Here is a 390,785-nt window from a genome sequence, read left to right as displayed (position 1 = left end):
TTAAAATTTTCTTAAAAATATCGGTATTTTTAATTATTATTCACATAAGTTTATAATGAATTTATACAAGTGGATAATTAAGTGTAAAATTCGTTTATAGCTTAGAAAAGACTATTTTTTCAAAGGAAAATGAGATTTATTCACAATTTTATCCACAAACTATTTATTTAAAAGAAAATACACTAGATTTACTTGATTTAATAAGGATTTGAGGAAATTTTTAATAGAGTTTAATAGGAAAAATAATAAGTTATTAAAAAATTTATCCACAATTACATGTGTAAAGTATGACAAAGCTAATTATTCACTTGGTTTCAGACTCTTCCGTGCAAACTGCAAAATATGCAGCAAATTCTGCTCTTGCACAATTTACTTCCGTAAAACCAAAATTATATCATTGGCCAATGATTAGAAATTTGGAATTGCTAAATGAAGTATTAAGTAAAATAGAATCTAAACACGGGATAGTATTATACACGATTGCTGATCAAGAACTCCGAAAAGCTTTAACGAAATTTTGCTATGAATTAAAAATTCCATGTATTTCTGTAATAGGTAAGATTATTAAAGAAATGTCTGTTTTTTCAGGTATTGAAATAGAAAAAGAACAAAATTACAATTATAAATTCGATAAAACTTATTTTGATACGCTCAATACTATAGATTACGCCATAAGACATGATGACGGACAAATGCTTAATGAGTTGTCGGAGGCCGATATAATATTAATAGGTCCTTCTAGAACTTCTAAGACACCGACTTCCGTATTTTTAGCGTATAACGGTCTAAAAGCTGCCAATATTCCTTATGTTTATAATTGTCCCTTTCCTGATTTTATAGAAAAAGACATAGATCAATTAGTAGTAGGACTCGTTATTAATCCAAATAGATTAATAGAGATAAGAGAAGCTAGGTTAAATTTATTGCAAATTAACGAAAATAAAAGCTATACAGATTTTAATATAGTACAAAAAGAATGCTTAGAGGTTAGAAAAATTTGTGATCAAAGAAATTGGCCGGTAATTGACGTGTCGACTAGATCAATAGAGGAAACAGCAGCTTTAATAATGCGGATATATTATAATAGAAAAAATAAATATAATAAATAAAAAGATTTTCATTATTTACAAGTAGAGGTGAGTAATTTATAATTTTATTTATGCTTCTTCGTCATTGCGAGGAAAAATTGAAAATTTTGACGAAGCAAAATGTACTCTAGGTCATACCGTGGCTTGACCACGGTATCCAAAAAATAATTTATAGTATTAATTATTTTAAGATTTTTATGGGATCCCGCGATCAAGTCGCGGGATGACAACAGAAAAGCAGCATCACGCAACACATAGAGGATAAATATGGCAGATAAAGTAACGGATAGCTCTTTTAAAAAGGAAGTATTAGAATCGGATTTACCGGTACTGGTTGATTTTTGGGCAGAATGGTGTGGACCATGCAAAATGTTAACACCGATAATAGATGAAATCAATAAAGAATTAAAAGGCAAAGTAAAAGTACTTAAAATGAATATTGATGAAAATCCTAACATTCCTTCAGAATACGGTATTCGTAGTATTCCAACGATAATGTTATTTAAAAACGGTGAACAAAAAGATACTAAAATAGGTTTACAGCAAAAAAACTCTCTTTTAGATTGGATCAATAAATCTATTTAATAGTTATGTCACTTAGCCATTCAAAAGTATTTATAGAAATAACAAATGGTTATGTAGAAGGTATAGATACTCATAAAAGAGCTCAAGGTTTAAAGCATTTTTTCTTGAAAAAAGGGGTTTCTCTTTCTCCAAATATACCTATATTAAACGATATTAACTTTTCTTGCCAAGAAGGAGAAAAAATAGCTTTTATAGGAAGTAACGGTTCCGGAAAAAGCTCTCTTTTGAAGCTAATCGCCGGAATATATCCGTTAAAATCCGGTACGGTTAAAGTTCATGGTGATATTGCTGCAATTATAGATATGGGAGTCGGTTTTGAGCCGGAACAAACTGGTCGTGAAAATATAAAAATGTTGATGCTATATAGTAATATGTTAGATAAATATAGCAGGAAAATTGAAAAGGAGATTATAGATTTTTCGGAACTAGGTAATAAAATCGACTTACCGATAAAAAATTATAGTTCAGGAATGTTATCACGACTTGCTTTTTCTGTATCAATATTTCAAAATCCCCAAATTCTATTACTTGATGAAGTTTTTGCAGCAGGAGATAGCCGTTTTATAGAAAAATCTCTTAATTTAATGAAAAGTAAATTTAAAAATACCCCTATTTCGATAATAGTAAGTCATCAAGAAGAAATTATAAAAGATAATTGCGACAGATGTATTTTATTAAAAGACGGCAATATTATAGGTGATGGAACACCATCAGAAATGTTTAAAATTTATAATAGACTTTTTGGATAACCTACTTCTAAAGGTAATTTGTACGTCAATCCGGTACTCGAATCCTCACGTACGCTTTTGTACGCTACGGTTCTGTGTTCCGTGTTTCCTTCAAATTCCTCTTTATAAGATAGGTTATCCAAAAAGTCTAATGGAGAAACTCATAAATGATAAAGTATTTTTTTTCTAAAAAATACTGGCGGGCAATAGTATTACTAGTTAAAGCTTCTATAATTAGGCAAAATAAGGATTCTTTTTTAGGTTCTTTATGGGGCTTAATTCAGCCTTTTATTCACATAATGGTAATTTCATATTTTTTCGGTTTTTTATTAAGACAACCGAGAGAATTTATGGTAATGAACTTAGTCGGCGGTATTCCTTTATGGAGTTTTATAGTAAGCAGCCTAACGATTTGTTCAAGTTCTTTAGTTACACGTGATCAAATAATAAAAAAAGTTAGAATTTCTAAGACTTTTTTTCCTGTTGCGGATAGTTTAGGGCAATTATATACTTTAATTTGCTCGTTTTCGGCAATGTATTTTGCTTTTATTTTATTATTTCCAGAAAAATTTTTTTGGCAAATAATATTTATGCCGATATTAATTTTGCCCTTAATAATATGTGTGATTAGCGGTTCTATCGCAGTAGCATTTTTAACGCCGTATATTCGAGATATACCACAAATGTTGAGTGTTATTCTTGGAGTTATTTATTGGAGTATACCGATAGTTTATCCTTATTCACTAATTCCGGAATCTAAAAAAATATATTTTGAATTTAATCCGTTCTTTTTAGTTATAAGACCCGTACAAGCATTGGTGATTGACGGAACACTACCGGATATGATGCTGATAGTTAAGTCTATTATAGTTGCATTTATTACTGTTTGTATCAGTTATTTAATTTATAGACAATTTTCTAAAAGAGTTATTTATTACTTATGAAACTTGGTTTTAATCTAGATTTTAATGAATTAGATTTAACCGGACTTAAAAAATTAGATCAAATATTTTTAGATTATCTCTTTAAAGCCGATAAATCTCTGCATAAAGATTTAATGTTATTTAGATCGACTCCTCTCTCCATTATTCCACAAGATTATTCCGAATTTTTATTCAAAATCTCTCCTCATTTAGACGATTTTTTAGCAGAGTTATTTTGTATTTCAAAAGAAGTAACGATATCAAGGTTAAAACATAAAGATTTTGATATTATTTATGAATGTAAAAGAAAGTTTGTTCAGCGTGTTGCCGTAAAAAAATACCCACCGGAAAAAATAAAAGATATTGATTTTGAAGATTTGTATTTAAAGCTAACTGATTTAATAGGTACGAATTTTACCTCTAAAGAATTTGCCAAACAAATAATTATATGGCAACAGGACGAAGAGAATTTTGCCACAGAATTAGATGTAGCCGCTAAGTATGCAGCATGCAGGGTTTATTCGTGTGAGGGTGTCATTCCGCGGCTTGACCGCGGAATCCAGAAAGAATTTAAAAAAGACTGGATCCCGTGGTCAAGCCACGGGATGACAGTGGCAGATAACATCCTATTCAACCTCCCTCAAAAACTAGATAAAGAAAATCTAATAGATAATAAAAAAATATCTAAATATCAAAAGAATCAGCGATTAGATTTTGACTATACAGATTCTTTTTTAAATTTAGATGAAGCTTTAAACGATTCTCATTATTGTATTTATTGCCATAAGCAGGATAAGGATAGTTGTTCCAAAGGGATAAGTGTCATCCCGCGACTTGATCGCGGGATCCAAGAAAAAATTAAAAAAGACTGGATCCCGTGGTCAAGCCACGGGATGACAACCGGCTGCCCTTTAAAGCAAAAAATTTCTGAGATGAACTATGTTAAGGCACAAGGCTTTAACTTAAGTGCTCTTGCTATTATTGTTATTGATAATCCGATGGTTGCAGCAACAGGTCATAGGATTTGTAATGATTGCTCTAAAGCTTGTATTTACCAAAAGCAAGATCCGGTAAATATCCCGTTAATAGAATCAAATATTTTAGAAGAAACGCTTAAATTACCTTACGGTTTAGAGATATATCTACTTCTTACCCGCTGGAATCCGCTTAATATTTATGCTCCGCTTCCGAAAGAAGCTACTAATTATAATATTTTAGTTACCGGTCTTGGTCCTGCAGGTTTTAGTCTTAGCTATTATTTATTACGGTCAGGTCACAATGTCACGGCTATTGACGGCTTAAAAATTACCCCTTTACCTTTTAACGTTCATAAACCTATAAAATTTTGGCATGAATATAAAAATTTGTTATCGGAAAGAATACCGAGAGGATTTGGAGGGGTAGCGGAATATGGGATTACCGTTCGGTGGGATAAAAACAATCTTGATATATTGCGGCTGATACTCGAGAGAAATAACAATTTCAAATATTATGACGGAGTAGCTTTAGATTTTAATATAACGCAAGAACAAGCTTTCGATTTGGGTTTTGACCATATAGCTTTTTGCATTGGAGCAGGTCAGCCGAAAATTTTAGATATAGAAAATTTTGAAGCTAAGGGCGTAAAAACAGCTTCCGATTTCTTAATGACTTTGCAAAGCGGAGGAGCATTTTTGAAAAATTCTAATACTAATATGGTAATTAGAATGCCGATTGCGGTAATAGGCGGCGGCCTTACTTCCTTAGATGCAGCAACGGAAAGTGTATATTACTATAAAAAGCAAGTAGAGGAATTTGCCGAAAATTATATAGAAAAAGATTTAACGGATGAAGATAAAGAAATAGCTGAAGAATTTATTGCTCATGCAAGATTATTTAAAGAAGCTAAGAGTAATGAAGAATTAAGAAAGGTTTTTAATAAGCTTGGAGGAGCTACTGTTTATTATCGTGGAAGATTGCAAGATTCGCCGGCATATAAATTAAATCACGAAGAGCTAATATATACATTAGCACTTGGTGTTGATTTTAAAGAAAATATGCAACCTTTAAGGATTAATACAGATAAATACGGTCATGTGGAATCTGTGGAATTCAGTGTCATCCCGTGGCTTGACCACGGGATCCAGAAAAAATATCAGAATAATGTTATAGATCCCGTGGTCAAGCCACGGGATGACACTATGGTAATCAAAGCCAAAACCGTGATTATGGCAATCGGTATAGAAAATAACACTCAATTTGATGAGAATAAATATAGTTATTTCGGTGATTGTAATCCTAAATATTCGGGAAGTGTAGTGAAAGCTCTTGCTAGTAGCAAAGAAGGGTACGAGGCTATTAATAAAAGACTTACAAATAATGCCCCTAGCTTTAAAAATAGTTATAAAGATTTTTGTACACAGCTTGATTATTTGCTAACTTCTAGGGTTAATAAAATAAATATTTTAGATGATAAAACTTTTGAGTTGATAATTCATTCGCCGCTTGCTGCTAAAAATTTTAAGTTCGGACAGTTCTTTCGCTTACAAAATTATTCTGAAGATGCTTCTAAGTTAATAGAGCCGGTAGCCTTAAGCCCTACAGATATTGATGTAGAAAAAGATTTAATTAGCTTCATAGTTTTTGAAGTCGGTAAATCAACTAGCGTATGTAAAACATTATCTGAAAATGAGAAAGTAGTTTTAATGGGACCGACAGGCTCGCCGCTAGAAATACCTCAAAATAAAAAAATAGTTGTTGTTGATTCCGAAGTAGGTAATATAGGCTTATTAAAAGTTCTAAAAGAAAATAATAATGAAGTTATATTTTTTACTTATCCTAATATAAAAAACCATAAATTAACTTCTGTAGATATAGTAATAATTAATGCTTCTCCTGACATAATAGAAGAATTACAAAGCCTAAAAAATGAAATATTCGGTGAAAATACGGAGCTAATAGTTAGCGTTAATTTATCGATGCAATGTATGATGAAAGGGATTTGCGGACAATGTATTCAAAAAGTTAAAGGAGAGCAGAAATATATTTTTGCATGTATTTGTCAAAATCAAAAAGCAGAAATAGTTGATTTTAAGAGCTTAAAAACTCGTTTACGTCAAAATTCTTTGCAAGAAAAAATGCTCCGTCATTGTGAGCGACTATAGGCGTTGTTGTATGGCTCTTATGTCGTTCCTAGCTAAAAGCAGGAATCCAGCATAAATCGAGCTTTTAATTTCAAAAATTTACTGTATTTATAGTTTTTTTCTGGATTCCTGCTTTCGCAGGAACGACATTGGTACGTTCGTACACTACTTATAAATTCACTTCTCAAAACGACAAAATGCTCTACTACTATCTTGATTAAGAAAATCGATAATTTGCATTACTATAGAATTATTTTTATATTTCTCGGCAACTTGTTTAATACGTTCAGTAAAATTACCTTCACCTGAGAAGATTTCTTCGATAGCCTTTAAGGCACTTAAAGAGTCTGCTTTATCAAACCCTTTTCTATTCATTCCGATTAGGTTTAAGCCTTCAAGCACCGCACGTTTACTACTTACAAGCCCGAACGGTATTACGTTTGCCCCGACCGGTGATAGCCCGCCAATCATCGAATATTCACCGATTCTAACATATTGATGTACGGCAGATAGCCCGCCGATTATTGTGTAATCACCTACCTCAATATGACCTGCTAGGCTTACGTAATTAGCAAATACTACATTATTGCCGATTTTACAATCATGACCGATATGAACGCCGACCATAAATAAATTATTATTTCCTACTCTTGTCACCATTCCGCCGCCTTGGCTTCCTGCTTGTACCGTAACATATTCTCTAATAGTATTATTAGAGCCGATTATCGTGTTTGATCGCTCATTAGCATATTTTAAGATTTGCGGAGGTTGACCGATTGATGCAAAAGGGTAGATTACAGTGTTTTCACCGATTTCAGTAATCCTTTCAATTACTACATGAGATTTTAGCTCGACATTGTCATGAAGCACAACTTCAGGACCTATAATACAATACGGTCCAATTTTTACGTTTTTACCGAGCTTTGCCCCTTCTGCGATTAAACTAGTCGGATGTATATTAGAATTTGACACTATATCCCTTACGATTTATCTTTAATCATTGCGGTAAATTTACTTTCTGCAGCCATTTCACCTTCAACTGTAACCGTACTTGAAAATTTCCATACGTTAGCTCTTTGCTGCTCAATAACAGCGTGAATATGCATAGTATCACCGGGCTGAACGATTCTCCGAAATTTTGCATTTTCGATAGCCATTAAAAACACTTCTTTATTCTTAGTAGAGCCTAACGATTTAGCAACTAATATAGCAGCAAGTTGTGCCATAGCCTCAACCATTAGAACGCCCGGCATAACAGGTCTTGCCGGAAAATGTCCTGTAAATTGCGGTTCGTTAACGGTAACGTTTTTAATACCTTTTATTGATTTGTTAATATCAATTTCAAGTACCCTATCTACTAATAAAAATGGATAGCGATGAGGTATTAAATCCATGATTTCGGTAATATCTATGATCATTTATTTAGTATTTTATTTATTACATAGAGTCTGATGTCATTCCCGCGAAAGCAGGAATCCAGTACTTTAAAGCTTGTAAAAAGCTCTATTTGTCTAGCTTTGTGATGGATTCCTGCTTTCGCAGGAATGACATTGTGGTTCATACAATAAAACCATTTTCAATAGCAAACTACTTTTTTAATTTGCTATTAGAGGTCTTGACTAATTGTTTCATAATAATAGATTGTCTATGCCAATCCATGATAGGAACTGCAGGGCTACCGCCGACAATTTTACCTGCCTCTATATTTTGTGCTACACCACCTTGTGCCGCTACCTGTGTCCCGTCGCCTATATTTAGGTGTCCGGCAATTCCTACTTGTCCTCCAAGAGCACAATATTTCCCTATTGTGCTACTTCCTGCTATACCTGCTTGTGCTACGATAATAGAGCCTTTGCCTATTTTTACACCATGCCCTATTTGTACTAAATTATCTATGCGGCATAAATCTTCTATAATAGTATCTTGAAGCGAACCTCTATCAATAGTAGTGTTGCTACCGATTTCAACATTATTGCCGATTTTAACTATACCTATATGGAATATTTTATGATGTACGCCTTTTTCGGTAGAAAACCCAAACCCGTCCTGTCCGATTTTTGCACCTGCAAGTATTACTACCTCATCACCTATAATTGTATAATTTATTGAAACATGTTGTTCTATTCTAGCGTTTCTGCCGATATTTACGCCTCTACCTATAAAACTTCCGGCTTCTATAATACTATTATCACCTATAATAACATCGTCTTCAATAACTACATTGTGACCGATATAACAATTTTTTCCGATAGTCGCCGAATCTGCAATAATAGCGGATTTCATTATTTTAGCAGGGTATGATTTAATAGGAGTATAGAAAAAATCTATTAATTTGCCGTAAGCAAAATATGAATTCTCGGCATGTATTAAAACAGTATTTGAATTTGCTTCTCCTGTAAAATTTTTCGGTACTATACAAGCGGCGGCTTTGGTAGTTTTTAAAAATTCGGAGTATTTAGGATTGCTTAAAAAGCTAATATCATTTGGTGATGCTTCCTGCAGAATTTTAATATCATGAATAGCTATATCTTCATGAATCTTAGGAGGTTCTATAATATCGTGTACAAAATCTATAATTGCCGTTAGTTTTCGTGGTCCTAAATTTTTATAAAAATTACTACTTACCATATGAAACTTTAAGCAAATTAATCATTAGCGACAGTATATAAGTGATAGTTTTATTATGCAACAAAATTTATAAGACTAATTATCCCCGTAATGACCCCACATACGCAAAATTTTTATTTCTTTGGTTTCTTCATATACTTGATAAAATAATCTATGTTGTATGTTAATTCTTCTTGAATAAGCCCCATTATAAGCACCTACTAATTTTTTATAAGGAGGCGGATTTTGAAAGGGGTTATTTTGAATAATATGTAATAGATTTTGAATTTTATCGTTATAAATGGATTTACTTACTAATTTATAATCTTTGCGTGCAGCTTCAGTAAGGTATAAACTGTACATATTTACTTTAATTTTAAGATACTACATTTTTTAATAGGAGTATTTAGTCCCTTAATAATTGAGTCGCTTAATTCTTTATTAGAAGCAATAAATATTGTGTCTTGTATATCTTCCCAATCATCAGCCGAAATTAAAACTGCAGCATTTCGCTTACCCTTTATTAACGTAGGTTCATGACTTATAGCTAATTCATCAATTAACTTATATAAACTTTTTCTAGCTTCACTGGCAATTAAATATGTCATAAATTTATTTAATTAAGTATTAATAAGAATAGTACCACATGAAGTACCAATAGTCAACACTCGATGTCATTCTTGCGGAAGTGAGAAAGCGTTGTTGTGTGTATTGATAAAACCCACTGTGTCACCCCGTGGCTTGACCACGGGGTCCAGAAAAAAAATTAAAATACTAAAATTTTAGTATTTGTAAGCTGGATCCCGCGATCAAGTCGCGGGATGACACTGGAAAAACTGATCCACGCAGCCAATACCCCGCACGAATGACGTAAAATGAGTCATGCGGCAATACCAATTTTTAAAATTAATAATCATATTGACTTGTTTAGAGTTTTGCTTAGAATCATCTTGGAACAGCTAAGGTTGTTCTGGAGTGTAGAAACCTCCATCAACAGGCGGTAAAACCACCGTTAAATTGGTTTATTCCTCGATATTTTACGGTCGGGGAGGTAGTAGTCATGTTCAGGGCTTAGAGTATAACTTTAAGCCTAAAAACTACTCAGCTGTTCTTGTTGACGGTGTTTCTAACTCCCTGATCACCAATCGGGCTTTGAATTGGCTTCTTGGTGATCAAACTTGAATCATTTAAGTTTAATCAGGAGGACAAGCCGTTATGAACACTAAAACAGCAGAAGAAAAAATAGATATTATTGAACCGTATCTAGATTTTATCATTAAAGATAAAGATTTATTACATGCAATTTATCCGAATGGAATGGGTATGGTAAATATAGAACTTATTTTAGCTAAGAAACCCTATAACACATATGCTTACTATAAGTTAATCCGTACTTTATTCAAATTGCCATGCCGAAAAATTGTACTTATAATTGATAAACAACTTCTAAAAGCATCGCTTAGTTTATTTCGTTCAATTATTCTCGGTACTTTATCATATCTCAACTTAGTTAAAATTTTTATCTATGATGAGAGTGATTTTGTATTGAATATACGAGCTTTAAAAAGTAACGAAAATTACTTTTTGTTATATAAAATTAATTACTTTAAAAAACTTATTAATTGGGAGTAATTGAAAACACGTTCGATGTCATTCCCGCAAAAGCGGGAATCCAAAAAATAACTTCCATAATTTATATAGAAGCTACATATTTATTCCAAAGGCACACCCTCTACACCTCCTAATATTTTAGAAGTGTCATCTTGGGTCTTTTGATTATCAACTAAGCAATTAACATAGTTATTTAAATCAATTAGTTTTTTACTAATGATATTATTATTTGCAATATTTCCTATTTGTTTATCGAGTTTTAGTAAAGCAGCTTTATCATCTCCTAGCTTTTGTATCTTCTCAAATAAAACATCCAATGTTTTTTTGTTGGTATTAAAAACACTTTCTAGGTCTTTTAGAGAGTTTTCAATATCTTGTTTTGCTATATACCTCTAGTAAATGAAAAATTGTCAAAGAAGTCAGCAAGTGTTATTAAGTAAGAATGGATTTATAGAAAATTAACATCAGTAGAAAAAGAAGAATTAAAGCTTTACCATAGAAGCGAAAGGGATAAGAGGATTTGTGATAGAATCAAAGCTGTTCTCACGTATGATGATAGCTATAGTATTGATGAGATATCGAAAGTGTTATTACTGAGTGATGAAGGGATAAGAAAACATTTAATAGATTATCATAATGCTCAGAAGCTTAAGCCTGGAAATGGCGGTAGTGATAGTAACCTTACTAGACAGGAGGAAGCAGAGTTAATAGTTCATCTAGAAAATAATAATTATGTGTATGCTAGAGATATAGGTTTGTTCATAGAACGTCAATATGGAGTAATCTATACATTAGCTGGGGTAATCAAGCTGTTACACAGACTTGGTTTTAGTTATAAGAAACTTAAGTTAATTCCTGGAAAAATAGATTTAGCTAAGCAAGAGGAATTTAAGCTGCAATATAGTTTGCTAAAAAATAATTTAGCTAAAGATGAGTCTATTTATTTTATGGATAGTGTTCATCCTCAATACCAAACTCGAGCAAGATTTGGTTGGATTAGAAAGAATGTAGTTAAAACATTACCAAGTTTCAGTGGTTGGAAGCGTAAACATATTATTGGTGCTATTAATCTTAAGGATTTAGAGGTAGTAACAACTGACAATCCTAAGGTTAATGGTGATTATATTATTGAATTTTTAAAGGAATTAGAAGCAAATAATCAAGATAAAAGTAAGATTTATTTGATATGCGATAATGCTGGATATCATAGGTCAAAAAAGGCAAAAGAATATCTACAATACAGTAAAATAGAGTTACTATTTTTGCCAGCATATAGTCCTAATTTGAATCCAATTGAACGACTGTGGAAATTTATGCATTCTGTTGTAAGTAACAATAAATTTTATGCGAATTTTGAGACATTTACTGATTCTATACGAATATTTTTTGAAAATATTGAAAAATATAAAAATAAAATTTCTTCATTGGTAAATGACAATTTTCAAACCATTATTCCTAATCATTTTAACAACTCTTCATGTTGAAGAAGTATATTTTCGGAATACTTATCAATAACATAAATATTATCGTTAGACGTTCCAGGAATAAGCATTTGAGCAACCTCATCCATATCGTTTCTTATAGCCTTTTTTAGTGCAGAATCCTTGTGTTTATTATCAATAATATTAATTGCGTCATTAGACATTCTTGGAATAAGCTTTTTACAAACTTCTGTTAATTTTTTATCAGCTGCTAAAGTTAAAGCTGTATTATTTGTTTTAGTTATAGTATTAATTGTTTCGTTATACATTCTTGGAATAAGCATTTCGCAAGCTTTTCCAAAACCTTTAGAGGCAAGTAAGGTTAAATCTGTTTCACCTTTTTGCTCACCGGATAAAATATATTCTTCAATAATATTGATAGCTTCATTAGATATTTTTGAAATGAGTACCCCACTAACTTCTTCTAAACCTTGTTCAATAGCAGAATGTAGAAGAGTATTATGAGAAGCATTAGCCTTGTTGAATAACTCAGTATTTTGTATCTTTTCAATTAATTTTTTGGCTTCTATTGTATTTTTTTCTTTTATTGCTTTTGTTAATTTATCATATAATACTTCATCAGATTCTATTTCAAAAAATTCTTTTATATACTTCTTTAACTTGAAAAGTTGGAAAATGAATATTTAGATGAGCGAATAATCAATGTTCTTATGGATAATTAATATCTAATACTACCAATTCTTCAGGTAAAAGAAGTATACCTGCAAACATAATTTATCCTTATTAAACTTTATTATCTTATTAACTTAAAGTTAATTAACATTATAAAAATAAGTTTAGAAATGCAATAGATCTTTAATCGAAGATATAAAAAAGTGGGATTTAAATAAGAAGTGGTGGCCACGGCTGGAATTGAACCAACGACACAAGGATTTTCAGTCCTTTGCTCTACCGACTGAGCTACGTGGCCTTAATAATTAAATGTCATTCCCGCTTACGCGGGAATGACATTTTACTCAAGTAAAGAAATATAACTTAAGCTTATAATAGATTAATCGGCTTTTGTCTATTCTTAATTAGTAATATTAGACAAAAATATGGAATTATGATATTATAAGCGTTTATTTTTATAACGGTTTTTTTATGATCAAAATCGGCGATATAGAACTTTCTTCAAATGTAATTCTTGCTCCAATGTCTGATATTACGGACTTAGAATTTAGAAAATTGGTAAAAAGATTCGGTGCAGGGCTTGTAGTTTCTGAGATGATAGCAAGTCGGGCAATGGTTGTGAAATCTAGGCAGTCAATGCAAAAATGTGCTATCATGCATGACGATCCGACAAGTGCATGCGTGCAGCTGGCCGGCTGTGAGCCGAATGTAATAGCTGAAGCTGCTAAAATGAACGAGGATATGGGGGCAAAGATTATCGATCTTAATTTTGGTTGTCCGGCGAAAAAAGTAGTAGGCGGTTATGCAGGTTCGGCTCTAATGAGGGATGAACAGCTGGCAGCTAAGATTTTTGAAGTGACGGTTAAAGCGGTGAAGATTCCGATAACGGTTAAAATGCGTATGGGCTGGGATGATAATATGAAAAACGCTCCGACTTTAGCTAAAATTGCCGAAAATTCAGGGATTCAAATGGTCACCGTTCACGGTAGAACGAGATGTCAGTTTTATTCCGGTAATGCCGATTGGAATTTTATACGATCAGTTAAAGAAGCCGTAAAAATTCCGGTTATTGCTAACGGTGACATCACTAATTTTGCTAAAGCAAAAGAAGCCCTGCAAAAATCCGGTGCAGACGGTATTATGGTCGGTAGAGGAGCATACGGCAAACCTTGGCTTATTTCACAAATTGCACATTACCTTAAAACAGGTGAAGAAAAACCTGCTCCCTCTATAGCAGAGCAGCTAGATATCGTAACCGAGCATTATAACGCAATACTTGATTATTACGGCGAATCCGTGGGCGTACCTATTGCTCGTAAGCATATTGGTTGGTATAGTAGCGGCTTACCAAGTTCAGCAGAGTTTAGAGGTGCTGTTAATTTGATGAACGACCCCGCAGAGGTAAAAGAGAAAATTGCAGAATTTTATATGAGTGTTATGGATCATAGTACCGGATAATTTTCGCTTTATGTCATTCCCGCGGAAGCGGGAATCCAGCATAAAGCGAGATAAATCGAGCTTTTAATTTCAAAAATTTGCTGTATTTATACTTTTTTTCTGGATTCCCGCCTCCGCGGGAATGACATCGAGTAGGTTTTACAGGTCCACGCAATAATCCCTCACAGGGATGACAGCGAGGACTTTTTAAAAAATGTCCAGTACTATAGTTATGGAGACGAATAAATGAAAAGAATTTTAAGTTTTATTTTTATAATATTGTTTTTTAATTTAAGTTATGCAGACGAAAAAGCAGCAATTATAACTGATTATAAACCGGTATTTTTGCCTGTAATTGCTGAGAATAAAAAAATAAAAATCGCTATTCGTTCTTATTTAAATAATGAAAAATCATATTTCGTTTTAGTAGAACCGAATTCTTTTAAAACTGAGTTAGTCCTACAAGAATCGGTAATTTTACCTACGAATAAAACAGAAAAAGAAAATCTTCTAAAAAAATTAAATAAAACTCCGTATATTAAAGCTTTAAATAAATATAACTCTATATACTCCTACGAAATGAAGAGTGGTTATACGAAGATCAACTTGGAAAAGAGCAAGGAGTCTGTAAGCCGAGGAGCGGAGCGTATAATAATACGTGAGCATCCGAGGACTTACAAAGGCGACGTAGCCAATTTTTCAAGTTCATCGAGTATACAGCAAAATTACGGTGCTACGAGTAGCATGTATAAAGTAAAAGGGCAGTTCTTGACAATTGATATGTGTCCTTCTTCCAAAAGCTTTGAAGAAGATTTTTTTAAAAAGCTCGTAGAATTATCGAGCAAACTAAATAAACCTATTCCGATTGCTATATGTGTTTCAGGCTTATGGATTAATAAGCATACAAAAGAGTTCTTATGGTTATTAAAGCAACAAGAAAACGGTTATTTACAAATAACATGGGTTAATCATTCATTTAGCCATCCTTACTTTAAAGATAAACCTCTTGAAGATAATTTCCTTCTTTCCAATAAACAGGACTTTGAAAATGAAGTATTAGAAGCAGGAAAAATATTAGTAAGTTATAATATTGCTCCGTCACCTTTCTTTCGTTTTCCTGGATTAGTTTCTGATCAAACATTAATAGAAAAGCTAAAAGATTTAGGATTTATTCCGCTTGGTAGTAATGCTTGGCTTGCTAAAGGCGAAAAAGTTCAAGACGGCTCTTTTATATTAGTACACGGTAATAGTAACGAAAAAGCCGGAATAGATTTAATTATGCCGATGTTACCGGAATTAAAGTTACTTCCTATTGAAAAAGCGTTTTTATTATATGACAATTGATTGGTTAAATATTAATAATTGGAGAGTTAATGAATCAAGTAGTAAAATCGCCGGTAATTATAAATAAATACGGTAAACCAACAGTGGTGCTTATATCACATGAAGAATATGAGAAATTTAATCAGCTTGAAGATATATACTTCTTTTACCTGAAGAGTTGTTAAAATGATTAGGCACAATGGTTTGAAAATTGTCATTTACCAATGAAGAAATTTTATTTTTATATTTTTCAATATTTTCAAAAAATATTCGTATAGAATCAGTAAATGTCTCAAAATTCGCATAAAATTTATTGTTACTTACAACAGAATGCATAAATTCCCACAGTCGTTCAATTGGATTCAAATTAGGACTATATGCTGGCAAAAATAGTAACTCTATTTTACTGTATTGTAGATATTCTTTTACCTTTTTTGACCTATGATATCCAGCATTATCGCATATCAAATAAATCTTACTTTTATCTTGATTATTTGCTTCTAATTCCTTTAAAAATTCAATAATATACCTCTAGTAAATGAAAAATTGTCAAAGAAGTCAGCAAGTGTTATTAAGTAAGAATGGATTTATAGAAAATTAACGTCAGTAGAAAAAGAAGAATTAAAGCTTTACCATAGAAGCGAAAGGGATAAGAGGATTTGTGATAGAATCAAAGCTGTTTTCATGTATGATGATAGCTATAGTATTGATGAGATATCGAAAGTGTTATTACTGAGTGATGGGGAGGGATAAGAAAACATTTAATAGATTATCATAATGCTCAGAAGCTTAAGCCTGGAAATGGCGGTAGTGATAGTAAACTTACTAGACAGGAGGAAGCAGAGTTAATAGTTCATCTAGAAAATAATAATTATGTGTATGCTAGAGATATAGGTTTGTTCATAGAACGTCAATATGGAGTAATCTATACATTAGCTGGGGTAATCAAGCTGTTACACAGACTTGGTTTTAGTTATCAGAAACCTAAGTTAATTCCTGGAAAAATAGATTTAGCTAAGCAAGAGGAATTTAAGCTGCAATATAGTTTGCTAAAAAATAATTTAGCTAAAGATGAGTCTATTTATTTTATGGATAGTGTTCATCCTCAATACCAAACTCGAGCAAGATTTGGTTGGATTAGAAACGCGAATTTAGGATAAGGAAGAAGAGAAGCATGGAATAAGAATAAAGTATTTACAAGTTAAGAGTGTTGGGTTACTGAAGTTTTTCAACAAAAAAACAAGAACCCGACAATGAAAAAATGTATCACAACTTTATTTTATATACTAGACAATTTTTGTGAAATATATGAAGAATGGGAGAAGCAAAAATTAATACCAACAGATAGAAAACGCCGGAGAGAAGGGAATTTAAGCCTTTCAGAGCTTTTAACTATCGTATTATATTTTTATATATCGCCGTGCAAAGATTTTAAGAATTATTATTTATATCACTTATCATATAAATATAGAGGTTATTTTAAATTACCAAGTTATAGTCGAATAATACAATTATGGTCAAGATTAATTCTACCGCTTGGTTATAATGTTGCAACTATTTAGAGGAGAGGAAACAGGAATTTATTGCATAGATTCAACTAAATTATCGATATGTCATACAAAACGTACAAATAGCAATAAAGTATTTAGTGGTATACTTCTTTTACCTGAAGAATTGGTAGTATTAGATATTAATTATCCATAAGAACATTGATTATTCGCTCATCTAAATATTCATTTTCCAACTTTTCAAGTTAAAGAAGTATATAGCTAAAATAGGGATGAGTAGTTATGGATGGTTTATGGGGTTTAAGTTGCATATAGTAATTAACAATAAGGGAGCGATTATGGCGATCAAAATTACCAAAGCAAATAATAGTGATTTATCGGTAGCAGACGATATAACTGATGGATTACAAGGTAAACTCTTTGGTGATAAGGGATATATTTCTAAGGAATTATTTACTAAATTATTAGGTCGTGGATTACGCTTATTTACAGGAATTAGAAAAGATATGAAGAATCATTTATTGGAAATGGAAGATAAAATACAGCTTAGAAAAAGGTCGTTGGTTGAGTCAGTATTTAATGTCCTAAAAAATAATATGAATCTTGAACACTCAAGGCATCGATCACCTACTAATTTTTTAGTTCATATTCTAGCTTGTGTTAATGCTTTTAATATTACTAAAACTAATATTTTAAACTCTTTTTTCGATAATCTTAAACTCTTCTTATCCTAAACTGGCGTTAGAAAGAATGTAGTTAAAACATTACCAAGTTTCAGTGGTTGGAAGCGTAAACATATTATTGGTGCTATTAATCTTAAGGATTTAGAGGTAGTAACAACTGACAATCCTAAGGTTAATGGTGATTATATTATTGAATTTTTAAAGAAATTAGAAGCAAATAATCAAGATAAAAGTAAGATTTATTTGATATGCGATAATGCTGGATATCATAGGTCAAAAAAGGTAAAAGAATATCTACAATACAGTAAAATAGAGTTACTATTTTTGCCAGCATATAGTCCTAATTTGAATCCAATTGAACGACTGTGGAAATTTATGCATTCTGTTGTAAGTAACAATAAATTTTATGCGAATTTTGAGACATTTACTGATTCTATACGAATATTTTTTGAAAATATTGAAAAATATAAAAATAAAATTTCTTCATTGGTAAATGACAATTTTCAAACCATTGTGCCTAATCATTTTAACAACTCTTCATGTTGAAGAAGTATATATGATGTTACGACATCATCAAGAAGTAGCGGTTATAATTATGGCATGAGAGGTGCAGGTTCGTTATCATTTACAGAATTTTTTTACTTATTTTCTAGATTGCCACACAGCCTGCGGCTACTCGCAAGGCATTGTTGCGTGGATCGGTAAAACCCACTGTGTCACCGTTCGCTTGCTAACTAGGTCCATAAAAATAATAAACAAATACTAATAATTTTAGTATTTTAACTGGATCCTGTGGTCAAGCCACGGGATGACAGAGGTGAAATTGATCCATGCAACAATGCCTGCTCGCAATGACAGGGTGGTATCCACGCAATAATGCTAGAAGCCAAGGATTGCATCAGTTTTGTGAAAAATACTCTCACTTTTAACAAAGGTTTCGTAACGTTTTACTATTTCGGTTATGGTTCTATATATAACTTCCAAAAAGTCAATTAAACTTTACTTCAGGTGGTAGCGACATTAATATTGCTTCAACATTTCCATCGGTCATTAAGCCGAATTTAGTACCGCGGTCATATAGCAAATTAAATTCTACATATCTACCCCGCCTTATAAGTTGGTATTCTTTCTGCTCAGTTGTCCAAGGTAAAAATAACTTACTTCTAACGATTTCAGGATATACCGACAATAAAGCCCTACCTACATCCTGCGTGAAGGCAAAATCCTGTTCAAAATTACCGCTATTTAAGTAATCATAGAATATTCCGCCTACTCCTCTCGGCTCTTTTCGATGCTTTAGATAAAAATATTCGTCACATTGCTTTTTAAATTTAGGATAATAGCTAGAATCATACTTATCGCACGCTTCTTTAAAAGCTACATGAAACTTTGCAGTTTCGTTTTCTTCCGGATAAAAAGGTGTTAAATCGCCACCGCCGCCAAACCAACTTTTAGAAGTTTCTATATAACGAGTATTAAAATGCATAGTGGGAATTAGTGGAGATTTAAGATGTGCGACTAATGAAATGCCTGTTGCAAAGAATTTCCCGTCTAGCTCTGCTCCTGGGATTTCACTACGAAATTCGGGAGAAAATTCACCGAATACGGTAGATATATTAACCCCGACTTTTTCAAATACTTCTCCTTTCATGAGAGACATAATACCACCACCACCGCCATTACGTTGCCAGCTTGTACGTACAAACTTAGCCGGTTTTAAACCTTTTGTCTGTGCATATTCTTCTTCGATTTTTTCAAATTCTTTGCACAATAAATCACGTAAATTAGTAAACCAATTACTTGTTATTTCTTTATTTTCTATTTTCATAATTATTAAGCAACGATTTAATTACTTTCCTCATCATATACATAATCACTAAAAATACAGCAGCAATGATCATGATATAAAAAGCCGGAGCATAAAATAAGCCTGTATGCTCTACAAGCCAACGAGAAATAATAGGTGAAGTTCCGCCGAATATCGCTATCGCAAAATTGTAGCTGAAAGCAACACCGGTAAATCTTTGTTCTGCCGTAAACAAGGATATAACGAATATATAAGCCGTACCTGCTATACTTCCTGCGAGCATACCAAGCATTGTAAGAGCTATAATTTGTTGCCACATCTCTTCTGCTGACATAAGTAACATGGTCGGTAAAATCAATATCAAAATAGCAGTACCAACAAGCATTGCCATTTTAAATTTTCCGATAATATCGGCAGTACCGCCGGCAAGCGGCATCGCTATCATTGCAATAAATGAACTATACGCTAAATATGATAAAGCAATAGTATTACTAAGGTGCATTACATTATAATAGAAAACATTTATATAAGTTTTTACTAAATACATAACACTGCTAGCAATAGCACCTATACACATAGTTAAAAACATCGATCTCCAAGCAGTTCTAATTACATTGGAAAAAGGTGCGTTAAGAACTTGTTTCTTTTTCTCAAGCATTTTAAAAATCGGTGTTTCCGATACACGTAATCGCAAGTAAAATCCGGCAAGACCCATAAATCCACCAAGCAGAAAAGCAAAACGCCAAGCAAAATCTATATGAGAAAAATAACGTTCAATTATAATACCGATAAATGTTGCAATTAACGTACCGGCAATATTTGAACCATGTACTAACCCTGCCGTAAAACCGGCTCTTAAGTTTTGACGATGTTCAAGGATAAAAATAGCCGCTCCCGTTCCTTCACCACTAATACATAAACCTTGAATAAGCCGCATTATAACTAAAGTTATAGGGGCATAAATCCCAATACTTGCATATGAGGGTATGAGACCCATAACAAAGGTCGGAATAGTCATACCTAGCATCGAGATTATTAAAGCGATACGTCTACCGTATCTATCACCGATATAACCGAATAATATACCTCCTATCGGTCTTGTCAGAAAGCCGACCGCAAATACTCCAAGGCTTAGAAGAGTTTTAATGAATTCTGATTCACCTGGAAAAAAAACTTGTCCAATAATCAACGAAAAAACTGAATATACCGTAAAATCATAATATTCGAGTACATTACCTGAAATAGCAGATAAAAAAATGAACTTAGACCTATTCATCGGGCTTTAAATAACTTAATTACTAATTAGTTATTATAGACGAATTCCATCATTTATAAAGTGTAAAGTGTTAAATATGATTTATTTAAACTAATTGAGATAAGAAAGTTTTTGCCGGCACAATTACAGGATGATTATAATTGAAGCAATCAATTTCCTTATATTCCATATTAAATACTACTTGAAAGGCAAAAGGGCAATTTAAAAGTTCTTGAAAGGAAGTGTTGAGAGATAAGAAATTAAGTAGAGAATTATAGGAAGGATATTTTTTTGGAAGAAATAGTGTTTAAAATTAAGATAATTTTTGTTCAGTATACTTCTTTAACGCGAATTTAGGATAAGGAAGAAGAGAAGCATGGAATAAGAATAAAGTATTTACAAGTTAAGAGTGTTGGGTTACTGAAGTTTTTCAACAAAAAAACAAGAACCCAACAATGAAAAAATGTATCACAACTTTATTTTATATACTAGACAATTTTTGTGAAATATATGAAGAATGGGAGAAGCAAAAATTAATACCAACAGATAGAAAACGCCGGAGAGAAGGGAATTTAAGCCTTTCAGAGCTTTTAACTATCGTATTATATTTTTATATATCGCCGTGCAAAGATTTTAAGAATTATTATTTATATCACTTATCATATAAATATAGAGGTTATTTTAAATTACCAAGTTATAGTCGAATAATACAATTATGGTCAAGATTAATTCTACCGCTTGGTTATAATGTTGCAACTATTTAGAGGAGAGGAAACAGGAATTTATTGCATAGATTCAACTAAATTATCGATATGTTATACAAAACGTACAAATAGCAATAAAGTATTTAGTGGTATACTTCTTTTACCTGAAGAATTGGTAGTATTAGATATTAATTATCCATAAGAACATTGATTATTCGCTCATCTAAATATTCATTTTCCAACTTTTCAAGTTAAAGAAGTATATAGCTAAAATAGGGATGAGTAGTTATGGATGGTTTATGGGGTTTAAGTTGCATATAGTAATTAACAATAAGGGAGCGATTATGGCGATCAAAATTACCAAAGCAAATAATAGTGATTTATCGGTAGCAGACGATATAACTGATGGATTACAAGGTAAACTCTTTGGTGATAAGGGATATATTTCTAAGGAATTATTTACTAAATTATTAGGTCGTGGATTACGCTTATTTACAGGAATTAGAAAAGATATGAAGAATCATTTATTGGAAATGGAAGATAAAATACAGCTTAGAAAAAGGTCGTTGGTTGAGTCAGTATTTAATGTCCTAAAAAATAATATGAATCTTGAACACTCAAGGCATCGATCACCTACTAATTTTTTAGTTCATATTCTAGCTTGTGTTAATGCTTTTAATATTACTAAAACTAATATTTTAAACTCTTTTTTCGATAATCTTAAACTCTTCTTATCCTAAACTGGCGTTATCAAGGTCAAAATTTTTATCTTTCATGTTATTTTTCTTTACAGCACAAAGATGCACTTCTTGCCTAGTTGCTGTATCTTTGGTAGACTTTGTACAATATGCTTTATCTACATATGCAGCACCGGAGCGTGGCATAACGTGTTTAAAACCTTTGCTATCAGTAACATTTGCAGAGGTAACTGCAACCTTATTAATAATCCCTGATTGGATATCAACGCTAACATGTTTTTTATAACCATACCAAAACTTATTACCTCCTTTACAACCAATTTTAGCTTGTTTATCATTCGCAACTTTGGGCAAAGTCTCATTATTTAGCTTGTCATATTTTTGCTTCCTCAACTCATCACGTTCTGTCCAAAGACTAGCTTTTGAGATCAAATGAGAGGCATCTACAAAGGTAAATACCTCGCTCATATAACTTTGCTTTCGTAGTTGTTCTCTAAAGTTTGCAAATATTTTTGATAGTAAGTTAGTACCTATTTTCTTACGTATTTTACTAAACACACTATAATCTGGAGTCGTCTCTGTAAGAGCAAAATCACAAAACCATTTGCCGGCATTACTATCAGCCAAATAACGTTCTGATTCTCGATCAGATAAGTCTTCCATAAATTGCAGAAGTAAACATTTAAATAACCTCAATGCTCCATAGCCTTTATAATTAGCTTCAGTTTCTATCGCTAATAACTCTCTTGCAACTGCTTTGAAATTAAATTAACTTTTAAATTTACGATATTGATGTTCCGGGCTAACTAATTCATCTAAACTGACCATTGTTATTTGATGCTCTGACATTTTTTACTATAATGGACTGAAAAATCAAGACAAGATTTTGAGCAATTTACTTGGTAATTTTGTTCAAAATTAAGCTGCCATTTGTGTATGATATTGTATACTATCGAGATAGACATTCATGGGTTTTTTATACCCAATACTTGAATGAAATCTCTGATAATTATATTTACTGATATAATCATTGATACCCTCTTTAAGCTCTCCTATATTTTGATAATCATTAATAAATATACAATTATATTTCAGCGTCCTAAAGAAACGCTCAATAACAATATTGTCAATACTTCTGCCTTTACCATTCATTGATATCTGAATATTATAATCTTTAAGAATCTGTATATGATCATTACTGGTATATTGACTACCTTGATCACTATTAAATATCTGTGGAGCTTGATACTTATTTAATGCTTCCTTCAATATATCAGTTACTAATGTCCCGTCCATGCTATTCGACAGTTTATAGCTTAATATGGCTTTGCTATGCCAATCTATAATGGCTGCTAGATACATAAAGCCTCCGTTAGTGCGAATATATGTAATATCTCCGCTCCAGACCTGATTAGCAGTAGAAACAACTACTTTCTTAGTTTTATCAGTTGTGATCCAGTATTTATCAAGTAGGTAGCTGTATATTTTATGCTCACTATCTTTTATAGTAGCCAGTTTCTTTTTATGAGGGTATATCGCTTCAATACCAATTAATCTCATATATTTTAGCACTCGGTCTTGACCTATCTTAAAACCATCTTCTAATAATTGCTGATACATATAACGATAACCAAATTCTGGATTATCTGTATATATCTCATCTATTCTATTTAACATATTTAAATTATAGCTACTAAGTGATCGTTCTTTATAATATGTTGAAGAACGGTTAACCCCTAATAATTCACATTGTCTTGTCTTTGGTAACTATTCTAGCTTGGATATGACAAGACTCTTTCTATTTGATAAATCCAAGCTTCTGAGCTTTCCCACAGCCCAATCTCTTTCAATTGTAGTTTTTCCTAAAGCCTTTGCCAACGCATCATTTTGCTCCTTAAGTTCTTTAATTTGTTCTTGATATTCACTCACTACCTTAGCTGGTTCAAATGCTATTGATGCATTTGATAAAAATTGTTTCTTCCAATGTGATATACTATTGCTACTCACCTCATATTTAGACGATAACTGTGATATTGTTACTTCTTCTTTTAATAATTCTAACACTATCTTTGTCTTCTCTTCAGCACTGAAATTCCGTATCTGTTTCTTAGTCATTTTATCTCCTATAAGTTATTTCTTTATTCTAACTTATTACCAAGATAATCTAACTCTTTTTTTGTCTAATTTTTTCAGTCCATTATACTTCGAGTAATGAAGAGTAGCTATACGAAGTTAGTTCAACTTAGAAAAGAGTAATAGGTCCGTAAACCAAGCGTTGTTGTATGGCTTGTTTATGTCATTCCTGCGAAAGCAGGAATCCAAAAAAAAAGCATAAATATAGCAAATTTTTTAAATTAAAAGCTCGATTTATCTCGCTTTATGATGGATTCCTGCTTTCGCAGGAATGACACCGAGCGTGTTTTTCGAGCCATGCAACAAGACCGCAGCCATGGCTGCGTGGTAATCTCATGAAATAATAACAAACTCCTGAGATTGCTTCGTCAATTTACTATTGTAAATTTCCTCGCAATGACAAAAAATATACTCCTGTGAAATAAAGAGTTGTTATACGAAGTTCAACTTGAAAAAGAGCAAGGAGTCTATAAGCCGAGGAGCGGAACGTATACTTAATACGTGAGCATCCGAGAACTTACAAAGACGACGTAGCCAATTTTTCAAGTGGGGCGAGTATCTACGCTACTAATTTTTCACGTAATACTTCAACTAACTTATTAATTGCTTCGGTTGGGTGGATGTTTTCAAGGATAGCAAGCTCGCCTGCGAGTCTATTTAAAGCTGATTCGTAGAGTGTTCTTTCACTGTAAGAACGATCATTATCAACATTTTTATGTAAGTCCCGTAATACTTCGGCTATGGCTACAATATTACCTGAGTTAATTTTGCTTTCATATTCTTGGGCTCTTCTACTCCACATTCTATTTCCTTGTTTTGGTTTACCTTGAAGAGTTGAATATATGACATCTAAATCTTTTCTGCTTGCAACCGCTCTAAGACCAACAACCGCAGCTCTACTAACAGGCACTTTTAATGTCATTTTATCTTGCGAAAAGGAAATTACATATACTTTAATTTCAGTACCTGCAATAGTATGATATTCAATATTTGTTATTTCACCAACTCCATGTGCAGGATAGACAATTCTCTGCCCTATTTTAAACTCGGATTTTTGTTCGGTTTTATTTTCGGATTGTGTTGTATTTGCCATTATTAATTCCTCCGTAGTGGTTTTAGTGCCTAAGAACTTAATGTTAGACTATTATTTTCTATAGCATAGCACATTTTGCTTCTATTATAAAGTAGATATTTTTATTGAAATAAAATTGATATGCTTTTATTGTAGAGAAAGTTAATAGTTAAGGGAAAGTTATGCGAAGTATTTTTATCGTGCCGATATTTTTATTATTTTTGAGTAGTTGTTCAGAAGAAAAAACACAAAATAAGAACCAAGAAGAGAAACAAATAATAGGGCAGGAAACTCTGCAAAACAACAACACTTCTCAAGAAATAAATCAAGAAGCAGTAAATTCTGAAAATGCAGCTGAATCGATAGCACCTGCTAACGATAATAATCAGACTGATAAAGTATCAACGCCGGCTTCACAAGAACAAAAAAATCCTGAAATAAAACCTGTTAAAGTTACTTTTAAAGTTGATGATAATGATATGGTTCTCGGTAACAAAAAATCAAATGTTATAGTAGTCGAGTATTTTTCTCCTACCTGTCCGCATTGTGCTTATTATCATCAAACAATTTTTCCGGAACTTAAGAAAAAATATATAGATACTAATAAAATTGCATATGTGGTTCGTGAATTTATTGCTACAAAACAAGATTTAGACGCTGCAATTTTAGCCCGCTGCAAGGGTGATATAAATAGTTTTGTACAGTTTCATAATATCATATTACAACAACAAGATAAATGGGCATATAGCAATAAATACAGAGAATTATTAACTGATATAGGTCAGCTTGGCGGTGTTCCTCCGGAAGAATATAAGCAATGTTTAAATAGTGATAAAATTACTGAAACGCTAATTGCTAATACTAATTTTGTAGCAAAAGCACCAAAATTTATAGGTACTCCTTCTTTCTTCGTTAACGGAGTACAAACCGGAAATTATAGTATAGATAGTATTTCTACGGCAGTCGATAAAGCTTTAGAGGAACAGAAAGAAAAAGCAAAAAATGAGATGAGTTTGTAATTTTGACAGTAGATCGTCATTGCGAGCAGTCGTTAGGCTGCGTGGTAATCTCGTCAAATATCCTGCGATTGCTTCGTCGACGCGACGCCTATGGCGTCTTCTCGCAATGACGGAGATAAACTAATGAATACGGAAAAACTAAAAGATATCAAAGCAAGAATTAAAGACTTAAAAACTCCTAAGTTTTCTAATCCTAAAATTCGGCAAGAAATTAGCCCGTTCACTATCACTGTAGATTTAGTTTCAGGTACAATGGTAGGTGTCGTAATTGGAAGATTTACGGATAAGTTTTTTAATTCTAAACCTTTATTTCTTATTATATTTACAATAATAGGAATGATTGCTGGCTTTAACATTATAAGGCAAAAAGTGAATAATAAAAAGTAAGGAAATGACTCATAGCCCTTTAGCACAATTTGATATCAAAAAATTGATAGACATCAAAATGTTCGGTTTTGACGTCAGCTTTACTAATTCGAGTATCTATATGTTACTTGCTAGCATCTTAGCCTTAACTTATTTTTACTTAGCTTTTTATAACTGGAAATTAGTACCTTCTAGATTACAAGTAAGTGCTGAAATAGTTTATAATCTTGTAGCTGATATGTTAAATCAGAATATAGGAGTAAAAGGACGCAAATTTATTCCGTTAGTTTTTAGTTTGTTTATTTTTATTTTATTCTGTAATTTACTTGGTATGACACCTTATAGCTTTACTGCTACTAGTCATATTATCGTTACTTTTACCTTAGCAATTCTAGTATTTTTAACGGTCACTATAGTCGGGTTCGTAAAACACGGCTTACGTTTGTTAACTCTTTTTTTACCACACGGTACTCCTTTATGGTTAGCACCGTTGATGATAGTAATTGAACTGTTTACATATTTAGCAAGACCGGTTAGTTTATCATTGCGACTCGCCGCTAATATGATGGCGGGACATGTTTTATTAAAAGTAATAGCCGGTTTTACCGTTTCATTAATGATTTACTTGAAATTTCTGCCAATCCCTCTTATGGTGATACTAATTGGGTTTGAAATTTTTGTTGCAATACTTCAAGCTTATATTTTTACTATTTTATCTTGTATGTATCTTAATGATGCTATTAATTTACACTGATGCGAATAGCGAATTATTACATAATTCGCTATTCGGTTAGCAATAATTTATATACCTTGAGTAAATGAAGAGTTGGTATACGAAGCTCAATTTGAAAAAGAGCGAGGCGTTTTGAAGCTTTTAACCGCAGCGTACATACTAGTAGTGAGGATTAAAAGCAAAAAATAACGAAACCAATTTTTTAAATTCAGCGAGTATATATTTATTTTTTGATTAATTAAAAGTTAGGTTTTTTATGGATATGGTTTCTTTAAAATTTATTGGTATAGGGCTTATGGCCATCGGCATGTACGGTGCGGCTCTAGGCGTTAGTAATATATTTAGCTCTCTACTTAGTTCAATAGCACGAAACCCTTCAGCTGCAGAAAACTTACAAAGAATGGCTCTGATCGGTGCAGGTCTTGCTGAAGCAATGGGACTTTTTTCCTTTGTAATTGCTATGTTACTTATTTTTTCTTAAAATTCATTTTTAAATAAGATGCCTCAATTTGATATTGCTACCTATTATTCACAAATTTTTTGGCTTATCGTTACTTTCGGCTTATTGTATATCTTTGTTTATAAATTTATCACTCCAAAAGCCGAAGAAATTTTTAATAATAGACAGACAAATATTCAAGATAATATTACGCAAGCCGATACGCTAACCCAAGAAGTAGAAAAGCTAAATAAATATTATAACGAGGAAATAGACAAAACAAATACTGAAATAAATAGGCTAAAAAAAGAAAAAATAGACTCTTTAGAATCGGAATTTTTAATTAAAAAAAAGAATCTAGAGCAGGATTTAAAAAACTCTATAAATCAAAATATTGAAGATATAAATTTAGCTGCTAAGCAATTTAGAACTAATAAAAGCGAAGCAATCATAAAGCTCGCAGTTAATATTATTGAAAAAATAGCCGGAACTAAAGCAGATATGAATTTACTACAAAATATAAAAGTAACATAATGAATTTCCTAGATGAAAGCTTTTGGCTTGCCGTTAGTTTTGTAATTTTTGTATATTTAATTTATAGACCGGCGAAAAAAGCCATTTTAAATTCTTTAGATGCTAAGATTTTAGAAATCCAAGAAAAAGTTCTAAAAGCTGAAAAGTTAAAAGAAGATGCTGCTTTGCTCTTTGAACAAACCAACGCACAAATACAAAAATTAGAAACTTTACGCTCTCAAATGATAGAAGAACGCAATGAAGTTACTAAGAAAATCATTCAAAAAAAAACTAAAGAAATTGAAGAATTTTTAGAGCATAAAAAATCTGATGCTATACAGTTAATTCAAAACCAAAAATCAACCGCAACTAAAGAGCTACAAGATGAATTTTGTGATGAAGTGATAAAACTTGTTTCCGAATATTTTCAATCAGCTAAATTTTCAGAAAGCAATATCGCTAAAAATTTAATGGATAAATCTGATTTTCCTCAGGAGGAGGATAAATCTACATAGCCACACTAACCGCTACCTAGCAATTTCCTTAAGATTTCCTCGTCATTAATACATGACCGTAATATTGAGCCGTCAATAAAATATTCTAGATGTTCGTTTGTTATCTTGTTTGTTAATTCAGGATAGGCTCTAGTGAATTCTTTTACACAAGCGAAGTTTTTGCTAAGGCTGTTAATCACTCCTAAACAAATTGCTTCAAAGCATAACGTTTTAGCTATTTCTATATTTTTAACATTTGCTAAAGCTCTTAGTTGTTTTGCTAAATATCTATCGCCTAAATAGCCTTTTACCCCCCCCCCCAAAATTTCCTAAGATTGAGAACTTGCTACTCCATTTATATTTAGCAGCATTAATATACTTCTTTTACCTGAATAATTGGTAGTATTAGATATTAATTATCCATAAGAACATTGATTATTCGCTCATCTAAATATTCATTTTCCAACTTTTCAAGTTAAAGAAGTATATAATATATATCAAGGTCAAAATTTTTATCTTTCATGTTATTTTTCTTTACAGCGCAAAGATGCACTTCTTGTCTAGTTGCTGTATCTTTGGTAGACTTTGTACAATATGCTTTATCTACATATGCAGCACCGGAGCGTGGCATAACGTGTTTAAAACCTTTGCTATCAGTAACATTTGCAGAGGTAACTGCAACCTTATTAATAATCCCTGATTGGATATCAACGCTAACATGTTTTTTATAACCATACCAAAACTTATTACCTCCTTTACAACCAATTTTAGCTTGTTTATCATTCGCAACTTTGGGCAAAGTCTCATTATTTAGCTTGTCATATTTTTGCTTCCTCAACTCATCACGTTCTGTCCAAAGACTAGCTTTTGAGATCAAATGAGAGGCATCTACAAAGGTAAATACCTCGCTCATATAACCTTGCTTTCGTAGTTGTTCTCTAAAGTTTGCAAATATTTTTGATAGTAAGTTAGTACCTATTTTCTTACGTATTTTACTAAACACACTATAATCTGGAGTCGTCTCTGTAAGAGCAAAATCACAAAACCATTTGCCGGCATTACTATCAGCGAAATAACGTTCTAATTCTCGATCAGATAAGTCTTCCATAAATTGTAGAAGTAAACATTTAAATAACCTCAATGCTCCATAGCCTTTATAATTAGCTTCAGTTTCTATCGCTAATAACTCTCTTTCAACTACTTTGAAATTAAATTAACTTTTAAATTTACGATATTGATGTTCCGGGCTAACTAATTCATCTAAACTGACCATTGTTATTTGATGCTCTGACATTTTTTACTTTCTTATTTTTTTATCACATTATAACCTTTTACTCTTCATATCTCAACACTCCCTTAATCAATTCTTCATATTTTCCACTTATTCAGTGCCGGCTAACCTCATTGTTGTTCCGATAACATCATTTTTTCTTATGCCGCTTGCTTTGCTATCTCTGCCTTTTACTATGATTGGGTTTGATAGCTATATATTAATAATGATCATGGGATTTTTTATTGAAATAATAATAAAATCAGCCGCCTATTTTAATAGCTTAACGGGAGCTGTATGGTATTTCGGTTATATTACCAATTTCAGCATATTACTTTTTTTATTCGGTTTTTTTTGGATTTGTATATGGAAAACTTCGTGGCGTTTGCTTGGTCTTGTAATTATGATAATATCTTTTATATTTATGTTCTACTCTCCAAAGCCGGAATTAATATTTGACACAAATCATATGGCAGTAGGCATTAAAGACAAAGACGACAAGCTTATAATTTATGCCGATAAAATGCCTACATTTAATAGAACTTATTGGGCTAATTGGTTCGGACAAAAAGATAGTATGGTGTTACCTTTAAAAGATAATATTTTCATAACTAATCACGGACAGAAAATTGTCATTAATAACAATAATCATTGTGAAAAAGCCGAAATTCATATCAATCTCAATTACAAAGCTCAATGCCACGGGAGCTTAATAACGATTAATCACGATTTTTTAAAAAAAAGCCCTGTTATACTTATCTTTTGCAATAAAAAGGAATGTACGGTAAAATCTACTCGATGTCATCCCCGCGTAGCATTGTTGCGTGGATCGATTTCACTTATGTCATCCCGCGACTTGATCGCGGGATCCAGTTAAAAATACTAAAATTATTAGTATTTTTTATTGTTTTTAAGGACCCCGTGGTCAAGCCACGGGGTGACACAGTGGGTTTTACCGATCCACGCAACAAGGTCCAGCTTTTAACTGGTATGACATCAAGGTCTTTTTAAAAACTGCTAGATACTATAGGTATAATCAAATAATGCAAGTTATACATAAAACTTTAAAAATTCCTTCAAAAGGATATAAAAAAATCTTGAGCCTTTTAAATGAAAAAGGTCAATCAAGACTTATCGGCGGCTGCGTACGAGATGCGTTACTAGAGAAAGATAGCTACGATATCGATATAGCTACTAATTTAACACCGGATGAAGTAATAAATATTTTATCGAAAGCTATAGTCAAATCAGTTGGATTTAATTACAAGGAGCGAGGAGCGAAGCCTATAGATAATAGGGGAGCGACGAGCGACTCGTTCAGTGAATTCAAATCATTTGACTATAATATAAAAACCATCCCGACCGGCTTAAAATTTGGTACGATTACGGCTATTTTAAACGAGGAAAAATTTGAGATTACAACTCTCAGAAAAGATATCGAATGTAACGGCAGACATGCCAAAGTAATATTCACAAACAATTTTGCCGAAGATGCCGCAAGACGAGATTTTACTATTAATGCTTTAAGCTATTGTCCCTTTAAGAACGAGATATATGATTATTTTGAAGGATTTAAGGATTTGCAGCAGGAAAAGGTTGTATTTATAGGGGAAGCTCTAGATAGAATTAAAGAAGATTACTTACGAATCCTACGCTTTTTTCGGTTTTCTAGCTATTATGCGAATCAACTTGATGATGGCAGCTTCAAAGCATGTAAAGCTTTAAAAGACGGCTTAAAAACTTTATCACGAGAGCGAATTAAAAGTGAAATGGATAAAATTATCGTTTCAAAAAGAGCGGCACAAATTTTAGAAGCTATGTTTGAAATAGGAATATTAGAACTAATATTCTCTATACAAAATTATAAAATAAAATTTTTTGAGCAATCTAAAGAATTAGAATTAGCAACTAATTATGCTTTATTACTATATAATTTAAAAAATATAAATTCAAAGCTTCTTCTCGATTGGAAATTCTCAAGACAGGAAGCAATGCAAATATTATCTATAACGAACTTTCTGAATGATTCTGAAGCTAACATAAAAAAAATTTGGTTTGAAAAAAAGAACTACAAGGAATATTTATTAGCAGCCCGTATAATCGGTAAACTAGAGCATTCACAAGTAAAAGAATTTATTTATAAATATGATACATTATTACGCCCGAAATTCCAAGTAAACGGTAATGACTTATTAAATATGAATATAGAAAAAAAAGAGATAGGGGAAAAATTAGAATATCTAAAAAATTTTTGGATAGAGCAGGATTTCAAGCCTAGTAAATTGGAGTTGTTGGAAAAGTTATGAAGCTTAAGATTTATAATATACTTCTAATGTCATCCCGCGACTTGATCGCGGGATCCAAAAAAATGGATACCGTGGTCAAGCCACGGTATGACACCGGAAAGATTCTAACTTTACTATTCCTTACATTCTTCAGCCTTACTAGCTACGCTAAGCCTAAGATAGTTGTAAGTATTACGCCAATTGCTAGTATTGTTTCGATACTTGTTAAGGATAAAGCGGATATCGAGAGCCTAGCTATTAATATCGACTGTCCTCATCATTATAATATAAAACCAAGCGATCTTGCTAAAGTCAAAAATGCCGATATAGCTATTTATATTAATGAACAATTCGACGGCTTTGCCGAGAAATTAATTGATAATCATAGCAAAAACATTATTAAAATCAGTGATATAAAATCTTTAACCACTATAAAAGATAATTGGCATATTTGGCTTGATCTTGATAATGTAAGAATTTTACTACAAGAATTTGCACGAATATTTAGCGAAAAATTTCCTGAGCTACAAGAAGATATTAATAATAACCTTTCAGCAGCACTTAAAGAATTAAACAAGCTACAAGAAATTAAAAATAATGAATTTGTAACGATAAAAGACGTAATTTTATTAAGTGATAGTAGCGAGTATTTTTTTGTTAATACTAATATTAAAACTGCAAAATTATATAGCGAAAGTCAAAAAAGTCTACGATATATACGCAAGCTAGAATATTTAATTAAAGAGTCTAATAATAAATGTCTTGTGTTAAGTAACGAACAAAATTCACGATTATACGATATAAACGCTAAAATAATAATATTAAATAGCGAAAACTGGAATGTGAAAAACGTCGATTCAAACACTTTTCAGAACCAATATTTACAAATGATTAATCAAGTTAAAAAATGCATACGCTAAATAACGAAGAAGAGACAACAAAACTTGCAAAGCTTTTAGCACAAAGCTTAAAACCAAATGATATAGTTTTACTTAACGGTGACCTAGGATCCGGTAAAACATTTTTTTGTCGTGAAATTATTAAACATTTTTGTGGTGAAAATACAAGTATTATAAGCCCGACTTTTAACTTACTGCAAACATATAAAGCATCTAACTTCACTATCTATCACTATGACTTATATCGTCTTAAATCACCTGAAGAAATTTATGAACTTGGATTTGAAGAAGCATTAAACGGTAATTTGGTTTTAATAGAATGGTCTGAAATTATTAAGCATTTACTTACCCCGCCTTTAATCGAGATAAATCTAGAAGTATTAGACGAAAATAAACGTTTGTGTAGTATTATAGCAAATTCGTCAGAATCTTCCCTTATTGATTTTCTACAAGATTCTCCACTATTCGGTACAAAACTTGATATTCAAAGAGATAAAAGCCCTACTAGAAAAGTTAAGTTATATACCTCTAGTAAATGAAAAATTGTCAAAGAAGTCAGCAAGTGTTATTAAGTAAGAATGGATTTATAGAAAATTAACATCAGTAGAAAAAGAAGAATTAAAGCTTTACCATAGAAGCGAAAGGGATAAGAGGATTTGTGATAGAATCAAAGCTGTTTTCATGTATGATGATAGCTATAGTATTGATGAGATATCGAAAGTGTTATTACTGAGTGATGGGGAGGGATAAGAAAACATTTAATAGGTTATCATAATGCTCAGAAGCTTAAGCCTGGAAATGGCGGTAGTGATAGTAAACTTACTAGACAGGAGGAAGCAGAGTTAATAGTTCATCTAGAAAATAATAATTATGTGTATGCTAGAGATATAGGTTTGTTCATAGAACGTCAATATGGAGTAATCTATACATTAGCTGGGGTAATCAAGCTGTTACACAGACTTGGTTTTAGTTATAAGAAACTTAAGTTAATTCCTGGAAAAATAGATTTAGCTAAGCAAGAGGAATTTAAGCTGCAATATAGTTTGCTAAAAAATAATTTAGCTAAAGATGAGTCTATTTATTTTATGGATAGTGTTCATCCTCAATACCAAACTCGAGCAAGATTTGGTTGGATTAGAAAGAATGTAGTTAAAACATTACCAGGTTTCAGTGGTTGGAAGCGTAAACATATTATTGGTGCTATTAATCTTAAGGATTTAGAGGTAGTAACAACTGACAATCCTAAGGTTAATGGTGATTATATTATTGAATTTTTAAAGGAATTAGAAGCAAATAATCAAGATAAAAGTAAGATTTATTTGATATGCGATAATGCTGGATATCATAGGTCAAAAAAGGTAAAAGAATATCTACAATACAGTAAAATAGAGTTACTATTTTTGCCAGCATATAGTCCTAATTTGAATCCAATTGAACGACTGTGGAAATTTATGCATTCTGTTGTAAGTAACAATAAATTTTATGTGTATTAGTTGACATTTAATCTTACATTTAATAAAAGTAATGTATTAAAAAATACAGATAAAAAAATGGAAGGTCACAATGAACTTAAATCAAAAAATAATAAAGCCAAAATTAGGGTTACTAGAACTCGCTAAGAGTCTTGGAAGTATATCATCAGCATGTAAAGCGATGGGCTATAGTAGAGATAGTTATTACAGATTTAAAGAACTGTATGAAACTGGTGGTGAAGAAGCATTATATGAGATTAGCCGTAAGAAGCCAATTATAGCAAATAGAGTTGATCCTGCTGTAGAGAAAGCAGTATTAGATATGGCAATAGAATATCCAGCATATGGTCAGCTAAGAGTATCAAATGAGCTTAAGAAGAGTGGGATACTTGTATCACCTGGGGGAGTAAGATCAATTTGGTTACGTAATGATTTAAACAACATCAGTAAAAGACTTAAAGCATTAGAAGCAAAAATGGCTCAAGATGGTATTGTGCTTACCGAGGCACAATTACAAGTGCTAGAGAAGCGTCGTAATGAAAAAGAAGCACATGGAGAAATTGAGACACAGCATCCAGGGTATCTAGGATGCCAAGATACATATTATGTAGGCAACTTTAAGGGTATAGGTAAGGTTTACTCTCAGGTATTTATTGATAGCTACAGCAGAGTAGCTGATGTTAAACTATATACTGATAAAACAGCTTTAACTGCTGCTGATATGCTTAATGACCGAGTGTTACCATGGTATGAGACTCAAGGGATACCAATACTGCGTATTCTTACAGATCGTGGGTCAGAATATAAGGGCAATATAGAGCATCATGCTTTTGAATTATTTCTAAGTATCGAAGGTATAGAGCATACTACAACTAAAGCATATTCTCCTCAAACAAACGGTATGTGTGAGCGTTTTAATAAAACCATGAAACAAGAATTCTTTGATACAGCAATGCGGCAAAAGATTTATACAGATCTTGATGATCTACAATTAGATCTTGATATCTGGCTAGAGTATTTCAATAATGAGCGACCTCATTCTGGTAAATATTGTTATGGAAAAACTCCTATGCAAACTTTTAAGGATAGTAAGAAATTAGCTGTTGAAAAGAATAATGAAATCTTGTATCTTGAATATTTATCTGACAGTCAAAATTTAACTGACAATCAGGTGCAAAATTTATAGTGTCTGTAAGATCAAATCTTGACTTCTACATTTTATGCGAATTTTGAGACATTTACTGATTCTATACGAATATTTTTTGAAAATATTGAAAAATATAAAAATAAAATTTCTTCATTGGTAAATGACAATTTTCAAACCATTGTTCCTAATCATTTTAACAACTCTTCAGGTAAAAGAAGTATACACTATCAAGTGCTCTATTCTGCCAGGCAGTAACTTCCTCTAAAATACCATCAGTTACCTTTGATATTAACTCAGATGATACCTTGGTAGCATATAGTTCTTCTAAGTGTCCTTGTATTTCCCTAATGGTCATTCCCCTAGCATATAAGGATATTACTTTATCATCAAATCCTTCAAATTTTCGTACTCCTTTTGGAATGAGTTGAGGTTCAAATTCTCCATCCCGATCCCTTGGCACTTCTACTGTCAATTTACGACCTTCAGGATCTATTAAAGTCTTTTCATAATTGCCATTACGTCTATTCTCTGACTCCTTGGCATTCTTAGAATGCTTCTCATAACCTATATGAGATTCCATTTCTTTCTCTAAAATCTTATTTACTATCTGCTTTTTAAATTCCTGAAATATCCCTTCTTTGCCAAATATCTCAGATGGATCACTTTGTGATAGTATTTCTGATACTACTTTTTCTATAGTCGGATTTGATACTTTGCTCTTATTCTTCATATTAGCCTCATGTAAGTTGTTTTAATTAATTTTATTCTTAACTATTTTTACAACTTACACAAACTTTCTGACACCCTCAGTTATTTTTGATATATGGCAACGAAATTGGTCTGGCATAGCTCCATTTTTTAGCTTTCCAGAAGACATTAGAAAGGCGATTTACACTACTAATGCTATTGAATCCACTAACCGTCAAATTCGTAAAATTATTAAAAATAAGGGAGTATTTCCAGATGATAAATCAATGCAGAAAATAATCTTTTTGGCATTGACAAATGCCTCTAAAAAATGGACAATGCCTATTAAGAATTGGGCAATGGCTTTAAATCAATTTGCAATCCTTTGTGATACTAATTTACAAAATTGGACAAATGGCGAAATCGTACTTACACAAAGAATCTGACAGAACCCAATTCTCGGAATTTATGAATGCTATATGTTTTAATTTGAAACACTTAACCGTTTTAACGGCTAGCTAATATTATAATGGATAACGCATAGATAATAACAAAATCTCCACTGATTTTTACTAATTTTGTATATATACTTCTTTTACCTGAAGAATTGGTAGTATTAGATATTAATTATCCATAAGAACATTGATTATTCGCTCATCTAAATATTCATTTTCCAACTTTTCAAGTTAAAGAAGTATACTGAACAAAAATTATCTTAATTTTAAACACTATTTCTTCCAAAAAAATATCCTTCCTATAATTCGCTACTTAATTTCTTATCTCTCAACACTTCCATAAAATTTATTGTTACTTACAACAGAATGCATCAATTTCCACAGTCGTTCAATTGGATTCAAATTAGGACTATATGCTGGCAAAAATAGTAACTCTATTTTACTGTATTGTAGATATTCTTTTACCTTTTTTGACCTATGATATCCAGCATTATCGCATATCAAATAAATCTTACTTTTATCTTGATTATTTGCTTCTAATTTCTTTAAAAATTCAATAATATAATCACCATTAACCTTAGGATTGTCAGTTGTTACTACCTCTAAATCCTTAAGATTAATAGCACCAATAATATGTTTACGCTTCCAACCACTGAAACTTGGTAATGTTTTAACTACATTCTTTCTAATCCAACCAAATCTTGCTCGAGTTTGGTATTGAGGATGAACACTATCCATAAAATAAATAGACTCATCTTTAGCTAAATTATTTTTTAGCAAACTATATTGCAGCTCAAATTCCTCTTGCTTAGCTAAATCTATTTTTCCAGGAATTAACTTAGGTTTCTGATAACTAAAACCAAGTCTGTGTAACAGCTTGATTACCCCAGCTAATGTATAGATTACTCCATATTGACGTTCTATGAACAAACCTATATCTCTAGCATACACATAATTATTATTTTCTAGATGAACTATTAACTCTGCTTCCTCCTGTCTAGTAAGTTTACTATCACTACCGCCATTTCCAGGCTTAAGCTTCTGAGCATTATGATAATCTATTAAATGTTTTCTTATCCCTCCCCATCACTCAGTAATAACACTTTCGATATCTCATCAATACTATAGCTATCATCATACATGAAAACAGCTTTGATTCTATCACAAATCCTCTTATCCCTTTCGCTTCTATGGTAAAGCTTTAATTCTTCTTTTTCTACTGATGTTAATTTTCTATAAATCCATTCTTACTTAATAACACTTGCTGACTTCTTTGACAATTTTTCATTTACTAGAGGTATATACTTAGCTCTAATTGAACTGAACTTTGCGTTTTCAACCAAACTTTTTGAAAAATTATAAATTAAAAGTTATTACTTTCAATTATTATTTTTATTCTGAATTTAAAATTAGATTATTTGAGATAATGAATTTATAGGAAAATATAGAATGGTGACCCCTACGGGACTCGAACCCGTGTTCCCACCGTGAAAGGGTGGTGTCCTAACCGCTAGACGAAGGGGCCTTCACTTTAAAGTAGGCAAATAGATATATTAGTCATACCGTGGCTATGACCACGGCATGACAGTAAGCTAGAAGTTTTATACAACAACTTTGCCAATATTGCAAGTATAAAAATTATAGGTTTACCTTAAGCTTAACACTACCTTGATGGCTTCTATAATGTTTATTAAGATAATAATTATAATCCAAAGAAATAGTAGTATTCTTGATACTAACTATAATACCCGTTCCTAAATTATAGGATGTTTTCGGTTGCTTCGGTATTAGATAATCCTGTTTGAATGTATTATCAAATATTTTAACAACTCTATTTATTTTTTGGGTTTTCTCTTTAAAATTATGTTCTACCGCTCCTTGGAATGTTAGGCCTAAATTATTAAATTTTAGAGCATCTTTTAAAGGTACTTTGACTTTAGTACCGACAATTCCGGACAATATATTATTCTCTTTCATTGTAAGAGTTATTTCTTGTACGTTAATACCGGTTTCATTATACACCCCGTCTCGTGACTTCCCGTATCTTAAGCCGATATTTGGAGTAATAACAAGCTTGTTTTGCAAAAGATAATTATAATTCAGTAATGCTTCCGCATTATAACTATGATTGCGATGTTTTACATTACTTCTAATTTTAGTATCACCATGTGAATAAGTTGTCTTATCTTTAATAAAGTTTTTAGAAGCAGATACTAAAGCTTGTAGTGCAAAATTCTTCGGTAATTCTTTTTGTCCGTAAATAGAAACCACATGACTATCAATAAGTTCTTTGTTATTATTTTTACTGTTTTTAAATTTAAATACTGAATAAACATTACTGTAAGCTATACCTAGAATATTATTGTCGATTTCAACGTCAAACCCAATAGTAGCACCTTTGTTAGTACCTCTATAACCGGTCATATTTTCTACGCGTCCATGATTATTAGTGCCGTACATACCACGCATCCACAAACCTCTTTTTATATGAGATTCTTCTTCATCACCAGCTCCTACCGCTACCATATTATTAGACATATTCATAGATGCATCTAATCTGTTACGAATCATATTATTTACAATAGTATTAGCAACTTTCGCTTGATTTAAAGTAGGAGCATTTTCTGAAATTTGCGTTTGCATTTCTTTTTTTGCTTTCTGTTCAAGAGGAATAGCTGTATCAACTTCCGTTATTTTAAGGTTATCCCCATCGGAATCGGATAATTGCTCTATTATTTCTTCTTCCTCTTCAAATCCTGAATCATAACTTTCTTCATCTTCGCTACCATCGCCTAATGCTAATGCACACTCATTACTTGATACAGGTAGTGCAAGTAACCCTTTATCTCCTGCTTTTTGAATACCGGATTCTGTTACTTCTGTGTCTTCTTGTTCTTCATTGCCTGCAGGTAAGGTAGATTCTGATTTACCATCCGACGCTGACATTTTATCCATTTCACGATTGAATTTTTCAACCTTCTCATCTAAACTACTGACTAAAATCGCAATATCTTCGTCTGAATTATATTGTGGATCCAAGGATACAGGGATTTCTGCACCGTATTTCTTAAGCTCCTTATTTATTTCTTCAAAAGAAAAAGCTTGATCAAATGCTAACGAGTCTTTTTCAGCTCTACTCAAAGCCTTACTTACAAGTTCTTCTTCTTCTCTCAGCACTTCAATCTGCTGAACGATTTGAGCAGCTTCTGAGCTTGTACTTAGCAATTGTTCCAGTTCTTGCCTTTTAACTATTACTGCCATTTGATATGTCCGGAGAAGAGCTAATTTAGTTTCACTTGAATTTTTATCACTACTATTGGCTATCTTTGAGCTTGACTGGTCCGGAGTTGGACAGCTATCCTCAGCTCCATATCTATGACCTACTCCTATATCTCTATTATCCCATGATAAATCTTCATTACTACCAAATATGTTTAAGCTACTAGCTGAAGATGAACGTGAAAATACCGGCTTACTCTCAGTTACCTTAGGCTTAGATTCCGTATTTAGATGCTTTATCTCCCCTTCTAACCAAATCTTTTCTTTCGACATCTCAAATACTTCGAGCATTAACTTCTTAAATTTTGGATCATCGTGATTTAAAGTATCTAACTCCAATTCCTTAGCCTTATAATCATTGGCTATTTTTTCATGTTCAGATTTTAATTTCCCTAATTTCATAACATTAGAACCGCTTAAATCCTCTAAGCCGTTAATTGAAGGTGAACGGGATAGATTTAATTCTGTATCGCTAAGTAAATCGCTTATGTCGCCAACTGAATAACGTGATGATGATACATCTGTGCTTGAATACCCTTCATTTAGAGGAAATGCTGCTTCTATGGCTTTCCTTTTTTCTTTTAATTGTGATTCTTTTGAAGATAAGTCTAGAAACCGCTTAAATTCTAGGTTTTCTAGATCTTGATCTTGATATTGATTCAATATGGCAATAACTTGCTTTTCCTTAACTCTTCTATCTCCCTCTACTTTTAGTAGTTTATCTTCTAAATCTAAAGAATCTAATTTCTTATCAAACTCAGCACTGGATAATGGTGTTCTAACTAATTTTCGTTTACCAGTATTCCTACAACTTATAGATGGTTTAGGTTGCTCTCTATTATATATTGTTTCTGATGCTAAATTCTCATAACTAACCGGCTCATATATAGTAAATAAATTAGATTTAGATAATGGCTGTGTATCTTTAATAGTACTATCAACTAAATTTAGCCTACCTTGTGATTTATTAAGTAAAACTTCAGCTTTTCTTAGTACTTCAGGGGAAGCAGTCTTATATAGTGAATTATATACACCTGTAAGTTTTCTTACTTCTAATTCTCCTAGTTGTTTAAGTTTGCTTAATAAATAACCCCGTGTATTTATATCATGAACTCTATCAACTCTTAATACTACTTCTTGATGTTGATCATTATCTAAATAAGGTAAAGATTTGATTATTGTCGGATCTATTGATTCCTTAGGTACTCCTGAAGAGCTTAGGGAGTTTATAGCATTTATTATAATAGTTTTATGATCTTCTCGAAACTGTTGAGCTTGCGGAGAGTTATATAGTGACTCTACATTTATAGGTGGGGTTACAGCTAAATTTTTCGGTAAGCTATTCATATTAGCAGTCGGCATAGAATGACCATTCCCCCAATTTGGATTAAATCCAATATCTGCATCTGTTTCTATATTATTAAAGTGTTTATCCGCTCTGCTTTTAATAGCGTCCATTTTTTTTTCTGCTTTTGCATTATGTGCTTTTATATCTTCCGGTTTGCGTATTAATGCCTGTTGTAATCCTTGATAGACTTCAATTGCTTCTGGGTAATCATTTTCTATTCCCTGTAAAGCTAAATTAAGTGATTTTTGTTGTGAAGGACTGGTTGTTTGCAGTATTTCACTTCTTTTTACATCTAAGTCACTTATAAGTTGAGCTGCCTTTTCTATTAATTTACTATCTACACTTAAAATAGCCTCCTTATGATGCCCATTTCCCGAACCTTGACCAAATCCTCCCTCTTTATCTACTGTTCTTTGCTTTGAGGTTTCTCCATCTCTTTTCCTTTTACTGCTTTCTGCATCATTTGTTTGTAAAATTGACCCTACTTTTGATACAGCTCTCTTTATTATATTACCTTGTTTTTTCTTACTAGAAACTGAATAAGTACTTTCTTCAGTTAAAGTTTCTTGAGGTACATTTTCAGCCTTTGTATTCATTCTTTGGTTATACGCTGCATCCCAACTCGCTGATAGTTGCTCGAAATCATAGGCTGATGACAAATTTTGACCTTCCAAACTCTTAAAGCCTGAATCCATACTTTTAGGGTCTGCCACTTCTTGATTCGACAACATTACTGTATAAGGTTGCTGCTGAACCTTTATTGGCTCTAAGTACCCATCTTCATCCTCCGGCAAAGTTCTCTGAAGCTCATGACTTAATTGCATGGTTGACTTTGCTGTTAGCGACTGCTTAGAAATAGTAGCAGCAGCAGAAGTGGTTGACGGAGTAAGAGCTAGTCCCTCTAGTTTTTTTATATTTTCTTCAATCTTATCAATCTTATCATTCTTATCATTTGTTACCATTGCAACATGATTGTCCATTTGCTCTTGCAGTTTTTTTAGCTTTGTTCTACTTACTTCCTTTTTTGCATCATTCAATATTTTTTGAGCTTCATCTGCCGCCGCTTTTATAGCTTTTTCTTGCTTCTTTATTTTCGATAATTGTTTTTGTGTTTCTTGTCTTTGCTTTTTATCCTCTATAGCTCCTACTTTTAATTTTAATTCTTGCAACCTGTTCGATGTTGTATTAGCATTTGATATTTGCTGCATTTTTTTTGCAATATCTTCCCTGATTCCTACTATATCTCTTTCTTTTTGATGATTTTCTTCTTTTCTTTTCTTTTCTATCTCAGTTCTTTGCTTATCCTCCGCTTGTTGCTGTTTTTTTGCTTTTTCTACAGTAATATGTCGTTGATTTTGTTCTAATTGAACTTCCTCTCTTTCACTTATTAGATCTTTGTATTCTGCACTATTTCTTTTTACTTCATTTGCTTCCGCTTGCCTTTTATCGACTACAGCTTGTCTAGCAGCATTGACTTTCTGCCGTTGAGCAAGCACCTCTAGTTGTTGCGGCTGATTTAAGAATAACCCAACCAGCGGCATCTCCGTAACCGGAGCTTTTCTTTGGGGTTTTGTTAAAACTATCCCACCTACTAAAACATCTATTTCTCTAGATAAACTATTTGCTTCCTCATTTTTATTTGTTAACTTTTGTTGAAGTTTATCTATTTTTTTATTATTTTCTTTTAATTTTGCACTATCTTGATCTAATTCACTCTTATTTTTTACTCCTCCTGTCTTTTTGTTACAACTGGCCAGACTCCTATTTGTTTCAGCTAATTCTTTTATTTTTATTCCTATCTTTGCAGCTTCTAACTTTAGTACTTTTGTTTTTTCCTGTGATGAAACTATCTGTTTTTGTAGCTGTTGTAATGGTTTTTTATTTTTTTTGCCTTGGGTATTTTCAATTGTCGATTCTACTTCAGCTAACTTGATTCCTAACGTCTCATTAACTCGTAATATATTACTTACCATCTTCACTGCAACTTCAGCACTGCTCAACAATAGAGGTTTTGGAGAAACCGGAGGTTTAGCCTGTGTGCTAGGTTGTACTGTCTGTTGTGGCTCGCTACTAAACGATAATCTTCGTACTGCCGGTGGTGTCTTAGCTCCCAAATTATCATTTGGTTTAGAATCTGGAGTAGGCTGATACGAAGTCGCCAGTGTTGATGGAGTACCAGGTGCCGTAGTATAATGTTCCGGTGATGTCAGAGTAGTATTTGGTGTATTAGGTGCAGTGACAAAGCCATTTGAAGCTGGGCTAACAGTAGGCGAAGACGCTGTTATTATAATTTCTGGTTTTTGAGACGTTTGCTCTGTCGGTTCAGGAATATAATTATTTTGATTTTGCTCTACTTTTTCAGCACCTACAAATGTTTTGTTTCTAGTAGGTGGTCGTACTTTTCTCGTTTTTCCGACATCAGACTTACTACGTGCTACCTTTTTATAATGATCCTCTATAGGAATATCTTTTAATGGATTAGATGGCTTAGATATTTCCATTTCTCTTATTTCAGATGAAGTATATGTGTTTCTTTCTGGTTCCGGTACCATCACTGTTCCTATCTGCTGCGGTGTATTTGTCGTATCTCTATTTCCATTTGATTGTGACAATCTGAGTGATAATTTCTTTTCGAGTGCGTTACAAAATAATGCTTTTTGATCGCTGCTCGCCATACCCTCAAAAGGTATTGCGATTATTGCTCCTACTGAAATAGAGGCAAGCAGAGAATATTTTAAAAATCTTGATTTTTTTAGTAAATTTTGTTCTGTTAACTTATTCATTGCAAATATCTCAATTTAAATTAATATTTTATATATACTTCTTTAACTTGAAAAGTTGGAAAATGAATATTTAGATGAGCGAATAATCAATGTTCTTATGGATAATTAATATCTAATACTACCAATTCTTCAGGTAAAAGAAGTATACATAAACGTTGGGCACTATAATAAATAAGTTAATAAAAAGCAATATATAAGTTAATTTATCTTAACTTATAATTACGAGAGAATTTTATTCTAATTATTGAAAATATAATAGATATAGCGTATAATACATTTTATACTTTCAATTGAAAATACTACAATATTTTAAAATAACTTTGGAAGCAGAGTATAATAATTTAAATATTTGGTATTTTGTTAGTTTTATTTACGGTATTATTGTTTATTTTTCGCTTGATTTTGAGCTTTCATTTACAACAATTTTTTTCATTTTTTGTGCTTGCCTAATATTAACCTTTACTAGAAATTCTAATATATTTTTACAGTTTACTTACTGGATGATTATTGCTTTTATTTTTGGCGTATTTATCTCTAAATATCGTGTGACAAATTTACACGGCGAAACACTTCATAAACCAATAATAACAGAAATTAGCGGCAATATAGAATCGATAAAACCGACTATTATAGGAGGACAAATAGTATTAAACAACATTAAGATTGAAAAAATTAATCGTAATTTACAAAAAGTTAAAATTAGTATACCGAAGAAATATATATACCTCTAGTAAATGAAAAATTGTCAAAGAAGTCAGCAAGTGTTATTAAGTAAGAATGGATTTATAGAAAATTAACATCAGTAGAAAAAGAAGAATTAAAGCTTTACCATAGAAGCGAAAGGGGTAAGAGGATTTGTGATAGAATCAAAGCTGTTCTCACGTATGATGATAGCTATAGTATTGATGAGATATCGAAAGTGTTATTACTGAGTGATGAAGGGATAAGAAAACATTTAATAGATTATCATAATGCTCAGAAGCTTAAGCCTGGAAATGGCGGTAGTGATAGTAACCTTACTAGACAGGAGGAAGCAGAGTTAATAGTTCATCTAGAAAATAATAATTATGTGTATGCTAGAGATATAGGTTTGTTCATAGAACGTCAATATGGAGTAATCTATACATTAGCTGGGGTAATCAAGCTGTTACACAGACTTGGTTTTAGTTATAAGAAACTTAAGTTAATTCCTGGAAAAATAGATTTAGCTAAGCAAGAGGAATTTAAGCTGCAATATAGTTTGCTAAAAAATAATTTAGCTAAAGATGAGTCTATTTATTTTATGGATAGTGTTCATCCTCAATACCAAACTCGAGCAAGGTTTGGTTGGATTAGAAAGAATGTAGTTAAAACATTACCAAGTTTCAGTGGTTGGAAGCGTAAACATATTATTGGTGCTATTAATCTTAAGGATTTAGAGGTAGTAACAACTGACAATCCTAAGGTTAATGGTGATTATATTATTGAATTTTTAAAGGAATTAGAAGCAAATAATCAAGATAAAAGTAAGATTTATTTGATATGCGATAATGCTGGATATCATAGGTCAAAAAAGGTAAAAGAATATCTACAATACAGTAAAATAGAGTTACTATTTTTGCCAGCATATGGTCCTAATTTGAATCCAATTGAACGACTGTGGGAATTTATGCATTCTGTTGTAAGTAACAATAAATTTTATGCGAATTTTGAGACATTTACTGATTCTATACGAATATTTTTTGAAAATATTGAAAAATATAAAAATAAAATTTCTTCATTGGTAAATGACAATTTTCAAACCATTGTGCCTAATCATTTTAACAACTCTTCATGTTGAAGAAGTATACAAGAAATTAGGGTAAATGACAGAATTACTTTGCTTGCTAAACTCTATAAGCCGCAAAATGCTATACTCCCCTGGGGAGATGATTTTGGTTTTTACGCTTATCTATCGGATATAGGGGCAAACGGCTATGCCATGTCGCAGCCACAAATTATAGAACGTAACGAGACAAATTTTGATAGCTTTATTTATAGAGTATACTTCTTCAACATGAAGAGTTGTTAAAATGATTAGGCACAATGGTTTGAAAATTGTCATTTACCAATGAAGAAATTTTATTTTTATATTTTTCAATATTTTCAAAAAATATTCGTATAGAATCAGTAAATGTCTCAAAATTCGCATAAAATTTATTGTTACTTACAACAGAATGCATAAATTTCCACAGTCGTTCAATTGGATTCAAATTAGGACTATATGCTGGCAAAAATAGTAACTCTATTTTACTGTATTGTAGATATTCTTTTACCTTTTTTGACCTATGATATCCAGCATTATCGCATATCAAATAAATCTTACTTTTATCTTGATTATTTGCTTCTAATTCCTTTAAAAATTCGATAATATAATCACCATTAACCTTAGGATTGTCAGTTGTTACTACCTCTAAATCCTTAAGATTAATAGCACCAATAATATGTTTACGCTTCCAACCACTGAAACTTGGTAATGTTTTAACTACATTCTTTCTAATCCAACCAAACCTTGCTCGAGTTTGGTATTGAGGATGAACACTATCCATAAAATAAATAGACTCATCTTTAGCTAAATTATTTTTTAGCAAACTATATTGCAGCTTAAATTCCTCTTGCTTAGCTAAATCTATTTTTCCAGGAATTAACTTAGGTTTCTGATAACTAAAACCAAGTCTGTGTAACAGCTTGATTACCCCAGCTAATGTATAGATTACTCCATATTGACGTTCTATGAACAAACCTATATCTCTAGCATACACATAATTATTATTTTCTAGATGAACTATTAACTCTGCTTCCTCCTGTCTAGTAAGGTTACTATCACTACCGCCATTTCCAGGCTTAAGCTTCTGAGCATTATGATAATCTATTAAATGTTTTCTTATCCCTTCATCACTCAGTAATAACACTTTCGATATCTCATCAATACTATAGCTATCATCATACGTGAGAACAGCTTTGATTCTATCACAAATCCTCTTATCCCTTTCGCTTCTATGGTAAAGCTTTAATTCTTCTTTTTCTACTGATGTTAATTTTCTATAAATCCATTCTTACTTCATAACACTTGCTGACTTCTTTGACAATTTTTCATTTACTAGAGGTATACGTTCTTATATACTTCTTTAACTTGAAAAGTTGGAAAATGAATATTTAGATGAGCGAATAATCAATGTTCTTATGGATAATTAATATCTAATACTACCAATTTTTCAGGTAAAAGAAGTATATATACAAAATTAGTAAAAATCAGTGGAGATTTTGTTATTATCTATGCGTTATCCATTATAATATTAGCTAGCCGTTAAAACGGTTAAGCGTTTCAAATTAAAACATATAGCATTCATAAATTCCGAGAATTGATTTTTGGCAATACCAATATATCTGACACGTTTATTATCTTGTGAGAATACTCTTTCAAAAGGTGCTCTAATTTTTGTATAATATCTATCAAGGTCAAAATTTTTATCTTTCATGTTATTTTTCTTTACAGCACAAAGATGCACTTCTTGCCTAGTTGCTGTATCTTTGGTAGACTTTGTACAATATGCTTTATCTACATATGCAGCACCGGAGCGTGGCATAACGTGTTTAAAACCTTTGCTATCAGTAACATTTGCAGAGGTAGCTGCAACCTTATTAATAATCCCTGATTGGATATCAACGCTAACATGTTTTTTATAACCATACCAAAACTTATTACCTCCTTTACAACCAATTTTAGCTTGTTTATCATTCGCAACTTTGGGCAAAGTCTCATTATTTAGCTTGTCATATTTTTGCTTCCTCAACTCATCACGTTCTGTCCAAAGACTAGCTTTTGAGATCAAATGAGAGGCATCTACAAAGGTAAATACCTCGCTCATATAACCTTGCTTTCGTAGTTGTTCTCTAAAGTTTGCAAATATTTTTGATAGTAAGTTAGTACCTATTTTCTTACGTATTTTACTAAACACACTATAATCTGGAGTCGTCTCTGTAAGAGCAAAATCACAAAACCATTTGCCGGCATTACTATCAGCCAAATAACGTTCTAATTCTCGATCAGATAAGTCTTCCATAAATTGTAGAAGTAAACATTTAAATAACCTCAATGCTCCATAGCCTTTATAATTAGCTTCAGTTTCTATCGCTAATAACTCTCTTTCAACTACTTTGAAATTAAATTAACTTTTAAATTTACGATATTGATGTTCCGGGCTAACTAATTCATCTAAACTGACCATTGTTATTTGATGCTCTGACATTTTTTACTTTCTTATTTTTTTATCACATTATAACCTTTTACTCTTCATATCTCAACACTCCCATAAAAAACTTGTTTTTTATCTGTTTATTTTATCAAAATATGTATAACTTCTATATCAATATTGAAGTTATTTTTCTAGATTTCTGCTTTTGCAGAAATGACATTAAAAAAAATTGTTCGATACCATAGTTTTATACACCAACCAATTGTTGTAGAATACGTAAAATACGATTTACTTCATAAGAAGTAGCCTGTGCTAATCTTGGATAGATAATTCTTGTTATGCTTATTGACCTGCAATGTTCTATTAGTGCATAACTTTTTACCTCTAAATTATCTCGTACATCTAGTTCAAAATGAAGATTACTAAATTCCAGTTGTGATTGGCTGCTAAGAGGACAAATAAAAATTATAGGAGGAATAGAATCTAATATTGTTTGTGAATTTAATATTATTACGGGACGTATTTTTCCAACTTCATTTATTTTAGCAGGATCAAGCCTAGCCAAATAAATACCGCCCCGTGTTAATATTTCTTTTTGCTCCACCATTTTTCCTTTTCTTCTAGTAATTCTGAATTTAAGTTTTCAGTGATTTCTGTCATTTCTTCTAGATATTTTTTAGATTTTTTCATTGCATTAAAGCTTTTTATAATATCGTCTTGTTCAAATTGAGACTGAAGATTATTGAGTTCATGTATAATGGCTTGACGAATAAATGCTGTTCTAGATAATCCTAGCTTTTTAGCAATTTCATTACTAGCTTTAGCTATATTATCGGGTAGAGTAATAGATAAGCTTGTCATATCATTTTTTATATATAATTTTATATTAAATATAATACTAAATTCTTAAAAAAGCAATATATACTAGGTCAACTTCAAAAATTGGCTATGTCATTCTACAAGAGCTGCGGTACTCACGTATTAAGTATACGCTCCGCTCCTCGCCTTGTGAATTCCTTGCTCTTTTTGCAATTGACCTTCGTATACTACTTTTCATTTCACATCAGTATACTTACAATTCTCTAACTGGTTTTAATACTAGCTTCTTATTCCTGAAGATATTGATTCTAGAAAAGAAGCCGTTTTTTGGTTTTTTAAAATCACGTTTATAATTTTCACCGGTGACAGCATTATAGCTAGTAATTAAAGAAGGTATAACCTCGTTATAATATATTTTATAAAGGTCATGCATAGTTTCTTTGGTAGTTAAATATCCCCATTTTACGGCTTGTTGCGGTACTCTAGCGAGTGCCTCAATGCAGGCTACAGCTTCTTCAATTTCAGGGTTTTTATTTTTATACACTTCAGCGTTTGGCGATAAATTAGCTTGCATATCTTTAAACATAGCCTCAATCATTAATGCCATATATTTATCGGTTTTAAATTTTTTTACAAGTATTAGGTTATTCCTACTGCTATAATTTAAAAGCCGAAATTTATATATAAAAATCATAAATTTTATAGCATAAACTTTTAAGCCGCTAACTTTATTTGCATTATAAAATTTAAGCTTTGTTTCATAATCTAATTGCTTTTTCATGCCTGCTTTAAGGAGCTTACCCAGCAAATTATGACAATGTATTATATCATTTTTTCTAGCAATTCGTACTTTATCGGTAGCTTTAGTACCGGAAAAATTAGCCGAATGGCGAGTTATTTGCCTGCCGTTATCATCTCTTTTTATATCGGCAAAATGCCCAAGCTCTTGGGCTGCGATAATCTGAAGCCTAGCAACGGCAGGCCAGCCATTACCGTACATAGGATAGTCTTTATTGTTTTCAGCAAAAGGATTACCGCCGCATGAAACAAAAATAGCTACGTCCTTGCCGTTAGTGCTTTGCATACCGCTATTACCGCCTACTCGTTGCCAGCTAACCATATCCATCATATCGCCGATATTATGCGAATAGGTAAGGAATACTTCCGTCTTATTAAGAAGAAGCCACCTTATTACGATCGGATGAGCCGACTGAACAAAAAGACGTGCCAACATTTCGGTTACTTCTTTCTTAACCGGTTGTAGCTTTTGTATTTGTTTTTTTAAGTTATCAAAGATTGATTTTATTTTCTGATCTGAAGCAGAGTTTCTATATAAATTTTGAAAAAGCTTGGTAGTTTCAGGAATTAAATGCGGGCTTGTTAGTTCTTCTTTACTAACCATTAAGCTTATATTAAGAGCAGGCTCGGTAAATCTTGCAAAATTGCAGCAATCATCGGTATCTATCCGTAATTTACCAGACTTAATTAATTGCATCGCCAAATGCTCATACTCTATTTCCATGTCCTGCTTATAAATAGCAGGAACATTGTCAAGAATGTGGTATATGCTAGTCATTTTAAAAATTTAGTGGTTATTTTCTACATTACCTGTTGGTAGTATACTTCTTTAACTTGAAAAGTTGGAAAATGAATATTTAGATGAGCGAATAATCAATGTTCTTATGGATAATTAATATCTAATACTACCAATTTTTCAGGTAAAAGAAGTATATATACAAAATTAGTAAAAATCAGTGGAGATTTTGTTATTATCTATGCGTTATCCATTATAATATTAGCTAGCCGTTAAAACGGTTAAGCGTTTCAAATTAAAACATATAGCATTCATAAATTCCGAGAATTGATTTTTGGCAATACCAATATATCTGACACGTTTATTATCTTGTGAGAATACTCTTTCAAAAGGTGCTCTAATTTTTGTATAATATCTATCAAGGTCAAAATTTTTATCTTTCATGTTATTTTTCTTTACAGCACAAAGATGCACTTCTTGCCTAGTTGCTGTATCTTTGGTAGACTTTGTACAATATGCTTTATCTAAATATGCAGCACCGGAGCGTGGCATAACGTGTTTAAAACCTTTGCTACCAGTAACATTTGCAGAGGTAACTGCAACCTTATTAATAATCCCTGATTGGATATCAACGCTAACATGTTTTTTATAACCATACCAAAACTTATTACCTCTTTTACAACCAATTTTAGCTTGTTTATCATTCGCAACTTTGGGCAAAGTCTCATTATTTAGCTTGTCATATTTTTGCTTCCTCAACTCATCACGTTCTGTCCAAAGACTAGCTTTTGAGATCAAATGAGAGGCATCTACAAAGGTAAATACCTCGCTCATATAACCTTGCTTTCGTAGTTGTTCTCTAAAGTTTGCAAATATTTTTGATAGTAAGTTAGTACCTATTTTCTTACGTATTTTACTAAACACACTATAATCTGGAGTCGTCTCTGTAAGAGCAAAATCACAAAACCATTTGCCGGCATTACTATCAGCCAAATAACGTTCTAATTCTCGATCAGATAAGTCTTCCATAAATTGTAGAAGTAAACATTTAAATAACCTCAATGCTCCATAGCCTTTATAATTAGCTTCAGTTTCTATCGCTAATAACTCTCTTGCAACTGCTTTGAAATTAAATTAACTTTTAAATTTACGATATTGATGTTCCGGGCTAACTAATTCATCTAAACTGACCATTGTTATTTGATGCTCTGACATTTTTTACTTTCTTATTTTTTTATCACATTATAACCTTTTACTCTTCATAGCTCAACACTCCCTTTAATGATGAAAGCATTATAAAATTCTATATGTAGTTGTGCATCTCTTGTTATTTTAATTAAAAATTATTATATAAAAATAGTCTAGTTAAAAATATTTAACTTTATTAATTAAAATATGTTATCTATATGAATATTGATAAATTTACTGCACATGCTAAATCAGTGATAGCTAGTAGCCAATCGATTGCTGCTAAAAACGATCATCAGCAAATATTACCTTTGCATTTATTATCTAGTCTTTTAAGTGAAGAAACAGGTATAATTCAAACCCTTATTAATAATACCGGAGGTAATATAAACTTATTAAAAGATCAAGTTCAGCTAGAACTAAATAAAATCCCAAAAGTTCAGGTTGAGGGAGGGGGACAAGTTTATTCTTCTGCTGAAGCTCTTAAAGTTTTAGAAAAAGCTAGTAGCATTGCTAAAGACAGTGGGGATAGCTTTGTAACCATAGAGCGTATATTTGAAGCATTAACTTATGATAATACTATAGCCGGTAAAATTTTAACGAATAATGGAATTAATAGTAAAAAATTAGCAGCAGCTATTTTACAGCTTCGTAAAGGCAAAAAAGCAGATACCGAATCGGCAGAAAATAGTTACGATGCTCTAAAGAAATACGGCAGAGACGTAACAGAGCTTGCCGAAAGCGGTAAGCTTGACCCGATAATCGGGCGTGATGAAGAAATAAGAAGAACCGTGCAGGTACTATCACGACGCATGAAAAACAATCCTGTGTTGATCGGTGAACCAGGAGTCGGTAAAACTGCTATAATAGAGGGGCTTGCACAACGTATATTTAGTAAGGACGTACCTGAGTCACTTATGAACTGCCGTATTATTGAGCTTGATATGGGAGCATTAATAGCAGGTGCTAAATATCGAGGTGAATTTGAGGAGCGTCTTAAAGCAGTGCTTAGCGAAATTAAAAAATCAAGCGGTGAAATTATTTTATTCATCGATGAACTGCATCTATTAGTCGGTACGGGAAAAACCGACGGTGCTATGGATGCCTCGAATTTACTAAAGCCGATGCTTGCTCGTGGTGAGCTGCACTGCATCGGTGCTACTACTTTAGACGAATATCGTAAATATATCGAGAAAGATGCAGCACTTGCTCGCCGTTTCCAGCCTGTTTACGTGAGTGAGCCGACGGTTGAGGATACTATATCAATACTTAGAGGAATTAAAGAAAAATACGAGCTGCATCATGCAGTGCGAATTTCCGATAGTGCAATAGTTGCAGCAGCGACGTTATCAAACCGTTATATTACCGATCGTTATTTACCTGATAAAGCTATTGATTTGATTGATGAAGCTTGTAGCCGTATGAAAATAGAATTGTCAAGTAAGCCTGAAGAGCTTGACGAGCTAGATCGCCGTATTATTCAGATAAAAATTGAGCTTGCAGCACTTAAAAAAGAAAATGACGAGCATTCTAAAAAGAAAATTACCCATTTAACCGAGGAACTCGAAAAGTTAGAATCTAAATCATATGATATGAACGCTAAATGGCAGGCAGAAAAGTCTAAACTACAGCAAGCCCAAAAACTTAAAGAAGAGCTAGAACGAGCAAGAATCGATCTAGAGCGTGCCGAGCGTGACGCTAATCTCGCTAAAGCTAGTGAGCTAAAATATGGAATTATACCTGAGATTATGAAAAAGATTCAGGAAGCCGAAAGTATGGATAATAAAGGGCTATTAAAAGAAGTTGTATCGGAAAGTGATATAGCAAGTATTATCTCTCGTATTACTGGTATTCCAATTGATACGATGTTATCAAGTGAGCGTGAGCGTCTACTTGTAATGGAGCAGAAATTACGAGAATCGGTAATAGGGCAGGATGAGGCAATTAAAGGTGTTAGTGATGCGGTAAGAAGATCACGTGCAGGTATTCAGGATATTAACCGTCCGCTTGGTTCGTTCTTATTCGTAGGACCGACAGGAGTTGGTAAAACTGAGCTTACCAAAGCCTTAGCTGGTTTTCTTTTTGATGACCGTAATGCGATACTTCGTATAGATATGTCGGAATATATGGAGAAGCATGCTATTTCTCGTCTGATAGGAGCACCTCCCGGCTATATTGGATATGATCAAGGCGGGGTGTTAACGGAAGCAGTAAGACGCCGTCCTTATCAGGTAATATTATTTGATGAAGTTGAAAAAGCCCATCCCGACATATTTAATATTATGCTGCAAATACTTGATGAGGGAAGATTAACCGATAGTCAGGGTATCACAGTTGATTTTAAAAATACTATTATAGTTTTAACTTCTAATTTAGGTGCTGAGATACTCGTTAATCAGAAAGAGGACGAAGATACATATAAAGTAAAAGATGAGGTTATGGAATATGTAAAAGCAGTATTTAAGCCTGAGTTTTTAAATAGGTTAGACGAAATTATATTATTTCATCGCCTAAATCGTAATAATATTCATGATATAGTTAAGATACAGCTTGAAGCCTTGCAGAAAATTTTGCTACAACAAAATATTACTCTTGAATTTGATGAATCTGCTTTAAATTATTTAGCCGAAAAAGGCTATGACCCAAGCTTTGGAGCAAGACCCTTAAAACGCCTTATCCAGAGGGAAATACAAAATAACTTAGCCAAAATGATTTTAGCAGGCGAAATAAGTAGCGGCAATACCATGAAAATAGCTAGAGAAAAGAAAGAGCTAAGGATAAAGATAATTGATTGATTTAAGTGTACGGCTCATATATCATTCCCGCCTATGCGGGAAGGCATTGTTGCGTGGATATAAAAAAGCACTCGATGTCATACCGTGGCTTGACCACGGTATCTATAAAAGTAACTTAAAATACTAACATTTTAACTGGATCCCGTGATCAAGTCGCGGGATGACACTGGAAAAACTGCTCCACGCAACAAAGCCACGTGGGAATGATATAAAACTGAGCCATACAACAAGGCCTTTTTAGTCGCTCATAATGACGAATTAAGCAAAATTATAGCTTATTAATATGCTTCAATTTCAGTTAATGTTATACTTTCAGTACCTGATAATTTATAACAATCATTACTAGTAGAGTTAGGAATTTGTACGTCAAATAATAGGGTTTTTTCTTCTTTATACAGATCAACTAAGTAAGAATTTGTAATATCTGTAACTATTGGCGATAAGTAAGTTGTTGTTTCAATAAGCTTATCAATAGCATTTTGTCCGTCTTTTAATATTTTATCGACTAGTTTTTTATCTTTATAAAAAGTATTTACGGTGCCTATTAAGGTTGTTGATATCTCATATATAATAACACCGTTTTTAATTATATTGGTTATATTAGAGTCTAATTTTGCTGTTTTAGAAAAAATTAAAGAAATAACAGTAGGATATTTATTAAATACATTAGGTAGTTCTAAAAAATTATTTACGGCTGAATAGGCAGAATTGGTTGCTTCTGAAAAACAATTAAATGCTTTGTATATGTTTTCATAATTGTTATTACTCATAAACTTACCTCTTTTTTATATAGATAATTACCATGAAACATGATAATTACATATTATACTACTAAATTAAGAAGTGTCAATATTAAAATTTATTTACTGATATCCTCTAAACTCCATCTAGCTTTTGGACAGAAATTCAAAGGAGTAAATAGCTTATTATTGTAACGCTCAAGTCCTGCATATGCAATCATTGCAGCATTATCGGTACATAAACGGATAGGTGGATAAATAAGCTGATAACCATATGTTTTAGCACAATTACTTAATATTTCTTGTAAATATTTATTAGCAGCAACACCGCCGGCAATAACTATAGCATCATTTAAAAAGCTTGATCCAAGCGAATTTTGCGGGTAGAGCCTGTGCTCACGTACTTTTGTACGCTCCGCAGGCTCTTCCTTAAATTCATCTTGTCTAAAGCTTTTTAAATTTAGCTGTGTAGTATAATCTATATTCTCGTAATAATCATTTACAACTCGTTCATATGCTCTAATAGCATCCTGTACCTTACTACTTAGAATTTCTCCTATGGTGAACTGAAAACTTGCCGCTATATCATTAATTACATCATCATTTAGAAAGCTTGATACAAGCGAATTTTTCGACTTTCGCCTGTACTCATGTACTTTTGTACGCTGTGCAGATTCTTCCTTAAATTCATCTTGTCTAAAGCTTTCTAAATGATGACGGTCTTTATAATTAATTTCTTGTAAATTCATTATTAAAGTACGCACGGCAGTTTTAAGCCCTGAAAAGGACATATTGCAATTACCGCTGTTAATTATAGGTTTTGGAAATTTATATTTATAAGGATTGCCAAATTTTGCTCTTTTCTCAATTTCAGGTCCTCCAGGAAAGGCTAAGTTTAGCATTTTTGCTACTTTGTCAAAGGCTTCGCCTACGGCATCATCTATAGTAGACCCTAGGATTTTATATTTTCCAAGCCCTAGAACCGCTACAAATTGGCAATGTCCCCCCGAAGCTAACAAGAGTAAATAAGGATAAGGGATATTATCGGTTAATCTTGCGGTTAAAGCATGACCTTCTAAATGATTAATTGCAATAAATGGTTTTTTAAAAGCACTGCTTAGCGACCTTGCAAACATTGAGCCGACTATAACACCGCCGATTAAACCCGGACCGGAAGTTGCAGCAATTGCACTAATTTCCGTTAATTTAGTGTTGCTCTCTTTTAAAACATTTTTTAATGCTTTATCTAGATTCGATAAGTGAGAACGTGCGGCAATTTCAGGTACGACCCCTCCAAAAACTGCATGTTCTGTATTTTGTGAAATAATTATATTAGATAAGATTTCTCGATTTTCGGTGATTATAGAAACAGCTGTATCGTCACAGCTTGATTCTATACCTAAAATTTTTATCATTTAATATTGAAACCGGTATTGGCTAAAAAAGTAGTGTTGTTACGTGGATCGATAAAATCCAATGTGTCACCCCGTGGCTTGACAGAGGTGAAATTGATCCACGCAATAAGACTCGCTCGCAATGACGATATTTATCTTTATTTAATAATGCCTAATTAGATACCTTTAAGGTATTTAATTGATTATACAGCTTATAAATAGATTGTTCGGCATCAATAATTTTTTTATTAACTATTTTTAGTAATTTTTCCGAAGGTTTTTCTGTTATTTGCGTTGCAGAACTTACTTGCTCTGCTAAATTTTTAAGTGATTCTTGTATTTCTACAAAAGATTTTTTAAATTGTTCTTTAATAGTAATAGATGATTCTTCAAGCTCTTTAATTTTTAAGCATAGATTTTCTAATAAATGATCTATTTTAGTTTGCATTAAAGTCAATTTTTGCTTTTGTTTTTTACTAAGATAGCTTAAAGTTTCTTGCATTTTTGCCTGTATACGTACTTTTGTAGTACGTTCAAGTTCTGAAGCTAAACCTATTTTACTCATTAAAAATATTATCCATTTGTGAACGTCAAAATGATACCACTTTGCACCGTTACGATAATCTGAAGGAAAAGCATGATGGTAATTGTGCCAATTTTCACCTAGTAAAAATAGAGCCATCCACCAAATATCTCCAGCGTTACCTTTGTAATATTGTTTACTACCGGCAAAGTGGCATAAAGAATTAACACAGAAAGTTGCTTGCTGCTGCAGGAATCTACCGAGTCCCATAAATAAAAATCCTGCATATGCCGATTGTATAGTACCGCCGACTAAGTAACCGATAAATAAAGGCACGACAATATTCATAAAAGCTGCTATTTGCCAATAATATTTTAGCTGCCATTTTAATAAATTGTTTTTCCCGTGCTTAGCCCAAGTAATGCGATCAATAGACTTATAGCTACCGCTTCCGACTAGCATCCATCCTATATGAGACCACATAAAGCCTAAAAATTTATTGTCAAATTTTAAAGGAGTATGCGGATCTTGGTCTTGATCCGTATATCTATGATGTTTATAATGATTCGATGCCCAAGATAAAGCCGGTCCTTGTAATGTTCCTGCAGACAGCATAATTAAAACAAACTCGGCATATTTATTTATTTTGTAGGCATTATGAGACCACAATCTATGCAAACCAATCCCAACGGTAATATTATTAATATAATAACTAGCAATTATAAAAATAACTTCAGTTAGTCCTATCCCATAATCAAACGAATATTTAACTACAAGAGATATAATAAAAATAGGATAAAATATTAAAGCAAATAAAGCAGGCTTATTTAGTTTACTTAACATAAAATTTACAGTTTTTAGTTATAAAATATATAAATTGGCAACGAATAAAATCTTATTATATTTATAGTATACATAAATATAATTAATAGATATTAACATACTTAATGCATAAATACAAAGAAAATTTTGACAACAAAATTCTAGTCGTTATCTTTATTTAAACAATAACCGATAAAACCGAACGGTTTTAATAATTAAATTGTCTTTCCCTAAGACCTCTCTAATTCTATTTATATGAACATCTATAAGACGTTCATTAAAAGTCTCTTCACTTTCCCATAAATATTTTATTATTTCTTGACGCGAAAATACTTCATTTGGAAACTGAAAAAAAAGTCGCAAAATTTTAAACTCAGTAGGACCTAGGCGAATATTCAGTCCGTCTTTGTATACTTTTTCAGTATTTAAATCAATATTTTTATGCTTAAATTTAATAATATTATCCTGTAAAACTGACTTAGAACGTCTCAATAAGCTCTTTAAAGTACCTACTATTTGCTCAGATAAAAAGGGCTTATAAAAAAATAGTACGTTATCGTCTATTTCTGTTAAATTTAATTGCTTGTTTGGTAATAAAAATATTATAGGCGTTTTAGAAAATTTATTAATTTTTCTAACGTTATTTATTGTTATTAAAGGATTTTCTTGTAATTCTGCACTAATAATCATGATAGCAAGCGGCTGACTAAAGAAATAAGTTAATGCTTTTTCTAGAGTTGAAGCCCTAATTATATTAAATCCTGCTCTCTCTATATCATTACTTAAAGAAATATTAACACTTTTTTTATTTTTTTCTTCTATAATTAAAACTTCAGGTAATAGCTTATCAAACACTGAATTAATCTCCATTAATATTTAGTAAATAATTAAAAACTTTTGTAATAATTTTCTGATTTATTAGGGTTTATAGCAAACTTTTTATAAAAAGAAACAAAGAAATAATAATTTTTTAAAGATAATACTTGAATTTAATAGTTTTAGTTGCTATAAATGGCCTTATTTTAAAGTTTGTTTGTTGGAGATTTTTATATATCATGAGCTTTTATGAATCAGTTTTTATTATACGCCAAGACGTATCATTAAACGATATAGATAAAATCGTTGATGATTTTGCTAAAATTATTAAAGATAATAATGGTACTATCGTAAAAAAAGAATATTGGGGGTTAAGAACTTTAGCTTACAAAATCAGTAATAACAAAAAAGGACATTATTATTTTTTAGGTCTAGATATTACTGGTAATGTAAAAGAAGAGCTAGAAAGAAAAATGAAGCTTAACGAAAATATCATTAGATTTCTTACAATTAAAGCAGATTCAATTAGTAGTGAACCTTCACCGATATTAAAAAATCAGAGTACAGAGAATACTCCGGTAATTGATGTAACGATTAATAATTAAATTTGTAAGAATTAAGGTTAAAGAATGTTAAAAAGTAATAATGCTAGTGAAACAGCTACTCGCAAGGTAGGAGATAAAACTGCTAAAAAAGTGTTTTTTAGAAGACGTAAAGGATGCCCTCTTTCTGTGCCTAATGCACCTGTTATTGATTATAAAAATCCTGAGCTTTTAATAAAATTTGTTTCTGAAGGCGGTAGAATGCTACCAAGCAGGATCACGAACGTTTGTGCAAAGAAACAAAGAAAGCTAAATAATGCTATTAAAATTGCAAGAATTTTAGCGTTATTACCTTTTGTATTTCAAGCTAAATAAAGGCATAATACATGGAAATTATATTAATAAAACCCGTAAGAAAATTAGGTAAAATTGGCGACATGCTCAAAGTAGCAGACGGATTTGGTCGTAATTATCTTTTACCGCAAAAATTAGCTATTAGAGCTACTGAGCCTAATAAAGAGCTAATAGTGAAACAAAAACACGAATTTGAAGCAAAAGATAAGCAAATAAGAGAAGAAGTAGAAAAAATTAATGCTCTTATTAAAGAACAAAAATTAGTTTTTATCCGTCAAACATCAGATGACGGTAAACTTTTCGGTTCGGTGACTAACAAAGAAATAGCCGATAAATTATCTGAAAATGTATCTTATAATATCGCTCATTCAAATATTATTCTTGATAAACAAATTAAATCTATCGGAATTTATACAGTTGAAATAAGACTCCATGCAGAGCTTAATGCTATAGTTACGGTTATTGTTGCAAGATCAGAATCAGAAGCACAAGATTATTTACGCGAACAAAAGACTGAAACTTCAGAAGATTTAGCTGAGTCAGCATAAATTTTTTCTATCGTCATTGCGAACGAACATCGTTCCTGCGGCAATCTAGTTAAAAATTCTGATTTACAGAATTTTTTTAACTATTTTTCTGGATTGCAACAATGCTTCGCTCCTTGCAATGACGGTTCGGTGTCCATACAACAACGTTCCACCTATGCGGGAATAACATAATTCGTACACTATCGAATTAACTACGATATCCTTAGAAATAACTTTCAACAATACTAATATTTTTCAACCATGCTATATGAAAAATTTGAGTATAATATCAATAATCTAATAGGTAATTTTGGTTTATCTAAAATAGCGGTTGCAGTCTCCGGTGGGAGCGATTCGGTAGCACTTCTTTATCTTGCTAACATTTGGGCAGAAAAAAATAATATAGAATTATCTGTTATATCGGTTGATCATAACTTACGGGAACAGTCGAAGCAAGAGACCCATTATATCCAAAATATCAGTAATAATCTAAATCGCAAGCATTATAGTTTATATTTTGATCATCAAAATAATTTTTCTAATTTACAAGAAAGAGCAAGAGAAGGACGCTATGATTTGATGACAAATCTATGTCTAAAACTCGATATATTAGTACTTTTAACTGCTCACCACGCAGATGATTATATAGAAAATTTTTGTTTAAGATTAGAACGTAATAGCGGTATATTTGGACTTAGTAGCAGTAATATTCATTGGTATAATAATATACAAATAATTAGACCGCTATATAATATTCCAAAAAGTGAATTAGTAGAGTATTTAGTCAGTCATAATATAAAGTGGTTTGAAGATGAGTCAAATTCATCTGATAAATATAGACGAAATGTTATTAGGCAAAAATTAGCTAAAGGCGAAGATTATATTAAAGCCGATATAATCTTACAACAGCTTGAAATTAATGATTTACTGGATAATAAATTTAAACCAGAGTTAATATCAGCAATAGCCGAAGCAGTCAAAATTTTTGAATATGGCTTTGCTTTTCTTGATTTAGTTAAATTTGATAAGTTTTTAAATGAGGTGAAAGTACAAATAATTAATTTTTTACTGATAATAATTAGTGGACAATCTAGAGCAGCTCGTTTTTATTCGGTAGAACCTATTTTGAAATTAATTACTCAAGACGTAAACTTTAAGAATACCCTTCATGGCTGTGTAATTAATCGTATACAAAACGAGTTACTTATATACAGGGAATTCGGCAAAAAATTACCTGAAAGTAAAATATTATTGGATAAATCCGTTATTTGGGATAATAGATTTTGCATCACAAGAAATCAAGAAACTCAAAATTGTTTTGTAACTCATCTATCGTTAGAAGATTATAAAATGATAAAGAAACAATTAGATCTAGAACCTTTGAAAAATCTATCCTGCAAAAACCACAATGCAATTTTATTTACCTTACCTATCATTAAAATACTTGAAAAAGTTATAGCAATACCACATATATCATATTATGATAACGACATGTGGAACTTTGAAGTATCTTTTGCTCCAAATTTTGTATCTCGTTTCACCCATTTTTGCTAACACCGGTATTTAGCTTTGTTGCATGGATACCAAATCGTCATTGCGAGCGGCCGTAGGCTGTGCGGCAATCCATAAAAAATTAAAAAAATGCTATAAATTAGCGTTTTTTACTGGATTGCTTCATCAAAACTTGCAGTTTTTCTTCGTAATGATGAAAAAAAACGATCCATGCAACAACGCCTCTAATACCGATAAAAATTTTTATTAGGTTTTATATCGATGAATAATCAAGGTAGAAGTATTTTAGCTTGGGCAGCACTTTTTGTTTTTGTAATATTACTTTTTAATGTTTTCCAATCTGACGGTTTACTTGGCGGAAGAAATAATATAACTTTCTCGGATTTTTTAACGCGAGTTGATGAAAAGACCGTTAATTCGGTAAAAATTCAAGGTAGAGTAATTGAAGGCACTTCAAATGACGGCTCTACTTTTAACACTTATGCTCCTGATTATCCTGATTTAGTAAATCGTCTTACTAGTAATGACGTTAATATTAAAGTGGTGCCTCTTGAAACAAGAATGAATACCTTTTTAGGCTTTTTAATTTCTTGGTTTCCTATGCTTTTATTGATAGGTGTTTGGTTTTTTTTCATGCGTCAAATGCATGGAGGCGGGAAAGCCATGGGGTTTGGAAAATCGAAAGCTAGGTTGCTATCAGATAAAGGACCAAAAATTACCTTTAAAGATGTAGCAGGTATCGATGAAGCAAAAGAAGAATTAACTGAAATAGTAGATTTCTTAAGAGATCCAAGCAAGTTCCAAAAGCTTGGGGGTAAAATACCGAAAGGCTGCTTACTTATAGGACCTCCTGGAACAGGAAAGACCCTTCTTGCTAAAGCAATTGCAGGTGAGGCTAATGTTCCGTTTTTTAGCATATCAGGCTCTGATTTTGTTGAAATGTTTGTGGGTGTCGGTGCAAGCCGTGTGCGTGACATGTTTGAACAGGGTAAACGTAATGCTCCTTGTATTATCTTTATCGATGAAATTGATGCGGTAGGTCGCCATAGAGGTATCGGTATGGGCGGCGGCAATGATGAACGTGAGCAAACCTTAAACCAAATGTTAGTCGAAATGGACGGATTTGAAGCAAATGAGGGAGTTGTGATCATTGCAGCTACAAACCGTCCTGATGTTCTTGATCGTGCATTGCTACGTCCCGGTAGGTTTGATCGTCAAATTGCCGTTGCAAACCCTGATATAAACGGTCGTGAGCAAATTCTAAAAGTACATTTAAAGAAAATTAAATATAATAGTACGGTACTAGCACGAATTATTGCTCGTGGTACCCCGGGCTTTTCCGGTGCTGAACTTGCTAACTTAGTTAATGAAGCTGCTCTTATTGCTGCAAGGCTTGGTAAGAAAGAAGTAGATATGCACGATATGGAAGAGGCAAAAGATAAGGTGCTGATGGGAGTTGCACGTCGTTCTATTGCAATGTCGGAAAAAGAAAAAAAATTGACTGCATATCATGAAGGTGGACATGCATTAGTAGGGCTTTATTGTCCTGCAGCATCGCCTATTCATAAGGCTACGATTATACCGCGCGGTAATGCTCTTGGGATGGTGCAAAGACTTCCTGAAACTGATGAATATTCTCAGAATCGTGAACAGATGGAATCATCTATAGCGGTTTATATGGCAGGAAGAGTAGCAGAGGAAATTATTTTCGGTAGAAATAAAGTTACCTCAGGAGCTTCATCGGATATAAAAGGTGCAACTAATATTGCAAGAGCGATGGTTACAAAAGCAGGTTTAAGTGATTTAATAGGACCGATATTCCATGGTTCAAGCGGTGGTGATATGTATGGTAGACAACCAAGTAATGAAACCTCGGAAGCTACTGCAGAGTTAATCGATGCCGAAGTTAAAAGAATTATTACGCAAGGATATGAATTTGCAAAAGATATTTTAACAAAACATGTAGATCAGCTTCATACTTTAGCTAATGCTTTAATTGAGTATGAGACATTATCCGGTCAGCAAATTAAAAATTTACTTAGCGGTAGAGCTTTAGATTCAGAAGAAGAAAATAAATTTCCTTTTAATGATTCATCTACTATAAAAATAGATAAAGAAAAATCACCTGAGAAAACAAAAACAGCTAAGGCTAAAAAAGAAAATTCCGCTTCCTAAGTTTAATAGTATAATTTATGTATAAATTTATAGATTTATTTTGCGGCATCGGTGGTTTTAGAAAAGCCTTGGAAACAAAGGGTCTTGAATATGTTTTTTCTTCTGATATAGACAAAGACGTACAAGAAGCATATAAAAGAAATTTTGGTGATAAGCCGTATGGTGATATTACTGAAATACCGGAAAACAAAATCCCTAAACATGATATTTTATGTGCCGGTTTTCCTTGCCAATCTTTTAGTATTTCAGGTAAGAGGCTTGGTATAGATGATATTAACGGTAGACTCTTTTATGAAATAATCAGAATAGCACAATATCACAAACCCTATATATTATTACTTGAGAATGTCAAAAATATTCTGAATATTGATAATGGCAGTGTAATTGAAACTATAGACCAAAAATTAGATGAGATTGGCTATATAAGTATATAGAAATGTGTTAAATGCTTCATTATTTGGAGTACCGCAAGCAAGAGAAAGAGTTTATTTTGTTTGTTTACGAAAAGATTTTAGCAGTGAATATACACTCAAATACGTAAAGCCGAAAAAATCTTATGAAAGGATTTTTCTTGGTGATATTTTAGAAAAGGATGTTGATAAAAGTTTATCTATTAATAGAGATGATATTGTTTTAGATAAAACACCGTTTGAAAAGCAATTAAAGCCAATTAGGATCGGTCAAGTTAATAAAGGCGGTCAAGGTGAAAGGATTTACAGCCCTTTCGGTCATTCAATAACTTTATCGGCTTTTGGTGGCGGTGTTGGTGCTAGAACCGATCTTTATTATATAAATGATAAGATAAGAAGACTATCAATCAATGAATGTAAATATTTAATGGGTTTCCCTCAAGATCATTATGTTGCAGATGGATTAAAGGGTTATAGGCAATTAGGCAACTCAGTAATTCCACAAATAATAGCAAATATATATGACTCAATAATAGCAGTTTAATGGATAATGGAAACGCATATATAGGTAAAAATGTAGAAAATCTTTTTAAAAATAGTATCAGTGAACATATTGATATAATAGATAAGATTAGAGATGTTTTTAAAATAGAAGGCAATTTTTCACATGCTATTAGCACAGGAATATATGCAGAAAAATCTGATGTTAAAATGAATTTTAGCTGCGGTTATAACATAGATGTTAGTATTTTAAGGCATATAAGCAGGCAATAGCCTATAATCAATTTACAAGAGCGTCTATAAGTAATTTTTGCAAAACATTTAACTTAAATTGTTTAGATTATCTACAAAATTTGATAATTAACAAATCGAGAAATATTAAGTCAAATTTAATTCCATTTGAAGAACAAGAAAGGGTGTTATTGATTTTTCAGCCTATTGCAAAAGAAATGGTTAAATGGTCATTCTCAAATGAAACTGTAAGAGAGTTATTAGTTTTATATCAGAGAGAAGAAAAACTAATGCGTATATATGTAATGAAAGATGTTCTAAAAGCTCTAAATTATGATATTATTTTTACAAATAAGGGTAATATTATAATAGGTAATTATATTGTAATTCAACGAAAAGGGGGGAATGGCTCTTTAAGTAAAACAATCCCTAAAGATTCAATTAAACATCCCGGTAATAACATTCAACTAAAATTAAAAATCAAAGATTTTGTTAATGGTATGAAAGATTGTGAATTAGCTAATTATTTTGTATAGTCCTAAAAATAAATTTTAAGAGAGTACTTAAATGGCAGAGTTAAGATTACCGCCAAATTCAGTAGTAAAAAAAGGAAAAGAGCATAAAGAACACGAGGAAATGCTTAAACCTAGAAAGGTAAAAATTTATAGGTATGACCCTGATCTTGATGAGAATCCTACTATCGATAGTTTTGAGATAGATTTAAGCAAAACCGGACCGATGGTTTTAGATGCTTTAATTAAAATCAAAAACGAAATCGATTCGACTCTAACGTTCAGGCGTTCTTGTCGAGAGGGAATTTGCGGTAGTTGTTCCATGAATATTGACGGTACAAATACTTTAGCATGTATAAAACCGATAGAAGAGATATCAGGCGATATCAAAATCTATCCGCTTCCTCATATGAAAGTAGTGAAAGACTTAGTACCTGATATGTCGCATTTTTATGCACAATACGAATCTATAGAACCTTGGCTCAAAACCGATAGCCCTACCCCTTCAAACTCTGAAAGGTTACAGTCGATTAAAGACCGAGAAAAGCTTGACGGTTTATATGAGTGTATATTATGTGCTTGCTGTTCTACTTCCTGTCCTAGCTATTGGTGGAACGGTGATAAATATTTGGGTCCTGCGATTTTATTGCAGGCTTATCGATGGATTGCCGATTCAAGGGATGATCATACCGGCGAACGTCTTGAAGATTTAGAAGATCCGTTCAAGCTTTATCGTTGCCATACGATTATGAACTGTACTAAGACCTGCCCGAAAGGCTTAAACCCTGCTAAGGCTATAGGTAAAATAAAAAGTTTAATTGCAGAACGTCATGGCGTATGATTCTTAATTAATTATTTTTTGTTGGTTATTTCTTAGTTCGATATCTTGTGCTTTTGCTGTTGATTGTAATAATGCCATGACACAAGGTGACATGAATTATTGTGCTGGCGAAGAATATAAGAAAGTTGATAAGAAACTAAATCAAATATATAAAGAAATATTAAAGCATATTTCAGACGAACAAGAAAAAGTTACTTTACTTAAAAAATCCCAAAATTTATGGATTAAGTACCGAGATGCTGATTGTGAATTTCGGAGTTCTGGGGTTTATGGCGGTTCCGTATATCCAATGATACTGCTTATGTGTCTTACAGAAAAAACCGAAGAGCGTATAAAAGAATTTGAAGCCATGCTGAAATGTGAAGAAGGCGACTTAAGTTGTCCCTTTATAATCAAAACTCAGAACTTAGGTTCTGTGAAAGAGCCAAAATAGATTAATTCATAATTTGTAATACTTTAAATAATGTTCCCATTTGTTTTGGGGATATTAGCCTCTCTACTTGTTTTTCTATTATCCCTGCTTGCTCCCTGCTAAGCTTATCTTGCAATGTTTGTTTGCGTAATAAGATTCCGTTTTCTATTAAAAAATCTCGTTGCGATATTGTATCTATTACATTTATTTTACTATTTTTAGCTACTGTTTTTAATGTATAAAAATCCACATGTGCCGATAAATCAGCTTCTCCAAGATTTTCAAGGATTGGGCAATATTTATGGTTTTTAACCGCTTGTAATGTTGGATTATACTGATATCTAGTTCTGTTACCCGGAGCTAGATCATAGCCGTAATCTATTATTAAGCAGCTGCCGCTTAGTTTTTTTAGATGTTGTGCTATAAATTTTATAATTTCTATTGAGTTATAAGATTCTTCAAGCACTGCTCCGTCTTTTGCTTCAATATGAGTACGCAGCAAATATTCTTGTAATTGCTTATTAACGCTTATTTTATCGTATTTAATTCTGCCGTCTACCGGTTGCACTACAAATATTCTTTCATACCATAATTCCTTGACTTTAATATATTGCTTTATCGGCATAGCATCAAAGAATTCATTAGCTATTATTATAGTAGGTTTTTTTTGTATATCTTCTACAAATGATCGATGGCTAATCGGTAAATTAATATCTTGTAAATTAGCCTTTTGATGAGCAATAAAATTTTGATTAATTTCTATTAGTTCAATTGATAAAGCTTTGTAAAATTCCGGTACTAATTTTGCAGTGCGTAGTAAATCACGCATTAATAGACCTCGACCGGGACCAAGCTCAACCAAACTAAGACTTTTTGGGCAACCGATTCTTTGCCACTCCTTGATACACCATAAGCCGATAATTTCACCGAATAGCTGCGAAATTTCAGGAGCTGTAACAAAGTCCCCTGCGCTAGCCAATGATTTTACTTGCTTATAATAGGAAGTAGGATTTGATTGTAATACTTCCTGCATGAGAACATCGCAAGTAATATAGCCGTTTTGTTCAATTGATTGTCTTATTTTGGATTCGATTGACATATTAAATAACTTCCTAAAAGTAACATAGGTACAGATAAGATTTGTCCCATAGTTAAGCTATCTAAAATAAACCCGATTTGTATGTCTGGTTCTCTAAATATTTCAATAGCGATTCGGAAAAGAGCGTAAAATATTAAAAATATTCCTGAGTTTAAACCGTACTTTTTAAGAGTTTTGTGCTTAAATGTTGCATACGCTAAGATACAAAATAATACTAAACCTTCAAAAAAAGCTTCATATAATTGACTAGGATGTCTTGGCATCAAATCACTATTAGGAAAAATCATACCAAAAGAAGAATTTGTAATACGTCCGTATAGTTCGCCGTTAATAAAATTAGCGATTCTACCTAAAAATAATCCGATAGGTACTACAGGGGCTATTATATCTGTGAGACTTAAAAAATTAATTTTATATTTTCGACAAAACAAATAAGCAGCAGTAATCACCCCTAAAGCTCCGCCATGGAAAGACATACCGCCTTCATAAGTTTTTAAGATATCTATTGGATTTGAAAAATATCTAGAAGGGTTATATAATAAAACAAATCCTAGTCTGCCTCCGACTATTATGCCTATAACGGCATAAGTAATGAAATCTTCTAGATTTTTTTTAGTAATTTGAGGTTTAAATTTTTCTATAATTTTGTTTGCATAGAACCAACCTAGCAAAATTCCTACTACATATGAAAGAGAATACCAAGAGACAGCAAGTGGACCTATAGAGAAAATAATTGTATTGATATTAGGAAATGTCATAATAATTCATTTAACGTCTGAGTTACGGAAAATTACGTAAGTAATTGACGAAGCAATCCGGTTTTTTATTATTTTTATGGATTGCCACAGCCACTTCGTGGCTTCGCAATGACAGTATCTATATTTGGTTAGCAATACCAAGTTCTTTTGAGTTAAAATTATTGATAAAAATAAAATTCTTAGTAATAATAAAAAAGATTTATATTTATAATAATAATGATAGGTAAAATATGCAATATTTAATGGATCTATATCATACCTCAAGTACTGAGTTAGTATTATTGTTTGTTATGTTAGTATCTCTTATACCGGTGATAGTTCTAATTAAAAGATTAATTTTTATTCCTGTAAAAAATTATTTAACTAGACATCATTATGATGATTATGAAAGGATACTAAAAAAATATCCTATATTTCGTTATTTATTACACACTTTATTAACACTTTACTTTATAGGTTGGGGAAATGTTTTTCATCCTACTTCTTTTAAAGCACATGTATTACTGGGAATCAAAGATACTATAGTAATCTTATATACTAGTATATCCGTGACGATGTTATTATTAACGCTTATAGATGCTTTTGCAGATTTATATAACAATAGGATCAAGGCCGTTACAAAAAATGCACCGCTTAGCTTATATTTTCAAATATTAAAAATTATTGTCATAGTTATTGCAGCAATGGTAACTATTTCATATATATTAAATATTTCGCTTAGTACATTCTTAACAAGTTTAGGTGCAGCCGCAGCTCTTTTAACATTTGTTTTCAAAGATACCGTTTTAGGATTACTTGCAAGCTTGCAACTAACTACTCAAGAAATTATTAATATTGGAGACTGGGTACGTATAGGCGAAATTGAAGGAACAGTTGAAAAAATTACTATTTCCGTAGTAACAATTAGGAATTTTGACCAATCTATTTCTACAGTTCCTACTTACAGTATTTTAAATTCTAACGTAACTAATTATAGAGGAATTAGTGAATCAGGAGCAAGAAGGGTAAAGAGAGTATTTAATATTAATATGGCAACTATTAACTTCTGTGATGCTACTATTTTAAAAGAACTAAAAAAATCTCCTTATATATCAAAGGATGTAATAGATAAAATAACTCTTGATAAAGAAGAGAAAGATTTAACCAACATTAAACTATTCAAATTATATATTCAGGAATATCTAAAAAATAATCCAGCAGTTTATACCGAAGGATTTACTTTTCTAGTAAGACAGCTTGAACCTACGATTAATGGGTTGCCTATAGAAATATATATCTTTGTTAAAGAAGTGAATTTAGTAGGTTATGAAAATATACAAGACAATATTTCTGAACATTTAATTTCTATACTTCCTGAATTTAAATTAAAAATATTTCAGAATGTAGGAGTGGTATAATATATCTGAAGTTAAATTTGTATCCAAGATGGAAGCCGTCCTTCATCTTGGATACTCACTACTCTTGAAAGAAAAGAAGTATATATACTACTTGATTATTTTCTCTAAATGCTTTAAAATTTAAAGCTTTAAAAATATGAAAATTTAAGACCTAGGAATGAATAATAATATAATTAATTTAATAGCCGCTATTATACTGTCTTTAAGTATAATTTTCGGTTGGCAATATTTTGTTGTAAAACCTGAACAAAAAAAACAGCAACAGCAAATAGCAGTGCAGAAAGCAGAAAATTTAAAGAAACAACAGTTAAAAGCTTTAGTAGAACCTGCAACTGATATTGTTGTTCAAGAAGAAAGTCAAGTACAGCGTATTAAAATAGAATCTGAATCACTCACCGGTTCTATTTCATTAAAAGGACTTAGATTTGACGATTTAATATTAAAGAAATATAAGCAAGATTTATCTAACAATAGTCCTGAAGTGAGATTATTTTCACCGGCTAATACAGAAAATGCATATTTTGCTGAAATTGGTTTAGTTAGTAATTTATCTAGTGTAAAACTCCCTAACAACGATACTATATGGAATAGTGATAGTGAAATATTAAGCCCTGAAAAACCTGTTAATTTATTTTGGGTTAATGAAGACGGAGTTAAATTTTTAGTTACTATTACTGTCGATGAAAACTATTTATTTACTATAGAACAAACCATAGTTAATAATAGTGATAAAGAACTTCCTGTGCAATCTTACGGTTTAATAAACCGTAAATATATTGCCGTAGAGAAAGCAGTGAATATATTACATCAAGGACCTATCGGGTGTATAGACGAGAATCTTAAAGAATATTCGTATGATGATATTAAAGATAAGAAAAGTGAAAAATTTGCAGCAAGTAAGGTTGACTGGATAGGAATTACCGATAAATATTGGTTATCTTCCTTGATTCCGGATAAATCAAGTAATTACAGCTCGAATTTTAATTATGCTCTTAAGCAAGGGACTGAAAGATATCAGGTAGATTTTATTTCACCGGTACAAATAATAAAGCCCGGTGAAAATTTCTCCATTAAAAGCAGAATTTTTGCAGGAGCAAAAAAAGTAGATTTGCTTGATAAATATGAAAAGCAATATGATATTAAATTATTTGATAGAGCTATTGATTTCGGCTGGTTTTATATAATTACCAAACCGGTTTTCTACGCCATGAATTTTTTCTATGGCTATGTCGGTAATTTCGGTGTTAGTATATTAATTGTTACGGTTATAATTAAGCTATTAATGTTTACTTTAGCCAATAAGTCTTATCGTTCGATGAAAAAAATGAAAAATTTACAGCCGGAAATCGATAGGATAAAAGATTTATACAGTGATGATAAAGCACGTTTAAATCAAGAAATAATGGCTTTATATAAAAAAGAAAAAGTAAATCCGGTAGCGGGTTGTTTACCTATACTTGTTCAAATTCCGGTATTTTTCTCTATCTATAAAGTATTGTATGTAACTATTGAAATGCGGCAAGCACCGTTTTACGGCTGGATTAAAGACTTATCTTCCCCTGACCCTACTACTATTTTTAATTTATTCGGCTTATTACCGTTCTCGCCGCCATCATTTTTAATGATTGGAGCATGGCCTATTTTAATGGCTATTACTATGTTCTTACAGCAAAAAATGAGTCCTGAACCTGCAGATCCGATGCAAGCTCAAGTAATGAAATTTATGCCGCTAATTTTTTTATTTATGTTTAGTAGTTTTCCTGTTGGGCTTTTAATATATTGGTCTTGGAATAATATTCTATCCATAATTCAACAATATTATATTAATAAATTTAATTAATTAATGAGAATAGATAAAAATTTACCTAATTATCTAACTATTGCTCGAATAATGGTAATTCCGGTTATTATACTGGCATTTTATATAAATAATTCACTTGCACGTAAACTTGGAGCATTATTATTTGTTTTAGCTAGTATTACGGATTTTTTTGACGGTTATATTGCAAGAAAATATAATTTAGTTACGAGCTTTGGCAAGATGTTTGATCCTATAGCAGATAAGCTACTAGTAGGTTGCGTTATTATAATGCTACTAAAAAAAGATAATGTAGATGAGATACCTTGTCTATTAATTTTAGCACGAGAATTTTTAGTTAGCGGTCTTCGGGAATTTTTAGTTTTAGTAAAGGTTAGTGTGCCTGTATCGAGACTCGCTAAAGTAAAAACGTTTTTACAAATGTTTGCTTTATCGATATTGATACTAGGCTCCAAAGGTTCAGGAATTATTTATTTAGATATATTAGGGGAAATAATTTTATGGATTGCCGCTTTTTTAACAATCATTACAGGTTATTCTTATTTTAAAGCATGTAAGAAATATTTTTAAATAGGAGAATTTTATGATATATGTAAAATATATAATTTTAGGGTTTATTATGGTGTTTAGGAACATTTAAAAACATTAAATGAAGCTTCTACTCTTTTAATTAGTTGTGTAGATTTTAGATTAATAGATGAAACAGATAAATTAATGAAGCAATTAGGGTTAGAAGATAATTTTGATAAAGTATCACTGCCCGGTGCATCGCTTGCCCTCGTTAACGACAAATATACTTATTGGGGAAAAACAATAGAAGATACTATCGAGATTTTACAAGAATTACATAACATCAAACAAATTGTTTTTCTTGATCATAGAGAATGTGGAGCTTATAAAATACTTATAGGTCAGGAACAGCTAAATACCAAGGAAAAAGAAACGGCAGCACATGCAGAAATTTTAAACAAGGCCCGTGATATAATAAAAGAAAAATTCCCCCAATTAAAAGTTTATACTTTTTTAATGGGTCTTGATGGTGTAGTAGAGCAGATTTATGAAATACCTAGCTAAAAGCGGAGTTGTTGTATGACTCGCTCTTAGGTCATTCCTACGAAAGCAGGAATCTAGGCTTCACCACTGTCACCCTGTGGCTTGACTATAGTACCGGACAGTTTTTAAAAAACTCTCGATGTCATCCCCGCTTTCGCGGGGATCTAGGCTAAAAAATCTTAATTTTAAAGATTTTTTATTATATCATTTTTTCAAGGTAAAACTTTAAAAAAGCTTTAAAGTACTGGATTCCCGCTTTTGCGGGAATGACATAGGAACAGGTTTTATCTACCCATACCATACAACTACAAGTTCACAAAAATAACAGATTTTATTTTGTATCTGTATCCTTATTATCTTTAGAATTAGCAGTATTATTTGGAGAGTCGTCTTCTGTAGGTAGTTTAGAGATGGATAGTTTTTGTTTATATTTTTGCTGCTCTGCTAAAAAATTTTGAGCCTCTTTGGAAAGGCTATTATATAGTGCACGTTTCTTCTTATTAATCTCGACTATTTCTACTCTATATTCTTGTATTTCCTTGCGTACTTCCGGTTTTATAGTACCGGCATAAGCAGAAAAATCATCTATAATTTTTTGTGTTGTAGCGTCGTTGGTTTTTGCTGCATCTTTTTTTGAGTCGTCAGAAGTTGTACTATTGGCAAAGCAGCTTGTACTAAGTAAAATAGCTATTCCAAATATTATTTTTTTTATCATATAAACCTTAAGCCTTATTCTTAATAAGTGATATTGTTGTGTGGATACCTATGTCATTCCCGCAAGGCATTGTTGCGTAGACTGGTAAAACCTACTGTGTCACCCCGTGGCTTGCTAACTAGGTCCGTAAAAACAATAAAAAATACTAATAATTTTAGTATTTTAACTGGATCCCGTGGTCAAGCCACGGGATGACAGAGGTAAAACTGATCCACGCAACAACACTTTCCCGCGAAAGCGGGAATGACATAAGAACCACGCCTATGCTTGTACGCAATGATGACTACGGTATCTACGCAAAAACTTCTTAATAAGTAGACCATTTTTAAGTCTAATAGTCAATGAAAAGATATAATAGAAATTATTTGTATTTTATTGTTTGCTGAGTATAAATATACTAATAGTTGGGAATAAATATAAAATTATGAAAAATATACAATATTATAATAATAATGCTCAAGAGTTTTATAACAGAACAATCAATGCAGATTTATCTGATAATTATAAAGAATTTATTAGCTATTTGCCGAATAAAGCTCATATTCTAGATGCTGGTTGCGGAGTTGGTCGTGATACAAAATATTTTTTAAGTCAAGGCTACTAAGTTACTGCTTTTGACGGTTCACCGAAATGGTGAAATTAGCCACAAAAGAAACCGGAATAAACATACTGCGCTCAACTTTTCAAGATATCGATTTTAAGGAGTCGTTTGATGGTGTTTGGGCTCAAGCAACTCTCCTTCATGTGCCTTATAATGAAACAACCAATGTTTATAAAAAAATTCACGCTGCATTAAAGCCAGAAGGAATTTTTTATGCTTCTTACGGATATGGTTCAGATATTATATACCTCTAGTAAATGAAAAATTGTCAAAGAAGTCAGCAAGTGTTATTAAGTAAGAATGGATTTATAGAAAATTAACATCAGTAGAAAAAGAAGAATTAAAACTTTACCATAGAAGCGAAAGGGATAAGAGGATTTGTGATAGAATCAAAGCTGTTCTCATGTATGATGATAGCTATAGTAACGCGAATTTAGGATAAGGAAGAAGAGAAGCATGGAATAAGAATAAAGTATTTACAAGTTAAGAGTGTTGGGTTACTGAAGTTTTTCAACAAAAAAACAAGAACCCAACAATGAAAAAATGTATCACAACTTTATTTTATATACTAGACAATTTTTGTGAAATATATGAAGAATGGGAGAAGCAAAAATTAATACCAACAGATAGAAAACGCCGGAGAGAAGGGAATTTAAGCCTTTCAGAGCTTTTAACTATCGTATTATATTTTTATATATCGCCGTGCAAAGATTTTAAGAATTATTATTTATATCACTTATCATATAAATATAGAGGTTATTTTAAATTACCAAGTTATAGTCGAATAATACAATTATGGTCAAGATTAATTCTACCGCTTGGTTATAATGTTGCAACTATTTAGAGGAGAGGAAACAGGAATTTATTGCATAGATTCAACTAAATTATCGATATGTTATACAAAACGTACAAATAGCAATAAAGTATTTAGTGGTATACTTCTTTTACCTGAAGAATTGGTAGTATTAGATATTAATTATCCATAAGAACATTGATTATTCGCTCATCTAAATATTCATTTTCCAACTTTTCAAGTTAAAGAAGTATATAGCTAAAATAGGGATGAGTAGTTATGGATGGTTTATGGGGTTTAAGTTGCATATAGTAATTAACAATAAGGGAGCGATTATGGCGATCAAAATTACCAAAGCAAATAATAGTGATTTATCGGTAGCAGACGATATAACTGATGGATTACAAGGTAAACTCTTTGGTGATAAGGGATATATTTCTAAGGAATTATTTACTAAATTATTAGGTCGTGGATTACGCTTATTTACAGGAATTAGAAAAGATATGAAGAATCATTTATTGGAAATGGAAGATAAAATACAGCTTAGAAAAAGGTCGTTGGTTGAGTCAGTATTTAATGTCCTAAAAAATAATATGAATCTTGAACACTCAAGGCATCGATCACCTACTAATTTTTTAGTTCATATTCTAGCTTGTGTTAATGCTTTTAATATTACTAAAACTAATATTTTAAACTCTTTTTTCGATAATCTTAAACTCTTCTTATCCTAAACTGGCGTTAGTATTGATGAGATATCGAAAGTGTTATTACTGAGTGATGAAGGGATAAGAAAACATTTAATAGATTATCATAATGCTCAGAAGCTTAAGCCTGGAAATGGCGGTAGTGATAGTCACCTTACTAGACAGGAGGAAGCAGAGTTAATAGTTCATCTAGAAAATAATAATTATGTGTATGCTAGAGATATAGGTTTGTTCATAGAACGTCAATATGGAGTAATCTATACATTAGCTGGGGTAATCAAGCTGTTACACAGACTTGGTTTTAGTTATAAGAAACTTAAGTTAATTCCTGGAAAAATAGATTTAGCTAAGCAAGAGGAATTTAAGCTGCAATATAGTTTGCTAAAAAATAATTTAGCTAAAGATGAGTCTATTTATTTTATGGATAGTGTTCATCCTCAATACCAAACTCGAGCAAGATTTGGTTGGATTAGAAAGAATGTAGTTAAAACATTACCAAGTTTCAGTGGTTGGAAGCGTAAACATATTATTGGTGCTATTAATCTTAAGGATTTAGAGGTAGTAACAACTGACAATCCTAAGGTTAATGGTGATTATATACTTCTTTAACTTGAAAAGTTGGAAAATGAATATTTAGATGAGCGAATAATCAATGTTCTTATGGATAATTAATATCTAATACTACCAATTCTTCAGGTAAAAGAAGTATATTATTGAATTTTTAAAGGAATTAGAAGCAAATAATCAAGATAAAAGTAAGATTTATTTGATATGCGATAATGCTGGATATCATAGGTCAAAAAAGGTAAAAGAATATCTACAATACAGTAAAATAGAGTTACTATTTTTGCCAGCATATAGTCCTAATTTGAATCCAATTGAACGACTGTGGAAATTTATGCATTCTGTTGTAAGTAACAATAAATTTTATGCGAATTTTGAGACATTTACTGATTCTATACGAGTATTTTTTGAAAATATTGAAAAATATAAAAATAAAATTTCTTCATTGGTAAATGACAATTTTCAAACCATTGTGCCTAATCATTTTAACAACTCTTCATGTTGAAGAAGTATATCTAAAATGTCTAAGGAGGCTATTAATCAGGTTACTAATAATGGTGAAACAACTTTAAGTATAGCTAAGAATAAAGGTTTAAAAAATGTATGTGACTTATTGCATAAAATAGATGGTTTTCAAAAGTTGGCTGATGGAATAAACGGTAAAGTAGACACTAATATTGCAATAAATGCTAAAGATAAAGCTATAATAAAAGACACTATAGATGAGATAATACACAAAGCTAAAGAACTTAATAATACAACCGATATAGAGACAATAACTGCTAGTATGCAAGAGCTTATAGTTGATAAATCTACAAAATTAAAACTCATGATTATAGAGAACCAGCTTAACGAAATAATTGATAGCCAAAATATAAATGATGATGATGTTAGCATGTTAGGCGGTGATTTTGTACCTGCTGCCGGTTAATAATAAAATGCAAAAATATTTATCAATTAAGCAGACATCACTGGAGAAGGGGCAAAAGATTTCGTTGGATAATTTCCACTTTCTTTCTCCAATTTTTCAAAATGAAATATACCAAATCCAAATCCAATACTTGTTGGAATCATAATAATTAATACTCCCCAGTTTCCCAAGGTTTTTATTAAATGAGGAAAACCAAAAGAGCTAATAACATACATACAAGCAGCTGATAAAGCATATGTAAATGTTACGGAAGTAAAGCGTTTAAAGATTGGAAAATGTCTAAAACAATTTGGTACAGCCGGCATAACATTAAGGGTAAAAGCCATGATAAGTGATTGAATAATGAATATTTGATTTGGATTAGAAGCCTTATTTAATAAATATGGACATAGTAATATTGTAATAGTAAAAATACCTAATAATGCTTTTAGAATTTTTAAAGGATATATCTTATAACTTAATGCTGCTACTATTATTATACTTATAAGTTCTATTATAGATAATTTGAAATTTTGTTTTATAACTTGTTCAGGAGTACAGTTAAATTTGGTTACAAGAATATTGCCGCAATAAATATATGCAAAATAAAAACATACAGGCCATGCACAATCCATTATAAATAGAGCTATTGCTGTCTTTTTATTAATTTTTTCTTTCCAAATAGGATTATTTTCTAATACTTTTATATCCCTATTAGCTTTTTCAAAAGTTTTAAGTAATTTAAGCTTTGCATTAGCAAATTCAGGGGTTTCTCGTAATGCGGTTCTTGCTAATGTTCCTACAACGGCAATAATTGCACCGATACCAAATACATAACGCCAATTAAAGCCATAAGAAGTCACAATAGTAGCAACCCCTAAAGCTGCGAAAGTTCCTACAGTAGCGAAAACCGTAGCTAAGGCTACAATAGGATATTGTATTGGAGGCTTAGTAAATTCGGTTAAATAAACTTCTGTTCCTATTACCTCTCCCATTGAGGACATACCTTGAACAATTCTACATAATATTATTATAATAGAAGCTGTTATACCAATTTCATTGTGAGTAGGAAGTAATGCCATTACTATGCACGAAGTAGCCATCATCATAGTTGTTATAACTACTGTAGTTTTTCGCCCATATGTATCGCCTAAATATCCAAAAACGAGAGCTCCGAGCGGTCTTAAAGATAAAAGTAGCACATAAAGCTGCTATAGAGTAAAGCGAAGTAGCATAAGCATCAGCTTTTGGGAAAAAAAGCTCATTAAGAAGTACGGACATATGGACATAAAGCATAAGATCAAAATATTCCAATAAGGTTCCTACAGATAACAACCCTACAACTTGTTTTTGTTCTTTTGTCAAACTTCTTTGTTCTTTTTCGTAGCCTAGCATAATTCCTGTATAAAAAATTAAATTGTAAAAAGAATTAATACTGTTTTGTATAAAAGTCAATAAAGGATTTTGTTTATATGTTTAAATAGATTAATAATATTTCCTAATGCTTAATTACAAATCAGAGGAATATCTAATATATTAGACCAAATTTTATCCCAACCTTTTGCATGAGAAATATTAGGAAAAGTTTGCTTTTTTACACATGGTGAGTTACTTGTTTTTACGTAAAGTTCTGCTATGAAAGGCGGGACCCTTTTGTCATCCATGCCGGAGAGATGTAATTGAGGGATATTATTAACCTGCTTTGCATAATTTATTGGGTTTAACGATTTAACTAAGTAACCACGATAATTATGATATTTATCGAACTTTTTAGTATCTAAATTACCGGCAATCGTTATAATATCTTTAACATTACTATTTTGAGCGGCAATTAATATTGTAAGCCCGCCGCCACCGGAGAAGCCGACTAAGCTAAATTTTTGTCCGTTATTGATAATATTTATGACATTGTTAATTGAATCTACGACTTCCTGCCCCATTCTTTTATCTAACCAATAATCGCTAACGCATTTTGGATTCATTTCTAAAGGAGTATATTGACAAGGTCGTGTTATATAAACAACATTCGGTCTTTTATCGATTGTAGCAAGCTTCAAGAGCATCGGATTAACAGGGGTAGGGTTGTCAGAGTTAACGCCGCCATCCGCAAGATGCCCATCTCCCTCAATATAGAATACGAAAGGTAGGTTATGGTCGGTAATACGCTGATAAGTCGTAAGAGTAAAATCACCACCGTTTACTAGCCTCATCTGAAAGTTATTTTGAGTTGCTATATCTTGTGAATGCTTTACCCTACTAGCTACATCATGAGTGGTAGAACACCCTGAAAGAAATATTGATGTAAGGAATATTATACAAAGAAGTTTTTTCATAATATTTATAGGCAATATTTGGTAGAAGTTACTTGCATGTCTTTAATGATATTCCTGCGTGGACACCAAATCGTCATTGCGAGCGACCGTAGGGAGCGTGGTAATCCAAGAAAAATAATAAAAAATTCTGATTTACAGAATTTTTTACTGGATTGCTTCGCCCTGATTACTACGTAATTTTTCTCGCAATGACAGAAAATAATTAAAATGGTATTTCGTCGTCTAAGTCGCTATGGTCAAAGGAATGATTTTTAGCTTCAGGATGTTTATATTCGCTATGCCCTGAATCTTGAGTATGATTATTAGAGTTTTTACTATCTAATAATATTAATTGTGAATTAAAATTTTGTAACACAACTTCCGTGGTATATTTTTCTTGACCTGAATTATCATTCCACTTACGGGTTTGCAATGAACCTTCAATATATAATTTACTACCTTTTGTGACATAGCGTTCTACAACAGATACTAATCCTTCGCTAAATATGACTACTCTATGCCATTCAGTTCGTTCTTTTCGTTCGCTGGTAATGCGATCTTTCCAAGTTTCGGTTGTTGCTAAGGAAAGATTAATGATTTTTTTCCCTTCGCCCGTAGTTCTAATTTCCGGATCACGCCCTACATTACCTATTAATATTACTTTATTTAAACTACCTGCCATAGATTACTACCTATTTTAAAATATTATTATTGCAATAATAAAATAAAAGAGCCTATAATACTACAGGTTTTTTAAAAAATATCTCAAAAATTTTGTAGTGAAGTGATTATGAACCAAGAATATATTAAGGTACGCGGTGCTAAAGAGCATAATCTAAAAAATATAAATGTTGATATTCCAAGGAATAAATTTGTTGTTATCACCGGTCTTAGTGGTTCAGGCAAGTCTTCTTTAGCTTTTGATACTATTTATGCAGAAGGTCAAAGGCGATATGTTGAAAGCTTGTCTTCATATGCAAGGCAATTCTTGCATTTACAAAATAAACCGAATGTGGAATCTATTTCCGGATTATCGCCTGCTATTGCAATTGACCAAAAAACTACTTCTAAAAATCCTCGTTCTACGGTTGGAACTATAACGGAAATTTACGATTACCTTAGGTTATTATATGCAAGGGTGGGTATTCCTTACTCTCCGGCAACCGGTCTTCCGATATATAGCCAAACGATTTCTGAGATGGTAGATATAATTAATGAACTACCTAGAGGCACGAAAGTATATTTACTTGCTCCTATTGTTAGAGGACATAAGGGGGAGTTCAAACGTGAAATTATGAACCTGAAAAAGCAAGGCTTTCAGAAATTAATAGTTAACGGTGAAGTTTGTGAAATTGATGATTTACCGAAACTTGATAAAAATAAGAAGCATAATATAGAAGTCATCGTTGATAGAATAGTTCTAGACGAAAGTTTAGGTAATAGGCTTGCAGATAGCTTAGAGAGTTCGTTAAATCTTGCCGAAGGTATTACTTATTTAGAAATTGTAGAATTGCCGCCGGCAGTTAAGACCGAATTTGAAAAAAATCAACGTATTACTTTTTCCGAAAAATATTCTTGTCCGGTATCCGGTTTTCAGCTTACTGAAATAGAGCCTCGAATTTTTTCTTTTAACAGTCCTTTTGGAGCATGTCCTAAATGTGAAGGGATAGGTAAAGAGTTTTTCTTTGATAGAGAATTAATTGTTCCAGATCAAAGAATTTCTATTAAAGACGGTGCAATAGTGCCTTGGGGTAGCACATCTTCTAAATTTATCCTAGAGACATTAAAGGCTCTTGCCGATCATTATAAATTTTCTATTGAAGTACCTTTTGTAAGTTTATCACAAAATGTTAAGGATATTTTATTTGAAGGTTCAGGAGAAGAGGCAATAAAGTTTGAATTTCACGACGGTTCTAAAACGCAAATAATAAAACAACCTTTTGCCGGTATAATACCAAGTTTGCAGGAAAAGGACCGTACTATAGAGTCGGTTTTAATTAAAGAAGAACTAGCTAAATTTAAGTCAGAACATAAATGTACTGCCTGCTCAGGGTTTAGATTAAAAGACGAAGCATTATGCGTTAAAATAGCGAATTTTCATATAGGCGAAGTAGCGGGTATGAGTATTGCAGCCTTGCAAAAATGGTTTAGTCACTTAGAAGAAAAATTAAATAAAAGGCAATTATTTATTGCTGAGCGTATACTCAAAGAAATTACTGAGAGATTAAAATTTCTTATGAATGTCGGGCTTGATTATCTAACGTTATCACGAGAAGCAGGTACTTTATCGGGAGGAGAATGTCAGCGTATTCGTCTTGCATCTCAAATAGGATCAGGGCTTAGTGGTGTTTTATACGTACTTGATGAGCCGTCTATAGGGCTTCATCAACGAGATAATACAAGATTAATCGAAACCCTAAAAAGACTTAGAGATCTGGGTAATACCGTTTTGGTAGTCGAGCATGACGAAGAAACAATGTATGAAGCAGACCATATTATCGATATAGGACCGGGAGCCGGTATTCACGGCGGTCGTGTTATTGCAGAAGGCAATGCAGAAGAAATAAAGAATTTTGAAGAAAGTATTACAGGTAGGTATCTAAGTGGTCGTCAAACAATCAAAGTGCCGTCTGAAACAAGAGTAGGGCATGATAATAGGTCAATTGAATTACTTGGGGCAGTTTCTAACAATTTAGATAATGTTGATATCAAAATTCCACTTGGTACTTTTACTGCTATAACGGGAGTATCGGGAAGTGGTAAATCAAGCTTGATGATTCATACTCTATATAAAGCGGCTCTAAAGCATTTAGAGCCGACTAGTAAAGTATTTCCCGGCAAATATAGAGAATTAAAAGGACTTGAATATATTGATAAAATTATCGATATTAATCAATCCCCGATAGGTAGAACTCCTCGTTCAAACCCTGTGACTTATACAGGTGCCTTTACCCATATTAGGGATTGGTTTGTGGAATTACCTGAATCAAAAGCTAGAGGGTATAAAGTAGGCAGATTTTCGTTTAACGTTAAAGGCGGTAGATGTGAAGCATGCCAAGGTGACGGGCTAATTAAAATAGAGATGCATTTTCTCCCTGACGTATATGTAAAATGTGATATTTGTAATGGTCACAGATATAATAGAGAAACACTTGAAATAAAATATAAAGGCAAATCTATTGCCGATATTTTGATGATGACGGTAGAAGATGCAATGCAATTTTTTGAGAAAATTCCGTTAATCTATGAAAAACTAATTACCTTAAATGAAGTAGGTCTAGGCTATATTAAAATCGGTCAGTCTGCTACTACTCTTTCAGGCGGTGAAGCACAACGTGTTAAGCTTGCTAAAGAATTATCAAGACGTTCAACTGGTAAAACGCTTTATATACTTGATGAACCGACTACGGGACTACATATTGACGATATTAATAAATTGCTGAAAGTTTTACATAAACTTGTTGATATGGGAAATACCGTTTTAGTTATCGAGCATAATTTAGATGTTATAAAAACGGCAGATTATATTATTGACGTCGGTCCTGAGGGGGGTGACAAAGGCGGTAAGATAGTTGTATGCGGCACTCCTGCAGACATTGCTGCTTGTGCGGAAAGCCATACCGGCAGATATTTAAAGCAATATTTGGAGTAAGTCTAATGCCTATGGTCGTGGTGGTGGGTATAGAAGCCTAGAGAAGAAAGTGCATTTGAGAATTCAGAGTTAGGAGTTATTTCGTTTGGTATTCCGCTACAACATATATGACCGTTTAAGCATATCACTTGATCGGAGTTTTTTATTACGGTAAATAAATCGTGAGAGATCATAAAGACCGTAATATTTAGCTTTTTACGAATCAGATTAATAAGCTGATAAAATTCCTGCTGGCTTGTTACGTCTAAAGATTGCAGCGGTTCATCTAAAATAATTAAATCAGGATTATTAACTATTGAACATGCAAGAACTACCTTTTGAAACTGCCCTCCTGAGAGCTTAGAAATTTCTTGATCTTTTATATGTTCCAAATCAATAAATGAGTTAATCTCTTTAATATTGTTATTAAAATTACTCGGTGCTAACAAATCTAAAAATTTTTTCACCGTAATAGGTAAATCAGGGCTTAGGCCGAACTTCTGTGGTACATATCCGATTTTTAATTTGGAATCAATTATAATCTCACCGCTTGTCGGTTTTTCAAGCCCAAGCATTAACCGTAATATGGTAGTTTTACCTGCACCGTTAGGGCCGATTAAAGTAGTGATATTGTTTTTTTTGACGGTAAAGCTAACGTTATTTATCGGCAATTTATTACCGAATTTTTTAGATACGTTACGAAACTCGATTATAGGTTTTTCCAAGATAATATTTTGTGTTTAAAGTTTTACGTCATTCCTGCATGGTATTGTTGCGTGGACCAAAAAATCCGTTCGGTGTCATACCGTGGCTTGACCACGGTATCCAAAAAACAATAAAAATACTAATAATTTTAGTATTTTTAACGGGATCCCGCGATCAAGTCGCGGGATGACAGAGGTGAAATTGATCCACGCAACAACACCTGCTCGCAATGACGGTTTAATGCGGGTAAGCCATGACATCACGTAGAATAAATGCCGATTAATTCAGTTTCAGTTAGTAAATGTTTTTGCAAAGCTAATACTAAATCTTGCTTGCTAGCGTTTTCATCAAGCTCAAGATAATCATTTAGAGCGTATAGTTTGAAAAAATAACGATGAGGTTTACCGGCAGGGTGGACAAGGACCTCCGTATTTCTTTTCTTTCCAGCTATTATCTTAAATTTTAATATTGCTATCTATTTGTCCTTCTGAAAGCTCAGTAATAGAAGCAGGAATATTATATATTATCCAATGATCCCATATACCGTGCGGTGGTGCTATTTCTATTGGTGCATCAGGATCATCCATGATAAGCACAAAAGATTTAGTATCTATAGGAGCATCACTCCACTCTAAATGCGGAGAAACATTCTGTCCTTTACAAGTAAATTTATCAGGAATACGCTCATTATGCTTAAACGCCGTACTTGTTATTATGAAAGTCATAAATGCTCTCCCCTATGAGTGTTGTTTATGTCATTCCTGCGAAAGCAGGAATCTAGACACTAAAAAGTATAACACACTAAATTTTTTAAATTAAAAGCTCAAGATAATTTCGCTTTTTTCTGGATTCCCGCTTTCGCGGGAATGACATAGAGTACTTTTCGGTATAACATTTTAGTTGACAACTTGCCATTGTCCGTCAGGTTGGCGGCATGCATTACCGTATGCTTTTTGTTGTTTTCCGCCTATTACAACTGTTTGAGTGTACTCACGGCAATATTGACCAGTGCTATTTCTGTAAGTTTTATTAGGTGTTACGTAACCATGATTACCGTTATCCGGATTACGCCATTCTACGCTAGTGCCGCTAGGTGTTGCTTCTAAAGCTCTTTGTGAAGTGAGTTCAGCAAGTCTTCTATCCTGCTCATCCATACCTGCACCTATTTGTCCACCAAGAACTGCCCCAAGTAATGCACCTACACCTACTCCGACAAGCTGTCCTTTGCCCTTACCGAATTGAGAACCAAGTAATGCACCGCCGGCACCCCCAAGAAGTGTTCCTGTACCTTGTTTATTCATACCGCCCGGACCGTTACAGGCTTGTAACATAGAAGCTGCAAGAGCTATAATCATAATTTTAGATGATAGTTTCATATAAATTCTCTCTTATTAAATATATAATTTAATAAGTATATGGTTTTTAGAATTTTGTAAAGTTAAAACTAGATTCTGTAAACAAAATTTAAATTATTTTTATTTTAAAATATTATTTTTAATTTTGTTCACAGAACCTAATTATAATTGAATTTTATATTTTCTTTGTTAAACTACAAAAAATAAATTGGAAAGATTCGTTATGGATACTAATAGCCGTAATCGGTTAATAAAATCGGCATCTTATTTATCGGTTACTACGGCATTAATTATTTTAAGTATAAAATTATACGCTTGGGTTGTTACCGATTCGCAATCAATTCTTGCTTCTTTAATTGATTCAATGCTTGATATAACTTCTTCCTTTATTAATTTAATAGCTTTAAGATTTGCCCTGCAACCGCCCGATCATCATCATCGATTTGGGCATGAAAAAATGCAGGATTTAACAATTTTTTCTCAATCGATATTTTTCTTTGCTTCAGCTTTTTTTGTAGGCTTTTCTTCGGTTAAATCTTTATTTGAAAAAACAAAACCGGAGAATATCAGTGACGGTACTACAGTAATGTATGTATGTATATTCTTAACAATTATTTTAGTACTTTATCAAACTTATGTAATTAAAAAAACAGGATCGGAGATAGTAAAAGCCGATAAGCTTCATTATTTCACAGACTTACTAACTAATGTTATAGTAATTATCTCTATAAATTTAAGTGATTATTTTTGGTTTGTTGACCCATTATTTGGTGTAGTTATTTCGTTATATATATTTCACTCTTCTTATTCTTTATTTAAAAAGGCATTTAAAAATTTAGTTGATCATGAATTACCTGAACAAGATAGACAAAAAATTATCTCGATAGTTAATAACCATTTAGGCGTAAAAGGTATGCACGAAATGAAAACTAGATATGCTGCTCAAAAAGCTTTTATTCAGTGTCATTTGGAAATGGACGGCAATATGTCGCTTTATAATGCTCATAAAATTAGCGATGAGATTGCTTTTGAAATATTGCAGGAATTTCCGGAGGCTGAAATAATTATCCACCAAGATCCTTTTGGAATCGAAGAACACATAAATTACCGTGAATATATTGTTAGATAAAAAAACGGATTTTAATAATTTTTTCATGGAGCAAGCTTTAAAACAAGCACGGATTGCTTTTGATAAAAATGAAGTTCCGGTTGGAGCAGTGATTGTAGATAGGTTAAATCAAAAAATAATTGTTAGTAGTCATAATAATACCGAAGAAAAAAATAACGCTCTTTATCATGCTGAAATTATTGCTATTAATGAAGCATGTAATCTTATATCTTCTAAAAATTTAAATGATTATGATATTTACGTTACTTTAGAACCTTGTGCTATGTGTGCGGCAGCTATATCTCATAGCAGGTTAAAACGTTTATTTTACGGGGCTTCTGATTCCAAGCACGGAGCAGTAGAAAGTAATTTACGATATTTTAATAGTAGTGCTTGTTTTCATAGACCGGAAATATATAGCGGAATTCTTGCGGAAGATTCGAGGCTATTAATGAAAGAGTTTTTTAAGAGGATGCGATAATCATGGTAGAACTGTTGATACCGGAGTCCTCATTGCGAGCAGCTGTAGGCTGCGTGGCAATCTCATGAAATAATAACAAACTCCTGAGATTGCTTCGTCGAATTACTATATAATTCTTCTCGCAAGGCATTGTTGCGTGGACCGGTAAATGCTCTTTATATCATTCCCACGAAAGCGGGAATCCAGAAAAAAAAGTATAAATACAGAAAATTTTTGAAATTAAAAGCTCGATTTATCTCGCTTTATGCTAGATTCCTGCTTTCGCAGGAATAACATCGGTATCCACGCACGCAAGCCTCTCGCAAGAATGATATAAAGAAGTAAGAAAATATGTTAAAACTATTAACCCCCTATTATTTTAATAAATTATTAAAGGTTATAATACCTATATTAGCTATATCTACTTTTGTCATGATGATTATAGGTCTTTATTTAGCTCTAATAGTTTCGCCGGTAGATTATCAACAAGGTGAGTTTGTACGCATTATGTATGTTCATGTTCCTGCTTCTTGGATGGCCCTTGGTATTTATGTTTTCATGGCAGCATGCAGCTTTAGCTATTTAGTATGGAAAACTACTATTAGCTATTTGCTAGCCGTAGCTTCTAGTTACGTTGGGGCTACTTTTACTTTGATTAGCTTAGTAACAGGTTCTTTATGGGGAAAACCTATATGGGGAACATGGTGGGTTTGGGATGCAAGACTTACCTCTATGCTCATATTATTTTTATTATATCTAAGCTATATTATCATAGTAAATAGTGCGGATAATATAAGAAAGGCACAAAATCCTGCTTCTATTATTGCTCTTATCGGACTGATTAACATACCGATAGTAAAATTCTCGGTAAATATTTGGTATAGTTTGCATCAGCCTGCTAGTGTTTTAAGGCTAGGGAGTCCAACTATTCACTCTTCAATGCTAAAGCCTTTAATTATCATGTTTATCAGTTTTATATTATATTTTCTATTAGTATTACTTTTAAGAACTTCTATATTAATCGACAAAATCAAAAACAGATAACAAAATGACCTATGTTATAACTGATGAATGCGTAAAATGTAAATATACCGATTGCGTTGACGTATGCCCTGTAGATTGTTTCTACGAGGGTGAATTTATGCTAGTTATCAATCCTGATGAATGTATAGATTGCGGCGTATGTGTTCCTGATTGTCCTATAGGTGCTATCAAACCCGAATCACCGGAGTTAATAGAATGGGTAGAACGTGCAAAAGATTTTATAGAAAATAAAGGATGGAAAAACATTACCAAAAAAAAACCTGCTTTGCCTGATGCCGATAAATTTAAAGATGAGAAAAATAAGTTTAATAAATATATAAACGCCAGTTTAGGATAAGAAGAGTTTAAGATTATCGAAAAAAGAGTTTAAAATATTAGTTTTAGTAATATTAAAAGCATTAACACAAGCTAGAATATGAACTAAAAAATTAGTAGGTGATCGATGCCTTGAGTGTTCAAGATTCATATTATTTTTTAGGACATTAAATACTGACTCAACCAACGACCTTTTTCTAAGCTGTATTTTATCTTCCATTTCCAATAAATGATTCTTCATATCTTTTCTAATTCCTGTAAATAAGCGTAATCCACGACCTAATAATTTAGTAAATAATTCCTTAGAAATATATCCCTTATCACCAAAGAGTTTACCTTGTAATCCATCAGTTATATCGTCTGCTACCGATAAATCACTATTATTTGCTTTGGTAATTTTGATCGCCATAATCGCTCCCTTATTGTTAATTACTATATGCAACTTAAACCCCATAAACCATCCATAACTACTCATCCCTATTTTAGCTATATACTTCTTTAACTTGAAAAGTTGGAAAATGAATATTTAGATGAGCGAATAATCAATGTTCTTATGGATAATTAATATCTAATACTACCAATTCTTCAGGTAAAAGAAGTATACCACTAAATACTTTATTGCTATTTGTACGTTTTGTATGACATATCGATAATTTAGTTGAATCTATGCAATAAATTCCTGTTTCCTCTCCTCTAAATAGTTGCAACATTATAACCAAGCGGTAGAATTAATCTTGACCATAATTGTATTATTCGACTATAACTTGGTAATTTAAAATAACCTCTATATTTATATGATAAGTGATATAAATAATAATTCTTAAAATCTTTGCACGGCGATATATAAAAATATAATACGATAGTTAAAAGCTCTGAAAGGCTTAAATTCCCTTCTCTCCGGCGTTTTCTATCTGTCGGTATTAATTTTTGCTTCTCCCATTCTTCATATATTTCACAAAAATTGTCTAGTATATAAAATAAAGTTGTGATACATTTTTTCATTGTCGGGTTCTTGTTTTTTTGTTGAAAAACTTCAGTAACCCAACACTCTTAACTTGTAAATACTTTATTCTTATTCCATGCTTCTCTTCTTCCTTATCCTAAATTCGCGTTATAAATAATATGAATTAAATACATGTGTTTATTTTGTCACAAAACTTTATAAAAGCTTTATTATATGAATCTAATTACCGATTAAATATAGAACTAAAAAATATAATATGTTATATATGCCATTAAAGATAATGTTTAATTATTTAATTTGAGGTGCTAACCATGAAAAAGTTACTTTTAATAGCTGCTACAAGTGCAACAATTTTATCTTCTAGCGTATCATTTGCTGAGGGCATGGATAATGAATGGTATTTAAGAATAGATGCCGGTGCAGCAATGTTTAATAAAGAAAAAGATAAGGCAACCGGTGTTAAATTAAAATCTAATACGACTGTTCCGGTTGATTTAGGTATCGGTTATTATATTTCCGAAAATTTTAGAGCCGATTTAACATTAGGCACTATAATAGGTGGAAAGTTAAAGAAATCTGGAGCTGCAACTAATGCACCTTTTACCGGTACTAACGTTTCAGCAAGCCATAAACCTACTATTACACGTTTACTTATTAACGGTTATGTAGATTTAACTAATTTTGATATGTTTGATGTTTTTGCCGGTGCTGGTGTTGGTCCTGCATTAGTTAAAGAGAAAATGACATATAATGGTATAACAGGTCTTTCATCTAACACTAAAAACAGAACTAATATCTCTTACAAGCTAACTTTAGGTACTTCTGCACAAATCGCCGACGGTGTTAAAGCAGAACTAGCTTATAGCTGGATAGATGATGGTAGAACAAAAAGTAAGAATGTAATTTACCAAGGAACAAGTGTACCAACCGGTGGCATGCGTTATCAAAGCCATAACTTAACAGCCGGTATAAGATTTGATATATAATTAACAAGAATATATTAATAGTTTTAAGTGATAGCCCAATGTCATACTGTGGCTTGACCACGGTATCTAGAAATATAAAAAAAGACTGGACTCCGTGGTCAAGCCACGGAGTGACATTAAGCGACAACTCAGAAATGTCACCTAAAACTGTTTTTTATCGAATTTAGGTAAAAATTATTATCTAATATCGTTTTTACTAACAACTAATAAAATTTAAAGGAAAAATTTAACAATATGAAAAAATTACTTTTAATAGCAGCTGCAAGCACAGCACTTTTAACTTCCGGTCTTTCATTCGCTGATTGCGATATGAATTCTTCCGTAGGTTCATCTACTAATTCATCGATGTCATCATCTATGGAAAATCAATATTATTTAAAACTTAATGCCGGTGGCGTGATTTTTGATAAAGCAAAGCCTTCAAATAGCAGTGTTAAGTTAAAATCCAATACAGGTTTTACCGGTAATATTGGAGCAGGTTATTATATCATGGATAATTTAAGAACTGATTTTACCATTGGAATGGTAACAAATAACCACATGAAAAAGTCTACAAATGTTTCAACCTCTAGCTCTACTGTTACTACTGTACCATCAGTTATTTCAGCAGGTGGACAACTTATTATTAATGGTGTTGTGATTCCAGAAGGTGTACTTACAAGTGGTCCTGGTGGCACTACCACCACTGCTACTACAGTATCAGTAAAACATAAACCTACTATTGTAAGTGCATTACTTAACGGTTATGTAGATTTTATTGATGTAAGTATGTTTAAAGTGTTTGCAGGAGCAGGTGTCGGTGCTGCGTTAGTAAAAGAAAAAGTAAATATTTCAACTAAGACTGTTGCTAATAATAATGTTATTAGTAGTACTAATTTTTCAGGAACCACTAAAAACAAAACCAACTTTGCTTATCAATTATCTTTAGGGACTTCATTTGAAGTAGCACAAGGTGTGAAGGCAGAACTCGTTTATAGCTGGACAGATTACGGTAAATCAAAAACTAATACTAAAAATGTTGCCGGCAATAAGGTTAAATTTGGTGGAACCCGTTATAAAGGTAATAACTTAATGGCAGGATTAAGATTTGATATGTAATTAGATCTCAAATCTTTTTACAAACTATTAACACGAAAAAGGAGTCTTTAATAAGACTCCTTTTTTTATTTGTGTGCTTTTTGCTTGTATGGATACCAAATCGTCATTGCGAGGAGGCGTTGTTGCGTGGATACCGATGTCATTCCTGCGAAAGCAGGAATCCAGCATAAAGCGAGATAAATCGAGCTTTTAATTTCAAAAATTTTCTGTATGTATACTTTTTTCTGGATTCCCGCTTTCGCGGGAATGACATAAAGAGCATTTACCGGTCCACGCAACAATGCTTTGCGAGGAGCGAAGCGACGTGGCAATCCAGAAAAAATAATAAAAAAAATTCTGTAAATCAGAATTTTTTACTAGATTGCTTCGTCGAATTACTACGTAATTCTTCTCGCAATGACGGAAAACCGATCCACGCAACAATATCTGCTTGCAAGGTGTTGTTGCATGGATCAGTTTCCCTTTGTCATCCCGTGGCTTGACCACGGGATCTAGTAATTAAAAAATACAAATTATCTCGCTTTATGCTGGATTCCTGCTTTCGCGGTAATGATATTGTATGCTTTTTTTGAGCCATGCAACAACGTCTACGCCCGTTCGCAATGACGATTAGGTATACACTACTGAGTTAGGAATGACATAATAGAGTTATCATATCTTAGATTTTCCTTTATAAAACGTTACGTTCATTTGATGTATTGCTTCAAAGCCTAAATAAATTTTAATACGTTCTAGAATAATATCTTGATAATAAGGTAATTCTGCTGCCGTAGCATTATCTTCTGCTTGTATAAATAGCGTATTAATCTTTTGTTTTTTGTAAGTATATGTGGTGATTTTTAAAGGTAATGCTTTAGTGCTGAAGTTAAATCCGACTATTTTATTCCAGTTAATCATGATTTCAGGCAGCAATGGATGTTGTTTGGCAAATATACGTCTAACTATTTTATCGATATCCTCTTTAATTAGCTTCATTTTAATAAACTCTGCACTGTTAAAGTTATGACGGCCATTGCAAGCATTATAGATATTACGGGAAAATATAAAGATGTAACCGATATAATCATTAAAAATATATTACAAACTGCTATAATCGATACTACTTGTTTATGAGACTTACCTTTTTGTACTGCTTTTTGAAAAAAATGTTTTAGATGAGGTTGCCAAATTTTTTCTTTATTGAGTAGCCGAATTAATATGGTTAGCACTGCATCAGTGATGTAATATAAGCTAGCAATAGCACAAGCTACAAATAAATTAGTGCTTGTAAGAGCAAGCAAGAGTAAGCAAAGGCCCGTTAAGAATCCAAGGCTAATACTTCCCACATCTCCTAAAAATATTTTTGCCGGATGCCAATTAAATATTAAAAAACCACAAGAACAACCAAGAATAATCACATTTACGCTAGCTATAAAATACGGATTATCAATAGCAGGAAATTGTAAGAAACATAATATAAGCATGGTGCTAGATAGATGGAGAGATTCCACACAACTCATACCGTCTATACCGTCCATGAAATTATATATATTAATAAAACCGCTTAAAGCTATAACTAAAATATAATATATTAGTATATGAATGGAATTTACCTGCGAAAAAAGAAAAATAGCAAAGGCTGCACAAATTAAGTGGAATATTAAACGAATTAGAATAGGTACGGCTTTTAAGTCATCTAAAAAGGAAATCGAGGCAATTACCAATAATAACGGTAATATTTTTATTGAATTAGCAAGGTTATTGCTCGTTATATATTCAAACCCGCTCAAAGCAATCATTACGACAATTACAATAGCAAGACCACCGCCGCGCGGTGTTATCTTATCGTGAGAGCGACGACTACTAGGTACATCAACTAAACCGATTGCAGGAAGATATTTAGTTAATATATATGTTAATATAGCGGTTGCTATAAAAGAAAACATAAACAATAGACTTCCTACATAACTTGCTTCTAAGGGTAATTTGTACGTCGATCCAGTACTCGCATCCTCACGTACTAGTATGTATGCTGCGGTGCTGCGTTCCGTGTCTCCTTCAAATTCCTCCTTATCAGCTACGTTATGTAAAAAGTCTAAAGTGCTATAGCTATTTATATTCATAGTAACATATTAGATTTAAAACTATAATATTTGTTATTACTTATAATGACATGATCATGTACCATAATATTTACGGTTTGGCATGTCTCTACTATCTTATTTGTCATATGAATGTCGGCTTTTGAAGGTTCAGGGCTGCCGCTTGGATGATTATGCACAAGTATAAGGCTGCTTGCTTCATTAAATAAAGCTCGTTTAATTATCTCACGTGGATATACTGCAGCTTGGTCTATAGTTCCTTGACTTAAAACCTCATCGGCAATTAAAATATTTTTCTTATTCAAAAATAAATATACGAAATTGCTCTAGTCGCATATTACCCATATTAACTTTTAAATAATCAATCAAAGAACTCCAAGAAGCAATAATATTTTTATTTATTATTTTTTGTTTCAATACTCTATCTATCAACTCACGTATTAAAGCAAAATTGATATATAAATTTTCATTGGTGCCTTTAATACTAAGTAGCCTTTCCTTATCAAGGTTAATTAAATCCGTAATATCAAAATGATCAAGTAATTTTTTAGCAAGAGGTTTTACGTCTTTACGAGGGATAGCCGAAAATAACATTACTTCAAGTAATTCGTAATCGGAAAAATGTTCTGCTCCAGCAGCGACGAAGCGTTCTTTTACTCTTTTACGGTGACCTATATAATGAGGCGTATCATCATTACTAAATTCTATCAAATTATTTTCTAACATTCTTTATGTTTACTCAAATTTGTTGCTGATGTTATTCCTGCGAAAGCAGGAATCCAAAAAAATAACCTATAATTATAGTACAAAATACATATAAAAAACAAGTTTTTTAATATGTTCTGTTGGATTCCTGCTTCGCAGGAATGACATCAAATCACTGTATCAAACCATACAATCAATTTTTATCCTATAGTTTAGTATGGAGGATAATCAAGTTTTTTAGGTGATAACGTAAATATTTCAAAACCATCTTTAGTCACGCCTAAAGTATGCTCAAATTGAGCCGATAATGATTTATCACGTGTAGTAACCGTCCATCCATCTAATTTACTTAATATAGTATCATAATTACCGGCATTTATCATAGGTTCAACGGTGAAAAACATCCCTTCTTCTAACGTTAGACCCGTGCCGCTGCGACCGTAATTTAATATTGATGGTTCGTCATGAAAAACTCTTCCAATACCGTGACCGGTATAATCTCTAACCACAGAATAATTATGTTTCTCGGCATAGCTTTGAATAGCATAGCCAATATCACCGAGTTTAGCACCGGGTCTAACTACTTCAATCCCTTTCATCATTGCATCATAAGTTACTTGAATAAGACGCTTTGGCTTAATTGCTACGTCACCGACATAATACATACGGCTAGTATCGCCGTACCAACCGTCTAAAATTACTGTAACATCAATATTTACTATATCACCGTTTTTTAACGGTTTATCGTTTGGAATGCCGTGACAAACCACATGATTTATAGAAGTACAAATCGATTTTGGAAAGCCTTTATAATTTAACGATGCAGGAATGGCATTATGAGAAGTAATAAAATTATGACAAAGGTCATTTAAACTATTAGTAGTGACATTCGGTTTTACGTAATCAGTAATAAAATCGAGCGTCTCTGCAGCTAATTTTCCAGCTAGCCGCATCTTTATGAAATCTTTTTCCGTGTGGATTTTTATGGTCATGAATTTTGGTTACCTTTCCCTCAAGTAAAAAAAATATATTTTTCATAATACAAAATGGTTCTTTTAATGTAAATAACTTATCCTATTATTGAGAAGTGTTGCTATGTTACTTGATTTAGGTTTTGGATATTATATAATTGTTAATATAATTATTATTTAACATAATGGGTGTAGTTAGGTTATTATTTGCTCTTTCTGTTGTAGCTTCACATTCAAATTCTCATCCATTTCTTAAATTTGTAGGTTTAGAAATCGCAGTACAATCTTTTTTCATGATTTCCGGCTTTTATATGGCTATGATTTAGAGCAATTATACAAGCAAAATAAAATTTTGGAAAAGTAGATATTTAAGGCTTTATCCTACTTATATCTTTTGTATTTTAGTTACTTTCTTCTTGCAGCAAAAATTTTCTTTTTTAAGTCAATTGTATAATCTTCCATTTCCGGCTGTTTTTTTTAATTTTTACAAACCTAACAATGTTTATTGGAATTAATAATAATACAGTACATTTTACAAAATACTTTATTGATTCCACCCCTCCTCTTTATCAATTTTTATTGATACCTCCTGGTTGATCAATTGGGTTAGAAATTTCTTTTTATTTAATAGCATCTTGGATTCTAAAAAAGAAAAATATCTATAATTTATATATCTTTAATTACTAGAATTATCCTTCAACTTAACGGATTTATAGGAGATCCTTGGTCTTATAGATTCTTTCCTTCTGAACTGGCAATTTTCTTAATTGGTAGTCAAGCATTTTATATTTATTCTGGTAAAGAAATAAACGAAAAAAAGTCTTGGCTTAGTCAATTACTCTATTTATATATTATATTAATAATTATTACTTTTCCTTTTATCCCAATAGAGCCTCAATTAAAAAAATTACTTTGTTATTGTTTATTTGCTCTATCTTTAGGAAAAATATTTGACTTAACCAAAGATAATAAGTTAGACAAATTAATTGCTTTACTCTCTTACCTAATATATTGTTGTCATTTAATTGTCTTGTATACCTCTAGTAAATGAAAAATTGTCAAAGAAGTCAGCAAGTGTTATTAAGTAAGAATGGATTTATAGAAAATTAACATCAGTAGAAAAAGAAGAATTAAAGCTTTACCATAGAAGCGAAAGGGATAAGAGGATTTGTGATAGAATCAAAGCTGTTTTCATGTATGATGATAGCTATAGTATTGATGAGATATCGAAAGTGTTATTACTGAGTGATGAAGGGATAAGAAAACATTTAATAGATTATCATAATGCTCAGAAGCTTAGGCCTGGAAATGGCGGTAGTGATAGTAACCTTACTAGACAGGAGGAAGCAGAGTTAATAGTTCATCTAGAAAATAATAATTATGTGTATGCTAGAGATATAGGTTTGTTCATAGAACGTCAATATGGAGTAATCTATACATTAGCTGGGGTAATCAAGCTATTACACAGACTTGGTTTTAGTTATCAGAAACCTAAGTTAATTCCTGGAAAAATAGATTTAGCTAAGCAAGAGGAATTTAAGCTGCAATATAGTTTGCTAAAAAATAATTTAGCTAAAGATGAGTCTATTTATTTTATGGATAGTGTTCATCCTCAATACCAAACTCGAGCAAGGTTTGGTTGGATTAGAAAGAATGTAGTTAAAACATTACCAAGTTTCAGTGGTTGGAAGCGTAAACATATTATTGGTGCTATTAATCTTAAGGATTTAGAGGTAGTAACAACTGACAATCCTAAGGTTAATGGTGATTATATTATTGAATTTTTAAAGGAATTAGAAGCAAATAATCAAGATAAAAGTAAGATTTATTTGATATGCGATAATGCTGGATATCATAGGTCAAAAAAGGTAAAAGAATATCTACAATACAGTAAAATAGAGTTACTATTTTTGCCAGCATATAGTCCTAATTTGAATCCAATTGAACGACTGTGGAAATTTATGCATTCTGTTGTAAGTAACAATAAATTTTATGCGAATTTTGAGACATTTACTGATTCTATACGAATATTTTTTGAAAATATTGAAAAATATAAAAATAAAATTTCTTCATTGGTAAATGACAATTTTCAAACCATTGTGCCTAATCATTTTAACAACTCTTCATGTTGAAGAAGTATATAATATATTACCTGCTATTTCATATTGGGCTGATAATGGGACATTTCTTAATACGTTGGTTACTTTTATAACAGTAATAATTATTTCTTTTTTAATTTATTTCTTTATTGAAAAGCCTATAGAATATTATAGAAAAAGATATAAAACTCATAATTTAGCTTAATATTTAAAACTATGCTATATTACATAAATAAAATTCTTTCAAACAATAAAGTACAAGCTGTTATCTTAGGGATAATTGGGTTTGCTATTGTTACTGTTCTCACGTCATATAATATAGACGATCCGTCTTTTAACTCGGTTACAACAGAGTATCCTAGTAATTTAGTCGGAATTCCTGGCTCTTATTTATCAGACTTTTTATATCAATTTTTTGGGTTGGCTGCTTTTATTATACCGCTTGCTTGCTTTGTTTGGGGTAGAAATTGTTGGTATGGAAGATATCGCGGCTCATTTATCCGTATATTTGTAATGTTGCTTGCTCTCATTAGCAGTAGCACATTATTATCTAAGATTAAGCTAGAATTCATACCTGCAAATGCAGGCGGAGCTGTTGGAATAATAGCTTCTAATTTTTTTGAGCGATTTACAAATCAACTATACGTATTATTAATATTTTTTACCTTTATTATATTAGTTGTTTTACTTGAAATTAAATTTACTTCTTTAAGTAATTTTATTATTAAGCTAGGTAAATTTTTAATCTATCGGGTACAATATTTTTTACATAATATATTTTCACAATTATCTTCAGTAAGATTATTCCCTACTAGCAATAATGATAAGATAAATATCACTTCTTCTTACCAAAAGCCTGTAAGTGAAAAAGTAAAATTCACTGAAGAAGCAAAACCCGTACCTGCAAATCCTATAAAATTCTTTAGCAAACCCCCAGCAGTTCCTAAAATATCTCAAAGCGAAATAGCAGAATTGCCGCCTATTTCGTTATTACGTGATCCTGAAAACCATCATGTAAAAGGGGCTTCTTCCTTAGAGCTAAAACAAAAAGCCGAGGAGCTATTAACCGTGCTGAATGATTTTGGAGTTAAAGGGCATATAATTAATATCAATCAAGGACCTGTTGTAACTCAATATGAATTTGAGCCGGCAGCAGGTACGAAAACATCAAGGGTAGTAGGATTATCCGACGATATAGCACGCTCGCTTTCGGCTCTATCGACAAGGATAGCAGTCATACCCGGTAAAAATGTGCTTGGCATTGAGCTTCCTAATAAGCAGCGTGAATTCTTTTGTTTAAAAGAACTGATAGAAACTCCCGAATACCAAGACAAATCAACTTTATTACCATTAGTTTTGGGTAAAGATTTAGCAGGTAAGCCGCTGATTGCCGATCTTGCTAAAATGCCTCATTTATTAGTAGCAGGAACCACTGGCTCAGGTAAATCGGTCGGTATTAACGCTATGATAGTCTCGCTCTTGTACCGCTATACTCCTGAAGAATGCCGCTTTATCATGATTGACCCGAAAATGCTTGAATTATCGGCTTATGATGGAATACCGCATTTGCTAACTCCTGTGGTAACCGAGCCTTCTAAAGCGGTAGTTGCTCTTAAATGGGCGGTTAAGGAAATGGAAAATCGCTATAGAATGATGAGCAATATCGGTGTTAAGAATATTGCAGGTTATAATACAAAAATCTTAGAAGCGGTTAAAGAGAATAGAGTAATTGAGCGTTCAATTCAAACGGGTTTTGACCCTGAAACAGGTAAACCTATTTACGAAACCGTTACGATGAATATGGAAAAGCTACCTTACATAGTGGTTATTGTCGATGAGATGGCTGATTTAATGCTAGTTGCCGGTAAGGATATCGAGATGTTGATTCAAAGGCTTGCTCAGATGGCAAGAGCGGCAGGCATCCATATTATTATGGCAACTCAAAGACCTTCTGTAGACGTTATTACCGGTGTCATTAAAGCCAACTTTCCAAGCCGTATTAGCTTTAAAGTTACCTCTAAAATCGATAGCCGAACGATTTTAGGCGAGCAAGGCTCCGAGCAGTTACTCGGTATGGGTGATATGTTATTTATGGGTAATACTTCAAAGATAAGTAGGGTACACGGACCGTTTGTTAATGAAGCCGAAATCGAGAAAATTACGGAATATTTGAAAGAGACCGGTACGCCTGAATATATCTCTGCCGTTACCGAGCAACCTGAAGAAGACGATAGTAGCATTGATATCGGTGACGGCACATCTGATGAAGTGCTTTACAAAAAAGCCGTGCAGATAGTGCGTGACGAACGTAAATCCTCCATTAGCTATATCCAAAGATCGCTTAGAATCGGCTATAACAAAGCTGCCAACTTAGTTGAGAAGATGGAGAAAGAGGGAATAGTTTCGCCTCCTAATCATACAGGTAAAAGAGAGATATTACTGCCTGAGAGGTAAATGTCATTCTCGTATTCTTAATGTCATCCCCGCGAAAGCGGGAATCCAGTACTTTTAGCTGTCATCCCGTGGCTTGACCACGGGATGACGCGGTAGATTCTCGCTTCCGCGGGAATGACATCGGTATCCACGCAACAATGCCGCCCTAGGCTGCGTGGCAATCTCGTCAAATATCCTGAGATTGCTTCGTCAATTGCTATGCAATTTCCTCGCAATGACGGCTCGGCTTACATTTTTCATTGACATTATTATTAATATATTTTAATAATTGCCGCTGCAATATATTAAATAATGGAAATAATTCAATGACTATCTCTAATACTGGAACCAGATACCCAAGTTACTACATCCCATATACCAAAACTACTTCTAATATAATATCACGTCTTAAAGCTTTAAAAGCTAAGATAGCGAAAGTAAACCCGATGGCTATAAGAGGTAATAAATGGTCGGATTTACATATAGCGGTAGGAGCTAAAGAAATAAAGTTAGTAAAAGCCTTATGTAATGAAAAAAATATTAATGCTACAGATGCTAAATGTAGAACTCCTTTGGAGTTAGCAATACTTGGTAATGATTTAGAAACAGTAAAATTTTTAGTTCAGATGGGAGGAAAAATTGCTCCTAACATGTATGGTTGGTCTGCTATTCATTTAGCAATAAAAATCGGTAATGTAGAAATGGTAGAATATTTATATGAAAATACGGAATTTCAAAAGTACGATAAATATGGATATACTTTACATGATTGGGCAGAAGCAATGGGGTGTGGAGAAATAGTACGGTTTTTTCATGATAAAAATCATAATAATAAAACCCCTTTAGAGTTAGCCGTAGAATCGAAGAACATTTCATCAGTAAAAGCATTAATTAGCAAAGGTGCTAAATTTGATATTAAAAGCGAACTCGGTTATAAGATTTTTGAACTTGCTATTGATTCTGAAGATATGAAATTAATAGAGTATCTAGTAAATCATACGCTAGTCGGTAAAAACACGGGGCAGCAAACTCTTCTAGAAAAAGTAGCTCAAATTTATGACAAGAATATAAATCTCTCGAAACTAGTAAAAGTTTTGATTAAAGATAATGCAGGATTTGATAAAGCTTTAGGACAAAAGCTTTTACAAAAAGCAATATATGCTGATGATTTGGAGTTAGTAGAAACTTTATATAGTAAGGGTGTTGATGCCCAGTATAAAGACCCATTAGGACGTAGCGGCTTACATCATGCTATAAAAGCTAATTGCGGTGAAGAATTAATCCAGTTTTTGATTGAACACACTACGGATATTAATTATCGTGATAAATCGGGCTTAAATCCTCTAGGCTTAGCAAAGAGTAATAATTGTACCGTAGCTACAAAATTATTACTCGAAGCCGGTGCTTATGACGATTATATGTATGATGATGTTATTAAGGTGTTAGGAGAATACGGATACTAAATAGTCATTGTGAGCGGGCGTTGCCTGCGTGGAGCGATTCCCTCCCTGTCCATCCTGGGGCTTGACCACGGGATCCAGTTAAAAATACTAAAATTATTAGTATTTTTATTGTTTTTTTTTGATACCGTGGTCAAGCCACGGTATGATACCGAACGGATTGTTGGGTCCACGCAATAAGGTCTTCCCGCGTGGACCGGTAAATGCTCTTATGTCATTCCCGCGGAGGCGGAAATCCAGAAAAAATAATTAAAAAAATGCTATAAATTAGCATTTTTACTGGATTGCTTCGTCGAATTACTATGTAATTCTTCTCGCAATGACGGAAAACCGGTCCACGCCGCAAAGCTACCGCCCCTGCAGAATGCAAATGCCACATATTCATACTAAATTTGTAAAATATTATATATAATTATTAATCATAATAGAAATATTAAAAAAATTGTATTAGAATTGTAACACTTCCTAAGTTATTTAATTTTTATAAAGGTTTACATATTATGGCGAATATTTCTACAAAATTATTTCAAAAAGCAATTCAAAAAGGTCTTAAGACCGCTTTATTCACCACCTCAACCGCAGCGATAATGCTGAGTAGTAGAGCGGGGCACTCGGTGCTGCAACGATAGATGCAAATACAAACTTTACCGTAGGAGCGGGCCTTAATCCTGCAGGACCGTTTGGTGGTGGTGTTTTACAGTATGGAAATGATACTGTTACGGTTGACGCTGATGCAGCAGTAAACATTACGGCAATAGATGTACACGGTTTCGCTCCAGATTTATTTACGGTAAATGAGGATATTTCTTTAGGTTTTGTTTTGCTCGGTGGCGGTACGGCATTTCCTGTTAGCATTAGTAATAACTTTACGCTAACTTTAACCGGTGAAAATGGATTAGGAACTGGTGACGCCGATACTTATGACGGTTTGGGGAATATTACCTTAAACGGTGCCGACGCAGGTTTAACTATAAATTCCGGAACCCCAAACTTGATAATGCTTTGACGGGACTATAGACGGTGGAGCTGCCGGGCAGGGTGTATTAAGAGTTAGCACAAATACCACTTTTGCTGCTGCGGTAGGTGCAACTAAGAGCTTAGCTTCAATAACTGTTGATGCTGGCGTAACCATAGATAATGCTACTATGCTTGCAGCAACGAATATTGTTGTGAATGGTGGTAAAGTTGATGCAACAAATGTGACCATTAATAATGGAGCAGCGGATGTAAAGGCAGCAAACGCAATCACGGCAGCAGTAAATTTTGCAGTAGACGGTGCGTTAACAGCAAATAACGGTATAACCGGAGCAGTAACTGCAGCAGGGGGTAACGGTACATTAACAACAGCCGGAGTAGGGGTTACCGGAGCGGTAGGTACAAATGGAGCATCTCTAAAAGCTCTGAATGCTAAAGTTGATAATGGTGCTGCGGATCTTGTTTTTACAAGTGATATTTATGCACAAACCGTAAATTTTGCTAGTGTTGCAAATAATGGAAATAATGCAGTCGGTACGATACAAGTCGGCGGTAATTTAGTAGCTACAAACGTAAACTTCAGTGCTAATGCAGCCGGTGGTACTTTAGAGTTTAACGGTCCCGGCGGTAACACTTATAACTTAAGCGGAATTATAGCAAACGGTGCTACCGGTATACTTAATATTAATGCCGGTGGTACAGTGGTTGCAAATGATGCTAGTATAGGCACAGTTGCACAAATTGACATTCAAGATAATAAGTCTTTTGCAATAAATGCTAAGAACGCTGATGTTGATATATTAAACGCTCAAGCGATTAATTTTAAAGGAGTAAACTCAAAGCTTTTCTTACTTAACGATAGTACTACAGATAATAGAGTTATAACTCTTAAAAATGATTTACCGGCGTTTGCAACCGGTGGCGGTACGTTACTTCTTGCTGGTACAACAAAACTTGTAACCTTACAAGGTGACGGTGGAGCTAAAACAATAGGTACGGCAGGAAGTGAATTAGCATCATTAAATGTTTTAGGTAGTGTAGCCTTTAATAATATAGATACTACGAATGTTCTCGCATTTAATATCTTAGGTACTACAAATTTTGTTGATGTAGGCGGTATTACTAACCAAATTAATGTAATAAATATCGGTGCTGCAGGTGTATCGCCTGCAGGTGCAGCGATTGCTGCCGCTGGTGGTTCTTATACGATTGATGCAAATGGCGGTAATGTAGGAATTTTAGCAAACGGTCAGACTATTAATTTTGCTCATGAAGACGCAACTTTAGTATTAAAAAATAGTGCAGCCGGTAACGGTACGATAACATTAAATGCTGTACTTGATCCATTAGCTCCAAATAAAGGTAAACTTGCTGTAGATTCAGGAGCTGCGGGCGGGAAAGTAATTCTTGCAAGTGTCGGAAATGCTACTTACGGTACTGTAGTAAATAAATTAAAAGAATTAGAATTTAGAGGAAACGGAACATTCCAAATAGATACTGAGATATTTGTTAACGATTTAGAATTATTAGTGCCGGCAGTTACCTATAATAAGGATATCAACTCTAATTTATCATTCGGTGCTGCTACTGCTTTAACTCAAAACGGTAATATTAACGGTAATATAGATTTCAATAATCAAGCAGCAGTTATAACACTTGGTGCAAATAAAAATATCACCGGTAGTGTTACAAGTACCGGCGGTGTTAACGGTACAATCATTGCAACCGGTGCAAGTACTATTAATGGACCTATTACTAATATTGCTATGTTGAAAGTAGGTACCGGGGCTGTAAGCATAACCCAAGGCGGTAATACTAGTATTACTGAAATCCAAGGTAACGGTACTGCACTCTTAACATTACCTGCAAACTTTAACTTAACAGGCAGCATAAATAAAACTGGCGGTCAGGCTCTGAAGTTAAACTTCACGAATGGCGGTAGTGTTAGAGGTGTTGTAGGGACTGCGGCTAATTCGGTTGGTGATATCACAACGGCAGGCACAACAAACTTTGCAAGCAGTGTTAATGCAAAAGGTGCGGAGACGCTCGGCGGTACTACAAGTTTTGCCGATACATTTACTAACACCGGTGCAGTTACTTTAGCTAAAGCTTCTATCACTAATTTTGCTAAAAATGTAACGGCTACCAGTTTTGCAGCTAATAATGCTACTATTAATTTCGGTAATAGCCTAGCCTTTAATAGTAATATAACAGGTAGCGGTACTACACTTACTTTAGGTACAAATCAAGTAACATATACCGGTACCGGTAGCTTTACCGATACGCTAACCTTAAATACTACTTTTGACGGAGCAGCTAAGTCAGGAGGTAATATCCTAATTAAATCAGGTAGTACTCTTGATTTATCAGGGGTTTCAACTTTAGCACTTGTTGTTACTACTACTAATTTCGACATTAATAATATAAGTCCGGATACAAAATATACGGTAATATCTGCAGAAGCGGCAGGTGGATTAAAGCCTACTCCCGCAGGTAATGTTAAAGTAACCGTTAATAATGACAACTGCTTTGTCAACTTTACTTTTGATGAATCGACTTTAACGTTATTTGCGAAAGATGTATCTCAAGAAGTTATAGATAACGACTTCAAACCGGGCGGACCGCTTGCAAATATCCCAAATGCTGCAAATATAAAGAAATCGCTTGAGTTAATGGAGCAAGCACCAATCGGTTCAGATGCACGTTTAGCTTTCGGTAACTGGGGTAAACTGAATCCAATCCAAGAAGCAGATGCTGTAACTCACCTCATGCAAGACGTTGTAAAGCCTAGCGATACTATAGCTGCTATTAATAATCAAGTTATACTAAGTAATATCTCAAGTAGCTTAATTAATCTAAATGCTAGAATGGATGCAATACAGCCGGCTGCCGTAGCTGCCGGTGATGAGGACAGAGATGCTAAGTTTGGTGCATGGATAAGTCCGTTTGTCGGTAATGCAACGCAGAAGATGCGTAACAATATAAGCGGTTATAAGTCGGATACAACCGGTGGCACTATAGGTTTTGACGGCTTAGTTAGCGATGATCTAGCACTAGGGGCTGCATATACAAGAGCCGATACCGATATTAAGCTGAAAAATAATAAGACGGGCGATAAGAATAAGGTAGAGAGTAACATCTATTCCGTATACGGTTTATATAATGTACCTTATGAAAATCTCTTCGTTGAAGCTATAGCATCTTACTCAGATAATAAGATAAGAAGTAAATCAAGACGCGTTATTGCAACGGCACTAGAGACTGTCGGCTATCAAACCGCAAGCGGTAAGTATAAATCTGAAAGCTATACAGGTCAGTTAATGGCTGGTTATACCTATATGATGCCTGAAAATATTAACCTAACACCGCTTGCAGGGCTTAGATATTCAGCTATCAAAGATAAGAGCTATAAGGAAACCGGTACTACTAACCAAAACCTTATAGTTAAAGGCAAGAACTATAATAGCTTCGATGGTTTACTCGGTGCTAAAGTATCAAGTAATATCAATGTCAATGAAGAAGTAGTGCTAACACCTGAGCTTTACGCAATGGTTGATTATGCATTCAAGAATAAAGTTCCGGCGATTGATGCAAGATTGCAAGGTATTATGACTGCTCCTTTCCCAACCAACAGCTTTAAGCAAAGCAAAACAAGCTTTGATGTCGGCGTCGGTGTTACTGCTAAGCACAAAATGATGGAATACGGTATTAACTACGATACCAATATCGGAAGTAAGTATTTCGCTCAGCAAGGTAGTGTAAAAGTACGTGTAAACTTCTAATGTCATCCTGTGGGACTCCTTTTATGTCATTCCTGTGAAAGCAGGAATCCAGGGTAAAGAGAGATAAATCGAGCTTTTTAAAAGTTTTTAATTACTAGATTCCCGCTTCCGCGGGAATGACATAGAGTATGTTTTCCGAACCACGCAGGAATAACATTGAACGTCTACAAAAAACAATAAAAAAGCCTATATAGTTTGACTATATAGGCTTTTTTGCTTTATAATGTACTATTGTGTATATTTGTACTGTGTCATACCGTGACTTGTCCACGGTATCCAGTCTTTTTTTTATGGACCCCGCAGGTACAAGCCACGGGGTGACACTGAGGAAAATTATGTTAGATAATATTAGAAAAACTGCCGATAGTTTTATAATGCGAGTTTTATTCGCAATGATAGCTTTTGCTTTTGTCGGCTTTGGTATTAAAGATGTATTAAACGGAAGAAGAAACGGTGATATTGTTACTTTTTCTCATGTGAAAAATATCTCCCAAGAAGATTTTTTGAGAGCGAAATCTTTAGAAATTAATGCTATAAGTAAGCAAACAGGAACAAGTTTAACGGATGAAGAAATAGCACAGTTAAATATTGATAACCGAATCCTAAAAAGGCTTGTTTACGATAATGTTTTAGATTATTTAGTTGGCTATTACGACTTAGATCTAAGTGATGACACAGTTAAAATTTTAGTCAAAGAATCACCGGTTTTTAAAAATGAGCAAGGTGTTTTCGATATAAAAATTTTTAAAACTTATTTTAGAAATTCTTATATGGATGAAGAAAAATATTTATTAAACTTCAAAGAAAAAGCTCTAAAAAATATTTTTGTCGGTACTTTTGTAGAAAGTTTCTATGTTCCTAAAGCTATGACTGACAATATAGTAGATTATATGGCTGAAAAAAGAGAAGTAGAATTAGTGCAGATAGATTTACAAAATAAACCGAAAGATTTACAAATCTCTACTCCTACCGATCAGCAATTAAAGGATTTTTACCAAGATAATAAAACCTCGTTTGAAGTACCTGAGAAACGCAGCTTTTCTTATATTAAAGCTAATATTAAGGATTTAAAAGTCTCAGTTACTCAAGATGAGTTGTTAGAGTTTTATAATGAAAATAAAGATGAATTCGGTGATCAAAGTTTTGAAGCAGTACAGAAACAATTACAGGATTTATTAAAGGCTCAAAAAATCGATATACTTAATATGGAGTTTGCTAAAAAGCTGGAAGATGAGACGGCAGCCGGTTCTAGCTTAGTTGAAATTGCCGAAAAATATAAGCTACCGATACAAAACGTTAACTATATAAGTTATGCAGAGCTTATTGAAGATAAAATAATTTCCGAAAATGTTGATAGTATTTTTGAGCTTTCGGAAGGAGAATTATCTTATCCTATAGAAGCAGAAGATAAAAGCTATCTTATATTGGTAGAATTAAAGTCGATTCAGCCGGCAAAAATACCTGAATTTGACGCTATTAAAGAGCAAGTAAATAAAGCTTGGATAAAGCGGAATATTGCAGATGTAAACTTAAAAATTATCAAGGATTTAGCAAAGGAGTATAATTCAGATCAAGAGAACATAAAAGAGCTTAAAGCTACCGGAATAAAAATAAGCAAAAAAAGCTATATTAGATCCGAAATGGAAAATGATCTAACCCTAACTCCTGAAATATTATTATCAATTTTTAATACTAAAATAGGAAGTAATACACCTATATTCCAAGTAGGTGATGAAGTATATTTTGCACATATTAAATCTAGAACTATCGATGAATTAACGGCTAAAAATATTCATATAAATTCAGAAAAAAATATAATATATAATATTAAAAATTCTGTAATTGACGAGCTAATTAACTACACAATTATTCAGAATGATATGCAAGTAAAAGCTAATTTTAGTAAGTAGGGAAAGTATCTCTAATGTCATTCCCGCGAAAGCGGGAATGACATAAAAAGAGACCAATATAAAACAAACATTATAAACAAAAAAATAGAACTATGAGCTTTAAAGATTTACCGGAGTTTTTAAAATTTTTAGAAAAAAACGGTGAGTTAAAGCGTATTTCTATTGAAGTTAAAACTGACCTAGAAATTACTGAAATCAGTAGAAGAGTATTAGCACAAGGCGAACCTGCATTACTTTTTGAAAATGTTATAAAAGCCGACGGCACTAAATCCGATATACCTGTTCTAACTAATCTTTATGCTAGTATAAATCGTATTTGTATGGGACTTAAACTTAAGTCACCCAAAGAATTAAGAGAGCTTGGCGTTTTACTAGCATTCCTTAAACAGCCGCAACCTCCCGCATCTTTTAAAGAAACATTATCAATGTTACCTCTTGCTAAGCGTGTCTTTGCTATGTCTCCTAAAACAATATCAAAAGCAGCCTGTCATGAAATCGTCATTGACAAACCGAATATCAATATATTGCCGATCCAAAGATGTTGGCCTGATGATATTGCGCCTTTAATTACCTGGGGGATAGTAGTTACTAAAGGACCTAGTAATGATAAAATAGATAATTACAACCTTGGTATATATAGGATGCAAACAATAGCTCCTAATAAGCTATTGATGCGTTGGTTAAAGTTACGGGGCGGAGCAGAGCATCATAAACGTTGGAAAGAAGCAAAAAAAGAGCCGTTTCCTGCCGCTATCGTTATTGGGGCAAATCCAGCGGTAACTTTGGCAGCGGTTACACCGATACCTGAGAATATCTCAGAATATAATTTTGCAGGTTTACTCGGTAATGAAAAAATAGCACTGGTGCAATGCAAAACTATTGACTTAAAAGTACCTGCACATAGTGAAATAGTGCTAGAAGGTTATGTAAGTTTAGAGGAATATTTGCCTGAAGGCCCTTTTGGGGATCATACCGGATATTATAATGATGTTGAGGAGTTTCCGGTCTTTACCGTCACTGCAATAACGATGAAGAAAAATCCAGTATATTTAAGTACCTATACCGGAAAACCGCCTGATGAGCCGTCAATCTTAGGTGAAGCATTAAATGAAATCTTTATTCCTATCTTGCAGCAGCAATTTCCGGAAATAGTCGATTTTTGGCTTCCACCTGAAGGTTGTTCATATAGAGTCGCGGTAGTATCGATTAAAAAATCTTATTCCGGTCATGCTAAAAGAATAATGCTTGGGATTTGGTCGTACTTACGGCAATTTATGTATAGTAAGTTTATTATAGTTGTAGATGATGATATTGATGTTCGTAATTGGCAAGAAGTAATTTGGGCAATAGCAACAAGAAGCGATCCAAGGCGCGATACGAGCTTTATAGATAATTCTCCAATAGATTATTTAGATTTTGCATCACCTGATTCAGGGCTTGGTAGTAAAATGGGAATAGATGCAACCGATAAAATATACCCTGAGACAAATAGAAAATGGGGTAAAAAAATAGAAATGAGTAAGGAAGTTATCGACAAGGTTGATAGTATGTGGGATGGTTTAAAGATATAGGGTTGCTTTATGTCATTCCCGCGAAAGCGGGAATCCAGAAAAATAACTTCAAATATCGGTATAAAAGTTATTGACTTAAAAAATAGGCTAAAATAATAAAAAAATCTTTAATATCAAGATTTTTTAGTCTGGATTCCCACTTTCGCGGGAATGACATAGAGAGCCATACAATCATATAACATTATCAGAACTAAACATGTATAACATCCCGCACGAGACGATCATTAATAATTTCAAAGAAATAGCCGATAAATATCAAGAGCTTATTTTGCATTTCATGCAAGGTAGGGGGAGTATGATATCTAGGAGCCTAATTGATAGTGATAAAAACAGGATTATAGCTTCTTTAATGGTAGAACAGTTTTGGGCAAATCCTGAAAAATTTTGGCAGCTTAATATTGAATATATTGATAAGTTAAGAGAGCTTACAACGAATAGCTTTGCAAAATTTGTCGGTAGTCCGGCAAAAGCTGTATTTTCTCCGGATAATCGAGATAAAAGATTTAAAGATTCTTCATGGGAGGATAATGCTTATTTTGACTTTGTTAAACAATATTATTTACTATCTAGTGAGTGGCTTAAGAAGAGTATAGAACAGTATGAGTTATCAAATGATCTCAAGCAACATTTAGAGTTTGTAACTAAACATTTTATCGATGCTTTTTCACCTTCAAATTTTGCTTTTTGTAACCCAAAAGTTTTACGTGAAACATTACAAAGCGGCGGTCAAAATCTAGTACAGGGATTAGAAAATTTTTTAAGAGATATAAAAAGTTCAGGTGATATATTAAATATTAAAACTACCGATAAATCCGCCTTTAAACTCGGTCAAAATATTGCGGCAACAAAAGGAAAAGTTATATTCCAAAATGATTTAATGCAATTAATATGCTATGAACCGAAAGAGAAAGTTCATAAGATTCCGATATTTATTATTCCGCCATGTATAAATATATTATATACTCGATTTATCTCCGCACAATTCTCTAGTATCTTTTTTGGTAGAAAATAATTTTCAAGTTTTTCTTATTTCATGGGTTAACCCTGATATTTCTCTATCGGAAAAAGGCTTCGAGGATTACTTAAAAGACGGTATTTTAGCACCTTTTGAGTATGTGAGAAACCTTGGTTTTAAAAAAATTGATTTTGTCGGATATTGCATGGGTGGTACGTTCCTTGCTATAATTATCGCCTACTTTAAAGTAAAAAAAATGGATTCTATTCACAGTAGCACTTTCTTTACTACTTTGCTTGATTATACTCACCCGGGCGAGCTTGGAATATTTTTTAATGAAGCTACGATTAATTACATTAAAGAAGATATAAAGCTAAAGGGCTATTTTGATGGACAATATTTATCAAATAGTTTTAGTTTGCTAAGTGCAAATGATCTAATTTGGACGTTTTTTGTCAATAATTATTTGCTTGGTAAAAAAACTATGCCTTTTGATTTGCTATATTGGAATGCGGATTCTACTAACTTGCCGGCAAAAATGTATGAGGAATATTTACAAAATACATAGTGTAATAACTTGCTAAAAGAGTCTAATAATTTAGAGCTACTCGGAACAAAAATAGATCTTGGAAAAGTTGATTGCAACACTTTTTTCGTAGCCGCAAAAGAAGATCATATAGCTCCATGGCGTTCAATATATGATGGAGTAAAATTATTAAACGGACATAAGATTTTTTGTCTCACGGATTCAGGGCATGTAGCAGGTGTAGTTAATCCTCCTGCGATTGCTAAATATAATTATCGGCTTAACGATGACTTAAGTTTAAGTAGTCATGAGTGGCTTATGAAAGCTACGGAATATGAAGGCTCATGGTGGCACTATTGGCTTGATTGGCTTATAAAAAATAATGATAATAAGGCTAGTAGATTCTTTAGATTATCAGAATCTAGAGGCTATTGAAGAGGCTCCAGGCAGTTATGTAAGAAGATAGGTGTTGTTACTTCTATGTCATTCCCGCATGGATAGAAAAAAGCACTCGATGTCATACCGTGGCTTGACCACAGTATCCATAAAAACAATGAAAAATACTAATAATTTTAGTATTTTTAACTGGATCCCGCGATCAAGTCGCGGGGGGATGACAGAGGTAAAATTGATCCACGCGGGAATGACATACAACCACACACAACGCCTAAAATATAAATAAGTCATGAAGAGAAAAAATAATAAATTTATAGAAATATCTATTGTCTTTATCTTGGGAGTTGCTTTAGGTATTTATGGACAAAATCCGGATTATTTTACTAATCTAATAAATCAAAAATCATTAGCTTCATCTGCACCGAAAATAAAGCATTACAATATTTCAGAGCTTTCAAGAAGTAAAGTTAGTACATGTTTTACTCCTCCTGCCGGTTGTACTAAGTTTATAGCAAATCAGATAGATAGAGCTGAAGAATCTATTTATATGCAAGCATATGGTATGAGTGATGCGTTAATTACTACTGCACTTATTAATGCACAGATGCAAGGAGTAAAAGTTAGAATATTGCTTGATCGTAGTAATCTTAAGCAAAAATTTTCTAAATTGCATGAATTACAACGAGCAAAAATTGATGTGGATATAGATAAAGTACCGGGAATCGCTCATAATAAAGTTATAATTATTGATAAAAAGAAAGTAATAACCGGTTCGTTTAATTTCACGGCTGCTGCTGATAAACGTAATGCTGAAAATGTAATTATTATAGAAGATCAGGAATTAGCAGAGTCTTATTTACAAAATTGGTTAAACAGGAAAGCGAATAATTGAGGGGAACGCCGTTATTGCGTGCGATACCCGAGCCGTCATTGCGAGCAGCCATATGTCCCCTTTATGTCATTCCCGCGAAAGCGGGAATCCAGAAAAAAGTATAAATACAGTAAATTTTTGAAATTAAAAGCTCGATTTATCTCGCTTTATTATGGATTCCTGCTTTCGCAGGAATGAAATAAAAAAATAGTTAAAAATTACGCAGATTTCTTATTAAAGTTTTTTTGTACTTGTTCTGCCATATTTTGCATATTATTAGAAGCATGATGAACATTTTCGGCAATATGCTTATTTGTGGCTTCTAATATTTTGTTTGAAGACTCATAAGCAATACTTGCTAATTCCTTAGCATTATCCATAGATGTTTCATAAATAGATTGTAAACATTTTTGATGACATTCACTGGCTTGTTTGAAATCTTTAGAATTTGCTGCTTCTTTAGTAGTATTCAAAATAGTATTAACATTATTTTGTATAATCTCGGAATTTTTCTTAAGCAAAGATTGCATGCTTTCTGTAGCAATTTGATTAGTTGTTAAAAGAATATTCATAGCTCTTTGCATTGTATTTGTGATAGATGAAAGATTACACTAGGGATATTTTTCATAGAACTCATATAAAATTCCGGATTCATATAGGATTTCATTAAATCTAAAAATTGTGTATTATTTAACATTATTCATTCTCCTAAAATAAATTAAATTTTTTACTTAAAAAATTTTTTGTGTTTTATTTTGTGTTTTATAGGTTACGTATATGTAAACATAAACCCTCAATTCGTGCTAACATTTATAAAATTATGAGTCAATAATTGTTAGCATTAAGAATAATATTAAAAATAGTTAAGTTTTTATAAATGTTAGATACATCAATTCAAGAATTAATAGATAAGTGGCAAAAATACCTCGTTTTGCAAAGAAATTACTCTAGTCATACAGTAATTTCTTATAATAATGACCTTAAGCATTTCCTTGAGTTTATGAATTATTATAATTCAGAGCTTGTAACGATAAATCATATTAAAACCGCAGATATAAGATTAATCCGAAGTTGGCTTGCAAAACGTAACTGTGATAATTTTACCACTTCTTCAATTTCACGTGGTTTATCTGCAGTAAAAAATTTTTATAGGTTTTTAGAGAAAACAACACAATTAAATAGTCAGATAATTTTTTCTATAAAATCTCCTAAAAAAACTAAATTATTACCAAAAGCTTTATCGGAGGATGATGTAGTAATATCACTTGAACATATTGAAGAATACGGGAATGTTAAGTGGGTAGAGCTTAGAAATAAAGCCCTACTTGTTCTTATATATGCTTCAGGTCTACGTATATCGGAGGCATTATCAATTACGAAACTTCATCTACAAAATCTAGAATTTATAAGAATAATAGGTAAAGGTAGTAAAGAAAGAATAATTCCGTGGTTACCGATTGCTAAAAATTTAATTACCCAATATTTAGAAATATTGCCGTATAAGCTAGGTGATAATGAACCAATATTTAGAGGAAAGCAGGGTAAGAAATTGCAGCCACCGGTATTTAATCGTGAATTAATTAAATTAAAGCATTTTTATGGTTTACCGCAGCATTTAACTGCCCATTCATTTAGACATAGTTTTGCTTCACATTTGCTTGAGCATGGTGCAGATTTACGCTCTATTCAAGAGCTATTAGGTCATAAAAGTCTATCTACTACACAAAACTATACTAAAACAAGTATAAAGCATTTAGAGGCTGTATATACTACTGCATATCCAATTAAAAAATAAAATATATTAATATTCATAATCTTCTTGCGTTAATTTTAAGTTATATATTATATTATTTTAAAAACCTTATAAACATAATATACTAAAGCTAATATTGAGATATTAATATGCTAGAAACACCTAAATTACCTAGGGGATATAAACCTTCTAAAGATGAAGAATATATGTGTCCTAATCACCTAGAATATTTTAGACAAAAACTTTTAAGATGGAAAGAGGATTTATTAAAGGAATCTCAAGAGACTTTAAATCATTTAAAGGAAGAAAATTTAAAAGAATCCGATCTTAACGATTGTGCTACTCATGAAACAGAAAGAGCTTTTGAGCTTCGTAGTAGAAGTAGATATTGTAAATTAATGAGTAAAATAGAAGAAGCATTATCACGTATTGAAAATGGGGAATACGGTTACTGTGAAGAAACAGGCGACCCAATAGGTATAAAAAGATTAGAAGCACGACCTATTGCTGCATTATGTATTGAAGCTCAAGAGCGTCATGAAAATTATGAGAGAAATCATTTGGATGAACCTGGGAATTAAAATTGTAATTGATGTGTATGGCTCGAAAAACCTACTCAATGTCATCCTAGCAACGGCGGGGATCCAGAAAAATAACTTCAATATTGATATAGAAGTTACATATTTGACAAAATAAACACATAAAAAAACTTATTTTTTATGTGTTTTACTGGATTCCCGCCTATGCGGGAATGACATAAACGATCCATGTAACGAGATCAATCTTTACAGAGGCAACACTACAATATTAATATACCTTAAAACCTAAAGAAGTTAGAGCATTTACCGTTTCAAATAAAGGTAATCCCATAACATTTGAATATGAGCCGGAAATAAATGAGATAAAAGCTTCTGCATAACCGGAAATTTTACATCCGCCGGCTTTATCTGTTCCCTCATCCAAAGAACAATAAAAATTAATCTCTTCATCACTTAATTTTTTGAACTTAACAATAGTCTGAACTATTTTTTGTCTAACTGTAAGCTGATCATTCTCTTTTTTGATAATACATAAACCGGTATAGACGCGATGACGACGTCCGGATAACATCTTAATACAATTCTTGACTTCTTCATAAGTAGTAGCTTTCGGCAATATTCTTCTACCTACTGCCGCTACGGTATCGGCAGCTATAATTATAGCGGATTCCTCTATTTGAGATGCAACTTTTATAGCTTTTTCGTAAGCAAGCCTTATGGCTAAGGGAGCGGGTAATTCACGCAAATTAAGTGTTTCATCTATATCTGCCGGAATAATTTGTGAAGGGATAATTTTGATTCTGTTTAGTAACTCAATTCTTGCAGGAGAGCTTGATGCTAATATAATCGGTAGGTTTTTTTTGTTCTGCTTCATACTTATAAAGACTAGTGACGATGAATCACACGCCCCTTAGTTAAATCATAAGGGGTCATTTCTACCGTAACTTTATCTCCTAGTAATATTCTGATACGATTTTTACGCATCCTACCGGAAGTATGAGCAATAATTACATGATCATTCTCAAGCTTTACTCTAAAAGTAGCATTAGGTAAAAGTTCAAGTACTGTACCTGTAAACTGAATGAGGTCGTCTTTTGACATTATAATTTATATTTTTATGGTCGGGGCGGAGAGATTCGAACTCCCGACCCTCTGGTCCCAAACCAGATGCGCTACCAGGCTGCGCTACGCCCCGAGAATTAATTATGTCTATACTATATACTCTATTATTCGTAGCAAATCAATTTGTTTATGCAAAAATTTATAGATTTTGCCTAGAAAAAGCGGTTTTGTTTATATCTTTAAGTATCATTGTGTCATTCCTGCGGTTTGTTATATGGTCTTGATGTCATTCTTAGCTAAAAGCGGGAATCCAGAAAAAAAGTATACATACAGAAAATTTTTGAAATTAAAAGCTCGATTTATCTCGCTTTATGCTGGATTCCTGCTTTCGCAGGAATGACATCGGTATCCACGCAACAATGCCTTGCGAGTAGACATTGCCCGCCTGGATACTGAAGATCGTCATTGCGAGGAGAATTACATAGTAATCAGGGCGAAGCAATCTCAGGAATATTTGACGAGATTGCAACAATGCTTCGCTCCTCGCAAGGCATTGTTGCGTGGATCAATTTCACCTCTGTCATCCCGTGGCTTGACCACGGGATCCAGTTAAAAATACTAATATATTAGTATTTTTTATTGTTTTTATGGACCCCGTGGTCAAGCGAACTAGGTGACACAGTAGGTTTTACCGATCCACGCAACAAGACCTCCTCGCAATGATAGTGACGGTTTGGGTATTCCTTTCTATACAAAAATTAATAAAATTTTGCTGTTTTTATTAAAGGACTAAAATAAATAGGTTTTATCCTTGTATTTCTTAAGTTTTATATACGATTTATCAAATTTCTATAAAAAATACATAAAGTTTAATTTATTTTAAATAAGAAAAAGTAACTTCTAGTTACTTTTTATATGTAGGAAATACTTTATTTATAAGTATTCTTATAGGCATTTTAGTATTTAATTAATGTTTTTCAATTAAAAGTAATGTGTTATTTATATAACAAAATTATAAGTTAGAAAAATTTTTGTTCTTTTAATAATTATTAATCATTTCATCTTATCCTCTTTTATTATTTTTTTTAATTAAAGCCCTGAATAAAAAATTAATTTTATTATTAACTTTTTTTAAAAGTGCAACGAAGGTTCTGTGAACATTTCTAATTGATTTACTATTTTGAGGTATTTTTTAGCGAAAATTAATAAGATTTTTGGCAGAATAGTTATTCATTTTTCAAAAAAATCTTATAATTTGCAGCAAAAAAATACCTCAAAATAGTAAATCAATTAGAAATGTTCACAGAACCTAGCGAAAATATTAAGAATTTTTATCTTAATCTCATTTACCAAAGATTTTTAAAAATCTTCCAAAATACAGAAAATTTATATTTGTTTAATGAATACTAGTCTCGAATTGATAATTTAGAAAATTAAGCCCAAATTTAAGAGATGTTATGTCAAGTCAACGAAAAAATACTCTAAAAAATTTAATAAAAAAAGGCATGTTCGCATCAACTGCGGCAGTGATGCTTGCAAGTACGAGTAGCCTTGCTGCTGCTATTCCTAACCCATCCGTAACGGCAGGCGGCGCAGTTTTATCCACAGGGGTAGGTCTTAGTGGGCCATTTGTATCCGGTAACCTTCTAACCCTTGGCGGGGTAAATAATTTTACTGCAGATGTGGCAGCAATTCTTGCTATATAATTCTTGCTATATATTTAAATATCTTTAACGGCACTGTAATGATCGTGCCGAATAACCTAAATCTTGGACCTGTTATACCTCAAGATCTTAATGCGGCAAATGTCGGGCTAGATGTAGATGTTACTAACCCTGTAAATATTACTTTAACAGGTGCTCCGATTACATCGGCAACTGCAAGTGCGGCAGTTTCGCCTTTTGCACCGAATCCCGGACCGGGAGAAGCTAAAGGGAGTACGTACTATTTTAATAGCTTTAATTTTAACAACCTTGCTAGTACTTTGACTATTAACTCCACAGATCCTGCTGCAGAACCTATTATTTACTTTGATGAACACACTCTTACAACTACCATTCAGGGGCAAAACAATCTTACAATAGCTGTTGCTACTGAATTTATCGTTAAAGATCCGGCTTGGACTAAAGTGCAGGCTATTAATATCGGTAACCTTACTAACTCAAGATATAATTTTGCAACCGATATTTCAGATTTGACGCTTTATCCCGGCGGTTCTCCTGAAGTTATGGACGCACAACCTATAGCAAATATCAATTTTTCCGGTGCAAATTCTAGTTATGTAGTAAGTAATGAATCAACAAATGACGCAACATTTATAGCTACCGTACCCATAGTTCCGGCGCAAGATTTGTGGGGTCAATTAGGAGTATACTTCTTCAACATGAAGAGTTGTTAAAATGATTAGGCACAATGGTTTGAAAATTGTCATTTACCAATGAAGAAATTTTATTTTTATATTTTTCAATATTTTCAAAAAATATTCGTATAGAATCAGTAAATGTCTCAAAATTCGCATAAAATTTATTGTTACTTACAACAGAATGCATAAATTTCCACAGTCGTTCAATTGGATTCAAATTAGGACTATATGCTGGCAAAAATAGTAACTCTATTTTACTGTATTGTAGATATTCTTTTACCTTTTTTGACCTATGATATCCAGCATTATCGCATATCAAATAAATCTTACTTTTATCTTGATTATTTGCTTCTAATTTCTTTAAAAATTCAATAATATAATCACCATTAACCTTAGGATTGTCAGTTGTTACTACCTCTAAATCCTTAAGATTAATAGCACCAATAATATGTTTACGCTTCCAACCACTGAAACTTGGTAATGTTTTAACTACATTCTTTCTAATCCAACCAAATTTTGCTCGAGTTTGGTATTGAGGATGAACACTATCCATAAAATAAATAGACTCATCTTTAGCTAAATTATTTTTTAGCAAACTATATTGCAGCTTAAATTCCTCTTGCTTAGCTAAATCTATTTTTCCAGGCATTAACTTAGGTTTCTGATAACTAAAACCAAGTCTGTGTAACAGCTTGATTACCCCAGCTAATGTATAGATTACTCCATATTGACGTTCTATGAACAAACCTATATCTCTAGCATACACATAATTATTATTTTCTAGATGAACTATTAACTCTGCTTCCTCCTGTCTAGTAAGTTTACTATCACTACCGCCATTTCCAGGCTTAAGCTTCTGAGCATTATGATAATCTATTAAATGTTTTCTTATCCCTTCATCACTCAGTAATAACACTTTCGATATCTCATCAATACTATAGCTATCATCATACATGAGAACAGCTTTGATTCTATCACAAATCCTCTTATCCCTTTCGCTTCTATAGTAAAGCTTTAATTCTTCTTTTTCTACTGATGTTAATTTTCTATAAATCATTCTTACTTAATAACACTTGCTGACTTCTTTGACAATTTTTCATTTACTAGAGGTATACACAAGCGTGCGTGAGGATTCGAGTACCGGATCGACGTACAAATTACCTTTAGAAGTGACTTATGCAGGAAGTCTAATATATTTTTTGATACTTTTAGTGTATTTTAAATAGATTTTCAATACTAAAAGTAGTATTTTTGGCTTTTTTATAATAGAATTACTAATCGTATGAATATACATTTCGATACAAAATAAATAAAATTTGCTTTTTTTTTCTCAAGCTTATATTTTAATTGATAAGTTTATAATATGGAAATTTATGTCAAATACAGATAAAGAAAGAGCCATTACCGCAGCACTCGCACAAATCGAAAAAAGCTACGGTAAAGGTTCGGTAATGAAACTAGGGCAGCGTCCGAATGTTGATATAGAAGCCGTATCTACCGGATCACTTGGGCTAGATATAGCTCTTGGAATCGGCGGTGTTCCTAAAGGTAGAATCATTGAAATTTTCGGTCCTGAAAGCTCAGGTAAAACCACTTTAACGCTACATTTAATTGCCGAAGCACAGAAAAAGGGCGGCACATGTGCCTTTATTGATGCCGAGCATGCCCTTGACCCTGCTTATGCTAAAAAATTAGGCGTAAATATTGATGAGCTTATTATTTCACAACCAGATACAGGTGAACAAGCTCTAGAAATTGCCGATACGTTAATTCGTTCCGGCGGTATTGATATGATAATAATAGATAGTGTTGCGGCTTTAGTACCAAAATCAGAGATTGAGGGCGAGATGGGTGATGCCCAAATGGCTTCTCAAGCAAGATTAATGAGCCAGGCTTTACGTAAACTTACCGCATCAATTAATCGTACCAATTGTATTATTGTTTTCATCAACCAAATCAGAATGAAAATAGGCGTGATGTTCGGCAGTCCTGAAACTACGACAGGCGGTAATGCTTTGAAATTCTATGCTTCTGTTAGGATCGATATAAGAAGAATAGGCTCCATTAAAGATAAAGAAGAAGTAATAGGCAGCCAAACTAAAGTAAAAGTAGTCAAGAACAAAGTATCTCCTCCATTTAAAACTGCAGATTTTGATATAATGTACGGTTCAGGTATTTCAAAAGAAGGCGAGATAATCGACCTTGGAGTTAAGCTTGATATTGTTGAGAAATCCGGCTCTTGGTTTTCCTATAATAACGTACGCATTGGACAAGGACGTGAAAACGTCAAACAATATTTAAAAGAACATCCACAAATTTCCAACGAAATTGAGAAAATCATACGCAAAAAATCGTCAAAAATTACTAATATAAATCTTGATCAAACGGAGGAAGAAAATGATTGATTTAACAGGTAAAACTTCCTTAATTACGGGAGCTTCAGGAGGCATAGGCGGAGCTATAGCGAGATTACTGCACAAACTCGGAAGCTATGTAATTATTAGCGGTAGTAATGAGGAAAAATTAAAATCCCTTGGAAATGTTTTAAAAGATAATTATACGATAGAAATATGCAACCTTGCAAATAAGGAAGAATGTAGCAATTTAATATCTAAAGCACCAAAGCTAGATATTTTAGTATGTAATGCCGGTATTACTAGTGATACGCTAGCAATTAGAATGAAAGATGAAGATTTTGACAAAGTTATTGATATTAATTTGAAAGCAAATTTTATTTTAAATCGTGAAGCAATAAAAAAAATGATGCAAAACAGGTATGGACGCATTATTAATATATCTTCAATAGTAGGAATTTCAGGCAACCCTGGGCAGGCTAATTATTGTGCTTCTAAAGCAGGTTTAATAGGCATGACCAAATCGCTCTCTTACGAAGTTGCAACCAGAGGAATTACGGTTAATGCAGTAGCTCCAGGATTTATTAAGTCTGATATGACCGATAAACTAAACGAAAAACAAAGAGAATCCATAGTACAAAAAATTCCGCTAGGTACTTACGGTATGCCGGAAGACGTGGCAAACGCAGTCGCATTTTTAGCAAGCGATCAGGCATCATATATTACCGGCCAAACCATCCACGTAAACGGGGGAATGTTAATGGTGTAAAATTTTGTGCTAGCATAAAATAATTTTTTGTGCTAGAAGTTCTTTTAAAGATAAAATGCTATGAATATTTTAAATAAATATTCATACACAGTTAAAATAAAGTCTAATAGCTGAATAACCGCTATTATGCGGCATATAAAATTAAATGATTTATGGAGTTCAAAATTATGAGTACAACGGACAAGATCGAACAGAAAGTTATTGAAATGGTTGCTGAAAAGCTAAATAAAGATAAATCGATAATAACTACGGATTCAAGATTTATAGAAGATTTGAAAGCCGATAGTCTTGATACCGTAGAGTTAATGATGGCAATAGAAGTTGAATACGGTATTGATATACCTGATGATGAAGCCACTAAAATTAAAACCGTATCCGATGTTATAAAATATATCAAAGAACGCCAATCTTAATCTGCATAAATTAAATCCCTAATAGATAATTAAAAATGTCGAACCAAAGAGTAAATAAAAGAGTAGTTATTACTGGACTTGGACTTGTTACTCCTGTTGGGCTTAATGTTAGCTCATCTTGGAAAAATATTGTAAATGGGATAAGCGGTATAAAAACTATTACGGAATTTGACACTTCTAAACTTGCGTGTAAAATTGCCGGACTTATAGATAACTCTGAGAAAGATGGATTTAAACTTGAAAACTTCACACAAGCAAATGACGTTAATAGACTAAGTAAAATGGATAAATTTATCCATTACGGAGTAGCAGCCGCAACCGAAGCAGTTGAAGATAGCGGCTGGTTACCCGAAGATGAAAAATCTCGTGATAGAACCGGTTTGATATTAGGCTCAGGAATTGGTGGACTTAAAATGATCGAAGACACCTCTATAAAACTTTTTCAAGAAAATAACGGTAAAGTTAGTCCTTTCTTTATTCCTGCTTCATTAATTAATCTTTTATCCGGTCTTGTTTCTATAAAATACGGTTTTAGCGGTCCAAATCAAGCAGCAGTAACGGCTTGCTCTACAGGAGCACATGCTATAGGCGATGCTATGCGTATGATAAAGCATGGCTATGCCGACATTATGATCGCAGGCGGTGCAGAAGCTCCGGTTACACCTGTTGGAGTTACAGGTTTCGTTGCTGCTAGAGCATTATGTACTAAATATAACGATAATCCTGAAAAAGCCTCAAGACCTTGGGATAAAGACCGCAGCGGTTTTGTTATGGGTGAAGGAGCAGGCGTTGTAGTCTTGGAAGAATATGAGCATGCCTTAAATCGAGGGGCTAAAATTTACGGTGAAGTTATAGGATACGGCTCTACAGGTGATGCGTACCATATGACAGCACCGCATCCTGAAGGTAGAGGAGCTTATAGAGCGATGAGAGATGCAATGCTAAATGCAGCTATCACTCCCGATATGATTGATTACATTAATGCACATGGCACTTCTACTAATCTCGGTGATGGAATAGAATTAGCAGCCGTACAAAAATTATTTTTAGAAGCGAATCCCCAAATTTTAATGTCTTCTACTAAATCATCAATAGGACATTTGCTTGGTGCGGCAGGAAGCGTTGAGTTTATCTTTTCAGCTCTTGCAATTCGAGATCAGATTGCACCACCAACTTTAAATTTAGATAACCCTATGGATGAGGTTAAGATAGATTTAGTAAAATTAAAAGCTAGAGAAACTAAAATAGACTACGTGCTTTCCAATTCGTTTGGGTTTGGCGGTACTAATGCTAGCTTAGTCATTAGGAAGATTTGAGCCTACACTGTCATTGCAAGCGACTAAAGGCCTTGTCCGCTTAGATCAGTTTATGTCATTCCCGCGTATGCGGGAAGGTGTTGTTGCGTGGTTCAATTTCACCTCTGTCATCCCGCGACTTGATCGCGGGATCCAGTTAAAAATACTAATAATTTTAGTATTTTTATTGTTTTTTGGATACCGTGGTCAAGCCACGGTATGACACCGAACGGATTTTTTGGTCCACGCAACAAAGTATTCAGTCGCTCGCAATGACGAAGTTTGCATACGCATACGCAACAACATCAACAATATATTCCCTTTCATGCCCCCAATTTATTACATAAAAGACGGTAATCTAAGCTTTGCGGATAAAGTAATCTTATCTGATTTAGAACTTTATTTATATACCTCTAGTAAATGAAAAATTGTCAAAGAAGTCAGCAAGTGTTATTAAGTAAGAATGGATTTATAGAAAATTAACATCAGTAGAAAAAGAAGAATTAAAGCTTTACCATAGAAGCGAAAGGGATAAGAGGATTTGTGATAGAATCAAAGCTGTTTTCATGTATGATGATAGCTATAGTATTGATGAGATATCGAAAGTGTTATTACTGAGTGATGAAGGGATAAGAAAACATTTAATAGATTATCATAATGCTCAGAAGCTTAAGCCTGGAAATGGCGGTAGTGATAGTAAACTTACTAGACAGGAGGAAGCAGAGTTAATAGTTCATCTAGAAAATAATAATTATGTGTATGCTAGAGATATAGGTTTGTTCATAGAACGTCAATATGGAGTAATCTATACATTAGCTGGGGTAATCAAGCTGTTACACAGACTTGGTTTTAGTTATCAGAAACCTAAGTTAATGCCTGGAAAAATAGATTTAGCTAAGCAAGAGGAATTTAAGCTGCAATATAGTTTGCTAAAAAATAATTTAGCTAAAGATGAGTCTATTTATTTTATGGATAGTGTTCATCCTCAATACCAAACTCGAGCAAAATTTGGTTGGATTAGAAAGAATGTAGTTAAAACATTACCAAGTTTCAGTGGTTGGAAGCGTAAACATATTATTGGTGCTATTAATCTTAAGGATTTAGAGGTAGTAACAACTGACAATCCTAAGGTTAATGGTGATTATATACTTCTTTAACTTGAAAAGTTGGAAAATGAATATTTAGATGAGCGAATAATCAATGTTCTTATGGATAATTAATATCTAATACTACCAATTCTTCAGGTAAAAGAAGTATATTATTGAATTTTTAAAGGAATTAGAAGCAAATAATCAAGATAAAAGTAAGATTTATTTGATATGCGATAATGCTGGATATCATAGGTCAAAAAAGGTAAAAGAATATCTACAATACAGTAAAATAGAGTTACTATTTTTGCCAGCATATAGTCCTAATTTGAATCCAATTGAACGACTGTGGGAATTTATGCATTCTGTTGTAAGTAACAATAAATTTTATGCGAATTTTGAGACATTTACTGATTCTATACGAATATTTTTTGAAAATATTGAAAAATATAAAAATAAAATTTCTTCATTGGTAAATGACAATTTTCAAACCATTGTGCCTAATCATTTTAACAACTCTTCATGTTGAAGAAGTATATATAATATATTATGCACATTAACTACTTAAAAGATTTGATTGGTTTTAAGTCTGTAACTCCTGAGAGTGACGGGGCTATGGAGTATATTGATGATTTGCTTAAACAGCACGGCTTTAAGACCGAAATAAAAATATTCGGCGATTCTAAAAGCGAGCAAGTTACTAACCTTTATGCTGTTTTCGGTAGCAATGAGCCTAATATTTGCTTTGTTGGGCATGTAGATGTAGTGCCGGCAGGTAATCATGAGCTTTGGCATAATGCGAGTCCATTTAAGGCTAGCCAGCAAGACGGTAAGATATATGGCAGAGGTGCGGTGGATATGAAAGGGGCTATAGCGTGCTTTCTAGCAGCTAGCTTAGATTTTATAAAAAATAATACCGATTTTAAAGGTTCTATTAGTTTCTTACTTACCAGTGATGAAGAGGGAAAAGCAAAGCATGGTACTAAAGAAATGCTGCAATATATTTATGACCAAGGGCATAAGATGGATTTTGCTATTGTCGGTGAACCCACTTGTGAAAAAGAAATAGGCGACACAATTAAGATCGGTAGAAGAGGAAGTGTTAACTTTAAATTAAATATAGAAGGCTTAAGCGGGCATGTAGCTTATCCTCATAAAGCAAATAATACGTTGCCTTGCTTAATAAAAATATTGAATGAGTTAACAAATATAAGACTTGATGAAGGGACGGAATTTTTTCAAAGTTCAAATCTTGAAGTGACGAATATCGATGTCGGTAATAATACTTCAAACGTAATTCCGGCAAGTACGGAAGCATCTTTCAATATACGTTTTAATAATTTACATAGTGCAGAAACTTTAGCAAAACAGGTAGAAGAAATTATTAAACGATATTGCAAAGAATATAAAGTAGATTATAAGTTAGAATATAGTAGTTCTGCTGATAGTTTTATTCAAAATCCAAACGATAAAATAAAAGAATTTGCTAAAATAGTAGAGCATATACTTAAAATAAAGCCTGAATTCTCTACAAGCGGCGGTACGTCGGATGCGAGATTCGTTAAAAATTATTGTCCGTTAATAGAGTTTGGTTTATTATCCGAAACGGCACATAAAATAAATGAATACACAAAAATTAGCGATTTACAAAAATTATATGATGTGTATTATAATTTTTTAACGAAATCTTTGTGTACTTCAAATAAATATAAATAGGTAGACGAAGTTCATCGAGTATACGCGGATGTGATGAAACTGGTAGACATGCAAGATTTAGGTTCTTGTGCTGCAAGGCGTGGGGGTTCAAGTCCCTTCATCCGTACCACTTAAATTTTCTCATAAAAAATAACATAAAATTTTTATGCAGCAATTTAGTATTTATCAAACAAGCGATGAATTGCTTCTAAAATCGATATTGCTTCTGATAGAAAAATGCTATCGCTCTGATCTTAAAAGCGTGATATTAACTGCAGATGCAGATCAACAAGAAATGCTCAATAAAAATCTTTGGACTTATTCACGTAAGCAATTTATACCTCACGGAAGTAAAACGGATCCGCAGCCTGAAAAACAGCCGATTTATATTACCGATGAGTTACAAAATCCTAATAATGCTAGTGTGCTTGTTATTATTTCGCCTACGGATATAGGAAAAATTTTACAAGCAAAAGAATATATAAGAGTTTTTAAAAGGATAATTATAATAACCGATTTACCGGAAGATTTAAAAGAATTAACATTTAAAATAAATAAATTTACCGAGCAGGAAAATAAAATCGATTGTTTTACTCAAAATCTTCGTGGAATGTGGAATAAGGTGGAATAGATTTATATTCTTTTACGTACAAATAAATATAATCCGATCGTTAAAGCAATAACCAAATTGGAATAACAAGCAAAAATAAAATCTAGATTTTTTGAAGCAAAATTTTGCAATATAAAATGAATTGAAGTAACTAGCAATACTGTTAAGGCAGAAAATAATACCGGCATAAAAGTTGTTTTTTTGCTATAAGGATATCTCAAAAAAACTGCAAGTGCTAAAAAAGGTAATACAAAATTATATAAAGGCCAAATTATTCTTTGATGTGCTTCAGCAATTAATTTAATTTTTTTAGTAATAGCTAAATCATGAGGAGGGGCAAGTAATTCGCTTATATAATATTCGTTTGCTTCTTTATTATGTTTAGTTCTTTGCGATACTAAAGGATTATCATTTTGTAGTTTTATCATTAAAGAATCAAAAGTTAACTGAGTTAAATTACCGTTTACGTCATATTCTTGTCTTATGCCTTTATTAAGTTCAAAAATCGGGCTATTATCATATATATTAAGAGTACCTGAACCCGCAAATACTACTGATGGGTTATCAGCGTTGCGATTATCAAATATTATTACGCCGTTCATAATATTTCCTGCTGATTTTTTATCTATAAAAACAGTGATATCTTTCGTTACTTTATTAAAAGTTTTCTCTTCAATCATACTTGAGATATAATTATTCTGTATAAAGTTTAAACGTGATTTTAAGTTTATATGAGATAACGGCAGGATGGTAGAAGATATATAATAAGCAAGTAGCATAACTATTAATGCGACATATAAAGCAGGCAATGCTAGCTGTACATTATTAACTCCCGAAGCTTGTAATATAATTAATTGTCGCTCGACTTTTAAATTATTATAGATATAGATCACGGCAATAACCGTTACTACCGGTAACAGAATAAATAATAAAGTAGGAAGTACTAGAACTATTAAACTGAAGAAGTCCATAACTTTTATACCTTTATCAAATAAATATAAAAGTTTTAATATTTGCGTTATCCATACTATACTAGTCACTGAAAAAGTAACGACTATAAGCAGCGGTAAGATATTTTTTATAAAGTATTTTCGGTATAGTAGCATAAGTTTGTTCCAAATCTGTCATCCCGCGGCTTGACCACGGTATCCGGTAAAAAATACTAGTGTTTTTTATTATTTTTATGGATCCCGCGGTCAAGCCGTGGGATGACAATAGTAAGAATTAAATCTCCAACCTTTCTTATTGTATTATTTGCAAAGATTCGATAAATTAATTTACCTATCAGTATTGTTATAAATGCAATAGCAATGCCGTAAATTATATCACTTGGGTAATGCATGGCAAGGCTTATACGAGATAAAGACACGAGTATGATAACACAAATCATTAAGATTTTTAACGATAATTTAATATAATCCCAAATAAAATATGTTACCAAAACGCTAAGAGCCGCGTGGCTGCTTGGAAAGCTTGAAAAGCATCTTTCATTTGCAGTATTTATTATGGTCATGAAACTATCAGCAGGAAGACTGCAATAAGGGCGAGGGAAATTAACTGAAAATTTAAGAGCGGTAAAAATTAAACCAAATACCCCGTATATTATACCTATTTCAACTAATTTATTATAATTGTGCCAAAATTTATTTTGCCGTTCATTATCATTTTTAATTTTCTTTAATTGAATATAAAAATATATACAGTATAAAATATATATTAAGGCGAAATTAGCGATATTAAAACAAAACGAAATTATTTTTAAAAAATAAGGTATTAGACCAATGTTAGTAATGTTATTCAAAAATAAGAATATTTCTTGATTTAAGCCGCAAAAATTATAAAAAACTTCAAACATCATTTTAAATATTTATGTTACAAGTAACAATACTTGGATGCGGAGCATCTCTCGGCGTACCGGTGATCGGGTGCGATTGCAGTATATGCTTATCGAATTCAAAGTACAATAAAAGAACTAGATCGGCAATATATATTAACGATGAAAATAGTCAAATATTAGTTGATTTCGGTTTTGATATTAGAAATCAACTATTACAAGAAAAGATAAATAAGCTCGATTGTGCTATATTAACACATGATCATTCTGATCATGTTAACGGTATAGATGACTTACGGGTATTTACTTTTATGCAAGGTAAACCGCTCGTAATCTATACAGATCACGATAGTGTGGCAAAGCTTCATACAAAATTTGATTATCTATTTAACAATAAATTATTTAAGCTTGGGCAAATGCTCACAACTCAATCTGTTAGTTTTTTTGATAAAATTAAAATTAATACTATTGAAGTACAGTTTTTTAGACAACATCATGGACCTATAGATAGTTTGGGCTTACGTATAGGTGATTTCGTTTATTCGCCTGACGTAATCGATTTTCCGCCTGAATCGAAAAAATTTTTAAAAGATATAAAAATATGGATTTTAGATTGTATGGATTATAAATCAAATCCGAATCATGCAGGGCTTGATAAAGTTCTAGAATGGCGTGAAAAATATAAACCTGAGCAGATATTATTAACCAATATGAGACATACGATAGATTATCATGAGATTACGAAAATGCTTCCAAATAATGTTAAGCCGCTTTATGACGGTTATAAATTTACGGTTTAGTTTATGATTATTTTAGAAAAAGTTTGTAAGCGTTACGGCAAAAATTACGTAATTAAGAATATTGATTTAGATTTTACTACTAAAGAAACTACTGTAATAATTGGACCTTCGGGAAGTGGAAAAACTACTCTGCTTAGAATTTTAAATAATTTAGAAGAACCGAGTAGCGGTACTTTTTTGGTAGACGGGAAGAAGCTATTATCTAAAGATAGAAGAAAGCTTCGTTTAAAAGTTGGTATGGTTTTTCAAAATTTTAATCTCTTTCCGCATTTAACGGTAGGAGAAAACCTAATTTATACACCGGTAAATGTATTAAATTTGCCAAAAGAACAAGCAATTTCTATGGCAAAGGCATTACTTGCAAAATTTAAGCTAACGCAAAAATTTGACTCATATCCGGCAAGTCTATCAGGAGGACAGAAACAACGTATAGCAATAGCAAGAGCCTTGATGATGAAACCGGAAATTTTGTTATTCGATGAACCGACTTCGGCACTCGATCCCGAAAATATTAAAGATGTTATAGAGAATATAAATTTATTAAAAGGTCAAATGAGTATGGTAGTAGTCACGCATCATTTGAAGTTTGCAAAATTAATAGCGGATCGTGTTATTTTTATGGATCAAGGGCAGATTTTGGCAAATCAGTCTGCTAAGGAGTTTTTTAATAAACCGGCATCGCATCGAGCTAGGTTGTTTTTAGAGAATATCGGTGATTTAATGTAATATTCTTGATAAATATAAAATTGCAAATTATAATTAGTATTTAATTTAGTATTAATTATAGGTCTAATAATGGAACATATTTATGCAAATCTAACAGTTAGTATCTCTGAATTTAAAAAAAGTCCTACCGCATTATTAGATAAGGCAAGCGGTGAGCCTGTTGCCTTATTAAATCATAATAAACCGACTGCTTATTTAATTTCAGCTGAATTATATGCAAGAATCATTGAAGCTTTAGATGATAATTATTTATTAGAGCTTTCTAAAACTAGATTAAAAGATAAAGAAAAAGCAATAGCGGTTAAAAGTAGCTTTTGTCATTCCCGCTAAAGCGGGAATCCAGTAAAAAATGGTAAAAATAAAAAAATCATATAAAAATTTAGTATATAATTTATTTAGAAAGCCGGATTCCTGCTTTCGTAGGAATGACATAGAATCAATAAATAATATCACCGTATGAATAAAAAGCTTATCTTATTTTTTAGTATAATATTACTATTATCACATCGTACAGTCTTTGCACAGACACGAGTAGAATTACCTCAAAAACTAAAAAGTTTTATTAAAAAGCTCGAATTGCAAAAAGACGAATTACAAGGAGGAGCAATTGCAATTTTATACAAAGGTGAAGTTATTTATAAAACAACGTTTGGAAATCAGAAAGGTAATAAAAGAGCTATTACCGACAAAACTTTATTTCCGCTAGCATCGGTTTCAAAAGCCGTTTCAGCAACGGCAATTGCATTAATGGTAGATCAAGGAAGTTTAGATTTTGATGAAAAATTCAAATTACCATACTTCAAAAATACTATTAGTCTTAATAATATTTTAAGCCATATAACAGGTTATCAATTTTCAGGAAATATTGAAATTGAGCAAGGAATGAGTCGCTCAAAGCTTTTAATGCTGCTGCAAAAACAACAAGCTAGTTGTAAACCAGGGCAATGTTATAAATATAGTAATATCGTTTTTAGTTTACTTGAAGAAGCTTTAAATTGTAAAAAATCAAGTTTAAATGCTGCAATAGATAATTTGCGTACAACGCTTAAAACGCAAGATATATACCTCTAGTAAATGAAAAATTGTCAAAGAAGTCAGCAAGTGTTATTAAGTAAGAATGGATTTATAGAAAATTAACATCAGTAGAAAAAGAAGAATTAAAGCTTTACCATAGAAGCGAAAGGGATAAGAGGATTTGTGATAGAATCAAAGCTGTTTTCATGTATGATGATAGCTATAGTATTGATGAGATATCGAAAGTGTTATTACTGAGTGATGAAGGGATAAGAAAACATTTAATAGATTATCATAATGCTCAGAAGCTTAAGCCTGGAAATGGCGGTAGTGATAGTAACCTTACTAGACAGGAGGAAGCAGAGTTAATAGTTCATCTAGAAAATAATAATTATGTGTATGCTAGAGATATAGGTTTGTTCATAGAACGTCAATATGGAGTAATCTATACATTAGCTGGGGTAATCAAGCTGTTACACAGACTTGGTTTTAGTTATCAGAAACCTAAGTTAATGCCTGGAAAAATAGATTTAGCTAAGCAAGAGGAATTTAAGCTGCAATATAGTTTGCTAAAAAATAATTTAGCTAAAGATGAGTCTATTTATTTTATGGATAGTGTTCATCCTCAATACCAAACTCGAGCAAGATTTGGTTGGATTAGAAAGAATGTAGTTAAAACATTACCAAGTTTCAGTGGTTGGAAGCGTAAACATATTATTGGTGCTATTAATCTTAAGGATTTAGAGGTAGTAACAACTGACAATCCTAAGGTTAATGGTGATTATATTATTGAATTTTTAAAGGAATTAGAAGCAAATAATCAAGATAAAAGTAAGATTTATTTGATATGCGATAATGCTGGATATCATAGGTCAAAAAAGGTAAAAGAATATCTACAATACAGTAAAATAGAGTTACTATTTTTGCCAGCATATAGTCCTAATTTGAATCCAATTGAACGACTGTGGAAATTTATGCATTCTGTTGTAAGTAACAATAAATTTTATGCGAATTTTGAGACATTTACTGATTCTATACGAATATTTTTTGAAAATATTGAAAAATATAAAAATAAAATTTCTTCATTGGTAAATGACAATTTTCAAACCATTGTGCCTAATCATTTTAACAACTCTTCATGTTGAAGAAGTATACAAATATTACCGCTAGAGCCGAATATATACTTCTTTTACCTGAAGAATTGGTAGTATTAGATATTAATTATCCATAAGAACATTGATTATTCGCTCATCTAAATATTCATTTTCCAACTTTTCAAGTTAAAGAAGTATACAACTTGCTTATCCGCATTCTAAAGCAATAATAGACGGACAAGAGGTAATAACATTGCTTCCGTTTCCGCCTTACTACCCAAAGACGGTACCTGCATCTGCCGGTATTTTTGCATCGATAGATGGAATGATTGAAATATTCAAACTTAGTTTTGGTTATAAACCGAATCTTATTTCTAAAAGTACTTTAGATCGTAATTATTATGTATAAAATAGTAAAATCAAACAAAGATGTTTTTGAATTTAAATGGCAACTGATTTGGCCTATTGATCAAAAAATGATTGAGTCATATTACGCTCTTGGATGGCGTATTCTTAAAGTAAAAGGACGCTCAAATAAGGATTTAATTTTTCACTCAGGCTATATTAACGGTATTAATTCTTTTATTGGTTTTATACCCTCAGAAGAACTTGGAATTATTATTCTAGTGAACCAAGAAGGTAGTTTTCCACTTAAAAATGGGCTGGGACTTTGGTTTGATTATATATAGATTAAAAAAGTTATATTATATGAATAAAAAACTTATTTTTATAATTTTCAGCACCGTAGTTGTAACCGGTTTATTATATAGATATATTAATGAGCATTATCCAAAATTTTTTAAAGAACCACAAAATATAGGGAGTTTTTGTGCGTCGTTATTAATATTATTTAGTATAATTTACAGTACTATTAGCCAAAATGAAGTGCGTAAATGTTGTTTGCAATTAGCAATGTGGGCAGCAATCTTCTTAGTTATAATAACTGGTTATGCTTTTAGGTTTGAGCTGAACTACGCTTATCATAGAGTAATGTCTGCTTTAATTCCATCATATAAATGGTCTACTGAAGTCGGAGAAATTATTATAGCCCGTAGCGGAGACGGACATTTTTATATCAATGCTTTTGTAAATGATGTTAAAATAAAATTTATGGTAGATACCGGTGCAAGTGATATAGCTTTGACTAAAGAAGATGCTCAAAAATTAGGTTTTGATTTAACTAAATTAAAATATACTAGAACTTATCTAACGGCTAACGGCGAAAATAAAGCCGCCCCTATAACTTTAAATAATGTAGTAATAGGTACGGAATTTAAGAACGTCAAAGGTCATGTAGGTCTTGGTGAACTTGATATCTCATTGCTCGGTATGTCGCTACTTGAGCGTTTTAAAGGTTTTAGAATTGATAAGGATTTATTGATCTTGAATTATTAGGCTTCATCGTCATTGCGAGGAGCGAAGCGACGTGGCAATCCGGTCAAGCATCCTGAGATTGCTTCGTCAAAATTTTCAATTTTTCCTTGCAAGGACGACTTTTAAGTCGTACACAAGCCGGCTTAGAACGGCATTTTAAAGCCTGGCGGTAAGCTTATACCATTTAAAGCTCCTGATAAAGAATTTTGAGAATCTTCATCGCATTTTTCTTTAGCATCGTTAAAGGCAACTTTAATTAAATCCTCAAGCATTTCTTTTTCTTCCGGTTTTAATAAAGATTCATCAATCGTAATCTTTTCAACTGCGCCTTTACCGGTGATAGTAATTTCAACAAGCCCACCGCCGGCTTTACCGGTATATCTTGCATTTGCCATTTGCTCTTGAGCTTCTTGCATTTTCTTTTGCATTGATTGGGCTTGCTTTAAAAACTGATTAAAATTTACCATAATTCTATCCTTTAATTTTTAGCTTTTAAGTAAAATATCCGAAATTACTATATTTGGGAAATGTTTTTTAATTAAACCAAAATCGTTACTTGCTTCAATCTTACCGATTAACTGATTCTTTAAGGTTTGCTTGTGCTGTTCTTTTATTACTATAAATTCAAATTTTTCTTTAGTAAAAGCAGCTAACAAATCTTCTATTTGTTTTTTTATTTTGCTTGTAACTTCAAGGCTTACAAGTTCTAATCTATTATCACTGAGATTTTTAAGTTCCGTGTTATTAAGCAGGAAGTAATATATATCTATCTCATTATTTTTATATAGATATTCAAGAAAATCTACAATTTCAAATTTTTTTTTTATTTCCGGAGTAATTAATTGATTTAAATTTTGATTATTACTATCCGAACCGTCAAGTAGCTGTAGCGACGTCGAATATATAGATTTTATAACCAACATTTCCGTTTCTGTTAGCCCGTTATAGGAAATCTTTATTTCTGCGACTCCTTTATTATATATTTGCCATAAGATTGATAAATGCGGCAAACTGATTTTATCTAATATGTTTTTAGTTCTATCATTAAATGATTCATATATCGGCAAACTATAATTAGGTAACATTTTTACTTTGTTAAGATAGGCAATAAAATCTGCTACCGATTCTATAAAAATCTCAAGATTAACCGAAAAGCTGTAAAGTTTATTGATTAAATTTATGGCTTTTTCTGTCTCTCTATGAATTATATATTCTACAAATTCCATTATAACGGAAGCGTCAACAAGCCCAAGCATTTGATTAATTACTTGAGGAGTAATTATATTATCGGATTTCGCAGACATACTAGCTGCTTGATCTAAAATAGAGACTGCGTCACGTGCTGACCCTTCAGACTTATGAGCTATAATTCTTAAAGCCTCTATATCGGTTTTTAAATTTTCTTGCTTAGCTATATCTTCAAGTAGCTTAAAAATCTCTTCAAAACTCAACCGCCTTAAATCATAACGTTGACATCTTGAGATAATAGTTGCAGGTATCTTTTGTACTTCCGTAGTTGCAAAAATAAATATTATGTGAGGCGGCGGTTCTTCCAAAGTCTTAAGAAGTGCATTAAATGCTCCTTTAGAAAGCATATGCACCTCATCAATAATAAAGATTTTATGCTTCCCTTGTAGAGGTTTATATTCAGCGGATTCTATGATTCTACGTATATCATCTACGCTAGTTTTACTTGCCGCATCAATTTCGATGATATCAGGATGATTATGGTTATTAAAACTAGTGCAATTTGTGCATTCTTCGCATGTTTTAATAGTCGTATTTTCGGTAATTAAAGCAGAGCAGTTTACGGCTTTAGCAATAATACGAGCCGAGGTAGTTTTGCCCACTCCTCTAATACCCGTTAAAAGATAACCTCCAGTGAGCCTATCATTTAAAATAGTATAGCTTAAAACTTTGACTAATACCTCTTGCCCCTGAAGCTCGGTAAAATTACTAGGACGATATTTCCTTGCAAAAGGAATATACTGATTAGATGAATTTATATCTAGCACGATTTAAATTTTGAAGAGTGATTTGATTTTTTCAGTGTCATTCCCGCGTGGCATTGTTACGTAGACCGGTAAAACCTACTGTGTCACCCCGTGGCTTGACCACGGGGTCCATAAAAACAATAAAAAATACTAATAATTTTAGTATTTTTAACTAGATCCCGTGTCAAGCCACGGTATGACAGAGGTAAAATTGATCCACGCAACAATGCCTTCCCGCCTACGCGGGAATGACATAAACGAGCCATGCGGGCAATGTCGGTTAAGCCACGGCATGCTAGTAATGACCCATCAAATCCCACTCCGGCTGCTTCCTTTCAGACCTGACCGACTAAATGGGCACAATGCCCACTACTAGCATAATTAACATAACCTGTTTATTTTCAAGAAACAACATATTTTTTTTCTATTTCCGATTTTGTTAACCTCTCAGGTGGGCCGAATATTTCGGGATTTTTTATTTTAAACAGATCATCGGAAAATTTTTGTACTTTAGCTATTTTATCAAAAGTAATAGTGACTATATCATGATCTTCAAATATTTTGAGTAGCTCAATTTGTTTATTAGCTTTATTAAAAGTAATTTCGCTACGCTTTTCCGTTAAAGTATGATAGATAGTGATTTTAAAAATATTTCCTTCATTAACTACCGATTCAAAAACAAAATCCTTGTCAAAATGCTCTTTATCTTCTAATAAAAAATTAAATATATTTTCAGCTCGACTAATTCGGCTTACCTGCTCCATATCATAATCGTACATCGATACGAAATTTTTAGTACCGACTATGACTATGGGAAAAGGAGGGTAATAATTACATCTGAAATTATTAGGCTTGTTAATCAATAATTTTCCTTTAACCGTAGTATCGTGAGAATCTTCTTGAGTAAAATCTATCGCAACCGATTTTATCGTACGTAGATAAGTTTTTAGCTCCGAAATAGTTGCTTTATCATCTGCTCCAAACGCTACAACTGAATTTATAAAAACACAAATAATAATTAAGAATATTTTTTTCATTTTTATTGTTTTATATTTTAAATTATGTTTAAACTACCTTAGTTATTTTGTTAAAACAAATGATATTTATGAAAATCGTTGCTTTAAAAGAAAAAGCCAAGCATGAGTCGCGTACCGCTATAACGCCTGAAGTAGCAGGATTGCTAGTCAAAAAAGGCTATGCGGTTACGGTAGAAAAAGATATAGGGCTTTCTGCCGGTTTTCTTGATGAAGAATATATCGCTCTAGGTGCTAAGATATCTTCAGTGCCGCTCGAAATTATTTCCGATGCCGATATTATATTAAAGGTACAACCTTCATCCGTTACGGATAAATATAGTGAGCTTGAATTTGCAAAAAAAGGAGCAATTGTTATAGGCTTACTATCGCCTTATTTAAATCATGAATATATAAAAGCGGCAGCTAAAAAAAATCTTACGACATTTGCTATGGAGTTTGTGCCAAGAGTTACTAAAGCTCAAAATATGGATGCTTTATCTTCTCAAAGTAACTTAGTTGGTTATAGAGCCGTAATTGAAGCAAGTTATCATTATACAAGAGCTTTTCCAATGATGATGACGGCAGCAGGCACGATCTCGCCATGCAAAACTTTAGTGCTTGGTATCGGCGTTGCGGGACTACAAGCTATTGCAACGGCAAAAAGGCTTGGTAGTATTGTTGCAGGATATGACGTAAGAGCTGCTACCAAAGAGCAGGTAGAAAGCTTAGGAGCTAAGTTTGTTTCGCCGGAACTACAGGAAGATTTACAAGATAAATCAGGTTATGCTAATGAGCGTTCAGAAGATTATAAGGCTAAACAAGAAGAGTTTTTAGCAAAAATCATTAAAGGATATGATATAGTTATTACTACTGCCCAAATTCCAGGAAAAAAAGCACCTCTGCTTGTTACGGAAAAAATGCTGGAATCTATTAGACACGGCTCAGTGATTGTTGATATAGCGACCTCTACAGGAGGAAATGTGGAAGGTTCAGAACCTGATAAGATCGTTACTAAACACGGTGTTATCATAATAGGTTTATCAAATCTTGCTACTAAAATTGCTACCGATAGCTCAAAACTCTACTCTAAGAATTTATATAATTTTCTTAGTTATGCCCTGCAAGACGGTAAATTTAATATGGATGATGAGTTAGTACGTGATATGTTGATTACTAAAGACGGAAAAATTGTGAGTGAGAAATTAAATATATGAATCAATTACCTATAATAGCGAAACAGGCTGCTGAAATTGCCCATAATACCCAAGAATTATCAGATAAATTAAAAGATTTGGTAATAGATACTAGTTGGCAAACAAACCCAAGTACTATAGACCCGCTAGTATTTGCTATAACCATTTTTGTATTAGCTTCTTTTGTCGGATATTATGTAGTGTGGAAAGTAACGCCTGCACTCCATACTCCGCTTATGTCTATTACTAACGCTATTTCAGGGATTATAGTTCTTAGTTCTATGATTGCCGCAAGTAGCTCTGCTTTTGGGTTTTCCGGTTTACTTGGGTATTTTGCAACGCTGCTTGCTTCTATAAATATTTTCGGTGGGTTTATAGTGACAAAAAGAATGCTTGAGATGTTTAAGAAAAAATAAATGAATCTGTTGGCTTGACTGTGTATAAATAATATAATAAGCTACTACTCTTCATCTATCCTACTATATAACTTATGCATACAACATATAGATCAAAAAATTCTCTTATAAACGGCTTTTTGAATTTAATTGCACATTATGGTCTAATATTGTGTTTTCTAATGATTACTTCTTGTACTACAAGATATGAAATTATTCCCCCAAGTACTGCAGAAGGTAGAAAATGTGCTAATGAATGTTTATTAGAAAAAGAAAGATGTATGCAAAGTTGTGATATGTATAATACGCAATGTAATTTACTTAATCAACTAAATGCTCAAAATAACTATTTAATCTCACAACAAGCTGCCAAAAGCAATAAAGATAACAAATATATGCAGCACTTTAGTAGCCATCAAAATAATCTTTGCAATAATTCTAGTTGTAGTTGGCGTTGCATTGAAAACTATCATATCTGTCACAAGAACTGCGGCGGAGAGGTTATAGTGATAAAATAAGGTATTTTAGCCAATTGCAAAGAGTAGAAGTATCTTCTTCAAACTTCTCTTTATAAGAGTTTACAAAAAGGTCTAATGCAGTATTAGCTTAGCTTTCTTTATGATAATAAGAAAAAGTTAAGCTAAAGTTCTAGTTCTTTATATTCAACGGTAACTACTTCGTATGATTTAGATCCTTTCGGTGTTGTAACTTCTACAAAATCACCTACCGATTTTCCAATCAAAGCTTTTGCTATAGGAGAAGCGATTGAAACTCTTTTTCTAGTTATATCGGCTTCATATTCTCCTACAATAATATACGTTACTTCTTCTTCAGTATCGTCGTCAATCAAAGTAACCGTAGCTCCGAATTTTATGTTATCTCCTGATAATTTACCAATATTAATAATCTCCGCTCTTGCCGTCATATCTTCAAGCTCTTTAATACGTCCTTCTATAAATGCTTGTTTCTCACGTGCCGCTTCATATTCCGCATTCTCGGATAAATCGCCGTGTTCTCGTGCTTCGGCTATATCTTCACTAATTTTTTTACGCTCTACATGTTTTAAATGTTTAAGCTCGTGTTCTAATTTTTCAAAACCTTTAGCGGTGATAGGAAATTTTGTATTCATAATTATATTGTATAGATTTAGTAATTTTAGTATACTATTTTCAATAATATAGGTTTCAGCAAGTATATTTGTAATAGTTAAATTTGTCAAATAAGCCTTTTTAATTATTTGGCATTGCCTAAAAACAGTTAATTTTAAATTTAGATGTCATTCCCGCGAAGGCGGGAATCCAGTAAAGCATATAAAAAAACTTGTTTTTTATATGCTTATTTTATCAAATATGTAACTTGCTATATAGTATTAAAGTTATTTATTCTGGATCCCCGCCTACGCGGGGAGACATTATTGCGTGGATCGGTAAAACCTACTGTGTCACCCCGTGGCTTGACAGAGGTGAAATTGATCCACGCAACGATGCCACGTGGGGATGACATCGAACGCGTTTTTCGAGTTATGCAACAACATCAATGCTTTCTTGTAATGATGTAGGTATTATTTTTCATAAACAATAGCAACAAATTAGTAATCCTATGGAAATTAAAGATTTTGACTTTGAGAAAAAGCGTAAAATTTTCCACCTATCGGCTATAATATTTCCGTTGCTTTATTTATTTATTCCAAGAACCGCTATTACGTTATTATTATTTATAATAACGGCTATTACATTATATTTAGATGTATCACGTCATAATAATGCAAAAATTAGCGAATTTGTAACTAGATTTTTTTCAAAAGTTATAAGGCTCGAAGAAAATAACGGTTCTTTTGCTCTAAGCGGCATTAGTTTTATGATGCTCGGTTTTTTCTTAACTGCTCTTCTTTTCCCTAAAAATCTAGTGATTTGTTCGTGGTTGATTTTAATTATTTCAGATTGTTTAGCGGCTCTTGTCGGCGTTAAAATAGGAAATAGCTTAGGTAACGGTAAATCTATAGCAGGTTCTGTTACTTTCTTAGCTTCTGCAATTTTTATAAGTATATTAGTGTATTTCTATTTAGTGTACAATACGAGTTTTATTATTATCATTATAAGCTGCATAGGGGCTACAGCAGCTGAATTTTATTCAAAAGATTTAAGAATTAACGATAATTTATCTATACCGCTTTCTTATTGTTTATCTACAGCTATTCTTTCCTACATATTGTAATATAATGAGAGTTACACCGGAATTTTATGAGTTCTTAAGAAACCGCATTAACATATCTGATGTAGTGCGGCAAAAAGTAGCTTTAACTAGAAAATCCGGTAACTATGTAGGTTTATGTCCTTTCCATCAAGAAAAGACCCCATCTTTTACAGTTAGTGATAGTAAGAGATTTTTCTATTGTTTTGGTTGTAAAGCAGCCGGTGACGTGATAAAATTTACTTCTAATATTAGCGGTTTATCCTATAATGAGTCTGCTATAAAGCTTGCAACCGATTATGGTATAGAGATACCGAAATTAACTGCGAAACAGAAAGAATTTTATGAAGAATCCGATGAAATTCTAAATATTTTAGAACTCGCCAATAAATTTTTCAGGACACAATTAACGCCTGAAATATTAAATTATCTACACGAAAGGGGTATTACCGAAGAAACAGTAAAAGAGTTTTCAATAGGCTTCGCTCCGAAGAATAATAAATTTGAAAAGTTTGTTCACGATAAAAATATAGATATTATAAAGCTTGGTAAAGCAGGGCTAATCGGCAAGCGAGAAAACGGTGAAATATATAATTTATTTTCTAACCGTATTATTATTCCAATTAGAAATATTTACAATAAAATTGTAGGCTTTGGCGGTAGGGTACTAGGGGAGGGGCTGCCTAAATACTTGAATTCACCTGAAACTACAGTATTTCAAAAAAGTGAAACTCTATACGGTGAGCATAAAGCGATAAGCAGTAGCTATAAAAAAAATCACTCGATTCTAGTAGAAGGTTATTTTGACGTTATAGCACTACATCAAGCAGGCTTTAGCGAAGCGGTGGCAAGCCTTGGTACTAGCGTTACTGAAAATCATTTACATAAATTATGGCGTGCCGGTGATGAAATTATATTATGTCTTGACGGAGATAATGCAGGTATAAAAGCTAGCATAAGAACTATTAACTTAGCATTACCGCTTATTAATAGTGAAAAGAAAATTTCTTTTATTAGGTTACCAAGCGGACTTGATCCCGACGATGCAGTAAATAAAAACGGTGCTGATTTTTTTGCAAAGCTTATAGATAAAAGAATAAGCCTATCAGAAATGATTTGGCATATTGAGTATAGTGGCAAGAGTTTTAAAACTGCAGAAGAAAAAGCTAATTTAGAGAAAAATTTAAAAGATTACTGCAGTAAAATATCGGATAGTAATTTAAAAGCAAGTTATTACAGGTTTTTTAAAGATCAAATATGGCAAAATTTAGTCACAAATCAGAAGAAAGCTACAACTAAAAACTCAAATTCGGCTCCTATAATTTCAAGTCACGGCTATTCAGAGCTTGAAATGCTAGAACACGCTTTTTGTGCTTTATTGGTTAAATTTCCTATAATACTTGAAGAAAAAGATATTAGAGATTTCATCTTAAATTTAAATTTTAATAATAAGTCGCTTGAAGAATTCCGTAATTGGTATTTAAACGAGATTATAGATAATAACGTAGAAGCAAGTGAAATTACTGCAATTGTGGAAAAAACTAGCTTTTTTGATATTTTTTTATTATTATCAAAAACGGATAATTTGTTTTTAGATATCTCATTTAATAAAAATAATATCAGACTGGATTTATTATGGCAGTGGCTACATAAGAAATATTATCTAATAAATTTACAACAGGAATACGCTATTACCATAAACAGTACAGACAATCACGACTTTGAAAAGGTTTTATTATATAAAAAAGAAATTCTGAAGATTGCAAATGAACTTCAAGTTTTAAACGAATCTTTTATTAATCACACGATAACTTAATTATTTCAAACTTCTTTTAAAAGAAAAAAGCATATAGGTATTTAATGAGCAATAGCAATATAGACAATGATCTAGATAAAATAGATAGTTTACTTAAAAAAGCTAAATCTAAAAAGATACCGGTCACTTATGATGATATAAACAAAGCTCTTCCTCTTAATAAAAATCCTTCAATAAGACAATTAGAGGAAGCTATATTAAAATTTTCCGATGCAGGAGTAGATATTTTAGAATCTAACGAAGATGATGAAATTAAGCTTGATATCGGAATGGATGAAGAATTTAAGCTATCTACCAATGTTGATAATGACCCTGAGGATGAGGTAGAAGAAGAAAATATAGGTACTACCGATGATCCCGTAAGATTATATCTTAAGGATATGGGGGGAGTCGATCTTTTAACTCGTGAAAACGAAGTAGAAATAGCAAAAAGGATTGAGGAAGGACGTAAAACAATGACTGCTTCCTTATGCAAAAGCCCTATTGCTATGCGTTGTTTTATAGTATGGTATGAAGATTTAGTTAATGAAAAAATGTTACTACGTGATCTGATAGATTTAGAAGCTAACATGTTACATGACGAAACACCCGAAAATGATGAAGAACATAGTAGTGAGACCGAAGGAGAAGAGCATGAGGATAATCACTTATCTATGTCTAGAGTAGAAACGCAGATATTACCTAATATCATAGAGCGTATGAAAAAGATTTCTTTTATCTGCGAAGAGCTACTCATTGAAGCTAAAAAATGTTATGAGAAATCTTTTGAGCCGAAGGTTTTACAAAATAGCAAAAAATATAATAATAATTTGGAATTATTGATAAATGAAGTTTCGGAAATACATTTTAATTCTAAAAGAACAGAAGAAATTTTAGGTAAGATGTATGGAATAAATCGTGATTTAATTAATAAAGAAACAGCCTTTTTAAAACTTGCTGAAAAATACGGAGTAACTCGTCAAAATTTCCTAGATGAATATATAGGATCGGTTATCAATGCAGCATGGAAAGAAAAAATGCTGAAAAATAAAAAAGTTGCTTGGAAAGAGTTAATTACTAAAGAATCGGATTATATAGATCAAATGATTGCCGAATTATCGCTTATAGAATCTAATACCGGGCTTTTAGTTAATGATTTTAAAAAACTAGTGAATACTATACAAAAAAGTGAGAGACAAACGCTACAAGCAAAAAAAGATATGATAGAAGCGAATTTACGTTTAGTTATATCTATCGCTAAAAAATACGCTAATAGGGGATTGCAGTTTTTGGATTTAATTCAAGAAGGTAATATAGGACTTATGAAAGCGGTGGATAAATTTGAATATCGCCGTGGCTATAAATTCTCTACCTATGCTACTTGGTGGATTAGACAAGCTATAACAAGGGCTATTGCAGATCAAGCAAGGACTATACGTATTCCTGTGCATATGATTGAAACAATTAATAAGATACTGCGTACTTCAAGGCAAATGCTTAATGAACTCGGCTATGAACCGACGGCAACGGAAATCGCTAACCGTCTTTCAATGCCGCTTGATAAAGTGCGTAAAGTCATGAAAATAGCTAAAGAACCTATAAGCCTTGAAAATCCCGTAGGTGATGATAGTGACGGCGGCCAATTAGGCGATTTTATCGAAGATAAGAATGCAGTAGCACCGATTGATGCGGCAATTCAGTCAAATTTACGAGAAGTTACCACTAGAGTACTTGCAACTCTTACGCCTCGTGAAGAAAGAGTGCTTAGAATGCGTTTCGGTATAGGTATGAATACTGACCATACATTAGAAGAAGTAGGGCAGCAATTTAAAGTAACTAGGGAACGTATAAGACAAATCGAATCCAAAGCTTTAAGAAAGTTACAACATCCTATTAGATCCAAAAAGCTTAATAGCTTTAGAAGCGGTGGAAAGCGTGGTGACGGTAATCCATCAGATTTACTAGAAGCATGATAATATTTGTGCTGTCATCCCGCGACTTGTTGCATGGATACCAAATCGTCATTGCGAGGAGGCATTGTTGCGTGGATACCGATGTCATTCCCGCGGAAGCGGGAATCCACAGCATAAAGCGAGATAAATCGAGCTTTTAATTTCAAAAATTTGCTGTATACTTCTTTTACCTGAAGAATTGGTAGTATTAGATATTAATTATCCATAAGAACATTGATTATTCGCTCATCTAAATATTCATTTTCCAACTTTTCAAGTTAAAGAAGTATAGATTATCATAATGCTCAGAAGCTTAAGCCTGGAAATGGCGGTAGTGATAGTAAACTTACTAGACAGGAGGAAGCAGAGTTAATAGTTCATCTAGAAAATAATAATTATGTGCATGCTAGAGATATAGGTTTGTTCATAGAACGTCAATATGGAGTAATCTATACATTAGCTGGGGTAATCAAGCTGTTACACAGACTTGGTTTTAGTTATCAGAAACCTAAGTTAATTCCTGGAAAAATAGATTTAGCTAAGCAAGAGGAATTTAAGCTGCAATATAGTTTGCTAAAAAATAATTTAGCTAAAGATGAGTCTATTTATTTTATGGATAGTGTTCATCCTCAATACCAAACTCGAGCAAGATTTGGTTGGATTAGAAAGAATGTAGTTAAAACATTACCAAGTTTCAGTGGTTGGAAGCGTAAACATATTATTGGTGCTATTAATCTTAAGGATTTAGAGGTAGTAACAACTGACAATCCTAAGGTTAATGGTGATTATATTATTGAATTTTTAAAGGAATTAGAAGCAAATAATCAAGATAAAAGTAAGATTTATTTGATATGCGATAATGCTGGATATCATAGGTCAAAAAAGGTAAAAGAATATCTACAATACAGTAAAATAGAGTTACTATTTTTGCCAGCATATAGTCCTAATTTGAATCCAATTGAACGACTGTGGGAATTTATGCATTCTGTTGTAAGTAACAATAAATTTTATGCGAATTTTGAGACATTTACTGATTCTATACGAATATTTTTTGAAAATATTGAAAAATATAAAAATAAAATTTCTTCATTGGTAAATGACAATTTTCAAACCATTGTGCCTAATCATTTTAACAACTCTTCATGTTGAAGAAGTATATACTTCTTTAACTTGAAAAGTTGGAAAATGAATATTTAGATGAGCGAATAATCAATGTTCTTATGGATAATTAATATCTAATACTGCCAATTCTTCAGGTAAAAGAAGTATATTTATACTTTTTTTCTGGATTCCCGCCTACGCGGGAATGACACCGAACGGATTTTTCGGTCCACGCGGGCAATGCCTCATCGCAATGACGGCTTAGGTATCCTTTCCGCAGGAATGACAATAACAATCCCCTTATGTATCGATATAAGATTACCATTGAATATTTAGGCACGGATCTTGCAGGTTGGCAAAGGCAAGCAGGAGTAATGTCGGTACAACAAATACTAGAAGAAGCGATTTATAAATTTTCCGGTGAACAAATAGTATTGTTTGGATCAGGAAGAACAGATGCCGGTGTTCATGCTATAGGTCAAGTAGCACATTTTGATCTTTCAAAACATTTAGAACCTCATAAAATTATTACAGCTATCAACTATTTTGTAAGACCTTATGCAGTAGCGGTATGGCATTGCGAAATAGTCCCAAATAATTTTCATGCAAGATTTTCAGCCACCTCTCGTCATTATATATATAGAATTATTAATAGACCTTATCCATCGGTAATTGATTTAAATAGAGCATGGTGGATTAGTTCACCTTTAGATATTCTAGCTATGCAAAAAGCTGCCGCTTATCTATTAGGCAAACATGATTTTACTTCCTTTAGGGCTAGCTCATGTCAATCAAAATCACCGATTAAAACTTTAACTGAACTTAATATTGTTAGAGAAGACGAAGAAATAAAATTATATCTTTCAGCCCTATCATTTTTGCATCATATGGTGCGTAATATTGTCGGTAGTTTAGTGCTTGTCGGTAAGAATATTTGGCAAACAGAACAAATTAAAGATATTCTAGAAGCCAAAGATAGAAAAGCCGCCGGTCCTACTGCTCCCGCATCCGGACTTTATTTTGTAAAAGCAGAGTATTAATAACTGTGAAAAATATCGCAGAATTATATTGATAAACAATACCGTGTCTAATAATAGCAGATCATACTATGTATCTTTTTATTAAAACTTCATTTAAAAATTAATTATTCTTTACAGAAAATAGAATTTATTTTATAATGCACGCCAAATTTATAGGTTATTTATTATGAAAAATTCTAAACCTTCCATTATAGAACATTCTTCTCATATTAACTCTAGCAATAATATAGTAATTACTAAAGTTTAGAACAATTAATCCTACTCTTAAAGCAAATACGATAGTTAAAAATCTTCCATATTTACAAAATGTAAATGCTGCAATAGAAACAATACTTATACCTTTTTAAATATTTAGATGAAGAAGCTGAGAGAATTATAGAAAAGAAAATCGGCGTAATTGAAATGTTTTTTAATAATTATAAATATGACGAATTTAAAGGGCATGAATTATTAAAAAAGTATAACATACAGCAAAAAGGGAATGTACTATTTTATAACCTCAGTTCAAATGTTAAGAACAGTTATACCTTACAAAATAAATTTACTGTAAAATCTCTTGATCCTATAGAAAATATTTTCCTTAAAGTTCAAGCAATGAGTGAGGCGTTTTATTGTAGTATACTTCTTCAACATGAAGAGTTGTTAAAATGATTAGGCACAATGGTTTGAAAATTGTCATTTACCAATGAAGAAATTTTATTTTTATATTTTTCAATATTTTCAAAAAATATTCGTATAGAATGAGGGTGTCAGAAAGTTTGTGTAAGTTGTAAAAATAGTTAAGAATAAAATTAATTAAAACAACTTACATGAGGCTAATATGAAGAATAAGAGCAAAGTATCAAATCCGACTATAGAAAAAGTAGTATCAGAAATACTATCACAAAGTGATCCATCTGAGATATTTGGCAAAGAAGGGATATTTCAGGAATTTAAAAAGCAGATAGTAAATAAGATTTTAGAGAAAGAAATGGAATCTCATATAGGTTATGAGAAGCATTCTAAGAATGCCAAGGAGTCAGAGAATAGACGTAATGGCAATTATGAAAAGACTTTAATAGATCCTGAAGGTCGTAAATTGACAGTAGAAGTGCCAAGGGATCGGGATGGAGAATTTGAACCTCAACTCATTCCAAAAGGAGTACGAAAATTTGAAGGATTTGATGATAAAGTAATATCCTTATATGCTAGGGGAATGACCATTAGGGAAATACAAGGACACTTAGAAGAACTATATGCTACCAAGGTATCATCTGAGTTAATATCAAAGGTAACTGATGGTATTTTAGAGGAAGTTACTGCCTGGCAGAATAGAGCACTTGATAGTGTATACTTCTTTTACCTGAAGAATTGGTAGTATTAGATATTAATTATCCATAAGAACATTGATTATTCGCTCATCTAAATATTCATTTTCCAACTTTTCAAGTTAAAGAAGTATATATCCTATAATGTACTTAGATTGTATTCATGTTAAAGCAAGAGATACGCATGTAATAATAAATAAAGCAATATATATGGCTATAGGAGTTAATATGGGAGGCAAGAAGGAGCTATTAGGTATTTGGATAGGTAAGAATGAGGGTTCTAAATTTTGGATGCAGGTAGTAACAGAACTGAAGAATCGAGGAGTTGAACAAATATATGTTGCATGTGTTGATGGTCTTAAAGGTTTTCCAGAGGCGATAAATAGCATTTTTCCAAGAACCATAGTACAGTTGTGTATTGTGCATATGGTAAGAAATTCTGTAAAATACGTATCATACAAAGATTTAAAATCGGTAACAGCTGATTTAAAGGCAGTTTATTCTGCAATAAATGAAGCAGAGGGATTGAGAGAATTACAAAACTTTGCCAAAAAATGGGATGAAAAATATCCAGTTATTTTTGATATATGGCAACGAAATTGGTCTGGCATAGCTCCATTTTTTAGCTTTCCAGAAGACATTAGAAAGGCGATTTACACTACTAATGCTATTGAATCCACTAACCGTCAAATTCGTAAAATTATTAAAAATAAGGGAGTATTTCCAGATGATAAATCAATGCAGAAAATAATCTTTTTGGCATTGACAAATGCCTCTAAAAAATGGACAATGCCTATTAAGAATTGGGCAATGGCTTTAAATCAATTTGCAATCCTTTGTGATACTAATTTACAAAATTGGACAAATGGCGAAATCGTACTTACACAAAGAATCTGACAGAACCGTATAGAATCAGTAAATGTCTCAAAATTCGCATAAAATTTATTGTTACTTACAACAGAATGCATAAATTTCCACAGTCGTTCAATTGGATTCAAATTAGGACTATATGCTGGCAAAAATAGTAACTCTATTTTACTGTATTGTAGATATTCTTTTACCTTTTTTGACCTATGATATCCAGCATTATCGCATATCAAATAAATCTTACTTTTATCTTGATTATTTGCTTCTAATTTCTTTAAAAATTCAATAATATAATCACCATTAACCTTAGGATTGTCAGTTGTTACTACCTCTAAATCCTTAAGATTAATAGCACCAATAATATGTTTACGCTTCCAACCACTGAAACTTGGTAATGTTTTAACTACATTCTTTCTAATCCAACCAAATTTTGCTCGAGTTTGGTATTGAGGATGAACACTATCCATAAAATAAATAGACTCATCTTTAGCTAAATTATTTTTTAGCAAACTATATTGCAGCTTAAATTCCTCTTGCTTAGCTAAATCTATTTTTCCAGGCATTAACTTAGGTTTCTGATAACTAAAACCAAGTCTGTGTAACAGCTTGATTACCCCAGCTAATGTATAGATTACTCCATATTGACGTTCTATGAACAAACCTATATCTCTAGCATACACATAATTATTATTTTCTAGATGAACTATTAACTCTGCTTCCTCCTGTCTAGTAAGTTTACTATCACTACCGCCATTTCCAGGCTTAAGCTTCTGAGCATTATGATAATCTATTAAATGTTTTCTTATCCCTTCATCACTCAGTAATAACACTTTCGATATCTCATCAATACTATAGCTATCATCATACATGAGAACAGCTTTGATTCTATCACAAATCCTCTTATCCCTTTCGCTTCTGTGGTAAAGCTTTAATTCTTCTTTTTCTACTGATGTTAATTTTCTATAAATCATTCTTACTTAATAACACTTGCTGACTTCTTTGACAATTTTTCATTTACTAGAGGTATATTCCTACAAAAATCTTATTAATTTTCGTTTAAAAACCTATTTAATTATTAATTAAAATAAGATTGTGAACAGGCTCTTACCAATTAAAGTATAAGCTTGAGAAAGAAAAATCAAATTTTATTTATGTTATTGTGCTTGGTGGAGTAGACGTAATAGTCACCTATTACGCCCCTCGTTAGAACCGCATCGTGCCCTATTAAGGCAACGGGCTCAAGATATCATCATTTACACGGTATGCCCACTTAACATGACATGATATACTTTTACCTTTGGCAAAGGATGGCGTGTAATAAAAAGTCTAAATTGTTCCCAGTTAAATGATTTCTTCTGACTGCGTCTATTTAGCCATTTGAACATTATTTTAACCGCCTTCCATATAAAACCATTTACGGCATTGCAATTGTGCGACACTCCATCATATTGGATATGTCCTCTAAGCTTACTGCAAAAGGTTGTCCATATGATAGGTAGTTTGTATTTGTTTCTAATGCCTTTACACCAATCATTAACTTTCTTTAACTTGGTACTTATTCTTTTTCCACTGCTCTTTAACTTAGGTATTATTCTACCATTCCTAGACTTTTCCAGATAAAAGGTAAATCCTAGAAAATCAAAGGACTCTTGTTTTATGCCTCGAGACAACTGGTGCTTTGAAAATCTGACCAATTTGGTCTTTTCTTCATTAAGTTTAAGTTTGTACTTTTCAAGTCGTTTCCCAAGAACTGCTTTAATCTTCTTTGCATCCTCTTCATATCTACAGCATATTACTGCATCATCACAGTAGCGAAATAATTCTACCGTACCCCTGCAATGTTGGGTCACTACTTTTTTAATCCATTCATCTAGTACATAATGAGCAAATATATTAGCAAGTATGGGGCTTACAATACTTCCCGCAATTACCCCTTCTTCCAGGATAGTTAAAACTCTCCATCAGATAAAACTCCCGCCTTAAACATACGGATTAAATACCTAATTAGCCTCTCATCCTGAACCTTCTCCCGTAATATTTCGATCAATATCTTCCTATCCAATGTATCAAAAAAGTTCGCTAAGTCTACGTCTATTATGCTCTCAACCTCATTTTCAAAAAGATGTTTAGAAAGCTCCCTTACTGCATCATGACATCCAATCCCTGCCCTGAAACCGTAGGAACACTTAAGAAATAATGGCTCATAGATATTTTCAAGTACCTTCTTCATCATCTTTTGGCAAAGCTTATCTTCAAAATTGCTAATTCCTAAAGTCCTATACTTACCTGGGCTTCCTTCCTTTGGTATCTTTACCTCTAGTATATTCCCTGGTTTATATACCATGTTCTTTAGTTTCTTAACCAATTCTCTGATATTTTCTGTAAGGTTTAAGCTATAGTTCGATTTGTCCATACCATCTGTTCCTACCGCTTTATTTACATCAAGCTCTTGGTAACATTTGGTAAGTGCTTCTTCATTAAATAAATGCATGAGATTGTTAAATCTCTTGCCTTTATCCTGTGAGGATAGCCATGCTATTCTTTTTAGTTTCGTTTCTGTATTCATTTGATATTCTGTTGTTATCATAACATTTCCCTAAAAAGATCAATTTTACCTAGAGGATCCTTCGCTCCACAAACTCTCCTCTGCTTCAACACTACTAACGCCAGTTTAGGATAAGAAGAGTTTAAGATTATCGAAAAAAGAGTTTAAAATATTAGTTTTAGTAATATTAAAAGCATTAACACAAGCTAGAATATGAACTAAAAAATTAGTAGGTGATCGATGCCTTGAGTGTTCAAGATTCATATTATTTTTTAGGACATTAAATACTGACTCAACCAACGACCTTTTTCTAAGCTGTATTTTATCTTCCATTTCCAATAAATGATTCTTCATATCTTTTCTAATTCCTGTAAATAAGCGTAATCCACGACCTAATAATTTAGTAAATATTTCCTTAGAAATATATCCCTTATCACCAAAGAGTTTACCTTGTAATCCATCAGTTATATCGTCTGCTACCGATAAATCACTATTATTTGCTTTGGTAATTTTGATCGCCATAATCGCTCCCTTATTGTTAATTACTATATGCAACTTAAACCCCATAAACCATCCATAACTACTCATCCCTATTTTAGCTATATACTTCTTTAACTTGAAAAGTTGGAAAATGAATATTTAGATGAGCGAATAATCAATGTTCTTATGGATAATTAATATCTAATACTACCAATTCTTCAGGTAAAAGAAGTATACCACTAAATACTTTATTGCTATTTGTACGTTTTGTATGACATATCGATAATTTAGTTGAATCTATGCAATAAATTCCTGTTTCCTCTCCTCTAAATAGTTGCAACATTATAACAAGCGGTAGAATTAATCTTGACCATAATTGTATTATTCGACTATAACTTGGTAATTTAAAATAACCTCTATATTTATATGATAAGTGATATAAATAATAATTCTTAAAATCTTTGCACGGCGATATATAAAAATATAATACGATAGTTAAAAGCTCTGAAAGGCTTAAATTCCCTTCTCTCCGGCGTTTTCTATCTGTTGGTATTAATTTTTGCTTCTCCCATTCTTCATATATTTCACAAAAATTGTCTAGTATCTAAAATAAAGTTGTGATACATTTTTTCATTGTTGGGTTCTTGTTTTTTTGTTGAAAAACTTCAGTAACCCAACACTCTTAACTTGTAAATACTTTATTCTTATTCCATGCTTCCCTTCTTCCTTATCCTAAATTCGCGTTACTATGATCCATCCGACTTCCTATATCCACTCTCAGCTCCCTTGGGTTTTACTCTTGTCGGCTGATACTTCAAAAAAATGGAAGAGAATATAGGATATCCCACGTTTATAGATAAACTTTTATTACATGCCATGCTCTCCGACCCCGGAAACCTAAACCTATATCTGCCTAATTTACGATATAGATAATGTTGCATTCCTTTATCTTAACAAAGTCTGCGATCTCATATAACATTTTTAACGTGGCTCAATCACTACGGCCTGCAATATCTCTGCCTACGCTTAGCATAATTGTTGCCAATTTCTGCCCAAGGCTCAATACTTAGCGTGCTAGGTCAACACTTCTAAGACTGTTCTTTCAACAGCCCGTCTCAACTACTGCACAGTATACTTGCGTCAAATTTACAAATTCACTCTTACTTTAATGCTACCTGAGTGTCCTTGATATTTCTTAGCTAAATTAGCATCATAATTTATACCATATTCCATCATATTCTGCTTTATAGTAACACCTAGACCTATATTATAATCTATTCTATTACTTCTAAAGCTAATAGTTGGCAAACGATCATTTATTCCAGATAATCTTGCATCAATTGCAGGTGTTTTATTCTTGATATTATAATTAGCAAATCCATAAATCTCAGGTATTAATATTACGTTATCTATATCATCCAAATAGATATGCTGTGATATTCTAACACCTACATTTCCACTTAACTTATTATAACTTTTCTTACCTACAATTAAATTCTGAAAACTAGTACCACTTTCTGCATAGCCCTTATCTCTGATTACAGAGCCTAATGCTCCTAGACTTGGTATAATATTAATGTTGTTTCCTATATTGTGAATATAACCAAGTGATAGGCTACCACTATAAAGATACGACTTATATTTACTTGATGCTATCTCTGTTCCTAATACATTCTTTGATACAGCTATATTACGTAACTCTTTGTTTTTAATAAAACTTTCTGCATAGGATAATGTACTATCTAAATACCAGCTATAGTTCGGGATATTATACGCACTATAAAGTGAAAACATATTAGTTCTAACTTTATCCGTATTACCTATATTCTGATTCTGCGGTCTTATATTTGTATATGCTCTTGTATATGCACCTCCAACAACAAGTCCATCACATACTAATCCATCAAAACCAATAGTATGATTATGACCTCTTGTCTTATAGCTACTAAAATATTCTGATCTCTTACTACTGACTTTATCGCGACTCTTATTTATTGATGTTCTTAACCATACTCCATATTGACTTACATCCTCTTCACCTGCTGAAACTGTAACTGCACTTTGACCTAATCTATTATGTATTGCATGAATCGCTGTCTTATGTGCATTTGACAGTGACTGCTGAACTGCTACCCTTACTATATCACTGCTCCGTTCTTTGGGATGATCAAGTATTCTTGAGAACATTTCTTCTACTTGCTCTTTACTAAGAAGACCTATATTATTCTTGAACTCAGAACCATTACTGCCTGGCGGTGACTCCTTTAGTTCCTTCATGAAATCATTTTCTTGCTTAGAGTCAAATCTATAATCGTTATCTATTATGTTATTTGAATCATCAGATGCATATAATGTTAGAGAATTTGCATCTAATGTCCATTTCACAAACTTATTTTGTTCCCCACTACTATCTAATTTAATATTTTTTTCTGGATTACTTAATAACACTATCTTACTACCATCCTCAGCAAGAATTATATTATATTTAATATCATCATTTACTTTACTTATATCACTATTAATAAATGCAAGTTTTATTGTTAATTCACTTACATTCGATAAATCTAATGTACTACCAGATTGAAGAACTATATTACCTCCAGATAAACTAGATTCATCATAGGTACTACTTATTGTAATATGATCAGAAAAACTATTTGTTCCAGATAATGTAAGCTTATTATTATCAAGTATAATAGTGCTATTATTAGTACTTATATTACCTTGTACCTCTATATCATCTGATATCGCAACACTCGCATTATCTATGCTAATACTACTTGCCTTTATGTTACCGTTAAATATAACGTTTGTATTACTTGATATAGCTATATTATTACTATTTGATAATGTTTTATTAAACTTAGTATCACCATTTATGACAATATTGCCTTGACTCTCTACACTACTTGCAAAATATGTACTACCATTTAACTCTATATTACCATTAGTACTTACCTGACCTTGAAACTTTGTAACAACACTCGATTCATCAAAGTCAAGCATATTGCCACTACTGGCATTAAATGCTGATGTTAATGTAGTTAATGATAATGACAACATACTGCTACTTGTCCTATTAGCTATAATATTGTTACATGAAACGTCTCCTGAAAATAATGTTTTACCTGATGTCTTGATATCACCACTGCTATTAATATCTCCATTAAACTGCGTATTATTGCCACTTGATATGTTACCTACCGTACTAGAGCTAGATCCTATATCACCGGTAATGTGAGTACTGTCAGCAAAACTGAGGTTCAATGGATTGCCTCCCGTTCTGTTTATACCGCCTGTAAAGTTCATTCCTGATGGGAATGTAATGGCACCGCTACCATTGCCCTGTAACTCTCCTATAGAATAATCACCTGAAGCTTGCAATGTAATATCACCTGCTCCAGCACGCATTGTAGATATGTTAGATATTACGCCACCTATAGTACTACTACCTAAAAATGTTATTTCCTCTCCTGATGAACCAGTGCTACTAATTGTGCTGCTTATATTAACATTATCTCCAACATTTATAACGCCTTTATTACCTTGGAAATCTATACTGCCATTTATATCTCCGTTAGCATTGTATTTTGTACTTTTATAAAAAACAATATTTGCATCTACTTGACCTAAATCAATCTTATTAAGATCTAATCCAATACTTTCCACATTGATCTCAGGCTTGATATCAATTTCTGCATCGTCATCACTTGATATCTTAATCCCCTTTAGCCTATAGTCCTTTGTTCCAAATGTAATAGAGTTGTCATTATTATTATCTATTGTAAATTTCTTATCTCCTTTAGAGTATAAAGTTAGTATCCCATACTTATCCTGACTTGGTACTATAGATGCATCAAGCGTTATTGTGCGTTCCTCACCTTCTGATGTGTTTGTAAGTGCAAGAATTGAATCCTCATTCTTATAGACAATATTTCCTGTACTTATCTTTAAATCCTCATCCCTTGAATCTAAAATATATTCTCCAGATCCAGAACTATTACCTATATTGATATTATCAATTGATGTGGTACTACTGTAATTAGTAAGAAAGCCTCCTGAACCTATACTAAGGTTTGATGCGTTAGTAGACACATTCTTATCAAATATCACATTACCACTAATATTTATAGTACCTAACTTCTTATCATCTGTACCAAGTGATACATTATCACTTGCAGTAATTGTAAGGTTACTACCATTACCGTCAAATAAAATGATGCCACCTCCATTATCAGCGCCCTTTATATTATTATTAAATTTAATAGTTTGATTTTTTGCAGCAGATAATACAAGTTGTGCATCCTTATCAATCAAGTTAATACTCCCTCCTGCACTGCTGATAAGTGATAAATTATCCTCATTACTCTTTATAGAAAGAATTCCATTTTGCCCTATATTAATAGTTTTAATTGTACCTACGCCTTTATCTACTACCTTTAATTTAGTAGCTACCTCTAAGATAGCACTACTAGCATTACTTATAACGCCATCTAATTTATACCAATCATCACTAATATTTCCGTCAAATACTAATTTAGCAGCTTTACCTGCAAAATCTACATTACCTGTTATTCCTTTATCTGATATTAATCTGCCATTACTGCTAAATAGTATATTAGCTGTTAATGCCTTAGATGCTGTAATAACTGTATCCTTATTTGCTACCTCTATTGTTTCTGCATTTCCCTGAGGAATTGTAATATCACCAGCTCCACTAAACTTTAATTTAGAAAGTGCATTAGTACCTCCTATTGTCCCTGTTACAGTTCCCTTGCCTAAAAACTCTAATGTTCCTGCTGAAGAAGTACTACTGTCAACATTACCTGTAATCGTTTGACTATCTGCAAGTTGTAATAACCCATCTTTACCTGCAAAATCTACATTACCTGTTATTCCTTTATCTGATATTAATCTGCCATTACTGCTAAATAGTATATTAGCTGTTAATGCCTTAGATGCTGTAATAACTGTATCCTTATTTGCTACCTCTATTGTTTCTGCATTTCCCTGAGGAATTGTAATATCACCAGCTCCACTAAACTTTAATTTAGAAAGTGCATTAGTACCTCCTATTGTCCCTGTTACAGTTCCCTTGCCTAAAAACTCTAATGTTCCTGCTGAAGAAGTACTACTGTCAACATTACCTGTAATCGTTTGACTATCTGCAAGTTGTAATAACCCATCTTTACCTGCAAAATCTACATTACCTGTTATTCCTTTATCTGATATTAATCTGCCATTACTACTAAATAGTATATTAGCTGTTAATGCCTTAGATGCTGTAATAACTGTATCCTTATTTGCTACCTCTATTGTTTCTGCATTTCCCTGAGGAATTGTAATATCACCAGCTCCACTAAACTTTAATTTAGAAAGTGCATTAGTACCTCCTATTGTCCCTGTTACAGTTCCCTTGCCTAAAAACTCTAATGTTCCTGCTGAAGAAGTACTACTGTCAACATTACCTGTAATCGTTTGACTATCTGCAAGTTGTAATAACCCATCTTTACCTGCAAAATCTACATTACCTGTTATTCCTTTATCTGATATTAATCTGCCATTACTACTAAATAGTATATTAGCTGTTAATGCCTTAGATGCTGTAATAACTGTATCCTTATTTGCTACCTCTATTGTTTCTGCATTTCCCTGAGGAATTGTAATATCACCAGCTCCACTAAACTTTAATTTAGAAAGTGCATTAGTACCTCCTATTGTCCCTGTTACAGTTCCCTTGCCTAAAAACTCTAATGTTCCTGCTGAAGAGGTACTACTGTCAACATTACCTGTAATCGTTTGACTATCTGCAAGTTGTAATAACCCATCTTTACCTGCAAAATCTATGTTATTAGTAATATTAGCATTAATGTTTAATGTACCTTCCGCACTATATGTTATATTACCAGATATGGATTCTGTGTTCAGTATTAATGTTGCATCATCAAGCACTATACTTGTAGCATTTATACTACTACCAGCATTTGCTGTTAATACTGCCTTATCGGTAATAGTTAGTTTCCCATCTGATTTCCCGCCATTATAAGTAGTATCATTAATCTTATTAATCTGTAGATTATAATCCTGATCCAATTTAAGATCTTGATTCAGATTTAATGTGCCAAGAATTAATGTTCCCGCTGACTTCCACAACACTGGATCAAACCATATCGTAGCTCTATTATTATTATAATCAGTTACGTATACCATAGACTGATATACGCCAATATCATTAGGATGTCTTAGCTTTCCATAACCTGAGCCTTCACTTCCAAATGAACCAACCCATGAATTATCTTGGGTATTCCAGATCGAAATTCTATTATTTTCGGAATCTGCAACATAAATGTTGCCTTGACCATCAAGAGCAATTCCAGTAGGATGTTTCATCTTTCCATCACCTGAGCCTTCACTTCCAAATGAGCCAACCCATGAATTATCTTGGGTATTCCAGATCAAAATTCTATCATTATTGGAATCTGCAACATAAATGTTGCCTTGACGATCAAGAGCAATTCCAGTAGCCCGATTAAGCTTTCCATAACCTGAGCCTTCACTTCCAAATGAACCAACCCATAAATTATCTTGGGTATTCCAGATCGAAATTCTATTATTTTCGGAATCTACAACATAAATTTTGCCTTGACCATCAAGAGCAATTCCAGTAGGATGTTTCATCTTTCCATCACCTGAGCCTTCACTTCCAAATGAGCCAACCCATGAATTATCTTGAGCATTCCATACGGTAACCCTATGATTGTTATCATCAACAACATAAATCTTATCTCGATTATTTAACGCAATTCCAGAAGGCAACGAGAAATTCCCAACACCTGAGCCTTTACTTCCAAATGAGCCAACCCATGAATTATCTTGAGCATTCCAAATCGCAACTCTGTTATTAGAATCAGAAACATAAATCTTACCTTGACTGTCAGCAGCAATTCTATCAGGTTTATTTAACTTTCCCTTGCCTGAACCAGTGATGCCTAATGCAGTGGTATATATAGGTATCGCCAGTGCTGATGGCAGCATAGTTGTACTAAGCGCTATGTATAACAATATTTTATTCAATTTGTGCTTTTGCATATTATTCTTATTAATTAGTGGATTGTTCATAATTCCTCACATTACATTAATATAGTTCATTATATAGTTTTGTTAGTGCTATCTTATAGCTTAAGCATAACTTTAATTTTAGTCAATATTATTTGAAAGTGTGCATATCATAAAATCTTGCTATATATATACTTCTTTAACTTGAAAAGTTGGAAAATGAATATTTAGATGAGCGAATAATCAATGTTCTTATGGATAATTAATATCTAATACTACCAATTCTTCAGGTAAAAGAAGTATACTCCTACGAAATGAAGAGTGGTTATACGAAGATCAACTTGGAAAAGAGCAAGGAGTCTGTAAGCCGAGGAGCGGAGCGTATAATAATACGTGAGCATCCGAGGACTTACAAAGGCGACGTAGCCAATTTTTGAAGTTCTATCTTAGTATACCTCTAGTAAATGAAAAATTGTCAAAGAAGTCAGCAAGTGTTATTAAGTAAGAATGGATTTATAGAAAATTAACATCAGTAGAAAAAGAAGAATTAAAGCTTTACCATAGAAGCGAAAGGGATAAGAGGATTTGTGATAGAATCAAAGCTGTTTTCATGTATGATGATAGCTATAGTATTGATGAGATATCGAAAGTGTTATTACTGAGTGATGGGGAGGGATAAGAAAACATTTAATAGATTATCATAATGCTCAGAAGCTTAAGCCTGGAAATGGCGGTAGTGATAGTAAACTTACTAGACAGGAGGAAGCAGAGTTAATAGTTCATCTAGAAAATAATAATTATGTGTATGCTAGAGATATAGGTTTGTTCATAGAACGTCAATATGGAGTAATCTATACATTAGCTGGGGTAATCAAGCTGTTACACAGACTTGGTTTTAGTTATCAGAAACTTAAGTTAATTCCTGGAAAAATAGATTTAGCTAAGCAAGAGGAATTTAAGCTGCAATATAGTTTGCTAAAAAATAATTTAGCTAAAGATGAGTCTATTTATTTTATGGATAGTGTTCATCCTCAATACCAAACTCGAGCAAGATTTGGTTGGATTAGAAAGAATGTAGTTAAAACATTACCAAGTTTCAGTGGTTGGAAGCGTAAACATATTATGGGAGTGTTGAGCTATGAAGAGTAAAAGGTTATAATGTGATAAAAAAATAAGAAAGTAAAAAATGTCAGAGCATCAAATAACAATGGTCAGTTTAGATGAATTAGTTAGCCCGGAACATCAATATCGTAAATTTAAAAGTTAATTTAATTTCAAAGCAGTTGCAAGAGAGTTATTAGCGATAGAAACTGAAGCTAATTATAAAGGCTATGGAGCATTGAGGTTATTTAAATGTTTACTTCTACAATTTATGGAAGACTTATCTGATCGAGAATTAGAACGTTATTTGGCTGATAGTAATGCCGGCAAATGGTTTTGTGATTTTGCTCTTACAGAGACGACTCCAGATTATAGTGTGTTTAGTAAAATACGTAAGAAAATAGGTACTAACTTACTATCAAAAATATTTGCAAACTTTAGAGAACAACTACGAAAGCAAGGTTATATGAGCGAGGTATTTACCTTTGTAGATGCCTCTCATTTGATCTCAAAAGCTAGTCTTTGGACAGAACGTGATGAGTTGAGGAAGCAAAAATATGACAAGCTAAATAATGAGACTTTGCCCAAAGTTGCGAATGATAAACAAGCTAAAATTGGTTGTAAAGGAGGTAATAAGTTTTGGTATGGTTATAAAAAACATGTTAGCGTTGATATCCAATCAGGGATTATTAATAAGGTTGCAGTTACCTCTGCAAATGTTACTGATAGCAAAGGTTTTAAACACGTTATGCCACGCTCCGGTGCTGCATATGTAGATAAAGCATATTGTACAAAGTCTACCAAAGATACAGCAACTAGGCAAGAAGTGCATCTTTGTGCTGTAAAGAAAAATAACATGAAAGATAAAAATTTTGACCTTGATAGATATTATACAAAAATTAGAGCACCTTTTGAAAGAGTATTCTCACAAGATAATAAACGTGTCAGATATATTGGTATTGCCAAAAATCAATTCTCGGAATTTATGAATGCTATATGTTTTAATTTGAAACGCTTAACCGTTTTAACGGCTAGCTAATATTATAATGGATAACGCATAGATAATAACAAAATCTCCACTGATTTTTACTAATTTTGTATATATACTTCTTTTACCTGAAAAATTGGTAGTATTAGATATTAATTATCCATAAGAACATTGATTATTCGCTCATCTAAATATTCATTTTCCAACTTTTCAAGTTAAAGAAGTATACTGAACAAAAATTATCTTAATTTTAAACACTAATTGGTAAATGACAATTTTCAAACCATTGTTCCTAATCATTTTAACAACTCTTCATGTTGAAGAAGTATATAGATTACTCCATATTGACGTTCTATGAACAAACCTATATCTCTAGCATACACATAATTATTATTTTCTAGATGAACTATTAACTCTGCTTCCTCCTGTCTAGTAAGTTTACTATCACTACCGCCATTTCCAGGCTTAAGCTTCTGAGCATTATGATAATCTATTAAATGTTTTCTTATCCCTTCATCACTCAGTAATAACACTTTCGATATCTCATCAATACTATAGCTATCATCATACATGAGAACAGCTTTGATTCTATCACAAATCCTCTTATCCCTTTGCTTCTATGGTAAAGCTTTAATTCTTCTTTTTCTACTGATGTTAATTTTCTATAAAGCCATTCTTACTTAATAACACTTGCTGACTTCTTTGACAATTTTTCATTTACTAGAGGTATACGTTCTTATATACTTCTTTAACTTGAAAAGTTGGAAAATGAATATTTAGATGAGCGAATAATCAATGTTCTTATGGATAATTAATATCTAATACTACCAATTCTTCAGGTAAAAGAAGTATATATTAGTATTTTTAACTGGATCCCGTGGTCAAGCCACGGGATGACAGAGGTGCAATTGATCCACGCAACAATGCCACGCGGGAATAACATAAAACGAACCATGCAACAAAGTTGCAAATTTCTCACAATGACGTGAAGTTAAGCAATAAGATTCAAGCGTACTTCTTCGTTTAGTTCTTTTGTAGAAGATAATTCTATATCAAGTTCGGCAAATATATGCACTAAGGCTATAGATAAATCATTTATCATTTTATCGGTATGGGCTGGAGTTGGGATGATTCGGAGGCGTTCCGTACCTCTCGGTACGGTTGGAAAATTGATATGTTGAACGTAAATACCGTATTCATTAAGGAGCATATTTGAGGCACTAGCTGCTTTAATCGGATCACCAATAATTATCGGCACTATATGACTTTCATTTTTCAAATAAGGTATATTAAAATTTTCAAAAGAATTTTTAAGTTTTGTAACTACTTCTTGATGTTTTATTCGTTCTTCATTCGATTCTTTAAGGTGTCTAATACTATGCGTTGCAGCGGTAGAAATTACCGGCGGTAATGAAGTAGTGAAAATAAATCCCGGAGCGGTTAGCCTTATAGCATCGACTAAATTATGGTTGCTAGTGATATAACCACCGATAGTGCCATATGCTTTGGCAAGTGTACCTTGAATAATATCGATTTGATCGCTACAATTAAGAAGCTCGGCAATACCGCCTCCATGTTTACCATATAAACCGACCGTATGAACTTCATCGATAAAGGTTAAAGCATTATATTTTTTGGCTAAGTTGATTATATCTTTGATAGGTGAGAAAAAACCGTCCATAGAGTAAGCCGATTCAAAAACAATAATTTTCGGTCTATTAATATCGACTGATTGTAAAAGCTCTTCTAGATGCTTAACGTCTAAATGTCTATATATATATTTCTCGGCTCTTGAACTTGTAATTCCTGCAATTATTGAAGCATGATTTAGCTCATCGGAGAAAAATACTATATCTGGCATGATTTTAGCAAGACTTGCAAGCGTTGTATCATTTGCAACAAAACCGGATGTAAAAACTAAAGCTGCTTGCTTTTTGTGTAAATCTGCAAGTTCTTTTTCAAGCTCAAGAATGGCAATATTATTACCGCCGATATTGCGAGTTCCGCCTGATCCAACACCGTATTTTAGCAAGGCATCTATAGAAGCTTGCATTACTTTTGCATGTTTACTCATACCCAAATAGTCATTAATGCACCACATAACTATTTGTTTATTAGCGTGTTCTGCAAAAGGAAAATTATCGGCTTGTCTTTTTAAGGCTTTAAATTCTCGATATCTTCCTTCGCTCTTAATTTTGTCTATATGTTTGCTAAATATAGTATCGTAATAAGACATTTTCTTTATGTCATTCCCGCCTACGCGGGAATCCAGTATTTTAAAGTTTTTTAAAAGCTTAGGTTATCTCGCTTTACGCTGGATTCCCGCCTACGCGGGAATGACATAAACCGAGCCATGCAACAACACCCCGCCTACTCAGGAATGACATCGAACAGAACAATACTTCCAAACTCACGTTTGCAACCATTCTATAGTCAATTCAGTTGAATTTTGTGATAGGCGTGAGGAGCGACGCCTATACTAATAGGCGAGTCGACGAACAACGAAGCACAAAGTTCAAATCAGTTGACTATACATTAAAACTAATTAATTTTAAAGTTATAATATAGCTTTTTGTACAATATCGTTTAATCTCTTTGAAAATGCACCGGTATCAGCAACCGGTTCGCCCTCTAAAATACAGGCTTGATCAAATATTAGATTAACCAATTCTTCATTATTTTTATTATTTGCTTTTAAGTCGTTAAAGATTTTCTCTATGATTTTATTTTTAGGATTTAGCTCTAAATTTTTGGCAGATGCAGCAGCTATTTGTTTCTGCTCAATCAAAAATCTCTCCATACGAATATCCATAGCAGCGTCGCTAACGGCAAGACAAGCAGGGCTTGAGGTTAATTTTTTAGAGATCTTAACTTCTTTTACTAACTCCCCAAGCGTCTCTTTAAAATAATCGGTTAGCAATTTATATTCGTCATCGGATTTTTTACTATCTGCATTTTTATCCTCAGATTGTGAAGTAGTTTGCTCTACATCGATATTGCTTCTTGTTGCTGATTTAATAGCATGTCCTTTATATTCGCTATTAACATTTACCCAAAAATCATCCACTGTATCGGTAAAAAGTAATACATCGATATTTTTACTAAGTAGTCCTTCAATTTGTGGGCTTGAAAGTAATTTATCGGGATTATCCCCGCTTAAATAATATATAGTATTCTGCCCTTCTTTAAAATTTGCGATATATTCGTCAAGGCTGATCATTTTATTATGCAAGGCACTTCTGAATATGCATACTTCTAATAATTTTTCATAGTCGGTAGTAGCCTCACACAAACCTTCTTTTAAAGCACCACCGAAATTAGCCCAAAACTTATTATATTCTTCAGGTGATTCCTCTTTCTTTTTTCTAAGCTCGCCAAGCACTCTTTTTGTAATAGCATTCTTGATTTTCTCAAGTACACTATTATGCTGCAATGACTCACGGCTAATATTTAACGGTAAATCTTCTGAATCAACCACGCCTCGTAAAAATCTTAAATATGACGGAATTAAATCAATATTCTCATCAGAAATAAACACTCTTTTGATATATAATTTAACTCGTCTCTTGCGATCAGGATGGAATAAATCGAATGTTTTGCTCGATGGAATGAAAAGCAAGTTAATAAATTCTATAGCTCCTTCGTTTTTATTATGCATAGTTATCCAAGGGTCATCAACGGCATAAGATAGGCTCTTGTAGAATTCTTTATATTGTTCTTCCGTAATTTCTGATTTCGGTCTTGTCCATAATGCAGAAGCTGAATTAAGCTGGATTTCATTATTACCGGCTTCATCAAAGAAATATATCGGTACTGCTATATGATCGGAATAGCTTTTAACGATATGTTTTAACCTGAAATGATCAAGGAATGTATCTTCTTCCTTTTTGATATGTAAAACGATTTCCGTGCCTCTTGTGAATTCTTTGTCCGAATCTGAAATAATGTACTCGCCAAGTCCGTCCGATTCCCAAGTATGGACTTTATCTTCGCCTGCTTTTCTTGAGGTGACAAGCACTTTATCGGCTACCATAAAGCTTGAATAAAATCCAACACCAAACTGACCGATTAACATATTGTCTTTTTTAGAATCACCGGAAAGGCTTTTAAGAAAATTTGCCGTACCTGATCTTGCAATAGTACCGAGATTTTCAATTAAATCGTCTTTATTCATGCCGATACCGTTATCACGGATGATGATTTGTCCTTTATCTTTATCGACTTTAACCGTAATTTTAAAATTGCTATCGCCAGCTACTAATTCACTATTACTTTGAGATAAATAACGTAATTTATCGCAAGCATCCGAAGCATTAGAAATTAACTCCCTCATAAAAATCTCTTTATTACTATAAAGAGAGTGAATCATTAAATTTAAAATCTTGCCAACCTCGGCGTCAAATTTCTTTTTTTCTTGTGTCATAATTATTCCAGTTAATGAATTATTTTTTAGTCATATAACTGCTGATATCATTCCCGTGAGGATCAGTTTTTCCAGTGTCATCCCGCGACTTGATCGCGGGATCCAGCTTAAAATACTAAAATTTTAGTATTTTAAATTTTTTTTCTGGATACCGTGGTCAAGCCACGGTATGACACCGAACGCGTTTTTAGATCCACGCAACAATGCCACGCGGGAATGACATCGACAGCTTAGCAACCATTGCGCCCTATTTAATATAGGAATTAATAATCAAATTTAAATAGTATTCGTCAATATTTTTTATCAATATCGTTTTTAAGCTATTAGTATGACCTTTAATAATTTCTATATCCTTGCGTGATAATTTCCATTCTTTTGCTAGATAATTTATGATTTCTTCATTAGCTTTACCTTGTTCCGGTGTTGCTTTTATAGATAATTTTAGATATGGGATATTATTGATGATTACAAAATCGCTAATTAGATTCTGTTTAGAATTAGACTTTACTTTAAGATTAAGTAAAACCTGATGTGAAGAAGAATTGTAGTTATAGAATTTATTCATTATGTTATTTATCACATTTATTTATGATAATAAAAGAATACTTGAAAAAAACTATTAAAACTGATATAAGGTTTACCGTAAATGCTTAGCACCCTTAGCTCAGCTGGATAGAGCAACAGATTTCTAATCTGTGGGTCAGAGGTTCGAATCCTTTAGGGTGCACCATTCTTCATTTTTTGGTATTTCTGCAAAAATATCAAACCGCAGATGCAGCATAAAATCAAGCTTTTTGCCGTTTAATGAAAGGTTCGATAAAACTAATTTTTATTAATTGTCTTTCACCAAATCTCTAAACTAAGTAGCTTTTCTCTTTCTTCTAAATAGTAAATTTATTACCTTATAAAAAGAAATATTAATAATTTAATTAAGCAACAAGTCACCTTAATCTCATTTATCTTTAATTTTGGTAGCGGGAAGTTTCAAGCATCAACATTACGGCAGAAGTTAAACCGAGTTGAATATTTAGCGGCTGTCGATAAACTGCCAAGATGGATACACGCTAAAGACGGGGTTAAGCTGCAAGGCTTAGTGAAACGTCGGTAACATTATAGATTATAATTATTACTAATTATTAAAACTCTCTACTATTTCCTTTAATCCTCTATATATCAATAAATTCCCTAAATCAATTTAAATTCATTTATTTATATTTTTAGTTAAATTTCTATTGCTTTCTTAAAGCCCTTTATTATGATTCCGTCTATAAGCTCATTTTTAACAAAATGTTAAGATTTATAGAATTTAATAAGGATATATCTATGTTTATAAGATTATTTGGAACTCCGTATGAAAAGCTAATAGAAGCAATAAAAGCAGAAAACACGGCAGAAGCACAAAAATTAATTACCCAAATGAATACAGCCGAATTAAGCAAAGTTGATAATGGTGATACAGCTTTAATGTTGGCTGCTAGTTATGGTTTAGACAAAGTTTGTGAGATGCTTATGCCAAAATGTCCAAGCGGGCTATTAATCATGTTAATAAGGGCTATACAGCTTTAATTGGGGCTACAGGTAATGGATTAGACAAAGTATGTGAGATGCTAATACCTAAAATGTCTGAGCGGGCTATTAATCACGTTAATGAATAACCCGAACAGTCATTGCGAGGAGGCATTGTTGCGTAGACCGGTAAAACCTACTGTGTCACCTTGTGGCTTGCTAACTAGGTCCATAAAAACAATAAAAAATACTAATAATTTTAGTATTTTTAACTGGATCCCGTGGTCAAGCCACGGGATGACAGAGGTAAAACTGATCCACGCAACAACACCTTGCGAGGAGCAAAGCGACGTGGCAATCCAGAAAAATAATTAAAAAAATTCTGATTTACAGAATTTTTTTTCTTCCTTGCTTCGTTGAAATTTACAATTTCTTCTCGCAATAACGAAAAAATCGGGTCATGCAACAAAGCCGTATGACAATAATTCACAAAATAATTTTAGAAATGTCTATAGAATTTAATATAAAAGAAAAAATTTATATCATTTTATGTACGTTTTTTACAGTCCTTATTATAGTAGGAAACTTAATATATCAAAAATTTGTTTACCTTAATATTCTTAATTTTTATATTCTTGAATTATCTATAGGAGCAATTTTTTACCCGTTAACTTTTTTATTAACGGATTTAATAGCTGAGTTTTACGGTAAAGAAAGAGCCAATTGTTGTGTAAAACTTGCTATTATTTTTAATATAATAGTAGTTTTAATAATAAGTCTCATGGATAAATTGGAAGCTACTAATTGGTCTAATGTTGACAACATAACTTTTCATAAAGTCTTTGGTTCATACCATATACCTCTAGTAAATGAAAAATTGTCAAAGAAGTCAGCAAGTGTTATTAAGTAAGAATGGATTTATAGAAAATTAACATCAGTAGAAAAAGAAGAATTAAAGCTTTACCATAGAAGCGAAAGGGATAAGAGGATTTGTGATAGAATCAAAGCTGTTTTCATGTATGATGATAGCTATAGTATTGATGAGATATCGAAAGTGTTATTACTGAGTGATGAAGGGATAAGAAAACATTTAATAGATTATCATAATGCTCAGAAGCTTAAGCCTGGAAATGGCGGTAGTGATAGTAAACTTACTAGACAGGAGGAAGCAGAGTTAATAGTTCATCTAGAAAATAATAATTATGTGTATGCTAGAGATATAGGTTTGTTCATAGAACGTCAATATGGAGTAATCTATACATTAGCCGGGGTAATCAAGCTGTTACACAGACTTGGTTTTAGTTATCAGAAACCTAAGTTAATTCCTGGAAAAATAGATTTAGCTAAGCAAGAGGAATTTAAGCTGCAATATAGTTTGCTAAAAAATAATTTAGCTAAAGATGAGTCTATTTATTTTATGGATAGTGTTCATCCTCAATACCAAACTCGAGCAAAATTTGGTTGGATTAGAAAGAATGTAGTTAAAACATTACCAAGTTTCAGTGGTTGGAAGCGTAAACATATTATTGGTGCTATTAATCTTAAGGATTTAGAGGTAGTAACAACTGACAATCCTAAGGTTAATGGTGATTATATTATTGAATTTTTAAAGGAATTAGAAGCAAATAATCAAGATAAAAGTAAGATTTATTTGATATGCGATAATGCTGGATATCATAGGTCAAAAAAGGTAAAAGAATATCTACAATACAGTAAAATAGGGTTACTATTTTTGCCAGCATATAGTCCTAATTTGAATCCAATTGAACGACTGTGGGAATTTATGCATTCTGTTGTAAGTAACAATAAATTTTATGCGAATTTTGAGACATTTACTGATTCTATACGAATATTTTTTGAAAATATTGAAAAATATAAAAATAAAATTTCTTCATTGGTAAATGACAATTTTCAAACCATTGTGCCTAATCATTTTAACAACTCTTCATGTTGAAGAAGTATAGATACTTCTTTAACTTGAAAAGTTGGAAAATGAATATTTAGATGAGCGAATAATCAATGTTCTTATGGATAATTAATATCTAATACTACCAATTCTTCAGGTAAAAGAAGTATATATCTTTTTTAGCATCAACTTTTGCCTGTTATATAGCTCAACTTGTTGATATTAATATCTATTTATGGATAAGAAATAATTTTAGTACGGCAATTTCTTTATTTATGGATACTTTTATTGTAATTGGGATTATGAGCTTATTTAATATTTTTCCTTTTGACCAATTGGGTCAGCTTGTACTTAATAGCTATTCATTTAAACTATTTTTTACCGTATTTAGTACGCCGATATTCTATTTGGCAGTTTGGTTAATAAGCTTGTTTATTAAGAAAGGATAAGCTCTTAGGAGAAACTTATCCTTATTTATTTTACAAATTGACTTTTAGTTTAATAAGCCCTTGATGGCTTTGATATTTTCTATGAGTGTAATAATTATACTCAAGCCGAACATTTATATTTTTTCTGCTCATAAGTATATTACTACCGATATTATATCCAAGCTTAGGTTGTTTTGGTATAATAATTGTTTCTTGTAATGTTTGCCCTTTAAAAGTTGCTTTTGCATTAACTTTTGTATTTTTTTTATTGAAATGACACTCAATATTACCGTACAAACTTGGTGTTAATACTATATTATTTATGGTCGCTATAGGCTTAAACACTATTTTACCGCCAACACTACTTTCGAAGGATTGATTTGATTTCTTTGGAATCATTAAGTTTTCTATATCTACATTGTATTCTTTATAGTTGCCAGCTCTTGAATAATCATATTTAAAACCGATATTAGGAATAAAATGTAAATCGTATTTTGTACGATATTTATAATTTAATAAGGTTTGAAAACTTAAATTATTGTTTTGATATTTGCCAATTATATTATTAATACTTTTAGATTTATTCTTAATATAATTATGACCGTAAGATGTTATAGTCTGCAACGAGAAGCCTTTAATTAGTTCTTTTAGACCGTAAATACTTAAAAGATGACCGTTAACAGCTGTTTTTCCTAGTTTTTTATTATATTTAATTTGGGATTCTAAACGGCTATAAGCTATTCCTATAACATCATGACTATTAATGAATTCAGCATCAGCCCCGATAGTTACACCGGTGGTACGACCTTGATATTTTGGAATATTTTTCCAAGCTCCTTGTTTATTGATGTCGTATAAGCCGCTAATCCATACCCCTCTGTTTATACTAGCTTCTTCATCACCGGCACCTATTGCAGCAACCTTTAATCTATCACTGAAAATATTATAGTGAACAGGTTTGTGAAGAGTTGAAGCCGCCTTAACTAATATTGCTACTTTCCTATTGGTGTCATCAGATGCTTGCTGTCTCTGTGTCGCTTCATCTTGTTCTGCAATTGCTTCAGTTTTGAATGACAAATCGATAGCTTCGTCTTCGCTTTCTAAAGCTATATCTTTTTTTGATTCTTCTTCAGTTGTATTATTACTTTCTTCTAATTCTTCATCAGTTTCATATCCTTTATCTTCTTCTTCACTAGATCTTAAGGCTAGAAGTGATTTTTTGTCATCTGATGATTTATCATTTTTGCTATCGCTAGAACTCAATAACCTCGGTGATAAAGAAGTTGTTGAATCAGATTTCTCTGATTTGCTATCGCTAGAACTCAATAACCTCAGTGATAAAGAAGTTGTTGAATCAGATTGCTCTGATTTGCTATCGCTAGAACTCAATAACCTCGGTGATAAAGAAGTTGTTGAATCAGATTTCTCTGACTTTTTATTGCTATCTTCAAGTTGTGTATCATCCTTTGTTGAGGAGTCGTCATTTGTCGCCTCGTTTTCTTGCTGGAATAATGATTGGAATTGTTTCATATCTAAACGTCTTACTTTCTTTTTCTGGTTATTATCTTCTGATTGAACATCAATACCGTGTGTTTGTTCTAGTTCAGGACGTTTAGACTCTATTTGTTCAATAAAGCTTATTAATGATTCTCTTTCATCTTTGTGTGTATTATTATTGTTTTTTACATACTCAATAAATACCGGATCTCTTGCAAGTTTTAGAAGCTCTTGTTCATAAAGTTCGTATATCTCTTGTCCCACTTTGGTTCTTGGTCCTATGAAGTTTGGATCAAAATTTATTTCAGATGGTTTAGGAATTACTTTTGTATTTTTATCTTCAGCATAGTTAAATTTTTCTTTAAATGCTTCGTCTAAAAGAGAAACAGGCGAACTATCTATATCTATCATCTCTCTATTTGGTTCTGCCATGTATTTTGCTAATACTTCTGTTTTAATAGCAAACTCTAACTTTTGTGAATTAGTTAGTAATATATTTGTTCCTCTTAATTCTGAAGTAGATTTATAATAATTTTTTCCTACATTAGATTTAAAATCCGTATCTTTATAATTATGATTGTTCTTTTGACCAAAATTATGGTTAGGTTTTACCTTATCCATTCTATCTATAAATTCCTGTGTATAACCCATGCTAATTAGATAATCATTAGTTCCAAAGTTATTGCCATTAGGAATCGGGGGAGGCATTGGAATACCGTTATTATAAATCAGCGGCTTTTCAGTATTATTAGATACGGTTTTATTTTTTTGCTCCCATTTAGCCTTAAATGCTGTTTTTACTCCTTCTATAGTTATTCTATTAATTAAGCGTGTTAATTGCTCTGAAGTTAAATAATTAAGAGAAGGTATAATTTCCTTTAAATCAACTTCATTAGCTGAATTATTAAGTTTATTCTCTTCTAAAATAACCTTAGCTTCAAGAAGTGATTTTAATAACTCAGGATTTTTATTATTTAGTATATCCAATAAATCTTGTCGGCTTATATCATTATTTGCGATTAATTGTTGAATTTCAATTTTTTCTAAAATATTTTGTTTTAATTTATTTAGATTAGCTTTAGCGGTAGGAATTTCCCTAGTTAATTTTTGATACCCTTGAAGTGCAAAATTAATTTTTTGTGAGAACGTTAACTTATTAGGGTGTTCTATTAAGTCATTAAGTTTATCATTAAAGGTACTTTGTCCAAGAATATTTATATATTGATTAGAAAACTGTAATTGCTCTAGAGGATCTGTAATTCTTAAGAATTTTGCTATATATTCTTGTTTATTTCCATATTGTTCAATTCTTTTATATTGTTTTGCATTTATTATATTAGATGAACGAAGACGTTGTTTTGTTTGTTCTAACGATTCATTAAAAATCTTACTTACAAAAGCAGATATTATTTTTATATCATTATCTTGAAGTATTTTTTGTATATCCTCTCTTTTAGCAATTTGTTCAATTTGCTTGATAACCTCTTCGTTCTCAGTGTTAAATAAATTTACAAAAGTTTTAGGAGAAAAGTTATACAATTTTGTTACTTCATTACGTATTAAGCCTATTACCTCATTCTGCTTAGCAACTTTCTGTTCAAATAATTCAAGTACTTCCTTCATTTTAGCCTTAGTATTATTATGAGACGTTGTGGTTGCCTGACTTTGACGTGCTGAAGTTGTATTTTGAATAAATTCATTATACGATTTATATAATCTAGGATATGTAGCTTCAAAATTTTTAAAATCAAATTTATGATTACGATTTGAACTATTAAAAGCTGTAGAAGTCGGTGTTCCATTTAACGGAGGCGGGGGTGGAGGAGGTGGCATACTCCCATTTAGAGGAGGGGGTGGAGGAGGTGGCATACTCCCATTTAGAGGAGGGGGTGGCGGAGGAACAGGAACGCCATTTTGACCTTTATTTGAATTATTATTAACATTGTTTTCTACAGGTAACTCAAAAATTTTATCTATTCCTGCTTTTAATGTGGTTTCATCAGATAAAAGTATAGAGATTAAAGACTCTACTTCCGGCTTGCGTTTATATCTGTTATTACTCAGCCAGTTATCTAATGATGCTTCTAGTACTTTTTTATCTTCTGTTGCAGCCAGTGTTGCAAGCGTTAATTTTTTTTTGTCACTAACGTCTCTATCAGATATAGATGTTGGTAAAGTTTGTATGGCATGGTGTTGAGCGTGCTTAATAAGTTCATCTTTATGTTCCGGAGTAGTAGTTAATATGGTATTTAATATTGTTCTATTGCCTTCATCATCAACAATAAATAATATCCTGTCTATATCTTTACTTAAGTCAATATTAGATATAGCTTCCTGTTTAAAAGAATTACCTAAATTATTCTGTTCTGCAAATTGTAATGCGTCTATAGGATTTTTTGTTAAAATTTCCTTAAACTCTTCTTGATTTACTTGTAAGTTTATTTGCTGTTTTAAGTATTGTTCAGTCTTGCTTAATTGATCCTCCGGTTTACTATTTAGAAGACTATGTATTGATCTTTTAAAGTCGAATGATTGTATTTCTGGTTTTGTTCTACCTGTGTCAAAAGGAACCCTCGAAGATGTTGTTCTAGAATGCTTAGTAAAGGGTTTAGTAGTAGTTTGATTATTGTCTACTAGAAGCTTTACTCCTATTCCAGCTTTTATTTGTGCTAAATAAAGATTTGCACGTTCTTTATCTACCTTAAATTCATTCATTATTTCTGAAATTTTAGGAAGAACATCTGTATTTACATATTCTTGTTTTTTAGTATACATAACCTCAGTGGTTATATCGTCAATATATTTTGTGTCATCTGTATTAGTGTCTTTACCAAAACGTTTATGTAGTTCCTTTTTTGTAAGAACCGTACCACTACGTACAAGCTTTGGTCTTTCATTTGCCATAACTTGATCTCTTATTATGGTTCTACGGTGTGTTGCTTCTTCTTTACTTATATTAAGAGCTTTCTTTAGTTCATCTAATTCAGGGACTTGACCGGTAGTTATGTATTCTTTTTCTTTAATTGCAGTTGTTATTGAGTGAATATACAGGTCTATTAATGCTTTTTTAGTCTTTTCTGCACGGCGTACATTTTGATTTTTTTCTAGTTTATTATCTGTTTTTTTAGCACAATAAGCTATTTCAAGGTTTTGTGCTGCTTCTTCAGGCGTAGGAATTTTTTTTTGTGATATATACCAGTTAACTTTTTCCTTAAAGCCTGGTTTCGTTCCGGCAATATATAAGTCAAGCTCTGCTTTTTTTTCTCTTGCTTTGTGCCTAGTTTTTTTATTGCTACTCGATAAATCACTTTCAGTAAAACCGGTTTGCACATCAATCGCTGCTTGAACAACACTAGGTATCAAATTTGCTCTTCTCCATGCTTCTTGTTTTTCTTGTAAAGTATAACTATTCCATTTCTGTTTTCTTTGTGCTTCGGAAAGACCTCTCAAGGTTGGTATTTGGTTAGCTAATTGGGTAAAGCTTGCCGCTCTAGCACTTGTACTTAAAAAGCTACTAGTCAACAAACATGTTGACATGAAAAAAGTTAAAACATATTTTTTTGAGTGGGAATTTTGTAAGCTCATTCAAACCTCGATCTAGTTATTATTTTTTTAAATATACAACGAGGCGAATTATATAATATTTATTAACTTATGTAAACTATCAATTACTAATTTTTGTTAACTAATAGATTTTTTTAACCAAAATGTGTTTAATACATCACATACTAATGGCATCTCAATTTTTGGTAAATAAAATATGCAAATTCAATTTCACTTATATAACACTCTTAGCCGTACTAAAGAGGTTTTTAACCCTCAAGATAAGACTAACGTAAAAATGTATGTATGCGGACCGACTGTTTACGATAATCCTCATATAGGTAATAGCAGGTCGGTAGTGGTATATGATTTACTTTATCGTATAGTTATAAAAATATTTGGTGAGCAATCTGTAAAATACGTACGTAATATTACGGATGTTGACGATAAAATTATCGATAGGGCTGAGCTACTTAGCATTACTATTAATGAGTTGACTGATAAAGTTACACAAGAGTTTCATACAAATATGGCATATTTAGGTTGCCTACTACCGAGTATTGAGCCGAAAGCTACAGAGCATATTGATGTAATGATCGAAATAATAGAACGCTTAATAGCAAAAGATCATGCATATATTGCGGATAATCATGTTTATTTTGATGTTTTATCAGCTCCAAATTATACGGAATTATCTAACCGAAATTTAGAAGAAATGTTTGAGGGAGTGCGTATAGAAAACAACAAAACCAAAAAGCATCCACAGGATTTTGTATTATGGAAACCGGCAAAGCCAAATGAATCCGCAAATATGAATTTTGAAAGTCCTTGGGGGCTTGGTCGCCCTGGATGGCATATTGAATGTTCAGCCATGAGCTACAAATATTTAGGTGAGAATTTTGATATTCACGGTGGCGGAGCAGATTTAATCTTCCCGCATCATACTAATGAAATTGCACAAAGTAGATGTGCTTTTCCGGATTCTACCTATGCTAAATATTGGGTACATAATGGCTTTCTAACGGTGAACGGTGAGAAAATGAGTAAATCTCTCGGTAATTTTATTACCGTAAGGGATTTAATGGATAAAGAAATTTCAGGAGAGGTAGTAAGGTTATTTTTATTAAGTACTCACTATAGACGTCCACTTGATTATAATGATAAAGCTATAGAAGATGCTAAAAAGACTTTAGATTATTGGTATAGAGCCATAGAAAATATTAATGTACAAAAAATAGATTTACCTCACAATTTCATGCAAAGCTTACTTGATGACATGAATACACCGCTTGCCGTTAAAATAATTAATGACTATGCTAAAGGTGTTTTTATTTCTAAAATTGAAGAAGCAAGACAGCTTAATGCCTCTGCTATTATTACTTGTGCTAATTTTATTGGTTTAATGAATAAGACTCCCCATGAGTGGTTTAATAGCGGTGTGGATGAACTCTATATAAATGAGCTTGTAAATAAGCGTTTGGAAGCAAAAAAACAAAAAAATTGGTTATTAGCCGATCAAATTCGTAACCAGTTATTGGAGAAAAAAATAATTCTAGAAGATAAACCTGATGGTACTACTATTTGGCGAAAAGAATAAAAGCTTGTAAATTATGCAATATACGTATATAGTTTGTAGGCTTATTGTAGAACGTCATTGCGAGGAAATTATGTAATATAATTGTACGTACGCAATCTCAGGATATTGGACGAGACTTCCACGCAGCCTACGGCTGCTCGCAATGACGATTATTCAAAACTTAAGCAAAAAATTCACACGTAAGATATATGTTAGTTCATGTATAGAGCTGTCATGCCAGTTCCTTGATCACGGCATCCAGTAAATATATGATAATAAGTTGTTTTTGGATCCCGTGATCAAGCCACGGGATGACAAATATGCACAATATCTTACGGAGGTATAAACTAACAATTAGGAGAATTTAAAAATGTCAAAAATACCATCTGTTAACATTAAAGAATTATTAGATGCAGGCGTGCATTTCGGTCATAAGACTTCACGTTGGAATCCTAAAATGGCATCTTATATATATGGTGAACGTGATGATGTTCATATAATCGATTTAAGACAAAGTGCCGCTTTAATGAGTGTTGCTTTGAATACAATATATGAAACCGTAAAAAAAGACGGTAAAATATTATTTGTAAGTACTAAAATACAGGCTAGTGATATTATAGCGGAATATGCCGAAAAATGCGGACAATATTATGTAAATCATAGATGGCTTGGCGGTATGCTAACTAACTGGAAAACTATTGCGGGTTCAATAGAAAAACTAAATAAGTTAGAAAAAACCTTAGAAAGCGAAGAAGCCCTTATGGGTTATACTAAGAAAGAGATACTCGATATGAGCCGTAAGAAAGAGAAGTTACTTCTATCTCTTGCCGGTATTAGAAATCTTAATTCTAAACCTGATCTTCTAGTAGTTATTGACACTAATAAAGAGCATATCGCAATTAATGAAGCGGTAAAGCTTAATGTTCCTATAGTTGCAGTAGTCGATACTAATTCTAATCCTGATGATGTAGATTATCCGATTCCGGGTAATGACGATTCTATAAGGTCAATAAGACTTTATTGTAGTTTATTTGCAGATGCGGCATTACAAGGACTTGAAGAATCAATGAAAGCTTCAGGGGTTGATATGGGTGCTATGCAGGAGCATACAGATAAGGCGTTAACTTCTAAAAATGTTTCTAAATTAAAACAAGCTAAAAAATTCTCTAAAACGAAAAATATTGATGAGGAGACAAATACAGAATTTGAGCAAGCATTAAATGATGCCGATGAAAATAAAAATTCTGATAATGTATAAATGTTGTTGTGTGGATTGAAGAACCTACTCGATGTCATCCCCGCGTGGCCTTGTTGCGGGACCTAAAAATATGTTCGGTGTCACACCCCCGTGGCTTGACCACGGTATCCAGTTAAAAATACTAAAATTATTAGTATTTTTTGTTGTTTTTATGGACCCCGTGGTCAAGCCACGGGGTGACACCGAGGTCCTTCTTCAAGCGACACCCCAAGCCAAATATAATAATTAAGGAGAAAGTAAGGTATGAGTGAAATAAATATAAGTGCTGCAGCGGTTAAAGAATTAAGAGAAAAAACCGGTGCAGGTATGATGGACTGTAAAAAAGCATTAATAGAAACCAGCGGTAATTTTGAAGAAGCTATAGATTTTCTGCGTAAGAAAGGCTTAGCTGCGGCAGCAAAAAAAGCCGGACGTATTGCTTCTGAAGGTTTAACGGCTGTAAAAGTTGATGGGCTTACTGGAGTGGTGGTTGAAGTAAATTCCGAAACGGATTTTGTTGCTAGAAATGAGCAATTTCAGGATCTAGTTAAGGATATTGCAAATCTTGCAGTAATTGCAAAAACTATAGATACGCTAAAAACATCTAAAATGCAAAGCGGTAAATCAGTTGAAGAAGAGATTATAGAAAATATCGCTACAATCGGTGAAAATTTAACATTACGTCGTATGGATATATTAGAGATATCCGAAGGAGCAATCGGTTCCTACGTACATAATGAAGTTGTACCGAATCTAGGAAAAATTTCCGTATTAGTAGGTCTTGCGTCTAATGCAAAAGATAAAGCAAAACTAGAAGCTTTAGCTAAACAAATTGCTGTTCATGTAGCAGGAAATAACCCGCAAAGTATAGATGATTCAAGCTTGGATCAAGCACTCGTAGAGCGTGAGAGAAAAGTATTTTTTGAGAAATCTAAAGAAGAAGGAAAGCCTGATAATATTATAGAAAAAATGGTAGAAGGTAGAATACGTAAATTCTTCTCTGAAGTTGTATTGCTTCAGCAAAATTTCTTATTTGAGCCTAAACTTACTGTTGCGGAAGTAATTAAAAATGCTGAAAAAGAACTCGGTGCAGAAATTAAAATCGCCAAATTTATTAGATACGAACTTGGTGAAGGTATAGAACACGAAGAAAAAAATACGATAAATCTCCTGAACAAATAGTAACAGAAATAGAAAAACATAGGTAACTTCAAGAAAAAGAAGGCTACGAAATATGTTAATCTTATCTTATTAATAATACCGTACTTCTTTTGTTAACAATAAAATTTAAAGAGTTTTGATATGTATATACTTCTTTTACCTGAAGAATTGGTAGTATTAGATATTAATTATCCATAAGAACATTGATTATTCGCTCATCTAAATATTCATTTTCCAACTTTTCAAGTTAAAGAAGTATACCTCTAGTAAATGAAAAATTGTCAAAGAAGTCAGCAAGTGTTATTAAGTAAGAATGGATTTATAGAAAATTAACATCAGTAGAAAAAGAAGAATTAAAGCTTTACCATAGAAGCGAAAGGGATAAGAGGATTTGTGATAGAATCAAAGCTGTTTTCATGTATGATGATAGCTATAGTATTGATGAGATATCGAAAGTGTTATTACTGAGTGATGGGGAGGGATAAGAAAACATTTAATAGATTATCATAATGCTCAGAAGCTTAAGCCTGGAAATGGCGGTAGTGATAGTAAACTTACTAGACAGGAGGAAGCAGAGTTAATAGTTCATCTAGAAAATAATAATTATGTGTATGCTAGAGATATAGGTTTGTTCATAGAACGTCAATATGGAGTAATCTATACATTAGCTGGGGTAATCAAGCTGTTACACAGACTTGGTTTTAGTTATAAGAAACCTAAGTTAATTCCTGGAAAAATAGATTTAGCTAAGCAAGAGGAATTTAAGCTGCAATATAGTTTGCTAAAAAATAATTTAGCTAAAGATGAGTCTATTTATTTTATGGATAGTGTTCATCCTCAATACCAAACTCGAGCAAGATTTGGTTGGATTAGAAAGAATGTAGTTAAAACATTACCAAGTTTCAGTGGTTGGAAGCGTAAACATATTATTGGTGCTATTAATCTTAAGGATTTAGAGGTAGTAACAACTGACAATCCTAAGGTTAATGGTGATTATATTATTGAATTTTTAAAGAAATTAGAAGCAAATAATCAAGATAAAAGTAAGATTTATTTGATATGCGATAATGCTGGATATCATAGGTCAAAAAAGGTAAAAGAATATCTACAATACAGTAAAATAGAGTTACTATTTTTGCCAGCATATAGTCCTAATTTGAATCCAATTGAACGACTGTGGAAATTTATGCATTCTGTTGTAAGTAACAATAAATTTTATGCGAATTTTGAGACATTTACTGATTCTATAGAGGGTGTCAGAAAGTTTGTGTAAGTTGTAAAAATAGTTAAGAATAAAATTAATTAAAACAACTTACATGAGGCTAATATGAAGAATAAGAGCAAAGTATCAAATCCGACTATAGAAAAAGTAGTATCAGAAATACTATCACAAAGTGATCCATCTGAGATATTTGGCAAAGAAGGGATATTTCAGGAATTTAAAAAGCAGATAGTAAATAAGATTTTAGAGAAAGAAATGGAATCTCATATAGGTTATGAGAAGCATTCTAAGAATGCCAAGGAGTCAGAGAATAGACGTAATGGCAATTATGAAAAGACTTTAATAGATCCTGAAGGTCGTAAATTGACAGTAGAAGTGCCAAGGGATCGGGATGGAGAATTTGAACCTCAACTCATTCCAAAAGGAGTACGAAAATTTGAAGGATTTGATGATAAAGTAATATCCTTATATGCTAGGGGAATGACCATTAGGGAAATACAAGGACACTTAGAAGAACTATATGCTACCAAGGTATCATCTGAGTTAATATCAAAGGTAACTGATGGTATTTTAGAGGAAGTTACTGCCTGGCAGAATAGAGCACTTGATAGTGTATACTTCTTTTACCTGAAGAATTGGTAGTATTAGATATTAATTATCCATAAGAACATTGATTATTCGCTCATCTAAATATTCATTTTCCAACTTTTCAAGTTAAAGAAGTATATATCCTATAATGTACTTAGATTGTATTCATGTTAAAGCAAGAGATACGCATGTAATAATAAATAAAGCAATATATATGGCTATAGGAGTTAATATGGGAGGCAAGAAGGAGCTATTAGGTATTTGGATAGGTAAGAATGAGGGTTCTAAATTTTGGATGCAGGTAGTAACAGAACTGAAGAATCGAGGAGTTGAACAAATATATGTTGCATGTGTTGATGGTCTTAAAGGTTTTCCAGAGGCGATAAATAGCATTTTTCCAAGAACCATAGTACAGTTGTGTATTGTGCATATGGTAAGAAATTCTGTAAAATACGTATCATACAAAGATTTAAAATCGGTAACAGCTGATTTAAAGGCAGTTTATTCTGCAATAAATGAAGCAGAGGGATTGAGAGAATTACAAAACTTTGCCAAAAAATGGGATGAAAAATATCCAGTTATTTTTGATATATGGCAACGAAATTGGTCTGGCATAGCTCCATTTTTTAGCTTTCCAGAAGACATTAGAAAGGCGATTTACACTACTAATGCTATTGAATCCACTAACCGTCAAATTCGTAAAATTATTAAAAATAAGGGAGTATTTCCAGATGATAAATCAATGCAGAAAATAATCTTTTTGGCATTGACAAATGCCTCTAAAAAATGGACAATGCCTATTAAGAATTGGGCAATGGCTTTAAATCAATTTGCAATCCTTTGTGATACTAATTTACAAAATTGGACAAATGGCGAAATCGTACTTACACAAAGAATCTGACAGAACCCAAGATAATAAACGTGTCAGATATATTGGTATTGCCAAAAATCAATTCTCGGAATTTATGAATGCTATATGTTTTAATTTGAAACGCTTAACCGTTTTAACGGCTAGCTAATATTATAATGGATAACGCATAGATAATAACAAAATCTCCACTGATTTTTACTAATTTTGTATATATACTTCTTTTACCTGAAGAATTGGTAGTATTAGATATTAATTATCCATAAGAACATTGATTATTCGCTCATCTAAATATTCATTTTCCAACTTTTCAAGTTAAAGAAGTATATATACTTCTTCAACATGAAGAGTTGTTAAAATGATTAGGCACAATGGTTTGAAAATTGTCATTTACCAATGAAGAAATTTTATTTTTATATATTTTTCAATATTTTCAAAAAATATTCGTATAGAATCAGTAAATGTCTCAAAATTCGCATAAAATTTATTGTTACTTACAACAGAATGCATAAATTTCCACAGTCGTTCAATTGGATTCAAATTAGGACTATATGCTGGCAAAAATAGTAACTCTATTTTACTGTATTGTAGATATTCTTTTACCTTTTTTGACCTATGATATCCAGCATTATCGCATATCAAATAAATCTTACTTTTATCTTGATTATTTGCTTCTAGTTTCTTTAAAAATTCAATAATATAATCACCATTAACCTTAGGATTGTCAGTTGTTACTACCTCTAAATCCTTAAGATTAATAGCACCAATAATATGTTGACGCTTCCAACCACTGAAACTTGGTAATGTTTTAACTACATTCTTTCTAATCCAACCAAATCTTGCTCGAGTTTGGTATTGAGGATGAACACTATCCATAAAATAAATAGACTCATCTTTAGCTAAATTATTTTTTAGCAAACTATATTGCAGCTTAAATTCCTCTTGCTTAGCTAAATCTATTTTTCCAGGAATTAACTTAGGTTTCTTATAACTAAAACCAAGTCTGTGTAATAGCTTGATTACCCCAGCTAATGTATAGATTACTCCATATTGACGTTCTATGAACAAACCTATATCTCTAGCATACACATAATTATTATTTTCTAGATGAACTATTAACTCTGCTTCCTCCTGTCTAGTAAGGTTACTATCACTACCGCCATTTCCAGGCTTAAGCTTCTGAGCATTATGATAATCTATTAAATGTTTTCTTATCCCTTCATCACTCAGTAATAACACTTTCGATATCTCATCAATACTATAGCTATCATCATACGTGAGAACAGCTTTGATTCTATCACAAATCCTCTTATCCCTTTCGCTTCTATGGTAAAGCTTTAATTCTTCTTTTTCTACTGATGTTAATTTTCTATAAATCCATTCTTACTTAATAACACTTGCTGACTTCTTTGACAATTTTTCATTTACTAGAGGTATATCGGGTGATTGTTTAATGATAGATGAAATTACGGCACAACAGCTACCGTCAAATCCATAATTTGGATTATTATAGCCGATTTCTTGTATCTTGCTACGTACTATTTGCTCAATATCTACATAGGTACTAGTAGTAATTTCGCCGCCTACTAAAACTAGACCAGTTGTTACAAATGTTTCACAGGCAACACGACCCACTAGGGTCATGCTTTAGAATTTCATCAAGTACCGTATCTGAAATTTGATCGGCAATTTTGTCCGGATGCCCTTCAGAAACCGACTCAGATGTGAATATAAAATTTTTCATACATTACGCTCCTTTTAAAATGCTTCAAATGTTATATTAATATATGATTTTTTATGTCATTCCTGCGAAAGCAGGAATTCACTATAAAGCGAGATAAATCGAGCTTTTAAAAAGTTTTAAAGTAATGGATTCCCGCTTTCGTGAGAATGACATCGAGCAGGAATGACATAGAGCCATGCAACAAGCCTTGACACAGCTTTATATAACTCAATGAATCTCCATCCAGTTATTACCTATTCTAATTTTGGTTATAATCGGTACATCCATATTAGTAGAGTTTTCCATGATTTTTTTGATAATAGGCGTTACGAGTTCTACTTCATCCTCCGGCACTTCAAATAGTAATTCATCATGAATTTGCAGTACTAATCTGGTTTTAAGCTTATTTTTGTCTATTTCTTGATCTAGATTGATCATAGCAATTTTAATTATATCGGCATTAGTTCCTTGAATAGGAGCATTAATAGCTGCACGTTCTGCAAATTGTTTAAGCTTTTTATCATGAATTAGAGGTACAAAACATTTTCTGCCAAAGAAATTTATGACATAGCCGTTGCTACTTGCAAAAGCTTTTGTTTGCTCCATATATTCTTGTACTCCTTTATATTCGGCAAAATATTTCTTGATATATTCGGATGCTTCGCTGTTACTAACGTTTAATTGCTTGGCAAGCCCAAAAGCACTTATACCGTAAATGATACCGAAATTTATGGCTTTTGCTTTACGTCTATGTTCGCTAGTTAGTTCATGTTTTTGCAAGTTAAAGATTTGACAAGCCGTTTGAGTATGGATATCGTCTTTATCGATAAATGCTTGTTTTAGTGCATCTATATTTGCGATATGGCTTAATATTCTAAGCTCAATTTGGGAATAATCTGCAGATATTAATTTATAGCCTTCTTCAGCGATAAAAGCTTGTCTGATTTTATTCCCCTCACTAGAGCGAATAGGTACATTTTGCAAATTAGGTTCTTGTGAGCTAAGTCTTCCTGTAGTAGTAGAAGTTTGTAAAAATGTCGTATGTACTCTATGTGTTATATTATCTATCTGTTTCGGTAAACTATCAGTGTAGGTATTCTTTAATTTTGTAAGTTGCCGCCATCTTAATAACAAGTCGGAAATATTATATCCATGCTCGCTAAGCTTTTCTAATATTTCTGCCCCTGTTGAGTAAGAGCTTGCTTTAGCCGAAGCTTTACCGAAAGGTAACTGCATTTTTTCAAATAAAATCTCACCTAGTTGTTTTGGTGAACCGATATTAAATTTAGTTCCGCTAAGAGCAAAAATTTCTTCTTCAAGTCTAGCTATTTCTGCACCAAATTCAGCAGATAACTGATTTAGATAATTTGCGTCTACTTTAATCCCAATTTTTTCCATTTTATCTAAAATAAAACAAATAGGTAAATCAATATCGCTGTAAAGTCTAAAGGCTTTATTATCTTTAAGCTCCAGTATATTTTTTTTATAAAGTGAAGTAAAATCGGCTACTATTTTTGCCGATTCATTAATTATATTTTCCTCTTTTAAAGCCTCTTCAAATAAATTTTTCTGTGATAAACCGGCAGATAACGCATATTGCATTAGTTCTAAATCCTCTATAGCCGTAATTTCATGAGATTGTTCTGCATAGAATTTAAGTAGAGGCTTTAGAGAGTAGGTAATTTTTTTTATAGATTTATCGGTTAGTAAATTGAAGATTATCTCCGAAAACCAGTCGTTATTATTTTTAGTATTATAAGAAAATAGATCATGGGAAGTGTTAGAAATTTTAATAATATAGCTTTGGTTTTGCAATGATAAAATAAAGGCAAGATTATCCCCTTTATGCTGTAGTAAATATATCCCGAATATTCCTATTTTCTCAGCTTTTTTAGCAAAATCCGCTAACTCGCTAGCGTTACTGATTTCTTTTGCTTCGGTTACTTTATTGTCTACTATCTCTTTATGGTCATTAATTTTAATATCAAATAAATTTTCTGCTCTTTTATATAAAGATTTAAAACCGTATTCCTGTAAAAATCCTGTTAATTTATCGCTATTTGGAGGTGACCATTCTAAATTATTCAGCTGAAAATCTAAATCAACATTAGAATCAAGCCCGATTAATTGCCATGAAATTAACGCCGCTTCTTTAGAATTTTGTAAAGTTTCACGTTGTTTTAGGCTTGAAACTTGGTCTAAAGAATTAAATATATTTTCTACAGAACCAAATTGCGTTATAAGACTACTTGCCGTTTTTGGTCCAATAGACGGCACACCCGGAATATTATCCGATCTATCGCCGATTAAAGCCATCACTTCACGTAATTTATCAGAAGTAGTACCGAACTTTTTAACAACATCATCCTCTGTAATATATTTTCCTTTTAACGGATCATATATTTTGATGTTTTTCCCCATTAACTGCAATAAATCTTTATCGGAAGAGATAACGACTACATCTTCGCCGAGTGCAGCTGTTTTAGCGGCAAAGGTTGCAATAATGTCATCGGCTTCATAACCGTTTTTCTCTAGAATAGGAAAATTTAAGTTACTAGCAACATCCCGAACTAAAGGTAATTGTACGACTAAATCCTCAGGTGGAGGTAGGCGGTTAGCTTTATATTCAGGATAAATATGATGGCGGAAATTTTTCCCGCCGCTGTCAAATACTACAGCGACATGTTTAGGCTTAAAGTCGCTCAGCAATTTTAGGAGCATTGAAGCGAAGCCGTAAAGAGCACCTACAGGCTCACCTTTCGGGGAAGTTAAAGGCTGTTGTGCATAATAGGCTCTAAAAACAAATCCATATCCGTCTATGAGCAATAAAGTATTTTTTTGAGTCATCTCGTGATTTTATTTTTAATTCTATCGTCATTGCGAGTGAACGTTAGTGTTATTGTATGACTCATTTTATGTCATTCCCGCGTAGGCGGGAATCCAGCATAAAGCGAGATAAATCGAGCTTTTAATTTCAAAAATTTGCTGTATTTATACTTTTTTTCTGGATTCCCGCTTTTGCGGGAATGACATCGAGTAGGTTTTTCGATCTATGCGGGCAATGATGTAGCAAAACCTCACAACCCGACCAAACTTTTAGCAAAATCATGTCGGTTGAATATTTTTAAATCTTCTATCTTCTCTCCTATACCGATAAAGTATACGGGTAGATTAAATTTCTGTACCACTCCGACAAGCACCCCGGCTTTAGCACTACCGTCTAATTTAGTCACGATAAGTCCCGTCAAATTAGTAGCATCATTAAAATGTTCTACCTGGTTATAAGTATTTTGTCCTGTAATAGCATCAATTACTAAAACGCTATGAGTAGGAGCATTCTCGTCTAGTTTTTTTATAACCTTTACAATCTTAGACAGTTCATCCATCAAATTTTTCTTATTATGAAGCCTGCCTGCCGTATCGATAAAAAGTATAGCGATATGTTGTTTTATCGACTCTTCCATAGCACGGTAAGCAACACTCGCAGGGTCAGCCGATTCTTCACCAGTAATAAGTAGTGCATTTGCTCTATCTACCCAAGTGCTTAGCTGATTCACGGCAGCCGCTCTAAAAGTATCACAGGCCGCAACTGCTACTTTTTTCCCTTGTGCTGAGTACATTGCAGCAAGCTTACCTATAGTGGTGGTTTTACCTGCTCCGTTAACACCACAAACTAAAATTACGTTTAATTTATTTTCGTTTAGTGTAAAAGGAATTTCTGACTTTGATAACTGCTGCTCTATTAATTCAGCTAGGGCTTCTTTTACTGTATCACTATCTATTTCTTTGTCAAATTTTACCTTTTTAAACTCTTCAATAATATTAGTTACTACCGAAACGCTCATATCACTTGCAATAAGCAGCTCTTCAAGCTCTTCTAGAGTTTCTGTATCTAATTTTTTCTTGTAAAATATTTTGTCGATACCTTCCGATATTTTATTAGAAGTTTTAGATAAACTTTGTTTTAATTTACTAAATATCGAAATCATATTAAGATAGTTTTTGTTTTATGGGTGTTGGTGTTGTTCTTGCTTCGTTGTCATACCGTGGCTTGACCACGGTATCCATAAAAATAACCAAAAATATTAATATTATTAGTATTTCCAATTGGATCCCGCGGTCAAGCCGCGGGATGACAATAAAAAAACAATTAAGGACACTTATCTCTTCTTCTTATTCTTGCTTTTGTTTTTATTTCCGTCGGTAGTTTTATTGAATCTACCTAAATTTTTAACAAATTTTTGTAGTCCGTTAAGTTCCGTTCCATATGTCCTAGTATATTCACGGACTGTTTCTAGATCTTGTCTATGAGAATCATCTATTACTACTACTTCCTGCATAAAATTATTAGCATCAAACGTAATTTTTACTATCTTCTGCTTTTCAATTTTTGGATTGAGCCAAGCTCTTTGAGACATAACTCTTTCAACATAATACCAAGTATTTTGGGAATATTCCGGTACCATAGTAGGCGTACCTATTAACTCTACGACTTCTGTTTTATTTAGTTTTTTAGACTCTAATTTTACAAGTGCCGAATCATCAATGGATTGTCCTCTATTTTCGATAGTTTTGCAGCCGCTTAAGGAAAAAAAGGCTAATATACTAAAAATGTATGTTATAAAAATTTTCATAAGTTTAATTTTATCTAGATTTTATTACAAGATTATAATATACTGCTTCACTAATTTGACAAATACTTTTTAATTTATATTTAGAGAGGCTAATAATGGCAGTTCCAAAGAAGAAAACATCAAAATCAAGACGTAACATGAGACGTTCGCACTTAGCACTTGGCAAAGTTAACGTAATAGTTGACTCGCAAACCGGTGAATATAAGCTTCCGCATCACGTTTCTTTAGTCGACGGCACTTATAATAATCGTCAAGTAGTAACAAAGAAAATTGAAACTGAAGAAGAAGTAGCCTAAAGATTTTATGACCTGTAAAATTATTGGTTGCGGCGGGTATCTTCCTTCAAAAATAGTTAGTAATGACGAGCTTGCAAAATTTGTAGATACTAACGATGAATGGATTAGAACAAGAACAGGTATTACGCAGCGTCATATAGCAGGTGATACAGAATATACTTCCCATCTTGCTTTAAAATCAGCTGAAAAAGCTATAGCAGATGCGAGGGTGTCGGCAAATGATATTGATTTAATTATTACATGTACTACTACTCCGGATAATAGCTTCCCTTCAGTCGCCTCTAAGCTTCAAGGTTATCTTGGTTTAACTAATATACCGTCTTTTGATTTACAAGCAGTGTGTGCCGGCTTTGTTTATGGTTTACAAGTAGCGAATTCTCTTATCTCATCAGGGAAATATAAAACTATTTTGCTTATAGGAGCCGAGAAAATGACGTCATTATTAGACTGGAATGATAGGACTACTTGCGTTTTATTCGGTGATGGGGCCGGTAGCGTAATATTGCAGCGTAGTAGTGATGATTCCGGTTTAATAGATAGTAATATCTTCTCAAGCGGGGCTGATTATGAAATATTATACACAAACGGTGGTGTAAGTATGAATGGTATTAGTGGCAAGATAGTTATGCAGGGGCAAAAATTATTTCGTCATGCAATAGAAAAAATGCAACAATCTATAGAAGATTTACTGCATGCTAATCAATTCAGTATAAGCGATATTGATTATTTTATACCTCATCAAGCAAATATCCGTATTATAAACAAACTTGATGAACTATTAAATATAGAAGAGCATAAAGTAGTGAAAACCGTAGAAAAACATGCTAACTGCTCTGCGGCTTCTATTCCTCTTGCTTTGAATACTCTTAAAGCATCAGGCAAAATAAAAAAAGGTGATATTCTACTATTCTCAGCTATAGGTGCAGGTCTTACTTGGGGCAGTGCATTAATTAGATGGTGAATATACTCAGGTAGAATTTCAAAAATTGTCGTCGTTGTTTAATATTTCTTGATCCTCACATATTATATATACGCTGCCGGTTATAAGCTTCAAAATCGATTCCTCTTTTCTACATTAAACTTCATTTATCTATTTATCCAAAATATCTACTCATATTATAAAAATGATATTTTTACCACATTTATTCATGAGTAATTGCATTTTATAATATTTTAGCCTTTAAACTAATAAAATAATGATATATACTAACTCACATAGCTTTTGGTTAGTTTAGTTTTATAACTAGCTAAAATGAATTCAATATTAATAAATTATAATCTCAAGGAGTTTAATTATGAAAACAAAAATTACATTAGCTTTTCTTGCATTATTTGTGCTTGCAGGGTGTAATACAACAAAAAGAACACCGCAATTTGACGGTAATATGAACCAAGGTGAAGAAACCTCATTAATGAAAGATTTCGAGAAGCATGCAGGAAATGCAGTATGGTTTGCTTTTGATAGCTCTGCTTTATCACCAAAGGCTAAAGAAGAACTAGAGAGACAAGCTTGCTGGTTATCAAAGCATCCTGAAGTAAAAGCTACTGTTGAAGGACATTGCGATGAAAGAGGTACCAGAGAATATAACTTAGGTTTAGGTGAAAGAAGAGCAGCAGCAGCGAAAAAATTCTTAGCTCATAAAGGAATCGACCATAGCAGATTAAATACAATCTCTTATGGTAAAGATAGACCTGCTATGATGGGTAATACTGAAGAAGCTTTTGCTTATAATCGTAGAGCTGTAACAGTTGTACATCACTAAAATTATTTACTAATTGATAGTATCCTAAAAGGTCGAGTAATAAGCTCGACCTTTTTTATTTATAACCTGTTATGTTATTCCTGCTTCCGCAGGAATAACATAAAATAGGTTTTTCAATCCGTGCAACAATGCCTTTAGTCGCTTGCAATGACGAAAAAACTGATCCACATTGCCCTGTTTTTTAGACAATACCTCAAAAATATAAAAATTTTACTAGACTTAACGGCATAATGATTATATAAATTTCAAATGAAAAGGGGCTGTAGCTCAGTTGGTTAGAGCACGCCGCTCATAACGGTGTGGTCGTAGGTTCAAGTCCTACCAGCCCCACCACACAAATTCTTATTTAAATTCGTATTAGCACTGAATTTATAATGATTAATCTAAAAACACTTTCTTGGTATCTTACTAAATTATATTCTAAGTGTTTCTTTATTATATTATTTCTTTTAATCGGGCTATTAATCATCTCAAATATTTTTGATCTTTTACAAAAATTCAAAAATATTTATGTTCCTTTTAGTTTTTTTTGGAGACTTATTTTATATAAGATTCCTTATTTACTAGGTCAAGTATCTGCGTTAATTAGTTTTACCTCTATGTTATTTTTTCTTAGAAATCTAACAAAAAATAATGAATTAACGGCTATGTTATCTAGCGGTATTCATATTTGGCAAGTGCTTGTTATTCCATGTATTGTAACTTTAATTTTAGGTATAGTTTTTACGACTATATTGAATCCTATCGGTACTATAGGCTTACAAAAATATGAGTTATTAGAAGCAAAACTAACTAAAAAAGCCTTGAGTGAGGGTATAATATCTAAATCAGGTTTATTATTTTTTGAATCTTTAAATGATGAAAATCAAATTATCCAAACACAGTTTATTAATATTGCCGAGAAAAAATTAAATAATATTACAATTTTATTTGTTGATAGTAATAATTCTTTTTTAAAGAGAATTGATGCATTATACGGTATTATTGAAAATAAAATGTTACATTTAAATAGAGTTAAGGTTTTTACAAAAGAGGAAACTAAGGCTTACAATAATTTAACTATACAGACAAATTTATCAATTAATAGTTTAGTAAATAAATTTATTCGTCCTGAAATGGTTTCTATTTGGGCTTTACCTAAATTAATTAATGAATTATTAAATTCAGGTTTACCGGCTATTAATTATCAAATTTATTATTACAAGCAATTATTTAAGCCTATAATGATGATGGCAACCGTAATTTTAGCAAGTTGTTTTATTAGTCTTAAACAGCGTGATAATTCCCAAGAAAAAATACTGATATTAGGTTTATTTTCAGGTTTTATAGCATATTCGTTATCAGAAATATTATTAAAAATACTTACTTATAATAATTTGTCTTTAATTGCTGCTATTTTATTGCCTAGTATGCTAATATTTTTTATTAGTAACTTTATTATTTTACATTATAAGGAAATTTAATATATACTCGTTTAATTTGAAAAATTGGCTGCGTCGCTTCTCATTTTTGATCCTCACGTAGTATCCTACGCTGCGGTCAAAAATTCCGAGGCTTCTTGCTCTTTTCCAAATTAAACTTCGTCTATAATTAAATTTTTATTTACTATGAGACTGTTTATTTTATTAACAGTCCCATAGAAGCGTTTTTAGAATTTAGAGAGAAAAAATAAAATGATAATGAAATTTTTGGAAGGGTTTTCTTCCGGTATGGCCATAGATCTTGGTACGGCAAATACTATTGTCTATCAAAAAAGTCGTGGAATTGTTCTAAGGGAACCTTCTGTTATTGCGTTAATAAAAAAAGACGGTGCTTTTGTGCCTTATGCTTATGGTCATGAAGCAAAAATGATGCTTGGGCGTACTCCTACGGATATTGAAGCAAAAAGACCTTTAAAAGACGGTGTTATTGCCGATTTTAAGGGTGCAGAGGAAATGATAAAGTATTTTATTAGAATGGTGCATAATCATCGCTCTTTTTTTGGTCCGACAATTATTATTTGTGTACCTTCCGGTTCTACGCCGGTTGAGCGTCGTGCTATTCAAGAAGCAGCAGAAAGTGCAGGGGGTAGGGATGTCTATTTAATTGAAGAACCTATGGCGGCAGCGATCGGAGCAGGGCTACCCGTAACGGAAGCGACCGGTTCGATGATTGTTGATATTGGAGGAGGCACTACGGAAGTTGCAGTTTTATCACTAGGAGGCATAGTATATGCAAGGTCGGTAAGAGTCGGCGGTGATAAGATGGATGAAGCTATTATCTCATATATAAGGAGGCACTATAACCTATTGATAGGTGAGGCTACTGCTGAAAAGATAAAGCAAGAAATAGGTACGGCTTATGTAGATGAAAACGCTGAACCGAGAAAAATGGAAATTAAAGGACGTGATTTAATTTACGGTATTCCTAAAGAAATGATATTGAACGAAAGACAAATTGCTGATAGTCTAATTGAACCGGTAAGTCAAATTGTTGAAGCGGTAAAAGTAGCACTAGAAGCAACGCCTCCTGAGTTATCTTCGGATATAGTTGATAAGGGAATTGTTTTAACAGGCGGCAGCTCATTATTACGAAATCTTGACTTTGTCCTTAGTGAAGCCACTAAATTGCCGGTAATAGTTGCAGATGATGCCCTCTCTTGCGTGGCACTTGGAACAGGAAAAGTACTTGAAGATTTTACAAAGCTAAAACATGTACTATTTAAACAGGATTAAAAATGGCAATACTTGCAAATAGAGTAAAAAATTCTTCAAATTCATTAGAATTAATAAGAATAATATCGAATACTCTTAAGCGTTTTTTTGTTATATTTGGGCTTGGATTGTCTGTATATTTATTTTTTACTACGCCTAAAAAAATATCTAGTATATCACTTGAGATAACCGGTAGTATAGTATCAACCGGTTTAGCAGTTTATGAAGATATATTTGAATATATAAATTCAATAACACAAAAATTTGTTTATTTTCAAGATTTAGAACGAAAAAATATAGAACTTAAACTTGAAATAGCAAGATTACAACATTTGCAAAGTGAAGTAGAATCGGTAAGAGCTGAAAATATTGCATTAAAAGAGTTGTTAACGATTGCTGAGGAAGAAGAATTTGAATACATTACTACTAAATTACTTAGTGTTTACTTTAATCCCTTTTCTAGAACTGCTTTGATTTCTGCAGGTAAAAAGCAAGGCATTGAACCTGATCAAATCGTTGTTAATTCAGGAAAATTAATAGGAAAAGTAATAGAAGTGAGTAATAATTATGCTAAAGTAATGTTAATTAGCGATGTTAATTCTAGAATACCTATTAAAGCTAATTCTTCAAGAGAACAAGGTATTTTAGCAGGTAATAATAATAATAGTAAAATTTTATACTTGCCTAATAATCATTTAGTACAAAAAGATGAGGAGATAGTAACCTCCGGACACGGTAATATTTATCCTGCAGGTATTTTAGTGGGTTATGTGTCTAAAGTTACGGAACATGATGTTATGGTAAATGTAGCAGCTGATCTATCTAAAACGGAATTTGTGCAAGTATTGTTACCTAAGGAATAATGAAAAAGGATTATTTTGGTATTATTGCCGCATATATTTGTATAATAATCTATAAATTAAAATTTTATCAAATACTGCATCATAGAAAACGTTATTATGTCGGTGAAATAGATATTATTGCGTTACGTAATAAAGAGATTGTTTTTATTGAAGTCAAAGCAAGAAGCTCTAAAATTGATGATAGATTTGTATCTTTCAATCAGCAAAGAAGAATTACTAGGGCTGCGGAAATGTTTTTAAGTAGCAATTCTAAATATAGAAATTATAATATCAGGTTTGATTTGGTAATTATAAGATCTTATAAATTACCTATAATTATAAAAAATGTTTGGTAATACTCGTTGTTGTATGGCTCGAAAAACCCGTGCGATGTCATTCCCTCGTGGATCGGAAAATCTACTCAATTTTCATTCCCGCCTCCGCGGGAATGACATAAAACGAGCCATGCAACAAAGCTCCGCCTATGCGGGGATGACATTGAGTAGAGGCTTTTCGATCCATGTAACAATGCTGGTAATACTCGCCAAACTTTGTATATATCTATCCTTTATTTATTCAGAGGTTATTAATATGGCACTTGCTACTAAAGTGAAAGAATTTTTAGAAGAAAAATTAAAACAAGAAAAGATAGATCGTAAATATCTTGCCGAAGTCACTAATATTCCTTATACTACTGTTAGTAGAATTATGAGAGCGGAAGCTAATCGTGAATTCAATCCTGAAATAGATACAATCTTAAAAATAGCAAAATACTTTAATTGTACTATGGATGAGGTAATAAAAAGAAAAGTACGACATAATTCATAAAGCTTGATGCAAGCGAATTTTGTATGATTTGGCTGTACTCACGTAGTTTATCTACTGCTTTCGCAGGCTTGCATTTAAATTCATCTTGTCTGAATATTTCTGAAATATGCTGTACCTACGAAATAAAACATAAAATATGACAATAAAAAATAAAGGACTGATTATAATTTTATCTTCCCCTTCAGGTACGGGTAAGTCAAGTTTAGCTAAAGCATTATTGAAAATAGATAATAATTTGCGTTTATCTATTTCGGCAACTACAAGAAAACCTCGTCCAGGAGAAGTAGAGGGCATAAACTATTACTTTAAGACCAAGCTAGAATTTGAAGAATTAGTTAAGCAGAATAAATTTCTTGAATATGTTAAAATATACGATAATTATTACGGTACGCCTAAAGAATATGTCGAAATGTTATTAAATCAAGGCTTGGACGTTTTGTTTGATATTGATTGGCAAGGAGCAAAGAGCATTAAGAAAAATGCTACTAATGTTGTTGCTATATTTATATTGCCTCCTAGTATTGAAATACTGGAGCAACGCTTAAGAAATAGAGCGACCGATAATGAAGAAGCAATAAAATTACGTATGCAGTCGGCACAAAACGAAATGTCACATGCTAATGAGTACGATTATGTAATTACTAACGATGATTTCGACCAGACGCTTAAAAAAATACATGCTATTATAGTTGCAGAACGAGAAAAAGCTTTTTAACTTTATCACTTTTTCTTTTTATACTGAAAATTAGAAGCTTAATTTCTAATTTTTATGGTATACTCGGTGAATTTCAAAAATTGGCGTTGTCGTTCTACAAGAGCTACGGTTCTCACGTATTAAGCATACGCTCCGCTCCTCTCGCCTTGTGAACCGATTACTCTTTTTGAAATTGACCCTCGTCTACTGATTCTTCATTTTACTTCGGATTATACTAGTTTAAATGCTTAGAAAACAATTCCTTTCATCAATAATAAAACATTTTAAAACTCATAAAGTTTGTGCTTTGTTAGGACCAAGACAGTGTGGAAAAACTACCCTTCCTAAACAATTCGCAGAAGCTTATAATATTTCTAAAATCAATGCAAATATCCTTAGAAGATTTAAAACTTGATCAAATTAATGTAATATTCCCAGGTGATATTAGCTTTAAATTGTCAGAAAAAATACAGGCAATAGGCCTCTCCTGCTTAATTTAAAATGATACAAGAGCTGCAACTATATAGTTTTACAGCCTTAGAATGTTATATTATTTCACATCCGCCTTTTTTAGCACCTTTGCCGACAAGTTTTGTTTGCTGAGCTTCATAATCATTATTAAAAGTCTGATCGTCTGTTAAATTTGGTGTTTCGGTAGTTACCATACTTGTCACAGGTTTAGATTTTATTTCCTTTGATAAAGTTGTTGTTTTAGCTTTAATTCTTCGTAATGCTGCTAATGTCTCCATATCATTACTTTGTTTATTCATATTTTCTCCTATATTTTATCTTATCCACACGTTATTTTGTTTTTTTTGTTGAACTTGATTACTTTGCTCAACTTGGTGATTCTTTGTGGTAGCTATTGGGTGATTTAAAGAATCTTTTATTCTATTTGCTTCACATTGAGTATTAATTTTACTACATATATTTTTACGTATATCTTGATCTTCACTGCTTAAATTTTTATTATTGACTATTGCTTCCTGTTGGTTATTGAGTAAAGAATGCTTCTGTTTAAATTCTTGATGTTTGTTAGGATCTAGAGTATTTTTTGATTTCTCTATAGTATCTCCAAGCTTATTTATTTTTTCTTGGTTTTCTTGATGAAATACCTTAACACTTTCTATTTCTTCTTGAACGTGCTTTTGAACTTTTCGAGCTTCTTTTACTACAGTGTTTTTAACTGCTAGATTTTCTTTCTTTACTTTTAAATTCTCTTCTAATTCTTTAATTTGTTCAGGTAATAAATTTTTATCTTTTAATTTCTCAGTTAAATCATTAATCTCTTTTTCTATAATCTCTTTTTCTTCATTAGTTTTTTTAAGTATTATATTTACTTCTTCTTGTTCCTCTTTAAGTTCTGCAAGTTTTTGTCTACGCTCTTCTATTTCTTCTTTAGTTAAAATATTTTTATTAATCGCCTGTTCATCGATTATCTCTTCTCCCTTTTCATTTGTTTTAACCATTGTTTCTATAGGAGGAGATAATTTTTTATATTCTGCTAATTTGGTCGTAAATCTATCATGAATAGCATTAAGTTCCTGAATTTGTCTTGCAGCTCCCATTTTATATTGTATTATTGCTTCTTCCCGTTCCCTTTGTTTTTCTAACCGTTCTAGCTCTTTTTGAGTAATGTCAGAATTAAGCTGGCTTTCTGCTAGTTCTTGCTTTTTTAATGCCATAGCCTCTACTTTTTCTGCTATATCATTAATAAAAGAACTATCAGATTTAATATTTCGAGCTGCACTTACTAATCTACTTAACTCTGCAGGATTATTAGTAGCGGTAATTTGAGCAAGAATAACTTTGATATCATTAAGTGCTTGAGGATCAGTTGTTTTTTCTTTTTGTGGATATTCTTTATTCGTAATTTTACTCACAATAACCTTCTTATGTGTGTTTCCATCATCCACAAAACGTTAACAAAAATTAATAATTAAGTCAAGAAAATTTGAACAAAAATTAATTTTGTATTTCTAGCCATTGATTTAATAACTCGTCTAGTTTCTTTTTATCATTAATTAATTGACTAGTAATATGGTTATATTTTTGAGGATTATCTAGATATAGATTAACGTCTTCAAGTTCTTTTTCTAAGTGTTTGATGGATATTTCTAGCTTTTCAATATCGTTGGGCAATGTTTCAAGCAAACGCTGGTATACTTCTTCAACATGAAGAGTTGTTAAAATGATTAGGCACAATGGTTTGAAAATTGTCATTTACCAATGAAGAAATTTTATTTTTATATTTTTCAATATTTTCAAAAAATATTCGTATAGAATCAGTAAATGTCTCAAAATTCGCATAAAATTTATTGTTACTTACAACAGAATGCATAAATTTCCACAGTCGTTCAATTGGATTCAAATTAGGACTATATGCTGGCAAAAATAGTAACTCTATTTTACTGTATTGTAGATATTCTTTTACCTTTTTTGACCTATGATATCCAGCATTATCGCATATCAAATAAATCTTACTTTTATCTTGATTATTTGCTTCTAATTTCTTTAAAAATTCAATAATATAATCACCATTAACCTTAGGATTGTCAGTTGTTACTACCTCTAAATCCTTAAGATTAATAGCACCAATAATATGTTTACGCTTCCAACCACTGAAACTTGGTAATGTTTTAACTACATTCTTTCTAATCCAACCAAATCTTGCTCGAGTTTGGTATTGAGGATGAACACTATCCATAAAATAAATAGACTCATCTTTAGCTAAATTATTTTTTAGCAAACTATATTGCAGCTTAAATTCCTCTTGCTTAGCTAAATCTATTTTTCCAGGCATTAACTTAGGTTTCTGATAACTAAAACCAAGTCTGTGTAACAGCTTGATTACCCCAGCTAATGTATAGATTACTCCATATTGACGTTCTATGAACAAACCTATATCTCTAGCATACACATAATTATTATTTTCTAGATGAACTATTAACTCTGCTTCCTCCTGTCTAGTAAGTTTACTATCACTACCGCCATTTCCAGGCTTAAGCTTCTGAGCATTATGATAATCTATTAAATGTTTTCTTATCCCTTCATCACTCAGTAATAACACTTTCGATATCTCATCAATACTATAGCTATCATCATACATGAGAACAGCTTTGATTCTATCACAAATCCTCTTATCCCTTTGCTTCTATGGTAAAGCTTTAATTCTTCTTTTTCTACTGATGTTAATTTTCTATAAATCCATTCTTACTTAATAACACTTGCTGACTTCTTTGACAATTTTTCATTTACTAGAGGTATATATTAGCCCGCCTTGAAAATGTGCGACCCCAAATATTAAAGATGCTATAATAACAGCTAAAATTTGCCGGTTCTGTAAAAGATTTTGTAATGTTCTTTGTAAAAATCCTCGAAAGAATGTTTCCTCAGCTATACATATGAAAAAGAAATTATTAATTGCCCATATCGGTAATATGCTTGGGATTTTAGGTTCAAATAAGACGTAACCGCTTATTAAAGATAGAACCATAATTATTGCTATACATAGTAATAGAGAAAGAGAAGTATATCTTATAGCATTCGTATGTTCTTGTTTTTCTAAAATATATAAATCACTGACAGAAAAAATTATTAAAGCCGGCATTATCTTATCAAAATTTAGATACATAGAAAACGGTATGGATAATTCCGATAATGGTACTTTATTAATAGCAAGTATATTAAAAAATCCCGGAACTTTATGAAAAGCAAAATAAAGTAAAACAAAGGGAGATTAATATAAATAATGAGGTTTTTAGTACTTTATTTAGCTGTAAATTAAAATAGGCATAGGTAATAGCAGTAAAAATAGATAAAGCCCCAACTCCTATAATATTTATTACGCCTTGATATAAAGCGGCTAAAATTGTAATGCCTATGCCTAAATATGCAGGTCTTTTATCACGACAAAATAAAGATATTAAGATTGTTGTAATGAGAAAAATATAGGTGATAGTTAAGGATGACATATAAATCTTTATAAAAAACTATTTTTAATATATAGTTATTTTTTAGCATTAAAAATAGAAAAATTATTAAATATTGGATTTTAAAAAGAAAATATAAAAAATAATCATAAGAAAAACCAATAAAATAATATATATGTAATTGGGAGATTTTATGAAAGATATAGAATATTGGGAAAAAAATTTGGAAAGCTGTAAATATTCACATAAATTAATCGAAAGGCTTTTATTTTTAAATACCCAAGTAAAACAACCTGTTGATATTAGAGAAGTTAAAAAAGGTATTTATTATGCTCGTAAATATCATGGTAAGCAAATGCGTCAATCAGGTGATCCTTATTATTCTCATCCAATCGCAGTAACAATTATGGTAGCGGAATTTGTAGCAAAAGAAGTGCCTAAACTCTTTACTTTTAGAATGCTACAAGCTGCATTACTTCATGACACTATTGAAGATACTAAACTTACTGAAGGAATGATTAGTAACATTTTTGATGAAGAAGTAGCAAGGCATGTAGAAGGCCTAACTAGAATTAAACCTTGTGGAAAAATAAGTAGCGAGAAAAGTCTGAGTGTATTAATTAAACAAAAAAGATACGATACTGCTCTTATAAAACTTTTTGATAGGATACATAATTTACAAACTTTAGAAGCAAAATCGCCTGAAAAAGCTCATAAAATAATTAAAGAGACATTAAAAAGCTTTTTAGTGTTAAGTGAAATACTTGAAATACCTTCAGTTTCAGAGCTTATATATGCTGAATGTTATAAAAATAATTTAAAGTTTAATATAAATGTTACTTTTAATAAAATTATAAATTTCGATTCTTTTCCATCCTCTCAAAATAAGTTACTCCCATAAAGAAAGTTATACCTACCGGAATGAAAATTAAAAATAATCCCCAATATCCTAGATAATTGGTAATATAAACTAAACCAAATGACGTTATAATATAAGTAAATAATTTTGCTATTGCACTTAGCATACTAGTATATGTAAATCTCTTAAAAACCGGAAAATATTTATAAAATATAGGAGCTGCCGGTACGTGATCAAATACGAATAATGCAGCTAAACATTGAAAAATAAAAATATATAAAGGAGTAGGGTTATAATTTAACATTATAGGAAAAAAAATGAGAGAGGTAAAAAATAGATATAATTTTACCTTTAAGATTTTTAAAGGATGGATCTTATAGCTAATAAATGCAAGAGCGATAATACCGAGTAAATCTATTATAGATACCCAAAAATTTTGATTTATAATTTGATTCGGAGTAAAACCACATTCTCTTTTTAATATATCAGCACAATATATATACACGAAATAAAAACACGGAGGTCTAGCACATTGGATAAAGAAATACCAAATAGAAGTGGCGTTTGGAACTTGTTGATCTAGAATGTCTTTGTCAATTTCTTCAAGCTTAATATTATTTTCTTGAAGTCTTAGTTTTAATTTATTTTTTTTATTTGAAAATTCCGCTGCTTCTTTTAAACTAGTCCTCGCAATAGTACCTACAAAAGCAATAGTTGCACCAACAAAAAAGGCTATACGCCAACTTGATTCATGTTGATAAATATTTTGATTAGTAAAAATTGATGCAATACCTAGTGCTACCGTCGTACCTACGGCAGAAAATACGGTTATAATTGCTACTAACGGATATTGTATAGGAGGAGATGAGTTTTCGGTTAAGTACAGCTCTGCACCTCGTGCTTCTGCAGTTGCCGACATACCTTGAATTATACGACATATAGTAAGAACCCAAGAGGCTGTTATACCTATTTGTGCATATGTTGGCATACTGCCTATAATCACACAAGTAATAGCCATTAATAGAGTAGTTAAAATAACTACAATCTTACGTCCAAAATGATCTCCTACATATCCGAATATTAATGCTCCTATAGGTCTTAACAAGTAGGTAGAGCAGAAAGAAAAGGCAGTAAGCAGCGAAAAAGTGAAAGAATCATATTCCGGAAAAAATAAATTATTTAAAAGCACCGCCATATGCACATAAAGCATAAGGTCAAAATACTCTAGAAATGTACCTATAGAAAGTAATCCGACAGCTTGTTTTTGTGCTTTATTTAAACTTCTTTGTTCTTTTTCGTAGCCTAACATAACCTTTACATAATAATTAGATTACGAAATAAGCTATTACTTTTTTGGTTAAAAGTCAATAAAGGATTAAGAATTTCTAATAAATATTATTACAAAATATTTAGGTTCCGTAAAGTTATCTAGCCTAAAATCTTCAAATTATCTATTTTTCTCTGAAAGCTTTAAATGCAGTATCAGTAACGGGATCAAGTAAATATCTAAGTAGTGTTCTAGTACCGGTTACGATTTGTACCTCAGCCTGCATACCGGGATGTAATTCAAGATTTTTAACTTTAGCAACTTTGTTAAATTCATCCATATCAATTTCAACTCTTGCAACATAATAATTGTCTTGCTGTTGTCCCGGATGTTGTCTTTCATCTTGTACGATATCGGGTGATATGCTTACTACTTTACCGGTAAATGTTGGAGTCGTTCTTGATTTAAATGCACTGAAACGTATTTTTGCAACTAGTCCCTCATGTACTGAGTCAATGTTTTTTTGAGATACCTTTGCTTCTATTATTAATGGATCATTAATTGGCGAAATTTCCATAATAGGTTGTCCGTGACTTATAACACCGCCTATTGTATGATATTTTAAATTATTAACTATGCCGTCAACAGGTGATCTGATTATCACACGATTAAGCGAATCCGTCAGGGAATTATATTTTTCTTTAAGAGATGCTGTTTGTACTTGAGCTTCACGAAGCTCTGTTAAAGTCCTTTCAGTATATTTATTTTGCTGATTTATAATTTTAATTTGAGTTTCGGTAATAGCATGGCGTATCCCTGCTATTTCGGCTTCAGTTGTTGCAACATCGCTTTTTGAAGCGGCAACTTTTGCCTCTTGGTCTAATAAAGCTGCTTTTTGTACAAAGCCTTTTTCTTTTAACGTTCTTAAAGCTTTTAAACGGTCTTGATAGACTTCAGCAGTTTTTGAAGCGGCAACTTTTTTTGCTTCTAAACCTTCAATTTTTTTCTCAAGTTGAGCAATATTTTGATGTAATGCATCTTTCTCTGAGTTATATACTTCTTTTCTAGATCTAAATAAATTTTCCTGTGTATGAATTATTTTAGCTACTTCCGGTAAATTTATATCCTGCATTAGAAAATCAGAGAATTCGATTTGTTCTAAATTATCACGTTCGGCAATTAAACGATTTTCAGTTGCTAAAAAATTACGGTACTGACCAAGAATATTTTCATGTTCGCTTTTTATTCTAGTTTCTTCAAGCTCTATTAACTTATCGCCTTCTTTGACTTTGTCACCTTGCTTAACGTAAATAGCATTGATTATTCCACCTTCATTATGTTGAATCGTTTTTTTATTTGTGCTTGGCATTACGATACCGACAGCTACAGCACCGCTATCAAGAGGGGCAAGAGCCGCCCATAATCCGCCTATTAATACTAAAAAGATAATAACATAAATACCGAAAAGTATAGGTGACCTTGCAGCTTGGGCTACGTTATTACGATCTTTATCTGTTTTTTTGGTAGTAAAATTAACAAACCTGTCAAGCTTTACTAATAAGAACTCTATAACGTGAGAGGTTTTCTTTAATGTAGTATTTATTAAAGCTTTACGTTTAGAACTTTGACCTTTAAGGTTCAATGAATCTGCGCGTAAGGACAATAATTGTTTCAATTGTTCCGGAGTAATTTGAGGTTTATTGTGTTTTGAGTCCTGCATAATATTTAATCATTATTATTTTTAGTCAGCATTGCTCTCGGTGTCATTCCTGCGTGGACCGGTAAAATCCACTGTGTGTCACCTCGTGGCTTGACCATGGGGTCCATAAAAACAATAAAAATACTAATATTATTAGTATTTTTAACTGGATGCCGTGATCAAGTCACGGCATGACATTAATTTGGTATGACACTTTAGTTATTAATATGAATTGTGCCGCTTTTTAAAGTTTTAAAGTGTTTTTGAATCTCTTCTTCCGTTCCGTAAACTGCAACTGCTCCATCCTGTAATATTAGAATTTTATCAACAACGGATAATACGGATGGTCTATGTGAAATTACAAGAACTGCTATTCCTTTAAGTTTTGCTTGTTTTAAAGCACTTGCAAGGGCGACTTCACCTGCCTCATCTAAATTAGCATTAGGCTCATCTAAAATGATGAGTTTTGGATTGCCGTAAAAAGCTCTAGCAAGCCCGATACGTTGTCTTTGACCACCTGATAGATTAGAGCCGGCAGGACCGATATCAGAATCATAACCGTCAGGGAATCTTAATATCATTTCATGAGCTCCGGCTATTTTAGCTGCTTCAATAACTTTTTGCGGATCGGCACCTTCTTCCATTCTAGCTATATTTTGTTTAATACTACCGCTAAAAAGTTCTATTCCTTGAGGAAGATAGCCAACATGTCTACCGAAATCTTCTCTATTCCAACGATAAATTTCAGCACTATCTAAACGTACGGAACCTGATGATTCTTTCCATACCCCGACTATGATTTTAGCTAAAGTTGATTTTCCTGTAGCCGAAGGACCGATAATTGCTAAAACTTCGCCCGGCTGTACTGCAAAACTAACGCCTTTTAAGATATATTTCGGTACGGGAGGTTGTGGTAAATGTTTCGGTATAGGATGAGCATAATAAATATTTTCAACAGTAAGATGACCATCAACGTTCGGAATTGGCATCGCTTCATCTCTAGAAGCATAAGTGTTAAATAAATTATTAATGTTTTTGTATGATTTAATAGTACCGCTCATACTTTTCCATAAATCAATAGCATTATCGAAAGGAGCAAGAGCTCTACCGACTATGATAGAACTCATAATCATATTACCGGGAGTCATATCTGCACTGTGAGATTTTACAACAATGTAAGCACCGACTCCGGTAACAGCCATTTGCATTATGTTACGGATAAACCTTGAAAAGTTAGAAATAACACCGTTACGATAGCTAGCAATTGATTGTTTATCAAGTGCTAATATGTTAAATTTATGCCAATTTTTTGTAACATTCTTCATCATTCCCATTGCTTCAATTGCTTCTGCATTTCTGTTTGCAATATCGGCTTGTGTCATACCTTTTATCGAAAATTCGGTAGCTTCACCGAGCGTTTTATTAGTAGCGGCAGCGTTAAAGAAAGCGGTTGAAACTATGATAACTGCACCAAAAACGGTAATAAGACCGATATATGGATGAATTGAGAAAATAACGGCAATATAGATAAGGCTCCAAGGGGCATCGAATAAAGTATTAATTCCGGTACTTGTTAGGAATGTTTTGACGGCTTGAAAATCACGTAATAATTGGCTAGAACCCATATTTGCTCGTGTTGCGGCTGCAGAAATTGAAGAAGCAAAAATTACGGGAGCTACTGTTCTATCAAGCCATTCTCCTACCTTTATAAGTGTAAAAGAACGAGCAATTTGTAATAATCCGTAAACAAAATAGATATATGCGATTATTATTGATAAAAATAATAATGTTTGTAGATTACCGCTTCCAAGGACTCTATCAAGAACTTGTAGTGAGTAAAGAGGAGTAATTAACATTAGTAAGTTAATTACAAAAGCAAACCAAAAAACTATCCAAAAAGCTGTTCTACATTCGCCTAATGCTATTACTAGCGGGTTTTTTTTATTTAGATTATTATTGTTATTATCCATATTAGTTATATTATAAATAATTATTAATTAGTTCTTCAGCAATTTGGACGCTGTTTAAAGCTGCTCCTTTACGTAAATTATCACATGTAATCCATAGATTTATCGTGTTATCTCTACTTACGTCATTTCTAATGCGGGAGACATATACGGCATCTTCGCCTACCACTTCAACGGGCGAGATATAAGCAAGGTCATTATTATTAGAAATTGTAACAATTCCATCTGCGTCTTGTAATATTTCTTCAGCGATGTTAGCGTCCATTTTGTCGTTAAATTCTATGTTAACCGATATAGAATGACCGATAAATACCGGTACTCGCACGGAAGTAACACTAGCTTTAAAGTGATTGCCCATAATTTTGTTTAGTTCAAAAGCAATTTTTGCTTCTTCACTTGTATAGCCGTCTTTATTTAAATCACCTATATGAGGAAAAAGATTAAATGCAATCTGTTTTGGAAATTGCTTAGGATCATTCTCTCCAAAAACATATTTAGATTTTGTTTGGTCGTAGAGTTCGTCCATTCCTGCTTTACCTGCTCCTGATACTGATTGATAAGTAGATATCACTACTCTTTTAATCTTTATTTCATTATCTAGCGGTTTTAATGCTACTGCAAGCGGAATTACTATACAGTTAGGGTTAGCTATGATATTTTTAGTATTAAACTCTGTAAGTGTTGATAAATTAACCTCAGGTACAATTAACGGTACTTGATTGTCAACTCTAAAAAGTGAGGATTTGTCGATAACTACACAACTACTAGCAGTAGCTTTAGGTACAAGTTCTTTTGAAACTTCTGAACCGGCACAAAAAAAAGCAATATCGATATCATCAAAATTTAAATTAGTTAAACTACTGATTTTCAGTATTTTTTCTCCATAACTTATTTCCCGTCCGATAGAGTTATCTGAAGCTATAGCATAAATTTTATTAACGGGAAAATTACGTTCAGCTAGAATATTTAGAGTTTCACGCCCTACATTTCCTGTAGCTCCAATTACTGCAATATTGTATTTTTTAGTCATTTATTTATTAATCCGATGAGTTTTTCGCCTCCGATAATATGGAAGTGAAAATGAAAAATAGTTTGTCCCGATTTTTCGCCTTTATTAGTTATTAAACGATAACCGTCTTTATCTAAACCTGCTTCATTCGCTATATCGGAAATTTTAGCAAAAAAATGTTTTATTTCGTCTATTTGAGCTTTAGAGATAAAATCCGCATAATCTATATATTCGTTTTTAGGTATAACGATAATATGTACAGGTGCTACGGGTGCTATATCTTTAAATGCTAAAATTTGTTCGTCTTCATAAATTATTTTTGCCGGAAGATTTTTATCTATAATTTTAGCAAAAACATTTTCTTTATTATACATCATTTTATTCCTGTTAAAGGTGACTTGAGAAACACACTCGATGTCATTCCCGCATGGACCGGCAAAATCCACTGTGTCACCCCGTGGTTTGACCACAGGGTCCAGTTAAAAATACTAATATTAGTAGTATTTTTATTTCTTTTCTAGATCCCGCGATCAAGTCGCGGGATGACAATAGAAAACCGGTCTACGCAACAATGCCACGCGGGAATGACATTAAGGAAATTTTTCTATTCATTAAACAAGCATACTACGTGCTAAAAATTTCAATTCAGCTTCAATGCTAGAGTTGGCAATTATTATATCTTCTAGTCGGTAATTATTTCTTTTTAAATAATTTTCTCTAATATCTGAAGCAAAGAAGCCGAAGCCTAATATTAAGACTATCTTAAATATAAACTTTAACTCTTCGATATTAATCGCCGTAACGATTATATTCGCTATTACGGCAATAGCAACAACTAACCACATTTTATGGTATAATGCCCAAAATATACTTAAAAGAGCAGCTATCCATGAAAAGCCTTCTTCAATAACAATAAAATTATTATTTTTTTGTGTGGAGTTAATGTATATTGCGTATATATTCATTATTTAAGCTTAAGCCTTGAAAATTCAAGGGACAATAATTAATTAAACCTGATTAGTCAAGTATACTCTGTTGCTTTCAAGAATTGCTCTTTGTTATCTTCATGGATTCACGTACTCACTTATTAAGTATAAGCTGTGTGCGTTCACCATTTGATAACAAATTCAATTCTTGAAATCATTTGAGTATATACTAAGATTGAACTTCAAAAATTGGTGACAATGTTCTACAAGAGCTGCGGTACGAACTATATTAAGTAACGGCTTTCGTTCCGAGGACTTTGAACTCCTAGCTCTTTTTGAAGCTGTGTCGAATAACTCCTCATTTTATTTAGGAGTAATTCAATACTATATAGTACCTAATTAACCACTTAATATCAATAAATTTTATAGTATGTCAGATAATTTAGCCTTACACGGCACAACAATACTTTGTTTAAAAAAGAACGAAGAAATAATTATAGCAGCAGATGGACAAGTCTCGCATGGTAATACCGTACTAAAATCCACAGCACGAAAACTTCGGACTATAGCAAATAATAAAATTATTGCCGGTTTTGCGGGTTCTACGGCTGACGGTCTTGCGTTATTTGAAAAACTTGAAGTAAAGATAGAGCAACATAAGCATAATCTACTTAGAAGTGCAGTTGAGCTTGCAAAAGATTGGCGTAGCGATAAATATTTGAGACGTTTAGAAGCAATGATGATTGTTGCCGATCGTAATCATATATTAATTTTAACCGGTAACGGTGATGTCGTAGAGCCTGAAAATAATGTTGCGGCAATAGGTTCAGGCGGTTTATTTGCACTATCTGCCGCTCGTGCTTTAATGTCTTACGAGAACAATTTAACTGCTGAAGAAATTGCTTTAAAATCTATGAATATAGCTGCAGATTTGTGTGTATTTTCTAATCATAATATTATAATGGAAAAAGTTGTATGAAAGCTACTAAAACTACTTATAAAAAAGACCCTATTGGGCTTACCCCTTCTCAAATAGTTAATGAACTTAATAGATTTATCGTAGGTCAAGAAAAGGCCAAAAAAGCTGTTGCTATTGCACTTAGAAATCGCTGTCGTCGTAAAAGAGTAGAAGGTAATTTACGTAATGAAATAGTACCGAAAAATATTTTAATGATCGGTTCAACCGGGGTCGGGAAAACGGAAATAGCAAGACGCCTTGCAAAGCTTACTAATTCTCCTTTCTATAAAATTGAAGCAACTAAATTTACCGAAGTCGGATATGTAGGGCGTGATGTAGAATCAATAATTCGTGATTTGGTCGAAATAGCCGTTAATACTGAAAAAACTTTAGCAAAAACGGAAGTAGATATTAATGCACGTGAAAAAGCGATAGAGAGAATATTAGATAGTTTAGTAGGTAAAACTTCTAGTAGTGAGACTAGAGAAAAGTTCAAAGAAAAAATTTTAAACGGCGAACTTGATTATACGGAAATCGAAATTAGCGTAGCTGATACTACACCTGTCGGTGGTGGAAGTTTTGAAATACCGGGCATGCCGGGAGCATCTATGGGCGTTCTTAATCTTGGCGATATGATTGGACGAGCCCTTGGTAGCAGTAGGACTAAAACAAAAAAAATGCTAGTTAAAGATGCTATGGCTATTATTATACCTGAGGAATCAGAAAAATTAATAGACCAAGAAAAAATTATTCAGCAAGCTATAAATTTAGCCGAAAATGATGGGATAGTTTTTATTGACGAGATTGATAAAATAGCTTCGACCGGTAGTTCCGGAGCAAAAAATGCTGAAATAAGTAGAGAGGGAGTGCAAAGAGATTTGCTACCTTTGATAGAAGGAACAACGGTTAATACTAAATATGGACCGGTTAAAACCGATCATATATTATTTATTGCTTCAGGTGCTTTCCATATTGCTAAACCTTCTGATTTATTACCGGAGTTACAAGGAAGATTACCGATTAGAGTGGAATTAAATTCACTCACCAAAGATGATATGATTAAAATATTGCTTGAGCCTGAAACTAGTTTAATAAAGCAATATTCGGTACTAATAGGTACTGAAGACGTGCATCTTGAATTTGCTGCTTCTGCTATTGAGAAGATAGCTGATTATGCGATCACCGTTAATTTAGAAGTCGAAGATATAGGGGCTAGAAGGCTGCATACTATACTTGAGAATCTGCTTGAGGATATAAGCTTTGAAGCTAGCGAAATGAAAGGCAAAAAAATAACTATCGATGATAAATTCGTAGAAAATCAATTATCAAAAATAATAACTAATCTTGATTTAGCTAAGTTTGTTTTATAGCATGCTTTTTCGATTGGTGGTTGAGATAGGATTGTTGTGCGTCTCTTTTCTCTGTCACCCCGTGGCTTGACCACGGGGTCCAGCTTAAAATTAAATTGTTTTTTGGATCCTGTGGTCAAGCCACGGGATGACACCGAGTGCGTTTTCTGATCCATGCAATAACATCTACAACCTCACAAAATAGCATTTGAAGAAAAATTTCATGATAATTCATATAGCAAGTCTAACGTTTAATGGAATTGATATTATTGATGTTGACGTGCAGGTACAAATATCACCGGGTATCCCTGCTTTTACTATAGTAGGGCTCGCCGATAAAACTATAGCTGAATCAAAAGAACGAGTCAAAGCAGCGTTATCTTCTATAGGGCTTGCATTACCTACTAAAAACGCCAGTTTAGGATAAGAAGAGTTTAAGATTATCGAAAAAAGAGTTTAAAATATTAGTTTTAGTAATATTAAAAGCATTAACACAAGCTAGAATATGAACTAAAAAATTAGTAGGTGATCGATGCCTTGAGTGTTCAAGATTCATATTATTTTTTAGGACATTAAATACTGACTCAACCAACGACCTTTTTCTAAGCTGTATTTTATCTTCCATTTCCAATAAATGATTCTTCATATCTTTTCTAATTCCTGTAAATAAGCGTAATCCACGACCTAATAATTTAGTAAATAATTCCTTAGAAATATATCCCTTATCACCAAAGAGTTTACCTTGTAATCCATCAGTTATATCGTCTGCTACCGATAAATCACTATTATTTGCTTTGGTAATTTTGATCGCCATAATCGCTCCCTTATTGTTAATTACTATATGCAACTTAAACCCCATAAACCATCCATAACTACTCATCCCTATTTTAGCTATATACTTCTTTAACTTGAAAAGTTGGAAAATGAATATTTAGATGAGCGAATAATCAATGTTCTTATGGATAATTAATATCTAATACTACCAATTCTTCAGGTAAAAGAAGTATACCACTAAATACTTTATTGCTATTTGTACGTTTTGTATAACATATCGATAATTTAGTTGAATCTATGCAATAAATTCCTGTTTCCTCTCCTCTAAATAGTTGCAACATTATAACCAAGCGGTAGAATTAATCTTGACCATAATTGTATTATTCGACTATAACTTGGTAATTTAAAATAACCTCTATATTTATATGATAAGTGATATAAATAATAATTCTTAAAATCTTTGCACGGCGATATATAAAAATATAATACGATAGTTAAAAGCTCTGAAAGGCTTAAATTCCCTTCTCTCCGGCGTTTTCTATCTGTTGGTATTAATTTTTGCTTCTCCCATTCTTCATATATTTCACAAAAATTGTCTAGTATATAAAATAAAGTTGTGATACATTTTTTCATTGTTGGGTTCTTGTTTTTTTGTTGAAAAACTTCAGTAACCCAACACTCTTAACTTGTAAATACTTTATTCTTATTCCATGCTTCTCTTCTTCCTTATCCTAAATTCGCGTTTCTAAGGAATTATTTACTAAATTATTAGGTCGTGGATTACGCTTATTTACAGGAATTAGAAAAGATATGAAGAATCATTTATTGGAAATGGAAGATAAAATACAGCTTAGAAAAAGGTCGTTGGTTGAGTCAGTATTTAATGTCCTAAAAAATAATATGAATCTTGAACACTCAAGGCATCGATCACCTACTAATTTTTTAGTTCATATTCTAGCTTGTGTTAATGCTTTTAATATTACTAAAACTAATATTTTAAACTCTTTTTTCGATAATCTTAAACTCTTCTTATCCTAAACTGGCGTCTATACGAATATTTTTTGAAAATATTGAAAAATATAAAAATAAAATTTCTTCATTGGTAAATGACAATTTTCAAACCATTGTTCCTAATCATTTTAACAACTCTTCATGTTGAAGAAGTATATATATAGAGAAAGGGTGAGATGGGTTAGGGTGATTGTGGTCGGAGATTTATGTCATTCCCACGAAAGCGGGAATCCAGCATAAAGCGAGATAAATCGAGCTTTTAATTTCAAAAATTTGCTGTGTTTATGCTTTTTTTACTGGATTCCCGCTTTTAGCTAGGAATGACATCGATCCTTAAGTCGACATCCATGCCCTTCCGCAGGAATGAGCTATACAATATTACTTACCTATGCAGAAATTTTTAAAGATCTCGCCTAGTATTTCTTCTACGTTAATAACTCCCGTAATAGCACCGATGCAGCGTGCCGTCATTCTAATATCTTCAGTTGCTAGAACTAAATCATTATCTAAACTAAAAGCCGTTAAATGTGAGAGAGCTTGTTTTAAATAATGACGATGACGTTGATTTGTTATGTAAGGCGTTTCGGTAAAACCCGCCATATTTTCGGCAATATTTTCGATATTTTTTAATATACTTGAAAGAGCAATATTATTTTTTACTGAAACTCTTAAGCATTTATATTTATCTTCAATAGAAAAGATTTTACTAGGTTCAATTAAATCGATTTTATTAATTATCACGATAGTATTTTCATCAATTAAACCTGTAATATCTTCATTTATAGAGGAATCTAATTTTTCGGCATCAAACATAATAATTTTAATATCCGCTGTTTTAGCCGAATTAATAGCTCTTTTTATACCTTCTTGCTCGATAATGTCACTACTTTCTTCTCTTATACCTGCCGTATCCTGTAAAATAATAGGGTAGCCGCCAATGTCTAAATGACCTTCAATTATATCTCTAGTAGTTCCTGCAATATTCGAGACAATTGCTATATCTCTCTGCATTAAGAAGTTTAGTAAGCTAGACTTACCGACATTCGGCGGACCGATAATTGAAAGCTTAAGACCACTATTGAGTAATTCTCCTCGTCTATTATCATTAAGATAATTAGATATTTCGTTTATAAGGTTTTTATGAGTGTTGTTAACGTCATTAAGAACGCTATCAGGTATATCTTCATCAGGGAAATCTATATAAGCTTCAAGCAGAGAGATAATTTTTAAAAGCTTGCTACGCCAGTTATTATATAATTCTTCAAGCCCACCGCTTGCCTGTCTAATTGCTTGCCTATGCTGCATAATAGTTTCAGCATTAATTAAATCGGCTATCCCTTCTGCTGCCGTTAAATCAAACTTATTGTTTAAAAAAGCTCTTTTCGTAAATTCTCCTGCTTCTGCTAAACGAATATCAGCTATATTTAACAATGTGTTAATAAGCATTATGGAGATAGCTTTACTGCCGTGCGTATGAATCTCAACTACGTCTTCACCGGTAAAGCTATTAGGTGATTTAAAATAAACAACCATAGCATTATCAATTAGCTCCTTAGTTTCGGGAACTGTAATTTGTTGATAATACATGATAAGTGGTTTAAAGTCCGCTCTGCCGGTAAGTAGCTGTAAAACTTCTAAGCTTTTAGGACCAGAAATCCTAAAAACCGCTACGCCTGCTTTACCGAATGCAGAGCTTTGTGCAAATATCGTTTCCATTTATTTTATACACTCTTGTTTATTAAATAATATATAATATAATAGCATAGCATATGATAGTACATGATAGCATATAATATTATTCTTGAGAAAATCATGACCCCAAAAACCACCTCTTTTAATTGTAGTCGTTTAAATTGTCAAATCCCGAATTATAAAACTAAAATGCTAGAACTTAGCAAGGAACGTGAGTCAAGTTCCATATATATAGATTTTGTTCAAAAGTTTTTAAATTATATTCCGATAAATTATGATTTTGAGAATAGAGAAAAACTATTTCAAAATTTTGCAGATGAAGCCTTTAAGTTTTTTAAGCAAAGGGTAGAAAGAGCAAGAAAAATAGCAATAACAAAGACGGTTATAGAAAATGATCCGGCAATAAATGTCTTGATATTACTTGATAATAAACCGCATATTGTTGATTTTATTATATGTCTGCTTAAAAATATGAATTTGCAAACTAAGTTTTTACTCCATCCGGTAATAAACTGCGTCCGAAATAGTAAAGGAGAATTAGAAAAAATATTAGAAAATTCTGTGTCGGATGAAAAATCAGAATCGATACTGCATTTAACCATTTTAGGAAATTTTGACGATAAAACTACTACATTTTTAACTGAAGCTATAAATGAAAGATTAGAAGAGTTAGAGCAAAGCTATAGCCATTTACCGCAATTACTCATAAAATTACAAGGTTTATCTAAAAATATAATTGATAATGATAAATTAAATTTTGAAGAGGCTAAAGAATTCTTAAATTGGCTACAAAACGATAATTTGGTTTTATTAGGGACTCTTGATTTTGAGGTAAAATCTTTAAAATTAAGCAATGAAATAGGAGCAGCAAAAATATGGCAAGAAGTAAAAGACGAGATTGATGATATTATAAAATGTTCTGCTAATCCTTTATATCAAAATCAATTAATAATACTCGGTAAAATAAATAGTGCGTCGCTTATCCATTCAGATAATTTAATCGACTATATCTTAGTGAAAAAATTTAACTCTTCGGGCGAATATATTTCAGGAAGTATAATTTTCGGCATATATAATTCAAATATGTATTACCATTCAATAAGTGATATTCCAATCCTACGACAAAAATTTAATTTTGTAATTGAGAAAGCCGGTTTTGCATTATCTGGTTATAATGCCGATAAGTTAAGAATTTTAATGGAGTCGTTACCGAGAGAAGCTTTAATACAAATTGATCAAGGCGATTTATATTGTATGTGTTTACATATGCTCTCAAGTATGATGAGTAAGAAGCTTAAATTATTTATTCAATATGATTGGTCGAGTTCTTTTCTTAATATCATAATTTTTCTGCCACGAGAACGTTTAACGGCTGAAATACATAATATGATAGATTGTTATTTAGCGGAAAAATTCGGTAGTAAAATTTTATCCAACTATATAACCGAAGTAGTCGGTAATTTTTCTTATCTTTTTGTAACGCTTGAAGCACAAGGGGAACATAAAATAAATTTTGAAGCAGAAATAATACAGCAAGATTTAGATCGTATCTCTACACGTTGGAGTGAAGATTTTTATTTTAAGCTTTCTAAAAAATGCGGTGAATATCAAGCAGGTATTAATTTAAAGCTTTTTGATAATGTTTTTCCAGCAGATTATAGACAAAAATTTTCTCCGGAAATAGCTTTAATAGATATTGAATATTTAACGGAAGCAAGCAAGTCACAAGAATGTATGTTTAATCTAGTTTCTGTAAATGAAACGGAATTTTACTTAAAAATATATAGTCCAAAAGTAAAACTTGCCCTTTCTAATATATTGCCGCCAATCGAAAATTTAGGTTTTAAAGCAATTGATGAACAAACTTTTGCAATTAAGGAGGCTCTGGAAATTAAAGAAAGCTGGATATATAATTTTATCTTAACTTCTATCATACCGGTAAAGGGTAATATTACCGAATTAAAAATAAATGTTGAAGAAGCTTTAGATCAAATGGCACTTGGGATGCTTGCTAATGATTCTTTAAGTAAACTGATAGTGCTTGCCGGTTTTAATTGGAAGCAAGTTAAACTCGTCAAAGCTTTAACAAGATATTTACATCAAACGGGATTTAGTTACGGTAAAGGTTATGTGCAACTAACACTACTTAAACATCCCGAATATACAAAAATGTTGGTAAATCTGTTTGATATAAAATTTAATCCTAAACATCCTGATAATAATTGTGATGTAATTCAAGATAAACTGAATAATTACTTAGTAACCGTTGAGATGAGTAGTGAAGATAAAGTACTACGTAGTATGCTTGGTATAATTAATGCTATTACTAGAACAAATTACTATCAACCGCATAAACATGTTTTTTCATTTAAGTTTGATTCTTCAAAAGTACCTGGTTTACCTAAACCTGTTCCGTTTGCTGAAGCATTTGTTTACTCTAAGGATTTTGAAGCTGTTCATTTAAGAGGCGGTCCTGTATCACGCGGAGGACTTAGATGGTCGGATAGAGCAGAAGATTATAGGCTTGAGGTCCTTGGACTTATGAAAGCACAGATGACGAAGAATTCCGTTATTGTCCCTGTCGGCTCTAAAGGCGGTTTTTATGTTCATTTTACTGAGGAAGGACTTACTCGTGATGAATATATGGAAAAAGTGGTAGAATGCTATAAGAATTTCCTGAGAGGTTTACTGGACATAACCGATAATATCGTTGACGGTAAAGTAGTACATCCGAAAGACGTTATTATTTATGATAAAGAAGATCCTTATTTAGTGGTTGCTGCCGATAAAGGTACAGCTTCATTTTCGGATTACGCTAATAGTGTGGCAAGAGAATATAATTACTGGCTTGATGATGCTTTTGCTTCCGGTGGCTCTGCAGGTTACGATCATAAAAAAATGGCTATTACCTCTAAAGGAGCTTGGATTTCCGTAACTAATCACTTTAAAACTTTAGGGTTAGATGTCCAAATAGATCCTATTACCGTCGTAGGTATAGGAGATATGTCGGGAGACGTGTTCGGTAACGGTATGCTAAGATCAGAGGCTATTAAGTTAGTTGCTGCCTTTAATCATAAACATATATTTATTGATCCTACCCCTGATCCTGTATCAAGTTTTAATGAGCGGTTGCGTTTATTTAATTTAAAGGGTTCTAATTGGTCCGATTATGATTCTAAGCTTATTTCTAAAGGAGGCAAAGTATTTGAACGTAGTAGTAAATTAATAAAATTATCACCGGAAATTAAAAAATTACTTGATATAAATGATAATGAATTATCACCGGAAGAATTAATTAAAGCTATTTTAAAAGCAGATGTTGATTTATTGTGGAATGGCGGAATAGGCACTTATATCAAAGCTAAAACGGAAAATAATTTAGAAATCGGTGATAAAACAAATGATAACCTTAGATGTAACGGTGAAGAAATTAGAGCAAAAGTTATAGCAGAAGGCGGTAATGTCGGGGTATCACAGAGAGGTAGAGTTGAATATGCTAAAAAAGGCGGACGCATAAATGCCGACTTTATTGATAATTCAGCAGGTGTTGATTGTTCCGATCATGAGGTAAATATCAAGATTGCTTTAAGTAGTGCGGTAACCTCAGGAAAAATTACTTTAGAAGAACGTAATACACTCCTAAATGATATGACAAAGCAAGTTGAAGAGTTAGTATTGCTTGATAATTATAAGCAAACCGAAGCAATAACAATTATGCAACTATCTCCTACTTTAACCGTTAATATACTTAGTCAATTTATAGATATTTTAGAAGAAGAAAAAGTATTAGAACGGGAAAATGAATTCTTGCCTAGTGCGGAAGAATTGAATAGAAGAGCTATCAGCGGTGAAGTACTAACTCGTCCTGAGCTTTGCGTGTTGCTATCATATAGTAAAAGGTCGGCTTATCACGAGTTACTTAATTCTACTTTTTCTCATGATAAATATTTTGATGCATATCTTATAGATTATTTTCCTGAAATGATGCAAAAAAAGTTTCGTAATGAAATTTTATCTCATCCTCTTAAACATGAGATTATTAAAACTGTTACCATAAATAAAATAATTAATCAACTTGGAGGACCGCTTATTAGTATTGTAAAGCGTGAGATTGGGGCTCCTCTTTGTGATATAATAAGGTCATATACCATTATTTGTGAAATTTTTGATCTTGATGATATATGGGAAACGGTAAGTAAGCTACCTACTAATATTGATTACAATGTAAAAATCGATATGTTTACCGAAATAACGAAATTAATGCGTCGGGGTATTTCGTGGTTTATTAAAAATTTAAAGCATCCTATTAATATTAGTGAAACTATAGAAGAGTTTAGAGTTCCTGCGCAAAACTTAAGAAAAACAGTAGGTACTTTATTAGTCGGAGAAACTAAAATAAGATTTGAAGAAAAATTAAATTATTATACAACTAGTGGGGTAGAGGAATCATTTGCTGCTACTATCGCTACATTTGACAATTTAATTTCAGTATTTGATATTATATATGTAACAAAACAGACTTCAGGAAATAATAAAGAGGTAGCAAAAGCTTATTTTGCTATAAGCGATATGTTTAGTCTTGATTGGTTACGTAAAGCTTGTGATAAGCAATTGAACGATTCATTTTGGCGACGCCTCGGTATTCAATCGCTAAAAGATGATTTATATGACAAACAACGTAGATTATTAATAAAAATAATTAATAAATCTAAAACAACTATTGATTTAGATTTATGGATTGATAATAATAATAACTTAGTTAGAAATTTTCTTGATTTTATTAAAGAAATTAAATCTCAAGAAACTATAGACTTAAATATAATTATTTTAGCAAATAAGAAATTTGAAATATTCTTACAAAAACTTGAGTAAATTATGTCGTCAATGCTTAAGCAAATTAGGTTAGATTCGGGTAAAGCTTTAAATCAGGTATCTAGTGATTTAAAAATTAGAAAAAAATATTTAGTAGCTTTAGAAGAGGGTGATTTTGATATTTTACCGGGAGAAGTATACGTAAAAGGTTACTTAAAATTATACTTGGATTATCTTAATGTAAAAGATCGAAATGCAGAGCAGATAGAAGCTACTAAACAGAACGAAACCGAAAAATTATTAAGTAATAAAAGAGCTACGGTATTGATAAATTATAAACGTAAAAAACAATTAGTACTTATATCTATTATAATGTTATCGATTATTATTGTAAGTCATCCATTCATAATTAATGCTTAGAAGAAAATGGATAATGAAATATTAAAGAGATTAATGGAAGAAGTTGAGCATAAACTTGACGAGTTATTGCATGCACAAGCGAATAATCAAAATGAAGTTAAAAAATTACAAAACGAAAATAAAGAATTAAAAGATAATTATATAAAAATGCTAGATCAAATTAACATTTATATTAATGAACTTGAAGAAATAAAAAAACAGCAAAAATAATTATGTCAATTGTTACGGTAACATTAAATAACAAGAGCTTTCAATTATATTGTAATAATGGAGATGAGGAAGAATTACTATCTTTAGCGAATAAATTGAATGATAAAATAGCGGAAATTAAACTTGGTAGTCCCACAGCCTCTTTTGAGCTATTATTAGTTATGGCATCTCTTAATGCTCAAGCTGAAATAGCTAGTCTAACAGAAAAACTTAATAAAAACGGCTTTCAAAAAAATCATCCCGACGAAGAAAAATTCGCAGAAACCTTAACTACTATAGCAAGTTACCTAGAAAACCTTGCACGTAAAATGGGAAAGTGATATATTAGCTCTTGGCTGCTTGGTTTGTGAGCTTAATATTAACCTAGGACTACCACTAACTTTTAGGACATCGTCCCTGTCTAATACTAATTCAGTTTAGATATATGAAGTCCACCTTTACATAAAGGTCTTTGAAGGATTTTAAGTAACGGTCAAAGCGGTCATGTATACCTATGTCATTCCCGCGAAAGCGGGAACCAGCATAAAGCGAGATAAATCGAGCTTTTAATTTTTAAAAACTTGCTAGATTTATGTTATTTTTCTGAATTCCCGCCGTTGCTAAGAATGACATAGAGTAGGTTTTTCGACCCATGCAACAAAGCCGTATGACACCAAAAACGACGTATTACCTTTAAAAAATGAAACAAGCAAAATCAAGCAATAAAGTTCTTGGTGCTTGTTTAGGCACTATTATTGAATATTACGACTATAGTTTATATGGTTTTTCAGCAGCAATTATCGCCGATAAATTCTTTTCAGCCGGTACTGATCCGTTAACAAAGCTTGTAAATGTTTTTGCCGTTTATGCGGCGGCATATTTATCAAAACCTATGGGTGCTTATATTTTTGGACGTATAGGGGATATATACGGTCGAAAAAAAGCCTTAAGTTTTACGATTATCGGTATTGTAATACCTACCTTAATAATAGGTTTATTGCCTGATTATTCTTCGATAGGAGTTTGGAGTACGATAATTTTAGTTTTATGTCGCTTCATGCAAGGTATTTTTATTGGAGGGGAATATGATGGTGCAGCGATTTATGTTATTGAACATTTAGGAGCAAAATACCGATTTACTGCCTCGGCAATAACTAGATGTACAGGAGTAATGGGTTTATTATGCGGGATTGGTGCAACTAATTTCTTTAATTCTCATATTTTTCCGGAGTGGGGTTGGCGTATTCCGTTTTTACTAAGTTTACCGCTTGCATTAATAACTCTTTATTATCGCCGGAAATTTGATGAAACACCGGAGTTTAAAAAAGCACATCATAGCCAAGATTCTATTGAAAAACTTAGCTCTATAATTAAAAAGCAATGGAAAAATATTGCAAGGTTAATATTTTTAGCCGGAGGTTTTGGAGCAACATATCAAATTGCGATCATCTTTATGAAGCAATATTTACCGATTGTATTACCTTCAGTCGGTATTATTATGAGTTCTTTTTCAGTCTTAATAGTAATATGTTTTGCTGTTTGCATGCCGATTGCCGGCTTTATTGCCGACCGCTTAGGAGTTAATTCAGTATTAAAAATCGCATTTATATGTACTATTACAGCAAGTGTATTTTTTGTGATAGCAGTAAAATATCAAATGACTAATTTAGGGCTTGCAGCTAGTTTAATGTTAGCTGCATCAGTTGCACCTTTTAATGCTCTTGCTCATAGTATAGTTATTAAGTCTTTTGTAGTTAAAGAACGCTATCGTGTTATAAGTTTAGGACATAATATTGGTTCAATGTTAATGTCCGGTACTGCTAATTATATTTGTGCAAAGGTAATAAAATCATTTGATTTCAATCTATTCCCGATTTTATATCTTTGTATGTTTGCCATACTTGCTTATTCTATGACTATGTTGTTTAGTAAGGATACTATATTAAATAAAGATCTAAAAAACGGCAAATAAACATAAGTAATAAATTGTAATTATCTTAAAAATGACATATTATAATAAATGTTAATTTAGAGTTATAATATGGAAAGAATAGTGACCAACATGGATCAGCATGGTAGAGTGCTTATACCGGTATCAATTAGAGAAAGATTTAATATACATCCGGGTGAAAAAATCACCATAGAAATTGAAAATAGTGAAATTAAAATCGTTAGCGTTGATAGTATAATTGATGAGATGCATAAGATTTTTACCAAAAATCAAATTGATAAAAATATTTCTATAGTAGATGATTTTATTGCTGAAAGGCGTCAGGAATATTTAATTGAAGAAAAAAGAAGTAAAAGATGTCCAAAATAATATTTGATGCCTCTGCACTAATTGCCGTATTTGCTAAAGAAGATGGTCACTAATTGATTAAGAAATATACTTCTTCAACATGAAGAGTTGTTAAAATGATTAGGCACAATGGTTTGAAAATTGTCATTTACCAATGAAGAAATTTTATTTTTATATTTTTCAATATTTTCAAAAAATATTCGTATAGAATCAGTAAATGTCTCAAAATTCGCATAAAATTTATTGTTACTTACAACAGAATGCATAAATTTCCACAGTCGTTCAATTGGATTCAAATTAGGACTATATGCTGGCAAAAATAGTAACTCTATTTTACTGTATTGTAGATATTCTTTTACCTTTTTTGACCTATGATATCCAGCATTATCGCATATCAAATAAATCTTACTTTTATCTTGATTATTTGCTTCTAATTTCTTTAAAAATTCAATAATATAATCACCATTAACCTTAGGAACGCCAGTTTAGGATAAGAAGAGTTTAAGATTATCGAAAAAAGAGTTTAAAATATTAGTTTTAGTAATATTAAAAGCATTAACACAAGCTAGAATATGAACTAAAAAATTAGTAGGTGATCGATGCCTTGAGTGTGCAAGATTCATATTATTTTTTAGGACATTAAATACTGACTCAACCAACGACCTTTTTCTAAGCTGTATTTTATCTTCCATTTCCAATAAATGATTCTTCATATCTTTTCTAATTCCTGTAAATAAGCGTAATCCACGACCTAATAATTTAGTAAATATTTCCTTAGAAATATACTTCTTTTACCTGAAGAATTGGTAGTATTAGATATTAATTATCCATAAGAACATTGATTATTCGCTCATCTAAATATTCATTTTCCAACTTTTCAAGTTAAAGAAGTATATATCCCTTATCACCAAAGAGTTTACCTTGTAATCCATCAGTTATATCGTCTGCTACCGATAAATCACTATTATTTGCTTTGGTAATTTTGATCGCCATAATCGTTCCCTTATTGTTAATTACTATATGCAACTTAAACCCCATAAACCATCCATAACTACTCATCCCTATTTTAGCTATATACTTCTTTAACTTGAAAAGTTGGAAAATGAATATTTAGATGAGCGAATAATCAATGTTCTTATGGATAATTAATATCTAATACTACCAATTCTTCAGGTAAAAGAAGTATACCACTAAATACTTTATTGCTATTTGTACGTTTTGTATGACATATCGATAATTTAGTTGAATCTATGCAATAAATTCCTGTTTCCTCTCCTCTAAATAGTTGCAACATTATAACAAGCGGTAGAATTAATCTTGACCATAATTGTATTATTCGACTATAACTTGGTAATTTAAAATAACCTCTATATTTATATGATAAGTGATATAAATAATAATTCTTAAAATCTTTGCACGGCGATATATAAAAATATAATACGATAGTTAAAAGCTCTGAAAGGCTTAAATTCCCTTCTTTCCGGCGTTTTCTATCTGTTGGTATTAATTTTTGCTTCTCCCATTCTTCATATATTTCACAAAAATTGTCTAGTATCTAAAATAAAGTTGTGATACATTTTTTCATTGTTGGGTTCTTGTTTTTTTGTTGAAAAACTTCAGTAACCCAACACTCTTAACTTGTAAATACTTTATTCTTATTCCATGCTTCTCTTCTTCCTTATCCTAAATTCGCGTTAGGATTGTCAGTTGTTACTACCTCTAAATCCTTAAGATTAATAGCACCAATAATATGTTTACGCTTCCAACCACTGAAACTTGGTAATGTTTTAACTACATTCTTTCTAATCCAACCAAATCTTGCTCGAGTTTGGTATTGAGGATGAACACTATCCATAAAATAAATAGACTCATCTTTAGCTAAATTATTTTTTAGCAAACTATATTGCAGCTCAAATTCCTCTTGCTTAGCTAAATCTATTTTTCCAGGAATTAACTTAGGTTTCTGATAACTAAAACCAAGTCTGTGTAACAGCTTGATTACCCCAGCTAATGTATAGATTACTCCATATTGACGTTCTATGAACAAACCTATATCTCTAGCATACACATAATTATTATTTTCTAGATGAACTATTAACTCTGCTTCCTCCTGTCTAGTAAGTTTACTATCACTACCGCCATTTCCAGGCTTAAGCTTCTGAGCATTATGATAATCTATTAAATGTTTTCTTATCCCTTCATCACTCAGTAATAACACTTTCGATATCTCATCAATACTATAGCTATCATCATACATGAGAACAGCTTTGATTCTATCACAAATCCTCTTATCCCTTTCGCTTCTATGGTAAAGCTTTAATTCTTCTTTTTCTACTGATGTTAATTTTCTATAAATCCATTCTTACTTAATAACACTTGCTGACTTCTTTGACAATTTTTCATTTACTAGAGGTATATAGGTTTGTTCATAGAACGTCAATATGGAGTAATCTATACATTAGCTGGGGTAATCAAGCTGTTACACAGACTTGGTTTTAGTTATCAGAAACCTAAGTTAATTCCTGGAAAAATAGATTTAGCTAAGCAAGAGGAATTTAAGCTGCAATATAGTTTGCTAAAAAATAATTTAGCTAAAGATGAGTCTATTTATTTTATGGATAGTGTTCATCCTCAATACCAAACTCGAGCAAGATTTGGTTGGATTAGAAAGAATGTAGTTAAAACATTACCAAGTTTCAGTGGTTGGAAGCGTAAACATATTATTGGTGCTATTAATCTTAAGGATTTAGAGGTAGTAACAACTGACAATCCTAAGGTTAATGGTGATTATATTATTGAATTTTTAAAGAAATTAGAAGCAAATAATCAAGATAAAAGTAAGATTTATTTGATATGCGATAATGCTGGATATCATAGGTCAAAAAAGGTAAAAGAATATCTGCAATACAGTAAAATAGGGTTACTATTTTTGCCAGCATATAGTCCTAATTTGAATCCAATTGAACGACTGTGGAAATTTATGCATTCTGTTGTAAGTAACAATAAATTTTATGCGAATTTTGAGACATTTACTGATTCTATACGAATATTTTTTGAAAATATTGAAAAATATAAAAATAAAATTTCTTCATTGGTAAATGACAATTTTCAAACCATTGTTCCTAATCATTTTAACAACTCTTCATGTTGAAGAAGTATACTATGTGAAATAATGTGAGTAAAGTCAATATATTTATATTTTTAACAATCTAACGTTATGTCTACCGCCTTCAAATTTAGTGGTTAAAAACTTATCTATAATATCAAACACTATTTTGTGATCTATGGTTTTTGCTCCGAGTATTAAGATATTAGCGTCATTATGAGCTTTAGCGTTTTCAGCGGTTAACATATTATGGCACAAAGCTGCTCTTATTTCCGAGCTACGATTAGCGGCTATAGACATACCAATTCCTGTATCACTAATTAAAATACCGATAGGAGCTGATTTTTCAATAATAATATCTACTACTTTCTTAGCATAATCAGGATAATCGACGGTTTGTGTATTATTCGTTCCGCAGTCATAAACCTTTAAAGATTTTTGCTCTAAATAATTGATAATTTCAGACTTAAGCTCATAACCTGAGTGATCACTAGCTATGACAATATTATAAGTTTTCATAGTTAATTTTTTGATGGAAAATAATGATAAAAATTATATACTATGTAAGATTTGTTTTCTAATGTAAATAATCGTTTTGTTAAATATATGAAATATCCTGTTGCACTTAGTATCGTTATATGTTTTTGTTTAGTTGCTTGTGTTGAACAGCCGCCTGCTCCAATTGAGTATAAAGTAGGAGATGTTACTGCAAATAATAATTCTACCGAATTAGAACATGATGAGGGGTTGATAGTTCAAAGAACTATGGAAGACGATTCCGTATCAGAAAAAGTTAGCGGTAGACTCGAAGAACCAAAGGCAAAAATTATAGAAGATGATAATGATGATATTGAGATTCCTATATCTCGGAATGAAGATGAAGAAGAGATAGAGCAGTCAAACTTTGTAAAACCGTTAAACGGGGTAATTATTACCGAGTTTAAAGCCGGTAAAAGTAAAGGGATAGATATTGCCGCTAAAGAATATAGCGAAGTTAAATCGATAGCCACAGGAACGGTAATATATTCAGGTTTTAATAAACAATTCGGTAATTTAGTAATAGTTAAGTTAGATAAAGACGATTTAGAAGTAGCATATGCGAGTTTAGACGATTTGTTACTTAAAAAAGGTGATAAAATTACTAAAAATAGTGTTATCGGACATGTAGAACATAAGTTACATTTTGCGATGCGTAAAAACAAAATAGTGGTTGATCCGAGTAAATATATAGAATTTTAAATGGAAGATTTTATTACTCTTACTAAATACGGTAAACCTCAAAATGTTATAGTAAGGAGGAGTGGTAAAGCTAAAAATATAGCCATACGAATTACGCCTAAAGGTGCAGAGCTTGTATTGCCTCTTAAGGCAAAGCTAGAGAAAGGTCATAATTTTCTGTTAAGTAAAGAATATTGGGTTAGGCAAAAATTACGCCGTAATGTAACTGTGATACCAAAGGATGAAGATAAGATTTCTATTTTGGGAAAATCTTATGAAATAATACATATTAATTCGTCTAAAAATCAGATAAAACTAAATGATTCTACGTTAGAAGTATATTGCAGTACGGTACTAAAAAAACTTAGTATAGAAGTATTTCTTAAAAAGATATTATTAGCAGAAATAAAAATAATAGTAGAGAATATATCTAAAAAACATAATTTGACTTATTCCAATATTAGAATAATGGAAAATGTTACTCGCTGGGGAAGCTGTTGTAGCAAAGGGAATCTTGCTTTTAATTGGCGAGTAGTTTTTGCTCCCGTTGAAGTACTGAAATATTTAGTAGCTCATGAAATGGTGCATTTAAAAGAAATGAATCATAGCGAAAATTTTTGGGAGCTAGTTGAGGATATATATCCTGAATACCAACCGGCAAAATTATGGCTAAAAAGAAACGGTAAGAATTTATATAGTTATTTGTCGTGAAATGTCATGCCGTGGCTTGTCCGACCTTGTTGCGTGGACCGTTTTATGTCATCCCCGCGAAAGCGGGGATCCAGAAAATAAGTATTAATACAGCAAATTTTTGAAATTAAAAGCTCGATTTATCTCGCTTTATGCTGGATTCCTGCTTTCGCAGAAATGACATCGGTATACACGTAGGCAATACCAAACGGGAATGACATCGAAAAGGTTAATTTAAAGAAAAACATAAAGGATCAATAGAATGCACAACACCACAAAAAGAGTAACAGTTCCGGCACTTGAAGAAATCTTATACGAGCCTATAAAAGTGTTAGATCACGGCTTTATTAGAGTTATCGACTATATGGGGGATGATAGTGCTATAGTACAAGCGGCTCGTGTTTCTTACGGTAAGGGTACGAAGCAGCTAAACCAAGATAAAGGGCTGATAAACTACTTGCTTCGTCATTATCATACCACTCCTTTTGAGATGTGTGATATCAAGTTTCACATTAAACTACCGATATTTATTGCAAGGCAATGGATTAGGCATAGAACAGCTAGCGTTAACGAATATTCGGCAAGGTACTCTATTTTAGGCAACGAATTTTATTTACCAGAACCGGCAAATATTGCTTCCCAATCTGCCGTAAATAAACAATGTAGAGAAAGTGGTAGTTTACCGAAAGAAGTGGCTGAAAAGGTTCTTGCAATCTTAGAGGAAGATGCTAAGCAGTGTTATGAGCATTATAAAGAGCTGATGAATGCCGATGAAGATGGTAATATTATAGATGAGAATACCACAGGAATAGCAAGAGAGCTTGCTCGTATGAATTTAACTTTAAATTATTATACGGAATGGTATTGGAAAATTAATTTACATAATTTGCTTCATTTCTTAAGATTGCGTGCCGACCCTCACGCACAATATGAAATTAGAGTTTATGCCGAAAAGATGCTTGAGATAGTCAAAGCTTGGGTTCCTTTTACTTACGAAGCTTTTGAGGAATATCGTTTGCAAGGAGCAAATATTTCACGTAAAGGCTTGGATGTAATTAAAAGAATGATAAACGGCGAAAAAGTTACCCGTGAAACTAGCGGTATGGCTAAAAGAGAATGGGAAGAATTGATGAAGATTTTTGGGTAGTATATACTCGATGAACTTGAAAAATTGGCTACGTCATCTTTGTAAGTTCTCGGATGCTCACGTATTAAGTATACGCTCCGCTCCTCGACTTACAGACTCCTTGCTCTTTTCCAAGTTGATCTTCGTATCCCAATTCTTCATTTCGCAGGAATGACATACAACAACCATAATGGAATTTGATAAAAAGGAGTATTTTGAGTGAGAAATATTATATATTTTATACTATCACTATTATTTAGCTTTAAAGGTTATGCACTTGAAACAATAAATATTGAGCATGGGCGAGCTGATCCTACGCCTATAGCAGTTAATAAATTTAATGCTGATAGTTCTGCTGATGACGCCGTAGGTCACGATGTGGTTAAAGTTATCTCTAATGATTTAAAGCTTTCGGGGTTATTTCGTCCTATTTCCTCTGCATCTTTTATAGAAGAGAAGACAGGAATAGAATATAAACCGCTTTTTGCTGCATGGCGTCAAATTAATGCTAGCCTTTTAGTAAACGGCGAAGTTAAAAAACTAGAAAGCGGTAAGCTTAAAATTAGCTTTATATTATGGGATACGTTGCTTGAAAAACAGCTTGCCGGCGAAATTCTTGAAGTACCGGAAAATTTATGGCGAAGAGCAGCACATAAAATTGCCGATAAAATTTATGAAAAAATTACCGGTGATGCCGGTTATTTTGATACTAAAATAGTGTATGTATCGGAAAGCACTTCTTTACCGAAAATAAAAAGAATTGCTTTGATGGATTATGATGGGGCTAATAATAAATACCTTACCAATGGAAAGTCACTAGTATTAACCCCAAGATTTGCTCGTTCAGCGGATAAGATTTTTTATGTTTCATACGCAACTAAAAGAAGAGCTCTTGTTTATGAAAAGGATTTAAAAACAGGTAAAGAAAGCGTAGTAGGTGATTTTTCCGGTATATCTTTTGCCCCTAGATTCTCACCGGACGGTAGAAAAGCCGTAATGTCGATAGCTAAAAACGGCTCAACTCATATTTATGAAATTGACCTTGCTACTAAACGGCTTCATAAATTAACTGACGGATTCGGTATTAATACCTCTCCTAGCTATTCACCGGACGGTAAAAAAATTGTATATAACTCCGATAGAAACGGGGTGCCTCAATTATATATCATGAATTCGGACGGAAGTGACGTTCAGCGTATTAGTTTTGGTGAAGGTTCTTACACTGCTCCTAGCTGGTCGCCTAGAGGAGATTATATAGCATTTACTAAGATTACTAGAGGAGCTGAAGGAAAAACTTTTAATATCGGAATTATGAAAGCATGCCCCCAAGATGATGAGAATAGTGAAAGGATAATAACAAGCGGATATTTAGTCGAAAGCCCTTGTTGGTCGCCTAACGGACGAGTTATTATGTTTGCTAAAGGTTGGCCGTCGAGAGCTAAAGCTCCAGGGAAAAATAAAATATTTGCAATTGACCTAACAGGTCATAATGAAAGAGAAATTACAACACCAGCCGATGCTTCCGACCCTGAATGGTCAGGCGTGCTGAACTGATGTCATTCCTGTGAAAGCATTATTGCGTGGATCGTTTTATGTCATTTCCGCGTAGGCGGGAATCCAGTAAAACCTATAAAAACTTGTTTTTTTTAGGTTTATTTTTTAAATAAATAACTTATTATATCGATATTTGAAGTTATTTTTCTGGATTCCCGCTTCCGCGGGAATGACATAGAGTAGGTTTTTCGATCCATGCAGGTCAAGACACTGGATGACAATCCAATAAGGCTTAAGCTACTTTTTTACTATGGTTTAAGATAAACTTTTTTATTTTTTCAAAAGCCGTATTCTCTATTTGTCTAATACGTTCCTTAGAAATATTATACTCATTGCTTAAAATATCTAGAGTTTTAGGAGTATCCGTTAATTTACGCTCTGTAAAAATACGGAGTTCTCTATCGTTTAAAATCTTCATAGCATTTGATAGTAACTTCCTTTTACCGGTAGAGTCTTGCTTATTAATAGCTATAGTTTCGGGAGTAGGGCGTGTTTCCGGTAATAATTCTATTAATTCTCCTGATTCTGCATCGTCGCTATTTATAGGGTTGTTTAACGATAAATCAGGACCTGAAATTCTAGTATTCATCTCAGAAACTTCATTAACCGAAACGCCTAGCTCATCTGCTATTTGTACGAAATCGTCGGCAGTAATAGCCCTTGAGTATAAATTGGTAATTTTATGCTTAATTTTATTAAGGCTAAAAAATAATTTTTTTTGTGCAGCCGTTGTTCCCATCTTTACTAATGACCAAGATTTTAATATATATTCTTGAATAGCGGCTTTAATCCACCACATTGCATATGTTGATAGGCGGAAACCAAGTTCAGGATTGAATTTTTTTACTGCCTGCATTAAACCTATATTACCTTCTGAAACCAATTCAGTAATAGGAAGACCGTAAGTTCTATAGCCACTTGCAATTTTTGCAACAAGTTTAAGATGGCTCGTTACTAATTTATGTGCAGCTTGTAAATCATTCTCTTCTAAATAGGATTTCGCTAATAAAAATTCTTCTTCTTGCGTAAGTGAAGGAATTTTATTGATTTTCTGTAAGTAGCTATAAAATCCTGATTCGCTAGAGATTGCTAATGCATTAATATTATTAGTCATACCAACCTTACTATTTTTCTTTATGCTAACATATATATGATCTAAAATAAACTTTTTCTAGAGTATTTTTAAATAAAATCAAATAATGTCTAAAAAAATTAATGAGAATCTAGCTTTTTCCCTGCTAGGACTAATAATTAGTATGGTGTTACTAAGCTTTGCTTCAGTGCCTATCTATAATTTATTTTGTAAGGTTACAGGATATGGCGGCACTACTGCAAAAGAAACGGTGAGTGTGTATTCAAAGGTAAAGGGTACTAAGCCTATAATTATCGAGTTTGATGCTAATGTTGATAAAAACTTACCTTGGCGGTTTATTCCAAGGCAGCAAAGAGTGCAAATTGTTCCGGGGCAGAATACTCTCGTGTTCTATGAAACAGAGAATCTAGGCGGTAACGATATAATAGGGACATCCATATATAATGTTACTCCAAATAAAGCAGGAAAATATTTCGTAAAAATTCATTGTTTTTGTTTTGAAGAACAATTATTAAAAGCCGGCGAAAAAGTCTTAATGCCGGTTACATTTTATATAGATAAGGATTTTGAGCTTGACCCTGAAATGCAAGACATTAAAGTACTTACCTTATCTTATAGTTTTTTTAAAGTAAGAGAACTATAGATGTGAACTATAGCTGTCACCCCGTGGCTTGTCCACGGGGTCCAGTTAATTATTAGTATTTTAAATTGTTTTCTGGATACCGTGGACAAGCCACGGTATGACAACGGAGCGTTTTTCAAGAGCTACGCAGGCAAAGCTAATCATTGATGCTCAATAAGCCATTTACGAAGTCTAACAATCGGTGGAGTGTTTATAAGAGCGGTAGAAGGTAAAACTTTGCCGTTAGTATTGAAATTTATTATAGGCTCTATACCGTATATGCTATACCACGGCTTTAACGGTGAACTATTTGAATATTTACGGTGAAACCAAGATAAGAAAGGTGTCGTTTCTTCATATTCTATTACTTTAACCGATTGTGGATTTTTGTGATATATAAGGCTAAGTACCGATTGGTCGGAATGATGCCATTTATATTCATCGTAATTAGGATGAATATTATAATCTTTGCCTGAAAGAATTCTAATATCTTCACAACTTCTTAGCCATTTTTCAATAAAAGAACGAGAAAGCTCAGTATTACGCATAATAATAACTGCACTCCAAATATGATCGTTATTTCTACATTCTTCGTTCAGACAATCCATTAAAGCAAAAGTTTCGCCTTTAACAAAACTACCGTTTTTACGATCGCGATCATGTACCAGTAATATATCATTATCGCCTAAAAGATTTGTTAAATTATTGATATGCTTTTTAATAACAAAAGCTGAATCTAAATATACTATAATAGCTCCTTCCGGTGCATTTTTCATTGTTTCAAGTATAATATAAGGTTTCCATAGCCATAACCCCGCTCCTGCAGGTTCATTAAAAATTTCTTGATTTTTTTCTATAAATGCTTGATTTATATACTTTTTCTTATAGTTAAATATGAAATCTATACCTTTATTAATCGCATAGTGAGTAGTAGCATTTTGATTACGATAAACATATTCCGGACCGTCGGCATAAGAAACTAAATAAATAGGCTCTTTTATCGAATTCTGAATAGATAAATCTACTTTTTGTAATGATAAATCATTAATAAAACCTTGGCGTGCATATTCTAAGATAATCAGTACGAAATAAATTAGAGCTAATGTAATAATCGTTTTGTATAATACTTTAAATAACATATTATTTTATAATTTTTAATTTTTTAAGCTACGTTATTGTAAGGAGGTATTGCCCGCGTGGGTATTACCTCGTCATTGCGAGCAGCCGTAGGCTGTGCGGATCAATTTCATCTCTGTCATCCCGTGGTCAAGCCACGGGATGACAGTATATCATGACTAATTGATAATTATTAAACAACGCCGATTATAGCATTTTAATATATTAAAAGATAGTGTTGTAATTTAATTATAAATTTAGTATAATTTGCTGTTTGTTTAAGGTTGGTATGATTAATTTAGGGGATAAGCAGTCTACTATAGTTGTCGCGATGTCAGGCGGGGTTGATAGTTCGGCAGTTGCCGCAATGTTGCATGAACAGGGACATAATGTTATAGGTATTACCTTGCAGCTATATGATCACGGTATGGCAGTAGGGAAAAAAAATGCCTGTTGTGCCGGTCAGGATATTTACGATGCTAAAATGGTAGCAAATAAGCTAGGTATTCCCCATTACGTACTTGATTATGAGAGTAAGTTTAAAGAGTCGGTAATAGATAATTTTGTTGATAGCTATTTACAAGGCGAAACCCCGCTTCCATGTGTGCAATGTAATAAATCAGTGAAATTCAGGGATCTAATTAAAACGGCTAAAGAGCTTGGAGCAGACAAGCTTGCTACCGGTCATTACGTACGAAAAATAAACGGTGTTCACGGGGCGGAGTTACATACAGGACTTGATCCGGCAAAAGATCAGAGTTATTTTTTGTTTACTACTACTAAAGAGCAATTGGAATATTTGAGTTTTCCTCTTGGGGGGCTTACTAAGGATGAAACACGTAGGCTTGCTAGTAAATTTGGGCTTGAGGTAGCAGATAAACCCGATAGCCAAGATATTTGCTTCGTACCTGATGGAAATTATAAGAGTGTAATAAATAAAATACGTCCGGGAGCAAGCGAAAGTGGCAAAATTATTCATGTAAACGGGTTTGAGCTAGGAGAGCATAGCGGTATAATTAATTATACTATAGGGCAACGTCGTGGCCTTGGTATAGCTTATAACGAGCCTTTATATGTAGTAAAGATTGATCCTAAGGACAATATAGTATATGTAGGACCGGAGTCTGCATTACATGTGCAGGAGTTTATAATTAAAGACATAAACTGGCTTGCAGATGAGATTAAAGATAATGAAAAGCTAGAAGTAGAAGTTAAAATTCGTTCGACAAGACCGCCTCGTCTAGTCGAAATAAGCAAACTCGACGATGATAAAATGAAAGTAAAATTTTTATCCGAAGAAAAAGCCGTTGCCCCTGGGCAAGCATGCGTTATTTATGCGGGAGATAGGGTACTTGGCGGCGGGTGGATTACTAGAGATATAAGGTAATCGCGTCATTGCAAGAGGCAATGCCTTTAGTCACTCGTAATGACACAATTCACAAAAAAATAAGCTCACTAAAACAGGAGAAACTAATGAGTTTTTTAAGGAAGAAAAGTTTTGAATCAGTAAAAGAGATAGGTAGCTCAAGCGGTCTTAGCAAGACGCTTGGAGCATTCGATTTAATATTACTGGGTCTTGGTGCAATGATTGGTACCGGCGTATTCGTTGTTACCGGTATAATTGCTGCTAAATATTCAGGGCCTGCAGTAATGTTATCTTATGCGATTGCAGGTATTACCTGTATTTTCGTAGCACTTGTTTATACTGAACTTGCTGCGATGCTTCCGACTTCAGGAAGTATTTATACTTATTCCTATGTAGCGTTTGGTGAAGTATTCGCTTGGATGATCGGTAGCGTTATAATATTAGAACTCGGTGTTGCTGCAGGAATAGTAGCTGCGGGCTGGTCGGGTTACGTACAAGGAATATTAGCGGCAGGCGGAATTAATTTACCGAAAGAATTAACTACCGTACCGACAAACGGCGGTATAATAAATTTACCGGCATTTTTAATCTCGGTATTTATCGGCTTTATTTTATATTTAGGTACTAAAGATAGTAAGAGACTAAATGCAATTTTAGTTTTCATAAAAATGGCTGCAATATTTGTATTTGTACTCGCTGCTGCTCCTCATTTCGATGCTACTAACTGGAGCAATTTTATGCCTTTCGGTTTTAGTAATGTTTTAGTAGGTGCATCTATTTTATTCCTAGCTTTTACAGGTTTTGGAACGATTGCAACTGCAGCTGAGGAATGTAAAAATCCAAAGCGTGATATAATGATTGGTATTATCGGCTCGCTTGTTCTAACTACTATAGTTTATGTAACAATGGCAGGGCTTGTGACCGGTATTGCACCTTTTGATCAGTTAAATAACGATCAACCACTTGCTTATGCTTTAACTATTAATAATAGCAAGATTGGCTCTGCTATTGTTGCAACCGGTGCGGTTTGTGGTATGATGACGGTGTTGATGATGAATATTTACGGTACTTCTCGTATTTTTTATGCTATTGCACGTGACGGTTTACTACCGAAAAGTTTTGCAAAATTGCACCCAAAATATGATAGCCCGTATATTACGATTATAATATTTGTTTCTTTAGCTGCTATCCTTGGAGGATTTTGCTCTACGGAATTATTAACTCAATTAACTTCAATGGGAGCATTAATTGATTATATAACCGTCACAATAATAGTGGTATTATTTAGGGTAAAGCTACCTGATGCTCAAAGACCTTTTAGATGTCCGTTAGTATTTATTATTGTACCGTTTATTTTAATTGCTTGTGCTTATTTGCTATTTATTCAAATATATGACGGTGAATTTAATCTATTAACGGCAGGTCGTGCATTAATATATTGGTTTATTACGATATTTGTTTTATATATTGTAAGATCGTTCTTTATGAAAAAAGAGCAAAAATAGGTATACTCGAGTCGTCATTGCGAGGAGCGAAGCGACGTGGCAATCTTGTCAAGTATCCTGAGATTGCTTCGTCAATTACTTCGTAATTTCCTCGCAATGACGATTTGGTATCCACACAAAACCACAAAATTAAGCAAATGACTGAAAAGCTGCAACCACTCCGAGGAATGAAAGATCTATTGCCGGATGATTATAAAGTCCACAACTATATAATTAACAAGGCAAGAGATGTAGGAGTATTGTACGGCTATAAGCAAATGAGTACTCCAATACTTGAGTATACCAAAGTTTTTAACCGTTCTATGGGTGAAAGCTCTGACGTAATCAGTAAAGAAATCTACAGTTTTTTAGATAAAAGCAATGATTCCGTAGCATTACGACCTGAATTTACGGCAGGTATTATTAGAAGTTTCCTCTCAAACGGTTTGCAGTACAAACTACCTCTTAAGCTTTTCTCTACCGGTCCTGTTTTTCGTTATGATAGACCGCAAGCAGGGCGTCAAAGACAATTTCACCAACTAAATTATGAATATATCGGGGCTAAAGGTGCTATTACTGATGCTGAAACTTTGAAGTTAGCCGTAGATATACTTAAAGCACTTGAAATAGAGCAGGATACTATCTTAGAGCTTAACTCTCTTGGATGCAGCGAATCAAGAAGTGCTTATCAACAAAAGCTAGTAGAATATCTAAATGATTTTAAAGATCACTTATCGGAAGAAAGTAAAATAAGGCTGACCAAAAACCCAATGCGGATTCTTGATTCTAAAAGCGAAATTGATCAGAAAATAGTAGCTGCTGCTCCGGTTTTATCTGAATATTACACTGATGAATCCAAAGAATATTTTGAGGAGTTACTAAAATATCTTGATATTTTAGGCGTGAAATATAGCATAAATCCACGTTTGGTTAGAGGGCTTGATTATTATTGCCATACTGCTTTTGAATTCACTACGAAAAAGCTAGGGAGTCAATCCACTATTTTGGCCGGCGGACGTTATGACGGGCTTGCTAAAATCATGGGTAATAATGATGATGTACCGGCTATCGGTTTTGCTGCCGGTATCGAGCGAATTGCTTTAATGCGGGAATATAATATATCTGAAGTAAAGCCGGTATGTGTATTACCGATCGGTGAAAATAATATTACTTACTCTTTAGAAATTGCCGATAAATTACGTTCGCAAAATATTGCTACTATTATAGAACCCGTAGGTAAAATAGCTAAAAGAATGCAACGTGTTCTTAATGAAAATGCTAAATTTATTATTTTCATAGGTGACGAAGAACAAGCAAATAATAGCCTCAAACTTAAAGATTTAGAAAAACAAGAAGAATATATAGTAGATTTTGCAAAAGTTCTTGAGTTGTTGAAGAAATATTAAATATTTATAACTTTTCTAAAACCTTTTCAATTATTCTTAAATTTAACCACGACATCTAAAAATATGATTATTATAAATGATTTAGCCATGAGTTATGGTGCAAGAATACTATTTACCGATGTAAATTTGCATATTAAAAATAATAAACGATATGGTTTAGTAGGTGCCAACGGAGCAGGTAAAACAACTTTTTTTAAAGTCTTGACTAAGGAAGAAGAGCCGGCTTTCGGCGATATTAACATACCTAAAAACTCTAAAGTAGGTTGTTTAAAACAAGATCAATTTCTTTATGAAAATACTAAAATTATAGATACGGTAATAGCAGGGAATAAGGAGCTATGGAAAGCTTTACAGGAAAAAGAAGAGATATTAAATAGACAAGAATGTAGCGATGAAGATGGGTATAAGCTTGGTGAGCTTGAACAAATAATATACGATAATGACGGTTATACCGCTGAAATTTTTGCAGCTAGCTTGCTTGTAGGTCTTGGAATAGCCGAAAAATATCATTATAAGCCGCTTTCTGCTCTATCAGGAGGTTATAAGCTTCGTGTTTTACTTGCACAAAGTCTATTTAATAATCCGGATATTTTACTACTCGATGAACCGACAAATCACTTAGATATTATTTCAATATATTGGCTTGAGAATTATTTAAAAAATTCTTTTAAGGGAATATTAATTTTTATATCGCATGATTTAGCTTTTTTAAATAATGTCGCAACGGATATTTTAGACATAGATTATGGAGAGATAAAACTATATACAGGAAATTATGATAATTTTGTTCAAGAAAAGCAGATAATAGCTGCTCAAAAATTAAGCGAGAGAAATTTCTTAGAAAAGAAAATAGAAAATATACAGGCTTGGGTTGATAAATTTAGAGCAGGGACGAGAGCAAGGCAAAGTGCTTCTAGAGAAAAGCAGTTAGAGAAAATAGAATTGCCGGATATACAAAAATCTTCAAGAATTAGTCCGTTATTTAGATTTAAACAACTAAGAAATTCAGGAAAATTAGTATTAAAAATCGATCAAATAACTAAAGATTTTGAGAATAAGCAAATATTAGACCTTTTGCATAACGAAGCTAATAAAGAGGAATTTAAAGGAGACACGGAACGCAGCACCGCAGCGTACACAAGCGTACGTGAGGATGCGAGTACCGGATCGACGTATAAATTACCTTTAGAAGCAAGTTATGCAAAAGGTCTATTAAATAAAGTTAGTTTTAACGTATCACGAGGAGAAAAAATTATTATTATCGGTGCAAACGGTATCGGTAAATCTACTTTGTTAAAAATCTTAATGAATAAAATATCAGCAGATCAAGGTAGCTATGAGTGGGGATATGAATCACAAATATCTTATTTTGCTCAGGATCATCACGAGTTACTTAATGAAAATATTAGTATTATTGATTGGCTTAAAAAGCAATCTGAAAAGGAAACGGAAAATACTATTAGAAATACGCTCGGACAAGTATTATTCCGTAGCGATGAAGTAAATAAAAATATTTTAAGTCTAAGCGGCGGGGAGGGGGCAAGGTTATTACTTGCTAAAATGATGCTAGAAAAAAGCAATATTTTGGTTCTTGATGAACCGACAAACCACCTTGATATAGAATCAAGAGAAGCTCTTAAAAAATCTCTAATTGATTTTGAGGGTACGGTAATATTAGTAACGCACGATCGTGATTTTGCAAAATCCATAGCAACAAGAATTATTGCTCTTTCCCATAGAAAAAATCTTATTGATTTTAAAGGTAAATATGATGATTATTTTGAGAAATACGGTAATGATTATTTAAGTTCTGCTATTAAATTATCCTAAGTTTTAGGCATTGTCATTGCGAGCTGGCGTTGCCTGCGTGGAGCGGTAAATGCTCTTTCTGTCATTCCTGCGGAAGCAGGAATCCAGAAAAAATAGTCTTAATATTGACAAAATAAACCTACAAAAACAAGTTTTTTGTTGGTTTTATTGGATTCCTGCTTTCGCAGGAATGACATAAATGTTACTCCACATTATAAAACTCCAAATGATGACCGCTAATAAACTTTTTTACTTCAGCATGATTACCATACTCATCAAACTTTAATAATAACCCTTGTTTGTTAAAATATAATATATTTGTAAATAGTTGATCATCACAGTCCCACTTAGCTTTAAAAGCCTTGTCCTTGATAAGTTTAACTCCGTTTACTCCTTGTTTATGATATACTTCTTTTACCTGAAGAATTGGTAGTATTAGATATTAATTATCCATAAGAACATTGATTATTCGCTCATCTAAATATTCATTTTCCAACTTTTCAAGTTAAAGAAGTATACTTCTTCAACATGAAGAGTTGTTAAAATGATTAGGCACAATGGTTTGAAAATTGTCATTTACCAATGAAGAAATTTTATTTTTATATTTTTCAATATTTTCAAAAAATATTCGTATAGAATCAGTAAATGTCTCAAAATTCGCATAAAATTTATTGTTACTTACAACAGAATGCATAAATTTCCACAGTCGTTCAATTGGATTCAAATTAGGACTATATGCTGGCAAAAATAGTAACTCTATTTTACTGTATTGTAGATATTCTTTTGCCTTTTTTGACCTATGATATCCAGCATTATCGCATATCAAATAAATCTTACTTTTATCTTGATTATTTGCTTCTAATTTCTTTAAAAATTCAATAATATAATCACCATTAACCTTAGGATTGTCAGTTGTTACTACCTCTAAATCCTTAAGATTAATAGCACCAATAATATGTTTACGCTTCCAACCACTGAAACTTGGTAATGTTTTAACTACATTCTTTCTAATCCAACCAAATTTTGCTCGAGTTTGGTATTGAGGATGAACACTATCCATAAAATAAATAGACTCATCTTTAGCTAAATTATTTTTTAGCAAACTATATTGCAGCTTAAATTCCTCTTGCTTAGCTAAATCTATTTTTCCAGGAATTATAACTTAGGTTTCTTATAACTAAAACCAAGTCTGTGTAACAGCTTGATTACCCCAGCTAATGTATAGATTACTCCATATTGACGTTCTATGAACAAACCTATATCTCTAGCATACACATAATTATTATTTTCTAGATGAACTATTAACTCTGCTTCCTCCTGTCTAGTAAGTTTACTATCACTACCGCCATTTCCAGGCTTAAGCTTCTGAGCATTATGATAATCTATTAAATGTTTTCTTATCCCTTCATCACTCAGTAATAACACTTTCGATATCTCATCAATACTATAGCTATCATCATACATGAGAACAGCTTTGATTCTATCACAAATCCTCTTATCCCTTTCGCTTCTATGGTAAAGCTTTAATTCTTCTTTTTCTACTGATGTTAATTTTCTATAAATCATTCTTACTTAATAACACTTGCTGACTTCTTTGACAATTTTTCATTTACTAGAGGTATATATTAACCAAGATTCTACCGCAAATAATAAAAGATCAAGATCTTACTAGCGAGCAAGTTTACTACTTAGAAAGAATTGGAGATCTTATACACAGAGACTCAGATGATAGAGCCGCAGAGTTCATAGTTAGGTATCTAGAAATTAGTATAGATAATTTATTGCATCCAATCGAAGATTCACGTATTATCAATGCAATTCAACCGCTGGCAGATTTTTGGGAGGAACACATAGTTCCTAAAATGGAATCTACTATTATAGGATGTACAAAGGAATATAATTGTGGTACATTTGATGGAGCGTAACTAATCATGCATAAGAGCGTTGTTGCATGGATACCAAATCGTAATTGCGTGCGACTAAAAGGAACGTGGCAATCTCAGGACTTTAGCACGAGATTGCTTCGTCAAAACTTGCAGTTTTTCCTCGCAATGATGTTGAAAAGCGGTCCACGCAATAACGCCTTGCAGGGATGACATCACCGGCTTTTCAAAAACTATCCGGCACTATAACAAAAAAACTCTAATCACTAAAATTATAACTAGTATTTTTTCTAGCAGCACTTATATCTTTTAAACGTTCACAAACCTTTTCAAAAACTTGTTTAGGCAAGATATTTGAAGCATTAATTTGTAAAAATTTATCGTCTTTTAATTTAATCGAAAAAGAAGGTTCTTGGAATTCCGGTCCATCAATTTCTCTAGCAATTTTTATATAATAACCGATTATATGACTGTTATAATAATCACTTTTACTAATCATTTTCTTAGCTATTTTATTAATCTTCATGTCAGTTTTAGCAGTATAAGTAACCGTAAGAGCAATGCCGAGCATAAGACGCTGTCTATGACTAAAAGGAATGTCTGAAGATAGTATAAATTCCGAAACAAAATTTGCTCTGAGGGTTTTATCAATATTTTTATTATATTGTGCTAGCATTATAGCGAGTTCAATAATAATAAGAGTCGTAGCATCGAAATTAATTAAAAGATATTGTACTGCTTCAATATATTTTTCAATTTTACATATATTTCTATCAAATTTTACTAATCTCTTCACCCTCTCATAAATAATATCTTTTTCTGTTTCATGAGACGGTAACGAATCAAATCTTACTCCTTCTTTTAAACCGTAATTTGAGATAATAATCTTTTCCGGTGAAAATACCTTAATCATCGCTTTTATTACTAGAACTGCATTATAATTTATGGCTTTCTGCTCGTAATAACTCAGCTTTAATTTATCGATTTGCGATAATTTCTCTAAATATAACTCAAACTCTACACGATTTATTTCAAAATTATGTAAATTTTTAAGGGGATAATTTATAGACTCCATATATATACGGCTCATTAGACGTAATGCACCGCCAATTAAATATAAATTAGGATGATGTGCAGCTCCAAATTCTTCCTCTAGCATTTTAGTAATCAGTCCAACATCACCAAAATTGCTACTAGCAATAATTTTTGTACCGAGCGGCAATGATTTTAATTTACCGACTTTTTTATTTCCAATCTGAGCAAGCTCAAGACTTCCACCGCCAAGATCGGCTACAATACCGAAAGCATCACTAATACCGGAAATTAATCCGGCAGCTGTTAAATAAGCTTCACGTTCACCTGAGATAATTTCAATATCAATATTGAATCTCTTTTTAATTATAGCTTTGAATTCATCTGCTTTAGGATGCCCCCTAAGTATAGCTGTGGCAACACATCTAATATTAGTAACGGACAGTTTGGTAAAAATATGGATAAGATATTGTAGAGATAAATATGTTTGATGTTTTACGTCTAAATTATCTAAATTAAGTAAATTTGTAAGATAATTTCTAAATTTATAATTAAAAATTTCCGGAGCTCCAAGCTCATCACTTTCATAAACTACAGCTCTTAAAGCATTTGAACCGATATCAATAATAGCTGAACGCATTTTTGGATCTTACTCATTATTTTCCGGAGCAGTTGTTGTTTCAGTCTCTTCAGAAGCCTCATTATTATTTGCCCTAGGATCAAAAGGTACTTGAGTAGGTACAAAAGTCGGCGGTAATAATCTACTAGTAAAAAATTTATCTTCGTAATACTTAATTTTACGAGATTTTATAGGCGGAAAGGATTCTATTAAAACAATTTGCTCATCTCTCGGTAACTGTATTACTTCTTGAGGTAAAAGTAAAGCTCTTTGAACTTGAGAAACGTTTTGGGTTCTAGTAGAAATATTAAGGTCAAAAAATAAAGGTTTACTAAATGATCTTTGTTCTACCGTCTTATTACCGACAAGCTGCGATATTAAATTTGCCGTTTCATAGCTATTAGCAGCAAAAGTAATACGGTATGTTGCATTAGATAAGAAAGAATTCATCCCCGCATCTTCATATGTTCCTTTTAACTGCTGCGTATCTTGAATAATCAAAAATAACCGAACTCTATAACCTCTAAAATAAGCTATACCGGCTTTAAAAGTATCCATCTTTCCAAGTGTCGGGAACTCATCAAGCAAGAACATTACCCCATGCGGCTCTTCCTTTAAATCCGGCATTTTACGGCTTAAAAACTCTGTAGCCTGCTGATAAAACACCTGCATTAATTTTTGTAAACGCTGTATATTATCGGGTGTTAACCCTACATATACGGTTGTTTTTACTTTTTTAAATTCTTGTACGTTGAAATCAGAAGATGCAGTAGCCGAATCAATAAGCGGGTTTGCCCATAATTCAAGCGATGAGTTCATTGTAGATATTACGCCCGAACGCTCTTTATCGGCTTTTTGTAAAAACGCAGCAATATTCATATATGCAACAGGATGTATTACACCGCCAAGCGTATCGAGTACGACCGCTAGATTATAAACCACGTCGTCACTTCTCATGGTACGCACTACTTCACCGAAAGATTTAGTTTTAGTAGGATCGGCTATTAAATATAAAGTTACACCTAAGAATAAACTTCGTGCTTCATTATTCCAAAAATCTTTTTCCGGCATTATAAGATTTGAAATTTTCTGCACGTCATCAACCATCTGCCCGGGCTTAGTACTAACCCAATCAATCGGATTATAACAATGCGTAATACCATCGGGATTAGAAGGCTCCCATACAAAAACTTTCTGACCTTGTTTCTCACGCCAACCGCTCGTCAAACCGTGATTTTCAAGCTTTATGTCATGTACTACTACTGAATCACTCCAAAATAACAGGTTAGGTATCACAAAACCCACACCTTTACCTGAACCTGTAGGAGCAAATAATAAAGCATGCTGGAACCCGTCTGCAACAAAATATCCACCGGCATCAACACCTATTAACATACCTTTTTTGGATCTAAGACCAGCAGCCTCTATATCTGACGGATTAGCCCAGCTAGCATCTCCATATACTTTTTCCAGTTGCTCAAAAAATTGTAATGATTTTATTCTTTCAAAGTTTTTAATGTAAACTATTATGACAACAATAGCAGGACCAAGAAGAGATGCAAGTAGCTTCAATTTTAAATAATTATAGTCGGCAATTTTTAACTGCCCCCAAACATTAATAAGCCAGTAAGCCCACTTATAAGCAATATTGATAGCATTTATATCTACACCTAAAGCTCCAACCTCATTAGTAAAAATTGCAACAAATGCACCGCTTATCCAAATGGTACAAAAAATAACAACCGGATGAATTATAGCATGACCGAATATATTCCTAGTAACTTTAAGTATCTTATGCCATTCCATGAATTGATATTCCTAGTTTTTACTTATTACTTAATACTGTTAATATTCCTACTAAACTGCCGATGTTATTTCCGTGTAAGTAGGACGTTATTACACAGCTCGTTTATGTCACTCCCGCGTAGGCGGGAATCCAGTTAATAAAAAATCTAAATACAATAAATTTTTAAAGCTCGATTTTATCTCCTTTATGCTGGATTCCCGCCTACGCGGGAGTGACATAAAGAGCATTTACCGGTCCACGCAACAATGTCATAAACGAACCATATACGTCAATGAAGAACCGGTATACGAAGATCAACTTCAAAAAGAGCAAGGAGTTCACAAGTCGAGGAGCGGAGCGTACACTTAATACGTGAGCACCGCAAAACTTGTAGAACGACGCAGCCAATTTTTGAAGTTCATCGAGTATACGCTACACCATACCTTCGGCGTTCTTATTCTTCTTATAATACACTTCCGAAACATATCTTTTCCCACCGCTACCGCGTTTTAACTGCACAACGATATCTACAACGGTTAAAATATACTTCTTTACTTCTTCAGGCGGCATACCAAGATCTGCTTGCATAACCATAAGCTTTAACTGCTCAATAGCCATAGCGGGACTATCCGCATGCAGTGTTGATATTGAACCGGGGTGACCTGTATTAATAGCACGCAAAAAACTAAAAGCTTCCTTACCTCGAAGCTCACCTACTATAATTCTATCTGGTCTTAAACGCAAACATGCCTCTATTAAATCTTGAGTAGTAACATTTGCACGTCCCTGTCCTCCTTTGGAAGCAAGTAAATGCACTCTGTTAGGATGGCTTGATAGCACAACCTCACGAGCATCTTCTACAGTAATTAATCTTTCTATTGCAGGGATTTCAGTAAGTGCCGCATTAGTAAAAGTAGTTTTACCGGTTGAAGTACCGCCGCTAATTATGATATTTTTCTTTGAAACAACTGCATGTCTAATAAATTCTTTAATCTTTTTTTCAGCTAAGAAATTATTTAAAATTACTGCATCTTCATCTACTAAACTCTCTGTTGCAGTATCATCAAATGCTCCCATTTTAGCATATTCATCTAAAGTTAGATTCATACCGCTAGGCTTTCTTATAGAATAAATGATTTGTCCTATCTCACAAGCAGGAGGAAATACTATTTGAATACGGTAACCGTTCGGCAAAGTTGCAGAAAGTAAAGGCTTTTCTTCCGAAATCATCTGTTCGGTAGATTGAGCAACTAAACGCCCTAATGAAAGTAGATGTTCACTATCCAATTCCGGTATTTGCTTAGAATATATATCGCCTTTTTTTTCAACCCATGCTTCCCCAGGCTTATTAACCATAATCTCGTTAATACCGTCTTCAGCAAATAAATTTTTAAAAGGAAGTAAAAACGTCTCTAAGGCTGCAAATTCTCCATTCATTTCATTACCTTCGATTTTAATAAAACGGCTTTTGGGAATTTATAATCCTTATTAACGTATATTCTAACCGGCGTACCTTGATTAACCGTTGTCGTCGGCTTAAACTGCTGCTGCGTTATCATATTTTGTACAACATTCGTCACACCCGTAAAAGCTTGAGTAGAAGCTTGTTGTGCTTGTGTCGGAGTCGATGCGATAGAGGTAGTAGTAAGCAAACTTGAAGCTGCCGTATTAACTGCCTGTACTAAGGTTTGAAGTCTCTGCTCAGCAGTATTCGCTGAAGAAGCAGTTTGTGCTGTTGTACATGCTTGAGTCATAGTAGTATAAGCAGTCGAAGTTTTATCGGTAATAGCCGCAAGTACGTTAGTACAAATCGTAACTATTCTAGTACTTGCATCAATCGAGGTATTAGCCGCTATAGTTTGAGCAGTATTTAACAATTGTGTTGCCGTAGCACTATTGGTAGCTGCTGCCTGCGAATCTATAGGAGGCGGCACTAACTTATCAAGGACTTTAGCAAGACCTATATTAAAGCCAGATTGTAATACGGCATTTGCAAATTGTTCTTTATATTTATTATCAACTCTCCCTTGCAGGCCCGGTCTACCTAAATTATCAACTGCAGGTGAGTCGAATTCTATAGTATAACCGTTAGTTAAATCGATTCTATCCCATATTATAGAAACTCTACCGTAACTGTCTGACGAAGTTGAGGTTGCATATTTACCGAATATTTTTGACCCTTTCGGTATCAATATAACTTTATCTTTCTCAGAAAATACGTCTCTACTAATAATGGCTCTTATTTCACCGCCGAGATCACTATTTATTGCCGTCTCAAGTACTGCATCAATTAATTTACCGCGTCCGAGAACCAAAGACATATCACCACGATCTTTAAAGGTCGCTTCTGCCGTAATCTGTTCCTGTGTTTTTTTAGGCTCTACACCACCAACTAACACTATAGCTGATTTTCTTTTTGCTTCACGACGTTGCTTCTCTGCATCACTCTCAACTAACGTTCCTGAAGTCGAAGGCAACGAAACCGGCGGCAATGGAAGCGTTTTGTCTTTATTCTCTTCTACAGGAGTAGTAGGAGGTAAGACCGGTGGAACTTCTACTACCGGAGGAGGAGGCGGTGGAGCAGTAGGCGTCTCAAGCTTAGGCGGATCAGGTAACTTTGGAATCTCCGGAATATTATCATCAACATCAGTAACAGGTTTTACAATATTAGTCGGCACTTGAGTCTCCGGTATTTCTTCTTTTTTATTAGCGAAAAAAAGAGTATAAAAAATATATATAAATATACCGCAAATTACGACTACTATCGCAATACTCTTATTAAAGCTAACTGAAACTTTTGATAATTCTCTCTGTACTTCAGGAGCATCTGCTCCTGATAAAGAACCGGTATTATTATTGTTATTTTGCTCTTCAGCCATATCTAAATTATATTAGTTAAAGTGTTTTATATCAAAAATTGTCATACCGTGGTCAAGCCACGGTATGACACAGTACCCTATTAAAACCTTGCCATGTAATTACTATTTTTCTTAGGATAGTAAAATTTAATTACATATACTAAATCCCTTTCGTTGCCCATCATAAGTTCTGTAGAAGCGATATCAAATTCATATGTTCTTTTATTAGTTATAATAGTCATATTTGTACGAATATCTTTTTCAAGAGGCTTAATAAATAATCTATTTGCCAAAGGAGTTATTTTCCAAGCATAAGCATCCCCAAGAATTATATTTTGGATTTCTTCATTTTTAGCAAATTCTATATGCGATTGAAAGCCAAAATGTAAAACTAACAAGTAAACTTCATTTGGATTATATATATAAGTTTTTATCCTATTATCTTTAGTTATAGATAAATCATCTACATAATTATTACTACTATTATTACATGGATCATCTACAAGTGGACATTCTCGTTGTACTGTAAAACCACTTAATAATATCAAAACTAAAAAATAAAATCTAACTATTGTCATCGTCTACCCTATATCCGTTAACTTGAAACCCTACCGGATTTATATCAAGTTCTGAATCTGTTAATTGCATAGGCACATAAGCATAACTTACTACCGCTATTTTATTATAAACTAATTGGCTTCCTGATGTTTCATTTACGGAAAATCTAACTATATATTTATCTGCTGCGATTTTTGACCATGATTTTATTACTAAAAATGTAGTATTATCTTCTTTATATTTTATCGTAGGATCAAAATCTTTATTTCTTATATAACCAAGATAATTATAATAAACACCGCTTGTTGAAAATAATCTTATTGTCGTACGAGCTATCGTTGCAAAATCAACTGGATTATATGTTTCCCGTGCCGTTATGTATTTCTTTATAAAATACCTTGTAAGAGACTCATCCGCCGTTAACACCGGTGATGAAATAGGTTCTACCACCGAGGCACGTCCGGTATTACTATTAAGCTGAATAACAAAAGGATCAAACTGTTTGGATTTTACTACAAATGCTATTACTAAAGTTGATATAACCATAAAAATGGTTAGTAGTATTATTAATATGATAAGTAAGTTACGTTGAACAATTAACTTATCAGATCGCTCTTCATACCAATTCTGAGTAATTTTTAAAGGATTAGCCGATTTAATACTTTCTTGATTTTGTGTATCTCCTGAACCGTTTTTCGAGTTGTTACTTGATTTAAAGAAGCCAAATATATTATTCATATCAAAGGTATTTTTATTATTACATTGTTATTGTGTAAAACTATTACTTTTAGGCTATATTTACTGAATTAACCGGTCTTCTTATACAAGGATTTACGCTTAAACTCGATCCATCATCTATATCAGCAGAAACGCACGGGCTTTTAATTTCATAAGGAGCTGAAGGGGTACATGACAACAATTGAGCAAGCATAATTAATACTAATAGAAACTTTAATGATTTTAACATTCTAATTATACATTATTAAATTATCTTGTTACTATTTTAAAATTACCTTACTATACAATAGTTCACAAGCATTTTTTGAAAAAATCTATTTATAAATATAAAAAAATATTAAAAAGATTGTAAACTATTATACTCTGAAGTAAATAAAGAGTAGTTATACGAAGTTCAACTTGAGAGCAGAGCGTATACTTCTTTAACTTGAAAGGTTGGAAAATGAATATTTAGATGAGCGAATAATCAATGTTCTTATGGATAATTAATATCTAATACTACCAATTCTTCAGGTAAAAGAAGTATATACTTAATACGTGGCTACCTGCGGACTTATAAATATATTGTCGCCAATTTTTCAAGTGGGACGAGTACAACATAATAACTACCATCAATAATTGTTATTGTATAATTTTAATTTATAATCTATTTATTTTAATTTTAAAGTTAAACAATATTTGGTATTGTAGCAACAATATAAACTTATTTTATAGCTTAAATAACCTTAAATTAACAAATCATAATCATATTATAATAATTATGATAGAGTTAAAATAGAATAAAATTAGATATTAATCTAGTAATTATGGACCCATTAACCAACGCAATACAAGAATATATAAAATCCGGCGAATATTTTATTGATGCAAGAAAATGGTATAATTTTAAGTATATCTTACCGTTAAGTCATAGAAGTCTTTTGCTTTTAATATGCACGATTTTTACCTTATTATTAACCTTAATTTGTATAAATATCAACATATTGCTACCAATAAACGAAAAAGTGAGTTATTTAATAAAAGATGATGCCGAAAAACAAGCTACCGTTACTAATACTAAACATTCAACATTAGCAAATCCTTATATCTCTGTTGCAAATATTATGCTTCAGAATTATGTAAAACAACGGGAAGAATATAATTACGATATATTAAAAGAACAATTTACCTTTATCAAAAATGCTTCTACGAGTATTGTTTATACGCAATTTGCTAATTTTATGAATATTGATAACTCATTATCACCGGTCATAAGATATCAAAAACTATATAGACGCTCAATTAATGTATTATCAATTAACAATATAAACGATAACGAGGCAGTTGTTACTTTTGAATCATTGGCACAAAATAGTACGGGTAAAATTTTAGAAAATATGGTATGGGAAGCAAGAATCGGATTTATAATGGATTCTATCAGAACAAGTACATCACCTGATATGCCCTTCAATTTTACCGTTACTAGTTACAAGCTAAAGTTATTAAGGAATAAAAATTAGAAATAATATGAAGCAACTAATAATATTTTGTACTTTTATAATACTTACATTAGATGTATTTGCTCTTACTATATCACGACCTCTAGGTCGAGACCCGCGTCTAAGAGTTATGACTTATAACCCTGACGATGTTTTCAAATTCACAGGATATTACGGCTATCAAGCAAGTATAGAACTAGCAAGAGACGAGGAAATAGTCAGTATTTCTATGGGAGATACTACTTCATGGCAAATAGTACCTGCCGGTCATAGGATTTTTATTAAACCGATGGAACCGGATGCTACTACTAATATGACTTTAATTACTAATAAACGGACTTATTTCTTTGAACTATATGCCGCCGAAACTCTTGATATGCGTGATCCTGAAATGGTCTTTAACGTAAAGTTTCTTTACCCGGATGACGAAAATGACAATATGAGCGGTCATATGCAAACTTTTTCTGCTTTCCTAGCCAGTCCCGATCTTACTCATCCTGAAAAATATAACTTTAATTATTATATTAGCGGCAGCGAAGAAATAGCTCCTATTAAAATTTTTGACGACGGCGAGTTTACTTATCTGCAATTTAGAGACAAAAACGCTGAAATTTCCAGTATTTTTGCTGTAGATGATTCACTTCGAGAATCTTTAGTAAATTATCGCCTTGCTCAAGATAATCCTAATATGGTGATCCTTGAACAGGTTTTTCCTAAGCTCGCTATACGTAAGGGTAAAAAAGTCACATGTGTATTTAATCAGTCTTTCAAAGCATATTAATGTCTACCAACGTCATTGCGAGGAGCGAAGCGACGTGGCAATCCAGAAAATAATTATGTCACATTTAATATACTTTCTTACTTTGATTTTACTAACTAGCGGCTTATTTATAATGCTTACAAGCCGTAATTATATTCATAAAATTATCGGGCTTGGAATTTTTCAAAGTTCGGTATTAGTATTTTATTTAAGTATCGGAAAAGTTAAAACAGGCGGTGTACCTATTTTACAAGATGGGCTAACTACTTATACTAGCCCTTTGCCTCATGTATTAATGCTAACTGCTATAGTAGTTGGGTTTGCTACTCTTAGCGTAGCTTTAAGTTTAATATATCAAATTTATAAACATTTTGGTACAATATCAGAAAATGAAATTAATTTTGATAAATATACTCCTGTGAAATGAAGAGTTGTTATACGAAGTTCAACTTGGAAAAGAGCAAGGAGGCTGTAAGCCGAGGAGCGGAGCGTATACTAAATACGTGAGCATCCGAGGTCTTACAAAGACGACGTAGTCAATTTTTCAAGTTCAACGAGTATAAATGATCCTAGCTAACCATTTCCCTATCATACAAATATTATTCCCTTTATTCGGGGCTTTACTCTCAATAATATCTTTTCGCTTTATTACCTTTGCACGAGTAATTACTACGATTTGCATTTTATCTAGCCTTTTGGTCAGTGTTTATGGATATAGCATTATACAAAATACGGAGCTATCTTATACCATGGGAGGATGGAGTTCAAAAATAGGAATAGAATATCGGCTAACTTCACTAAACCAAGCTATTATTATTTATCTTAACTTGGTTTTAGTATTCTTTTTAGTTTTTTGTCATAAGATTACTAATCGAATAATCTTAAAATATATCAACAACAATAGAAAATCTGTATTTTATGGTATATTATTATTCGCTCATACGGGTTATTTAGGAATGATTAGTACTAATGATTTCTTTAATTTATATGTGTTTATAGAAATTTCAGCACTTAGTAGCTATGTATTGATAGCCTCAGGTAATAATCCAAAATCTTTAATCGGAGCTTTTGACTACTTGATAATGGGTAGTATTGGTGCGACTCTTATTCTCATAGCTATAGGGTTTTTACTAAGCATTACGGGTAGCTTAAATATGAGAGACGTTGCAGCTTATTTACAAGAATATCCTAATTCTCGTATAATCAATATAGCTATCGGTTTTTTCTTAATAGGAGCTATTTTAAAAACTGCTTTTTTTCCTATGCATTTTTGGATGATGAGAGCTTATAATAACACGGCTTCAGTCACTTTAGTATATTTAGCAGGGATTTCTACTATAATAGGAATATATATAATATATAAATTTACTTATATTATTATAGGCTATGAGACGATTAAAACTTCTATTACAAATTTTATAAGACCTATCGCTTTAACTACTCTTATTATAGCTCCGTATTTTGCTTACCGAGCAGAAGACTTCAAGAATATTATAATTTATTCATGTTTCACTCAAATAGGTTATGTATTTCTATTATATGTTACTGAGGGCGGTATAATAATTTTACCGAGTTTATTACTTGCAGACAGTATAAATAAAATAGCTCTTTTCTTGATAGATGCTTATAATGAAAGCTATAAAAAGAATTCTAACAAAGTTTTAACCATAATTATTATTATTTGCAGCTGCGGCTTACCTATCAGCCCATTATTTTTTATCAAAGTAAATATTCTCGAATTATTATTTAGACAAAAACTATTATTAGATTTTGTTATAATCTTACTCAGCTCCGTAGGATCACTATTTTATCCTTATAAAATGGTGAAAGTTACTTTTTGGAAGAATTGATTAAATAAATATTATGAAACTTTATATTACAGAGAAAATTTTAAAAAAAGAAAAGCAGCAGATATCCGACTCCGAAATCTTGCTAAAGAAATTAATTTACAATCTTCTGATTTTGAAGAGTGGTTAAATTATAGAAATGAAGGTAGAAAATAAAAAAGGCGTGTTGCATGGACCGAAAAACCTACTCTATGTCATTCCCGCGAAAGCGGGAATTCAGAAAAATAACTTCAATATTAATACAGAAGTTACATATTTGATAAAATAAGCATATAAAATATAAAAATTTGTTTTTATATGCTTTACTGGATTCCCGCTTTCGCGGGAATGACATAGAAAGCCATACAGGTAACACCCTAACCATACTATAAAAAAAAAGTATAACCAGCTTACCATGATTACACAATTTACTACTCCGAGTCTTTTGATTCTATCAACTTTGCTAGTTGGTGCATTAAACTTAACTAGTCCGTATGCCACTAAAAAAGATAGCTTTATACGTAATTTTTTACTTATTACTATCGCTATTTTTTTCTTCGGGAATATTTTAATTATAGACTGGTTGTTTTTAAAAGGTATTAGAGCAGGCTTTGAATTTAATATATTTGGTAATTACTCTATAGGATTCCATCTTGAACCTTTAGGGCTTATATTCTTAAGCTTAATAGGCTTTTTATGGATTTGTGCTTTACTTTATACCCCTAAATATCTTGCTATTAATAATATAGAACACTCTTCTAGATTCTTATTTTTCTTTAACTTAACTATTCTAATTGGCGTTTTAATTGCCTTATCTAGCAATTTATTCACTATGTTCATTTGTTATGAGCTTCTAACTATTTCTACAGCTTTTTTAATAGGACATACCAAAAATAATATAGTACTTAGCGGGTTATACAAATATCTAAAAATTCTGATGATTTCTGCCACAATGTTGTTTTTACCGGCAGTGATAATTATTTATGCTAAAACCGGTAACGGAGATTTTGCAAGCGGCAGCCTAGTAGAAAATTATTTTTCTCAAAGCCAATCCATTATCTTATTATTAATGTTTATTTTTGGTATTGCTAAAACTGCAATTTTTCCAGTACATTCATGGCTTCCTGCCGCAATGGTTGCACATTACCCTGTTAGTAGCTTACTGCATGCCGTAATAGTGGTTAAAACCGGATTATTTTGTATTTACAAAATCCTATTATATATATTCGGCTTATCGTATTTACAAATGATATTTGCCGAGTTTAACTGGTTAATTTTTATACCGATAGTGAGTATATTTTACAGCTCACTCAAAGCACTAGGCACGGATAATATTAAAAAAATACTCGCCTACTCCACTATGAACCAATTAAGCCTTGCCTTACTTAGTGCTTGCATGTTAACACCTAAAGTACTTGGAGCTGCAATACTCCATTTAGTTTCGCATTCTTTTACAAAAATCTGCTTATTTTACAGTATGGGAAGTATTTACAGTTTAAAGAAAGCTGACCAAGTACAGGATTTGCATGGAACATCTAAAGAGTTTCCTTTAATTTCTTTTATTATATCTATCTCTTCATTATCATTAATCGGTATACCCATCTTTAGCGGATTTATAAGCAAATTCTCAATATTGCTTGCTGCAAGCGAGCAGAATCAAATCATAGTTATGATTGTCGTAATAGCTAGTAGCATATTTTCAAGCCTTTACCTTCTTAAAATATTAAGCTCTATTTATAAACCTTCTTTTATAGAATCTAGCGTAACAAAATCACTCCCCTACTCTATGGAAATCAGTATAATCATTTGTGCCTTAGCTATAACATTATTTTACTTTATCCAAATCTTAATCAGAGAATTTTTAGTTTATATTACATAAATATGTATTTACATAATTTATGTATTTACATATAATCATACAATATGCAATTATTTTTGAGGATAAATATGGCACAAATTATTAGAGCAACAGAATTTGTACGATCTTTTTCAGATATTATGAACAGAGTTTACTATAAAGGCGAGAGCTTTGACGTTCAAAAAGGTAACCATATCGTAGCAAGAATTACGCCTGTACATGCAGCTGATAAACCAAAAAAAACGTTAAAAGAGTTTTTTGAGCATGCACCTATATTAGACCATGATGATGCCGCACAATTTAAAAAAGTCGTGTATGAAGCACGTCAAAAATATGATTTTAAAAGAGATGATAAATGGAAGTAGTTATTGATACCTCTATATTAGTGGATTTAGAGAGAGGTAGATTAACCTATAAGGTACTAGAAGAATATGAACAATGCTATATTAGTCCTATTACTTTAACAGAATTATTAATAGGTGCGGATAGAGCCGATAATGAAAATAGACGTATTAAACGTTTAGTTTTTATCGAATATATAATCAATTCACTTATAATATTACCTTTTAAGACTGAAGAAGCCCGTATATATGCAAAAATTATAGAAAATTTACGTAAAGAAAAGATAACTATCGATACTAATGACATGCTAATTTCTACAACGGCAATAACGCATGGTTATCCTCTATTACCTTTAAATGTAAAAGACTTTAAGAGGATTCAAGGACTAGAGGTTTTAACAGTTTCTTCTAAAGATTAAAATGTTTATTCAAAATACCAGATTTACATTTCCGCTTACTAATTTTGAGCTTATGTTTGATTTTAACCCACAAAATCAGCTAATAGCTTTAGCATTTCTAATTGTCACTGCTATCTTAAATCTTTATACAATTTCCCAAAATAGAAAATTTGAGACGCTAATAGGTAGTTTATACTGTCTCTCTTCTATTATATGCGTGTTTGCAGCTGATTTTATTTCCATGATAATCTCACTTGAATTCATGACGATTTTTGCCTGTATAATTATTTTTTGTGACCAATTAAAGATAAAACCGGCACGTCAATATTTCCTCACTCATTTATTCAGCAGCGGGCTAATTTTAATTGGCATGACTCTTCTAATCCAAGCAACAGGTAATACAGCTTTTATTTCTTTAACGGAATCAGTGTATAAGTTTGAGTTACCGGCAATATTCATACTTGCAGGTTGTTTGATTAATCTTGGCACTATTTTTGTAAACGGCTGGGTGGTTAATTGCTATCCTGCAGCTTCAGGTAGCGATATTGTATATTTAATAAGTTTTACTACTAAAGTTACTTTAACTATCATTTTAAAATTATTTAGCGGTCTTGATATATTAAAATTTTTTGGAATATCAATGATCATTTATGGATTAGTATTTGCTCTAATTGAGAAAAACCTTAAACGATTAATATGTTATCTTACCGTATCACAGCTTGGCTTTATATTAGCGGCTATTAGTATAAATTCTCCAAACATAGCTTATCTTATTACAAGCTTTATATTCATACATATACTATATAATGGGGTATTTGCTTTATATTTTACCTATATAGAAGATGAATACAGTATTAAAAATTACCAAGATCTTCAAAATACTCAAATTAATTTGATTTTATTAGGCGGGTTTGTAGTTAGCATATTAATATATACATCTATACTGCCTATTAATTCTTCTTATATCAAAGACGGAATTGCCAATCTTTTAGATGCAAATAATATTATTATATTTTCCAAGATAGCAACTTGTACCGTATTATTTGGGTTGTTGATGGAGAGTTTCGTGTCATTCTCGCGGTCCTCAATATCATTCCCGCGAAAGCGGGAATCCAGTAACCTTTATGTCATCCCGCGACTTGATCGCGGGATCCAGTCTTTTTTTTATTTTTTTCTGGATACCATGGTCAAGCCACAGTATGACAATAATTCGTTCTTATTGGATTCCCGCTTTCGCGGGAATGACATGAGAACTATAACCTACCTCTCCTCGTGCATCATAACTTTATGCGTATGTTTATTCTACCCTATTCAAATATCACATACTGCTAATTTTAAGCTAGTTATCCTTGCAATCTCAGTATTATTGGCTTTAATTTTTAGAAAAATACCACGCATTTCGACAGAAAACATAAACCTTGACCTATACCAATATATTGAAAAATTTATATATTTCAGTATCGATAAATATAAAGAAAGGACAGACAGTACCGAAGATACAGAAGAATATCTTAATTTTAAGGTTATTTGGGATAATATTTTAGGTAAAATATCTGCTTGGCATAATCAGCAAACTGCCATATTTATTATATTATTCCTATTAATTAGTTTGATTTTAACACTCTGTCATACCGTGGCTTGACCACAGTATCCAGAAAAATAAAAAATTATTTACATTCTTAATCCCTAGATTCCTGCTTTCGCAGGAATGACATATATGAAGGTCGACAACATGAAACCACCAATCGCAAATAAACAAAATTATAGCTTTGAAGCCCACGGACAAACAATAAACGATGATTATCAATGGCTGCGTGATCCTAAATGGCCAAATGTAGAAGACTCTAAAATTTTAGACTACTTAAAGGCTGAGAATAAATATACCGAAAATTTCTTTGCCGATCTGCAAAACGATAAGGAAAAGATTTTTGAAGAATTAAAAGAACGAATCAAATTAGACGATGAGTCAGTTTATGTTAAGAAAAAAGATTATTACTATTACCATAGAGTAGAAGGCGATAAAAATTATCCGATATATTGTAGAAAGCATAATAGTATGGAAGCACATGAAGAGATAATATTAGATGTTAACCTTCTTACTCCAAACGGCGGTTTTACCGATGTTGCCAAAGTCGCAATGTCACCTAATCAAAATTTAATGGCTTATAGCGTTAATTTTACAGGTAATGAGCAATATAATATCAAAATATACAATCTTAAAGAGCAAAAATACTTACCTGATAATGTAACGGATATAGCTCCTACTGTGATTTGGCATGAAAAATTAAACGGCTTTTTCTATATTACTATTAATGAGAATCAACGCTGGGATAAGGTAATGTTTCACCGTCTAGGTGAAGATGTTACTCAGGATAAATTAATATTTGAAGTAAAAAACCCTCTTCATTTTATCAGCTGTGAGAAATCTGCAAGTAGTGAATATATTTTTATAAATTCAGGTGATTATAATGAAAATGAAATTTACGTGATTTCTATGCAGGATGATAATTTTACTCCTAAATTAGTACGAGCTGCAGAAAATAAAATATTCTATGATGTAGAACATAATGGCGATTATTTTTATATTAAAACTAATTATAAAGCTAAAAATTTCCATATTGTAAAGCTACCGGTAAATAATTTTGAAAATGCTAATTGGGATGATATTTATATTAAGGAAGAACAAGACAAATATTTAAAAAGCTTTGAGGTTACAAATAATTATTTAATCTTAAATTATCGTGACCAAGGTTTACCGCTAATTAAAATAAAGCGATTTAAAGATTTACAAGAAAAAACAATTCATTTTCCTGACGAAAGTTTCCAAACAAGTAGCTTTTCTACAAACTTTGAAGAAGACGATATCAGAGTAAATTACTCTTCTCTAGCAAGACCAAATACCACTTATAGCTACGATTTTGATAGCGATAGATTAACGATATTAAAGACCCAAGAAATACCTTCAGGCTTTAATCCTGAAGAGTATAAAGTAGAGAGAATATTTGCAGATAATGGTGATGTAAAAGTACCTATCACTTTGTTTTATAAAAAATCTTTATTTAAAAAAGATGGCTCAAATCCTTTATATCTAATGGGATACGGAGCTTACGGGACTAGCATGCCTGTCAATTTTAGAAATACGGCAGTGACGCTTGCCGATCGTGGTTTTATTTACACAGTTGCTCATATTAGAGGCGGTGACGATCTAGGTCATGGCTGGTATGAAGCAGCAAAATTTTTAACCAAAAAAAGAACCTTTGAAGACTTCATAGCTTGTAGTAAAGCTTTAATTAATGAGCAATATACAAGTAACAATAATATAGTAATAATGGGCGGTAGTGCCGGCGGTATGTTAATAGGTTATGTCCTCAACGAAAAACCTGAACTCTATAAATTAGCCGTTGCTCATGTACCATTTGTAGACGTACTTAATACCATGCTTGATGAAAGCTTACCTCTAACTCTTTTAGAATATAATGAATGGGGTAATCCGAAAGAGAAAGAATATTTTGAATATATTAAATCATATTCCCCTTATGATAACGTAAAAGCACAAAACTACCCTGCTCTATTCATTACTTGTGGTATATCCGACCCACGTGTAGGTTACTGGGAACCTGCTAAATGGGTAGCAAAATTACGAGAACTAAAAACAGACAATAATCCCTTATTATTAAAAACGAATATGGATACGGGACATAAGGGTTCTGCCGGTCGCTTTGATTATTTGAAAGAGATGGCCGACGAATTAGTATTTATTTTTAAAGTGTTTGATGTGGGGATTTAGTTAGCAGATTTGTTGCTGGAATCCTGTTATGTCATTCCCGCGGAGACGGGAATCTACCGTCTTAAGAGTCAAGAGTAAAAAGCGTTAAATTTGATAAATTTCGTTATGTTTTAGCATAGAATTTAAACAAATAATAATTTTACGCATGACGGCAACCAAAGCTACTTTAGCTTTTTTGCCTGAAGCAATTAAACGTTAATATAATTGCTTCATTTTACAGTTATATCGCATAGCAACCAGTGCCGCCATATATATACTTCTTTAACTTGAAAAGTTGGAAAATGAATATTTAGATGAGCGAATAATCAATGTTCTTATGGATAATTGATATCTAATACTACCAATTCTTCAGGTAAAAGAAGTATATATCCCTTTACCTACCCATGTTATACCTTTGTCAATAGGATTATTTTCAGGTACATAATTTAGACGGTCTAGTCGCTTTTGTTCTGCTTTCCTTTGTTCTTTTTGTTTGTCTTGTTCAGCTTTTAGTTTATGATAGTCTCTATCATTATAATATGCTTTCTTCAACAGTTCTCTATCCTTATATACTTCTTCAACATGAAGAGTTGTTAAAATGATTAGGCACAATGGTTTGAAAATTGTCATTTACCAATGAAGAAATTTTATTTTTATATTTTTCAATATTTTCAAAAAATATTCGTATAGAATCAGTAAATGTCTCAAAATTCGCATAAAATTTATTGTTACTTACAACAGAATGCATAAATTTCCACAGTCGTTCAATTGGATTCAAATTAGGACTATATGCTGGCAAAAATAGTAACTCTATTTTACTGTATTGTAGATATTCTTTTACCTTTTTTGACCTATGATATCCAGCATTATCGCATATCAAATAAATCTTACTTTTATCTTGATTATTTGCTTCTAATTTCTTTAAAAATTCAATAATATAATCACCATTAACCTTAGGATTGTCAGTTGTTACTACCTCTAAATCCTTAAGATTAATAGCACCAATAATATGTTTACGCTTCCAACCACTGAAACTTGGTAATGTTTTAACTACATTCTTTCTAATCCAACCAAATCTTGCTCGAGTTTGGTATTGAGGATGAACACTATCCATAAAATAAATAGACTCATCTTTAGCTAAATTATTTTTTAGCAAACTATATTGCAGCTTAAATTCCTCTTGCTTAGCTAAATCTATTTTTCCAGGAATTAACTTAGGTTTCTGATAACTAAAACCAAGTCTGTGTAACAGCTTGATTACCCCAGCTAATGTATAGATTACTCCATATTGACGTTCTATGAACAAACCTATATCTCTAGCATACACATAATTATTATTTTCTAGATGAACTATTAACTCTGCTTCCTCCTGTCTAGTAAGTTTACTATCACTACCGCCATTTCCAGGCTTAAGCTTCTGAGCATTATGATAATCTATTAAATGTTTTCTTATCCCTCCCCATCACTCAGTAATAACACTTTCGATATCTCATCAATACTATAGCTATCATCATACATGAAAACAGCTTTGATTCTATCACAAATCCTCTTATCCCTTTCGCTTCTATGGTAAAGCTTTAATTCTTCTTTTTCTACTGATGTTAATTTTCTATAAATCCATTCTTACTTAATAACACTTGCTGACTTCTTTGACAATTTTTCATTTACTAGAGGTATACTTCTTTAACTTGAAAAGTTGGAAAATGAATATTTAGATGAGCGAATAATCAATGTTCTTATGGATAATTAATATCTAATACTACCAATTCTTCAGGTAAAAGAAGTATATACATATCAAAACTCTTTAAATTTTATTGTTAACAAAAGAAGTACGGTATTATTAATAAGATAAGATTAACATATTTCGTAGCCTTCTTTTTCTTGAAGTTACCTATGTTTTTCTATTTCTGTTACTATTTGTTCAGGAGATTTATCGTATTTTTTCTTCTTTCTCTTGCCTCGATCTCATCTGTTGCCTGTTTATTTGCAATTTGACGTGTAGTTTCTGGATCTTGTTTAAACATAATACCTCCTGTATGATTGAATAGGTTCATTTAACCATGTTACAATCAAAAGTCAAATATTATTTTAGAAATTCTATTTTTATTAACTGAGTTCAGCTATCAAAGAAACTTCGTAATTACCTGTAAATATTCATCCAGGACTTTTTGGTTATTCTCAACAAATTTTAAAGCTTTTTCACGATAAGCTTTAAGTTCTAGAGAATTATTAGGGCTAAGTAGATATGTTAGTTTGGTTAGTAAATCTTCACCGTTTTTGATTTGGATAGCTGCTTCATTTTGCAGTACGCCTTTAGCGATATCGGTGTTTTTACTCATATCGGGACCGAATATAATACAATTAGAGAAATATGCCGCTTCTAAAATATTATGCCCGCCTTGTTTAAAAGAACCGCCGATAAAAGAAATTGTAGCTACGGAAAAAAACAATCCCATTTCACCGAATCTATCAACTATATAAAGATCGTCGCTTAATACAAGTAAATCATTTTGCGATTTAGCGGTAGCGGATAAATTATGTGACTTACAATTATCGATAATTGATTTAATTCGCTCAGGATGTCTTGGAATTAATATGATATAGCAATCTAAAAACTGCTCTTTTAGGTTTTTTATTATAGGCAAAATCACCTCTTCATCTTCGGGGTGAGTGCTGGCAAATACCACGATTCGCCTACTGTCTAAATGTAAACTTAGTTTTGATAACTCTTCTTGATTAACTGGAAGTTTTTCGTTGGCAAATTTAATATTACCTAAATTAACTGTATCTGATACGCCAAGTTCATTGAATTTTTGTAAGTCACGCTCGCTTTGCACGATAATTTTACTGAAATTTTTGAGGATAAGCTGAAAGAAGCTTTTTCTTTTTAGCCAAGCTTTAAACGATTTATCGGAAATACGAGCATTTACTAGCAGTAATTTACACTGCCTCGCTCCTTCATTAATAGTACACGGCCATAATTCCGATTCTATAAAGATACCTAAATTAGGTTGCCAATTTTTTAAAAATTTTCGAGTAAAAATAATATTATCTATCGGTAAAAATTGGTGAACTGCTATTTTAGGTAATTTGGCAGTTAATATTTTAGCGGAGCTGTTAGTCCAAGAAGTTACTAAAAAACGAATGTCAGGATAGCGTTTACTTATATTACTTATTAAAGTTAAAGCTGCCATTGATTCGCCGACGCTAGCTGCATGAATCCATATTAAGACAGAGTTGTCTTGTCGATACTTACCTATAGCAAAACGTTCTTGGATGCGTCTTATATCTTCCTTACCTATTAATAAACGTATAAGAATTATGATGAAATAAATAGGTAATAATATAAAGCTTAAAGCATAATATAATAACATCATTTCTTTAAACTCTCTGTTAAGCTTGCTAGTTGTTTTTCAAAGCTTATATGGTTTTGTATTTTATTATTTGTGAGTTCTAAAGGTGAGCCAACTATGATTTTAATGATACCAAACGGTAGGGGTATTATTAATTTATCCCAACTTTTTAATCTGAAACATCTAGAAGTGGAGCTGACTATAGGAATAAGTTTTTTGTTATATCTATAGGCAATTTCGGTAATGCCGCTATTTACTTTATATACCGGTCCTTTAGGACCGTCCGGCGTGACTATTATATTTGCACCTTGAGATAACTTACCTATGATATTACGTAAAGCTCCAATTGGATTTTTATTAGTAGAACCTACTATCACTTTGCAACCGAATTTTCCTACTAAATCGTTTAAAATTTTCCCGTCTAAATGCGGTGATATTAAAGCATAGATATTTCTATGTCCTATAAACATAGCTGGGCTTAAGGCAAGCATATTATGCCAAAATGCAAAGATTCCTCCTTGTTCGTTTAGGAATTTTTCCTTATTGCCGTTATCGTAAAATATAAATTTCTGCCTTGAAGTAAAATAAACAAAACGCAAATACCAATATAGTAAAATAGTAATTATACTAAGTACATATTTATTATTTTTTAAAAATTTTTTAAAAACTTTCCGCATTGTTTGTTCTGCCAGTGTCATACCGCGGCCTGTACTTGAGGTATCCATATAAATATTTACATTGTTAATGTTATTTCTGCTTTATTAGATACCGCGGTCAAGCCGCGGTATGACAGCTTAGTATTATAGAGCATCACAAGCTCTTTCAATCCTAATACAAGCTTCTTCTAGCTCTTCCATAGAAGTGGCGTAAGAGATTCTGAAATACCCTTCTAAGCCGAAAGCGATACCGGGTACTACGGCAACTTTTGCTTCTTCAAGTAAATATTCGGCAAAATCATTACTATTTGCAATAATTTTTCCTGATTTAGTTTTATGCCCAAATATTTTATCGCATTTAACAAATAAGTAAAACGCCCCTTCTGGCTTATAACACTCAAAATATTTTACTCTTTTCAAAATTGATAAAGCAAGATCACGCTTTTTTTGAAAATTTAAAGCATTAGGCTTTATATAATCTTGAGGACCGTTTAATGCTTCAATAGCAGCCATTTGACTTATTGAGCAAGGGTTTGAAGTACTTTGCGACTGAAGAATAGTCATTGCTTTAATCAAAGCTTTAGATCCTGCACCGTATCCTATACGCCAACCCGTCATAGAATAAGCTTTAGATACACCGTTTACGGTAAATATTCTCTCTTTGAAATCAGGTGCTATTTGGGCTAATGTATAAAATTTAAAATCATCAAAAGTAATATGCTCGTAAATATCATCGGACATTACGTTCACATGAGGATATTTTCTTAAAACTTTAGCAATATTTTCTAGCTCTTCAAAATTATAGCTTGCACCTGTCGGGTTACTAGGTGAGTTAATAATAAGCCATTTAGTTTTATCGTTAATTAAACGTTCTAAAGCTTCCGCACTTAATTTAAAATTATTTTCAATTTCGCAATTTACAAAAACAGGCATTCCTGTGCTAAGTGCAACCATATCAGGATATGAAACCCAATAGGGTGCCGGAATAATGACCTCATCCCCTTTGTCCAAAGATGCCATAAACAAATTATATATAACTTGCTTACCGCCGGTGCTTACTATTATTTCATCAAGTTCGTAATCTATATTATTTTCACGTTTGAATTTGTCTTTTATTGCTTGCTTTAAAAGCGGCATCCCCTCAACGTTAGTATATTTAGTAACGCCGTCTTTAATGGCTTTGATTGCTGCTTCTTTAATATTGTCAGGCGTATCAAAATCAGGCTCACCGGCACCGAGTGCAATGATATCAACTCCCGCTTTTTTAAGTTCAAGAGTTTTTTTTACGACTGCAAGGGTCGGCGACGGCTTTATAGAATTTAGTCTCGTAGAAATAATTGACATAATTTTGAGTCCGTATTAAATGAAAGCTATAGTAAAATCAGTAATTTCAAGAAATAAATATTAATTTTTATAATGAAATCTACAATTAGATATTATAATTTGTTTAGGATTGACAGAATATATTAGTCTATGTTCGTGGTTAATTCTACGTGACCATAAACCTGATAATATATGTTTAAAAGGTTCGGGCTTACCTATACCTGTAAACGGTGCTTCTTGGATATTTTTTATTAGAAGTTTAATACGTTCATATTTTTTAATATCGTATTTTTTCCAATACGCTAAGTCCTCCGCTGCTTCTAGTGTCCACTCAATCTCAACCATCTAAATTAACTTTAGCAAATTCTCCTCTTTTTGCTTGTTCGATAGATTTTTTTATTCGATTAGCATTAGCCGGATTAGATAATAAATATAATGTTTCTTTTGTAGATTCATATTCTTCTTCGGTTAAAAGAATAATATTCTTATGATTCTTTCTTTTAATAAGATAAGGGACATGATCGTTTTCTACGGTATTTAGTACAGAGCGTAAGTTTTTCCTAAATGAAGTGCCGCTAATTGAGTTCATGAGCTACCTATGGATGTACATATAACATGTACATCCTAGCTTCAATTCCATTAATTTACAAGTAAAATTATTATTTTATTTAAAAATTTATCAAGATATGCTTTATTATAGTCAGTAATATTATTTAGTAATTAAACTATGCTCGGTAAAATAAAAGACAAAATCAAACATTATTGCTTAACTATAATAAATATACCGAATTTTATTAAGAATAAAATTTTAGAATTTAAAAATTATATAAGTGATTGTAAATATAAATTCTCGCATTTAGCCGAAACTAATTATCAGCTTGGACTTGATCATTTATATAGAGGTAATTTAAATGATGCATTGCTTAGGTTTAAACTAGTCGATAAATTTTTTAATCCTAATGATTCTAAAGTATATTATCAACTCGGATGGGTTTATTTTTTAAAAAATAATTACAGACAAGCTATAGAATATTTAGAAAAATCTAATGAAAAATATAAAGCTATATTTATAAATTTTTTGAAAAATTATAAGGATATTACTGAAATACCGGGGGAAATTTGGGGAAAATATCGTGATTTAACTGCACAATATTATCCTACTATTTTTAATAACGATAAAAATATCCATCTCCCGTATAGGTTTGTTAATGATACACTCAAGCAGATATCTGATTTACCGGATAATTATTCTATTTTGGAACTTGGAAGTAATATAGGGCTGGTAGGTTATGAAATACAAAAACGTTTTCCGGAAAGTTTTACTTTAACCGGTGTAGAAATTTCTACTTTAATGAATGATTTACAAGAAACATATTACCCGAACACTAAAATTTACGATCAAATATATAATATTGCTATCGATGAATTTTTAAAACAAAACTCTAATAAATTTAATATTATTTTTAGTTTTTGCGGATTATCGTTTACTAACAATTTAATAGAATATTTTAATTTAATATACTCATCTCTTAGTAAACAAGGGTATTTTGCCCTTTGTTTACCGAACACGGCAAAGACACAATTTTCAGTAAAACGCAAAGAATTTATTTTTAACTTGAATGAAATAAATAATATTTTACAAAAAAATAATTTTACTATATTAACTTCGGAAGAAATAATACTAGCGGAAAACAATAAATATAGTATTATTGTTTGTAAGAAATAACATAAATCAATGAGAATTTTAATTATACTATCTATTATACTATGCTCATTATTCGCAAGAGCTGATCTTGAATATGTTGATAATGACATATATAACTATAATGGTGGAAGAAATGAAAACGGTTGCTTGGAAGTTTACGATCCATACGAAAAATTTAACCGTAAAGTGTTTGCATTTAATTCTGTACTAGATTATATAATATTGCGTCCTTTAGCAATAGGTTATAAGAATATCACGAATGATTACGTAAAAGCACGTGTTAATAGTTTCGTCAGTAATGTTGATACACCGCTTACGGCGGTAAATTACGGGCTTCAGTTAAATTACGATAAAACTATGAAAAGCGTTTGGCGGTTTCTCATTAACACGACGCTTGGCATAGGAGGTTTATTTGACGTAGCAGGTAAAGTAGGTTTGCCGTCTGAACGTCAAACTTTCGGCAGTACCCTCGCACATTATGGAGTTGCCCCAGGTTCTTATTTAGTATTGCCGATAATCGGTAGTACTAACGCAAGAGATATGACGGATTTGGTACTTACTAATTATGCTCTTAATCCATTAATGTACTACACGCATAATGATTTTGACTTAGGAGTACTAGCGGTTAGTAAAATAAACGATCGATATGTTGTATTACCGTTTAGTGATTATGTGATGAAGAATTCTACCGATCCTTATGTGGCTATTAGATCAGCATTACATCGTGTTCGTGAAGCATCGGTTCAATATCCTGAAAATTTTAAATGTCCTAAACCCAAGAATTAATTAAATTAACGAGGATTATATGCAAAAAATTATTACAGGTTTATTTTTATTAGTTATGACGTTTTCCGCTTATTCTAGCGAGAAAGTGCCTGCTGGTTTGAAAGATTATGTTACTAATTTAGTAAATGAAGCTTCTAGTATATTAAATGATAGTAAGCTATCTGAGCGAGTAAAAATTGCTAAAGCACGTGAGTTAATGTCTCAGAACCTAGATTTTGATTGGATGGCTAAATATACATTAGGCAGAAATGGGATAAAAACTTTATCAGGTGGGCAGGTTCAGGAATTCATCAAAGTTTACTCTAAATATGTTACTAAATCTTATACTGATTTAATAAAAGATTATAAAGGTGAACAGCCTAAAATAGTAGGAGTTCGTCCTTTAAGCTCGACCGATTTTATGGTTGCTATGAATATCGTTAGTAATAAAGAGCAAGACCCTATTAAAGTAGAATATCTTGTACGTGAAATGAAAGGGAACGGAAAAGATGTTTTTAAAGTTTCTGATATAATTACGGAAGGTGTAAGTCTTATTGGGGCTCAACAAGACGAGTTTACCGATACTTTAAAAAATCAAGACTTTGAGGCACTAATACAAAAATTAGAAAGTCGTTCTTAATGACCCGATGTCATTCCTGCGAAAGCAGGAATCCAGAAAAAATAGTCTTAATATTGACAAAATAAACCTAAAAAAACAAGTTTTTTGTCGGTTTTACTGGATTCCCGCTTCCGCAGGAATGACATCGATATCCACGCAACAAAGTCCGTTTGCTAATAGCGTCAAACAACATAAATCACTCACATGAAAATCCTAGCAGGCAGTAGTAGTAAGTTACTTGCATCTCGTTTAGCTATAGCATTAAATATTAGATATATTGAGCCGAGAATTACCTATTTCAATGATTCCAAAATAAAAGTAGAAATTCAAGAATCGTTTCATAATGAAGATGTAATCATAGTACAATCCACATCAAAGCCCGTTAATGATCGCTTAATTGAGCTGTTCTTGCTAGTAGATGCAGCAAAAAAAGCAGTAGCAAATCGAATAATTTTAGTAATGCCTTATTTCGGTTATGCAAGGCAAGATAATATAAATTCTCAAAATATAATTCCTGCTAAGTTAAAAGCAGATTTTTTAGAGAAGCTCGGAGTAAACCATGTAATTACTATTGATTTACATTCCGATAAAATAGAGAAATTTTTTAATATTCCTATTTCTAATCTTGAACCTATAAATTTATATACCTCTAGTAAATGAAAAATTGTCAAAGAAGTCAGCAAGTGTTATTAAGTAAGAATGGATTTATAGAAAATTAACATCAGTAGAAAAAGAAGAATTAAAGCTTTACCATAGAAGCGAAAGGGATAAGAGGATTTGTGATAGAATCAAAGCTGTTTTCATGTATGATGATAGCTATAGTATTGATGAGATATCGAAAGTGTTATTACTGAGTGATGGGGAGGGATAAGAAAACATTTAATAGATTATCATAATGCTCAGAAGCTTAAGCCTGGAAATGGCGGTAGTGATAGTAACCTTACTAGACAGGAGGAAGCAGAGTTAATAGTTCATCTAGAAAATAATAATTATGTGTATGCTAGAGATATAGGTTTGTTCATAGAACGTCAATATGGAGTAATCTATACATTAGCTGGGGTAATCAAGCTGTTACACAGACTTGGTTTTAGTTATCAGAAACCTAAGTTAATGCCTGGAAAAATAGATTTAGCTAAGCAAGAGGAATTTAAGCTGCAATATAGTTTGCTAAAAAATAATTTAGCTAAAGATGAGTCTATTTATTTTATGGATAGTGTTCATCCTCAATACCAAACTCGAGCAAGATTTGGTTGGATTAGAAAGAATGTAGTTAAAACATTACCAAGTTTCAGTGGTTGGAAGCGTAAACATATTATTGGTGCTATTAATCTTAAGGATTTAGAGGTAGTAACAACTGACAATCCTAAGGTTAATGGTGATTATATTATTGAATTTTTAAAGAAATTAGAAGCAAATAATCAAGATAAAAGTAAGATTTATTTGATATGCGATAATGCTGGATATCATAGGTCAAAAAAGGTAAAAGAATATCTACAATACAGTAAAATAGGGTTACTATTTTTGCCAGCATATAGTCCTAATTTGAATCCAATTGAACGACTGTGGAAATTTATGCATTCTGTTGTAAGTAACAATAAATTTTATGCGAATTTTGAGACATTTACTGATTCTATACGAATATTTTTTGAAAATATTGAAAAATATAAAAATAAAATTTCTTCATTGGTAAATGACAATTTTCAAACCATTGTGCCTAATCATTTTAACAACTCTTCATGTTGAAGAAGTATATATCCCGTTTTTAAGAACTTATAGCAATTTCGTTATAGTTGCACCTGATAAAGGCAGTATCAATCGAGTTCAAAAAATTAGTAATTTATTAAATATAGATTCAGCTTATATAAACAAAGAAAGGGATATAAATAATAATTGCGAGATGATATCAATAATAGGTAGTGTAGAGGGCAAAAATTGCATATTAATTGATGATATTATAGATAGAGGCGAAACAATTGTAAAAGCAGCAAGATTTTTAAAAGAACATTCGGCTTTATCGGTTAGTGCTTTTATAACTCATGCTGTGCTTGCTGCCGGTTCTAAAGATAAAATTGAAAATTCGGTAATAGATAATATTTTTGTTACCGATACTATAGAAGTAGGTGACTTACCTCCAAAATTTCATATAATACCGGTAATGCCAATTATCGTAAAAGAGTTAAGAAATATACTATGAGCTTGTGTACTCTAGAAATAAATCTATCTGCAATAAAAAATAATTATCTTTTATTACAAGATATTTGCAAAACCTCATTAGTCGGTGCTGCCGTTAAAGCTAACGGTTACGGTCTTGGAGCAGTGCAAATTTCTAAAGCTTTAATAGAAGAAAATTGTAGGCATTTTTTTGTGGCCTCAAGTGAAGAAGGAGTGAATTTACGTAAAGCTCTAGCTTCGTGGCATGGCTCAAAAAACCCGCTCGGTGTCATACCGTGGCTTGACCACGGTATCCAGAAAAAAATTAAAAAAGACTGGATCCCGCGATCAAGTCGCGGGATGACAGAGAAGGAAGTGAGTCATGCAACAACGCCCAAAGCACTAGATAATGATGTTAATATTTTAGTTCTTAACGGCGTTTTTGAACATGATGCTTTAGAGCTTATAGAATATAATTTAACCCCTGTTCTAAATAACTTAAAACAAATAGAAATTTGGCAAAAATTTAGTAATTTGAAAAACCGATTATTGCCTTGTTATGTACATTTCAATACGGGGATTAATCGCCTTGGATTAACTCATAATGAAATAGAACAGCTAATTAATGATCGTGATTTATTAAAAGGGTTAGATTTACAATATATTATAAGCCATCTAGCTATATCCGAGGAAATAGATAATCCTTATAATCTAGAGCAATTAAACAGATTTAAAGCTTATTTACAATATTTCCCAAACGTTAAAGCAAGTCTTGCTAATTCCGGCGGCATATTTTTAGGACAGGACTATCATTTTGATTTAGCAAGACCAGGTGCTGCTTTATATGGGCTTAATCCTGTAATGAAAAATCCCGTAACCTTAAAAGCTCCTATAATTCATTTACAGAATTTGACACTAGATAGCCATATCGGTTATAATATGACTTTTACAACTAAGCGTGATAGTGTTATTGCAACGTTACCGCTTGGTTATGCCGATGGGTTTAGTCGTAATTTTAGCAATCAAGGAGAAGTATTTATTAATGGTCGCAGCGTTCCTATAATAGGGCGAATATCGATGGATTTGATAAATATCGATGTTACCGATCTACCACCGCTTGATATTTTTCTAGGGCAGGAAGCGGAAATTATCGGAAATTATTGCACGCCCGATAAAATAGCGAGTATTATAGGTACTATAGGGTATGAGGTATTGACTAGTCTCGGTAGCAGGTATAAAAGAATTTATAAGTAATCGTCATTGCGAGGAAAAACTGTAAGTTTTGTACGTCCGCAATCTCAGGAGTATTACTTCACGAGATTGCCACGCAGCCTACGGTTGTTGCAAGGCATTGCCCGCATGGATCAATTTTACCTCTGTCATCCCGTGGCTTGACCACGGGATGACACAGTGGGTTTTACCGGTCCACGCAGCAATGCCTGTTCATGACGATTTAGATAATAATTATAAAACAAAAAAATATACACAAATGTTATTAAATATAGCTAATTCGGTTGGTAAACGTACTATAAAGTTTGCACAAAGTGTAGGTAGTTTTTCTCTATTTAGCTTTGCTGCCGTTAGCAGTATCATAAGACCGCCTTTATATTTGAGTTTAATCATCAGACAATTATTATTTATCGGGTTTCACTCGCTTCCGGTTGTTGCGATGACGACTTTTTTCTCAGGTGCGGTACTTGCATTACAGAGCTATACAGGCTTTTCTCGTTTCTCGGCTGAAAGTTCCATTGCAACGGTAGTAGTATTATCGCTGACTAGAGAGCTTGGACCTGTCTTAGCTGGACTAATGGTAGCGGGAAGAGTCGGGGCATCAATCGCCGCCGAAATAGCTACGATGAGAGTAACGGAGCAGGTAGATGCTTTATATACTTTATCTACCGATCCTATTAAATATTTAGTTTTTCCAAGAGTAATAGCCGCTATTATTACAATGCCTTGTCTTGTTTTAATCGGCGATATAATTGGTGTTATGGGCGGTTATTTGGTAGGGGTATATAAACTTGATTTTAATAGCACGGCTTATTTAACCAGTACTTTTCAGTATTTAGAACCGATTGACGTAATTTCCGGTCTTGTTAAAGCGGGAGTTTTTGGGTTTATTATTTCTATAATAAGTTGCTATAGCGGCTATTATTCAGGTAAAGGGGCTAAGGGAGTGGGAAGAGCTACTACCTCGGCAGTAGTAAATTCTTCTATCCTTATCTTAATCAGCAATTATTTAATAACCGAATTATTTTTTAAAGTAAAAATATGAGTACAAAGGAAGAATTTAAAATTAAAATTCGGTCATTATATAAATCATTTGCTAATCATAAGGTGTTAGACGGAATAGATTTGGATGTAAAAAAGGGCAGTTCATTAGTTATTTTAGGCGGTTCCGGTAGTGGCAAATCGGTTCTAATTAAAAATATAGTAGGACTGATTAAACCTGATAAAGGTCAAATTTTTATTGATAATGTAGAAATCCAAGATATCTCAAGTAAACAAAAATTTGAGATTATGGACGGTATAGGCTTTTTATTTCAAGGCGGAGCATTATTTGACTCCTTAAATATACGTGATAATATTACTTTCGAGACTAGAAAATTATCTAAGAAAGAAAAAAACGACCTTGCCGGTGCAAAGCTTAATTCCGTCGGTTTGTCCCCTAGAATACTTGATCTGTACCCTTCCGAATTATCCGGAGGAATGCAAAAAAGAGTAGCACTTGCTAGGGCTATTTGTAGTACACCGTCGATTTTATTTCTTGATGAACCGACCACAGGGCTTGATCCTATAATGGCAAATGTTATCAACGAATTAATTATAAAAATCCAAGAAGAATTAGGGGCAACTACGATTACTATAACTCATGATATGATTAGTGCCGAAAAAATAGCTAAAGAAGTAGCTATGATTTATCAAGGAAAAATTAAATGGTACGGTAGTAAAGATGAAATGTGTAATAGTGATAATCCTTATTTAAAACAATTTATAAATGGATTAACTACCGGTCCTATAGAGGTATAAAATGTTTAAGAACTTATTATGTATAATAATATTTCTGGGTATAAACCTAAATGTTTATGCTATAAACTCTAGCTCTTATACGACAGATGATATAATAAAAATAGTAATTATTCTTGGAATAGTTATTTTAATTTTTAGTCCTGCAAAATTCCGTGTAATCGTTATCGGTACTATGTTAGGCTTGGCCTGTGCCTATTTCACATATAAATACATCGTACCTATCTTTATTTCTTTACTAAACGGACCGTAATTATCTCTTGACACTAGGGTAGGATTACTTTATATTTTTTATCTATTGTATATACTCAGATAGAACTTCAAGAATTGGCTACGTCGTTCTACAAGATCTGCGGTACTCACGTATTAAGTATACGCTCCGCTCCTCGACTTGTGAACCGATTACTCTTTTTGAAGTTGATCTTCGTATGTGTCTTCATTTACTTGGAGTATATTTTATAAGTTTTAAGGTATTTAGCTTATGTCACGTAAGTGCGAACTCACAGGTGTGGGTGTTTTATACGGCAACAATGTATCACATTCTCAACGTAAAACTAGAAGACGTTTTGAGCCTAATTTAAGGTTAGTTAAGTTTACAAGTGATATAACAGCCGGAGAATATAGATTATCGGTTAATGCTAGATGTATTAGTTCAGTGGAAAAAGCCGGCGGTTTTGATGCGTATATTCTAAAAGCCAATGATAATGTTTTATCAAGTAACGCTAGAGCTATTAAGAAAAAAATAATTCAGACTAAAACGGCAAAATCATTATGAAAAGCGGTATACATCCAGAATATAAAAAGTTTTTGATTAAAGTAGGAAGCGATGTTTTTGAAACAATGTCTACTCATCCTACAGGTGAAATTTTAATGGATGTTGATTTTAGAAAGCATCCGGCATGGAATAAAGATTTCGGAAATGTAGTAAATCAATCGAACAAAAGTGTTAGTGATTTCAATAAAAGATTCTCAGGTCTTTCTTTCGGTGGTAAGAAAGAAGCTAGTTAAGCTTTGTTTGTGGATACTAAAGGTCGTCTGGGCTACGGAAATTGCATAGCAATTGTACGCCCGCAATCTCAGGAATTTATTATTATTTCATGAGATTGCCACGCAGCCTACGGATGCTCACAATGACTACTCGGTATCTATGCAAGAATGACACTAGCAATATTCGCATAGTATTGGACTAAATCACAATATAACACAGATAAATCGTCAATTCTCAATTATTGCGGGGTGGAGCAGCTCGGTAGCTCGTCAGGCTCATAACCTGAAGGTCGTTGGTTCAAATCCAGCCCCCGCTACCATATTTGATAAAATAACCATATAAAAACTTGTTTTTATATGGTTATACTGGATTCCCGCCTATGCGGGAATGACATTGAGTAGGCTTTTTAAGCCATGCAAAAAGTATTCAGTCGTTTGCAATGATGACTCTGTATCTACGCAGCAATGCCTAATTACATCCAATACGAAAGCAAATTATGACTACTCAGAAAATAGTATCTACAAAATCATCTGACGGCAGTAAGCTTTTTCGTCATCAAGCTAAATTTGTAGCTGGTGCTATGAATATAAATCAAATCCCCAATTTTTCATTACCGGAAATTGCTTTTGTCGGTAAGTCAAATGTCGGCAAATCAAGCCTAATAAATACGATATGTAATAATAAAAATCTTGCTAAAGTTTCTAATACTCCTGGACGTACTAGGCAAATCAATTTTTTTAACCTTGCAGATAAACTTATTATAGTTGACCTTCCCGGTTATGGTTTTGCTAATGTTCCTATATCAGTCAAAGAACAGTGGGAAGTGTTAATTAGTTATTATTTACGAAATAGTTATAATTTAAGGTTAGTTAACTTATTGATTGATTCAAGAAGAGGTATAAAAGAAAACGATAAGAAAGTAGCAGAGCTATTACTTGCAAATAAAAGAGAATTTCAAATTATTTTCACAAAATCCGATAAAGTTAAGGATCGTAAAAACCTTAACGATGAAGCACAGAATTTTCTTGCAACTTTAAACTACTCATGTAATGTTATGTATGTAAGTAGTAGGAGTAAAGAAGGTGCAAGAGAACTTAAAGCTAGTTTGGCAAAATGCATCAAACCTCAAAGGTAAAGAGGTAGATAGTATTTCTTCATTAAATAACATTGCTATAATTAAGAATATAATAAAGTGTAGTAGTGAGCTGAAGAATCAAGCAATAGTTCTAAAATTACCTGCTACTATTATTATGGACAATAAATTATTTACGGCTTTTATTGAGTCTGTTAGATTGCTTGAGATGTGCGGTGCTAAAATATATATAGTACATGATCATATTGATTTGCGAAGTTCGTCTTTAATATCACAAATAGATGAAAATTTTAGTCAGAAAATTAGTAAAATAAGCGACTATAGTTCTCTAAATAATCCTATTATTATGGAAATTTTATCTAGTTACGTTAACAAGCTTATAGTAACAAAGTTAAGTAGTATAGGTTGTTATGCAGTTGGTATTTCAGGTAAGGATGCTAATTTACTGCAAGTAAAAAAGTCAAAATTATCTCACCGAAAAATTGTAAATCATGATGTTATAAATATTGGTTTTTTAAGTGAACCTATTATGATTAATCCGGAAATTTTATTAAATTTTGAAGATAATAATATTATACCCGATAGCACCATTTGCTAATGATGATCAGGAAAAAACGCATTTATTAAATGTTAACTTAACGGTAGCAACAATTGCTTCTGCATTAAGTGCAGAACATTTAATATTGCCATATGAGATATTACAGGTATCCGAGACATTTCCGTATAATATAAAAATACGAGATATTAACTTATTGAAATCAATGTTAGATGATAGTAATAATTTCATCGAAGAAGAATTAATTAAGATAGCAGTTAATGCACTTGAAAATAATAACGGTTACGTACATTTTGTGAATAGTGAAGTACCGAATTCAATGTTGTCAACTATGTTTGATATTAATATAAATTAATAGAGGTTTTTTATGGCAGGAGCATTAGCATCCGATCTTTTATTTGTAGGGTTAACTAGACCGCCGATGATATTTGGAGTAAGTATTAAGTTTGCTGCATTAAATATGATAATGACGATGATAGTATTTATTTGGAATAACGGTATTATGATTTTATTCATTGCAGCTGCTTTGCATTTGGTAGCTTATATTATATGTTTTAAAGAACCGAGATTCATAGAGCTATATTTAAATAAAATGTCAAGAACTAGCCAATGTCCTAATAAATTTTACTACGGAGCAAATTCGTATAATATTTGAGTTTTATGTCATTCTCGCGTGAATGCTAAACCTACTCGATGTCATCCTCGTACAGGCGTGGATCCAGAAAAAAGGTATAACCGACAAAATAAATCAAAATAGTTAAATCAGGTGAGGTAATGAAGTTATTTAGAACTAGAGCAGCTAAAGAATTAAGGTCTAAACAAGAAAGACCAACTTCGCATTTTATTCCTTATAAATGTCATTGGGATAGTAATACTATTTTAACAAAAGATAATTCTTTATTACAAGTTATTAAAATAAACGGATTTTCTTTTGAAACTGCTGATGATGAAGATTTAGACATTAAAAAGAATATCAGAAATGTCTTACTTAAAAATATGGCTTCGGGAAATATCGTTATGTATTTCCATACTATTAGAAGACGTAAAGCAGTAATATTTGACGATACGGAATTTACTTATGATCCTACCGTAAAAGTCCCTAATGATTTTATTACTTATTTAGGTGCGGAATGGCGTAAGAAACATGCGAGTGCTAGGTCATTTTTTAACGAATTATATGTTAGTATTTTATATAAGCCTGATACAGGCGGTGCTGTTATAGTTGAGTATTTTCTAAAGAAGCTTAGACAAAAATCTAATAAAACCGCTTGGGAAAATGACATGAAAGAGATGAAAGAAAATCTTCAAGAAATGTCAACTAGAGTGGTTAATACATTCAGAAGTTACGGAGCAAGATTACTTGGAGTTCGTCAAACGCAGTCAGGTAGTTATTGTGAAATTTTAGAATTCCTTTCATCTTTAATCAATTGCGGCGATTCACCAGGTCCTATAGCATTACCGCGTGGTACTATTGACGAATATTTACCGACTCATCGCTTATTTTTTGATTCGCGTACTATTGAAGCAAGAAGTCCGCTTGGCAAAAAATATGCCGGAATGATTAGTATACTTGAATACGGGCCTAATACTTCGGCAGGAATTTTTGACGGATTCCTGCAAATGCCTTTTGAATTTGTCATGACTCAAAGCTTTGTCTTTGCTAATAGAACCATAGCGATCGGTAAAATGCAATTACAGCAAAATAGAATGATACAATCCGGTGATAAAGCTACTTCGCAAATTGCTGAAATTAATACGGCCCTTGATATGGCCACTAGCGGTAATATCGGTTTCGGTGAGCATCATTTATCGCTTTTATGTTCTGCGAATAATATTAAATCTTTGGAAGATATATTATCAATGGCAGCAGTTGAGCTTTCTAATTCAGGAATTCAGCCGGTTAGAGAAAAAGTTAACATGGAACCTAGCTATTGGGGACAGTTGCCGGGAAATATGGATTATATAGTACGTAAATCCACTATAAATACTCTTAATATGGCTAGCTTTGCCTCACAACATAATTATCCGCTTGGTAAAATTAGAGATAACCATTGGGGAGAATATGTCACAGTACTTGATACTACTTCAGGTACGCCGTTTTATTTTAATTTCCATGTAAGGGATGTTGGACATACTCTAATTATCGGTCCAACTGGTGCCGGTAAAACAGTTCTTATGAATTTCTTATGTGCGGAAGCACAAAAATTCAAACCTCGTATGTTCTTTTTTGATAAAGATCGAGGAGCAGAAATATTTATACGTGCTTTAAACGGAGTTTATACGGTAATTGATCCGGGATTAAAATGTAATTTTAATCCCTTGCAGCTTGAAGATACTAGTGAGAATAGAATATTTATTTTAGAGTGGCTTCGTGTACTTGTAACTTCTAACGGTGAAAGTTTAACTGCACAAGATAATAAAATCTTATCGCAAGCAGTAAGCGGTAATTTTAGATTAGAGAAAAAAGACAGAAGGCTTAGTAATGTTATAGCATTTCTTGGTATTGATACACCAAATAGTTTGGCAAGTAGGATTGCAATGTGGGTTGGTAAAGGTTCACATGCTAAGATATTTGACAATGAAGTAGATGATATTGATTTACAAAAAGCAAGGGTATTCGGGTTTGATATGACTGAATTACTTAAAGACCCTGTCAGCCTTGCACCGGTATTGTTATATATTTTCCATCGCATTAATATCTCTTTAGATGGACAAAAAACTATGATAGTACTTGATGAAGCATGGGCTTTAATCGATAATCCGGTATTTGCACCTAAAATCAAAGATTGGTTAAAAGTGTTGAGAAAATTAAATACTTTTGTTATATTTGCTACGCAGAGTGTTGAAGATGCCGCAAAAAGTAGAATTAGTGATACGTTGATTCAACAAACAGCTACGCAGATTTTTTTACCTAATTTGAAAGCTACGGATATTTATCGTAGTGCATTTATGTTAAGTCAGCGAGAATATATTTTAATTAAAACTACCGACCCTACTACACGTTATTTTTTAATAAAACAAGGAATAGATGCCGTAGTTGCTAAAGTTAACTTAGACGGTATGAATAATATAATTAGTGTTTTATCCGGCAGAGTTGAGACTGTAATATTGCTCGATCAAATTAGAGAGAAATACGGCAATGATCCGGATAAGTGGTTACCTATATTTTATGAAGCAATTAAAACATTATAGATTTAATGGATACCGAGTCGTCATTGCGAGCAGTCGTAGACTGCGGGGCAATCCAGAAAAAGTAATAAAAAAATTCTGTAAATTAGAATTTTTTACTGGATTGCTTCGTCAAAATTTTCAATTTTTTCTCGCAATGACGTTAAAAACTATCTCATACGAGGCAAGTAACTAGTCATGAAATTATTTCCTCGTAGTATACTTATAACATTAGTATTAAGCTTTGCCCTAAATTTAGGGCTAGTTACTAAAACCCATGCCAAGGATACTCTTGATAGCATTGTAGATATTTTGAGTGGCTTAACTTGCGAAACCCAAGGCGTAGGCGATCTGCTGCGTACTGAATTTTCTCATACATGTATTGTTGCTCCGTTCTTTACTTTTGCGGTAATGAATCTTGTCTCTCCCGTTTTATATATGAATACGTTTTTAAAGCTTAAAATAAACGACAGTGATTTATTTAACGATAGTAATTTTGGAAATTTCCCCGGAGGTCAATGTACTCGTGAAAATAGAATTGATCCTAAAAATCCAGAATTACGCTTTGCTTTATGTAATAATGCTAAATTAATTGTATCTCGGGCAAAATCTGTTGCTGAATCGGCACTTGCTATTGCTAAAGCTGTCTTAACAGGGGGCGACCCTTGGGATGATATAAAGAAAGCGTGGGAAAATAAAAAAAAGGAATATCATATTCCATATAGTGGTAAGCCCGGTGATGACGGTTTTGCATTTGATGTAGGCTTCCCTGTAATATATTGGAAAGTTATTCAATATAAAGATAGAATATGTGTTTCAACAAAGGGGTTTACAGGAGACGTCCCCGTCGGCTGTAAATATATGAAAGAGCCGTTTCCGAAATCCATGTATAATAGTTTTATGGATGTAGCAGATAAGGATTTTATTCAGGATCCTAAGGAAACGCCTACCGATCCTTTAGCTTTAGTTTCCTGTAGTGCAGCAGGCGGCGGATGTTATCAAAAAGCTTATAATGCTTCAAAAACTGCAGTAGTCATGACTTCTCCTCTTATAGAATGTATGAGGCAAATGATTGCTAGATTACTAATTAGTAAAGATGTTTGTAGTTTTGATAATGTAGAACAAGTGGTTAATTTGGCTTCAAGGCAAGATAGTGCATTATTTCAGTTCCAAGTAGGAATGTATAAAATAGTTACGGCTTTTCTAACTTTATATGTTATGTTTTTTGGCTTTAAACTATTACTTGCAGGTGAAGTACCGCCAAAAAGTGAGTATATAAATTTTATATTGAAAATGATATTCGTAACTTATTTTTCAATAGGAATTAATATAACCCCTGGTAATGACTCTCCGTATGACCGACTAGACGGTATGATTCAGTGGGCGTTTCCTTTCTTACTTGACGGTATAAACGGTTTAGCAAGTTGGGTTATGAATGCTGCTCCGTCCGGTTTATGTAAATTTAACAATCTTTCTTATGACGGTACCGTTTCTTATATTGCATTATGGGATGCGTTAGATTGTAGGGTAGCTCATTATTTGGGGCTTGATATATTATCTACGTTACTTGTCGAAAATGCTTATCGAAGCCATGATTTTTTAAATTTTGATTTCTTTAGTTTTAGTGCTCCACCATATATTTATTTGCTAATTCCGGCGATAATCTCCGGTAATATGATGTTGGTGTCACTCGCTCTTTCTTATCCGTTACTTGTGATTTCGGTTGCTGCCTTTATGGTTAATGCAACGATTATGTGTATGATATCTATAGTAATACTCAGTATTTTAGCTCCTCTTTTTGTACCGATGTTTTTATTCACATATACACGAAATTATTTTGACAGCTGGGTTAAGCTGATGATTTCGTTCTTGCTACAGCCTATGGTGGTAGTTATTTTTATGATTACGATGTTTTCGGTATATGATTATGGTTTCTACGGTAAATGTCAATATAAGAGCAAGTTAATTCACAATAGTATAGAAAATCTTGCACAGAGCGGCGGTACTTCAAGTCGGGATGTTTTGATATTTTATATTAATAATGATTGGGATGATATATCACAATATCCTGATAAAGATGCCGTAGAAAGCTGTCAAAATAGTTTAGGTTATATGTTAAATAACCCGATTACCACGGCATTTAATTTTGCAAAAGATAGTGTAAGTGAAATCGTCGATAGTAAACCGGGAGATACCCCTACTGATAAATTTCTTGCTAAATTCCAGTTTTTATCGGGAGTAGTTTTGGGACCCGGAATGTTTTTCATGTCTCCAAAAGTGCTTTTTGAGAAAATTAAAAATATTTTACTTGCGTTAGTTACGGCATGTTTTACATTGTATTTGATGTATAATTTTAGTAGTCAGCTAGCTGAATTTGCTGCAGATATGACGGAAGGAGTAGCTCTTAATAGTGTTGCTATAAAACCGCAAGCAATATTTAAGGCAGGTATGGCAGCCCTTGCTGCTGCGGGTGCGGCAACTAAGGGAGTAGATCAGATAGCAAGTAGAGGAGGAGTTGGTGATTTAAAAGCTGGTCAAGGTGGAGGAGTAAGTGATAATATTGCTATGAGCGGAGGTACGTCGGCACCTACGGTAACAACACCGACAGCTTCGTCTTCTGTAGCAACTTCTAGCCCAAAAACAGTAAGTAGTGAAGCAAGATCAGATGTTGTTACTCCTCCTCCTGCTCCTCCAGAAGCTGTTTCACCACCGCCTGCTAGTATTAGAACTTCTATTTCTACACCTGCACCGCAAAGTAATATTGAAACTGAAAGTATTGGAAAAATCATAAGAGATAATAATCAAGAAAGTAAAAAAGAGATTGATAATACTCCGCCTCCACAGGAAAAAGTTGATAATGCAGCTCCACAAGAAAAAGTTGACAGCACAAGTAAAGGTACAGGAGTAATTGATTATAGTTTTAACTTAAAGGAACATGAAAATCCGGCAGGAGTAAAGCAAATACGGGAAAATGCAGAGATTCGGGATAAACGTGCAGAAGTAGAGAAAGCATGGAACGAATTAGTAGCAAGCGGCAGAGGAAGAATAAGAGATCAGCAAGGTGAAGAAACATCGGAGCGACGCACGAATGCGGAAAAGAAATGGAATGAATTAGTCGATAGCGGTGTAGTAACTGAGATAAGAGAAAGAGATAATAGTGTAACTAATAAATTTGATAAATTAGCTGATGAACTTAATAAGTCAGAAAAAGCAAAGGTAGAAGAAAATAAAAATATAGGAAACGACAGAAAAGAAGATAATACTACTACGTCACCGCAAGAAAAAGTTGACAGTACAAGTAGGGGTTCAGGAGTAATTGATTATAGTTTTAACTTAAAGGAACATGAAAACCCGACAGGAGTGAAGCAGATACGGGAAAATGCAGAGATTCGGGATAAACGTGTAAAAGTAGAAACAGCATGGAATGAACTAGTAGCAAGCGGAGGAGGAAGAGTAAAAGAACAAGAAGGAGGAGAAGTATCAGAACGACGTGCAAATGCTGAAAAGACATGGGATGAGTTAGTAAAAAGCGGCGTAGTAACAGAAAAAAAAGATAATAGTTCTAATGAAAACTCTTAAAACCTTAAAGATATTTATTATAGTTTGTATAGCGTCTGTAAGCTTAGCTAGCTTTGCCGGCTTTGGAGAATCATGTTCTAGTTTACCGACTACTTCAGATGGGTATCTAGAAACGGACACGGCATATGGCTATATAATTCGTAATATTGATATGAAAGATCCGAGAGGTAATTGTAACTCAGCTGCATCTAGTATAACGTTTTGTTTTAAAAATATAGAAGGTAGTAGTAGCCCTTGCACCATATATCATTTAAATGAAGGGGACTCTAAGAAAATTAGTGATTTAAGTACTGATAATAATCCTGATCTTGGAGCAAATCCTGTATTAAAGAATATCGTTTTAACGGTTAAAAAATGGGATAATGATCTATGTTTAGTTATGCCTACGTCAAGAGGACCGATGCCGGTAGCATGTAAATCTTTAAGTGCTACTCCGCCGCCTACTCCGCCTGATGATAAAAATTGTAATATAGGAAAAAGTTGCTATACGGGAGCAAATTATAGTCAATCGTTAATTAATTTTTCCGGTCTTGCAGTTCAGTGTTTGAGCGAAACGCTTAATAAAATATTTTTTGCCGGAAATGGTTGTAGCTCTCAAGATCAAAATTCTAGAATAACTAATCTTGCTGCTTTTTCTACGTTTCAAGGTTATTTAAAGAGAATTATAGGTGCGGCATTAATTCTTTATACTATGTTTTTTGCCTTTAATATGGCTCTAAATAAAGAATATGCAAGTACTGAAAAAATAGCTCTTTTTGTAATAAAGTTCTTATTTGTTGCTTATTTTTCTATCGGTCTTGGACCTTTAGATTTTAGCGGCGGTCAGCCGACAAAAGAAAACGGTATGTTAAAATATGGATTACCTCTTTTGACGGGGGCAGCACCGGACTTTGCACAGATGATCTTTAATGCAGCAGGTTCTAGAGGATTATGTCAATTTGATAATTCAAAGTATAAGGATGGTTATAAATTTTACGGTTTATGGGACGCAATTGATTGCCGTATAGGTTATTATCTTGGCTTGGATTTACTTTATAATATAGATAAGAATGGAGTTTTAGGGAATTCAGTCGGCAATGGTCCCAGTGGTAATAATACACCTATACCTAATTTTGATCCTGACGGCAAAAAAGACAGACCGAAAGATTTAAGTAAAGCAGGAGCACTTAGATTTTTTACCGTTATGTTTGGATTCTTTATGGCCGGAAACGTTATTATACTTGCAGCAGGTCTAGTATTTTCTGTAATATTTTTATCTATACTTTTATATTTTATTACGCATTATTTAGTTTGCATGATTACTATTTACGTTATGACATATATTTCTCCTATATTCATTCCTATGGCTCTATTTACTCGTACAAAAGCTTATTTTGATGGGTGGTTAAAAGTATGTATTTCATGTGCATTGCAGCCGGCAGTAGTAGCAGGTTTTATAGCTTTATTAATAACTATGTATGATTCTGCAATATTTAAAAATTGCGAATTTCTTAGATATGATTATGAAAAAGGGGATATTAGATTTAGTACTTTTGAGTTAAGGCTTCCTGTCAGCGGGGCAGATGAATGTCAGAAAAGCTTTGGATATAAAATGTTAGAATATTATGCAGGTGAAGGTTGGGAAGAGCATTTATTGACACTTTTCCCAATAAAATCAATTGTTAGAGATGTTGTATCTATTTTAGCGGAACTTTTGTGCGTATTAGTATTTTCGGTTATTTTTTATTACTTCTCTAAATCTATAGGGCGATTTGCTTCTGATTTAACTAATGGTCCTAATATGGATGCAGTAACGGCAAGTCCAACTAAAATCGTTGATTTAGTAAAGAAAGGAGCAGTTTTCCTTAAGGATGCGGCCATGGCTTCACAAGGTAAGCCGCCGGTAGGAGATAAGCCGGATGTTGGAGGTAAACGCCAAGAAGGACAGAAAGGAGATGATGCACTTGGTACAGAAGGAGGTAGTAGTGCTAAAGACGCCTTATTGACGGGTGGAGGTAAATAATAGAATATGCAGAGTAACTTATTAAAAGTTTTAGGAGTACTCGCTATAGTAGCAACGTTAGTTTGCTTTATTTTTGCAGCACTTGGTATGATAGGAGCAGTAAAAGTCGGTGACGGCTGCTACATGAGATATGCTCCGGATGGTAAAGGAGGTTCAGATTCAATAACCGGTACTATAACCCTTAATGCTAATGCTAATTATGTAAACACTTCTAAGATGTTGCCCGACGGCACGACTCAGCTTATTCCTGATCCTAATCGTTACGGTGAATGGTTAAATACTCAGGTGCTAGTAGAGAACAATCAACCGGTGAATTTACAAGTGGTCGGTCAGGTTAGTTTGTGTTTAGCTTATGTACCAAAGGATAATGTACAATTTACTGAAAGTACAAGGCCTGGTAAATCTAATTTAGACGATAAAGGTAACATGATTCCGATTCCTCGTATTACCGATGCAGATAATCCGCCTCTCTCTCTAATAATGGATGCAAAAAATAATGAATGGCGTAATATTGCCGAATTATACACTAATGATAGAGTTTTAGTTTCCGTATCTCCTAATTTTGCTAATACGGATGCAACAGTTGAAGATGCTTTTAAAGATGATAAGGTTACGAAAGATTGTTCCCAAGGCAAAACTTCTTACGATCCGATTTGTGGAAAATATTCTATTTATTCCGGTAAATATGTTAATGCTTGCGAGTTAAAAGAGAAGTATTGGAATTGTAAAGTCACATGGAGGTGTCCTAGCTGGTCTGAGCAAGCAGGTTGCGACTGGGGAGGATTGGGCTGTAATACTAAGTGTGATAAGATACCAGAATGTAAAGAGAAATGTTCGGCTTGGGTTAATATAACTGGTCCAGCACCAGAAAACTACCTAGATGATGGGAGTTTTACATTTTCGTGGTCTGACGACATAGGTAAATTATTTATCGACTATTCAGCTCTTCAATGTTCTAATAATGCTAATATTCCTCCAAATGGTCGATGTCCTGATAGTGTTAGCGATCGCAACCCAAAAGATAAAGATTATATTGGAGGTGTAAATTGTCCTTCAGGAATATGTAAGGACGGAGATTTTCAAAAGAATCGAAGATTTTGGTATACGGCGGACGGTAAAGGAGGCAAAGGACCAACCGGACTAATATATCAAATGAATGATGCGGGTTCTGTAAGTCAAGCTCTGCCTTCTAAGCTAGAATTTGCTGAATTTGTTGCAGAGACAGAACAACCGCCTGACTATAAAGATAAAGACGGTAAATATTTATATAAAGTTATATATAATAGACCTTTTAACAGTAATATTGAAAAAAGCTATTTACAATATAGGCTTTGGTATCCCGCTTCACAAGATGCTAGTAAGAATACGGGAGGATACGTTTTAAATATTAAACAGACTAAATGCTATAGAGAGAACGGTAATAGTTTTAACGATACTTTTGATGATCGGGGGCGAGTGCAATACATAATAGTAAAGCCTGCGGAAAACCCGAATACTAGCGGTAAAACCTATTCACCTCAAGGAATTAACGTTAATAGCGACGGTAAATATAACTTTAGCACGAATGAGGCGGGTTATATATGGATGAAAATTCTAAATGATCCTAATAATAATTTAAGGGACTATAAAGATAGTGAAGGTAGCTATAAAGTACATTTCTCAACATCCTTAAAAGTAGGAAGTTTTACTATTAAAGTAATGAATCCGTTACTTCAGTTATTTAAAACTAAAGTACAAGGGGCTGCTACTTCTATTTTTAAAAATATGGTATGTTATAAAGCTAATGATAGCTCGTCCTGTACTAACTTTTTTACCTATATTAAAGCAATTTTAATTCTGTATGTGATGACTTACGGAGCAATGTTCTTGCTTGGTTTTGCTAAGATAAACCAAAAAGAGCTAGTAATTAGAATAGCAAAAATCGGCATAGTTAGCGGACTTATGAACGGTAATACTTTTGAATTTTTCAATAACTATCTTTTTGATGCAATTACCAATTTTTCAGACGCAATTATTGCTAATATGAGTGGATATAGTTTGTTTACTTCTACTAATACTATTTCTAATCCGTTCATGTTTTTAGATGCAGTAATGAGTAAAATATTTTTTAGTCAAACCTTTATCGCTCAATTACTTTCACTTCTTTCTCTGGGGCTTAGCGGTATTATATATTTTATAATTACTTTTATTGCGGTTGGTATAGTAATTATTACGGCACTTAGAGCTGTTGCCGTTTATATTATGGCATTTATGGCAACTTGTATATTAATCGGTATAGCCCCTTTATTTATTAGTTTCTTATTATTTGATTTTACTAGGTATTTATTTGATAATTGGGTGAGGTTTACGATCCGCTATATGATAGAACCGGTAGTTATGATGGCAGGTATTATAGTGCTAACCCAGCTATTTACCATTTATCTAGATTTTGTTTTAGGTTATAGCGTTTGTTGGAAATGTGCTTTACCGATAAAAATTCCGTTTATCGGTACTATTTTACCTATTGCATTGCTGAATGTACCTATCTTCTGTATTAATTGGTTTGCCCCTTGGGGAATGGATTATATGTCGGGTATGATGGGAGTAAATATGCAAAATATCGTAGCTCTAGTTATTATTGCTTATGGTATGTATGGTTATGTCGAATTTTCAGGGCGTATGGTAGCAAAATTAACTAGTGCTGTTGGACCTTCGGCTACTGAAATTGGTGGTAGAATGTCTCATGATGAAGGACAAAAAGCATTAAGTCCAATAGGAATGGATGATAAAACAAGACAAGGTATTACCGGCAGAGCAGAAGCACGATTAAAACAACGCAATAAGACATTAGACCAGGCTGAGAAAAATAGGAAAAATACGCCAAAAGAAGGGGGCGAGAAGACAAATGAAGAACCGCCGCAGCCTGAAGCACGAGGATAGGGGGTGAATCGAAAATCGTCATTGCAAGTGGGTATTAGTGTTGTTGCATTGCTAGTTTTATATCATTCCCGCTTCCGTGGGGATGACATCGAGTGCATTTTTCGAGCCATGCAACAATGTCTTTGGTTGCTGGGTTGTTGCATGGATACCCGAATCGTCATTGCGAGGAGCGAAGCGACGTGGCAATCCAGAAAAATAATTAAAAAAATTCTGTAAATCAGAATTTTTTACTGGATTGCTTCGTCGAATTACTGTGTAATTCTTCTCGCAATGACGGAAAACCGAGTCATGCGACAATGTCTTTGGTCGCTCGCAATGACAAAAAATAAAAACCACGGTATGACATGTTGGATAACAATTTAAAATTATGAAAATTCTTAAGAGTTTAATTTTATTAGTTTTGTTTATGGCGATGCCAGCTAAAGCTGATGATGCTTTTTCATGGATGTCAACCAGTTTTAGTGGGTTAAAAAGCTTATTCGGTTGTTTAGAAGTGCCTGAATTTACAAGTTTTAAAGAGGGTAATATAGGAATTAGTTTATCTACAGCCGGAACTTGGCAATCAACAGGTAATACTGTTGAGAAAGGTAAATTGTTAAAAATAAACTGGTCTACTTCAGGTATTACTCCTGAACCTAGAAAATATCTAGTATTATATAGAATTGATCCAAGATTTAGTACGCCGCAAGTTTTCATTAAAACTTATAATTATTCTAAATTACAATTTGAAGCTTTAGGATTTCCTCGTTTTGTTACGGACAATAACAGTGCAACACCTGGGGCTATACCGCCTGATAAAGACCTTGATGCACTTTCATTTACTAAAATGTCTGATTCTGTTAAATATTTTAACTATTCTAACGGTAATTCGAGAATTGAAGTTAAGGCCGGCGATGTAGTAAATATTAGTTTAGTTGGTAAAGATAATTTTTTTAGTCCTAATACTCTAGATAATATTTTAACGCAGGAACTTGATAGTTCAATATTTGCTGCTTCTGCACTTTATACTCACAGTAACCTTGGAACTTTTGATAATAGAATAATTTACTCATCTGCAAAGGAGGTATGTGATCTTATAGACGCTTCAAGAGATCCTGATAAACCAAGCGGGTGTAGCGGTACTGGCTCAGCTACAAAATATAAAAGTATAAATAGTAACGAAGCATTAGTCGGCAAACCTATGATGACGGGAGCGGTACAGAATTTCATGGGCTTAATTAATTCTTGTCCTGCTAATGCCGGTATAAATACTAGCCCTTCTTGCTATTACGATCAAGGTAGAGGGATGATAATTAAAGTAGGCGGGCAGGTTATTAAGGAACGAGATCAGAGTTTTGTAAATTCAGGCAGCACTCAAAGTAGCTTTATATATTATCAAGCCACTAGCGGCGGTACTATGGATTTTACTAGCGATTGGCAAGTTAATAACATGTTTAGTAATTCAGTTTTAATGAGTGATTGGAGCCGAAATTTTTCAAATTATGCTAATTTTGTAGATTATATAAATAAGAATGATTGGTCAGCTAATTTTTTATATTTCGGTCGTTATTCGATGATTGTTGAAATAGGTAATGGGGCAAATTCAATTAGTCCAGGTGATCAGCAAAATATAAGTTTAGAATATTTAATAACATCTGATGGTACGTTACCTGATCCATCTGTTCGTGGTACGCCGGTAGATTATAACTTTGCGGCTGATGCACCGCAAGATGGATATTTATGGTTAAGGGTGGTAAACCCTAATAGTAATATACAAGGGGTGGTTAGTGTAAATTATGCTAATTATACCGGTACAACTTGGTTTTCTGATATAATATATAACGGTGCTATTAAACCTATTACCGATCAGTTTAGAACTTTTAGTCAGAACTTTTATATTAAGTTAGTTAAAAATTCTGCAGTGCAGAATATAGCTAAAGCTGCATTAACCCTTTATGTTACTATATTTGGGCTAATGTTCGTTGCGGGAGCATTAAAATTAACTGCCGTAGAAGTAATAACACGTATATGCAAAATAGCTATAGTGGCTTTTTTAATTAGAGAAGAAAGTTGGAGCTTCTTTAATACATACTTCTTTAGTGCATTTACTGACGGTATTGATTTCTTTGTAACTAACGTAGTAGGTACTACAAGCTCTAGAGCTAATATTTTTGGTTTTATTGATCCTATATTTGATAAATATACTAACGGTAGGATTTGGGGATTACTATTTATTGAATTATTACAAATACATAATGGTTTAGCATTTATCGCTATTATAACCATTTATTCACTTATTACTTATTTTAGAGCTATTTTAGAAGTTATAATAGGCTATGTTATTGCATTCATAGGGCTAACTGTTATGATTTCATTAGCACCGTTTTTCATAATATTAATGTTATTTGAAAAAACTAAAAGTTTATTTGATAATTGGATATCGACATTGCTTAGCTATGTAGTGCAGCCGACAATATTATTGATTTTCTTTTTATTGATAGATCAGGTTTTATCTGAGCAGCTTTTAAAAGTAGTAGTTAGAGCCTGTTGGGATACTCTGATACCAATAAAAATAGGGCTTGATTTAACACATCTTGGTATTCCGATTAATTTCTCTTTTACATTACCGTTCTTACCAGGAATACCTTTCTATGTACCGGATGTACCGGAAATTAGTAGCTCGAATATTCTAACGAATAACGCTAATACTTTCTTAGTATTGTTTACTACGGCTTTATTATTTTATTCATATTGCTTAATGTCATATGGTTTAGTAACTTTTGTAAATATAGTAGTCGGAATGCTTACAAATGTTACACCGGCACGAATATCAGGAAATTATCAAGAACGTTCTGATCCTGTGGGAGCCGTTATGCAGGATATAGGTTCGGTAACAAAACCGATTAAAAAGGCTGCAATGGCTCCGGCTAGAGTTTTCAAAGACAAGATAATTGATCAAAATTATAAAGCTAGAAAACCGGAAGGAGGTGGTGAATTTACAAATAAATTCCTTGCCGAGCGTAATGATGTACCGAAGAAAGAGGAAGAGAGAAAGTAACAAAATTATTTTAGTGTCATCCTAGCTAACTTGATTGGAGTTGTGCCGGTTGTCGATGTCATTCCCGCGAAAGCGGGAATCCATAGTCAAGAAAACACAAAATAATATTAAAAATTATAAACACAAATGGTTTTATTTTTTCTGGATTCCCGCTTTTGCGGGAATGACATAAACAAGAAATAACACATAAAAAATAAATGAACAAAAATATTTTTATTACATTATTAATATCGCTATTGCTGCTTTCCGGTTGTACCGGCGATACTTGTATTGACCCTGATGATTTCGGTTTTATCAAATTCAATGTCTCTTCTAGATATAGTCCGGAAGAAATTACTTCAAGACAGGAAGGTGATCAGGTAGCACCATGGCGTGATAGTGCTTATAAAGTAAATGGTTATCCTTTAACCGTTATGGTAAGACCGTGGAGTTATATACTTGGTGATAAAAATACTTCAGGTCAGTTATCTGCATGGTGTCCGTGGTATGGTCAGAAAAATAACACAACTACTTTGGCTGCTTTTTGCGTTAAGCTACAACCGTGTACTTTTTGGGATAATGCTAGACTTGATATGTGTACTCCTAATCCCGCAAATCAAAATGACGCAATGATTAGTAATCCTCCATGTATAATGACAGACGGTGTCGGGCTTTATTTTCTTATTGCCGCTAAAAATACCGATCCCAATATTTCACCGGATTCACAGCGTAAACCGCAAGGTATAACTCAGCATTTAGGAGAGCTTACTTCGAGTGTAGGCTATGAATTTTATAGTATTAGTAGTACAGGACAATTCTTGAAAGCCGGCGGTATAAATTATCAATATAAAGGTGAGGATAAGTCAAAATATGCTCAATCTCCTATTTATTTTAAGATTATGGATAAATTTTATGATGATAATAGCGGGCAATATAGATTAGTAATCAAGTCCGGAGTTACTGATACTAGACCCGATCCGCTACAATTTTTAACGGATTTAATAAAAGGAGTATTATTTGGTAAGGATGGGATTATAAAGAAAACTTATCAACAAATAATTGATACGCCGGGTTATAGGATGAGTGTCTCGGCTATTTTAACTCTATATATAATGTTTACGGGCTTTTCCTTTTTAATAGGTAATATAAACCTTACTCATGTCGAACTTATAGTTAGAATATTAAAAGTTAGTATAGTCTCAATATTATTAAGTACGGATAAAGCTTGGACATTTTTTCATGAGTATTTATTCGTATTTTTTATTGACGGGGTTCAGCAAATACTGCAAATAATTAATGAAGCTGCGGCTACCGGTCCCGGTTCTCAAAGTTTGCTGGGGTTACTTATTTCTCCTCAAACTTTATCTAAATTATTTTCTTTACTATTTGTTGATTGGCTTGGTTTTATATATATCATTCTATATTTAATAGCCCTATATTTTATTTTCTTTCTTATATTTAAAGCTACTATTATCTATCTAACCGCTCTTATAACTATCGGTATGATTATAATTATGGGACCGATATTTATTTGTTTCATGTTGTTTAATATAACTCGTTCGTTATTTGAGAATTGGTTAAGACAATTAATATCATATGCATTACAGCCTATAATTTTATTTGCCGGTATCGCTTTTATTTCAATGATCATCAGAACCGAAATATATTCAACTCTTGGTTTTGGGGTATGTAAACATGATTTTCCTAATTTAGGTCCGATAAATGAAATATTCGGTAGTTTTCTTGAGGATATAGATCCAAGCCTTGGTAATTCAATATTTTATTGGTGGTTCCCTGTACCAATGAAAGGAGGTATAAATAATTTCCACAAAGCAAAGATATTAGTTCCCGAAGATCATATAATAGTAGATGATTCTTGTAAGAATGATCCTGATAAATGTAAGCATTGTGCTGCGTATGAGTGTATAGATGAACGCTATATTGAATTACCGTTTTTAGATTTAGTTAAAGATGCAAAAAGGATTAGTAATTTTATAAACAGGAAATTTGTCCAACTTGATGGGATATTACTAATTTTTGTGTCTATTTATTTGCTAAGTAAATTTAACGATACTGCTATATCGACGGCACAATTTATTGCCGGTACCTCAGGTAATTTAACAGACATACAAAAAGTTAATCAGCAATCTTATGAATCTGCAGCGAAGCAAATGAATAGACCGTTAAGTTATGTAGCTAAGACGGTAAGTGCACCTGTAACTACCCGTGTAAGTGCGAAGTTAGAAGAAACTAGTATGTTCTTTGCTAAAGGATTTGAAGGTATAATGATGGGAAGGCTTGAAAAGCAAGCTCTTGGTTCTTCAGCAAACAAAGCCGTACAAAATGAGGTTAAGAGAAAATACGGCATAGATTCTAAGGATGTAAAAATGAACGCTATTACTGATTATGAAAACGGTATTTCAGGATTGTTAAAGAATTTACCTAAAGGGAATGAATTAAAAGCAAAAGAACTATCGCAAATGAAATTTACTCAGCTTCGAGATACAATTGCTGCAAATAAATATGGAGTGAAAGATTACGCTGCTTTAAGTAAAGAACAAAAAACAGAGCTTGATAAGTCCTTAAAAGATGCTAACTTACGTGAACTCGCTAGCGATGCGAGTTTTACTAAAGATTATCAAGATGCTTATAAATATGCTCACCAAGAAATGTCAGGGCGAGGTGTCGGTCTGTTCGGTAAGAATATAAAACCGCTTAGAAGTTGGCAAGAGATGGAGCATCGTGTTGATACAAAACGTAAATTAAAAGAAGAAAGGCGTGTAGGTATAGGTGAAAAAATATATGCAGGTTATACAGGAATAAAAAGAGGAGCTTTAACTGCAATAGTCGGTAAAGATTTACGTGATGCTTATGAGGGTAATCTAACCAGTGCCGAATGGCATGATTTTGAATATAACGATCCAAGGCTTAGAACTTATAGCGAAAAATTAAAAGATGATGAAAAAGCACGGGAACGTGAAGAACTCCAAATGCATATTAATAAGGAAACGTTAGCTGCTCAGGCAGATATATTATCACCGGAATATCTAGCAAGGCTAGAAAAAGCAGGTAGACAGAGTGATGTAGAATATTATCAAGAATTAGCTCAAAGAAAGCTGATTCATGAGGTGCGTGGTAGGTTATTCGAGGAAGGTGAACCGGTAATGATGGGCGACAGATTTATGCGTGAGAAAGCTACTGATTCTCAGATGCGAGATATGATAGATAACGCCTATAGAAAACATGCAGAATTTATAGAGGAAGATCGATATACTCGTCGCCAAGAACATTATGATATTATGCACGAGAAAGCTAAAGGAAATTTAGAACAAACTTATAAAGAGCTTAAAGATCATTTCAAAAGAGATGATATCAACATTGAGGAAATGCCGGCATTAATAGCACAAAAGATCAAAGATACTGAGCAGGGACCTGAAGTAGACGCAAAGATTACGGAAGAGCTTAATAACTTTAATGCTGATGTTAAAAATTATGAATATAGTACTGAAGTATTAAATAAAATAGAGGACAGAAAGCAAGCTATTACCGATGAAGTCAATGCTCAGATCGATCAGATTAATAAATATAGGGAAAATGCCAAAATGGAAAAATATGTGAGACCAATAGTAAATGAAGGCAGAAAACTAAGAAAATTAGAAGATCATTTAAGAAATATGAAGTAGAAGAGTTAGTACTGCCTAAAAAGAATTGCTTGGGGTTATCCTAGTGCTTCAATGTCATTCCCGCGGAGGCGGGAATCTACCGTCTTAAGAGTTAAGAGTAAAAAGCGTTAAATTTGATAAATTGCGTTATGTTTTAGCATAGAATTTAAACAAATAATAATTTTACGCATGACGGCAACCAAAGCTACTTTAGCTTTTTTGCCTGAAGCAATTAAACGTTCATATAATTGTATAATGGACTGAAAAAATTAGACAAAAAAAGAGTTAGATTATCTTGGTAATAAGTTAGAATAAAGAAATAACTTATAGGAGATAAAATGACTAAGAAACAGATACGGAATTTCAGTGCTGAAGAGAAGACAAAGATAGTGTTAGAATTATTAAAAGAAGAAGTAACAATATCACAGTTATCGTCTAAATATGAGGTGAGTAGCAATAGTATATCACATTGGAAGAAACAATTTTTATCAAATGCATCAATAGCATTTGAACCAGCTAAGGTAGTGAGTGAATATCAAGAACAAATTAAAGAACTTAAGGAGCAAAATGATGCGTTGGCAAAGGCTTTAGGAAAAACTACAATTGAAAGAGATTGGGCTGTGGGAAAGCTCAGAAGCTTGGATTTATCAAATAGAAAGAGTCTTGTCATATCCAAGCTAGAACAGTTACCAAAGACAAGACAATGTGAATTATTAGGGGTTAACCGTTCTTCAACATATTATAAAGAACAATCACTTAGTAGCTATAATTTAAATATGTTAAATAGAATAGATGAGATATATACAGATAATCCAGAATTTGGTTATCGTTATATGTATCAGCAATTATTAGAAGATGGTTTTAAGATAGGTCAAGACCGAGTGCTAAAATATATGAGATTAATTGGTATTGAAGCGATATACCCTCATAAAAAGAAACTGGCTACTATAAAAGATAGTGAGCATAAAATATACAGCTACCTACTTGATAAATACTGGATCACAACTGATAAAACTAAGAAAGTAGTTGTTTCTACTGCTAATCAGGTCTGGAGCGGAGATATTACATATATTCGCACTAACGGAGGCTTTATGTATCTAGCAGCCATTATAGATTGGCATAGCAAAGCCATATTAAGCTATAAACTGTCGAATAGCATGGACGGGACATTAGTAACTGATATATTGAAGGAAGCATTAAATAAGTATCAAGCTCCACAGATATTTAATAGTGATCAAGGTAGTCAATATACCAGTAATGATCATATACAGATTCTTAAAGATTATAATATTCAGATATCAATGAATGGTAAAGGCAGAAGTATTGACAATATTGTTATTGAGCGTTTCTTTAGGACGCTGAAATATAATTGTATATTTATTAATGATTATCAAAATATAGGAGAGCTTAAAGAGGGTATCAATGATTATATCAGTAAATATAATTATCAGAGATTTCATTCAAGTATTGGGTATAAAAAACCCATGAATGTCTATCTCGATAGTATACAATATCATACACAAATGGCAGCTTAATTTTGAACAAAATTACCAAGTAAATTGCTCAAAATCTTGGCTTGATTTTTCAGTCCATTATAATTTACCAATGAAGAAATTTTATTTTTATATTTTTCAATATTTTCAAAAAATATTCGTATAGAATCAGTAAATGTCTCAAAATTCGCATAAAATTTATTGTTACTTACAACAGAATGCATCAATTTCCACAGTCGTTCAATTGGATTCAAATTAGGACTATATGCTGGCAAAAATAGTAACTCTATTTTACTGTATTGTAGATATTCTTTTACCTTTTTTGACCTATGATATCCAGCATTATCGCATATCAAATAAATCTTACTTTTATCTTGATTATTTGCTTCTAATTTCTTTAAAAATTCAATAATATAATCACCATTAACCTTAGGATTGTCAGTTGTTACTACCTCTAAATCCTTAAGATTAATAGCACCAATAATATGTTTACGCTTCCAACCACTGAAACTTGGTAATGTTTTAACTACATTCTTTCTAATCCAACCAAATCTTGCTCGAGTTTGGTATTGAGGATGAACACTATCCATAAAATAAATAGACTCATCTTTAGCTAAATTATTTTTTAGCAAACTATATTGCAGCTTAAATTCCTCTTGCTTAGCTAAATCTATTTTTCCAGGAATTAACTTAGGTTTCTGATAACTAAAACCAAGTCTGTGTAATAGCTTGATTACCCCAGCTAATGTATAGATTACTCCATATTGACGTTCTATGAACAAACCTATATACTTCTTTAACTTGAAAAGTTGGAAAATGAATATTTAGATGAGCGAATAATCAATGTTCTTATGGATAATTAATATCTAATACTACCAATTTTTCAGGTAAAAGAAGTATATATACAAAATTAGTAAAAATCAGTGGAGATTTTGTTATTATCTATGCGTTATCCATTATAATATTAGCTAGCCGTTAAAACGGTTAAGCGTTTCAAATTAAAACATATAGCATTCATAAATTCCGAGAATTGATTTTTGGCAATACCAATATATCTGACACGTTTATTATCTTGTGAGAATACTCTTTCAAAAGGTGCTCTAATTTTTGTATAATATCTATCAAGGTCAAAATTTTTATCTTTCATGTTATTTTTCTTTACAGCACAAAGATGCACTTCTTGCCTAGTTGCTGTATCTTTGGTAGACTTTGTACAATATGCTTTATCTACATATGCAGCACCGGAGCGTGGCATAACGTGTTTAAAACCTTTGCTATCAGTAACATTTGCAGAGGTAACTGCAACCTTATTAATAATCCCTGATTGGATATCAACGCTAACATGTTTTTTATAACCATACCAAAACTTATTACCTCCTTTACAACCAATTTTAGCTTGTTTATCATTCGCAACTTTGGGCAAAGTCTCATTATTTAGCTTGTCATATTTTTGCTTCCTCAACTCATCACGTTCTGTCCAAAGACTAGCTTTTGAGATCAAATGAGAGGCATCTACAAAGGTAAATACCTCGCTCATATAACCTTGCTTTCGTAGTTGTTCTCTAAAGTTTGCAAATATTTTTGATAGTAAGTTAGTACCTATTTTCTTACGTATTTTACTAAACACACTATAATCTGGAGTCGTCTCTGTAAGAGCAAAATCACAAAACCATTTGCCGGCATTACTATCAGCCAAATAACGTTCTAATTCTCGATCAGATAAGTCTTCCATAAATTGTAGAAGTAAACATTTAAATAACCTCAATGCTCCATAGCCTTTATAATTAGCTTCAGTTTCTATCGCTAATAACTCTCTTGCAACTGCTTTGAAATTAAATTAACTTTTAAATTTACGATATTGATGTTCCGGGCTAACTAATTCATCTAAACTGACCATTGTTATTTGATGCTCTGACATTTTTTACTTTCTTATTTTTTTATCACATTATAACCTTTTACTCTTCATAGCTCAACACTCCCTTTATACTTTTCTTGACTGCATAAATTATTACCCTCTGCATTTAAGTTTTCTGCTTTTTTCTCGGCTATATTTTTATTTCTTTGTAAATATTCATTTATTGTTTTTAAGCCTTTAGGCCCTATTTTGTTATCATAAAGATAAAGAGTTGTAAGAGTAGAGTTAGTTTTAAGAGAGTCAGCAATTAATTTAGCACCTTCATCCCCTATTTCGTTAGCTTTGAGATAAAGAGTTGTACTACCATTTCTTAAACTATCGGCTTCCTCATTTAATCCTCTTTTTTCTAGAAATTCTATTAATCTCTCATGCGGCGTTTTTGTTGCTGCTACTTCTTGCTGTTGTTCTTCTTGCTTTTTCCCTGCATCTGCTTTATTAGCTAAATTATCTTTTTTATTTGTCAGTAAATCACATGTATTTTTAAAACCCTTTTTTGTAGCTAAGCTTAAAGCCGTATCGTGGTATTATACAACAATGACAAGTATGAGAGATATTACTAAGATAAAGCTGTAACTATTTAGTTATAGGTAAACTATTTTCTGCTTGATTTTCTTCAATTTCATTAATTTTAGAAACTAAATCTGATTTCTTTTTTGAGGAAAGGTTAGCAAGTACTATTGCGTTTATTAAAAATAATATTGTTAGTATTATAGTGCTTTTAGTAAGAAAATTACCGACTGTTTTAGCACTGACTACTCCCATATTATTACCGCCGCTTATACTACTAATTCCATCCGATCTACGCTGCATCAGAATAACTATAATTAGCAATATTGCAATAGTAATATGTACAAAAAGAAGAATGTCTATCATATAATAAAATAATCATTACCGTATTTTAAATGTAAATTATACATTAGTTTTATATTATTTGCAACTTAGCTTTATAAAATAAACATAATACTATAATAGTATCTGACAGAAACTAGACTAAAATCAGCATATGAATTTTTCAAGAAAGGTTAAAAATTCACAAAGCTTAGGATGTATAGTGGTGCTACTAGGGGGAATTGAACCCCCGACCTCTTCATTACCAATGAAGTGCTCTACCCCTGAGCTATAGTAGCAAGACTATATGAAAGACAATTAAATTATTTATATTTTTAAATATTTTAAACCGAAAACTAATAAGATTTTTGCGGTAATAACTGTGCCTATTTCAAAAAAATTTGATAATTTGTAGCTAAAAAGAGTAAAAATAGATTAATTGTCTTTCATATAGTCTTGAATTTTATTTCAAACTCTTTTTGCCACATATTTGCTATTAAATCAAGAAGAATTTTAGAAATTCGTTTACCATATTACTAAAAAGCTCTTATTCTAGCTTTTCATTCTCTCCACTTATATGTACCTCATCAGAAGATGCTACTGTAGCTTCATTAGCATGCATCCCAAATTCTTTATGTAAATAATCACTTAAAATCTTTAGTGTTTTTTCTTTGGTTTGGCATGCTAATATCATTTTATTATCTTGTACTAACTGGGCTATCTCTTTTGCAGAAGCAGGTCTCATTTCTAAAGAGCCGCTTTCTTCTTGCCGTAATCGGTCGGTCGTTACAGTCGTAGTAACTCTATGACACGTACCGAATAAGTCTATATCTATCCTTGAAATTGCCTCGTTACTAGTTATTTTTTCAACAGTTTTGGAGTGATTTATGCTATCCTGTGAGATACAAGCAAAAACTAATCCTTTTTTAGTTATTTTGTGTTCGTAAGCACTGCCATAGTAAGAACTCTTAGGTGTTAAGACTACAATTTTATCATTAAATTCAACTAGGTTTGCAGGTTTTGTAATTTTTTTCATATTTCATCTAAACTTCTATTTTTGTAAAAATATAAGGCGATCAATGCAAAAATACAGCTTAATATGACGTAATAAACTGCCGAGGTTACATGCCCTGTTTTTTGTACTAAATATTCAAAGACAAGAGGCGTAGTACCTCCGAAAATACTTGTAGCAGTGTTATATGAAATAGACAAAGCGGTGTTATGTATATTTGTAGGATAAAACTCTGCTTGTAATGCCGGTTCAGGACCGATATAGCTAGCGGCAAGTATAGCTAGTATAAATTGTGAGATAATTACGCTTGTAAAGTCACCGTTCTCAAAATTATTAAGTAAAAACGGTGTTGTTATAATAATTATTATCAGGTTAATTACAAAAATTTTCCTGCGACCTATAATATCGGATAAATAACCGCTTAATAAAGTTACAGCTATCATAATCACGTAACATACGTTAGTGAGGCTATTTACTTCATTTTCAGTAAAGTGACGGCTGATTTTTAAAAACGATACCAAGTAAATTGTAGTTAAATAGAATATTATCGAACCGGGAGCATTGATAAAAATCGAGATTAATATATCAAACCAATGATTGGTAATGACTTTTTTTAACGGTGATTGTAAAATCTTTTTCTGCTCTCTTAGATTTTTAAAATTCGGTGTTTCGTGTGTATTTTTTTTAATATAAAATGCTGCAAAAAGAATAAAAAATCCAAGTAAAAAAGGTATTCTCCAGCCAAAACTATCAAATTGTGAAGCTGTTAGGATATTCTTAACGATATAAGAAACAAAAGAACCAAGCAATAAACCGGAGCATATACTAGACATTGAAATACTACCGGTAAAGCCTCGGTGTTTATGGCTAGTATGTTCAATAACAAAAGAAATAGAACCGGTCAAAGCTCCTCCCATTGATAATCCTTGCAGAATTCGTACACAAATCATTAATATAGTCCCAGTTATACCTATAGTATGGTAAGTTGGTAATATTCCTATTAATACGGTCGGGGCAGACATGCAAAATAACGCACTAGTTAAGGCTACTTTGCGTCCAAATCTATCACCAATAACACCAAAAAATATGCCGCCCAACGGTCTTGCCAAATAACCTATAGCAAATACTAAAAAAGCTTGCCGTAAAGAAGTATTAGCATCATAATTCGGAAAAAATTTTGCTCCTATTATGGGTGCAAAATAACCGAATAATACATAATCATACCATTCAAAAGTGTTAGCGATACCGCTTGAAAATACTAGTTTACTGCGATTCATGTTTTCTACTCATAGCTTTTTTTTCGGAGTATATTATAAATAAGGTAGCAGGAATTACTATGACTGCTCCATGAAGTGTGCTTTTATCGGGAAACTCATTAAATATGAAATATGCCGCTATTGCCGAAATCACCAGCTCTAAATATCTATAAGGAGCGGTAGCGGTTGCATCTACCATGGAAAAAGCTTTAAGTAGAAAGAATAATATTAAGCTTCCACTACTACCGAGTACAAACAATAAAGTTAATTCAAAACCGCTAGGGGTTAGCCAATATTGCGATGCAACAGGCAATGATACTACAGCAGTTACTATTGCCGAATAAAATAGCATACTGATCATCGATTCTTTTATTACGAATTTTTTATTAATAATGTCAAGCATAGCAAATGAAATAGCCGCTAATACAAAATACAAAATTTCGGGGTTAAAATCCTCGGCATGAGGTTTAAGCGTAACAACAAGCCCTATAAATCCTACTACGGTAACTACCCATCTTTGCCAAATAATATCTTCGTTAAGAAAAAATACGGCAAGTATTAAAGTAAATAAAGGGATAGAAAAACTTACAACGGTTGCGGTAGTAACGGGAGCTATGGTAAGACCGTAAGTCCAAGAAGTCATACCGAAAAATAATAATAATCCTCTTAATATATGTACAAAAGGACGACTTGTTTTTAAGGTATTTTTACCGTAATAAAAAACAAAAGGTAGTAAAACTATGCTACTGAAAAAGAAGCGGAAAAAAGCTACTTCAAAGCTATGTAAACGAGTCCCAAGATATTTAGACATTACATCATTGGCACTACTACTTACTAAACTAAGTAAAAACCAACCTATACCGGTTAAATATGTTTTTAATGCATCATTCATTAATATGCTCCAATAATTTCTATAATTTTACTTAAATGTCTTGACTTTTAGTATAAAAGAATTCTATCTTTTATGAAAATGGTATAAATATATAAACAAAAATTTTATATAATAATACGGTAATCAATTTTAAGCAAGTAAAGGTTATAATTAATATGTTAAGAATAGTGAAAAAATTAGGGATAATTTTGTTTGTATCCAGCATAAGTATTAATAGTTTTGCTAAAAGCATGTATGATGATGTAGATTCTGCTCCTGACTATGATAGTACACCGTATTATGAAAACGAAGGAAGTTTAGTTTTCAAGATGCGTCTAGGAGGTGTTTTTTCAAGTGCTAAGCAAAAAGGATTACCTACTCCTACTTCTCCTCAACCTGTTCCAGTAGGAGAAGTTGCAAAAAACGGTTATGGAGGTGATGCATCCACTACTATATTCTTTAACAATTATTTAGCTACTGAATTAGCGCTTGGTTTTAATGTTTTACGCACTAAATATACATCCCTTGCAGCCGTTGCTCATAATTATGGCGTTGATAATGTCAAACTAGGAAAAAACAAACCTATTTATATGATTCCTGCAACGGTTACCGGACAATTTCATATAGCTCCTTACGGTGGAATAAGACCGTATATAGGCATAGGTTATCACGGTTCTTATATGCTTACGCAAGCTACCGGTCTTAAAATTAGAAACGGACACGGTGCCGTAGGACAAATAGGTGTAGATTTTTATGCTGAAGATGATACTTTAATCAATATTGACGTAAGACAATTTTTCTTAAATCCTAAACTTGAGTATAAACCGAATTTAGTAGGTAATAAAACCGTGATCTCTAAAGTTAAACTTAATCCTTTAATAGTTTCTGTAGGTATAGGATTTACTTTTTAGAGAATATACGACTCCCTTTATGTCATTCCCGCGAAAGCGGGAATCCAGTAAAACATATAAAAACTCGTTTTTATATGTTTATTTTGTCGGATATGCAGTTTTTATGCCAATATTTAGGTTTATTTTTTCTTAGATTCCCGCTTTCGCGGGAATGACATCGGTAGCCTAGTAATAATCGCTTTTAGCTAAAATGACATTAAAAAAGTAATTCCCCTATGTCCCTACAAATTATCCAGTTATTATACTTAGTTGCGGCTGTTTGTTTTATTCTGTCGCTAAAGTTTTTATCCTCACAGAAACAAGCACGTTTAGGTAGTACCATAGGTATCTTGGGAATGGCGATAGCAGTCGGCGTTACTTTTTTCCTCCCGGATTTTGCTCATAAATTACCCATTATAGCAACCATATTATTAGGCGGTATAATCGGAGGGATTATTGCACTTAAAATCTCCATGACGGCAATGCCTCAATTAGTTGCCGGATTTCACTCTTTTGTTGGTCTTGCTGCGGTATTTGTAGCTTACGCTACGATACTTGCTCCTGAAAATTTTTCTATAGGAATAGCAGGAAGTTTACCGATTAATTTATTAATAGAAATATCGCTTGGAGTTTCTATAGGAGCGTTAACTTTTAGCGGTTCGGTTATAGCTTTTCTAAAACTACAAGGCTTAATGAAAAGTAGCCCACTAAAATTCTACGGTCAGCAATATATATGCTTATTAACGGCAATAATATTGGTTATTCTAGTAATATCTTTTATTCGTTCAGAAAATATATTTTTATTTACTCTAATAGTCTTTTTATCGCTGTTCATCGGAGTATTACTAATAATACCGGTGGGCGGTGCAGATATGCCTGTTATAGTATCAATGCTAAATTCTTATTCAGGTTTTGCAGCAGCCGGTATCGGCTTTACGCTTAGCAATAGCCTACTTATTATTACCGGAGCATTAGTCGGTAGTAGCGGAGCTATACTTAGCTATATAATGTGTAGGGCTATGAATCGTTCATTAATCAAGGTTATTTTTGGGGCGTTTTTGCCTGCACCTACCGGGATTAACAAGGATATAGACGACGATAAAATAGCAAAAACAAGCTGCCCTGAAGATGCGGCACATTTACTACTTAATGCATCATCGGTGATAATTGTTCCAGGTTACGGTATGGCAGTAGCCCAGTCTCAGCATATCATAAAAGAGATGGTTGATATATTAGAACGTTCAGATATTAATGTACGTTTTGCCGTACATCCGGTAGCAGGTAGAATGCCGGGGCATATGAATGTTTTACTTGCAGAAGCTAATATAGATTATGAGAAAGTACTTGAGCTTGAAGAAATTAATAGAGATTTCGCTACCACTGACGTAGTGCTTGTGATTGGGGCAAATGACGTAACTAACCCTGCTGCCAAAAATGATCCGAACAGTCTAATTTATGGTATGCCGGTACTCGATGTTGAGAAAGCTCGTACTATTTTGTTTATTAAACGTTCTATGGCTTCAGGATATGCAGGTATAGAAAATGAGCTATTTTATCACGATAATACTTTTATGTTATTCGGCGATGCTAAGAAAGTAGTTGAGGATATAGTTAAGTTTCTAAATGAAGATTAGACCTCTTGCATAACTTGCTTCTAAAGGTAATTTATACGTCAATCCGGTACTCGCATCCTCACGTACTAAAGTGTACGCTGCGGTAGCAAGCACTTCCGTGTCTCTTTCAAATTCTTCTTTATTAGCTTCGCTATGCAAGAGGTCTATTGACTTAAATAACTCTATTTGTTATAACTTCTTAAATTAAGCCAAAAGACAATTATCATGAATTCGCAAAAAACATTACCGCTTCTGCCAAAAGCCACGGCTATGTGGTTAATTGAAAATACTTCTTTAACTTTTAAACAAATTGCCGATTTTTGTGGTATTCATGAATTTGAAATAAAAGGTATGGCTGACGGTGAAGTAGCACAATCTATAAAAGGTTTAAATCCAGTTGCAAACGGTCAGTTAACTTTAGAGGAAATTGAACGTTGCAGTAAAGATCCTAATGCTAATTTACAAATTTCATATAGCCCTGCTGATGAATTGATGAAAAATCAGAAAAAACAGCGTGCTAAATACACTCCTATAGCAAGGCGTCAAGATAAACCGGATGCTATATATTGGTTATTGTCTAATTATCCGAACATCCAAGACCATCAAATAATTAAATTAATAGGCACTACTAAGACTACTATAGATGCTATTAGAACTCGTAGCCATTGGAATATGAATTCTATTCGTCCTCGTGATCCCGTATTACTAGGAATCTGTAGTCAAATAGACCTGAATACAATAGTAGAAAGCCTAAAGCCTCCACAAAATCCTACAAAAGAATCATAAAATTATACTAACTTCTATTAGTTCACTTCTAGCTCTTGTTGTATGACTCAAAAAACGCATTTATGTCAGTCCCGCATGGCATTGTTGCGTAGACCGGTAAAATCCACTGTGTCACCCTGTGTCTTGACCACGGGGTCCAGTTAAAAATATTAGTATTTTTTATTGTTTTTATGGACCCCGTGGTCAAGACACAGGGTGACACAGTGGATTTTTTTATGGATTAGAAAAGTGATTATTGCCTAATAAATCGTTTATCACTAGGTAAAGTATAACTTTTATCGGTAGAACGATAGGGACAAATATCAATCCCTCCACGCCTAGTATATACTATATAAATAGAAAGAAAATCAGGATTTATAGCGTTTTTAATATCTGTAAAAATACGCTCAGCACACTGCTCTGCAAACTCATTACAATTTCTAAAAGATATCAAATATTTCAGAAAAGAATCATGTTTTAACTTTTTTCCTTTATATTTTATAACGATTGTACCCCAATCCGGTTGACCGGTTACTAAGCAATTTGATTTGAGTAAATTAGAATTAATCTCTTCTTCTACCAAAACATCTTCATACTCAATTAAACCATTATCGGGTGGACCGTAATTATTGCATACTATATCTAAATCATCGATATTTTTACCGCTCGGAATACCAAATTCTATTTTTGTATTTATAGGAAATATACGTCCTGTTACTTTAGCGTGTGTAACATTACTTAGATCCTGCAAGATAATTCTTTCTAGTTCTTCTACTGATTCAACAACAAAGTTATTAAAAGAATTTAGATATAGTTTAAATGATTTTGATTCTACTATATTTTCAGAATCCGTCGGTATATAAAAAGTGCCTACTCCAACCCATGGTTTACCGTTCTTATTAAGACAAGATAGTTCATATGTATTCCAAATATCTACACCGTAAAACGGAAGATTATTACTATTTATTCCAAGTTCGTTTCGATTATTTATACGTGAAATTTTAAATAATAAAGTCGCATCATAACTATCTTTATAAGTACTTTTTTTACCAAGTAAAGAAGTAGATAAAGGCATTAATTATGCTCCTTGTGCTAAAATTTCTTTTTGTTGTAATTCATCATATTCTTTTAGCATGTAACCGCGTCCCCATACAGTGTCGATATAATCTCTACCGCCAGCAGCATCACTTAACTTTTTACGAAGTTTACAAATAAATACATCAATAATTTTCATTTCTGGTTCGTCAACACTACTATATAAGTGATTTAAGAACATTTCTTTAGTTAAAATAGTTCCTCTTCGGAGTATTAATAGCTCTAAAATAGCATATTCTTTGTTCGTCAAATGTACTTTTTTACTGTCAACTTCTATAGTTCTAGTATCTAGGTTTACGCTCACCTTATCAAACCTAAATACTGATGCTGCATGACCTTTAGAACCTCTAACTATAGCTTTAATTCTAGCAATTAATTCCTCTCTTACAAACGGCTTGGTTAAATAATCATCGGCTCCAGAAGAGAAACCGGTAATCTTTTGATCCGTATCCGTTAAGCTAGATAAAATTAAGATTGGGGTTTTTATTTTTGCAGCACGCAATCTTAATAATATCTCAAAACCATTAATATCCGGTAACATAAGGTCTAAAATCACTAGATCATAACCACCGACTTTACCAAGCCTTAAACCTTCCACACCAACTGAAGCTTTATCGCAAACTATACCTTCTGAAGCTAAAATTAGCTCAATTAAGTTAGCCATTTCCGGCTCGTCTTCAATTAACAAAACTCTCATTATTTTTCTCCATAAAATTCAATTTTTATATTGTGCTATAATTTAATTACAGTTAATTATTGTTAACTAAATTATAATTTTTTATCTGGTGCTTTATACATTCATTAATTACATAAGTAAAGAATATTTAATCAAATTGATAAAATTTTTACTATTAAGCTCTATCTGTGATTTAAAAACCATGGCGTTTAAAACGAAATTTATTAAATAATTAATTTTCTTAGAATGATTTTCTTAGTTTTGATGCTCTGACATTTTCTTATGATATAAGGCACCAAAATCTATAGGATCAATCATTAAAGGCTGGAATCCTGCATCTTGAGTACAGCTAGCTATAATTTTTCTAGCAAATGGAAATATCATTGCCGGACAATGAACAGATAATAAAATCGGATGTTGTTCAGAATCAATATTAATTAAATTAAATACTCCGGCATATTTTAATTCTATCTGAAATAATTTATATTTTTCATTTCTTGCAGTTGCTTCGATATTTAACTCTACTTCATAGAAATTTTCTTCCGATAAATTAGTAATATTTATATCTAGAGATAAATCAATTTGAGGGCGTTGATCTAAAGCCGCAAGAGAAGACGGGGCAGAAGGGTTCTCAAGAGATAAATCTTTTATATATTGTGCATTCACGGAAATATGCGGCATTGCCTCATTAGTATCGGTGTTTATTGTACTCATAAAAATCCTTATTAAAAATTAAATATAATTTTTTAGAACCTGTTCACGATCTTATTTTAATTAGCTTTAAAATTAAGATCGTGAACAGGTTCTTACATAAAAAAGTTATGTTAACGGTAAAGTTACGCCTACTTGTTTCATGTATTTTCCTTGGCGATCGGCATATGAAGTATCACAAATTTGATCACTTTTTAAAAATAAAAACTGACAAGCTCCTTCATTTGCATATATTTTAGCAGGCAATGGAGTAGTATTAGAAAACTCTAAAGTTACATGTCCTTCCCACTCCGGTTCTAACGGAGTCACATTTACTATTATACCGCATCTTGCATAAGTGGACTTGCCGACACAAATAACTAATACATCACGCGGTATTTTAAAATATTCTATAGTTCTGCCAAGGGCAAAACTATTAGGTGGAATAATACACACATCTACTTCTCTATCAACTAAATTATATTCACTGAAATTTTTTGGATCAACCGTAGTAGAATTTATATTGGTGAATATTTTAAATTCATTAGATACTCTAGCATCATAGCCGTAAGAAGATAAGCCGTAAGAAATAATCTTTTCTTTATTATGAACTCTTACCTGCTTTTCCGCAAAGGGTCTTATCATACTTTGATTTATAACAGCTTCTTTTATCCACTTATCTGACATTATAGCCATAATCAAAACTTAATTTAATTAATAAACTAACAATTATAACTCATAATTATTTACAATACAAAATTTTTCTTTAAAACTATAAGTCTGAGGCTGCTTGAATAATGATAGTGATAATAATACTACATTGTATACTTTAAATTAAATTATTACGAATTAAAATAGTTTTTTATTGTCAATTCTGAAAAGTATTATTATATTTATATTCTAGCGTAGTTGATTTATATTTATTAATACTAAAAATTTATTTTGTATAGTAAATTTTATTGTTTAAGTTTAGAGGGACCTTATTAAAGTGAAAAAATTATTATTAGCTGCAAGTATTATTTGCCTTGCATCGGCTGGTCTTGCCGAAGAAAATCCAACACCTGTTATTTCTAATTCTGATACTGAAATAAAATTAGAAGGATTTTATTTATTTGAAAGCGGTTATATTAAACAGGATCATTTAATTTTATTTGATAAAAATGTAACTGATAACAGGAAAAAGCTAGGGTTTTACACGGAAGCAGCGTTTGCGGCAACTATTTCTAAAACTATCAATGATGTAATAGCAGGTGCTAAAATAGTGCTTCAGCCTACTACAAGAGCAAAAACCTCTGCAAGTTATAACGGATCACATATCTTTATTGAAACTAGTTACGGTAAAGTAGAATTAGGCTCTCCTGTCGATGCAAGTGCTAAATTGCGTGTTACCGGTTCTCAAGTAACCGCAGGTACCGGAGGATGGTATAGATATGCTCTACTTGACGGTCAATATATGAGGTATAACGGTTTAAAACCGGATTTCGATACTGGTGCTAGCTTTTATCTTGAATCATACTCGAACTCTTTTGATCAAATCAATGAAAAAACTGAAAAAGCTAGAAGACTCAACTTTTTCACACCTAAAATGAAAGGCTTCCAGGCCGGTATCTCTTATACTCCCGATACTGCTAATACGGGCGGTAACAAAGATATAAATAATTTAACGCTAACGCTTGAAAGCTCAGGAAGAAACGGAGTTAGTGTTTCTAGAACCGGAATAAAGACGGTTTCCTTAGGAAACGGCGAAACTATGACTATAAATCAGAATATTAGAGATGCTTTTTCTGCCGGCTTAACTTATGAACATGAAATTAGCGAAGATGCAGACTTAAAATTATCCGTTACCGGAGAGTATGGTAAACCTGCTCGTCGTCTTGTTCATGCTAAAATGGAAGGAACTAAGGTAATAGAAGTATTGAATACCTGTAAGCTTTCTAATTTAAAAGCATATAATCTTGGAGCCGTATTTACTTATGGTAATTTCTCTTGTGGAGCTTCTTACGGTAATTTAGGTAAAAGCTTAACCGCTAAGGAATATTGTAAAGTCGGTCGTGATACCTATTATTACAATGGAGCAGTTGCTTATGGACAAGGACCTATAAAAACAAGTCTTGAATATCTTAAAACTTCAAGATATAAAAACACCGTCGATGCTGTAAGCTTAGCTACTGAATATAAGATCATGCCTGGTTTATTACCATATGCTGAAATTTCTCATTTCCAAGCTAAAGGTAAACCTGTATATTACCCTGAAGCACCTAGTAAAACAACACGAGGTACTGTTGGTCTTATAGGTACAAAACTTAAGTTTTAATTACCCACAAATTAAGTTCCACCACTATTATAATCAAGGCTTAGAGCAATTTTATGCCTTGATTATTTCATTTTCTTAATTGAATTATCAATAAATTTTATAGTTCCATTTTCCATTGTTGTAATAATCTTGTCTTCTCTTCTGCTAATCTTTAAACCCATTCTATTAGCTTACAGCTCTCTAATTCTTGTCAAATTATGTGTTGTATCATTTACTTAAAAATGCTGCAGCCAAGATAAATTTAAAGTTGGTCTACACAGCATAAATTACATAAGTATCGGCGAATCCTAAAAAATTCGTACTATACTGCCTTTTGATTAAATAAAATTATATATTTTACTTTTTTTATTTTTAGATATTGACTTTCTTTAACTACCATATATTGTGATGCAACCATAATATACTTCTTCAACATGAAGAGTTGTTAAAATGATTAGGCACAATGGTTTGAAAATTGTCATTTACCAATGAAGAAATTTTATTTTTATATTTTTCAATATTTTCAAAAAATATTCGTATAGAATCAGTAAATGTCTCAAAATTCGCATAAAATTTATTGTTACTTACAACAGAATGCATAAATTTCCACAGTCGTTCAATTGGATTCAAATTAGGACTATATGCTGGCAAAAATAGTAACTCTATTTTACTGTATTGTAGATATTCTTTTGCCTTTTTTGACCTATGATATCCAGCATTATCGCATATCAAATAAATCTTACTTTTATCTTGATTATTTGCTTCTAATTCCTTTAAAAATTCAATAATATAATCACCATTAACCTTAGGATTGTCAGTTGTTACTACCTCTAAATCCTTAAGATTAATAGCACCAATAATATGTTTACGCTTCCAACCACTGAAACTTGGTAATGTTTTAACTACATTCTTTCTAATCCAACCAAATTTTGCTCGAGTTTGGTATTGAGGATGAACACTATCCATAAAATAAATAGACTCATCTTTAGCTAAATTATTTTTTAGCAAACTATATTGCAGCTTAAATTCCTCTTGCTTAGCTAAATCTATTTTTCCAGGAATTAACTTAAGTTTCTGATAACTAAAACCAAGTCTGTGTAACAGCTTGATTACCCCAGCTAATGTATAGATTACTCCATATTGACGTTCTATGAACAAACCTATATCTCTAGCATACATATAATTATTATTTTCTAGATGAACTATTAACTCTGCTTCCTCCTGTCTAGTAAGTTTACTATCACTACCGCCATTTCCAGGCTTAAGCTTCTGAGCATTATGATAATCTATTAAATGTTTTCTTATCCCTTCATCACTCAGTAATAACACTTTCGATATCTCATCAATACTATAGCTATCATCATACATGAGAACAGCTTTGATTCTATCACAAATCCTCTTATCCCTTTCGCTTCTATGGTAAAGCTTTAATTCTTCTTTTTCTACTGATGTTAATTTTCTATAAATCCATTCTTACTTAATAACACTTGCTGACTTCTTTGACAATTTTTCATTTACTAGAGGTATATGTTAAACCATATTTACCAAGTTCTTCAATACAATATCCAGCTACAAAAAAACTCTTTCTTATTTTGAAGGATTAACACAATTATCGGAACTTCAAACTATTATATCAAACAAACAAGATAATAACCTTATAGAGGCAATATTTCAAATTTTAGAGTCTATTGAGAAGTTCACGGATAATAAGCAGGTTATTCAAGCCTACCGATATGTATTAAACCTACAAATTAAAGAATTATCATTATTTGAAGAAATGTTACCTGCAAATGGTCTAGGTCCAATGATTGCTATAATTCCTTAATTAAAATATGTGATATGCTATTTAACTTAGGACGTGAAGATTCAGCTATCATATTTGATAGAAAGAATAATAAATTAGATTCTATATTAGAATGTTATACCAGTCTTATAGATAAGGCTGAAAAGCCTATAAAAAAATATGATTTATACCTCTAGTAAATGAAAAATTGTCAAAGAAGTCAGCAAGTGTTATTAAGTAAGAATGGATTTATAGAAAATTAACATCAGTAGAAAAAGAAGAATTAAAGCTTTACCATAGAAGCGAAAGGGATAAGAGGATTTGTGATAGAATCAAAGCTGTTTTCATGTATGATGATAGCTATAGTATTGATGAGATATCGAAAGTGTTATTACTGAGTGATGAAGGGATAAGAAAACATTTAATAGATTATCATAATGCTCAGAAGCTTAAGCCTGGAAATGGCGGTAGTGATAGTAACCTTACTAGACAGGAGGAAGCAGAGTTAATAGTTCATCTAGAAAATAATAATTATGTGTATGCTAGAGATATAGGTTTGTTCATAGAACGTCAATATGGAGTAATCTATACATTAGCTGGGGTAATCAAGCTATTACACAGACTTGGTTTTAGTTATCAGAAACCTAAGTTAATTCCTGGAAAAATAGATTTAGCTAAGCAAGAGGAATTTAAGCTGCAATATAGTTTGCTAAAAAATAATTTAGCTAAAGATGAGTCTATTTATTTTATGGATAGTGTTCATCCTCAATACCAAACTCGAGCAAGATTTGGTTGGATTAGAAAGAATGTAGTTAAAACATTACCAAGTTTCAGTGGTTGGAAGCGTAAACATATTATTGGTGCTATTAATCTTAAGGATTTAGAGGTAGTAACAACTGACAATCCTAAGGTTAATGGTGATTATATTATTGAATTTTTAAAGGAATTAGAAGCAAATAATCAAGATAAAAGTAAGATTTATTTGATATGCGATAATGCTGGATATCATAGGTCAAAAAAGGTAAAAGAATATCTACAATACAGTAAAATAGAGTTACTATTTTTGCCAGCATATAGTCCTAATTTGAATCCAATTGAACGACTGTGGAAATTTATGCATTCTGTTGTAAGTAACAATAAATTTTATGCGAATTTTGAGACATTTACTGATTCTATACGAATATTTTTTGAAAATATTGAAAAATATAAAAATAAAATTTCTTCATTGGTAAATGACAATTTTCAAACCATTGTGCCTAATCATTTTAACAACTCTTCATGTTGAAGAAGTATATTATTCTCGTGCGGAACGGCAACAACAACCGCCGCCGAGCTTGCCATGCTTGCAAGTAGCCCGATACTACTGGTTGCTAGTAAAAGTTTATTAAAAAAAGTTTTTTTTCATATTAGTCATAATTTCCCCTATAACTTATTGTTTTTAATGATTTTACCACTTAACTTATCGGTCATTATACACTATTTATTTATGACACACAATAATTAATTAATAAATTTACTATTGGTTAATATTTATTAATTAATTATGATTGAGTGATTTATAAAATTTAAAGAAATAGACCGATTTAATGAAAGGGTAGGGGTTTATGGTGTTTGTTTGGCGGATAATTCATTGTGAGAAAATTGCGGCTTTATTGTTTGGCTCTTTTATGTCATTGCGAGGAGCGAAGCGACGTGGCAATCCAGAAAAAGATTAAAAAAATTCTGTAAATAAGAATTTTTTACTGGATTGCTTCGTCGAATTACTACGTAATTCTTCTCGCAATGACGGAAAACCGGTCCACGCAATAACGCCACGCGGGAATGACATAATAGCTATGAAGTAACATCCTATTCATCATCTATATTAGAAAGCTCATCTTGTAATTCTTGAGAAAATATATCCTCATCATCGTTAGAATCATTTGATTTCTTAAGGGAGTTTTTGAAATTATTTAAGTCTTTATTTTCAAATATTTCAATAGATTTTAAGGTCTCGTTTGGAATTATAACTATAATATTTTTACTTAATTCATCTAAATAATCAGTGGTGACGGAAACTTTTAGCACTCCTCCATATTTGCTCTGTTTGCTACTTACTACAAAATCTTTTAAAGATTTACTTTTAAAATAGTTTTCAGAAGTAAAGACCATTGTTATAAAAAATAGTACTAACGAGATAGTAGTACCTACGGCAAATCCTGCTAATAGCCCTAAGAATCTGTCAATAAAACCGTTTCTCATAAACGAAATTATAGCAAGAAATTTATAAACTATAAAAACACATAAAATTAAAGAGATAACATAGGATATAACACCGGCTATAATTATTCTTATAACCTCATTCTCCATATATTTCCCGATTAGTTCAGAAATATACGGATATAAGAAATATCCTAACATTATAGAAGTAATAAAACCGAGTATTCTAGTTGAAAACCCGATTATACCTTGATATAAGCCGAAAAATGAGAAAAGAGTAATAATAGCAAAAATAGTAATATCAAAAAATGTAATCATTATTGTTAACTTCTATTGAATAATTGGATTTAAATCTTATATACTTTAAGAGGTGATCTATAAAGATATTTTAAAGCTAGCTAAATTCTTTCTTGCTGCAAATTGTAAGATTTTTTTGAAATAGGAACTACTATTACTACAAAAATCTTATTCATTTTCGCTAAAAAAGCTCTTTAATTATCAATTAAAATATCTTTATAGATCGCCTCTAATATTATAATTAAAGTTTTATTTATGGGCGATAAAATTTTTCATAACTTATCCGGTAAAACACTCGTTGCTACACCGCATGTAATTACAAAAGGTATTTACCATAAATCCTTAATTTATATGTTATCACACACGGAAGAAGGAGCAATAGGGTTAATATTTAACCGCTTAGTAAATCATATAGATTTAAACTCATTTTTTAAAATAAAAAATGACGAAATAACAACCCCAGTTATGGTTCCTATATATCTTGGCGGACCCGTAGAACATGAAAAAGGTTTTTTTCTTCATTCTAGCGATTATAATAAAAATTTGTTATTGGACTTCCAGAATGATTTAGCAGTAAGCTCTAATTTAGAAATTTCAGAAGATATAGCTTTCGGTAAAGGGCCTAAAAATAGCTTATTCATTGTCGGTTATACCGCATGGAAACCAGGGCAGCTTGAAGAAGAATTAGAAAAAAACCTATGGTTGGTTATGGATTGTAATAAAGAATTTATTTTTGCCGATAATCCTGAAAGTAAATGGCATAATGCATTAAAACATTTAGGCATTGATGAAATACATTTCTCATCACAAATAGGAAATGCTTAGAGATTACCTGTTAACCATTTTTCGGTAAGCCTAAGCAATAATGCTTTAAAAATTTTCCCTGGCTGCTAATTAAATACACAAAATTAGAATGTTGTAATTCATATTCGTTTGTTTTTACATCAAATATTTTGGATGTATAGAAGACCTTAAATTGATCTGCTAATTGTTCAATATCTTGGACTCTTCCTGTTAAACCTATAAAATTACCATCTATTTTTTCTAAATATTTTTTTAATACCTCACTTGTATCATGCTCAGGATCTAGAGTAATAAAAACTACTTGTACTACAATATTCTCTTTCTTCAAAATCTTAATAATATCTTCTACTCTTTTTAGCGCTTGGTTGTCATATAAGGAATAGGTAGTACCAAAATAAATCAAACTTAAATGACCTTGCAAATGGGTACTATCAAATTTCTTTCCTTCTTGATCTATAAGAGTGAACTTAATTTTAGGTGAATCGTCCATATTACTAGTTTTTGCACCAATCTTAAGCTTAGACGGAGTTAATGAAGAATAACATAAACATATTATGCCCGTAATCATAGCCAGGGCTATAAAAATTTTTATAATATACATTTGGTTTTTATTATTTCTCATAACCTAAGTAATTATTAATATTTATTTATAATAAAACTTATTCTTATCATATATGCAATAAAAATCATCTTTTACTGTATTAAATATCGTAATATCTAAATTGTGATATTTTTATCATATACATATTTTTAGTTAAAATTAATTAATTAATTAATCAACTAAGTTGAAATTTGAGTTAATCTTACAGTTAAAATTATTAAATAAAAAAACAACTGATAAGGATAATTAATATGTTAGATTGGTCAAAAATGACTAAAACACACCAACAGCAAGAAATAGAAAAATCTGTTCTTGAAATATTAGAACCTGTTAAGCTGATAAATGAATATGAGCAGAAATATGCACCTATTATTAATCAAAGTAATAAAGCTATAGTCACCTTAGGACCAAACAAAGAAGATTTAAATATTCTAACTAAATTTTTTAAAGATAAACAATTAGAAGTTAAGAGTGATCAATTTGGAAATTTTGAATTTATTGGAACAAGCAAACATGACGATAAAATAGACATCTTTAATGTTCTTGCAAATAAAAATCAACCGAATTTAATGATTTATAACAGTAATTATTTAAATAACAACCATTCATTTGCCCAGTCAATTCTTAATACATTTTTTTTACAAAAGATTTTAGATACTAAACCAACCAAATTTATTTTAGTAATAAAAGATATTGCCATACAAAACGCTCAATCGCCTGATACTCAAAATAAGATAAAAGAGCTTACTAGTGTATTATGGGAATTTACTAATTTATTTGAATTCATGGACACAGATAATAATATATCCGTAATTTTTACCGACACAATAAATGCGAAAACTCAGATTCAAATATCTAATATTTTTAATGAAGCTCTTAAAGAAAAAAGCTTTAGTGAAAAACAAAAATCTATTATTGCTAAATTAACATCCAATTCATACTTTTTCCCTAAGCCTAGTAATAAGCCAAAATACGGAAAAATATTAAAGATAATATATGATAAAGATTATATCACACCTAATAAAAGTAATAAAATAACCATCAATGATTATAATTCACAAGAAATTTTAAGTGCAATAAAGATGATTAATCTAGAAATAACATCTAATATAGATGCACTTAAAACAGAAATAGATAAAGGAAGTGTTGAGAGATAAGAAATTAAGTAGAGAATTATAGGAAGGATATTTTTTTGGAAGAAATAGTGTTTAAAATTAAGATAATTTTTGTTCAGTATATTCTTTAACTTGAAAAGTTGGAAAATGAATATTTAGATGAGCGAATAATCAATGTTCTTATGGATAATTAATATCTAATACTACCAATTCTTCAGGTAAAAGAAGTATACTCCTCTCTTGATACTCAGCTTAAATTTAATAAAATAGCCGCAAAATATAAAGATTTTACTCAACAATTTAATAATACGGGAAAAGATGAGAACCCATATCTACTTAGCCTTAAGGATATACCTAACGATTATAACGAAGATTCTAGCAATATGTTAGGTGCTTGTTATAATTCCTCAGAGTATCCTCAATGAGAAAAATTTAATATCTCTTAATACAATTTTTATAGACAAGTAGAAATGTGGTGCTAGTATAAAAATAGCTATATTTAACGATGAATTAGATTATGACAAATAATCAATTTTCCGAAGATACCAAAAAAATCGCCGATCAAATAAAAGATGCATTAATGGGTATTAGTGACGATCTTGTACTTGAGAGTAAAGAGGTGGAGGAAATTTTTGAAGAATTAAGCCAAAATGAAGAGTTTGAGTATGAGATAGAGCGGATACTTGCTATCTTAAACGAACAAACTATGGATTTAACTCAACTGCAAAGCCGAATTATCTTATTAATCCGTAAGTATTTAGGTAAAACTAAAAACTTAAAGCTTAAAATGCTTAAAATGGATGAGAAGCTCATTAACAAGAATGTTGCCGAAGTCAGTAATTATTTAATGCATCAGCATTCTAAAATAGTGAGGGATGCTAATAAAAACCTTGCAAACCCAAAAGATAAATTGCAAGGTATAACGCGGCAAGCTAGAATGGACTTAAAGCGTTTAATAAAGAGCTTTGCCGTTTATCAAGTTTATATGTTTATGAATCCAAAAAGAATAGCAGGAGAAACAAAGCTAATGAACTTCGCCTATAATATGATCAGAGGGGGAATGAAACTCGCTAAAAAATATGAAGGCGGCAAGGAAAAAGACATTAAATCATATTCACCTAGACTTATTAAAAAACTTGAAAAAGCTCATGCCGGCTTTAAAAAAAGTGGCGGTATATCAATTTAACTATTGTATCTTTTTATAAAGAGCTTATATTAAACTATAGTAAACGCAGTTGAATTATGTGCTATTTATAGGAAATGTTTTATTTTTTAAGAATATAGCGAATGCCAGCGAATAGCTAACCCATTTACGGCATGGGATATGTTTTTAAAAAATTAAAATATAATGTATAAATCGTATATAATTCAACTGTGTTTACTATATAATTAATATTATGATAGGTATCAAGCTTTCAACTTAAATTATTCATGTAAACTTAATATTTCGGAACTAATAACTTGGGTACATCTTGGCTGCAGTACTCAAGAAAAACACCGCGCTCAACCTGTAAAAATTAACATACAACTCTTTCTATCAACTCCCCCGCCTGCTACTGTAACGGATAATATAAACGATACTGTTTGTTATGCAGAAATCGTACGACTAGTACAAAAACTTTCTCAAGAAAATCACTTTAATCTTATCGAGTATTTAGCTGCACAAATATATGATATTATTTATCAAAATTTTATCGAATCTAAATTAGAAAAGATTTTTCTAAACGTAACCGTTACTAAATTAAAATCACCGGTTTCAGGAGTGCATGGCGGAGTTTCTTTTTCTTATTCCGGAAAGGATATATACTACAAGTCAATGAAGAGTTGGGTAGACGAAGCTCAATTTGAAAAAGAGCAAGGAGATTGTAAGCCGAGGAACGGAGCGTATAATAATACGTGAGTACCGAAGGACTTACAAAGCGACGAAGTCAATTTTTCAAATTCAGCGAGTATACTATGATTTATATTTCTATAGGCAGTAATTTAGGTAATAGACTTTTAAATATTAAAAAAGCTCTAAATTTACTAAAAAGCTGTGATTTTAGATTTCTTAAGCAATCTATTATTTTTGAAACACAAGTTATTCTACCACCTAATGCCGATCAAGCTTGGAATAAGTCATATTTAAATATGGTGGTGCGGGGTAAAAGTACTTTAACACCTAGTAAACTTCTAATTGAGCTTAAAAAGATTGAAAAACAACTAGGTCGAGCAGACTCTTACGATAAATGGTCTCCAAGAGTTATTGACTTAGATATCCTACTTTGGAGTAATTGCCATATAGATTTGCCTGATTTAAAAATACCGCATCCTGAATTATTAAACAGACCGTTTCTTATTCATCTAATTGCAGGTTTAAGCTTGGAATGTCGTTATTCATGTCCGACTAATAATTTTTACAACAATAAGACCTTTGCAGAAATAGCACATTTAATTGAAAATCAAGGAGTTATACGCTCTCTTGTTTTAAATCCTCAATTTATCGGTATTTTAAATATTACTCCTGATTCTTTTTCTGATGGAGGATTAAATTTTCATAAAGAAGATGCCGTTAGAAATTTTGTACGCTTGATAAATGAAGGGGCTACAATAATTGAGCTTGGATCACAATCAACACGTCCTTCTGCTTTAATTATTAATGAAGATGAAGAATATGAAAGGCTTGAGAATGTTCTTGAAGAGCTTAGGGAAGTTATAAAGGAAAAAGAAGTTATAGTCAGTATTGATAGTTTTACTCCTGAAGTAATTAAAAATGTTTTAAAAAAATACCCTATTTCCTGTATAAACTTGGTTAAAAATAATCTAGATAATTATACATTACGATTAATTGCCGATTATAATTGTAAAATTATTACTATGCACTCATTAACCGTTCCACCGCAAAAACAAAAATGTCTTGATTTCGATAACTCTCCACTTGCTAGCTTAAATATAGGGGCAGAGCAAGAAATAACAAGATTAGAAAAATGTGGATTTGATAGAAAAAATATCATTCTTGATCCTGGAATTGGTTTTGGAAAATCCGTTTATCAAAATTTATATATATTACAACATATTAAAAAATTTAAAAATCTAGGATGTGAGATATTGGTAGGACACTCACGAAAATCTTATATTTCTGCTTTTTATAATTCCAAAGCATCGGAAAGAGATTTAGAAACAATAGCAATATCAAAATATTTAACAGAGCATGGAGCTGATTATTTACGAGTGCATAATGTTATAGATCATCAAAGATTTTTTGTAACAGACCATATGACTAGGCACTGTTAACAAAGTTATTTTAATTGATAATTAAAGGGATTTTTTAGCAAAAATTAATAAGATTTTTGCTGGAATAGCTAGTCCTATTTCAAAAAAATCTTATAATTTGCAGTAAAAAAGAATTTAATTAGCTTTGTTAACAGTGCCTAAACATTCATCTCATGAAAAATAGAAAAATCATCGGTATAATGGCATGTGACCCACAAGGGGTGATAGGTAATAAAGGTCAGATGCCTTGGTCTTATATTAAGGAGTTTGAATATTTTTATCAGACGGTAAAATATAATATTATAGTCATGGGACGAAAAACCTTTGACTCTATACCTGCAAAGATTTTAAAAAATTGTATTTGTATTGTTTTTTCAAGAAATACACCATTACAATCTTATAATAATATATTTTTTATTAAATCTTTAGATGATTTTTGGCGGGTAATAAAGCCTTTTACTGATAAGAAAATTTTTATGGTTGGAGGGGTAGAAATAGCGACTCTTTTCCTAGAACAAAATCTTATTGATGAATTTTTACTTACAAAAATAAATAAAAATTATGATGGAGATACTTTTTTTCCTATTGATTTTCTAGCAGAATGGCATCCTGTAATAATAGATAAAACAAATGATTATCAAATTTACAAATTCATTAAATAAAGAGGTAAGATGAAATTTTTAGAACAGCTTGATATAGATCTTGAACAATATAATCTTTTAAATCATCCATTTTATCAATTATGGAATATGGGGAAACTTACTCATTATACTTTACAAATTTACGCAAAAGAATATTATCATCACGTTACAGCTTTCCCACGTTATATAAGTGCAATACATTCCAAATGTAGTGATATACAAGCTAGGCAAATATTACTTGGTAATCTTATAGAAGAAGAGCAAGGTGAAGAAAATCACCCGGAACTATGGAAACGTTTTGCTGAAGGGCTTGGATGTTTAAGAAGCCAGCTCACTTCAGAACCTAAATTAAACTCAACTCAAAAACTTGTTCAAGGTTATTTGAACTTAACAGAGAAATCTTTTTCTATAGGTCTTGGAGCACTTTATGCTTATGAGCGTCAGACTCCTGAAGTATCTGACTCTAAAATTCAAGGGTTACAAAAATTTTATGGAATTTCAGATTACAGAACTTTACAATTTTTCATTGTTCATAGTAAAGTTGATCAATGGCATACACAAGAATGTGCAAATTTGATTAATAATTTAAGCTCAAAAGAACAAAAATTAGTATATCAAGGAGCGATAAAAGGTGCAAAACTACTATGGCAATTTCTAGACGGTATACCTCGAGTAAATGAAGAGTTGGTATACGAAAGTCAATTTTAAAAAGAGCAAGGAGTTCAAAGTCCTCGGAGCGGAGTGTATACTTAAACGTTCAGCACCACAGCTCTTGTAGAACGACGTAGCCAATTTTTGAAATTCTACCTGAGTATACAACGTATCAATAATTTAACTATTATTCTCTTTCATAAAATGAAAAATATCTTCCTACATTCCTTAAGCCTTGAAAATTATCGTAATTTTAAAAATCTTGAATTAAAAACAGATAATACACCAATAATTTTAATAGGTGAAAACGGTAGCGGTAAAACTAATATTTTAGAAGCTATATCACTATTTTATCCAGGCAGGGGCTTGCGATCAGCGAAACTTGCCGATATATGCAAGGCTTCAGAAGATCAGTGTCTAGTTAAAGCTCTATTGCAAAGCAAATTAGGGCTTGCAGAATTTACCACACAATTTAAACGTAGCTCTAATAGAAGAATAACCGAGTATAACGAAAGTAAAATAGCCAATAATGAGTTAAGTAAATTTACCAGCATGGTATGGCTGACTCCGCAAATGGAAGGTATCTTTACAAGCGGTAGTAGTGATAGAAGAAAATTTCTTGATAGAATAGTTTATAATTTTGATTCAAAGCATGCAGAATTAGTTAGTAAATATGAATATTACATGTATGAGAGAAATAAAATTCTAGCAGAAGATATAAGAGATGATAATTGGCTGAAAATCATCGAAGAAAAAATGGCTGATATGTCTGGTCATATTGCTAATAATCGCTTAAACACCTTAGAATTTATGCAGCAAGCAATAGATGAACTTGAAAATGAGTTTCCAAAAGCCGATTTATCGATTGACGGCATTGTTGAACAAAAAATATTAGACGGCGAAGAAAATATTGTTAATTTTATTACTGCAGAACTTTATCAAACAAGAAGCAAAGATAAACTACTTGGTCGCACTAGTTTTGGAGTTCATAAAAGCGACTTTTTAGTAAAGCATCAAAAGAAAAATATCTTAGCCAAATTCTGTTCTACCGGTGAACAAAAAGCTATATTAATTGCAACAATTCTTGCTGAAATGAATTATGCTATAAAGCTAACTAAAATAGCACCGATTTTACTTTTAGACGAAGTCTTTGTGCATCTAGACGACAAAAGACAAGGGTATTTAATCGAATTTTTTACCGCTTTAAACATGCAGCTATGGGTTACCGCTACCGATCTAGAGGGAATAGAAAATTTTGCAAGTAAAGCACAATTGATTAAATTATAATTATTTAGCTTGGATTATTTTTAAATAACCTAAATTGGCATATTCTATAATTTTTTGATCAAAAGTAAATAAACACGCATTAGTAGTTCTAGTAGCTGCTATAATAAATCTATCTGCCGGGCCTTTATGTTCATAATGAGGTAAGAGGCAGCTTTGTATTAAAATTGAAACCGACAGGTCAATTAAATTTAAGCCAGGTATAGATAGTAACTTATCAATCCAATCATTTAACTCAATTGCAAATGCTATTTTACCTTTATTTTCAAGCATTACTATTTCCCATATAGATATAGCAGGTATATATAGCTTATTTTGCTCTCTTATTTTATCTATTAAATTGATTTGTGCTTCAGATAATCTAATTCCTTCTACATACCAAATTAATATATTAGTATCTAAAATCAACCCATCTTGGTTACTAGCCTCAATATCAGTCATTATTTACTTCCCAGTCAGATTCACAAGAAAAATTTACTATATCATCATTAATTTTAACAGTACCTCTTAAACAACCAAAATAACTTTTTTTATTTTCTTTGGTATAAGTATCTAGAGGCACTACCTTAGCAACCGGCAATTTTCTTTTTGTAATAATAAAAGAATTATGTTTACTTTTAACTTGATCAACTAGATTTAAGAAATGCTTTTTAAACTCAGTAGCAGATATTTGAACATTACTATTTTTCATAATATAAATACAATTAATATTTGTCTTAATACTATATGACTACCAAATATAGGTTATATGGTACTTAGAGTATAGTCATAAAATATAAAAACAGCAAACTAAATTTAAAGGGAGTGTTGAGCTATGAAGAGTAAAAGGTTATAATGTGATAAAAAAATAAGAAAGTAAAAAATGTCAGAGCATCAAATAACAATGGTCAGTTTAGATGAATTAGTTAGCCCGGAACATCAATATCGTAAATTTAAAAGTTAATTTAATTTCAAAGTAGTTGAAAGAGAGTTATTAGCGATAGAAACTGAAGCTAATTATAAAGGCTATGGAGCATTGAGGTTATTTAAATGTTTACTTCTACAATTTATGGAAGACTTATCTGATCGAGAATTAGAACGTTATTTGGCTGATAGTAATGCCGGCAAATGGTTTTGTGATTTTGCTCTTACAGAGACGACTCCAGATTATAGTGTGTTTAGTAAAATACGTAAGAAAATAGGTACTAACTTACTATCAAAAATATTTGCAAACTTTAGAGAACAACTACGAAAGCAAGGTTATATGAGCGAGGTATTTACCTTTGTAGATGCCTCTCATTTGATCTCAAAAGCTAGTCTTTGGACAGAACGTGATGAGTTGAGGAAGCAAAAATATGACAAGCTAAATAATGAGACTTTGCCCAAAGTTGCGAATGATAAACAAGCTAAAATTGGTTGTAAAGGAGGTAATAAGTTTTGGTATGGTTATAAAAAACATGTTAGCGTTGATATCCAATCAGGGATTATTAATAAGGTTGCAGTTACCTCTGCAAATGTTACTGATAGCAAAGGTTTTAAACACGTTATGCCACGCTCCGGTGCTGCATATGTAGATAAAGCATATTGTACAAATTTGAATCCAATTGAACGACTGTGGAAATTTATGCATTCTGTTGTAAGTAACAATAAATTTTATGCGAATTTTGAGACATTTACTGATTCTATACGAATATTTTTTGAAAATATTGAAAAATATAAAAATAAAATTTCGGTTCTGTCAGATTCTTTGTGTAAGTACGATTTCGCCATTTGTCCAATTTTGTAAATTAGTATCACAAAGGATTGCAAATTGATTTAAAGCCATTGCCCAATTCTTAATAGGCATTGTCCATTTTTTAGAGGCATTTGTCAATGCCAAAAAGATTATTTTCTGCATTGATTTATCATCTGGAAATACTCCCTTATTTTTAATAATTTTACGAATTTGACGGTTAGTGGATTCAATAGCATTAGTAGTGTAAATCGCCTTTCTAATGTCTTCTGGAAAGCTAAAAAATGGAGCTATGCCAGACCAAATTTCGTTGCCATATATCAAAAATAACTGGATATTTTTCATCCCATTTTTTGGCAAAGTTTTGTAATTCTCTCAATCCCTCTGCTTCATTTATTGCAGAATAAACTGCCTTTAAATCAGCTGTTACCGATTTTAAATCTTTGTATGATACGTATTTTACAGAATTTCTTACCATATGCACAATACACAACTGTACTATGGTTCTTGGAAAAATGCTATTTATCGCCTCTGGAAAACCTTTAAGACCATCAACACATGCAACATATATTTGTTCAACTCCTCGATTCTTCAGTTCTGTTACTACCTGCATCCAAAATTTAGAACCCTCATTCTTACCTATCCAAATACCTAATAGCTCCTTCTTGCCTCCCATATTAACTCCTATAGCCATATATATTGCTTTATTTATTATTACATGCGTATCTCTTGCTTTAACATGAATACAATCTAAGTACATTATAGGATATATACTTCTTTAACTTGAAAAGTTGGAAAATGAATATTTAGATGAGCGAATAATCAATGTTCTTATGGATAATTAATATCTAATACTACCAATTCTTCAGGTAAAAGAAGTATACACTATCAAGTGCTCTATTCTGCCAGGCAGTAACTTCCTCTAAAATACCATCAGTTACCTTTGATATTAACTCAGATGATACCTTGGTAGCATATAGTTCTTCTAAGTGTCCTTGTATTTCCCTAATGGTCATTCCCCTAGCATATAAGGATATTACTTTATCATCAAATCCTTCAAATTTTCGTACTCCTTTTGGAATGAGTTGAGGTTCAAATTCTCCATCCCGATCCCTTGGCACTTCTACTGTCAATTTACGACCTTCAGGATCTATTAAAGTCTTTTCATAATTGCCATTACGTCTATTCTCTGACTCCTTGGCATTCTTAGAATGCTTCTCATAACCTATATGAGATTCCATTTCTTTCTCTAAAATCTTATTTACTATCTGCTTTTTAAATTCCTGAAATATCCCTTCTTTGCCAAATATCTCAGATGGATCACTTTGTGATAGTATTTCTGATACTACTTTTTCTATAGTCGGATTTGATATTTTGCTCTTATTCTTCATATTAGCCTCATGTAAGTTGTTTTAATTAATTTTATTCTTAACTATTTTTACAACTTACACAAACTTTCTGACACCCTCCTTCATTGGTAAATGACAATTTTCAAACCATTGTGCCTAATCATTTTAACAACTCTTCATGTTGAAGAAGTATATATATCTTTAAGCACTATATGCGGTTTTTTTTATGGTTATACATATTACAAGACCAATAAAATATTATGCTCTATGATAGTACATTTTGGTCTAAATTTATGCCATTTATTGTTATTTACTTATCCTGCTCTTAAAACTTTATGAAATAAATGTAATTTTAATAGACAAAGTTATAGAGTTTTTTTATTTATAAATAGTAAACATCATAACTAAGTTTTATGAACAAAGACATCCCTACGGATTTATTACCTTCAGAATATGAGTTAGCAAGCTCTAGTAATGCTGCTTTGACTCTACTTTTAATGGGAGCAACTTTATTATGCTTGATAGGTTATTGCTGCTACTGTTGTTTTGATAATGAGCGACAAGATATGGGGCTTGAATTAATCGGTGACCACCACGAACATGATGAATAATATTTTTAAATTATTTCATAGTTCTTAATGTCATTCCCGCATAGGCAATTATAGTGCCGGATTTTTACTTTATGTCATTCCAGCCTACGCGGGAAGGCATTGTTACGTAGACCGGTAAAACCTACTGTGTCACCCCGTGGCTTGACCACGGGGTCCATAAAAACAATAAAAAATACTAATAATTTTAGTATTTTTAACTGGATCCCGTGGTCAAGCCACGGATGACAGAGGTGAAACTGATCCACGCACCAATACCTCCTCGCAATGACGATTTGTTATCCACACAGGCAATACCTAGCCTACAATTTACTTGGATCAAAGCTAAAATTAATCTCTTTCCAATGGTTAAAACGAGCAGGATCAAGATTTTCGATAGGGCTTGCTTGCCATACCGCTCTAATTGCATTATCCGCTAAAGCTTCACAAACACTAGCCGGAATATTAGGACAAATTCTTTCTTTAACCTTTGCTTGCTCTACATTTCCTGCTTTATCTAGCGTAATACTAATAATAACTTTTACCTTATTATTACCTCTAACCCCCGCCGGTACATTACTCCAATGTCTTTCAATCTGTCTTTTTATCAAAGATGTTTCACTATCGGAAAGAGGCAGCCCATCCGTATAAACACCTTTAGCTTCTTTTGCATTATCAACTTTTTTTGATCTTTGATGCTTATTGGATTTTACATTATCCCCTTCAGAAGATTGCTCTAAATTCTTCAGTAAAGAATCAAGCTCTTCGGTTTTAGGCTCTTTTTTCTTTACCTCTTTGGGTTTCTCTTCCGGTTTCTTTTCCTCTTTCTTTTCTGCAGGCTTTTTCACTTCCTCCACCGGCTTTTTTTCTTCTTCTTTAGGCTTTTCTTCTTTTACTTCTTCTTTTTTCTCAGGTAACACTTCTTTCGCCTCTTCAGGCTTTGGCTCTTCTATAGGTTTTTTCTCTTCTATAGGTTTTTTCCCTTCTATTTTAGGCTTTTCTTCTCCCGGTTTGGTCTCAGCTTCTTTAGCTTTTTCTTCTTTAGGCAAATCTTGCTGCGGCTCTTCTTCTTTTGGCTTACTCTGCTCAGACTTTTTAGCATCTTCATTTTCTATAGGAGCTTCTTTTTGCTTTGTTTGAGTGATAATATTTGATTTATCGCTAACAGGTAGCATTTCAAAAGTTATAGTTTGCTCTTCCGGTAACTTTTCAAAAAACGATGGCATACCGAATAGAAAAAAATATAAAAGAAGTAAGTGCAGAACAACAGAGAAGCTAAGGAAAACCGTAAAATTATCCCTATTTTGGTTACTTTTCATTATTTTTAATATTTGAAATAAGAGCTACACGAGAAAAGCCGGCAGCATGAATTTCGGCAACTATCTCTACCACCTGCCCATAAGAAACATTCCTATCGCCTCTTACAAAAATTCTAGCATCCTTTTTTTCTTTAGTGATATTTGCAAGCTTGTCGGTTAAATGTGTTCTCTCTATAGGAGTTTCAAGCAGGAAAATTTCACCTTTATTATTGATAGTAACGACTAGTGGTTCATCCTGCCCTGAAATCGGACTTGAATTTGTCTCAGGTAAATCCACATTTACTCCTGAAACAAGCATTGGAGAAGTAATCATGAAAATAATTAATAGCACAAGCATCACATCAACGAGCGGAGTAACATTAATTTCACTAACTACCGCTCTTTTACTTTTTCTATTACTTCCGGCAAGCTTTATAGCCATTACATTTTCTCCTGATCAATTGCCTTAGAAAGTATAGAATTTAACTCGCTACTAAAATCTTCAATCTTATTATTTATAAGAGTAATACGGGAAATAAGATAGTTATAAAAAATTACTGCCGGAATAGCTGCAAACAAGCCTATCGTAGTTGCAAGTAACGCTTCGGCAATTCCGGGAGCTACTACGGCAAGAGAAGTATTTTTTGAAGTAGCAATCGATTGGAAGCTGTGCATAATCCCCCAAACAGTACCGAATAAGCCTACGAAAGGAGCACTTGACCCAACAGTTGCCAAGAAGCTTAAATTTTTCTCCAGCTTTTCGACTTCCCTATTTTGAGCTAAGTACATTGCACCCGTTATACGCTCTTTATGGTTGTTTTTTAACGCATCGGAAAGCCCTTTAGTACTTAAACTTTTACACTCATCCATAGCCGAGACAAATATCAAAGCTAACGGATTATTAACCGACCTCTTTATGCTTTCATATAATTGCTCTAATACTCCACCGGACCAAAACACATTTTCAAAATTCTTCATTCTTCGCTGCACTTGTGCTAGCTTAAATATTTTATCCAAAATAATAGCCCACGACCAAATGGAGGCAATAAGCAGCATCAACATAACCGACTTACCGATAATGTCGGAGGAGCTTATTAAAGAAAAAATCGATAAATGATCTTGCGTAACAATTTCTAAGCTATCGCTAATATTATTAATATCCGTACTCATAACTTCCTTGATAAATGATAGACGAAGTTTAATTTGGAAAAAAGCAAGGCATTTTGAAGCTTTTAACCACAGCGTACATTATTTAGTACGTGAGGATTAAAAGTAAAAAATAACGTAGCCAATTTTTCAAATTAAACGAGTATATAAAATAATATATTCATATTTTACTTTTGTCATTAAGTTATGTGAAAAAATTTTGAGTATGTCATTGTTGCGTGGACACCTATGTCAAGCCACGGGATGCCACATATTTTTTAAACCATTAATTTAATATCTCTTGACTTATCTCAATTTTTTATATAAAGTGCCGCTCTTAAATTTAATCTAGAGTTACACATGAAATTAACCGAATATTTTGAAAAACTTGAATCTATAGCTTTTGGTCCATGGCTTAATAAATACAAACAATTATTTACCTCAAAAGAATTAGCTACTCAGATGTTTGACATAATCATTCAAGCTCAAGAAAATAAAGAACATTATAATAAAGAGTTAGTTATACTATCTAATGATGTTATTGAAACAGAGGTAGGAGAAAATACAAATCAATCAGAAGCTGCAGTTATTTTTTCTTCAGACCATAGAGAAAATTTATATTATGGGAGTGTTGAGCTATGAAGAGTAAAAGGTTATAATGTGATAAAAAAATAAGAAAGTAAAAAATGTCAGAGCATCAAATAACAATGGTCAGTTTAGATGAATTAGTTAGCCCGGAACATCAATATCGTAAATTTAAAAGTTAATTTAATTTCAAAGCAGTTGCAAGAGAGTTATTAGCGATAGAAACTGAAGCTAATTATAAAGGCTATGGAGCATTGAGGTTATTTAAATGTTTACTTCTACAATTTATGGAAGACTTATCTGATCGAGAATTAGAACGTTATTTGGCTGATAGTAATGCCGGCAAATGGTTTTGTGATTTTGCTCTTACAGAGACGACTCCAGATTATAGTGTGTTTAGTAAAATACGTAAGAAAATAGGTACTAACTTACTATCAAAAATATTTGCAAACTTTAGAGAACAACTACGAAAGCAAGGTTATATGAGCGAGGTATTTACCTTTGTAGATGCCTCTCATTTGATCTCAAAAGCTAGTCTTTGGACAGAACGTGATGAGTTGAGGAAGCAAAAATATGACAAGCTAAATAATGAGACTTTGCCCAAAGTTGCGAATGATAAACAAGCTAAAATTGGTTGTAAAGGAGGTAATAAGTTTTGGTATGGTTATAAAAAACATGTTAGCGTTGATATCCAATCAGGGATTATTAATAAGGTTGCAGTTACCTCTGCAAATGTTACTGATAGCAAAGGTTTTAAACACGTTATGCCACGCTCCGGTGCTGCATATGTAGATAAAGCATATTGTACAAAGTCTACCAAAGATACAGCAACTAGGCAAGAAGTGCATCTTTGTGCTGTAAAGAAAAATAACATGAAAGATAAAAATTTTGACCTTGATAGATATTATACAAAAATTAGAGCACCTTTTGAAAGAGTATTCTCACAAGATAATAAACGTGTCAGATATATTGGTATTGCCAAAAATCAATTCTCGGAATTTATGAATGCTATATGTTTTAATTTGAAACGCTTAACCGTTTTAACGGCTAGCTAATATTATAATGGATAACGCATAGATAATAACAAAATCTCCACTGATTTTTACTAATTTTGTATATATACTTCTTTTACCTGAAAAATTGGTAGTATTAGATATTAATTATCCATAAGAACATTGATTATTCGCTCATCTAAATATTCATTTTCCAACTTTTCAAGTTAAAGAAGTATATATAGCTTCGCCGTAATTAGCTGTTATATATTTAAAACTTTCTTTGAAATTTTTAATATTGTCATATTCTATCGGTTCGTGATTTAATTGATCTAAATACTCACCAAGCATTTTACCGGCAAATCTTCCCACGCTTGAAAATATGCCGCCTCCGAATGTCTTTCCTATGCCGCCGCCAAGCGAGCTAAAAAACTTCCAAACATATTTACCATATTATAGTTTAATATGGATTGATATTAGCACTATGATGTGGTAACACTAATATATAACAATCGTCATACCGTGGCCCTGCCGGTCTTGTTGCATGGCTCGTTTATGTCATTCCTAGCTAAAGGCGGGAATCCAGAAAAAAGTATAGATATAGCAAATTTTTAAAATTAAAAGCTGAGGTTATATCGCTTTATGCTGGATTCCCGCCTACGCGGGAATGACATAAAAAACCCCCGGGTGACACACTGCCTTTAAAAAAACGGAAACCGTAAATGTTTAAAAAATATTTGTTCATCGTACTATTATTTATTACTTCCTTAGTTAAAGCAGAAATTATAGAAGTGGATAGTTTAAATAAAATAAAACAAGATTTTAAAGAAAATTATAATAAAAATTATCTACCTCAGGATTTATTAGTAGTAACGGTGTTAGATGAATTTCTGTTTAAGTCTTTAGTGCCTATCGTTGAACAAATTGATAAAGATATTTATCGTACACTAACTCCTCTTTTGCTTAATATTAATAAAAATCCAAAAGCTATTTATATAAATCAATTGATTTTAACTAATGATAGTTATAAGAAAGAATTACAAGAAGCTGATTTTCCAAATTTTGTAAATGAAATGAGTAATAGTAAAATCCCTATAATAGCAGTAAATGATGGCTTTACCGGTAATTTTAATAATATTCCTAAATATGAAATATGGTTTGCCGATTATTTAAAGAAAAATTTCAATATTGATTTTTCAAATAGTTTTCCAAACAATAATTATATTATTTTTAATAATTTAGACAGTTTTGCTAATACTTATCCGGTATTTTATAAGGGTATATTGACGAGTAATAATATATCGGAAGCGGAAATGATGCTCAATTTCCTTGTTCAAATGAACTTTATACCGAAATGCTTTATAATGATTAGTAGTAGCGTAGAATTGCTAAGCTCAATGGAATTTCAGCTTAGTAGTTATAGTTCTAATATATTATTTATTGGTTATCATTATAATAATAAAAATGCTCCGGAAAATAAAGATGCTGCATATTATACTAAAACCATTGGTGATTTAATACCTCAAATAAATAAATTAAAAAGAAATGATCCACCTTTAAAGAATAATAATGCGAAAGGTAAAAATCCTTATGATAAAAATCAATAAAGTTTTATTGAGCTTACTTTGCTTAGTTATTTCGTGTGTAAGTTATGGTCAAATTATTCCTACTTACTCTGTAGATTCGGTAACAATGAAAAATTTATTACCGAAGATAGATGCAGATACGCTGGTACTTATAAATATAGATAATACTATTATAACACCGAAATCCAAATTATTTCGATACCGGGATAATTCTTATATAAATTTTACTAAATATTTATATAGTCTTGCAGCGGATAACACATCAGTTAATAAAACTATTGCAAAATTGATAGTGCAGCGTCAAATGATGCTTGTTGAATCTAAATGGGTAGATTTAATTAATAAGATGAAACAGCAAGGTGCAACAGTTTTAGGTCTTCAAGAAATAACTGCTCCATGTAATCTAATTGAAAATTATGAAGGATGGTTATATACCTTACTTTACGGACTCAATATTAATTTTACTAATAAAGTTAATGATAAAGATGTATTTAGATTTAATCCAAGCGATGCTGGAGCACCTATTTTTTATTTAGGTATAATATTTACCGGTAATATAAATAGAGTAAAAACTCTTATAGAGTTCTTAAAAATTATACCAAAACAACCTACAAAAATAGTAATTTTTGCAAATAATAAAAAAGATTTAGAAAATATGGACTCTTATTTAAGCATGATTGATATAGGGTATTATGGAATTGAATATTTGGGGTGGCAAATGTTACCAGGGTCACCTGATCATCAAATCGCTGAGTTGCAGCAATCTACGTTTTTAAATACCGGTCAGTGGTTAGAAGATGATACGGCTGCAAAGATGTTAAATAAATAATTATGAATGACAATTTAATTAATGCTTTAAAAGATTTAATTATTAATACCGGTAAGGTTGCACTAGATATAAAAAAGGCAGGAATATTGACTGATATTAAATCAGATGGGTCAGTAGTCACTAATGCTGATAAGGAAATTAGTAAAATAATTTATCAAACTCTACGAAGCTTAACCTCTCAAATAGCTATAGTATGTGAAGAGCAGCCGCTACCTATATTAAGTAGTAGTACTTTTTGGTTAATTGATCCTATTGACGGGACACGGAGCTATGTAAACGGTAAAAATACATATACGGTAAATATAGGGCTTATTAAAAACGGTCTTCCAGCTATCGGTTTGATATATCACCCTGAAACAGCAAAGCTATATTATACCGATGTACAGGGGCGGTTAAAAATCGAACAGAATTCTAAAGAAATATTTGTTAATCATGAACCTAAACATGAAGAGCTTAATGCGGTAATAGGTTTTTATAATTCAAATAAAGCTACTAAAGAATTTTTAAGTAAATATTCATTCGGTCAAATAAATGCAATAGGCAGTTCAATTAAACTATGCTTAATTGCTGAAGGAGCAGCTGATATATATCCAAAATTCGGTCCAACTATGGAGTGGGATATAGCGGCAGGTCATGCTTTAATTAAAGCCGGCGGCGGTAATATTTTAGATACACATGGACAAGAAATTACTTACGGTAAAGAAAATTTCGCTAATCCCAATTTTTTTGCCTGTAGTGAATATTGGTTGGAAAAGTGTCTAAGCTGTCATACCTTGGCTTGACCACGGTATCCATTAGAAACATTTGTAGTAGTTAAATATTACTGGATACCGCGATCAAGTCGCGGTATGACAATACAGACTACTGAATCCATGCTTTCGCAGGCATGACATCTCAAACCAACTTCTTTAACTCATAAATCAACTCAAGTGCTTCTTTAGGAGATAATTTATCAGGGTCGATAGTTCTAAATTGTTCATCTAATTTGCTGCTTATAATAGTTTTATTAGGTTCAAGATTGAACAAGCTCAAATTATTTGATTCCGTTGATAAAATGTTTTTTCCTTTACCGGTAGAAGTTTTCTCAAATTTAAGCAGAATCTGCTCAGCTCTATTTATAACGCTGGCAGGGAGTCCTGCTAAAGCTGCAACATGAATACCGTAAGATCTATCGGCAGCCCCTGATATAATATTATGTAAAAATAGAATATCTTTACCTGACTCCTCAATAGCAATAGTATAATTTTGCAAAGCCGGCAGGAAATTACTCATAACAGTAAGTTCATGATAGTGAGTTGCAAATAAACAGCGACATTTTAGCTTATCATGGATATATTCAAGCACCGACCACGCTATAGATACACCGTCATAAGTGGATGTGCCTCTACCTACCTCATCAAGTATTATTAGTGAGTTTTTTGTAGATTGAGCAAGAATTGCCGAGGTTTCAAGCATCTCGGCCATAAAGGTTGATTGTCCCTTAATTAAGTCATCAGCAGCACCTATTCGGCTAAATATCTTGTCGACTACTCCTATTTTGGCACTTTTAGCAGGCACAAACGAACCTATTTGAGCAATGATTGCAATAATGGCGTTTTGACGTAAAAAAGTACTTTTACCTGCCATATTAGGACCGGTAATTAACCAAATACGCTCAAGTTCCGATAAATGACAGTCATTATATACAAAGCTTTTGCTTTCTCGTTGTAGTGCTTTCTCTACTACAGGATGCCGTCCTTTAACGATATCAAAGCTTAAATCGTCGGTAAATTCAGGCTTAACATAATCATATTCATCAGCGATATATGCAAAATTACAAAATACGTCAAGCCCGCTTAAGGAGCTTGCAAGCATTCGTAAATAGGAAGCTTTTTCGATTACTTGGTTACAAATATCCGCATATAATTCTTTTTCCAAGCTTATTACTAAGGTTTTAGCGTTGACTAACTCGCTTTCAAGCTTTTGTAGTTCAGTAGTAGTGTAACGGACATTATTAACCGTTGTTTGACGGTGAATAAATTTGGGATCAAGGATTTTATTAACATTTTTAGCGGTAATATCGATAAAAAGCCCTATAACATTATTATGAGATATTTTTAAACTGTCTATTCCAGTTTCTCTACGATATTGATCTTTTAGCTTTTCAATATGTAATTTCCCGTTATTAATTAAATCATGTAATTGGGCTACTTTCGGATGATATTCATGTTTTATTATACCCCCGTCATTTAAATTATTCGGTGCATCTTCTCTTATGCTCTCGTCTATTAAATTATATAATTCTGCATCGCCTGATAGAGGTTTAATAATTTTTTCGATAAAATCAGGTAAATTAAAACCGTAAGCGTCAAAAAATACTCCTTTAATAATCGTTGCAGCTTCCAAGGTATATTTAATACTAAGTAAATCACGACCTGAACTTCTGTTCATTGTAATACGTGTTAGGCAGCGCTCTATATCACTAGTTTTTTTTAGAAGTTCTCTAATTCTTTTTACTATTTCTAAGTTGGAATAAAAGAACTCGGTAATATTTAAACGATGATTTATTTTAGCAATGTTGGTTAAAGGACTTGAAAGAAAATTATATAGTAAACGTCCGCCTTGTTTGGTAACCGTATGATTGAGAGTGTTTAGTAAACTTCCTTTCAGGGCCCCTTGTGAGTTTGTTACAATTTCAAGGTTGCGTCTAGTAGCGAAATCAATAGTCATATAGCTATGAAAATTGATAATTCTAGGGATTGGTAAATGAGGAATATTTTGTTTTTGCGTTAATGATAAATATTCTAAGATGCTACCTATGGCACAAATTTGACTGCTAGATATCTCACCGATTCCTTTAATATCTTTCATTTTATAAAAGTCTAAAATGATTTTTTCGCATTTATTAATCGCAAAAAAACTATCAACCTGATAGGTAATGCGAAAATTTAATTGTTTGAAAATACTATCCGCGAGACTCGAAGATCTTAGATTTTCGCTAAGCAGAATTTCACGAGGTTTTAGACGGGCAAGCTCATTAAGAATTTCCGTTTCCGGTACATTAACTATAAAAATTTCGGAAGTAGAAAGATCAACATAACAAAGGCTAGCCGTTTCTTTATTTTTCGGTATTACAAGACTTGCTAAATAATTAGGTTCGGCTGAAGCAATTAAATTTTCTTCAATTATAGTTCCTGGAGTTATAATACGTGTAACGTCTCTAGTAACTACCGCTTTATAGCCGCCTCTATTTTTTGCCTCTTCAGGGGTTTCAAGCTGGTTACAAATAGCAACCTTATAATTTTCTTCGATTAGCTTAGTTAAATAATTCTCAAGAGCATGATAAGGCACTCCGCACATCGCAATTTCTTCTTCACCGTTTTTACCTCTTTTTGTTAAGGCAATACCGAGTACATTGCTGGCTAAGATTGCATCATCATAGAACATCTCATAAAAATCACCCATTCTAAATAGTAGTAAACAATCTAAATGAGCAAATTTAATGTCTAGATATTGTTGCATCATTTTCGTTGCAACATCGTAATTATATTTTTGTTTAAACTCTTGAAGATTCATATTAAGCAGTACTATTCATATTATGGTTTATCGAATATATAATAATGTTTCATCAAGTTAAATATATATTTTTATAGGAAATTTAATTATAATGCTGCATTATTGAATTATTTCTGTTATTATTAATTTATACTGAAAATATTTACAATTAGATCATTATGAAAGCACAACTTGTATCTCTCACTAATAGAGGGCAAATGACAATTCCAAGTTATATTAGAGAGAAATTAAATTTATCTACAGGAAGTAAGTTAGAGCTAAAAACGCCAGTTTAGGATAAGAAGAGTTTAAGATTATCGAAAAAAGAGTTTAAAATATTAGTTTTAGTAATATTAAAAGCATTAACACAAGCTAGAATATGAACTAAAAAATTAGTAGGTGATCGATGCCTTGAGTGTTCAAGATTCATATTATTTTTTAGGACATTAAATACTGACTCAACCAACGACCTTTTTCTAAGCTGTATTTTATCTTCCATTTCCAATAAATGATTCTTCATATCTTTTCTAATTCCTGTAAATAAGCGTAATCCACGACCTAATAATTTAGTAAATAATTCCTTAGAAATATATCCCTTATCACCAAAGAGTTTACCTTGTAATCCATCAGTTATATCGTCTGCTACCGATAAATCACTATTATTTGCTTTGGTAATTTTGATCGCCATAATCGCTCCCTTATTGTTAATTACTATATGCAACTTAAACCCCATAAACCATCCATAACTACTCATCCCTATTTTAGCTATATACTTCTTTAACTTGAAAAGTTGGAAAATGAATATTTAGATGAGCGAATAATCAATGTTCTTATGGATAATTAATATCTAATACTACCAATTCTTCAGGTAAAAGAAGTATACCACTAAATACTTTATTGCTATTTGTACGTTTTGTATGACATATCGATAATTTAGTTGAATCTATGCAATAAATTCCTGTTTCCTCTCCTCTAAATAGTTGCAACATTATAACCAAGCGGTAGAATTAATCTTGACCATAATTGTATTATTCGACTATAACTTGGTAATTTAAAATAACCTCTATATTTATATGATAAGTGATATAAATAATAATTCTTAAAATCTTTGCACGGCGATATATAAAAATATAATACGATAGTTAAAAGCTCTGAAAGGCTTAAATTCCCTTCTCTCCGGCGTTTTCTATCTGTTGGTATTAATTTTTGCTTCTCCCATTCTTCATATATTTCACAAAAATTGTCTAGTATCTAAAATAAAGTTGTGATACATTTTTTCATTGTTGGGTTCTTGTTTTTTTGTTGAAAAACTTCAGTAACCCAACACTCTTAACTTGTAAATACTTTATTCTTATTCCATGCTTCTCTTCTTCCTTATCCTAAATTCGCGTTTCTAAGGAAATATTTACTAAATTATTAGGTCGTGGATTACGCTTATTTACAGGAATTAGAAAAGATATGAAGAATCATTTATTGGAAATGGAAGATAAAATACAGCTTAGAAAAAGGTCGTTGGTTGAGTCAGTATTTAATGTCCTAAAAAATAATATGAATCTTGAACACTCAAGGCATCGATCACCTACTAATTTTTTAGTTCATATTCTAGCTTGTGTTAATGCTTTTAATATTACTAAAACTAATATTTTAAACTCTTTTTTCGATAATCTTAAACTCTTCTTATCCTAAACTGGCGTTTAAAAGCTTTACTTTAAAAAAACTATGTAATAAAAAATCTTTAATTTTAAAGATTTTTTAATATGGATCCCCGCTTTCGCAGGGATGACATCGAGATTTTTTAAAAAAATGTCCGGTACTATAGATTTATTCACGGGATCCAGTTAAAAATATTAGCGTTGTTAGTATTTTTAGTTGTCTTTTGGATCCCGTGGCGGGGCTACGGGATGACACCGAATGGGTTTCCTAGTCCACACAACAATACCTCTCCACGAAAGTGAGAATGAAATTGATTGCTGTTGATTTCAAACTAAGATTTTTTTTGGATAAAACCAAACGAGGAGTAAACAGATTAGAAGACCGATATTTAAGAGTAGATTATACTCCGTCATAGAAATACCGAAGATTTTGATTGCGGGTTTTGTGCAGGAAGTGATTGGCTGCGAGTAGAACATTTGCTTGATATGTTGTATAGACAAGCCTTTCGGGATACGGATCATCGATGAGCAAAGAGCGCTTGGTTGTACTATCCCTCTTTCTACGAAGCTATGATATGTTGATAATATGCAAGAGCTAAGGATAGTTAGGAGAATGAATATTAAAGTATATTTGCTTAATTGTCTGATGATTAAAGCAGTTAAGCAAATTTTGATTAGCGTTAAATAGGGAAACCTTTCGTAAACGCATAAAGGGCAGGGTGTATAATGGAATATATATTCAGCAATATAAGCGGTAGCAAGTGCTATTATAGAAATTGCAATTAGTCCTAAATGTAGAACTTTATAGCTATCTTTTCTGATGTAATTTATAATAGTAGTAAATGGCATGGTTTTTTAAGGTTATGGTTAAGTATTTTATATCATTTTTGCTCTTTATTAGGTCATTCCCGCGAAAGCGGGAATCCAGTAAAACCTATAAAAAACTTGTTTTTTTAGGTTTATTTTATCAATGTTTAAGACTATTTTTGCTGGATTCTCGCTTTCGCGGTAATGACAATTAAATTTTACAAATAAATAAATTTAGTATATTGTCACTGATTATTAATTAAAGTGCAAGAAAAATAAATGTCAGAAATTTGGGAAGATGCTATTAAGTCAAACGCTTGGCCTTTTGTTGAGGCTAAGAAAATATTAGACAGCTTAAACGGTAAAGCTCCTGAAAAAAATTATGTATTATTTGAGACGGGTTATGGTCCTTCAGGTTTGCCTCATATAGGTACTTTTGGTGAGAATGCTCGTATGGTGATGGTGCAGAAAGCGTTTGAGCAATTATCCGATATTCCTACTAAGCTAATTTGCTTTTCTGATGATATGGACGGACTTCGTAAAGTTCCTAGTAATATCCCAAATCCTGAAATGGTAGCACAATATATGGATATGCCGCTTACTTCTATCCCTGATCCGTTCGGTGAATGTGAGGGTTACGGGCATTATATGAATGCAAAGCTTCGCTCATTCCTTGATAAATTCGGTTTTAAGTATGAATTTTATAGTAGTACTAACTGTTATAAGGCGGGTATGTTTGATGAAATGCTGATAAGAGTGCTAGAGAAATATGACGAAATAATGGAGCTGATGCTACCGACTTTTAGAGAAGAGCGAAAGGCTACCTATTCGCCTTTCATGCCTATATGCCCGAAAACAGGTAAGGTACTGCAAGTACCTATAGAGAAATGGGATGCTAAAGCAGGTACTGTTACGTATAAAGACGAAGCCGGTAATTATATAGAAGTACCGGTAACGGGAGGGCATTGTAAATTACAGTGGAAACCGGATTTTGGTATGCGTTGGGCTGCTCTTAAAGTCGATTATGAAATGTACGGCAAAGACCATCTAGCAAATGCTCGACTTTATTCAGAAATTTGCCGAATCCTAGGAGGCAAGCCGCCGGTGCAGCTATGTTATGAGCTATTTTTAGATGAAAACGGTGAGAAAATATCAAAATCAAAAGGTAATAGTATTAGCGTCGATGATTGGCTTAAATATGCTCCTGTTGAAAGCATGGCATTATTTATGTATCAAAATCCGACTAGGGCTAAGCGTTTGTTTTTTGATGTAATACCTAAAAATGTTGATGAATATATTACTTTTAATCAGAAATATCATTTAGAAGAGGATAGGGCAAAGCGTTTTGCAAATCCAGTTTATCACATACATCACGGGAATGTACCGAAAATTGAGACTTTTGGTATTACCTATGCGTTGCTTTTAAATCTTACTTCCGTGTGTGATCCTTCCGATAAATCGGTACTTTGGGGATTTATTAGCAAATATGAGCCAAAAGCAACTCCAAATACTAGCCCTTATCTTGACCACTTAGCAGAATTTGCTATAAGATATTATAATGACTTTATTAAAGCACATAAATCATATTTAGCTCCTTCTGAAAAGCATAAGGTTATTTTACAAGATATATTATATATGTTATCTAGCATATCTGATCAAACCGAAGCTGAAGCGATTCAGAAAGCAATATATGATATAGGAATGAAAGCAGGATATGAAAATCTGCGTGATTATTTCAAGGATCTATATCAGATATTGCTTGGGCAAAGCGAAGGTCCAAGACTCGGAACTTTTATAAAGCTTTACGGGATACAGGAAATGAAGAAGCTGATTGAAAGGAAGTTACTATGTCATACCGTGGCTTGACCACGGTATCCATAAAACAACCCAAACTATGTATCGTTTTAGTATTTTTAACTGGATACCGTGGTCAAGCCACGGTATGACATCGAAAACAAATGAATGAAATTTTTTGTAGTACATTACCTATTTTTTTAATTACGCTTCTTGGTAGTATTATCAAAAATAAATGGTTAACTTCAGAAGAATTTTGGCGTGGTATTGAGAAATTATCGTATTTTGTACTATTTCCTGCCATGCTGTTTAATTACGTATCTACTGCCGACTTAAGCGTTGCATCGATAATTAAGTTAGTAGTGGCTCTTATTATTTCCACTATCCTTGTATCAATTGGTCTTATAATTTACCAAAAAAAATACAATATAGATAAAATCCAATTTACTTCCATTTTTCAAGGATCAATTCGTTATAATAGCTACATTTTTTTTGGAGTAAGTAGCCCGCTGCTTGGCCCTAGTGGGATTTCTATTGTCGCCGTTATTTCTTCTTATATGATTATTTTTACCAATATTTTATCGGTAATGATTTTCGCTTATTATATCCCTAATAAATCCGTTACTAATACTATTAGAACTAGTTTTGTTTTAATGATGAAATTAATTGTGCGTAACCCGTTAATTATCGCAAGTTTAGTAGGGTTCGTTTTTAATTACTCAAATCTTGAATTACATTTAGGGCTTAAGAAAACACTAGATAGTCTTTCTAATGCTGCTTTAGCTATTGGTATGTTAAATGTTGGAGCAGGGCTTAATTTTACTATTAGGCGAGAGGTTTTACACAATGTAATGTTTACAAGCTTTATTAAATTAGTTGCATTGCCTCTAGTTAGCGTAATAGTATTATGGTTAATGTCAATTGAGGGGATAGATAGATCGGTAGGAATATTATATAGCTGTCTTCCATGTGCAAGTACGGCTTATGTTCTATCTCGTCAGCTTGACGGTGATCCTGATTCTATGGCGTCGATTATAACATTTACTACTTTTTTCTCAGTGGTTACTATATCAATTATTATGTATATAATGGGGTGAAAAATGTCATTCCCGCGAAAGCGAGAATCCAACTCTTTCTTCTGTCATCCCGTGATTTATTCACGGGATCTAGGAAAAAATAAAAGACTGGACCCCGTGGTCAAGCCACGGGGTGACATTAAGGATTACTGGATTCCCGCTGTTGCTGGAATGACATATAGAACTCTGCGATGACACACTTAACAAAAAACAGGAATTTCTAAAATGGATGAAATGAATAAAATAAATTATGCTGAAGCCCTTGAATATCATGAAAAAGATAAACCGGGTAAAATCGCTATTTCTGCAACAAAGTCTTTAGTTACTCAGCAAGATTTATCGCTTGCGTATTCTCCAGGTGTAGCTGCTCCTTGCCTTGAAATTGCTAAAAATTTAGAGGATGTATATAAATATACCGCTCGTGGTAATTTAGTTGCCGTAATCTCTAACGGTACTGCCGTACTTGGGCTCGGTAATTTAGGAGCGGCTGCTTCAAAACCGGTAATGGAAGGAAAAGCCGTACTATTCAAAAAATTTGCCGATATTGATGCAATTGACTTGGAAGTGAATACGGAAGACCCTGAAGAATTTATTAATGCCGTGAAGTATCTCAGTTATAGTTTTGGGGGTATTAATCTTGAAGATATTAAAGCTCCTGAATGTTTTATTATAGAAGAAAAATTAAAATCTTTAATGGATATACCGGTCTTTCATGATGATCAGCATGGAACGGCGATTATTACCGCCGCAGGGCTAATAAATGCAGCATATCTTACTAATCGTAAGCTTGAAAATCTAAAAATAGTAGTAAATGGAGCAGGGGCTGCCGCTATTGCCTGTATTGATTTATTAATTGCTCTTGGAGTCGATAAATCAAAGATTATTTTATGTGATACAAAAGGTGTTGTTTACAAAGGACGCCTAGAAGGTATGAATAAATGGAAAGAGCTATATGCAAGCGATACCAAGTTTAGAACTTTAGCGGAAAGCTTAAATAATGCAGATGTATTTATAGGGTTATCGGTAAAAGGGGCGGTAACTAAAGAGATGGTGAAAGGGATGGCAAATAATCCGATTATTTTTGCTATGGCTAACCCTGATCCAGAAATTACTCCTGAAGATATAAAGCTTGTGCGGGATGATGCAATTATAGCAACAGGGCGATCTGATTATAATAATCAGATTAATAATGTTATGGGATTTCCTTATATTTTTAGAGGAGCATTAGACGTAAGAGCAAGGACCATTAATACAGAAATGAAAATAGCAGCAGCAAAAGCTATTGCAGATTTAGCCCGTAGACCTGTACCGGAAGAGGTTTATAAAGCTTACTCAGGGCGTAAGATGGTTTTCGGTAAGGAATACATCATTCCCGTACCGTTTGATCCTCGTTTAATTACCGTAGTAGCAGCGGCGGTTGCCGTTGCTGCAATAGAAAGCGGCGTTTCTAGGGTTAAAGATTTTAGTATAGGTAAATATAGGAAAGAATTGGGTAGTAGATTAAACCCTACTGCTAACTATATGAATTTCTTAGCTGAAAAAATTCATAATGCACCGCTTAAGCGGATTGTTTTTGCTGAAGGTGAAGAAGAAGAAGTAATTTCTGCCGCCCTTATGATGCGAGACGAGAAATACGGTCATCCGATTATAATTGGTCGTGTTGAGCGAATTGAGGCTACGTTAAAAAAGATAGGTAAAGATATTAGCTTAGACGGAATTCAAATAATGAATGCAGCTTTAACTGATAGTTTAGAGAAATATATTAATTATTTATATAAAAGACTTCAGAGAAAAGGCTATTTATATCGTGATTGTGCTAAACTTGTTAAAACAGATAAGAATATTTTTGCTGCTTGTATGGTAGCTTGCGGTGACGGTGATGCTCTTTTAACCGGTGTTACTAAAAGCTATATCGATAGTTTAGAAGATATCATGAAAGTAATTTCGCCAAAACCTAATCGTAGAATCCTTGGCTATTCAATTATGATTGCTAAAGACAATAATATTGTTATTTCTGATAATTGTATTACTGAATATCCAAACAGCTTAGAGCTTGCTCAAATAGCAACACAAACGGCAGAAATTGCTAAAAATATGGGTATTACTCCAAGAGTTGCTCTTCTTTCTTTTTCCAGCTTCGGTAATGCTTCTAAGGAAAAAACAGCTCGTATTCGTGAAGCAGTAAATATACTAGATAATTTTAGTAAAGACAAAGAAGAGCTGAGCGGCATGAAAGTAGATTTTGAATATGATGGAGAGATGTCGGTTAAGGTAGCTTTAGACGGTGATTTACGTAAATTATATAAATTTTGTAGATTATCAGGATCTGCAAATGTATTAATTATGCCTGGTTTAAATTCAGCGGCTATTTCTACTGAATTATTACAAGAATTTTCATCCAATAGCTTCATAGGTCCTATAACAAACGGTTTTGAAAAACCCGTTCAAATACTTCAAGCTACAGCAACAGCTAATGAAATACTAAAAATAGCAACTTTTGCTTGCGTTGAGGCTATAAAAGAGGTTTAAGAGGCTATCTATAAATAAATTTTAACCGATAATTTAATTTTTTTTGCTGTGAATTATAAGATTTTTTTGAAATATGAATAACTATTCTTGCAAGAATCTTATCAATTAGTCTCTAAAATTATATTGTTTGTTAATATCAATTTCTGAATAAAATCTTACAAGCCACAGTAACAGATAGTAAAATATTAAAAATTTCGGCTTTTACTTGTATTGAATCTATAAAAGGTCTTTAATTACTAGATATTTAATTAACTTGTGAGGGATAAAATGGACTCATTAGTAAAAAACGAAGTAATTAAACTTTTTAATGATAAGCCAAAAAGCGGAATTGTAAGAATTAAAAAATGGTGTGCTGATAATAATAAAGATTTTGCAGAAGAAACTGCTAAATTTTTTTATGAGGAAAAAAGTAATCTAAATTTAGAGTTTGTAGGAGATTATCTTGGAATAGATGGAGGCGATAATAAAAAAGTATTAGAGAGTTTTACTAAGCAATTTGATTTTAAAGAAAAAGATTATTTAGAAAGTTTACGTGGGTTTTTACAATCATTTAAATTACCGGGCGAAGCTCAAAAAATAGATAGGTTAGTCGAAAGTTTTGGGACAAACTATTATGAACAAAATTTAAACGGTGAAATAAAAAGTAAGGATGCCGCATATATACTAGCTTACCAAACAATTATGCTTAATACCGACTTGCATAATCCTAGTATTGCCGAACCGAAAAAAATGACTTTTGAGCAATTAAAGAATAATTTAAAAGGTACTAATGAAAGTCAAAATTTTAATGATAATTTTTTGAAAAAGATATATGGCGGAATAAAAGCCAAACCTTTCGTACTAAATTTTGTAGATAGTAGTCCTGGTTATGAGATAGATAATATAAGTTCGCGAAATGATCAAACTTTTAAAAAATCAAGTAAATTCTTAGAAGAAAAAAGAAATATTCAAGACATCTTTCCTAAATTACAAAATAATAATTTAACGGCAGAATTTAAAAATCCTAAAACATTGCTTAATAAGTTTACCGGTTATGAAGGGAGTGTAATAGTTAAAGATGAGAAAGGCGGTAAAGCAGAAATTCAAGTCTATAAACCAAGTGTATTTTCAAGATGGTTTTCAGGAGAAAAGTCTAAAATCATAATTCAGCCTTTAAGTGAAGAAGGAAAGCAGCCTTCAGAACAATCATTAAAGTTAGCAGCACAAATTACCGCAAGCTTTGAAACTAAAGTAACAGCTATTAAAGCAACTTATGATTATTTAAAGGAAGATTTAAAGAGTCGATATGAGAATATCAGAAATCCTAAAAAAGAATTAGAAAGAGCTAGTTCTATTGCAGAACTACATAAAAATATTAAAGAAATTACAGAAATTGTACAGCAAACAAATCAACAAATACCTGAAAAACCTTTGGCTTCTAAAGAGAGTTTTGAAGATCTCACACAAGCAGAGATAGGAATAAAGCCGGTAGAAATACTAATAAAGAGTTCATCTCAACCAGTAGAAAAGCCAAAATTTAATTCTTTTATAGAAGAGTTAGCATGGAAGAATGTGCAAAGAAAGCAAAGTGTTGATACTCCAATAAGTCAAAATAAAGAATCTAAAATCCAAACAGATAATCATGCAAAAATTTTAGAAGAATTAAAGCAAAAACAGAAAGAATTAGAAGATAAGAAAAAGGGGCTTGAAGAAAAAAAAGCTAATTCTAATATTACTAGAGAAGAAAGATGGAAAATTGTTGCAGAATTGGAATCTATTAATAATCAATTTAAAGCTATAGAAAAAGAACGTAGTACTATTAATAGTGTTTCAGATAGAGAAAAACAATTTAATAATAAAAATAACCCCTCATCGCCTACGAAAGGAGAACCGACAGCTGCAGATTTACAGCAACAAGGAGCATTAGCAGCTATAAAACGTATGAAAGAAGAGAAGATAAAGCAGCAGCAAGCAGAAGCTACTAATCAACCTTCAAAAAATACTTCAACTATGCCTAGCGGTACTATACCGGTGCCGCCTCCAATGCCTGGGAGTGGTCTTTCTGTTCCACCACCACCTCCTCCGTCAATTCCAAATATTGTAAAAGAAGAGGCGAAAGATATTGGTAAACAAATACCTCAGGAAAGAGATAAGAATAAAGAAGGACTGGCAAAAGCTATGGAGACACAAAGAAAAAAAATAGAAAAGCAAAACTCAGGAAGAGGAATGTAACTTGCTGCATGAATCAAAAAATAAGTTCGGTGTCATACCGTGGTCAAGCCGGCGTTGTTGCATGGCTCTTATGTCATTCCTAGCTAAAAGCGGGAATCCAGTCAAATAAAGCTTTATTTGAAAAAAATTATCTAATAAAAAAATCTTTGAAATCAAGATTTTTTTAGCATGGATCCCTGCTTTCGCAGGGATGACATCGAGAGCTTTTTGAAAATTGTCCAGTACTATAGGTCAAGCCACGAGGTGACAGGAGTGAAATTGAAACAGCACCTTTACAAGAATAACTTAAGAATGGTTAAGGTGTCTTACAAAGCAACCATGTTTAGGCAATATTCATTATTAAATTCCTTTCTTCTTGATTCAATTAAAGAATCAACCAATGATATATTATCTTTATTTCTAGATTTTACCAGTGCTTGAAATTCTTTAATTTTATTTTTTAGAGGAATCAATGTTAATTCTTTATCAAGTATTAATATTTTAGGTTCCGGGGACATATCTAAGTTAAAATTATATACCTTGAGTAAATGAAGAGTTGGTATATATACTTCTTTAACTTGAAAAGTTGGAAAATGAATATTTAGATGAGCGAATAATCAATGTTCTTATGGATAATTAATATCTAATACTACCAATTCTTCAGGTAAAAGAAGTATATTATTGAATTTTTAAAGGAATTAGAAGCAAATAATCAAGATAAAAGTAAGATTTATTTGATATGCGATAATGCTGGATATCATAGGTCAAAAAAGGTAAAAGAATATCTACAATACAGTAAAATAGAGTTACTATTTTTGCCAGCATATAGTCCTAATTTGAATCCAATTGAACGACTGTGGGAATTTATGCATTCTGTTGTAAGTAACAATAAATTTTATGCGAATTTTGAGACATTTACTGATTCTATACGAATATTTTTTGAAAATATTGAAAAATATAAAAATAAAATTTCTTCATTGGTAAATGACAATTTTCAAACCATTGTTCCTAATCATTTTAACAACTCTTCATGTTGAAGAAGTATATACACCAGATATAAAATATTATAATTAAAACTACAATAGAAAAATATATTAAATTAATTTTCTTTCACACAGCTTAAAGAGTTTGTATCATATGATGTTGTCACCAAAAGAAAATATTATATGTCTAATTCAGCTTTTTTAGTTGCATTTTTTACAACAATTATCCGTTATTATGATTATGCTCTATTCGGTTTATCGGCTAGTATTCTTGCACAAAATTTCTTACCTAATATAGAACAGGATAAACAACTACTCGGCTTTTTTGCCATTCTTAGTGCAGCCGTTATAGTACGACCTTTAGGGTCTTTAATTTTTGGATTTATCGGAGATAAATACGGGCGTACTAAATCTATTAAGATATCAATGTTCATGAGTAGCATTTCTACCGGATTAATTGCTATTACTCCTTCCTTTGAGATGATAGGTATTTTTGCTACGGTAATACTAACATTATGTCGAATGGTTTTTTTAGCAAGCCTTGCCGGAGAAGTTGACGGAATAAAAATTTATGTAGCTGAAAAAACAGGAGATAATCGGAAAAATTTAAATATAGGAATAGTTTCATGCTGTAGCCAAATAGGTGCATTACTTGCGGCTATAGCTTATTATTATGCTAGCAATTCCGGTATCCTGTATCTATGGCGGTTTAATTTCTTTATCGGTGCAATATTCGGTTTATTTGCTATTTTGATGAGAAGTTTTTTTAAAGAAAGTGGTGAATTTTTATATTATAAAAGTACTATAGAGCTAAATTTAGAAAGATTTAGACAAGATGAATTTAAGGAAGAGTCTGCGGAGCGTACAAAAGTACGTGAGTACAAACGAACTCCGCAAAATTCGCTTGTATTAAGCTTTCTAAATGACGCTCGGCAAATTATAAAAGATAATAAACTATCCTTTATAATAGCATTACTAATAAACGGTGCTATTGGAGGAGTGTATCATTTTTTAGTAATTTTCTTAGGAGTTTTTTTAACAAAAATAGCTTTTGTAAATCATCCTGAAATAAGATTTATGAATATAGCTCTTACTACTACCTATGGAATATCAGCTGTTTTTGCAGGGCTGCTTGCCGATAAAATAAACCCTTTAAGACAGATTACATGGGCTTTATTTGTTAGCATTATTGCTGCTTTAGGAATGCAAATAATGTTATACAAACAAATATTTAATATTCTCTGTCCAGTTATATTAATAGGACTTGCAGCATTTTATGCAGTACCGCTACAAATTATTGTTCAATCTTTGTTTAAGACTAATGTTAAAATGAGGCTTTATAGTCTATCTCATTCTTTTGGAGGTATTATTCTATCCTCAACTACTCCTTTCTTTAGTATGTTGTTGTGGCAAAATTTTAAGTCACTATCTCTAACTTTAAGCTTTTTTATATTTTTGCTTATAACATTAATGAGTACAGTGTTGGTTTTACGTAGGATGTTATCCTTACATGGATACTAAATCGTCATTGCGAGAAGAATTACACAGTAATTCGACGAAGCAATCCAGTAAAAAATTCTGATATACAGAATTTTTTACTGGATTGCTTCGTCGCCTACGGCTCCTCGCAATGACGACTCGGTATCCACGCAACAATGCCACGCGGGAATGACATAAATGAGCCACGCAACAGACTCAAAAACAAGAATAACATCAATTGTCTTATATAACTCTTCCGTCTTTACTGCGACCTGTAGGTTTTATGCTAGGGCTACTTGAAGATTTGGAGCTTTGCTGTGCCTGTGTTCCAATTTGCTTCGCTTCTTTTGCTAAGTTTTCAAATTTGTCTTTTAAGCTTTTTGTATTGCCTTCTTTTATATGTGTATCTTCACTAGCTTCTATATAACTCTTAGTTTGCCTTTTAGGTGCATTATCTTTAGATTGAGCATGCTTAGAATGTTCTATTAAAAATTTTGTACGAGGTCTTATTAGTTCATTCTCTTTCCCTGTACCTTTCTGTTTTTCTTCCTCCCATTTATCCCATTCCTCCGGTGATGTCCAGTATCTTGTTATTTTACTATCAAAGCCTTTTTCAAATTTGTTTATTAAATTTTTGGTGCTATTCTCTTTAATTTCTTTACCTCGATTTTCAAACTCAAAATTTTTCTTAGGAGTTATATAGTCAGATTGAGTATTTTCATGTTGTTTTTCTACAGTCTGTTTCTTTTCTTCTGTCCAGTATTTTTTGATTTTGCTGTCAGAGTCTGCTTCAAATTTTGCTATTCTATCTTTTATACCGGTAACTGCTCCTGTAGATATTTTAGGCTGCTCTTGGGTTGATTGCTTAGTATGTTTCGGAGATGTATTTTTAGATAATTCATAAGTAAAAGATTCTAAACTAGATAAATTCTTTTGAACTTTTTCTATATTGGAATTTAAATATTCTATTTCAGGCCCTTTATATTCTATTATATTTTTTAATGTGGTATTAATTTCTACAAAAGATTCTTTAATCTCTTTATTAAACTTATCATCACTATTACTTATCTTACTACAATTAGTAGAAATTTTTTGAAGCTTATCTAATATATCGTTAATTTTCCCATCTTTTTGAGAAGTCGATACCATACTTGCTAAAAATTCGCTTCTTCCTAAATTTCTATTAACATTACTTAAATATAGAGGTATGGTAGAGGCTGTAGTGTAATCTTGTGGAAATTTATCTATCTCTTCTTTAAATCTCTTTAAGAACTTTATTGTATCACCGAATATAGGATGAGTATTCCAGGAAAGAGCAGGAGGAGTCGGTATTGCTTCCTGCATTGGTGATGTATCTATAGCTAATTCGTCATTAAACAAGGTTCGTATTTTAGGTAATACATTATCGATATTAACATGTTTTGGTGATGTATCTATAGCTAATTCATCATTAAACAAGTTACGTATTTTAGGTAATACATTATCTATATTAACTTGCTTTAGTGATGTATCTTTAGCTAACTCGTCATTAAACAAGGTTCGTATTTTTGGTAGTACATTATCGATATTAACATGTTTCGGTGATGTATCTTTAGCTAATTCATCATTAAACAAGTTGCGTATTTTGGGTAATACATTATCGATATTAACTTGCTTTGGTGATGTATCTATAGATAGTTTTTCATTTTGTAGCTCAGATATATAATCATCTACTGCTTTTTTAAATTTATCTAAAACGGCACTATTTTGGGAAGGAGGCAGCATCCCGGTTTCATCCCACTCTAAAGCGATATTATCGCTTCTACGCTCCTCACGAGGATCAATTAGCTTATAGTAGTTTTTATTTAACAAACGAGGATCACGTGAATTTTCGCTCTTTTCATATTCCTTAATTTCTTCAAATATACCTAGTGTTTTATAAATATTATCTATTTCTTCTTGAGTAAGTCTTTCATTGCTTACTTCTTTTTGTTGGATAGATTTTTGTAATTCTTTTGTTGCCGTTAACTTATCTTTTGTTGTATTTGAATTTGATAAAATTTTTGCTTGTGCTAAATCAAGAGCTTCAATTAAATTAGTAGAGCCGCTTTTTCCAAAGGTGGTAGATAATTCTTCTTGACTTGAACCGATTCCTGAGTCGACAGAAGAAGATCTAGAAATATTATTAGATTTAAGATTAATATTTGCTTGTTGTACATAAGATTTACCGGCATCTATTAATATTTTATCAGTGAATTGTTCTAGTTCATTGAATGAGTTTTCTAGTTTTGCAAAAAGTTCTGTTGAGGAATGTACTATTGCCGGTGATAACTTAGGTATAGAATCTTCAGGTATAGTTTCTAAAGAAGGAGAATATTTACTTGTTTCTTTCTGTAGTACTGATTCATTTTGCCTTATTAAATTTGATATATTTTTAAATTTATTTGCTAATTCTTCAGATAATATATCAATCTGGTTATTGTTATTACTTCCGGCATATAAGACTAGAGCCTCCTTTATATTTTGCGAGATATTATCTGCATGATCTATTAATAATATCTTATATTGTAAATCTAATTCGCTTGAATTATTAGTATTACGGAAGTAATTTTTATTTACTGCTATACTTTTACTGAGTATATTTTTAGAAGCTTCTATAAGTTCTTTTTGCCCTTTCTCTTCTTTATTTTTTAACTCTTCAAATAAATTTTGTAAACCGTCTGAAAAATCTCCAGCATTATCAAGGTATAAAAATTTACTTCTTATAATCTCTTGTGCTTTTTGATTGGAAGCTTGTTGAGCTTTTTGTTTCTCTTGCATTGCTCTTAGAATGATATTTTTATCTAATGAATTAATCACATCATAAAAATTTTTCATTTCATCTAGTTTTTCTCTAGGTTCTTTTATTTTTTGTAATCGTTCTCTTAATTCTTGAAATTTATCCCATTCATGTTGTTCAAGAAAAAATTCTTCTATTTTTGTATTTTTAGCATTAGGGCTTCCTCCGCTACTCAGGATTTTATTTCTAGCTGCCTGTAATCTAGATGGTTGATGAGAGTTGATATTATTAATCAAATATAAAATTTCTTTTGATGTCTTATTAAATTCTTCATTATTAGTTGGATTTTTGATTGTTTCTTGAACTGCTTCCCTTAACTTTAGTATCTCTTCTTTAAGGCTAAGCTCTACTTTTTGTTGACCATGTGTTATAGCTTGTTCGTTTTCTTGTGAGGTAAGTATTTTTTTATCTTGCTGTATATTTAAGCTCTTTTTCCCTACTTTCTGAACAACTTCTTCCATCAATTGAAATAGATTAATATTGCCCTTTATTTCTAATCCTTGCTCATTAGTGATCGGTAATGAATTACTTAGTCTTAATAATTCTGAAAAATCTGAAGGGGATATTAGGACATCAAGTTGAGCCTTTGTTTTTCTACCTTTGCCGTCTTCCTTAAAGCCTTCAACTTTACCAATACTAATAGGTAGATGTTTTAAATAAATTTCTTTACTAGCACCCTGTATATTTTTATCATTTGCTACTTTGAAGTTAGCTTGTTGCTGAGAAACATACGGTCCAGGCTTTCTAGGGTCTATTTTGTTTATTAGAGCTTCTATAAAATCAGTTGTACGTGTTATAGCTAGTTTATCTGTTTCTAAAATATTATTTAAATTAGTATTTTTTATTAAATAAAGATTTCTTATTAGCCGGTCTAATTCATTCTTATGTTTCATAATTTCCCTCTATTAATAAAAATAAACCAAAATGTAATACCATTTATGTTAAATTAACAATACTAATAATTAGTATTAATTCAATATTTTAAATTTTGTTGCATTTGTACTTCAATAATATAATTTTATCATTTATTTTATCGTCTCAATGAGTTTTTTAACTCCCTCGACTGATTTATCAAATAGTGCTTTTTCCTCTGGAGTTAACTGTAGTTCTATTACTTTTATGACACCTTCTTTACCTATAATAATAGGTACTCCGACATATAAATCATTAACCCCATATTTACCTTGTAGATACGCGGCACAAGTTAGAATTTGACGTTTATCTTTTAAATACGCTTCAAGCATTTCTATTGCTGAGGCTGCAGGGGCATAATAAGCAGAACCTGTTTTAAGTAATGCAACAATCTCACCGCCGCCGTTTCTAGTACGATCGATTATTTTTTCAATATTCTCATTACTTGATAAGCCCATTTTTATCAAGTCAGGTATCGGTATACCTGATATTGTAGAATATCTTGCAAGAGGTACCATTGCATCACCATGACCGCCGAGAACCGTGCTATTAACATTGCTAACCGATACTTTAAATTCTTCAGCAAGAAAAAAATTAAATCTTGATGAGTCAAGTACGCCTGCCATCCCTATTACTTTATTATGAGGTAGTCCGCTTTCTTTAAGCATGACATATACCATAACGTCAAGCGGGTTGGTAATTACTATTACAAAGGCATCAGGAGCGTATTTTTTAACATTCTCTGCAACATTTTTCATAATACCGGTGTTAATACTAATTAAATCGTCTCTACTCATTCCTGGTTTTCTTGGTAAACCGGCAGTAATAATTATTGCATCAGATCCTTCAATATCTTTATAGTCGTTTGTGCCTTTTATTTTGACATCAGACCCGGCTATTGTACCGGCTTGCATGAGATCCAATGCTTTTCCTTGCGGTACTCCTTCAGCCACATCAAATAACACGATATCACCGAGTTCTCTAAGGCTAATTAAGTGAGCAAGCGTACCACCTATGTTACCGCTACCTATTAATGAGATTTTTGGATTTTTTTTCATTACTCCCTCTACAAATATTAAATATACCTATTACTATATTACAAATAGATTCAAGAAAAAAGAATTTTTAAATTATATTGTTAATTGGTTACAGGTAATTTTGAAAAAGCCAAAATGTTACTTGAATATGGTGCTACGGTGAATGACTATAAACAGATGGGTGAAGTATTATATTACTGTGGTCGTAACTCAGTAGAAAATAAAATTATTCTTTCACTATTAATGCATAATAATGCTAATATTAATTTTACAAAAGCAAATTTAGTAAGACAATGTAAAGAACCGCATGAAGAGGCAGAGCGGTTAATAAAATGAATTGAAAAAATAAAGGGCTTAATATATCAAAGTAAAGAAGTAGAGACGTTAAGAGTATATGTTGCCAGATTACAGAACTTAAAAAATAAATATGAAGAAGCAAACCAAGATGTTTCAAAAATAATATTAGATTATATTGAAAATCAAGAGAGTGATAGTTTAAAAGCTAAACTTGTTACTACTTGTCAAAATCTAGGGTTAATCGAAGATTATTCGGAAGTAGCTCAAGAAAATGCATTATATACCTCTAGTAAATGAAAAATTGTCAAAGAAGTCAGCAAGTGTTATTAAGTAAGAATGGATTTATAGAAAATTAACATCAGTAGAAAAAGAAGAATTAAAGCTTTACCATAGAAGCGAAAGGGATAAGAGGATTTGTGATAGAATCAAAGCTGTTTTCATGTATGATGATAGCTATAGTATTGATGAGATATCGAAAGTGTTATTACTGAGTGATGGGGAGGGATAAGAAAACATTTAATAGATTATCATAATGCTCAGAAGCTTAAGCCTGGAAATGGCGGTAGTGATAGTAAACTTACTAGACAGGAGGAAGCAGAGTTAATAGTTCATCTAGAAAATAATAATTATGTGTATGCTAGAGATATAGGTTTGTTCATAGAACGTCAATATGGAGTAATCTATACATTAGCTGGGGTAATCAAGCTGTTACACAGACTTGGTTTTAGTTATCAGAAACCTAAGTTAATGCCTGGAAAAATAGATTTAGCTAAGCAAGAGGAATTTAAGCTGCAATATAGTTTGCTAAAAAATAATTTAGCTAAAGATGAGTCTATTTATTTTATGGATAGTGTTCATCCTCAATACCAAACTCGAGCAAAATTTGGTTGGATTAGAAAGAATGTAGTTAAAACATTACCAAGTTTCAGTGGTTGGAAGCGTAAACATATTATTGGTGCTATTAATCTTAAGGATTTAGAGGTAGTAACAACTGACAATCCTAAGGTTAATGGTGATTATATTATTGAATTTTTAAAGGAATTAGAAGCAAATAATCAAGATAAAAGTAAGATTTATTTGATATGCGATAATGCTGGATATCATAGGTCAAAAAAGGTAAAAGAATATCTACAATACAGTAAAATAGAGTTACTATTTTTGCCAGCATATAGTCCTAATTTGAATCCAATTGAACGACTGTGGAAATTTATGCATTCTGTTGTAAGTAACAATAAATTTTATGCGAATTTTGAGACATTTACTGATTCTATACGAATATTTTTTGAAAATATTGAAAAATATAAAAATAAAATTTCTTCATTGGTAAATGACAATTTTCAAACCATTGTTCCTAATCATTTTAACAACTCTTCATGTTGAAGAAGTATATAAGTGTTTGGAGGATGCTTTTGATTTACTTGATCAAGGATTAATAGGAGAGGATGCTCAAAATACAGTCGTTTGATCAACTATTACGTGGATCGATTTCATGATTGTCCCTAGTGGTTAAGCTGACCTTGTTGTATGGTTTGATTTCATTCCTGCGTGGATTGGTTTTCTCGTCATTGCGAGAAAGTATTGTTGCGTAGACCAGTAAAACATACTCGATGTCATTCCCGTGTAGGCGGGAATCCAGAAAAAAAGGTATACATACAGCAAATTTTTGAAATTAAAAGCTCGATTTATCTCGCTTTATGCTGGATTCCCGCCTACGCGGGAATGACACAAAACGAGCCACGCAACAACACCGGCTTTACCACGGGGGGTGGTAGAGGTAAAACTGATCTACGCAACAAGACCGCTTGCAATGATGACTTGGTATTCACGCTGGCAATATCTTGCAGGATGATACACAAAACTATCAACGTTTTATCATCTTATTATATTGTTCCGATAAAACTTTTACGCCGTATAGCCATAATAGACATACGATTACAAAGCTAAACATCAATAAACCGGCTATGTCGTTATGTACGGCGTTCGGGAAAATACTAAAGGATATGAATTGAATAATAGCACCTATTGATTTACCGATTTTAGTACCCATAACATCAACGGCAGCTTTACCTTTGGTTTTCATTTCACTATCGAGCGGAATATATACCATTTCTTTAGTAGCATCAAAAAGTGAATATTTTACGGATTTGGAAAGTACATGCCAAAGCCCGCCGATAAAAACTATAACGACAAGCGGCGAACTATAGCCGAGAGTATTTACGATATTTCCTAGGTGATTTTCAAAAACCGTGAATGAAAAGAACATAACGCCGGCTCCAAACATCATAATCGGTGTTATAATAGCTCCCCAAAACCAGCCGCATATTCTAATTAAACTACTTCCTAAAAACGCACTAACTAACGTGAGTACTCCCGTCCAAAAAAACACTTCACCGTGATAGGATATAAAATCCTTTGTAGCAGGATAGAGTTGTTTTACTTTTGACATCCATAATCCTTCTATTAGGCTAATACTCATAGAATAAGACATTACAAGAAGACAAATAAAACCGAGATATCTAGAAGTTAATATTACTTTTGCACTTTCGACTAAGCTTAATTTTAATATATCCGTTCTTTGATTTTTAAATTTAATATTTTTGTCTGCTTCTACGACTGATTTATCAATAAGTTTATGAAGAGCTAGACAAATTAATCCGGATATTAAAATAACCGTAATAAATGATTTTAAAAGGATTTCATTTGTATCGTTTAGATGAGAAAATAAAGGTAATAAGAAATGCTCACTCTTAGCAAAATAAATAATTACGGTTCCTGAGATGAGTAAATTAGTTTGTCCAAATAAAGTAAAAAATGAGTAAAATCTCGGTGCTTCTTCGACTTTAGTAATTTTATTTGCAAGCTGCCAATATAAAAGAGTAAATACTATAACTGGCCATAATTCTCCCATAATATAAAATAATACTAAACTCCACTGTCCCAAAATTATTAAAAACCATTTTAAGTGAGGAAGAACAGTGATATAGTGCTTAATTAATTCGGGATCGGGATGAAAAAACTCTCTGTACGGAAATAAAATAAAACCAAAAATTGCAAAGAAAAATAAAAAAGTGCCGGTAATTATCCTAAAAATTTGCTCTGTTGTCATAATATTACAGAGTTTAGAATAAAGAATAACAAATAAAATTCCCATCGGCATTTCGCCCCAAAGTTTGATAAAACTCAATACTTCCGAGCTAATTAAGGTAACAACAAAACTATCTTTAATACTACGAACTAAGTTTTGATTAAGTAGAATAAAAAACATTAGTAAGGCCATCGGGATGAACTTGGTTAATTCATACGATCTAATCGGCCATACTATATGCCTAAATTTACTGTTTCTGGCTTTATTCCAAATTGTGAAATTAGAATCCACGGCATCCATTGATTTACTATGAGCTTATTTTTTTAGTACCGGATAGTTTTTAAAAAGCATTGGATATCATTCCTGCCTAGCATTGGTGTACGGATCAATTCCACCTCTGTTATCCCGTGGCTTGACCACGGGATCCAGTTAAAAATACTAAAATTATTAGTATTTTTTATTGTTTTTTGGACCCCGTGGTCAAGCCACGGGGTGACACAGCGAGCTTTGTCGGTCCACGTAACAATACCATGCGAGAATGACCTATAAGGCTGTAAGTCTTACAAAAACATAACATTTTCAAAAACCGTCCGGTACTATATTATTTTTTATGCAACCTAGACTATAATAAAAACTATGTCAAGATTTTTTAAAATAGTCTCAAATATTGTTGTTAATTACATTTGTTATATACTCGATGAACTTGAAAAATTGGCTACGTCGTTCTACAAGATCTGTGGTGCTCACGTATTAAGTATACGCTCCGCTCCTCGACTTGTGAACTCCTTGCTCTTTTCCAAGTCGATCTTCGTATACCAACTATTCATTTACGCAGAGTATACTCAATCGCTGCTTTAATAAACTGAATAAATAACGGATGAGCTTCAAAAGGTTTAGATTTAAATTCCGGATGAAATTGTACTCCTACGAACCAACGAAGTCCAGGTAGTTCAATTACTTCTACAATTTCTTCATCTTTTAAAAAACCGCTAAATACTACTCCGTTTTTTTCAAAAATATTTTGAAATTCATTATTAAATTTATATCTATGACGATGTCTCTCATTTATTTCAAGGCTTTTATAAGCATTAGCTGCAATGGTACTTGCAACCAAACTATAAGGATAAGAGCTGAGCCTCATAGTCTTTTTTACATTTTCAATTGTTATTTTTGAGTCTTCACAGTTTTTATTTATTTTCTCAATAATTTTTGTACCGTCTACTTTAAATTCTTCCGTTACTGCATCTTTAATACCGATTAAGTTCTGAGCTATTGCGATCGTCGCAAGTTGCATACCGAAACATATTCCAAAAAAAGGTATGTTATTAGTGCGAGCATATGTTATTGCTGTAATTTTTCCTTTAGTTGCCCGTTCTCCAAATCCGCCCGGTACTAGAATCCCGTCTATATTTAATAATTTTTTATTAATATTCTCTTCAGTTAGATTTTCAGCATTTATCCATACTAAATCAATTTTGTATTTGTAATAAATACCTGCATGATCAAGTGCCTCGATTACTGATTTATAAGCATCTTTTAATTTATGATATTTAGCTATTATAGCAATTCTTACTTTTGAATTAGAATTTTTTAGCCTACCAATTATATCATACCATTTATCTAATTTGGACGGTACGACATTAATATTAAAAAATTTTAATACTTTATTGTCAAGACCTGAATGGTGATACGCAATCGGTACTAAATATATATTTTTTTGATCTATTGCCGGAATAACATACTCAGATTCTATATTACAAAATAAAGCTATTTTATCTATTTCGCTTTTTGAAATGTTACGTTCTGCACGACATACTAGTATATTAGGTGTAATACCTATAGCACGTAATTCTTTAACTGAGTGTTGGGTAGGTTTTGTTTTCAATTCACGGGCGGTTTTAACATAAGGTAATAATGTTAAATGAATAAATAAGCAATTTTCGCTTTTTAATTTGTTACCGATTTGCCTTATAGCTACAAAAAACGGTAGACCTTCAATATCACCGACTGTACCGCCTATTTCACAAATAATAAAATCAAAGCCCTTGGTGTTTGAAAGTATAAAATCTTTTATTATATTCGTAACATGCGGGATGATTTGAACGGTAACGCCGGTGTAATTTCCTAAACGCTCATCTTTAAGTAATTTTGAGTATATCGCTCCTGTCGTAATGCTATCAAACTTGCACGAGGAAACTCCGGGTAAAACGTTCATAATGTCCAAGATCTAGATTAGTTTCTGCTCCGTCATCCGTTACATATACTTCTCCATGTTCGTGAGGATTCATAGTCCCAGGGTCGACGTTAAGATAAGGGTCTAGTTTTCGTACGCAAACTTTAAATCCTTTCGCTTGTAATAGCATAGCAAGAGATGCTGCCGTTAGACCTTTACCAAGTGATGAAACAACGCCGCCGGTAACAAAAATGAAACGTACCATTATTTAGTATAAACCTAGTTTACTAATATTTTCGTAAAATTTTACTGCTTTTTTTAAGTCTTCTTCCGTATCTACGGAAATAGGAACATTCTCAACTAAACATGTACCTATGGTCATACCGTTTTCAAGGACACGTAATTGTTCTAAACGTTCTGTTTTTTCTAAAAAAGTCGGCTTAAGAGATACAAATTTTTCTAAAGCGTTTTTACGAAAACCATATATGCCTACATGATATAAAAATTCTTCTGCACCGTTTGGAATAAGACTACGCGAAAAATACAATGCTTTCCCCGCCGAGTCAACCGCTACGGTAACATTACTACTAGCTTCTACTGATTCCCTATCTACCTTTACTACCGGTGTAACAATATCGTACTCGCTGTTTTTTAAATATTCTATAATTTTCAAAATAGAGCTAGGTTCAATGAAAGGCATATCTCCCTGTACATTAACTATGTAATTAATGTTTTGATTATTTGGAATTAATTTAAAAGCTTCATAAGTACGATCAGTACCGGTTGGGATAGCACTATCCGTGAATATTACTTTTCCTCCGACTTTTTTAATAATATTTGCTATCTCTTCCGAGTCGGTCGCAACATATGTATGCTCAAGGTTAGCCTGATTTACTTGTTTGAATACCCGCTCGATTAAAGTTATAGAGCCGATAAGCTGCAGCGGTTTTTGTTTAAGTCTAGTTGAACTTAGCCTTGAGGGGATAATGATAGCCACATCCTGATGCTGCATAAACTTCCTATATATTAAATTAAAAAATAATTGTTGACAGATTAGCCTTTTTCGGCGATAAAGTAAAACATAATTTTTGAATATATTCAATATTCGATGAATTTCAAAAATTGGCTACGTCGTCTTATGAAGTCTGCGGTACTCACGTATTAAGTATACGCTGTGTTCCTCGATTTATAGACTTCTTGCTCTTTTTGAAATTGATCTTCATATTGCTAATTACAATATATTTAAGAGCTCGTAGCTCAGTCGGTAGAGCATTTGACTTTTAATCAAAGGGTCCCGGGTTCGAATCCCGGCGAGCTCACCACATCTCTATTTGTGGGTTTGTAGCTCAGCTGGTTAGAGCACACGCCTGATAAGCGTGAGGTCGGAAGTTCAAGTCTTCTCAAACCCACCATTCAATCCACTAAGATCTACATTACATATTTAAAGAAGAATAAGAAATATTAGATTAATCAATAATTTCTTTATATAAATAACATTTTTTTTCAATGAGTCTTTTTAAGGGTAGGAAGAGGCTAGAAGGTAGATTATCAAGAGCAAACCACTGCCATATCTCTCTTATGAGGCTCAAGGTTCTGTAATTCATGCTCATTTAAACAATGAGCTTTAAGGAAAATAGAGACATAATGCTTTTGCTCTTTTTCAAAGACATCATTAGTCACCGCTATAAATTGTGGGTTTTCAATAATGAGATTTGTTTCTTCTAAAACTTCACGGATAGCACATTCTTCAAATGTTTCTCCAAATTCTAAATGTCCACCGGCAGGACCATAACTAGATTCACCGTGAGAACTAATACGTTTACCTAATAAAATTTCATTTCTATTATTAAAGATTAAAATACCGATACCGATACCGATACCGATGCGTGGGTGGTTAGTCATATATTAAGTAGCTCCGAATAAATGAAAAGTCGATATACGAAGTTCTATCTATTGACTTATTAATAGCTTACGTTAATTTCCAAATCAAATAAAAAATATTGCTTATTTAAATACTGTGAGCTATATGAATTCCATTGATGTATTTAGTATGAAGTATTTATAGTATATATACCTCTAGTAAATGAAAAATTGTCAAAGAAGTCAGCAAGTGTTATTAAGTAAGAATGGATTTATAGAAAATTAACATCAGTAGAAAAAGAAGAATTAAAGCTTTACCATAGAAGCGAAAGGGATAAGAGGATTTGTGATAGAATCAAAGCTGTTTTCATGTATGATGATAGCTATAGTATTGATGAGATATCGAAAGTGTTATTACTGAGTGATGGGGAGGGATAAGAAAACATTTAATAGATTATCATAATGCTCAGAAGCTTAAGCCTGGAAATGGCGGTAGTGATAGTAACCTTACTAGACAGGAGGAAGCAGAGTTAATAGTTCATCTAGAAAATAATAATTATGTGTATGCTAGAGATATAGGTTTGTTCATAGAACGTCAATATGGAGTAATCTATACATTAGCTGGGGTAATCAAGCTGTTACACAGACTTGGTTTTAGTTATCAGAAGCCTAAGTTAATTCCTGGAAAAATAGATTTAGCTAAGCAAGAGGAATTTAAGCTGCAATATAGTTTGCTAAAAAATAATTTAGCTAAAGATGAGTCTATTTATTTTATGGATAGTGTTCATCCTCAATACCAAACTCGAGCAAGATTTGGTTGGATTAGAAAGAATGTAGTTAAAACATTACCAAGTTTCAGTGGTTGGAAGCGTAAACATATTATTGGTGCTATTAATCTTAAGGATTTAGAGGTAGTAACAACTGACAATCCTAAGGTTAATGGTGATTATATTATTGAATTTTTAAAGAAATTAGAAGCAAATAATCAAGATAAAAGTAAGATTTATTTGATATGCGATAATGCTGGATATCATAGGTCAAAAAAGGTAAAAGAATATCTACAATACAGTAAAATAGAGTTACTATTTTTGCCAGCATATAGTCCTAATTTGAATCCAATTGAACGACTGTGGAAATTTATGCATTCTGTTGTAAGTAACAATAAATTTTATGCGAATTTTGAGACATTTACTGATTCTATACGAATATTTTTTGAAAATATTGAAAAATATAAAAATAAAATTTCTTCATTGGTAAATGACAATTTTCAAACCATTGTGCCTAATCATTTTAACAACTCTTCATGTTGAAGAAGTATATATTATTATTTAATTTGTAACTAATAGAAAAGCCGACGACTGTTAATAACGGTAGATTTTTTACTATAAAATCAATTAAACTCTCTGAGTTACAGTTTTTATTAAACAACAGATTATCTATCCCTGCCTTTGTAGTATTTGTAGCCGGAATATAAGTACATAATACAACATTGCCTTCAACATCTTTTAAATTATGCTGAGCCACACCAGAATGACAGGAAAATATATGTACAATATTAAGTTGATCTCCTACAGTATTTTTTGCTATTTTTGTCAGAACGTTATGTGTTAGTTGTTCAGAGAGGTTGCAAGTATTATTTTCTTGAAATAACTCTAACCTTAATTGTGATAATAAATTTTTTCAAAATGCTCCATTCCATGAGCATATATAAATATTTCTTGAGGATTATGAGAAGAAGCAAGATATGTTTTTATCTCATCTTCTTTATAAATTTTTGCTAAAGTTTCTTGGTTTGGTAAGTTTGTTATTTTCGGTCCTTGGAGAACTATTTTTTGCATATATTATTACCTTAAATAAATCATTAAAATTTTTAGAAAAAATTAAGCAATTGAAATAAGATAAAAATATATTTATGATAGTATAAGGAGTACTAATTCATTATAACTAAAGAATTATATTCATTGCTTATATTGTGCATTGTACACGAAAATTTTATTTTTGCAAGATAATAGTTAATTATTTATTAGGAAATAATATTAATATATAGGATAATAAGAGTATATTTAGTTATGATTAGGTCTATGCTTAGAACAAATTAGTACATTCCCTTTAACCTCGACAATAAAAAGTCGGTCGCCTGTGTTTGCATCGATTTCATTCGGTACAAGATAAGCATTCATAATAGCACCCGACCATCTTACTTGTCCTATAGTATCAGAAGAAACGGTAGAACTATAAACCTCTACCGTTTTGCCTATCATATCCGAGTAATTTTCTGTTTTATCAGTTTTAGTATAAACATATTTTTTAAGAGGATAATATAATATGCAAAACCAAATAAGCGATAATATACCAAAAAATGTTATTTGATTTGTTAAGCTAACTAGAGGATAGTTATATACCATAAGAGTGTTTGATAATGCTCCAAGCCCAAAGAATAAGAATCCGATACTTGGAACTGCAAAGAATTCAACGACTACACAAATTATGCCGATTATTAACCATATTTCGGTGAGGTAATTATTTATCATGAACATAAGTTTTTAAAAATAATATTACGTCAGCTATGTCTTGTGGTTTTGAGATACCGGCAAAGGACATTTTAGTTCCTGGTGCATAGCTACTTGGTTTATGTAAGAAAGCAAATAAACTATCATCATCCCATACGCCGCCGAGTTTTGATAGAGCAGGAGAATATTTATAGTCTGCTATGCTTGCTTTTGGTCTGCCTGCTACATCCCAAAGATGCGGTCCTAGTTTATTTGGACCGTCTTTATCAAGAGAATGACACATTAAACATTTCTTGGCTATTTCACGACCGTTATCGGCGTTAGCAGTCTTCATTAATTCCGGTATATTTACCGGTGCTTGCTCTAATGCGGTAGTATTTTGATTTTCTGATAATTCTTGAACCGCAACGCTGTAGCCGCGATGCTGTAACTCTAGAGTGGGTTTGTATAATATATTTGCAACAAATCCAACCATCATAGCAGTTAAACTAGCAAATAAGATGGCTGCAACAATTTTATTTAATTCTTTTCCAGACATTTATTTTGTTTTTTATTAGAATTTATACTATAATTTAAGTTGTAAGAGAAGTTAATTAAATAAATAAAAGAAAAATTTATAAAAATATTTGTTCTTTGGAGAGAAAAATAAATGTCTGATTCAAAAAAATCAAGGGTTAGAAAAATATTTAATAAGTTAAAATCTTATTGGACTAGTTTTAGACAAAGTAAAATCGGTAAAATATTATTTAGCAATAGTTTAAGTTATGCAGTGTCCGTAGCTTCTATAGCAATTGCAGTTTCCGGGCTTTTTACTCCTATATCACCGATAATTATAGCTGTAGCTGTTGTTGCAGGAGTTAGCGTAGGAATTCAAGCTATAAATGAGACTTTGAAAGTGCATGGTTTGCGTAAACTTCATAAAGAGAATAATTTATTAGTATATAACAGAAATGCTAAAAGTCAGCAAGATTATATATTATCATTAGAACCGAGTTTAAAAGATATTTTGAAAAATGAATTATATACGCCGCAAACGGCAGGTAAGGATACTACTCAAGATAAGTATGAGTTAAATGTAAATAAATTGAAAAGTACAGGACGAATATTTGGAAATAATTTAGGTGGAGCCGCAAGTTTGGCTGCCTCTATTATTAAAGGTGCTAGCGGTAATGTGCTTGATATATTAAAAGCTACGGGTTACAGTGTAGTTACGACCGCATCATTAATTATTGACGGTCTTACTGAAAAGGAAAAAATAGAAATTAAAGCAATATTTAAATTAAATATAAATGAAGAATATAAAAAACAAGACACTCCTATATATGAAAATTTAGAACAATTAGAGAATTATACTAAGAATCAAGTATTGCAAACATTGGCTTTAAAAAAATTAATAACGGATAAGAATTATTGGAGTATGAATAAAGACCAAAAAATACAAAAATTTCGAGAAATAAGAGGTAATTTTAATTTTGAAATAAAAAGAAACGGTTTAGAAGAATTTTTTAGAGAAAATAAAATAACAATGGATAATAGAAAAGAGAGTTATGTTAAAGATATTAAAAATGTAATGAATCCATTTTATGAAAATCCTAGTAAAGCCGAAGGATATAGTCCGTTAACTAAAGCTATGGATAAAGATAAAGGTAATAATGCTGAAATAAAAAGGATAAAAAGTGAAAATTTAAAAAGGATGCAAAAAAGAAAGCGAAATTTAACAATATGAAATGATTATTATAACTCACTGCTAGTTACAAATTTGTAAGAGGTCGTATCGCTAAATATTCTATGCAATAATTCATTATTAAGAGCGTGGCTGGTTTTATAGCCTTTAATTAAACTTACAACGCTAGTGCCGCTGGTATATAAATCACCGAATAAATCTAATAATTTATGGCGAACAAATTCATCTTCATAACGTAAGCCGTTTGGGTTTAAGATTTTATCCTGCTCATCTATTCCTATAGCATTCTCAAATGAGGCACCTTGGGCAAGTCCTTTGCTTTTCAAATAATCAACATCTCTTATAAATCCAAAAGTTCTAGCATCCGCAATATTTTTAGTAAAAGATTCTTGATCTCTAAAACTTAGATTTTGTCTACCTATAGCTTTACTGCTAAAATCAATGGTTAAATCTACAGTCATGTGATCGGAAGGAGTACAATATAATTCACAATCTTTGTGAACTACTTTTATATCTTTTAAAATTTTTAGATATTTTTTAGGAGCATTTTGTAATTTTTTTCCTGCACATTCAATCATAAACACAAAAGGTTTACTACTGCCGTCCATAATTGGTACTTCAGGACCATCAATTTTAATAATTGCATTATCAATGCTGCATCCCCAAAGTGCTGCCATTAAATGTTCAATTGTTGAAATTTGAACGTTATGATCATTACTTATAGTGGTAGATAACAAGGTATCGGAAACATTGAAATAGCTAGCTTCAATATAATTATTTTCAGAAGATATATCGGTTCTAATGAACATAATTCCGGTATTTTCTTTAGCAGGTTCTATAGTTAACTGGGTACGTTTTCCCGAGTGAACCCCGATCCCGTAACAACTAACCGGTTTTAATAATGTACTTTGCTGCATGCGAGGCTATAAAAAATATATTTAAATATTAATATTTAATGCCGAATTATACAAACTATATTATGTTACAAAATATTACACATATATATACTTCTTTTACCTGAAGAATTGGTAGTATTAGATATTAATTATCCATAAGAACATTGATTATTCGCTCATCTAAATATTCATTTTCCAACTTTTCAAGTTAAAGAAGTATATACCAATTCTTCAGGTAAAAGAAGTATATACAAAATTTTATTAAAAACTATGGAATTATTAACAAAATAATTTTAGCGAAAATTAATAAGATTTTTGTAGGAATAGTTAATCCTATTTCAAAAAAATCTTATAATTTGTAGCAAAAAATAACCAAAATTGAATCTTTTTAGAAATGTTCACAGAGCCTAGATTGCCACGCTCCTTTTAGTCGCAGCCTTGTTGCATGGCTCGCTTATGTCATTCCCGCGTAGGTGGGAATCCAGAAAAAAAGTATAAATATACTTCTTTAACTTGAAAAGTTGGAAAATGAATATTTAGATGAGCGAATAATCAATGTTCTTATGGATAATTAATATCTAATACTACCAATTCTTCAGGTAAAAGAAGTATACAGCAAGTTTTTGAAATTAAAAGCTCGATTTATCTCGCTTTATGCTGGATTCCCGCCTACGCGGGAATGACACCGAGGGCATTTTTTGAGCCGTGCAACAACGCCTTTAGTCGCTCGCAATGACGATATAAACTTTTTCTAGGCAATGCCGTAACTTGCTATTGGCTTTAAATTATTAATAACGTTATATAGTAAAAGGGATAATAAATGGTAGCGAGGGAGGGATTTGAACCCCCGACACACGGATTATGATTCCGTCGCTCTAACCAGCTGAGCTACCCCGCCAGGGGAGAAGTGTTTATATAATTTATTAAGATCGTAGGCGTTGTCGTATAGGCTTGTTTATGTCATTCCCGCCTACGTGGGAAGGCATTGTTGCGTGGACTTGCTTATCCGTCATTGCGAGGAAATTGCATAGCAATTGACAAAGCAAGGAAGAAAAAAAATTCTGTAAATCAGAATTTTTTTATTATTTTTCTAGATTGCCGCGTCGCTTCGCTCCTCGCAATGACGATTTGGCATCCACGCAACAATGCCAATAGCCAATATCTTAACGTTTAGAGAATTGTGTTTTCTTACGTGCTTTACGTTGTCCGTATTTCTTACGCTCTACTACCCTAGAATCACGTGTTAAAAGACCGCCTTTACGCAAAATAGCATGAAAATCCGGAGCAGATTTATCTAAAGCTTTAGAAATTCCATGTAAAATAGCACCTTTTTGTCCTGAAATTCCTCCACCTCTAACAGTACAAATTACATCATACTGATCAATAGTTTTTGTTAAGACAAACGGCTGTAAGATAGTTTTCACATAAGTTTCAGAAGGAAAATACTGGTCTATTGTTTTTTTATTAACAACTATTTTTCCTTTTCCTAATTTAAGCCATACTCGTGCTATAGTATTTTTTCTTTTACCTGTAGCATAAAACTTGCCTGAATTATCTATTTTTTCTTTAGGAGTTTTTAATACCGGTTCTAAAGGCTCTTTAGTTAACTGCTTTTCTACTTTTTCTGTTTTAATTTTTAACTCGGTCATATTCTATTACTTTTTATTTTTTGGATTTTGGCTTGCAAAATCATAAACAGTAGGTTGCTGTGCCATATGAGGATGATCACCATTTGCATAAACATACAAATTACTCATTTGCTTAGCACCTAAAGCATTTCTTGTAATCATTCTTTTTACGGCCATTTTAATAACTCTCTCAGGGTGTTTACCGCTTAAGATTTTACCTGCCGTAGTATCTTTTATCCCACCTGGAAACCCTGTATGTCTGTAATATATTTTTCCGTCTTTGGGATTCGCTTTTTTACCTGTTAATTTCACATGCTCTGCATTTATTATGATTATATTATCACCACAATCTAAATGAGGCGTAAAACTAGGTTTATGCTTACCACGTAGCATATTAGCAACTCTGCTAGCGAGTCGTCCTAGTACAATATTTTTTGCGTCTATGACCCACCATTTCTTTTCAATTTCCGATGGCTTTGCCGAGTAAGTTTTCACAATAGTATCTATTTTAATTAGAATTTAAAATTAAAGAATCAAGAAACATATTTAATAGCATTAATACCCGCTATCTGTCAAGCTAAATATAATTTATTTACTTCCGAATATTATTTTTCTATCGGTAGAAAAATATAAATTATTATTTGCCATTAGCCCATAATAACGAATATTTTTTATAATTTTGACAATATGAGGTATCATGTTTAATCCATGATTATCAACATCAAAACTATATAAAACACCGTTCACGGAAATAACATTTAAACTTCGCTTATTGTTATTATCAACTCCAACAAAAGGTACTAAAAAAGTAGCAGATTTTAGTTTCTTAGGATCTTTTCCATCATTTAAATCAGCTACAAACTTTACTTTCCCTGTTTCAGGATTAAATGCTGCTATTTGTCTAGCATTATTTGTTACAAATAGGCTATTACCGATTAAAGACATTGATTGAATATCCTCGGCATTTACCTGCCAAATCACACTACCGGTTGCTATATTAAGCTTAATAAGCTTACCAAGACCGGTCGCTATATACAGATTCATATTATCATGAACGGGGGTACATAAAATACTTGATTCATCAAAATTCGGTATAGCTGTACGATCATTAAGATTTGCAAACTCAAAATTCCATCTTACTTCACCGTTTTTTATATTTAAGGCAAGTACTTGACCGGAATTATAAGTTACTATTACATTATCATGCTGTACTATCGGCGTCATAAAATAACTAGCAGATAAAACTTCCGCTAGGCTTTCATGTTCCCATACGGTTTTTAAAGTTTCTGCATTTAAAGCAATAGTTTGATTACTGATAGTTTGCACTAAGACAGTATTATCATCTAGCACAATAGGCTTAATTCTAATAATATCCGGAAGTTCTTTTCTAATTATTTCATAACCTGATTTTGCATCTAGTACTACTAACAGCCTTGAACCGTATGTTACGTATAATTTTCCGTTATGGTGTAAAATTCCGCCGCCTATATAATTATCTTTTTTATGTCTACTTAAATTATAAGACCAAATAATCTTATTTTTCTCTATAGAAAATGCAGAAATATTCGATCTAATATCTAATGCATAAATCATATCGCCTATAAAAATCGGCTCAGTAATAGTTTTGCTTCTAGCAAAACTATACTGTTTATTCTTAAGCATATTTGCATTAAATGTATATATATTTGCATTAGAATCTAAATATATAGGCTCATTAGTCTGAATTGCTAATTTAGGAGTCAACTCAACAATATTTTTTACCCTTTTTGGTCCAAGCCCGTTACATGAAATTAAAATAAAAGGTAATAACAGAAGTGCTATTTTTTTTGTCATATTTTTCCTTAAGTACAAATTATTATTTATTTAAATTTACAAGCAATGCTTTAGCCTGATCTTTTATTAGATCAGATACATTATTTGAAATTAATAAATTTTTTAGATTTTTTTCTGCTTGCGGTTTCATATTATTCTCAATATCCCACATAGCTTTTATGATAGTTGCCGTAGCCCAAAAAGGTTTTTTCTCGTCATCAAAATAGCTTAAATATTTTGTCAATTTTTCTTTATCTTGAATATCTAGATTTTGAGCATCAATAACAAGACCACACCATGAAATACGTGCATAAGAAGTAGAAATTTCGGAATATTCTTTATTTTCAATAATTTTATTAAGCAGGTCTTTCGCTTCTGAATATTTTTTTTCCGAAATCTTTATGGCTACTTGTTCTAATGCAGCTATTTCTTTTATTTTGGTATTACTAGTAGTAACTAAATTCTCTAAAGTATTAAAAGCTAATTCTTTATTATCTTTTGTTGCTTCCAAACCAACAGTCTTAACAAGAATATCTCCGTTTTTTTGGTTATTTTTAACTCTTTTATCTTTATTATTATTAATAACAACCATTATAGTAATAGCTATTATAGAAATGATGATTATTATAGGTAAAAGCTTTTTGAAAAAAATTAACCTTTTCTCTTCATTTTGATCACTCAGTACTTCATCCAAAATATCAGTCATATTTTATTATTTTTATTTATTTTTACAGCCGAATCTAATCTTAGCATCTTCTGCCATTTTCTTGGATGCGGCAGTTCTATTAGTTGGAAATTCCTTATCAAGCTTAGCAAGCATATTACAGGCTTCTGTCGTCTTTTTTAGCTCGCCTAAGGAAAGTGCTAACTTCAATAACCCATCGGAAGATTTTGCCCCTTTCGGCGACTCTTTATAGCCTTTTAAATAGTTAACCGCTGCTCCGTTATAGTCTTTTTGTTTAAAAAAGCATTCCCCATACCAGAAATAAGCATTACTAATTAGCGAACTGTTAGGATATTTTTGGATAAAATTTTTAAACTTATCTTTTGCTTCAGGAAGTTTATTATCTTTATAAGCAGCAAGGGCCAAATCGTAAGCTTGCTTATCAGGAGCTATATCCTTATTAACCGCAATAGGTTTTTTAGGAGCATTATCCGGCATATCTTTAAGCAAAGCTATATCAAAGACATCTTGTTTTTTTGAATCACCGGCTTCTAAAACTTCAGTATTTTCTTCTTGATTTGGAATATTTGAGTTCTGCGTTAGCATATCAATTTTATGCTGTAAAACCTCAACTTTACCGATTAACCTTCTGATTTCTTGTTCCTGTTCATCTAGTCTATTTTCAAAATCATTATTTGCTGCATATTTTAAAGGCTTTCCTTTAATAGTTTCGCTTGCTCCAAAAGAAAACATAGCAAATAAAAAAGTAAATAATAAGATAATAAGCTTCATATATTTTTTAAAAATTTATAATTTTTTTATAATACCGAAAAATTTTTAATATTCCACACAATTTTTTATATTTCGGAATTACCTAAAAAGGTGCTTTTGTTTTATACAACACTTAATAAAGACCTTATTGTCATTCTATCTCAAACAATTCTTTTTAGGCAATGCTTATATCTCAATACTACCGTCATATGTAAAAGTTATTGTTATGGTGGTACCTTCATTTATCTTACTTTGCAAATCAAATTTACCGTTCATAAGTTCAACCAACTTTTTAGTGAGCGGCAGCCCAAGACCGGTACCTTCATATTTTCGACTAAGCTCACTATCAATTTGACCAAACGCCGATAAAGTTTTTGGGATATCTTTTTCCTCAATACCGATGCCGGTATCTATAACTTTTATATATACTAATTTTGCTAACTCATCTTTTTCAAGTGCAATAGTAACACTTCCTCCGGAATTTGTAAATTTCACGGCATTTGATAAAAGATTTAAGAATACTTGTTTTAACCTCTTTGGATCAGCCTTTATAACCACATGCTCTTTCGGTAATCTACTAATTAAAGCCACTTCGGCTTGATCGGCACGAGGCTTAACAAGTATCAGCGAAGAACTAATTAATTTATTTAAATCAAGATCTATACTATCTACTTTTAATTTATCAGCAGAAGCTTTAGAAAGATCTAAAATATCATTAATCATACTAAGCAAATGTTTACCGGCATCATTTATATCTTTAATATAATTTTTACTTTTTTCTGCATCTCTTTCCGACATAAGAATTTCCGAAAAGCCTATTATAGCATTAAGTGGTGTACGCAATTCATGACTAATATTAGCAAAAAACTTTGTATTTGAAGAGCTGGTTTTTTCTACTTTTACTATTTGAGCTTTTAAATTTCTATTTGTTTCAAGCTGCTCCTCAATAATTTGTCTCGCATAGTTAGTATTACTAATAATTATAGTGCAGAATATTATAAAAATAATGATAAAAGTTATAAAAACTTTTTGCTCAAGAGAGGTTATATTTTGCCACTGGCTGGTAATATTAGTATTAATCTCAAATACTGCATCTACGGGAAAATCTGAATTATTATCTATAACAGGGATATAGCTAGTAACAAAAGAAGCTTCTTCCACTGTTAAATCACTTTCATTTTCTATTACTACCCTTGGTAATAATATATGACTTGTAATACCTTCAAAAGCATCCCGAAGCGGAGCTTTTGAAGTAAAGGATTTCAAAAAAAATTTATCGATTTTTGCAGTAAATATCTCAACCAAGCTATCATCTTTATAATTGTCTACATTATACATATGTAACATATTACTAGTGATGAATTTATTACCTTTGAGATCGTAGAGAGAAATATTAATATTAAGATTGGTGAACCATTGAGCGGTAATCTTTGCAAAATTAATAAAATCTTGATCTTGTAATAGTTTTAAATAATCGAATTTATGTAATTTACTGATTACGTTCTGATGAGTATTCCAAATATTATCAGTGTAAAGTTCTACAATTTTAGTATGTTTCAAAGCCACTTGTTTTACTATCATTTCTTTTATCATAAAATAATGATAAAACATCATATTTATGACAATATTAAGAAATAATATAATAAATGACAATCTTACTATATACTTATTATGGTTCATTACGAGACCTAGTAGTTATTTTTAGCTCAAGTCATCCTATGGCTTGCCTCTCTACTGTACGAACGTTCAGTATGTCATTCCCCCCCGCGTAGGCGGGAATCCAGTCACCTTTAATGTCATACCGCGAGCTTGTAGCGGTATCTCAGGACTCAGTCTGTAATAATAAGATCCCGTGGTCAAGCCACGGGATGACACATTTCGCTTTTTTCTGGATTGCCGCGTCGCCTACGGCTCCTCGCAATGACGACTCGACCTCCATGCAGCAAAACCTAGAATGACATTATCCTCTCTACTTATCTTCTTGTTTAACTTTCTCTTTCGTTTCCAGCTTCTTATTAATAATCAACCCTGTAATTACATCATAAGCACGAGCAAATTGATAATCTTTTTTGTATAATTCTGATAATTCATTCTCTTCTTGTTTATTATTTTTAGCTTTTGTTTCTTTTTTGCTATCTTTGTTTTTAGATGAATTATCTTTATTTTTTTCATTATCATTCTTTAAGTAATTTTTTAAAGAACTTTCTGAAAAACGCTTATCTATTTTTTTCACCTCAGGATATTCGACTTTTGCCGGCTCAATTAAAATATCAGGCTCTATTCCTTCTGCCTGAATAGAACGACCGCTTGAGGTGTAATATTTAGATATAGTGAGTTTTACGGCAGCCCTAGAATTGATTTGCGTTAAAGCCTGAACTGATCCTTTACCAAAAGACTTAGTGCCAAGTATTATAGCTCTTTTATGATCTTGCAAAGCTCCAGCAACTATTTCCGAGGCAGAGGCAGAATTACCGTTTATTAAAACTATCATAGGTACTTTGGGAGCTTTTAACGAAAACTCATTTGCTTTAGTTTCGCTATTACTTGATGTAGTTCTACCTTTTGTTGTTACAATTACACCGGAATCAATAAAATAATCACTAACGGCAATAGCTTGATCTAGTATACCTCCGGCATTATTACGTAAATCTAGAATTATACCTTTTAGGTCATCTTTACTTTCAGTTTTTAACTTCTTTACTGCTTCCTTCAGCTCAGAAATTGTTGACTCATTAAAAGTAGTTATACGTATATATGCAATATTATTTTTTTCTAAATGTGCTTTTATCGGCTTGATTTTTACTATTTCGCGAGTCAGCTCTAGCTCTTGCGGTTTTGCCTCTTCTTCCTTAATTATCAACAATTTAACCTTAGTACCAGGCGTACCACGCATCTCTTTTATAGCTTTATTAGGTCCAAGCGTAGAGACTAACTCGTCATTCACGCCTACTATATAATCCCCGCCTTTAAGCCCTGCTTTGAAAGCCGGCAAATCATCAATAGGCGATATTATCTTAATCGCTCCACTATCATACATTATTTCAACACCGATTCCGCCGAATTCACCTTTTGTAAAAGTAAAAATATCTTCTAAATCCTCATCGGTATAATAGCTTGAATGAGGATCAAGCGAGTTTAACATACCGTTAATTGCCTCATCTATCATTTTTTGCCTATCGGGTACCTGTACGTAATCCTTTTCAATACGTTCAAATACGTCTTGAAATTGCTTATAAGCTTCCTGATTTGATAGTTTATTTTCAGTTTCTTTTTCTTCTTCTGCAAATGCACAAATAGAATTTATAATAAAAAATAGTGTTATAATTAAACGTAATAACATAATACTCCAAATATGTGTGTGTTTTGTCATCCCGTGGCTTGACCACGGGATCTTGTATCACAGGCTGTGTCCTAAGACCCCGTGGTCAAGCCACGGGGTGACATTAAGGACGCTCGCAATGACGCCTTGTCTTAAATATCCAACTCGTTAATAATCTTATCCATTTTAACTAAAGCCTGTTCATAAATAAATTGAAATCTTTTTTCCGGCTTTTTACCCATTAAATCATCTACTATTTTATCGACATTTTGAAAATCTTCTAAAGTCACCTTTAAAAGCGATCTTTTTTCCGGATGCATAGTAGTTTCCTTTAATTGTGCAGGCATCATTTCGCCGAGACCTTTAAACCTACCTACTTCAATTTTAGCTTTACTAGCTTTCGATAATTTATCCGTTAACCTAGCTTTTTCCTCTTCATCGCCTGCATAATAAGTTTTATTAGACTGCGTTAAACGATAAAGCGGAGGCTTAGCTAGATATAAATGCCCCTCTTCTACCAATTTCGGCATTCGTAAAAAAAAGAAAGTCATTAATAACGAAGCTATATGAGCACCGTCAACATCTGCATCAGTCATAATAATTATTTTTTCATAACGCAAATTTTCTTCTTTATAATTCTTTAAACTACCACAAGCAAGAGCTATTTCTAAATCTTGTATTGCTTGATTATTAACGATTTTCTCAAGCGTAGAACTCGCAACATTTAGAACTTTACCCCATAGCGGTAATACTGCTTGCGTTTCTCTATTACGAGCTTGTTTTGCAGAGCCTCCTGCCGAATCACCTTCTACAATAAATAATTCCGTCCCTTCAGGTGAAGTTCGTGTGCAATCGGCAAGTTTACCGGGTAAACGTAATTTTTGAGTGGCATTTTTACGGGAAATATTTTTTTCGTTTTTCTTACTTATTCTAAATTCAGCAATAGCAATTACATGCTCAAGTAAATTAGTAGCTAAAGCTTTATCGCTACTAAGGAAGTGGTCAAAATGATCTTTTATTATATTCTCAACCGGTTTACTCACACCGTTTGACACTAATTTTTCCTTAGTTTGTCCTTGAAAAGACGGCTCAGCTATAAAAATAGAAAGTACGACACTTGCGGTTTCTAAAATATCCTCAATAGTTAGATTAGCAGCTTTTTTATTTCCTATCATTTCACCGTATGCTTTAAGCCCACGTAAAATAGCCGACTTAAGACCTTGCTCATGCGTTCCTCCTTGAGGAGTCGGAACAGTATTACAATATGATTGAATCAATGCCGAGTTATCATTATTTTGCCAACAAATCGCCCATTCAAGTTTTATCTCGTCCGGCGTAGACTCTATATTACCTGAAAAAATTTCCGGAATAATTAAATTATCTAAAGTTATTTTTGAACTTAAATAATCTTTTAAACCGTTCGGGAAATTTATTAATGCCTTTTTAGGTATATCTGACGGTACTTCTACTTCGCATTCCCATTCTATAGTAACACCGCGATATAAATAAGCTTTTGACCTTGCAAGCTCATAAATCTTTTTAGGGTTAAAATGTAATTTTTCACTAAAAATTTCCGGATCTGGAGCGAAATTTATTGATGTACCTCTTAGCCTTTTAGATGCTTCTTCACATATTAAATCAGTTAATTTTTCTCCTTTAGAATAACTTTGGCTATATAATTTACCTTGTTTATAAACCTTTATTTCTAAATGTTTAGATAAAGCATTTACTACCGATATTCCAACACCATGCAATCCGCCTGCAGTATGGTAAACATTATTTGAGAATTTACCTCCTGAATGAAGAGTAGTTAAAATTACTTCTAAAGCTGATTTGTCAGGAAATTTAGGATGATTATCAATAGGAATACCGCGACCGTTATCAAATATAGTAATACTATGATCTTGATGCATTTTTATCGTGATGATACTTGCAAAGCCGGCTACTGCTTCATCCATAGCATTATCCAGCACCTCAGATACTAAATGATGCATAGCATTTGAATCAGTACCCCCGATATACATCCCCGGTCTTTTACGAACAGGCTCAAGGCCTTCTAATACTTCAATATCTTTTGCACTATAGTTATTATCGACTAGCTTATTTTTCTTTTCTTTGTTAAAGCTGAATAAATCGCTCATATATTAGAGATTTAATTAATTATTTTCTTTCCTAAATTAAACTATTTAACATAGAAAAGCAATTAAGCTTTAAAGAAATTGTTAGTATTATTGTATGGAGCGAATTCCATATGTCACCCCGTGGCTTGACCACGGGGTCCATAAAAACAATTAAAAAAGACTGGATCCCGCTACAAGCTCGCGGAATGACAATTACGCGAGCAATATTGTTAGTTATACCCCTTAGCTTTGATTAACATACAAGCTATGTTAGCGTTTCCTTGAGCTAACGCAATATCTAACGGATATTGGCATTCATCATTTAGAGTAGAGATTTTAATACCTCGTATGACCAAAAATTTTGCTAAATAGTAATTATCGTTATAAATAGCAGCAGTTAGTAATGTTTCACCGCTTCTACTTTTTTCTTGCAATATTGGATAAACGTCAAGTAACGCACGCAACCCAAAAAGATTGTTTCTATCAACTGCTCTAAAAGCATTATCTACTGCCTTACAATAAGATAGATTGGCATAAATATCTTTCTTTTTATTTATATCATTATCATATTTAATAAAACTCTCTACAACTTTTCTTCTTTCAGCACTTGCTATCCATTCTTCTTTCTTTTGGAACAGCTCTATATATGTATACATATCCATCTGCTCTAAATTAGCCTGTTCTGTTAATTTACCAAGAACTATATCATCATCAGGTAAAAGTAACATTTGCGTTTCATCTTTAACAAATTTTGTTGTCGATTCCGAGGTTTCATTATTCACCTTATCATCTTGTTTTTGAATCGTGACATTTGAAGAGCTTACCGGAGGTGATTTCTCTTGATTATTTGTAGTTTGATCATTATTAATTTGCTTCTCTAAGGTCTGAGGTTGATTCGGCTTCACTACAACAACGGGTATAAGCGGCGTATTCCAATCTTGTTTTTTTGGCCCCTCTGAAACAGCAACAAATGTCTCTTGCGAGTTATTTATTTCCGCCGAAGAATCAGTTGTAGGAACTACTTTAGACGGAGTAGTAACGGGTGTATTTGGGCTAGGAGGTAGTATAGTCTGTGTAGAAGGTTGATTTGTAGGCATTACCGGAGGTGCAGATACATTACTAGGTACTGCCGGAGTTTCTGCAGTAGGTACTGTTGTCGGCATAGTACTAGTGGTAGTAGTATCTTGGGTTACCGGCGTGCTAACCACAGGCGGAGAAACAGCGGGCATATTAGGTATAGATTGCGGTACTATCGGTGCTACGCTTTCTTCCTCTTTATTAGCATCAGGAGGGGGGTTAAGCGGAATAGGCTTATGCACAGGCGGCAAATTGGTTGGTTTATATATTTGCACCGGTCGCTGCGGAGGCACTACATAACTTCCTGCTTGAGCCGGAGGCATGGATACTATCGGTCTCGGTACATTAGGAGTTATAATATTAGAAGCTAAATTTGTATCTTTATGCTTATTAGAAGCAACTTCTTCCTCATGTATTTCATTACTTGTAGCACTAGGTAACTTTGCACTACCAATATCTATAAAAGGTTCAGATGTTTCCGATTCATTAGGTTCTTGTTGGGTAACTTGTATATCCGGTGTGTTATCATGAGAAGCTAAATTTGTACTATTTTCATGTTCGGTATTTGTATGAACATCATTATTTGCAGCACTAGGCAATGCTGTATTACCAACATCTATAAAAGGTTTAGATGCCTCGGTTTCATTAGATTCCTGAATGTCATGAGAAGCTAAATTTACACTATTTTCATGTTCATTACTTGCGGTGACACTAGGCAACGCCGTATTACCGGTATCTATAAAAGGTTCAGACGCATCAGCTTCAGTATGCTCTTGTGAAGCTAGCTTTGGTTCTTCTTGATGGGCTGCTTTAGTTTGCTCATTTGGCTGTTTAGGGGGGATATTTTTCTTTTTTGATTTACTAAAAAATTGCTTAAATTTATCAAAAAAAGAAATATCGGAATTAGAGCTAACATCCTTATCTTTAGTATCTATTTCGGCAGCCGGTAATGATGGCGGTAAGGGCGGAGGGGAAGCATAACTTTGAACTGCAACCAATAACAGATTGATAAAAAATAATATCTTACATAATTTATTTAACATATAATTCCTTATTTATCCTGTCACCCCGTGGCTTGACCACGGTATCCAGTAAAATTGACTACTACAAGTTGTTCGCATGGACCCCGTGGTCAAGCCACGGGGTGACAATAATTCACTCTCCTACCTCTTACTATTCTGCACCAATTTCTTTATTTCAATTTCTACTAACTCTTTAACAAGTACAGGTAGATTTTTATCAAGCCAAGCTTTAAGTTCCGGTTTTAACATCTGGACGACTAATTCTTCAAGTGCATTTTTAGATGAGATATTATTATCCAGCTTTTTATCTTTAATAGTATCGGTAAAATTTTTAAAAATATCACCTACCGCTTCAGCAGATTTAGTTGATATTAACTTTTCTTCCTCATCTTGATTTACTATTTCCGTTAGCTCTAATATATCTTCATCTTCACTATCATTTTCATAAATAGGATTTTTACGCTCGTTAATTACTCCTTTAATCGATTTTAATATGTCTTCTACAGACATATCTTGGTTCTTTTTATTTTCCTTACTCACGTTAGAAACCTATAAACATTTTCTTTTTAATAGTCTTAAACTCTTCTTCAGGACTAAAATATTTTACTTTAAGTTTTAAACTTTGAGCCGTTAGCTCGCCGGTTAACAATTTCATTTGATATGCCGCAAGTACTGAATTCTTATACGCATCCACACGAGTTATTTTTGCTTCATACAATTTTTGCTCAGCATCTAAAACATCGAGTATAGTTTTGGAGCCGACTATTTCCTCTTGCACCGTACCGTCATATGATATTTGTGCAGCCTCTACGCCTTGATTAGCTGCAACAATACGAGATTTTGCCGCTTCAAATCCTTCCCACACGCTTACAACACCCGCTTGTGTCTGCTTTATCGCACTATCAAGCTGAACTGCACTATTTCTTGTTTGGTTTTTAGCCGATCTGATTCTTGAATATTGAGCTCCTCCATCTGGATAAATAGGTATATTTACCGAAAGAATAGTAGTATAGCTTTTATTGTTTATATTTTGAACACCTGGATCTTGTGGATTAGTTCTACCTGATTGCAACTTTACGCTCACTTGCGGCAATAATTTTCCTTTCTGCACCATTTCCAAAGCTTTCGCCGAAGTTACATTATGCCTTGCCGAATCAATATCAGGATTTAACTTAGCAGCTTTTTTTGTCAACTCATCCAATGAAGCAGGTAATCTATCAGGTAAATTAGGCATAGTTATATCAGTAGCCTCTATTCCGAATACTCTAACAAAATTTGCTTTTTTTCCTTGAAAATCGGCATAGGCAGCTAGTTTATTCGTTTCTGCCGCTGCAAGCCCTGCTCTTGCAGTTGCTATATCTATCGCCGTTGCTTCCCCTAGTCTTAATTTCTCTTCAACAGTGTTAACTTGTTGTATGTTAGTACGAACCCTACTTTCAGAAATATCATATTTCTCTTTGCTCTCAAAACAATCAAGATAAGCAGTTATTAAATTTAATAATATTTTTTGTTCGCCGGCATAATATTCGCCTCGTGATGCTCTAAACCCTGATTGAGCAGCTTTAAGAGCCGCAACACTAGAACCACCACTAAATAATGATTGCTCAATTGTTAATGCACCTCGATTGCTATCTGTCTCTCTTGGAGTAAGACCAAGCCTATCAGTATATTTTTTATTATATTTAGTCTTACTATTTTGTCTATTAATCTGCAATCCGGCACTAGGCATAAATCCTGAGAAAGCTTGAGGGAACTGCTCAATCGCATTCAAAAACTTAATTCTAGCAGCTTTCAGCTCCTCATTATTCTTATATCCTTCAGTTAAAGCTTCCTGTAAATCAACAGCGGCAGCAGAACCGGTTAGTAATAATGTGATAATAAATGTAGTTAATTTACGCATAAATTTTTTGAATAATTGATAATATGTTAGTTAGATTAGTTTAATCTTTCAAGAATATACCTATATCCCAATAAAACAATATAAATCTATTGTAGCAATGTTAGCACGTAATATAACAAAAATTAATCTCAAGGGCAATGATAACTATTTTACATTTTATTTTACGGTTATAAAGCTTTAAGATTAATTAATATTTGGTAACAAAATAATAAATTTTATGTCTATAATTGATTTTTCTAGTTTTAGTGGATTAAATAAAGAACAACAAGAAGAACTACAAAAGACTTTTAATAAAATTAAACGGTTTTACAAAATCTTTGAAAATGAATGTAAAAGATTTAGAAGATCATTTATTTTATATTTTACAAAATTCTTTAAATGAATTATCTCACACTGAAAATATTGATGTAGAGAAAATAGAAAAACTTTTTAATAGAACAATCCAAGAATCTCTAACTACTTTATCTGAAGCACTTGAGAAAGCATATCAAGAACAGTTAAAAACAAAAGATATCTTTTTATTTGACGGGATTATTGTAGAAAAATGTTTAAACGTTTTAGAACAAGTTTTAAAATTTCAGCAAGAATTAGATAAACTCTATCCAGGGACTTCTAAAAAAATTATAGAATCATTAGAAAATATATTAGTCGGAGTTATATCGACTCAAATACCGATTCTTGGAATATTTATACAAACAAGCGGTATACTTGAAAAAGTAAATAATCTTATTGACTCTGAAAAACTATTGCCAAAAATAACAAAATTGCATAATGATATAAAAGGAATAAGGGAAGAGGCTAAATCTAATGACCAGATTGAAAACCTTTATGAAAAAGCTAAGAAAGTTGCCGCAATTTCAGAAATCTCAAAGGAATCGCCTCGAAAAATTATTGAAATAGCAAATAAAAACCCTAATAACAGAGCTTCACTAGAGAATGTTGCAAAAGCTGCTAAAGCTATACCAAAAAGCAAAGATGAAGTAGAAGAAAAAATAGCAGAACTGAAAAGTAATATTGAAAGTGCAATTCCACAAGATATAAATATTGACAAATTAAACTCTGTAAAGAATACTATTTTCGGATAATCTAAATGAAGCTAAAACAGAATTATTAAACGTATTAAATCCGGAAGCTTCTTTTGGCGAAAAGATAGAATCCTTATGTAAAGCAGCAGAAAAAGCTATGGAAATTGCAAGCGACATAAAAAAATAGTAGGAGTAATACCAGGAAGTAAAGAACTCGGAAATGTTATAAGTCTATCAATAAAAACTAACTTATTACCGCCTCCGGTCTTAGCAGTTACAAAGCTAGCTCCTGATATAGCTAACTTAGTTAATATAGGTAAAGCAGTGGTTACGATGCTTTCTAAAACACAAAACTTAACTCAACAACAAGGAAGAGCAAAATAGTGTCTAATTCTAATACTCATATTTTAATTGCCATAGGTTGCTTAGCATTATTATTAATATTTTTAATGTATAAGAAAATAGCAGCACGTAAAAAAAATATATTACCTACTGAAGGAGGTAATATTGATGATTCGCCAAATGTTGCCCTTAATAGTCAAAAACCGGAAAATAAAAAGCTGACATTACAAGAAAGAATAGAATTATCTTGGAAATTCCTTTACGACATTACGGAAGCTATTTTAAATAAGTTCTCTAAAGAAGATGTTATTCAGGTGAATAAATGCGGTCAAGTTTTATTTGAAAACGGCGTTAGATATGAACATGTAGTCGATCTTGAAATCCCTCAAGTCAAATCTCATACTCAAGCAGTTGAACAAGAACAATCTAAAGGTGAAAAAGCCTTAGGGGTGTAATTTTTTTCTTTAAAGCAGGTTTAAAATCAATACTTATATACTAATATAACTATTTAGGAATAAACTCCAATTAAGTTTAGATTGTAAATATTGTTTTTTCGTCATTACGAGCAAGCATTGTTGCGTGGATACCAATGTCATTCCCGCGGAGGCGGGAATCCAGCATAAAGCGAGATAAATCGAGCTTTTAATTTCAAAAATTTGCTGTATTTATAATTTTTTTCTGGATTCCCGCCTCCGTGGAAATGACATCGAGTAGGTTTTATCGGTCCACGCGGGCAATGCCTGCTCGTAATGACGATCATTAACAACACCTAGATAGTAATTTTCAAACAAAGCCGTTAACTTGATGCTCCCCACAATTCCTTAAATTTACCCTTTTCCTTACGCACGAGTTCCATAAAAGTGCCGTCTTCTACGATTTTGCCTTTATCCATAACAATAATTCTATCCATATGCTTGATAGTAGATAATCTGTGAGCTATAGCAATTATAGTTACATTCTCAATATCAAGCATTGTGTTAATAGATTTTTGTACCTCTTGCTCTGTGTGGCTATCAAGACTTGAAGTTGCTTCATCTAAAACCAAGATTGGAGCGTTTTTAAGAATAGCACGAGCAATTGCTATACGTTGCCTCTGTCCGCCACTTAGCTTTACTCCTCTCTCACCGACAATGGTGTTATATTTTTCCGGTAAACTTTCGATAAATTCATGGATATTTGCAGCTTTGGCAGCATTTTCTATTTCAGTGGGCGTTGCATTCTCTTTTGCATATCCGATATTCTCACCTACTGAGCGATGAAAAAGCATAATATCTTGAGGAATTAGCGATATCTGCTCCCGTAGACTGTCAGAGGAAGTATCGTAAAGGCTTTGGTTATCGATTATAATATCACCGACTCCGGCTTTAAAGTTCTTTAACAATAATGCAATCAAAGTAGATTTACCGCTACCTGAATGCCCTACGATACCTACTTTTTCACCGGCTTTAATATGTAAATTAAGATGCTCAAATACACTACTACCCTCTTTGTATGCAAAAGATATATCCTTAAATATCATCTCTCCTTTAGAAATCTTTAATTCAGCAGCATCTTCTTTATCTATAGTATCTTGCGGGGTTTGCATGATTGTAAAGGCGGAGCGAAATGCTGCTACATCTTCTAAAAAGTCTTTAACTCTCATAGTAGCATGCCAAGAATTTTCAGCAAATAAAAAAGTTAGTGACATAATAAAAGCGATATCACCGATACTAATTTCACCAAGATTACGTAAATGAATTACATATATACTTCTTCAACATGAAGAGTTGTTAAAATGATTAGGCACAATGGTTTGAAAATTGTCATTTACCAATGAAGAAATTTTATTTTTATATTTTTCAATATTTTCAAAAAATATTCGTATAGAATCAGTAAATGTCTCAAAATTCGCATAAAATTTATTGTTACTTACAACAGAATGCATAAATTTCCACAGTCGTTCAATTGGATTCAAATTAGGACTATATGCTGGCAAAAATAGTAACTCTATTTTACTGTATTGTAGATATTCTTTTACCTTTTTTGACCTATGATATCCAGCATTATCGCATATCAAATAAATCTTACTTTTATCTTGATTATTTGCTTCTAATTTCTTTAAAAATTCAATAATATAATCACCATTAACCTTAGGATTGTCAGTTGTTACTACCTCTAAATCCTTAAGATTAATAGCACCAATAATATGTTTACGCTTCCAACCACTGAAACTTGGTAATGTTTTAACTACATTCTTTCTAATCCAACCAAATTTTGCTCGAGTTTGGTATTGAGGATGAACACTATCCATAAAATAAATAGACTCATCTTTAGCTAAATTATTTTTTAGCAAACTATATTGCAGCTTAAATTCCTCTTGCTTAGCTAAATCTATTTTTCCAGGAATTAACTTAGGTTTCTTATAACTAAAACCAAGTCTGTGTAATAGCTTGATTACCCCAGCTAATGTATAGATTACTCCATATTGACGTTCTATGAACAAACCTATATCTCTAGCATACATACAATTATTATTTTCTAGATGAACTATTAACTCTGCTTCCTCCTGTCTAGTAAGTTTACTATCACTACCGCCATTTCCAGGCTTAAGCTTCTGAGCATTATGATAATCTATTAAATGTTTTCTTATCCCTTCATCACTCAGTAATAACACTTTCGATATCTCATCAATACTATAGCTATCATCATACATGAAAACAGCTTTGATTCTATCACAAATCCTCTTATCCCTTTCGCTTCTATGGTAAAGCTTTAATTCTTCTTTTTCTACTGATGTTAATTTTCTATAAATCCATTCTTACTTAATAACACTTGCTGACTTCTTTGACAATTTTTCATTTACTAGAGGTATATAAGGGTAGAGTATCAGAGGTTAAAGATAAATAAAATATAGGTGCATCGGCAGGATTTACTTTACGATATGAGGGCGGGGTAGGTAAGTCGTTCGGTAATTGCTTAACGGCGGATGAAATAGCTGCTTGTACGTCTTGTGCTGCGGCATCTATATCTCGGTCTAAATTAAATTGCAAAGTAATTTGAGTAGTGCCGTTACTATTAACCGAACTCATCGAATCAATATCGGATATTGTCGAGAATTGCTTTTCAAGCGGTAATGCAACCGAAGATGCCATAGTAGTCGGGTCAGCTCCAGGCAAGCTTACTGAAACCTGAATAGTCGGGAAATCGATATCAGGTAAAACGCTTACCGGTAATAGCTTATAGCCGAATGCTCCAAATAGCAAAATAGTTACCATAAATAAAGTAGCAAGAACCGGACGCTTAATAAATATTTCTGAAATACCCAATTATTTTTCTCCTGTTTTATATTTTTTCCGTCATTGCGAAGAGAGGTATTGCCCGTGTGAATCGTTTTATGTCATTCCCGCGAAAGCGGGAATCCAGAAAAAAAAATATAAATACAGCAAATTTTTGAAATTAAAAGCTCGATTTATCTCGCTTTATGCTGGATTCCCGCTTCCGCGGGAATGACATTGGTATCCACGCAACAATGCTACGCGAGGATGACATCTTATTCCCTAACGCTCACCTCTGTTCCGTTAGATAGTCGTAGCTGCCCGTTGGTTATCACTGTTTCTCCCTCATCTATACCCCTTTTAATAACAATAAAATCATCGTTAGAAAAAACTATATCTATATTCTTGACCACTGCTTTATTCTCTTTGTCGACGACAAATACATAAGGTCCTTGATCGTTAGTTTGCATTGCCTTAGACGGAACTATTAGAGCATCTTTTTCGGTATAGATTGTTAAAGATACACGCACGAACTGCCCAGGCCATAATATTTCATCATTATTAAGTAATGTTGCTTTGACTTTGATAGTACCGTATTTGGATCAATTACATTATCGACAAACACTATCTCACCGTCTTTAATTTCCTGATTGTACAGTTCTAACCATCAAAGCCAAGTCATTAGATTTTTGAGATTTATTAATACGATCTAGATATTCTTCAGGTACGGAAAAACTGACATAAATAGGTGAGATGGTATTTATAGTGACAAGACTTGCAAAATCCGGTGACACTAAATCACCTATATCTACATTACTCTCACTAAGTTTACCGTCAAAAGGAGCTACTATTTTTGAATACTCGATTTGTAAATTAGCATCTGCAATAATTGCTTTATCTCGCTCAACAGCGGCTTTAAGCATATTCATATTAGTTAGCATCTGTAAATATTACTCTTCCGAGACGGCTTTTTCTTCATATAAAGCACGATATCTTGCTTCTTCTTTTATAGCATTTTCGAGGTTATAAGTATCACTTAGTAAATTTGCTTGTGCTTGTTGTAATTGATTTTGAAACGGACGAGAATCGATTTCATATAATAAATCACCTGCTTTTACTTCTTGTCCATCATCAAAATTTACACTTAATATTTGTCCTGTAACTTGGGGTCTAATATCGGCACTTTGGTAAGTTTCAGCTGCTCCTGCAAGTTCTATCACATAAGGTACGTCTTTTCTGATAACTTTTGTTACCTCAACCGGAGCTGCTATTATTGTTTGTTTATTACTTTTATGATGATGCTTTATTACCCAAAATACTAATATTACCATTAGTACTAGTAATGTTATCAATATCAAATTCCGCATTGTTGTTTTAAGCATTGTTTTAACCCAGGTTAATGTCATCCCGTGGCTTGCCACGGGATCTTTTAAAAATATGCTGTGTTCTGAGATACCGCGGTCAAGCCGCGGTATGACATTTTTACCACTCCCCTCCGAGTGCATGGAAAATATTAACCATAGAACTTAGCTGTGAAAGTTTTATAGCCACCCCGTCAATTTCGTTTTGTAGTACGTTTTGTTTAGCTGTAAGCACTGTTAAGTAATCTATATTACCTCGTTTATAACGCTGATCAGCAAGCTTAAATATAGATGTTAAAGCTGCTTCATTTTGTTGCCAAATATGAAAATTACTGTTTGATGTTTGTTCAAACGATAAAGCATCCATAACTTCCCCAAAAGCTGTGCGTACTACTGATTTATATTGTGCTATATATTGTTCTTTAACACTTTCGGCAATTTGTACATTAGCTCTAGTTTTGCCAAAATCAAAAATAGGTCCTACTATGTTGCCGCCTACCTGCCAGACTTGTGCCGAGTTAGTAAATAGAGTATTAAGTTTATTGCTACCGAATCCTAATAAACCTGTTAAAGAAATTTGTGGAAAATAAGTAGCTTTTATTGCTTTTAAGTTTGCATCTGCTGCTAGTAAATTCTGCTCTGCTGCTTTAATATCCGGTCTTTGCTCTAAAAGTTCTGACGGTAATATTTTAGGTAATACCGGTATAGCAGGAAAGTAATCTATTGGTTTATTACGATAAATTAAGCCGTTTACTATATTTTCAGGAGTCCTACCTACTAAAATTTTCAAAGTGGTTTCCTGCTCATGTCTTTGTTGTTTTAAAGGCGGTAATGATAAATTAGTAAGTGCAAGCTCGGAAGCAGCTTCGCTAACCGATATTAAATCACCCACACCAAGATTATATAATTTCTGATTTAATTTATAAATTTCCGTTTGAGCCTCAATTAGCTTTTCAGTTAGATAGATTTGTTTGTCTAATGCTAAAAGATTAAAGTAACTTATAGTGACGTTACTTATAACTGATAAACGTACCGCTGCCTTGCTATACTCGCTTGCAAGGAAAGTTTTTTTAGCCGATTCGCTAGCATTTGCAGCAGCTCCCCATAAATCCAGCTCATAATTAAGCACGCTTGCTAGTCCAAAATTATTAGAAAATTTTGGCTCATTCGGTGCTTTTGTTTTCTTGCTATTTTTTGTTCGATTTGCTCCTCCCTGTAAATTGATTTGTGGAAATCTATAAACGCCAGTTTAGGATAAGAAGAGTTTAAGATTATCGAAAAAAGAGTTTAAAATATTAGTTTTAGTAATATTAAAAGCATTAACACAAGCTAGAATATGAACTAAAAAATTAGTAGGTGATCGATGCCTTGAGTGTTCAAGATTCATATTATTTTTTAGGACATTAAATACTGACTCAACCAACGACCTTTTTCTAAGCTGTATTTTATCTTCCATTTCCAATAAATGATTCTTCATATCTTTTCTAATTCCTGTAAATAAGCGTAATCCACGACCTAATAATTTAGTAAATAATTCCTTAGAAATATATCCCTTATCACCAAAGAGTTTACCTTGTAATCCATCAGTTATATCGTCTGCTACCGATAAATCACTATTATTTGCTTTGGTAATTTTGATCGCCATAATCGCTCCCTTATTGTTAATTACTATATGCAACTTAAACCCCATAAACCATCCATAACTACTCATCCCTATTTTAGCTATATACTTCTTTAACTTGAAAAGTTGGAAAATGAATATTTAGATGAGCGAATAATCAATGTTCTTATGGATAATTAATATCTAATACTACCAATTCTTCAGGTAAAAGAAGTATACCACTAAATACTTTATTGCTATTTGTACGTTTTGTATGACATATCGATAATTTAGTTGAATCTATGCAATAAATTCCTGTTTCCTCTCCTCTAAATAGTTGCAACATTATAACCAAGCGGTAGAATTAATCTTGACCATAATTGTATTATTCGACTATAACTTGGTAATTTAAAATAACCTCTATATTTATATGATAAGTGATATAAATAATAATTCTTAAAATCTTTGCACGGCGATATATAAAAATATAATACGATAGTTAAAAGCTCTGAAAGGCTTAAATTCCCTTCTCTCCGGCGTTTTCTATCTGTTGGTATTAATTTTTGCTTCTCCCATTCTTCATATATTTCACAAAAATTGTCTAGTATCTAAAATAAAGTTGTGATACATTTTTTCATTGTTGGGTTCTTGTTTTTTTGTTGAAAAACTTCAGTAACCCAACACTCTTAACTTGTAAATACTTTATTCTTATTCCATGCTTCTCTTCTTCCTTATCCTAAATTCGCGTTATTAAACTTTGATCTATTAAATCAGCATTGTTACTCATAAATTTATCTGATTATATTAATTATATACCAAAAGTTATAATAAGAATTCAGAAATAGTCAAAGAAATATATTTTGCAAAGCTAGAAATATTAATATAGATTAAGTACAAAAAGGAATTAGTGAGTAAAATGCTGAAAGAACAGAATTTAGACATAGAAAGAAAACAAGATCATATTGAAATTAATCTTACGAAAAACGTTGAATCTACGCTTAAAAGCGGTTTTGAATCTATTCAATTTATTCACAACGCATTACCGGAAATTAACTACGATAGCATAGATACTACTAGCACTTTCCTTGGAAAATCTTTGCAAGCACCTATTCTCATTTCTAGTATGACCGGAGGTACGACTAGAGCCGGAGATATTAACTATCGACTTGCACAGACCGCTCAAAAAGCCGGAATCGCTATGGGAATTGGCTCTATGCGGGTTTTGTTAACGAAGCCGGATGCGATCAAGACATTTGCGGTAAGGGATGTTGCTCCCGATATCCCATTACTCGCCAATATCGGTGCAGTGCAACTTAATTATGGAGTGACACCTAAAGAATGTCAGTATTTAGTAGATACTATTAAAGCCGATGCTTTAATCCTCCATCTGAATATATTGCAGGAGCTAACGCAGCCGGAAGGTAATAGAAATTGGGAAAATCTTTTACCTAAGATAAGAGAAGTGGTTAATTACCTCTCTGTCCCTGTAATCGTTAAAGAAGTAGGATATGGTTTATCTAAAAAAGTTGCTGAGAGTCTTATAGAGGTAGGGGTTAAAGTTCTTGATATTGCAGGAAGCGGTGGAACATCTTGGAGTCAAGTAGAGGCTTATCGTGCTACAAATTCATTACAAAATCGTATAGCTAGTAGCTTTATTAACTGGGGAATCCCGACTTTAGATTCTCTTAAAATGGTGCGAGAAGTTTCAGGAAATATTCCGATTATTGCCAGCGGTGGGTTAAAATCCGGCATTGACGGGGCAAAAGCAATCCGTATGGGAGCTAATATTTTTGGACTTGCCGGTCAATTTTTAAAAGCGGCAGATATATCAGAAAGCTCGGTTTCCGAAGAAATACAATTAATAATCGAGCAGCTTAAAATTACCATGCTATGCACCGGATCACGCACTTTAAAAGATTTAGCAAAAGCTGAGATTAGGTTGTAGTAATTAATACACTACAATAGCATGATGCAAAAACCGCCACATATTTTGGATTAGAGGATAATCAACAAGTGTGGCAGGAATTCAATCATTTTTTTATAAAACCGTTACTTGTCACATACATAATTCCATCAACGGTATGATCACCTAAATAATATTCAATAGGTGGATATCCAATACTCCAATCACTAGCATCAAGCATAATAGGCACAAGAATTTTTTTGAAAGAAATTTTAGAAAAATCTTCGACTTCTACAGGTGAAAAAGGAGAATTGAACTCCTGAATACTATAAACGCGAATTTAGGATAAGGAAGAAGAGAAGCATGGAATAAGAATAAAGTATTTACAAGTTAAGAGTGTTGGGTTACTGAAGTTTTTCAACAAAAAAACAAGAACCCAACAATGAAAAAATGTATCACAACTTTATTTTATATACTAGACAATTTTTGTGAAATATATGAAGAATGGGAGAAGCAAAAATTAATACCGACAGATAGAAAACGCCGGAGAGAAGGGAATTTAAGCCTTTCAGAGCTTTTAACTATCGTATTATATTTTTATATATCGCCGTGCAAAGATTTTAAGAATTATTATTTATATCACTTATCATATAAATATAGAGGTTATTTTAAATTACCAAGTTATAGTCGAATAATACAATTATGGTCAAGATTAATTCTACCGCTTGGTTATAATGTTGCAACTATTTAGAGGAGAGGAAACAGGAATTTATTGCATAGATTCAACTAAATTATCGATATGTCATACAAAACGTACAAATAGCAATAAAGTATTTAGTGGTATACTTCTTTTACCTGAAGAATTGGTAGTATTAGATATTAATTATCCATAAGAACATTGATTATTCGCTCATCTAAATATTCATTTTCCAACTTTTCAAGTTAAAGAAGTATATAGCTAAAATAGGGATGAGTAGTTATGGATGGTTTATGGGGTTTAAGTTGCATATAGTAATTAACAATAAGGGAGCGATTATGGCGATCAAAATTACCAAAGCAAATAATAGTGATTTATCGGTAGCAGACGATATAACTGATGGATTACAAGGTAAACTCTTTGGTGATAAGGGATATATTTCTAAGGAATTATTTACTAAATTATTAGGTCGTGGATTACGCTTATTTACAGGAATTAGAAAAGATATGAAGAATCATTTATTGGAAATGGAAGATAAAATACAGCTTAGAAAAAGGTCGTTGGTTGAGTCAGTATTTAATGTCCTAAAAAATAATATGAATCTTGAACACTCAAGGCATCGATCACCTACTAATTTTTTAGTTCATATTCTAGCTTGTGTTAATGCTTTTAATATTACTAAAACTAATATTTTAAACTCTTTTTTCGATAATCTTAAACTCTTCTTATCCTAAACTGGCGTTATAATTATCTCCTTGAACTACTCCGCAACTTTGACATGTGGACATAAAATATCGCACATTCACTGTAGCAGAGTAATTTATAGCATAATTATTAGTATATTTTAATATTTCTGAATAAGCAGACGAAGAAATATCTTGTATATAGGAAATAATTGAAACATTATCCATATAATCAAATACCAGTTTACTTACCTTACTACTATCTTCTGCTATGTCACTTTCTTCATCATTTAATACTTCAAAATCTTCAGGCAATACAATAGCATTAATTTTAGTATTTTTACCGCACTTAAAACATTGATGTTATGTTTGTGCTAAGTAAAAATATGGAGCTTTTAAGTTAAATAATGATACGAGCGGTAACCATCTTGAAAAAAAACCTATATTTACACCGCTAGGTATACTTCTTCAACATGAAGAGTTGTTAAAATGATTAGGAACAATGGTTTGAAAATTGTCATTTACCAATGAAGAAATTTTATTTTTATATTTTTCAATATTTTCAAAAAATATTCGTATAGAATCAGTAAATGTCTCAAAATTCGCATAAAATTTATTGTTACTTACAACAGAATGCATAAATTCCCACAGTCGTTCAATTGGATTCAAATTAGGACTATATGCTGGCAAAAATAGTAACTCTATTTTACTGTATTGTAGATATTCTTTTACCTTTTTTGACCTATGATATCCAGCATTATCGCATATCAAATAAATCTTACTTTTATCTTGATTATTTGCTTCTAATTTCTTTAAAAATTCAATAATATAATCACCATTAACCTTAGGATTGTCAGTTGTTACTACCTCTAAATCCTTAAGATTAATAGCACCAATAATATGTTTACGCTTCCAACCACTGAAACTTGGTAATGTTTTAACTACATTCTTTCTAATCCAACCAAATCTTGCTCGAGTTTGGTATTGAGGATGAACACTATCCATAAAATAAATAGACTCATCTTTAGCTAAATTATTTTTTAGCAAACTATATTGCAGCTTAAATTCCTCTTGCTTAGCTAAATCTATTTTTCCAGGAATTAACTTAAGTTTCTGATAACTAAAACCAAGTCTGTGTAACAGCTTGATTACCCCAGCTAATGTATAGATTACTCCATATTGACGTTCTATGAACAAACCTATATCTCTAGCATACACATAATTATTATTTTCTAGATGAACTATTAACTCTGCTTCCTCCTGTCTAGTAAGTTTACTATCACTACCGCCATTTCCAGGCTTAAGCTTCTGAGCATTATGATAATCTATTAAATGTTTTCTTATCCCTCCCCATCACTCAGTAATAACACTTTCGATATCTCATCAATACTATAGCTATCATCATACATGAAAACAGCTTTGATTCTATCACAAATCCTCTTATCCCTTTCGCTTCTATGGTAAAGCTTTAATTCTTCTTTTTCTACTGATGTTAATTTTCTATAAATCCATTCTTACTTAATAACACTTGCTGACTTCTTTGACAATTTTTCATTTACTAGAGGTATATATATTATTAGAATCTGTATTTTTTGAAAAAAATTTAAACATAATTTATCCCTTTTAAAAATTTTGATTAAATTTAATACTTAGTTAAGAAAGTAATAATTAATTAATATATTCCGACTAAATATTATAACGCGTTATTGATAGTTTCTTTTTTGTCTTAGGTCCATTATACACTAATAGCCTGGCACATGTCAAGAGGAAATATTAAAAAATTAATAATTCCTTATTTAGTTAAAAATACATTGATGATTTTTCTGTGAAAAGGTCCTGGTGTTACATGGATCTATGCCATTCCTAGCTAAAAGCGGGAAAGTGTTGTTGTGTGGATCAATTTTATCTCTGTCATCCCGTGGCTTGACCACGGGATCCAGTTAAAAATACTAAAATTATTAGTATTTTTTATTGTTTTTATGGACCCCGTGGTCAAGCCACGGGGTGACACAGTAGATTCCCGTCTACGCAACAAAGCAGCCTTGCGGGAATGATATAAAAAAAATTTTATCTACTATTACCCTGACCTTTGCCAGTTGATTTATTAGTAGGGCTAGCCGACGGAGTAGGAAATTGTTTAGTTTTATGCATTGGCTTGTTCCCGGTCGTAAATTTGTTTATTAATTTTTGTGCTATAGCCGTAACGGGATTCTTGCTAGCAACATTTAAGTTTTTTGCAACGACTTGTGGAGGTTTGGTTGCAATAGGCTTTGTTTGAGGAGCTGGTGTTTCAATAGAGCTTGCATAACCTTGATGGGGTCTACTTGGCTCTTGTTTTTGAGTAGATTTCGATTGTTGGGGTGTTACAATAGAAGTTGTAAAACCTTGATATGGTTTATTTACTTCAGCTTGTTTTCTTTTTGGTGTATTCAAAACATTGTGCGTTGCCTGATGTTCGCTTTTGCTTATTTGTTTACCAACTTTATTAAATTTTGTTCTTTCTTTTATTGACTTTTCCGTATCTTCTGTTGACATAAATCCCCTATATTTAATAGCTGTTATTTTATTAAACCATTATTTATCAAGTCAAACAAGTTAATTAAAATTAAATTAAGTTAAAATATTAGTTAGAAATATTAAACTGTTACTTTAGAGGTACTCTATATTGTAGACAAAGTCTTTACATACTTTATAATAAACCAAATGTAGAAATAGAAGATGCATATGAGTGATAAGTTAGATTCTTATGAACAAGATATTGAAGATAATTTTGAAAAACAGCAAACAATAATAAGAAATAATATATGAGTTTTATAGAAGAATTTATAAATAAAGGATATTTCCATCAATGTACCAATTTGGATCGGTTAACTATTATAACGAAAGAAACAAAAATAGCGGCTTATATAGGCTTTGACTGTACTGCTACCTCGCTACATATCGGTAGTTTAATGCAGATAATGATATTACGGTTGCTTCAGCAGCATGGGCATAAGCCTATTGTAATTATCGGCGGCGGTACGAGTAAAATCGGTGATCCTACTTGGAAAGACGAAGCTCGTAAAATCTTAAGTAAAGAAGATATCGCTAAGAATGCTGAAGGGATTAAAAAATCTTTATCGAAATTTATCAAGTTCGGCGAAGGTGAAAGTGATGCTATAATGCTGGATAACACAGAGTGGTTGGATTCGCTCAATTATCTAGCGTTCTTAAGAGATTTTGGTATTCATTTTTCAATCAACCGTATGCTTACTATGGATTCGGTAAAGCTAAGACTTGAGCGTGAGCAGCATTTAAGCTTTTTAGAGTTTAACTATATGTTGTTGCAAGCATATGATTTTTACTATTTAAGCAAGCATTATAATTGTAGCTTGCAACTTGGCGGTAGCGATCAATGGGGCAATATCGTAATGGGTGCCGATTTAACCCGTAAAATAAGCGGCAAAGATGTGTTCGGTATGACGACGCCACTACTTACGACTAGCTCGGGTGCTAAGATGGGCAAGACTGCTGCGGGAGCAGTATGGCTTAATGAAGATTTGTTAAGCCCGTATGATTATTATCAATATTGGCGTAACTGCGAGGATGCCGACATAGTTAGATTTGCCAAATTATATAGCGAGTTAACTCAAGAAGAGCTTAATAAGTTTGAAAGTTTAGCGGCTGAAGATATTAATGCAGCTAAAAAACAGCTTGCTTATGAGCTAACTAAGCTTTGTCATTCGGAGCAGGCAGCAAAATCAGCTTTAGAAACTGCGGTAAAGATATTTGAAGAAGGGCAAATCGATGAGAATTTACCTGCTGTTGTTTTAGAGCAGGAGGTATTACAAGCAGGTATTAGTGCGTATGAGTTATTTCATGAAGCAGGTCTTGCTAGCTCTAAGTCAGAAGCACGCAAACTTATAAGAGGGAAAGGTGCTAAAATAAATGATGAGGTGGTTGCAGATGAGAATATGATAATTAATACTACTTTTTTACTTGATAAAAATGTTATAAAGCTCTCTTCCGGTAAAAAAAGACATATATTAGTTAAGGTTTAAGCGGTAATTCTTGAATATAAAATTAAATCGTGCTAAATTGAAACTATAAAATTTAAGTGGATAGGTCTGACTATGTTTCAGCGTAGTATTAGAGAAGTTATAG

378 protein-coding genes, 11 tRNA genes, 2 other RNA genes and 42 pseudogenes (1 of these 433 running past the window's edge) are annotated in these 390,785 nt (G+C 32.4%); 239 read left to right on the top strand and 194 right to left on the bottom strand.

The window, feature by feature from the left end; translation table 11 throughout:
• The first annotated feature begins 287 nt into the window (after window positions 1-287).
• Complete coding sequence (locus tag AC5584_RS08135) at window positions 288-1,109, top strand: pyruvate, water dikinase regulatory protein (RefSeq protein WP_499216436.1); 822 nt, start codon at window positions 288-290, stop codon at window positions 1,107-1,109.
• A 44-nt stretch (window positions 1,110-1,153) separates the two neighbouring features.
• On the opposite strand, the gene AC5584_RS08130 is transcribed toward AC5584_RS08135, so the two are convergent.
• Complete coding sequence (locus AC5584_RS08130) at window positions 1,154-1,342, bottom strand: palindromic element RPE4 domain-containing protein (protein WP_499216435.1); 189 nt, start codon at window positions 1,340-1,342, stop codon at window positions 1,154-1,156.
• 13 nt (window positions 1,343-1,355) lie between these two features.
• Here AC5584_RS08130 and trxA point away from each other — a divergent pair, with 13 nt between their 5' ends.
• Together trxA and AC5584_RS08120 are read left to right on the top strand one after the other, a co-directional pair.
• Window positions 1,356-1,673 (top strand): thioredoxin, encoded by a 318-nt coding sequence (gene trxA / locus AC5584_RS08125; protein WP_499216434.1) that lies wholly within the window; start codon window positions 1,356-1,358, stop codon window positions 1,671-1,673.
• A gap of 5 nt (window positions 1,674-1,678) precedes the next feature.
• On the top strand, window positions 1,679-2,422 hold the full coding sequence (locus AC5584_RS08120; protein WP_499216433.1) for an ABC transporter ATP-binding protein: 744 nt from the start codon (window positions 1,679-1,681) through the stop codon (window positions 2,420-2,422).
• Here the strand turns inward: AC5584_RS08120 and AC5584_RS08115 are convergent.
• The gene (locus tag AC5584_RS08115) at window positions 2,401-2,544 is read right to left on the bottom strand and encodes a palindromic element RPE1 domain-containing protein (RefSeq protein WP_499216432.1); all 144 of its coding nucleotides are present in this window, start codon (window positions 2,542-2,544) and stop codon (window positions 2,401-2,403) included. The genes AC5584_RS08120 and AC5584_RS08115 overlap by 22 nt on opposite strands.
• 24 nt (window positions 2,545-2,568) lie before the next feature.
• On the opposite strand from AC5584_RS08115, the gene AC5584_RS08110 reads away from it, so the two are divergent.
• Window positions 2,569-3,345 carry an ABC transporter permease gene (locus AC5584_RS08110; RefSeq protein ID WP_499216431.1) on the top strand — a complete coding sequence of 259 codons (777 nt, stop codon included), beginning with the start codon at window positions 2,569-2,571 and terminating at the stop codon, window positions 3,343-3,345.
• Window positions 3,342-6,467, top strand: coding sequence for an FAD-dependent oxidoreductase (locus tag AC5584_RS08105; RefSeq protein WP_499216430.1), 3,126 nt, complete (start codon window positions 3,342-3,344; stop codon window positions 6,465-6,467). Before AC5584_RS08110 ends, AC5584_RS08105 begins: the two co-directional genes overlap by 4 nt.
• 156 nt (window positions 6,468-6,623) lie before the next feature.
• Here AC5584_RS08105 and lpxA read toward each other — a convergent pair whose 3' ends face one another.
• The 5 genes from lpxA to AC5584_RS08080 all read right to left on the bottom strand — a co-directional run bounded on the left by lpxA (window position 6,624) and on the right by AC5584_RS08080 (window position 9,661).
• A complete protein-coding gene (gene lpxA / locus AC5584_RS08100; protein ID WP_499216429.1) occupies window positions 6,624-7,418 on the bottom strand; it encodes an acyl-ACP--UDP-N-acetylglucosamine O-acyltransferase in 795 nt (264 codons plus the stop codon).
• Between the two features lie 8 nt (window positions 7,419-7,426).
• Entirely contained in the window at window positions 7,427-7,864 is a 438-nt protein-coding gene (fabZ, locus tag AC5584_RS08095) for a 3-hydroxyacyl-ACP dehydratase FabZ (RefSeq protein ID WP_499216428.1), read from the bottom strand.
• Between the two features lie 169 nt (window positions 7,865-8,033).
• On the bottom strand, window positions 8,034-9,074 hold the full coding sequence (gene lpxD / locus AC5584_RS08090; protein ID WP_499216427.1) for a UDP-3-O-(3-hydroxymyristoyl)glucosamine N-acyltransferase: 1,041 nt from the start codon (window positions 9,072-9,074) through the stop codon (window positions 8,034-8,036).
• A gap of 75 nt (window positions 9,075-9,149) precedes the next feature.
• Entirely contained in the window at window positions 9,150-9,416 is a 267-nt protein-coding gene (locus tag AC5584_RS08085) for a Txe/YoeB family addiction module toxin (RefSeq protein WP_499162429.1), read from the bottom strand.
• A 2-nt stretch (window positions 9,417-9,418) separates the two neighbouring features.
• The gene (locus AC5584_RS08080) at window positions 9,419-9,661 is read right to left on the bottom strand and encodes a type II toxin-antitoxin system Phd/YefM family antitoxin (RefSeq protein WP_499216426.1); all 243 of its coding nucleotides are present in this window, start codon (window positions 9,659-9,661) and stop codon (window positions 9,419-9,421) included.
• A gap of 607 nt (window positions 9,662-10,268) precedes the next feature.
• On the opposite strand from AC5584_RS08080, the gene AC5584_RS08075 reads away from it, so the two are divergent.
• Window positions 10,269-10,685 carry a hypothetical protein gene (locus tag AC5584_RS08075; RefSeq protein WP_499216425.1) on the top strand — a complete coding sequence of 139 codons (417 nt, stop codon included), beginning with the start codon at window positions 10,269-10,271 and terminating at the stop codon, window positions 10,683-10,685.
• Between the two features lie 80 nt (window positions 10,686-10,765).
• Here AC5584_RS08075 and AC5584_RS08070 read toward each other — a convergent pair whose 3' ends face one another.
• Entirely contained in the window at window positions 10,766-10,981 is a 216-nt protein-coding gene (locus AC5584_RS08070) for a hypothetical protein (protein ID WP_499216424.1), read from the bottom strand.
• Window positions 10,982-11,110: 129 nt separating this feature from the next.
• Here AC5584_RS08070 and AC5584_RS08065 point away from each other — a divergent pair, with 129 nt between their 5' ends.
• Window positions 11,111-12,148: an IS630 family transposase gene (locus tag AC5584_RS08065; protein WP_499217057.1), complete on the top strand. Its 1,038-nt coding sequence runs from the start codon at window positions 11,111-11,113 to the stop codon at window positions 12,146-12,148.
• Here the strand turns inward: AC5584_RS08065 and AC5584_RS08060 are convergent.
• Window positions 12,124-12,504: an ankyrin repeat domain-containing protein gene (locus AC5584_RS08060; RefSeq protein WP_499217056.1), complete on the bottom strand. Its 381-nt coding sequence runs from the start codon at window positions 12,502-12,504 to the stop codon at window positions 12,124-12,126. The genes AC5584_RS08065 and AC5584_RS08060 overlap by 25 nt on opposite strands.
• Window positions 12,505-13,000: 496 nt before the next feature.
• Window positions 13,001-13,076, bottom strand: a tRNA-Phe gene (locus AC5584_RS08055).
• 173 nt (window positions 13,077-13,249) lie between these two features.
• Between AC5584_RS08055 and dusB the strand changes: the two genes are divergently transcribed.
• The 3 genes from dusB to AC5584_RS08040 all read left to right on the top strand — a co-directional run bounded on the left by dusB (window position 13,250) and on the right by AC5584_RS08040 (window position 15,723).
• Complete coding sequence (gene dusB, locus AC5584_RS08050; protein WP_499216423.1) at window positions 13,250-14,236, top strand: tRNA dihydrouridine synthase DusB; 987 nt, start codon at window positions 13,250-13,252, stop codon at window positions 14,234-14,236.
• 225 nt (window positions 14,237-14,461) lie between these two features.
• Entirely contained in the window at window positions 14,462-15,559 is a 1,098-nt protein-coding gene (locus tag AC5584_RS08045; RefSeq protein ID WP_499216422.1) for a palindromic element RPE5 domain-containing protein, read from the top strand.
• Window positions 15,560-15,588: 29 nt separating this feature from the next.
• On the top strand, window positions 15,589-15,723 hold the full coding sequence (locus AC5584_RS08040) for a type II toxin-antitoxin system prevent-host-death family antitoxin (protein ID WP_499216421.1): 135 nt from the start codon (window positions 15,589-15,591) through the stop codon (window positions 15,721-15,723).
• On the opposite strand, the gene AC5584_RS08035 is transcribed toward AC5584_RS08040, so the two are convergent.
• Entirely contained in the window at window positions 15,677-16,060 is a 384-nt protein-coding gene (locus AC5584_RS08035) for a transposase (RefSeq protein ID WP_499217055.1), read from the bottom strand. The two genes, AC5584_RS08040 and AC5584_RS08035, sit on opposite strands and share 47 nt — an antisense overlap.
• A 353-nt stretch (window positions 16,061-16,413) precedes the next feature.
• On the opposite strand from AC5584_RS08035, the gene AC5584_RS08030 reads away from it, so the two are divergent.
• The 3 genes and pseudogenes from AC5584_RS08030 to AC5584_RS08020 form a co-directional block, all read left to right on the top strand.
• Window positions 16,414-16,698: a helix-turn-helix domain-containing protein gene (locus AC5584_RS08030; RefSeq protein WP_499216420.1), complete on the top strand. Its 285-nt coding sequence runs from the start codon at window positions 16,414-16,416 to the stop codon at window positions 16,696-16,698.
• Between the two features lie 93 nt (window positions 16,699-16,791).
• Window positions 16,792-17,780 (top strand): annotated as a pseudogene (locus tag AC5584_RS08025) (IS982 family transposase).
• A gap of 51 nt (window positions 17,781-17,831) precedes the next feature.
• Window positions 17,832-18,275 (top strand): annotated as a pseudogene (locus AC5584_RS08020) (IS630 family transposase); the annotation flags it as partial.
• A gap of 442 nt (window positions 18,276-18,717) precedes the next feature.
• On the opposite strand, the gene hemF reads toward AC5584_RS08020, so the two are convergent.
• On the bottom strand, window positions 18,718-19,557 hold the full coding sequence (hemF, locus tag AC5584_RS08015) for an oxygen-dependent coproporphyrinogen oxidase (protein ID WP_499216419.1): 840 nt from the start codon (window positions 19,555-19,557) through the stop codon (window positions 18,718-18,720).
• Window positions 19,541-20,812: an MFS transporter gene (locus tag AC5584_RS08010; RefSeq protein ID WP_499216418.1), complete on the bottom strand. Its 1,272-nt coding sequence runs from the start codon at window positions 20,810-20,812 to the stop codon at window positions 19,541-19,543. The genes hemF and AC5584_RS08010 overlap by 17 nt, the downstream gene beginning before the upstream one ends.
• Before the next feature lie 434 nt (window positions 20,813-21,246).
• On the opposite strand from AC5584_RS08010, the pseudogene AC5584_RS08005 reads away from it, so the two are divergent.
• Window positions 21,247-22,235 (top strand): annotated as a pseudogene (locus AC5584_RS08005) (IS982 family transposase).
• Here the strand turns inward: AC5584_RS08005 and AC5584_RS08000 are convergent.
• From AC5584_RS08000 to AC5584_RS07990, 3 genes and pseudogenes are all read right to left on the bottom strand, one after another.
• Window positions 22,227-22,925, bottom strand: coding sequence for a transposase (locus AC5584_RS08000; RefSeq protein WP_499217054.1), 699 nt, complete (start codon window positions 22,923-22,925; stop codon window positions 22,227-22,229). The pseudogene AC5584_RS08005 and the gene AC5584_RS08000 sit on opposite strands and share 9 nt — an antisense overlap.
• A gap of 186 nt (window positions 22,926-23,111) precedes the next feature.
• Window positions 23,112-24,308 (bottom strand): annotated as a pseudogene (locus tag AC5584_RS07995) (IS3 family transposase).
• Window positions 24,309-24,885: 577 nt separating this feature from the next.
• Complete coding sequence (locus tag AC5584_RS07990) at window positions 24,886-25,419, bottom strand: CarD family transcriptional regulator (protein ID WP_499216417.1); 534 nt, start codon at window positions 25,417-25,419, stop codon at window positions 24,886-24,888.
• A gap of 161 nt (window positions 25,420-25,580) precedes the next feature.
• On the opposite strand from AC5584_RS07990, the gene AC5584_RS07985 reads away from it, so the two are divergent.
• The 6 genes from AC5584_RS07985 to AC5584_RS07960 all read left to right on the top strand — a co-directional run bounded on the left by AC5584_RS07985 (window position 25,581) and on the right by AC5584_RS07960 (window position 28,983).
• Window positions 25,581-26,417, top strand: coding sequence for a DsbA family protein (locus tag AC5584_RS07985; RefSeq protein ID WP_499216416.1), 837 nt, complete (start codon window positions 25,581-25,583; stop codon window positions 26,415-26,417).
• Window positions 26,418-26,540: 123 nt separating this feature from the next.
• Window positions 26,541-26,804, top strand: coding sequence for an AtpZ/AtpI family protein (locus tag AC5584_RS07980; RefSeq protein WP_499216415.1), 264 nt, complete (start codon window positions 26,541-26,543; stop codon window positions 26,802-26,804).
• 4 nt (window positions 26,805-26,808) lie between these two features.
• A complete protein-coding gene (locus AC5584_RS07975) occupies window positions 26,809-27,537 on the top strand; it encodes a F0F1 ATP synthase subunit A (RefSeq protein ID WP_499216414.1) in 729 nt (242 codons plus the stop codon).
• A 235-nt stretch (window positions 27,538-27,772) separates the two neighbouring features.
• Window positions 27,773-27,997 (top strand): F0F1 ATP synthase subunit C, encoded by a 225-nt coding sequence (locus AC5584_RS07970; RefSeq protein WP_010420727.1) that lies wholly within the window; start codon window positions 27,773-27,775, stop codon window positions 27,995-27,997.
• A gap of 18 nt (window positions 27,998-28,015) precedes the next feature.
• Entirely contained in the window at window positions 28,016-28,489 is a 474-nt protein-coding gene (locus tag AC5584_RS07965; protein WP_499216413.1) for a F0F1 ATP synthase subunit B family protein, read from the top strand.
• A complete protein-coding gene (locus AC5584_RS07960) occupies window positions 28,489-28,983 on the top strand; it encodes a F0F1 ATP synthase subunit B (RefSeq protein ID WP_499216412.1) in 495 nt (164 codons plus the stop codon). The genes AC5584_RS07965 and AC5584_RS07960 overlap by 1 nt, the downstream gene beginning before the upstream one ends.
• A gap of 5 nt (window positions 28,984-28,988) precedes the next feature.
• On the opposite strand, the gene AC5584_RS07955 is transcribed toward AC5584_RS07960, so the two are convergent.
• Both AC5584_RS07955 and AC5584_RS07950 read right to left on the bottom strand, forming a co-directional pair.
• Window positions 28,989-29,285, bottom strand: a complete 297-nt coding sequence (locus AC5584_RS07955) for a hypothetical protein (protein ID WP_499216411.1) — start codon at window positions 29,283-29,285, stop codon at window positions 28,989-28,991.
• Between the two features lie 152 nt (window positions 29,286-29,437).
• A complete protein-coding gene (locus tag AC5584_RS07950; RefSeq protein WP_499217053.1) occupies window positions 29,438-30,139 on the bottom strand; it encodes a transposase in 702 nt (233 codons plus the stop codon).
• 178 nt (window positions 30,140-30,317) lie between these two features.
• On the opposite strand from AC5584_RS07950, the pseudogene AC5584_RS07945 reads away from it, so the two are divergent.
• Both AC5584_RS07945 and AC5584_RS07940 read left to right on the top strand, forming a co-directional pair.
• Window positions 30,318-30,596 (top strand): annotated as a pseudogene (locus AC5584_RS07945) (ComEC/Rec2 family competence protein); the annotation flags it as partial.
• Window positions 30,597-30,635: 39 nt separating this feature from the next.
• Window positions 30,636-30,839, top strand: a pseudogene (locus AC5584_RS07940) (ComEC/Rec2 family competence protein); the annotation flags it as partial.
• A 232-nt stretch (window positions 30,840-31,071) separates the two neighbouring features.
• On the opposite strand, the gene AC5584_RS07935 reads toward AC5584_RS07940, so the two are convergent.
• Window positions 31,072-31,203, bottom strand: a complete 132-nt coding sequence (locus tag AC5584_RS07935) for a proline/betaine transporter (RefSeq protein WP_499162420.1) — start codon at window positions 31,201-31,203, stop codon at window positions 31,072-31,074.
• 72 nt (window positions 31,204-31,275) lie between these two features.
• Between AC5584_RS07935 and AC5584_RS07930 the strand changes: the two genes are divergently transcribed.
• The 6 genes from AC5584_RS07930 to AC5584_RS07905 all read left to right on the top strand — a co-directional run bounded on the left by AC5584_RS07930 (window position 31,276) and on the right by AC5584_RS07905 (window position 36,290).
• Entirely contained in the window at window positions 31,276-32,538 is a 1,263-nt protein-coding gene (locus tag AC5584_RS07930) for a palindromic element RPE2 domain-containing protein (protein WP_499216410.1), read from the top strand.
• Between the two features lie 62 nt (window positions 32,539-32,600).
• Window positions 32,601-33,437, top strand: a complete 837-nt coding sequence (locus tag AC5584_RS07925) for a metal ABC transporter solute-binding protein, Zn/Mn family (protein WP_499217052.1) — start codon at window positions 32,601-32,603, stop codon at window positions 33,435-33,437.
• Complete coding sequence (gene tsaE / locus AC5584_RS07920) at window positions 33,425-33,955, top strand: tRNA (adenosine(37)-N6)-threonylcarbamoyltransferase complex ATPase subunit type 1 TsaE (RefSeq protein WP_499216409.1); 531 nt, start codon at window positions 33,425-33,427, stop codon at window positions 33,953-33,955. The genes AC5584_RS07925 and tsaE overlap by 13 nt, the downstream gene beginning before the upstream one ends.
• 207 nt (window positions 33,956-34,162) lie before the next feature.
• Window positions 34,163-34,909, top strand: a complete 747-nt coding sequence (locus AC5584_RS07915; RefSeq protein ID WP_499217051.1) for an IS630 family transposase — start codon at window positions 34,163-34,165, stop codon at window positions 34,907-34,909.
• Between the two features lie 70 nt (window positions 34,910-34,979).
• The gene (locus tag AC5584_RS07910; protein ID WP_499216408.1) at window positions 34,980-36,074 is read left to right on the top strand and encodes an IS481 family transposase; all 1,095 of its coding nucleotides are present in this window, start codon (window positions 34,980-34,982) and stop codon (window positions 36,072-36,074) included.
• 18 nt (window positions 36,075-36,092) lie between these two features.
• On the top strand, window positions 36,093-36,290 hold the full coding sequence (locus AC5584_RS07905) for a hypothetical protein (protein WP_499216407.1): 198 nt from the start codon (window positions 36,093-36,095) through the stop codon (window positions 36,288-36,290).
• On the opposite strand, the gene AC5584_RS07900 is transcribed toward AC5584_RS07905, so the two are convergent.
• Window positions 36,229-36,765, bottom strand: a complete 537-nt coding sequence (locus AC5584_RS07900; protein WP_499216406.1) for a transposase — start codon at window positions 36,763-36,765, stop codon at window positions 36,229-36,231. The two genes, AC5584_RS07905 and AC5584_RS07900, sit on opposite strands and share 62 nt — an antisense overlap.
• A 28-nt stretch (window positions 36,766-36,793) precedes the next feature.
• Between AC5584_RS07900 and AC5584_RS07895 the strand changes: the two genes are divergently transcribed.
• Window positions 36,794-37,168 carry a transposase gene (locus AC5584_RS07895; RefSeq protein WP_499217050.1) on the top strand — a complete coding sequence of 125 codons (375 nt, stop codon included), beginning with the start codon at window positions 36,794-36,796 and terminating at the stop codon, window positions 37,166-37,168.
• Window positions 37,169-37,498: 330 nt separating this feature from the next.
• Here AC5584_RS07895 and AC5584_RS07890 read toward each other — a convergent pair whose 3' ends face one another.
• From AC5584_RS07890 to AC5584_RS07880, 3 genes are all read right to left on the bottom strand, one after another.
• Window positions 37,499-38,239 carry an IS630 family transposase gene (locus AC5584_RS07890; RefSeq protein ID WP_499217049.1) on the bottom strand — a complete coding sequence of 247 codons (741 nt, stop codon included), beginning with the start codon at window positions 38,237-38,239 and terminating at the stop codon, window positions 37,499-37,501.
• 388 nt (window positions 38,240-38,627) lie between these two features.
• Window positions 38,628-38,702, bottom strand: a tRNA-Glu gene (locus AC5584_RS07885).
• A gap of 113 nt (window positions 38,703-38,815) precedes the next feature.
• The gene (locus AC5584_RS07880; protein WP_499216405.1) at window positions 38,816-44,587 is read right to left on the bottom strand and encodes an autotransporter outer membrane beta-barrel domain-containing protein; all 5,772 of its coding nucleotides are present in this window, start codon (window positions 44,585-44,587) and stop codon (window positions 38,816-38,818) included.
• Between the two features lie 290 nt (window positions 44,588-44,877).
• On the opposite strand from AC5584_RS07880, the gene AC5584_RS07875 reads away from it, so the two are divergent.
• Together AC5584_RS07875 and AC5584_RS07870 are read left to right on the top strand one after the other, a co-directional pair.
• On the top strand, window positions 44,878-45,318 hold the full coding sequence (locus AC5584_RS07875; protein ID WP_499216404.1) for a hypothetical protein: 441 nt from the start codon (window positions 44,878-44,880) through the stop codon (window positions 45,316-45,318).
• A 50-nt stretch (window positions 45,319-45,368) separates the two neighbouring features.
• The gene (locus AC5584_RS07870; protein ID WP_499217048.1) at window positions 45,369-46,406 is read left to right on the top strand and encodes an IS630 family transposase; all 1,038 of its coding nucleotides are present in this window, start codon (window positions 45,369-45,371) and stop codon (window positions 46,404-46,406) included.
• A 211-nt stretch (window positions 46,407-46,617) separates the two neighbouring features.
• Here the strand turns inward: AC5584_RS07870 and AC5584_RS07865 are convergent, their stop codons facing one another.
• From AC5584_RS07865 to AC5584_RS07840, 6 genes are all read right to left on the bottom strand, one after another.
• Window positions 46,618-47,571: an IS630 family transposase gene (locus AC5584_RS07865; protein WP_499217047.1), complete on the bottom strand. Its 954-nt coding sequence runs from the start codon at window positions 47,569-47,571 to the stop codon at window positions 46,618-46,620.
• A 330-nt stretch (window positions 47,572-47,901) separates the two neighbouring features.
• Window positions 47,902-48,738, bottom strand: a complete 837-nt coding sequence (locus AC5584_RS07860; protein WP_499217046.1) for a transposase — start codon at window positions 48,736-48,738, stop codon at window positions 47,902-47,904.
• A gap of 310 nt (window positions 48,739-49,048) precedes the next feature.
• The gene (locus tag AC5584_RS07855) at window positions 49,049-49,408 is read right to left on the bottom strand and encodes a type II toxin-antitoxin system PemK/MazF family toxin (protein WP_499216403.1); all 360 of its coding nucleotides are present in this window, start codon (window positions 49,406-49,408) and stop codon (window positions 49,049-49,051) included.
• A complete protein-coding gene (locus AC5584_RS07850) occupies window positions 49,384-49,662 on the bottom strand; it encodes a ribbon-helix-helix domain-containing protein (RefSeq protein WP_039594795.1) in 279 nt (92 codons plus the stop codon). The genes AC5584_RS07855 and AC5584_RS07850 overlap by 25 nt, the downstream gene beginning before the upstream one ends.
• Before the next feature lie 211 nt (window positions 49,663-49,873).
• Complete coding sequence (locus AC5584_RS07845) at window positions 49,874-51,196, bottom strand: DUF2748 family protein (RefSeq protein ID WP_499216402.1); 1,323 nt, start codon at window positions 51,194-51,196, stop codon at window positions 49,874-49,876.
• Window positions 51,197-51,415: 219 nt separating this feature from the next.
• Window positions 51,416-52,252: a transposase gene (locus AC5584_RS07840; RefSeq protein WP_499217045.1), complete on the bottom strand. Its 837-nt coding sequence runs from the start codon at window positions 52,250-52,252 to the stop codon at window positions 51,416-51,418.
• Between the two features lie 308 nt (window positions 52,253-52,560).
• On the opposite strand from AC5584_RS07840, the gene clpB reads away from it, so the two are divergent.
• Together clpB and AC5584_RS07830 are read left to right on the top strand one after the other, a co-directional pair.
• The gene (gene clpB, locus AC5584_RS07835; RefSeq protein WP_499216401.1) at window positions 52,561-55,137 is read left to right on the top strand and encodes an ATP-dependent chaperone ClpB; all 2,577 of its coding nucleotides are present in this window, start codon (window positions 52,561-52,563) and stop codon (window positions 55,135-55,137) included.
• On the top strand, window positions 55,130-55,264 hold the full coding sequence (locus AC5584_RS07830; protein WP_410527637.1) for a hypothetical protein: 135 nt from the start codon (window positions 55,130-55,132) through the stop codon (window positions 55,262-55,264). Before clpB ends, AC5584_RS07830 begins: the two co-directional genes overlap by 8 nt.
• 151 nt (window positions 55,265-55,415) lie before the next feature.
• Here AC5584_RS07830 and AC5584_RS07825 read toward each other — a convergent pair whose 3' ends face one another.
• Together AC5584_RS07825 and tsaD are read right to left on the bottom strand one after the other, a co-directional pair.
• Complete coding sequence (locus AC5584_RS07825) at window positions 55,416-55,907, bottom strand: DUF5424 family protein (RefSeq protein ID WP_499216400.1); 492 nt, start codon at window positions 55,905-55,907, stop codon at window positions 55,416-55,418.
• 89 nt (window positions 55,908-55,996) lie between these two features.
• Window positions 55,997-57,292 (bottom strand): tRNA (adenosine(37)-N6)-threonylcarbamoyltransferase complex transferase subunit TsaD, encoded by a 1,296-nt coding sequence (tsaD, locus tag AC5584_RS07820; RefSeq protein WP_499216399.1) that lies wholly within the window; start codon window positions 57,290-57,292, stop codon window positions 55,997-55,999.
• Window positions 57,293-57,325: 33 nt separating this feature from the next.
• Between tsaD and AC5584_RS07815 the strand changes: the two genes are divergently transcribed.
• Window positions 57,326-57,451: a hypothetical protein gene (locus AC5584_RS07815; RefSeq protein WP_499216398.1), complete on the top strand. Its 126-nt coding sequence runs from the start codon at window positions 57,326-57,328 to the stop codon at window positions 57,449-57,451.
• On the opposite strand, the gene AC5584_RS07810 is transcribed toward AC5584_RS07815, so the two are convergent.
• Window positions 57,444-58,637, bottom strand: coding sequence for a fatty acid desaturase (locus tag AC5584_RS07810; RefSeq protein ID WP_499216397.1), 1,194 nt, complete (start codon window positions 58,635-58,637; stop codon window positions 57,444-57,446). The genes AC5584_RS07815 and AC5584_RS07810 overlap by 8 nt on opposite strands.
• A 153-nt stretch (window positions 58,638-58,790) precedes the next feature.
• Window positions 58,791-59,471 carry a winged helix-turn-helix domain-containing protein gene (locus AC5584_RS07805; RefSeq protein WP_499216396.1) on the bottom strand — a complete coding sequence of 227 codons (681 nt, stop codon included), beginning with the start codon at window positions 59,469-59,471 and terminating at the stop codon, window positions 58,791-58,793.
• A 200-nt stretch (window positions 59,472-59,671) separates the two neighbouring features.
• On the opposite strand from AC5584_RS07805, the gene rpsF reads away from it, so the two are divergent.
• The 11 genes from rpsF to AC5584_RS07750 all read left to right on the top strand — a co-directional run bounded on the left by rpsF (window position 59,672) and on the right by AC5584_RS07750 (window position 67,470).
• Window positions 59,672-60,037 carry a 30S ribosomal protein S6 gene (rpsF, locus tag AC5584_RS07800; protein ID WP_499216395.1) on the top strand — a complete coding sequence of 122 codons (366 nt, stop codon included), beginning with the start codon at window positions 59,672-59,674 and terminating at the stop codon, window positions 60,035-60,037.
• A 24-nt stretch (window positions 60,038-60,061) separates the two neighbouring features.
• Window positions 60,062-60,349, top strand: coding sequence for a 30S ribosomal protein S18 (rpsR, locus tag AC5584_RS07795; RefSeq protein ID WP_010420625.1), 288 nt, complete (start codon window positions 60,062-60,064; stop codon window positions 60,347-60,349).
• 11 nt (window positions 60,350-60,360) lie between these two features.
• Window positions 60,361-60,876, top strand: a complete 516-nt coding sequence (gene rplI / locus AC5584_RS07790; protein WP_499216394.1) for a 50S ribosomal protein L9 — start codon at window positions 60,361-60,363, stop codon at window positions 60,874-60,876.
• A gap of 240 nt (window positions 60,877-61,116) precedes the next feature.
• Complete coding sequence (tilS, locus tag AC5584_RS07785) at window positions 61,117-62,409, top strand: tRNA lysidine(34) synthetase TilS (RefSeq protein WP_499216393.1); 1,293 nt, start codon at window positions 61,117-61,119, stop codon at window positions 62,407-62,409.
• A 219-nt stretch (window positions 62,410-62,628) separates the two neighbouring features.
• On the top strand, window positions 62,629-64,542 hold the full coding sequence (gene ftsH / locus AC5584_RS07780) for an ATP-dependent zinc metalloprotease FtsH (protein ID WP_499216392.1): 1,914 nt from the start codon (window positions 62,629-62,631) through the stop codon (window positions 64,540-64,542).
• Between the two features lie 17 nt (window positions 64,543-64,559).
• Window positions 64,560-64,976, top strand: coding sequence for a DNA cytosine methyltransferase (locus AC5584_RS07775; protein ID WP_499216391.1), 417 nt, complete (start codon window positions 64,560-64,562; stop codon window positions 64,974-64,976).
• A 4-nt stretch (window positions 64,977-64,980) separates the two neighbouring features.
• Window positions 64,981-65,496 carry a DNA cytosine methyltransferase gene (locus tag AC5584_RS07770; protein WP_499216390.1) on the top strand — a complete coding sequence of 172 codons (516 nt, stop codon included), beginning with the start codon at window positions 64,981-64,983 and terminating at the stop codon, window positions 65,494-65,496.
• On the top strand, window positions 65,496-65,726 hold the full coding sequence (locus tag AC5584_RS07765; RefSeq protein WP_499216389.1) for a hypothetical protein: 231 nt from the start codon (window positions 65,496-65,498) through the stop codon (window positions 65,724-65,726). The genes AC5584_RS07770 and AC5584_RS07765 overlap by 1 nt, the downstream gene beginning before the upstream one ends.
• An 80-nt stretch (window positions 65,727-65,806) precedes the next feature.
• Window positions 65,807-66,220, top strand: coding sequence for a hypothetical protein (locus AC5584_RS07760; protein ID WP_499216388.1), 414 nt, complete (start codon window positions 65,807-65,809; stop codon window positions 66,218-66,220).
• A gap of 31 nt (window positions 66,221-66,251) precedes the next feature.
• Window positions 66,252-67,037, top strand: a complete 786-nt coding sequence (locus tag AC5584_RS07755) for a succinate dehydrogenase iron-sulfur subunit (protein ID WP_499216387.1) — start codon at window positions 66,252-66,254, stop codon at window positions 67,035-67,037.
• 76 nt (window positions 67,038-67,113) lie between these two features.
• Window positions 67,114-67,470: a lysozyme inhibitor LprI family protein gene (locus AC5584_RS07750; RefSeq protein WP_499216386.1), complete on the top strand. Its 357-nt coding sequence runs from the start codon at window positions 67,114-67,116 to the stop codon at window positions 67,468-67,470.
• A 1-nt stretch (window position 67,471) separates the two neighbouring features.
• Here AC5584_RS07750 and AC5584_RS07745 read toward each other — a convergent pair whose 3' ends face one another.
• Together AC5584_RS07745 and lgt are read right to left on the bottom strand one after the other, a co-directional pair.
• Window positions 67,472-68,548, bottom strand: a complete 1,077-nt coding sequence (locus AC5584_RS07745; protein ID WP_499216385.1) for a class I SAM-dependent methyltransferase — start codon at window positions 68,546-68,548, stop codon at window positions 67,472-67,474.
• Window positions 68,527-69,306, bottom strand: coding sequence for a prolipoprotein diacylglyceryl transferase (lgt, locus tag AC5584_RS07740; protein ID WP_499216384.1), 780 nt, complete (start codon window positions 69,304-69,306; stop codon window positions 68,527-68,529). Before lgt ends, AC5584_RS07745 begins: the two co-directional genes overlap by 22 nt.
• 230 nt (window positions 69,307-69,536) lie before the next feature.
• Between lgt and AC5584_RS07735 the strand changes: the two genes are divergently transcribed.
• From AC5584_RS07735 to AC5584_RS07720, 4 genes and pseudogenes are all read left to right on the top strand, one after another.
• Window positions 69,537-70,703, top strand: a complete 1,167-nt coding sequence (locus AC5584_RS07735; RefSeq protein WP_499216383.1) for a mechanosensitive ion channel family protein — start codon at window positions 69,537-69,539, stop codon at window positions 70,701-70,703.
• A 157-nt stretch (window positions 70,704-70,860) separates the two neighbouring features.
• Window positions 70,861-72,543, top strand: a complete 1,683-nt coding sequence (yidC, locus tag AC5584_RS07730; RefSeq protein ID WP_499216382.1) for a membrane protein insertase YidC — start codon at window positions 70,861-70,863, stop codon at window positions 72,541-72,543.
• Between the two features lie 3 nt (window positions 72,544-72,546).
• A complete protein-coding gene (pgsA, locus tag AC5584_RS07725; RefSeq protein WP_499216381.1) occupies window positions 72,547-73,092 on the top strand; it encodes a CDP-diacylglycerol--glycerol-3-phosphate 3-phosphatidyltransferase in 546 nt (181 codons plus the stop codon).
• 13 nt (window positions 73,093-73,105) lie between these two features.
• Window positions 73,106-73,596: pseudogene (locus tag AC5584_RS07720) on the top strand (carbonic anhydrase).
• Between the two features lie 310 nt (window positions 73,597-73,906).
• Here the strand turns inward: AC5584_RS07720 and AC5584_RS07715 are convergent.
• Window positions 73,907-74,290: a hypothetical protein gene (locus AC5584_RS07715; RefSeq protein WP_499216380.1), complete on the bottom strand. Its 384-nt coding sequence runs from the start codon at window positions 74,288-74,290 to the stop codon at window positions 73,907-73,909.
• Window positions 74,291-74,359: 69 nt separating this feature from the next.
• On the opposite strand from AC5584_RS07715, the gene AC5584_RS07710 reads away from it, so the two are divergent.
• The 7 genes and pseudogenes from AC5584_RS07710 to AC5584_RS07680 all read left to right on the top strand — a co-directional run bounded on the left by AC5584_RS07710 (window position 74,360) and on the right by AC5584_RS07680 (window position 77,883).
• Window positions 74,360-74,485 carry a proline/betaine transporter gene (locus tag AC5584_RS07710; protein WP_499217097.1) on the top strand — a complete coding sequence of 42 codons (126 nt, stop codon included), beginning with the start codon at window positions 74,360-74,362 and terminating at the stop codon, window positions 74,483-74,485.
• Window positions 74,486-74,714: 229 nt separating this feature from the next.
• On the top strand, window positions 74,715-74,894 hold the full coding sequence (locus tag AC5584_RS07705) for a class I SAM-dependent methyltransferase (RefSeq protein ID WP_410527621.1): 180 nt from the start codon (window positions 74,715-74,717) through the stop codon (window positions 74,892-74,894).
• Between the two features lie 26 nt (window positions 74,895-74,920).
• Window positions 74,921-75,145, top strand: coding sequence for a methyltransferase domain-containing protein (locus AC5584_RS07700; RefSeq protein WP_499216379.1), 225 nt, complete (start codon window positions 74,921-74,923; stop codon window positions 75,143-75,145).
• Window positions 75,146-75,426: 281 nt separating this feature from the next.
• Window positions 75,427-76,415, top strand: a pseudogene (locus tag AC5584_RS07695) (IS982 family transposase).
• 30 nt (window positions 76,416-76,445) lie between these two features.
• On the top strand, window positions 76,446-76,997 hold the full coding sequence (locus AC5584_RS07690) for a winged helix-turn-helix domain-containing protein (protein WP_499216378.1): 552 nt from the start codon (window positions 76,446-76,448) through the stop codon (window positions 76,995-76,997).
• A 100-nt stretch (window positions 76,998-77,097) separates the two neighbouring features.
• Window positions 77,098-77,457 (top strand): transposase, encoded by a 360-nt coding sequence (locus AC5584_RS07685; protein WP_499217044.1) that lies wholly within the window; start codon window positions 77,098-77,100, stop codon window positions 77,455-77,457.
• 15 nt (window positions 77,458-77,472) lie between these two features.
• Window positions 77,473-77,883, top strand: coding sequence for a hypothetical protein (locus AC5584_RS07680; RefSeq protein WP_499216377.1), 411 nt, complete (start codon window positions 77,473-77,475; stop codon window positions 77,881-77,883).
• 26 nt (window positions 77,884-77,909) lie between these two features.
• Here the strand turns inward: AC5584_RS07680 and AC5584_RS07675 are convergent.
• From AC5584_RS07675 to AC5584_RS07665, 3 genes and pseudogenes are all read right to left on the bottom strand, one after another.
• Window positions 77,910-79,257 (bottom strand): annotated as a pseudogene (locus AC5584_RS07675) (MFS transporter).
• Window positions 79,258-79,367: 110 nt separating this feature from the next.
• Window positions 79,368-80,195, bottom strand: a complete 828-nt coding sequence (locus AC5584_RS07670; protein ID WP_499216376.1) for an alpha/beta hydrolase family protein — start codon at window positions 80,193-80,195, stop codon at window positions 79,368-79,370.
• Window positions 80,196-80,397: 202 nt separating this feature from the next.
• Window positions 80,398-80,856 (bottom strand): single-stranded DNA-binding protein, encoded by a 459-nt coding sequence (locus tag AC5584_RS07665; protein WP_041079061.1) that lies wholly within the window; start codon window positions 80,854-80,856, stop codon window positions 80,398-80,400.
• Between the two features lie 108 nt (window positions 80,857-80,964).
• On the opposite strand from AC5584_RS07665, the gene uvrA reads away from it, so the two are divergent.
• Complete coding sequence (uvrA, locus tag AC5584_RS07660) at window positions 80,965-83,826, top strand: excinuclease ABC subunit UvrA (RefSeq protein WP_499216375.1); 2,862 nt, start codon at window positions 80,965-80,967, stop codon at window positions 83,824-83,826.
• Between the two features lie 2 nt (window positions 83,827-83,828).
• On the opposite strand, the gene AC5584_RS07655 is transcribed toward uvrA, so the two are convergent.
• Window positions 83,829-84,530 carry an ATP-binding cassette domain-containing protein gene (locus AC5584_RS07655; protein ID WP_499216374.1) on the bottom strand — a complete coding sequence of 234 codons (702 nt, stop codon included), beginning with the start codon at window positions 84,528-84,530 and terminating at the stop codon, window positions 83,829-83,831.
• Window positions 84,531-84,568: 38 nt separating this feature from the next.
• Between AC5584_RS07655 and AC5584_RS07650 the strand changes: the two are divergent.
• Window positions 84,569-84,732, top strand: a pseudogene (locus AC5584_RS07650) (MFS transporter); the annotation flags it as partial.
• 37 nt (window positions 84,733-84,769) lie between these two features.
• Here the strand turns inward: AC5584_RS07650 and AC5584_RS07645 are convergent.
• Both AC5584_RS07645 and AC5584_RS07640 read right to left on the bottom strand, forming a co-directional pair.
• Window positions 84,770-85,235: pseudogene (locus tag AC5584_RS07645) on the bottom strand (YbhB/YbcL family Raf kinase inhibitor-like protein).
• A 171-nt stretch (window positions 85,236-85,406) separates the two neighbouring features.
• Complete coding sequence (locus AC5584_RS07640; RefSeq protein ID WP_499216373.1) at window positions 85,407-85,886, bottom strand: RT0821/Lpp0805 family surface protein; 480 nt, start codon at window positions 85,884-85,886, stop codon at window positions 85,407-85,409.
• Between the two features lie 202 nt (window positions 85,887-86,088).
• Between AC5584_RS07640 and AC5584_RS07635 the strand changes: the two genes are divergently transcribed.
• The 4 genes from AC5584_RS07635 (at window position 86,089) to fdxA (ending at window position 88,814) form a co-directional block, all read left to right on the top strand.
• The gene (locus AC5584_RS07635) at window positions 86,089-86,994 is read left to right on the top strand and encodes a cation diffusion facilitator family transporter (protein WP_410526756.1); all 906 of its coding nucleotides are present in this window, start codon (window positions 86,089-86,091) and stop codon (window positions 86,992-86,994) included.
• Window positions 86,975-87,454 (top strand): nucleoside deaminase, encoded by a 480-nt coding sequence (locus AC5584_RS07630; RefSeq protein ID WP_499216372.1) that lies wholly within the window; start codon window positions 86,975-86,977, stop codon window positions 87,452-87,454. Before AC5584_RS07635 ends, AC5584_RS07630 begins: the two co-directional genes overlap by 20 nt.
• Window positions 87,455-87,784: 330 nt before the next feature.
• Window positions 87,785-88,477: a heme ABC transporter permease gene (locus tag AC5584_RS07625; protein ID WP_410526754.1), complete on the top strand. Its 693-nt coding sequence runs from the start codon at window positions 87,785-87,787 to the stop codon at window positions 88,475-88,477.
• Between the two features lie 4 nt (window positions 88,478-88,481).
• The gene (gene fdxA / locus AC5584_RS07620; protein WP_499216371.1) at window positions 88,482-88,814 is read left to right on the top strand and encodes a ferredoxin FdxA; all 333 of its coding nucleotides are present in this window, start codon (window positions 88,482-88,484) and stop codon (window positions 88,812-88,814) included.
• On the opposite strand, the pseudogene AC5584_RS07615 reads toward fdxA, so the two are convergent.
• Window positions 88,806-89,794, bottom strand: a pseudogene (locus tag AC5584_RS07615) (IS982 family transposase). The gene fdxA and the pseudogene AC5584_RS07615 overlap by 9 nt on opposite strands.
• A 273-nt stretch (window positions 89,795-90,067) precedes the next feature.
• On the opposite strand from AC5584_RS07615, the gene adr reads away from it, so the two are divergent.
• The 3 genes from adr (at window position 90,068) to AC5584_RS07600 (ending at window position 91,840) form a co-directional block, all read left to right on the top strand.
• Window positions 90,068-90,742 (top strand): adhesin Adr, encoded by a 675-nt coding sequence (gene adr, locus AC5584_RS07610; protein WP_499216370.1) that lies wholly within the window; start codon window positions 90,068-90,070, stop codon window positions 90,740-90,742.
• 38 nt (window positions 90,743-90,780) lie between these two features.
• Window positions 90,781-90,909, top strand: a complete 129-nt coding sequence (locus AC5584_RS07605) for a hypothetical protein (RefSeq protein ID WP_499216369.1) — start codon at window positions 90,781-90,783, stop codon at window positions 90,907-90,909.
• Between the two features lie 67 nt (window positions 90,910-90,976).
• Entirely contained in the window at window positions 90,977-91,840 is an 864-nt protein-coding gene (locus AC5584_RS07600) for an outer membrane protein (RefSeq protein WP_499216368.1), read from the top strand.
• Between the two features lie 65 nt (window positions 91,841-91,905).
• Here the strand turns inward: AC5584_RS07600 and AC5584_RS07595 are convergent, their stop codons facing one another.
• From AC5584_RS07595 to map, 7 genes and pseudogenes are all read right to left on the bottom strand, one after another.
• Window positions 91,906-92,121, bottom strand: coding sequence for a hypothetical protein (locus AC5584_RS07595; RefSeq protein WP_499216367.1), 216 nt, complete (start codon window positions 92,119-92,121; stop codon window positions 91,906-91,908).
• Window positions 92,122-92,491: 370 nt separating this feature from the next.
• On the bottom strand, window positions 92,492-92,815 hold the full coding sequence (locus AC5584_RS07590) for a DciA family protein (protein WP_410527598.1): 324 nt from the start codon (window positions 92,813-92,815) through the stop codon (window positions 92,492-92,494).
• Window positions 92,812-93,765: an MraY family glycosyltransferase gene (locus AC5584_RS07585; RefSeq protein ID WP_499217043.1), complete on the bottom strand. Its 954-nt coding sequence runs from the start codon at window positions 93,763-93,765 to the stop codon at window positions 92,812-92,814. Before AC5584_RS07585 ends, AC5584_RS07590 begins: the two co-directional genes overlap by 4 nt.
• 14 nt (window positions 93,766-93,779) lie before the next feature.
• Window positions 93,780-93,912 (bottom strand): annotated as a pseudogene (locus AC5584_RS07580) (palindromic element RPE1 domain-containing protein); the annotation flags it as partial.
• 16 nt (window positions 93,913-93,928) lie between these two features.
• A pseudogene (locus AC5584_RS07575) lies at window positions 93,929-94,338 on the bottom strand (JAB domain-containing protein).
• Between the two features lie 6 nt (window positions 94,339-94,344).
• Window positions 94,345-94,647: pseudogene (locus AC5584_RS07570) on the bottom strand (UPF0758 domain-containing protein); the annotation flags it as partial.
• 191 nt (window positions 94,648-94,838) lie between these two features.
• Window positions 94,839-95,618: a type I methionyl aminopeptidase gene (gene map, locus AC5584_RS07565; protein ID WP_499216366.1), complete on the bottom strand. Its 780-nt coding sequence runs from the start codon at window positions 95,616-95,618 to the stop codon at window positions 94,839-94,841.
• A 1,073-nt stretch (window positions 95,619-96,691) separates the two neighbouring features.
• On the opposite strand from map, the gene AC5584_RS07560 reads away from it, so the two are divergent.
• The 4 genes and pseudogenes from AC5584_RS07560 (at window position 96,692) to AC5584_RS07545 (ending at window position 101,592) form a co-directional block, all read left to right on the top strand.
• Entirely contained in the window at window positions 96,692-97,729 is a 1,038-nt protein-coding gene (locus AC5584_RS07560) for an IS630 family transposase (RefSeq protein ID WP_499217042.1), read from the top strand.
• A 183-nt stretch (window positions 97,730-97,912) separates the two neighbouring features.
• On the top strand, window positions 97,913-100,150 hold the full coding sequence (locus tag AC5584_RS07555; protein ID WP_499216365.1) for a DNA translocase FtsK: 2,238 nt from the start codon (window positions 97,913-97,915) through the stop codon (window positions 100,148-100,150).
• A 425-nt stretch (window positions 100,151-100,575) separates the two neighbouring features.
• A pseudogene (locus tag AC5584_RS07550) lies at window positions 100,576-100,938 on the top strand (ankyrin repeat domain-containing protein); the annotation flags it as partial.
• Window positions 100,912-101,592, top strand: a complete 681-nt coding sequence (locus AC5584_RS07545) for an ankyrin repeat domain-containing protein (protein WP_499217041.1) — start codon at window positions 100,912-100,914, stop codon at window positions 101,590-101,592. The pseudogene AC5584_RS07550 and the gene AC5584_RS07545, both read left to right, overlap by 27 nt.
• On the opposite strand, the gene AC5584_RS07540 is transcribed toward AC5584_RS07545, so the two are convergent.
• Window positions 101,589-101,762: a hypothetical protein gene (locus tag AC5584_RS07540; protein ID WP_499217096.1), complete on the bottom strand. Its 174-nt coding sequence runs from the start codon at window positions 101,760-101,762 to the stop codon at window positions 101,589-101,591. The genes AC5584_RS07545 and AC5584_RS07540 overlap by 4 nt on opposite strands.
• 791 nt (window positions 101,763-102,553) lie before the next feature.
• A complete protein-coding gene (locus tag AC5584_RS07535) occupies window positions 102,554-102,721 on the bottom strand; it encodes a hypothetical protein (protein ID WP_499216364.1) in 168 nt (55 codons plus the stop codon).
• A 37-nt stretch (window positions 102,722-102,758) separates the two neighbouring features.
• Between AC5584_RS07535 and AC5584_RS07530 the strand changes: the two are divergent.
• The 8 genes and pseudogenes from AC5584_RS07530 to pld all read left to right on the top strand — a co-directional run.
• A pseudogene (locus tag AC5584_RS07530) lies at window positions 102,759-106,346 on the top strand (autotransporter outer membrane beta-barrel domain-containing protein); the annotation flags it as partial.
• Window positions 106,347-106,681: 335 nt separating this feature from the next.
• Window positions 106,682-108,256, top strand: a complete 1,575-nt coding sequence (locus AC5584_RS07525; protein WP_499163022.1) for a SurA N-terminal domain-containing protein — start codon at window positions 106,682-106,684, stop codon at window positions 108,254-108,256.
• A 92-nt stretch (window positions 108,257-108,348) separates the two neighbouring features.
• The gene (locus AC5584_RS07520) at window positions 108,349-109,827 is read left to right on the top strand and encodes a UbiD family decarboxylase (protein WP_499216363.1); all 1,479 of its coding nucleotides are present in this window, start codon (window positions 108,349-108,351) and stop codon (window positions 109,825-109,827) included.
• 196 nt (window positions 109,828-110,023) lie between these two features.
• A complete protein-coding gene (locus AC5584_RS07515; protein WP_499216362.1) occupies window positions 110,024-110,839 on the top strand; it encodes a poly(3-hydroxyalkanoate) synthetase in 816 nt (271 codons plus the stop codon).
• Window positions 110,826-111,350, top strand: a complete 525-nt coding sequence (locus tag AC5584_RS07510) for an alpha/beta fold hydrolase (RefSeq protein ID WP_499216361.1) — start codon at window positions 110,826-110,828, stop codon at window positions 111,348-111,350. The genes AC5584_RS07515 and AC5584_RS07510 overlap by 14 nt, the downstream gene beginning before the upstream one ends.
• Before the next feature lie 9 nt (window positions 111,351-111,359).
• Window positions 111,360-111,743: a hypothetical protein gene (locus tag AC5584_RS07505; RefSeq protein WP_499217095.1), complete on the top strand. Its 384-nt coding sequence runs from the start codon at window positions 111,360-111,362 to the stop codon at window positions 111,741-111,743.
• A 31-nt stretch (window positions 111,744-111,774) separates the two neighbouring features.
• On the top strand, window positions 111,775-111,990 hold the full coding sequence (locus AC5584_RS07500; protein ID WP_499216360.1) for a hypothetical protein: 216 nt from the start codon (window positions 111,775-111,777) through the stop codon (window positions 111,988-111,990).
• 3 nt (window positions 111,991-111,993) lie between these two features.
• Window positions 111,994-112,596, top strand: coding sequence for a phospholipase D (gene pld / locus AC5584_RS07495; protein ID WP_499216359.1), 603 nt, complete (start codon window positions 111,994-111,996; stop codon window positions 112,594-112,596).
• Window positions 112,597-112,793: 197 nt separating this feature from the next.
• On the opposite strand, the pseudogene AC5584_RS07490 reads toward pld, so the two are convergent.
• Window positions 112,794-113,272 (bottom strand): annotated as a pseudogene (locus AC5584_RS07490) (phasin family protein).
• Between the two features lie 180 nt (window positions 113,273-113,452).
• Here AC5584_RS07490 and AC5584_RS07485 point away from each other — a divergent pair.
• Entirely contained in the window at window positions 113,453-114,370 is a 918-nt protein-coding gene (locus AC5584_RS07485) for a tyrosine recombinase XerC (RefSeq protein ID WP_499216358.1), read from the top strand.
• Window positions 114,371-114,477: 107 nt separating this feature from the next.
• Window positions 114,478-114,909, top strand: a complete 432-nt coding sequence (gene dksA / locus AC5584_RS07480) for an RNA polymerase-binding protein DksA (RefSeq protein ID WP_499216357.1) — start codon at window positions 114,478-114,480, stop codon at window positions 114,907-114,909.
• Between the two features lie 226 nt (window positions 114,910-115,135).
• Here the strand turns inward: dksA and AC5584_RS07475 are convergent, their stop codons facing one another.
• From AC5584_RS07475 to AC5584_RS07465, 3 genes are all read right to left on the bottom strand, one after another.
• Window positions 115,136-115,741 (bottom strand): Maf family protein, encoded by a 606-nt coding sequence (locus AC5584_RS07475; RefSeq protein ID WP_499216356.1) that lies wholly within the window; start codon window positions 115,739-115,741, stop codon window positions 115,136-115,138.
• Window positions 115,742-115,752: 11 nt separating this feature from the next.
• Window positions 115,753-115,968: a translation initiation factor IF-1 gene (gene infA / locus AC5584_RS07470; protein ID WP_008579354.1), complete on the bottom strand. Its 216-nt coding sequence runs from the start codon at window positions 115,966-115,968 to the stop codon at window positions 115,753-115,755.
• 17 nt (window positions 115,969-115,985) lie between these two features.
• Window positions 115,986-116,062: transfer RNA gene (locus AC5584_RS07465), tRNA-Pro, on the bottom strand.
• A gap of 332 nt (window positions 116,063-116,394) precedes the next feature.
• On the opposite strand from AC5584_RS07465, the gene AC5584_RS07460 reads away from it, so the two are divergent.
• On the top strand, window positions 116,395-116,559 hold the full coding sequence (locus AC5584_RS07460; RefSeq protein ID WP_499216355.1) for a hypothetical protein: 165 nt from the start codon (window positions 116,395-116,397) through the stop codon (window positions 116,557-116,559).
• Here AC5584_RS07460 and AC5584_RS07455 read toward each other — a convergent pair.
• Window positions 116,556-116,684 carry a hypothetical protein gene (locus AC5584_RS07455; protein WP_499216354.1) on the bottom strand — a complete coding sequence of 43 codons (129 nt, stop codon included), beginning with the start codon at window positions 116,682-116,684 and terminating at the stop codon, window positions 116,556-116,558. The two genes, AC5584_RS07460 and AC5584_RS07455, sit on opposite strands and share 4 nt — an antisense overlap.
• 702 nt (window positions 116,685-117,386) lie before the next feature.
• On the opposite strand from AC5584_RS07455, the gene AC5584_RS07450 reads away from it, so the two are divergent.
• Both AC5584_RS07450 and AC5584_RS07445 read left to right on the top strand, forming a co-directional pair.
• Window positions 117,387-117,635 carry a cell surface protein gene (locus AC5584_RS07450; RefSeq protein WP_499216353.1) on the top strand — a complete coding sequence of 83 codons (249 nt, stop codon included), beginning with the start codon at window positions 117,387-117,389 and terminating at the stop codon, window positions 117,633-117,635.
• A 38-nt stretch (window positions 117,636-117,673) separates the two neighbouring features.
• A complete protein-coding gene (locus tag AC5584_RS07445; protein WP_499216352.1) occupies window positions 117,674-118,327 on the top strand; it encodes a hypothetical protein in 654 nt (217 codons plus the stop codon).
• Here AC5584_RS07445 and AC5584_RS07440 read toward each other — a convergent pair.
• Window positions 118,308-119,348 (bottom strand): IS630 family transposase, encoded by a 1,041-nt coding sequence (locus AC5584_RS07440; protein ID WP_499216351.1) that lies wholly within the window; start codon window positions 119,346-119,348, stop codon window positions 118,308-118,310. The genes AC5584_RS07445 and AC5584_RS07440 overlap by 20 nt on opposite strands.
• Before the next feature lie 316 nt (window positions 119,349-119,664).
• Between AC5584_RS07440 and recA the strand changes: the two genes are divergently transcribed.
• The 4 genes from recA (at window position 119,665) to fabF (ending at window position 123,143) form a co-directional block, all read left to right on the top strand.
• On the top strand, window positions 119,665-120,696 hold the full coding sequence (gene recA, locus AC5584_RS07435; protein WP_499216350.1) for a recombinase RecA: 1,032 nt from the start codon (window positions 119,665-119,667) through the stop codon (window positions 120,694-120,696).
• Window positions 120,689-121,414 (top strand): 3-oxoacyl-ACP reductase FabG, encoded by a 726-nt coding sequence (gene fabG, locus AC5584_RS07430; RefSeq protein WP_499216349.1) that lies wholly within the window; start codon window positions 120,689-120,691, stop codon window positions 121,412-121,414. Before recA ends, fabG begins: the two co-directional genes overlap by 8 nt.
• A 152-nt stretch (window positions 121,415-121,566) precedes the next feature.
• The gene (gene acpP / locus AC5584_RS07425; protein ID WP_008579292.1) at window positions 121,567-121,827 is read left to right on the top strand and encodes an acyl carrier protein; all 261 of its coding nucleotides are present in this window, start codon (window positions 121,567-121,569) and stop codon (window positions 121,825-121,827) included.
• A gap of 35 nt (window positions 121,828-121,862) precedes the next feature.
• Entirely contained in the window at window positions 121,863-123,143 is a 1,281-nt protein-coding gene (gene fabF / locus AC5584_RS07420; RefSeq protein WP_499216348.1) for a beta-ketoacyl-ACP synthase II, read from the top strand.
• Window positions 123,144-123,218: 75 nt separating this feature from the next.
• Here fabF and AC5584_RS07415 read toward each other — a convergent pair.
• Window positions 123,219-123,373 (bottom strand): annotated as a pseudogene (locus tag AC5584_RS07415) (MFS transporter); the annotation flags it as partial.
• 315 nt (window positions 123,374-123,688) lie between these two features.
• Here AC5584_RS07415 and AC5584_RS07410 point away from each other — a divergent pair.
• From AC5584_RS07410 to AC5584_RS07390, 5 genes are all read left to right on the top strand, one after another.
• Window positions 123,689-124,279 carry a winged helix-turn-helix domain-containing protein gene (locus tag AC5584_RS07410; protein WP_499216347.1) on the top strand — a complete coding sequence of 197 codons (591 nt, stop codon included), beginning with the start codon at window positions 123,689-123,691 and terminating at the stop codon, window positions 124,277-124,279.
• A 100-nt stretch (window positions 124,280-124,379) separates the two neighbouring features.
• Entirely contained in the window at window positions 124,380-124,739 is a 360-nt protein-coding gene (locus tag AC5584_RS07405; protein WP_499217017.1) for a transposase, read from the top strand.
• Window positions 124,740-124,759: 20 nt separating this feature from the next.
• Complete coding sequence (gene dapE / locus AC5584_RS07400; RefSeq protein ID WP_499216346.1) at window positions 124,760-125,926, top strand: succinyl-diaminopimelate desuccinylase; 1,167 nt, start codon at window positions 124,760-124,762, stop codon at window positions 125,924-125,926.
• 24 nt (window positions 125,927-125,950) lie between these two features.
• Window positions 125,951-126,035, top strand: a tRNA-Leu gene (locus AC5584_RS07395).
• Between the two features lie 36 nt (window positions 126,036-126,071).
• Complete coding sequence (locus AC5584_RS07390; protein ID WP_499216345.1) at window positions 126,072-126,536, top strand: DNA polymerase III subunit chi; 465 nt, start codon at window positions 126,072-126,074, stop codon at window positions 126,534-126,536.
• A 2-nt stretch (window positions 126,537-126,538) separates the two neighbouring features.
• Here the strand turns inward: AC5584_RS07390 and AC5584_RS07385 are convergent, their stop codons facing one another.
• Both AC5584_RS07385 and AC5584_RS07380 read right to left on the bottom strand, forming a co-directional pair.
• Complete coding sequence (locus AC5584_RS07385) at window positions 126,539-127,621, bottom strand: LptF/LptG family permease (RefSeq protein ID WP_499216344.1); 1,083 nt, start codon at window positions 127,619-127,621, stop codon at window positions 126,539-126,541.
• Window positions 127,622-127,677: 56 nt separating this feature from the next.
• A complete protein-coding gene (locus AC5584_RS07380) occupies window positions 127,678-128,370 on the bottom strand; it encodes a phosphatase PAP2 family protein (protein WP_499217040.1) in 693 nt (230 codons plus the stop codon).
• A gap of 14 nt (window positions 128,371-128,384) precedes the next feature.
• Here AC5584_RS07380 and AC5584_RS07375 point away from each other — a divergent pair, with 14 nt between their 5' ends.
• The 7 genes from AC5584_RS07375 (at window position 128,385) to AC5584_RS07345 (ending at window position 133,378) form a co-directional block, all read left to right on the top strand.
• Window positions 128,385-129,149: an MBL fold metallo-hydrolase gene (locus AC5584_RS07375; protein WP_499216343.1), complete on the top strand. Its 765-nt coding sequence runs from the start codon at window positions 128,385-128,387 to the stop codon at window positions 129,147-129,149.
• A 3-nt stretch (window positions 129,150-129,152) separates the two neighbouring features.
• The gene (locus tag AC5584_RS07370) at window positions 129,153-129,875 is read left to right on the top strand and encodes an amino acid ABC transporter ATP-binding protein (protein ID WP_499216342.1); all 723 of its coding nucleotides are present in this window, start codon (window positions 129,153-129,155) and stop codon (window positions 129,873-129,875) included.
• A gap of 69 nt (window positions 129,876-129,944) precedes the next feature.
• On the top strand, window positions 129,945-130,205 hold the full coding sequence (locus tag AC5584_RS07365) for a type II toxin-antitoxin system Phd/YefM family antitoxin (RefSeq protein ID WP_499216341.1): 261 nt from the start codon (window positions 129,945-129,947) through the stop codon (window positions 130,203-130,205).
• A 126-nt stretch (window positions 130,206-130,331) separates the two neighbouring features.
• Window positions 130,332-130,946, top strand: coding sequence for a serine hydrolase domain-containing protein (locus AC5584_RS07360; protein ID WP_499216340.1), 615 nt, complete (start codon window positions 130,332-130,334; stop codon window positions 130,944-130,946).
• Window positions 130,947-130,996: 50 nt separating this feature from the next.
• On the top strand, window positions 130,997-132,034 hold the full coding sequence (locus AC5584_RS07355) for an IS630 family transposase (RefSeq protein ID WP_499217039.1): 1,038 nt from the start codon (window positions 130,997-130,999) through the stop codon (window positions 132,032-132,034).
• 350 nt (window positions 132,035-132,384) lie between these two features.
• The gene (locus AC5584_RS07350) at window positions 132,385-132,672 is read left to right on the top strand and encodes a serine hydrolase (protein WP_499216339.1); all 288 of its coding nucleotides are present in this window, start codon (window positions 132,385-132,387) and stop codon (window positions 132,670-132,672) included.
• Between the two features lie 19 nt (window positions 132,673-132,691).
• Complete coding sequence (locus AC5584_RS07345) at window positions 132,692-133,378, top strand: TIGR02281 family clan AA aspartic protease (protein ID WP_499216338.1); 687 nt, start codon at window positions 132,692-132,694, stop codon at window positions 133,376-133,378.
• Between the two features lie 122 nt (window positions 133,379-133,500).
• On the opposite strand, the gene AC5584_RS07340 is transcribed toward AC5584_RS07345, so the two are convergent.
• Window positions 133,501-133,824: a YbaB/EbfC family nucleoid-associated protein gene (locus AC5584_RS07340; protein WP_499216337.1), complete on the bottom strand. Its 324-nt coding sequence runs from the start codon at window positions 133,822-133,824 to the stop codon at window positions 133,501-133,503.
• A gap of 18 nt (window positions 133,825-133,842) precedes the next feature.
• On the bottom strand, window positions 133,843-135,372 hold the full coding sequence (gene dnaX, locus AC5584_RS07335) for a DNA polymerase III subunit gamma/tau (RefSeq protein ID WP_499162449.1): 1,530 nt from the start codon (window positions 135,370-135,372) through the stop codon (window positions 133,843-133,845).
• Window positions 135,373-135,422: 50 nt separating this feature from the next.
• Between dnaX and AC5584_RS07330 the strand changes: the two are divergent.
• Window positions 135,423-135,583 (top strand): annotated as a pseudogene (locus AC5584_RS07330) (tRNA lysidine(34) synthetase TilS); the annotation flags it as partial.
• A 55-nt stretch (window positions 135,584-135,638) separates the two neighbouring features.
• Here the strand turns inward: AC5584_RS07330 and ffs are convergent.
• Together ffs and AC5584_RS07320 are read right to left on the bottom strand one after the other, a co-directional pair.
• Window positions 135,639-135,732: signal recognition particle sRNA small type (gene ffs, locus AC5584_RS07325), an RNA gene on the bottom strand.
• 20 nt (window positions 135,733-135,752) lie between these two features.
• Window positions 135,753-136,388, bottom strand: a complete 636-nt coding sequence (locus tag AC5584_RS07320; protein ID WP_499216336.1) for an outer-membrane lipoprotein carrier protein LolA — start codon at window positions 136,386-136,388, stop codon at window positions 135,753-135,755.
• A 68-nt stretch (window positions 136,389-136,456) separates the two neighbouring features.
• On the opposite strand from AC5584_RS07320, the gene AC5584_RS07315 reads away from it, so the two are divergent.
• From AC5584_RS07315 to AC5584_RS07305, 3 genes are all read left to right on the top strand, one after another.
• On the top strand, window positions 136,457-137,581 hold the full coding sequence (locus AC5584_RS07315; protein WP_499216335.1) for an NAD(P) transhydrogenase subunit alpha: 1,125 nt from the start codon (window positions 136,457-136,459) through the stop codon (window positions 137,579-137,581).
• Window positions 137,578-137,976 (top strand): NAD(P) transhydrogenase subunit alpha part 2, encoded by a 399-nt coding sequence (locus tag AC5584_RS07310; protein WP_410526993.1) that lies wholly within the window; start codon window positions 137,578-137,580, stop codon window positions 137,974-137,976. The genes AC5584_RS07315 and AC5584_RS07310 overlap by 4 nt, the downstream gene beginning before the upstream one ends.
• A 74-nt stretch (window positions 137,977-138,050) precedes the next feature.
• Window positions 138,051-138,473: an Aq_678 family protein gene (locus AC5584_RS07305; protein ID WP_410526992.1), complete on the top strand. Its 423-nt coding sequence runs from the start codon at window positions 138,051-138,053 to the stop codon at window positions 138,471-138,473.
• A 122-nt stretch (window positions 138,474-138,595) separates the two neighbouring features.
• Here AC5584_RS07305 and greA read toward each other — a convergent pair whose 3' ends face one another.
• Both greA and AC5584_RS07295 read right to left on the bottom strand, forming a co-directional pair.
• Window positions 138,596-139,084 carry a transcription elongation factor GreA gene (gene greA, locus AC5584_RS07300; RefSeq protein WP_499216334.1) on the bottom strand — a complete coding sequence of 163 codons (489 nt, stop codon included), beginning with the start codon at window positions 139,082-139,084 and terminating at the stop codon, window positions 138,596-138,598.
• A gap of 230 nt (window positions 139,085-139,314) precedes the next feature.
• A complete protein-coding gene (locus AC5584_RS07295; protein ID WP_499216333.1) occupies window positions 139,315-139,458 on the bottom strand; it encodes a hypothetical protein in 144 nt (47 codons plus the stop codon).
• 96 nt (window positions 139,459-139,554) lie between these two features.
• Between AC5584_RS07295 and AC5584_RS07290 the strand changes: the two genes are divergently transcribed.
• The 7 genes from AC5584_RS07290 to AC5584_RS07260 all read left to right on the top strand — a co-directional run bounded on the left by AC5584_RS07290 (window position 139,555) and on the right by AC5584_RS07260 (window position 148,237).
• Complete coding sequence (locus AC5584_RS07290) at window positions 139,555-140,169, top strand: diacylglycerol/polyprenol kinase family protein (RefSeq protein ID WP_499216332.1); 615 nt, start codon at window positions 139,555-139,557, stop codon at window positions 140,167-140,169.
• A gap of 4 nt (window positions 140,170-140,173) precedes the next feature.
• Entirely contained in the window at window positions 140,174-141,961 is a 1,788-nt protein-coding gene (gene dnaG / locus AC5584_RS07285; protein WP_499216331.1) for a DNA primase, read from the top strand.
• 44 nt (window positions 141,962-142,005) lie between these two features.
• Window positions 142,006-143,913: an RNA polymerase sigma factor RpoD gene (rpoD, locus tag AC5584_RS07280; protein ID WP_499216330.1), complete on the top strand. Its 1,908-nt coding sequence runs from the start codon at window positions 142,006-142,008 to the stop codon at window positions 143,911-143,913.
• Window positions 143,914-144,180: 267 nt separating this feature from the next.
• Entirely contained in the window at window positions 144,181-145,041 is an 861-nt protein-coding gene (locus AC5584_RS07275; protein ID WP_499216994.1) for an IS630 family transposase, read from the top strand.
• A 254-nt stretch (window positions 145,042-145,295) separates the two neighbouring features.
• Window positions 145,296-146,033: a tRNA pseudouridine(38-40) synthase TruA gene (gene truA / locus AC5584_RS07270; RefSeq protein ID WP_499216329.1), complete on the top strand. Its 738-nt coding sequence runs from the start codon at window positions 145,296-145,298 to the stop codon at window positions 146,031-146,033.
• 820 nt (window positions 146,034-146,853) lie between these two features.
• Window positions 146,854-147,390: a transposase gene (locus AC5584_RS07265; protein ID WP_499215983.1), complete on the top strand. Its 537-nt coding sequence runs from the start codon at window positions 146,854-146,856 to the stop codon at window positions 147,388-147,390.
• A gap of 94 nt (window positions 147,391-147,484) precedes the next feature.
• Window positions 147,485-148,237 carry an IS256 family transposase gene (locus AC5584_RS07260; RefSeq protein ID WP_499216314.1) on the top strand — a complete coding sequence of 251 codons (753 nt, stop codon included), beginning with the start codon at window positions 147,485-147,487 and terminating at the stop codon, window positions 148,235-148,237.
• Here the strand turns inward: AC5584_RS07260 and AC5584_RS07255 are convergent.
• From AC5584_RS07255 to AC5584_RS07235, 5 genes and pseudogenes are all read right to left on the bottom strand, one after another.
• A complete protein-coding gene (locus tag AC5584_RS07255) occupies window positions 148,162-149,178 on the bottom strand; it encodes an IS630 family transposase (protein WP_499216328.1) in 1,017 nt (338 codons plus the stop codon). The genes AC5584_RS07260 and AC5584_RS07255 overlap by 76 nt on opposite strands.
• A gap of 282 nt (window positions 149,179-149,460) precedes the next feature.
• Complete coding sequence (locus tag AC5584_RS07250; RefSeq protein WP_499217038.1) at window positions 149,461-150,135, bottom strand: reverse transcriptase domain-containing protein; 675 nt, start codon at window positions 150,133-150,135, stop codon at window positions 149,461-149,463.
• Between the two features lie 20 nt (window positions 150,136-150,155).
• Entirely contained in the window at window positions 150,156-150,794 is a 639-nt protein-coding gene (locus AC5584_RS07245) for a reverse transcriptase domain-containing protein (protein ID WP_499216327.1), read from the bottom strand.
• Window positions 150,795-150,878: 84 nt separating this feature from the next.
• Window positions 150,879-151,836, bottom strand: a pseudogene (locus AC5584_RS07240) (IS982 family transposase).
• 542 nt (window positions 151,837-152,378) lie between these two features.
• Complete coding sequence (locus AC5584_RS07235) at window positions 152,379-158,351, bottom strand: autotransporter domain-containing protein (RefSeq protein WP_499216326.1); 5,973 nt, start codon at window positions 158,349-158,351, stop codon at window positions 152,379-152,381.
• Window positions 158,352-159,089: 738 nt separating this feature from the next.
• Here AC5584_RS07235 and AC5584_RS07230 point away from each other — a divergent pair.
• Both AC5584_RS07230 and AC5584_RS07225 read left to right on the top strand, forming a co-directional pair.
• Window positions 159,090-159,437, top strand: a complete 348-nt coding sequence (locus AC5584_RS07230; protein ID WP_499216325.1) for a winged helix-turn-helix domain-containing protein — start codon at window positions 159,090-159,092, stop codon at window positions 159,435-159,437.
• 154 nt (window positions 159,438-159,591) lie between these two features.
• Window positions 159,592-160,428, top strand: a complete 837-nt coding sequence (locus AC5584_RS07225; protein WP_499216920.1) for a transposase — start codon at window positions 159,592-159,594, stop codon at window positions 160,426-160,428.
• 245 nt (window positions 160,429-160,673) lie between these two features.
• Here the strand turns inward: AC5584_RS07225 and AC5584_RS07220 are convergent, their stop codons facing one another.
• From AC5584_RS07220 to AC5584_RS07205, 4 genes are all read right to left on the bottom strand, one after another.
• Window positions 160,674-160,949, bottom strand: a complete 276-nt coding sequence (locus AC5584_RS07220; RefSeq protein ID WP_499216324.1) for a hypothetical protein — start codon at window positions 160,947-160,949, stop codon at window positions 160,674-160,676.
• A 419-nt stretch (window positions 160,950-161,368) separates the two neighbouring features.
• A complete protein-coding gene (gene hemA / locus AC5584_RS07215; RefSeq protein ID WP_410526845.1) occupies window positions 161,369-162,613 on the bottom strand; it encodes a 5-aminolevulinate synthase in 1,245 nt (414 codons plus the stop codon).
• Window positions 162,614-162,934: 321 nt separating this feature from the next.
• Window positions 162,935-164,800, bottom strand: a complete 1,866-nt coding sequence (htpG, locus tag AC5584_RS07210; RefSeq protein ID WP_499216323.1) for a molecular chaperone HtpG — start codon at window positions 164,798-164,800, stop codon at window positions 162,935-162,937.
• Window positions 164,801-165,047: 247 nt separating this feature from the next.
• On the bottom strand, window positions 165,048-165,365 hold the full coding sequence (locus AC5584_RS07205; RefSeq protein WP_499216322.1) for an A1G_07140 family DUF167 domain protein: 318 nt from the start codon (window positions 165,363-165,365) through the stop codon (window positions 165,048-165,050).
• A gap of 88 nt (window positions 165,366-165,453) precedes the next feature.
• On the opposite strand from AC5584_RS07205, the gene AC5584_RS07200 reads away from it, so the two are divergent.
• The 7 genes and pseudogenes from AC5584_RS07200 to AC5584_RS07170 all read left to right on the top strand — a co-directional run.
• A tRNA-Arg gene (locus tag AC5584_RS07200) sits at window positions 165,454-165,530 on the top strand.
• Between the two features lie 162 nt (window positions 165,531-165,692).
• Window positions 165,693-165,908 carry a glycoside hydrolase family protein gene (locus tag AC5584_RS07195; protein ID WP_499217037.1) on the top strand — a complete coding sequence of 72 codons (216 nt, stop codon included), beginning with the start codon at window positions 165,693-165,695 and terminating at the stop codon, window positions 165,906-165,908.
• A gap of 179 nt (window positions 165,909-166,087) precedes the next feature.
• The gene (locus AC5584_RS07190; protein WP_499216321.1) at window positions 166,088-166,366 is read left to right on the top strand and encodes a hypothetical protein; all 279 of its coding nucleotides are present in this window, start codon (window positions 166,088-166,090) and stop codon (window positions 166,364-166,366) included.
• Window positions 166,367-166,480: 114 nt separating this feature from the next.
• Entirely contained in the window at window positions 166,481-166,681 is a 201-nt protein-coding gene (locus tag AC5584_RS07185) for a hypothetical protein (RefSeq protein ID WP_499216320.1), read from the top strand.
• Between the two features lie 130 nt (window positions 166,682-166,811).
• Window positions 166,812-167,165, top strand: a pseudogene (locus AC5584_RS07180) (VUT family protein); the annotation flags it as partial.
• A gap of 57 nt (window positions 167,166-167,222) precedes the next feature.
• Window positions 167,223-168,260, top strand: a complete 1,038-nt coding sequence (locus AC5584_RS07175) for an IS630 family transposase (protein ID WP_499217036.1) — start codon at window positions 167,223-167,225, stop codon at window positions 168,258-168,260.
• 119 nt (window positions 168,261-168,379) lie between these two features.
• Window positions 168,380-168,661, top strand: a pseudogene (locus AC5584_RS07170) (VUT family protein); the annotation flags it as partial.
• 30 nt (window positions 168,662-168,691) lie between these two features.
• On the opposite strand, the gene AC5584_RS07165 reads toward AC5584_RS07170, so the two are convergent.
• Window positions 168,692-173,722, bottom strand: coding sequence for an autotransporter outer membrane beta-barrel domain-containing protein (locus AC5584_RS07165; RefSeq protein WP_499216319.1), 5,031 nt, complete (start codon window positions 173,720-173,722; stop codon window positions 168,692-168,694).
• A gap of 175 nt (window positions 173,723-173,897) precedes the next feature.
• Between AC5584_RS07165 and cysS the strand changes: the two genes are divergently transcribed.
• Entirely contained in the window at window positions 173,898-175,277 is a 1,380-nt protein-coding gene (cysS, locus tag AC5584_RS07160; RefSeq protein WP_499216318.1) for a cysteine--tRNA ligase, read from the top strand.
• A gap of 349 nt (window positions 175,278-175,626) precedes the next feature.
• The gene (gene rpsB / locus AC5584_RS07155) at window positions 175,627-176,514 is read left to right on the top strand and encodes a 30S ribosomal protein S2 (RefSeq protein WP_499216317.1); all 888 of its coding nucleotides are present in this window, start codon (window positions 175,627-175,629) and stop codon (window positions 176,512-176,514) included.
• A gap of 24 nt (window positions 176,515-176,538) precedes the next feature.
• Here the strand turns inward: rpsB and AC5584_RS07150 are convergent, their stop codons facing one another.
• Window positions 176,539-176,697, bottom strand: coding sequence for a hypothetical protein (locus AC5584_RS07150; protein ID WP_499216316.1), 159 nt, complete (start codon window positions 176,695-176,697; stop codon window positions 176,539-176,541).
• A gap of 60 nt (window positions 176,698-176,757) precedes the next feature.
• On the opposite strand from AC5584_RS07150, the gene tsf reads away from it, so the two are divergent.
• The 5 genes from tsf to AC5584_RS07125 all read left to right on the top strand — a co-directional run bounded on the left by tsf (window position 176,758) and on the right by AC5584_RS07125 (window position 180,483).
• Window positions 176,758-177,675, top strand: a complete 918-nt coding sequence (gene tsf, locus AC5584_RS07145) for a translation elongation factor Ts (RefSeq protein WP_499216315.1) — start codon at window positions 176,758-176,760, stop codon at window positions 177,673-177,675.
• A gap of 460 nt (window positions 177,676-178,135) precedes the next feature.
• Window positions 178,136-178,927 (top strand): IS630 family transposase, encoded by a 792-nt coding sequence (locus AC5584_RS07140; protein ID WP_499217035.1) that lies wholly within the window; start codon window positions 178,136-178,138, stop codon window positions 178,925-178,927.
• A 54-nt stretch (window positions 178,928-178,981) separates the two neighbouring features.
• Window positions 178,982-179,518, top strand: a complete 537-nt coding sequence (locus AC5584_RS07135) for a transposase (protein ID WP_499215983.1) — start codon at window positions 178,982-178,984, stop codon at window positions 179,516-179,518.
• Window positions 179,519-179,612: 94 nt separating this feature from the next.
• Window positions 179,613-180,365, top strand: coding sequence for an IS256 family transposase (locus tag AC5584_RS07130; protein WP_499216314.1), 753 nt, complete (start codon window positions 179,613-179,615; stop codon window positions 180,363-180,365).
• The gene (locus tag AC5584_RS07125; protein WP_499216313.1) at window positions 180,334-180,483 is read left to right on the top strand and encodes a hypothetical protein; all 150 of its coding nucleotides are present in this window, start codon (window positions 180,334-180,336) and stop codon (window positions 180,481-180,483) included. The genes AC5584_RS07130 and AC5584_RS07125 overlap by 32 nt, the downstream gene beginning before the upstream one ends.
• Window positions 180,484-180,722: 239 nt before the next feature.
• Here the strand turns inward: AC5584_RS07125 and AC5584_RS07120 are convergent, their stop codons facing one another.
• The 6 genes and pseudogenes from AC5584_RS07120 to AC5584_RS07095 form a co-directional block, all read right to left on the bottom strand.
• Entirely contained in the window at window positions 180,723-181,625 is a 903-nt protein-coding gene (locus tag AC5584_RS07120; RefSeq protein WP_499217034.1) for an IS630 family transposase, read from the bottom strand.
• Window positions 181,626-181,760: 135 nt separating this feature from the next.
• Window positions 181,761-182,076, bottom strand: a pseudogene (locus tag AC5584_RS07115) (S-adenosylmethionine synthetase N-terminal domain-containing protein); the annotation flags it as partial.
• Window positions 182,077-182,283: 207 nt separating this feature from the next.
• Window positions 182,284-184,902 (bottom strand): DNA polymerase I, encoded by a 2,619-nt coding sequence (gene polA / locus AC5584_RS07110; protein WP_499216312.1) that lies wholly within the window; start codon window positions 184,900-184,902, stop codon window positions 182,284-182,286.
• Between the two features lie 230 nt (window positions 184,903-185,132).
• On the bottom strand, window positions 185,133-186,044 hold the full coding sequence (gene ftsY / locus AC5584_RS07105) for a signal recognition particle-docking protein FtsY (RefSeq protein WP_499216311.1): 912 nt from the start codon (window positions 186,042-186,044) through the stop codon (window positions 185,133-185,135).
• Between the two features lies 1 nt (window position 186,045).
• A complete protein-coding gene (locus AC5584_RS07100) occupies window positions 186,046-186,162 on the bottom strand; it encodes a palindromic element RPE4 domain-containing protein (RefSeq protein WP_499162518.1) in 117 nt (38 codons plus the stop codon).
• Between the two features lie 53 nt (window positions 186,163-186,215).
• The gene (locus AC5584_RS07095) at window positions 186,216-186,689 is read right to left on the bottom strand and encodes an outer membrane protein assembly factor BamE (RefSeq protein ID WP_499216310.1); all 474 of its coding nucleotides are present in this window, start codon (window positions 186,687-186,689) and stop codon (window positions 186,216-186,218) included.
• A gap of 95 nt (window positions 186,690-186,784) precedes the next feature.
• Here AC5584_RS07095 and rpmF point away from each other — a divergent pair, with 95 nt between their 5' ends.
• The 11 genes and pseudogenes from rpmF to AC5584_RS07040 all read left to right on the top strand — a co-directional run.
• A complete protein-coding gene (gene rpmF / locus AC5584_RS07090) occupies window positions 186,785-186,985 on the top strand; it encodes a 50S ribosomal protein L32 (protein ID WP_008579275.1) in 201 nt (66 codons plus the stop codon).
• Window positions 186,986-186,992: 7 nt separating this feature from the next.
• Window positions 186,993-187,946 carry a beta-ketoacyl-ACP synthase III gene (locus AC5584_RS07085; RefSeq protein WP_499216309.1) on the top strand — a complete coding sequence of 318 codons (954 nt, stop codon included), beginning with the start codon at window positions 186,993-186,995 and terminating at the stop codon, window positions 187,944-187,946.
• Between the two features lie 334 nt (window positions 187,947-188,280).
• Window positions 188,281-188,748: a peptidoglycan-associated lipoprotein Pal gene (pal, locus tag AC5584_RS07080; RefSeq protein WP_040256384.1), complete on the top strand. Its 468-nt coding sequence runs from the start codon at window positions 188,281-188,283 to the stop codon at window positions 188,746-188,748.
• Window positions 188,749-189,004: 256 nt separating this feature from the next.
• A tRNA-Ile gene (locus tag AC5584_RS07075) sits at window positions 189,005-189,081 on the top strand.
• 41 nt (window positions 189,082-189,122) lie between these two features.
• Window positions 189,123-190,211 carry an LptF/LptG family permease gene (locus tag AC5584_RS07070; RefSeq protein ID WP_499216308.1) on the top strand — a complete coding sequence of 363 codons (1,089 nt, stop codon included), beginning with the start codon at window positions 189,123-189,125 and terminating at the stop codon, window positions 190,209-190,211.
• A 210-nt stretch (window positions 190,212-190,421) separates the two neighbouring features.
• The gene (locus tag AC5584_RS07065) at window positions 190,422-191,462 is read left to right on the top strand and encodes a rod shape-determining protein (protein WP_499216307.1); all 1,041 of its coding nucleotides are present in this window, start codon (window positions 190,422-190,424) and stop codon (window positions 191,460-191,462) included.
• Between the two features lie 2 nt (window positions 191,463-191,464).
• Complete coding sequence (gene mreC / locus AC5584_RS07060) at window positions 191,465-192,304, top strand: rod shape-determining protein MreC (protein ID WP_499216306.1); 840 nt, start codon at window positions 191,465-191,467, stop codon at window positions 192,302-192,304.
• Complete coding sequence (locus AC5584_RS07055) at window positions 192,304-192,639, top strand: YraN family protein (RefSeq protein WP_499216305.1); 336 nt, start codon at window positions 192,304-192,306, stop codon at window positions 192,637-192,639. Before mreC ends, AC5584_RS07055 begins: the two co-directional genes overlap by 1 nt.
• Before the next feature lie 235 nt (window positions 192,640-192,874).
• Window positions 192,875-193,111, top strand: a complete 237-nt coding sequence (locus AC5584_RS07050; protein ID WP_039595196.1) for a helix-turn-helix transcriptional regulator — start codon at window positions 192,875-192,877, stop codon at window positions 193,109-193,111.
• A gap of 136 nt (window positions 193,112-193,247) precedes the next feature.
• Entirely contained in the window at window positions 193,248-193,826 is a 579-nt protein-coding gene (gmk, locus tag AC5584_RS07045) for a guanylate kinase (RefSeq protein WP_499216304.1), read from the top strand.
• A gap of 223 nt (window positions 193,827-194,049) precedes the next feature.
• A pseudogene (locus tag AC5584_RS07040) lies at window positions 194,050-194,190 on the top strand (AAA family ATPase); the annotation flags it as partial.
• Between the two features lie 160 nt (window positions 194,191-194,350).
• Here the strand turns inward: AC5584_RS07040 and AC5584_RS07035 are convergent.
• The 6 genes and pseudogenes from AC5584_RS07035 to AC5584_RS07010 all read right to left on the bottom strand — a co-directional run bounded on the left by AC5584_RS07035 (window position 194,351) and on the right by AC5584_RS07010 (window position 197,779).
• Window positions 194,351-194,575, bottom strand: a complete 225-nt coding sequence (locus AC5584_RS07035; RefSeq protein ID WP_499216303.1) for a hypothetical protein — start codon at window positions 194,573-194,575, stop codon at window positions 194,351-194,353.
• Between the two features lie 15 nt (window positions 194,576-194,590).
• Window positions 194,591-195,721: a hypothetical protein gene (locus AC5584_RS07030; protein WP_499216302.1), complete on the bottom strand. Its 1,131-nt coding sequence runs from the start codon at window positions 195,719-195,721 to the stop codon at window positions 194,591-194,593.
• A gap of 49 nt (window positions 195,722-195,770) precedes the next feature.
• Window positions 195,771-195,968: pseudogene (locus AC5584_RS07025) on the bottom strand (ABC transporter C-terminal domain-containing protein); the annotation flags it as partial.
• A 7-nt stretch (window positions 195,969-195,975) separates the two neighbouring features.
• Window positions 195,976-196,929 (bottom strand): IS630 family transposase, encoded by a 954-nt coding sequence (locus AC5584_RS07020; RefSeq protein WP_499217033.1) that lies wholly within the window; start codon window positions 196,927-196,929, stop codon window positions 195,976-195,978.
• 126 nt (window positions 196,930-197,055) lie between these two features.
• Window positions 197,056-197,439 carry a CPBP family intramembrane glutamic endopeptidase gene (locus AC5584_RS07015; RefSeq protein ID WP_499216301.1) on the bottom strand — a complete coding sequence of 128 codons (384 nt, stop codon included), beginning with the start codon at window positions 197,437-197,439 and terminating at the stop codon, window positions 197,056-197,058.
• A gap of 70 nt (window positions 197,440-197,509) precedes the next feature.
• Window positions 197,510-197,779: a hypothetical protein gene (locus tag AC5584_RS07010; protein WP_499216300.1), complete on the bottom strand. Its 270-nt coding sequence runs from the start codon at window positions 197,777-197,779 to the stop codon at window positions 197,510-197,512.
• Between the two features lie 151 nt (window positions 197,780-197,930).
• On the opposite strand from AC5584_RS07010, the gene AC5584_RS07005 reads away from it, so the two are divergent.
• The gene (locus tag AC5584_RS07005) at window positions 197,931-198,638 is read left to right on the top strand and encodes an HD domain-containing protein (protein WP_499216299.1); all 708 of its coding nucleotides are present in this window, start codon (window positions 197,931-197,933) and stop codon (window positions 198,636-198,638) included.
• On the opposite strand, the gene AC5584_RS07000 is transcribed toward AC5584_RS07005, so the two are convergent.
• The 6 genes from AC5584_RS07000 to AC5584_RS06975 all read right to left on the bottom strand — a co-directional run bounded on the left by AC5584_RS07000 (window position 198,589) and on the right by AC5584_RS06975 (window position 205,503).
• Window positions 198,589-199,905 (bottom strand): MFS transporter, encoded by a 1,317-nt coding sequence (locus tag AC5584_RS07000; RefSeq protein WP_499216298.1) that lies wholly within the window; start codon window positions 199,903-199,905, stop codon window positions 198,589-198,591. The two genes, AC5584_RS07005 and AC5584_RS07000, sit on opposite strands and share 50 nt — an antisense overlap.
• 142 nt (window positions 199,906-200,047) lie before the next feature.
• Window positions 200,048-201,583: an HlyD family type I secretion periplasmic adaptor subunit gene (locus AC5584_RS06995; RefSeq protein WP_499216297.1), complete on the bottom strand. Its 1,536-nt coding sequence runs from the start codon at window positions 201,581-201,583 to the stop codon at window positions 200,048-200,050.
• Between the two features lie 194 nt (window positions 201,584-201,777).
• Window positions 201,778-203,532 (bottom strand): type I secretion system permease/ATPase, encoded by a 1,755-nt coding sequence (locus AC5584_RS06990; protein WP_499216296.1) that lies wholly within the window; start codon window positions 203,530-203,532, stop codon window positions 201,778-201,780.
• 10 nt (window positions 203,533-203,542) lie between these two features.
• Window positions 203,543-204,559, bottom strand: a complete 1,017-nt coding sequence (gene asd / locus AC5584_RS06985) for an aspartate-semialdehyde dehydrogenase (protein WP_499216295.1) — start codon at window positions 204,557-204,559, stop codon at window positions 203,543-203,545.
• The gene (locus tag AC5584_RS06980; RefSeq protein WP_039594921.1) at window positions 204,556-204,912 is read right to left on the bottom strand and encodes an HIT domain-containing protein; all 357 of its coding nucleotides are present in this window, start codon (window positions 204,910-204,912) and stop codon (window positions 204,556-204,558) included. The genes asd and AC5584_RS06980 overlap by 4 nt, the downstream gene beginning before the upstream one ends.
• 237 nt (window positions 204,913-205,149) lie before the next feature.
• Window positions 205,150-205,503 (bottom strand): DUF2628 domain-containing protein, encoded by a 354-nt coding sequence (locus AC5584_RS06975; protein WP_485440896.1) that lies wholly within the window; start codon window positions 205,501-205,503, stop codon window positions 205,150-205,152.
• 391 nt (window positions 205,504-205,894) lie between these two features.
• Between AC5584_RS06975 and hslV the strand changes: the two genes are divergently transcribed.
• The 4 genes and pseudogenes from hslV to AC5584_RS06955 all read left to right on the top strand — a co-directional run.
• On the top strand, window positions 205,895-206,443 hold the full coding sequence (gene hslV, locus AC5584_RS06970) for an ATP-dependent protease subunit HslV (RefSeq protein WP_410527104.1): 549 nt from the start codon (window positions 205,895-205,897) through the stop codon (window positions 206,441-206,443).
• Window positions 206,440-207,792 carry an ATP-dependent protease ATPase subunit HslU gene (gene hslU, locus AC5584_RS06965; RefSeq protein ID WP_499216294.1) on the top strand — a complete coding sequence of 451 codons (1,353 nt, stop codon included), beginning with the start codon at window positions 206,440-206,442 and terminating at the stop codon, window positions 207,790-207,792. The genes hslV and hslU overlap by 4 nt, the downstream gene beginning before the upstream one ends.
• A 36-nt stretch (window positions 207,793-207,828) precedes the next feature.
• Entirely contained in the window at window positions 207,829-207,942 is a 114-nt protein-coding gene (locus AC5584_RS06960) for a palindromic element RPE4 domain-containing protein (protein ID WP_499217094.1), read from the top strand.
• 52 nt (window positions 207,943-207,994) lie between these two features.
• Window positions 207,995-208,180 (top strand): annotated as a pseudogene (locus AC5584_RS06955) (magnesium chelatase domain-containing protein); the annotation flags it as partial.
• Window positions 208,181-208,189: 9 nt separating this feature from the next.
• Here the strand turns inward: AC5584_RS06955 and AC5584_RS06950 are convergent.
• Window positions 208,190-209,178: pseudogene (locus AC5584_RS06950) on the bottom strand (IS982 family transposase).
• Window positions 209,179-209,280: 102 nt separating this feature from the next.
• On the opposite strand from AC5584_RS06950, the gene AC5584_RS06945 reads away from it, so the two are divergent.
• Window positions 209,281-209,583, top strand: a complete 303-nt coding sequence (locus AC5584_RS06945) for a transposase (protein WP_499216950.1) — start codon at window positions 209,281-209,283, stop codon at window positions 209,581-209,583.
• Between the two features lie 351 nt (window positions 209,584-209,934).
• On the opposite strand, the gene mnmE is transcribed toward AC5584_RS06945, so the two are convergent.
• A complete protein-coding gene (mnmE, locus tag AC5584_RS06940) occupies window positions 209,935-211,272 on the bottom strand; it encodes a tRNA uridine-5-carboxymethylaminomethyl(34) synthesis GTPase MnmE (RefSeq protein ID WP_499215988.1) in 1,338 nt (445 codons plus the stop codon).
• Window positions 211,273-211,368: 96 nt separating this feature from the next.
• Here mnmE and AC5584_RS06935 point away from each other — a divergent pair, with 96 nt between their 5' ends.
• The 7 genes from AC5584_RS06935 to AC5584_RS06905 all read left to right on the top strand — a co-directional run bounded on the left by AC5584_RS06935 (window position 211,369) and on the right by AC5584_RS06905 (window position 218,989).
• Window positions 211,369-216,120 (top strand): NAD-glutamate dehydrogenase, encoded by a 4,752-nt coding sequence (locus AC5584_RS06935; protein ID WP_499216293.1) that lies wholly within the window; start codon window positions 211,369-211,371, stop codon window positions 216,118-216,120.
• A 3-nt stretch (window positions 216,121-216,123) separates the two neighbouring features.
• Window positions 216,124-216,480 (top strand): helix-turn-helix domain-containing protein, encoded by a 357-nt coding sequence (locus tag AC5584_RS06930; RefSeq protein WP_499216292.1) that lies wholly within the window; start codon window positions 216,124-216,126, stop codon window positions 216,478-216,480.
• A gap of 6 nt (window positions 216,481-216,486) precedes the next feature.
• Entirely contained in the window at window positions 216,487-216,690 is a 204-nt protein-coding gene (locus AC5584_RS06925; RefSeq protein ID WP_011271513.1) for an RP576a family tick cell line-upregulated protein, read from the top strand.
• 2 nt (window positions 216,691-216,692) lie between these two features.
• Window positions 216,693-217,010, top strand: coding sequence for a cell division protein ZapA (locus AC5584_RS06920; protein WP_410527358.1), 318 nt, complete (start codon window positions 216,693-216,695; stop codon window positions 217,008-217,010).
• 9 nt (window positions 217,011-217,019) lie between these two features.
• Window positions 217,020-217,178, top strand: a non-coding RNA gene (ssrS, locus tag AC5584_RS06915) — 6S RNA.
• Window positions 217,179-217,369: 191 nt separating this feature from the next.
• The gene (locus tag AC5584_RS06910) at window positions 217,370-218,641 is read left to right on the top strand and encodes an MFS transporter (RefSeq protein WP_499216291.1); all 1,272 of its coding nucleotides are present in this window, start codon (window positions 217,370-217,372) and stop codon (window positions 218,639-218,641) included.
• Window positions 218,642-218,710: 69 nt separating this feature from the next.
• Window positions 218,711-218,989, top strand: a complete 279-nt coding sequence (locus AC5584_RS06905; protein WP_011271509.1) for an AbrB/MazE/SpoVT family DNA-binding domain-containing protein — start codon at window positions 218,711-218,713, stop codon at window positions 218,987-218,989.
• A 74-nt stretch (window positions 218,990-219,063) separates the two neighbouring features.
• Here the strand turns inward: AC5584_RS06905 and AC5584_RS06900 are convergent.
• The 4 genes and pseudogenes from AC5584_RS06900 to AC5584_RS06885 all read right to left on the bottom strand — a co-directional run.
• A pseudogene (locus AC5584_RS06900) lies at window positions 219,064-219,432 on the bottom strand (transposase); the annotation flags it as partial.
• A gap of 21 nt (window positions 219,433-219,453) precedes the next feature.
• Window positions 219,454-219,750: a transposase gene (locus tag AC5584_RS06895; RefSeq protein WP_499217032.1), complete on the bottom strand. Its 297-nt coding sequence runs from the start codon at window positions 219,748-219,750 to the stop codon at window positions 219,454-219,456.
• A 163-nt stretch (window positions 219,751-219,913) separates the two neighbouring features.
• Window positions 219,914-220,523, bottom strand: a pseudogene (locus AC5584_RS06890) (transposase); the annotation flags it as partial.
• Window positions 220,524-220,646: 123 nt separating this feature from the next.
• Entirely contained in the window at window positions 220,647-221,225 is a 579-nt protein-coding gene (locus AC5584_RS06885; protein ID WP_499216290.1) for a winged helix-turn-helix domain-containing protein, read from the bottom strand.
• A gap of 165 nt (window positions 221,226-221,390) precedes the next feature.
• Here AC5584_RS06885 and AC5584_RS06880 point away from each other — a divergent pair, with 165 nt between their 5' ends.
• The gene (locus tag AC5584_RS06880) at window positions 221,391-222,119 is read left to right on the top strand and encodes an IS630 family transposase (RefSeq protein ID WP_499216289.1); all 729 of its coding nucleotides are present in this window, start codon (window positions 221,391-221,393) and stop codon (window positions 222,117-222,119) included.
• Between the two features lie 42 nt (window positions 222,120-222,161).
• On the opposite strand, the gene rpiB is transcribed toward AC5584_RS06880, so the two are convergent.
• Complete coding sequence (rpiB, locus tag AC5584_RS06875) at window positions 222,162-222,593, bottom strand: ribose 5-phosphate isomerase B (protein WP_499216288.1); 432 nt, start codon at window positions 222,591-222,593, stop codon at window positions 222,162-222,164.
• Between the two features lie 51 nt (window positions 222,594-222,644).
• On the opposite strand from rpiB, the gene AC5584_RS06870 reads away from it, so the two are divergent.
• From AC5584_RS06870 to tolB, 4 genes are all read left to right on the top strand, one after another.
• Window positions 222,645-223,313: a murein hydrolase activator EnvC family protein gene (locus AC5584_RS06870; protein ID WP_499216287.1), complete on the top strand. Its 669-nt coding sequence runs from the start codon at window positions 222,645-222,647 to the stop codon at window positions 223,311-223,313.
• On the top strand, window positions 223,314-224,003 hold the full coding sequence (locus AC5584_RS06865) for a M48 family metallopeptidase (protein ID WP_499216286.1): 690 nt from the start codon (window positions 223,314-223,316) through the stop codon (window positions 224,001-224,003).
• Window positions 224,004-224,244: 241 nt separating this feature from the next.
• Window positions 224,245-225,129: an FAD-dependent thymidylate synthase gene (gene thyX, locus AC5584_RS06860; RefSeq protein ID WP_499216285.1), complete on the top strand. Its 885-nt coding sequence runs from the start codon at window positions 224,245-224,247 to the stop codon at window positions 225,127-225,129.
• Between the two features lie 198 nt (window positions 225,130-225,327).
• Complete coding sequence (gene tolB, locus AC5584_RS06855) at window positions 225,328-226,662, top strand: Tol-Pal system beta propeller repeat protein TolB (RefSeq protein ID WP_499216284.1); 1,335 nt, start codon at window positions 225,328-225,330, stop codon at window positions 226,660-226,662.
• Between the two features lie 232 nt (window positions 226,663-226,894).
• On the opposite strand, the gene rpoH is transcribed toward tolB, so the two are convergent.
• Window positions 226,895-227,776: an RNA polymerase sigma factor RpoH gene (gene rpoH, locus AC5584_RS06850; protein WP_499162781.1), complete on the bottom strand. Its 882-nt coding sequence runs from the start codon at window positions 227,774-227,776 to the stop codon at window positions 226,895-226,897.
• An 85-nt stretch (window positions 227,777-227,861) separates the two neighbouring features.
• Here rpoH and AC5584_RS06845 point away from each other — a divergent pair, with 85 nt between their 5' ends.
• Entirely contained in the window at window positions 227,862-228,398 is a 537-nt protein-coding gene (locus tag AC5584_RS06845) for a cytochrome c oxidase assembly protein (protein ID WP_410527295.1), read from the top strand.
• Here AC5584_RS06845 and AC5584_RS06840 read toward each other — a convergent pair.
• Both AC5584_RS06840 and AC5584_RS06835 read right to left on the bottom strand, forming a co-directional pair.
• On the bottom strand, window positions 228,368-228,502 hold the full coding sequence (locus tag AC5584_RS06840; protein ID WP_499216283.1) for a hypothetical protein: 135 nt from the start codon (window positions 228,500-228,502) through the stop codon (window positions 228,368-228,370). The two genes, AC5584_RS06845 and AC5584_RS06840, sit on opposite strands and share 31 nt — an antisense overlap.
• A 36-nt stretch (window positions 228,503-228,538) precedes the next feature.
• Window positions 228,539-229,516, bottom strand: coding sequence for a hypothetical protein (locus AC5584_RS06835; protein ID WP_499216282.1), 978 nt, complete (start codon window positions 229,514-229,516; stop codon window positions 228,539-228,541).
• 266 nt (window positions 229,517-229,782) lie between these two features.
• On the opposite strand from AC5584_RS06835, the gene mnmA reads away from it, so the two are divergent.
• The 4 genes from mnmA to abc-f all read left to right on the top strand — a co-directional run bounded on the left by mnmA (window position 229,783) and on the right by abc-f (window position 235,579).
• Entirely contained in the window at window positions 229,783-230,880 is a 1,098-nt protein-coding gene (gene mnmA / locus AC5584_RS06830) for a tRNA 2-thiouridine(34) synthase MnmA (protein WP_499216281.1), read from the top strand.
• A gap of 86 nt (window positions 230,881-230,966) precedes the next feature.
• Entirely contained in the window at window positions 230,967-232,364 is a 1,398-nt protein-coding gene (locus AC5584_RS06825; protein ID WP_499217031.1) for an amino acid permease, read from the top strand.
• A 137-nt stretch (window positions 232,365-232,501) separates the two neighbouring features.
• Entirely contained in the window at window positions 232,502-233,749 is a 1,248-nt protein-coding gene (hisS, locus tag AC5584_RS06820; RefSeq protein ID WP_499216280.1) for a histidine--tRNA ligase, read from the top strand.
• 63 nt (window positions 233,750-233,812) lie between these two features.
• Window positions 233,813-235,579 carry a ribosomal protection-like ABC-F family protein gene (gene abc-f, locus AC5584_RS06815; protein WP_499216279.1) on the top strand — a complete coding sequence of 589 codons (1,767 nt, stop codon included), beginning with the start codon at window positions 233,813-233,815 and terminating at the stop codon, window positions 235,577-235,579.
• A gap of 502 nt (window positions 235,580-236,081) precedes the next feature.
• Here abc-f and AC5584_RS06810 read toward each other — a convergent pair.
• Together AC5584_RS06810 and AC5584_RS06805 are read right to left on the bottom strand one after the other, a co-directional pair.
• Window positions 236,082-236,702 carry an IS630 family transposase gene (locus AC5584_RS06810; protein ID WP_499217030.1) on the bottom strand — a complete coding sequence of 207 codons (621 nt, stop codon included), beginning with the start codon at window positions 236,700-236,702 and terminating at the stop codon, window positions 236,082-236,084.
• Window positions 236,703-236,713: 11 nt separating this feature from the next.
• Entirely contained in the window at window positions 236,714-237,022 is a 309-nt protein-coding gene (locus tag AC5584_RS06805) for a helix-turn-helix domain-containing protein (protein ID WP_499216278.1), read from the bottom strand.
• A gap of 158 nt (window positions 237,023-237,180) precedes the next feature.
• On the opposite strand from AC5584_RS06805, the gene AC5584_RS06800 reads away from it, so the two are divergent.
• Window positions 237,181-237,483 carry a hypothetical protein gene (locus AC5584_RS06800; RefSeq protein WP_499217029.1) on the top strand — a complete coding sequence of 101 codons (303 nt, stop codon included), beginning with the start codon at window positions 237,181-237,183 and terminating at the stop codon, window positions 237,481-237,483.
• A 217-nt stretch (window positions 237,484-237,700) separates the two neighbouring features.
• Here AC5584_RS06800 and AC5584_RS06795 read toward each other — a convergent pair whose 3' ends face one another.
• From AC5584_RS06795 to AC5584_RS06765, 7 genes are all read right to left on the bottom strand, one after another.
• Entirely contained in the window at window positions 237,701-239,113 is a 1,413-nt protein-coding gene (locus AC5584_RS06795) for a Ppx/GppA phosphatase family protein (protein ID WP_499216277.1), read from the bottom strand.
• Window positions 239,114-239,122: 9 nt separating this feature from the next.
• On the bottom strand, window positions 239,123-240,898 hold the full coding sequence (locus AC5584_RS06790) for a type IV secretory system conjugative DNA transfer family protein (RefSeq protein ID WP_499216276.1): 1,776 nt from the start codon (window positions 240,896-240,898) through the stop codon (window positions 239,123-239,125).
• 412 nt (window positions 240,899-241,310) lie between these two features.
• A complete protein-coding gene (gene virB11, locus AC5584_RS06785) occupies window positions 241,311-242,315 on the bottom strand; it encodes a P-type DNA transfer ATPase VirB11 (protein ID WP_499216275.1) in 1,005 nt (334 codons plus the stop codon).
• Window positions 242,312-243,757 carry a TraB/TrbI/VirB10 family type IV secretion system protein gene (locus tag AC5584_RS06780; RefSeq protein ID WP_499216274.1) on the bottom strand — a complete coding sequence of 482 codons (1,446 nt, stop codon included), beginning with the start codon at window positions 243,755-243,757 and terminating at the stop codon, window positions 242,312-242,314. The genes virB11 and AC5584_RS06780 overlap by 4 nt, the downstream gene beginning before the upstream one ends.
• Window positions 243,758-243,837: 80 nt before the next feature.
• Complete coding sequence (locus AC5584_RS06775) at window positions 243,838-244,314, bottom strand: TrbG/VirB9 family P-type conjugative transfer protein (protein WP_499216273.1); 477 nt, start codon at window positions 244,312-244,314, stop codon at window positions 243,838-243,840.
• Complete coding sequence (locus AC5584_RS06770) at window positions 244,301-245,032, bottom strand: VirB8 family type IV secretion system protein (RefSeq protein ID WP_499216272.1); 732 nt, start codon at window positions 245,030-245,032, stop codon at window positions 244,301-244,303. The genes AC5584_RS06775 and AC5584_RS06770 overlap by 14 nt, the downstream gene beginning before the upstream one ends.
• Window positions 245,033-245,081: 49 nt before the next feature.
• Window positions 245,082-245,261 (bottom strand): DUF2706 domain-containing protein, encoded by a 180-nt coding sequence (locus tag AC5584_RS06765; protein WP_011270796.1) that lies wholly within the window; start codon window positions 245,259-245,261, stop codon window positions 245,082-245,084.
• A 577-nt stretch (window positions 245,262-245,838) separates the two neighbouring features.
• On the opposite strand from AC5584_RS06765, the gene AC5584_RS06760 reads away from it, so the two are divergent.
• The 10 genes and pseudogenes from AC5584_RS06760 to AC5584_RS06715 all read left to right on the top strand — a co-directional run bounded on the left by AC5584_RS06760 (window position 245,839) and on the right by AC5584_RS06715 (window position 255,480).
• A complete protein-coding gene (locus AC5584_RS06760; RefSeq protein ID WP_499216271.1) occupies window positions 245,839-246,531 on the top strand; it encodes a VirB8 family type IV secretion system protein in 693 nt (230 codons plus the stop codon).
• A gap of 7 nt (window positions 246,532-246,538) precedes the next feature.
• Window positions 246,539-247,291: a P-type conjugative transfer protein VirB9 gene (gene virB9, locus AC5584_RS06755; RefSeq protein WP_499216270.1), complete on the top strand. Its 753-nt coding sequence runs from the start codon at window positions 246,539-246,541 to the stop codon at window positions 247,289-247,291.
• Window positions 247,292-247,346: 55 nt separating this feature from the next.
• Entirely contained in the window at window positions 247,347-247,697 is a 351-nt protein-coding gene (locus tag AC5584_RS06750; protein ID WP_041079421.1) for a Na+/H+ antiporter subunit C, read from the top strand.
• Window positions 247,679-247,777, top strand: a pseudogene (locus tag AC5584_RS06745) (palindromic element RPE5 domain-containing protein); the annotation flags it as partial. The gene AC5584_RS06750 and the pseudogene AC5584_RS06745, both read left to right, overlap by 19 nt.
• 56 nt (window positions 247,778-247,833) lie before the next feature.
• The gene (locus AC5584_RS06740; RefSeq protein WP_499216269.1) at window positions 247,834-249,120 is read left to right on the top strand and encodes a proton-conducting transporter transmembrane domain-containing protein; all 1,287 of its coding nucleotides are present in this window, start codon (window positions 247,834-247,836) and stop codon (window positions 249,118-249,120) included.
• Between the two features lie 391 nt (window positions 249,121-249,511).
• Entirely contained in the window at window positions 249,512-250,975 is a 1,464-nt protein-coding gene (locus AC5584_RS06735) for a proton-conducting transporter transmembrane domain-containing protein (RefSeq protein WP_499216268.1), read from the top strand.
• Window positions 250,976-251,043: 68 nt separating this feature from the next.
• The gene (locus AC5584_RS06730) at window positions 251,044-251,319 is read left to right on the top strand and encodes a hypothetical protein (protein ID WP_040257344.1); all 276 of its coding nucleotides are present in this window, start codon (window positions 251,044-251,046) and stop codon (window positions 251,317-251,319) included.
• Window positions 251,310-251,714: a PIN domain-containing protein gene (locus AC5584_RS06725; RefSeq protein WP_499216267.1), complete on the top strand. Its 405-nt coding sequence runs from the start codon at window positions 251,310-251,312 to the stop codon at window positions 251,712-251,714. Before AC5584_RS06730 ends, AC5584_RS06725 begins: the two co-directional genes overlap by 10 nt.
• A gap of 1 nt (window position 251,715) precedes the next feature.
• Window positions 251,716-253,335, top strand: a complete 1,620-nt coding sequence (locus tag AC5584_RS06720) for a proton-conducting transporter transmembrane domain-containing protein (RefSeq protein ID WP_499216266.1) — start codon at window positions 251,716-251,718, stop codon at window positions 253,333-253,335.
• A 90-nt stretch (window positions 253,336-253,425) separates the two neighbouring features.
• Window positions 253,426-255,480 carry a S9 family peptidase gene (locus AC5584_RS06715; RefSeq protein WP_499216265.1) on the top strand — a complete coding sequence of 685 codons (2,055 nt, stop codon included), beginning with the start codon at window positions 253,426-253,428 and terminating at the stop codon, window positions 255,478-255,480.
• A gap of 84 nt (window positions 255,481-255,564) precedes the next feature.
• Here AC5584_RS06715 and AC5584_RS06710 read toward each other — a convergent pair.
• From AC5584_RS06710 to AC5584_RS06675, 8 genes and pseudogenes are all read right to left on the bottom strand, one after another.
• Window positions 255,565-255,741 (bottom strand): annotated as a pseudogene (locus tag AC5584_RS06710) (IS110 family transposase); the annotation flags it as partial.
• 87 nt (window positions 255,742-255,828) lie between these two features.
• Complete coding sequence (locus tag AC5584_RS06705) at window positions 255,829-256,011, bottom strand: hypothetical protein (protein WP_499216264.1); 183 nt, start codon at window positions 256,009-256,011, stop codon at window positions 255,829-255,831.
• Between the two features lie 25 nt (window positions 256,012-256,036).
• The gene (locus AC5584_RS06700; RefSeq protein ID WP_499216963.1) at window positions 256,037-256,897 is read right to left on the bottom strand and encodes an IS630 family transposase; all 861 of its coding nucleotides are present in this window, start codon (window positions 256,895-256,897) and stop codon (window positions 256,037-256,039) included.
• 685 nt (window positions 256,898-257,582) lie between these two features.
• A complete protein-coding gene (gene waaA, locus AC5584_RS06695) occupies window positions 257,583-258,836 on the bottom strand; it encodes a lipid IV(A) 3-deoxy-D-manno-octulosonic acid transferase (protein WP_499216263.1) in 1,254 nt (417 codons plus the stop codon).
• Window positions 258,833-259,489 (bottom strand): lysophospholipid acyltransferase family protein, encoded by a 657-nt coding sequence (locus tag AC5584_RS06690; RefSeq protein WP_499217028.1) that lies wholly within the window; start codon window positions 259,487-259,489, stop codon window positions 258,833-258,835. Before AC5584_RS06690 ends, waaA begins: the two co-directional genes overlap by 4 nt.
• A 123-nt stretch (window positions 259,490-259,612) precedes the next feature.
• Entirely contained in the window at window positions 259,613-260,812 is a 1,200-nt protein-coding gene (locus tag AC5584_RS06685) for a pyridoxal phosphate-dependent aminotransferase (RefSeq protein ID WP_499216262.1), read from the bottom strand.
• A 60-nt stretch (window positions 260,813-260,872) separates the two neighbouring features.
• Window positions 260,873-261,136 (bottom strand): Txe/YoeB family addiction module toxin, encoded by a 264-nt coding sequence (locus AC5584_RS06680; protein ID WP_499216261.1) that lies wholly within the window; start codon window positions 261,134-261,136, stop codon window positions 260,873-260,875.
• A complete protein-coding gene (locus tag AC5584_RS06675; RefSeq protein ID WP_499216260.1) occupies window positions 261,129-261,380 on the bottom strand; it encodes a type II toxin-antitoxin system Phd/YefM family antitoxin in 252 nt (83 codons plus the stop codon). Before AC5584_RS06675 ends, AC5584_RS06680 begins: the two co-directional genes overlap by 8 nt.
• 138 nt (window positions 261,381-261,518) lie before the next feature.
• Here AC5584_RS06675 and AC5584_RS06670 point away from each other — a divergent pair, with 138 nt between their 5' ends.
• From AC5584_RS06670 to AC5584_RS06565, 22 genes and pseudogenes are all read left to right on the top strand, one after another.
• Window positions 261,519-262,517, top strand: a complete 999-nt coding sequence (locus AC5584_RS06670) for a methyltransferase domain-containing protein (RefSeq protein ID WP_499216259.1) — start codon at window positions 261,519-261,521, stop codon at window positions 262,515-262,517.
• 9 nt (window positions 262,518-262,526) lie between these two features.
• Window positions 262,527-263,282, top strand: coding sequence for an MlaA family lipoprotein (locus AC5584_RS06665; RefSeq protein WP_499216258.1), 756 nt, complete (start codon window positions 262,527-262,529; stop codon window positions 263,280-263,282).
• Window positions 263,283-263,301: 19 nt separating this feature from the next.
• A complete protein-coding gene (locus tag AC5584_RS06660) occupies window positions 263,302-263,901 on the top strand; it encodes a Tgt2/MlaC family protein (protein ID WP_499216257.1) in 600 nt (199 codons plus the stop codon).
• A gap of 183 nt (window positions 263,902-264,084) precedes the next feature.
• Complete coding sequence (gene prs, locus AC5584_RS06655) at window positions 264,085-264,540, top strand: ribose-phosphate diphosphokinase (RefSeq protein WP_499216256.1); 456 nt, start codon at window positions 264,085-264,087, stop codon at window positions 264,538-264,540.
• 207 nt (window positions 264,541-264,747) lie between these two features.
• The gene (locus tag AC5584_RS06650) at window positions 264,748-265,623 is read left to right on the top strand and encodes an IS630 family transposase (RefSeq protein WP_499217027.1); all 876 of its coding nucleotides are present in this window, start codon (window positions 264,748-264,750) and stop codon (window positions 265,621-265,623) included.
• Complete coding sequence (prs, locus tag AC5584_RS06645) at window positions 265,571-266,074, top strand: ribose-phosphate diphosphokinase (RefSeq protein ID WP_499216255.1); 504 nt, start codon at window positions 265,571-265,573, stop codon at window positions 266,072-266,074. Before AC5584_RS06650 ends, prs (AC5584_RS06645) begins: the two co-directional genes overlap by 53 nt.
• Window positions 266,071-267,285 carry an alanine racemase gene (locus tag AC5584_RS06640; RefSeq protein ID WP_499216254.1) on the top strand — a complete coding sequence of 405 codons (1,215 nt, stop codon included), beginning with the start codon at window positions 266,071-266,073 and terminating at the stop codon, window positions 267,283-267,285. The genes prs (AC5584_RS06645) and AC5584_RS06640 overlap by 4 nt, the downstream gene beginning before the upstream one ends.
• A 235-nt stretch (window positions 267,286-267,520) precedes the next feature.
• Window positions 267,521-268,306, top strand: a complete 786-nt coding sequence (locus tag AC5584_RS06635) for an MlaE family ABC transporter permease (RefSeq protein WP_499217026.1) — start codon at window positions 267,521-267,523, stop codon at window positions 268,304-268,306.
• Entirely contained in the window at window positions 268,303-269,061 is a 759-nt protein-coding gene (locus AC5584_RS06630; RefSeq protein WP_499216253.1) for an ABC transporter ATP-binding protein, read from the top strand. Before AC5584_RS06635 ends, AC5584_RS06630 begins: the two co-directional genes overlap by 4 nt.
• Window position 269,062: 1 nt before the next feature.
• Window positions 269,063-269,311, top strand: coding sequence for a DUF5510 family protein (locus AC5584_RS06625; protein WP_499216252.1), 249 nt, complete (start codon window positions 269,063-269,065; stop codon window positions 269,309-269,311).
• A 228-nt stretch (window positions 269,312-269,539) separates the two neighbouring features.
• On the top strand, window positions 269,540-269,833 hold the full coding sequence (gene rpmB, locus AC5584_RS06620) for a 50S ribosomal protein L28 (protein ID WP_499216251.1): 294 nt from the start codon (window positions 269,540-269,542) through the stop codon (window positions 269,831-269,833).
• Window positions 269,830-270,066 carry a 50S ribosomal protein L31 gene (gene rpmE, locus AC5584_RS06615; RefSeq protein WP_499216250.1) on the top strand — a complete coding sequence of 79 codons (237 nt, stop codon included), beginning with the start codon at window positions 269,830-269,832 and terminating at the stop codon, window positions 270,064-270,066. Before rpmB ends, rpmE begins: the two co-directional genes overlap by 4 nt.
• 222 nt (window positions 270,067-270,288) lie before the next feature.
• Window positions 270,289-270,365, top strand: a tRNA-Met gene (locus tag AC5584_RS06610).
• 177 nt (window positions 270,366-270,542) lie between these two features.
• Window positions 270,543-271,181: a ribosome biogenesis GTP-binding protein YihA/YsxC gene (yihA, locus tag AC5584_RS06605; RefSeq protein WP_499216249.1), complete on the top strand. Its 639-nt coding sequence runs from the start codon at window positions 270,543-270,545 to the stop codon at window positions 271,179-271,181.
• Window positions 271,129-272,050, top strand: a pseudogene (locus tag AC5584_RS06600) (amino acid kinase family protein). The gene yihA and the pseudogene AC5584_RS06600 overlap by 53 nt, the downstream one beginning before the upstream one ends.
• A gap of 12 nt (window positions 272,051-272,062) precedes the next feature.
• Window positions 272,063-272,350, top strand: a complete 288-nt coding sequence (locus AC5584_RS06595; RefSeq protein WP_010976817.1) for a type IV secretion system protein VirB3 — start codon at window positions 272,063-272,065, stop codon at window positions 272,348-272,350.
• Between the two features lie 119 nt (window positions 272,351-272,469).
• Window positions 272,470-274,887, top strand: coding sequence for a VirB4 family type IV secretion/conjugal transfer ATPase (locus AC5584_RS06590; RefSeq protein WP_499216248.1), 2,418 nt, complete (start codon window positions 272,470-272,472; stop codon window positions 274,885-274,887).
• A 174-nt stretch (window positions 274,888-275,061) separates the two neighbouring features.
• Entirely contained in the window at window positions 275,062-278,442 is a 3,381-nt protein-coding gene (locus tag AC5584_RS06585; protein WP_499216247.1) for a TrbL/VirB6 family protein, read from the top strand.
• On the top strand, window positions 278,429-280,444 hold the full coding sequence (locus AC5584_RS06580; RefSeq protein WP_499216246.1) for a TrbL/VirB6 family protein: 2,016 nt from the start codon (window positions 278,429-278,431) through the stop codon (window positions 280,442-280,444). The genes AC5584_RS06585 and AC5584_RS06580 overlap by 14 nt, the downstream gene beginning before the upstream one ends.
• A 6-nt stretch (window positions 280,445-280,450) precedes the next feature.
• On the top strand, window positions 280,451-283,363 hold the full coding sequence (locus AC5584_RS06575) for a TrbL/VirB6 family protein (RefSeq protein ID WP_499216245.1): 2,913 nt from the start codon (window positions 280,451-280,453) through the stop codon (window positions 283,361-283,363).
• Window positions 283,364-283,730: 367 nt separating this feature from the next.
• On the top strand, window positions 283,731-286,400 hold the full coding sequence (locus tag AC5584_RS06570; RefSeq protein WP_499216244.1) for a TrbL/VirB6 family protein: 2,670 nt from the start codon (window positions 283,731-283,733) through the stop codon (window positions 286,398-286,400).
• 197 nt (window positions 286,401-286,597) lie between these two features.
• Window positions 286,598-290,062 carry a TrbL/VirB6 family protein gene (locus AC5584_RS06565; protein WP_499216243.1) on the top strand — a complete coding sequence of 1,155 codons (3,465 nt, stop codon included), beginning with the start codon at window positions 286,598-286,600 and terminating at the stop codon, window positions 290,060-290,062.
• A gap of 107 nt (window positions 290,063-290,169) precedes the next feature.
• On the opposite strand, the pseudogene AC5584_RS06560 reads toward AC5584_RS06565, so the two are convergent.
• Window positions 290,170-290,289: pseudogene (locus tag AC5584_RS06560) on the bottom strand (IS110 family transposase); the annotation flags it as partial.
• Between the two features lie 90 nt (window positions 290,290-290,379).
• On the opposite strand from AC5584_RS06560, the gene AC5584_RS06555 reads away from it, so the two are divergent.
• Window positions 290,380-291,576 carry an IS3 family transposase gene (locus tag AC5584_RS06555; protein WP_499216242.1) on the top strand — a complete coding sequence of 399 codons (1,197 nt, stop codon included), beginning with the start codon at window positions 290,380-290,382 and terminating at the stop codon, window positions 291,574-291,576.
• Here the strand turns inward: AC5584_RS06555 and AC5584_RS06550 are convergent.
• From AC5584_RS06550 to AC5584_RS06515, 8 genes are all read right to left on the bottom strand, one after another.
• The gene (locus AC5584_RS06550) at window positions 291,573-292,316 is read right to left on the bottom strand and encodes an IS630 family transposase (RefSeq protein WP_499216241.1); all 744 of its coding nucleotides are present in this window, start codon (window positions 292,314-292,316) and stop codon (window positions 291,573-291,575) included. The two genes, AC5584_RS06555 and AC5584_RS06550, sit on opposite strands and share 4 nt — an antisense overlap.
• A gap of 182 nt (window positions 292,317-292,498) precedes the next feature.
• A complete protein-coding gene (locus AC5584_RS06545; RefSeq protein WP_499216920.1) occupies window positions 292,499-293,335 on the bottom strand; it encodes a transposase in 837 nt (278 codons plus the stop codon).
• Between the two features lie 161 nt (window positions 293,336-293,496).
• Window positions 293,497-293,697 carry a hypothetical protein gene (locus AC5584_RS06540; protein WP_499217025.1) on the bottom strand — a complete coding sequence of 67 codons (201 nt, stop codon included), beginning with the start codon at window positions 293,695-293,697 and terminating at the stop codon, window positions 293,497-293,499.
• Window positions 293,698-294,022: 325 nt separating this feature from the next.
• Complete coding sequence (gene secG / locus AC5584_RS06535) at window positions 294,023-294,322, bottom strand: preprotein translocase subunit SecG (RefSeq protein ID WP_499216240.1); 300 nt, start codon at window positions 294,320-294,322, stop codon at window positions 294,023-294,025.
• 179 nt (window positions 294,323-294,501) lie between these two features.
• A tRNA-Thr gene (locus AC5584_RS06530) sits at window positions 294,502-294,576 on the bottom strand.
• 248 nt (window positions 294,577-294,824) lie between these two features.
• Window positions 294,825-295,022, bottom strand: coding sequence for a hypothetical protein (locus AC5584_RS06525; protein WP_499217024.1), 198 nt, complete (start codon window positions 295,020-295,022; stop codon window positions 294,825-294,827).
• A gap of 287 nt (window positions 295,023-295,309) precedes the next feature.
• Entirely contained in the window at window positions 295,310-296,566 is a 1,257-nt protein-coding gene (locus AC5584_RS06520) for an MFS transporter (RefSeq protein ID WP_499216239.1), read from the bottom strand.
• Window positions 296,553-297,437: a DMT family transporter gene (locus AC5584_RS06515; protein ID WP_499216238.1), complete on the bottom strand. Its 885-nt coding sequence runs from the start codon at window positions 297,435-297,437 to the stop codon at window positions 296,553-296,555. The genes AC5584_RS06520 and AC5584_RS06515 overlap by 14 nt, the downstream gene beginning before the upstream one ends.
• Window positions 297,438-297,592: 155 nt before the next feature.
• Between AC5584_RS06515 and AC5584_RS06510 the strand changes: the two genes are divergently transcribed.
• Together AC5584_RS06510 and AC5584_RS06505 are read left to right on the top strand one after the other, a co-directional pair.
• A complete protein-coding gene (locus tag AC5584_RS06510; protein WP_499216237.1) occupies window positions 297,593-298,327 on the top strand; it encodes an OmpW family outer membrane protein in 735 nt (244 codons plus the stop codon).
• Between the two features lie 215 nt (window positions 298,328-298,542).
• A complete protein-coding gene (locus AC5584_RS06505) occupies window positions 298,543-299,940 on the top strand; it encodes an NAD(P)(+) transhydrogenase (Re/Si-specific) subunit beta (RefSeq protein ID WP_499216236.1) in 1,398 nt (465 codons plus the stop codon).
• On the opposite strand, the gene AC5584_RS06500 is transcribed toward AC5584_RS06505, so the two are convergent.
• Window positions 299,926-300,105, bottom strand: coding sequence for a palindromic element RPE1 domain-containing protein (locus AC5584_RS06500; RefSeq protein WP_499163023.1), 180 nt, complete (start codon window positions 300,103-300,105; stop codon window positions 299,926-299,928). The genes AC5584_RS06505 and AC5584_RS06500 overlap by 15 nt on opposite strands.
• Window positions 300,106-300,144: 39 nt before the next feature.
• On the opposite strand from AC5584_RS06500, the gene AC5584_RS06495 reads away from it, so the two are divergent.
• Window positions 300,145-300,705 (top strand): cell cycle transcriptional regulator TrcR, encoded by a 561-nt coding sequence (locus tag AC5584_RS06495; protein WP_499216235.1) that lies wholly within the window; start codon window positions 300,145-300,147, stop codon window positions 300,703-300,705.
• 28 nt (window positions 300,706-300,733) lie between these two features.
• On the opposite strand, the gene AC5584_RS06490 is transcribed toward AC5584_RS06495, so the two are convergent.
• The 5 genes from AC5584_RS06490 to dcd all read right to left on the bottom strand — a co-directional run bounded on the left by AC5584_RS06490 (window position 300,734) and on the right by dcd (window position 303,841).
• Entirely contained in the window at window positions 300,734-300,907 is a 174-nt protein-coding gene (locus AC5584_RS06490; protein ID WP_499216234.1) for a hypothetical protein, read from the bottom strand.
• A 30-nt stretch (window positions 300,908-300,937) separates the two neighbouring features.
• On the bottom strand, window positions 300,938-301,759 hold the full coding sequence (gene queF, locus AC5584_RS06485; RefSeq protein ID WP_499216233.1) for an NADPH-dependent 7-cyano-7-deazaguanine reductase QueF: 822 nt from the start codon (window positions 301,757-301,759) through the stop codon (window positions 300,938-300,940).
• Window positions 301,760-301,762: 3 nt separating this feature from the next.
• A complete protein-coding gene (gene ctrA, locus AC5584_RS06480) occupies window positions 301,763-302,476 on the bottom strand; it encodes a response regulator transcription factor CtrA (RefSeq protein WP_499216232.1) in 714 nt (237 codons plus the stop codon).
• 234 nt (window positions 302,477-302,710) lie between these two features.
• On the bottom strand, window positions 302,711-303,169 hold the full coding sequence (secB, locus tag AC5584_RS06475; RefSeq protein WP_041078145.1) for a protein-export chaperone SecB: 459 nt from the start codon (window positions 303,167-303,169) through the stop codon (window positions 302,711-302,713).
• A gap of 105 nt (window positions 303,170-303,274) precedes the next feature.
• Window positions 303,275-303,841, bottom strand: coding sequence for a dCTP deaminase (gene dcd / locus AC5584_RS06470; protein WP_010420471.1), 567 nt, complete (start codon window positions 303,839-303,841; stop codon window positions 303,275-303,277).
• 292 nt (window positions 303,842-304,133) lie between these two features.
• Between dcd and AC5584_RS06465 the strand changes: the two genes are divergently transcribed.
• Window positions 304,134-305,459 carry a porin gene (locus AC5584_RS06465; protein WP_499216231.1) on the top strand — a complete coding sequence of 442 codons (1,326 nt, stop codon included), beginning with the start codon at window positions 304,134-304,136 and terminating at the stop codon, window positions 305,457-305,459.
• Window positions 305,460-305,867: 408 nt separating this feature from the next.
• Here the strand turns inward: AC5584_RS06465 and AC5584_RS06460 are convergent, their stop codons facing one another.
• Window positions 305,868-306,821, bottom strand: a complete 954-nt coding sequence (locus tag AC5584_RS06460; protein WP_499217023.1) for an IS630 family transposase — start codon at window positions 306,819-306,821, stop codon at window positions 305,868-305,870.
• Window positions 306,822-307,468: 647 nt separating this feature from the next.
• Here AC5584_RS06460 and AC5584_RS06455 point away from each other — a divergent pair.
• Window positions 307,469-308,506, top strand: a complete 1,038-nt coding sequence (locus AC5584_RS06455; protein WP_499217022.1) for an IS630 family transposase — start codon at window positions 307,469-307,471, stop codon at window positions 308,504-308,506.
• A gap of 563 nt (window positions 308,507-309,069) precedes the next feature.
• Here AC5584_RS06455 and AC5584_RS06450 read toward each other — a convergent pair.
• Window positions 309,070-309,738 carry a CvpA family protein gene (locus AC5584_RS06450; protein WP_410526761.1) on the bottom strand — a complete coding sequence of 223 codons (669 nt, stop codon included), beginning with the start codon at window positions 309,736-309,738 and terminating at the stop codon, window positions 309,070-309,072.
• Window positions 309,739-309,972: 234 nt separating this feature from the next.
• Between AC5584_RS06450 and AC5584_RS06445 the strand changes: the two genes are divergently transcribed.
• A complete protein-coding gene (locus AC5584_RS06445; protein WP_499216230.1) occupies window positions 309,973-310,542 on the top strand; it encodes a YqgE/AlgH family protein in 570 nt (189 codons plus the stop codon).
• A gap of 10 nt (window positions 310,543-310,552) precedes the next feature.
• Here AC5584_RS06445 and AC5584_RS06440 read toward each other — a convergent pair whose 3' ends face one another.
• A complete protein-coding gene (locus AC5584_RS06440) occupies window positions 310,553-311,143 on the bottom strand; it encodes an SCO family protein (RefSeq protein WP_499216229.1) in 591 nt (196 codons plus the stop codon).
• 230 nt (window positions 311,144-311,373) lie between these two features.
• Between AC5584_RS06440 and AC5584_RS06435 the strand changes: the two genes are divergently transcribed.
• From AC5584_RS06435 to recF, 7 genes are all read left to right on the top strand, one after another.
• Window positions 311,374-312,279 carry a hypothetical protein gene (locus AC5584_RS06435; protein ID WP_499216228.1) on the top strand — a complete coding sequence of 302 codons (906 nt, stop codon included), beginning with the start codon at window positions 311,374-311,376 and terminating at the stop codon, window positions 312,277-312,279.
• A gap of 475 nt (window positions 312,280-312,754) precedes the next feature.
• On the top strand, window positions 312,755-313,423 hold the full coding sequence (locus AC5584_RS06430) for a DUF5394 family protein (RefSeq protein WP_499162317.1): 669 nt from the start codon (window positions 312,755-312,757) through the stop codon (window positions 313,421-313,423).
• A gap of 258 nt (window positions 313,424-313,681) precedes the next feature.
• Window positions 313,682-314,137 carry a dihydroneopterin aldolase gene (locus AC5584_RS06425; protein ID WP_499217021.1) on the top strand — a complete coding sequence of 152 codons (456 nt, stop codon included), beginning with the start codon at window positions 313,682-313,684 and terminating at the stop codon, window positions 314,135-314,137.
• 56 nt (window positions 314,138-314,193) lie between these two features.
• Complete coding sequence (gene folP / locus AC5584_RS06420) at window positions 314,194-315,510, top strand: dihydropteroate synthase (protein WP_499216227.1); 1,317 nt, start codon at window positions 314,194-314,196, stop codon at window positions 315,508-315,510.
• 152 nt (window positions 315,511-315,662) lie between these two features.
• Complete coding sequence (locus tag AC5584_RS06415) at window positions 315,663-316,151, top strand: dihydrofolate reductase (protein ID WP_499216226.1); 489 nt, start codon at window positions 315,663-315,665, stop codon at window positions 316,149-316,151.
• A 9-nt stretch (window positions 316,152-316,160) separates the two neighbouring features.
• Window positions 316,161-316,838 carry a CADD family putative folate metabolism protein gene (locus AC5584_RS06410; protein ID WP_499216225.1) on the top strand — a complete coding sequence of 226 codons (678 nt, stop codon included), beginning with the start codon at window positions 316,161-316,163 and terminating at the stop codon, window positions 316,836-316,838.
• 147 nt (window positions 316,839-316,985) lie between these two features.
• A complete protein-coding gene (gene recF, locus AC5584_RS06405; RefSeq protein WP_499216224.1) occupies window positions 316,986-318,068 on the top strand; it encodes a DNA replication/repair protein RecF in 1,083 nt (360 codons plus the stop codon).
• On the opposite strand, the gene AC5584_RS06400 is transcribed toward recF, so the two are convergent.
• Window positions 318,069-318,506, bottom strand: a complete 438-nt coding sequence (locus AC5584_RS06400; protein WP_499216223.1) for a type II toxin-antitoxin system VapC family toxin — start codon at window positions 318,504-318,506, stop codon at window positions 318,069-318,071. It abuts the gene before it with no gap.
• Window positions 318,499-318,756 carry a type II toxin-antitoxin system Phd/YefM family antitoxin gene (locus AC5584_RS06395; protein ID WP_410526718.1) on the bottom strand — a complete coding sequence of 86 codons (258 nt, stop codon included), beginning with the start codon at window positions 318,754-318,756 and terminating at the stop codon, window positions 318,499-318,501. Before AC5584_RS06395 ends, AC5584_RS06400 begins: the two co-directional genes overlap by 8 nt.
• A gap of 288 nt (window positions 318,757-319,044) precedes the next feature.
• On the opposite strand from AC5584_RS06395, the gene AC5584_RS06390 reads away from it, so the two are divergent.
• A complete protein-coding gene (locus AC5584_RS06390) occupies window positions 319,045-319,830 on the top strand; it encodes a transposase (protein WP_499217020.1) in 786 nt (261 codons plus the stop codon).
• Here the strand turns inward: AC5584_RS06390 and AC5584_RS06385 are convergent.
• The 3 genes from AC5584_RS06385 to AC5584_RS06375 all read right to left on the bottom strand — a co-directional run bounded on the left by AC5584_RS06385 (window position 319,783) and on the right by AC5584_RS06375 (window position 321,167).
• Window positions 319,783-320,100, bottom strand: a complete 318-nt coding sequence (locus AC5584_RS06385) for a transposase (protein ID WP_499216222.1) — start codon at window positions 320,098-320,100, stop codon at window positions 319,783-319,785. The genes AC5584_RS06390 and AC5584_RS06385 overlap by 48 nt on opposite strands.
• Window positions 320,054-320,536: an IS256 family transposase gene (locus AC5584_RS06380; RefSeq protein WP_499216221.1), complete on the bottom strand. Its 483-nt coding sequence runs from the start codon at window positions 320,534-320,536 to the stop codon at window positions 320,054-320,056. Before AC5584_RS06380 ends, AC5584_RS06385 begins: the two co-directional genes overlap by 47 nt.
• Window positions 320,537-320,630: 94 nt before the next feature.
• Window positions 320,631-321,167: a transposase gene (locus AC5584_RS06375; protein ID WP_499216220.1), complete on the bottom strand. Its 537-nt coding sequence runs from the start codon at window positions 321,165-321,167 to the stop codon at window positions 320,631-320,633.
• A gap of 90 nt (window positions 321,168-321,257) precedes the next feature.
• Here AC5584_RS06375 and AC5584_RS06370 point away from each other — a divergent pair, with 90 nt between their 5' ends.
• From AC5584_RS06370 to AC5584_RS06360, 3 genes are all read left to right on the top strand, one after another.
• Window positions 321,258-321,464, top strand: a complete 207-nt coding sequence (locus AC5584_RS06370; protein ID WP_499216219.1) for a CPBP family glutamic-type intramembrane protease — start codon at window positions 321,258-321,260, stop codon at window positions 321,462-321,464.
• A gap of 74 nt (window positions 321,465-321,538) precedes the next feature.
• Window positions 321,539-321,736, top strand: a complete 198-nt coding sequence (locus AC5584_RS06365) for a hypothetical protein (RefSeq protein WP_499216218.1) — start codon at window positions 321,539-321,541, stop codon at window positions 321,734-321,736.
• Between the two features lie 99 nt (window positions 321,737-321,835).
• Window positions 321,836-321,961, top strand: a complete 126-nt coding sequence (locus AC5584_RS06360) for a proline/betaine transporter (protein ID WP_499216217.1) — start codon at window positions 321,836-321,838, stop codon at window positions 321,959-321,961.
• A 74-nt stretch (window positions 321,962-322,035) separates the two neighbouring features.
• Here the strand turns inward: AC5584_RS06360 and tolA are convergent, their stop codons facing one another.
• Genes tolA through tolQ form a run of 3 tightly spaced genes read right to left on the bottom strand, consistent with a single transcriptional unit; the run spans window position 322,036 to window position 324,180 of the window.
• Window positions 322,036-323,031 (bottom strand): cell envelope integrity protein TolA, encoded by a 996-nt coding sequence (tolA, locus tag AC5584_RS06355; protein ID WP_499216216.1) that lies wholly within the window; start codon window positions 323,029-323,031, stop codon window positions 322,036-322,038.
• Entirely contained in the window at window positions 323,021-323,452 is a 432-nt protein-coding gene (tolR, locus tag AC5584_RS06350) for a protein TolR (RefSeq protein WP_040257432.1), read from the bottom strand. Before tolR ends, tolA begins: the two co-directional genes overlap by 11 nt.
• Window positions 323,452-324,180 carry a protein TolQ gene (tolQ, locus tag AC5584_RS06345; RefSeq protein ID WP_499216215.1) on the bottom strand — a complete coding sequence of 243 codons (729 nt, stop codon included), beginning with the start codon at window positions 324,178-324,180 and terminating at the stop codon, window positions 323,452-323,454. The genes tolR and tolQ overlap by 1 nt, the downstream gene beginning before the upstream one ends.
• A 336-nt stretch (window positions 324,181-324,516) precedes the next feature.
• On the opposite strand from tolQ, the gene AC5584_RS06340 reads away from it, so the two are divergent.
• On the top strand, window positions 324,517-324,798 hold the full coding sequence (locus tag AC5584_RS06340) for a hypothetical protein (protein ID WP_499216214.1): 282 nt from the start codon (window positions 324,517-324,519) through the stop codon (window positions 324,796-324,798).
• Window positions 324,799-324,959: 161 nt separating this feature from the next.
• Window positions 324,960-325,796, top strand: a complete 837-nt coding sequence (locus AC5584_RS06335) for a transposase (RefSeq protein WP_499216920.1) — start codon at window positions 324,960-324,962, stop codon at window positions 325,794-325,796.
• 159 nt (window positions 325,797-325,955) lie between these two features.
• Here AC5584_RS06335 and AC5584_RS06330 read toward each other — a convergent pair whose 3' ends face one another.
• Window positions 325,956-326,141, bottom strand: coding sequence for a hypothetical protein (locus AC5584_RS06330; RefSeq protein WP_499217019.1), 186 nt, complete (start codon window positions 326,139-326,141; stop codon window positions 325,956-325,958).
• Window positions 326,142-326,222: 81 nt separating this feature from the next.
• Here AC5584_RS06330 and AC5584_RS06325 point away from each other — a divergent pair, with 81 nt between their 5' ends.
• From AC5584_RS06325 to AC5584_RS06310, 4 genes are all read left to right on the top strand, one after another.
• Window positions 326,223-326,348: a hypothetical protein gene (locus AC5584_RS06325; RefSeq protein WP_410527309.1), complete on the top strand. Its 126-nt coding sequence runs from the start codon at window positions 326,223-326,225 to the stop codon at window positions 326,346-326,348.
• A 107-nt stretch (window positions 326,349-326,455) separates the two neighbouring features.
• Complete coding sequence (locus tag AC5584_RS06320) at window positions 326,456-327,340, top strand: DUF2608 domain-containing protein (protein WP_499216213.1); 885 nt, start codon at window positions 326,456-326,458, stop codon at window positions 327,338-327,340.
• Window positions 327,303-328,148 (top strand): DUF2608 domain-containing protein, encoded by an 846-nt coding sequence (locus AC5584_RS06315; RefSeq protein WP_499216212.1) that lies wholly within the window; start codon window positions 327,303-327,305, stop codon window positions 328,146-328,148. The genes AC5584_RS06320 and AC5584_RS06315 overlap by 38 nt, the downstream gene beginning before the upstream one ends.
• 2 nt (window positions 328,149-328,150) lie before the next feature.
• A complete protein-coding gene (locus AC5584_RS06310; protein ID WP_499216211.1) occupies window positions 328,151-328,930 on the top strand; it encodes a 3'(2'),5'-bisphosphate nucleotidase CysQ family protein in 780 nt (259 codons plus the stop codon).
• Between the two features lie 112 nt (window positions 328,931-329,042).
• On the opposite strand, the gene mutS is transcribed toward AC5584_RS06310, so the two are convergent.
• Window positions 329,043-331,703 carry a DNA mismatch repair protein MutS gene (gene mutS / locus AC5584_RS06305; RefSeq protein WP_499216210.1) on the bottom strand — a complete coding sequence of 887 codons (2,661 nt, stop codon included), beginning with the start codon at window positions 331,701-331,703 and terminating at the stop codon, window positions 329,043-329,045.
• A 158-nt stretch (window positions 331,704-331,861) separates the two neighbouring features.
• Here mutS and AC5584_RS06300 point away from each other — a divergent pair, with 158 nt between their 5' ends.
• On the top strand, window positions 331,862-331,978 hold the full coding sequence (locus tag AC5584_RS06300; protein ID WP_499216209.1) for an AbrB/MazE/SpoVT family DNA-binding domain-containing protein: 117 nt from the start codon (window positions 331,862-331,864) through the stop codon (window positions 331,976-331,978).
• On the opposite strand, the pseudogene AC5584_RS06295 reads toward AC5584_RS06300, so the two are convergent.
• Window positions 331,975-332,933: pseudogene (locus AC5584_RS06295) on the bottom strand (IS982 family transposase). The gene AC5584_RS06300 and the pseudogene AC5584_RS06295 overlap by 4 nt on opposite strands.
• A 132-nt stretch (window positions 332,934-333,065) precedes the next feature.
• Here AC5584_RS06295 and AC5584_RS06290 point away from each other — a divergent pair.
• On the top strand, window positions 333,066-333,368 hold the full coding sequence (locus tag AC5584_RS06290; RefSeq protein ID WP_499217018.1) for a transposase: 303 nt from the start codon (window positions 333,066-333,068) through the stop codon (window positions 333,366-333,368).
• A gap of 293 nt (window positions 333,369-333,661) precedes the next feature.
• On the opposite strand, the gene AC5584_RS06285 is transcribed toward AC5584_RS06290, so the two are convergent.
• Complete coding sequence (locus AC5584_RS06285; RefSeq protein ID WP_499216208.1) at window positions 333,662-334,183, bottom strand: disulfide bond formation protein B; 522 nt, start codon at window positions 334,181-334,183, stop codon at window positions 333,662-333,664.
• Window positions 334,184-334,420: 237 nt separating this feature from the next.
• Here AC5584_RS06285 and AC5584_RS06280 point away from each other — a divergent pair, with 237 nt between their 5' ends.
• The 5 genes from AC5584_RS06280 to ralF all read left to right on the top strand — a co-directional run bounded on the left by AC5584_RS06280 (window position 334,421) and on the right by ralF (window position 341,751).
• Window positions 334,421-336,007: a lysine--tRNA ligase gene (locus tag AC5584_RS06280; RefSeq protein ID WP_499216207.1), complete on the top strand. Its 1,587-nt coding sequence runs from the start codon at window positions 334,421-334,423 to the stop codon at window positions 336,005-336,007.
• Window positions 335,973-336,107, top strand: a complete 135-nt coding sequence (locus AC5584_RS06275; protein WP_499163055.1) for a hypothetical protein — start codon at window positions 335,973-335,975, stop codon at window positions 336,105-336,107. The genes AC5584_RS06280 and AC5584_RS06275 overlap by 35 nt, the downstream gene beginning before the upstream one ends.
• Window positions 336,100-337,032, top strand: coding sequence for an AEC family transporter (locus AC5584_RS06270; protein ID WP_499216206.1), 933 nt, complete (start codon window positions 336,100-336,102; stop codon window positions 337,030-337,032). The genes AC5584_RS06275 and AC5584_RS06270 overlap by 8 nt, the downstream gene beginning before the upstream one ends.
• 204 nt (window positions 337,033-337,236) lie before the next feature.
• Window positions 337,237-339,540, top strand: a complete 2,304-nt coding sequence (locus AC5584_RS06265; protein WP_499216205.1) for an NADP-dependent malic enzyme — start codon at window positions 337,237-337,239, stop codon at window positions 339,538-339,540.
• 267 nt (window positions 339,541-339,807) lie between these two features.
• Window positions 339,808-341,751 carry a T4SS guanine nucleotide exchange effector RalF gene (gene ralF, locus AC5584_RS06260; protein WP_499216204.1) on the top strand — a complete coding sequence of 648 codons (1,944 nt, stop codon included), beginning with the start codon at window positions 339,808-339,810 and terminating at the stop codon, window positions 341,749-341,751.
• A 305-nt stretch (window positions 341,752-342,056) separates the two neighbouring features.
• Here ralF and AC5584_RS06255 read toward each other — a convergent pair whose 3' ends face one another.
• Entirely contained in the window at window positions 342,057-342,248 is a 192-nt protein-coding gene (locus tag AC5584_RS06255; protein ID WP_410527403.1) for a hypothetical protein, read from the bottom strand.
• Window positions 342,249-342,407: 159 nt separating this feature from the next.
• Between AC5584_RS06255 and AC5584_RS06250 the strand changes: the two genes are divergently transcribed.
• Complete coding sequence (locus AC5584_RS06250) at window positions 342,408-342,767, top strand: transposase (RefSeq protein ID WP_499217017.1); 360 nt, start codon at window positions 342,408-342,410, stop codon at window positions 342,765-342,767.
• A 129-nt stretch (window positions 342,768-342,896) separates the two neighbouring features.
• A complete protein-coding gene (locus tag AC5584_RS06245) occupies window positions 342,897-344,234 on the top strand; it encodes an MFS transporter (protein WP_499216203.1) in 1,338 nt (445 codons plus the stop codon).
• Window positions 344,235-344,435: 201 nt separating this feature from the next.
• Here the strand turns inward: AC5584_RS06245 and AC5584_RS06240 are convergent, their stop codons facing one another.
• From AC5584_RS06240 to mdh, 4 genes and pseudogenes are all read right to left on the bottom strand, one after another.
• Window positions 344,436-344,615: a hypothetical protein gene (locus AC5584_RS06240; RefSeq protein WP_410527401.1), complete on the bottom strand. Its 180-nt coding sequence runs from the start codon at window positions 344,613-344,615 to the stop codon at window positions 344,436-344,438.
• A gap of 147 nt (window positions 344,616-344,762) precedes the next feature.
• Window positions 344,763-345,140, bottom strand: a pseudogene (locus AC5584_RS06235) (hypothetical protein); the annotation flags it as partial.
• Window positions 345,129-345,341, bottom strand: a pseudogene (locus AC5584_RS06230) (hypothetical protein); the annotation flags it as partial. The pseudogenes AC5584_RS06230 and AC5584_RS06235, both read right to left, overlap by 12 nt.
• A 2,694-nt stretch (window positions 345,342-348,035) precedes the next feature.
• Window positions 348,036-348,980 carry a malate dehydrogenase gene (gene mdh / locus AC5584_RS06225; RefSeq protein WP_499216202.1) on the bottom strand — a complete coding sequence of 315 codons (945 nt, stop codon included), beginning with the start codon at window positions 348,978-348,980 and terminating at the stop codon, window positions 348,036-348,038.
• A gap of 114 nt (window positions 348,981-349,094) precedes the next feature.
• On the opposite strand from mdh, the gene AC5584_RS06220 reads away from it, so the two are divergent.
• Window positions 349,095-349,295: a hypothetical protein gene (locus AC5584_RS06220; RefSeq protein WP_499216201.1), complete on the top strand. Its 201-nt coding sequence runs from the start codon at window positions 349,095-349,097 to the stop codon at window positions 349,293-349,295.
• Window positions 349,296-349,760: 465 nt separating this feature from the next.
• A complete protein-coding gene (locus tag AC5584_RS06215) occupies window positions 349,761-350,636 on the top strand; it encodes an IS630 family transposase (RefSeq protein ID WP_499217016.1) in 876 nt (291 codons plus the stop codon).
• A gap of 481 nt (window positions 350,637-351,117) precedes the next feature.
• Here AC5584_RS06215 and tlc2 read toward each other — a convergent pair whose 3' ends face one another.
• The 3 genes and pseudogenes from tlc2 to AC5584_RS06200 all read right to left on the bottom strand — a co-directional run bounded on the left by tlc2 (window position 351,118) and on the right by AC5584_RS06200 (window position 355,526).
• A complete protein-coding gene (gene tlc2 / locus AC5584_RS06210) occupies window positions 351,118-352,641 on the bottom strand; it encodes a nucleotide exchange transporter Tlc2 (protein WP_499216200.1) in 1,524 nt (507 codons plus the stop codon).
• Between the two features lie 523 nt (window positions 352,642-353,164).
• Window positions 353,165-354,779, bottom strand: a pseudogene (gene pyrG / locus AC5584_RS06205) (CTP synthase).
• A gap of 3 nt (window positions 354,780-354,782) precedes the next feature.
• Complete coding sequence (locus tag AC5584_RS06200; RefSeq protein WP_499216199.1) at window positions 354,783-355,526, bottom strand: 3-deoxy-manno-octulosonate cytidylyltransferase; 744 nt, start codon at window positions 355,524-355,526, stop codon at window positions 354,783-354,785.
• Between the two features lie 234 nt (window positions 355,527-355,760).
• Between AC5584_RS06200 and AC5584_RS06195 the strand changes: the two genes are divergently transcribed.
• Window positions 355,761-355,836: transfer RNA gene (locus AC5584_RS06195), tRNA-Lys, on the top strand.
• 13 nt (window positions 355,837-355,849) lie between these two features.
• Window positions 355,850-355,926, top strand: a tRNA-Ile gene (locus AC5584_RS06190).
• 136 nt (window positions 355,927-356,062) lie between these two features.
• Here the strand turns inward: AC5584_RS06190 and AC5584_RS06185 are convergent.
• Window positions 356,063-356,416: a nucleotide triphosphate diphosphatase NUDT15 gene (locus AC5584_RS06185; RefSeq protein ID WP_499216198.1), complete on the bottom strand. Its 354-nt coding sequence runs from the start codon at window positions 356,414-356,416 to the stop codon at window positions 356,063-356,065.
• Window positions 356,417-356,808: 392 nt separating this feature from the next.
• On the opposite strand from AC5584_RS06185, the gene AC5584_RS06180 reads away from it, so the two are divergent.
• On the top strand, window positions 356,809-357,684 hold the full coding sequence (locus AC5584_RS06180) for an IS630 family transposase (RefSeq protein ID WP_499217015.1): 876 nt from the start codon (window positions 356,809-356,811) through the stop codon (window positions 357,682-357,684).
• 348 nt (window positions 357,685-358,032) lie between these two features.
• Here AC5584_RS06180 and AC5584_RS06175 read toward each other — a convergent pair whose 3' ends face one another.
• The 3 genes from AC5584_RS06175 to AC5584_RS06165 all read right to left on the bottom strand — a co-directional run bounded on the left by AC5584_RS06175 (window position 358,033) and on the right by AC5584_RS06165 (window position 359,422).
• Window positions 358,033-358,212 carry a hypothetical protein gene (locus tag AC5584_RS06175; RefSeq protein WP_499216197.1) on the bottom strand — a complete coding sequence of 60 codons (180 nt, stop codon included), beginning with the start codon at window positions 358,210-358,212 and terminating at the stop codon, window positions 358,033-358,035.
• A gap of 225 nt (window positions 358,213-358,437) precedes the next feature.
• The gene (locus AC5584_RS06170) at window positions 358,438-358,911 is read right to left on the bottom strand and encodes an NfeD family protein (protein ID WP_499216196.1); all 474 of its coding nucleotides are present in this window, start codon (window positions 358,909-358,911) and stop codon (window positions 358,438-358,440) included.
• Window positions 358,895-359,422 carry a c-type cytochrome gene (locus tag AC5584_RS06165; protein ID WP_499216195.1) on the bottom strand — a complete coding sequence of 176 codons (528 nt, stop codon included), beginning with the start codon at window positions 359,420-359,422 and terminating at the stop codon, window positions 358,895-358,897. The genes AC5584_RS06170 and AC5584_RS06165 overlap by 17 nt, the downstream gene beginning before the upstream one ends.
• Window positions 359,423-359,533: 111 nt before the next feature.
• Here AC5584_RS06165 and AC5584_RS06160 point away from each other — a divergent pair, with 111 nt between their 5' ends.
• Window positions 359,534-360,610 (top strand): hypothetical protein, encoded by a 1,077-nt coding sequence (locus tag AC5584_RS06160; protein ID WP_499216194.1) that lies wholly within the window; start codon window positions 359,534-359,536, stop codon window positions 360,608-360,610.
• 8 nt (window positions 360,611-360,618) lie between these two features.
• On the opposite strand, the gene lpxC is transcribed toward AC5584_RS06160, so the two are convergent.
• The 11 genes from lpxC to parE form a co-directional block, all read right to left on the bottom strand.
• Complete coding sequence (gene lpxC / locus AC5584_RS06155) at window positions 360,619-361,485, bottom strand: UDP-3-O-acyl-N-acetylglucosamine deacetylase (RefSeq protein WP_499216193.1); 867 nt, start codon at window positions 361,483-361,485, stop codon at window positions 360,619-360,621.
• 800 nt (window positions 361,486-362,285) lie between these two features.
• Window positions 362,286-362,362, bottom strand: a tRNA-Met gene (locus tag AC5584_RS06150).
• Between the two features lie 265 nt (window positions 362,363-362,627).
• Window positions 362,628-363,113 (bottom strand): 30S ribosomal protein S9, encoded by a 486-nt coding sequence (rpsI, locus tag AC5584_RS06145; protein ID WP_499216192.1) that lies wholly within the window; start codon window positions 363,111-363,113, stop codon window positions 362,628-362,630.
• 6 nt (window positions 363,114-363,119) lie between these two features.
• Window positions 363,120-363,587, bottom strand: a complete 468-nt coding sequence (gene rplM, locus AC5584_RS06140; protein ID WP_014413045.1) for a 50S ribosomal protein L13 — start codon at window positions 363,585-363,587, stop codon at window positions 363,120-363,122.
• Between the two features lie 93 nt (window positions 363,588-363,680).
• Window positions 363,681-364,925: an outer membrane protein assembly factor BamB gene (locus AC5584_RS06135; protein ID WP_499216191.1), complete on the bottom strand. Its 1,245-nt coding sequence runs from the start codon at window positions 364,923-364,925 to the stop codon at window positions 363,681-363,683.
• A 22-nt stretch (window positions 364,926-364,947) separates the two neighbouring features.
• The gene (locus AC5584_RS06130) at window positions 364,948-365,610 is read right to left on the bottom strand and encodes a DUF2659 family protein (RefSeq protein ID WP_499216190.1); all 663 of its coding nucleotides are present in this window, start codon (window positions 365,608-365,610) and stop codon (window positions 364,948-364,950) included.
• Window positions 365,611-365,622: 12 nt separating this feature from the next.
• The gene (gene ybgF, locus AC5584_RS06125; RefSeq protein WP_499216189.1) at window positions 365,623-366,360 is read right to left on the bottom strand and encodes a tol-pal system protein YbgF; all 738 of its coding nucleotides are present in this window, start codon (window positions 366,358-366,360) and stop codon (window positions 365,623-365,625) included.
• Between the two features lie 165 nt (window positions 366,361-366,525).
• The gene (locus AC5584_RS06120; RefSeq protein WP_499216188.1) at window positions 366,526-368,019 is read right to left on the bottom strand and encodes a sensor histidine kinase; all 1,494 of its coding nucleotides are present in this window, start codon (window positions 368,017-368,019) and stop codon (window positions 366,526-366,528) included.
• Between the two features lie 66 nt (window positions 368,020-368,085).
• Window positions 368,086-368,214, bottom strand: coding sequence for a hypothetical protein (locus AC5584_RS06115; protein WP_499216187.1), 129 nt, complete (start codon window positions 368,212-368,214; stop codon window positions 368,086-368,088).
• A gap of 94 nt (window positions 368,215-368,308) precedes the next feature.
• Entirely contained in the window at window positions 368,309-369,679 is a 1,371-nt protein-coding gene (locus AC5584_RS06110) for a S41 family peptidase (RefSeq protein WP_499217014.1), read from the bottom strand.
• Window positions 369,680-369,810: 131 nt separating this feature from the next.
• Window positions 369,811-371,799, bottom strand: coding sequence for a DNA topoisomerase IV subunit B (parE, locus tag AC5584_RS06105; protein WP_499216186.1), 1,989 nt, complete (start codon window positions 371,797-371,799; stop codon window positions 369,811-369,813).
• 110 nt (window positions 371,800-371,909) lie between these two features.
• Here parE and AC5584_RS06100 point away from each other — a divergent pair, with 110 nt between their 5' ends.
• On the top strand, window positions 371,910-372,035 hold the full coding sequence (locus AC5584_RS06100; RefSeq protein WP_499162160.1) for a hypothetical protein: 126 nt from the start codon (window positions 371,910-371,912) through the stop codon (window positions 372,033-372,035).
• Here the strand turns inward: AC5584_RS06100 and AC5584_RS06095 are convergent.
• From AC5584_RS06095 to AC5584_RS06080, 4 genes are read right to left on the bottom strand one after another with little or no spacing between them, the layout of a single operon-like run.
• The gene (locus AC5584_RS06095; protein WP_499216185.1) at window positions 372,009-373,898 is read right to left on the bottom strand and encodes an ankyrin repeat domain-containing protein; all 1,890 of its coding nucleotides are present in this window, start codon (window positions 373,896-373,898) and stop codon (window positions 372,009-372,011) included. The two genes, AC5584_RS06100 and AC5584_RS06095, sit on opposite strands and share 27 nt — an antisense overlap.
• A gap of 12 nt (window positions 373,899-373,910) precedes the next feature.
• Complete coding sequence (locus tag AC5584_RS06090; protein ID WP_499216184.1) at window positions 373,911-374,006, bottom strand: proline/betaine transporter; 96 nt, start codon at window positions 374,004-374,006, stop codon at window positions 373,911-373,913.
• Window positions 374,007-374,018: 12 nt separating this feature from the next.
• Window positions 374,019-374,417, bottom strand: coding sequence for a DUF2497 domain-containing protein (locus AC5584_RS06085; RefSeq protein ID WP_040257160.1), 399 nt, complete (start codon window positions 374,415-374,417; stop codon window positions 374,019-374,021).
• A 1-nt stretch (window position 374,418) separates the two neighbouring features.
• The gene (locus AC5584_RS06080) at window positions 374,419-375,777 is read right to left on the bottom strand and encodes a TolC family outer membrane protein (RefSeq protein WP_499216183.1); all 1,359 of its coding nucleotides are present in this window, start codon (window positions 375,775-375,777) and stop codon (window positions 374,419-374,421) included.
• 217 nt (window positions 375,778-375,994) lie between these two features.
• Between AC5584_RS06080 and AC5584_RS06075 the strand changes: the two are divergent.
• A pseudogene (locus AC5584_RS06075) lies at window positions 375,995-377,186 on the top strand (hypothetical protein).
• Window positions 377,186-377,599, top strand: coding sequence for a DUF2660 domain-containing protein (locus tag AC5584_RS06070; RefSeq protein WP_499216182.1), 414 nt, complete (start codon window positions 377,186-377,188; stop codon window positions 377,597-377,599). Before AC5584_RS06075 ends, AC5584_RS06070 begins: the two are co-directional and overlap by 1 nt.
• Before the next feature lie 137 nt (window positions 377,600-377,736).
• On the opposite strand, the gene AC5584_RS06065 is transcribed toward AC5584_RS06070, so the two are convergent.
• From AC5584_RS06065 to AC5584_RS06025, 9 genes and pseudogenes are all read right to left on the bottom strand, one after another.
• Window positions 377,737-377,904, bottom strand: a complete 168-nt coding sequence (locus AC5584_RS06065; RefSeq protein WP_499216181.1) for a hypothetical protein — start codon at window positions 377,902-377,904, stop codon at window positions 377,737-377,739.
• Window positions 377,905-377,940: 36 nt separating this feature from the next.
• Complete coding sequence (locus tag AC5584_RS06060; RefSeq protein ID WP_499216180.1) at window positions 377,941-378,831, bottom strand: ABC transporter ATP-binding protein; 891 nt, start codon at window positions 378,829-378,831, stop codon at window positions 377,941-377,943.
• A 66-nt stretch (window positions 378,832-378,897) separates the two neighbouring features.
• Complete coding sequence (locus AC5584_RS06055; protein WP_499217013.1) at window positions 378,898-379,851, bottom strand: IS630 family transposase; 954 nt, start codon at window positions 379,849-379,851, stop codon at window positions 378,898-378,900.
• Between the two features lie 127 nt (window positions 379,852-379,978).
• Window positions 379,979-380,449: an efflux RND transporter permease subunit gene (locus AC5584_RS06050; protein WP_499216179.1), complete on the bottom strand. Its 471-nt coding sequence runs from the start codon at window positions 380,447-380,449 to the stop codon at window positions 379,979-379,981.
• A gap of 224 nt (window positions 380,450-380,673) precedes the next feature.
• On the bottom strand, window positions 380,674-380,928 hold the full coding sequence (locus tag AC5584_RS06045) for an efflux RND transporter periplasmic adaptor subunit (protein WP_499216178.1): 255 nt from the start codon (window positions 380,926-380,928) through the stop codon (window positions 380,674-380,676).
• A 108-nt stretch (window positions 380,929-381,036) separates the two neighbouring features.
• The gene (locus AC5584_RS06040) at window positions 381,037-381,339 is read right to left on the bottom strand and encodes an efflux RND transporter periplasmic adaptor subunit (RefSeq protein ID WP_499216177.1); all 303 of its coding nucleotides are present in this window, start codon (window positions 381,337-381,339) and stop codon (window positions 381,037-381,039) included.
• A gap of 9 nt (window positions 381,340-381,348) precedes the next feature.
• Window positions 381,349-381,903 carry an efflux RND transporter periplasmic adaptor subunit gene (locus AC5584_RS06035; RefSeq protein WP_499216176.1) on the bottom strand — a complete coding sequence of 185 codons (555 nt, stop codon included), beginning with the start codon at window positions 381,901-381,903 and terminating at the stop codon, window positions 381,349-381,351.
• Window positions 381,881-382,984 (bottom strand): TolC family protein, encoded by a 1,104-nt coding sequence (locus AC5584_RS06030; RefSeq protein WP_499217012.1) that lies wholly within the window; start codon window positions 382,982-382,984, stop codon window positions 381,881-381,883. The genes AC5584_RS06035 and AC5584_RS06030 overlap by 23 nt, the downstream gene beginning before the upstream one ends.
• A gap of 24 nt (window positions 382,985-383,008) precedes the next feature.
• A pseudogene (locus AC5584_RS06025) lies at window positions 383,009-383,967 on the bottom strand (IS982 family transposase).
• Window positions 383,968-384,275: 308 nt separating this feature from the next.
• Between AC5584_RS06025 and fni the strand changes: the two are divergent.
• On the top strand, window positions 384,276-385,304 hold the full coding sequence (gene fni, locus AC5584_RS06020; RefSeq protein WP_410527771.1) for a type 2 isopentenyl-diphosphate Delta-isomerase: 1,029 nt from the start codon (window positions 384,276-384,278) through the stop codon (window positions 385,302-385,304).
• Between the two features lie 85 nt (window positions 385,305-385,389).
• Here fni and AC5584_RS06015 read toward each other — a convergent pair whose 3' ends face one another.
• The gene (locus AC5584_RS06015; protein ID WP_499216175.1) at window positions 385,390-385,512 is read right to left on the bottom strand and encodes a hypothetical protein; all 123 of its coding nucleotides are present in this window, start codon (window positions 385,510-385,512) and stop codon (window positions 385,390-385,392) included.
• A gap of 192 nt (window positions 385,513-385,704) precedes the next feature.
• On the opposite strand from AC5584_RS06015, the pseudogene AC5584_RS06010 reads away from it, so the two are divergent.
• Window positions 385,705-386,693, top strand: a pseudogene (locus AC5584_RS06010) (IS982 family transposase).
• Here AC5584_RS06010 and AC5584_RS06005 read toward each other — a convergent pair.
• From AC5584_RS06005 to AC5584_RS05990, 4 genes are all read right to left on the bottom strand, one after another.
• Window positions 386,685-386,957, bottom strand: a complete 273-nt coding sequence (locus AC5584_RS06005; protein ID WP_499216174.1) for a hypothetical protein — start codon at window positions 386,955-386,957, stop codon at window positions 386,685-386,687. The pseudogene AC5584_RS06010 and the gene AC5584_RS06005 overlap by 9 nt on opposite strands.
• A 153-nt stretch (window positions 386,958-387,110) precedes the next feature.
• Complete coding sequence (locus AC5584_RS06000) at window positions 387,111-387,971, bottom strand: IS630 family transposase (RefSeq protein ID WP_499217011.1); 861 nt, start codon at window positions 387,969-387,971, stop codon at window positions 387,111-387,113.
• A 538-nt stretch (window positions 387,972-388,509) separates the two neighbouring features.
• Complete coding sequence (locus tag AC5584_RS05995; RefSeq protein WP_499217093.1) at window positions 388,510-388,677, bottom strand: hypothetical protein; 168 nt, start codon at window positions 388,675-388,677, stop codon at window positions 388,510-388,512.
• A 32-nt stretch (window positions 388,678-388,709) separates the two neighbouring features.
• On the bottom strand, window positions 388,710-389,177 hold the full coding sequence (locus AC5584_RS05990) for a hypothetical protein (RefSeq protein ID WP_499216173.1): 468 nt from the start codon (window positions 389,175-389,177) through the stop codon (window positions 388,710-388,712).
• Window positions 389,178-389,366: 189 nt separating this feature from the next.
• On the opposite strand from AC5584_RS05990, the pseudogene AC5584_RS05985 reads away from it, so the two are divergent.
• The 3 genes and pseudogenes from AC5584_RS05985 to AC5584_RS05975 all read left to right on the top strand — a co-directional run.
• Window positions 389,367-389,432: pseudogene (locus AC5584_RS05985) on the top strand (CopG family antitoxin); the annotation flags it as partial.
• 14 nt (window positions 389,433-389,446) lie between these two features.
• On the top strand, window positions 389,447-390,682 hold the full coding sequence (gene tyrS / locus AC5584_RS05980) for a tyrosine--tRNA ligase (protein WP_499216172.1): 1,236 nt from the start codon (window positions 389,447-389,449) through the stop codon (window positions 390,680-390,682).
• 72 nt (window positions 390,683-390,754) lie between these two features.
• Window positions 390,755-390,785 carry the start of an ATP-binding protein gene (locus AC5584_RS05975; RefSeq protein WP_499216171.1) on the top strand. 1,115 nt of this gene lie beyond the right edge of the window, so the window shows 31 of its 1,146 coding nt (coding positions 1-31); it begins with the start codon at window positions 390,755-390,757; its stop codon lies off the right edge, out of view.

The sequence above is a fragment of the Rickettsia endosymbiont of Villa modesta genome (assembly GCF_964026485.1).
GTDB lineage: Bacteria > Pseudomonadota > Alphaproteobacteria > Rickettsiales > Rickettsiaceae > Rickettsia > Rickettsia asembonensis.
Note: the sequence above shows the minus strand (reverse complement) of the source record. Positions and strands in the feature narration are given on the sequence as shown.

Excerpts from the sequence above, each read along its gene's own strand:
- AC5584_RS08135 (WP_499216436.1), top strand. The coding sequence starts at position 288 with ATGACAAAGCTAATTATTCACTTGGTTTCAGACTCTTCCGTGCAAACT.
- trxA (WP_499216434.1), top strand. The coding sequence starts at position 1,356 with ATGGCAGATAAAGTAACGGATAGCTCTTTTAAAAAGGAAGTATTAGAA.
- AC5584_RS08120 (WP_499216433.1), top strand. The coding sequence starts at position 1,679 with ATGTCACTTAGCCATTCAAAAGTATTTATAGAAATAACAAATGGTTAT.
- AC5584_RS08110 (WP_499216431.1), top strand. The coding sequence starts at position 2,569 with ATGATAAAGTATTTTTTTTCTAAAAAATACTGGCGGGCAATAGTATTA.
- AC5584_RS08105 (WP_499216430.1), top strand. The coding sequence starts at position 3,342 with ATGAAACTTGGTTTTAATCTAGATTTTAATGAATTAGATTTAACCGGA.
- fabZ (WP_499216428.1), bottom strand. The coding sequence starts at position 7,864 with ATGATCATAGATATTACCGAAATCATGGATTTAATACCTCATCGCTAT.
- lpxD (WP_499216427.1), bottom strand. The coding sequence starts at position 9,074 with ATGGTAAGTAGTAATTTTTATAAAAATTTAGGACCACGAAAACTAACG.
- AC5584_RS08085 (WP_499162429.1), bottom strand. The coding sequence starts at position 9,416 with ATGTACAGTTTATACCTTACTGAAGCTGCACGCAAAGATTATAAATTA.
- AC5584_RS08080 (WP_499216426.1), bottom strand. The coding sequence starts at position 9,661 with ATGACATATTTAATTGCCAGTGAAGCTAGAAAAAGTTTATATAAGTTA.
- AC5584_RS08075 (WP_499216425.1), top strand. The coding sequence starts at position 10,269 with ATGAACACTAAAACAGCAGAAGAAAAAATAGATATTATTGAACCGTAT.
- dusB (WP_499216423.1), top strand. The coding sequence starts at position 13,250 with ATGATCAAAATCGGCGATATAGAACTTTCTTCAAATGTAATTCTTGCT.
- AC5584_RS08045 (WP_499216422.1), top strand. The coding sequence starts at position 14,462 with ATGAAAAGAATTTTAAGTTTTATTTTTATAATATTGTTTTTTAATTTA.
- AC5584_RS08040 (WP_499216421.1), top strand. The coding sequence starts at position 15,589 with ATGAATCAAGTAGTAAAATCGCCGGTAATTATAAATAAATACGGTAAA.
- hemF (WP_499216419.1), bottom strand. The coding sequence starts at position 19,557 with ATGAAAATAGAAAATAAAGAAATAACAAGTAATTGGTTTACTAATTTA.
- AC5584_RS08010 (WP_499216418.1), bottom strand. The coding sequence starts at position 20,812 with ATGAATAGGTCTAAGTTCATTTTTTTATCTGCTATTTCAGGTAATGTA.
- AC5584_RS07990 (WP_499216417.1), bottom strand. The coding sequence starts at position 25,419 with ATGGCAAATACAACACAATCCGAAAATAAAACCGAACAAAAATCCGAG.
- AC5584_RS07985 (WP_499216416.1), top strand. The coding sequence starts at position 25,581 with ATGCGAAGTATTTTTATCGTGCCGATATTTTTATTATTTTTGAGTAGT.
- AC5584_RS07980 (WP_499216415.1), top strand. The coding sequence starts at position 26,541 with ATGAATACGGAAAAACTAAAAGATATCAAAGCAAGAATTAAAGACTTA.
- AC5584_RS07975 (WP_499216414.1), top strand. The coding sequence starts at position 26,809 with ATGACTCATAGCCCTTTAGCACAATTTGATATCAAAAAATTGATAGAC.
- AC5584_RS07970 (WP_010420727.1), top strand. The coding sequence starts at position 27,773 with ATGGATATGGTTTCTTTAAAATTTATTGGTATAGGGCTTATGGCCATC.
- AC5584_RS07965 (WP_499216413.1), top strand. The coding sequence starts at position 28,016 with ATGCCTCAATTTGATATTGCTACCTATTATTCACAAATTTTTTGGCTT.
- AC5584_RS07960 (WP_499216412.1), top strand. The coding sequence starts at position 28,489 with ATGAATTTCCTAGATGAAAGCTTTTGGCTTGCCGTTAGTTTTGTAATT.
- AC5584_RS07930 (WP_499216410.1), top strand. The coding sequence starts at position 31,276 with ATGCAAGTTATACATAAAACTTTAAAAATTCCTTCAAAAGGATATAAA.
- AC5584_RS07925 (WP_499217052.1), top strand. The coding sequence starts at position 32,601 with ATGGATACCGTGGTCAAGCCACGGTATGACACCGGAAAGATTCTAACT.
- tsaE (WP_499216409.1), top strand. The coding sequence starts at position 33,425 with ATGCATACGCTAAATAACGAAGAAGAGACAACAAAACTTGCAAAGCTT.
- AC5584_RS07910 (WP_499216408.1), top strand. The coding sequence starts at position 34,980 with ATGAACTTAAATCAAAAAATAATAAAGCCAAAATTAGGGTTACTAGAA.
- AC5584_RS07900 (WP_499216406.1), bottom strand. The coding sequence starts at position 36,765 with ATGAAGAATAAGAGCAAAGTATCAAATCCGACTATAGAAAAAGTAGTA.
- AC5584_RS07880 (WP_499216405.1), bottom strand. The coding sequence starts at position 44,587 with ATGAATAAGTTAACAGAACAAAATTTACTAAAAAAATCAAGATTTTTA.
- AC5584_RS07855 (WP_499216403.1), bottom strand. The coding sequence starts at position 49,408 with ATGGTGGAGCAAAAAGAAATATTAACACGGGGCGGTATTTATTTGGCT.
- AC5584_RS07850 (WP_039594795.1), bottom strand. The coding sequence starts at position 49,662 with ATGACAAGCTTATCTATTACTCTACCCGATAATATAGCTAAAGCTAGT.
- AC5584_RS07845 (WP_499216402.1), bottom strand. The coding sequence starts at position 51,196 with ATGACTAGCATATACCACATTCTTGACAATGTTCCTGCTATTTATAAG.
- clpB (WP_499216401.1), top strand. The coding sequence starts at position 52,561 with ATGAATATTGATAAATTTACTGCACATGCTAAATCAGTGATAGCTAGT.
- AC5584_RS07825 (WP_499216400.1), bottom strand. The coding sequence starts at position 55,907 with ATGAGTAATAACAATTATGAAAACATATACAAAGCATTTAATTGTTTT.
- tsaD (WP_499216399.1), bottom strand. The coding sequence starts at position 57,292 with ATGATAAAAATTTTAGGTATAGAATCAAGCTGTGACGATACAGCTGTT.
- AC5584_RS07810 (WP_499216397.1), bottom strand. The coding sequence starts at position 58,637 with ATGTTAAGTAAACTAAATAAGCCTGCTTTATTTGCTTTAATATTTTAT.
- rpsF (WP_499216395.1), top strand. The coding sequence starts at position 59,672 with ATGAGCTTTTATGAATCAGTTTTTATTATACGCCAAGACGTATCATTA.
- rpsR (WP_010420625.1), top strand. The coding sequence starts at position 60,062 with ATGTTAAAAAGTAATAATGCTAGTGAAACAGCTACTCGCAAGGTAGGA.
- rplI (WP_499216394.1), top strand. The coding sequence starts at position 60,361 with ATGGAAATTATATTAATAAAACCCGTAAGAAAATTAGGTAAAATTGGC.
- tilS (WP_499216393.1), top strand. The coding sequence starts at position 61,117 with ATGCTATATGAAAAATTTGAGTATAATATCAATAATCTAATAGGTAAT.
- ftsH (WP_499216392.1), top strand. The coding sequence starts at position 62,629 with ATGAATAATCAAGGTAGAAGTATTTTAGCTTGGGCAGCACTTTTTGTT.
- AC5584_RS07775 (WP_499216391.1), top strand. The coding sequence starts at position 64,560 with ATGTATAAATTTATAGATTTATTTTGCGGCATCGGTGGTTTTAGAAAA.
- AC5584_RS07765 (WP_499216389.1), top strand. The coding sequence starts at position 65,496 with ATGGATAATGGAAACGCATATATAGGTAAAAATGTAGAAAATCTTTTT.
- AC5584_RS07755 (WP_499216387.1), top strand. The coding sequence starts at position 66,252 with ATGGCAGAGTTAAGATTACCGCCAAATTCAGTAGTAAAAAAAGGAAAA.
- AC5584_RS07750 (WP_499216386.1), top strand. The coding sequence starts at position 67,114 with ATGACACAAGGTGACATGAATTATTGTGCTGGCGAAGAATATAAGAAA.
- AC5584_RS07745 (WP_499216385.1), bottom strand. The coding sequence starts at position 68,548 with ATGTCAATCGAATCCAAAATAAGACAATCAATTGAACAAAACGGCTAT.
- lgt (WP_499216384.1), bottom strand. The coding sequence starts at position 69,306 with ATGACATTTCCTAATATCAATACAATTATTTTCTCTATAGGTCCACTT.
- AC5584_RS07735 (WP_499216383.1), top strand. The coding sequence starts at position 69,537 with ATGCAATATTTAATGGATCTATATCATACCTCAAGTACTGAGTTAGTA.
- yidC (WP_499216382.1), top strand. The coding sequence starts at position 70,861 with ATGAATAATAATATAATTAATTTAATAGCCGCTATTATACTGTCTTTA.
- pgsA (WP_499216381.1), top strand. The coding sequence starts at position 72,547 with ATGAGAATAGATAAAAATTTACCTAATTATCTAACTATTGCTCGAATA.
- AC5584_RS07715 (WP_499216380.1), bottom strand. The coding sequence starts at position 74,290 with ATGATAAAAAAAATAATATTTGGAATAGCTATTTTACTTAGTACAAGC.
- AC5584_RS07705 (WP_410527621.1), top strand. The coding sequence starts at position 74,715 with ATGAAAAATATACAATATTATAATAATAATGCTCAAGAGTTTTATAAC.
- AC5584_RS07700 (WP_499216379.1), top strand. The coding sequence starts at position 74,921 with ATGGTGAAATTAGCCACAAAAGAAACCGGAATAAACATACTGCGCTCA.
- AC5584_RS07680 (WP_499216377.1), top strand. The coding sequence starts at position 77,473 with ATGTCTAAGGAGGCTATTAATCAGGTTACTAATAATGGTGAAACAACT.
- AC5584_RS07670 (WP_499216376.1), bottom strand. The coding sequence starts at position 80,195 with ATGAAAAAACTTCTTTGTATAATATTCCTTACATCAATATTTCTTTCA.
- AC5584_RS07665 (WP_041079061.1), bottom strand. The coding sequence starts at position 80,856 with ATGGCAGGTAGTTTAAATAAAGTAATATTAATAGGTAATGTAGGGCGT.
- uvrA (WP_499216375.1), top strand. The coding sequence starts at position 80,965 with ATGAACCAAGAATATATTAAGGTACGCGGTGCTAAAGAGCATAATCTA.
- AC5584_RS07640 (WP_499216373.1), bottom strand. The coding sequence starts at position 85,886 with ATGAAACTATCATCTAAAATTATGATTATAGCTCTTGCAGCTTCTATG.
- AC5584_RS07635 (WP_410526756.1), top strand. The coding sequence starts at position 86,089 with ATGGATACTAATAGCCGTAATCGGTTAATAAAATCGGCATCTTATTTA.
- AC5584_RS07625 (WP_410526754.1), top strand. The coding sequence starts at position 87,785 with ATGTTAAAACTATTAACCCCCTATTATTTTAATAAATTATTAAAGGTT.
- fdxA (WP_499216371.1), top strand. The coding sequence starts at position 88,482 with ATGACCTATGTTATAACTGATGAATGCGTAAAATGTAAATATACCGAT.
- adr (WP_499216370.1), top strand. The coding sequence starts at position 90,068 with ATGAAAAAGTTACTTTTAATAGCTGCTACAAGTGCAACAATTTTATCT.
- AC5584_RS07605 (WP_499216369.1), top strand. The coding sequence starts at position 90,781 with ATGTCATACTGTGGCTTGACCACGGTATCTAGAAATATAAAAAAAGAC.
- AC5584_RS07600 (WP_499216368.1), top strand. The coding sequence starts at position 90,977 with ATGAAAAAATTACTTTTAATAGCAGCTGCAAGCACAGCACTTTTAACT.
- AC5584_RS07590 (WP_410527598.1), bottom strand. The coding sequence starts at position 92,815 with ATGAAGCTAATTAAAGAGGATATCGATAAAATAGTTAGACGTATATTT.
- AC5584_RS07585 (WP_499217043.1), bottom strand. The coding sequence starts at position 93,765 with ATGTTTTCTTTTATAGCAACCGCTATATTAACATATATATTAACTAAA.
- map (WP_499216366.1), bottom strand. The coding sequence starts at position 95,618 with ATGACCATAAAAATCCACACGGAAAAAGATTTCATAAAGATGCGGCTA.
- AC5584_RS07555 (WP_499216365.1), top strand. The coding sequence starts at position 97,913 with ATGCTATATTACATAAATAAAATTCTTTCAAACAATAAAGTACAAGCT.
- AC5584_RS07545 (WP_499217041.1), top strand. The coding sequence starts at position 100,912 with ATGGGGTGTGGAGAAATAGTACGGTTTTTTCATGATAAAAATCATAAT.
- AC5584_RS07535 (WP_499216364.1), bottom strand. The coding sequence starts at position 102,721 with ATGGTTACGCCAGCATCAACAGTTATTGAAGCTAAGCTCTTAGTTGCA.
- AC5584_RS07525 (WP_499163022.1), top strand. The coding sequence starts at position 106,682 with ATGTTAGATAATATTAGAAAAACTGCCGATAGTTTTATAATGCGAGTT.
- AC5584_RS07520 (WP_499216363.1), top strand. The coding sequence starts at position 108,349 with ATGAGCTTTAAAGATTTACCGGAGTTTTTAAAATTTTTAGAAAAAAAC.
- AC5584_RS07515 (WP_499216362.1), top strand. The coding sequence starts at position 110,024 with ATGTATAACATCCCGCACGAGACGATCATTAATAATTTCAAAGAAATA.
- pld (WP_499216359.1), top strand. The coding sequence starts at position 111,994 with ATGAAGAGAAAAAATAATAAATTTATAGAAATATCTATTGTCTTTATC.
- AC5584_RS07485 (WP_499216358.1), top strand. The coding sequence starts at position 113,453 with ATGTTAGATACATCAATTCAAGAATTAATAGATAAGTGGCAAAAATAC.
- dksA (WP_499216357.1), top strand. The coding sequence starts at position 114,478 with ATGCTAGAAACACCTAAATTACCTAGGGGATATAAACCTTCTAAAGAT.
- AC5584_RS07475 (WP_499216356.1), bottom strand. The coding sequence starts at position 115,741 with ATGAAGCAGAACAAAAAAAACCTACCGATTATATTAGCATCAAGCTCT.
- infA (WP_008579354.1), bottom strand. The coding sequence starts at position 115,968 with ATGTCAAAAGACGACCTCATTCAGTTTACAGGTACAGTACTTGAACTT.
- AC5584_RS07450 (WP_499216353.1), top strand. The coding sequence starts at position 117,387 with ATGTCAAGTCAACGAAAAAATACTCTAAAAAATTTAATAAAAAAAGGC.
- AC5584_RS07445 (WP_499216352.1), top strand. The coding sequence starts at position 117,674 with ATGATCGTGCCGAATAACCTAAATCTTGGACCTGTTATACCTCAAGAT.
- AC5584_RS07440 (WP_499216351.1), bottom strand. The coding sequence starts at position 119,348 with ATGATTTATAGAAAATTAACATCAGTAGAAAAAGAAGAATTAAAGCTT.
- recA (WP_499216350.1), top strand. The coding sequence starts at position 119,665 with ATGTCAAATACAGATAAAGAAAGAGCCATTACCGCAGCACTCGCACAA.
- fabG (WP_499216349.1), top strand. The coding sequence starts at position 120,689 with ATGATTGATTTAACAGGTAAAACTTCCTTAATTACGGGAGCTTCAGGA.
- acpP (WP_008579292.1), top strand. The coding sequence starts at position 121,567 with ATGGAGTTCAAAATTATGAGTACAACGGACAAGATCGAACAGAAAGTT.
- fabF (WP_499216348.1), top strand. The coding sequence starts at position 121,863 with ATGTCGAACCAAAGAGTAAATAAAAGAGTAGTTATTACTGGACTTGGA.
- AC5584_RS07410 (WP_499216347.1), top strand. The coding sequence starts at position 123,689 with ATGTATGATGATAGCTATAGTATTGATGAGATATCGAAAGTGTTATTA.
- dapE (WP_499216346.1), top strand. The coding sequence starts at position 124,760 with ATGCACATTAACTACTTAAAAGATTTGATTGGTTTTAAGTCTGTAACT.
- AC5584_RS07390 (WP_499216345.1), top strand. The coding sequence starts at position 126,072 with ATGCAGCAATTTAGTATTTATCAAACAAGCGATGAATTGCTTCTAAAA.
- AC5584_RS07385 (WP_499216344.1), bottom strand. The coding sequence starts at position 127,621 with ATGCTACTATACCGAAAATACTTTATAAAAAATATCTTACCGCTGCTT.
- AC5584_RS07380 (WP_499217040.1), bottom strand. The coding sequence starts at position 128,370 with ATGTTTGAAGTTTTTTATAATTTTTGCGGCTTAAATCAAGAAATATTC.
- AC5584_RS07375 (WP_499216343.1), top strand. The coding sequence starts at position 128,385 with ATGTTACAAGTAACAATACTTGGATGCGGAGCATCTCTCGGCGTACCG.
- AC5584_RS07370 (WP_499216342.1), top strand. The coding sequence starts at position 129,153 with ATGATTATTTTAGAAAAAGTTTGTAAGCGTTACGGCAAAAATTACGTA.
- AC5584_RS07365 (WP_499216341.1), top strand. The coding sequence starts at position 129,945 with ATGGAACATATTTATGCAAATCTAACAGTTAGTATCTCTGAATTTAAA.
- AC5584_RS07360 (WP_499216340.1), top strand. The coding sequence starts at position 130,332 with ATGAATAAAAAGCTTATCTTATTTTTTAGTATAATATTACTATTATCA.
- AC5584_RS07350 (WP_499216339.1), top strand. The coding sequence starts at position 132,385 with ATGTATAAAATAGTAAAATCAAACAAAGATGTTTTTGAATTTAAATGG.
- AC5584_RS07345 (WP_499216338.1), top strand. The coding sequence starts at position 132,692 with ATGAATAAAAAACTTATTTTTATAATTTTCAGCACCGTAGTTGTAACC.
- AC5584_RS07340 (WP_499216337.1), bottom strand. The coding sequence starts at position 133,824 with ATGGTAAATTTTAATCAGTTTTTAAAGCAAGCCCAATCAATGCAAAAG.
- AC5584_RS07320 (WP_499216336.1), bottom strand. The coding sequence starts at position 136,388 with ATGAAAAAAATATTCTTAATTATTATTTGTGTTTTTATAAATTCAGTT.
- AC5584_RS07315 (WP_499216335.1), top strand. The coding sequence starts at position 136,457 with ATGAAAATCGTTGCTTTAAAAGAAAAAGCCAAGCATGAGTCGCGTACC.
- AC5584_RS07310 (WP_410526993.1), top strand. The coding sequence starts at position 137,578 with ATGAATCAATTACCTATAATAGCGAAACAGGCTGCTGAAATTGCCCAT.
- AC5584_RS07305 (WP_410526992.1), top strand. The coding sequence starts at position 138,051 with ATGCATACAACATATAGATCAAAAAATTCTCTTATAAACGGCTTTTTG.
- greA (WP_499216334.1), bottom strand. The coding sequence starts at position 139,084 with ATGAATACAAAATTTCCTATCACCGCTAAAGGTTTTGAAAAATTAGAA.
- AC5584_RS07295 (WP_499216333.1), bottom strand. The coding sequence starts at position 139,458 with ATGTCATCCCCACGTGGCATCGTTGCGTGGATCAATTTCACCTCTGTC.
- AC5584_RS07290 (WP_499216332.1), top strand. The coding sequence starts at position 139,555 with ATGGAAATTAAAGATTTTGACTTTGAGAAAAAGCGTAAAATTTTCCAC.
- dnaG (WP_499216331.1), top strand. The coding sequence starts at position 140,174 with ATGAGAGTTACACCGGAATTTTATGAGTTCTTAAGAAACCGCATTAAC.
- rpoD (WP_499216330.1), top strand. The coding sequence starts at position 142,006 with ATGAGCAATAGCAATATAGACAATGATCTAGATAAAATAGATAGTTTA.
- truA (WP_499216329.1), top strand. The coding sequence starts at position 145,296 with ATGTATCGATATAAGATTACCATTGAATATTTAGGCACGGATCTTGCA.
- AC5584_RS07265 (WP_499215983.1), top strand. The coding sequence starts at position 146,854 with ATGAAGAATAAGAGCAAAGTATCAAATCCGACTATAGAAAAAGTAGTA.
- AC5584_RS07260 (WP_499216314.1), top strand. The coding sequence starts at position 147,485 with ATGTACTTAGATTGTATTCATGTTAAAGCAAGAGATACGCATGTAATA.
- AC5584_RS07255 (WP_499216328.1), bottom strand. The coding sequence starts at position 149,178 with ATGATTTATAGAAAATTAACATCAGTAGAAAAAGAAGAATTAAAGCTT.
- AC5584_RS07245 (WP_499216327.1), bottom strand. The coding sequence starts at position 150,794 with ATGATAACAACAGAATATCAAATGAATACAGAAACGAAACTAAAAAGA.
- AC5584_RS07235 (WP_499216326.1), bottom strand. The coding sequence starts at position 158,351 with ATGAACAATCCACTAATTAATAAGAATAATATGCAAAAGCACAAATTG.
- AC5584_RS07220 (WP_499216324.1), bottom strand. The coding sequence starts at position 160,949 with ATGTATGATGATAGCTATAGTATTGATGAGATATCGAAAGTGTTATTA.
- hemA (WP_410526845.1), bottom strand. The coding sequence starts at position 162,613 with ATGTCTTATTACGATACTATATTTAGCAAACATATAGACAAAATTAAG.
- htpG (WP_499216323.1), bottom strand. The coding sequence starts at position 164,800 with ATGACACAAGAAAAAAAGAAATTTGACGCCGAGGTTGGCAAGATTTTA.
- AC5584_RS07205 (WP_499216322.1), bottom strand. The coding sequence starts at position 165,365 with ATGAATAAATTCTATAACTACAATTCTTCTTCACATCAGGTTTTACTT.
- AC5584_RS07190 (WP_499216321.1), top strand. The coding sequence starts at position 166,088 with ATGTTAAGATTTATAGAATTTAATAAGGATATATCTATGTTTATAAGA.
- AC5584_RS07165 (WP_499216319.1), bottom strand. The coding sequence starts at position 173,722 with ATGAGCTTACAAAATTCCCACTCAAAAAAATATGTTTTAACTTTTTTC.
- cysS (WP_499216318.1), top strand. The coding sequence starts at position 173,898 with ATGCAAATTCAATTTCACTTATATAACACTCTTAGCCGTACTAAAGAG.
- rpsB (WP_499216317.1), top strand. The coding sequence starts at position 175,627 with ATGTCAAAAATACCATCTGTTAACATTAAAGAATTATTAGATGCAGGC.
- tsf (WP_499216315.1), top strand. The coding sequence starts at position 176,758 with ATGAGTGAAATAAATATAAGTGCTGCAGCGGTTAAAGAATTAAGAGAA.
- AC5584_RS07135 (WP_499215983.1), top strand. The coding sequence starts at position 178,982 with ATGAAGAATAAGAGCAAAGTATCAAATCCGACTATAGAAAAAGTAGTA.
- AC5584_RS07130 (WP_499216314.1), top strand. The coding sequence starts at position 179,613 with ATGTACTTAGATTGTATTCATGTTAAAGCAAGAGATACGCATGTAATA.
- AC5584_RS07125 (WP_499216313.1), top strand. The coding sequence starts at position 180,334 with ATGGCGAAATCGTACTTACACAAAGAATCTGACAGAACCCAAGATAAT.
- polA (WP_499216312.1), bottom strand. The coding sequence starts at position 184,902 with ATGACTCAAAAAAATACTTTATTGCTCATAGACGGATATGGATTTGTT.
- ftsY (WP_499216311.1), bottom strand. The coding sequence starts at position 186,044 with ATGATTTCGATATTTAGTAAATTAAAACAAAGTTTATCTAAAACTTCT.
- AC5584_RS07095 (WP_499216310.1), bottom strand. The coding sequence starts at position 186,689 with ATGAAAATTTTTATAACATACATTTTTAGTATATTAGCCTTTTTTTCC.
- rpmF (WP_008579275.1), top strand. The coding sequence starts at position 186,785 with ATGGCAGTTCCAAAGAAGAAAACATCAAAATCAAGACGTAACATGAGA.
- AC5584_RS07085 (WP_499216309.1), top strand. The coding sequence starts at position 186,993 with ATGACCTGTAAAATTATTGGTTGCGGCGGGTATCTTCCTTCAAAAATA.
- pal (WP_040256384.1), top strand. The coding sequence starts at position 188,281 with ATGAAAACAAAAATTACATTAGCTTTTCTTGCATTATTTGTGCTTGCA.
- AC5584_RS07070 (WP_499216308.1), top strand. The coding sequence starts at position 189,123 with ATGATTAATCTAAAAACACTTTCTTGGTATCTTACTAAATTATATTCT.
- AC5584_RS07065 (WP_499216307.1), top strand. The coding sequence starts at position 190,422 with ATGATAATGAAATTTTTGGAAGGGTTTTCTTCCGGTATGGCCATAGAT.
- mreC (WP_499216306.1), top strand. The coding sequence starts at position 191,465 with ATGGCAATACTTGCAAATAGAGTAAAAAATTCTTCAAATTCATTAGAA.
- AC5584_RS07055 (WP_499216305.1), top strand. The coding sequence starts at position 192,304 with ATGAAAAAGGATTATTTTGGTATTATTGCCGCATATATTTGTATAATA.
- AC5584_RS07050 (WP_039595196.1), top strand. The coding sequence starts at position 192,875 with ATGGCACTTGCTACTAAAGTGAAAGAATTTTTAGAAGAAAAATTAAAA.
- gmk (WP_499216304.1), top strand. The coding sequence starts at position 193,248 with ATGACAATAAAAAATAAAGGACTGATTATAATTTTATCTTCCCCTTCA.
- AC5584_RS07035 (WP_499216303.1), bottom strand. The coding sequence starts at position 194,575 with ATGAATAAACAAAGTAATGATATGGAGACATTAGCAGCATTACGAAGA.
- AC5584_RS07015 (WP_499216301.1), bottom strand. The coding sequence starts at position 197,439 with ATGTATCTAAATTTTGATAAGATAATGCCGGCTTTAATAATTTTTTCT.
- AC5584_RS07010 (WP_499216300.1), bottom strand. The coding sequence starts at position 197,779 with ATGTCATCCTTAACTATCACCTATATTTTTCTCATTACAACAATCTTA.
- AC5584_RS07005 (WP_499216299.1), top strand. The coding sequence starts at position 197,931 with ATGAAAGATATAGAATATTGGGAAAAAAATTTGGAAAGCTGTAAATAT.
- AC5584_RS07000 (WP_499216298.1), bottom strand. The coding sequence starts at position 199,905 with ATGTTAGGCTACGAAAAAGAACAAAGAAGTTTAAATAAAGCACAAAAA.
- AC5584_RS06995 (WP_499216297.1), bottom strand. The coding sequence starts at position 201,583 with ATGCAGGACTCAAAACACAATAAACCTCAAATTACTCCGGAACAATTG.
- AC5584_RS06990 (WP_499216296.1), bottom strand. The coding sequence starts at position 203,532 with ATGGATAATAACAATAATAATCTAAATAAAAAAAACCCGCTAGTAATA.
- asd (WP_499216295.1), bottom strand. The coding sequence starts at position 204,559 with ATGACTAAAAAATACAATATTGCAGTAATTGGAGCTACAGGAAATGTA.
- AC5584_RS06980 (WP_039594921.1), bottom strand. The coding sequence starts at position 204,912 with ATGTATAATAAAGAAAATGTTTTTGCTAAAATTATAGATAAAAATCTT.
- AC5584_RS06975 (WP_485440896.1), bottom strand. The coding sequence starts at position 205,503 with ATGAATATATACGCAATATACATTAACTCCACACAAAAAAATAATAAT.
- hslV (WP_410527104.1), top strand. The coding sequence starts at position 205,895 with ATGTCAGATAATTTAGCCTTACACGGCACAACAATACTTTGTTTAAAA.
- hslU (WP_499216294.1), top strand. The coding sequence starts at position 206,440 with ATGAAAGCTACTAAAACTACTTATAAAAAAGACCCTATTGGGCTTACC.
- mnmE (WP_499215988.1), bottom strand. The coding sequence starts at position 211,272 with ATGGAAACGATATTTGCACAAAGCTCTGCATTCGGTAAAGCAGGCGTA.
- AC5584_RS06935 (WP_499216293.1), top strand. The coding sequence starts at position 211,369 with ATGACCCCAAAAACCACCTCTTTTAATTGTAGTCGTTTAAATTGTCAA.
- AC5584_RS06930 (WP_499216292.1), top strand. The coding sequence starts at position 216,124 with ATGTCGTCAATGCTTAAGCAAATTAGGTTAGATTCGGGTAAAGCTTTA.
- AC5584_RS06925 (WP_011271513.1), top strand. The coding sequence starts at position 216,487 with ATGGATAATGAAATATTAAAGAGATTAATGGAAGAAGTTGAGCATAAA.
- AC5584_RS06920 (WP_410527358.1), top strand. The coding sequence starts at position 216,693 with ATGTCAATTGTTACGGTAACATTAAATAACAAGAGCTTTCAATTATAT.
- AC5584_RS06910 (WP_499216291.1), top strand. The coding sequence starts at position 217,370 with ATGAAACAAGCAAAATCAAGCAATAAAGTTCTTGGTGCTTGTTTAGGC.
- AC5584_RS06905 (WP_011271509.1), top strand. The coding sequence starts at position 218,711 with ATGGAAAGAATAGTGACCAACATGGATCAGCATGGTAGAGTGCTTATA.
- AC5584_RS06885 (WP_499216290.1), bottom strand. The coding sequence starts at position 221,225 with ATGTATGATGATAGCTATAGTATTGATGAGATATCGAAAGTGTTATTA.
- rpiB (WP_499216288.1), bottom strand. The coding sequence starts at position 222,593 with ATGAAAACTTATAATATTGTCATAGCTAGTGATCACTCAGGTTATGAG.
- AC5584_RS06865 (WP_499216286.1), top strand. The coding sequence starts at position 223,314 with ATGGAAGATTTTATTACTCTTACTAAATACGGTAAACCTCAAAATGTT.
- thyX (WP_499216285.1), top strand. The coding sequence starts at position 224,245 with ATGCACAACACCACAAAAAGAGTAACAGTTCCGGCACTTGAAGAAATC.
- rpoH (WP_499162781.1), bottom strand. The coding sequence starts at position 227,776 with ATGACTAATAATATTAATGCATTAGCAATCTCTAGCGAATCAGGATTT.
- AC5584_RS06845 (WP_410527295.1), top strand. The coding sequence starts at position 227,862 with ATGTCTAAAAAAATTAATGAGAATCTAGCTTTTTCCCTGCTAGGACTA.
- AC5584_RS06835 (WP_499216282.1), bottom strand. The coding sequence starts at position 229,516 with ATGTTATTTAAAGTATTATACAAAACGATTATTACATTAGCTCTAATT.
- mnmA (WP_499216281.1), top strand. The coding sequence starts at position 229,783 with ATGATTAATTTAGGGGATAAGCAGTCTACTATAGTTGTCGCGATGTCA.
- AC5584_RS06825 (WP_499217031.1), top strand. The coding sequence starts at position 230,967 with ATGAGTTTTTTAAGGAAGAAAAGTTTTGAATCAGTAAAAGAGATAGGT.
- hisS (WP_499216280.1), top strand. The coding sequence starts at position 232,502 with ATGACTGAAAAGCTGCAACCACTCCGAGGAATGAAAGATCTATTGCCG.
- abc-f (WP_499216279.1), top strand. The coding sequence starts at position 233,813 with ATGATTATTATAAATGATTTAGCCATGAGTTATGGTGCAAGAATACTA.
- AC5584_RS06805 (WP_499216278.1), bottom strand. The coding sequence starts at position 237,022 with ATGTATGATGATAGCTATAGTATTGATGAGATATCGAAAGTGTTATTA.
- AC5584_RS06795 (WP_499216277.1), bottom strand. The coding sequence starts at position 239,113 with ATGCGTTCAGCTATTATTGATATCGGTTCAAATGCTTTAAGAGCTGTA.
- AC5584_RS06790 (WP_499216276.1), bottom strand. The coding sequence starts at position 240,898 with ATGGAATGGCATAAGATACTTAAAGTTACTAGGAATATATTCGGTCAT.
- virB11 (WP_499216275.1), bottom strand. The coding sequence starts at position 242,315 with ATGAATGGAGAATTTGCAGCCTTAGAGACGTTTTTACTTCCTTTTAAA.
- AC5584_RS06780 (WP_499216274.1), bottom strand. The coding sequence starts at position 243,757 with ATGGCTGAAGAGCAAAATAACAATAATAATACCGGTTCTTTATCAGGA.
- AC5584_RS06775 (WP_499216273.1), bottom strand. The coding sequence starts at position 244,314 with ATGACAATAGTTAGATTTTATTTTTTAGTTTTGATATTATTAAGTGGT.
- AC5584_RS06770 (WP_499216272.1), bottom strand. The coding sequence starts at position 245,032 with ATGAATAATATATTTGGCTTCTTTAAATCAAGTAACAACTCGAAAAAC.
- AC5584_RS06765 (WP_011270796.1), bottom strand. The coding sequence starts at position 245,261 with ATGTTAAAATCATTAAAGTTTCTATTAGTATTAATTATGCTTGCTCAA.
- AC5584_RS06760 (WP_499216271.1), top strand. The coding sequence starts at position 245,839 with ATGGACCCATTAACCAACGCAATACAAGAATATATAAAATCCGGCGAA.
- virB9 (WP_499216270.1), top strand. The coding sequence starts at position 246,539 with ATGAAGCAACTAATAATATTTTGTACTTTTATAATACTTACATTAGAT.
- AC5584_RS06750 (WP_041079421.1), top strand. The coding sequence starts at position 247,347 with ATGTCACATTTAATATACTTTCTTACTTTGATTTTACTAACTAGCGGC.
- AC5584_RS06740 (WP_499216269.1), top strand. The coding sequence starts at position 247,834 with ATGATCCTAGCTAACCATTTCCCTATCATACAAATATTATTCCCTTTA.
- AC5584_RS06735 (WP_499216268.1), top strand. The coding sequence starts at position 249,512 with ATGATTACACAATTTACTACTCCGAGTCTTTTGATTCTATCAACTTTG.
- AC5584_RS06730 (WP_040257344.1), top strand. The coding sequence starts at position 251,044 with ATGGCACAAATTATTAGAGCAACAGAATTTGTACGATCTTTTTCAGAT.
- AC5584_RS06725 (WP_499216267.1), top strand. The coding sequence starts at position 251,310 with ATGGAAGTAGTTATTGATACCTCTATATTAGTGGATTTAGAGAGAGGT.
- AC5584_RS06720 (WP_499216266.1), top strand. The coding sequence starts at position 251,716 with ATGTTTATTCAAAATACCAGATTTACATTTCCGCTTACTAATTTTGAG.
- AC5584_RS06715 (WP_499216265.1), top strand. The coding sequence starts at position 253,426 with ATGAAACCACCAATCGCAAATAAACAAAATTATAGCTTTGAAGCCCAC.
- waaA (WP_499216263.1), bottom strand. The coding sequence starts at position 258,836 with ATGATGTTATTATATTATGCTTTAAGCTTTATATTATTACCTATTTAT.
- AC5584_RS06690 (WP_499217028.1), bottom strand. The coding sequence starts at position 259,489 with ATGCGGAAAGTTTTTAAAAAATTTTTAAAAAATAATAAATATGTACTT.
- AC5584_RS06685 (WP_499216262.1), bottom strand. The coding sequence starts at position 260,812 with ATGTCAATTATTTCTACGAGACTAAATTCTATAAAGCCGTCGCCGACC.
- AC5584_RS06680 (WP_499216261.1), bottom strand. The coding sequence starts at position 261,136 with ATGGTTGAGATTGAGTGGACACTAGAAGCAGCGGAGGACTTAGCGTAT.
- AC5584_RS06675 (WP_499216260.1), bottom strand. The coding sequence starts at position 261,380 with ATGAACTCAATTAGCGGCACTTCATTTAGGAAAAACTTACGCTCTGTA.
- AC5584_RS06670 (WP_499216259.1), top strand. The coding sequence starts at position 261,519 with ATGCTCGGTAAAATAAAAGACAAAATCAAACATTATTGCTTAACTATA.
- AC5584_RS06665 (WP_499216258.1), top strand. The coding sequence starts at position 262,527 with ATGAGAATTTTAATTATACTATCTATTATACTATGCTCATTATTCGCA.
- AC5584_RS06660 (WP_499216257.1), top strand. The coding sequence starts at position 263,302 with ATGCAAAAAATTATTACAGGTTTATTTTTATTAGTTATGACGTTTTCC.
- prs (WP_499216256.1), top strand. The coding sequence starts at position 264,085 with ATGAAAATCCTAGCAGGCAGTAGTAGTAAGTTACTTGCATCTCGTTTA.
- prs (WP_499216255.1), top strand. The coding sequence starts at position 265,571 with ATGACAATTTTCAAACCATTGTGCCTAATCATTTTAACAACTCTTCAT.
- AC5584_RS06640 (WP_499216254.1), top strand. The coding sequence starts at position 266,071 with ATGAGCTTGTGTACTCTAGAAATAAATCTATCTGCAATAAAAAATAAT.
- AC5584_RS06635 (WP_499217026.1), top strand. The coding sequence starts at position 267,521 with ATGTTATTAAATATAGCTAATTCGGTTGGTAAACGTACTATAAAGTTT.
- AC5584_RS06630 (WP_499216253.1), top strand. The coding sequence starts at position 268,303 with ATGAGTACAAAGGAAGAATTTAAAATTAAAATTCGGTCATTATATAAA.
- AC5584_RS06625 (WP_499216252.1), top strand. The coding sequence starts at position 269,063 with ATGTTTAAGAACTTATTATGTATAATAATATTTCTGGGTATAAACCTA.
- rpmB (WP_499216251.1), top strand. The coding sequence starts at position 269,540 with ATGTCACGTAAGTGCGAACTCACAGGTGTGGGTGTTTTATACGGCAAC.
- rpmE (WP_499216250.1), top strand. The coding sequence starts at position 269,830 with ATGAAAAGCGGTATACATCCAGAATATAAAAAGTTTTTGATTAAAGTA.
- yihA (WP_499216249.1), top strand. The coding sequence starts at position 270,543 with ATGACTACTCAGAAAATAGTATCTACAAAATCATCTGACGGCAGTAAG.
- AC5584_RS06595 (WP_010976817.1), top strand. The coding sequence starts at position 272,063 with ATGGCAGGAGCATTAGCATCCGATCTTTTATTTGTAGGGTTAACTAGA.
- AC5584_RS06590 (WP_499216248.1), top strand. The coding sequence starts at position 272,470 with ATGAAGTTATTTAGAACTAGAGCAGCTAAAGAATTAAGGTCTAAACAA.
- AC5584_RS06585 (WP_499216247.1), top strand. The coding sequence starts at position 275,062 with ATGAAATTATTTCCTCGTAGTATACTTATAACATTAGTATTAAGCTTT.
- AC5584_RS06580 (WP_499216246.1), top strand. The coding sequence starts at position 278,429 with ATGAAAACTCTTAAAACCTTAAAGATATTTATTATAGTTTGTATAGCG.
- AC5584_RS06575 (WP_499216245.1), top strand. The coding sequence starts at position 280,451 with ATGCAGAGTAACTTATTAAAAGTTTTAGGAGTACTCGCTATAGTAGCA.
- AC5584_RS06570 (WP_499216244.1), top strand. The coding sequence starts at position 283,731 with ATGAAAATTCTTAAGAGTTTAATTTTATTAGTTTTGTTTATGGCGATG.
- AC5584_RS06565 (WP_499216243.1), top strand. The coding sequence starts at position 286,598 with ATGAACAAAAATATTTTTATTACATTATTAATATCGCTATTGCTGCTT.
- AC5584_RS06555 (WP_499216242.1), top strand. The coding sequence starts at position 290,380 with ATGACTAAGAAACAGATACGGAATTTCAGTGCTGAAGAGAAGACAAAG.
- secG (WP_499216240.1), bottom strand. The coding sequence starts at position 294,322 with ATGATAGACATTCTTCTTTTTGTACATATTACTATTGCAATATTGCTA.
- AC5584_RS06525 (WP_499217024.1), bottom strand. The coding sequence starts at position 295,022 with ATGAGACCTGCTTCTGCAAAAGAGATAGCCCAGTTAGTACAAGATAAT.
- AC5584_RS06520 (WP_499216239.1), bottom strand. The coding sequence starts at position 296,566 with ATGAATCGCAGTAAACTAGTATTTTCAAGCGGTATCGCTAACACTTTT.
- AC5584_RS06515 (WP_499216238.1), bottom strand. The coding sequence starts at position 297,437 with ATGAATGATGCATTAAAAACATATTTAACCGGTATAGGTTGGTTTTTA.
- AC5584_RS06510 (WP_499216237.1), top strand. The coding sequence starts at position 297,593 with ATGTTAAGAATAGTGAAAAAATTAGGGATAATTTTGTTTGTATCCAGC.
- AC5584_RS06505 (WP_499216236.1), top strand. The coding sequence starts at position 298,543 with ATGTCCCTACAAATTATCCAGTTATTATACTTAGTTGCGGCTGTTTGT.
- AC5584_RS06495 (WP_499216235.1), top strand. The coding sequence starts at position 300,145 with ATGAATTCGCAAAAAACATTACCGCTTCTGCCAAAAGCCACGGCTATG.
- queF (WP_499216233.1), bottom strand. The coding sequence starts at position 301,759 with ATGCCTTTATCTACTTCTTTACTTGGTAAAAAAAGTACTTATAAAGAT.
- ctrA (WP_499216232.1), bottom strand. The coding sequence starts at position 302,476 with ATGAGAGTTTTGTTAATTGAAGACGAGCCGGAAATGGCTAACTTAATT.
- secB (WP_041078145.1), bottom strand. The coding sequence starts at position 303,169 with ATGAGTACAATAAACACCGATACTAATGAGGCAATGCCGCATATTTCC.
- dcd (WP_010420471.1), bottom strand. The coding sequence starts at position 303,841 with ATGGCTATAATGTCAGATAAGTGGATAAAAGAAGCTGTTATAAATCAA.
- AC5584_RS06450 (WP_410526761.1), bottom strand. The coding sequence starts at position 309,738 with ATGATTACATTTTTTGATATTACTATTTTTGCTATTATTACTCTTTTC.
- AC5584_RS06445 (WP_499216230.1), top strand. The coding sequence starts at position 309,973 with ATGGGCGATAAAATTTTTCATAACTTATCCGGTAAAACACTCGTTGCT.
- AC5584_RS06440 (WP_499216229.1), bottom strand. The coding sequence starts at position 311,143 with ATGAGAAATAATAAAAACCAAATGTATATTATAAAAATTTTTATAGCC.
- AC5584_RS06435 (WP_499216228.1), top strand. The coding sequence starts at position 311,374 with ATGTTAGATTGGTCAAAAATGACTAAAACACACCAACAGCAAGAAATA.
- AC5584_RS06430 (WP_499162317.1), top strand. The coding sequence starts at position 312,755 with ATGACAAATAATCAATTTTCCGAAGATACCAAAAAAATCGCCGATCAA.
- folP (WP_499216227.1), top strand. The coding sequence starts at position 314,194 with ATGATTTATATTTCTATAGGCAGTAATTTAGGTAATAGACTTTTAAAT.
- AC5584_RS06415 (WP_499216226.1), top strand. The coding sequence starts at position 315,663 with ATGAAAAATAGAAAAATCATCGGTATAATGGCATGTGACCCACAAGGG.
- AC5584_RS06410 (WP_499216225.1), top strand. The coding sequence starts at position 316,161 with ATGAAATTTTTAGAACAGCTTGATATAGATCTTGAACAATATAATCTT.
- recF (WP_499216224.1), top strand. The coding sequence starts at position 316,986 with ATGAAAAATATCTTCCTACATTCCTTAAGCCTTGAAAATTATCGTAAT.
- AC5584_RS06400 (WP_499216223.1), bottom strand. The coding sequence starts at position 318,506 with ATGACTGATATTGAGGCTAGTAACCAAGATGGGTTGATTTTAGATACT.
- AC5584_RS06395 (WP_410526718.1), bottom strand. The coding sequence starts at position 318,756 with ATGAAAAATAGTAATGTTCAAATATCTGCTACTGAGTTTAAAAAGCAT.
- AC5584_RS06380 (WP_499216221.1), bottom strand. The coding sequence starts at position 320,536 with ATGTACTTAGATTGTATTCATGTTAAAGCAAGAGATACGCATGTAATA.
- AC5584_RS06375 (WP_499216220.1), bottom strand. The coding sequence starts at position 321,167 with ATGAAGAATAAGAGCAAAATATCAAATCCGACTATAGAAAAAGTAGTA.
- AC5584_RS06370 (WP_499216219.1), top strand. The coding sequence starts at position 321,258 with ATGACAATTTTCAAACCATTGTGCCTAATCATTTTAACAACTCTTCAT.
- AC5584_RS06365 (WP_499216218.1), top strand. The coding sequence starts at position 321,539 with ATGAACAAAGACATCCCTACGGATTTATTACCTTCAGAATATGAGTTA.
- tolA (WP_499216216.1), bottom strand. The coding sequence starts at position 323,031 with ATGAAAAGTAACCAAAATAGGGATAATTTTACGGTTTTCCTTAGCTTC.
- tolR (WP_040257432.1), bottom strand. The coding sequence starts at position 323,452 with ATGGCTATAAAGCTTGCCGGAAGTAATAGAAAAAGTAAAAGAGCGGTA.
- tolQ (WP_499216215.1), bottom strand. The coding sequence starts at position 324,180 with ATGAGTACGGATATTAATAATATTAGCGATAGCTTAGAAATTGTTACG.
- AC5584_RS06340 (WP_499216214.1), top strand. The coding sequence starts at position 324,517 with ATGAAATTAACCGAATATTTTGAAAAACTTGAATCTATAGCTTTTGGT.
- AC5584_RS06320 (WP_499216213.1), top strand. The coding sequence starts at position 326,456 with ATGTTTAAAAAATATTTGTTCATCGTACTATTATTTATTACTTCCTTA.
- AC5584_RS06315 (WP_499216212.1), top strand. The coding sequence starts at position 327,303 with ATGCGAAAGGTAAAAATCCTTATGATAAAAATCAATAAAGTTTTATTG.
- AC5584_RS06310 (WP_499216211.1), top strand. The coding sequence starts at position 328,151 with ATGAATGACAATTTAATTAATGCTTTAAAAGATTTAATTATTAATACC.
- mutS (WP_499216210.1), bottom strand. The coding sequence starts at position 331,703 with ATGAATCTTCAAGAGTTTAAACAAAAATATAATTACGATGTTGCAACG.
- AC5584_RS06300 (WP_499216209.1), top strand. The coding sequence starts at position 331,862 with ATGAAAGCACAACTTGTATCTCTCACTAATAGAGGGCAAATGACAATT.
- AC5584_RS06285 (WP_499216208.1), bottom strand. The coding sequence starts at position 334,183 with ATGCCATTTACTACTATTATAAATTACATCAGAAAAGATAGCTATAAA.
- AC5584_RS06280 (WP_499216207.1), top strand. The coding sequence starts at position 334,421 with ATGTCAGAAATTTGGGAAGATGCTATTAAGTCAAACGCTTGGCCTTTT.
- AC5584_RS06270 (WP_499216206.1), top strand. The coding sequence starts at position 336,100 with ATGAATGAAATTTTTTGTAGTACATTACCTATTTTTTTAATTACGCTT.
- AC5584_RS06265 (WP_499216205.1), top strand. The coding sequence starts at position 337,237 with ATGGATGAAATGAATAAAATAAATTATGCTGAAGCCCTTGAATATCAT.
- ralF (WP_499216204.1), top strand. The coding sequence starts at position 339,808 with ATGGACTCATTAGTAAAAAACGAAGTAATTAAACTTTTTAATGATAAG.
- AC5584_RS06255 (WP_410527403.1), bottom strand. The coding sequence starts at position 342,248 with ATGTCCCCGGAACCTAAAATATTAATACTTGATAAAGAATTAACATTG.
- AC5584_RS06245 (WP_499216203.1), top strand. The coding sequence starts at position 342,897 with ATGTCTAATTCAGCTTTTTTAGTTGCATTTTTTACAACAATTATCCGT.
- mdh (WP_499216202.1), bottom strand. The coding sequence starts at position 348,980 with ATGAAAAAAAATCCAAAAATCTCATTAATAGGTAGCGGTAACATAGGT.
- AC5584_RS06220 (WP_499216201.1), top strand. The coding sequence starts at position 349,095 with ATGTTACTTGAATATGGTGCTACGGTGAATGACTATAAACAGATGGGT.
- tlc2 (WP_499216200.1), bottom strand. The coding sequence starts at position 352,641 with ATGGATGCCGTGGATTCTAATTTCACAATTTGGAATAAAGCCAGAAAC.
- AC5584_RS06200 (WP_499216199.1), bottom strand. The coding sequence starts at position 355,526 with ATGCAGCATCAGGATGTGGCTATCATTATCCCCTCAAGGCTAAGTTCA.
- AC5584_RS06185 (WP_499216198.1), bottom strand. The coding sequence starts at position 356,416 with ATGACTAACCACCCACGCATCGGTATCGGTATCGGTATCGGTATTTTA.
- AC5584_RS06175 (WP_499216197.1), bottom strand. The coding sequence starts at position 358,212 with ATGCAAAAAATAGTTCTCCAAGGACCGAAAATAACAAACTTACCAAAC.
- AC5584_RS06170 (WP_499216196.1), bottom strand. The coding sequence starts at position 358,911 with ATGTTCATGATAAATAATTACCTCACCGAAATATGGTTAATAATCGGC.
- AC5584_RS06165 (WP_499216195.1), bottom strand. The coding sequence starts at position 359,422 with ATGTCTGGAAAAGAATTAAATAAAATTGTTGCAGCCATCTTATTTGCT.
- AC5584_RS06160 (WP_499216194.1), top strand. The coding sequence starts at position 359,534 with ATGTCTGATTCAAAAAAATCAAGGGTTAGAAAAATATTTAATAAGTTA.
- lpxC (WP_499216193.1), bottom strand. The coding sequence starts at position 361,485 with ATGCAGCAAAGTACATTATTAAAACCGGTTAGTTGTTACGGGATCGGG.
- rpsI (WP_499216192.1), bottom strand. The coding sequence starts at position 363,113 with ATGACCGAGTTAAAAATTAAAACAGAAAAAGTAGAAAAGCAGTTAACT.
- AC5584_RS06135 (WP_499216191.1), bottom strand. The coding sequence starts at position 364,925 with ATGACAAAAAAAATAGCACTTCTGTTATTACCTTTTATTTTAATTTCA.
- AC5584_RS06130 (WP_499216190.1), bottom strand. The coding sequence starts at position 365,610 with ATGACTGATATTTTGGATGAAGTACTGAGTGATCAAAATGAAGAGAAA.
- ybgF (WP_499216189.1), bottom strand. The coding sequence starts at position 366,360 with ATGAAGCTTATTATCTTATTATTTACTTTTTTATTTGCTATGTTTTCT.
- AC5584_RS06120 (WP_499216188.1), bottom strand. The coding sequence starts at position 368,019 with ATGAACCATAATAAGTATATAGTAAGATTGTCATTTATTATATTATTT.
- AC5584_RS06110 (WP_499217014.1), bottom strand. The coding sequence starts at position 369,679 with ATGTTATTACGTTTAATTATAACACTATTTTTTATTATAAATTCTATT.
- parE (WP_499216186.1), bottom strand. The coding sequence starts at position 371,799 with ATGAGCGATTTATTCAGCTTTAACAAAGAAAAGAAAAATAAGCTAGTC.
- AC5584_RS06100 (WP_499162160.1), top strand. The coding sequence starts at position 371,910 with ATGTCACCCCGTGGCTTGACCACGGGGTCCATAAAAACAATTAAAAAA.
- AC5584_RS06095 (WP_499216185.1), bottom strand. The coding sequence starts at position 373,898 with ATGTTAAATAAATTATGTAAGATATTATTTTTTATCAATCTGTTATTG.
- AC5584_RS06080 (WP_499216183.1), bottom strand. The coding sequence starts at position 375,777 with ATGCGTAAATTAACTACATTTATTATCACATTATTACTAACCGGTTCT.
- AC5584_RS06065 (WP_499216181.1), bottom strand. The coding sequence starts at position 377,904 with ATGATCGTCATTACGAGCAGGCATTGCCCGCGTGGACCGATAAAACCT.
- AC5584_RS06060 (WP_499216180.1), bottom strand. The coding sequence starts at position 378,831 with ATGTCACTAACTTTTTTATTTGCTGAAAATTCTTGGCATGCTACTATG.
- AC5584_RS06040 (WP_499216177.1), bottom strand. The coding sequence starts at position 381,339 with ATGCTAACTAATATGAATATGCTTAAAGCCGCTGTTGAGCGAGATAAA.
- AC5584_RS06035 (WP_499216176.1), bottom strand. The coding sequence starts at position 381,903 with ATGCACTCGGAGGGGAGTGGTAAAAATGTCATACCGCGGCTTGACCGC.
- fni (WP_410527771.1), top strand. The coding sequence starts at position 384,276 with ATGCTGAAAGAACAGAATTTAGACATAGAAAGAAAACAAGATCATATT.
- AC5584_RS05990 (WP_499216173.1), bottom strand. The coding sequence starts at position 389,177 with ATGTCAACAGAAGATACGGAAAAGTCAATAAAAGAAAGAACAAAATTT.
- tyrS (WP_499216172.1), top strand. The coding sequence starts at position 389,447 with ATGAGTTTTATAGAAGAATTTATAAATAAAGGATATTTCCATCAATGT.